The following is a 457,876-nucleotide window of genomic DNA, read 5'->3' as shown; positions in this document are numbered from 1 at the left end:
CAGCTGGGCGCTCGGTCCGGTTCGGCATCATTCCAGGCGTCGGCCGGGCACCACCGGCACCCCCGGGGCGGGGTGCGCCCGGACGAGGCGCGCCGGGACGGGCGCCGCCTGCACCGGCGGCGGGACGGGGACCGCCCGCACCGGCGGCGGGACGGGGACCACCCGCGCCTGCTGCAGGTCGGGGGCTGCGATCATCATCGCGGCGTCCACCCGGCCGGGGCATGCCCTGGGACGTTGCAAACGGGTTGTTGCCCGGACGCGGACCACCGGAACGGTCGCCGTCGCCTCGGCCGGACCGGGGCATCCCCTGGGATGTTGCGAAGGGGTTGTTGCCGGGACGGGGGCTGCCTGTACGGTCGCCGGGGCGAGCCGCTCCGGGACGCGCCGAGGTAGGCCGTGCGGCTGCCGGCTTCGGGCCTGGCTTGCGGTCAGTGCCGGAGTCGCTGCTGGGACCTGATTCGGGAGCGGCAGGTGCCTCTGTCTCGGCCTTGGGTGCTTCAGGCGCCTTGAAGGCAGGGGCTGCCGGTGCCTGCTCGCGGGGAGCTTCGGGGGCCGGTGCTGCCGGCTTTTCCGGAGTCGGCGCGGGTGCCGGCGACGGTGCTGCGGGCGCTGGACGCGGCGTTGCTGCCTTGGGCGCGGGCTGGGACCCACGCGCCGGCGCCGGTGCTGATGCCGGTGCCTTTGATGCCGCGGGGGCATCGGGGAAAGCACCGCGAAGTTTCTTCACGACGGGCGCTTCAATGGTCGAAGATGCCGACCGGACGAATTCGCCCAGTTCCTGCAGCTTTGCTACTGCATCCTTCGAGGTAATTCCGAGCTCTTTTGCGAGCTCGTGTACGCGGACCTTGGCCACATTTCTCCTGTCTCGGTCCGCACCGAGTCAGGAGCGAACCGTCTAATTCCTACTGCAGACCCCAGCTGACAAAGCAGCTGACGCGCCGATTGCAGAGCTCAACAGATTGTTCATCGTTGGGCACTCATCGCTGGGTACTCATCGGGTTTCCATCAGTTTTCTGACCCGCTTTCAGGGAGGACGGTGTACATGCAGGGAATCTCCATCAGGAGACACCCCCGAGTGTGCGTAGCCAGTCTTCAACGCTTCGCGTATCTACTACGCCCCGAAAGGCGCGGTTGAACGCTTTGCGTTTGAGCGCAAGCTCCACACAGGACGGCCGGGGGTGCAACCAGGCACCCCTGCCCTCCATCCGACGGCGGTGATCGACCTCAGCGACGTTGAAGCCGCCGCGGTTGACCGCTGACCATCGAACCAGATTGACTTGGTCTTCACGCTCTCGGCAACCGATGCAGGTTCGTACCGGTTGGTGGCGTAACGACATAAGCCCTATCCATTCTAGCGCCATGGGCGTCGATATGACGCATCGGCGGATTACTGAGGCAGAACCTCGTTACTTCAGGCGCCGGCGGCGTCGGAAGCGATATCGATCCGCCACCCGGTCAACTTCGCGGCGAGCCGCGCGTTCTGGCCTTCCTTGCCGATGGCGAGTGACAATTGGTAGTCCGGCACAACCACGCGGGCGCTGCGAGTTTTCTCGTCGGTGATGGTCACCGAGGACACCCGCGACGGCGAGAGCGAACTCGCGATGAATGTCGCTGGATCATCGCTGTAATCGACGATGTCGATCTTTTCGTCGTTAAGCTCGTTCATCACTGCGCGCACGCGCGAACCCATTTCGCCGATGCACGCTCCCTTTGCGTTCACTCCGGGCACATGCGCCTTTACCGCGATTTTGGTGCGATGGCCGGCTTCCCGGGCGAGGGCGACGATTTCCACGCTCTTGTCCGCAATTTCGGGGACTTCAAGCTCAAAGAGCTTGCGTACAAGACCGGGGTGCGACCGCGACACCGTGATCGACGGGCCCTTCATCCCGCGGTGCACGTCCACCACGAACGCCCTCAGGCGGGTTCCATGGAGGTACTTCTCACCGGGAACCTGCTCGGGAGGCGGAAGCAGTGCTTCGACTGAACCGAGGTTCACCTGGATCATGTGGGGGTTGTTGCCCTGCTGGATGAGGCCGGCTACCAGTTCGCCTTCCTTGCCGCGGAACTCTCCGAGAATGTTGTCGTCCTCGGCATCCCGCAGGCGCTGCAGGATAATCTGGCGTGCAGTACTCGCCGCGATCCTGCCGAACCCTGTCGGCGTGTCGTCGTACTCCCCTACCGCTACGCCGTCGTCGTCCACTTCGGTGGCCCAGATGGTGACGTGACCCGTCCGCCGGTCCAACTGTGCACGGGCTGTCTCCTGTGCACCTGCGGTCTTATGGTAGGCAACCAAAAGTGCCTGCTCGATCGTGGGGATCAGCAGGTCAAGGGGTATCTCCCGCTCCCGCTCCAGTAGCCGCAGAGCGCTCATATCTATATCCATTGGGGCCTCCTCAGCAGCCAGCGGTCGTGATCAGTCATTGTCGCCGCCGGGTTCCTCGGCATCAGCGTGGGAAAATTCAACCTGGACCGTACCCTTGCGAATCTTGCCGTAGGGGATTTCGCGGTCTTCCCCGAACTTCGGTTTGGTGCCCTTCTTGACCGCCATCATCGGCCTCAGGGTGATGGAGGATTCCTGGGCATCCGTCAACCTGCCCTCGAGGTCCTCGCCGTCGACCAGCTTCACGGCGACCAGCCTGCCGACATTCCTCCGCCAGTGGCGGGGCTGTGTCAGAGGCCGGGACACACCGGGCGAGGAAACCTCAAGGTTGTAGGGGCGGCCGTCGTCCCCCGGATCGTTGTCAAGGGCATTCGAGACGCTCTGGGATACCTCGGAAATGGTGTCAAGGCTCAAGCCCTCCGCGCCGTCGTCCGGCAGGTCGACAACCACGTGCAGCGTCCGGTGACTCCCGACGATGCGAACGTCCACGTCTTCGAGCAGGAGATTGTGCTGTTCCACGGTGGGACGCAGGAATTCCCGGAGCCTCTCGGCTTCCGCTGCTGCGTCGAGGTGCGCGGAAGCCGCATTCCGGTGGTGTGCCGGGGTGTTCTGCTTGCCGGACCGATCCGCCATTGCCGTCTCCGCTCGATGATGTTGTAGCTACTAGCGTAACGACTTTATGACAGCTCGGTGAATGGCGCACGAAACCTCGTCCACATGGCATGATGATCGGTTGTGACGCAATCGAAGGACCGTTCGGGCGCTGCCGACAGCGGCTTCGGTGGAGCAGTTTTGCGCATCCTCCGGAGGGGCGTGCTCCTGCTTGTCCTTTTGCTCGTGGCGTCCATTGGCCTCGTCATCGGCAAGGGCGCCTCAGAACCCGAACTCAGCGCTACTGAACTCGCCCTCAGCGACGGCTCCGCGGCAGCCCGGACTCTTGCAGTCACTGCGTCATCCCTCGAAAAGTCGGCATCTTCCGCGGATGCAGCAGGCTATGCGGCCCTTGGGGAAATGCTCCAACTCCATGCTTCGGCGTTGAGTCCTGCAGGGAGCGTCGCGTCATCACCTTCGCCCGTGCTGTCCCCCGCTGAAGGGCCGGCGGGACCTTCCCCTTCAACAGCGCCCGCAACACCGTCGCCAACGGTCTTCCTCGCTGATCTCACGGACTCCTACACGCAGGGATTCGTGGCGGCTGCGACCGTTGACGCTGGGCCGGCCCGCGTGCTTGCCTCGGCGGCCACGGCTCAGTGGCTGCAGAGCCGTGTGCTGGCCCAGCGCCTGAACGCCACTACGCCTGTGCTTCCTGTTCCGGAGGTCCGGAACGACGACCACGCCTCCGCCGAATGCCCGGCGGAAGCCACGCTGGAGGCAGAACCCGGACTAGACGGTGTGCGTACGGCCGTACTGGCAGAACAGCGCGCGTCCTACGCGTACCAGGTGGTTGCAGCGCGTGCCGCGGAGCCGGAACCGCTTCTGGTTTTAATGGCCCAGCACGATGCTGCAGCGGCCGTGGGGTCGTCGATCCTGAGGCAGCACTGTGTTGCCGAGCCGCTTCCGGCGCCGGCCTATGCGCTGGAGGACGCCTTTTTGTCGAACCCGGACACCGCCCTGCCGGAACTCGAGCACGAACTGGTGGGTACCTACACGGATCTCGTGGGCGTCAGCGCACCGGGACCGGTACGGGACTGGGCACTGCGGCAACTGGCCGAGACGGCAGAGCGCCTGACCGTGACCGGAAGCGCTACACCGCGTGATCTGGGGGCATTCCCCGGGATCGACCCGAGCGAATACCCGCCTTCACCGGAGCCGGGAAGTTAGTCTTAATCCGTGGATGCACGCAATATCGAGCTGCCTGGAACCCTGGTCCGCAGGGTGCTCAGCCTGCCACGGGGCCGGGCGTGGCTGGACAGCTGGGCCGACGTCACAAACCGTTACCTCGAGGAATGGGACCTGGTTCTCGAGCTTGAAGCGGGCGTTGAGCCTTGGAGCGGGCACTGCGCCGTCGTACTGCCCGTCGCCTGCGCCGACGGCCGCCCCGCCGCACTGAAGATCACCGCCCCGGATCCGGAGGCCGTCCCGGAGCCGGACGCGCTTGCCCTATGGGACGGAAACGGTGCCGTCGAACTCCTTGAAAGTGCAAAGGAGGACTTCGTCCTGCTGCTCGAACGGCTGGACGGCGATTCCTCGTTGGCGGAACTGCCGTTGCCGGAAACCACCGCGATCTGGGGATCGCTCCTGCGCCGATTGTCGATCGTGCCCAACGGCCCTGCCGGATCCGATCCGCGCTGGCTTTCCATTCCTTCGGTTGCCGACCAGGCCGAGCAGTGGACTGACACGCTGCCGCTTGAGTGGGAGACCCTCGGGCGCCCCTTCGACCGCTGGCTGCTTGAGTACGCGCTTGAGGTGTGCCAACTGCACGGCGCCGTGGGACGACGCCGTGACCACGATGTGCTGGTCCACTCCGACCTGCATTACCTGAACATTCTGCCGGTCCTTGAACACCCCCGGCAGTTCCTCGCTATCGATCCCAAACCCGTGCTTGGGGATGCGGAATTCGCCGTCGCTCCGATGCTCTGGAACCGGATCGCCGAGCTGTCGCCCGCAGATCCGGCCGCCCATCTGCGGGACCGCTGTACCGACCTTGCGCTGGCGGGAGGACTGGACCCGATGCTGGCCCGGGACTGGGCGGTGGTTCGCGAAGTGGACAACGCGCTGTGGTACCTGCAGGACGGCATAACCGACGACGCCGCGCGCTCGCTCTGGGTGGCGAGCAACCTGTTGCGCAAACCGCTTACGAACGCACCGTTGCCCGCCGAGCTCGCCGGCCTCTGACAACCGCCTGCGTCAGAGGATATTCTCCACCCATACGTCGTAGCCGAGCTTCAGGATGAGGGCAGCGACGACCACCAGGAATACCCAGCGAATGAACGTGCTGCCCTGGGTGATCGCCATCCGGGATCCGATGTAGCCGCCCACCATGTTGGCACCGCCGAGGAGGAGACCGAGACCCCAAAGCAGTGAGCCGTTGGGAAGGAAGAAGGTCAGGGCTCCGAAGTTGGTGGCTATGTTCACGATCTTCGCCTTGGCGCTGGCCCCAAGGAAGCTGTATCCGAGCATCGTAACCATCGCGATGATCAGGAACGAACCTGTCCCCGGGCCGATCAACCCGTCATAGAACCCGATGACCAGCCCGATTGCACCGGCTGTTCCATAGTGTCGGTGACCGGTGAACCGGAGCTTGGTGAGCGTACCGACGGTAGGCCGGAAGGCAGTGAAGACCGCGACGGCGACGAGAGCAGCAACGATGATCGGCTTGAAAACCGAAGCAGGCAGGGAGGCCGCGAGAACAGCGCCGCCGAAACTGCCTGCAAGCGCGATCAAAGCCATCGGCAATGCCGTTCGCAGATCCGGCCGTGCACGCCTGAAGTAGGTAATCGCGCTCGTTGTGGTGCCGAAGATGGAGCCCATTTTGTTGGTCGCCAGTGCCTGCACCGGCGTTATCCCCGGCACCATCAGCAGCGCGGGCAACTGGATAAGCCCTCCACCGCCGACCACGGCGTCAACCCAGCCGGCGGCGAATCCAGCCACCACGACGAGCACGATAGTAGAGAGCTGGATCTCCTCCAGCCCAGATACCATCCCCCGCGCCCTAGGCGCTGATAAGCGTATGCAGGCGCTCGACGACGTCGGCCACTGCCACGTTCTCGCTCGTTCCGGAGCGCCGGTCCTTGACCTCAACAAGGCCGTCCGCCAGCCCGCGCCCGACTACCACGATCGTTGGAATGCCGATCAGTTCGGCATCCCCGAATTTCACTCCCGGTGAGACCTTCTGCCGGTCGTCGTACATGACGCTCAGGCCCTTGCCCTCAAGCTCACCCGCGAGCTGTTCGGCTGCAGCAAAAATTTCGTCGCCCTTGCCGGTTGCAACCAGATGGATGTCAGCCGGAGCGACGTTACGCGGCCAGATGATGCCCCTGTCATCCCGGTTGGACTCCACCAGGGCAGCCACTGCCCGCGTGACCCCGATGCCGTAGGAGCCCATTGTGACGGTAGTCAGTTTGCCGTTCTGATCCAGGACCTTCAGGTGCAGTGACTCGGCGTACTTCCGCCCGAGCTGGAAGATGTGGCCCATCTCGATGCCGCGCTGGGTACGTAGCGTACCGGAGCCGTCCGGTGCTTCGTCGCCCTCGCGGACTTCCACAGATTCGATTACCCCGTCCCAGCTGAAGTCCCGGCCGGCAACGAGCCCGAAGACGTGCTGCCCGGTAACGTTCGCGCCGGTCACCCAGGGAGTGCCAGGGACAACGCGCGGATCTACGAGGAACGTCAGCCCGGTGGAGCTCTCGGAGCCAAGCACGGCCGCGTCGAGGCTGAGGCCCGGCCCGATGTAGCCCTTCACGAGCCCCGGATGCTTCTTCAGGTCATCGTCGGTGGCGGCCTCGACCGTCACCTCACCGCCGACTGACACGTGGACGCCGATGTTCGCTTCAATCCGCTTCAGGTCCACGTTCCGGTCGCCCGGCACACCGACCACCACGAGTTCGCGCTCACCTGAGGGCAAAACTGCGGCCAGCACCACGTTCTTGAGGGTGTCGGCAGCAGTCCATGGACGATCCTCACGCGGCACGGCAGCGTTCGCGTGGTCGACAAGCGTTTCGATAGTGGGGGTGTCCGGTGTGTCCCGTACCTCGGCGGCCGGGGCATCGCTGTAGTCCAGCTCAGGAGGCACCACAGTGGTGACGGCTTCAACGTTGGCCGCGTAACCGCCGTCGGACACGACGAAGGTGTCCTCGCCGATCCCGGAGGGGTGCAGAAACTCCTCGCTCCTGGAACCGCCCATGGCGCCTGCAGTAGCGGCAACCGGAACCACTTCGAGCCCGAGACGGTCGAAGATGCGCAGGTACGCTTCGCGGTGCAGTTCGTAACTGCGCTCAAGGCCTGCATCATCGACGTCGAAAGAGTAGGAGTCCTTCATGATGAACTCTCGGCCGCGCAGAAGACCGGCCCGGGGACGCGCTTCATCGCGGTACTTGGTCTGGATCTGGTAGAGGCTGAGTGGAAGGTCCTTGTAGGAGTTGTAGAGGTCCTTGACCAGCAGGGTGAACACTTCCTCGTGCGTCGGCGCCAGGAGGTAGTCCGCTTCCTTCCGGTCCTTCAGACGGAAGATGCCCTCGCCGTACTCGGTCCAGCGGTTGGTGGCCTCATACGGTTCCTTGGGCAGGAGTGCCGGGAAGTGGACCTCCTGCGCCCCGATGGCGTCCATTTCCTCGCGGATGATTGCCTCCACCCTGGCGAGGACTTTCAGGCCCAGCGGCAGCCAGCTGTAGATACCGGGAGCGGCACGGCGGATATACCCGGCACGCAGCAGCAGACGGTGGCTCGCCACCTCAGCTTCGGCAGGATCTTCGCGCAGCGTGCGCAGGAAAAGAGTGGAGAGTCGAAGGACCACGCTTGGAATCCGTTTCTTTGGCACTTTCTGCCGCGAATGAAGAAAACATGGCGGCAGCAAACAATACCTACCAATCTAACCGGTCCGGCGGGTAGTCAGTGACACGCGCGCTCAAAGCAGGCGAAGCTCCGCCACAACCAGATCCGTCAGCCGTTCGGCCCGGGCAATATCGGCTTCCGAATCGCTCGAACTCCCCACCAGCACGTCGATCACCGTGCTGTCCACCACGGACCTCACCGTCATGGACTGCTGGACGGTTCCGGGGACCTGGACGGTTGTGCGCAGGGCAAGATCCTCGTCCGCGGCGGTATCAACTTCCACCTCCACGACGGTGGTCATAATCTCCTGGTTCGAGATCTCCATGGTGAACTCGGAACACACGTTCAGCTGACTCCGGCTGGCCTGCATCTGGGCAATGGCCGCGTCCTCCGAGGGGAGGCTCGAGAGGCTGACGGTGTCCGGCTGAAGCGAGGACTCCCCCGCAAACGTCATGGCGGCGCGGCTGGCGTCAGCTGAAAGCGGTTCCGGGCTGGGTTCGGCGTAGACGTTGCATTCCTCGGGAGTCACAGCAATGTCCTCCGCCCGGCGGGCGCCCTCTTCTTCCTCCAGTGCGCGAAGTTCGTCGTCCGGGATGACCTGCGCGTTGAGCGGCTCGGCTTCGTCGACTGCAACGAGCACGGCCTCAAGCTGTCCGGCGCTGAGCTGGGAGCCGTCCCCCACCGGATGCGATTCCCCCGGGCCGGGCTCCACTGTGCTGGAGGGGCTCGCTTCCGCCGTTGTTGCCGGGGGCTGTCCCGGCAACTGTTCCTTCACTGATTCAGGGTTGCAACCGGCCAGCGCCATGACAACAGCGAATCCGCTGACGAGGCGGGGGACGCTCCTCATGGTGGGCCTTCCGGACGTAGGGACGATGCATGCGTTGGTCGGATCAGAAAAGCACAGTGGCGAACTCACCCGCCTGCCTGAACCCAACGGTTTTGTACAGGGCCAGGGCCCGTGTGTTAAACGAGTTCACGTAGAGACTTGCTGCCGGAGCGAGCTTGAGTGCTTCATCCACGACAGCTGACATGTAGGCCGCGCTAAGGCCCTGCCCGCGATAAGCGGGATTGACCCAGACACCCTGGATCTGCGCGGTGCTCGCCGAGACCGTCCCAAGTTCCGCCTTGAAGATCACCTGGCCGTCGTCGTCGAAATCCACGAGAGAGTGCCGCCGGCGAATCAGGCTGGCCACGCGCCGCCGGTAGTACTCCTCGCCGCCGACGTAGGGCGAGTAGCCAACTTCCTCCTCGAACATGGCCGCGCATGCGGGCAGAATCTTCTCCAGCTCATCTGATTCCGTGTGCCGCAGCGTTGCCGACGGAGGAACCGGGGACGGCTCCCGGATCTCGAGCAGGGGTTGTTGGGCACGAACGTCGAAGGGCTCGGGACTGTATGAGCTCAGGGTGGACCAAAGGCCCATCACACTCGCTGCGGGACCGAAGATAGAGGAGAAACGTCGCCCGCTCTCGCCGAGTAGGGTTCCCAATGCGGCGGCGTCTTCTCCGGCCATACCGACCGGCACCAGATTGACCCCGGTCCAACACGCCGAAACCATGCGTGAACCGTAGAATGCGCCGATCACCTCGCCCCCGGACGACGACGGCGCCGCCGTACCGGCTGCCTCCAGATGCGCGGCCATGAACACGTTGGCCGTGCTGTCCGAATTCACCAGTTCCCAGAGGTGCGAGGTGTCTTTCCCGGCAAGGGTCCGAAACGCAACTCCGTCTGGCGACTGTCTACCGGACGGTAACCACGGGGCCACCCGAGCCAGCAGTTTCGCCATCGGTCTCGCCCATCTCTTCTGCAATCCTCATTGCTTCCTCAATGAGTGTCTCAACAATCTGGTCCTCAGGAACAGTCTTGATGACCTCTCCCTTGACAAATATCTGGCCCTTCCCATTCCCGGAGGCCACGCCGAGGTCAGCTTCACGGGCCTCACCAGGGCCGTTCACTACGCAACCCATCACCGCGACCCGGAGAGGAATCTCCATGCCCTCAAGCCCTGCTGTCACCTGGTCCGCCAGGGTGTACACGTCCACCTGGGCACGGCCACAGGAGGGACAGGACACAATTTCCAGCTTGCGCGGACGCAGGTTCAGCGACTGCAGGATCTGATTTCCGACCTTGATCTCCTCGACGGGAGGCGCTGACAGCGAAACCCGGATGGTGTCTCCGATTCCCTTGGAGAGCAGTGCCCCGAAGGCGGTAGCGGATTTGATGGTGCCCTGGAAGGCGGGCCCCGCTTCCGTCACGCCGAGGTGCAGGGGCCAGTCACCGCGCTCGGCCAGCAGCTCGTACGCCCGCACCATGATCACGGGGTCATTGTGCTTGACCGAGATCTTGAAGTCGTGGAAATCGTGTTCCTCAAACAGGGACGCTTCCCAGACAGCCGATTCAACGAGCGCTTCGGGAGTTGCCTTGCCGTACTTCTCCATCAGGCGCGGGTCAAGGGACCCGGCGTTGACACCGATCCGGATCGATGTGCCGGCGGCCTTCGCCGCGGCGGCAATCTCCTTGACCTGGTCATCGAACTTCCGGATGTTGCCTGGATTCACCCGAACCGCTGCACATCCTGCGTCGATCGCTGCGAACACGTACTTCGGCTGGAAATGGATATCTGCGATTACCGGGATCTGCGACTTCCGGGCGATGATCGGCAAGGCCTCGGCGTCGTCCGCTGAGGGGCATGCGACGCGCACGATGTCACACCCGGAAGCGGTGAGTTCGGCGATCTGCTGAAGGGTGGCGTTGATGTCCGTGGTGGGAGTTGTGGTCATGGACTGCACGCTGATCGGCGAGTCTGAGCCGACGCCCACGGAACCCACCTTGATCTGGCGGGTCTTGCGCCGCGGTGCCAGTGTGGGTGGCGGAGCGGCGGGCATTCCGAGGTTGACCGAGGTCAAAGCATCCTCCAGGGATAGGTTCTTGGGCTAGGTGTCGAGGGACGGGTTGCTGATCACTGTGGACCGGCTAACGATTCGCGTGCTCGGCGAGAATCCCGACGACGGGATTCCACTGTGTTGTCTTGACTGCTGATATAACGCCTGCAGCGGCGAAAGGGTCCTGCTTCAGGAGGTCATTCAACTCAGCTTCGCTATCAGCAACAAAAAGCAGCAGCGCTCCCGCATTGTCCGCGAAGGGCCCCGACGCGAGCACGTTTCCCCTGCCGACCAGCTGGTTCAGCCATTCCCTGTGCGCCGGGCGGTGTTCATCCCGGCGGGCTTCGGACTCGGCCCCATACACGTACTCCACTGCGAAAACACTCATGCATCCACCCTACGTGATCAGAGCAGGTAGACAGCTGTGAGGCCCGCGACAGTGCAGGCCCAGAGGAGAGACGTCAGCGTTCCAATGATGAACCGCTCGGCGGCCGCGGGCGTTTCCTTGAGCTCCGCGTAACGTCCCAGACCTTTGATCGCCACGACATATGCAATGGCAACGGGCTCGTTCAGGAGAATGGCCAGCGCTACAGCAGTCCGCTCAAGGATGCCGATCACAAGTCCTCCGCGCAGAACGCCTGGTACGTCGGGAGCCGCCTCACTTAGCGCTGCCTCTGTTTCCGGTCCCTCCCCGTCAAGGCCGGTCGGAGCGGGGAGTTCCTTCTTCTCCTCCACTGCGCGTGCCAGGCGAAGGACGGCGAGCGTGAGGGGCCCACCAAGGATTCCTGCAACGAGCAGCGCTATGGAGCCCCACAAAAAGTCCATTATTCTCTTCCCCCATCTGCGGCCTGCTCAACATTTCCCTCCGCCAGCTGCAACAGTACTGCGGCTGCCGGACGCGCCGCCCACTCTTCGGTCCAGCCCGATCGGAATACCGCCTTGCTCACGGCCTGCGGACTGATGTCCAACGCCCGCGCGACCGCCGACTGACTCCCCCTTTGCTGCGGCTCGAGGAGATCCAGGATCCGCCAGTCCGCATCCGACCGATGCAGAACAAAGCGTCCGATCAGCGAAAGCACGCCTTCGGCCTCAGCAGCACCGTGCGGGCCCTCCACGGCGACAGGAGCGCGATCGCCGGTCTTCTTGGCGCGCTCGACGGCGGCCCTCGCCTCCACGAATGCGCTTCCCCTTCCCTCGCGGGGAGTCGCGGGGAGCGGAAGCTCTACAATTCCGACGCCTATTCCGACGTACCAGCCATCGTCACGCAGGCAACGCAGCGTGACTTCGATGACGTCTTCGGGTGAGGTCAGCACGCCCTGAATCTCATCGCCGACCGATCGCTCGAACGGGATCGCGGTGGGAACCCCATCCAGTTGGCGCAGCAGGTCAGGCACCCTGTCGGACTCATTGGTGCTGTTGCGCTGATCGATCGTCAGGACGTACATAGCTCAACCCTAAGCGGTTGATTTATCAAATTCAATCTATTTAGGGTGAAATGCGGTATTCAACCTCATCCGAAGAGATCAACCGGCTTCACGATGTCCGCGTAAATCAGGAGAGCACCCATGCCCATCAGCAGGATTGCGACTGCGTAGGTCACGGGAAGCAGTTTGGCCATATCGAACGGTCCTGGATCCGGCCGTTTGAAGAGCTTCGCCACGCCCCGACGCAGTCCCTCCCAGAGCGCACCGGCAACATGGCCGCCGTCGAGGGGCAGCAGCGGGATCAGGTTGAAGACGAACAGCGCGAGGTTGACTCCGCCGACAAGACCCACGAGGGTAGCCGCGCGCGCTTCCAGCGGAATCTCCTCCATCGCAGAGACTTCTCCGGCGATTCGGCCCACACCCACCACGCTGATGGGGCCCTCCGGATCGCGCGGCGCATCCGAGAACGCCGCTTCGGCAACCTGCGCCACCCGTTGCGGCAGATTGAGCACGACGCCGGTCACACGCACCAGGCTCTCACCCACGGCGGGCATGACCTCCGATGCCGGCTGCGGCACCAGTTCCTGCCGGGACCCTACCCCGATAAAACCGACGTCCTGCATCATGGGAGTGCCGTCAGCGTTCAGCTTGGCCCTGCCGTCGACGTCGGGCACCGGACGCTCTGTCAGCAACGGCTCGATCGTTGCATTGATCGTTTCACCATTCCGGACGTAGGTGATCGGCACTTCCTGCCCGGCCGCGTCACGAATCCAGGAGGATAGCTCGGTCCAACCGGTCACCTGACGTCCGTCGAAAGCCACAATCCGGTCCCCCGGCTGCAGGCCGGCCTCGAATGCGGGAGCGGCTGGGTCTGCCGGCCCGCAGGCAGTCTGCCCAGTCTCCTGCTGCTGGGCAGCAGGGACAACACACTTATACACCTCAGAGACGGTGGTGGTGGGCTGCGCAGATCCGAACCCCATGATGAGGATTGCGAACATGATTATGCCGATCAGCAGGTTCATCAGCGGCCCGCCGAGCATGATGACGATCCGCTTCCAGATGGGCAGCTTGTAGAAGACGCGGTTGTCGTCCCCGGGCTGAAGCTGTTCCGCGGCCACCTGGCGCGCATCTGCTGCCAGCTGCTGGAACATACCGGTGCTGGACTGGCGGACGGGAGCACCGCCGTCGGCCGCTTTTGCAGGCGGGAACATGCCGATCATGGAGACGTACCCGCCCAGCGGGAGCGCCTTCACGCCGTACTCGGTCTCTCCCCTGCGCCTGGAGAAGATGGTGGGGCCGAACCCGATCATGTACTTCGTCACCCGGACCCTGAAGAGCTTCGCGGGTACCAGGTGACCCACTTCGTGCAGCGCAATGGACGCCGCGATACCGACGGCTACAAAGAGCACCCCGGCTATGAACAGCAAAATCGACACTCGTCAGTTCCTTAGTGGTGGGTGAATCTCAGTCTGGAAGCCACAACGAATCCGCGCAGTGCCCCGTGCCCAGGCCTCGGCGTCGAGCACTGACTGAAGGGTAAGCACCGGCTCACTGGTGTGGCTCTCGACGACGGCGCGCACCGTGTCGACGATGTCGGTGAAGCCGATCCGCCCGGCATGAAACGCCGCCACGGCTTCTTCGTTGGCGGCGTTGTATACGGCCATGAACGTGCCGCCGCGGGCTGCCGCGTCCTTGGCGAGCGCGACAGCCGGGAACGCGTCCTGGTCCAGCGGTTCGAACGTCCAGGCGGTGGCCGTGGTCCAGTCGCATCCGGCGGCAGCGCCGCGTATCCGGTCAGGCCAGCCCATACCAAGGGCGATAGGCAGGCGCATATCGGGGGGTGAGGCCTGGGCGATGGTGGACCCGTCAATGAACTCCACCATTGAGTGCACCACCGACTGGGGGTGAACGACGACGTCGATCCGATCCAGGGGCACATCGAACAGCAGGTGCGCCTCGACAACCTCGAGGGCCTTGTTCACCATCGTTGCCGAGTTGGTGGTGACCATCAGACCCATGTCCCATGTGGGGTGCGCCAGCGCTTCAGCCGGGGTGACGGATACCATCTCGGCGCGCGTACGGCCTCGGAACGGTCCCCCTGAGGCAGTGAGCACCAAGCGACCGACTTCCTCGGGGGTCCCGGAACGGAGCGCCTGCGCGATGGCGGAGTGCTCTGAATCGACGGGCACAATCTGCCCGGGGCGTGCTGCGTCCCGGACAAGCTGACCGCCGGCTATGAGCGATTCCTTATTGGCGAGAGCCAACAGGTGGCCCTGCTTGAGTGCGGCGAGGGTCGGTGCCAGCCCGATCGAGCCGGTGATGGCATTGAGGACGACGTCGGCGTCCGGCCAGGAAGCGAGGCTTGCGGATGCGTCAGCACCGGTGAAGAGCTCGGGCCGGTACCCGGATTTGCCGGCCTCCCGGGCGGCCTCGGAGATGGCCGCTTCGAGTTCTTCCCGGGATCCGACAGCGGCAGCGACCGCCGGGGCACCTGATTCCACCGCCTGCGCCGCCAGCAGCGGCAGGTTGGAACCACCTGCGGACAGGCCCGCCACGGTGAACAGGTGTGGTGACTGCGCGATGACGTCGAGCGCCTGGGTGCCGATCGACCCGGTGGATCCGAGGATGACGACGCGGCGCGGCGCGGACTGCGCTGGAGGGAAATCCATGTCCTCAGTATCCCGCACCACGGGGCTCAGGTCAGGCGTCCCGCCCGTCGCAGGGTCTGCTCGGCATGCCGGAGGATCGGCTCATCGACCATCTTGCCGCGGAAGGTGAACACGCCGTCGTGGTGTTGCGCTTCGGCCAGCACCTCGCGTGCAAACTGCTCCTCGTCGGCCGAAGGCTTGTATGCCTCCCGAATGACCTGTACCTGGCTCGGGTGAATGCAGGCTTTCATACCGAATCCGGAGGCGACAGCGTCACGTGCTTCCTCGGTCAGACCCTCGATATCCGGGATATTGACGTAGACGGCGTCCACAGCCTGCTTGCCGGCGGCTGCGGCGGCCAGGAGCACCGTGGATCGGGCGTGCATCGCGATATGGCGGTAGCCGCCGTCGTCCTTGCGGCTGGCCGTCCCACCGAGCGAGGCGACCAGATCCTCTGCTCCCCACATGAGTGCGACGACGTTGGGCTCTTCAGCAAGCTCGCCCGCCTTCTGCACGCCCCGGGCCGTCTCGCAGAGGGCCACCACGTCGAAGCCGTTAAGCGCCCACAGATCCTCACATCCCTCTGTCTTGGCCAGCATGACGGTCCGGTATTTCGTTTCCCGGAGGGCCTGGAGGTCCCTCGCGAACTCATGACTCTGGGCAGGATTCACCCGCACGATAGTCTTCGCCGGGTCAAGCGGATGCGAGATCAGCGCTTCACGGGCGCCGGCCTTACGATCAGGGGCCACCGCATCCTCGAGGTCGAGGATCACGGCGTCGGCGCGCTCGGCAGCCTTGCCGAACCGCTCCGGTCGGTCAGCGGGGCAGAAGAGCAGGGCCGGGCCCATGGTGAAGTCAGTCATGAACGCCCTTTCCCTCTCCGTGCGCGGCCGAGGACCACATCAACACGGTGCGGGTAGCCAGCGCCACCACCTCGCCGTTCTGGTTCCGCCCAGTGTGTTTCATGGTCACCAGTCCCTGGCCCGGACGGGAGTTCGACAGCCGTTTCCCGGTGATCTCCGTCTCGGTATAGAGGGTGTCGCCATGGAAAAGGGGTTTCGGGAAGGAGACATCCGTCAGTCCAAGCTGGGCCACGATGGTTCCCTGCGTGAGCTGGGTGACTGACTGCCCGACGACGGTGGCAAGGGTGAGCATGGAGTTCACCAGCCGCTGCCCGAACGGCTGCCCCGCGCTCCAGGCGGCGTCCAAGTGCAGCCCCTGGGTGTTCATGGTCATGGTGGTGAAGAGGACGTTGTCCGTTTCGGTAACCGTCCGGCCCGGCCGGTGCGCATACACCACGCCCTCTTCGAGTTCCTCGAAGTACAGTCCGCGCTGTTCAATGACACGCTGTTCAGCCACGCCATGTTCAGTCACCTGCGCCTCCTCGGTGACGCGCTCGGGAGGGTTCGCCGTCATACGGTCAGTTCCTGGTCTTCCTCGAAAAGCTCGGCGCCGGTGGCTGCCGCCACATCGTCAATGGACACGTTGGGGGCCAGCTCGCGCAGCACCAGCCTGGACTGCCTGCCCGCGGCAACGACGTCAATCACGGCGAGGTCCGTGATGATCCGGTCCACGCAGCCCTTGCCCGTAAGCGGCAGCGTACATTGTTCCACGATCTTGGGCCTGCCGTTCCGGTCCACGTGCTCCATCATCACGATGACCTTTTTGGCTCCGAAGACCAGGTCCATCGCGCCGCCCATGCCCTTGACCATCTTGCCCGGGATCATCCAGTTGGCGAGGTCCCCGTTCGCGGCCACCTCCATGGCGCCCAGCACGGCCACGTCCACGTGCCCGCCCCGGATCATGCCGAAGGACAGGGCCGAGTCGAAAAACGCCGCACCCTTGTTGACGGTGACGGTTTCCTTGCCCGCGTTGATCAGGTCCGGGTCGATCTCGTCCTCGCCCGGGTAGGGTCCGACGCCGAGAATCCCGTTCTCGGAGTGGAGCACCACTTCTACGCCGGCGGGAATGTAGTTGGGGATCAGGGTGGGCATCCCAATACCGAGGTTGACGTACTGGCCGTTGCTGAGCTCCTGCGCCACGCGGGCGGCAAGTTCGTTCCGCGTCCAGCCCTTGCCCTCGGGATGCGACACTGCAGCGCGCCGATACTCGGGACGGATGCCTTCCGGGCGGGGAGCCTGCGGGCTGTTCGGATTCATGGCTATGCTCCTGCCTGGTCGGTGGTGCCGGCTGCCGACGGAGCGGACAGCGCCACCGTCCGCTTTTCAATACGCTTCTCGGTGTCCGGGACGTGAACAACCCGCTGCACGAAGATGCCGGGCGTATGTATGTGCTCCGGGTCCAGCTCACCCGGCTCCACCAGCTCCTCGACTTCCGCGATGGTGATCCGGCCGGCCTGGGCACACAGCGGATTGAAATTCATCGCCGTCGCGTGGAAGACCAGGTTGCCGTGACGGTCGCCTTTCCACGCGTGGACCAGTGCGAAGTCGGGGTTCACCGACTCCTCGAGCACGTAGTCCTGCCCGGCAAATTCCCGTACTTCCTTGGGTGCGGACGCAATGGCGATGTTGCCGGCGTCGTCGTACTTCTGCGGCAGGCCGCCCTCGCTCACCTGCGTGCCCACGCCCGCCGTCGTGTAGAACGCGGGAATGCCCGCGCCGCCGGCGCGCAGCTTCTCCGCCAGCGTCCCCTGGGGCGTCAGGACCACCTCGAGCTCGCCCGCCAGGTACTGCCGGGCGAACTCCTTGTTCTCCCCGACGTAGGAGCTGATCGTGCGGCGAATGCGGTGATCATCGAGCAGCCGTCCCAACCCCCAGCCGTCCACCCCGCAGTTATTGCTGATCGTTTCAAGCCCGGAGGTCCCCTGATCGTGCAGGGCGTCGATGAGCGCCACGGGGATTCCGCAGAGCCCGAATCCACCAACGGCCAGGGATGCCCCGTCCGGGATGTCCGCTACGGCCTCGGCTGCCGAGGCGACGACTTTGTCTATCACTGCTTCTCCCTTACTTGTTCTATCAGCGCGGTGGTCACCTTGATGATCTGAAACGGACGGTCAGAGTCCGAGTTCGCGGGCGATGAGCATCAGCTGTACCTCCGTGGTCCCTTCTCCGACCTCAAGGATCTTCGAGTCACGATAGTGGCGGGACACCGTGAACTCGTTGATGAACCCGTATCCGCCGAAGATCTGTGTGGCGTCACGGGCGTTGTCCATGGCTGCCTCGCCCGCGACCAGCTTAGCGATGGACGCCTGCGTCTTGAACGGCTTCCCCGCCAGCATCCGGGCGGCGGCGTCGTAGTAGGCCAGGCGTGCCGTGTGGGCGCGTGCCTGCATGCGGGCGATCTTGAACTGGATGGACTGGTAGGCGCCGATGTTGTTCCCGAAGGCTTGACGTTCCTTGGCGTAGCTGATCGACTGCTCCACACAGCCCTGTGCTGCCCCGGTTGCGAGAGCGGCAATGGCAATCCTGCCCTCGTCGAGGATCTGCAGGAAGTTCGCGTAACCACGTCCGCGGGTTCCGAGCAGGTTCGCCTCCGGAACCCGGACGTCCTTCAGGGTCAGCGGATGCGTGTCCGAGGCATTCCAGCCCACCTTGTTGTAAGGCTTCTCCGCAGTGAATCCGGGCGTGTCGGTGGGCACGAGAATCGTGGAAATTTCCTTCTTCACCGAGCCGTCTTCCCGCGTGGCGGTGTCGGTGACCGCAGTGACCGTCACGAGGCGGGTGATGTCGGTACCCGAGTTGGTGATGAACTCCTTCGTGCCGTTGATGACCCAATGGCCGTCAACGAGTCGGGCGTTCGTCTTGGTCCCCGATGCGTCCGAACCCGCCTCCGACTCGGTCAGCCCGAATCCGGCGAGCGCCTCACCGCTGGTCAGCATCGGCAGCCACTGCTGCTTCTGCTCCTCGGTGCCGAACCTGAACACAGGCATGGCGCCGAGGGACACGCCCGCCTCCAGGGTGATGGCAACAGACTGGTCGACGCGCGCCAGCTGCTCGAGGGCGAGGCACAGAGCGAAGTAGTCGCCATCCATCCCGCCGTACTGTTCAGGGAAGGGGAGCCCGAACAGACCCATCTCGCCCATCTGGGCGACCACGCCGTAGGGGAAACTGTGCTCTTCGTCGTGTTTGGCGGAGACCGGCGCTACAACCTGGTCTGCGAACTCCCGGACGGTATCGACAAGGTCCTGGTATTCCTCGCTCAGTTCGAAATTCATGACTCGGGGTCTTCCTGTTCACTAGGGGCGGCACCGGCTGCGGCAGGGTCTTCTGCTTCACCGGCGGATACGGGATGGATTCGTGCGACAACCTGGTTCGCGGAGACCAGGTCGCCGGGGCTGAGGGTGATGGCGACGGTGCCGGCAACGGCTGCGGTGAGCTGGTGTTCCATCTTCATGGCTTCGACGCTCACCAGGACATGCCCCTCCTCCACCAGATCGCCGTCGGCCACGTTCACGGTGATGACGGTGCCCGGCATCGGCGAGCGCACTTCCGGGTCAGCGTCCCCTTCGGTGCGGGCGATGGAGGCCAGCTGAGCCTGCAGGATTTCCTCGCGGGAGAGCATCCGGACGGGCTGGGACCAGCCGTCGTCCGTCAGCCAGAGAGTGGAACCGTGGGGAACGAGGCGCGTGTCGAGGGTGACGCCGTCGACGACGGCGCGGGGCGCCTCTGCGACCTTGCCTGCCTTCAGCCAGGAAACCCTGTGACGGTTTCCATCGACGTCCACGACGCTGTGCTCACCGCTGGTCGTGATGAGAACCGTCCGGGACGCGGTGTTCCCGACGGAAAGCCGCACGGGTACTGCCGCCGGTACCCCACCGATCCGCCAACCGTCCCTCGTGTGCCAGGGCGAGCCTGAGCCTTGTCCTGTGCTTCCAGCAGCGGAGACCGCCCCGGCGAGTACGACGGCGGCAGCAGCGATCTCGGCGTCAGTCGCCGTCCGGAAGGCCAGGCGGGGAAGCTTCCGCTCGATCATGGTGGTGTCGAGTTGACCTGCGCGGACGTCGTCGTCATTGATCAGCAGCCGCAGGTACTCCACGTTGGTGCGCAGCCCGGCGATTTTGGTCTGTGCGAGGGCGCGGTCCAGCCGGTCGAGAGCCTCGGCGCGGGAGTCGGCCCACGCGATGACCTTGGAGAGCATCGGATCGTAGGTCGGGGAGATTTCGAGTGCCGGAAGCAGCGCGCTGTCCACGCGAATGCCCTCGCCCTCCGGTTCGGCGAGGTCGACGACGGTGCCCGCCGAGGGCAGGAAGCCGGCTTCCGCATCCTCCGCGTACACGCGCGCTTCCACCGCGTGGCCGGTGAGTACGACGTCGTCCTGGGTAACCGTGAGCTTCTCGCCGGCCGCGATGCGCACCTGCCACTCGACGAGGTCGACGCCCGTGACCATTTCGGTGACCGGGTGTTCCACCTGCAGCCGGGTATTCATTTCCATGAAGAAGAACTCATCGGGCGCGTCATCCGAGACCAGAAATTCCACTGTGCCGGCGCCCACGTAGTCGACGCTGCGGGCCGCGTTGCAGGCCGCCTCGCCGATCCGGGCGCGGGTTGCTTCGTCGAGCAGCGCGGAAGGGGCCTCTTCGATTACTTTCTGGTGCCGGCGCTGCAGGGAGCATTCCCGCTCCCCCAGGTGGATGATGTTGCCGTAGGTGTCAGCGAGTACCTGCACCTCGATGTGCCGCGGGGTGCGGACGAGCCGCTCGAGGAACAGCGTGTCGTCGCCGAAGGCGGAGGCAGCGACACGGCGCGCGGTCCGCAGGCCGTCCGGAAGGTCCTCGGGGCGCTCCACGGCGTGCATGCCTTTGCCTCCGCCGCCCGCCGAGGGTTTGATCAGCAGCGGATACCCGACCTGGTCTGCAGCGTTGATGAGGTCCTCGTCGGTCAGGCCCGATTCGGCGATGCCCGGCACCACCGGTACGCCGAAGCCGCTGACGTGGTTTTTGGACCTGATCTTGTCGCCCATGACGTTCAGGGCGTGGACCCGGGGACCAATGAAGACGATGCCGGCCTGGTCAAGCGCACGGGCGAAGGCCTGGTTCTCGCTCAGGAACCCGTACCCGGGATGCACCGCCTGCGCGCCCGTCTCCTTGCAGGCTTCGACGATCGCCTCGATATTGAGGTAGCTCCGGGTGGGTGCGGCCGGGCCGATGCGTACGGCCTGGTCTGCCTCGCGGACGTGGCGTGCACCGGCGTCGGCGTCGCTGTAGATGGCGACCGATCGGATACCGAGTGCACGCAGCGTCCGGATGACGCGGCATGCGATTTCACCGCGGTTGGCAACGAGGACGGTGTCGAAGAGTGTTGGAGAGGTTGGCATTCTGCTCACATCCTGAAGAGGCCGAAGGAGGTTTCCGGCAGCGGCGCGTTAGAGCAGACGTCGAGCGCGAGGCCCAGGACACGGCGGGTATCCGCCGGGTCGATGATGCCGTCGTCCCAGAGCCGCGCGGTCGAGTAGTAGGGACTCCCCTGCGCCTCGTACTGCTCACGGATCGGGGCCTTGAACACTTCCTCGTCCTCGGTGCTCCATTCCTCACCCCGCGCCTCAAGCTGGTCGCGCTTCACCGTGCTCAGGACGGACGATGCCTGGTTGCCGCCCATGACGGAGATACGGCTGGCCGGCCACATCCAGAGGAACCGCGGCGAGTACGCGCGCCCGCACATCGAATAGTTGCCGGCGCCGAAGGAGCCGCCGACGACGACGGTCAGTTTGGGCACGCGGCAGGTCGCCACCGCGGTGACCATCTTGGCTCCGTGCTTGGCGATGCCGCCCGCTTCATAGTCACGGCCCACCATGAATCCCGACAGGTTCTGCAGGAAGATCAGCGGTATGCCGCGCTGGTCACACAATTCGATGAAGTGGGCGCCTTTCAGTGCGGACTCGCCGAAGAGGACACCGTTGTTTGCGACGATGCCGACCCGATGGCCATACAGCGTCGCGAAGCCCGTCACGAGGGTGGTGCCGTAGTCCTTCTTGAACTCATGGAAGCGGCTGCCGTCCACGATTCGCGCAATGATTTCGCGGGCATCATAGGGCGCATTGACGTCAACCGGCACGGCGCCGTAGAGACCCTCCATGTCCACGGCCGGCTCTTCGGGCACGTCAGGCGTCCAAGCCTTCTCCGGCTTGGGCAGCGTCGCGACGATATCCCGGATGATTTCCAGGGCGTGCTGGTCATTTTCGGCAAGGTGGTCGACGACGCCGGAGGTCTTAGCGTGTACGTCACCGCCGCCGAGTTCCTCCGCAGTGACGATCTCACCGATTGCCGCCTTCACGAGCGGTGGGCCGCCGAGGAAGATGGTGCCCTGGTTCCGGACGATCACTGTCTCGTCGCTCATGGCAGGCACGTAGGCGCCACCGGCGGTACAGGAGCCCATGACGGCGGCGATCTGGGGGACCTTGCGCGCGGACATGGTGGCCTGGTTGTAGAAGATCCGGCCAAAGTGCTCCCGGTCTGGGAATACCTCGTCCTGCTTCGGAAGGAATGCTCCCCCTGAGTCCACCAGGTACACGCAGGGCAGGTTGTTTTCCAGCGCAACTTCCTGCGCCCGGAGGTGCTTCTTGACCGTCATCGGGTAATACGTGCCGCCCTTGACCGTCGCATCGTTGGAGATCACGAGGACGTGCCGGCCATGAACGAGGCCGATCCCGGCGATGACCCCCGCGCCGGGACTCTCATCGTTGTACATACCGTTGGCGGCCAACGGCGCGATCTCAAGGAAGGGGCTCCCAGGATCAAGCAGGTGGTCGATGCGGTCCCTGGGCAGCAACTTTCCACGGCTGACGTGGCGTTCGCGGGAGCGTTCGGGACCGCCTAATGCCGTGCTGGCGAGACGGTCGCGAAGTTGTGTGGCGAGTGCCCGCTGACCGGCGTCGTTCTGCCGGAACGCTTCGGCGCTCGGGTCAAGTCGCGATGCCAGGGTCTCCATTGACGTCCTTCCGGTGCGCAGATCACTCAGGATTCGCGTGCGCAACCACTCAGTTAGCGGGGATTAACTCAAATTCAGGTTAGTAGCTATTAACCGAACTGTCCACCAGAATGGAGGCATTCCCCTCCCCCGGTTCGCTCCGACACGAAAGGCGGGCATGGACGCTCCAGCTCCTACCCGGATGACCGGCCGCAGCATGGCCAAGGCGTCCCGTCGCGCCGCACTGCTGGACGCCGCGGCGCAGCTCTTTGCCGAGCGCGGCTACAACGGGGTGTCGATCGAGGACCTGGGCGCAGCAGCCGGAGTGAGCGGGCCGGCTGTCTACCGGCATTTCAGCGGGAAGCCGGCGGTCCTCGCGGCGCTGCTGGCCGGCGTCAGCCAGGATCTGCTCGAGGGCGGACGGGCAGTTGTCGCTGGATCCCCGAGCCCGGAGCAGGCGTTACGCGGCCTGATCGAGTTTCAGGTGGACTTCGCCCTCCGCAACGCCAACGTCATCCGGGTGCAGGACCGCGACCTCAGTTCGCTGACCGACGAAGACCAGGAAACCGTGCGTTCGCTGCAGCGCAGCTACGTCGAGGTGTGGGTTGATGCCCTCGCCGAGCTGGCGACAGGACCGGACAGGACGCACCTGCGTCGCAAGGCCCACGCCGCGTTCGGACTCATCAATTCAACCCCGCACTCCACCCACCGTCGCCGCAGCAGCAAGGACACCGCTGAACTGCGCCAGCTGCTTGAGGAGATGGCCTGGGCGGCCCTCAGCGTTGCGGCGTAAGTACGCGAAGGACACCGACACGTCACGTCCTAGTACGCTGAAGGAGATGCACATCGAGTGCACAAGAACTTCGCTGAAATAAACCAGTTCCGCCTACCTGAAAGCTTCCAGTGATCACGCTACGCGCCGTTGAACCCTCCGACCTGGATGAGTTCTTCTCCCACCAGCTAGACCCCAGCGCCAACCACATGGCCGCCTTCAGTGCCAAGAACCCCTCGGACCGGGGTGTCTTCAACCACCACTGGCAAAACATCCTGAATGATCCCACCGTCACGGTCCGCACCATCGTCGCTGACGGCGACGTGGTGGGCAGCATCCTTGCCTACCGGGACGGCGACATCCCGGAAATCAGCTACTGGATTGACAAGGCCCGGTGGGGACAGGGAATTACGACGGCGGCAGTCGGCCAGTTCCTCGAGGAATTCACGGAGCGTCCGTTGCGGGCACGCGCTGTTGTCGACAACACCAACTCGATCCGCATCCTGGAGCGCTACGGTTTCACGCAGGTGGGCGAGACGCAGGGCTTTGCCAACGCGCGTGGCGCGGTGGTCAAGGAACTTCTCCTCGAGCTGCGCTAGCTGTAATTCCCACGGAGGATTTTGCGCAGCTCCGGCGGATTCGGACGGCGTCCGGTCCGCCGGAGCTGCGCAGCACTTCTCAGACCATCGTCAGGACCATGCCGGGATCGGACAGGATGGTGCCGATGTCCGCGAGGAAGCGAGATCCCTGTTCGCCGTCCACCAGCCGGTGATCGAAGGACAGGCTCAGGGTCATCACCTGCCGCAGCGCAATCTCGTCCTGATACTCCCATGGCACCTTCCGTACCGAGCCCATGGCGAGGATCGCGGCTTCTCCCGGATTGAGGATCGGCGTTCCCGCATCGATCCCGAAGACTCCGACGTTGGTGATCGAGATGGTCCCGCCGGAAAGGTCTGCGGGACTGGTTTTGCCGGCACGGGCGGTGTCCGTCAGGTCCTGCAAGGCAGTAGCCAGTTCACGCAGACCAAGCGCCTGTGCCTCCTTGATATTCGGCACCATCAACCCCCGCGGTGTCGCCGCCGCTATGCCGAGGTTCACGTAGTGATGCTGCACAATCTCCTGGGCGGCTTCGTCCCACCGCGAGTTCAGCGTGGGGTTCCGGTCCAGCGCAATACATAGGGCCTTGGCTACGAGCGCCAACGGGGTGATACGGACGTCTGCGAACGCCCTGCTCGACTTCAGCCGGGCGAGGAGGTCCATCGACGCCATGACGTCCACGGTCAGGAACTCAGTGACATGCGGCGCGGTGAAGGCGCTGGCCACCATCGCGGCGGCGGTGTGCTTGCGCACACCCTTGATCGGCGTACGTGTTTCCCGCTGGCCGGCAGCGCGCGGCGGCGGCGCGGCGGCTTCCTGCGTAGGCTGCGCCTCGCGGTGGCCTTCCTGCTGTGCCGCCAGGACATCTTCCCGGGTGATGAGCCCCTCCGGACCGGTGCCGTTCAACTGTGCGAGGTCGACGCCGAGATCGCGCGCGAGTTTGCGCACCGGCGGCGTTGACCGCGGACGCTCCCGCGGTGCCTCGTCAACGGCAGCTGCCGGAGCCGGTTCATCGGCCACGGCCGGACCCGGTTCCTCGGTCCCAGCGGGAGCTGGAGCCTGCTCGGTCTGGGCAGGAGCGGCGGCGTTCGCCGAGTCACCGCGCCGGGCCCGCCGGGCGGGCCGTCCCGTCTTTTCAACCGCTGCGCCGTAGCCCACGAGATTAGGCTCCCGTTTGGCCGGCTCGGGATCTTTCTCCACCGGTGCTTCCTCGCTGCCGGCCGCGGCACCGGACCCCGGTACGTCGAAGGAAACAATCGGTGAACCGACCTCCACCACGGTCCCCGGTTGCTCATGCAGCTTCGCGACTATCCCGGCGTAGGGAGAAGGCAACTCGACCACCGCTTTCGCGGTTTCGACGTCGGCGATGACCTGGTTGAGCTCCACCGTGTCGCCGACCGCGACATGCCAGGCGACAATCTCCGATTCAGTCAGGCCTTCGCCGAGGTCGGGCAGTCGGAATTCCTTGATCACCGGCGCCACTATCCTTCCAGTCCGCTCAGAGAGTTCGGCCGGCCGAGGGCGCGGTCAACTCCGTCCAGTATCCGGTCCAGGTCCGGCAGATGGTGGAACTCCAGCTTGGAGTAGGGGTACGGAATGTCGAATCCCGTGATGCGGACGGGGGCGTGCTCCAGATAGTAGAAGCAGCGCTCGGTGATGCTCGCCGCGATCTCCGCGCCAAGACCGCCGGATTGCGGGGCCTCATGGGTGATGACCAGACGCCCGGTCTTCCGGACGGACTTCTCCACCGTCGCGAAATCGATCGGCGCAAGGGAACGCAGGTCTATCACCTCAACCGAGACGCCGTCGTCGGAGGCTGCAATGGCAGCGTCGCGCGCCGTCGGTACCAGCGGTCCGTAGGTGACCAGCGTGACGTCGCTGCCCTCGGTGACCACGCGCGCGTCGTTCATGCTTGTAGCGGTGATGTCGACGCTCTCGTCCACCTCACCCTTCACGTGGTAGCGGCGCTTCGGTTCGAAGAACAGGACCGGGTCATTGCTGGCAATCGCCTGCTGGATCACCACGTAGGCGTCCTGTGGGTCGGACACACTGACCACCCTCAGCCCGGAGGTATGGGTGAAGTAGGCCTCGGGCGACTCCGAGTGGTGTTCAGGGGATCCGATACCCCCGCCGAACGGGACCCTGACGGTCAGCGGCATTTTCACGGCGCCCTGCGTGCGGTAGTGCAGCTTCGCTACCTGGCACACGATCTGGTCGAACGCCGGATAGATGAAACCATCGAACTGGATTTCGACGACGGGACGGTAGCCGCGGTAGGCCAGTCCGACTGCCGTCCCCATGATGCCGGATTCCGCGAGCGGCGTATCCAGGACACGGTGCGGCCCGAAGTCCTTCTGCAGACTGTCTGTGATGCGGAAGACACCACCGAGCTTCCCGATGTCCTCGCCCATGAGGACGACCTTCGGATCATCCTCCATGGCCCTGCGAAGACCTGCGTTGATGGCACGGCCGAATGTCATGGTGGACATCAGCGGCTCCCTTCCTCAGAGGCCTCGAATGAGGTCAGGTAGTGCTCGTACTGGTCCTGTTGGCGCTCGAGCCACGAGTTGGGCTCACTGTAGACGTGCTTGAAGACGTCGAGCGCTGCCGGTTCCGGCATGGAGATGCAGCCCTCCCGGAGGCGGGCCGCGACGTCGTCGGCCTTGGCCTTGACCGCATCGCTCACCTCAGCGGGCAGGAGACCCTGTGCATCCAGCAGCCCGGCCAGGCGCGCGATGGGGTCCTTGGCAGCCCAGTCCTCGAGTTCATTCGGGTCACGGTAGCGGGTTGGGTCATCGGCCGTCGTGTGCGGGCCCATCCGGTAGGTCACTGCCTCGATGAAAGTAGGGCCGCCGCCGGTGCGGGCGCGGTCGAGGGCCTCGCGGGTGACGGCAAGACAGGCGAGCACGTCGTTGCCGTCCACCCGAACGGACGGAATGCCGAAGCCGGGTGCACGGCGGGCAATGGGCACATGTGCCTGCAGCCGCACCGGCTCGGAAATGGCCCACTGATTGTTCTGGCAGAAGAAGATGACCGGGGCCTGGTAGCTGGCCGCGAACACCATGGCTTCGTTCACGTCGCCCTGGCTGGTGGCGCCGTCGCCGAAGTAGGTCACGGCTACGGAGTCCGCGCCGTCGTTCAGGATGCCCATGGCATATCCGGTGGCGTGCAGGGTCTGGGCTCCGATAATCACCTGCGGCGTGGCCATATTGATGGCATAGGGGTCCCAGCCGGACGAGGCGTTACCCCGCCAGACCCTCAGGATGTCGGTGAGGTCCACGCCGCGGCAGTACGCGACAGCGTTCTCGCGGTAGCTGGAGAAAACGAAGTCATCCTCGCGGAGCGCACGGCCTGAGCCGATCTGCGCCGCTTCCTGGCCCAGGAAGGGCGGCCAGAGTGCAAGTTCGCCCTGGCGCTGGAGTGCTGTCGCTTCGGCGTCTATCCTGCGGACAACCACCATGTCCTCGTACAGGGCCTGCAGAGCCGCGCCGTCGATGTCGGAGACCCAGCGGTCATACACGGCGTTGCTGCGTCGTTCACCCTGGGGCGAGATGAGCTGTACCGGCTCGTCCTGCGCGGCGTCCGCTTCATTGTTCAGAGGCACGTTCACTCATCCTTCTCGCTAGCAGCATCGGCGTTCCCACACACCCGCGAACCGCGTCCTCCGGCGCTGTGAAAGGGCCGAGGGGCATCATTGCCCGTGGTAATTGTGACGATACTCACGTGACCCACACAGCACAACCGATTCTGGTTTTAGTGAGCATTATGCTCTATTTCCTACCCCGTGCCCGTGCTACCGTTGCGCAGTATGCAGCTCCCTGACGGTACCGACACGCGGCTTCTGCTCGCCCTTGCACGTGACCCTCGGCGGACCGTCGTCGCCCTCGCCCAGACGCTGGGACTCTCCCGCAATACCGTGCAGGCACGCATGACCCGTCTCGAGAAGAATTCGACGTTCCTCTCCTTCGAACGCCGCATCAACCCGGCGGCACTGGGGTACCCCCTCACCGCGTTCATCCAGATCCATGTGGACCAGCGGAAGCTCGCGGCTATCACCGGCCATCTGGCCGATATCCCGGAGGTTCTGGAGGCTCACGGATTGACCGGGCAGGCGGACATCCTCGTGCGGGTGGTGTCGGTGGACGCCGAGGATCTCTTCCGGATCAACGGGAAGATCCTGGCGTGTGACGGTGTGGAACGCTGCGACACCTCCCTCGCGATGCACGAGCTGATCCCGTACCGCATGGAGCCCCTGCTGGAGCGCGGATCAGAGGAGTAACCGCGCGGATCTGCAGGCGGAACCATCCGGAACGCCTGTAGACGCGAATGGTGTGCAGAGCTCCATTCCGGAGCACACACCAAACGGAAAGGCATCACCATGAGCTCCTCCCCCAACCGTCTTCTCGCAACCGTCTTCGGCGTCGTCTACCTGCTTGTCGGAATCCTCGGATTTTTCGTGACCGCCGGCGTCGGTTTCTTCGCGACCGAGGGCAACACGCTGATCATCTTCGAGGTCAACCCCCTCCACAACATCATTCACCTGGCGATCGGCGCCGCCCTGCTGATGGCCGGCCTCAAGTCGGTGAACGCCGCCAAGGGCGTCAACACCACCGTCGGAGCCGTCTACCTGCTGGTCGGAATCCTCGGGCTCTTCCTTGTGGGCACCTCGCTGAACATCATCGCCCTCAACGGTGCGGACAACGTCCTGCACCTTGCGAGCGCCGTTCTCCTGCTGGGCGTAGGCCTGTCGCAGGACAAGAGCGTCCGCACCTCACGCGCCCACGCCCACACCGCGTAGTCCGGGCGACACGTCCATGAACAGTGCTGCGCTGGAAGGGCGGGTCCGTCCCGCTCTTCCTCGTCGTGCCGATGCCGATGCCGGGCAAGGGTCCGCTGATGAACTGCTCGGCCTGTTGTCCGGCTTCACGGCCCTCGGCTCCGGCCTGACCTTCTTCGCGCTCGCGGCTGATGCGCTCCTGGCTCCGGGAACTGTCATGAACCATGTCCTCGGAGGCGTCGTCGGCCTTTGGGCGGTGGTACTGACCGCCTGGGGAATTCTGGCCTTGCGCGGCCTGCCCGGCCGGAACCGTGCGAGCAGGCTGCTGGCGGTGTCCGTACCCGGGATTCTTCCTGTTGCCGGCGTCGTCGTACTGGGAGTCCTTGCCTGGAATACACTGCTGGCGCCGGTCGGCAACCGGGATTTTGATCTAACCCTGGCATCGGCTCTGGCGCTCGTTCTCCTGCAGCTCGGCTGCCACGGTGCCCTGCGCCGTCGCGCCGGACGGACGCTCCCCTCGACGCCGGTCTCACCCGGCAAGCTCCTCGGAGGGCTCTTCCTCTCAGCCGTGCTGGTAGCCGGTATTACGACGCCGGGACTCGCCGCCTCGACGGCCGGCAACCACGCTGTGCCTCACGGCCAGCATGGCTCGTTGCCCGAACCGGCAGATCACGCGGACCACTAGAACCGCTGGCCTGCCGGGCAGAGCTGCCGGAGGCGACAGAAGGGGCCGGAATCGAAACGATTCCGGCCCCTTCCGATATTTCCCCGATTAGTGGCTGGTGGCCTTTTCGGCACCTACGCCGGTCAGCGACCGGACCTCCATCTCAGCCTGCTTCTGCGCATCTTCCGTACGCTTGGCCAGCACAGTGCCGAGCCAGCCGAGGAAGAACGCCAGCGGAATCGAGACGATGCCCGGGTTGCTGAGCGGGAACCAGGAGAAGTCCGCCGTCTGGATCATTGACTTTTCCCCGCCGGAGACCACCGGCGAGAATGCGATCAGGATGATCGCAGTGAGCAGGCCGCCGTACATGCTCCACAGCGCGCCCTGGGTGTTGAACTTCTGCCAGAACAGCGAGTAGATGATTGTCGGCAGATTGGCGCTTGCCGCCACGGCGAAGGCCAGGGCAACGAGGAAGGCGACGTTCTGTCCCTGCGCACCGATTCCGCCCAGGATGGAAAGGACTCCGATGACGACGACGGTGCGCCGCGCCACTTTCACCTCGCCATCGGGATCAACCTGTCCCCGGCGTACAACGTTCGCGTAGATGTCATGGGCGAACGAAGCTGCGGCGGTGATGGTGAGGCCGGCGACCACGGCGAGGATCGTGGCGAAAGCGACTGCCGAAATAACTCCGAGCAGCAGCGGTCCGCCGAGTTCGAAGGCCAGCAACGGCGCGGCCGAGTTCACGCCGCCGGGAGCAGCGTTGATGCGGTCTGCGCCGATCAATGCTCCGGCACCATAGCCGAGTACCAGCGTGAACAGGTAGAACGCTCCGATGAGCCAGATGGCCCACACCACCGATCGGCGGGCTTCCTTGGCGGTAGGCACGGTGTAGAAGCGCATGAGAACGTGCGGCAGGGCGGCCGTTCCGAGGACAAGCGCGAGGGCCAGCGACACGAAGTCCAGGCGCGTTGTGCCGGTTGCCCCGTACTGCAGGCCGGGTCCGGTGATCGCGGGGTTGCCCGCGGTTTCGATTGCCGCGCCGAGCAGGGTTGACAGATTGAAGCCGTGAAGCGCCAGGACCCACACCGTCATCACGAAGGCACCGGCGATAAGCAGGCAGGCCTTGATGATCTGGACCCAGGTGGTGCCCTTCATGCCGCCGATCAGCACGTACAGGATCATGAGCGCGCCCACCACGGTGATCACCAGGGACTGGCCCAGGCGGTCGTCGATGCCCAGGAGCAGCGACACCAGGCCGCCTGCGCCTGCCATCTGCGCCAGAAGGTAGAAGAAGCACACGGCGAGGGTGGTGATGGCCGCGGCAATGCGGATCGGGCGCTGCTGCAACCGGAAGGACAGGACATCCGCCATGGTGAATTTGCCGGTGTTGCGCAGCAGCTCCGCTACGAGCAGGAGCGCCACCAGCCAGGCGACCAGGAACCCGATGGAGTACAGGAATCCGTCGTAGCCGTTGATGGCGATGGCACCGACGATGCCGAGGAAGGACGCAGCAGACAGGTAGTCCCCTGCGATCGCCGTCCCGTTCTGCGGCCCGGTGAAGGACCGGCCTGCCGCGTAGTAGTCGGCAGCGGTCTTATTGTTGCGGCTGGCGCGCAGCACGATCACCAACGTGATCGCAACGAAGAGTCCGAAGATGGTGATGTTGAGCCATGGCTCGCCGACCGTGGTCGTTTCTACGGTCTGCAACGGCAGGAACTGCCTCATTTGATGCCTCCCTCGTCCTGGAAGACCTCTGGAGCCTGGGCCTCGAGGTCATTTCGCAGTTCCTCCGCGATGGGGTCGAGCCGCTTGTTCGCGTAGCTGACGTACCACATGGTGATGGCAAAGGTGCTAACGAACTGAAGGAGACCGAGGAGCAGTCCGATGTTGACGTGTCCGAAGACGGGCGTGGACATGAATTCGTGCGCGTAGTCCGCAAGCAGGACGTACAGGAAGTACCACAGCAGGAACGCGGCGGCCATGGGAAAGACAAAACTGCGGTGCCGCCTTCTGAGTTCCTTGAACTGCGGCCTCTGCTGGACTTCCGTGAAGTCCACCGGGGCGGACGGCGGTGCGCCCGTGGATGGGTCAGGACCCATGGATACCTCCTCGTTAGGGGCTCCCACGCGGGCTCGGCACCGCGGAAGGCGGGACACGGCGCGGGAGTGTGACTCCCATCACTGTGGATTAATCCGCGGGCGGGTGCCAAGGCCTTGGGAGGGCACGTCGCTCAACGGGCATCGACGTGCGGTGAACGGTGCCCCGTTGCGACGAACGGTTGCATTTCGTCCCGGTGTTCGCGGTTAGTCTTGAGCCATGCTCAGCCCTGCCGTCGACGTCGCGCTTGTGGCCGCCGTCGTTACCATCACCCTTGCGGTAGTGGCGGTCCTGGGATTCAAGTTCTCGCGCTCCTACCGTGATCTCGGTTCCGACGCCGATCGCGCCACCTACGCCACACTGCATACGGCGGCCCTGGCATCGGAACACCTGCGAACGGGCCTGACGCCGAGCGGTGCTTCGAAAGCCGCGAGGCACCTGCGCGGCCTGCTGCGTTGCCAGGCGCTGCTGGTGACGGACGCCAACGGCGTCCTGGCGTGGGAGGGGACCGCGCCGGAGCCGCCGGAGGTAATGCTCGTTGCCCGGGAGGTACTGGCCAGCGGGCGCACACAGATCTTCAAGCAGTCAAAGCTGGCAAATGTGACAGGAGACAGGAACGGTCTGACCGAGGCTGTGGTTGCGCCGATCCGCGTGAACGGGCGGGTGGTCGGAACGGTCGGCGCGTTCGCGTCCTCGGTCAACGCAGGGCTCGTCCGGGCAACCAACGAGGTCGGCGCGTGGGTGGCCACCCAGGTGGAGCTGGCCGAACTGGACTCCTCCCGCACCCAGCTCATGGAAGCGGAGGTTCGGGCACTGCGCGCACAGATCAGCCCGCACTTCATCTACAACTCCCTGAACGCGATCGCTTCCTTCATCAACACCGATCCGGAGCGGGCGCGCGAACTCGTGGTGGAGTTCGCCGACTTCACCCGCTACTCCTTCCGCCGCCACGGTGACTTCACCACCGTGGCCGAGGAGCTCAGGTCCATCGACCGCTACCTGCTCCTCGAACGCGCGCGTTTCGGGGACCGGCTCAAGGTCAGCCTGCAGATCGGTCCGGAGGTACTCAGCACCGTCATCCCCTTCCTTAGCCTGCAGCCGCTGGTGGAGAACGCAGTGAGGCACGGCCTGGATTCTAAGGATGGAACCGGCAACATCACCATCACAGCACACGACGCCGGCGCGTACGCCGAAGTGACAGTTGAGGATGACGGCGTGGGCATGGACCCCGACCGCTTGCGCGCCGTGCTTGCCGGGCATGTGGACGGCGTCCATGTCGGATTGCGTAACGTCGATTCGAGGTTGCGGCAGGTTTACGGCGACGCCCACGGCCTCATCATCGACACGGCGCCCGGCGCCGGCACACTGATCACGCTGCGCATTCCCAAGTCACAGCCCGATCATCAGACCTGATCCGCACTGGACCCATACCCAACCACATGCACAGGAACGTGGCCGGCTGAACTTTCCGCGTAATCTGGGACCATGGTCAACGTGGTCATCGTCGACGATGAACTTCCGGCACTCGCAGAACTGGGCTTCCTGCTGTCCAAGGACGCCCGGGTCGACACCATCCACCAGGCATCGAGCGGCGCCGAGGCCCTGAGGATCCTGCAGAGCCACCCGATCGATGCGCTGTTCCTCGACATCCACATGCCGTCCCTGTCCGGCCTGGACATCGCAAGGGTCATCTCGCGCTTCAGCCGGCCTCCCGCCGTCGTCTTCGTCACCGCAGATGAAGACCGGGCGCTGGAGGCGTTCGAACTTCGCGCCGTCGACTATCTCCTGAAGCCGGTCCGCACCGAGAGGCTCACCGAGTCAGTGCGCCGCATCTGCGAACTGATGGAGGACGGCGCCACGACCCCGGAGGTCATCACTGTTGATCAGGGCGGCATCAGCAGGATGATCAGGCGCGACGAGGTCCGGTACGTCCAGGCCCAGGGCGACTACGCACGGCTCCACACCGCAGAGGCGAGTTACCTCATCCGGATTCCCCTGAATGACCTCGAACGGCAGTGGGCTGACGCCGGGTTCCTGCGTACTCACCGCTCCTACCTGGTGGCAATGGATCAGGTGACCCAGGTCAAGCTCGGAACGGGCAGGGCAAGCGTGCTGGTGGGTGACGCGGAACTGCCGGTGAGCCGGCGCCATCTGTCCGAGATCCGCGGCAAGCTTGAAGCCACGCGCCTGCGGCCCGGGCAGTAACACCATGTCAGAGCCTGAACCCGGCCCGGCACGGGTCCGTGTCACCGCACCCCAATCTGCAACGGGGCCGGCCGGAACCTATCCCGTCTCACGGGAAATGGCTGAGCAGTCCGACGTCGGGGAACTCTTCGTGCGCTCGCTCATCCGGTCCCAGCTGAGGCTGGCCGCGGTGGTGGCGTCCGGCTTCCTGGTGATTCTCGCCGGCATCCCTGTGCTGCTCAGTGTCTTCCCGGCGATCAACACGTGGACAATCGCAACTGTCCCCGTCCCCTGGCTCGTCCTCGGCCTGGGCATCTATCCGCTCGTGATCGGCTGCGCCGTTCTGTACGTGCGAAGCGCCGGACGCATCGAGCAGCGCTTCCGCGACCTGGTGGACGACCAGTGACGTTCCCCGAACTGAATCCGGTTGTCGGGTATGTGTCGCTGGTTCTCGTCGCGCTGTCCACCGTCCTGATCGGAATCTATGGGCTGCGGATCTCGCGCACCACCGGAGACTTCTATGTGGCCTCACGTACCGTGCGGCCCTGGTGGAACGCCTCTGCGATCGGCGGCGAATACCTCTCCGCCGCCAGCTTCCTCGGCGTGGCCGGGCTGATCCTGCTCTCGGGTGTGGACGCCCTCTGGTTCCCCATCGGCTACACCGCCGGATACCTCATGCTGCTCCTGTTCGTGGCCGCTCCCCTGCGGCGCTCCGGCGCGTACACCATCCCCGATTTCGCCGAGGCCCGCCTCGACTCGCGCAACGTCCGCCGGGTGACCAGCCTCCTCGTCATCGCGGTCGGCTGGCTCTACATCGTCCCGCAGCTTCACGGTGCAGCGCTGACGGTGCGCATCACCACCGGCCTGCCGTCCTGGGTGGGCTCGGTGGCCGTCGTCGTCGTTGTGTGTCTGAGCGTGATCACCGGCGGGATGCGCTCCATTACCTTCGTTCAGGCTTTCCAGTACTGGCTTAAGCTGACGGCACTTGCCGTTCCGGTGGTCTTCATCCTGATCCAACTGTCAGGCTCCGGAGAATCGCTGACGAACGACGGCGCCGTGTTCAGTTCCGGACTCGACGCCATGCCGGATGCCTCGCTGTACCAGAACTTCTCCCTGGTCATCGCGCTGCTCTTCGGTACCCTGGGCCTGCCGCACGTGCTCGTGCGCTTCTACACCAATCCCGACGGAGCATCGGCGCGCAGAACCACCCTCATTGTGCTGGGGCTGCTCTCCGTGTTTTACCTGTTTCCCACCCTCTACGGGGTGCTTGGCAGGATACACACGCCCGACCTGGCAGTGCAGGGAGCAGCCGATGCCACCGTACTGCTGCTGCCGAGCCGCATTTTCGACGGCCCTACCGGCGACGTGCTCTCGGCCTTCGTCACCGCCGGAGCGTTCGCTGCATTCCTTTCGACGTCCAGCGGCCTGATCGTCTCGCTCGCCGGCGTGGTGAGCCAGGACTTTTTCCGTGCGAGTGTGTCGGGGTTCCGCTGGGCGGCGGTTGTCTCGGCGCTCATTCCGCTGGGGTTTGCCCTGCTGACGGACACGCTCGCGCTGGCCGGCAGCGTGAGCATGGTGTTCGCGTTCACGGCGTCCACCATTTGCCCGCTGCTGGTGCTAGGCATCTGGTGGCGCGGGCTCACGGACGCCGGCGCAATGGCGGGCATGCTCTCCGGTGCAGTCCTGTGCGGCGGCTCAATCCTGCTGGCTGCCGTCCTGGGCGTCGATCAGGCGCCGCAGTGGCTTCGGCTGCCCGCCCTCTGGACGGTTCCGGCGGCATTCGCGATCACCATTGTGGTGTCACGCCTGACCGCCCGGCGCAGGCCGAAGAACACGTCGCGGGTGCTCGCGCGGCTGCATACGCCTGAGATTGCCTGAACGCCGGTACGCGAGACCTGATTAATCAATGGCTGCCATGAGCCCGACCACGCGGTCGAGGAAGGCATCCACCTGGGTTTCCTCGTAACCGTCCCGGCCGATGGCTTCCCGGAAAACCGCCCGGCGGACCACATCGACGCTGAGGGGCATGTCGTTCTCGAAATAGCCCAGCAGTTCGTTGCAGAGAGCATCCACATCTTCGATGTTGTAGCTGGTGGCATTCTTCCGCGACGGACGCCGGAAACGCTCACCCGGAGGTCGGTGCAGCCGGCCGCGAAGGACAGCCGAGATGCGTCCGATCTGCATGAGCCATGCCTGTTCGCCCTTCGCCTCGATGAGGGCGTTGCGCTCCCGCTGGGCGAAAACATCCTCCAGCCGGTCCAGCGCTGCGTCAACGGCCCGCGGTTCATACCCGCCACGGGCAGGATCGAAAGCCATGGTGCGGACGTCGGAGCTGGTGACCGGGTCGCCGTCAGCGCCGTCGGAGTTGTAGAAGGTACGGGCGCGGGTCAGGAACTTGTCGACCTGCCTGGCGTTGTAGCCATACTCGCGCCGGCCGACACGGGCAAACGGCGAGCTGCCGTTGCGTGCTCCATCCATGGTTGTGCGTTCTCTTTCCTAGTTCCGACGCGGTCAGACGCGGTCACGACGCACGGTCGTGCGGTTTTACAGTGCTCCGGGTAACAATGTAACGGACAGCAGGAAGGCAACCGGTGAGGCGAAAACGATCGAATCGAGGCGGTCCATCACACCCCCGTGCCCGGGCAGGAGACTGCTCATGTCCTTGACGCCGAGTTCACGCTTGATCATTGACTCGGCGAGGTCTCCGGCAGTGGCTGCGGCGACGACGGCAACCGCCAGGCAGATACCCACCCACCACGGCCGGTCCAGCAGGAACACCACCGCGAGGACGCCGACCACCATCGCTCCCCCGATCGACCCGCCGAAGCCCTCCCAGGACTTCTTCGGGCTGATGCGCGGCGCCATGGCGTGCTTACCGAAGAATGCGCCTATCAGGTAGCCGAAGGTGTCGTTCGATACCACGAGCAACAGCAGAGTGGCGACCTTTATCGCGCCCGAGGGCTCCTGAAGCAGCAGCATCGCAAAGCTGAGGAGGAACGGCACCCACAGGAGAACGAAGGTTCCCGCCATGATGCTTCGCGCGGCATCGGGCGCAGGGTCGAGGCTGCGCCACAATGCCAGTGCCGTTACGGATACCACCGTCGCGAAGGCCAGCGCCTCAGGGCCACCCAGGTAGGCGGCGAACGGAAGCGCGACGCCGGCTGCCACAGCGGGCACTGTGGGCACCTTGATCTGCCGGACCTCGAGCGCCCTGCCCACTTCCCAGACGCCGACGACGCCGATCATCGTGGTGAGCGCGACGAACGCGAGCGGCAGGAACAGCATCCCCACCAGCAGCGATACCAGCAACGCAACTCCGACGACGATGGCCGCGGGGAGATTCCGTCCCGCACGTGAGTTTTCTCCGGACTTGGCGCGCGCCGGACGGCGCTTGAACAGGCTGACTCCGCGGGTTTTCGCTGCCTCGCGCAGAGCACGCCTTTTAGGCAGGACGCCAGCGTCCGGTGAGCCGGCCGCCGCCTTGTGCGCAGCGTCAGCGGCAGGCGTGCGGCCAGCCTCGGTAGAAGGCTGGGGGTCGCTCATCAGACCTCGAGCAGCTCTGTTTCCTTGCGCTTGAGCATGTCGTCGATGGTGTCGGTGTGGGACTTCGTCCGTGCGTCCAGGTCCTTCTCGGCGCGGGCACCCTCGTCTTCGCCGGCGTCGCCGTCCTTGACCGCCTTGTCGATCCCGTCCTTCGCCTTGCGGCGGATGTTCCGGATCTGGATCTTGGCGTCCTCGGCCTTGCCGCGCACCAGCTTGACGTATTCCTTGCGCCGTTCCTCGGTCAGCTCGGGGAGGACCACGCGGATCACGTTTCCGTCATTGGACGGGTTCGCTCCAAGATCGGAGTCGCGCAGTGCCTTTTCGATGTCGCTGAGCGCGGACCGGTCAAACGGCGTGATGAGCAGCGTGCGGGCTTCCGGGTTCTGGAAGGAGGCCAGCTGCTGGAGAGGCGTGGGTGAACCGTAGTAGTTGACGACAACCTTCGAGAACAGGGACGGGTTGGCACGGCCGGTGCGGACGGTCGCGAAGTCTTCCTTCGCAGCCTCGACGGCCTTGTCCATTCGCTCGGTGGCCTCTGACATAGTCTCTTCGATCACGATTTCTCCTTTGGTTCGAAATCCGCTGCTTCTCCAGCGTCCGATTCAGTTGATAATCCTAGTTCACAGCCGGGGATACGCTGGGACCGTCCACGGGCGCGCGGCGGTCAGGCGGTGACGACCGTGCCGATCCGCTCGCCCATGATCGCGCTGGTGACGTTGCCCTCGCCCTCCATGCCAAAGACCACCATGGAGAGGTTGTTGTCCTTGCACATGGTCATCGCCGTCTGGTCCATTACCCGGATATCCTGCCTCAGCGCGTCGTCGTAGGACAGCGCGTCCAGCTTCTGGGCGCTGGGGTCCTTGCGCGGGTCGGCGGTGTAGACGCCGTCCACACCACTCTTGGCCATCAATACGACGTCGGCGCGGACTTCCAGAGCGCGTTGGGCGGCGACCGTGTCTGTGGAGAAGTACGGCAGGCCGGCGCCTGCACCGAAGATTACGACCCTGCCCTTCTCAAGGTGCCGGATCGCGCGCCGCGGGATATACGCTTCCGCTACCTGCCCCATGGTGATGGCGCTCTGCACGCGGGTCTCGACACCTGCCTGTTCGAGGAAATCCTGTAGCGCGAGGCAGTTCATCACGGTGCCGAGCATGCCCATGTAGTCCGCACGGGAACGGTCCATGCCGCTCTGGGAGAGTTCGGCGCCGCGGAAGAAGTTTCCGCCACCGACCACAATGGCAACTTCGACCTCACCGATGGTCGCGGCAATCTGTTTAGCGATCCCCCGCACCATCTCGGGGTCCACTCCAAGCTTTCCGCCGCCGAAGACTTCTCCGGAAAGCTTCAACAGCACGCGCCGTCTAGGGGATCCGCTCTGGTCAGCCTTATCGTATTTCTCCATGATGCCTCCAGGGGCTGTCGTGCGTGCGTTTGAATTGCTTGCTGCGCTGAATGCTCAATGCAGATCAGGTGGAACTCGCCTGCCTAAGCGTCTTCGCTTCGGCAGGCATATCTCGAATGAATGGATTGGGATCAGTCTTGCAGGTTCGGTGCAGGATGTGTCACCGGACATGACGGAGGGGCGGCCACCGTGGCGACCACCCCTCCATCATCTCAAAGAAACACGGACCCGCGAGGGCCCAACAACAACTGTTTAGGCACCCACCCGGAAGCGAGCGAACTCCTTAGGCTCCACTCCTGCTTCCTTCAGCACCTGCGCCACGGACTTCTTGGCGTCCTTGGCGAACGCCTGATCAACCAGTACGCCCTCCTTGAAGAAGCCGGTCAGGCGGCCCTCGACGATCTTGGACAGGGCGGCCTCGGGCTTGCCCTCTGCACGCGCTGTCTCGTCAGCGATGCGGCGCTCGGTCTCGACCAACTCTGCCGGAACGTCCTCACGGGTGAGGTAGGTCGGTGAGTAGGCCGCGATGTGAACGGCGACGTCGTGTGCAGCCTCAGCTGCCGCATCTCCGCTGCCTTCGACGGCGAAGAGCACGCCTACCTGTGCGGGGAGGTCCTTGGACGTCTTGTGCAGGTAGGCGTCAACGATTTCACCTTCGACACGTGCCACGCGGCGGATGTCCACCTTCTCGCCGAGCAGTGCACCGGCTTCGATGACGTGCTCCGAGACGGCCTTGCCGTCAACCGTGTGGGCAAGCAGCGACTCGACGTCGGACGCACCGGATTCGATGGCGGCAGCGAGCACCTTGTTGGCGAACTCGATGAACGGCCCGGCCTTGGCGACGAAGTCGGTTTCGCAGTTGACCTCGACCATGACGCCGACGTTGCCCTCGACCTTGGCGGCTACGAGGCCCTCGGCAGTCGAACGGCCTTCACGCTTGGTAGCACCCTTCAGGCCCTTGATGCGGATGAGCTCCATGGCCTTGTCGGCATCGCCGTTGGCCTCGTCGAGAGCCTTCTTCACGTCCATCATTCCGGCGCCGGTCCGTTCGCGGAGAGCCTTGATGTCAGCGGCAGTGTAGTTTGCCATTTGAACTCCTCAGATGTGGTTTCTCGTCAAAGATAATTTGCGTGAAAGTTCTCCGGATCCAGGCTCCGGCACAAGCGAAAGGGTGCGGGCTTTGACGTCCCGCACCCTTTCGTTGAAACTACTTGCTCTCGCCGGTTGCAGCTTCCTCGGCAGGAGCTTCAACAGCATCCGGGGCTTCGGCAGCGGGGGCTTCCTCGGCTGCAGGGGCTTCGGCAGCGGGGGCTTCCTCGGCTGCAGGAGCTTCGGCGGCCGGGGCTTCGGCAGCGGGAGCTTCCTCAGCGGGCGCGGCGCTACCCTCAAGCAGCTCACGCTCCCACTCAGCGAGCGGCTCTTCAGCTGCGGCGGCATCGTTACCGGAGGCGCGGTTGTTGCGGGCGATGAGGCCCTCGGCAACGGCGTCGGCAACAACGCGGGTCAGCAGGTTGACGGCGCGGATGGCGTCGTCGTTACCCGGGATCGGGAAGTCGACCTCATCGGGATCGCAGTTGGTGTCAAGGATAGCGACAACCGGGATGTTGAGCTTCTTGGCCTCGTCGATCGCGAGGTGCTCCTTCTTGGTGTCGACAACCCAGACGATGGACGGAGCCTTCGTGAGGTTGCGGATACCGCCCAGGTTGTTCTGCAGCTTGGTCAGCTCGCGCTGCAGCAGGAGGAGTTCCTTCTTGGTGTGGCCGGAACCGGCGACATCTTCGAAGTTGATTTCCTCAAGTTCCTTCATGCGCTGGATGCGCTTGGAAACGGTCTGGAAGTTGGTGAGCATGCCTCCCAGCCAGCGCTGGTTGACGTAGGGCTGTCCAACGCGGGTTGCCTGCTCGGCAATCGCTTCCTGGGCCTGCTTCTTGGTGCCGACAAACAGAACTGTTCCGCCGTGCGCGACCGTTGCCTTGATGAACTCGTAGGCGCGGTCGATGTAGGACAGCGACTGCTGCAGGTCAATGATGTAGATTCCGTTGCGCTCCGTGAAGATGAAGCGCTTCATCTTCGGGTTCCAGCGACGGGTCTGGTGGCCGAAGTGAACGCCGCTGTCGAGCAGCTGGCGCATGGTAACGACTGGCATGTCGTTCCTTTCGTAGGGCAGCACAGGCATTGCTGTGTTCTGCCGGTTTGACGGTTATTATCCCGCGGACGACGCGGGGTCCTGGCGTCCGTCAGCCGGGTGGCTCACTCCTCCATACCGGATTTCTCCGGACCGCTGGGGCAGTGTTCCCGGGACCTGCGCTCACTGCTGAAAGCTCAACGATGGGCTGCCCGCGAATCAGGACACGCGTAGTCAGTTCCCGACGCGCGGCACACCAATGAGAAACTTTATGGCACGACAGCATACGGAGAACTGCTTCACCAAGTGTACTACAGCCGGTAACCCTTCCTGACTGCCACTGGACGCCCCCATCCCCTGCTCCACATGCCACCGATATCGCTGATTGTGTCCACATGCGCGCACGACGACGGTCGCTCACCATCAACGCACAGCACAGTGAGGAGGTGACTGTTTTACACAACGCGCTCCAGCGACTGGCCATCGTGACCCTCCTGATTCCCCTGGGCCCGCCGGCGCCCGCCTCCTCAACGGCCGAGGGGCAGTGGGAGTGGCCCCTGCATGACACTCCGCCGGTGTTGAGGCATTTCGACCGGCCGCCGCAGCCGTGGATGGCCGGGCACCGCGGCGTTGATCTCGGCGCATCGGACGGCGTGATCCTCAGCCCCACCGATGGCAAAGTGGTGTTCGTCGGCACTGTGGTGGACCGGCCGGTGCTGACGATCGACCACGGCGACGGATTCCTGTCCAGCTTTGAACCGGTGACCGCTTCAGTTGCAGAACGAGAAATCGTGCAGGCCGGGCAGGAGGTCGGGCGCATCAGCACCGAACCTCACTGTCCCGGCCTGTGTGTGCACTGGGGCGTGCGGGACAACGGGGAGTACGTCAATCCGCTCCCCTTCGTCTCGGACCGGCGCCCGTCTGTCCTGCTTCCTCTAACGGAGCCGGGCGAACCGCAGACCTAGACGAAGGCGGCAATTCCCGTGATCGCGCGCCCCGTAACCAGCGAGTTGATTTCGTACGTTCCCTCGTAGGAATAGACGGCTTCGGCATCAGCGAAAATCTTGGCCATCTCATAATCGGTGACAATGCCGTTGCCGCCGAGGATGCTGCGCCCCAGTGCGACGGTTTCCCGCATGCGGGCGGTGGTAAATGCCTTGGCGAGGGCTGACTGCTCGTCGCGGGCACCGCCGTCGTCGGCCAACTGGGCAAGACGCACCATCATGCCGAGAGAGCTGACGGTGTTACCCAGCATCTCGACCAGTTGCTGCTGGATGAGCTGGAAGGACGCGAGTGGACGCCCGAACTGCTGGCGCTCCACTGCGTACCGGCGGGCGACATCAAACGCCGCCAACTGCTGCCCGACGGCCTGCCATGCAACTGAGAGACGGGTGATGCGCAGTACCTTGTTTGTATCCTTGAAGCTGTTGGCGCCGGTGAGCCGATAGTCGTCGCTGATCTGTAGGCCCTCCAGCAGAATGTCGGCGTTCTCAACCGTTCGCAGCGCCGTCTTGTTTTCGATCTTCGTAGCCTTGTAACCCGGAAGCGAGGTATCGACCATGAAACCTTTGACCTGGTTGTCGGCGACGTCACGGGCGTAGATGACTACCCAGTCAGAGAAGGTTGCGTTGCCGATCCAGCGCTTCGCGCCATTGAGGACCCAGCCGTCTCCGCTGCGCTCCGCCGTGGTCCGCGTACCGCCGGCAACATCCGAACCGCCCAGTGGTTCAGTGAGGCCGAAGGCGCCGATCTTCTTCATGGCGTAGATATCCGGGAGCCACTCCGCCTGCTGCTCGGGTGAGGCGAGCGTCTCGATGGAACCGGCAAACAGGCCGTCATGGACGCCCATGAACGTCGCGATGGAGGTATCCGCCCGGGTGAATTCGGCGTGGAGCAGGCCGGCGAAGAGATTCGAGTACCCGAGCCGCTTCACGGGAGAGACGATATCCAGCTCCGCGATCCGCGGGATCAGCTCTGTCGGGAATACTCCGGCGTTCCACCATCGTGATGCGTGCGGGCGCACCTCCTGGGCGAGCCATTCCCGGACCTCATGGAGCCGGTTGCGCTCCTCGGGGGCGAGCAACTGCTCGAAGAAGTAGAAGTCGCCGTCAGCGTACGGCAGAGTGTCAGCATCGAGAGCGGGTCCACCCATGAACGTTCCTCACCATCAGTCAGCCGACGCGCACCAGCGCCGGGACGGTCCGCGCCCTCGTGGCGCAACACACCTGACCGCTATGTTACCCGCCAGTAACTTCTAGTGCCAGCTGATTCGGTGACACAAAGAACCCCGGCCCTCCAGGACCGGGGTTCTTCGCTATCTGTAGGGCTGGTGGGGCTTGAACCCACGACAAACGGATTATGAGTCCGCTGCTCTAACCGGCTGAGCTACAGCCCCGCAGCACCGACAACTCATCGGCGCAACCTATTCTAGCCACGACTGCGGCAGTGAATTAGGCGGGCTAGACCGTTTCAGCCTCGTGGGACCGGCCGAGGTAAAGGTCCTCGAACGTCTTGAGGGTGGTTTCTATGCTGTGCTTCTCAACCATGGAGCGGCTCATCTTGCCCATCCGCTCTCGCTCGGACTCGGGCATGGAGGCGATCTCCGTGAGCCGTCGACCCAGTTCTGCGCTGTCGTGCGGCGTGAACAGATACCCGTTGGCGCCCTCTTCCACGAGGTGCGGCAGAGCCATTGCATTTGCGAGCAACACCGGCGTGGAAGCGGACATTGCCTCGAGGGTGACGAGCGATTGCAGTTCGGCGGTGCCGGGCTGGCAGAAGATGGTTGCCCGAAGGTACGTCTGACGAAGCTGCTCATCGTCAATGAGCCCGTGGAATTTCACGCGGTCTTGCAGCCCCAGCCGCTTTGCCTGGGCCTGCAGCGCGGGCTTCACCTCGCCGCCGCCCACGACCTCCAGATGCAGGTTCAGCTCCTTGGGCGTCTTCGCCACGGCGTCGATGAGCACGTCCACGTGCTTTTCTTCGGCGAGGCGCCCCACAAACAGGACGATCGGATAGTCGGGACGCTCAATCCGCTCCCCCGGCTTGGCCTCGTACGCCGCCGCATCGATGCCGTTCGACAGCGGCAGGACCTTGCGGAGGAAAGCGTGCTCGTGCATTGCCTTGGCGGCAAGCGGAGTGGGTGTGGTGACGACGTCGGCTTTTCCCATTACCCTGCCCATATCGCGCCACGAATTCTTCGCAACGATGTTTTTGAACCACTGGGGGAACGGCAGGAACGGGTTCAGGTTCTCCGGCATGAAGTGGTTGGTAGCGACCACACGGATGCCGCGCTTCACCGCCTCATAGAGCGCATACTCACCGACCATGTAGTGGCACTGGATATGCACGACGTCGGGCTGAACCCGGTCGAAGAGCATGCTGACATCGCGTTTGATCTCCCAGGGCAGGCAGATTCGCCAGTACTCGTGCGTGGGCACCGAGTGCGAGCGGAGACGGTGCACCGTCCACTCACCTCCCGGCTCGGTGAAGCTCTTCCCATTGTTGGGGTTCGCAGCCAGGACGTGGACGTTGTGACCGCGTGCGGTCATGCCCTTGGCCAGCCGGTATCCGAACTGGGCTGCCCCGTTCACGTGCGGCGGGTAAGTATCCGCGGCGATGAGGATGGTCAGCGGCGCATCTACTGCCGTATCAGTCACGAAGTAGTCCTCGGGTTGGCAACGGTGGGAGAAGTCACCGGCGTTACCGCCGTCGTGCTTCTTTCTGGCGCTTGACCACATCCGGATGGTGGCGCGACAGGGCTATTACTCCAACAATAGCAACGATGGCGGCCGCACCCATGGCAATTGCGATCACTGATTCAACGTGTGGCTGAAGTTCTCCCAGCACGACTATGCCGACGGCGATTCCCACGATCGGATCGATTACCGTCAGGCCTGCGATCACGAGGTCCGGCGGGCCTGTTGCGTAGGCGCTCTGCACGAACCAGGAGCCAAGTCCTGCTGCAGCGATGATCGCGATCACGCTGTAGAGGGGGACATTCAGGAAGAACCGGCCGTTCGGATCGAGCAGGTGCGTGGCGATGATCTTGATCAGCACGGCTACGAAACCGAAGAGCACTCCGGCACCGAGAATGTAGGCGAACGCACTGAGCCGCCGTTTGAAGAAGGCCGCGAGGGTGCCGAACAGTGCGACGGCGATGCTCAGCAGCAGGACCGCGGTGAGTTCCTGGTCGGGCAGGACGACGTGGTTCTTGCGCGTCACGTTGAGTGCCAGCAGCACGAACAATGCGCTGCCGGTGACGCACAGGGAAATCGCGACGACGGTGGCCCGGTTGATGCGGACGCCCTGGTCCCTGGAGTTCACGATTGTGGTGATGACCAGCGCGATAGCCCCGATAGGCTGCACGACGGTGAGGCTGGCCAGACTGAGCGCGATGACGTTGCAGACGATTCCGGCGCCGAGCAGGATCAGCCCGAGGATCCACCGCGGATTGCGCAGCAATCGCATGAACCCGGTGGAGTTCAGTGACAGGCCACCGGTGTTTGAGCGCACAGCGCTGCCTTGGCGCTGGGCGCCGTATGCGAGGAAGCATGCGCCGAGCAGCGCCAGGAGGACCGCTACCCAGGCCATGTGCCTGCTCTCATCATGGGGTGCGCTCCTGCCGGTACAAGCGGTGGGCCGCGATGAAGTACCCGAAGAACGCGATGAGGTGACCGATGCACCCAAGGATCAGCAGCGTGCTGGACGTGATCGCCAGCCACTGTTGGTCGAATCCCTCGACCCGTTGCAGGAGCAGAAGCGGCGCTCCGACGAGCAGCAGCGCGGTCCGGATCTTGCCGATGGTTGACACCGGCAGGGACAAACGTCCGCGGAAGAGGATCAGCGCATTGATGATGAGGATGACGTCGGGGATCACAATGGCCAACACCAGCCAGATGGGCGCAACCCCGTCCACTACGAAGGTCACGGCAACGACGATCAGTGCAGTCCGGTCCGCCAGCGGATCCAACCACTTGCCGATCGGGGAGACCTGGCCCAACCGGCGGGCCACGTAGCCGTCAATCCAATCCGTAGAGCCGAGCAGCACCAGGGTGATCACAGCGGCGGCATACTGGCTCTGCACGATGAACAGTACGAAGAGTGGGACTCCGAGGAACCGGACCACAGTGATGATGTTGGGCACGGTCCAGAAAGTGTTCAACTCGGCAGGAGTCCGCCCAGGCTTTCCCCCGGCGCCAATTAGTCTGATCACTGTCCCTCCGCTCCCATTATGCAGGCAGGGTTGCATTTACCCGGCAGCGGACGGCGCGCCCCAAACGGGGGTGCGACGCTTATTTTTCGACGAGCCGACGCACCATCACAGCGATTGCAGCGGCGGAAGCGGCGACGACGCTGAGCGGCTTCCACCGGTCGGCGAGGGTCTGATTGTATCGCGGGTTGTGGCGCACCGGAACGTGGGCAGCCCGCGGGGAGCTGCTCTGGATGCGCTTGGCATCGCGGGCGGACTTTACCTGTACCGCTGCGGTACGTGCCCGTGAGGTGGTGCGGGTGAACTGCGACTTGAAGTCCAGTTCGCGGCCGAGATGATCGCGCGTTTCGGCGATGTGGTCGCGGCGGCGTCCGGAGCGGCTGCGCAGCTCGGTGTACGACGGCGTTGGCGGCTTGGGCTCCCCGGTCTCCTTGTGCTTGGCCTTCTTTTCCTCTGCGGACTTCTTGACGTCGAGCGTTGCCGGGTTGAACCTGCGGCCTTCCTTGAGCACCCCGATGTCATACCTGACGCCGCGAATGGCGTCCTCGGGCAGGAGCGGCAGTGCCTTCTTGAACCTGGAGTAGCCCATCAGACCCGCGATCACCGCAATGATGAGGAACAGCGCAGCGAAACACAACGCGGCGAGCCAGGCGGGCATGATCGTTGCAAGGCCCATGATTGCCGCAACGATGAGGGCAACAGCCAGGAAAGCAAGAAAAACAAGCGCTACAGCGAAGAAAGCCGCTGCAACGCCTGCCGTGATGCCCTTTTGCTTGAGCTGCTCGCGGGCTAGTGAGACTTCATCGCCGAACTGACGCGGGGTCAGCCGCAACAGCAATCTGATGAGGCCGATTACCGACGGCGAACCGCTGGACCGATTTACCCGCGTGCTCGTCTTTACCCGCGTGCTCGTCGAGCTCTCCATATGCCCTGCTCCCATTCGTTCATCCTGCGCAACTGTCCCAAAATTACCACCGACGCATATTTCTCGCCTGCACGGGCGTCAAACGCCTCTTTCAGCGGGCACCAGTTCATCCCGGTCCTCCAGTTCACGGCCCGCGTATTCCTCGAGGTGCGTCTTGACGAACCAGAAGGAGACGACGGCGAAGACGGTGAAGACCGCATACATGATCCACACGCCAAGGTTCTCGCTGACCCACATGAATGCGAGCGTCACGATGAAGTTGAAGATCCAGTTCACCATGGTGGCCACGCCGAGGGCGATGGAACGCACCTTGTTCGGGAACATTTCTCCGAGCGTCACCCACATCACCGGCCCCCAGGTCGCCGCGAAGAAATGACGAAGACGTTGGCGCCGATCAGGGCTACGGGTCCCCAAAGCCCCGGCAGTACGACGTCTTCTCCGGTGGCCATCTGCTGCAGGGCTGCGACCACCATGCCCACCCAGAGTATGGGCTGCAGGCCGAGGACCGACCCCCGGAGATCCCGGAGGTTCGTCGTTTCCTCCATCCTGAGGGTCGAACGGATCTCCGCCAGCTTGGCTGAAGTGTCCCTGATACCGGTGACGCGCAACAGCACGTGGGCGGCTGCTGGATGGAGGCCAGGCCGCCGCGCCACTTCGCAGGGGCGATCTCGGCGATGTAGCCCGGTGCGATGACGGATGCGATACCGATCGCAACGCCACCGATGAGACGCCAGAGCATCAAGTCCCACTCGCTGACCGCGAAGCGTGAACCGAGCGAGTTGACCAGGAAGATGATTGCAGCGCCGAACATGACGCGCTTGCGGCCGAGACGGTCCGCGAGTCCTCCGGCGGACCAGGCGCCGGCTGCTCAGCCGAGCAGGGTGATTGCGACGGTGAATCCCAGGACCGCTTCGCCGAGGCCGAAGTTTTCCTGGACGGCGTCGACCGCGCCGTTGACAACAGCGGTATCAAAGCCGAACAGGAGTCCGCCCACGGCGGCAGCGACGCTGACGCCGATGACCTTCCCCATGTGCGGTTGTACCGTACCCGAAGGCTCGCTGTGCTTCCGGTCCTCGACTCTCACGTGGCTTTCTCCTGACCCTTCGACTACCCCGTTCGCCCTCCAAGGCGCATTTCACCCTACGGCGAACCCCGAGCCTGCTAAGCACGCCTGGAGCAGCCTACTGCTGTCACAAGGGCTTACGAACGTGTTGCGCGGGCTCTAAGATAGGATTGATTCGCCGTGGCAACCACCCTGCTGTGTTCGACGGCGCTCCAAATTTCCCGCCTGCAGCGTCGCAGTGTGTTTTCCCCGCATCCGCACACGCGCCAGTTAGGTATCTGTTGAGCATCATCACGCATCCCGGTGACGCCCTCACCCGGCGACAGAAGCTGATTTACGTTGTCATACTTGGCACCCTGACCGCCCTCGGCCCCTTCACTATCGACCTGTACCTGCCCGCGTTCCCTGCGCTGCAGGATGACCTCGGCGTCTCTGAAGCGGCTGTGCAGCTCACTCTGACCGGGACAATCGTGGGGTTCGCAGCGGGCCAGCTGCTCGTGGGGCCGTTGAGCGACAAGGTGGGCCGGCGGCTTCCGCTGATCATTGCTACCGCCCTGCACGTCGTTGCCTCCCTTGGTGCGGCACTGTCCACGGATATCGGCATGCTCATGATCTTCCGGGTGCTGCAGGGCGTCGGCGCCGCCGGTGGCGGCGTCGTGGCCATGGCAATGATCCGTGATCTCTTCAGCGGCTACCCGCTGGTCCGCATGCTCTCCTATATGGCGCTGGTGAACGGCATGGCGCCCATCTTTGCGCCGGTGATCGGATCCCAATTGCTGGTCGTCATGCCCTGGCCCGGGATCTTCTGGTTCCTCGCCGCGTACGGGTTCCTGGTGATCCTCGCCGTCACGCTGTTCATCATCGAGACGCTTCCTGCGGACCGGCGGAAGGCGTCGTCGTCCACGGCGCTTCAGCGGTACCGGGCGGTTCTGACCGACCGGATCTTCATCGGGATCCTGCTGGTCGGCGGCATGAACTTTGCGGGCCTGTTCTCCTACCTTTCAGCGTCCCCGTTCCTGTTCCAGGACGTGTACGGACTCGATCCGCAACAGTACGGACTGCTTTTCGCTGTGAACTCGCTGGGCATTGTCGCGGCCGTCCAGACCAGTGCACGCATTGTCCGAAGGGTGGGTCCACAGTGGATCATTGCCTGCTCCACAGTAGCGATGCTCGCGATGGCTATGCTGATGATCCTTTTCGACTACCTGGAGCTGGGTTTCTGGGGCACAGCTGTTCCGCTCTGGTTCTACATCGCGGCGGCGGGCTTCACCTTCCCGTGCGTGCAGGTGCTCGCACTCGCCAACCACGGCGCCCAGGCCGGCACCGCGGCGTCGCTCCTTGGAGCGACGACCTTCGGGCTCGCCGGTGTCATCTCACCCATTGTCGGTGTCCTCGGCATTGCTTCAGCGACACCCATGGCTGCGGTCATGGCGGCGTGCATCGCCCTTGGAATCGTGTTTCTCTGGACAATCGTCCGGCCACGCACCGTCCCCGCCCTGGGCTAGCTGGGGATCCCGGTGCAAGCTGCCCTGCGGCTGTCACCGCTCCTGGCTCGCGCGCTCTGCCGTTCGCGTGATGTTGCGGGCCATTGAAGCGAAGACCACGCCGTGGAACGGCAGCACACTGAGCCAGTAGAGCCTGCCGGCCAGGCCGCGGGGGAAGAAGACGGCGCGCTGGCGGTATTCGCTGGCGCCGCCGTCGGGCACTACCGACAGCTCAAGCCATGCCCGCCCGGGAAGCTTCATCTCAGCCCGCAGGCGCAGCTTTTCGCCGCGCACCAACTCCTCGACCCGCCAGAAGTCCAGGGCCTCTCCCGCCATTAAATCCGAGGAGTGCCTGCGTCCGCGGCGCAGACCGACCCCGCCCGCAACCTTGTCCAGCCAGCCGCGCGCGGCCCAGGCGACGGGCCAGGAGTACCACCCGTTTTCCCCGCCGATGCCCTCGATCACCTTCCAGACAGCTGGGGCAGGTGCGCTTGAGTGGAGCGTGCGCTCGTCCTTGAAGACGGTATGGCCGGCCCACTGCGGGTCCGAGGGGAGCGGGTCGGCAACCGCGTCGCGCAGTGAAGCACCCGCCCAGCTCGTCTCCACCTCCCCGGCACTCATCTTGTTGAGGGCAAGGTCGACGGCGCTGCTGTAGTCCGTGAGGCCGACTTCCGGTTGCGGCAGGTAGTCGTGAATGTCCGCTTCGGCGGTGATGGCGTCGTGCTGGAGGGATTCGATCAACGGCATCGCCATGGCCCGGGGAATAGGGGTAACGAGATTCACCCAGTGTCCGGCCAGGCGCGGGGTGAGGACGGGCAGTGCGAGGACGGTCCGCCGGGGCAAGCCCGCCGCTTCTGCGTAGCGCTTCATCATGTCCGCGTAGGTCAGCACGTCACCCGAGCCGATGTCGAAGGTGCGGTTAAGCCCTTCCGGAAGGTCCAGTGCGCCGAGCAGGTAGTGGATGACGTCGCGTACGGCGATGGGTTCGATGCGGTTCAGCACCCACTTCGGCGCCGGCATCACCGGGAGAACGTCGGCCAGATGCCGGATCATTTCGAACGACGCGGAGCCGGAGCCGATCACAACGCCGGCCTGGAAGGCAACCGTGGGGACTCCGGAGGCCAGCAGCGCGTCCCCGACCGCAACGCGGGAGCGCATGTGGGTCGAGAGCCTGACACCTTGCGGGTGCAGGCCGCCCAGGTAGACGATGCGGCGGACGGAAGCCTGCGCGGCAGCCCCGGCGACGGTCGCGACAATCTGCGACTCGCGCTCGTCAAACCCACGACCGGATCCCATGGAGTGAACGAGGTAGTACAGCGTGGAAACGCCCTCACAGGCGCGGTTCATGGTTTCAGCGTCCTGGAGGTCTCCTTCAATGACCTCGACCTGTGCGGCCCAGGGCACGTCCCTCAGCTTCTGCGGCGACCGCACCACAACGCGGACCCGTCGGCCTTCCTCCACCAACCGCGACACCAGGCGGCCTCCGATGTAACCGGTGGCGCCCGTAACAAGGACAAGTTCATCTGAACGCATGGGGCAAGAGTAGTGCTCTAGCCTGAACGACCAATGGGAGCTGCAGGAGCGACGTTCTCGGGTGCGCGGAAAGACGGGCAGTCTCCTCGAGCGTCAGCGGCTTCCGGCGTCTGCGAAAGATCGAGCTCCGGGTACCCGTGCGGCGCCCGGGAACTGGAACAGAACGCGTAATGGGGTCCGCATGAGGAAGTCATACGCGACGAGCGACCCGGCAGTAAGCATGACAGTGAGCGCGGGAACGGCAATGGCGTTCAGGACGGGAAGGGATTGGCTCAGGACCTCCTGACCGCCGCCTGTCCAAATGAATGCTCCTCCGATGAGACCTAGCAGGACGGGGTGGATCAGGTAAATGGGCAGCGTTCTCGCCGCGATATACCTTGCGGCAGTGCGGACTGCAGGATAGCGGGTTGCCCAAGTAGACAAAGTTATTGCGCAGATGAGTCCGGTGATCGTGATCGTGATACTCAACGGAAGTTCAGTGTCACGCACGTAGATGAGGTAGGCAAGCGCGGCATAGATAGCCGCCGCCCCCAGCATCAACCGAGAGGAGCCGGCATCGGCTATCCGTTTGATCGTCGTTCCCGCGAAGCATCCGAGGAAATACCACAGCGCAAAGTTGGCCAGACGCACAATATTCACCGCCAGCTCATCAGGCACGAAACCCGGAATATAATCACCGATCGCTGACTGCACACTGAGCAGGATCAGTGCGCCGAGGGTGGCAAGCGGGGCGACCGGGCGAAGCGCTTTGGCGAGCACGAAGAAAACTACCAGGACAGGCAGGAACCAGTACGCCGTACCTCCCTGCGGTATGGTCGCGAGGCTGTACTTGGTATACCCAAAGGGGTCGTCAGGCTGGTACCCGAACCCCACGACGCCGGCGAAGATGACACTCCATAGGAGGTAGGGCCAGAGAATGTCGGCGAAACGGGAACGCCAGGACGCCTTCCAGGACCGGAGAATTGCGCCGGAGGCCAGCATCCCCGCTACGAGGAAGAACAGGGGCATCCGGATGGGGAGCAGCATCTGGCAGGCCTCTCTCCAGGCGGCCAGTGCGAAGCTGTCCGTTCCGGGGAACAGGAAATTGACCCCGGTGATACTGACGTGATAGAGCACAACAAGCACAATCGCTACAGCTTTGGCGAAATCAACCCAGTGCACCCGCTCGCGCCCTGTAACGAGCGGCGCTGCCGGCCGGCTTGGGCGTTGCGTCACGTGAGATCCTCCCCCTAGGAACATGAGAAAGGCTCCTGACCTACGAAACCGCAGGTCAGGAGCCTATTTGCTCCCCCGACTGGACTTGAACCAGTAACCCTTCGATTAACAGTCGAATGCTCTGCCAATTGAGCTACGGGGGAAAGCAGCAGGAACAACTTTACATAGGAAAAGCGGGGAAGTGAAATTGAGCGGCCGCTAGTCGGAGCGCAGCGCGCGGCGTTCCATTTCAAGCTCCATCAGCTCCCGTTGCAGCTGCCGGTAGAGCTCGGGATCCGCCGCCGCGTCGACCCGCTGAAGCGCGCTCAGCTTCTCGGCCTTCAGACGGGTGATGCGAAGCTCGGACAGCCCGTTGAGGATGGCGCGGCAGTACATCGTCAGCCCGTCTCCGTCCGTGGCGGGCAGCGGAGTCACAGCGAGTTCGCTGACGAACCCCCGCAGCATCTCCGGGACCTCCTGACGCACGCGTTCCACCCAGTTCGACGCCGAGCCGGACCCATCCGTACCGCCCGTCCCGGCGGCCCGCACAGCGTCGTGGAGCGCCGCATAGGCCGGGACCGAGAACCGGGAGTCCGCGAACCGTTCCCACTGGCTCTCTTCCAGCAACTGCGGATACTGCAGGACCACCTCAAGAGCCTCGCGCTCCATGCGCGCTACCGGGTCGCGAGGGTCGGGACGGCGGAACTGCGGCACGTCCTCAGAGGGTTCCGGACCGCCGGCGTTATTGGGAAACCCGCCCGTACCGTCCTGCGGACCAGCCGGCTGCGCGTCCGAAGTTACTGCACGACGCCGGCCGTCGCCCTGGGAGCTCTGGCTCCCCCATGAGCCCTGGTTCCCCCGGTTCCCCTGGTTCCCCCGGGAACCCTGACTGCCGTGAGTGCCTTGCGAGTCCTGTGTCGGCTGCGCGTTCCGCTTCGCTGCGGAAGTCACCGCACGAGCTACCTGGTCCTCGCCGACGAACTGCATTCCGAGCCAGCGGGAAAGCTCGCGCGTGTAGACGGATCTCAGGGACACGTCGCGAATATTGGCCACAATCGGTGCGGCGTGCCGGAGGGCCTTCATCTGCCCCTCGCCGGTGGAGAGATCGAACTGGTCGAAGGATGCCTTGATTGCGAACTCGAACAGTGGGCGGCGCGTGCTGATGAGATCCTGTACCGCCTGATCTCCGGCGCTTTGCCGGAGCTCGCAGGGGTCAGCTCCGCCTGCCCCGACGGCGACGTAGGTCTGTGCGTTGAATCTCTGGTCTTCCTCGAAGGCCCGCAGGGCGGCCTTCTGCCCGGCTGCGTCACCATCGAAGGTGAAAATGACCTCTCCCCCAGTGCCGTCGTCGGACAGGAGCCGCCGCGCGATCTTGATGTGCTCGGCTCCGAAGGCCGTACCGCAGGTTGCCACGGCGGTGCCCACCCCGGCCAGGTGGCACGCCATGACGTCGGTGTAGCCCTCCACCACCACGAGCTGGCGGGATTTGGCGATCTCCCGCTTGGCGAGGTCAATCCCGTAGAGCACCTGGGACTTCTTGTACAGGGTGGTCTCCGGGGTATTCAGGTACTTCGGGCCGGGGTCATCCTCGTACAGCTTGCGCGCTCCGAACCCCACCGTGTCTCCGGTGATGTCCCGGATAGGCCACATCAGCCGTCCGCGGAAACGATCGTAGAGCCTGCCGGCATTGTTGGACGAGACGCTGAACATGCCGGTCAACTTCAGCTCATCCAGCGTGAATCCGCGGCCGGTCAGGTGATTGAGCAGCCCGTCCCACCCCTGGGGCGCGTAGCCGACGCCGAAATGCTCAGCGGCGGACCGGTCGAAGCCCCGCTCCTGAAGGAAGGCGCGTCCTGTTGCCGCCTCGGGAGTCAGGAGCTGGTCGCGGTAGAACTCCGCGGCGATCTTGTGGGCGTCAAGGAGACGCTGCCGCCTTCCCGCGTCCTCCCGGCGGGGCCCGGTGCCGCCGTCCTCATAACGGAGGTCGAAGCCGATGCGCGCGGCCAGTTTCTCGACCGTCTCAGCGAAGGACGTGTGGTCCATCTTCTGCACAAAGGAGATGACGTCGCCGCCCTCACCGCATCCGAAGCAGTGGTAGGAGCCCATGTGCGGGCGGACATGGAACGACGGCGACCGCTCGTCGTGGAACGGACAGAGCCCCTTCCAGGAACCCACGCCCGCGGACTTGAGGGTGACGTAACCGTCCACCACTTCCTTGATGTCGGTGCGCTGGCGAACCTCATCGATATCTTCGCGCTTGATGAGTCCGGCCATGCCATCCAGTCTAGGTGTAGGGTGCCTGCTCCCGCCGTCGGGGTTGCCTTGCCTGGGATCGTTACCAGAGGGCAGGGACGGGCCCGACGACTCTCTCGTGCAGGGCGAGCGCGGACGCGTCTGTGAGGGATGCAACCTGGTCGATCACCACGCGGAGCCGGGAGTCATCGTCCTCTGCCGTGCGCCAGTCGGCTGCGAACATTGGCTCCAGGTAGCGGTCGCCGGCCGCAGCCATCTGCTGCACGAGGGATGACAACACTTCGCGTTGGCGTTCGTAAATGGGCTGGCGGTGGACGCTCGTCATCACGTAGGTGGTGGCCAGGCCCTTCATGACCGCGATCTCGGTGACCGTATCCTCCGGGACCACCATCTCCGCGGCGTACCTGGTGAGAGGGTCGGTGCCGTAGATTCCCCGGGTGGTCTCCAGGGCGCTGAGGCAGAAGCGTCCGATGAGCTGGCTGGTCATGTTCTTCAGCGCGGCCATGGCCTTGCGGCTGCCGTCAGCCTCACGGACCCACACGTCCGTCGCCTCCAGGCGCGCCAGGGCGGCGTCGACGGCGGCCGGATCCGAGTGCGGCAGGTACCACTGCTGCGTGTACCCGACGACGCGCGCGCGGTGGTCCGGGCTGTCCATCCATTTGAGCTGGAAGTGTCCGGCGACGATTGCGTCCTCGACATCATGGACCGAGTAGGAGATGTCGTCGGCGAGGTCCATCACCTGCGCTTCGAGGCAGGACCGACCGGCCGGCGCTCCCTGCCGCAGCCAGGCGAAAACGGGCAAGTCATCTTCGTAAGCGCCGAATTTGGAGGTTCGGTGGCCGTGAATCACGGGGGCGTCCGTGGCCGTCCACGGGTATTTGCAGGCAGCGTCAAGGCTGGCACGGGTGAGGTTGAGCCCTGCGGGGGTGTCATCGGCCCGGATGACCTTCGGCTCCAGCCGGGTGAGCAGCCGGAGGGTCTGGGCATTGCCTTCGAACCCTCCGATGGAGTGCGCAAGATCGTTGAGGGTGGCCTCCCCGTTGTGCCCGAACGGCGGATGTCCGAGGTCGTGGGACAGGCAGGCAGCGTCCACGATGTCGGGGTCACAGCCGAGCGACCGTCCCAGTTCCCGCCCCACCTGGGCCACCTCGAGGCTGTGCGTCAGCCGGGTTCGAACGAAGTCGTCGGTATCGGGTGCAACGACCTGCGTCTTCGCGCCAAGCCGGCGTAACGCTGAGGAGTGCAGCACGCGGGCGCGGTCACGCTCGAAATGCGTACGGTGAAGGCTCTTGGGCGCCTCATCGACCCAGCGCTGCATGTCGGCGTCCGTGTAGCCGGGAGTAATCGGCGACTGACGGCCCAGGTACTCTTTGGGCTCACTGCGCTCATTGCGGCCACGGCGTTCATTGCTGGTGTTGCGCACGTACTCCCCTGCCCTATCCACCGGATACGTCGACTTCCGCGGCGGCGATATCCGCCTGCTGCGCGGGGTTCAGTTGCCGGGCTTCCAGCCACCGGTCCGGCAGGGAGGTGCGCTTGGGCGAGCCGGCCCGCCCGCGCGGGCCTTCGGCGTCGGCTCCGGGGTACGGCGAGGTGCGGTCCAACTGGTCAAGCAGACCCCGCAGGACCTCGAGCGTCGGAACCGTGGCGAGCGCGGCCCGCAGGTCGCCGCCCACCACGTAGCCCTTGAAGTACCAGGCCATGTGCTTGCGGATATCGCGCAACGCCATCATCTCGTTGCCGAATGTGTCGACCAGCAGTTCCGCGTGCCGGTATACGGTGTCGGCCACCTGGCCGAGGTCAGGACGGTGGCGTTCGTCTTTGCCCTCGAAAGCGTTCATAAGGTCACCGAACAGCCAGGGCCTGCCCTGGCACCCCCGACCGATGACGACGCCGTCGACGCCGGTCTGCTGCACCATGCTGATGGCGTCTTCGGCGCTCCAGATATCACCGTTGCCCAGCACAGGGATGTCCGGCAGCACCTCCCGCAGTTCCGCGATGGCGTTCCAGTCGGCCTTGCCGGAGTAGAACTGCGACGCCGTGCGCCCGTGGAGCGCGACGGCGGCCACACCCGCGTCGCGCGCGATCTTGCCCGCCTCGCGGAAGGTCAGATGATCCTCGTCGATGCCCTTGCGCATCTTGATGGTCAGTGGGATGTCCCCCCGTGAGGCTTCCCGTACCGCCGTCTGAACGATTCCTGTGAAGAGGTCGATCTTCCAGGGCAGCGCCGCTCCGCCGCCCTTCCGGGTGACCTTCGGGACGGGGCAGCCGAAGTTCAGGTCGATGTGGTCCGCACGGTCTTCTTCCACGAGGATGCGGACGGCGGCACCGACCGTCTTGGGATCCACACCGTACAGCTGGACGGACCGGACTTTCTCGTCGTCGTCGTGGGAGATGATGCGCAGGGATTCCGGGTTGCGTTCAACTAGCGCCCGTGACGTCACCATCTCCGAGACGTACAGGCCGCCGCCGTACTCGCGGCAAAGCCGTCGGAACGCTGTATTGGTGATGCCGGCCATGGGAGCAAGAACCACCGGGGTATTGACGGTTATCCCGCCCAGGCGCAGCGGCGGCAGGTCGAGCCGCGTGGCGGTAGTTGTTGGTGCAATGCTCACCCGTCCATTGTCGCAAGGCGGGGCAAATCGAGGGACGGGAGTTAGAGCTGCCGGTGTTCGCGCAGCTCACGGCGACTCGGCAGGGCACCGGCCGGAACGCTCCCGGCCTCGCCACTCCATGCCTCGCTGGAGTTCTCGGCAGCGAGCGTGGCGGGGGTGGGTTCGTCGTCGGGTCCAGTCACGGAAGTGCGCGTCGGGACATCGATGCCGACCGCTTTGACCACCAGAACGGCAATCAGCGTGGTGACCGGAATGGCCAGAACAAGCCCGATCGACCCCACCAGCGTGCGCACGACCTCCTCGACCAGCTCGCCGCTGGTCAGCGTGCCCACCAGCGAGCTGTCCTGCAGAGATACCAGGATCAGCAGGGGCAGGGCGGCACCCGCATAGGCAAACGCAATGGTGTAGACGGTCGAGGCAATGTGGTCCCGGCCAATCCGCATGGCTCCAGCGAACAGCCGGCGGGTGGAAGTCCCCGGCGCCAGCTCGTAGAGTTCCCAGACCGCGGAGGACTGCGTGATCGTCACGTCGTTGAGCACACCGAGCCCGGAGATGATCAGCCCGCAGAGGATGATCCCGGAGAGAGAGACCTGCGGCGCAGCGTTGATGAGGGCGCTGGAACTGTCGCTGCCGACGCCGGTGAGGTTCGCTGTGTCGGTTGCCCACGCAGCCAACAACGCGGTGATCGCCAGCCCGAAGATCGTCCCAAGCAACGCCGTCGAGGTACGCGCGGAAAACCCGTGCGCAAAGTAAAGGACACCGAACATGATCACCACGGAACCGACCAGCCCCAGCAGGAGCGGCGGCTTACCCTCGACAAGTCCCGGGAGCATAAACTGCGCCAGCACGATCAGCGCACCGACCAGCCCGATGATCGCGCGCAGCCCGCGCCACCGGGCAACAGAAACAACGACGACGGCGTAGAGCACCGCGAGCGCAGCGACAGGGAGGGTGCGAACGAAGTCCACAAAGATGTATGGGGCACCGGCGCCGCTGATGACCCCTTCAAGGTTGAGGTAGCGGATGGAATCACCCGCTTCGACCTGTCCGGACCGGGCTATTTCCGGGTTGAGTTCCACCGGTACGGCGGAACCGCCGGCGTTGGGCTGAGTGTAGGCAACCAGACACTGCTGTGCCTCTCCGCCTGCGTCAACGGTCGGCTGGGAGGAAGGGCAGTCCTCAAGAACCACGCGCTGCACGGTACCCACGTCCATCGACGTGCCCGGCGCCGTGGCGAGCGGGTTGGCGGCCGTGATGTCGGACCGGTCGGCGCCGGGCCACAGCATGACCATTCCGATGAGTGTGATGATGCCGAGTGGGACAAGAATTGCGGCGAGGAGAAAATTCGCCCGCCGGCGCGTTCCCATCAGGGCGGCGTTCTGCTCTGAACTGCGGGAGGAGACCGAGTCCGACGGATGGATATGGCTGTGGCCCACAACTCCCCTTGCTGTCGGTGTACTACTGGCAGGATGGAGACCGCCATCCTGCTGTTGCGTGATTCCCCCAGAGGATTCTACGCAGTCAGGTGGTGGTGGACCGAGATTTGCACAGTCGTTGGAGGGACGCGGTTGGAATTGACGCCGAAAGGGATCCAAGGAGGATTAATGGCGAAGGAGCGGTTCAGCGAGGCCGATGAGGATGCGGCCGGTGCGATCGCGCATGCGCCGGAGGTGATGGTCCGCACGGCCGCTGCTCCTGTCCGCGGAGTTGCACTGGTGCTGCACGGAGGCCGCGCCAACAGTTTCGAGCCGGTGCGGTCCCGGCATTTGAGCCCGGCGCGCATGGTTCCGTTAGGGCGCCTGCTGCACTCGTGGGGATCCGCTGCCGGCCTTGAGACCTGGAGCCTGCGTAACCGCGTGCGGGGGTGGAATGGCGAGCACATGTCCCCGCTGCACGATGCGAGGTGGGCACTGGAACAGATCCGCGAACGACGGGCCGGCCTGCCCGTGTACCTGCTGGGGCACTCAATGGGAGGGCTCACAGCACTGTGCGCGGCGGACGACCCGCAGGTGCGCACGGTGGTCGCCCTTGCTCCCTGGGTGGACAGCACAACACCCACCCGGCAGTTGGCCGGCCGCCGGGTCCTGATTGTCCACGGCGACACGGACCGCTGGACGTCGCCCCGGCAGTCCCTGCGCTACGCACAGCGGATCCAACACGTAGCCGACGACGTCCGGTACGTCACCCTCGCAGGGGCCGGCCACTTCATGCTCACGAAGGTTTCCGTGTGGCACGAACTCAGCGCGTCCTACGTTTTGGAGACCTTCTCGCGCGACACCGGCGCCACCGTGAACCCGAGGCACCTGCGCCGGGCAACCGATCTCCTCGCCCAGCGGTCCCCGCTCGGCGTGACCCTGTGACTTCCCCTAGTCGCTGACGACGCGGGTCTCGGCAACAACCTCAGCGGAACCGGTAGCCAGAAGCGGATCCAGTACCTCCACCAGTGCCGTCATCGAATCATCGACCTCCACCTGCACCGGGTACTGATACACCAGCATGGCCAGCAGGGACGCCACCGCGGCGCTCTGCTCGCTGGGCGGCAGGGTGGGATCGTATCCGATCAGTACATCGGCCGGGGCGTCCGTCCGGCTCTGCGTGTAGCTGAGTGCAAAGGCGGCGATGGTACCGCCCTGGTTCTTCGGCCGATCCCGAAGCACCACTGCCCCACCGGCACCAGCGGTGTCCGCAAGCAGGAACTGCTGCGCCTGCCCCAGGGTCATGTCGGCGGGATCCCAGGTATGCACCGCGTTGTACCACTCGGTTACGGCCTGGGTGAGTTCAACGGAACCGGTGGCGGCTTCCTCCAGTTGCGGGCCGTCGTCGTCGGTGAAGTCCGGAACGGCGAGCGCACCGGGAACAACCTCGACGACCCGGGATCGCTGAATCTCGCGGAGACCGGCCGCCTCGGCGAAGGCTGCGCCGTCTGACCCCGAAACCACTTTTGCCCGTAGCGTGGACACGCCCGACGGCGTCTGAGCGGCTTCATGGCGGAGCAACCCCAGGAGCGTGGCGCCAATTCCCGCACGTCGATGGTCCATGCCGACCTCGACGTAGGCCCAGAGCCGCTGATTGTGCAGCTTCGGCTCGAAGACATATCCAGCAGCGACCGGCACCGTGACCGGGCCGACTACGTCTTCGGCAACGATGCAGCGCAGCCAAGGGGAATCAGCCGAGGGCCTGAACACTGCCCGTGACTGCTCGGCCTGCGGGTTCTCCGGGCCGCCCCACACCTGAAGGAGTTCGAGGTCATCGCCGTCGCGCCAGGGGCGGTACTGGATGGCCACTTACGCGCCCACCAGCCGCTGGGCGAGGTAGCCCTCGACCTTGTCGAGGGAAACCCGCTCCTGCGTCATGGTGTCCCGTTCGCGAATGGTGACGGCCTGGTCCTCGAGGGTGTCGAAGTCAACGGTGATGCAGAACGGTGTGCCGATTTCGTCCTGGCGGCGATAGCGGCGGCCAATGGCGCCGGCGTCGTCGAAGTCGATGTTCCAGTTCTTCCGCAGCTGCGCTCCCAGATCTTTCGCCTTCGGCGAGAGGTCCTCGTTGCGGCTGAGGGGAAGCACGGCAGCCTTCACCGGGGCGAGCCGCGGATCAAGCTTGAGCACGGTGCGCTTGTCCACGCCGCCCTTTGCATTCGGAGCCTCGTCCTCAGCGTAGGAGTCCACAAGGAACGCCATGAAGGAACGGGTCAGACCGGCGGCGGGCTCGATGACGTACGGGGTGTACCGCTCGTTGGTTCCCTGGTTGAAGTAGCTCAGGTCGGTGCCCGAGTGCTTCGAGTGGGTGGTGAGGTCGAAGTCCGTGCGGTTGGCGATGCCCTCGAGCTCGCCCCATTCCGAGCCCTGGAATCCGAAGCGGTACTCGATGTCCGTGGTGCCCTTGGAATAGTGGCTCAGCTTCTCCTGCGGGTGGACGAAGAGCCGCAGGTTGTCCGGGTTGATGCCCAGACCCGTGTACCAGTCGAACCGTTCCTTGATCCAGTACTCGTGCCATTCGTCGTCCGTGCCGGGCTCTACGAAGAACTCCATCTCCATCTGCTCGAACTCACGGGTGCGGAAGATGAAGTTTCCGGGCGTGATTTCATTGCGGAAGCTCTTGCCGATCTGGCCGATGCCGAACGGGGGCTTCTTCCGGGAGGTGGTGAGCACGTTGTTGAAGTTCACGAAGATGCCCTGGGCGGTTTCGGGCCGCAGATAGTGCAGGCCTTCCTCGTTGGCGACGGGACCAAGGAAGGTCTTGAGCAGTCCGGAGAACTCCTGCGGCTCAGTCCACTGGCCCCGGGTGCCGCAGTTGGCGCAGGCGATGTCAGCAAGACCGTTCTCCGCGGGCCGGCCCTTCTTCTCCTCGTACTCTTCCTCGAGGTGGTCTGCACGGTAGCGCTTGTGGCAGGAGAGGCACTCCACCAACGGGTCGGAGAACACCTCGACGTGGCCGGATGCCTCCCATACCTGGCGGGGTAGGATGACCGAGGAATCCAGGCCGACGACGTCCTCACGACCGCGCACCATGGACTGCCACCACTGGCGCTTGATGTTTTCCTTCAGCTCGGCTCCGAGAGGGCCATAGTCCCACGCGGACCGGGAACCGCCGTAGATTTCACCGGCCTGGAAAACGAAGCCGCGCCGCTTGGCGAGGGAGATGATTGGGTCCAGGGCGGAAGCCTGCTTGGCCACGATGAATGCCATCCTCTACATGTTTGGACAGGCCGCTGGGTGCGGTCGTCGATGTGCCGCCGGGCAGTGCAGCAGGCGGGATCAAACGCGAACTGCCGCACGGAACCGGGAGGGCGAAGCTACCACCTTAGCCTACCGAAACCCCTCCGACGACGACCCCCTGTGAGCGGGACCCGACCCCGGGTAGGCAGGGACACCGGCCTCCGTAATAAATCCGAAGGAGGGTATCGCACTCATACTGATAGAGGTGTGACCTGTTGGGTCACACCTTCAAGCTGAGGTTCCGGCACCACGTTGGGTGTCGAGTATGGAGGAGGACGCACCATGGCAGGCATCGTAATTGTGGGAGTCGATGGAAGTGACACGGCGTACAGGGCCGCTTCCCGGGCCGCTGATCTGGCAGAGGCCCTTGGAGCCGAGCTCGTTGTGCTCAGCGCCCACGCCACTGACAACACCGAGGTTGTGAAGATTGGGAGCGACACCTACATACTCGATGACGCGGAACGTGCGCTGTCGATGGCCGGGAAGATTGCGGAGCGGCTGCGTGAAGACCACGCTGCCCTGGCGATCCGTCCCGCTGCCCGGCACGGTAAACCTCAGGACGCCCTGATAGAGGAAGCGCAGCGTTCCGGTGCCCAGCTGTTGGTAGTGGGCAATGTCGGGATGAAGGGGCTCGGCCGCGTCCTGGGCAGCGTAGCAAGCAGCGTTGTGCACAAGGCACCATGCGACGTACTGGTCGTGAGGACCGCTTCCTGACCCGACGCCGCCCAGGACTCCGGCGGTGGGCCGAAGAAAGTGCTGAGCCTACCGCCGGTTGAGGATGCCGCGGATCATTCCACCCACGCCTCCGGAACCGCCACGGTTGACGCCGCCCCTTCCGGTTCCCGTTCTGCCGGTCCCTGTGGATCGCCGGGTGGTTCCACCGGACCTGCCACCCAGGCGGCCAGCGGCGCTCTTGATCATGTTGCTCAGTCCCATGAGAGTCTCCTTTGCGTAGAACTATTCCCACGTTGGGACTTCTGACCTTACGCGCCTCCGCAACGGTTATCTACAGCCGATCTACCGGCCAGTAAGGCTCCCTTGACGCAGCAGGAGAAGTGTCCATAGATTGAGCGAACCCCCTGTGTCGTGATCCGCGTCACAGGGGGTTCGAGTGCCTGCGACCGCAGGCGCACCTTTGCGACAGAAGGAACAACGGTGATCCCAAACGCTCTACTCAAGCGCGCCCATTTTGGGCGAGCATCGCTGGCATTTCTCGGTGGACTTACTCTCGTTGTCACAGGCGGGCTGGCAGCAACGGCAGGACCTACCCACGACAACAGCAACAACAACACCTCCCAGAAACTACGCACCGCCGTCTCGGCGGACCGCGTGGTGGGCCACCTCGACGCACTGGACGCGATCGCCCTGTCCAATGGCGGAACCCGGGTGTCCGGAACCCAGGGCTACAACGACTCCGTGGACTACGTGGTCGCGACGTTGCAGGCAGCGGGGTACTCCCCCGTCGTGCAATCCTTCACCTTCCCCTATTTCCAGGAGCTGAGTCCTTCGGTTCTCGCGCAGACCAGCCCGGACTCCCAGGTGTACCCTGCTGATTCCTTCGCAACCATGACGTACTCGGGGGCAGGAAACGCGACCGGCGTGATCACCACGGTCGACACCACCGGCGCCGTCGGCGCCACCAACACCAGCGGTTGCGAAGCCTCCGACTTCGTCGGTTTCGCCGCAGGAACAATTGCACTGGTGCAGCGGGGCAGCTGCTCCTTCGCGCAGAAGGCCAGCAATGCTGAAGCAGCCGGGGCCACTGCCGTTGTCATTTTCAACACCGGGCTGCCGGGAAGCACCGGACCGATCGCCGGCACGCTCAGCGCCCCGGGAATCGGGATTCCCGTACTCGGTGCGAGCTACGCAGTGGGCTCCGGCCTGATGGGCGAGGAGGTCACGGGGCAGGTCATCACGGACACCATCTCCGAAAACCGCGAGACCTACAACGTGCTCGCCGAGACTGCAACCGGCAACGCCGACAATGTGGTGATGGTCGGCGCCCATCTGGACAGCGTTCTGGCCGGTCCCGGCATCAACGACAACGGCACGGGAAGTGCCGCTATCCTGGCGGTCGCAGAGTCAATGCGGAAGGTCGAGACCGCCAACAAGGTCCGCTTCGCCTGGTGGGGCGCGGAGGAGCACGGACTCCTCGGCGCACGCCACTATGTGAATGAGCTCGCGGCATCCGGCGAGCTGGCGAAGGTCGGCCTGTATCTGAACTTCGACATGATCGGCTCAGCGAACTTCGGCCGCTTCGTCTACGACGGCGACAACTCCGCGTTCCCGGTAGGGCCGAGCGCAGCTGCCGGACCAGCCGGATCCGGTCAGATCGAGCAGGACTTCCACGACTACTTCGCAGCGGAGGGCCTGCCCTCCGGTGAGACCGCGTTCAGCGGCAGGAGCGATTACGGACCCTTCATCGCGCAGGGCATCCCGGCCGGTGGACTCTTCACCGGCGCCGAAGGCATCAAGACCGAGGAACAGGCTCAACTCTTCGGGGGCGTTGCCGGACTTTCCTACGATTCCTGCTACCACGCTGCCTGCGATGACACAGGCAACGTCAGTATTGAATCGCTGGATCAGATGAGCGATGCCATTGCTCACCTGACACTGACCTACGCAATGAACACGACGGCGGTGAATGGAGTCGGAGACAGTGTGAAGGGCAACTTCAAGCAGAAGGCCGGTTTCGAGGGCAACCCGCTTGGCGGCGGCACCGAGAGCGGCGGTGGCCTGCATCCGGAGCATGACCACGACCACGAGTTGGCAGACCGGTAACAGGCGGAAAGAGTAATCGGCGGGGGCGGGCCACAGGCGTGATGTGGCCCGCCCCCGTTGCTTTGGCCTGGTCTACCTGCGTTCCAGTAATCTCCGGTTCCACGGCAGCGTGGTGAGGATGATGGCGCCCAGCGCCAGGACTGGGCCCGCCACTGTGGCGAAGACAACGACGGTGCCCGCCGTCGGAAAGACAAGGTCCAGTGCAAGCGAACCGAGCAGCTGGCCAGCGATCATTCCGAGCCCTGTCAGCAGCACGCCGAGGGACCTCACGAGGAGCGCCCCGACACCGATGAACAGGCATCCCATCGGCCCGCCCATGTAGTACCACCACTCCGCCGGCAGGGAATCGGGCGGCCCGGCTATCAGCAGCTTCACCAGCCAGGCGACCAGCAGGACGACCGCTCCCGCGATGAAGTTCATGAGTGTCGCCGTAATGGGCGTGCCGTAATGAACGGCAGCGGTTCCGTTCATAGCCTGCTGGAAACTGACCAGGATGCCGGCGGTGATTGGAAGCAGCAGCGGCAGGATGAGTGCCGCCGTCGTACCTGGTTCTCCGAGCCGGGGCGAAACAGCCCAGATGACCGCCGCGACCGTGAGCGTCACTCCGATCACGCGCATGGGAGTAATCAGACGCCGTCCTCCGGGTCCTATCCCGACTCTGTCCACGGCGAGCCCGCTCAGCGTTTGTCCCATCACAGCGGCGACCGTGAACAGTGCCACTCCTAAAATCGAGATGGTGAGGGCCTGGGAGAAGACGAACAGCGCGCCGATTGTTCCGGCCGCCAGGTAGATGCGGGGAAAGCGTCGCTCACGTACCGCCGGCACCAACTGCGCAAGCCCGGCCCGTCCATGCGGGAGCAGAAGCGAAATGAGGATCATCAGTGCGAGGCCGGTGCCGAAGCTGATGAGCGCGGCCGCGAGGCCGTCGTCAAGCGTTTGCCCGAGCGCGCCGTTGATCCTGCTTTGGAGCGGAATGGCTACCCCGGAGGCCACAGCCAACGGAAGCCCGACGGCGGCGGGCAGGTGGCGGGCGTAAGACACCCGTTAACCCTAGGGCAACGTTGTGTGCGGGCAGATCGCTCTCTGCGGGCATGATGTAACCATGAGCAATGACACTGAAGTGGCTATCCGCGACTCAATGATCCGGCTGGGTCAGCTGATCAAACTGGCCAACCTTGCCGAGGACGGTGTGGAGGCCAAGGAGCTGATCGAGAACGGCCTGGTGAAGGTCAATGGTGAGATCGAGGACCGCCGCGGACGACAGCTTCACCCGGGTGATTCGGTGACTGTGAACGGGGTTACCGTCACCATAGTGCAGGGATAGCTCCACAACGACCTGTCCTCAACAGATCGCTGGTGACGGCAGGGAGGTAAGAATTGGCACAACTGTTATTCCGCGCCTTCGGCCTCGCACACTGCAACGAGGAAATCCGACGACGGCGTCCAGACCCTCAGGTCCCAGGTAGCCAGGCGCAGCGGTACGGTGAGCCCGGCACCGGCCGCGTCAGCGCGGAAGGTGTCGACGGTGTAGCCGCGCCCTGCGCCGAACCCGACAATCAAGCGCCCGTCCTTTGCCAGATGGCGGTGCAAGCGGGTTAGAACCTCCCGCGACGTACCCGGGGCCAGAAAAGGTAGGACGTTCCCCGCGCAGACGATCACGTCGAAGGGTTCCGCGGTACCGCACGCAGGCAGGTCCAACTCAGCCAGATCCCCCAGCAGCCAGGCAGACTCCGGATGGGCCGCGCGGGCAGCTTCGACCAGTTCAGCGTCGGCATCAACCCCGACCACTGTATGGCCCCGCCGGGCAAGCTCACCGCCGACTCGGCCCTGCCCGCAGCCGGCGTCGAGGATGCGGGAATTTCGGGCAGCCAGCGCGTCAATGAAGCGTGCTTCCCCGTGCAGATCCGTGCCTTGCGCGTTCAGCTGCTCAAAACGCCGGATATAGGTCGCTGAGCGGTCGGGATCCTGGCGCTTTCCTGCCTCCCAGAGCGATTCTTTTCCCATATCCGGGAGTCTAGCCCGCTAGTACGCGGCCACATGGGGTTATCTGCGGACGACCCCGGGTACGACCATCTGCAGGAACTCCCGGACGTGCTTCAGTTCCTGGGCGTTGATGCTGTGATACATGCCCGCGTAGAGAACCTTGGTGAGCTTCACGTGGCGGTTGAGCCAGCCATGGGTGAACTCGATCCTGTCCGCCGGGATGACCGGGTCTTCCTGGTCGCGGCCCCAGAAGAACGGCACAGGATTGGCGGCCAACTCACTGTCGTGAAAGAACCCGCTGTCCTCCGCCGGAACCACGAAGCCGGAAAGCCCGACGACGGCAGCATAGTCGGTAGGGCGGGCACGCAACATGGAGCTGGCCACAGCCATGCCCATCGAGAAGCCGAGCAGGGTCACACTTGAGTGCGCCTCCTTGATGGAGTCCACCCAGTCGATGACATCCTGGACCGCTGAGGTGACCTTGTCGACGGAATAGGCGGCGTCCTGCATCAACGGGAACCAGGTGAAACCCGGCCCCTGGGCTACGGGTGCGCGGAGGGAAGCCACCGTGAATTCGTCCGGCAGGAACTCGAGGATGCCCATCAGGTCTTCCTCGTTGGCCATGTGACCGTGCAGCAGCACGAGCAGGGGCGTACCCTCGCGCTCATCCTCGGGTTTCGACCAGACAACCACTGGCGCGTTTCCTGGTGCATTTCCAGGTTCAGGGACAATTCCGGAAGCGGACACAGCGGAGCCGTCGGGCGAGAGAGAATTTGTCATTGCTCCATAGTGGCACGGGTCCACGCGGCGCTACTCCAGACAACGCAGGTTGTCCCGAGGCACGGCCAAATAGCGTCGGCTCTTGTGTTGCACCTGGACCCTTTTCTGCAACGCGCCGCCCACGAATCTCGCCAGAAGGGTGGTGGCGGTTCGGCCAGGGTGGTGTAGGTTTGCCGCCGAATGAAGTGATGCCCGGTGCGCCGGCGTCGTCGTGTCCGGCGGGCCAGACGCCTTCGGTTTTGAGCATGTAGCGGAGCTTGCACCTGGGTTGGAGATTGTGAAGGGCAGTTTTCCCGCCGTGCGCCCATGGAGTGACGTGGTCGATTTCGCAGGACATCGATGAGCGGTTGCAGCCGGGATGGACGCAGGTGGGGTTGGTGATTCGTACCCAGTCCTGCAGGTGTTTGGGTGGCCGGTACCTGTCCCTGCCGACGCTGAGCACGGCCCACGTTTCCGGGTGGACCAGGATCCTGGTGAAACCGGGTGCATGCGCGGCGAGGCGGCAATCGGAAGTCAGGACACCATTGACTCGGAACTCACGCGCCGTCGTCGTCGTGGTAGAACGCGGCCTCAAGCGCCGGTTCGAGCTGAGCTATCTCGGTGAGGAACGCATCATGTCCGATTGGTGAGGCGATGGTGTGCACGGCCACGTTGCCGGGCAGGGCGGATGCCAGCTCATGCGACTGGGAGGGCCAGTACAGCCGGTCGGAGGCAACCGCCGCGACGAAGAACTTCGCCGTGGCATCGGCCAGCGCGGTGGTCAGGCTGCCGCGGCCGCGTGCGACGTCGTGGCTCATCAGCGCCTCGGTGAGGATCAGGTAGCTGTTGGCATCGAACCGTCCAACCAGCTTGTCCGCCTGATGGTCCAGGTAGCTCTCCACCTGGTAGCGGCCGCGGCCATGCGGCAGAGGTGACCCGAAAGGTTCCTCAATGCCCTGGGCCGCGCGGCCGAACCGGTGGCCGAACTCGGCCTCCGAGCGGTACGTGATATGTGCGATCCGCCGTGCCAGACCCAATCCGTGCTCCGGACCGGCCGATCCGTAGTAGTCGCCGCCGGCGAACCGCGGATCGAGCCTGATTGCCTGTACCTGAGCCTGCGCGAAGGCGATCTGCTCAGCCGTGCTTGCCGCTCCGCAGGCGATGACGGCGCAGCGCTGAACGCGTTTCGGGTAGGTCACTGCCCACTCAAGCGCCCGCGCGCCTCCCATGGAGCCGCCGAGCACCGAGTGCCACGAGTCAATACCCAGAAGGTCCGCGAGCAGCGCCTCGGCGCGCACGGAATCGCGGATGGTGACGAAGGGAAACCTCGAGCCCCACGGCCTGCCCTCCGGATCGAGCGACGCGGGGCCCGTGGACCCGTAGCAGCCGCCCAGCATATTGATGGACACGACGAAGTACCTGTCGGTGTCGATGGTCCTGCCGGGACCAACCAGGCCGTCCCACCAGCCGTCTTCTGTTGAATCTCCCCTGGCGACGTGCGAACTGCCCGTGAGCGCGTGCTCAATGAGCACCGCATTGGAGGCGTCCGCGTTGAGGGTGCCCCACGTCTCGTAGGCCAGAACGACGTCGGGCAGGTGCCCCCCGGTTTCCAGCGTGAGGGGGCCGATGGAAAGCCGCGGCACGACGACGCCGTCAACGAACTCCGCCTCGTGGTGCGGTTCCGCTGTGGTGATCCCTGTCAAACCTGCCGCCTTTGTGAATCGTGCTTGCTCCTGCACACCTCGTGCAGGGCCTGGTCGTCACCCGGGGCACCCCACCGCGAGAGGAGGGTTGCCGGACAGTAAGCCGGGGCTGGTGGCGGGAAGGAACCCACCGCACTGTCACTCGTGACCTCGTACAAGAAAACCCGACCAGGATGGGAAAGGGCAAGTATTGTGACTCGCGGTGAAATGGTCCGGCGTTCACTGGGCCGGCGGGAACGCTTGAGTGGGGCCGCCTCCGTCTATGGGCAACGGGCCGCCCCACTCAAGGGGGACGCCCAGTGGGCGTCCCTGCAGGAAACTCCGGCGGTCTCGGAACCGGGCTCCCTGTCCGCTCCACTATCCGTGGCTGACCTTGGGGTTTGCTTGGGCACTTCACCCCGATAGCTATGACTTAGGTAACCCTAAGTCGAGGCGTGCATCACAAAGTGCCAAAATGGGGCCATGCGCCTGGATCATGTGTCTTATGCCTGCGAACCCGACGGCCTGACGGCCACTGCGGACCGGATTTCCGACGCCCTGGGCGTGGAATTCGTGAAGGGTGGAGTACACCCCCGGTTCGGCACCCGCAACATGATTTGCCCACTGGCCAACGGCCAGTACCTGGAGGTTGTCGAGGTACTCGACCATCCTGCGTCGGACAAGGCACCTTTCGGCCAGGCCGTGCGTGCCCGGTCCGAGGCCGGCGGCGGCTGGATGGGCTGGTGTGTGGCCGTTGACGATCTTGCACCTTTCGAAGAGCGACTGGGCCGCAGCGCCGTACCCGGTAACCGCAAGTTCCCTGATGGTCAGGAGCTGACCTGGCAGCAGATCGGCATCAAAGGCCTGATCGCTGACCCGCAGGTTCCCTACATGATCCGCTGGGATGACGGCACGGAGTCCCTCCACCCGTCCCAGGCGCGGCCCGCGTCGGTGCGCCTCAGGGCGCTGACCATCGCAGGGTCCGCCGAGCGTGTGACGGAATGGCTCGGCACCCCCGCCAACCACCCCCTGGACGACGTTGACGTGGAGTGGATCGCCCCCAACGGCACACCGGGCATCATGTCGGTCACGTTCGAGACCCCGAAGGGCTCCGTCAGGATCTAGTCAGGGCCCGCCTCGCGCCGAGCTAGTTCCCGATGCCGATGGCAGGGCCGAACAGAGCAAAGCCGACAAAGCCCGCAATGTCGAGGAACGCATGAGCGACCACCAGCGGCATGACCCGCCTGGTGCGCGTGTAGGCGTACCCGAAGATCAGGCCCATGATTACGTTGCCGATGAACGGCCCGATCCCTTGATACAGGTGGTAGCTCCCGCGCAGGAGCGCTGAGGTCACAATGATCGCCGGGACCGACCACCCCAGTTCCCTGAGCCGCTCGAAAAGATAGCCCACCACGATCACTTCTTCCAGCACGGCATGGCGGATCGCTGAAAGCACGAGCACCGGCAAGGTCCACCAGTAGGTGTCCAGCGCCGTCGGAATGATCGCTGTGGTGACACCGAGCGCCCGCCCTGCGGCGTAGACCCCGAGGGTTCCTACGCCGATCACCATTGCCAGCGCCACTCCCAGACCGAAGTCGACTTTCGGCTTGCTGAATGTGAAGCCGATCCGGCGGAACGCCGATTTCCCCGGCTCGGTGAGCAGGAAGAGCACCAGCACCACGGGTACCAGCGCGAAGAAGATCCCCAGTAGCTGATAGGTGAGGTCGAAGTACTGCCGGTCGTCGAGGGTGGGATTGAGCCTCGTCGTCTGCACAGACAGCGGTGCGCGGGTCAGCTTGTCAATCAGCTCAACCACGGCATAGACACCCGCCTGCCCGAGGGACAGGCCCAGGACAATCAGGATTTCGGCTTTGATCCTCTTCCGGCCGGCAGCCGGCAACAACGACGACGGCTGGCTGGTTTCGGCGGTTGGCATGCCTTCATGGTGCCGTACGGTCCCCCGCCAGCCAAAGCCCGCAGAAGACCCCCTCCCCGTGAAGTTTTTCAACGCAGGCGGTGTCCGCGGCGCCATACCGCGCGGGTCAACTGCATTCCGGGGCGGTACGCGAGGTGAGTTGCGGAGGGGGCATCCAATACCTGCAGGTCCGCCCGGTGGCCCACTGCAAGGGAACCCACGGCGAGCGAGCTCCCCGCGGCCGAGCCGCGGGCAAGGGAGCCGGCGTCGTGCGTGGTTTGGTCCCGGTGGAGGGCGAGGGCACCTCCGTAGGTGGCTGCGCGAACAGCCTCGTGGACGGTGAGGCCCATCTGCAGCACGGCCGTAGCCACGCAGAAGGCCATGGACGTGGTGTAGGACGTACCGGGGTTGCAGTTCGAAGCGAGCGCGATCGGCACGCCGGCGTCCAGTAGCCGGCGGGCGGGCGCGAGCGGTTGCCGCGTGGACAGGTCGCAGGCGGGCAGGCACGTGGCCACGGTGCCGCGGGCGCCGGCACCGCCGTCCCAATCCGCCCACGAAGCGGCGAGCGCGTCGATGTCCGACGACGTCAGGTAGTTCACGTGGTCGACGCTGGCCGCCTGCTCGTCCACCGCAAGCTGCACCCCCTCCCCCGGTCCCAGCTGGTTGCCGTGTACCCGCAGGCCCAGGCCGGCCTCCTTGCAGGCGCGGAGTACTTCCCTGCTCTGCTCGGGTGTGAAGGCGCCGGTTTCGCAGAAGACGTCGGCCCACTGCACGTACGGGCGGACGGCGCGCAGCATCGGTCCGGTGACCGTCCTCACGTAGTCATCCGCGGACCATCCCTGCGGGACGAGATGCGCTCCGAGGAAGGTCACCTCGTCGGCCGTTGCGGCGGCAATCCGCGCGCTGCGTGCCTCTTCCTCCACATCGAGCCCATAGCCGGTCTTGGTTTCCAGGTAGGTAGTGCCGGCGGACGCAGCCTCGTCAGCGCGCTGGGCTACCAGGACGCCCAGTTCCTCGTCCGATGCGCGGCGGGTAGCCTCCACCGTGACGGAGATGCCGCCGGCGGCGTACGACTTCCCGGCCATCCGTGCTTCGAATTCCGCGGTGCGGTCACCGGCGAACACCAGGTGGGTGTGGCTGTCCACCCAGCCTGGCAGGCAGGCGCGGCCGCCGGCGTCGTACTGTTCATCAGCTGCCGGTGCGTTCCGGGAGGGGCCGATCCAGGCGATGCGCTCGCCCTCCAGGACGACGGCGGCATCCGCCAGCACGCGGTGCTCGGCGTCCTGCGTCATGAGTTCGCCGATGTTGGTGATCAGCGTTGAGACCTCACCCGTAGTTCCCGTCATGCCTGTGCCTTCCCTGCCGTTGCTTCCTCATCGAGCCGGGCGACGGCGTCAGCCAGCAAGCGGGCCGGATTTCCCAGCCTCACGTGATGCCCGTTGCGGGCGAGCACTTTCCCACCGACGACGACGGCGGTGACATCCTGCGCAGTGGCCGTCAGTGGGAGCTGGTCCGGGTGGGAGCCGGCTGTGCGTGCTGTCGCGGGGTCAAGAGCCACCAGGTCGCAGACCTGCCCCGGTTCCAGCCCGGCCGCCGGGCGGCCCTGCGCTCTGGAGCCTCCCGCTGAGGCGGCTCGCACCAGGTCGGCGGGTGAGAATCGTCCGCGCTGTCCGCCGGCCAGCCGCTCGCCGTGTTCCAGCGCCCGCATTTCAAGCCAGGGGTCGACGACGGCGTGCTGGTCGGTGCCCAGCGCCACCACCGCGCCGGCGTCCTGCAGTGCCCGTGCCGGGCCGATGCCGTCAGCGAGGTCCGCTTCCGTGGTGGGACACATGGCCACGGTTACCCCTGCCTGCCCGAGGAGGCCGACGTCCTCCGCGGTCAGGTGCGTGGCGTGAACCGCCGTCAGCCGGTCCGAGAGCAGGTGGTGCCGGGCCAGCAGGCCGGTCGGGGTGGTTCCGCTGGCGGCGAGGCAGTCGCGGTTCTCGGCGGGCTGCTCGGAGAGGTGGATGTGCAGCGGCACGTCCGTCGGAAGGTTCTGTGCGATGTGCACGAGTGCACGTTCATGGACAGCTCGGACGGAGTGCAGGGCTGCGCCGACGCATACCTGGGAGGCATCGAAGCTCCCGCTGATCGCCTTGCGGAGGGAGTGCCATCGGGAGAGCCAGACCTCGGCACTGCCATCGGTGAACCGGGCCTGTTCCGGCAGGACCGGCGCGCCGAAGCCGGACGAGAGGTAGCAGGTGTCCAGCAGCGTCAGGCGGATGCCGGCGTTGACCGCGGCGCGGGCCAGTGCGAACTCCATGGCGTGCGAACCGTCGCCGTGCGCGTTTCGGCTGTCCGACAGAGAGTACGGCGTGCCGTCCGGGCGGTGGTGCAGGTAGTGAAACTCGGCGACGCTGGTCCAGCCGGCCGTCACCATCTCGGTGTAGACAGCGGTGGCCAGTTCCTCGTACAACTCCGGCGTAAGGACGCCTGCCGCCTGGTACATTGCTTCGCGCCAGGTCCAGAACGTGCCGGTACCGGAGTGGGTTCGGCCGCGGAGAACCCTGTGGAACGCATGGGAGTGGGCGTTGGCCGCTGCCGGGAAGACAACGCCGTCCAGCCGCAGGTCACCGGGTCCGCATTCACTTCCGCGAGTCACCCGGCGGACGATGCCGTCACCGTCGATCTCGGCGCGGACACCGGCGGCGATGTCTCCCGGCTCCAGCCAGGCCTGCTCACACCACACGGCTTTCAAAGCAGCCGCTCCAGTACGTCGGCGAGGGCAACTGCACCGGAGTCGGCGTCGTCGGATTCGACGTGTTCCTCGGGCGAATGGCTGATGCCGGTCGGGTTGCGCACGTACAGCATGGCCGAGGGCACGTGCGCGGCGAGGATGCCGGCGTCGTGCCCGGCGCCGGTAGGCAGGCCCGGAGCGCCGGGGTTGGCGAGTTGCAACTGCCGCTGGAGTTCACCGTCGAAGGTGACGGTTCCGCTCACCGACTCCCGGGTCAGTGCCGCCCTGCACCCCTCAAACGCCGCCGCTTTCTGGGCCTGGCCGTGAATCGTTTCCACGAGCGCGGCGGTGGTGGCGTCGTCCGGGTGCCGGACGTCTATCCAGAGGTCCACCCGGGAGGCGATCACGTTGGTGCCCCCTGGAATCGGCTGGATCCGGCCGACCGTGGCGCGTGCCTCGGGGGTAGCCGCGGCGGTCTTCCGGATTGCGAGGATGACCTGGGCCGCGGCCACCATGGGGTCGGCGCGGTCCTCCATGAGGGTGGTGCCGGCGTGGTTGCCCTGCCCCGTGATCGTCAGCTTCCACCGCCCGTGGCCGATGATCGAGGTGCCGACGGCTATGGGGAAATCGAGGTCGATCAGTCCCCGGCCCTGCTCGACGTGGAGTTCCACGAAGTCACCGATCCGGCGGAGCGCCTCGTCATCCTTGCCGAGACGGGCAGGATCCAGCCCGTTGGCGCGGGCGGCTTCTGCGAAGGTGACGCCGTCGGGATCCCTGAGGTTCCGTGCGGTGTCGGCGTCGATGCTTCCCGTCAGCAGCCGCGAGCCCAGGCAGGCCACGCCGAAGCGCGAGCCTTCCTCTTCAGGGAAGACTGCGACGGCGAGCGCCCGCTGAGGCTGGACACCGCGCTCTTTCAAAAGGTCGACGGCGGCGAGAGCGGAGGCGACACCGAGCGGCCCGTCGAAGGCGCCGCCGCCGGGGACGGAATCCAGGTGGCTGCCGGTGACGAGCGCGCCGTCGCGGGTGGAACTGTCTTCCGTACCGGGAATGTCCCACCACGCCCAGAGGACGCCATTGCGGTCGGTCTCGACGTCCAGGCCGCGGCGGGCCGCCTCCTGCTGGAACCAGGACCTCAGGTCGAGCTCCGCGGTGGAGAATACAGGGCGGGAATAGCCGCCGCGGACGGCGTCGCGTCCGACGTCCTCGATCGATCCCAGCAGGCTGCTTACGCTCTCCAAAAGGTTTTTTCCTTCCCGTATTCGGACGTTCTTCGCGGGGTCCCCTCTTACCCCTATCAAGATTGGGCGAGCAGGCCTAGACTCGCCAGCACACTGCTATCGACGATCAATGGAGGAGTTCATCGTGAGCGGACGTGTTGTACATTTTGAGATCCCTTTCGACGACGGCGACCGTGCCCGGAAGTTCTACAGCGAAACGTTCGGCTGGACCACGTCGCAGATGCCCGAGTTTGACTACACTGCCGCGGTCTCCGGACCGACCACCGAGCAGGGGATGCCCGAAGTGCCCGGCTTCATCAACGGCGGCATGTTCAGGCGCGACGGCGGTCCGTTGTCCGGCCCCATCATCACCATCGAGGTCGAGAGCATTGCGGACACCCTGAGGAAGATCGAGTCGCTCGGCGGCTCCGCTGTCGGAGAGAAACTGGCCGTGGGAGGTATGGGTTTTGCAGCGTACTTCCGCGATCCCGAAGGCAATGTGATGGGACTCTGGCAGAACGCCTAGCCCCTGGCCGGCGGGTCCGGCGTCAACTCTGCATGGGGATGCGGACTCCACGCTCACGGGCCACCTCCTGTGCGCGCTCGTAACCCGCGTCGACATGGCGGATGACACCGGTTCCCGGGTCATTGGTCAGGAGCCGCTCGAGCTTCTCTGCGGCGAGCGCCGTTCCGTCGGCGACTGACACCTGCCCGGCGTGGATGGAGCGGCCGATGCCGACACCGCCGCCATGGTGGATCGACACCCAGGTGGCGCCGGACGCGGTGTTGAGCAGTGCGTTCAGCAGCGGCCAGTCGGCGATGGCGTCTGAACCGTCGGCCATGGATTCGGTCTCACGGTACGGCGATGCAACGGAACCCGAGTCGAGGTGGTCCCGGCCGATCACGATCGGTGCGGATACCTTGCCCTCGGCGACGAGCCGGTTGAAGAGGAGGCCGGCCTTTGCGCGGTCGCCGTAACCGAGCCAGCAGATGCGTGCGGGAAGACCTTCGAACTCCACAAGCTCTCCGGCGGCATCGAGCCAGCGGTGCAGGTGTTCGTTCTCCGGGAACAGTTCCTTGAGTGCGGCGTCGGTCACGGCGATGTCCGCCGGATCACCCGACAGCGCTACCCAGCGGAAGGGGCCGAGGCCCTCGCAGAAGAGCGGCCGAACATAGGCGGGAACGAAGCCGGGGAATTCGAAGGCCCGCTCGTAGCCGCCCTTGCGCGCCTCGTCCCGGATGGAGTTGCCGTAGTCGAAAACCGTCGCTCCGGCGTCCTGGAACCCGACCATCGCCTCAACGTGCCTCGCCATGGACGTCTGGGCCTTCTTGGTGAAGCCGTCCGGGTCACTGGATGCTTCCCGCCCCCATTCGTCGACGCCGACACCTTCGGGGAGGTAGCTCAGCGGATCATGGGCGGAGGTCTGGTCCGTCACGATGTCGATGGTGAACTCGCCATTGCGCTGCCGCTCCAGCAGCGCAGGCAGTATCTCGGCGGCATTTCCGACGACGCCCACCGACAGCGCGCGCTTCTCGCGCTTCGCTTCCAGGACCTGCGCGAGGCCGTCCTCAAGGTCGGTGGCGACGACGTCGAGATAGCGTTTTGCGGCCCGCCTGCGCAGGCGGGTTTCGTCGACGTCGATGATCAGGACCGCGCCGCCGTTGACGGTGACCGCCAGCGGCTGGGCACCGCCCATGCCGCCGCACCCCGCAGTGAGGGTCAGGGTGCCTGCGAGCGTCCCGCCGAAACGGGCCCTCGCCACGGCGGCGAAGGTTTCATACGTCCCCTGCAGGATTCCCTGCGTGCCGATGTAGATCCAGGATCCGGCGGTCATTTGCCCGTACATCATGAGCCCCTCGGCCTCCAGCCGGCGGAACTCGGGCCAGGTGGCCCAGTCCCCCACGAGGTTGGAGTTGGCGAGGAGAACGCGCGGCGCCCACGGGTTGGTGCGGAAGACACCGACCGGTTTGCCCGACTGGACCAGGAGCGTTTCATCCTCCTCGAGATCCTTCAGTGTCGCGACGATTGCGTCATACGCCTCCCAGCTGCGCGCTGCCCGCCCGGTGCCGCCGTAGACCACAAGGTCTTCCGGCCGCTCGGCGACCTCGGGATCAAGGTTGTTCATCAGCATGCGCAGGGGCGCTTCGGTCTGCCAGCTTTTCGCGGACAGCTCGGTGCCGCGCGGTGCGCGCACGGTGCGCGAGGGATCGTGCTGGGTGAATCCGGTCATGACGGTGCTCCTGTTGTCGGGTGCTCGTTCGTAAGGGGTGCTTCAGTGCCCTGCGGGGCGGTGAGGATTCCGGCCGCTTCGGCGGCGACCTGGTGGCCGATCCGCCGCGCGCCCTCGTCGCTGATCCGGTAGCTCGGCACGACGACGCTGAGTGCTGCAACCACTTGGCCGCCCGAGACGACGGGGGCAGCGATCGCGGTCACGTCCGGCTCGATGCCGTTGCTGACCACCACAAAACCGTTCGCCGGCGTCTCTCCGCTGAGGACCGCCCCTGCGGCGGAGCCTTCCAGCGGGATGCTCCGTCCCACCCAGCTGGTGTGGCGGACGGAGTGGGTTCCCTCCCGGACGGAGAGGTAGATGCCGTGGCCGTCGTGGGAAGGGACGTTGAGGTAGGCCGACTCCCCTGTTGAACCGACCAGCCGTTGAAGTGCTCCCTCGGCCAGCGACACGAGCGATTCGTGCGAGAGCGCCTGTGCGCCGAGCTGAACCACGCGCATACCGGGCCGGTAGCCGTCGTCGTCGCGGCGGACAAAGCCGGTGCCCTCCAGCGTGCGCAACAGGCGCAGCGCGGTGGAGGCCGAGAGACCGGCGTCGCGCGCAGCGTCGGCGAGGGTCACCGACCCACGGTCGCACACCGTCCCGAGGAGCAACAGCGCCCGCTCGACGGTGCGGGTGGAGGTATCCGCCACAGTTCTTTCCTTGCGTTCGAAGCCAATTTGTATTTCACTTATTGAAACGCTCATTTCATTAGTTGGCAAGAGCGGGCGATCGCAGGATGGAAAGAGGACAGGGCATGCGAGACACGACCACGGTGACGATAGGCCTCGAGGCACTGGCCCCCGCGGACGTTGTGGCCGTAGCACGGCATGGTGCCCGGGTGGAGCTCAGCGAGGATTCGCTGGCCGCCATGGAAGCCAGCCGTTCTGTGATCGACTCCCTCATCGACGACCCCATCCCGCACTACGGCGTGTCCACCGGCTTCGGCGCCCTGGCCACGAAGCACATCCCCGTCCAGGAGCGCACACACCTCCAGCGCAGCCTCATCAGGAGCCACGCGGCGTCTTCGGGCGCGGAAGTCGACCGGGAGGTGGTGCGCGGGCTGATGCTGGGCAGGCTCTCAACCATGGCCACCGGGCGGACGGGCGTGCGGCCGGTGGTCGCACAGACCTACGCGGACATGCTGAACGCCGGGATCACGCCGGTGATCGGTGAGTACGGGTCGCTCGGCTGCTCCGGCGACCTCGCCCCGCTCTCACACGTTGCGCTGGCTCTCATGGGCGAAGGTGAGGCACGGAACGACGACGGCGTGCTGGTCCCTGCCGGCAAGGCCCTCGAGGCCGCCGGTATTGCCCCGGTGGAGTTGCGGGAGAAGGAGGGCCTCGCCCTCATTAACGGAACCGACGGTATGCTCGGCATGCTTGTTCTTGCCTCCGCCGATCTTCACCGGCTGCTGCGGACAGCGGACCTTGCCGCGGCCATGAGCGTGGAGGGGCTGCTGGGGACCGACAGCGTGTTCGCGGAGGACCTGCACCAGCTTCGCCCTCACCCGGGCCAGGTCACGTCCGCGGCGAACATCCGCCGGGTGCTCGCCGGGTCGCGGCTCATCGGCGAGCATGCCTCGGCCGAACGCAGCGCGCACCGGTTCACCCGGGTCCAGGACGCCTACTCGCTGCGCTGTGCGCCGCAGGTCCACGGCGCCGCGAGGGCAACGCTGGCCCACGTGGAGTCAGTTGCTGCGATTGAGCTGGGCTCCGCTATCGACAATCCGGTAGTCACCGTCGACGGGCGTGTCGAGTCGAACGGCAACTTCCATGGCGCGCCGATCGGCTACTCCCTCGACTTCCTCGCGATCGCCGTCGCGGACCTTGCCTCGATGAGCGAACGCCGCACGGACCGTTTCCTCGACAAGAGCCGCAATCACGGTCTCAACCCGTTCCTGGCACACGATCCGGGCGTGGATTCCGGCCACATGATCGCCCAGTACACGCAGGCTGGAATCGTGTCCGAGCTCAAGCGCCTGGCGGTCCCGGCCTCGGTTGACTCCATTCCCTCCTCGGCCATGCAGGAGGACCACGTGTCGATGGGCTGGGCTGCGGGCCTGAAGCTGCGGCGCGCGCTGGATGGGCTGACGCGGGTGGTGGCTATCGAGCTGCTGACCGCGGCGCGTGCCCTCGACGCGCGCGACGGCGGACTCAGCACCTCCTGCAGTTCGGCCCCCATCCACGCCGCTCGCGCTGCCATCCGCGAGGTGGTCGAGGGACCGGGAACGGACCGGTACCTCGCACCGGAGATCGAAGCCGTGCGGAAGCTGGTGGAGGCTGGTGTGGTGCTTGCCGCCGTCGACCGCGTTCTGGACGAACCGCTGGCGTAGCTGCTCCTGCCGCCCTTCAGGTGCCGTAACAATGGCGCTCCGAGGAACTCGGAGCGCCATTATGTGACGGCACCGCTGGAGGGGTGGGGGCGGTAGCCCCTACCAGCGGTGGGCCACGTCGATAACCAGCCTGGATGAGGTTCCCGGTCCGTCGAGGGTGAAGACCCGGAACGGGAGGCGGGCGCGGACGCCGAGACCGAACGTTGTACGGCCCTCGAAGCTGTCCACGTAAGCCACCTGACGGAAGGTCGAGAAGCCTGCAACGTTGACCGCTTCTGACCTGATGACTGGGCTATAAGTTGGGTTGTATCGCCAGTCGTGGGCCGGCGCGTTGACGGTCACCTGGATGTCAGCCCCACCCCGGAGCGGGGTAGGCAGACCGGAGGTCCCGACGACGGCCTTCACGTACCGGACGGTGTAGCCGGCGCCCTTGCCGCGCATATCGATCACGAGCCGATCGAAGCAGGCGTGGCGGCCGGCCCTCGCATTGACCACTGGCGCGCCCGTGTAGGCCGTGCTGGTCTTTGCGAGTGAGCCCCACGTGATTCCGCAGTAGGGAGCCGCGGAGGCGGGGCTTGGCGCTACCAGTCCGAATCCGACAATGAGGAGCAGACTCGCCAGCAGCGCACGGAGTGTGTGCATGATGCACCACCTTTCGAAGGGAATTGGTGGGATCATCGTAGGGCTGCACAAAAGAAGAAGATCCGGCCGGCAACCCATCGGCATTCAACCGTTACGGCTCGGGCAATAGCCCTTCGCTCACCCGCAGTTTCGACTACGAAATGCAATCATTCGGACACCGCAAAGTCACCCTCTGCGTTACGTGGCTGACGCGGTGCGGGTTCCTCTGCGCAGGAACAGGTTCATGGCGGGTTCGGCGAGCCGTGCCGCAATCGGCCCGCTGATCGCCATGAGCAGCACATAGGCTGTTGCAAGTGCGGCAAGCTCGTCGGTGACGGCTCCGGAGACAACCGCCAGGCCAGCGATCACGATGGAGAACTCACCTCGGGCAATCAGCGCGGCGCCGGCACGGGCACGGCCCAGCGGGCCGACTCCGCGGCGCTTCGCTGCCCACCAACCCGTAATCACCTTTGTCACGGCTGTGATTGCGGCCAGCAGCAACGCGTAGCCCAACACCGGCGGGATGGTCGAGGGATCAGTGTTCAGGCCGAAGACCACGAAGAAGATGGCCGCGAAGAGGTCACGCAGTGGCTCCAGGATGCGGGTGGCGTTGGTTGCAGTTGCACCGGAAATTGCGATGCCCAGCAGGAACGCTCCGACCGCAGCCGAGACCTGCATGGCCGAGGCAAACCCGGCAACGAGCAGCGCTCCACCGATCAGGGTCAGCAGAAAGACCTCGCGATCCTTCGAATCGACGATCGCGGACACGGTGTTGCCGAACCGAAGGGCGATCACCAGGACCACGGTGACCACCACAAGCGAGACGCCGACCGCCTGAAGTCCGCCGGCGAAGCTCACTCCGGCAAGGACGGTCGTCAGGATGGGGAGGTACACCGCCATGGCGAGGTCCTCGAAGACAAGCAGGGAGAGAACCACCGGTGTCTCCCTGTTTCCGAGCCGCCCGAGGTCCGTCAATACCTTGGCGATGATGCCGGAGGACGAAATGTACGTCACGCCACCGAGGACCAGCGCACCAACAGGGCCCCAGCCCAGTGCCAGCGCTACCAGCGCGCCGGGCACGAAGTTCAGCAGGATATCCACCACGCCGGCCATCCAGGACTGCTTGAGTCCCGTCACCAGTTCCCCCGCTGTGTACTCGAGACCCAGCAGCAGGAGCAGAAGGATGACGCCGATCTCACTGGCGATCTCGCTGAACTCCTCGAGCCCCTCAAGTTCGACGAGGCCGCCCTGGCCGAAGAACAAGCCTCCGATCAGGTAGAGCGGGATGGGTGAGAGTCCGATCCGGCCCGCGAGCCGGGCAAGAAGACCCAGCCCAAGGAAAATAGCACCCAACTCGATGAGGACCAGCGCACTATGATTCCCCACGGGCGGCTCAGCCGCCGCGCAGAATCTCGGCGGCGGCGTCGAGCCCTTCGGACGTACCCACTGCGACCAGCAGATCACCTGCCCCGATAAGGAAGTCAGGAGTGGGTGATGCCTGCACCTGCCCCCGACGGAGAATCGCGACGATCGAGACGCCCGACCGGGTTCTCATCTTGGTGTCTCCGAGCTTCCGCCCGTCATACGGCGAATCCACCTCGATCAGGAACTGCCGCGTGTTGACCCCCGGCAGGTCCCGGTGTTCCTCAGTCAATTGCGCCACGAGCTGGTGTGCTCCCAGCAGGTTACCGAGGGTTGCTGCTTCCTCCGCCGTCAAGGGAATCGACGCCAGGCACGCATCCGGGTCATCGGCGCGGGACACAATGAGCTCCGTCTCGCCGTCACGCTGTATGACCGTTCCGATTCGCCTGCCTGACGCGGTTACGATGTCCTTCCGCACGCCAATCCCGGGCAGCGGAGTCTCTTCAAACTTCATGCTTGTACTTTAGTCCCGCCGGCACTGCCGGGATGCGGTGCGCTGTCCACCGACGGCGAAACCGCGCTCTTCAGCGATGCAGAACCGGCTGAGCTAGCTCACCGGGCGGCAGCGAGAGCCGACGTGAGGTCCAAGTCCGTGCCCGAATCTGCGCCGGTCCCGGCGATCAACGCGGCTGCCAGCTCTGCGATAGCCGACGACGTCTGGAACCCGTAGCCGCCCTGGCCCGCCAGCCAGAAGAATCCCTCAGCCTCCGGATCGAATCCTGCGACGGGAAGACCGTCTGCCACCTGGGTGCGCAGCCCGGTCCACGCCCGCATCACCGGCCCGATACCCAATGAGGTGACGGCGTCCAGCCGGGTGATCAGGGCGTCAAGATCCTCCGGCCGGGGCTGCGCATCCTCCGGGGGGCTGGGAACCGTTTCGGCCGGCGAAATCAGCAGACCGTCGCCCTCCCGACGAAAGTAAAAGCTGTCATCCGCGGCCGCGACCATCGGTGAATCCGCAGCGGGAACGTTCCTCGCGGCGACAACCGCTGCCGTCCGCCGATACGGCCGCATTCCCTGCGTCGCCACCCCGGACAGGACGGCAAGTTCGTCAGCCCACGCGCCTGCCGCATTTACGACGACGCCGGCGTGCACCGCCTGCGAACCGGCACCGATTTCCCATGCCGTGCGCAACCGCTGGACCGAGTGGACGCGCGCACCGGTCAGGATCGTGGTGCCGCCTGCCTCGGCGCGGGCTCGGTGGTACTCCAGCAGCGAATCGGTGTTGCAGCCCACTGCGGTGGTGTCGAGCCCCGCGGCGTTGTAGCCCTGCTCCTCGGCGGCCGGTGCGATCTGCGGGAAGAGCCTGACCGCCTCGTCCCACAATATGCGTTCCATGGCGCCGCTCGCACGGGCGGCGACGTCTTGCTCGGAGCCGATCAGCATGAAACTGCGTGGCGACAGCACCGGCACGGGGAGGTCCTGTTCAAGTTCCCGGATGAGGCTGAGGGTCCGCTCGGTCAGTATTCGAATGACTTCGGGACCGTAACTGGGGATGAGCTGCCGGGCCGACCGGGAGGAGGTGTGGTAGGCAAGGGAATGCTCCGCCTCGACGAGGATGACCCTTGTCTCCGCGCGGTCATCCCCAGCCAGAGCAGACGCGAGCGAGAGTCCCGCGATACCGCCGCCCACGATCACAACGTCTGCTGTCTCAGTCATTGCGCTCCTGTTCCCTCTCCCTCAGCCAACGCGGCTATCCCTCCACCAGTGCGACGCACAGCACTGAGGCGTCGTCGGCAGCTTCACCGATCTCGTCCTGTGTGGTGCGCAGCATCAGCATAAGCTCCTGCGCCCCCATCCGTGTCTGTACCGCCTCGAGGAACTCCTCCGGTCCGCTCACGAGCCCGAGATCGACCGCCCGCCACGCGCCGTCGGACGCGAGCGCCACTGTGTGGGCCGGCTCCAGTGTTGCCAGCCGGGCGTGTTCGGCTGCGGCCGGTTCGCGGCGGGCCACCCACACGCCCTCCGGTGTGTTCCGGACCAACCGTGCCTGACGCAGCTGCTCGTGTGACCATGACGATCCTCCCAGCGCCTGTCCCACGTGCTTCACTTCCCCGTTGTTCAGGGCGGCGACTACATGGCAGTCGGCGAGGCTGAGGACGGAGAGGGCGCCGTCGTCGTCGGTTGTCACGAGCGAGACCGCGGCGCTCGGGAAGCGCTGGGACTCGGTGCCCACCAGCTGGTGGCCGATCTCATCGACCTTGGCCAGTGCCGCGGCCAGAACGGTGCGGGGATTGGCCGGCCCTGTGCTTTCCGCCAGCGCGAGCCCGAGTACCTGCGCGTACCAGGAAGGATTGGACGCGCCGGGGAGGTCGAGTTCGTCAAGCAGGGAGGTTGCGCCGTCAACCATCCAGGCGGTGTTGGCGCGGTAGCCGCAGGCATCTTCCATCACATGGTTGTCGCCTTCGGCCTGGACGCGGGAGACGTGGGTGAAGTTCATCGGGCGTGCCCTTCGTCGTTCATTACTTCATCCAGAATGCGGGTGCCCATGGTTTTGAACACCGGGGAGTCGTCAGATGTTGCCGCCATGGCCGAGGCCATGCACAGCGCCCAGCCGCGTGCCCGCTGCCAGGTTGCGTCGTCGGGACGGCGTTCGCTGTTGATGGTTTCGATGAAGGCGCGCCGGCCGGTCCGGTCGAAGACGAGCCAGGCCGCGGCGAGGTCGGTGGCGGGATCTCCCGAGGTCAGGTCGCCGAAGTCGAGGACACCGGCGAGCCTCCCCTGCGCGTCAAGAAGAAGGTTCGCGGCATGCAGGTCGCCGTGGAGCCAAAGCGGCGGCCCGGTCCACTCGGGCTGATTCCGCAGAACGCGCCAGAGATCGAGGACTTCGCGGGACAGTCCGGCTGCGGCGATCCGTTGCTCTACTGCCGCGTCCCGGGTGGACAGCGGTACTCCCCGGACGGGGTTGCGCGGGGCATCAGCGGGTGCCGGGCGGTGGAAATCGTTGACGAACCGCGCCAGATCGACGGCGGCGTGTGAGCGGCGGGCGGGTTCTGCGTGCGCTGCCAGCGCTCCCTCCACCCAGCGCGTGATGGTCCAGTACCAGGGAAAGTACGACGACGGAGCGCCCGTCCGCACGGGAACAGGGGTAACCGCCTCGAGCCCCCGGCTCAGTTCCGGGAGCCAGCGCTGCTCATTACGGATGAGCTGCGCCGCCGCCTGCCGACGTGGCAGGCGGACGGCGAGGTTGTCCCCGAGCCGGAAGATCGCGTTGTCCCAGCCGTTGGCAGCCAGGGTGAGCGGCAGTCCGGCCAGATCGGGGTGCTGCTCGGAGACCAGGCGCAGGACAAGCTCAGCGGGGATGTCCACCTCCGCTGCCGGCATGTTCGCCAACGCTGGTCCCCCCGCCCAGTGCGCCTTCGCTACCCTTCGACGCCGAGGCGTTCGAGAATCAGCTGGCGCACCCGGCCGGCGTCTGCCTGGCCGCGGGTCGCCTTCATGACGCCGCCGACGATGGCCCCGACAGCCTGCAGCTTTCCGCCGCGGATCTTGTCCGCGACATCGGGCTGCGCGGCGAGGGCGCCGTCGATTGCTTCCAGCAGTGCCCCGTCATCCGACACGACCTCGAGGCCGCGCTGGGCCACCACTTCGGTGGGAGTGCCTTCGCCGGCGAGAACGCCGTCCAGCACCTCGCGGGAGAGCTTGTCGTTGATCTTGCCGGCGTCGATCAGGCCCTGCAGCTCCACGATCAGCGCAGGCGTCACACCCAGCTCCGCCGGTTCGATGTCGGCGACCTTGGCCCGGCGGGAAATTTCACCCATCCACCACTTGCGCGCGGTCGCGGGCTTCACGCCTGCAGCAACGGTCTCCTCGATTGCGTCCATGACGCCGGCATTGACGACGTCGCGGAACTCTGCGTCCGAATAGCCCCAGTCGGCCTGCAGACGCTTGCGGCGGGCGGCAGGAGGTTCGGGGAGTTCGCTGCGGAGCTTCTCGATCCAGGCGTCGTCGGTAACCACGGGCACCAGGTCCGGCTCCGGGAAGTAACGGTAGTCATCGGCGTCGGACTTGGGGCGCCCCGCCGTCGTCGACCGGGTGTCTTCGTGCCAGTGGCGGGTTTCCTGCGTGATGGTGCCACCGCCGTCAAGCACAGCGGCGTGGCGCTGGATCTCGTAGCGGACCGCGTGTTCGACCGCACGGAGCGAGTTCACGTTCTTGGTCTCAGTGCGCGTACCGAACTTCTCCCGGCCCTTGGGCTTGAGGGAGACGTTCGCGTCGCAGCGGACGTTGCCTCGTTCCATGCGGGCATCGGATACGCCGAGGTTCTTCACGATCTCGCGGATGGCTGCGACGTAGGCCTTGGCCAGTTCCGGCGCGCGTTCGCCCGCGCCGACGATCGGCTTCGTGACGATCTCCACGAGGGGAACACCGGCACGGTTGTAGTCGACCAGCGAGAATTCGGCGCCCTGGATACGGCCGGTGGAGCCGCCCATGTGAGTGAGCTTGCCGGCGTCCTCCTCCATGTGTGCGCGTTCGATCTCGATGGTGAAGACGGTGCCGTCTGCGAGCTCGATGTCGATGGAACCGTCATAAGCGATCGGTTCGTCATACTGCGAGGTCTGGAAGTTCTTCGGCGTATCCGGGTAGAAGTAGTTCTTCCGGGCGAAGTGGCACTTCTCAGCGATCTTGCAGTTCAGCGCCAGGCCGATCTTGATCGAGGACTCGACGGCGACCCGGTTGATCACCGGGAGGACGCCGGGCAGGCCGAGGTCCACCGGCGTGACATTGGTGTTCGGCGTGTCTCCGAAGGCGTTCGGTGCCGAGGAAAACATTTTGGTCCGCGTATTCAGCTCAACGTGAACCTCGAACCCAAGCACCGGATCGAACTTCTCCATGGCCTCTTCGAAGGAGAGGATTTCGGCGGTTGCAGTACTCATTTACTTCACTCCAGCGATCTCGGGTGCCTGTGCCAGCAGGGGGCCGCCCCAGGTGTTTTCGAGCAGTGCTTCCAGTGCGGCGCCTGCCCGGTAGAGCCGTGCATCCTGGCGTGCGGGTGCCAGGAACTGGATGCCGACGGGAAGGCCGTCCGCGAGGCCGCCGGGCACGGAAATGCCCGGGATACCTGCCATGTTCGCGGGGATGGTCGCGACGTCGTTCAGGTACATGGCGAGCGGGTCGTCCAGCTTTTCCCCCAGCTTGAAGGCCGTGGTGGGCGAGGTGGGCGAGATCAGGACGTCGGCCTGACCGAAGGCGGCGTCGAAGTCCCGCTGGATCAGGGTGCGGACCTTCTGTGCGGAGCCGTAGTAGGCGTCGTAGTAGCCGGCGCTAAGCGCGTAGGTGCCGAGGATGATGCGGCGCTTCACCTCGTCGCCGAAGCCTGCCGCGCGGGTGGCACCCATGACGCGCTCGATCGTGGGAGCGCCGTCGGGCACAACACGCAGACCGAAGCGGACGCCGTCGTACTTGGCAAGGTTGCTCGATGCCTCCGAGGGCATGATCAGGTAGTAGGCGCCCAGCGCGTACTTGAAGTTCGGGCAGGAAACTTCGACGACGTCGGCACCCGCCTGCCGCAGCAGGTCCAGTGCTTCGGTGAAGCGCGCCTGGACGCCGTCCTGGTAGCCCTCGCCCTGCAGTTCCTTGATGACTCCGATGCGCAGGCCCTTGACGTCGGCGTTGCGGGCGGCCTCGACGAGGGCGCCCACCGGGTCGGTGAGCGAGGTGGAATCGTGCGGGTCGTGACCGCCGATGACCTCGTGGAGGAGTGCGGAGTCCAGAACGGTCCGCGATACGGGGCCGATCTGGTCCAGTGAGGAAGCCATGGCGATAGCGCCGTACCGGGAGACCCCGCCGTACGTCGGCTTGACGCCGACGGTGCCTGTGACGGCGCCGGGCTGGCGGATTGAGCCACCCGTATCGGTACCGAGAGCCAGCGGCGCTTCGAACGCAGCGACTGCCGCAGCCGATCCACCGCCGGAGCCGCCGGGGATCCGGTCAAGGTCCCAGGGGTTGCGGGTGGGACCATAAGCGGAATGCTCGGTGGAGGAACCCATGGCGAACTCGTCAAGGTTTGTCTTGCCGAGGATCGGCATCCTGGCATCTCGGAGCCGTCGGACGACGGTCGCGTCATAGGGGCTGTGCCATCCCTCGAGGATCTTTGACCCTGCCGTGGTGGGCTGGCCCTTGGTGACGATAAGGTCCTTGACGGCGATGGGGACGCCGGCGAGCGGGTGCATGGCGTCGCCGAGCGAGCGCTCCTTGTCCACCTCGGAAGCCACCCGAAGCGCCTCATCGGTGTTGACGTGGAGGAATGCGTTGATTGCAGGATCGACTTCGCCAATGCGGTCGAGGTGGGCCTGAACGGCTTCCACAGCCGAGACCTCGCGGGACGAAAGCTTCTCGGCCAGCTGGGCAGCGCTGAGCCTGGTGAGATCTGTCATGGTCTACTCCTCGTCCAGGATTGCGGGGACCTTGAAGCGGCCCGCTGCATTGTCGGGTGCGCCGCTGAGGGCTTCCTCGTTGGTGAGGGTCTCGCCGATGACGTCATCACGGTAGACGTTGCTGAGCTGGATGGGATGGCTGGTTGCCGGGACGTCGTCACCGGCCACTTCACTCACCGTCTTGATGGAGTCAACGATGACGGACAGCTCGCCGGTCATCCGCTCCAGTTCCTCGGCGCTCATGTCGATGTGGGCGAGCCGTGCCAGATGCGCGACGTCCTCACGGGTGATCTCGGGCATGTTTCTCCCCTTGCAATGTGAATGGGTTCTGCCCCTAGTCTATGCGCGACCAGGAACAGTACTGTGCGCCTGCAGCGGCAGCCTGAAGACCCAGAGCTGGATGTCCTCGTCGGGAACCCACCAGTCACGGCTCGGCACGCGCTCGAACCCCAGGGACTCATAGAGCCGGTGGGCACGCACCATGTCCGAACCGCTGGTCAGGCTGACTGCCTCAATTCCCTCCAGGCTGCGGGCGTAGTCGATGATCCACTCCACTATCCGCCGTCCGATGCCGCCCCGCTGCACGGTCGGGTCCACCGCGAGCATCCGGAACTCGAGTTCTCCGGCCAGCGCTATGTCGGTGTACCGCTGACCTTCGAAGGTGATGGCGAAGGAGCCGACGACGGCCCCGTCCTCCTCCGCAGCCCACACCTCGGCGTGTTCGGCCCGGTGCTCCACATCGGCAAGGACCTGAACGTAGGGGTGGTCAGGGTCATTGAAGTAGCCCGCGTTGATGTAGGCGTCCCTGGTGATCCGGCGGACGTCATCGTAATCGTCGTTCACCACGCGGCGGATAATGAAGGTCATTCCTTTCCTACAACTGAAGCTTGTAGACATGGAGCGCGAAGGTTTCCGACAGCAGGAAATCCCGTTCGGGAATGCGGACGAAGTTCATGTCCTCGTAGAGTTTCCGCTGCCGGTCCATGTTTGGTCCGATGGTCAGGACCACCCCCGACAGATCGGGGTCCGTGCGCGCACGGTCAATAGCTGCCTCGACCAGCGAATGACCGACTCCCCTGTGCTGTTTGTCAGGCTCCACGGCGAGCATCCGCAACTCAAGCTCACCATCGTGGGCGACGTCGCTGAAGTCACCGCCCGGCCTGGTGAGGAACACCGAGCCCACAATCCTTCCGTCGGACTCCGCCACCAGCAGCGACGCACCCGCATACCCTTCCTCGATCCCCGCGAGGATATCGTTGTAGGCGTACTCGTCGTCGATGTACCCGGCATCCGAGTAGGCCTCGACAGTAATCCGCCGGATATCCCCCAGCTCACTGGGCTCTGCCTGCCTGACGGTAATGTCCACGGATGCCTCCTCGAGCGTTGAAACAATGATCAGAGTGTGTCAGATCATTGCAACGATCAGATTAAGTTACCCCCGGTCACACCCGCGACTCCAGACGCTCGGCAAGATCCACAACCATCTGGGGACCCGCCACCGTGAAGGCCGAGAATCGCTCGTCTTCGTCGGGCCCTCCGTCCAGGACGGAGGACAGGGCGGGTCGACGCACAGCCACGCCCGCTTCCTCGGCGATCAATGCACCGGCCGCCCAGTCGTGCTCATTCAGCCCGCGCTCGACATAGGCATCGAGGGTGCCGTCGGCGACCATGCACAGGTCCAGGGCTGCGGACCCGAGACGTCTCATATCACCGTGCCCCGCGAGCAGTTCACCCAGCTCCCCCACCTGTTGGGAACGCCGTCCGGGGTTGTAGGTGAACCCGCTGCCCACAAGTGTGCCCGGCCGGCCGGGAACCGGACCGTGCAACTGCCGGACCGTTCCCGCCTCACGGACCCACGCTCCCTGTCCATGGGACGCCCAGTACACCCGGTTCAGTGCGGGCGCGTGCACTACGCCGGCCAGCCAGGTACCGTCCTCGGCCACCGCTGCCACGGACGTGCAGTAGTAGACGATGTTCCGGATGAAGTTGGTGGTGCCGTCAAGGGGATCGATGGACCAGCGGATACCCGAGGACGCCCCTTCGGGCACAGTGGTGCCGAACTCCTCGCCAGTTATTGCATCGTGTGGGCGGCAGCGCCAGATCACATCGCGGACGGCTCTTTCAGCGGCCGTGTCGAATGCCGTCACCCAGTCACTGTCCGAACTCTTGTTCTCCGCCTGCAGCTCCCCGTCGCTGCGTTTCTGCAACACCGCCGCCCCCGCATCGGCTGCCTGTAACGCGACGTGAAGCAGCTCGGCGGGACTGGCGCTGGTATTCATACGCTTCCTTCTTCGAGCAGTTTCCGGAAACCGTCCTCGTCAAGAACCTGCAGGCCCAGTTGCTCGGCTTTGTCGAGTTTGGTCCCCGCGTTTTCTCCTGCAACTACGTAGCTGGTGTTCTTCGACACCGATCCCGAAGCCTTCCCGCCACGCTGGATTATTGCTTCCTTCGCTTCGTCACGGCTGAAACCCTCCAGCGAACCGGTGACGACGACGGTGAGCCCCTCGAGCGTGCGCGGCATGGACTCGTCAACCTCGTCGGCCATCCGGACACCATCTTCTGCCCATCGGTCGACGATCTGGCAGTGCCAGTCCTCTTCGAACCACTCTTTCAGTGCTGCCGCGATGGTTGGGCCGACCCCGTCGACGTTGGCCAGTTCCTCCTCACTGGCACTGCGGATCCGTTCCATGGACCCGAATGCAGTGGCGAGGGCCCGTGAAGCCGTAGGCCCGACATGCCGGATGGACAGTGCGACCAGCACCCGCCAGAGCGGCTGTGATTTCGCTTTTTCCAGTTCGGCGAAGAGCTTGCGCGTGTTGGCAGTGGGCTCCGACGGCTTCTTGGCGGTGCCCCGCGAGTAGAAATACGGGACCAGTTCCTGGCCGCTGACCACACCCTTGACCTTTTTGTCGCGAAGGATCCGCACGTCGGCAAGCTTCTCCGGTGTCAATCTGAACAGATCCGCCTCCGTGGTCAACGGCGGGACTGCGGGCTCGGCCGGCTGTGTCAGGGCCATCGCCGCTTCCCAGCCCAGCGCCTCAATGTCGAAAGCGCCCCGCCCGGCCACATGGAAGACACGTTCGCGCAGCTGCGACGGACACGACTGTGCGTTGGGGCAGCGGATGTCGACGTCGCCCTCCTTTGCGGGCGCCAGCGGGGTCCCGCATGAGGGGCACTCGGCCGGCATGACGAACTCGTAGGGCGGCGGATCCTGACGCGAGCGCAATGCAATTACCGGACCGACGATCTCGGGAATCACGTCTCCGGCCTTGCGCAGCACCACGATGTCGCCGATCAGCACCCCCTTTGCCTTCACGACCTCCTGGTTGTGCAGGGTTGCCATCTCCACTGTGGAGCCGGCGACCTTCACAGGGACCATCATCCCGAACGGGGTCACGCGACCTGTGCGGCCCACATTGACGCGAATATCGAGGAGCTTGGTGTTCACTTCCTCCGGCGGGTACTTGTACGCAACAGCCCACCGCGGCACACGTGAGGTGTGTCCGAGTGCGCGCTGCAGGGCGAAGCTGTCCACCTTGACCACGATGCCGTCGATCTCATGCAGCAGGTCATGGCGGTGCTCACCGTAGTGCCGGATGAAGTCGAGGACCTCCTGGTAGGACCCAAGCACCTTGTAGTACGGCGAGACAGGCAGGCCCCACCGTTCAAGCAACCCGTAGGTCTCCGACTGGCTTTCGGCCTCGAGCCCCTCACGTGCACCGATGCCGTGCACGTACATGTCCAGCGGTCGCTGCGCGGTAAGCGCGGGGTCTTTCTGGCGGAGGGAGCCTGCCGCAGCGTTGCGGGGGTTGGCGAACGGCGCCTTGCCTGCTCCGACCATCGACTCGTTGAGCTGGGCGAATTCCTTCGAGGGGAAGAAGACCTCGCCGCGGATCTCCACCTCGGTGGGGTGGTTGGAACCCTTGAGCCTGCGCGGGATGGTCTCGATGGTCAGGACGTTGTGCGTGATGTCCTCACCCGTTGTTCCGTCACCGCGGGTGGCTGCCCGAATCAGCTCACCATTGCGGTACAGGAGGTTGACTGCGAGACCGTCGATTTTCAGCTCGGTCAACCAGGTGACTGTGCTTCCCGGGCGCTGGGACTCGGTATTCGCCTCGGCACGCCGGACCCATGCCTCCAGCTCGTCGGTGGAGAAGACGTCTTCCAGGCTGTACATGCGTTGCAGGTGCTTCACCGGAGCGAAGGCGGCCGACACATCGCCGCCGACCTCCTGTGTGGGCGAATCATTGGAAATCAGCTCGGGGTGTTCCGCCTCGATCTCCTCCAACCGGCGAAACAGGTCATCGAATTCCGCGTCCGAAATGACGGGCGCGTTCTCGCTGTAGTAGGCGAAGCGGTGCCGCCGCACCTCTTCCACGAGCCGGCCGTACTCCTCCTTCAGGGAGTCATTCGGCACCTCCCCGGCGGGCAGCTCAACCTCAGGACGTTCATCAGCTCGCATCGACGACCACCACTGTTACGTTGTCCCGGGCACCGCAGCGAAGGGTCTCCTGCACCAGCTCATCTGCTGCCTGCTGGGGGTCTGCCACTGAGGTGACGAGCTCGTAGATGCGCTCCTCCGGCACTTCTGTGGTCAGCCCGTCAGAGCAGATCAGAATGCGGTCACCCACCTCGACCGGCATGAGCCAGTAGTCCGCCTCAGCGTCATCTCCCGTACCCAGCGCCCGGGTGATCACATGGCGACGCGGATGACCGGCGGCCTGTTCCGGCGTGATGTGACCGCGGTCCACGAGTTCCTGGACTTCCGAGTGGTCAACGGTTATCTGCCCGAACTGCTCGCCATTAAGCTTGTAGGTCCTTGAATCTCCCACATTGAAGAAGAGCCAGTGCGGCATGCCCGATTCCTCGACGAACACCACACCGGAGACGGTGGTCCCGGCCCTGCCGTCGGTTTCAGCACGGATGTGTTCGTCGGCAGTACGGAGGAGTTCCTCGAGTTCCGCTACCGAAAACTGTGGTGCCTGTTTCCCGATGATGCTGCTCTCACGGAGCGTCCTTACGCAGATTCCTGAGGCGACCTCCCCCGCTTCATGGCCGCCCATGCCATCAGCGACCGCAAAAATCGGCTCGGCGGCAATCAGCGAATCTTCGTTCAGCTGACGCTTGAGGCCCCGGTCCGATGCGTATCCCACAGTGAGTCTGATGTTCCGCTCCTTCGCCTCGTACAAGCTTGCATGCTGGTTCGCCGGACCGCATCTCGGATTCTATGACGAAGGGCGCCCAGACGGCGACTTCACCGCGAAGCACGCGGGCGGACAGAGGGCGTCAGTCGAGAATCAGCCCGGTGCCCGTCCCACGTGCGAGTGTCACCGGGTGCACCTCACCAAAACCACGCACCGTGCGGGCCTTGTGGGGCATGAGGACGAAGCGGTCATTGTCGCGCAGGGTCGCGGCCGTGGACGCGTCGATCAGCACCGTTCCGGGTTCCGCCAGGGATGTCAGGCGCGATGCAAGGTTCACGGTGGGCCCGTAGATGTCGCCCAGCCGGGACAGGATTCTGCCCCAGACCATTGATACGCGGGCGGACGGCAGCAAATCGTCCTCGGTAAATGCCTTGGCGAGTGCGAGCGAAATTTCCGCGCCCGCCTCCGGCGTTTCGGCGATATAGAGCACTTCATCCCCGATGGTCTTGACGAGTCGTCCACCGCCGACCGAGATAATCTCCGCGCACTTGTTCTCGAACCGCTGCACCAACTGCGCAAGCGTGCGTTCATTCATCTGCCTGGACAGGCTTGTATAGGACACGAGATCCGCGAAACCGACGGCGCGGGCCAGGGGCAGCGGCGCGTCGTCCTCCGGCCCCTCGGGTCCTCGGAGGCTGGACGCGAGCCCGGATTCGGCACGGACAGCCAACCGCTGAACGGCCGCATTCATCTGGCGGCGCCATGCGTAGACCAGTGTTTCCTCCAGCGGTTCAATCAGCTGCGGCAACTCCGCGACGAGCGCGCGCCGGGCAGCGGCGTCGGAGATTCCACGCTGCACCACCATCTCCTCGACGAGCGCCTCGATCTGCCACACCACCATGCGATCGGTCATCTGCCCGATCGCGCGGGTAATGGAGATCGCCGCCGATTCGGTGAGCTGTTCCTTGCGCACCAGTTCGATGATCGTGGTCAGTGCCGCCATGTCCTTCTCAGTGAATGCGACATCGTCGTCACCGATATTGGGAAAGCCCATCGCCCGCCAGAGTTTCCGCGCCGACAGCAGTGACACGCCGGCGCCGGAGGCCACGTCGCGGCGGCGCAGCGTGCGCTCGGCTCCCAGGAGTTCGATCTCGAGCTCGCGGATGGCATCGCGGTCCAGCTTGTCCGGCGCGCGCGGCAGGTCTGCCTTGATCACCGGCATGGAAAGGGTCAGCGGGTTATCGGGGTCATCTGCGGAAGGGTAGACGGTGCTCGCTTCAGTTCCATCCGTGCCGCTGCTGGCGCTCATCACCACTCCTGTCCCATGCATCGTTTTCCGTCCCGTCCGCCGGCTCAACTTCCATGTCTACACCATCGAACATGGCGGTCAATGGGAGATCGCTGATCGCCTCCACCATGTATTGCTTGAAGGTGTACACCTGCGGAACCTCCGTGAAGGACAGGAACCGGTCCCGTCCAAGATCGATGATGAGGCCCCCTCCGCCGGTGAGCCGCTCGATGAGGGTCTGCTCGATGATGATCTGGAATATTCCCGTCAGCCGGACTTCCCGTTCGCTGCGCCGGGTGAAGCCGGTCCGCCGGATCAGCCTGCGGCTGGTGAGGATGTAGCGGGTACCGGTCCACTGCAGCAACGGCCGGATAAAGATCCGGAACAGGAGCAGCAGCACGATCACAAGGAAGCCGGTGACAACGGCCGGCCCCCATTGCTCCCAGCCGAGCGGCAACTGTGTGCGGCTGAACCAGCCCAGGCCGTAACCGCCGCCGGCGAGAATCACCAGTGCAATGCAGAAGGGAAGGATCAGCCGTCGCGGATGCGGCCGGGTGCGCACCACCACGCGCTCCCCCGGTTCCAGTCTTATCCGCATGTGGATCCGTCCGGCGCGCCGAGCATGGTTCGAATGCCCATTTACAGCGTCAGCGGCCGCAGGTGTACGACGTCGCCCGCCGAGACCGTGTGCCTCTCGCCGTCGTCGTCGCGCACCACCAGGGCGCCGTGGTTGTCGAGGTTCATTGCGCGGCCGGTGATCCCGGTGCCGTTCGGCAGGTCCGCCCGGACGTCCTGCCCGAGAGTCACCATGCGGTCACTGACCCGCGCGAGCAGCGAGGTGCCGTCCGTCCAGGGGCGCGTGGCGTCACCGTCGACGGCTGTGAATTCGCGGTAGTGCGCCGCAAGCCGGCGCAGGTAGGCCTTCAGCAGCACGTTGCGGTCGGTGGTGGCGGCGTACTCGAGGAGCAGGCTGGTGGCCGTGGGAACCGGTAGTTCCTGGTCGGTGAGACTCACGTTGACTCCGGTACCGACAACGACGGCGGGCGGTTCCGCGTTGGCGCCGGGCACCAGTTGGGCAAGGACACCGGCCAACTTGCGGCCGTCAACGTGGATATCGTTGGGCCACTTGAGCTGCGGGGCGATTTCGGTGCGTTCCTCGATGCTTTCCGAGAGCGCGAGCGCCGCCATCAGGGACATCCACGCGTAGCTCTGCGTGGGCAGCGGACGCCCCTCGGTGTTACGGGGCCGCAGAAGCACGCTGACGATCAGCGAGGATCGTTCCGGCGCCGTCCATGTGCGGTCCAGCCGCCCCCGCCCGGCGGTCTGCTCCTCTGCGGTGAGCACGCTGAGGTCGGGCCAATCCTGCGGTTCCTCGACGGCATGGCGGGCGAGGTCCGTGTTGGTTGAGCCCGTCGCCTCCACCAGCTCCAGCCGGGCGTAGGGTCCGCGTGGGCTGCACAGCGACTCACCCAGGCCGGCCTCGTCCAGGCCGGGACGCTCGAGGTTGGAGTAACGGGATGTCATCCTCCAAGCCTACTGGCCGGAGAGCGCGTGCCGGGCTTCCCCCACACGCTGTGATAGCGCTCCTGCCATCGGATAGCGGTCTACTGGTATCCGATGGCAAAAGCGCTATCAGGAGGCCAACGAGGTTGCCTGGGCTCCGCCTAGAGGAAGATGTCGGGCACCAGCCTGTCCTCGGGTGCGCCCAGGCTGTATGCGCCGAAGTCCGTGACGCCTTCCTGCCGCAGGACCTCCTCGTCCGTGAAGAAGTTCCCGGTGCACTCCGTGGCAGGACGGACCAGAACGGCGCGGGCCGCGTCCGCGACGATGTCGGGCGTGCGGGCAGCCTTGATCAGCTCGCTGCCGCCGGGCATGTTTCGGATTGCGGCGGTATCGATCAGGGTGCGCGGCCACAGGGAGTTGACGGCGATGCCGTCGGCGCGCAGTTCCTCGGCCAACCCGAGCGTTGTCAGGCTCATCCCGTATTTGGCCATGGTGTAGGCGAGGTGCCGGCCCGCCCATGCCGGGTCCAGATTGAGCGGCGGCGAGAGCGTCAGGATGTGGGGGTTGTTCCCCTTCCGGAGCGCCGGCAGTGCGAACTTGCTCAGCATGAATGTTCCGCGCACATTGATGTCGGCCATCAGGTCGTAGCGCTTCATGGACACGTCGGGGGTTTTCGAGAGGTCGATCGCCGACGCATTGTTGATGACGACGTCGATGCCGCCGAACTCGGCGACCGTCGCCTCAACGGCGCCCGCGACGTCGTCGTCGTTCCTTACATCCCCGACGACGGCGAGCGCGCCTCCCCCAGCTGCCCGGATCTCGTCCGCAGCGGTGTGGACGGTACCTTCGAGGCTGGGGTGGGGCTCACCGGTCTTGGCAAGGATAGCGACATTGGCGCCGTCGCGGGCTGCGCGGAGTGCTATTGCGAGGCCGATGCCCCTGCTGCCGCCGGACATGAGGATGGTGCGCCCGGAAAGGGTGCCGGAATTGGAAGCGCCGTTGCCTGTCATACCGGACACCATAATGCCGGGGGCGGGTGAGAAACCTAATTGTTACCGATGAGTAACTTCCGGGTCGGCGCTAAGTCTTTCAGGGAGTTGTTGTAGGTGTTCTACAGCTATCGGCGTCGTTTAGCTCACTAGACTGGGCGGGAAGCCCGGTTCTTTGGAGGAAACCTACTTAAGGCAACCTCAGGAGCCGGCTACCAGCCAGTCACCCAGGACATCAATCGGAAGAGACTCGATGCAACCCGAAACGCTTCCCCTCGAACAGGACGCCGGCCTCACGATCGACGGCGGCCCCGACCTTCACACCACCGCGGGTAAGCTCGCCGACTTCCGGCAGCGGCAGGAACGTTCACTGGCGCCGTCGGGCCCTGAGGCCGTCGAGAAGCAGCACGCACGGGGCAAGGGGACAGCGCGTGAGCGCATCGAGATGCTTGTGGACCCCGGATCCTTCGTCGAGTTCGACGCCCTCGCGGTCCACCGCTCCACGGCCTTCGGCATGGAGAAGAAGAAGCCCCTCGGCGACGGCGTGGTGTCCGGTTACGCCACCGTGGACGGCCGGCAGATCGCGATCTACAGCCAGGACTTCACCGTGTACGGCGGGTCGCTGAGCCAGGTAAACGGCGAGAAGATCGTCAAGGTGCAGGAGTTCGCGCTCCGTAACGGCTGCCCGCTGGTGGGAATCAACGACGGCGGCGGCGCACGTATCCAGGAGGGCGTCGCGTCACTGGCGATGTTCGCCGACATCTTCCGGAACAACGTCCATGCCTCCGGGGTGGTCCCGCAGATCTCGCTCATCATGGGTCCGTGTGCCGGCGGCGCCGCCTACTCCCCCGCACTGACCGACTACGTGGTCATGGTGGACAAGAGTTCACACATGTTCATCACCGGCCCGGATGTCATCAAGACCGTCACCGGCGAGGACGTGGACATGGAAACCCTCGGTGGAGCACGCCAGCACAACTCCACCACCGGGACCTCCGCGTATCTGGCCACCGATGAGCAGGACGCTATTGACTTCGTCCGAGAGCTGCTCGACTTCCTTCCCTCCAACAACCTCGCCGAAGCGCCGCTGACCGAGTTCACCGAAGACCTCGAGCTCAATGAGCTGGACGCGCAGCTGGACACGTTGATCCCTGACTCGGCGAACCAGCCCTACGACATGCACACCGTCATCTCCACGATCGTCGACGACGGACACTTCCTGGAGATGCAGTCGCTGTACGCGCCGAACGTCGTGATCGGCTACGCCCGCGTGGAAGGCCACACCGTCGGCATTGTGGCGAATCAGCCGATGCAGTTCGCAGGAACCCTGGACATCGCTGCCTCCGAAAAAGCCGCACGGTTTGTCCGCCACTGCGACGCGTTCAACATCCCCATCCTCACGCTCGTGGATGTCCCGGGCTTCCTGCCGGGCAAGGACCAGGAGTTCAACGGGATCATCCGCCGCGGCGCCAAACTGCTGTACGCCTACGCAGAAGCAACCGTGCCCAAACTGACCGTCATCACCCGCAAGGCCTACGGCGGCGCCTACATTGTCATGGGCTCGAAGAAGCTTGGCGCGGACATCAACCTCGCCTGGCCCACCGCCCAGATCGGTGTCATGGGTGCACAGGGCGCGGTGAACATCCTCTACCGCGGCCACCTGAAATCGGTTGCGGACGCCGGCGGCAACGTCGAAGCAGCCCGCACCGAGGTCATCAGCCAGTACGAAGAGGAACTCCTCAACCCGTACCAGGCAGCACAGCTGGGCTACGTCGACGCGGTGATCGCCCCGTCCGATACCCGCGTCCAGGTTGTCCGCGGCCTACGCGCCCTCCGAGACAAGCGCGCAGCATTGCCCGCCAAGAAACACGGAAACATTCCGCTATGACCATTGAAAGCATGGCGGCCGAGGACACTGCTCCCCTGTTTCAGGTGGTGGCCGGGAACCCGACGCCGGAGGAGCTGGCGGCGCTCGCCGTCGTCGTGCTTGGACTGCAGGCGAACGACGACGGCGCACCCATGCCGGCCGCGCACCGCACCTGGATCCGGCGGGACCAGCTGCGGTTGGGTCCGCGGCCCGGTCCGGGATCGTGGCGCCGCAGCGCCCAGCGGTAACTTCCCTGGGCACTTCGGCCCTCTGCTTCCTTTCCAGCGCGAACCACCCTAGGTTGGGGATACCAGACCGAGCACAATACTGCCCCGGCGGAAGGAACCCCATGGACCCCAGGGAAGACGACTATCGAGGACAACCCGGCACGCTTCATATGTCGGAGGAGCTGTCAGACATCAAGTGCTGGGCACTGCTGAGCACGCAACAGACGGGCCGGATCGCTTTGTGCGGGACGGCTCCGTGAATATCTATCCTGTGAACTACCTGGCGCAGGACGGCGCCATCTACTTCCGGACCCGTGATGACGGCGACATCGGCAGCCTGTTACCACTCAGGAACTGCGCCTTCCAGGTGGATCAGGTCCGGTCCGAAGCGATGGCCGGTTGGTCCGTCCTCGCCAACGGAACCGCCGAGGTTGTCCGCGATGAAGCGCTGCTGACTGAGCTGTGGGGACGTGCTGCCGAGGAGCCGTGGGCCGGGGGCTCGAGGACAACCTTCGTCGAAATACAGCCCTCAAAGGTCAGCGGCCGCAGCGTCCAAGCCGTCTGAGGCGGACGACCCCTGTTGTAGCTTTCACTGAACGCTTGGGTCCATCACCGTTCCGAGGAACAGCGGCATGCCGGTGTCCTCATGCAGGATCTGGTAGAGGAACGGCCTGTCGAAAACGAGCTCGACGTCAGGTTCGGCGAATCCTGATTCGTCCATGGCGATCTGCGTGATCGCTGCCGCAATTGTCCCTTTTTCCGCAACCGTGATGTTTGCTGATTGCGCGGCGCCGCTGACGAAAAGGCCTGCGCTGAGACCGCTGAAATCCGCCTCTTCGCTCATGGTCTCCTCGAGGCCCCTCTCGGTGAGCATCGCCTTCAGGTCCAGGTCGTAGGTGTGGTCCCAGGACGGAAGGGTCAGTCGCACCAGTGCAGCGTCCGACTCCTCCATCGCGGTGTTCACCTCGAGCAATTCGCTGTGCTCCAGCACCGGTGTGGCACCGCGCTCGGGCAGGATCAGCCGCATGACCAGGCCGTTGCGGTAGGGCAAATCGACTGCCTTCCACCCATCGCCTTCGGTATAGGCGAGAGACAATTGGTTGTGCATCAGGGGCGTCTGGACGTCTCCCTTGTCCGTCGTGAACGTGCCCGCATCCGTGTCTGATGGATCGAAGGGGTTCTGCCAGGCCGCCGCAAAATACACGGTGTTGATGATGTTCAGCCTTGTGTTCGAGGACGGCTCGATCGGCACTTCCTCGATACGCCCACCGGTGTGGTGCTTCGTCCACGCGTTCATGCTCTTCAACGCGTCATCACTCAGATAGTCCACCGGGTACACGCCCGCACCGTATTGTGCGGCTAAGGACTCCAGGAACGTGTCCTCAAGGATCAGGTCCTCCGCCGGGAAGAGCCCATTGGCCAGGTGCAGCAGCGGCTCCTCCGGTGGGTCGTCCTCGTCCACTGAGCCGGGATCGCCGTCGTGCACTGCCCACTCAGCGAGCAGCCCGTTCATCGCCTCGTCGCGGTGCTCCGCCGGGAGTCCGAGCACGCGGTCCATTTCTTCCGCCGTCGTCGTGCGTGCTCCGACGCGGAGCATGGCGAGCGCAACCAGAGCGCTGACCGGGCTGGTGACCTGATTGCTGTCCGGTTCGACCGAGAGCATCTGTGTGCCCAACCGGTAGGAGGAGTCGCGGAGGGCCTCAACGGCGTCGGGATGATCCACCAGCGACACGGACTGTCGCTCCACATCGGCCATGCGCTGTTCCGGGAGGTCGGCCGAACCGCAGCCGGTCAGGAGTACCGCGGCTGCAGTGATCACTGACGTCGCCAGCCTTCTCCGCGTGCTCACCCTTCTCCTCCGGCGCTTGGGTCCATCACCGTTCCGAGGAACAGCGGCATGCCGGTGTCCTCATGCAGGATCTGGTAGAGGAAGGGCCTGTCGAAAACGAGCTCGATGTCGGGCTCGGGCGGCGCGCTTCCGGCGAGCGCCAGTTGCGTCACTGCTGCCGCGATAGTGCCCTTCTCACCGACGGTGATGTTGGCCGATTGCGCTGCCCCTTCGATGAAGATACCCTCGCCGATCCCGCTGAAATCCGGTGACCCGCCCATGGTCTCCTTCAGTCCCATTGCGCCGAGTAGAGCCTTGAGGTCGAGATCGTAGGCGTGGTCCCAGGACGGAAGGGTCAGCGCCACCATCGCGGAGGGAGCGGCGTCCAGCAGGCCGTTGGCCTCGGCCAGTTCGCTGGCGTCGAGGACCGGATCAGTGCCCTCCTCGGGCAGAATCAGCCTCATCAGAAACCCGTTGTTGTAGGGCAGGTCAACGCCCTGCCAGCCGTCGCCTTCCGCGTAGGCGAGCGGGATCAGCGCATTCATCATGGGAGTCTCCACCTCCGCCCCGTTTGTGGTGAAGTTGCCCGGGCCGGTCGCCGCCGAGTCAAAGGGGTCGGCCCAGGCAGCAGCGAAGTAAACGGTGTTGATAATGTTCAGCACCGTGTCCGGCGAGGGTTTCAGCGGGGCCTCCTGGATTCGTCCGCCGGTGTTCCGGTCAACCCAGGCGTTCATGATGCCGCCGGCGCCGCCGGCGGAGTAGTCCACCAGATATACGCCGGCGCCGTAGTGCTGAGCCAGCGGCTCAAGGAAACCGGGCGGCGGCTCCAGTGCTTCATCGACGAAGAGCCCGTTTGCGACGTGCAACAGCGGATCCTCCGGCGGTTCTTCCTCGTTCACTGAACCGGGATCGCCGTCATGGGGCGCCCAGTCCGATAGCAGCGCATTCATCGCTTCGTCGCGGTGCTCCGCCGGAAGGCCCAGGACAGAGTCCATCTCAGCCGCCGTCGTCGTGCGTGCTCCGACGCGCAGCATGGCGAGCGCAACCAGAGCGCTGACCGGGCTGGTGACCTGGTTGCTGTCCGGTTTGACCGAGATCATTCGTACACCCAGCCGGTAGGAGGAGTCACGGAGGGCGGCAACGGCGTCCGGGTGATCCATCAGCGACACGGACTGGCGCTCCACATCGGCGATGCGCTGTTCAGGCGCCGCCGTTGAACCGCAGCCCGTCAGCACCAGCGCTTCAGCGGCAAGGACAGAGGTAAGAAGCCTTCTCGGGATGCTGCACATTGTTGTCCCCCATCGCTGGAACTGCCGGCATTCAAACGTAGGCGCAACGGAGGTTCATCCTCCAGCACGGCCGGAACACAATCCGGTCACGATACGACTGTAGGGTCGATAGCTCTGTGGTCGCGGGTAACAACGTGCCGTTAGGCTCTACGGGTGATCAACCAGACTTCCACACTGAACCTGACCGCTGAGGCGCCCACCCGTGCCCAAACGGCCATCGACGCCGTTGCCGAGGCCTACACGGAAACCCTGCTGCAACTCGACCCGGGATTCGCCACCCAGCTGGGGTTGCCGGGACACGAGACCGAATACCGCGACTACTCCCCCGCCGGGCTGGAGGAATTCGCCGAAGCCACCAGGGAAACCCTCGGCCGGCTCGACGACCTCGAACCCACCGACGACGTCGACGCCGTCACCCTGGACGCAATGCGCGAACGCCTTGGTCTTGACCTCGAGATCCACGAAACCGGCCTCAACCTCGCGAACCTTAACAACCTGGCCTGCCCGGCCCAGGAAATCCGCATGATTTTCGACCTCATGCCCACGGACACCGCTGAACAGTGGGGCCACATCGCCGGACGGCTCTGCAACATTCCGGACGCCATCGGCGGTTACATCACCTCGCTCCGCGAAGGGAAGAACCGGGGCATCCTGCCCGCAGCGCGCCAGGTGCGCATCGTTATCGAACAGACCGCAGCGTACGCGGCCGACGGCGGATACTTTGATGAGTTCGTGGGCGGTGCAAATACCAACGACGACGACGGCCTCCCGGACTCCGTACGCACCGAACTCGCTGCCGGAGCCGACGCAGCCCGCAACGCCTACCGTCACCTCGGCACATTCCTTGAGGAGGAACTGCTGCCGGAAGCTCCCGAAAAAGACGCTGTGGGCCGGGAGCACTATTCGCTGATGTCCCGTCAGTTCCTGGGCGCAGCGGTGGACCTCGAGGAAACCTACCAGTGGGGCGTGGAGGAACTCGACCGGCTCATCGCCGAGCAGGAAGCCGTCGCCAACGAAATCAAGGAAGGCGCATCCATCGAGGAAGCCATGCGCATCCTCGATGAGTCCCCCGAACGCCAACTGCACGGAACCGACGCACTGCAGGCCTGGATGCAGGGACTGTCAGACCGTGCCGTCGAGGACCTCGCCGGAGTGCACTTCGACATCCCGGACGTCATGCGCGAGATCGAATGCATGATCGCGCCCACCAAGGAAGGCGGCATCTACTACACCGGTCCCACTGAGGACTTCTCACGCCCGGGCCGCATGTGGTGGTCAGTACCGGAGGGCGAGGACACCTTCACCACGTGGAAGGAAACCACCACGGTGTACCACGAGGGTGTTCCCGGACACCACCTTCAGGTCGCCACGGCGACCTTCCAGCGCGGACTCCTCAACTCCTGGCGCCGCAATGCCGTCTGGGTCTCCGGACACGGTGAAGGCTGGGCACTGTACGCGGAGCGTCTCATGGAGGACCTCGGCTACCTGAGCGATCCCGGAGACCGGCTCGGCATGCTCGACGCCCAGCGGATGCGTGCCGCCCGCGTGGTGTTCGATATCGGCGTCCACCTCGAGCTCGAGGTTCCAGACCGTTGGGGCTCCGGCACCTGGACGCCGGACAAAGGCTATGAGTTCCTGAAGAAGAACATCGCCATCAGCGAAGGCCAGCTCAACTTTGAGTTCAACCGCTACCTCGGCTGGCCGGGACAGGCACCCGCCTATAAGATCGGCCAGCGCCTGTGGGAGCAGATCCGGAACGAGGTGAAGCACCGCGAGGGTGATTCCTTCAACCTGCGGGACTTCCACACCCGCGCACTCAACCTCGGTTCGGTTGGTCTGGATACCCTGCGCCGGGCGCTGCTGAGCTAGACCCGCACCACCTTGAGTTGGCAGGACACACCCCTAATAGGTACGCATTCGGGGTGTGTCCTGCCAACTCATGTGTCTGACGGGAGGACATAACACTAGGCTTGTCCGCATGAGCATCCGGCTGATCCTCGCTTCCGCATCCCCAGCGCGCACCAAGCTTCTCGCCGAGGCCGGTATAGCGCACACCGTCATGGTGTCGGACGTCGATGAGGACGCCGTGACCGCTGCGCGCGGCACTCCCAGTCCCTATGACACCGCCCAACTCCTGGCCCGCGCCAAGGCGGAGTCCGTCGCCGCGCTTCCGGAAGCCCTTGGAGCCCTGGTCATCGGCTGTGACTCGGTCTTCGAGTTCGAGGGCGAAGCACACGGCAAACCGTACGAGGCCGACGTCGCACGGGAACGTATCAAAAGGATGTCCGGCTCACAGGGCACCCTGCACACCGGACACTGGCTCGTGGACACGCGCAACGGCACCGGTCTCGGTTCAGCCTCCGGCGCAGTGGCCTCCGCCGAGGTCCACTTCATGGAGCTCGCCGACGGGGAGATCGATGCCTACATCGCAACCGGTGAGCCGCTTCACTGTGCCGGCTCCTTCACCATCGACGGGCGCGGCGGGGCCTTCATTCGCAAGGTCGACGGCGACCCGCACGCCGTCGTCGGGCTCAGCATTTCAACCCTTCGCCAGCTCCTCCTCGCTGCAGGAGTCAACATCACCGAATTCTGGCGTTAGCTTCGGGCTCTTTGTAGAATCCCTACAAATAATGCCTCTCCAACACGGGGAACCGGCATGGTTTATGGGCGGTAGCAACAAAATCGCGCTAGGCTCCCAACAGACCAAAAGGAGCCTTATAACCCATGAGCGAGTCGATGATGCGCGAGTCGGAGCCAGAATCCGCCGCACCCGTCACCAAAGTCCTGATCGCCAACCGCGGCGAGATCGCAGTTCGTGTGATCCGGGCAGCCCGTGATGAAGGCATCGCCTCGGTTGCCGTTTACGCTGAGCCGGACCGGGACGCTCTGCACGTGCGGCTGGCCGACGAGGCCTTCGCGCTCGAGGGCAGCACCGCGGCGGAGTCCTACCTGGTCATGGACAAGATCCTCGATGCAGCGGCGCGCAGTGGTGCGGACGCCATCCACCCCGGCTACGGTTTCCTCTCCGAGAACGCCCAGTTCGCGCAAAAAGTGCTCGACGCCGGACTCACCTGGATTGGCCCCTCCCCCTCCTCCATCGCGCAGCTCGGTGACAAGGTGCAGGCGCGCCACATCGCCGAGAAGGTCGGTGCTCCCCTGGTCCCCGGCACGAAGGACCCCGTCGGATCAGTACAGGAAGTCCTCGACTTCGCCGATGAGTACGGCCTCCCGCTTGCAATCAAGGCCGCGTACGGCGGCGGCGGACGCGGCATCAAGGTTGTCCGGGACCGCGAGGAGATCGCGGAGGCCTACGAGTCTGCGGTACGTGAGGCAACCGCTGCCTTCGGCCGCGGCGAATGCTTCGTTGAACGATTCCTGGACGCACCCCGCCACGTCGAAACGCAGTGCCTTGCCGACGGGCACGGCAACGTCGTCGTCATCTCCACGCGAGACTGTTCCCTCCAGCGCCGCAACCAGAAACTTGTAGAGGAAGCACCGGCGCCGTTCCTCTCCGAGGACCAGAACACCCGGCTGTATGAGGCATCGAAGGCGATCCTGAAGGAAGCCGGCTACCAGGGCGCCGGCACGTGCGAGTTCCTGGTGGGCCAGGACGGCACCATTTCGTTCCTCGAGGTGAACACGCGCCTGCAGGTTGAGCACCCGGTCTCAGAGGAAGTCACCGGCATCGACCTGGTGCGCGAACAGTTCCGCCTCGCCCGCGGTGAGGAACTCGGTTACACCGATCCCGAGGTCCGCGGCCACTCCTTCGAATTCCGCATCAACGGCGAGGACGCCGGCCGGAACTTCATGCCCGCTCCCGGTACCGTCCGGACCCTGAAGCTGCCCACAGGACCCGGCGTCCGGGTGGACTCCGGCGTTGAGGCCGGCGAGGTCATTGGCGGCAACTTCGATTCGATGCTGGCCAAGCTCATCGTCTCAGGCGCTACGCGCACGCAGGCGCTGGAACGCTCTCGCCGTGCGCTGGCGGAAATGCAGATCGACGGCATGCCGACCGTCCTGCCTTTCCATGCCGCCGTCGTCAGCGACCCGGCCTTCGCGCCCGCGTCGGGGTCTTTCTCGGTGCACACCCGCTGGATCGAAACCGAGTTCGTCAACACCATTGCCCCGTGGACTCCCGACGGCGATGCTGCATCCTCCGTTGAGGACGCCGAGAGCCGTCAGCGCGTGACCGTCGAAGTGGGCGGTAAACGGCTGGAGGTTGTGCTTCCGGCGTCACTTGGAGTCGCGAACGGCAAGTCGACGGGCAAGGGCGGCGGAAAGCCGAAGAAGGTTGCCCGTTCACGCGCCGGTGCGGGCTCTGCTGCCAGTGGTGATGACCTTACCTCGCCCATGCAGGGCACCATCGTTAAGGTCGCCGTCCAGGACGGTGACCAGGTGGCCGAGGGCGACCTCATTGTGGTGCTCGAAGCAATGAAGATGGAACAGCCGCTGACAGCGCACAAGTCGGGCATGCTGTCCGGACTGACCGCGGTGCCGGGCGACACGGTGTCCGCCGGTGCAGTCATCGCGGCGATCAGCTAGGGCCGCCGCTCAGCTCCCGCTGCCGCTTCCCCTTCCGCTTCCCCTCCCGCTGCCGCTGAGTCCCACCAGGTGAGCGCCCGCAAGCAGTGGAACGTCAACCAGGGTGAGGGCTCGCCTGCAGGTACGTCCACCTCGAACCAGACGCGCCCGGGATGCCGGCGCTCCTGGGTCCAGGTACCGTCCGCCTGGCGGGCGGTACGGATGACGTCGATAGCGTCGGCCAGGCGGGGATCCGGTGTGCCGCCGTCGTGCAGGGTGGCGGCCCGGAAATAGTCCACGGCGTTCAGCGCGCTGTAGATCCACCGGAACGGATACGCGAAACGGGTCACCCAGGGAGCTACCGGTTCGCCGGTGGAGAGCCGGTACAGCAGCCGGCGTTCCAGTAGGTACTCCTCTCCCTTGCGGCGGGCGGCACGCAAGGCATCGGAGCCGCCGGTCGTGATCTCGTAGTACAGCAGCCCCTTGAGGACGTTCAGCGTCGAATGGAACGAGGACCGCTTCGAGCCCTCCACCCACTCGCAATTCCAGCCGCCGTCGTCCTGCTGGTAATCAGGGAACCACTGGGCGAGCCTGGAGACATCGGCACCCAGCCAGCTTCCGTTGGCGAGGGTGAAGGCATTGATGCAGCAGTCCACCTCGCCGTCCCAGTAGGGCAGGTTGTCGTATTCCCAGCGGCTGTTCTCGGCCAGCAGTTCAGCTGTTCCGGAGAGCACCCGCGCGTCGACGCCCCACTCCCGGAGGGCGTTCAGCGACCAGGTTGTTGCCGTGTATGGCTGCCCGGTGTCCGGCGCCGCTTCGGGTCCCTCGAAGTCGAAGCCCGCGGGAAAGTACGCGCCGCCTGCCCACTGGCCGTCCGGGTCCTGGTGCGCGAGCAACCGCGATCCGAATCCCTCCGTTGCGACGCTGGAGCGGGTAGCCTCCCATTCCGCCTCCGATGCCCCGGCGAGGTCACGCTGAACCTGCCAGCGCAGCGCGGGGTCGGTGTCCTGCAGCCAGGTCAGCAGGGCCGGGTCTATCTGCATGCTCGACAGGTTACTGCGCTGCATCGACTTCCTCTGACGCATCGACAGGAACGGGCGGCGGGACGAGTTCGTATTCAAAGAGCTCGGGCAGCTCCACTGGGGCAGGAGCCGCGCCGGAACGTAGCAACCGTTCGATGAGCTGCTCCACCCGCTGCAGGATCATCACAGCCCGCTCCCCGGTGATCTGCCCCTCAGACTGTGCCTTCCGCACCCTCGCAGAGAGCGTGTGGGCAGCCGCAACAGCGTCTGCGGTGTCGCCACGGGCAGTCAGGACGGCGATCTCCCGAACCTCGCACTGCAGCTCCTGTGCCACATCGGCAGCAATCGGCGGGGCGGAACACCCGCTGAGCATCAGCACAGCAGTGACAACCAGAGCGCTGAGAGCGGCGCGCAGGCTCACGGCTGCACGCTCTCATACAGGCTGTCGAGCATGGCGCCGGTACTTCCCGGCACAAAGGGCAGAGGCACGGGACCTGGTCCGGTGTTGACGTCAAGGATTATGAGGCCCACGGCCAAAGTCAATCCCACCAGAACGACGACGGCGGCCAGAACACGCGCATGGAACCTCCCCTTTGCTTCGGTTCGATCCTGCGGAGCCGCGGTTCGATCCTGCGGAGCCGCGGTTCGATCCTGCCGAGCCTCGGGACGACGCGTTCCTCCCGCGTCGGGAACCTGGCTCGGTTCGGGCGCCGGCTGCCCGGAAGGCCGTGCCGAGGGAGCCAGTGGCACCCTGAGACGGGCAGCGGTGCGGATGGGCAAGGGAGGTGCCGGCGCCGTCGTTTCTTCGGTGCCGCGTGAGGCAACGGGCGCCAGGGCTGTTGGTCGCTCCAGGGCGTCGAGGCGGCGGACCACCTCCGCTGCGCTGGGGCGGTCGAACGGCTCATCCAGCGTCATGTCCGTGAGCAGTCGGTGCCACCCGGTACCGACCGACTCCGGGATGTGGGGCGGGCGGCTCAACCGCGCGAGCGCGCTCTCCAGGCCGGTACCCGGGAAGGCGGGCTCACCCGTCAGGCATTCGATCAGAACCAGGCCCAGCGCGTAGATATCCGTCGGTGCTCCCACCAGGTCTCCGCGCGCCTGTTCCGGGCTGAAGTACGTGGCCGTGCCGATCAGGCTTCCGGTCGCGGTTACCCTGTTGCTTCCGAAGAACCTGGCGATACCGAAGTCGGTGAGGAGGAAGTCGAAGAGGCCGTCCCCTGGCTCAGTGCAGCGGGTGAGCACATTCGAGGGCTTGATGTCCCGGTGAACAATCCCCCGGCCGTGGATGTACTCCAGCGTGCGGGCGATGTCCCGGCCGGCCGTCGTCGTTCTTTCGACTGAGAGCGGGCCGTCCCGGAGCACCGCTCCGAGGTCGGAGCCCTTGATGTACTCCATGACAAGGTAGGACGGCTCAAGCCTGGCGCATTCGGCGTCCATGTCGAGAACCCGGACCAGACCGGGGTGGTGAAGGGCGGCCAGCATCCTCGCCTCCCCAGAACCGCGCGCCACGCCTTCGGCAGAACCGCGGCGGAACATCTTCACCGCGACATCCCGGTGCAGGCGGGTGTCCCGTGCGCGGTAAACGTCGGCCATACCACCGACGCCGATCACGCGGTCGAGGACGTACCGCCCACTCGCGAGGGTCTCCTGATTCATGCCCATCCGCTCCCGCCAGAAAAGGTAAGCCCATCAGTGATTCTCGCGGACGGTGCCTGCGGAAAACTTGGAAATGCCACGCGGCCTCCGTGGACGCAAAAGGCCCCCGCCTACCCCAGGGGTGGACGGGAGCCTAGTGCTTGAGGGTGCCGGGTCAGGCGATGTTGTTCTCGTAGTCGTTGTCCCGGGTTTCCCGGGAGAGCCACAGCGCAATGAAGGTCAGCACCGCGGCAGCGCTCAGGTAGAGACCGACGAGGAAGGTGCTTCCGTCAGCGGCCTGCCACAGTGCGATCGCAACGAACGACGCCGGCGCCGCCCCGATCACGCTGGACAGGTTGTAGGCCACTGCGGACCCGGTGTAGCGGACGTTGGCGGGGAACAGTTCGGGCAGAATCGCCGCCATCGGCCCGAAGGTGAGGCCCATGAGAATGAAGCCGAGGATCAGCAGCGCCATGGCGCCGACCGTTCCGGCTCCGAAGAGCGGGACCCAGGTCAGGCCGAAGACTGCGATTCCCGCGGTGACCAGGAGCAGCATCTTGCGGCGGCCGAACTTCTCCGCCAGCGGACCGGAGACGATGGTGAAGATACCGAAGAAGACGACGCCGATGATCAGCATCCAGAGGAAGTCACCGCGGCTGATTCCAAGGCCGGGCACAAACGCCGCTGCAGCGTCGGCCGAGAATTCCCTGCCGGCCGCCTCAGCAGCGGTCCGGGCCTGGTCGACGGTGGCCGGAGCGGTGCCGAACGTCAGGGTGAACGAGGTCATCAGGTAGAACAGCACGTAGGTGGCGAACATGATGAACGTGCCGAGGAGCAGCGGGCGCCAGTGGCTGGTGAACACCGAGGCGAGGGGCAGTTTGACGACCTTGCCCTTGTTCAGCACCTGCTGGAAGGAGAAGCTCTCGATGAGCTTCAGGCGGACGTAGAGCCCGACGATCACGAGGATGGCGCTCGCGATGAACGGTACGCGCCAGCCCCAGGCGAGGAAGTCTTCCGCCGACAGCACGGCGTTCAGGAGAACGAACAGCAGGTTGGCGATGATGAAGCCGATCGGCGCGCCGAGCTGCGGGAAGGTTCCGTAGACGGCCCGCTTGCCCTTGGGCGCGTTCTCGGTGGCGAGGAGGGCAGCGCCGCTCCACTCCCCGCCGAGGGCGAGGCCCTGGAAGAAGCGCAGCAGCACCAGGATCGCAGGAGCCGCGAAGGCCCACCCGGGGACCTGTGCGGTGGGCAGCACGCCGATCAGGAAGGTGGCGATACCCATCGTCAGCAGCGAGGCCACCAGGGTGCCCTTGCGCCCGATCCGGTCGCCGAAGTGGCCGAAGACGATCGAGCCGAGTGGCCGGGCGACGAATGCAACGCCGAATACTGCGAAGGACTGCAGCAGCGCCGTGGCAGGGTCGGAGTTGGGGAAGAACAGGGCAGGGAACACCAGCACCGACGCTGTGGCGTAGATGTAGAAGTCGTAGAACTCGATGGTGGTGCCGATGAGGCTCGCGAAGATGACGCGACCCTTGGAGTTCAGCGGCTTTGTAGCCTCCGGCTCCACGGTCGATGATGACGATGACATGGAATTTTTGCTTTCTCGAGAACGGCCGCCGCGAAATCCCGAAAGCCGTGGTATTTAGTGCCTGTCAATATCATCACCGGAGCAGCTGCGTGGGATAACCCGTCCACATAGTGGACACTCTGCTCTGGACGCGTGGCGCCTAACTCGCTCAGGCTCCCGCGGATAGCCGAATGTCACACCGCGTTTACAAACCGGCACCGGAGCCGAAATGCGCCTTTCCTACTGTTGCGGTACTGCCTCTTGAACGAAAGGTTCGCCATGAGCGTTGACCGCGCAGTCTCATCGGAGAAGCCAGCAACACCAGTAGAAGCTACCGGCGCAGCCCTTGTGCACCGTCCGGGCCGCTGGATCGACAACTGGAACCCCGAGGACCATAACCAATGGGAGTCCGGTGGCCGGACCATTGCCCGCCGCAACCTCCAGTGGTCCATCGCGTGCGAGTTCCTCGGGTTCGTGGTGTGGCAGCTCTGGTCCATTGTGGTGGTGTACCTGCCCGCCGCCGGCTTCAACTTCTCCACTTCACAGATCTTCTGGCTCATCTCGATGCCGAGCCTCGTCGGCGCCACCATGCGAATTCCCTACACCTTCATGGTGCCGCGGTTCGGCGGCCGTAACTGGACCATCATCTCGGCGCTCCTGCTGCTGATCCCGTCCATCGGACTGGCACTGGCCGTGAGCAACCCGGAAACTTCGTTCGGTATGCTCCTGCTGATCGCCGCCCTTGCCGGCTTCGGCGGCGGCAACTTCGCCAGCTCGATGGCGAACATCACCTTCTTCTACCCGGTCCGCGAAAAAGGCTGGGCGCTGGGACTGAACGCTGCGGGCGGGAACCTGGGTGCCGCCGTCGCGCAGCTGGTTGTTCCGCTGGTCATTGCAGCGGGTGCAGCCGCCACGCTCAACCTGCCGCTGGCCGGCTGGATCTGGGTGCCGCTGATCCTCGTCGCCGCGTTCGGCGCCTGGAAGTACATGGACAACCTGTCCAGCGCGAAGTCCGACTTCGCCGGGTCCATCGCCGCCCTGCGCGAGCCGCACATGTGGGTCATGGCGTTCCTGTACATAGGAACATTCGGTTCGTTCATCGGTTTCTCCGGCGTCTTCCCGAAGCTGATTCTCGATTCCTTCCCCGAATTCTCCACGATTGCGCTCGGTCCCGCCGCGCTCTCGCTCGCGTTCCTCGGCCCCCTGGTCGGCTCACTCGCACGGCCGTACGGCGGCCGGCTTTCTGACCGGTGGGGCGGTGCACGCATTACGGTGAGCGCCTTTGCCGTCATGGGCCTGATCGCCCTCGCCGTCGTCTGGACACTCCCGCTGGGCAACTTCTGGCTGTTCCTCGGACTGTTCCTGGTGCTCTTCGCGGCAGCCGGTGCCGGCAACGGCTCCACCTACCGCATGATCCCGGTGATCTTCGCCCTCCGCGGCCGGTCCGACGGCGCCATGAGCACCGGTCGCAAGGCGGCGGCTGCACTGGGCTTGATCTCCGCGATCGGCGCCTATGGAGGCTTCGTCATTCCGCAGGTACTCAACGCGTCCAAGGGCGCCACCGGCTCCTATGACGCCGCCTTCTACGGCTTCGTCGCCGCCTACGCGCTGATGCTCGCGGTCACCTGGTTCTTCTACCTGCGACGCAGCACCTCGAGCGTGGGGCACGTCTGACATGTGCGGTTCTCCTTCACGCAGCTCCGCGGGCACCACTGCCACCCACTGCCCCTATTGCGCCCTGCAGTGCGCCATGACGCTCAGCACTTCGGTGCCCGGCGCAGCGTTCGACTCAGCAGCGTTCGACTCAGTGGAGGTGAGCGGCCGGGACTTCCCCACCAACAAGGGTGGCCTGTGCCGCAAGGGGTGGACGTCCGCGGAGCTGCTGAAGCACCCGGACCGGGTGCGTGAACCCCTTCTGAAGAACGACGACGGCGAGCACCGCCCTATCTCGTGGGACCACGCACTTGAGCTCATCCGGGATCGCGTCCTGTCGACGCAGGCGCAGTACGGCGCCGATTCTGTCGGTGTTTTCGGCGGCGGCGGACTCACCAATGAAAAGGCCTACCTGCTCGGCAAGTTCGCTCGCCTGGCCCTGCGAACCTCCCGGATCGACTACAACGGGCGGTTCTGCATGTCCTCGGCGGCTGCGGCGGGGAACAGGGCGTTCGGACTCGACCGGGGCCTGCCCTTCCCGTTGGCGGACCTCGGCTCAGCGCGCACCATCCTCATGCTCGGGTCCAACACCGCGGACACCATGCCGCCGTTCGTGCAGCACCTGCAGGGCGCGCGGGATGCCGGCGGCCTGATCGTCGTCGACCCGCGCCGGTCCGCCACGGCGGATCTCACTTCGGAGGGTCGGGGCAGGCACCTGCAGCCGGCACCGAAGACGGATCTGGCCCTGCTGCTCGGGATCACGCATGTGGTGATCATGGACGGACTCGTGGACTCCGCGTACGTGCGGAACAGGACCCGCGGTTACGACGCCGTCGCCCGCAGCGTGACCCCGTGGTGGCCCGAACGCGTCCAGGCGGTGACGGGCGTGCCGGCGCATCTAATCCGCGAAACGGCGCACCGGTTGGCTGAGCCCGGAGGCACCTACATCCTGACCGGACGCGGCGTCGAGCAGCACGCCAACGGCACCGATACCGCCACCGCCGCCATCAACCTCGCACTCCTCCTCGGCCTGCCCGGAACACCGGGAAGCGGGTACGGCACCCTGACGGGTCAGGGCAACGGGCAGGGCGGACGGGAACACGGGCAGAAAGCGGACCAGCTTCCCGGATACCGCAAAATCACCGATCCCGCGGCCCGCAAGCACGTCGCCGGAGTCTGGGGCGTACCGGAGGAAACCATCCCGGGACCGGGAGTTCCCGCCGTCGAACTTTTGGGCTCCCTCGGTCAGCCCGGAGGGGTGCGCTGCCTGTTTGTGCACGGGGCCAATGTGGTGGTGTCAGCTCCCAACGCGTCGACCGTCCTGACCGGGCTGCGCCACCTCGACTTCCTGGTGGTGTGCGATTTCTTCCTCTCCGAGACCGCCGCGGAGGCAGATCTGGTGCTGCCGGTGCTGCAGTGGGCCGAGGAGGAAGGCACCATGACCAACCTCGAGGGCCGCATCCTGCGACGCCGTGCCGCTGTGGCCCCTCCCCCGGGCGCGCGCAGCGAGCTCTGGATCATGGCTCGGCTTGCTGAGCTGCTGGACGCGCCGTCGTCGTTCCCCGAGGACCCGGAGACGGTCTTCACCGAACTCCGCGCGGCGAGCGCGGGCGGCCTCGCAGACTACTCCGGCGTGGACTACGCCATGCTCGACGACGGTGCCGCCGCCTACTGGCCGTACCCGACCGGCAGCGGGGGCACCCCCCGACTCTTCCTCAACAGCTTCGCCCACCCCGACGGGAAAGCGGTGCTGCACGCGGTGGCGCCGCCGTCGTCGGGTGGTCCTGCTGCTGTTCCCTCTTCCGATGGAATGCTCGCGCTGGCCACCGGGCGGTTGCTGGAGCACTACCAGTCCGGCTCACAGACCCGGCGCGTAGGCGACCTCGCGGCGGCCAGCAGCGACCAGGCACTGCAGATTCATCCCGTGACCGCTGCGGGCCTCGGCATCCTTGACGGCGCCGAGGTTGAGATCAGCAACGAGCGCGGAATCGTGGTGGCCCGGGCGGAGCTTTCAGGCGCCGTGCGGCCCGACACTGTCTTCCTCTCCTTCCACTTCCCTGGGGCAGGCAACGCGAATGTGCTGACCTCCTCGGAGACGGACCCCGTGTCCGGGATGCCCGAATTCAAGACCACGCGGGTGTCGGTGCGCGTGCACCGGCCCGCACAGATTGAGGCGGTGGCCGTATGACTTTTCCCGAGCGCATTGTGGTGGTGGGGTTCGGCCCCGTGGCCGCCCGGTTCATCGATGTCCTTGAGCCTTCCCTGGCATCGGGCGCGGTGAGCCTGACCGTCATCGGGTCCGAACCCGATGCCGCCTACAACCGCGTACTGGTTGCCGACGTGGGCGTCGGGCGGACCTCCCCTGACGCGATTGCGCTCAGCGATGCGCCCCGTCTCGCTTCGCTGGGAGCCGAGGTCCTGCTCGGAACCGGCGTGCGGCGGATTGACCGGGCACGCCAGCAGGTCCAGCTCGACGACGGTACCGTCCGCCCCTACGACCGGCTGGTCCTGGCGACCGGTGCCCGCCCTGTTATCCCCTACCTCGCGGGGTTGAACCCGGATCCGCTGCACCCCACCCTGCCCACCGGCGTCACGGTATTGCGCGACCTGGCCGACGCACGTGCGTTGCGCTCCGTCGTCGAACGCCGGGGTGACGTGGTGATTCTCGGTGGCGGGATCCTCGGCCTTGAAGCAGCGCTCGCCGCGGCGGAGGAGGGTGCGCGGGTCACGGTCGTCCATCACGGCGACTACCCGCTGGCCCGCAACATTGATGACGGCGGCGGCCGCGTGCTCGCTTCCGCGCTCCGTTCCCATGGGGTGCGGCTGGTGTCCGGGGCGAAGGCCGTGGGCCTTGAGCACGACGACGCCGGTACCTTCACCGCCCTGCGCCTCGACGATGGCCGGCTGGTGTCCGGGGACCTGCTGGTGCTCTCCTGCGGCGTCCGGCCGCGGATTGAGCTGGCCGACGGCGCCGGCCTCCCCGTGGACACCGGAATCCTCGTTGGCCATACCCTGCAGGTCCACCACGACGAGTACATTTACGCGATCGGCGACTGCGCCGAGATCCGCTGCACTTCTCCGGGGTGCGCCGACTGCCGGGAGAACACTGCGCCATCCGGCTTGATCGGTCCGGGGTGGAAGCAGGCCGAGTGGCTGGCCAATGCCTTCGCTGCGGACCTGGTGTCGCTTAGCGGCAGCCGGTACGTGGAGGCCGCACTCCCGCCGGTGCTCATGCTGAAGGCACGCGGGCTGGACGCGGTGGTGGCGGGCGATGTGTCCGCCGACCCGTGGGCCTTGCACGAGGACGGCACCGCCGTCGCGCTCTGGGCCGACCCGCAGCAGGGCAGTTACGCGAAGATGGTTACCCGGGACGGGGTCCTGCAGGGCCTGGTCTGTGTCGGGTTGCCGCGCGCCGGGGCGGAACTGGTGCTGCTGTTCGAGAGCGGCGCCGTGCTGCCCGCTGACCGGTCGAGCCTGTTGCGGCTGGACGGGGCGGAAGCGGAGGCGGCGCCGTCGTCGTTGGCTTCCGACCCTGCGGCGATCGTATGCCGGTGCGCCGGGGTGAGCCGGGGCAGCATCGAGCAGGCCGCCGTCGTCGGCTGTTCAAGTGTCCAGGAGGTGTCGGCGTCGACCCGTGCGGGGACCGGGTGCGGCGGCTGCCACTCGGACATCCGGACGATCATCGAGCAGCACTTCCAACAACCCGCGTCCGTCTAGTCCCACGTCCGTCTGGTGGCAGCACCTCCGGGCGGGCTGGTTTCCCCGGGTACTGTCGCCCAAACCGCGTGTCGCGGGCTGACACGCCGCCATACCACCGACGACGCCGGCAGGACTTGGGGAATCCGGCTCGCCTTTCATCGGATAACCCGCCCGGAGAACACCGCACGCACCTGGTCAAGAACCGCCCCGCTGCAAAACATGATGTCTTCGTAGCTGTAGCGCAGTACAAGGTATCCGCCGGCGATGGTTGTGTTGTTCCGCTGAAGATCGCGGCGCAGCGCCCTTCGATCGGAGTGGTACGCGGCCCCGTCGACCTCGACCACCAGGAAGCCCTCCAGCAGGAAGTCGACGCGCCCAACACCGTTGATGAACACCTGGGTCTCGACGTGGAAGCCGGCGCTTCGGAAAAGGATCCGTGCAACAACCTCGATCGCGGAGTCGGCGCAACCCGTCACGAGATTCAGGGCGGCTCTTGCCTTGCCGTTGCGGTCCCCCTGCAGTCGCTCGAGCAGGAAGGACCGCACCGTGTCGCCGCGCCGGAGGGAACACTCCACCATGACGGCCGCCTCCACCGGCGGGAGGCAGTGCAGTGCGTGAACCAGCACGTCAACGACCCCCAGCAGAGGCAGGTACTCGTGTGGTGATACGGAGCGTTCGCGGTGATTCGGGAAACCCCGTCCGTGGCCGTGAAGGCAACTGAGATGAGGGCGAGTTGGCGGATGAAGGGACCACAACCCGTAGTGCTTCGCCGCCGAAGCGCACGTCAGGAGCCCATTATTCATGAGGGCTACCCGGAAATCGTCGGGAGCATCCGGCAGAGCCAATAGCCCGGTTCGAAGACGCACAACTTTCCCGCCGGCCACCTGGTTGGCGATCTGCCTCTTACTGACACCGCGGTCCCGAAGCGTCTGCGTGCGAGCCACCGAGCCAACACTGCGCAGCACTTCGATTGCGTCCACCGTGCCAGTACAGCCGCTGTGTTCAGGCAGCCCTCGACGAGGAGCGGACTATGTGCACAACCCGCCCGCGTTTCGCGGCTTGTGGAGGGACGGCCCGACAGGGTCAGGCGGCGTCCGGCGGGCCGTTTTCCCCGTTTACTGGGCCCATCACCGCGTGTCACGCCCCGACACGCCGACACAACGACGACGACGGCGGCAGAACCTGGGGAATCCGGCCCGCCTGTGCTGGGGGCTGGGACTGTGCTGGGGGCGAGGCTGGGGCTGGGCGGGGGGAGGTTAGTGGACGTGCAGGCGCCGCGCGGCCTCCGAGATGGAGCCGGTCAGCGACGGGTACACCGTGAACGTGTTCGCCACGTCGTCCACGTGCAGCTTCTTGGTGACGGCGAGCGCCAGCGGGAAGATCAGCTCGGATGCACGCGGAGCAACCACGACGCCGCCGATCACCGTACCGGAGCCCTTCCGCGCGATGATCTTCACGAACCCGTCCTTGACGTTCATCATCTTGGCGCGCGCATTGGTGCTGAGCGAGAGCTTGAAAACGTCGCCCTGGTACTGGCCCGACTCGACGTCGGCCTCCGAAACCCCCACCGAGGCGATCTCGGGTGCGGTGAAAATGTTCGAGGCGACCGTCTTGAGCTTGAGCGGCGTGACGCTGTCGCCCATCAGGTGCGCCATAGCGATGCGGCCCTGCATGGCGGCCACGGAGGCAAGCGCCAGGACGCCGGTGCAGTCTCCGGACGCATACACGTTCGGCGCGGTGGTGCGGGAGACGCCGTCGACCTTGATGTGGCCCGTCTCGGTCAACGCGACGCCCGCCTCTTCCAGACCGATGCCCGAGGTGTTCGGAATGGCGCCGACGGCAACGAGGCAGTGGCTGCCGTTGACGGTGCGCCCGTCGGAGAGCGTGACCTGGACGCCGTCCTCGGTTCGCACCACACCGTCGGCGCGGGACTTGGACAGCACGTTCATCCCGCGCGATCGGAAGACGTTTTCGAGGACCTCTGCGGCGTCGGCGTCCTCGCCGGGCAGCACGCGGTCGCGGCTGGAAATCAGGGTGACCTGCGCACCGAGGCCGTGGTAGGCCGACGCGAACTCCGCACCCGTCACGCCGGAGCCGATGACGATCAGGTGTTCGGGAACCTCGGTGAGGTTGTAGACCTGCTTCCAGTTGAAGATCCGCTCACCGTCCGGGATGGCGGTGGGAAGCTCGCGCGGGTGTGCGCCGACTGCCAGGAGGATCGCGTCCGCCTCGATGGTGGTGGTTCCGGTATCCGTCTCGACCTCGAGCCGGTGGTTGTCCAGCAGCTTTCCGGCACCAATGATGATCTTCACGCCGGCGCGCTCGAGCGCCGCGGAGATGTCCCTCGACTGGTCCACCGCCAGGTCCAGCAACCGCTGGTTCACCTGCGTGAAGTCCGCGTAGGCCGCCGATTCATCGGCAAACTTCACGCCGAGATTGTGGGCGTTGGCTACGCGAGCCATGGTGTCAGCCGTGGCGATAAGCGTCTTGGAAGGAACGACGTCGGTGAGCACCGCTGAGCCACCGAGCCCGTTCTGCTCGACGATGGTGACCGACGCTCCCAGCGAGGCAGCGACCATGGCCGCCTCATAGCCGCCCGGACCTCCCCCGAGAATCGCGATACGGAGGGCGCTGAAATCCAGTTGACTCGTCACACCTGCCATTCTGTCCTATTGGGCACCAGCCCTCAAACGTCCCGACCGCGCCCCGCCGCGTGCCCGAGGGCGTGCTCAAGGGCGTAGTCAGCGCTTGGGTGGGTGGAACAACGCGCGCGCTGGCGGTAGGTTGGACCGGGTGATTGACGAATCCTCGATGGACCCGTTCTCCCTTGCCCGCGCTGCTGCCGACTACATCGCACACAAGACATCGGTGGAGTCCCATGACATTGCGCTGGTGCTGGGTTCCGGCTGGGGTGAAGCCGCCGAGCTGATCGGCGAAACCACGCACACGCTTCAGGCAACGGACATCCCGGGGTTCGCTGCCCCCGCAGTCGAAGGGCACGTCGGCACGGTGAGGTCCATCCTCACCCCGGCCGGGAAGCGTGCACTCGTACTCGGCGCACGCGCGCACTACTACGAGGGCCGCGGCGTCCGCGCAGTGGTGCACGGGGTGCGCGCCGCCGCCGCTGCAGGCGCGAAGGTAATGGTCCTCACCAACGGCTGCGGCGGGCTGCAGGAGCAGTGGGCGCCCGGCACACCGGTGCTCATCAGCGACCACATCAACCTCACGGCCACTTCCCCGCTGGAGGGTGCCACCTTCGTTGACCTCACCGACCTGTACTCCGGCCGCCTCCGCGAGCTCGCCCGGGAGGTTGATTCCACGCTCGACGAGGGTGTCTACGCACAGTTCACCGGGCCGCACTACGAAACCCCGGCGGAGGTCCAATACGCCAAGCGGATCGGCGCTGATCTGGTCGGCATGTCCACCGCCATGGAGGCCATCGCCGCCCGTCACGCCGGCATGGAGGTCTTTGGAATGTCCCTCGTCACCAATCTGGCCGCCGGCATCAGCCCGGTCCCACTCAGCCACGCAGAGGTCCTGGAAGCCGGCCAGGCCGCGGGGCCCCGAATATCCCGGCTCCTCGCAGACATCATCGGCAGGCTCTGACATGGACCTCTTCACCCAAGCCCGCGAATGGGCCGCACAGGACCCGGATCCCGAGACGCGCGCCGAGCTGGAAGACCTACTGGCCCGCGCCGCGAACGACGACGACGCCGGCCAGGGCGCTGCCCTGCAGCAGCTCGACGACGCCTTCCGTGGCCCGCTGGTCTTCGGAACGGCCGGCCTCCGTGCCCCACTGGGCCCCGGCCCCAACCGGATGAACCGGGTGGTCGTCCGAAGCGCGGCTGCGGGACTGGCAGCCCACGCGCTGAACCTCGCCGGGGGCGCCTACGCGCCACGCGCCGTCATCGGCTTCGATGCCCGCCGCAACTCGCGCGTCTTTGCCGAGGAAACGGCCGCCATCTTCACGGCAGCAGGCCTTGAGACCTTCCTCATGCCCAGCGAGCTCCCGACGCCGGTGCTCGCCTACTCGGTACGCGCTCTCGAGTGCGAGGTCGGCGTCATGGTGACGGCAAGCCATAACCCGCCCCAGGACAACGGCTACAAGGTCTACCTCGGTGGCCGTGCAGTGGAGGACACGGCCCGCGGCGTACAGATTGTCTACCCTCATGACGCGCAGATCGCCGCGCAGATCGCCGCGGTCAGCAGCGTCCGATTGGCGGAGAGCGGCTGGAACGTCCTGCCCCAGAGCATCGAGACCGACTACGTGGCCTCGGTCATCGGGCTCGTGGACGGCACCCCCTCTCCTAAACGCGACCTGTCGATCGTGCTCACGCCCATGCACGGAGTCGGAGGCCGCACGGCGCAACAGGTCCTCGCATCCGCCGGGTTCAGTACGGTGCACGTCGTCAAGGAACAGGCCGAGCCCGATCCCACCTTCCCCACGGTGGACTTCCCGAATCCGGAGGAGCCGGGCGCGCTGGACCTCGCCCTGGCAGCCGCGGCGCACCAAAACGCCGACCTTGTCCTGGCGAACGACCCCGACGCCGACCGCATGGCCGCCGCCGCCAAGGACCCGGCGACCGGTGAATGGCGGATACTGCGCGGTGACGAAACGGGTGCGCTCCTTGGCCTGCATATTGCAGCCCGGCTGCAAGCCAAGGGCCCGGGCGAGCAGGACCAACCGAACGCCGTGTTCGCCAACTCGGTGGTCTCCTCGCGGCTGCTCGGCAGGATCGCCGAAGCGTCCGGGATCAGCCACGCGCAGACCCTCACCGGGTTCAAGTGGATCTCCCGCGTTCCGAACCTCACCTACGGCTATGAGGAAGCACTCGGCTATTGCGTGGCCCCCGATCTGGTGCGAGACAAGGACGGTGTGTCCGCCGCCCTGCTGCTGGCAGAGCTCGCGGCCTTCTGCAAAGCCGAAGGCAAGACCCTCTTTGACATCCTCGACGAGCTCGCCCTCATCCACGGCCTGCACGCCAGCGACCAGCTGTCTGTGCGCGTCGGTAGTCTCGGGCTGCTGGGAGCGATGATGAACCGCCTGCGCGAGGCACCGCCGTCGTCGTTCGCGGGTTCCGACGTGGTGGTTACGGAGGATCTGGCCGAAGGCGCAACCCTGCCGCCCACCGACGGGTTGCTCTATCTCACCCGGGACGACACCCGGGTGATCATCCGGCCCAGCGGCACCGAGCCCAAGCTCAAGTGCTACCTGGAGGTTATCGAGCCGGTGGATTCCGCCGCCGAGCTCGGGAGCGTTAAAGCAACAGCGCGGACCAGGCTTGACGCCGTGATCCGCGATGTTGAGGAAGCGCTCGGGCTCTAGACGAGCACTTCCACAGTTCCGTCGATCACCCGTGTCGGGAAGCTCCGTAGAGCCGTCCCCACTCCCGATGCGGGTTCGCCGGAGTCCAGAAAGTAGATCTCCTTGTGCAGGGGCGAGGTGATGGTGAACCTCTGTCCCTTGGAGCCTACGATTCCACGCGCCATCACCTGGGAGCCGCTCACGGGGTCCCGGTGCGAGACGGCGAACACCGTCGCCGAGTCCACCCGGAACAGCGCCACCTGGCGACCGTGGATCAATGCGGCCTCGCCCCAGCACAACTCGAGGTCCTCAAGCCGGCAGATGGGGTACCAGTTGCCGTCGTAAGAGGTTTCGACATCGAGCGCGAGGCCGGGTGTGTGGTCGAGTTGCAGAGTCATGAGTCTCCCCGTTCGGTTTGCCTGTTCTGGTGACTGAAGGCCTGCACTCGACGCTACGAAGGCAGCGTTACGGCTTTCCGCCCGAAGTGTTGCGAACGCGTAAAACGCACCTCACTCTCACCCCTGAGGTCGGTGAGCGTGAAGTTAATCTTCGTTTACATAAGTGAAATCACGGGGCAACTGGGCGTCCGTACGCTCGATACCTAAGTGCGGAGACCTACTCCCAGCGCGAAAGGTACCCATCATGACTCCAGCGTCCCTGAACCAAATCCTCGTTGTCGGCGGCGGCCCGGCCGCCCACCGCTTCGTCGAAGCCATGTGGTCCCGCGGACTGGACGGCTTCCACGTCACCGTCCTCACCGAGGAGACCTGGCTGCCGTATGACAGGGTTGCCCTCAGCCAGGCACTGCTCGACGACGTCGACCTCACCCTGGGTGAGGCCGCCATGTGGGACCACCCCGCAATCACGCTCGCCGCCGGTTCCCGCGCCGTTGCACTGGACCGGGAGGCCCGCACCATCACCACGGAGGCCGGTGCTGTCTACCCCTATGACCAGCTTGTGCTCGCCACCGGCTCCAACGCAGCCCGCCTCCCCTTCTCGGGGATGGATGCTGCCCACGTCTACCGAACGGTCGACGACGTCCGTACCCTCCGCACGGAGGTCACGCGCCTGACCGCCGAGTACGGGCGAACCATCGATGCGGTGGTCATCGGTGGCGGTCTGCTGGGCCTCGAAGCGGCCGGCGGCATGCAGTCCCTCGGCGCCAAGTCCGCCGTCATCAACGGCGCGCCCTGGCTGATGAACACGCAGTTGGACCAGGGCGGCGGGCAGGCGCTCGACCGGCTCATCACCGCCAAGGGTCTCGAGGTGCATGGCGGTGTCTTCCCCACCGAGTTCGTGGTGGAGGACGGGCGGATGGTCGGCGTGGACATGGCCGACGGGCGCCGGATTCCCGCGGACCTGGTCGTGGTTGCCATCGGTGTCCGTCCCCGGGATGAACTCCCCCGCGACGCCGGGATGACCATGGGCCCGCGCGGCGGCGTGGTCATCGACGATGCCTGCGCCACCGAGGACCCGAGCATCTGGGCGATCGGTGAGGTCGCCTGCTTCGAGGACATGTGTCTCGGCCTCGTGGCCCCGGCCAACACCATGGCGGAGATCGTCGCAGACCGGCTGCACGGCGGTACCGCCACATTCCCCGGGTTCGACACCGCCACCAAGCTCAAGCTTTCCGGCGTCGAGGTTGCAGCGTTCGGTGACGCCTTCGCGAAGACCGAACACAGCCTCGAGATCGTGTACGCGGATCCCGCCCGCGGCCTCTACCAGAAGCTCGTGGTCACCGACGATGCCAAGACGCTCCTCGGCGGCATCTTCGTCGGCGACGCCTCCCCCTACACCGCGCTCCGTCCGCTGCTGGGACGCGAGCTCAGCGCCGAACCGGGCGCGTACCTCTCCGCTGCCGGTGCCGGTGAGGCTCCGGACACCGAGCTGCCCGATGACGCCATCCTCTGCTCCTGCAACAATGTCTCCGCGGGCTCGATCCGCGATGCCGTCAACGGGTGCGGCACCTGCGAGGGTTCCGAACCTGTCCGCGAGCTCGCCCCGCTGAAGGGCTGCACCAAGGCCGGAACCGGCTGCGGTTCCTGCGTGCCGATGCTCAAGAAGCTCCTCGAGGGTGAGCTGAAGAAGAGCGGCATCGAGGTTTCCAAGGCATTGTGTGAGCACTTCACGATGTCCCGCCCGGAACTCTTCGAGGCAGTCAGGGTCCTCGAGCTCGACAGTTTCGAAGGCATCATCGAACGCTTCGGCGTCCCTGAGGGCGGCGTCCTCGGCTGTGACATCTGCAAGCCCGTCGTCGCATCCATCCTCGCCTCGCAGCGCGCGGAGTACGTGCTCGACGGCGGCCGCGGCATCCTTCAGGACACCAACGACCGTGCGCTGGCCAACATGCAGAAAAACGGCACCTACTCGGTAGTGCCGCGCATCCCGGGCGGCGAGATCACCCCGGAGAAACTGGGCGTGATCGCCAAGGTGGCCCAGGACTTCAACCTGTATACAAAGATCACGGGCGGACAGCGCATCGACATGTTCGGTGCCCGGCTGGAGGAACTCCCGGAGATCTGGAAGATCCTCGTCGAGGCCGGCTTCGAATCCGGTCAGGCGTACGGCAAGAGCCTGCGGACCGTGAAATCCTGCGTCGGCTCGACCTGGTGCCGGTTCGGTGTCCAGGATTCAGTGGCCATGGCCATCCAGCTGGAGCTGCGCTACCGCGGTCTCCGCAGCCCCCACAAGCTGAAGTTCGGCGTCTCGGGCTGCGCCCGTGAATGTGCGGAGGCGCGCGGCAAGGACGTCGGTATCATCGCCACCTCGGACGGCTGGAACCTGTATGTCGGCGGCAACGGCGGCGCCACGCCCGCCCACGCGGAGCTGTTGGCGAAGGACCTCGACGATGACACCCTCATCCGCTACATCGACCGTTACCTCATGTATTACATCCGAACAGCGGACCGGCTGCAGCGCACAGCGGCCTGGCAGGCCGAGCTCGCCGGCGGCCTGAAGCACGTCGAGGATGTCATCATCAACGACTCACTCGGCATCGCCGAGGACCTTGAGTCAGCCATGGCACGGCACGTCGACAACTACGAGGATGAGTGGGCTGCCACCCTGAAGGACCCGGAGCGCCTGCGCCGGTTCCGCTCCTTCGTCAACGCCCCGCATGAGAAGGACGACTGGATCGCCAACGTCCCCGAGCGCGGCCAGATCCGGCCCGCCACCGAGGAGGAACGCGCAGCGGCGCAGGCCGGCTCCGGTCCGGTACTGCTGGGCAGCGGCATTCCGGTCCGTCAGGGTGCAGAAAAAGCAACAGAGGCGGCGAAATGAACTCCCCCCTGGGCACCGATCTCACCCTTGATTGCGCAGGACTGACCGTCCTGATCGCCGGCACGACGACGGCGGCCCGCCACACGGTGCGCCGCTACAGCGCCGGCGGTGCGACCGTCCGCCGCATTGCGACCTCCGCCCAGTTCCACCCGCGGCTGCTGGACGCAGTGAGCCTCGCGGTGGTCGTGGCGAACGGCGACGGTGACCTCCCTGATGGGGACGGTTGGGCGCCGCTGCGCGAGGCCTGCCGGGAGCGCAGGATCCTCACCTCATCCGAAGAGCCCGCCACGCCGGGCGGCAGGGTCACCCTGATCGGCGGAGGACCGGGGGCGGAGGACCTGCTCACGGGGCGCGCCAGGCAGGCACTGCGGGAGGCCGACGTCGTACTTTTTGACCGGCTGGGACCGTACCGCACGCTGCCGCAATTGGCGCCGGGCGCTGAGCTGATCGACGTCGGGAAGACGCCCGGGCACCACCCGGTGAGCCAGACGGACATTGAGAAGCTCATGGTCTCGAAGGCCCGCGAAGGCCGGCACGTGGTGCGGCTGAAGGGCGGGGATCCCTTTGTCTTCGGGCGGGGCGGCGAAGAGGTCAACACCTGCATGGCCGCGGGCATCCCCGTGACCACGGTGCCGGGAATCAGCAGCTCCATTGCCGTCCCGGCGGCCGCCGGGATTCCCGTCACCTACCGTCGAGTGGCGCACGCGTTCACGGTCGTTTCGGGTCACCAGCCGCTGACCGATCAGGAACTCGAGGCGCTGGCAAAGCTCGGCGGCACTATCGTGGTGTTGATGGGAATCGGCACACTACCGCAGCTGACGTCCGGCCTCCGCAGGGCCGGACTGGCCGCAAACGTGCCCGTGGCGATCGTAGAGAAGGGCTACAGCCCCGAACAGCGGACCACCGTCACCAACCTGGGCGAGGCCGTGACGGCTGCCGGCCTGGCGCGCTGCACGTCGCCCGCCGTCGTCGTGATCGGTGAGGTGGTCCGGCAGCGCCGGGATTTCTCTACCACCCTTGAGCAGGTCCTGACGCATCCGATGGTGGCGTCGTGACGGTGACTGCTCCGCTGGCGACAGAGGTACCGGCCGATGGATCGCTGGCCGGTTTCCGGATCGGCGTGACGTCGGACCGCCGATCGGGTGACCTCATTGATGCACTGGAGCGGCGCGGCGCCACGGTGCTGCACGCGCCGGCGCTCAAGATCGCACCCGTGGCCGCTGACCTGCCGCTGATCGAGGACACCCGAGCGATCATTGCCGCACGGCCCGACTACGCAGTGGTCACCACGGCGTACGGGTTGCGCCGATGGTCCGAGGCTGCCGATGCGGCGGGCGTCGGGGAAGCACTGCTGGCGGTGCTCGGCGAGTCGAAAATCTACGTCCGCGGGCCCAAAGCACGCGGTGCCGTACGCGCCGCCGGGCTGACAGACGTCGGCATCAGCCACGATGAGACCACGGCATCGCTCGTGAACATGATGCTCGGACTCGACCTGCGCGGAAAGACCGTGGCTGTTCAGCTCCACGGCTACACCGACTACCGGCAGCTCGACCGGCTGCGGCAGGCTGGCGCCCAGGTCCTCACCGCAACGCCATACCGCTGGGTCAAGCCCGCCGGGTCCGACCAGCTGCCACGGCTCATCGAGGCGGTCTGCAGCGGCGGACTCGACATCGTGACCTTCACCAGCGCTCCGGCCGTTGACGCCGTGCTGAGTACGGCAGCCGAAATGGGCTGCCGTGAAGCGTTCCTGCAGGCTCTGTCCGGGCCGGTGACGGCCGCCGTCGTCGGGCCCGTGACTGCACAGCCGCTGGTGGATGCGGGAGTGTCGCCGCTGATACCGGAGCGGTACCGCATGGGAGCGCTGATCCGGCTGGTGGGCGAGTACCTGGGCCAGCACCGCGTCCTGCGGTACCCGAGCCGGTATGGGCTGATCGAGCTGCGCGGAAAGAATCTGCGCATCGATGGGAACGCCGTCGAGCTTGCACCTGCGCCGATGAGCGTGTTCCGTGCCCTGGTCGAGGCCGATGGAACGGTGCTCTCGCGTGAACAGCTCGCGGGCGTGCTGCCGGGCGATGCCGGAGAACACGCGCTGGACATGACGATCAGCCGGCTGCGGAAGTCGCTGCCGGAGGGTCGTCTCGTGGCGACGGTGATCAAGCGCGGGTACCGGCTGCAGCTTTAGCTGCTACCCGCCCTCCGTCCCGTGTCCCGCGAGGGGGTTCAGCGCAGTTGTCGGCTCGCCCTGCGGATGGACTCGGAGATCCGGTTCAGCCGCTCCGAATTGAGCGTCCAGGTCTGCCAGTACAGGGGCACATCGGAGTACGCGTCCGTTTCCAGGAGCACCAGGGATCCGTCCGTCAGATCCGTTCCGAGCTGCAGCTCGGGGATCATTCCCCACCCCAGGCCCGCCTGAAGCGCGGCCAGGAACGCCTCGGAGGACGGAATGAGGTGTTTGGGCGGCGGCTGCTCGACGCCGTGGGCTTTCAGGAAGCGCTGCTGCAGATCGTCCTTCGCGTTGAACTGCAGCACGGGCATCCGCAAGAAGTCCGTGCCGCCGTCGTTCTGGAACCGCGAGTGCAGCTCGCGCGTCGCGACTGGGAGATACCGCATGTAGCCCAGCAATTCTGCCCGGCATCCGTTGGCGGGCGCGGGATCCGAGGTGATCGCACCGATCACGTCTCCCTGGCGGAGGAGCCTGCTGCTGTGGTCCTGGTCCTCCACGCGCAGATCAAGCGTGGTGTCGGCCCACCCGGCGGCCTCGCTCAGAACGGGGACAAACCAGGTGGCCAGCGAGTCAGCGTTCACGGCTACCGGGGTGACAGTCCGGGTCGCGACGCCGCTGCCCAATGCGTCCCGGGCCTCAGCTTCGATGATCTGCACCTGGCGGGCCATGCGCAACAGGACCGATCCCGCATCCGTCGGCGCACACGGCACGCCCCTGCGGACCACGATCTGACCGACCGACGCTTCCAACGCCTTGATTCGCTGACTGATTGCCGAGGGGGTGACCCGAAGGGCGTCGGCGGCGGCCTCGAAGGAGCCCTCATCGATGACCGCGGCCAGAGCACGCAACTGTTGGAACTGCATTAAGTAAATCTAATGCATCTGCAGAATCTATCGTTTGTCTACATCCGGCTTCGTGCCTACCGTTGAAGGCATGTTGAGTATCTGGGGTACCGGGCCGCTGACAGGGCTTGCCCTCATCATCGCCATCGGCGCCCAAAACGCGTTCGTGCTGCGCCAGGGAATCCGCCGGGAACACGTGGGAGTTGTGGTGGCGCTCTGCATTGTCAGCGACGCCCTCCTGATCCTCGGGGGCACCGCCGGGATCGGGGTGCTCGTGGCCCAGTTCCCAGCGGCCCTGGATGTTCTGCGGTGGGGCGGAGCCGCCTACCTGACCTGGTGGGCGATCCGCTCGTTCCTGTCTGCGCTGAGGCCGGCAACCCTGACCGCCGAAGCCCCGCGGAGCCGTGGGTCGGTGGTCGCCACCACCCTTGCGCTGACCTACCTCAACCCGCACGTATACCTGGACACCGTTGTACTCCTGGGCAGCCTCGCCAACCAGCAGCAGGACGGAACCCGGTGGATCTTCGCAGCCGGCGCCGTCGTCGGAAGCATCATCTGGTTCTGCGCGCTGGGCTACGGCGCCCGGGCACTGTCCGGGGTCCTGAAGAGCCCGCGCACCTGGCGGGTGGTGGACCTTCTGATCGGCGTTGTGATGCTGGCCCTCGCCATCAAGCTGATCGTGGGTTGACCTGCCCTGCGGATTCCGCGGCTGACGCTAGAGTTAAGGAAATACGCCACGCACATCCCGAGGAGACTCATGGCACACCCGGTCAACAAGACGCGCGAAACAAACGGATCACGGCCCGAACATTCCGGTGAAGGGAAACTGCCGGCAACCATCATCGCTTTCGTTCTGATGATCCTTTTGTTCGCCGGCTCGATCTACTCACTGACGTTCTTCGAGCGCACTAACGTCTGGCCGTTCGCGGTCTGCCTCACGCTCTTCTTCCTCGCGTTCTGGATTCCCCAGACGATCATGGGCCGCTCCGACACCGGATACCGCATGGCCAAAGGTGACCGCAAGGCTTAATGCCGCTTTTCTTGACAGGGGGTCCGCTGAGCGGGCCCCCTTTCGCGTCTGCGGGCGCCCCTTCCGCTGGCCCCGGCCGAAATGTTACGCAACGTTACGCCGGGGAATAAGCAAGCGCCGTCGACTGCTGGAATGGATAGCCCACACCCGGGCATCAACATTTCCAGCGTCAAAAGGATTCATCCATGATTTCTCGCCGTCTTCCGCTGCTCGGCGCCGCAACGGCCATCGTCTTTGCAATTGCCGGATGCGGTTCTTCTGCCTCCTCCGATACCGCGGAAACCGCTGCCGAGTCCACCGGCGGGACCACCCTCAGTGAGATCCAGGAGTCCGGAGTTCTGACGGTCGGCACCGAGGGCACCTACAAGCCCTTCACCTACCACGAGGGCGGCGCCGGCGATCTGACCGGGTACGACGTCGAGGTCATCACCGCCGTGGCGGAGAAGCTCGGCGTAGAGCCTGAGTTCGAAGAGACCCAGTGGGACGCCATCTTCGCCGGTCTTGAGGCCGGACGCTTCGACGTCATCGCCAACCAGGTATCCATCACCCCGGAGCGCGAGGAGACCTACTCCTTCTCGGAGCCGTACACCTACAGCAACGGTGTCATTGTGACTGCCGCTGACAACAGCGAAATCACCTCGTTCGAAGACCTTGAGGGCAAGACCACCGCGCAGTCGCTCACCAGCAACTGGTACGAGCTGGCTGAGGAAAGCGGCGCCAACATCGAGGCCGTCGAGGGCTGGGCACAGTCGGTGACCCTCCTCGAGCAGGGCCGGGTCGATGCCACCATCAACGACGAACTGACCTTCCTCGACTACCAGAAGTCCACTCCGAACGACGCCATCAAGATCGCCGCGGAGACCGAGGACCAGTCCCGCAGCGCGCTGGCTTTCCGCCAGGGCAGCGATGAGCTGGTCGAGGCCGTCAATGAGGCCCTCGAGGAGCTTCGCGCCGACGGAACGCTGGCCGAAATCTCTGAGAAGTACTTCGGCGAGGACGTCAGCGCAGAGTAACCATTACGACGACGGCGGGCACCGGCTGCGGGCATGCAGCCCCGGAAGGTGCTCGCCGTTTGTTGTGCGGAAATCACCTTCAGCCACCGGATAGCGTAGGAAATTATGGACATTGACTGGGACCTGGCCCTGACCTCGCTCTGGCCACTTATTCAGGGCGGCCTCACCGGCACCATCCCGCTGTCCCTGGCGTCCTTCGCCTTCGGTCTCATGTTGGCTCTGCTGGTGGCGCTCATGCGTCTCAGCGCGAACAGGCTGGTGTCCGGCATCGGGCGGGCGTACGTGTCGGTGATCCGCGGTACTCCCCTGCTGGTTCAGCTGTTCGTGATCTTTTACGGGCTGCCATCGATCGGGCTGACCATCGATCCCTGGCCAAGCGCGATTATCGCGTTCTCCCTCAACGTCGGCGGCTACGCTGCGGAGATCATCCGGGCGGCGATCCTCTCGGTTCCGCGCGGCCAGTGGGAAGCCGGCCACACCATCGGCATGTCCCGCACGCTGGCCCTGCGCCGTATCATCCTGCCGCAGGCCGCCCGGGTGTCAGTCCCGCCGTTGTCCAATACGTTCATTTCACTGGTGAAGGACAGCTCGCTTGCGTCACTGATTCTGGTGACCGAGCTGTTCCGCCAGGCCCAGGAAATCGCCGCGTTCAGCCAGCAGTTCATGCTGCTCTACATTGAGGCCGCAGCCGTGTACTGGGTTTTCTGTCTTGTCCTCTCGGCTGGACAGTCCCGGATTGAGAAGAGGCTGGACCGCTATGTCGCGCATTAATCACCCCGCTGATACATCGTCCGGCCCCGTGCTGACCGTCGAGGGGCTGCGGAAGTCCTTCGGCGACAACGAGGTACTGCGTTCTATCGACCTGTCCGTCGCGTCCGGCGGTGTGGTTGCGCTCGTTGGCCCCTCGGGGTCCGGCAAGACCACGGTTCTGCGCTCCCTGAATGGTCTGGAGATTCCCGACGCCGGCCGCATCACCTTCGCGGATGGGCCCGCCGTCGACTTCGGCGGCAACGTGCCGAAGCGCCAGCTCGCCGCGCTGCGTGACCGCAGCGCCATGGTGTTCCAGCACTACAACCTCTTCCCGCACAAGACGGTGCTCGAGAACGTGATCGAGGGGCCGGTGCAGGTCCAGCGCCGTCCGAAGGCCGAGGCCGTCCGCGATGCCGAGGAGCTTCTCGGGCGCGTGGGGCTCGCGGAGAAGAGGGACCAGTACCCGCACGAGCTTTCCGGCGGGCAGCAGCAGCGCGTGGGCATTGTGCGCGCGTTGGCGCTGCGGCCGACACTGCTGCTGTTTGACGAGCCCACTTCAGCACTGGACCCCGAGCTGGTGGGCGAGGTGCTTTCCGTCATCAAGGAGCTCGCCGACGAAGGCTGGACCATGGTGCTCGTCACGCATGAGCTCGCCTTCGCCCGCGAAGTAGCCACCGAGGTGGTGTTCATGGACGGCGGTGTCGTGGTTGAGCACGGCCCGCCCGAGACGGTGCTGCGCGACCCTGCCGAAGAGCGCACGCGACGGTTCGTGCACCGGTTGCTCCACCCGTTCTAGGTGCTCCGCGCGGTCCCGCTGGCGCGACTCCTGCATCCTGCATCCTGCATCCCGAGCCAGCCGCCGTCGTCGGGATATCCCACTGAACGAGACGTTTCAGTGGGATTGTCTAGACATTCCCACTGAACGCGTGGATTCCGTGGGACCGTGCGAGGCGGGCGAAGCCAAGTTTTTGCGAAGCTTTAGCCGTACTGACGGTCATGCGCCCGTTCTGGCGGATAGTGTCATCCTGGCTCGCTGAGGTGCGGCCCTGGAGTGGCAGAAAGATGCATCACTATGAGCGGTACAATCGCGGCCCGTTTTGCCGGCATTCTTGGTTTCCTGTTGGTGGCAGTGATGCTCCCATCACCCATGGCATTGGGAGCCACGCACGAGCCGGGTTCGCCCATCCTGACCAGCATCACACTGGAATCCGGGGCGACCGCCGGCCCCGGCGACACCATCGTCTACCGCTGGACAGCCCAGGACGAGACAGAGGTAAGCGGTCGGTTCGCCCTACGCTCGGAATACAGCGTTTCCTGGACAGAGATCATCTTCACTGAGGATTCCGTCCAGCTGTCCGACGGCTCGTGGACGGGGACGGTGAGCGTACCGGTACGAAGCGACAATCTGCCCTCCGGAAAGCTCACAGTGGCGAGTGCCGCGCTGACGGACGGACCCACTCGCAGCTCGTACAGCTTCCCGCAGGATATGCCTGCGCCCACCGTGGACGTGATCGGTACCGAGTTCCAGCTTGGTCCGCGGCTGCTGGACGTGGGTTTCACACAATCGACGGCAGAGCCCGGTGACACTCTGACCGTTCGGTTCCGTGCAGAAGACATGCAGGGGATCAAGACTTTCAGCGGTCAGATCAGGGGGCCGCACTTTACCCATCACATCGGCGTCCGGGACCCGCTGGCGCGCAGTCTCGGCAACAACGTGTGGGAGTGGGATTACACCTTCGAGACCGATTCGAGAACCCTGGAGCCCGGTAAGTACTGGATTTCCTCGGTGGATCTGGTGGATCTGGGGGCACCGGGCTACCTCGCCGCCAAGTCAAAATCCTACGACGAAAACACTGCGCCGAACGTTCTGCAGGTCTCCGATTCTCCTGATTACCCGACGGCGTCACCAACGATCACCGGACGGGCGCAGGTTCCGCATGTCCTCACCGCTCATCCCGGCGTGTGGGGACGCGGCCCGGTGAGTCTTTCCTACCAATGGATCTGGAATGTCACCCCGGGTTATCACAACTACTATGTTCGTCCAATAGTTGACGCCACCGATCCCGGCTATCAGCTCGGCTACCCCTTCTCCCATCGCGATCTCCTGCAGGTCGAAGTGACCGGCACATGGCCCGATGGCACACAGCGCACCCGGCGTTCGCAACCCATCACTCAGGTTCTGGCAGGCGACCACGACGACCCTGTGCCGCACACGCTCTCCCTCATTGGACCAGGTGAAGTCGATACCAGGATCACGGCCAAGATCGACGGTAACTGGCCCGCGGATACCTACTTCACCTACAGCATCTACGCCGACGGCGTGAAGATCTCGGGCTCGAACGGCGCGGACCTCAGCATGAGCCACTTCGGCAAGACCCTTGAGGCGCGCGTTCAGGTGTCGACCCTTGGCTACACCCCGAAAACGTATGTGTCGGAACCTCGTGTGGTGTTGCGGCCGAGACCCATGCAGAAAGATATGAATGCCGACTTCAATCCGGACGTCATAGCACGCGACAGCGCGGGCGCGCTGTGGTTCTATGCCGGAGCAGGCAACAACAGCTTCGCTTCGCGGGTGAAGATCGGCACCGGCTGGAACTCCATGAGTTCCATTCTCATGCCTGGGGATTTTAACGGTGACCGCAGTGCCGACCTGATGGCACGGGATGCTTCCGGTGCCCTCTGGCTGTACCCGGGAAACAGCTCGGGTCACCTCCAGAAACGGCGACAGATCGGTAGCGGTTGGCAGGGCATGACCGCCCTCGTGGCACCGGGTGACTTCAACGGTGACCTGAATCCTGACCTTCTGGCACGGGATTCCCTCGGCCGCCTCTTCCACTACCCGGGAAACGGAACCGGCGGATTCCTTAAGCGTGTGCAGGTGGGCAGCGGCTGGAACTCAATGACGAGGATTTTCGGCGCCGGCGACTTCAATGGCGATAAAGCATCAGACGTCTACGCCACTGACGCCTTGGGACAGCTCTGGCTCTACCCAGGGAACGGTAAGGGCGGGTTCCTCTCCCGCATCAGGGTTGGGACAGGATGGGCGGGGATGTCGATGTTGAGTGTGCCGGGATCCCTCGACGCGTATGACACTCCGGACCTCCTTGCCCGCGACAAAACGGGGCGGCTGTGGGTCTATTCGGTCGAGGCGGGCCGCCTGTGGCCCCCATACCCGGTCGGAAACGGCTGGCAGATCTACAACCTGTTGGTCCCTTAGGGTCCGCGGTGATCTACCCGCCGCCGCCGTCGGGGTTAGAGCAGGCCCTTTGTGTGCCAGACCGTCTTCGTCTCCGTGAAGAACGTGATGCGTTCCAGGGAGGGGGCACCGGCGTCGGGCCCTGATTCCGGCGGAAGCACACGCTTCAGGGTGTCGGCGGCAGCAATCTGCAGGTCAACCCAGTCCAGCTCACCGGCACCGAGCAGGTCCAGTGCGTTGACATCGGCGTGGGCGGCGAGCCACGGCGCGATCTCCGCGGGAGACCCGCTCAGAATGTTCACGACGCCGGCCGGCACGTCGCTGGTCGCGAAGACCTCACCGAGGCTCAGCGCGGCAAGCGGCGCCTTTTCATTCGGAATAACGACGACGGTGTTCCCGCTCACGAGGATCGGCGCTACCGCGCGCACAAAGCCCAGCAACGAAACCCCCGCCTGCGGCGCAATGACGGCCACAACGCCCGTGGGCTCCGGCACGGACAGGTTGAAGAACGGCCCCGAAACGGCATTACCGTTGCCTGCCACCTGCACGTACTTGTCCGCCCAGCCGGCGTACCAGACCCAAAGATCAATGGCTTCGTCCACCTGGGACGTCGCAGCGGAAACCGAGACGCCCTCAAACGCTGCAATCTCCTCGGCGAACTGGGCACGGCGTCCGTCCAGGATCTCCGCGATCCGGTACAGCACCTGCCCGCGGTTGTAGCCGGTAGTCCCCGACCAGCCGCTGACGGCGGAACGGGCGGCCACGACGGCGTCGCGGGCGTCCTTCCGGGAAGCCTTCGCGGCATTGACTGAATTCACCGAAAAGCTCCCCTTCGTGGATGCAACCTCGTACACGCGCCCGGATTCGCTCCGGATGAACTTCCCGCCGACGTAGAGCTTGTACGTCTTGGGAACAGCCAGGCGGCTCATCGGTTGACTCCCTTGAAAGAAGAGGACGGTGCCAGGTACGCCTGGAGGCCCTGCTTGCCGCCTTCGCGTCCATAACCGGATTCCTTGTACCCGCCGAACGGCGAGGCCGGGTCGAACTTGTTGAAGGTATTGGCCCAGACGACGCCGGCACGCAGCTTGTCGGCGACCGCCAGAATGCGGCTGCCCTTGTCGGTCCAGATACCCGCGGACAGGCCGTACGGCGTGTTGTTGGCCTTCGCGATCGCTTCAGCCGGAGTACGGAAGGTCAGCACGGACAGCACGGGGCCGAAGATCTCGTCGCGGGCGATCCGGTGGCTCGTGGACACGTTGGTGAAGATGGTCGGCGGGAACCAGAATCCTTCCGACGGCAGGTTGCAGGCAGGGCTCCAGCGCTCGGCGCCCTCCTCCTCACCGATGTCGGAGAGCTCGCGCATCCGGCCCAGCTGGGACGCGGAGTTGATGGCGCCGACGTCGGTGTTCTTGTCCAGCGGGTCACCCACGCGCAGGGTGGCGAGGCGCGCCTTCAGCCGGTCGACGACGTCGTCGTGGATGGACTCCTGCACCAGCAGGCGCGAGCCTGCGCAGCAGACCTGGCCCTGGTTGAAGAAGATGCCGTTGACGATGCCCTCGACGGCCTGGTCGATCGGGGCGTCGTCGAACACGATGTTCGCGCCCTTGCCGCCCAGCTCGAGGGTGAGTTTCTTGGACGTGCCCGCGGTTGAGCGGGCAATCTCCCGGCCCACCGCCGTCGAACCCGTGAACGCGACCTTGTTCACGTCCGGATGGTTCACCAGCGCGGAGCCGGTGGAGCCGGCCCCCGTGACGATGTTGACGACGCCGGCCGGCAGGTCCGCCTGCTGCAGGATCTCGGCGAAGAGCAGCGCGGTCAGCGGCGTGGTTTCGGCAGGCTTGAGCACCACGGTATTGCCGGCGGCGAGCGCGGGTGCAATTTTCCAGGCCAGCATCAGCAGCGGGAAGTTCCACGGGATCACCTGTGCGGCAACCCCGAGCGAGCGCGGGTTCGCGCCGAGCCCGGCGTACTCCAGCTTGTCGGCCCAGCCGGCGTAGTAGAAGAACCAGGCGGCGACCAGCGGGATGTCGACGTCGCGGCTTTCCTTGATGGGCTTGCCGTTGTCGAGGCTCTCCGCCACGGCCAATTCACGCGCGCGTTCCTGGACCAGCCGGGCGATGCGGAAGAGGTACTTGCCGCGGTCCGCACCGGACATACGCGACCACGTCTTCTCGTACGCACGGCGGGCGGCGACGACGGCGGCGTCAACGTCCTGCTCATTGGCGCAGGACACGGTGGCAATGTGCTTCTCGGTTGCCGGGGAAATGGTGGTGAAGGACTCTCCATTGCCGGGCACGAACTCGCCGTTGATGAAGAGACCGTAGTCGTCTTTGAGGTTAAGGATCGCTGCCGACTCGGGCGCGGGAGCGTAGTCGAGGAAAGTCATGGCAGGTCCTTTAGTCGATCGTGACGTAGGCCGGGCCGGAGTAGCGGCCGCTGGTGAGCTTCTGGCGCTGCAGGAGCACGTCGTTGAGGAGGCTTGAGGCGCCGAAGCGGAACAGGTCCGGCTGCAGCCACTCCTCCCCCACAGTTTCCGCGACGGTGACCAGGTATTTGATGGCGTCCTTCGAGGCGCGGATGCCACCGGCGGGCTTCACGCCGATTTTTTCGCCGGTGAGGCGGTGCCAGTCGCGGACGACCTCAAGCATGGACAGCGTGACCGGAAGCGTGGCGGCCGGTGTGACCTTGCCCGTTGAGGTCTTGATGAAGTCTCCGCCGGCGAGGATTCCCAGCCAGGAAGCCCGGCGCACGTTGTCGTAGGTGTTCAGCTCACCGGTTTCGAGGATGACCTTCAGGTGCGCATAGGTACCGTCCGGGCGCTTGCACGCTTCCTTGACGGCGACGATCTCGTCGAACACCTGGCCGTACCGGCCGGAGAGGAACGCGCCGCGGTCGATGACCATGTCGATCTCGTCTGCCCCGGCGGCCACGGCATCGGACGTGTCGGAGAGCTTCACGGACCGGGACGCGCGGCCGCTCGGGAAGGCGGTCGCCACGGCGGCGACGTTGATGCGGCCCGGAGCGCCGTCGTCGTGCGCGCTTCCCAGCGCTTCCACAGCGTGCGGCACCATGTCGCCGTAGACGCACACCGCAGCGACGCGGGGGGTGGACATGTCGTCAGGGTCCGGAACCAATGCCTTGGCCACCAGGGACTTGACCTTGCCCGGTGTGTCAGCGCCCTCGAGCGTGGTGAGATCGGTCAGCCGGATGATTGTGTCCAGCGCCCAGGCCTTGGAGGTGGTTTTGATCGAGCGGGTCCCGAGGGCTGCGGCGCGGGCTTCGAGGCCCACGGCGTCGACGCCCGGAATGCCTTCGAGGTAGCGGCGCAGGCTGCGTTCGGTGAGATCTCCACCGATCACGTCCAGGGCCCGCGCCGCCGGTGCAACGGTGGTTCCAGCGCGCGTGGTTTCCATGGTCACATGTTCTCCATACTTCTACTCGCTCCCATGCCGGAACGGTTCCCGCCGCACCCTTTTATCGGTAGTTGGCCGGGGGTATCGATAGCGCCGGGACAGGTGGTCGGACCGCATGGACGCTACGACTTTACCACCGGGTAACCGAGCACGCGCGGTTACTTTCCCGCCGCTGGCGCGGCCCGGATTCCCCATCTTCTGCTCCCAGAAGCCGACGACGACGGCGTGTCCTCGCCGACACGCCGAACACCCGCCTGGAACCCGGGGAAAGAGGACCACTGACCTGGGCCACCGAACTGAATCAGACGTCCTGACTCCTCGAAGACCGGCAGCAGCGAGGGAGCTCACCCTCGTCACATGGACAAACTGCTGCCGGCCCGCTCAGGAGCCCCGCTTCCACCGAAGGGCAAGGCTGCGAAGCGTGCTGAAAGGTTAAGACTAGGCAGCCCTTCTGCGCCGAGACACGAGTAGTTTCTACTCGTACTTCTAGGGACGCACGCGGTCCGGGCCCCATTACGGCGCGGTGATTGTGGTTGGCGTGAGGAAAAGCCAACATCCCTGCGGCGCCGGACCGCTTTGAATTATCCGCCCGACTGCAAGACACTCGTCTTCTGAAGCGAATTACGGTAATTCACCTGCAAACTACTCGGGTATCCCAAGGAATCGCGGACGTACATACTCCACTAATCAGTATGATCCGTAAAGTATTCAATTCCCGTCGCATCTAGTTCCGCAGGTGTTCCGGACCAAGGTCAGCCCGGCGCCTGACGCCGAGCTTGGTATAGATCCGGTACAGGTGTCCCTCCACGGTGCGTGGTGAAACTGTCAGGATCTCAGCGATCCGCCGGTTCGTGGCGCCGTTGAGGACCATCTGCACAATCTCTTTCTCGCGCCCGGTGAGGGACCCGGTGGAAACATCGCCCTGGTTCACGAAAAAGGTCCTCACCCCCGCCAGGCCGGCATTGTGAAGCCGAAGCTGTTGCAGGACGGATCGTTGACGCCCGGTTTTCCCCTGGTCCTCGTAGACCCGCGCGGCGCGCGCCAGACATTCGGCGCCGATCAGATGCTTGCCCAGCGCGTCGGCTTCAGTGCCGGCGTCCGCCATCCGCTGTGGGTCGCCGGAGAGCAGCGCGGCTGAGCAGACGTGCAGTGCTTCAGCCTCCGGACCGTCGAAATGCTCGGTGGCGTCCAGGAGCCGTTCCAGATGGGAAACGCCGCCCACCAGCGTAAGCAATTCGAGGATTTCCTTCTCGGCGGCGGTCATTCCGGCAATACGCGCTTCGGAGGCATGCTGGAGGAGTGCCGTGGCGTCGTCATGCGCTGCGTGCAAGCCCAATCGTGCCGCCATCACGTAGGCGTTGGCCACCAGGCGCTGCGGCCGGGATCTGTAGTAGGGCACGGCCGCAACCTCAGCGGCGAACTGCTTGGCCTGCTCCTGCTCACCGAGCAGCATCGCCGCCAAAGCCGCGTTGCCCAGGGCGTAGGGCAGCATCAGGTCGAGGTCGCGTTCACGCAGAGCCTCGATGCCGGCGGCAAGGTGGTCCAATCCCGTACGCACCTGTCCCTGTTTGATCTCCAGAATTGCCTGTAACGCCGGCGTGGCGTCACCGAAGTAGAGCAGGTTCTCCGGGGCATGGCGGGCATGCCGGGTGAGCTGCTTCGCGAATTCCTCAGCCCAGCCACCCTGCAGCAGAATGTTGAGGCGCCGGTAAACGGCCGCTGGGTAATACTCCAGCAGAGCCGGATCCGCCTCGATCATTTCGATGGCCCGCAGCGTCGCTTCCGCACCGGCCGAACCTTGCCCGGTTGCGCCGAGGGCCTCGCCCACGAGGATGTCGGCAAGGATACCCACCTGAGCGTTGGGGTGTTCTGCGGCGATGATCCTGTTGAGGCTGCGGAAGGACTCCGCGTATCTGCCTTCAAGATTGAGTGCGTAGCAATGCAGCAGCTCGCTGCCGGGATGCACGGGAAGAAAACCATCCCCCAGCATCGCGGCGGTGTTCTCGGTGAGGGTGCCGGCGGCATCGGACCAGCGGTCGGCAATGTCATGCACGTCATCCGCCGCGCCGCCGGCACGGAGGACGATTTGCACGGCAGCCATGGCTGCTGCGCTCAAGGTGGGATGATCTGTTGCGGCCTCCAGAGTGCCGTCAATTACGGCCGTGGCCTTGACGACGTCAGACTGGTGAAGGTGGGCGAGCGCCACTTGGACGCGGGCGGCGATGATGAGCGACGGCTCCGTGATCGTTGAGGCGAACCGCAAAGCCAACCGGGGGTCGAACGCTGCGTAGGCCCGCCGGGCGGCGTCCAGCAGCTCAGCGCCCGCGGGGGTCCCTCCCGTATCCATGGTCCAGGTGAGCCACCGGGTGTAACCGATGGCGTCCGGTAGGGCTTGCCCCATGGTGTCAAGAGCGTGCCTGCGAATTTCGGCGCTTCGTCCCACCGGGACCTCTCTACGGAGGAGTTCCGCGGCCAATCGGTGGTGGAATACCAGGCATTCGTTTCTCGCATCGGCGATGTCCAGGTTTCCGGCGCTGATCAGTTTCTCCAGGATTGCGGCGTCAACCAGCTGAAGTGCGAGGGACATCGGAACAGGCTCCACCAGTGAAATCACCTGCAGAACGCGCCGCTCCTCAGCTGTGCCGTATTCCAGGAGACTGTGTACGGCATCCAGGAGGGCCGGGTCTTCCAGTTCGTGCCCCTCGCGGGCAAGCCAGACACCGTTGCGCTGTACAAGCTGACCCGTGCGCAGTCCGCTGGAGAGCAGCGCCTCGAGCAGGAAGGGATTGCCCTGGGAGAAATTGGTCAGCATGGCGGCCGCGCCCGCTCCGACGCGTCCGCCAAGAAACCGCCGGCTGATCTCCGTGACCTGCACCTCGGTGAGCGGCACCAGGGTGAATTGCGCCAAAAGCCCGTCACGGCTGAGGGCCATGATCACCTCCGGCTGCCTCCGGTGGTTCCGCGTCGTGGCAAGAAGCTTGATTATGCCCGCCACCAACAGCTGTTCCAGGACGTGGCTGGTGTGTTCATCCAGTTCGTGCGCGTCATCCACCACCACCAGGGGCGGGAGGCGGCTCTCCGAGCGCGCCTGGGCGAAGAAATTTCGGAGCCAGCGCAGCACAACAATGGGTGATTTCAGGCTCTTGCCCTGAAGACCAACGAGGAAATCGGACAGCGCACCGTAGGGAACACCGGCGAGCGCCGCGCTGGCTCTCAAATGGAAAGGTTTCACCTCTCGGCTCAGACCGGCAACTATGCAGTCCACCACGGCGGACTTACCCATTCCGGCATCACCGTAGATCACTGCCCCCCGCAATTCCGGGTGCCGCACACTCGCTGTTGCCGCGACCGTTATCTGCTGTCGTCCCACCAGGTCCGAACAGTCCCCCTGCCCACTCACTGTGTTGTATGGAGTTCCGCGGTGAACATGCCTGCAAGTTCCCGCCTACTGTGAACGTGCAGTTTTGCGTACACCTGATAGAGATGGCCTTCAACCGTGCGGACCGACACATTAAGCTCCTGAGCTATCCGCCTGTTGTTCTTCCCGGCTACAACCCGCCGGGTCACCTCCTCCTCGCGAGCTGTCAAGCCCTCCAGTTGTGTCGGTGCGTATCGGCTCTCGGGGTCGGCCTCACCCGCCAGTGTGGCGGTGACTCGGCGCCGGACGTGACTGACGGGGCCCCGGCGCCCAGTAGCGCTGGCGAATGTGCGGGCGGCGGCCGCCGCGTCTTCGGCGAACAGTAGATTGCCCAGTTCGTGGGCCAGCTCCATGGTCTGAAGCATCATCTGCTCATCCGAATTGTCCAGCCCCTTGGCGTAGAGCTCGCAGAGGCGGGCGAAGACACCCTGGCAGGACGTGCTGACGGCCAGCACCTGGTCGGTCAGGCTCCTGTCGCCCAACCGCAGTGCACTGGAGAGACTCAACAGCTCCAGGGTGGCGTTGCCCATGGTTTTGGCTTCTTTGGACAGAGCCAGGAGTTCCTTGGCGGAGTCGTCGGCGGAACCGCTCAATGCGCAAGCCAACCCGAGGAAATATCTGGTGAGCCTGCTGGACAGCCAGGTGGAGTCTGCACTGTGCGCCCTGGCCAGAGAAGAGAAGTGCGCGGCGGTCGGGTCATTGGTCAAGGCAAGGCAGTAAGCGGTAGCAGCGGCGGCCAGTGATGCCATTCCGTCGGGGTCATCGACCTCCAGTTGGCGCAGGGCGGGCACCAGGAATTCCCGTGCCTCCCGAGCCCTTCCCCCGAATGCCAACTGCAAGCCGTCGGCCAGTTCCTCCATTGTGCCGCCGGCATTGCCAAGCCGTGTGCAGCCCTGCGGACTGCAGTCCGGAACGCCTGTCCATGCCCACATGGCCAGGTGGGCATGTGACAGGCATTGCGCGGCCGGGGTGGTCACCTCAGCTGCCGCATCGAGATGTAATCCCGCTGTACCGGCCAGTTCCAGCGCATCGTTTGGCCGTCCGGTCATTGCCAGCGCCTCGCAGAGCAGTGCCGTGGCCAGTGTGGCCGATTCGGGCGTCAGGTCGCCCAGGTGGAGATCCTTCAGATTTAGCAGTTTGGTCACTTCACCGTATCTTCCTTGCGAGGAAGCCAGCCGTGCCTGTGCGAGCCTTGGCTCGGCGTGCAGCCCGCGAACCTTCTCCTCAGCGATGGGGCGGACCCGCTGTTCCGTTGTGAGCCGCACCGACGGCGGAGCGGCCGGGGGCGCGGATTTTGAAATCCGGTCAAGGAGAATTGTCCGGCGACTTTCAGGCGTTCCGCCCCGGACGGCTTCGGCCAGCAAAGGGTTGGTGAGTGAAACGGTGAGCGGGTAGTCCGGCCCGAGGGAGAGGATCCCGCGTTCCTGCAGGTCATCCAGATCCGTTGCGTCAGCCAGCGGTCCGAGGTCCGCCCAGGGCACTGTCCCGGCTGCGGCCACCAGATCAACAATGTCACGCTGCGCTGTGTTCAGTACGGACAGCGGCTCGCAGATGACATCGCGCGTGTGCTGGCGCATCGTGACGGGCCGAGGGGTTACTACCCAGACGTCGTGCCGCAGTTCGAGTGCTCCGGACGCCGCGTAGTCCTGGCTGAGCAGACGCAGGCAGCGCGGGTTTCCCCCGCTGTGCCGGCAGAGCGCGCGGACGGCTTCACGTGAGAGTTGATGGCCCAGTTCGGCTGCCACCAGCAGTCCCGCGTCCTGCTGTGTCATGGGTGGAAGGTCAAAGCGGACCAGAGACTTCGCGCGGCATAGTGCGGCAACATAATCAGGGGCCGTGGAAAGGTCCCGACAGACGGCGAGGACCCGTACGGCGTGATGCACCATCAGCTGTCCGATGATCATCACTGAGGACGAGTCCAGGTAATTGGCGTTGTCCACCACCATGATGATTTCGCGGTCCCCGGCCTGCTCCCGCAGGACCCTCGTGATGCCGTGAAGCAGCTGAACGGGATGATTGAGCAGGTCCTCGTCAAGGTCGGCGAGAAGAATACTCAACGCACCATAGGGCACCGTGGACCCGAACTGTGAACCACGGAGGGGAACTACGTGCTCAGTGTCGGAGAGGTGACCGGCCACATGCTGGGCGAGGGCGGACTTTCCTATCCCCGGTTCCCCCAGGATGACGGCCCCTTCCGAATTACCCGACGTCAGTGCTGAGAAAATGCCGTTGCAAACCTCTGTCCGGCCCACAAACGGCGGAACTGGGTTGTGGCTTTCGTCCCCCAGTGTCGGTGCGGCGGAATACCCTACCTGCGTGCGCATTAAATAGTTCATTCGAACCACGTTCCTTCGTCCCAGCAGTGAAGTACTTCAGACTAGGGAGGGGAAAATGGGGGATCACGAGTGGTCAATACCTGTTTCCAGACACCGGGTACCACTCCCGACTACTTGCTTCGGGTACCCACTACGCACGTTGTCCGGGGAAACACCTCGAACTTCGCTGCGGCCGGCCCAATCAGGCTGCGAACACCGCGTCGATCACGTTCTGCGCCCACTCGAGAATTGCGGCGTCGGCGAGGTCCCGGCCGCCCACAGAAGACGTCTTCGGCTTCGGGATCAGCGCCGCGTTCATCGCGGGCTTCACGGAGGAACCGGGGTACATCCGCTTGAGGCGCATTTCCTTGGACTCGGGCAGGTTGGCCGGAGCGAACTTGATGAAGTTGCCCTGCAGCGCGACGTCGGTCAGACCGACGGAACGCGCCTGCACCCTGAACCGGGCCACGGCGACGAGATTGACAACCGGTGCGGGCAGGTCGCCGTAGCGGTCCTTGAGTTCCTCAACCACCTCGTCAATCGCAGCGTCAGTGACCGACGACGCGAGCTTCCGGTACGCCTCAAGCCGCAGCCGCTCCCCCGGTACATAGTCGTGCGGAAGGTGCGCGTTGACCGGCAGCTCGATCTTCATCTCGGCGGCCTTCTCCTCGGCTTCGCCGCGGTAGTTCGCCACGGCCTCGCCGACCAACCGGATATAGAGGTCGAATCCCACACCCGCGATGTGCCCGGACTGTTCCCCGCCCAGGAGGTTGCCCGCACCGCGGATTTCGAGGTCCTTCAGAGCCAGCTGCATGCCGGCGCCGAGCTCGTTGTGCGACGCTACGGCCTTCAACCGCTCCAGTGCCACCTCGCCCAGCGGTTTCTCTGACGGGTACAGGAAGTACGCGTACGCCCGTTCGCGTCCACGACCGACGCGTCCGCGCAGCTGGTGCAGCTGTGACAAACCATAGTTGTCCGCGCGGTCCACGATCAGCGTGTTCGCGTTCGAGATGTCCAGCCCGGTCTCGATGATGGTGGTGCAGACCAGAACGTCGAACTTCTTCTCCCAGAAGTCCACGATGATCTGCTCCAGGCGCGATTCGCTCATCTGCCCGTGCGCCACGGCGACGCGCGCCTCCGGGATCAGCTGCTGCAGGTGCGAGGCCGTCTGGTCGATCGAGGACACCCGGTTGTGCACGAAGAACACCTGCCCCTCGCGCATCAGCTCACGCCGGATCGCCGCGGACGTCTGCCTGTCCGTGTACGGGCCCACATAGGTCAGCACAGGGTGCCGCTCTTCCGGCGGCGTCGCGAGCGTCGACGTCTCCCGGATTCCGGTCAGTGACATCTCCAGGGTTCGCGGAATCGGTGTTGCACTCATGGCGAGCACGTCCACGTTGGTGCGCATCTTCTTCAGCGCTTCCTTGTGCTCGACGCCGAACCGCTGTTCCTCGTCCACAATCACCAGGCCGAGGTCCTTGAACTGCACCTCGGTGGAGAGAAGCCGGTGCGTGCCGATCACCACATCAACCGAACCGTTCTTGAGCCCCTCCACCGTTTCCTTGGATTCCTTGGTGGTCTGGAACCGGGACAGCGCACGGATGCGGATGGGGAATCCGGAGAACCGCTCGGAGAATGTTTCGAAGTGCTGCTGCACCAGGAGGGTGGTGGGCACGAGCACGGCCACCTGCTTCCCGTCCTGCACAGCCTTGAAAGCGGCCCGGACGGCGATTTCGGTCTTGCCGTAGCCAACGTCGCCGGAGACGAGGCGGTCCATGGGGATTTCCCGCTCCATGTCGGCCTTGACCTCGTTGATCGTGGTCAGCTGGTCCGGCGTCTCGATGTATGGGAAGGCCTCTTCAAGCTCGCGCTGCCACGGCGTGTCCGGGGCGAACGCGTGTCCGCGCGACGCCATGCGCGCCGAGTACAGGCGGATCAGCTCCCCTGCGATCTCCTTGACGGCCTTGCGCGCCTGGCTCTTGGTCTTCGCCCAGTCCGACCCGCCCATCTTCGAGAGCGCAGGGGTGTCGCCTCCGACGTAGCGGGTCACCTGGTCCAGCTGGTCCGTCGGCACAAACAACCGGTCCCCCGGCGAGCCGCGCTTCGACGGCGCGTACTCCAGCACCAGGTATTCGCGGATGGTCTTCGTCGGTCCCGCACCGGTGGACCGCTGGATCAGCTCGACGAACCGGGCCACACCGTGCTGCTCGTGCACCACGAAGTCGCCCTCGCGCAGCTGCAGAGGGTCGACGGCGTTGCGCCGCTTTGAGGGCATCTTCCGCATGTCGCGGGTGCCGGACGCGGTGGTCCGGCCCAGCAGGTCCGCTTCGGTGAGCAGCCCGAGCTTCAGCCCGTCGAGCACGAACCCACGGCCGGCGGACGCCGTCGTGATTTCGATGATCCCCGGCTGCGGCGGCCCGTCGAGGGATTCAACGCGCGACGCCGGGATGTCGGCATCGTGGAACAGTTCGGCCAGACGCTGGGCCGGCCCGGGGCCTTCGGTAGCGACGACCACGCGCCACTGGTCGCGCACCCGGCCGCCGATGAACTCCATCATCTCGGCGACGTCGCCCTGGTAGCCGCGCGGTTCGCGTGCCGCGACGGTGAAGCTGTCGACGTCGGTCAGCAGGTCGTCGGATCCGAAGGACGTGATTGACCACCACGCCACGCTGTTCACGATCGCCGAAGAGCGGGTGTCCACCAGTGACCGGAAGCTGGCCGCTTCCAGGTCGGCGCCCAGCTGGCCGCTCAGGTCGACGGGTGCAGCGCCGCCGTCGGACGCTGTTGCCCACGCTGCCTGGAGAAACTCCTCGTTGGTCGCTTCGAGGTCGTGGGCTCGCGCGCGCACCTTTTCGGGCTCGACGACGACGGCGATGGACCCGGCGGGCAGCTCGCCGACAAACGGCACCATGGCGTCAACCAGCACCGGCGCGAGCGATTCCATGCCCTCGACGGCGATGCCGCCGGCGATCTTCTCGAGCATCCCGGCCGCGGCGGGCAGCTGGTCCTTCAAATGTGCGGCGCGGGACATCACGGACGGTGTGATGAGCAGTTCCCGGCAAGGCGGCGCGTACAGCTCGGTGGGAGCGCCGCGGTTACCGTCGGTGGGCAGGGAGCGCTGGTCAGCGACAGCGAACCAGCGCATCTGGTCCACCTCGTCGCCAAAGAACTCCACGCGGAGGGGGTGGTCCTCGGTGGGTGGGAAGACGTCGATGATGCCGCCGCGCACCGCGAATTCACCACGATGCGTGACCATGTCCACCCGGGAGTAGGCCGCGTCGGCGAGCGCGCGGACCACGGCGTCGAACCCGCGCTCCTCCCCTACCTTCAGCGCGACCGGCTCCAGCTGGCCCAGCCCGGCGACGAGCGGCTGCACGACGGCGCGGATCGGCGCGGTGATGACGCGCACCGGGTCGGCGCCCGGGTGGGCAAGCCGCCGGAGGACGGACAGACGCCGACCGACCGTGTCCGAGCGGGGTGACAGCCGCTCATGCGGCAGCGTCTCCCAGCTCGGAAACTCCTCAATAGACGACGCCGGGAGGTAGCTTCGCAGGGCAGCGGCCAGATCCTCGGCCTCGCGGCCGGTGGCGGTGACCGCCACCACGACCGGCTGCGCGCCGCCGCCGCCGTCATCGTCGTTTCCTGCCTCGGTCAGGCCGTCCACCATCTCCGCGAGCAGCGCGGCGCGCAGGCCGGTGGGGGCACCGATCTCAAGATCGGTGCTGCGGTCCGCAACGGAGCGGGACGCGTTGGTCCGCACCCGGGCGAACGAGGCGTCCTCCTGCAGGGCAGCGCGAAGACCGTTGAGAGTAGGTCCGGTGGGGGCCATGGCGTTCCTTCAGAGGTACTGGGCAACACAAAGACAGCACGAAAACCCGGGAATTCGCAGAATCCCGGGAGTCGGCGTTAACACTACCGCGCAGAGCACGTCGACGCCCCAAACCAGAGGCCTGACGTGATCGACGACGGCCACAACTTCCTCCCCGGCGTGCCACAAGTCAACGCGCAGGCTGTTCTCCTCGGCATCCGGGAGTCGCCGGACGATGCGATCGCCGGGTACGCGCACCGTCATCGACAATCTGAACGCCGAGGACAGCGGCGGCGACGAGAAGACCGCCGGCGGGGACGAGCCGCTCGTCGAGGTGGAAGACCTCGGCGATGACCCGCGCCGGGGACGCGAACTAGAACTCTCCTTTCGCGAGGACATCGCCCACGAACATTCCCGCGCCGTGGACCGGCTCGCCAAGCAGCTCAAGAAGCAGGCCGGCATCACCGGCGTTCTCCGCGAAGACCGCGAAGTCCTCCTCGTCGCCACGCCCATCTGGACCACCGGGCAACTGGAAGAGTGGGCCACCGAATACCTCAACAAGAACCTCACATAGGATGTACGGGACTCAAAACTCTCAAACTCCGGAGGATTCGTGGCACTCAGCGCCTCAACCACCCTGCCCTACGACGTTGCAACGGTGACCAATGTCTTCACCGATGAAGCGTTTCTCAAGCACACGAGCGAGCGCGTCGGAGGGGAGCTCAAGTCCCTAACGGTCGACGGCGACACCGCCTCCGCCTTCACCCTCACCGCAGTGCGCGCGCTGCCCACAACCCGCCTGCCGGACTTCGCCCGGAAGTTCGTCGGCGACACACTGACCGTCACCCAGACCGAGCACTGGGCCGCACCGCAGCCCGATGGCTCCCGCGAGGCGAAGGTGTCAATCAGCGTCTCGGGGGCACCTGTCTCGGTCGACGCCGTCCAGCGGATGATCGCCGAGGGCACCTCCACCCGCGTGGACGTCGAGGGCAACGTCAACTCCTCCATTCCTTTCATGGGCGCCAAGATCGCTGCCGCAGCTGAGCCGTACATCGGCAAGGCCCTGAACATGCAGGCCGCCGAGGCCAAGAGCTGGCTGGAGAACCGCTGATGGAGCTGCCACTCGCTCTGTCCATTGTCCTGATCGTCGCAGGAGTCTGGACGCTTGTCGTCTGGCCTCCGTTCCTGCGCAGGGTGTTCATGGACCCCCGGGCCAGGGATGACCGTGGTGCTCCCACCCGGTTCCTGAAGGTCCATTTCATGCTGGTGACAACCTCGATGGTGCTGGGTGCCGCAACCCTGGTCATCGGTATCCGGACGCTTGCTGCCTAAGTAATAGTCGATGCCCTGGCGGGGCCTCCCCTGCTAGGGTTTCTGAGGAATTGGTGCGCCGGGACGACTGGTCGACAGTAATTCTTCCTGCCCTGAAGGAGCCGCTCATGTCAGACCTGAATCCCACCCCTCCGAAGCGGGTATTCAGCCGTTCCAGCTGGCTCGAGTACCAGCGGATCAGCGAAATCCTCCGCAAGGAAACCGTTGGTGGCATCCTCCTCATGATCGCCGCGGCGCTGGCTCTCATCTGGGCGAATTCGCCTTTTTCGGACAGCTACTTCGCGTTGCGGGATTTCGAGTTCGGGTATGAGCCCTGGCACCTCAAGCTCTCCGTGGGGCACTGGGCTGCCGACGGTCTGCTGGCGATCTTCTTCTTCCTCGTGGGCCTTGAACTCAAGCGCGAGTTCGTCGCCGGTGACCTGCGGAGCCCTGCCCGCGCCATCGTTCCGGTGGCAGCGGCGGCCGGCGGCGTGATTGTTCCTGCGCTCATCTATGTCCTCGTCAACCTCGGTTCTCCGGACACGCTGCGGGGCTGGGCTATCCCGACAGCAACGGACATCGCGTTCGCGGTGGCCGTCCTCGCCGTGATCAGTTCGCACCTCCCAAGTGCGCTCCGGATCTTCCTGCTCACCCTCGCCGTAGTCGATGACCTCATCGCCATCGCCATCATCGCGTTCTTCTATACAGCCGAGGTGGAGTTCACCTTCCTGCTGCTGACGCTGGTACCGCTGGCCCTCTTCGCTTTCCTTGCTCAGACCAACCCGAAGTTCTTCGGACGCAAGACGCCTGCGGCCTGGGTCATCCTCCTGCCGATCGGCATGGTCACCTGGGCTCTGATGCACGCGTCCGGCGTCCACGCCACGGTGGCCGGAGTTCTGCTCGGCTTCATGGTTCCGGTGCTCCGCAAGGGCCGGGGCGGCAAGACTGTACAGCCGACCGTGAACAAGCCGGGGCTCGCCGAAACCTTCGAGCACCGGTTCCGTCCGCTGTCGGCCGGGATCGCCGTTCCTGTTTTCGCCTTCTTCTCTGCCGGGGTGGCCATCGGCGGCGTCGAAGGGTTCATCTCCGCTTTCAGCGACCCGGTGACGGTAGGGATTGTGTTTGGACTGGTGCTGGGGAAGCCCATCGGCATCCTCCTGACCGCCTGGGCGGTCACCAAGACAACCCGGGCAACCATGGACCCCGACCTGCGATGGGTGGACCTGCTCGGCGTCGGACTTCTGGCCGGGGTGGGCTTCACAGTATCGCTGCTGGTCAATGACCTCAGCTTCCAGCAGGGAACCGATCACAATGACCACGCCAAGGTCGCCATCCTCGCCGCATCGCTCCTCGCCGCGCTGCTGGCCACCCTTATTCTGCGCTCACGCAACAAGCGCTACCGTCTGATCGAGGAATCCGAGAAGGTCGACGCCAACCTTGACGGCATCCCGGACGTCTTCGAGGACCGGCCCCCGCGCGCCTAGCGGTTCGCTGCGAGGACCGCTTCCTCCAGCGCAACCCAGGCCAGCATGGCGCACTTCACGCGTGCCGGGAACCGGGAGACGCCGGCGAACGCGGCAGCGTCACCCAGCACTTCCTCATCGGGCACCACGGTGCCGCGCGAGCGCATGAGCTCACGGAAGCGGTCGAGCTGCTCCATCATGTCGTCACGGGTGCGTCCACTGACCAGTTCGGTGAGAACGGACGCCGAAGCCATGGAGATAGCGCAGCCGGCGCCGCTCCACGCCACCCGCTCAATCCGCGAATCGGCTAACCACACCCGCACGGTCACCTCGTCGCCGCAGATGGGGTTGAGCTGGTGTGATGCGGCAGTTGCCAGTGCGGCATCAGCGTCCGACGCCGGATCAGTTGGCCCCTGCCCCACCCGCCTTTTCGCGTGGTCCAGGATGATCTGCTGGTACAGGCTCTCAAGCTCGCTGCTCATGAGGACGCCCCGAAGAATGAACGGACCTCGGCGACGGCGGTGAGGAACGCATCGACCTCGTCGGTGGTGTTGTACAGGTACGTGCTGGCCCGCGTGGACGCCGTCAGCCCAAGACGCCGGTGCAGCGGTTGGGCGCAGTGGTGCCCCACCCGGACGGCGATGCCGCGGGAGTCGAGGAACTGCCCGACGTCGTGGGCGTGCACGCCGTCAACGTCGAACGCGGCGAGCCCGATGCGGGGCTGTCCGGAGCGCGGACCGAGCACCCGGATTCCGTCAATGGCCTCCAGGCCAGCCACCAGGCGCTCCCCCAGCAGTTGTTCCCACTCCTCGATGCGGCCCATGCCGGTCTCGGCCAGATAGTTCACCGCCGAGCCCAGGGCAACGGCCTGCGAGATCCGCTGGGTACCTGCCTCGAACCGGGCCGGCGGCGGGAGGTACTCGGCGCGCTCGAGCGTGACGGTGGTAATCATGGAACCGCCTGTGAGGAACGGCGGCATGGCGTGCAGGTGCTTCGACCGGCCGTAGAGTGCGCCGATCCCCGTGGGGCCGAGCATCTTGTGGCCGGAGAACGCAACGAAGTCGACGTCGAGTTCGGCGACATCGATGGGCAGGTGCGGTACCGACTGGCACGCGTCCAGCACAGTGAGGGCGCCAACCTTCTGCGCCAGTCCCACCAGCTCGGCCACCGGATTGATGGTGCCGAGCACGTTGGACACATGCGTGAACGCAAGCAGCCTGGTGCTGCCGTCGATGACTGAGGCGGCCTCATGAAGGCGGAGGGCGCCGTCGTCGTCGACTGGGATGTACCGCAAGGAAGCGCCGGTGCGGGCGGCAAGCTCCTGCCACGGAATCAGGTTCGCGTGGTGCTCCATTTCGGTGACCACGATCGAGTCATCGGGTCCAAGGGCGTAGGGACGCGCAGCGTCCCCGCCCCGTCCCAGCGACGCGTTGGAGAGGCTGTAGGCCACGAGGTTGAGTGCCTCCGTGGCGTTGGAGGTGAAGACGATTTCCTCCGGCAGGGCACCGATGAAGGACGCCACGGAGGTCCGGGCAAGTTCGTAAGCATCGGTCGCTTCAACGGCGAGGGTGTGAGCGCCGCGGTGCACGGCGGCGTTGCGCTGCTCGTAGTACTCCTGCTCGGCTTCCATCACGCTCACCGGGTTCTGGGAGGTGGCTCCGGAATCGAGGTAGATCAGCGGCCGTCCGTTCAGCTCGTTGGAGAGCAGAGGGAAGTCGTTGCGGATGCGGCTCACTTCGTCGTTCGAGAGCGGGTGGGATGGTGCTGACAGGATGGGCATGAAACTCCCTCGACGGCTAATGTGCGCTATTCATTCTACTGCCAGCACATGCCGGTGGAGGGTGTCAGGATTGGCAGCAGGAGCAGTTGTCCCCGGAGGGTGCGCCCACGGAATCGGGCTCGGTGTGGCCGAGTGGGTTGGCGCAGCACGCGTCTCCCCGCCACGCTTCAAGCCCCTCCTTGACCGCCCAGCCGGCGATGACGAGTGCGGCGATCGGGTCCGCCCAGGTGAACCCGAACAGGCTGTTGAGCAGCAGTCCCGCAAGCAGTACGCCGGAGAGGTAGGAGCAGAGCAGCGTCTGCTTCGAGTCGGCCACCGCAGAACGCGACCCGAGCTCGCGGCCGGCGCGGCGCTGGAGGTAGGACAGCAGCGGCATCACGGCCAGGCTCACCGCAGCGAGAATGATGCCCACGGTCGAGTGCTCGGCCTCAGCACCGGAAACCAGCGCGCGGACCGCATCGAACCCGACGAACAGCGCGAGCCCGAAGAACGAAAAAGCGATGAACCGCAGGGCGGTCTTCTCGCGGCGCTCCGGGTCCGGAGCAGAGAACTGCCATGCGACCGCGGCGGCGGAAGTCACCTCGATCACCGAATCGAGGCCAAAAGCAATCAGAGCACTCGACGACGCCACAGTGCCCGCGCTGATCGCCACCACAGCTTCGATGATGTTGTAGGCGATCGTGGCGGCAACGAAGAACCGGATGCGGCGGGACAGCACCGCGCGACGGTCCGGAGACGGCAGGGTCTGAAGCGGGGTCCTCATCGGCTCACTCACTGTGGGAGTCGATATCGGAGAATGTCCGGCCATTGTCGTTCGATGCGAAGACACCCTCTTCGGTTGCCACCCAGATCCGCTGTGATGACTCGAGGGCCTGGGTTGCTATCGCCGCTGCCTGCCCGGGCACCGTTCCCTGTTCCTGCCAGGTCACTCCCCCGTTGCTGCTGGTGTAGACGAGTCCGTCCGGGGTGATACCTGCCGCCCTTTCTTCCGATAGCGCGGTGAGCATCAACAGGGGTGCGGCCGGAACAGCGGACCAGGTGACGCCGTGGTCACTGGACCGCCAGAGGCCTTCCTCCGTGGTGGCAAGCACAATGCTGCCCCTCGGTGTGCCCGCCAGGTTGTAGGGGGCGAAATCCTGGTCCGCTGCTTCCCAGGCCATGCCGTCTGTACTGGTGAGGAGTTCGCCGTCGTACCCGACGATGCCGGATCCGGTCGCCGCGAGGGCATGGAAGTCGGATTCCCCCTGCCGGGACAGGGGTTCCCAGCTCTGCCCCTGGTCGGTGGATTCGATCAGGCCGACCGGGTTGGGAAGGCCCGACCCGGGTCCAGGGTGGCCGGAAGCGTAGTAGGTGCCGTTGGCGGCGGTGGTGAATCCCATCAGGTCGATGTTTGGCCCGATTTTCAGTACGGGGGACGCAGAGACGTCGTACAGTCCGTCATGCGTTGCCAGAAGCACGCGGTTCGTCGCGGGATCCACACTCATGCCGTGGATATGCGCGGCGGGATAGTCGTGCCCGTGTGCTGATTGCTCAGTCGGGGCGGTCTGCGGCGCAACCGATGAGCACGCGGCAAGGAGCAGAGTGCCGGCGATGGCACCAACCGTTCGGGCTACCCGCTGTGTTCGGGAAGGTGAAGGGCTGAAATGTAGCAAGCGTGAGGTCCTTCGGGTCTGAAAGGTGCGAAAACGAGCAGGAGGCCGGGCCCTGCGCCCCAGCCTCCTGCCATTTTCTCATTCCTCAGATGCGTACCGATCCAGGCTGGACCCCTAGCCGAGAGAGGACAGCAGCTCCTCGCAAGCCTTCTCACAACGACGGCACGCTTCTGCGCAGATCCTGCAGTGATCGTGCATCTCTGCGTGCTGTTCGCATTCATCGGCGCAGGACTTGCAGACCGTGCGGCATGCTTCGAGGACGGCACGGGTCACATTCGCGTCGTACCCGGTATGGCGGGAAAGCACGTTACCTGTGGTGGCGCAGATGTCAGCGCAGTTCAGGTCGGTGCTGATGCACTTGGCCATGTCTTGAACCATGTCCTCGCTCAGGCAGGCATCAGCACAGGCGGTACATGTCTGGGCGCATTCGAAGCAGGCCTCGATGCACTCGGCAAGTTTGTCCTTGTCGACTCCTCCGAGGTCCTTCGGGTAGGTATCGAGCATTGACTTCACGTGGTGTGTCATTGATTTCTCCTCCTTCTGTTGGTGCTTTTGTAGGGCATTCCATGCCAGCTGATGACGCAGCGGGCGTCCAGGAGTGGATCATTTGAACCTACGAGGCGGTGAAGGTTGTGAACGCCGCACCCACCATCCACTGTAGGAAGAGACGAGCTCGATGTGAAGGAGCCGACGACGGCTGGGGACGAGCCTTAGTCTGGGGAAGGCTTCGACGTCGCCGGCTCCATACACAAGTCTAGGCAGCCAAGCCACCCCAGACACGAGTAATAGGTACCCGCTTTGCCACTCTTTTTAAGCCCGAAAATACTCAGCCGGTACTCGATGAATCGCCGCCCGGGAGCTCGTCACGACGTGTGATTCCGAGCTTCGCGAAGATGCGATAGAGATGGCCTTCCACCGTGCGGACGGATACGCCTTGAGCTTCGGCGATGTCCCGGTTGGAGTAGCCTTTTCCGGCGAGCCTCGCGATGTCGAGTTCGCGCTGGGTGAGCTTTGAGGTGGAACGTACCGCCTCGAACTGCGGGCTTTGGAGCCCCTCGAGCTGCCCGATGATCGTGTTGAGTCTCTGCTGCACAGCACGGGACTTCTGTTCATCCCCGCGCTGTGACAGGTACCTGACCGCCTTGCCGAGGCACTCCGCGGCGACCAACAGGTACCCGGAGGATTGGGCCAGCTCAGCCGCCTCGATAAGGGCGGCTGGGTCCTTCTGGACTGCGGCCCTGGCCATCGCTGTCAGGACGGTGCCTTCGGGCCCTTCGACGGTTTCAGCTATCCGCGCCAACGGCTCGAAGCAGCGTTCGTCTCCCAGCCGTGCGGCGAGTTCCAGCGCGCTGACGGCAAGTGCGGTCATGCCGTCCTTCTCCGCCTGCCCGGCAAGGATGTGCAGCTCGTCAATGCTCCGTGCTGCGCCCTGGAACAGCGCCCGGGCGGCGACTACATGGATTCTCCCGAGCAGTTGCGCCTGCTTGGTGCCGACGCTCAGGGAGGACTCGAACTCTTCGGTGTAGCTGCGCGCGCGGGCGGTGTCCCCCACCATGGTGCAGGCGAAGGCTGCCAGGCCCAGTGCCATCGGCATGAGCTGGTTCTCATCGGATTCACGGAGGCCCTCCACGCCGAGGATCAGCGCGGTACGGGCACTGCCCATGAGCCCTTTACGGAGTGCAATGAGTCCCTCGGACAACTCCGTGATGGCGGTGAAGGTGATGGGCCCGCTGCCGTTGCCGCGGATGACGGTGTCCAGCAGCTCCTCGATCTCATCCCAGAGTCCGGCATTGGCCATCGAGACGAAATGGCGTGTGATGACAAATTCGGAGTGGGCCAGAAATTGGTGTCCGTGCGTGGCGATAATCTGCAGCGCCTCCGCCGTGGCGCGTGCACCTTCCACTCCCCTGCCGGTGGAGCCAAGGGCTTCTCCGAGCAGGGCGAGGCCGGCCAGCCGAACTTCATCGGTGCAGTACCTGTCCGCAAGGACCTCCCGGAGAATGACTTCCGCCTCCCGGAATCTGCCTTCATAGTTCAGGGCGAGGCATTCCAGGATCCGGTAACCGTTGCGGGACACGGCCATACCGACCTGCACCTCCGGATCATCGGGAGACCCCATGGATGTGGAGACCCGGTCAGCGACCTGTTTCCAGCGTGCGATGTCGGAGCGGATCGCGTCCGGCGCGTTCGGTTCACGCAGGCGAAGTGCCGCGGACAGCAACGAGGCTTCCTTGGCGAGGATGAACGTAGTGCACTGATCGAGCACCTCGTCGACGATCTCCCGTGCATAGGCGGAGTTGCCCCGGGCGAGCTGCGCACGGGCGATCTCGACGAGGGAGTTGCCGCGAAGCTCCGGGGTATGCACCGCGCGCGCGGCGCGCAGCGCGAATTCGGCATCGTGCAGGCGGTTGGCCACCACGGCAGCGCGCAGCAGCGTTTTGTCATCCGGCGGCAGCCCGCAGTCCAGCCCCCACGCGACAAAGCGCAGGAATCCGTCAGCGGTGCTGGACTCCTTGTCCAGCACCGTCAGCACTTTCCGGCGGATCGCGAGGCTGCGTCCCGCGGGAACCTCCTGACGGATCACTTCCCCGTAGAGGGGGTGGCTGAGGCTGACCAGCCGGTCCCGGTCACCCGCGATGGCAATGAGCCCGTGCTCATGCAGCACCGCGACCGCCGACCTGTCGGTGCAGTGGTTGAGTGCTTCGAGCGGCATGGGTTCGGCGAGCGCCAGTGTTTCCAGCACGGACATCTCTTCCGGCGTCCTGCGGCGGAACCGGACCTTGATCAGGTCTACGAGACTGACGTCGAGCGGCGGCGCCGGACCAGCCAGACGCCACACTTTATTACGCACGCCCAGGTAGCCGGAGCGTTTCCCCTGGCGCAGGAGAGCCAGCAGGAACATCGGGTTCCCACCGGACATCTGCGTCAGGCTGGCGCTGACGCTTGCCAGCACATCACCGCCGAGTTCGCGCCGGCAGAGCTCGTGCACCTCCCCCTGATCGAGTGGCCTGACTTCGTACCGGCGCAGCAGCCCGTCCTGGTGCAGGGAGCCAAATTCCGACGTCGGACCGGGAGTATTGCGGGCCAGCGCCAGCAGGCGGGCACGCCTGCCCGTGACGAGTTGGGAGAGCAGCACGCTGGTGTTGTCGTCGAGTTCGTGGGAGTCATCGACCAGGAACAGCGGCATCTTCTTGCTGCCATCGAAGCTGGCCTCCAGGTGCGCCATGATGCTGCGGTACACGGCAACGGAGGAGCCGACGTCATTGATGGACAGTGAGTGCAGGTACGGTGAGAGCGCTCCGAAGGGGACCTTCCGCAGCGAGGGGCTGGCGGAGATGGGCAGCACCGCCACGTTGCCGTCCAACACTTTGGCGATGGCGTGGGCGAGCGCGGTTTTCCCGACGCCTGCCTCGCCCACGAGGATGGCACCAAGGTACTGGGAGCCCGTGAGCGCCCCTACCAGCTCTTCGACCAGGTCTTCCCGGCCAACCAGATCATGCCCGCCACCAGTCTGCTCCCCCATGATCCAGCTACTCTAGAAGCAGAGCGAGCTGGCTACGCGAGGACACCCCAAGTTTCGAATAGAGCCGGTATACATGGCCTTCTATGGTCCGCACCGAAACGCACATGACTTGAGCTATATCACGGTTGGTCCGCCCTTCGGCGACCAACACCGCAATGCTACGTTCCCGGTCCGTGAGTGATTCCAGTGCGCCGCGCCGACCGGCTACTCCGGGGGCGCCGACATCGCGCAGAACTTTCCCGGCCTCGGTGACCGTTACCTGGTCGCTGGCTTCCTGGGCCAGTTGCGCTGCCAACCGTGCCGCATCCGCAGCCAACCGGTGATTACCGAGTTCCGCCGCCTTCTGCGAGGCAAGCAGCAGCTGATTGGTGTCCCTGGACGCGATGCCCTTCCCGTACATGGCGCACACTTCGGCAAAGGGCCCCTGCGAGGCGAGGGCTGAGGAGACCAGCCGGTCAGCGGCTGATTCAAGCCCCAGCTGAACGCTCTGGCACAGGAACAGCAACTCGTGGCCATGGTTGCCCATGGCGCGGTCCTCATCGGCCAGCTCCAGCATCCGTTCGGCCACCTCAACGGGCGCCTTGGTGGCGACTTCGGCCAGGGCCGCAAAGTAGTCCGCGACGCGCGCGGTGTGCCAGGCCAACCGTTCCGGCCGGTGCCCCGCCCGTGCCAGGTGTTCCTTCGCTGCGCGGGCCTCGCCGGCGAGAGCATAGGCGTAGGCGGTGCTCGCTTCGGCGACCGGTACGAGTTGCTGCCGGTCGCGGACCCGCATCTGGCTCAGTGCCGGCAGCAGCTTGTCGAGTGCTTCCGTTCCGCGGCCCGCGTACGCCAGGAGGCACCCTTCGGCGAACTCCGATGCGGATCCGTCATAGGCGCTTTCCTTGCCGTGGTGCACCGGCGATGCCGCCATCTCGATGCATTCGTTCCACCGTCCGCACAGGACCAGCAGCTTGAAAAGCCGTGCCACCGCAGCTTCCTGCAGGAGAGTGTCGCTGCCGGCATCCATCAGCCGGGACACCAGCGAGGAAGCCAGCTTGACGGCGTCGTCCTGGCGGCCGGTCATAGCGAGAGCCTCTGCGAGCCAACCCATCAGTTCATGGTTCTGGTGCTCGGTTGAGTGATCGTTGAGGAGGATCCCGTACATCTCGATGAGCTCGGCGTACCGGCCGTTGTAGACAGCCAGTTCAGCCGTCAGCACGTCCACTGCGTCAACGAATTCGGCAAAGTCCTCAGCTGCGGTCTCCAAGGCAAGTCTGCGGCGGATTTCCGCCAGGATCGATTCCGCCTCCGCGTACCGTGCCGGGCTCCGCATGAGCAGCCGGCACTGGAGCAGCCCCACTTCCACCCAATCGCGGAGCTGCGGCTCTGCATGGGTCTTCAGGAAGTGGTCGAGGACGAGCAGGCCCCCGGAGGTGTCGCCGTCCACTCCCATGGCCTGGGCTTCTTCGATGACCGCCTGCGGGATGCCCGAGTAGTTGGGGATGGCGTGGATGAAGCGCAGTGCCGTTGCACCTTCGCGGTGCCGGTTGGCGAGCCGCGCTGCCTCGATGAGACTTTCGGTGTCGATGTCCGCACCGGAGTCGATACACCAGTTGGCGTACGTCATGCGTGCGATGGCCGGCATGTTGTAGCTCCGCGCTTCCGTTGCCAGGGCACGCATCAGTTCACGCCCGCGGCCCAGCGGCACTTGAGCGCGAACCACTTCGCTGACCAGTCCGTTGGCAATGCGCACCAGGGGAACGTCGCCCTGCTCCAGCTGGATGGCCTTCCTGCGCTGCAGTTCGTCCACGGTCGACGACGGCACGAACCGGAGCAGCAGGTCCAGCGGCGCAACGCCCACCACGGAGATCATCTCCAGTGCCTCGCGCTCGTCGGGGGGCAACCGGCGCAGGCGGACCATGATCCAGTCGGTCATGGAGCGCCGTGTCTTCGGTGCGGACAGGGGCTGGGCCACCCAGACGCCGTCGCGTTCGAGCATTTCGCCGGAGTCCACCTGCTCGCGGGTAAGTGCCTGGAGGAAGAGCGGGTTGCCGCCTGTGATGTGCCACATGCTGGCGGCGGCGGCGCGGGACACGGGTGCGTCGAGGGCGGCCGAGAGCAGTTCGGTGGTGGACGCGAGGCCCAGCGGCGCGATGTCAATCCGGCGCAGCATCCCGTCTTTCCAGAGGTCGCAGAATTCTTCGGGTGAGGCATCGATGGACTGGCAGATCGCGATGAGTTTCACTGCACCGACCCGCACCAAGTGGGCGAGCGCCATGGCGGAAGACGCGTCGAGTTCCTCGAGGTTGTCAGCGAGGATGAGGGTTTGCCGGCCGTCGTCGCGCCGGCCGTAGAGTTCCTGCAGTCCGCGGAGGAGCATCAGCGGGTTGTCCACGATCGCGTCGTCGAGATCGCTGAGGACAAAGCTGAGGGCGCCGTAGGGCATTTTAGATGCGAGCGCTGAGCCGCGGACGTAGACGAGTTCAAACGAGGCTTCGAGCTCGCGTGCCATGAGCTGGGCGAGCGCGGTCTTTCCCACTCCGGACTGGCCGGTGATGATGACACCCCGGCAACTGGTGTCCAGCAGTGCGTCGCTGACGTCCCCTAGCTCTGTGTCCCGGCCGACCAGCGGCCATTCACCGTGGACGTTCAGCATCGCTGCATCCCGGCTTTGCGAGACTGACGGCCTGGTGGCCGTACGCCATCACCCTGCGGTGCCGACAGATCTTTGTCCGCACCGGACTTTACGCATTTTCCCATTAGTCCGCCCCAACACGTCGTGCGCTAGGGCAATAGCCTACGCCCGACCGGGTGTTACTGCACCGTTTAGTTTAATCGTTCAAGCAAAAACGGATAACGGGCTTGCCTGCGCTCGAAGCCACACAACAGGGGCACAAAAAAGGGACCGACGTTGGGATGGGGGTGGCCCAGTCTCAGAGGCCGCCCAACGTCGGCCCCCGCTTTTGGGGCCAATTAGGCCGTGTAGTTCACTTGCGATTCACTTGTGAACCGCTTGACTAGTTTACCGCTATTTCCCTGCAGAGTGAAACTTTTGCTGGGTGGTAAGCAAACCGTCCAGGACAACGCTTTCGACGGCGTCCGCCGCCTCCTCGAGCAGAATTCCGAGGTCTTTCTTCTCGGCCGTGCTGAAGTCGCGGAGCACGTAATCGGCTGCTTCCTGCCGTCCTGGCGGGCGTCCGACACCCACGCGCACCCGCACATACTCCTTGGTGCCGAGCGCTTTGCTGATGTCACGGAGGCCGTTGTGGCCGCCTTCTCCCCCGCCGATCTTCAGCTTGATCGTGTTGAAGGGGATGTCGATCTCGTCATGCACGGCCAGCACGTGGTCCGGCTCGATCCCGTAGAACTTCGCCAACTGCGACACGGGCCCGCCGGTGAGGTTCATGTAGGTGAGCGGCTTGGCGAGGATCAGCCGCGGCCCGCCTATTCCAAGGCGGCCTTCGAGTACGACGGCGCGTGCCTTGGAGGTGCCGAACTTTCCACCCAGCCGCGCGCCGAGCACGTCGAGGACCATCTGGCCCACATTGTGCCGGTTACCGGAATAGCCGGGCCCGGGGTTTCCGAGCCCGGCTACCAGCCAGGTGTTGTCAGACACAGATCAGGTGCTTAGGACTCGTCAGCTTCGGGAACAACGTCGCCGGTGGCTTCCTCAGCGGTGGCGTCGCCGCCGTCAGAGTCAACTCCGGTCTCGGTTGCGGTCTCACCCAGGTCTTCGACAACCGGTGCGGAAACGTTGATGATCAGCGTTTCTGCTTCGGTGAGCAGGGTGACGCCCTTGGGGAGGCGGATGTCCGAGGCGTAGACATGGTCGCCAACGCCGTGGCCGTCGAGGTTGACGGTCAGCGACTCGGGCAGGTGGGTGGCTTCGGCTTCAACCGAAACGGTGGTCTGCTCGAGGTTGGAGACGACGCCCGGCTTGGGTTCGCCCTCAACGTGGATGTTGACCTCAACGGTGACCTTCTCGCCGCTGCGGACGGTCAGCAGGTCGATGTGCTCGACGATCTGCTTGAGCGGGTTGCGCTGTACGTCCTTGGCGAGGGCGAGGTGGGTTTCGCCGTCGACGTCAACGCTGAGGAGTGCGTTGGAGTGGCGGACTGCCAGGGTGGTTGCCTTGGCGGGCAGCAGCACGTGGATGGGGTCTGCGCCGTGGCCGTAGATGACGGCGGGGATCTTGTTGGCGCGGCGTGCCTGGCGGGCAGCGCCCTTACCGAAATCGGTGCGCAGTTCTGCGGCGAGCTTCTGCTCGGACATGATGTCTCCTGAGTATTCGAGGAACTAAGTGGTCTTCTGGGCGTACCGTGCGAATGTTGACGAAAGCCCAGGACCATCCCCGCGCAAACTTGTTGCGCGTAATCAGGAAAGCCGCTAGCCACCGTCGATAACGGAACATGCTCTGGAATCATCCAAAGCGTTCCCTCGCCTAGGCATCGAGAGTCAATGTTACAGCATGGCCTGCTTCCGCGCGGAATGCGGCGCTTGTAAGCTGTGGGACGGAGCGCCTGCCAATGAAGATCATTCTGCTGACCGCCGGGACGCGCGGCGACGTGGAACCGTTCACCGCCCTGGCGCGCGCCGCCGCTGCCAGGGGACACCACGTTCGCACGGCTATCCCGGACAACTCCGGTGCGGACGCCACGGGCCTGGATACTGTCAGTCTGCGCATGGACTTCGCCCAGCTCATCAGCGACCACGGCGTTTCACCGGGGTTCGCGGCCAAGGAATTCCGCGCCGTGGTCCGGCGGTCATTCGCCCGCCTCTTGTCGACTGCCGTGGAACACATCATTGCCTTCGCCCCGGACGTTGTGGTGTACCACCCGAAAGTCCTTAGTGCGCCCATCGCGGCGGAGAGGCTGGGAATTCCGTCGGCACTGGTGGAGACCATTCCGATGTTGACCCCCACGCGTGAGTTCCCGGCCCCTTTCATCCCCAAGACCAGTCTGGGTCCGCTGAACCGGGCCAGCTATGGTCTGGCGAACGTGGCAACGCTCATGTTCAAGCGCGAGCTTGCAGCGGCGGTGCAGGCACTTCCGCCCGCGCCACGGTCACGGGCGCTCCGGCAGGCAACGTTGATCCCGATCAGCCCGCTGCTGCTACACCGGCCTGCAGACTGGCCGGCCACCGTCCATCTCACCGGCCACTGGACGGGGCATCCCGCACCGGCGGCAGACGTGGATGAGGAACTGGCCGAGTTCGTCGAGGGTGGCGACTTTGTCTATGCGGGGTTCGGTTCGATGAAAGCCGGGGATCCTGAGGCGCGGGGCGAAGCCATTGTGGAGGCGGCCCGCCGGAATGGCCTCCGGGTACTGGTGGCCAGGGGCTGGGGCGGCATCGATATTCCCAATAGAGCCCAAGGCCCCGACCTGCTGGTGAGGGAGTCTGTGGACCATCATGCGGTCCTGCCGCGTGCAACTGCTGCGATCCATCATGGTGGCGCAGGCTCAGTACATGCTGCGGTGCGGGCGGGCATTCCGTCCGTGGTGGTGCCGTTCATCGCCGACCAGCCGTTTTGGGGACATCTCCTGCACCAGCGGGGCCTCGGTCCTGAACCGATCCCGTACCGAAAACTCACCGTCGACCGGCTCACGGATGCCCTGGTCCAGACAGGGAGGTATAGAGATCAGGCGACGCGCATCGGGAAGCGGATGCGGAAAGAGGACGGAACCGCCGTCGCGCTTGATGTCCTGGAAACCCTTGCAGCGTCGTAGGCGCCGCCGAGCCTCCGACGGCGGACGATTGATTACCGACGCTTCTCCGACATCCGCCCCGCAGTAGCCTGTCGATATGAACTTCCTCTGGATCCCCGCACTGTCGGGTGACCTCGCCACCCTCGAGCCCCTGGCCCTGGAGCACGCCGAGGATTTGGCGGAGGCTGTGGCCGAGAATGACCTCTACAAGGCCTGGTACACCCGCCTCCCCTCCCCCGACGGCATGGCTGAGGAAATTCAGAACCGCCTGAACCAGCACGACGCCGGCAACCTAGTCCCCTGGACCATCCGCCGGATGAGCGACGGCCGGGCAATTGGCATGACGACCTTCCTCAATATCCGGCCCGATCACCGGCGCCTTGAGATCGGTTCAACCTGGATCACCCCCAGCGCGCAGGGCACCGGGCTCAACACCGAGGTGAAGCTGCTGCAGCTCACACACGCGTTCGAGTCGTTGGACTGCATTGCGGTCGAGTTCCGCACCCACTGGCACAACCACCAATCCCGCCGTGCAATCGCCGCCCTCGGCGCCAAGCAGGACGGAGTGCTCCGCAACCACGACCTGTGGAAGGACGACACCGTGCGCGACGTTGTGGTGTTCTCGATCATCGACGGCGAGTGGCCCACGGTGAGGCTCTCGCTGAAGGAGAAGCTGCGAGGCCGTAACAGTCGTTTCAACCGGTACGCTTCGGAGTAAACCCGTCCTCGCCGCCGTCCGCGCGAAGTCTCCAGGAATAGAGGCCATGACCACCGATACGCCGTTCCGCATCCTTGCCGTGTGTACGGGCAACATCTGCCGCTCCCCCATGGTTGAGCGGCTGCTTCGGAGTTCCTTCGAGAAGCTGGCGCCAGGTGAGTTCGAGATCTCGAGTGCCGGCACCGGCGCCCTCGTGGGGCGCGAGATCGACCCGCAGGTGGCCGGCTTCGTCCGAGTCTTCAACGGAGACACCAACGGCTTCGCCGCCCGACAGGTCGAGGAGCGGATCCTGGAAGGCAAGGACCTGGTTCTCACCCTGACACGCGACCACCGCGGGAAGATCATCGAGATCATGCCGTCACTGCTCCGGAGGACCTTCACCCTGCGCGAGTTCGCTCGGCTCGTGACACCGCTCGAGGGCGATCCTTCCCTCACCGCCGCCATGCGCTGGCGTGCCATCCTTCCGAAGGTGGTGCGTGCCCGCACTGTCCACCCGTCAGACCCCGCGGGCGACGACGTCGTGGACCCCTTCCGACGCGAAGATGCGGTCTACCAGCAGATGGTCCGCGAGCTGGTGCCGGCAGTGGACGCGCTGGTGGACTGGGAACGAAAGCACCAGTGACCGTAGCCACCAGATTGACAGCACGACGACGGCGTCCCCTCGCCGCGCTGCTGGCCAGTTACCTGCTTACTCTGTCCCTGATAGCGTTCTGGCCGACGCCGGTCGATGAGGGCGCGTCTGGCTTTATCGATCGCGTGCTGCGCGTGCTGCACCGGCTCGGTGTGCCCGGGTGGTTCGATTACAGCGTGATCGAATCCGGAGCAAACGTCTTGCTCTTCATCCCGTTCGGCATCCTGGTTGCCGCATTCCTGCCGTTGCGGCGTGCTTGGTTGGCGCTGCCGACAGGCATTGTGGCAGCCACGTGTATCGAGTTAGGCCAGCAACTATTTCGCCCTGAGCGGGTTGCGACTCCGCTGGATGTGCTGGCGAACGCCCTAGGCGCCGCCATCGGGACGGCGATCGTTTACGGGAGGGCGCACCGCCACCTACCACTGGTAGCTTGGCGCCAGTTCCCACGCTGACAAAGAAATGCAATCCTGCGGAACCAAAACGCTTGCCCGCGCCACCGTGATCCCATCAGGACAACAAGACGTTATCGCCACTGTATTGGTTACATTCCATTACTGGTCGCAGCTATCTGAAGACCCCGTCTTCAGATAGGAATTGGCGCAAGTCCCCGTGGATGCATACACCCGCGCGCCAGACCTTGCTGCTAGCTCCGGCCGACTCAGGACACTCGACTCGATTCCCACCTTCGTCTGAGAAATCTTCGCGACAAGACTTGCAAATCATATCCAAGACGCTGGTGCGCGAGTCCTGGGCAGTGAATTCAATCCCGCAAACGCAAGGTAACGCCCGAACCGCGGTCATATGCTTAGGCGACCAATTGCAGGGTGACTTCTGGATCAGAGAGGTGCTGCCGGGTCCGACCAATCCGCAAACGAGGTCCAAAGGATGACCCGAAGGGTAGCCAACAAGCTGAGCAAGCCTTAGGTCCGGCTCTTCAATATCTCGTCAACAGCCTCTAAAGCGTCGGAAGCAGTCTCGACAAAAGTGATGCCATTCAGACGATGAAGGTAGTCGTTATAGATAGAGGAAAGCTTTTTATTTGCGTTGTCGTATGCGACTACGTGGATGCCCAAAAGGGCGGACATGACCATTGCATGTAAGCGGTCGGTCACCACCAAGCTCCCCTCTGACAAGATCCTTGCAGCAGAACGAACATTCGCTTCGGCCATCCTGGTGAATGAGCGGTCAATCGCAGGGTGTAGAACACGAGAAAGTACAGGAACTATGCGAACCAGATTTTCAGGAAGCCGGTAAAATTGCCATTTGAAGGCATTGAAGGCCCCCTTAATTCCCCAATCCGTCACTCTCCAACCGGGCATTAGCACGTCACTGCTGATCGTTCCACTGGACTCACTATCGTTTCTTCGCAGGAAGAGAACCTGCGTGCTCGGAGCAGATACTCGTTTGATTCTCCCATAACCGGCAGCTAGATCAGGACAGAATTTAACATCAGCGTTGGGAAAAGCTTCTCGAGCGACATTGACCCCCACTTCATCCCTGATCAAGATAGTCAGATCGGGGTGGCTTGCGAATATCGTCTGAGTCTGGATAAGCCTATCTGACGAGAACTCGATCGTTTGTGGAAGCTGAATGATTTTCCTATCAGGAAAGGTTCGGACAACATGCTCACGAAATTCTTGGTGTTCCAACCACCGATCCCCCAGGTTTCCGCCGCCAGTGATAAGGATAGGCCCGTCGGGAAGCCTTCGCCGGAGTTCCTTCGGGTCTAGGAAGTGCGCACTCGAGACATACTTGACCGTTACACCCAACTCACGCAGGTACTCCCGGGCACCTAGCCAAATCAACGAATCGCCAGCATTTTGATGCCTCGGGAAATCCAACAACGCGCACGAACGGTTCGATAGCAGCTCGCTCAATATTCTCAATGTCTCAGACTGAATTTCTTCCAGTGCGTCACTCATGTCCGAATTCTATCGGATGCCCCCATCCTGGCCCGCATCAGCACCTTCCCCTAAGAAGCCTGACTTGTAATAGAGGCACGTGAACTCCATTCAAGAACTTGTCGCAAGATCGCATCCCCTCAGTAGTCGCCGCGGTCACCGAGCAGATCACTGCGGTAGATCCATCCGGAAATGTTTGATCGGGTTTGCAAGATCTGCCCGCCGCGAAGGTAAACTGCGAGGGGTCCCATCAGACAGATCACGGTGAAGCAGGTCTCTAACGGCTCTCTGGTCCAAGTTTGCATTTCGGTTCAGGCACGCTCGATCCGCGGCCCGCAGCGCTCAACTGTCTTGCTTCTTTTGGTGAAGAGTTCTCTCTCTACGCCCGTTGAATAAACCCGCTCTGGCTCCTCGCCCATCCGATCAAGCACGACCTTCTGGCATAGACCGGAGCCTTCGGCCGATTGCGGTTACAAAGGATCGCCAGATACTGCAAGCAAGGAGAACCGTGAACTGGCAACGTATGAAACGTATTGCTCCCTTCATGAAGTCCTCATTGAAGCATCTCGGTACTCAGGGTACAGCCATGTGTCTTTCGTTTGTCTCCGGCATCCTGCTAGTACGCTCGCTCGAAAAACAGGAATATGCCTATTACGCGGTGGCTATATCTCTTAGCGCAGCGGTTGTTCTCGTTGCGGACGCTGGAGTGGCATCCTTCATGATGTCGAAGGGCGGTTCGGCACAGAAAGATAAGGAACGACTCGGTCAGATTCTGGCGACGGCTATGCGGTTTAGGTGGCACATAAGCCTCCCACTGATATTGGCCGGAACAGCCATCATCGTGTTGTTATTAATCCAGACTGGACAGCAAGTATTTCCTGCGTGTGTCACCGGATTGATAGTGTGCTGCACCCTCTACCTTATGAATAGGAGTGGATTCCTCCAAGCGATTCATCGGCTGAATTACAACTTCAAGCTTCTTAGGAACGTAACACTATTACAGTCACTATTACGTCTATTGCTAGTGGCCGCCGTGATCCTGCTCATTGGAATGAACATTTATGCCGCCCTAGTCATTGGGTTGATTGCAACTTTGGTGGCTAATCTCATCTTCTCTCGCTCGTTGGGGCTTACGGTAAGAGCGCCAGACCCGCGAGCGGACGACTGGACAGCATTGAGGAGAAGCGCCCATAGAACGTTACCCATGACGCTTCTGCTAGTTGCATCTGAGCAGTCGGTGATTCTGATTCTGTCGATCTGGGGCACACCTGAATCTATCGCTGAAGTCTCGGCGCTAGCTAGATTCGGTGTCGTCTTTACGGCACTCAATCTGTTGGTGAACGACATGGCAGCTCCCATCATCGCGCGCATGATTTCTAGTAGACGTAAGCTAACGAACAGTTTCATAGCCATACTGGGCACTTACGCCTTAGTCGCTGTCTTGATTGTAACGACTGCGCATATCGCTGCTCCGATATTGCTGTCTCTGCTAGGTGAGCAATACGCGTCACTAGAGCGCCCGATGACCATCATCATCGCGGGCCAGGCGATCCTCAACCTCGCGCATGCCTTCGGCTACTTGAATCAAGCGCGCGGGTGGCTGAGGCACTCCTGGATCTACATTCCATTCATAGGAATCTGGGCTACAGCCTGCGTGGCTCTGATTGACGTCACCGAGCCTGATGGGGCTGCCCTTCTGATGGCTTCACACTCATTGCCAACTCTGGCAGTCCAGGTAGTGCGTTTCTTTGGCGGAGTAACGAGCCACTCGAAGTGAAAGCTTCTGCTGTTCAGGTCTAGATATTAAGGGATACCTTTCTGGCGTTCGCCTCTAAATCTAAATTCACTCCCTTTCCCCGACTAGCGTCGATCCGCCATGCCACCATCGGCCTTCATCATGATGTCGGCTATCCACAAACAACGATCCCGCCGATCAGTACGGTTCCAATCGGTTCCCGGCGCCAAGCGTCAACCGCGTACCTCTGCATACGTCTGTTCAAGTTTTGCACCGACGGCACTCATGCTAAACATAGATGTGGCGGTTTCTCTCGCTTTCTGCCCCGTGCGGCCTAACTTATCCGCGTCCAGAATGTAACTTCGAGCGGCCTCTACAAGGGATTCCAAAGAAGAATCCACAACTGTTCCGGACTCGGTCGCCTCAATTGTGGGCGCCAGTCCACACGAGTCTGTGACTATGACAGGCTTACCAAGTGACATAGCTTCAAGGACGCTCATCGGATATGGCTCATTCACTGAGGGCAAAACAAGCACCGACGTTTGCGCAATTCGCTCCAGGGTGCGTTCGGGTGAAAGCCCGCCCTCCCAATTGATAGATCTGGATGTATCAGCACGAAGAACGGATGTCACGAGAGAGCCTTGGCCCTCGTCCGGTCCAACCAAACTGAAGCGCACATGCGGAAACTCATGCAATAGCCTTTTAGCCATTTCAACGAAGAGCATCGGACGCTTACGCTCCTGCAAACGCGCAAGAAACAGGAACTCGAAGGCAGCCTCCGCTGGAGGATCTGCAGGGAGCGGGGAGAGCGGCACGCCGTTTCCGAGTTGTTCGAGCCGCAGATCCCTCCCTCCAACATCATTCAAACCTTCTCTCTCTTCCGAAGTTAGATAGAAGATACGGGCAGCCCCGCTCAGATTCGGCTTTGTCATCATCATATCCGTCAGAGGCGCAAGCGGGTTTTGAGTTGGCCCGACCATGCCGTGCGTTTGCAATACGTAGGACACCCGCGATTTGCGGGCCATCCGCACCGCGGGCAAAGTTATCAAATCACGAGACATGTGGACGTGAACTAGGTCGAATTCGTGCAGCCTTCGCTTAAGCCATGCTCGCATGGTGGCTGAATTCACACTAGGAAATCCGATAGATGGCAGTGGAGGTGAGGCGCGAAAAAGAGTCAGCGGAACGCCCTCCTGGCTCTTAGGCAGGTGCGAGTCGAAACCGATAGAACCGGCTGCGAGGGTGACATCGTGACCGCGGCTCAGTAACTCTCTACTTTGATTGATTGCAACCCTTATCGGCCCACCGTAGGCACCATCCGGAGAGACGAGAGTTGCAATCTGAAGAATTTTCATTCGCGGATCCCTTTCATGTCACCAGTCGCGGCCAGTATCACAGTCTGAGAAGGAACATCCTTGTATGCCAGAGCCATCGCTCCCACTATTGCCCCTTCCCCTACTGTGACTCCTCGCAAGACACAGGCACGCGCGGCAACCCAAGCTTCGTCACGAATCACGATAGGGCCGTTGTCAAACTCAAATGTCGGAGACTTCGGGTCATGGCTTCCTGCGCAAAGCAGAACCTCCTGAGAGACGCAGACGTTCTTTCCTATCCGTATCGGCTCTAAATTCAATAGCCAAGCTCTAACACCAATCCAAGAATTATCGCCAATGGACAGCTTCCAAGGCCAATGGATATCAACGCCGTGTCGTATCAGAACGTTGGCGCCGATATTGGCGCCAAAAGCCTTGAGTATTATGACGCGCAATCTACTGGGACACCAAACACTTCTAAACAATGGACTCGCCAGGAAAACCCAGAGGAACTGGACAGGCTTGCCTCTCTCTTTGTCATACCCAACTCCTTTGAAGCTGGCCAAGTCTCTCCTCATTGATTGCAAGTTGCTAGGCCTCCGACCGAACGATATTGATATTCACTACAAACGCTCATCAATCATCTCGAGCAAGTCAGCACTCGCAGTGGAATGAACCTTTCGAATGAAGTACGCTCCTTGATCAATGGCGGCCGTTAAGTCTGTCCCTGATATCCATCCATTCATTCCAGCTCGCAGATAGTGGAAGTTTGGAATTTCTGAGACTTCCGAGATATAAATACGCTCAGGGCTACCGAGTTTGGTCGAACTGGCCCATTCGGAATTGTGAACGAAGGTTTGAATGGCCATCTCATCAGGAGCGAAGGAGTTCTTGAAGATCTTATAGCCGGGGGAGGAGAGTGCTTCGATGGCTGCACTCATGCACGCCGCCGTGAGTGCCATCCACTGCGATCCGGCCACGACGTCCAGGTCAGTTCTTCTCCGCGGACATTGGGTGAGCTTCTTGAGGAGGTTGCGACACACGCGTCGAGAAAGTTGCCCTCCAACCGGGAGGCGCAGATCGAACCAGTGGCGAGCTTCGATCCTATGAAGATGTTCCACCCCTTGTTTAGCTAGCCGATAAGCTCGACAGTGTTCCGTCCAACTGGCGGTCTCAAGATACTCGCTGAATTCATTCAGAGGTCGTACGGGGTAACAGTGACCTGAAAGGAAAACTATATGATCGCTGTCCGATGACTGCTCTAGGATCACCTTGGCGGCTGAGATCATGGCCTTCAGCACGGAGAATCCACCCCAGTTGACGTCATAACGCTCGTCGACGAACGTCATGTGTGCCAGTGTCCCCTCGTCAATGTTGCGGACATACGCATCAATATCGACAGCGCGATCGAGATGAACCACAAGTCGATGCGGAGCGAGCGTCTGAGCAAGCCTTTCCAACATTTTTGGGTCATCGTGAGCTAGTACAGCGAAAGAAATCATTTTGAAAGATCCTTACTCAGCAGGGCGACGGCACCCTGACAAGATCCAGAATAGGTCAACGGGTTCGAGGCAGCTTCACTTGGTGGATTTGCGTGGTGTGCCCCAGGAGTACTTCAAGCACGACACTTCCGCCACATCCTCATGTACGCGAACGCGGCATCAGGATCACCATGGAGGACCCGCCGGCGACTGCAACTCCGAATGTCCCGGTCGCCTATATAGTCGATCGTTAGACCGATGCGGAACTATGCTTCCGGCTTCCTGGCGGTACGAGGAGTCGCGCCACTGCCAGAACTAAGATAACAGGCAACAACGGAATCAGTAGTCTCTGCAGGTCGAAGGACAGACTTCCTCGCATAAGTGGGAAAATATAGGACGCAACCATTATCAGGACGAAAGTGCTGTAGACGTCAGCCCGATGTTCCGTCCAAGACGACAATCGAGACAACAAGTAGCCGAACACAAAGCCGACGAGGACAACTCCACCCACACCGAAATTCAAATAGGGTTCACTGTAGATGCCGAAGGAGAAGCCCGTACCTTGAGAATATGTTACGGGAAACAGTACTTCGTTCAGAATCTGATCGACCGACTCAGGCTTTTCGCTCCAAATAACTCGGGGCACGAAGCTCGAAACCAGCGTTAAGTACGTCTCACCCCAACGCAGCTGAAGAAGACCATCAGCCTGCGCCGCGATCTGTAATGTAAAAGCATCTATCATCGCGGTATCCAATCCCCCAAAAAAATCACCGAACAAAGCCTCGGAAGTAAGAGAGTCACTGAAAGATTGTTCGAGACTCCCCCCCGTTGACAGGTCGGTACGCCAGATTCTCGGTGCGATGAACAGTCCTACGTAAGCAAGTGGCAGCCACAATAAAACCCTGCTCGGCTTCAGCACGGAGGGCGAAACGATATAGGCAACATACAAGAGGCTAATGGCGATAGGAATAAATATCGATCGACTTCCAGAAGCAAGATTGGGCAGGATCGCGACCACCAAGAGCGTGAGACTAGCAATCCGTAGTAGGGGTCGGTGGGACAGGCTGGCTTGGAGATAGATCAGGATTAGTGCCCCGAAAGCGAACTGCAATCCGGAATAGAAATAGGCACTCGTGCCGTCAATCAACGAACGTGAAGCCTCGTTACGGCCGGCGCTTAGGCTTGAAACGAAGTTCGAGAAACCAATCTGCGCAACGTACACCGAATAGAGAAGAAAGCCTACTAATACTATGAGGAACACAGGCAGTCGGATCGACTTCCACTCCCTGCTGGAATATGGGTGAACTGTTCCTCCAACCAGAACCTTGTTGTCGGACTTTCCCGCACAAATCCACCCGACAGATATCGCTACAATGCCGACTCCAGCCATAATCTGCGCTGTGAGATACGACTCCCCTAATAGACCCCTGCCGAAGATGTTCGTTGAGTCTTGAAACGCTACAGAATATGCCGGACGAGCAACGAATAGCAGTATTTGACAGTATGCCACCAGCGCTATTAGGGACAGTGGATGTATAGGTCCGCTGTGGAAACGAACAAGGAATAATGCGAACGCGGTGCATACACACGCTATGGAGAGGCCGAGAACCGTTATTCCACCGTCGTCGGAATAACGAACGACGAATAAAACGGCGAGTATGGCTACCGCTACTCCACCCATCAAGGTTGCGGGATGGACGGTACCATCAACTTTCCCGTGTCGATCGAACGGTTCTGCTATCCGACGCAACGCGACCAGCCCCTGCCGTTTGAGACATACCTCTGTGACGATCCCTAACTCTGCCCCTCCAACTGCGATGAAGAAGTCTCGGCTGATTCTAGCGGACCTCCCACCAAACATGCTCTCAGGCACTCATCAATTTCGATATTTTGCGCCATGTATGCTCCAGGTCACTCAAGCAGTTCGTTTCCTGTGTGGTGGATCTCTCCACTTGGCGCGGCGGGTAGGATCGCCTAGAGCAAATTTGTTTGGATAGCATCACGCGAGCAAGGAGCGAGCGATTGAAAAGCGCGGTATATGCCACCAACGTATTTCACTACGACCATGTGCTATCAGCCATGCAGGACGTATTTAATCCTGTTACATTGATACGTCGCGCGGAGCCAACTCCGAGAACAATTGGTCGAATGCGCAAGATGCGATTCCCGGAACGGCTTGTGCACGTCCTTGAGCGGCGAGTACGCGAGAAGTCAGATTTGCCTGACAAGGTCAGGTCTATAGGCCCTGCTGGTTTTCTATCGCCTCTTTCAGTGCGTATCGGACGTCCAGTTTTACCCAATCAGACTAGAGTCGTCTCAGACTTGATTGCCGCACGGGTCGCTCGCTTCTCCGCCGACTCAGACGTACTGCATTTCACGGAAGGTTTAGGTCATCATGCGCTTTCGCGAAATTCACACGCGTTCACAATATGTGAAAGACGGGCCCATCACCATAACGTATATGAGCAAGAGATTGATGTCCTGCTAGATTTCCCAGGGAATGGTCGACCGGATCCACTAGGGGACATCCTCGAGTATGAGTATTCTCAATCCAGTCGCATATTAGTTTACTCCGAGGCATCCAAACGAAGTTTTATCGGCAGAGGTTATGCACCAGAGAAGATAATGGTGTCACCAATTGGAATCAACATAACACTGCCTCGGCTACAAATGGAACGAGATCCCTACCAGTTGGCCTTCGTCGGTCGCGGAGATGCGTTCAAGGGCCTTGATTTAGCAGTAGCGACGCGTCGCTCATTGGGCGGTCGCTTCCGTTTGAAGGTGGCTGGCGTCATGAGTGCAGAGGTCGTGTCCTGGCTGAAGAGGCAGCAAGGAGTCGACTATTTGGGAATACTCAACGCCGTAGAACTACGGGAGGTTTATTCGACCTCTAGCGCACTCCTGCTTCCTTCCCAGGAGTCCTTTGGACTCGCCGCTGCAGAAGCGGCTTACCACGGTCTGCCGATTATTTGCACGCCCGAAACCGGAATCGCCGAGTACCTACCTGATGCAATGTGCACCGTTATACTTGGGCGCGATCCATCTGTCTGGGCGGAAGCCGTCAACCGGAAATTATCTGAGGTGAAGGCTGCAGCATCGGATGACTCAACGTCTATCGACGATGCTTTCCTAGCCTTGTCTTGGTCCGCAGCCTCTTCAAAGTTGGAGGCCCACTACAGATCCCTGACTATGGTCGAATAGACCCACTCCCGGATTTCCAGTTGAAATGTAGAGAAGAATTGAAACCCCCACTTCGAGTAACGATAATTGGTCTCAACTACTGGCCAGAACCGACGGGTATTGCCCCGTACACCACCCGACTATCAGAGCGATTGGCCGCTGAGGGCCACGAAATTCGCGTGATCACCGGATACCCGCATTACCCGGAGTGGAAGCTTCGCGAGGGGTATAAAGGTTGGCAGAAGCAGGAAGTAATTAGAGACGTACCAGTGAAGCGGCTTCGCCACTTTATTCCTAAGCGTGTAAACGCGTTACACCGACTGCATCTTGAGTTTAGCTTCGGTGCGCGGCTATTGTTTGCCCGCTGGGACAAGCCAGATGTGGTCCTGGTTGTTACGCCGGCTCTATTTGCGAGCGCCTTCGTTTTGATGAGGGCCCGTTTAGGTCTTCGTCACCCTGCAACAGGCGTGTGGGTGCAAGACATTTACAGCCGTGGGTTGGCTGAGATGAATGAGGAGGGCTCTACCCTCGCGCGAATTATGCGGAATGTTGAAGGACTGATCTTGCGATCAGCCACAAAGGTGGCAGTTATCCATGATCGATTCAAGCGTTACCTCGTATCATCTTTAGGTGTGCGTGACAGCGATATCGTGGTTATCCGAAATTGGACACACCTGGGCAAGTCGAAGTCTGTGGATCGTGCAGCTGTGCGCGGTCGATGGGGTTGGAAGGATGATGATGTTGTCGTGCTCCACGCGGGAAATATCGGAGCCAAACAATCGCTTGAGAATGTCGTAGAGGCCGCCCGGTTAGCTGATGCTCGCGCATCGCGTGTCCGATTTGTTCTACTCGGGGACGGGAATCAGCGCAAGCGGATTCGAGAACTCGCAGAGGGAGTCGAACGGATACAGTTCATTGACCCACTACCTGATGCGGATTTCGAAGCTACTCTCGCGTCAGCAGACGTGCTGCTTGTAAACGAGATGGTCGGACTGAAAGAAATGGCGGTTCCCAGTAAACTGACCTCCTACTTCTCGACGGGCTTGCCCGTCATAGCCGCTACCGATCGTGACAGCACAACAGCGGCAGAGATCGCGTTCGCTCGCGGAGGAATGCGCGTGGAACCTGATGCTCCCGACGCCCTACTCGAAACGGCTGAGCGGCTGGGCGGGGACTCGGCCCTTTCTCAGACGCTTGGGAAAGCGGGTGTTCACTACGCTGAAAATACTCTGTCTCAGGAGGCGGCTATAATTCAGTACAGTGCTTGGCTGCGGGAACTTGCTGCGACAAGACGGAATGCTGGACGAAGTACCGGCAATCTCTTCATCAGGAAACAACGGAGCAGGGGGATCCGCGTTGACTAAGCGCGCTTTCATCACCGGAATCACGGGTCAAGACGGATCATATCTAGCAGAGTTGTTGCTGCGGAAGGGCTACGAGGTACACGGGCTCATACGACGCGCTTCCACATTCAACACCGCTCGGATTGACCATCTGTATGTTGATCCGCACGACCCGAAGGCAAATCTATTCCTGCACTACGGCGACCTGAGTGATGGAGCGCGTCTAGTCACTCTGCTCGCGGACATCAGACCCACCGAAGTGTACAATCTGGCTGCGCAGTCACACGTGCGCGTTTCGTTTGAAGAACCTGAGCACACCGGTGATACAACGGGCATGGGTTCCATCCGAATTCTTGAGGCAGTGCGCATGGCTGGCATCGACACTCGCTTCTATCAGGCATCCTCTTCGGAGATGTTCGGTGCCACGCCCCCACCCCAAGATGAAGATACTCCGTTCTACCCTCGCTCCCCCTACGGCGCAGCGAAGGTTTACAGCTACTGGGTTACCAAAAACTATCGCGAGGCCTACGGCATGTTCGCCGTGAACGGCATCCTGTTCAACCATGAATCACCGCGACGCGGTGAGACTTTCGTGACTCGTAAGATCACTCGTGCAGTCGCCGCTATCAAGGCCGGAAAGCAGGACGACCTCTACATGGGCAACCTCGATGCCGTACGTGACTGGGGTTACGCGGCGGAGTACGTCGAAGGGATGTGGCGCATGCTCCAGGTCGATGAACCTGATGATTTCGTGCTGGCCACCGGGGCGGGCTATTCCGTTCGCGATTTTCTGCAGGTGTCCTTCGAACACGCTGGATTGAACTGGGAAGACCACGTCAAGTTCGACGAGCGTTATCTTCGCCCCACGGAAGTGGACGCTCTGATCGGAGACGCCTCCAAGGCCCACGACAAGCTCGGTTGGAAGGCTACAGTCGAAACACCTGAACTTGCTCGGATCATGGTCGACGCCGACATCGAAGCTCTCAGGCACGCGGGTAATCACTGGATCGATGACGTCCAGCTGGGAACTTGGGAGAAATAAGTGTCCGTCAAAAACTTCAGCAGCACTAGCGCGGGAGATAATGTCGATTTCGTGTCGACCCCGCTCAATCGAAACTCCACCTTCTATGTGGCAGGGCATCGTGGTCTTGTTGGCTCAGCAATCTGGCGCCGGCTGGAGTCCGAGGGATTCACCGATCTTGTAGGACGCACTTCGTCGGAACTTGATCTAAAGGATCGCGACGCCGTTTTTGCTTTCTTCGCTGAAGTGAAACCGCGATATGTCGTTCTTGCGGCTGCCAAGGTGGGTGGCATTCTAGCCAACAACACTTATCCCGTCGACTTTCTGAGCGATAACCTCCAGATACAGCTGAACGTGCTGGATGCCGCGCGCATACAGGGAGTGGAACGTCTTCTTTTTCTGGGATCATCGTGCATCTATCCCAAGCTTGCTGCCCAACCGATCAAGGAACAATACCTCCTCACCGGCCATCTAGAGCCTACAAACGACTCCTATGCGATAGCGAAGATCGCTGGAATCATGCATATCCAGGCAATTCGTAGGCAATACGGGCTACCCTGGATTTCGGCCATGCCCACCAACCTCTATGGGCCCGGAGACAACTTCTCTCCAGAAGGCTCTCACGTGCTCCCAGCCTTAATTAGACGCTATGACGAAGCTGTTCGAAACGGCACTCGAACCGTCACAAACTGGGGAACGGGCACGCCAAGGCGGGAGTTTCTTCACGTTGATGACATGGCGGCAGCATGTTTGCATCTGCTAGAAAACTACGATGGTCCGGATCAGGTGAATGTCGGCACAGGTACCGACGTGACCATCAAAGAGCTAGCTGAAATGGTCGCAGAAGCGGTCGGTTACGATGGCGCGATGGAATGGGATACTTCCAAGCCGGACGGTTCACCCCAGAAGTTGCTTGATATATCCGAGTTGACCAAGGCCGGCTGGAAAGCCCAAATCGGACTCGACCAGGGTATCAAGCACACGGTCCAGTGGTTCCGTACCAATTCAGGGAAAATTCGAGGCTAGACCTTACGTCGGGATGACCTCCTCAGTCAGACGTCGTCCCGATCCCGAAAACGAAGTGCTGTAACAAGACAGCCACTTGTCTCTTTTAGGAAGGTCTCGACGTTGGAGCTGACAGATTACCTGAGAGTGCTCCGCCGCAATTGGATTCTGATTACGGCGTGCACTGTACTAGGGGTATTGGCCGCGGGGGTGTTCTCTATCAGCATCACCCCCACTTATACCGCGCAGACTAGGCTTTTCGCCGCTACCCAGAATTCGGGATCCGTTGCAGAGTTGCAGCAGGGAAACTCGTTCACACAAGCCCGAGTGCAGTCATACGCTGAAACAGCTGGGACTCCCCTTGTCCTTCAGCCGGTCGTTGACAGCTTAGGTCTAGAGATGACCCCAGCGGAGCTCGCGCAAGATATTAGCGCCAGCACGGACGTCAACACCGTACTCCTCACAATTACAGCCTCCGATCCATCTCCCGTTCAGGCGGCAGCGATAGCGCAAGCCGTAGCGGATAGCCTGGTAGAGACGATTGAGGATCTAGAAACCACCGCCGAGGACGGCGCGTCGCCCGTGAAGCTCTCTGTGGTAACCCCCGCAACCGCTCCTTCGGCGCCATCAGCGCCGAACACGCGATTGAACCTCGCGCTCGGACTGGTGTTAGGGCTCATGGTTGGCCTCGCCGCAGCATTGCTGCGAACGACGCTCGACACGCGGCTGAGAGGGGAGGCCGATCTCCGCAGGGTAACCGAAGCGCCGATCCTTGGGGGAATAGCCTTTGATAGTGACGCGACAAAGAAACCGTTACTGACACAGGCTCCAGCTCAAAGTCCTCGCGCCGAATCGTTCCGTCAGATCCGTACCAACCTCCAGTTCTCGCACGTGAGTCACGCTTCGAAAACTGTGCTAGTTACTTCCTCCCTCCCTGGCGAAGGAAAGAGCACGACAGCTGTTAATCTAGCCATCGCTATTGCTCAGTCAGGCCAGTCCGTTGTGTTGATTGATGCAGACCTTCGCCGACCGCGAGTGAATGAGTATCTTGGCTTGGAGCGTAATGCTGGCCTCACCACAGCTCTAATTGGCCGGGCAGACGTGAGAGATTTGCTACAACCCTGGGGCGAACATGAGTTGTACGTTCTCACCTCAGGACAGATTCCTCCAAACCCGAGCGAGCTTCTGGGGTCGAAGCCGATGAAGGAACTCATCGCCGGGTTGGAGGAAATGTTCGACTCGGTCATCATCGACGCACCTCCGCTCCTTCCGGTCACCGACGCAGCTGTGCTGGCCCAACAGGTCGGCGGGGTAGTTATGGTCATTGGATCCTCCAAAGTGAAGCTCCCCGATGTGCAAAAGTCCCTTGCATCGCTGGAAATGGTGGGCGCTGATGTCCTGGGCGTAGTTCTGAATCTCCTGCCGACGAAGGGCCCGGACGCATACGCTTACAGTTACTACTCATATGAGTCGTCTGGCGCAAAGAGCAGCAGTGAGTTCGACAACAGAACCGAGTTAAGCGGGCAGCACAGCAACCGAGCTGCAAACGACTTCGATGAGATAGTGCTGCGCGCACGTCCTAACCGATCGTGACTGACAGCGTTGGGGGACGACTTGCTGCAGGAAGATAGCTCAGGTCGGGTGCTGGATAGGGGCAGCAGAGGGAACTGGTCTCTTCGCTATGCAAGGATCCTGGCTGTCGTCGATGCTTGCGTGGTTTTGTGGGCGACAGTCGGCGCACTTATCGTCCGTTTCGGAGTGCCCCAGACAGAGAATCTCGACCCTTCCAGCCAACCATATGTACTGCTCTCACTTGCCCTTGCGGCAGCTTGGTGGTTCATGCTGTACCTACTGGGTACGAGAGAGCCCCAAGTACTTGGTTACGGAACCGAGGAATACAAACGTGTATTGGAGGCCTCTCTCTGGCTTTTTGGCCTAGTGGCTATAGTGTCCTATGCGCTACAGTTCGACACAGCCCGAGGTTACGTGGGGGTTGCCCTACCCTCCGGCCTCGTCTTCCTGCTGCTCTCGCGAGTAATACTTCGAAAATTCCTGCACTTGGAGCGGGAATTGGGCAGGAGCAGCCAAAGCGTTCTAATCATTGGCGGACCTAGCAGCGCCGAGCACCTTGCACGCTCGTTCCGGGGGCAACCCATGGCCGGATATAAACCGGTGGGGGTTTACCTTCCCGGGACGCAGGAGAGCACCTGTCTAGCGACCGATCTAGACCTGCCGACGGTTGGGCGCGCCACTGAAGCGCAGGCCATCATCGACACAATTAGGAACTTTGGTCCTGACGCTGTGGCGCTCTCCGGTGGTGTCCAGCTTCCTCCTAAGACGATACGTGCGCTCGGGTGGGCACTTGCAGACCTGAACATCCGGCTCATTATGGTTCCTGCGTTGACCGACATCGCGGGACCACGCATCCACACACAGCCGGTGGCCGGACTCCCCCTGATTCACGTGTCCACGCCCAATCTTGAAAAAAGTCAGCGCTTCATGAAGAGGTTATTTGACGTTGTGGGCGCAGGTTTCATCCTCCTACTACTTTCCCCCTTATTGATTGCTGTAGGTGTTGCGGTTCGTATCGACAGCAATGGTCCAATTCTGTTTAGACAGGACCGGGTGGGTGCGGAGGGCGTCCGTTTTCAAATGCTGAAGTTTCGCTCAATGGTGGTGGATGCTGAGCAACAGCTTGAGAGTCTCCGCGCGAGCAGCGAAGGGAACCAAGTTCTGTTCAAAATGAAGAACGACCCCCGAATCACTCGGGTTGGAGCGTTCATTCGTCGGTTCAGCCTCGATGAGTTACCGCAGCTGTTCAACGTCCTGAACGGTTCGATGAGTCTGGTGGGACCACGCCCCCCGCTGCCATCCGAGGTTGAGAAATACGATACGCACGCCCATCGACGTCTTTTGGTTCGTCCAGGGATGACGGGTTTATGGCAAGTGAGTGGACGATCGTTGCTCTCATGGGATGACACGGTCCGGTTGGATCTGTACTACGTGGAGAACTGGTCTTTCACGGGTGATGTCGCCATCCTCCTGCGCACTTTTCGCGCAGTCATCAGCCGCCACGGCGCATACTAGGGAGAACGCAGTTCATGACTGAAAGTGCCGCCTCGGGCCTCACACGTTCTCGACCGCTTGATGGTCATGCGCCAGAGCGAAGCCCGCGTAGGACCAACCGCCACAAGCATGCCGTGCATTTCGTGCTTGCGCTTTGTGCGGTCCTGTTGATTGCCGCGCTTACTACGGCGTGGATCACATTTCGTGCACAACAGATCCATAGCAATCTCGGCGCCACCATGAAGCTCCTGCCACAACTACAAAGCGAGTTAACCGCCGGTGACGGTGACGCCGCCCAACGCACGCTTACAAAGTTGCGAGACCACACAGCTGAAGCCAGAAGTGCGGGGACTGATCCGGTGTGGAAAGCGGCCGGACTGCTTCCGTTGGTCGGCGTGAACTTCTCAGCAGTTACTGAGGTGTCAGTATCAGCAGATGACGTGGTCAACCGCGCGGTGGCGCCTATGCTAAATCACTTCGATTCTCTCGACTGGACTTCGCTCACCCCCGTAGATGGCCGAATCAATGTGGCCCCACTGCAAGAAATCGCCCCTAGCATTTCGGCAGCTGCGACAACGATCCAGCTCTCATATGACCGTTTGGCTGGCATCGATTCCGCCCGTTTGGCGCCCCAAGTTGCCGATCCGCTCGCACAAGCGACTGACTCCTTGAATGAGGCGCGCCAGGCCCTCAACGCGGCGTCATCTGCGGTCGAGCTGCTCCCCCCGATGCTCGGAGCCGAAGGTTCACGTAGCTACCTAGTACTCATTCAGAACAATGCTGAAATCCGTGCAACCGGCGGCATTCCTGGCGCGCTCGCTGTCATCACTGCGAGTAATGGTGAGATCAAGCTAACTACACAGGAAAGCGGCGCGGGATTGGGTACTTTCAGACCGCCCCTCCCAGTAGATCCTGCTCAGGAAGAGATCTATTCCAAACGCCTCGGCACGTTTATGCAGAGTGCCAACCTCACACCGGACTTCCCTACTGCCGCGCAGACAGCAAAGGCGATGTGGGAGCAACGCAATCGTGGTTCCACTATCGATGGAGTTATTGCCCTCGATCCGATAGTCCTGGCTAATATCCTGAGAGCGACGGGACCTGTGCAACTGGGAAACTTTGAAGAGCCTGCCGTTGCGGAACAGCTGTCCCGGACAACTCTTCCAACAGCGCTCACAACAGAGAACGTAGTTTCAACGCTGTTATCCGACGTCTACGCGGAAATCGAAGAGCCCAGTGTCCAAGACGCGTACTTCGCCTCCGTCGCAGGGAAAGTCTTCCGAGCTCTTTCTGATGGTGCGGGCGAGAGCGACCAACTAATTCAGGCGCTGATGAAGAGCTCAAAAGAGGGCCGTGTGTATGTGTGGTCCAATATCTCAGAAGAGCAAAATATCATTAAGAAGACCTCTTCCGCCGGTGCGGTCACGGGGTCCACGGTGGGGGGAGCATCATTCGGAGCGTATTTCAATGACGGAACTGGCGCAAAGATGGATTACTACGTCCGCCGTACTGTGCAACTAGATCAAAGCTGCACCGCAGACGGCTACCTCCAGTACACGTTGGTAGCTACCCTCGCCAACACAGCACCGGCGGACGCCGCAGAGTCGCTTCCTGCTTACGTCACGGGTGGAGGAGCGTTCGGCGTAGCACCGGGCACAGTGCAAACGAACTTCGTGGGATATGGCCCGGACCAGTCACGGCTACAGACGGCCAGAATAGACGGGGAATCGGTCCCGCTCGGGTCCTACCGTCACGGCGAACGCCCGGTGGGTATTGTGACCACCAGTCTTGAACCGGGGCAGTCCGCAACCGTGGAACTCGACTTCACAAACGTTGTACAGACCTCAGAGCCGGTCCTAGACGTCACGCCAACGATTCAGCCGATGAGCGAGGTAGTTTTGCCGCTGCAACGGGGCACCGCATGTGACTAGTCAGCAACGAGGACGTTAAGTCCGAGTTACATGTCCTTCTTTGTCACAGAACTTTTATAAGTCGGCGGAGTAATGAGGTAACGTCAACTGCGGAAACCCTTAGAACAACCTGCGGGTTCGGTGTGCAGGACGAATGCCGAACCTTGATAGGTTCTTTATAGGGCAGTTGGGGCTAGGGGAAATACATCTTCAGGTCGGTCACCGCTACAAGTCTGTCGCAAACACCTTAATTGGGGAGTCTCTATGAAAAAAATTATCGCAGCCGTGGCAATCGCCGGCTCACTCACCTTCGTCGGAGTCGGCGCCGCTCAAGCCGAGCGCTACCCGTCACCGGCTGTGCCCGGCTTCGTCACTGACGGAACCATCGCACCGGGCCAGAGCGTCGTATTCAGTAGCAACCAGGGGTTGTTCCGCGCTGGAGAGGTCATTGACATCGTCGTGGACTTTGTTCCCCGCGGACCCGGCGGAGCCGGTGCACCCGGTGGAGCGGGACGCGCCGGCGCTGCTCTGGGCGGCCCAATCCTCCCAATGGCAGTCGTTCTCAACGACACTGTTACCGCAGACGCTGAAGGGAACTTCTCCTATTCGGTGACTCTCGAAGAAGAAGGCACGTACAACCTCACCGCAACGGGCCGCGAGTCCGGTGCCACCGTCACTGCCACCGTTGTAGTCGAAGCCCCAGCAGCAACTGTAGGCGGCGGTACCACCGGATCCACTAGTGGAACCAACAGCGGACTAGCCAACACCGGCGTCGACTCGGCAATGCTCCTCTGGGGTGCGGCTGGCATCGGTGCTCTCGGCCTCGGCGCAGGAAGCATCTTCGTTGCACGCCGTCGCGCGGGCGCCGAAGCGTAAATAACAAAGCAAAATCGAAAGAACCGGTCGGAGCATTGCTCCAACCGGTTCTTTCGATTTTGTGGGTTCTCATTTCTTATGCGGAGGATTGAAAAGGCCGACCAGTTCCACGACTAGCCGACTCTCCGCTATGGTCCTTGCCCCTGCTCAGGTATTGCCGTCGAACAGGCTCGTCACCGAACCGTCATCAAACACCTCGCGGATGGCGCGCGCGATCAGCGGGGCGATAGACAGGACGGTAAGCTGCGGGAAGCGCTTCTCCGGGCCGATTGGGAGCGTATTGGTTACAACTACCTCGCGAGCACCGGACTCAGCCAGACGTCGTGCTGCGGGGTCCGAGAAGACAGCGTGCGTCGCGGCGATAATGACGTCCTTGGCACCCGCGTTCTTCAGGACAGCGACTGCACCTGAGATGGTTCCACCGGTGTCGATCATGTCGTCAATAAGCACGCAGGTACGGCCTTCAACCTGACCAACGACAGTCTTAGACACCGCCTGGTTTGGGACGGTCAAATCCCTGCTCTTATGGACGAACGCGAGCGGCGCTCCGCCCAGTCGCTCTGCCCACTGCTCAGCTACGCGCACACGACCGGTATCCGGTGAAACGACAGTGACGTTATCTGCGTCAACGCGCGTGCGGATGTAATCGGCGAGCAGCGGGATAGCCATGAGGTGGTCCACCGGACCGTCGAAGAACCCCTGGATCTGAGCGGTATGGAGATCCACCGACATGAGCCGATTGGCGCCGGCAGTCCTATAGAGGTCAGCAACCAGGCGAGCAGAAATGGGTTCCCTCCCACGGCCCTTCTTGTCCTGGCGGGCGTAAGGGTAGAACGGCGACACCACTGTAATGCGCTTGGCCGAAGCGCGCTTCAGGGAGTCCACCATGATCAACTGCTCCATCAGCCAATTGTTCAGCGGTGCAGGGTGTGCCTGAATCACGAATACGTCGGTGCCACGGACGCTTTCGCCAGACCTCACGTAGATCTCACCATTAGCGAAGTCGTAGGCCGAGATGGGCAGAAGCTCTGTGTCCAGAACCTGCGCAATCTCTTCCGCGAGCTCCGGATGGGCCCTGCCCGACGCAAGGACAAGTTTCTTTTCCCCGCGTGCCGTAATCTCGCTCATGAAGGATCGCTTTCTACCGTAGATGCAATTGAAGAGGAAGCTTTCGCTGCTGTGGCTGCCGCTGCCGTCCCGACGCGGTTCGTCTCGACCCAGCCATCCAGGTTGCGTTGTGGCGCAGCCGCGATGGCCAGCGCACCGGCAGGAACGTCCTTGCGCACAACGGCGCCCGCGCCTGTGTAGGCGCCGTCACCGATTGACACTGGTGCAACGAACACGGTGTTAGAGCCGGTCCGGACCTCGCTGCCGATAACGGTACGGTGCTTATTCACGCCGTCATAGTTAGCTGTAATGTTTCCGCACCCAATGTTGGTGTTCGCGCCAATTTCCGCATCGCCGGCATAGCCGAGATGCGACAGCTTGGACCCGCGACCGATCGTGACATTCTTGGTTTCATAGAAGGCGCCGATCTTGCCGGACTCCCCCAGCACCGTACCGGGGCGTAAAAAGGTGAACGGACCCACCGAAGCTCCAGCGCCGATCCGAGCGCCGCTACCGTGGGTTCGGACCACCTTCGCGCCCTCCTCGATCACCACGTCGGTGAGAGTGCAGTCGGGGCCGACCACGGCATCGCGGGCAACCTGCGTTGCTCCGTGGAGCTGGGTCCCAGGGAGGATAGTGACGTCCTCGTCGAGCTGAACGTCGACGTCGATCCATGTGCTGTTCGAGTCCACGACGGTCACGCCGGCTCGCATCCAGCGCTCGAGGGTGCGTCGGTTGAGCTCCGCGCCCAAGGCTGCGAGCTGCACCCGATCATTCGCACCCTCAACCTGCCAGCGGTCGGCTGAGACGACTGCTGCTACACGCCCGCCAGCATTCCGAGCGATTGAAGGAACGTCTGTCAGGTACATCTCGCCCTGCGCATTGTTCGAGTCGACATTGATGAGGCTTTCCCGAAGCACGCCAGCGTCGAACGCGTAGATACCGGAGTTTATCTCCTTGATCGCACGCTGATCTTCGGTGGCGTCCTTGTGTTCCACTATGCCAGTTACGGTGCCGTCTTCGGCACGGACGACGCGCCCGTAGCCGGTAGCATCGTCGAGGACAGCGGTCAGGATGGTCACCGCGTTACCGTCCTGCTCGTGAGTACGCACGAGTTCCTGCAGCGTTGAAGTGTCAAGCAGTGGAACATCGCCATAGGTAACCACTACTGTCCCTGCGACAGCAGACTGAGCGTCCAGGGCTTCCAGTGCGACCTGCACAGCGCGGCCGGTGCCAGGAACATTATCCTGGTCGACAATAAGAGCCCCGGCATCCAGTTCGGCAATGTGGGCGGAAACGCGGTCCCGCTCGTGGCGGACGACCACGGCAAGCTCCCGGGGGGCAAGCCCACGCGCGGCGGCTAAGGCGTGGCCCACCATGGAGGTGCCGCCAATGCGGTGGAGGATTTTGGGGGTCCGGGACTTCATTCGGGTCCCGGCTCCGGCTGCCAGAACTATCACTGCTGCAGGCGATGATTCCGCCTGATTGGACTGGTTCTCGTGGCTCACGAAGGGGGCCGCTCCTTGCCTGTCTCTGACGCCTGCTGGCATGCCGTTCCGCCCATAGGATTCGAACCTATACTCCACAGCTCCAAAGGCTGGGGTGCTGCCGTTACACCAGGGCGGACCGCGCGCACCCCGTTATCCCCAACAGTGCACGCGACTATCTAGTTTGCCATGACAGGACAGCATCCTGCGACTTGGCGCGCGCGTTCCCCAAGCTCATCGGATTGACCAGCGTTGTTGTGGCTTCGATACTGCCGAAACATCGTGGGGACAACAGGAATTGGCATACTGGATTGATGAAACCTTTGTTAATTGTCTTGGCCGTTGTCGCTCTCGTTCTTCTGATTCTCGGAATTGCTGTGGAGACTTTGAAGTTTCTTCTCTACCTTGGGCTCGCCATCCTGGTGGCCTCGGTTGTCGTGCTTGCTCTCCAACGCGCCCGCTCAGGTGTCAACAAGCCCTAATCGGCCCCGGCCGAAGAAGGGCGAACCCGTAGATTCGCCCTTCTTCGGAATCTGGCCCTTCTTCGGAATCTGTCCGAGCGGCTGCTGAAGTGGCCCCTACTCCCCAAGCACCTCGGCCGCTTGGAGCCGCTACTCCTCGATGAACTCCTGCTCCGCCTGGAGCTCCCGAAGATTTGCGTCGAGGTCGGCCATCTTCTCGAAATCGACCGTCGCCTCCTTCAAGCTCGCACGTTCTGCAACCGATCGCCGTTCGCGCCAATAAGCGTTCTTGTCATCAGTTAACTTTGCAATACGAAGTCAACGAAAACGAGAGTACCCGCCGTAAGCACAAACATGGCAGCATACGCCAACCAATCACGCCACGTGACTTTGCGCATCTTGCGCTTGAAACGCCTTATTCTCCTACTCATGGCGAGTAAGTATACGCTTGAAGCTTCAAGTTTTACCGAACTTATGCTAAATATACGTGGAAGACTTCCGGCCATTCGTGCCTATCCCCGCGCGGGAAGCGCGATATGGGTTGCGTAGTTCGTTGTCGATGTAGACCGAGCCGTCAGACCCTTACTCCTCCAGCACCTCCGCCGCTTCGAGCCACTGCTCCTCAAGCGACTCCTACTCCGACTGGAGTTCCCGCAGCTTCGCGTCAAGGCCTGCCATCTACTACTCGAATCCACCGTCGCCTTGCTGCCTGTGCCGCTCATCTGCTGGTTGATCTTCTCGATCTGTGAACCCGTCTTGGTCATCTGCCGCTCAATGCGGGACAGGTCCTTCTTCGCCTGCCGGGCCTCCTCCGGTGGCGGACCAGCGGACCCGGCCGCCGCCGGTAATCCAAGCTAAACCCAACCCTCTCGATCAACACTGGGGAACATCAACCTGGTGACGCTCGACGAGGAGCTGGACATGGGACACCTGAAGGAACGCATCCACAACTTCGTGGAGAAGCACATCATCGCTGACGACCCTCGCCCGGAGTACTCGTGGCTCGACAAGCAAGAAGCTGATCTGAAACCTCCTGCAGAGGAACTTCCGGTAACCGTGTAAAAAGCTCCCGCTGCACGAGGGAGGCGACCGATTGGCCGGGCTTCTCGTTCGCTCGATTCCTACTCCCCCAGCACCTCGGCCGCTGCCAGCCACTGCTCCTCGAGGGACTCCTACTCCGACTGACGGTCTCGCAGCTTCGCGTCCAGGCTGGCCATCTACTGGTTGATCTTCTCGATCTGCGAACTCGCCTTGGTCATCCGCCGCTCAATGCGAGTGAGATCCTTCTTCGCCTGCCGGGCACTCCTCCGGTGACGGGCAAGCGGACCGGACCGCCGCCGTCGTACCGTTGCCGCCGTCCCCGGCCAGCGGCGTGGCGCCCATCCCGTCGCCGGACGCCGCTCCGCGGCGCAGCTGAAGGTACTGATCCACCCCGACCGGCGAGTCGCGGATCTTTCCCGTCGCCGAGCAGCCCCAGCTGGGTATCGATGACGCGTTCGAGCAGGTACCTGTCGTGCGAGACCACGATCAGCGTGCCCGGCAACCCGTTCAGCACGTCCTCGACGGCGGCGAGGGCCGTTAGCCGATCAGTTGAGCTGGCCCCTCCCGCGGAGGGCGGCCTGGCCGGGTGAGCTGGTTGCGCTTCTAGGTTCCGGCAGCGTCGAGGGCTTGGTGCAACCGGCCGGTGAGTGCGTCGGCCATCTCGTCGGTCAGGTGGTGATTATCGCGGTACACGAGCCGGTTCCAGGCAATGGGGGAACAGGCGTCCCGGCAGATCCAGTCGAGCGGTGACACATACCGGCCGCCCGCCGACTGACTTGCTTCCTGCTCGACCTGATGAACGCCTGCGTCGATCACCTGATCCCTGGGCGCTGAGCATGCGCTGACATCCTGCAGATGGTTGGACAGGCACACGCTCGGTGCCACTTCCCACGCCGGAGTGTCACCCAGAACCACGACGCGCGTGCTCGCCGGGAGAGCATCGATTGTCTTGAGCAAACCCTTCCGCCAGGCCTGTTCGAAATCACCTGTGGTCCGGCCCAGTTCCCGATAGACGCTTCCATAGTTCGAGATAACCACGAGCTCGGGCTCCAGAGCGGTGATGCGTTCGAGGCTGTCCTGCCTCCACTCATCACACTGCGGATAGGTCTCGGAAATGGTGCCCTCGACGGGTATGTCCACTGAAGGACAGGAAGACTTGGTCAGGCTGACGAGTTTCTTCCCCTCCGCTTTCGCGACCCCATCCATCGGCGTGAACCACTGGGCAGCATGAGAATCGCCGAACAGGACAATGCTCCCCGTACCGGCGTGGTCCCCGTACGTGCAGTCCTGCGACGCAGTGGCGTTGTAGTCGGCATGGCACCCGTCCGCGTATATCCGAGGGGTACTGCCGCCAGCATTTTCAAGGGCCGGTGTCAGGTTAGAAGGAACGAAATCCGAGGAGACCGGGGCGGACATCAATTCCAGGCCCTCCGGCGCTGCTACTGCCTTTCCGGAGTCCAGGTCGGGTAGCTTTGTGGCACTCCAGCTGACAGCGAGGGCAACGATCGTCAGGCCAGCACCGAATGCATACGATCGCACGCCCTTGGCCCTCAATACGCGGGCGTGTTGGAATCTCTGCTCAACGTGCCTGTAGGTGAAGTGGGCCAGCACCAACGACAACAGGACAAGACCCGACGCCACCCAGCCGTTGAAGTCCTCCCCAAGCCGGATCTTCGCCAGGATGAGCACGGGCCAGTGCCACAGGTACAGCGAGTAGGAGATGTTGCCCAGGTACTGAAGCAGTGGCGCGTGGAGAAACCGGAGATCCTGGACCTGCCCTCCACCGATCATCAGGGCAGCACCGAGAACGGGTGCAAGAGCGACCCATCCCGGGAATACGAGATCATGCGTGAAGAAGACGATTGACATCAGCAGGATGGCCAGCCCGAATAGTCCTACCGCACGAGCCGTCCTCGCGTTCATCCGCCCGAGGACAGGTGCGGCCAGTGCCACCAGCCCGCCGAGACCGAGCTCCCACGCACGGGTCGGAAGGGAGAAAAATGCCCAGGGCTGATTGATGCCGGTAAGGACTACGCCGCCAACCAAAGACAGCGCCGAGAGGGATCCGAGGACAATCGCCAGCCACATCCTCCGCCGGGACGCGGCGAAGACCGCAACCAGCACCATGACCAGCGGCCACACCAGATAGAACTGCTCCTCCAGTGCAAGCGACCAATAGTGCTGGAAGGGCGACGGCGAGGTACCTGCCAGGTAGTCCGTCCCGGTCTGGGCGAAGCGCATGTTGGCCAGGAACAGCGATGTGGCTACGGCGTCCTTCCCGATGTCGGGCAGCAGCAGCGGTGGGACCAGAAGCTTGGCGCCCACAACCGTAGCAACCAGAACCAGTGCCGAAGCAGGAAGGAGACGCCGGATCCGCCGCGCGTAGAAGTCACTGAACGAGATGCGGCCCGAACGCTCGATCTCCCGTAGCAGCAGCCCGGTGATGAGGAAGCCCGAGATGACGAAGAAGATGTCGACGCCGATATACCCGCCCGGAAGGAACGGGACTCCTGCGTGATAGAGGACGACGGCCAGAACCGCGATCGCGCGCATGCCCTGAATGTCTGGGCGGAAGTGCTTCTTCTCCGCTATCGGTTCTGACGGGCGCGGACGCGCGAGATCAACGGACAAGGCAAAGCCTCCCAGGGTTTGTGCAGCCGGAACATTCTATCGGAACGGGCATCGGGTCCCGTCCGTGCGTCCAGAAACATGGTCCACGGGTGAGCTGAAGCCCCTGCACCCCCAGCACCCCGGTCGCTTGGAACATCCCGTCGCCGATCAGCGTTCCCGGCCACGCGTCCAGGACGTCCTCAACGGCGGCTCACCCACATCTCATGGCGGCCCGAAGGCGCAGCTCAAGCTAAACCCAAGCCTCTCGATGAACACTGGGAAAATCAACCTGGTGACGCTCATCGAGGAGCTGGATATGGGACGTCTGGGGGTGCCGCTTTGGGCGGTCTGCAATCAATGGAAACCGTCCTGCGCTCGGTAACTCGACGTGCACGCAGGAATACCGGAAAGCCGGTGAAGAAAAGTGCCCGCTTAGATATCCAAGGATTGCGGGCTTTCGCTGTCATCGCAGTGATCCTCGATCATTTGATGGGCTGGCCGAGCGGCGGATTTGTTGGCGTCGATATCTTCTTCGTCATCTCGGGCTTCCTGATCACGGGCATCCTCCTACGAGAGCATGAGCGGACCGGGCGGATCTCGTTCACCAACTTCTACAAGCGCCGAGCAAAGAGAATCCTCCCCATATCTTTCATCGTCCTGGGAGCCACGGTCGCCGCGGCGTACTTCATATTCGGCCAGTCCCGGTTCCTCTCGACGTTCTTCGATGGAGTCTGGGCGCTGCTCTTTGCAGGTAACTGGAGATTCGCTGCCTCGGGAACAGACTATTTCCAGTCCGGTGGACCAACGTCTCCACTTCAGCACTACTGGTCGCTGGCCGTGGAGGAACAGTTCTACTTCGCGTGGCCGTGGTTAATGCTCCTGATCTTCGTGCTCTTCGCACGAAGAGGCGGGACAGTGAGTGCGGCGCGGTTCGCCGTCGGTGCGGCGATAGGGCTCCTCAGTGTGGTGTCATTCGCCTGGGCGTTGTGGGAGACGGTCCGCAACCCGGACCTTGCCTACTTCTCCACGTTCTCCCGGGCATGGGAGTTGGGAGTCGGAGCGCTGCTTGCGGTCATGGCCCCGCTGCTGGTTCGGATTCCGAGCGCTATCCGGCCTGTGTTGGCTTGGACTGGTATCGCCGGAATGGTGGTATCCGGGTTCGTGATCAAAGCGGGATCAGGCTTCCCCGCTCCAGCTGCGGCACTCCCCGTTCTGTCCACCGCTTTGGTGATCCTCGCAGGAACGGGCGTCCAGCAGCAGAGACACCTGTATCCCCTGACGAACCCCGTCAGCACGTACCTAGGAGACATCTCCTACTCGCTCTATTTGTGGCACTTCCCAATCATCATTCTGGGCGCACAGTTCGTGGACTTAGCCGAACCGGTGGTTCTGGCAGCATTCGCGGGATCGATGCTGATTCTGTCGGTGTTCTCGTACCATCTCGTGGAAGATCCCCTCAGGCACATCTCCTGGTCCCCCAAGAACCGACGCCCAGAAGTCACGGTATCCCGCGCCTATCGATACTTCGCGGTCGCTTTCTTGTGCGTCGTTGCCCTAGCGACTTCGGGGGCGGTGATGGCACGGCAGTCCTCATTGAGCAACGACACTCCGCTGGAGGCGGCCCCTTCAGTTCCAGCCGGTGAGGCACCTGCTGACCCTGAATTAAGACCGGGCGCCGCATTGCAGACTCAGATCGCCGCCGCGCTGGCGGTCACTGAGTGGCCGGAGCTGTCCCCAACGATGGACGAAGCAATCGTCAGCCCACAAGCCGCCGAGGATGTCATAGGATGCGGTCAGATAGAGCCAGTGAATGAAGATGACTGCACATGGGGGGACCCGAACGCGGACAAGACCGTCATGATGGTCGGTGACTCCATCTCCATGACCTATGTGGAAACGGTTCGCACGGCACTCGCATCAGAGCCCGGTTGGAACGTCATGAGCTACGGGACGTTTGGTTGTCCTTTCAGCGATGTCACCACCGAAAACTCCGAGGCTGACGTTGTCAATGCTTGCCCGATCCGGAAGGCGGCGGCGGTGGACGCCATCAACGTTATTCAGCCTGAGATCCTGATTGTCGCCAACGGTTACGAGCCACGCACGCCCGTGGGTGCACAGGAACCGATGACCCCAACCGAGTGGACTGACAGCAACGCCGCCATCCTTGAGCTTGTGACAGCTGCGGTGGGTGAAGTTGTCATTCTTTCCTCACCGCCCGACGAGGTGAACATAGCAGAGTGCTACTCGCGTGTGGCTGCTCCCAGCGACTGTGTCAGTACTGTGACCAGCCAGTGGTTGGATATTGCAGCTGCGGATGAGGAACTAGCAGAACGTGTGTCCGGCACGTTCATCGACTCACGGCAATGGTTCTGCGTCGACGGTAGGTGCCCCAGCTTCGTTGCCGAGACACCAGTGAAGCTCGACGCCGTGCACATGACTCAGGATTATGCGCGAAAGATTGCCCCTGCTTTCAGGGAGAAGCTCATAGAGCTGGGGCTGATCTAGCCCTCACTGTGAAGAACCCTAACGAGAGGCCTCGCGGCATACCGCGAGGCCTCTGCTATTCTCCAGCGGTAATAACCGGCTTAGTGCAACGGAGACCAATATTCGCGCCAGCACTCAAGGCCGGAGTCCCCGCTTATTGTGCGTCTTTACCGGACCCTTCAGCTTCCTGGCGTGACTTAGGTACTGGGCGTTCCGTCATCTCAGTGGGTTCCAAATGCATCGCTTCCTTATCCGGCCGATCCTGCTCCGGGGTGGTACTGATGCTTTGACCGTTCTCATCCAGCCGAGTCTCGTACTCCGCTTGCTCAATTTCCTGCCGGGAAATCTCCTCATCAGGCTCCCGGGTCCACGCCTTGATAGCTGCCCAGCTCACCGCGGCCAAAGGAACGGAGAGGATGGCACCGATAATCCCGGCAAGGATCGTTCCAGCGGTGAGCGCTACCAGAATCACCAAGGGATGCACGCTGAGAGTGCGACCCATGACGATCGGCTGCAGGAAATTGCCCTCAAGCTGATTAACCGCGACCACTACGACCACCACGATGAGGGCGGTCACCGGCCCGTCCGCCACCAGTGCCACCAAGGCAGCCAGTGCACCGGCCAGTGTTGCACCCACCAGCGGAATGAACGCGCCGATGAAAACAATCACAGCAAGCGGCAACGCCAAAGGCACACCCAGAATGACAAGAGCAAGCCCGATGAAGAACGAATCCACCAGCGCCACAATGGCCGTGCCCCGCACATATCCGCCAAGGACAGCCAGGCCATCGTGGCCGACGCGACGTGCCTTAACCAGTCGCTTCCCCTTGAATGCCCGGAGGACAAAGGCCCATATACGTTCTCCGTCCTTCAGGAGGAAGAACAGGATGACGATCATGAGCACCAGACCGGTAAGGAAGCTGCCCACGGCACTCAAACCCGAAATCGCTCCCGCCCCCACGGTGCTGCTGGTCACGAAATCGATAGCAGCGTCCCGTGCCTGCCGGATTTGCTGCTCGTCCACTGGTAGGGGGCCGTCCCGCACGAATTCATAGAGCTGGTCGAATCCCTCGGAGGCGCTGGTGACGAGCTCTCTGGCCTGACCCATGACCGCGTAAACAATACTTGTGACCAAGCCCCCGAGGATCAACAGGAGCATCAGGAAGGAAAAGCCTGTAGCGACACCGCTGGGCCAGCCTTTCCTGCGCAGCCAGTGAACAAACGGCGCGATAGCGGCGGCAAGGATCACCGCCAGCAGCACTGGAATGATCACCAACCGGATTTGGATCAGCCCGTAAATAAGTACCCAGGCCAAACCAAGCAACAGCAGAACCTGCGCCGCTCTGGTGCTCGCGCGCCCCCAGCCGTCGTGCCAGGGATTGCGCTGTTGAGGTCTAACGGTGGTTGCGGTCTCTGCTGTCATGCCCTCAACATACTGAAGTCATCGGAGAAATAGTTCGAAACAACCAGTGTGCCCTGTTCGAGTCGGCCGTCCGGGGCCGGATATTCAAGCACAAAAAACGGGGCGAACCCGTAGGTTCGCCCCGTTTCCAAACTCGTTACAGGAAGCGGATCACTTCTTGAAAGCGTCCTTGACCTTTTCGCCGGCCTGCTTCAGATCACCCTTGGCCTGATCACCTTTACCTTCGGCCTTCAGATCCTCATCGCCGGTGGCTTCACCGGTTGCTTCCTTGCCCTTGCCGCCAACCTTGTCAGCGGTGTTTCCGATTTTGTCATCCAAACCCATGATGTTCTCCCTACGGTCGACTTCATTGGTGGTGCTATCGGCGCTAGCCGACCAATCCAGCTAAACACAGGTGAAGACGGTGTGCAAAGGGCATCCGGGCTCCCCCGGCCCGTAGTTACTCTCCCATTACCTCGGCTGCTGCCAGCCACTGCTCCTCGAGCGATTCCTGCTCCGACTGGAGCTCCCGCAGCTTCACGTCCAGCTCGCTCATCTTCTCGAAATCGACCGTCGCCTTACTGCCGGCGTCGCTCATCTGCTGATTGATCTTCTCAATCTGCGAACTCGTCTTGGTCATCTGCCGCTCAATGCGGGTCAGATCCTTCTTCGCCTGGCGGGCCTCCTCCGGTGACGGGCCAGCGGAACCGGCCGCCGCCGTCGTACCGTTGCCGCTGTCCGCGGCCAGCGGCGTAGCGCCCATCCCGTCGCCGGACGCCGCACCGCGGCGCAGCTGCAGGTACTGATCCACCCCGCCGGGCAGGTCGCGGATCTTCCCGTCGCCCAGCAGCGCCAGCTGGGTATCGGTGACGCGTTCGAGCAGGTACCTGTCGTGCGACACCACAATCAGCGTTCCCGGCCATCCGTCCAGCACGTCCTCAACGGCGGCGAGGGTATCGGTGTCCAGGTCATTGGTGGGCTCATCGAGCATCAGCACGTTCGGCTCCCCCACCAGCAGACGCAACAGCTGCAGACGCCGCCGCTCCCCGCCCGAGAGGTCGCTGACCGGTGTCCACTGCCGCTCATTGGTGAACCCTAGCTGCTCCACCAGCTGGCTGGCCGACACTTCCTTACCTCCGACCGACACCACCCGCTTCTCCTGCTCAATCACCTCGGTGACCCGGAGGTGATTGACGTCGTCGAGCTCGCGCACGTCCTGCGACAGGATCGCCGTCTGCACCGTCTTACCGCGCTTGAGCCGGCCCGACGTCGGAGCCATCTCCCCGTTGAGCAGCCGCAGCAGCGTGGTCTTGCCGGCACCATTGACGCCGACAATCCCGAGCCGCTGCCCCGGCGCAAGCCGCAGTGTGATTCCCTTGAACAGGGCCTTCTCCCCCAGCTCGAGCGACACGTTCTCGAGGTCCAGGACATCCTTGCCCAACCGGGCGGTGGCGAGCTTGCTGAGCGCCAGCGAATCGCGCGGCTCCGGCACGTCGGCGATCAGGGCGTTCGCCGCCTCGATGCGGAACTTCGGCTTCGAGGTACGGGCGGGCGCACCGCGGCGCAGCCAGGCCAGCTCCTTCTTCACCAGCTGTTGGCGCTTGCCCTCGATAACGTTGGCCATCCGGTCACGCTCGGCGCGCGCCAGCACGTAGGCGGCGTATCCGCCGTCGAACTGGTCCACGATGCCATCGTGGACCTCCCACGTACGGGTCGAGATTTCATCGAGGAACCAGCGGTCGTGGGTGACGACCAGCAGCCCGCCCTCGGTGGGACGCCACCGCTGCTTGAGGTGCTCCGCGAGCCAGGCAACACCCTCCACGTCGAGGTGGTTGGTGGGCTCGTCGAGCATGATGACGTCGTCGTCCCCTATTAACAGCTTCGCCAGCGCAACCCGGCGCTTCTGCCCGCCGGAGAGGGAGGAGACACGGGCGTGCCAGTCCACCTCGGCCACCAGCCCGCCCATGACGTCGCGGATCTTCGGGTTGGACGCCCACTCGTGGTCCGCCTGGTCGCCGACAATCGCGGCGCCCACGTCGAGGTCGCCGTCGAGCACGTCATTCTGGTTCAGGTAACCCACGGTGACGTCGCGGCGTTTGGTGACGCGGCCGTCGTCGGGCGTGGTGCGCTGCGCGAGCAGGCGCATCAGGGTCGACTTGCCGTCACCGTTGCGGCCGACCATGCCGATCCGGTCGCCCTCCTCCAGTCCGAGGGTGACGCCGTCCAGGATAGTCCGGGTGGCAAAGGTGACGCTGATGTTCTCAGCACCGAGCAGGTGGGCCAACGTGAATACTGCTTTCGTTATTGGTGGATCTTCTTCAGTGGATTGCGGTGCGAGTTACGCGAGGTAGTCGCTGACAATCCTCGCACCGTGAGCGGGCCCGTGCACCAGTTCGGTGGAGAGCCCGGCGGCGGACAGGAGGCCGTCGACGGTTGCCGCGTGGTCCTCAGATTCTGCGAGGAAAGCGACCGTGGGACCCGACCCCGAGACAATGCCGGCCAGCGCACCCGCGTCCTTGCCGGCGTCGAGCACGTCCTTCAGCTCGGGAGCCAGTTCCAGGGCTGCAACCTGCAGGTCATTGTGGAGCAGCTCAGCTAGCGTGTGCGCGTCCCCGGAGCGCATGGCGCTGAGGATGTGCGGGTCAATCTCCGGGAGCTCCGGAGGTACCTCCCCACTGGCCAGGCGGAGGTCATCCAGCGTCCGGTACACCGCCGGCGTGGACAGCCCGAAGGCCGAGGGAACCAGGACCCAGTGCAGCGGCGTCTTGGAGATCGCGGGCGTAAGCTGCTCGCCCACCCCGACTCCGACGGCGGTGCCGCCGATGAGCGCGAACGGCACATCAGCGCCGAGATCGACGGCGATCTTCGCCAATTCGTCGCGGGAGAAGCCGCTGTTCCACAGCGCATCGCAGGCAAGGAGCGCTGCGGCGGCGTCGGCGGACCCGCCGCCCATGCCGCCGGCGATCGGAACGCGCTTGGTGATGTTCAGGTGAACGCCGGTCGACTTCTCGCTCAATTCAGCCAGCAGCGCGGCCGCACGGGCAGCAAGATTACTGGCGTCCAGCGGAATTTCCTCCATGGGGAGGTTGAGGCTGCCCTGGCCGTCCACCGTGACGGTGATGGCGCCGTCGTCCGTTGCTGTGGCGGTGACTTCCTCATACAGGGAGACCGCGAGGTAGACGCTCGCGACGCTGTGGTAGCCGTCCTCGCGCGGTGGTCCCACCTGGAACGAAACGTTGATTTTGCCCGGCGCCTTCACACGTACGGCGCGGGGGCCCGTTGCGCGCATCCCTGCCGTTCTCCCAGACACCATGGTGTCCAACTTAGATCACGTCACGGCTGAGGAGAAACTGTTCGACGAGGAGTTGTGTGCCCGGCGGCCCGAGAAACTCCGGTTTCTCAGGGCCGCCGGTTGTCCACTGTTACGTCAACGGGAAGGGGCTGCAGTCGCTGCGCGTTGGCCCGGCGATCGAGGACCACTTTGGCGGCCGCCGCAAGAAACAGAACGGGCAGAGTAAGAATGGCCATGCCAAGTAGAAGGTCGACGAGTTCCATACCGATTGCACCAAGCTTTCGTTAATAAGGACGCCTCATCCATCAACAACGTAATCGGAAAAGGGCCGGTTCCCAAAATCCGTGCCTGTGGCAGTATCCGCCGCTTCAGCTATGCATTAGACACAATGGTCACGGAAAGGTACCGCTTGCTGTCCTCGGCCGCCTGGCCTCCGCGTTCCGGCGCCCAGGTCAGGATGATGTATTCGCCGGGGGCCAGCTCGGACGCAACGGAAATATTGAATGTGAATGAGCCGTCCGGGCCCGCATACACGTAGGGCTGGTCAAGTAGCTGCTGATCTGTGTGCGGCCGTCCCAACGCAACGTGGATCTTCTCCCCCGGCGCATAACCCGACCCACCGATGGTGAACGTTCCGGGTGTGATCACGACTGATGGGCCAGGAAACCCGGGCTGAGGGTAGGCCACGCTAGCGCCCTGGCCATTCAGGCCCTGGTGCGGGTTCGGCTCACCGTGCGGCGGCGGAACAAACGGACCGGGATTAGGCTCACCGTGCGGCGGCGGAACAAACGGGTCACCCGGCTGGGTAGGCAGCGGCTCAGGCGCCGGAACCTCGGTCACCGGTGCTTCCGGAGTGGGCTCAGGGCTGGGCTCCACAGAGGGTTCCCGGCTCGGTTCGGCGGTCTCTTCCGGTTCTACGGTCTCTTCGGGCTCGGCGCTCTCGGACTCCTCCGGCGTCGGGCTAGCCGACGGTGTAGCGGACTCAGACGCCGTCGTCGCAGGGGCCGCGGGCGCACCGGCAGGTGTGCTTGAGCAGCCGACAAGAAGGAGGGAGGAGACCGCAGCAAAGGCGAGGACGGATGGCAGCTTTGACAAGGGCGTACTTTCGAGACGAAGGAAATGGAAGGTGGCGAGCAATCGCCCGGCAAAAGCCCTGCAGTGCTGCATCCCCGAACCTGAGGTTATACGGCGCAGAGCCCGGGCAACAGCACGGAACGGTGACGTGAGCAAACCGTTATGCAGGAGATTGTGGTGAGCTCGCGTCATCGAAGCCGGCGCTCACCGGTTGGAAGCCTTCAATTGCAATCTGACGAGACTCGCGGCACCCGGCTCCGGACTGTCAACGCGCAACCGGATCCGGTGACCCTCGAAGGTGGCGATGGCAGAGCACACGCTGCTCAGGCCGACCGCGGCGTCTGTTCTCTGGCAGGTGCCGTCGATCTCGAGCTCCCACCCGGACGCCTCCGACAACCGCAAAATGTCCTCGACGCCCAACTCCCGATCCGCCTGCAACGTGCGGCTGAGTGTGGGACACAGCTTGTCGTTGAAGCAGATGAACCGTTCCCGTTCGACCTGCTCGGACACGACAATCCAGGTTTCGGGGATCTGCAGTTGATCCGCGACGGATCCCATCTGTGCCCGGACGGAATCGTGGTGCGTCTTGATGAGGACGAAGGTGCCGGTCCACGCAATCACCATGCCAATGCAAAGCCAAGCCGCCAGTTTCCGCATGGATTCCCCCGAGAGACCTCAAAGTTTCCCCCAGCATATAGACGGGCCGGCTGAGCGGCAGCCGCTGTAACCAAACCGATAAGTTCGACGTTCCTCAAGAACCGGGGGCCGCCGTCGTCGTCCCTTGTGCTCGCCCATGGCCAGCGATAGGCTCGATGGGCATGGTAAGCATACTGATGAATTACCAGTTCATCGGACGTTCCTATCTGAAGGAGACGCTGTGAGCACGAGGATCGAGAAGCAGATCATGGTCAACGTTCCAGTGAGCGTGGCCTACAACCAATGGACACAGTTCGAGGAATTCCCCCACTTCATGGGCGGGGTCAAGAAGGTAGAGCAGCTCACTGATGAGCGCCTGCACTGGGTAGCCGAAATCGGCGGTGTCAAGCGCGAATGGGAAGCCCGGATCGTCGCTCAGGAGCCTGACCGTCGCGTCGCCTGGGCCGCCACTGAAGGCGCCACCAACGCCGGAGCTGTCACGTTTGAGGACGTCGGCGGCGGCCAGACCCAAATCCGCCTCGAGCTCGAATACGAGCCCGAAGGCATGGTCGAGAAGATCGGCGACAAGCTCAACGTCATCGAGAAGCAGGCCGAGGGTGACCTTCAGCGCTTCAAGGACTTCATCGAAGACGAGGGCTACGCAAGCGGCGCATGGCGCGGATCCGTTGCCGGCGGCACCGTCGGTTCCCCCACCGTTGACGACGCCGCAGCATCCCGCGGAGACAGCGGCAAGGCCGGCATCTCGGGCAAGGCAGCCGCTGCCGGCCTGGGCGTTGCCGCAGCCGCAGCAGCCGGTGTAGCCGCAGCGGCAGCCGGCAGCAAGAAGGACACCTCATCGCGTGACGCGACCACCACCGATGTTCCGGTCACACCGGCTGCCCCCGTCGAGGACACCACGCCACCGGACGTCACCCCCGTGGTCGGCACAGCCGGTGGCGTGTCATCGGACAAGGCGGACGAGCGACCCCTCGGTGAGCCCTTCGACCAGACCAACGGGCTGGCCGACGTCCAGGGCGAATCCGACGGTCTTGCAGGGAGTGAATCCCGCAGCGCTGCCGATCGCGGCGAGGACGACGAGGCCGACGGTTACATGCCTCCAGGCTCACGGCCCGGCGCACCGTAGACTCCAGCATCAAGCACGGCGGCTTCTTTCGGGAAGCCGCCGTGCTGTGTTTAACGGGTGCTGTGTTAAAGCGCGCTTCGCGTCACGCCAGGGGAAGCTGCTTGGACTCGGCGATGCGGGCGAAGGCGTGGATGTCGAGCACCTCGCCACGGGCTGTCGGGTCGACGCCGGCACGGGTCAACGCCTGCTCCGCCAGGACACCGCTGCCAGCCCATCCGGCGAGGGCCGCACGCAGGGTTTTGCGGCGCTGCGCGAAGGCGGCATCGATCACGGCGAACACCTCCTCACGGGAGGCAGTGGTTTCCGGCTGCTCATGCCGCTCGAAGGCGACAAGACCGGAGGCGATCTTCGGTGCTGGCCAGAAAACATTCATGCCGATGACGCCGGCCTTGCGCATCCGGCCATACCACTGGGCCTTCACCGACGGCACTCCGTAGACCTTCGATCCGGGCGGCGCCGCGAGGCGGTCTGCGACCTCATCCTGCACCATGACCAGCCCGTGCCGTAGTGACGGGAAATGCGCGAGCAGGTGCAGCACCACCGGCACGGCCACATTGTACGGCAGGTTGGCCACCAGCCCTGTAGGTTCGGCGGGCAGCTCGGTGATGCGCAGCGCATCGGCCTGCACCACATCGCAATTCGACGCACGCTCGGGACGCCACTGCGCGATGGTCTCCGGCAGGCGAGCGGCCAGCACCGGGTCGATCTCGACGGCCACAACGCGCTGGGCTGCATCCAGAAGGCCCAGGGTCAGGGAACCGAGCCCGGGCCCTACCTCCAGCACCGTTTCGGCAGGATCAATGGCGGCAGCAGCGACAATCCTGCGGATGGTGTTGCCGTCGATGACGAAGTTCTGGCCGAGGGTCTTGGTGGGACGTATCCCCAGTTCCTCAGCGAGCCGGCGGATCTCAGTCGCGCCGAGCAGGGCCGGTGCCGAGGATGGGCTTGCCTTGTCTTTCACCTAGCCATCGTAGCGGGGCGGGTGCTACCCACCTGGCTACCGGAGTCCCAGCTTCGACGAGCATGAGGGCCAGTGTCCCCAGCCGCCGTTCTGTTTGAGGACCTCGGCGGTTGCAATCTGCTCGGAGGCCGATGCCAGATGCGGCAGCGGCGCGTACTTCCCGCCGCCGGCACCGAGCCAGCTGGACTCGCTGAACTGCAGGCCGCCGTAGTAGCCGTTGCCGGTGTTGATGGACCAGTTGCCGCCGGACTCGCACTCGGCGAGGGCATACCAGGCGGCACCGCCGGAAGCCACGGCAGCCGGGGTGTGTTCAGGCGTTTCAATCTCCACTACCGGTGCCGCTGCGGCAGCTGCGGCCTTGGGCGCCTCTTTCTCTTCCGGTTCCGGCTCGGGCTCGGGCTCCGGCTCCGGCTCCGGCTCTTCCTCGCGGGTTCCGACGGCGACGATCTCCTCGACGGGTTCGCGGGTCACCTTGTCGCTGACCTTCTTCCGGCTGGTCTCCTTGCCGTCAATGACGGTCACAGTGAAGACGCGGGTCCGTTCGCCTGCGACGCCGGCCTGGACGACCCCCCGTTCACCGATGAGCAGCTCATCGGTTTCCTTCTCGGTGGAGGTGAAGGCGATTGTCTCTTTCTCGGTGACCTTCTTGCCGGTCTCGACGCGGGTGACCTTCAGGCCCATGCCCGTGATCAACGAACTGCGCACGGGAACAGAAACGCGGTCTTCGGCGCCGAGGGTCACCTTCGCTTCTTTGAGAAGGTCCGCAACGGTGTTCCCAGTGGTTTCGATGCGGTGGAGTTTGCCGTCAACGGCGAGGGTGACCGTCTTCGGCGTCGAAATACTGAGGGTGGAGCTGAGGGTGACGAGCCTGGTCTCGGATGGTGCGGAGATGTCCGAGTCTCTCTCCACACCGAGTTCATCCACGAGCTCGCCCACGGTTTCACCCGTGGTGTGCACAACGGTTTCGGCTCCGTTGAGCCGTACCTCGATGGCGGCGGCCTTGTTGACCTGGATGGCGGCGCCGTCGCCAATAGGACTTGCGAGGGCCGGGTACACGTCGTCGTTCTCTGTGACGGTGACGTTTGCCGTCTTCAGTACCTCCCCCACGGTGCCGGCAAATGTCTGGACGGTCTGTGCCTGCCCGTCGACAACCACTTCCACGCTCTTGCCGTTTCCAACGAAGGCCACGAGTCCAGCAACGAGACTCAGCATGACCATCCCCTGCCCGGTCAGTGCTGCCCAAGCCTTAGCATCCCTCTTTACCACAAGTTCCCCGTCCCGAATCGCATCCGGGCACGGGGACATGGCGCTCTGTAGGAGCCGGCCCGTCAATGGGCGCAGCGCTCAGTGCACAGGCAAATGAACGACGGCGGCGGGCGCTCCAAATAAACCGCTTGAGTTGAGCTGTACACGCCTGAGAAAGTGCCTCAATTCAGGCGCGGCTCAACACCAGCGGTCATGCAAAAAGAACCCCGTCCGCAGTGGACAGCATCAGTCCGAAAGCCTTCCCCGACCCCGGCTAATATCAGCTCACCGTAATCTAACCGTGATAATAGAGCAAGGCGTGTGATTTACGTCTCATTGTGACTTGAAGGTCGAAAGTACTTCGCTCGGACCTACAATTTCTGCACTATTCAGCATCGCCGCAGCAGGAGAACCGCCATGACCGTTCGTACCCGGAGCGCTGCCGCGCTGAGCATCATCAGCCTCTCATCTCTGTCCTTACTTCCCCTGGCTGCCCCGGCGCAGGCCGTCGCAGAGACTTCCCAACGACTGATCGTCACCTTTGACCCGGGCGTCGCCGTCAACAGCGCCGCCGTCGAAAGCGCAGGAGCAACACCGCTGAACCGGTTGGACCTCCTCAACGGGGTCGCGGTGAGCGCGCCCAGCCAGGCGGTCGCGGATCAACTCGCCCAGCTGAACGGCGTCGCGGAAGTCACGGTCGATGCCCGCGTGCGGGTGGCGACGCCGCAACGGTGCAGCCCGTGGCCCGCCTGCAAGGACGGAACCACTCAACCCGCGCAGAGCCTCCCCTGGGGTGTAGACCGGATCGACGCGGACAACGCGTGGTCCATCAGCCGCGGAACCGGCGTAAGGGTTGCCGTCATCGATACCGGTATCGAGAAAGCGCATCCGGATCTTGCCGGCAATGTCGTCGGCGGAGTGAACTTCGTGAAGGGTCCCGGCCCTGCCCGGAAAGCACCCGACTCGTCGGCCTGGAACGATGACAACGGGCACGGCACGCATGTCGCCGGAACAGTGGCTGCTCTGGACAACACCATTGGCGTTGTCGGCGTCGCTCCGGAGGCCGATCTGTTCGGCGTCAAGGTGCTCGACAGCAGCGGCAGCGGCTACGCGAGCGATGTGGTTCTCGGAATTGAATGGTCAATCGCCAACAACATGCAGGTGATCAACCTGAGCCTGGCCGAAGACACGCACGTGCAGTCGCTGAAGGACGCCGTTGACGCAGCGGCAGCCGCGGGAATCGTCGTCGTCACTTCTGCAGCGAATTCCGGAGATGGGGACCCAACCACCAACGATGTGCTCTGGCCGGGGAAGTACGAGAGCACGATCGCGGTCTCGGCAACCGACAGCAACGACGTCGTCGCTCACTTCAGCTCCGACGGCGCGGAAGTTGAGATCGCTGCCCCCGGCGTCGACGTGCTCTCGACCACCCGCGGCGGAGGGTACGGAACCATGAGCGGCACCTCGATGGCCACGCCGCATGTGGCGGGCGTGGTCGCGCAGATGCTGGCTGCCCCGGTCATGACCTCCGCGGACAGCGACGGGAACGGAGCCTGGAGCAGTGCCGAGGTTCGCACCTACCTCCAGACCACCGCTGATGATCTCGGCACCGCCGGTCGGGATGTCTTTTACGGCTTCGGGCTCGCGGACGCGATCGAAGCTGTCACCGGGACGTCATCGATTCCCTGACGGACTTCAGCTCGCCCTCGATTGCTTCCCCGGCGCGGTCACGCCGCTTCGATCAACTCCAATGAGAGATCCGGATAGGCGTCAGTGAAGTGACCCAACTTCCACCGGTCGCCGAAGACTGCGATGTATTCGCCGTCGGACCGGTGCAGTACCTCTCCGCCCCGGAAAGCGCCCGGCATCGGCTGGTCGGTATGCCCGATCCGGCGAGCCAGCGTGTAGGGCAGATGCTCCAGGGAGACCGGCGCATTGAACTCGGTACGCATGCGCTGTTCGGCCACCTCGAACTGGAGTGGTCCAACCGCGGCGAGCACGGGGGCCTGATCACCGCGCAACTCCGAACGGAGGACCTGGACAACACCCTCGTGGTCAAGCTGCTCAATGCCGCGACGGAACTGCTTGTACCGTCCCGGATCCTTGGCGCGGACGGTCACGAAGTGCTCCGGGGAGAAATGAGGGATACCGGGGAAGGACACCGGATCCTCCTGATACAGACTGTCACCGACGCGCAGGCTCGCTGCGTTCACCAACCCGACAACGTCTCCCGGCCAGGCAAGCTCCAACGCTTCCCTCTCACGCCCGAGGACGCGGTGCGCGTACTTGGTAGCAAACGGTCTGCGCGTGCGGGCGTTGGTAATCACCATTCCGCGTTCGAAGACACCGGAACACACCCGAAGGTAGGCGATGTGATCGCGGTGGGCGGTGTCCTGGCCGGCCTGAACCTTGAACACGAACCCGGAGAATCCCGCCTCCAGCGGCCGGTAGGACGAATCCGCGGTCAGTCGGGGTGAGGGCGCCGGCGCTGAGTCGACCAGCACGTCCAACAGCTGACTCACTCCGAAGTTCCGGGCCGCCGCAGCGAACAGGACGGGGGTCTGCTGAGCCGCCGCAAACGCTGCGGCATCAAATTCTCCGTTTGATGACACCACCAGACCAACCTCTTCGTTGGCAGCTTCCCAAGCCAACGCGGCGTGCGCATCGAGTTCGCCCTGGTCAATGTTCGTCTCGATGGCCGGCTGCGCGCCGCCGTCGACCGCTTGCAATGCCACGGAGTGTCCGGACCGCATATCGAGCAATCCCTCAAAGTGACCGGCGACGCCGACAGGCCAGGTCAGCGGCACCGGAACCATCTCCGTGCGCTCGCCGATCTCGTCGATGAGGCCGAGGGCATCGAGCCCGGGCCGGTCCCACTTGTTGATCACCGTCACAATGGGCAGGCCACGCTGCTTGCATACTTCCAGCAGTTTCACGGTCTGCGGCTCGAAACCCTTGGCTGCGTCAATCAGCATGACCGCGCAGTCCACTGCCGCAAGCACCCGATAGGTGTCCTCGGAGAAATCGGCGTGCCCCGGCGTGTCCACCAGATTCAGCACGGTGCCGCGATACTCGAGCTGAAGGGCGGCCGAACTGATGGAGATGCCACGCTCGCGTTCCATGCCCATCCAGTCCGACACTGTGCCGTGCCTGGTGGACTTACCGTGCGTCACTCCGGCGTCCTGAATTGCATTCGCGTACAGGGCGAGCGCTTCCGTGAGCGTGGATTTACCGGCATCGGGGTGGGAAATCACCGCAAACGCGCGACGCTTCAGCGCCTGCTCACTAATGGTGGAAGGGTGCACCGTACTGGTGCCGATTGCGCTGGTCATGCGGTGCCTCTTTTTCTGAGGACTTCAGCAGACCCCGAAATGATGTGAATTAGTACTTCTTCAGATTGGCGATGAACTCATCCGCGCGGCTGAGGTTCACGGCCATCTTCTCGCGCTGCGCAGCTGCCGCCTCCAGGTAGGCCGACAGCCGGCCGCGCAGCTCTTCCGCGCTGTCACCATCTGCGTCCGCCAACGCATCAACAATGGTAAGCAGGTCCTTCATTTCCTCGAGAGTGAACCCGAGCGGCTTCATTCGCCGGATCACCAGCAAACGTTCGACATCGGCCTCGGTGTAGACGCGAAACCCGCCCCCAGTCCGCGAGGTTGCGGGCAGCAGCCCCACCTCGTCGTAATGACGAATAGTGCGCAGGGACAGGCTGGTCCGTTCTGCCACCTCACCAATATGCATGGTTCTGGTGGCGGTACCGGAAGATTCACCCATTGTTTGACCCCGTGCGTCCCACGATAGCTAACCTCTCGTCACGTTAAGTTAGAGTTTAACGTCGGCACACCCGCCATAGCGCACCGCCGCCCCTTGTACATTGGCGTACAGCCTACCGCCCTTACCGGAAAACCCCGGAAATACGCGGACCGCCTCGTTCACTCCCGCCTTGAAGGAACACCCGTATGCCCAAGTCCAGCACGGCCCTCACACCGCTAGAGCGCCAGTCAGTTCTGAGGACACTCAAGGATCCCCGGCTGCTGAAGGTTGAGGTCCTCGCCGGGCTGGTCGTTGCCCTGGCCCTCATCCCCGAGGCCATTGCGTTCTCGATCATCGCGGGTGTGGACCCCCGGCTGGGTCTGTTCGCGTCCTTCACCATGGCCGTCTCCATCGCTTTCCTCGGCGGAAGGCCGGCGATGATCTCCGCGGCGACCGGCGCCGTCGCCCTGGTGATCGCACCGCTGGTGGCAAGCCACGGCGTCGACTACTTCATTGCAGCGGTCATCCTCGGCGGCATCTTCCAGGTGGTGCTGGGGCTGCTGGGCGTGGCCAGACTGATGCGCTTCATTCCGCGCTCCGTCATGGTGGGCTTCGTCAACGCGCTCGCGATCCTCATCTTCATGTCCCAGCTGCCGGAACTCATCGGAGTCCCGTTGCTCGTCTACCCCATGGTTGCGGTGGGCCTGCTCATTGTCTTCGGCCTCCCGCGGTTGACCAGGGCTGTTCCGGCACCGCTGGTAGCCATCGTGATCCTGACCATCTTCGCCGTAGTGGCCTCCGCCCAGGTTCCCGACGTCGGCGACAAAGGCGAACTCCCGGACAGCCTCCCCAGCCTGTTCTTCCCGAACGTTCCGCTGAACCTCGAAACCTTCCAAATCATCGCGCCGTTCGCGCTGGGGCTCGCCGTTGTAGGCCTCCTCGAATCGCTGATGACGGCCAAGCTCGTAGACGACATCACCGACACCCGTTCACAGAAGACCCGGGAAAGCTGGGGCCAGGGCGTCGCCAACATCATCACCGGGTTCTTCGGCGGTATGGGCGGATGCGCCATGATCGGGCAGACCATGATCAACGTGAAGGCTTCCGGAGCCCGCACCCGCATTTCCACGTTCCTTGCCGGTATCTTCCTGCTGATCCTCGTGGTCTCCCTCGGCGACATCGTCGCGATCATCCCGATGGCCGCGCTCGTGGCCGTCATGATCTTCGTCTCGATAGCTACGTTCGACTGGCACAGCATCCAGCCCTCCACGCTCAAGCGGATGCCCAAGAGCGAAACCGCGGTCATGCTGAGCACCGTCGTCGTGGTGGTCTGGACGCACAACCTCGCAATCGGCGTGGGCGTCGGTGTCCTGGTGGCCATGGTCGCGTTTGCCCGCCGGGTGGCGCACTTTGTCACCGTCGAGCGCACCGTGACGGAACTGAACGGCGAAGAGGTGGCAAGGTACGTGGTCGACGGTGAGCTCTTCTTCGCATCATCAAACGATCTCTACACCCAGTTCGAGTACGCCACGGACCCGGATACGGTGATCATCGACATGCACGCCTCCCACCTCTGGGATGCCTCAACCATCGCGGCGCTGGACGCGATCACCGAGAAGTACCACCATCATGGCAAGGCCGTGGAAGTCATTGGACTCAATGACGCTTCCGTCCTCATGCGCGAACGGCTCGCCGGGAAGCTCGGCGCGGGCCACTAGCGCCGGCGCTGTCCCTGCTCAGTCCCATTCGCCGTACGCGCGGCGGGTGTTCGCGTTGATGGCCCGGCAGAGTTCCTCCAGGTCGGAGCCCAGATGTTCGGCCATGAAACGCACCGTGTACGGGACGGTGTAGCTTGCGTTCGGCTGGCCCCGGTAAGGGTGTGGCGTGAGGAACGGCGCATCGGTCTCGGTGAGCACCAGTGCCGGATCGGCGATTTCCAGGGCTTCGCGCAGGAACGCCGCGTTCTTGAACGTGACGGTGCCGGAGAAGGACATGAACCAGCCGTTGTCATTGCAGATCCGCGCGAGCTCGGCATCCCCGGAGAAGCAGTGGAAGACCACCCGCGCGGGAGGTTCCTCCGAGCGCAGGACCTTCACGACGTCGTCGTGCGCGTCCCGGTCATGGATCTGCAGGGCGAGATCCAGCCGCCGGGCAATGTCCAGGTGCCGGCGGAACGAGTACTCCTGCCGCTCCCGCCCATCCTCGCCGGTGCGGAAGTAGTCCAGTCCCGTCTCGCCGATCGCGCGGATACGGGGATGCTGCGCGAGGTGTTCGATCTCGGCGAGCGCGTCATCGAGGGTGCCTGCTGCGGCGAGCACGGGTGCTTCATTCGGGTGGATGGCCACGGCGCCGAGCAGACGGCGGTCACTGTCCACGGCGTCGACAGTGAAGCGGGAGGACTCCAGGTCCGTGCCGACCTGCACCGCGAAACCGACGCCGACAGCTTCCGCTGCGTCCATCGCGTCGGCGGCGCTGACGGCCACCTGCCCGTCGCGGAAATCCAGGTGGGTGTGGTTGTCCATCACCGGGTAGGGAAGCGGCTCCGGCGCGGGTGGGTAGTCAAGCTTCCGGCTGCGCCCGCCCGCCTCGGGAGCGCGCGATCGCCCGCCGGATGAGTCTTCCGCCGTCGTCTCTTCCGGGCGGTACTGAACAGGGATCGAACTGGTGCACATAGTCCAACCCTAGACTTTCCTTATGAAAAGCTGACGTCCGCCCTGTCCACAGCCCAGACAGCGGAACTTTCCGACACGAAGCTCAGTTGTCCTAGTACTCTTGAGGTTGTTAGCAACCGTTGCCCAGCACGTGTTCCACTGACGTATTCCACACTGAAGTGGTACGGCGTTCCCGAAGCAACGTTCTCGGAAGGTATCCATGGACGCCCACAACCAGTACGCCACACCCAACGGCAGCACGGCGTCCAGCGCGGAGACGGTTCGTCCGCCGATGACCGGCGAGACCTTCCACGAAACCAGCGCGCGGATCCTGAAATCCATCAACACCGTGATTGACGGCAAGCCCGACGCCGCCCGGTTGGCGCTGACGGTTCTGCTGGCCGAGGGGCACCTGCTGCTGGAAGACGTGCCGGGCGTGGGCAAGACAATGCTGGCCAAGACGCTGGCGCGGACCATCGACTGCACCGTCAACCGGATCCAGTTCACGCCTGACCTGCTGCCCTCGGATGTGACCGGCGTATCCATCTACAACCAGGACTCCCACCGGTTCGAGTTCCGGCGCGGCCCGGTGTTCGCGAACATCGTCATCGGTGACGAGATCAACCGCGCCTCCGCCAAGACCCAGTCCGCCCTCCTCGAGTGCATGGAGGAACACCAGGTCACGGTGGACGGCCTGTCCTACCGGCTCTCCGAACCGTTCATGGTCATCGCCACCCAGAACCCGATCGAGATGGAAGGCACCTACCCGCTGCCCGAAGCCCAGCGCGACCGCTTCATGGCCCGCATCTCCATGGGATACCCGGACATGAACTCGGAGATCGAGATGCTGGAGACCCACCAGTCGGTCTCGCCGTTGCGCTCGATCCAGCCCGTCGCCGGCGTCGAGGACGTTGCGGCGATGATCCGGCAGGTCCGGCAGGTGTACGTCTCCCCCGCGGTCAAGGAATACACCGTCGGCATCGGGCATGCCACCCGCCAGCATCCGCAGCTCCGGCTCGGCGCCAGCCCGCGCGGCCTGCTGCAGCTGCTGCGCGCGGCGAAGGCCGGCGCAGCGCTCGAAAGCCGTGACTTTGTCCTGCCCGACGACGTCAGCTCAGTCGCCGAAGCCGTATTGGCCCACCGGCTCATCCTGGACCGGAAGGCACTCAGCTCCGGCGAGACGCCGTCGTCGATCATTGCCGGCATCCTCGCCCGCGTGCCGGTTGCACGCGACGCCGCGAGCGCCTCCTCCCGAAACGGCTGACACCATGGCACTGGTCGAGCGGCTTCCGCGGGTGCTGACCGCCAGAGGGTGGGGGCTGGCCGCCGCCGGTGTCCTCGCGCTGCTCCTCGCCCAGTTCCTCGGGCGGCGGGACCTCCTGTACCTGGGGGTCCTGCTGGTCCTCCTGCCCCTGGTCTCCGTGCTGGTTCTCCGGCTGGTCAAGCCTCGCTTCACCGTGCACCGGACCTTCGCGCCGCAGAGCATGGAAACCGGCTTCACCACCACGGTGACGCTCTCAATTGCCTCGGATGGCCCTGTGGCCGGCTCCGTGGTGATGCGCGAACAGTTGCCGCACCGCTTCGGCGATGCTCCCGAATTCCACTTTCCCGCCCGCCACCCCACCCTCAGCGGTGTGAGCCTGTATGAGTACCGGCTGCGGTCGGCTGCGCGGGGAGTGTACGACGTCGGCCCCGTCACCGCCGGCTTCACCGACCCCTTCGGCCTGGGCATCTCCCAACACACGCTCGGCGGGACCGACCGGCTGGTGGTCACGCCCAGCCCGCTCGATCTCCCGTACTCCCCTTTGACGGGCGTCCGCGGCACGGACGGCCACGCCGTCACCCGGCGCAACGCCAACCCCAGCGACGACGACGTCATGACCCGCGAGTACCGCCACGGCGACCCCATGCGCCGGGTCCACTGGGCGGCGACCGCCCGGCACAACGAACTCATGGTCCGCCAGGAAGAATCCGTCACCACCCCCGAGGCCACCCTGATCCTCGATCAGCGGCAAGCCAGTTACGGGTCCGGCTTCCTGTCCGCGTTCGGAGGCGACCCCGACTCCGACGGGGGCATGCTCTCCTCCCCGACGTTCGAGTGGGCTGTGGTCGCTGCCGTATCGATCGCCGCGCACCTGCTGGAACGCAGCTACTCCCTCCGTTTCCTGGATGAAACCGGGGCTCCGGCACTGCGGCGTTCGGTCTCCGCACCCTGGCCCGAAGACGAGGAGTTCACCGGGCAGACAGGGCTCCACGGGATCGCGCAGGGGCTGGCGGCGCTGGAGCTGCTGCCGGAGCCCACCAAGCGTGCGGCGGGTTCCCAGAAGCGGGGGTCGGTTCCCGCGGGATCCGGATCACACGCCGTGCGACGGTCCGGCAACGGGGGCTCCTCCCCTCACCGGGTGCCCTTCGGCGACCCGATGCTGGACAAGCTGGCCGGCCTGAAGAACCGCGGACCGCTGATCGCCCTGCTCGGTGCCATCACCGAAGCCGAGGCACGCGACCTCGGGCCCGCGGCGGAGTACGGTTCGCAGTCCTTCGCCATCCTGGTCAGTGAGCGTCCGCGGGACCTGCACGGTGTCATGGACATCCTCCGGGGTTCCGGCTGGCACGTTGTCGCGGTAACCCCCAACGCGTCAGTGTCCGCAGCCTGGGCGCACTTCGACGCCCCGCCCGCCACGGTGACCTCATCCACGGCGAAAACCACGCTGAGATCCGGCACAGGAGCACAGGCATGACCGCCACCCTCTCCCGCCCCGCCCCCACCGGGCGGGCCCAACGCCTCCTACCCAACCGGCCCGAGACTGCGCCCGGGAACCACTGGCACCTGCTCGTGAGCGCCGCCTCCTTCGTGGCCGTCATGCTGACCTCGCTGAGCCTCTCCGGAGTGATCTTCGGCTGGACCTGGTTCACACCCGTCCTGGTCACCGTGGGAACGGTGCTCTTCTTCATGGCGCTAACGCGGTCTTCACGGCTTCCCGTCTACTTTCCACCCCTTGTGGGCGTCCTGGCACTGGCGGGTTCGCTGATCTGGCAGTTCTTCCCAACGCAGAGCACGCTCGGTGTTCTCCCCGGCGACGGCTTTACCGGCCGGCTGACCATCCTGCTGGGACACGCGCAGAACACCGTGGTGTCGCAGGTGGCACCGGTGCTGCCGACGGCCGGACTCTTCCTGGTGGTCTGCGCCGGAGTGGGGCTCATCGCCATCCTCGTCGATACGCTCGCCAACACGCTGCGGATGCCGGCCACCAGCGGACTGGCGCTGCTGGCAATCCTGGTGGTTCCCGCCGTCGTACGCATCAACAGCGTGGGCGTGCCGGCTTTCATTGCCGCGGTAGCAGGCTTCCTCCTGCTGCTGGGCTGTGCGCACTGGCGGGAGGAGCGGCGGGAATCCGCGTCCACCAGCGAACTGTCCGGTGCCCACGTGTCCCGCGGCCTGACGATAGGCGCGCTGGCACTGGGCATCGCCGTCGTACTTCCGCTGGCCATTCCGGGCTTCAACTCGGGTGCTTTCCCGCAGGGAGCACGGATGAACCTGTGGGGAACGGCAACCGGCCTGAACCCGATCGTCACGCTGGGCAATGACCTGCGGAACCCGAACGGATTCGGGCGGATCGATTACGCAACCACGGCCAATGAACCGTTGTACCTGCGGTCGGTCACGCTGGAGGACTTCAGCGGGCAGCGCTGGGAGCCTGACCAGCGGCTCGGGCAGCGCGTGGCCGGCGTGGAAGACATGGCCTCCGAAGGGCAGCCCCTCGGAGAATCGACACTCACACGAATCAGCACGGACAGCTTCACCAGCCCATGGCTCCTCGCACCCTACGCTCCGGTCAGAATCAGCGGGCTGAATGGGCAGTGGGCCTATGACCCGGGGAACCTCAGCATCCTCGCGATCGACGGCGGATCCACCGCGCAGCAGGAATACCTGGTGGAGAGCACCGAACCGGTCCTGACCAAGGAACGGCTGCAGCGCATTCCACCGGCCAACCCGGAATCGGTGCCCGAGCAGTACCTCGCCCTTCCCGACTCGCTGCCGAACATCATCCGCAACACCACGGCTTCGGTTATCGATGGAATCTCCAACCCGTACAGCCAGGCGATCGCCATCCAGAGCTTCCTGCGCGGACCGTCCTTCGTGTACTCGGTGGACGCGCCCGTGGACGGCGGGTATGACGGCAACAGCCTCGACGTGATGGCCAGGTTCCTCGAGTCCAAGTCCGGGTACTGCGTCCACTACGCAGGGACCATGGCGGTGATGGCCCGGCTGGCCGGAATCCCCAGCCGGGTAGCCGTGGGCTACTCCCCCGGGACGCCCACCGGCGAGGAGGTCATTGGGCAGGGCGGCACGGAATTCACCGAGTACACCATCAATTCCAAGGACGCACACGCCTGGCCCGAACTGTATTTCGAGGGCGTCGGCTGGGTTCAGTTCGAGCCGACGCCGTCACGGGGTGTGGTTCCCGATTATGCGCTCACCACCCTCAACCCGGTGGGCCCGTCAGTCAATTCGGACAACCTGAACCCGGGCGTCGAAACAGGCAACCCATCCATCGCAACACCGTTCCCCGACTCTGAAGAGGAAGAGACAGCCAAGGCCGGACGTGAGAGCGCCGAGCGAAGCTCCACCCTCGGCGTAATCCTCGCTGTGCTGCTCGGAGTGCTCGTGCTGCTGCCGATGGCGCTGCGGATGCTGCGTACCGACCGCCGTTGTCGTTCAATCACCGCCAACACCGAAGGAGTGGGGGCCGCGACGGTGGCGTGGGCGGAAACTGTCGAGCTTGCCTCGGACTACGGCATCCCTCCCCTGCCGACCGACACTCCCCGGAGCTTCGAGCAGCGGCTGCGGCAGCTCGGCCAGTTCGACGACGGCGCCGCGGCCGCGCTCGAGCGGCTACGGCGTTCCTACGAGGAAGAGGAATATGCGGAGTTCGCCGGTGCGGAGACCCGGACGACGAACAGCTGGGCCGACGTGCGGACGGTTACTGACGCGCTCCACCAGTCCGCCGACGTCTCCGCACGGCTCCGTGCCAGGTTCTGGCCCCGCTCGCTGTGGCAGCCCTTCGGAGCGCAGCGCAGCGAAGAGGCTGTCGCAGCCTCCTCCACCGCACGTTGATTTGGCAGGACACGCCCCTTATGTCCAATCGAAAGGGGCGGGTCCTGCCCATTCACGGCAGGGTTAGCTGGCGGTCGGGTCCGCGATGCCCACGTACTGCGTGTAGAGGTACTCCTCGATACCCTCGTACCCGCCCTCGCGTCCCAGGCCCGACTGCTTCACGCCGCCGAACGGTGCCGCCGCGTTGGAGATGACGCCGGCGTTGAGGCCGAGCATGCCGGTGTCCAGCCGCTCGCCCATCCGCAGCCCGCGGTTGAGGTCACGGGTGAAGACGTACGCCACGAGTCCGTACTCGGTGTTGTTGGCCAGCCGGACGGCGTCGTCCTCGTTCGAGAAGGTGATGATCGGCGCTACCGGGCCGAAGATCTCCTCCTGCAGGATGCGGGACTTCTGCGGAACATCCGTGAGCACCGTCGCCGGGTAGAAGTAGCCGGGGCCGTCCAGCGGGGATCCGCCGGCAAGGACCTGCGCGCCGTCGTTGACCGCGTCCTGCACCAGCGAGTGCACGTTGTCGCGGCTCTTGCCGTCGATCAGCGGGCCCAGCTTCGAGGTGTCCTCGGTGCCGCGGCCCGGAGTGACGTCCTTCATGCGGGCGGCGAGCTTGTCGGCGAACTCCGCGGCGACGGACTCGTGCACAATGAACCGGTTGGCGGCGGTGCAAGCCTCGCCCATGTTGCGGAGCTTCGCGGCCATGGCGCCTGCGACAGCCGCGTCAAGGTCGGCGTCCTCGAATACCACGAACGGTGCGTTCCCGCCGAGCTCCATGGAGGTGCGCAGGACGTTCTCGGAGGCGTCAGCCAGTAGGCGGCGGCCAACCGGCGTCGAGCCCGTGAAGGAGAGCTTGCGGAGGCGGCTGTCCTTGATGAGGGGTCCGGTGACGCCACCGGCGTCGGTGGTGGAGACGATGTTTAGCACGCCTGCCGGAAGGCCGGCCTCTTCGAGGACCTTGGCGAACAGTAGGGATGTCAACGGGGTCAGGTTCGCGGGCTTGAGCACCATGGTGCAGCCTGCGGCGACCGCGGGGGCGATCTTGCGCGTAGCCATTGCCAGCGGGAAGTTCCACGGGGTGATGAGCAGGCAGGGGCCGACGGGCTTTTTGTTGACGAGGATGCGCGACTTGCCGTCCGGGGCTGTGGAGTAGCGGCCGGAGGTCCGCACGGCTTCCTCGGAGAACCAGCGGAGGAACTCGGCACCGTAGGTCACCTCACCACGGGCTTCGGCTAGGGGCTTGCCCATTTCCATGGTCATGAGGAGCGCGAAGTCGTCGGCGCGTTCGGTGACGAGCTCAAAGGCGCGGCGGAGGATTTCGCCGCGCTCCCGGGGTGCGGTGAGTGCCCACTCGTCCTGTGCGGCAGCGGCGGCGTCGAGTGCGGCCTTGCCGTCTTCGGGGCTGGCGTCGGCGATGCTCAGCAGCGTCTTGCCGGTTGCGGGGTCCTCGACGTCGAAGGTTTTGCCGTTCGAAGCGTCTCGCCATTCGCCGCCGATCAGCAGGCCGGTGGGGACCGAGGACAGAAGTTCTTGTTCACGCTGTGCGGTAATAGTCATCCGGGAGCCTTTACGATCATCGAGGTGGAGGCCTGAGTCGGTACTGTGTCAGAGCTCTCACGCTAGCCCTGCGTTTCAAGCCCTGTCCATACAAATCTGCACCACGTAGAGCGCCAAGCACTGTCGGAGTGCACAGTCGGCGCTCAATTATGCCTGGGTAACGTTTTTGCTCGCATCGAGGTCTAGATGGTCGGCCGAGCCCTTGGCTGGGGCCTGAGTCTGTGGGTAGCGTTGCAGGATGCAGGCCGGGCGCGGATCGAAGGGTGCACACGGTGTTTGTCCCGGTAAGGGTGGGAGGGGGTGATTGCTGATGACGGAACCGGCGCCTGAGGAAATCTACAACCGCGCGAAGAGTGAGGGTGAGCGCCGGTTGGCCATGCCGCCGCTCGAACAGGTGTCGACCGGTTTCATTGCAGGTGTGACCATCGTGTTCGGGATCATCGCTCTTGCTATGGCAGAACACCTCGTTGAACCGGCGGCGGGAGCAGGGCCAGCCAAGCTCGCGGGGGCGCTGGCCTTCGGGATGGGGCTGGTATTCCTCGTCATCGGCCGGTCAGAGTTGTTCTCCGAGAACTTTTTCGACCCGGTCGCGGTGGCGATAGACCGGCGCCAGAGATCGACCTGGTTCCGGCTTGTCCGACTGTGGGCGATCATCCTGGTTCTCAACCTCCTCGGTGGGGCGGTTATGGCTGGTGTCTTCATTGTGGAAGGTGCTCTACCTGCGGGCGCCCACGAAGTACTGATCAAGGTAGCCGAAGAAATCACGGCGAAGAGCGGACTAGCCACCTTCATGCGTGCCATCGCCGCGGGGACCCTCCTGACGTTGCTCTCGTATCTGCTTCACGCTGTCGGTTCCGCCGGCAGCCGTATGGTCCTGGCTTACCTTGTCGGGGTATTCCTGGCACTGGGACCCTTCGACCATGTCGTCGTCTCCGCACTCCATCTGCTTGCCGGCCTATGGCTCGGCGGCGACATCACCTACGCAGAGGTGGGGATGAACGTTCTCCTCGCGACGTCCGGGAACCTCGTGGGTGGGCTCTTACTGATGACCCTCACCCATACCGCCCAAGCCAAGGAAGCCAACTAGCCAGCCGGGACCGGCTGGGAACTCCCGGGTCGCGTGTTTGTCCTCTTACCTGGTCGGTGAGGTCTCTGCGGTGAGTTCGAAGAATGCCAGTTGTGGCGGGGCACTGATCCGTACAGGAATGTCACTGAAGCCGATACCGCAGTTTACGTATAGTTGATTTCCGGAAGCGCCGAAATCAGTCGGGGCAAACCCATCAGCGACAACAGGCTGCTCTGATGTGAGGGCCAGCCACGACCATTCCGGCGTTCCAGGAACGGCTATCTGCCCGCAGTGCGTGTGCCCGGCCACGGCCAGAGGCGCACTGCCGGCAGGCATGGCCCTGAAGGTATCCGGGTTATGCATGAGTACCAGTCGCGCCTCGTCCGGGTCCAGCCCGTCCAATGCTTTTTCAGTGTCTGCCAGGTTCTCGTAGGCGGGACCGAGCCCGACAATATGCAGGGGTGCTCCTGCCGTTGATGGGATCTCGGCGGTTTCGTTGAGCAGCACCGTTACCCCGATGGATTCCAGGGCGGCGGTTAGTTCTTCTTCTGCTCCGACGATGTAGTCGTGATTTCCCAGTACTGCGAAGACCGGGATTCCCGCTTCGGTGAGCGGCGAAATCAGGGTGACAACGGTGTCTATCTTCTTCTGGTTGCCGGGGTCGTGGCTGTAGACGAAATCGCCGCCGATCAGAACCGCGGCGGGATCCGCCTCCACCGTCCGTTCCACGATCCGCTCGATCATGCCGGTGTTCGCGAACCACATACCCACTTGCATATCGGAGAATACGGCTACCTCGGCCTCATCCCACTCCGGGTCGAGATTCGGGATCGCGATCTCGTAGCGACGCTCGTCGAGGATCAATCGCGGCTCGATCAGCACCCCGTAAACCAGCAGTGCGCCTACCAGTACACCGAAGACTGCCCCGACGATCTTGAACACACGTTTCATCTGCTTGAACTCTCTCTCGGCTGCTAGTCCCCTGGCCTGCCGACAGTAACAGGCCCGCGTGCCCCACGAAACGTGCCATGCACATTGCTAGGCTGGCCGGATGGAATTGGCATTCGAGCTGACACCCGACCTGGCCATCGCGTTCGTGACACTGTTCATCCTGGAAATAGTCCTTGGTGTGGACAACGTCATTTTCATCTCCATCCTGGCGAGCAAGCTCCCGGTGGAGCAACAGGCGAAAGCCCGAAACCTCGGACTGACGCTCGGAATGCTGATGCGCATCGTGTTGCTGTTCGCGGCTTCCTGGATTATTTCCCTCACCGAGGATCTCTTCGAGCTTTTCGGCATGGGATTCTCCGGCAGGGATTTGATCCTGCTCTTCGGCGGCTTGTTCCTCGTCTACAAGGCGGTTCGCGAGATCCACGAGAAGCTTGAAGGCACGGAGTCCCATGGTGTCGGTGGCGTGAAGGCTGCCACGTTTGGTGCCGTGCTGGGGCAGATCATCATCCTGGATATGGTCTTCTCGTTCGACTCGGTGATCACCGCCGTCGGAATGGTCGACAACCTTCTGGTCATCATCGTCGCCGTCCTGTCCTCATTCACGATCATGCTCTTCTCAGCGAAGTACATCTTCGCCTTCGTCAACAGGCATCCCACCGTCAAGATGCTGGCGCTGGCGTTCCTGGTGCTCATCGGTGTGTTCCTGATCGCCGACGGCTTCGGGGTCAAGATCGACAAGGCCCTCATCTACGGGCCGATGGCCTTCGCGATCGCTGTCGAAGCCCTGAACCTCGCGGCCAAGAGGCGGCAGGAAAAGCGCCAGGGTGCCCCCATTGAGCCGGTGCACCTGCGCCACGCCTACACCAAAGCCGATGACCACGACGCCGTAGCCGCAGCGACTGCCAGCGGCCCGGAATCCGGTGACGTTCACCTCTCGCGGAAGCCGGTCAGCGGGCGAATCACCGACGACGACGGCCACCAGGAACCCGCCGGGCTGGGCTAAGCGGTCGGGTCGTAGGGAAAAGAGCACATCCCACATGTAGTGCGACGCCCGGTACTGTTCGCAAAATGGCTCGGTCATCAGGGCACGAACCAGACGTTGAGTAACAGCCCGATAACGCCTGCCGGGAGAGGGTAACGCCCGGGTTACTGCCTTTGAACCTTTTTCCTGAGCGTGCTTACGGTGTCCTCCAGGCGCTGATAACTCCCGACCACTACCGGGGGGCACGGATTGTGCCGTCCGGCCCTCAACCTGAAGCAGGAGCGATGGGCACTAAGAACAAGCACACCTGGACGAAGAAGAAGAAGATGGCCGCGCTCTCGGCGCCCGTCACCACCGCGCCGGGTGCAGCCGGTTCTGGCAAGAAGACGACCGCAACAGCCACAGCTTCGTCGGTCAACTGAGTCTTGGACTTCCTCTCATGGTGGGGTTCACCCGCAGGCCGAACACTCACGTGGCTTGTCGTCGTCGATTTCCTGATTCGGATCACGGCCTTGGGTATCGTTCCTCGCAACCGACGTCCCTCTGCTGCCCTGGCTTGGCTCGTTCTCATATTTTTCCTGCCGATTATCGGGGTGATAGTCTTCCTGCTTTTCGGCAAATCCAGCCTCCGGGGCCACCGCGCCGGCTTGGAGCAAAGCCTGATCACCCAGCTTCAGCGCCAGATGCAGCCCAACCCAGGCGATGGAACTGAGCATTCACTTCCATCCCCCATTCCACCGTCGATACAAGCGGCTGTCACCCTCAATCAGCGCAACGGAGCGACTCCGTTGTTGGCCGGGAACGACTTGACGCTTCACCCGGACTACGGTGAAAGTATCGAGGCGATGACGCATGCGGTAGAGCACGCCTCCGCCTTTGTTCACGCACAGTTCTACATTCTCGCTGCCGATCCGTCGACGGACAGCTTCTTCGATGCCCTGGAGAAGGCGCATGCTCGCGGCGTGCGGGTGCGCGTGCTGGTTGACCATGTAGGCAGTGTCGGGTTTCCCGGGTATGAGGCAGCTATCTCGCGATTGGATGCTGCCGGCATCAGTTGGCGAAGAATGCTCCCGGCCGCTCCGCCTCGTTTCCACTATCAACGACCGGATCTGCGCAATCACCGGAAAATCCTCGTCGTGGACAACCGGATGGGCTTCACCGGATCGCAAAACATGATCGACGCCAGCTACAACAAGAAACGGAACCAGAAGAAGGGGTTCACCTGGATCGATCTGATGGTCCAGGTGGAAGGCCCACTGGTCGGGAGCCTCAATACGGTGTTCCTCGCCGACTGGTCCGCCGAAACCGATCCGTCCGCATCACTGCCGCCTGAAGCGATCCCTGCAGCGGGAATGGACAGCCGAGCAACAGCCCCGGCGAACAGTAGTTACTGCCAACTGGTGCCCAGTGGACCGGGGCTGGGGAACGCGAACAACCTTCGCCTCTTCAACCAACTCATCTACGGGGCCCAGGAGCGGGTTCTGATGTGCAGTCCCTACCTGGTTCCCGATGAGTCGCTACTCATCGCCCTCACGTCGGCTGCCCAGCGCGGGGTCAGAATCGATCTCTGCGTCGGCGCGACCTCGGACCATCTGTTGACGCATCACGCGCAGCGCTCCTACTACGAAGAGATCCTCCGCGCCGGTATTGTCATCCACCTCTACCGGGAGCCATACGTCCTTCACTCCAAATATGTACTCGTTGATGAGGAGACCGCAGTCATCGCTTCCTCGAACATGGACATACGGTCCTTCGAGCTGAACCAGGAAATCAACCTTCTGGTTCACGACCGGCGAATAGTCCAGGACCTCGACGGGATCGCGGCACAATACCGTGCCGAAAGCCACCAACTGGATCTTCGCTCCTGGCAGGAACGGCCAGCACCTCAGAAGTTTCTGGACAACGCATGCCGCCTAACCGCGAACCTGCAGTAAAGATAGGCAGGGCGAAGAACCACAAGAGAGGAGCCCATGATGGCAAATGAACTGGCGGAGGGGATGAACCGATTCGTCCTGCGGTGTGCCGGGATCCTTCTCGCGCTGACTGCTCTGGGCCTGGTGTTCGAAAAGGTGGCGCTGCTGCCCAGTACTGCCAGTTCCTCAGTGGGCGGGTTCATTGACGTGCTGGGCGGCGCCGCGAACTTCGTTGCGGAGATCGCAGCGCAAGCCGGATGGCTAATCCTGCCCGTGGCGGCAGTGTGGCTGCTGATACGCGCTCATCACGCGCTGGCGGTGTACGTGGCCGCTGCTGCCGTGGGGATGGCCGTTCTCGCCGGCGGCGGGATGCTCCTGATGACACTCGACCCCCTCACGAGCGGTGCGAGCTCGGGAGGCGAAAGCGTGTTTTCCGGCGGGTCGATACAGCTCACTGTTACGTGCGGAGTCCTGCTGCTGGTCTTCCTACCCGTCGTCCCGGTGAAGGGACGGACCTGGGCAGTGATCAGCCCGGCGGTCGCTGTAGTTGGTTTCGACGTCGTTCGGGTCCTTGCAGGGGCTGTCCCATTGGGACCGGCGCTCGGTGGCTGGCTGCTAGGGCTAGCCTGGTTGGGAGCGACCGTATGGGCCTTCCGGAAGTGGCAACAGCCTCCTGGCCTGCGCACGCGCTGGTGGTTCGGGCTGCGGGCACAGGACCGGGCCGCGCTTGCCCTGGCACCAGCAGGTGACCGGCTACTACCCGGCGGGCGGAGCAGCGCAGGGAAACTCGCCGGTATCTGGGTGCTCATTGCCGCCGGTGTGACCGGTGTGGGATTCCTCATCACCGGGGTACTTACCTCTATCGAGCGTATGGACGAGGCAGTGGTGCAATGGTTCGCTGAGCACCGCACGGACACGTTGAACGCCCTGGCAATGGTCGCCGGGTCCTTCGGGACCACCACCGGAATCATTGGAGTTCTGCTGGTCACCGCGGCACTCTCCCTGGCCATTACGAGGCGTACCGCTCCTGCGGTGTTTCTGCTCGTGATTGTGGCCGGCGAGACCGCGTTGTATCTGATCACTGGAATGATCGTCGGCCGGCCCCGGCCGGACGTCGATCACCTGTCCGAAGGGCTTCCGCCGACCTCATCGTTTCCTTCCGGACATGTGGCGGCCGCTGTCGTCCTGTACAGCGGGCTCGCTCTCCTGATCGGAGCATGGTCGCAGTCCCGGCTGCGCTACCTCGGCTTCATCCTCGCCCCACTCATCGTGCTGGGCGTGGGCATTTCCCGAGTGTACTGGGGCGTTCATTATCCGACCGACACAGTGATCAGCGTGATCTTCGCCGCCGGGTGGGTTTCTGTCTGCTGGCATTACTTCAAACCAGCGCGCGGATCCTCAAAACCTAACGCCGCAGAAACGTCCAGGCCCGTCTCTGAACCCACGCCGCTGGAAAGCCGGAAGGTAACCGCCGATGACTGATCCCATGAGAAACGACCGACAAAATCCGACCGCGGCCACCGGCGAATATAGGGCAGGGCGTATGAGGCTGTTGGTGGCCGGCGTCGTGCTCGCTGCGTCTAGCGTGGCCGCCCGTCTCACCTACGCGCGGCGCACATCCCAACAAGTCAGTTCACGGGCTGAATCCACGATCACCACCGACGATGGGGTGCAGCTGCACGTGGAGACCGATGGACAGGTCGAGGGCCCGCTCACGGTTGTCTTTGTTCACGGATTCGGTTCCCGTTTACAGGAATTCCAGGCCCAACGAGCTGCCCTACGTGATCGGGGACGTTTGGTGCTCTTCGATCAGCGGGGCCATGGTTCCAGCGGTTGGGGCCGCTTCCGGAAAGCGACAATCAACCAGCTCGCACGCGACCTGGCCCGCGTCATCGAGGACCAATCCCCCGGTCGGATAGTTCTTGTCGCCCACTCGATGGGAGGAATGGCCGCGCTGACCCTTGCCAGAGAGCGTCCGGAGCTTTTCGGAGAACGAATCGTGGCGGTCACCCTGCTTTCGACCGCCGCGGGACACCTCCCCGCCATGACGATGCCCCACGCAGCCGCGCGGCTAGCGGTGCGACTACGTTTGACAACGGCGGCCTCATGGCTTCTATGGCTGATCTCCCCGATCATCGACCACATCGCGCCGTTCCGCAGACCAAAGGGACGACGATGGCTGATCCACAGACTCTTCAGCCGCAATGATCCGCCGAAGGAAGCCGCGCAGATCATGCAGGACTCCTGGATTCGCACGCCGCTGGCGATAGCGACCGCGTTCTACCCAGCCTTGGTGAGCTATAACGTTCCCGCTGCATTGAACGTGCTTCAGAGCATCCCCGTCCTCATCGTGAGCGGAACCCAAGACAGGGCTATCCCCTCCGAACGAAGCGAGCACCTTGCCCACGAAATCGGCTCCTCGGCCCGCCTGATCATGGTGAAAGGTGCCGGTCACATGGTGAACCTCACCCACCCCGATGAAGTCAACACTGCACTGGCCGACCTCATCGACAACCTCGACCCGGCGACTCCGACAGCCCACGTCACTAACGGCCGCCGATGATGGAGATGGCTAAAAATTCCGCTGCATATCGCTGGCAAGAGGAGGGCCTCCCGTTGTCAGAATGAGGTGATAACTCACATTCTGACACCAGGAGGCCCTCACCTTTCACATCAAGCCCGCGCTGTCTACGACGTCCGAGGGACTGATCCTAGGGCAGCTCCTCCACATCATCGGCCATGACAACCAATTCCTGTTCGTATTCCACGACGTACGCCGCTTCATCGTCATTGAAATCGAAGCCCTCTGCCTCAATGTCGGTGAGAATGAAGTTCCGCACCGTGCCTGTCACCTGCACGTTGTCGCCCTCTTCGAGTACGTCGCCCATCCCGGCGGCAGCGAGGATGAGGGTGTCATCGTCTCCCACCGTGAAAACATTCGGGCCCACGATTTCCTGCACTTCCGTTTGCAGTGTCACGGTTTCGCCAAGGATGGCCGCTTCAGCAACCGGACCTTCCTCTTCGGCTTCCTCAACGACGGTCTCTCCTCCGCAGGCTACAAGGCCTACAGCGGTGAATGGGACGATCGCCGCGAAAGCCATCTTCCGCGTCCATGGGTATTTCTGCTGGATAGTCATAATTCCTCCTTCAGGCGGGGGCGGTGACGCATCCGCCCTATCGCATGTACTTGGATTTGCTATCTACGTCCCTTCGACCGTAAGCAAGCGTCCGATCAGGCTTCAACCGCCTTTACAAGACCGTGACCGCGCTAAAAGCCCAGCGTGTGTATTCGTTACCTCGCAGCGATTGAGAGCTGTGCACAGTTTCCAGCTGTCAGTGTTTCAACAGGCAGTTCTCCTTGACCGGCAGGGACCGACGAAGACAAGGTGGATGGACACCTTCAAGCAGCAGGAGACCGCGGCTTCCGTGAAATACGGCGGCAACGGCCCCTCACGAACAGGAGTAACCATGAACGTTGAGAAGGAGTCGTTGATACGTACAGTTGCTGCGTTAGCAATTCTGCCTGCCGCGCTAATCGGTGTGAGCGGGTGCACCAGTTCTGAAGAAGATGACCTCCCAGGCCTCGTTGAAGAGTCAGCCGAGGCGGGCGCTGAGGCGCTGGAGGAAGATTCGGGAGCCGTTGATTCCTACGAGGACTACACCGGGGTTTACGACCACGAGTTCTTCGACGATGTGGAATTCTACGTTGGTGAGGAAGTCACGTTGGCGGCCATCGTGGGCGAAGTCATCTCGCCGAATGTGTTCACCATCGTAAGCTCCACGAACGCCACGAACCGGCCCGAGCAGGACGTGGTCGATGTCGACGAGGTCATCATCGAACCGCTGCTGATAGTCCATAAAACGGAACTCCCCGGACTCACTCCCGGAATGCCCGTGGGAGTGACAGGTGTAGTCCACGAAGAGTTTTATCCAGCCACAGTGGAACAGGAACTGGATCTAGCTTTGGACGCCGCCGTGTTCGGAGAATGGGAAGAACAGGCGTACGTCGAAGCCATCAACGCTGCCTCCCTAACCACCGACTAGAACGGTCACGCCCGGAGGCACGAGAACGGATATAACGGGGGAGTAACGATCGGCATCTCGTTTCCGTGATGGGTCGCCGTCATTCCATCAACTGTCCCTACTGAATCCCTGCGGTAATAGGCCGTACGAGCATGGTTGCCAGCTGTGGAAAGTTCCCGACCCGCGTGTAACAAGAGAATTACTCTCGTTGGATGCAGGAATCGCGCGTGCTTACCGTGAATGAGCGCGCCCCGGAGGTGGGTCACCTGACAAATATCCACGGAGGACGAACCATGAGAGCACCAACGAGGCTGGCATCCCTGAAAAAGGCCACCGCACTGTCAGTCATAGCTTCAGCCAGTTTCGGACTGGCCGGTTGTGCCGAGGCTGAGACTGAGCCATACGACCCGAATATCTACGACGAGATCGAAACCTATGTCGGTCAGGAAGTCAGCCTCTCCGCGGAGGTCCACGACGTACTCTCCCCCACCTCATTCACCATCATCAACGAGGACGACCCCACCGTCGATCCCCTGCTCGTGCTCAACGGGAACGACACCGACAATGTCCTACCCGGCATGCCGATCCAGCTTACCGGGGTTGTGATGGAATCCTTCGACCCCGAGACCGCCGAGGAAGAAACGGGAATAGACCTCGACGACGCGCTCCACGAGGACTGGATCGGAGAGCACTACCTCGAAGTCACCGCCATCGACGCACCCGAAGCATCGGGCACCTGAGGCACAACCCGAACGAAGACGACCGACAAACCTGGACGCCAACAGGCACCGGTTCCGCGGATGGAGGAAAAGATGGAAGCAAGAACACCGACCACCTGGATGAAGGCCGCCACGATCGCGGTGCTACCAATTGCCGTGCTGGGCGTGACCAGCTGCGGAGAGGAGAACGTAGACCCCGGTCTCGAGCTGGAGAATATCGATGAGGAAGAAGCCGACGACACGCTCGAATCCGGGCCTTACGACGAAGTGTACGACCAGAGTTTCTGGGACGAGCTGACAATATACTTCGGCGAGGAAGTAACCCTGTCCGCCCAGGTCCGAGAGCCACTCGACGCACAGGGGTTCACCCTCGCGGGGATGGACGAGACCACCGTCGACCCGCTGCTAGTGCTCCATGAAGGGGAAGCGCAGCAGTTAGAACCAGGACAGGCCGTGTTCGTCAACGGCACAGTCTACGAGTACCTGGACATCGCAGAAGTCGAAAACGAACTAGGAGTGGACCTCGATGACGCTCTATACGAGCAGTGGGAAAACGACCCCTATCTGCTCGCCACGTCAGTGAACACTGACGCACCACCAGCCCCCTGAAACAGCACTAATCTCTCAGTGATCGCCAGACCCAGCAGTGAACCGCGATAAGCGGCAGTCTCGCTGCTGCCGCCTAGGCATCCGCTGCAATGCTATGCATCTTAGCGTCGTCGGGGTTTGGGTGACCCAGGGCGGAGATGCCCTGGGTCACCCCTTTCACAGCTGCCGGTGGGGTGCTAATTGGACTTGGCTGCGGTGGACGTCGTCTTCTCGTCGACCTCGGACTCCTCGACCCCGTCCTCTGGGTCGGCAGTGAGCACCGGTTCGCCGTGGACCAGCCCGCGGTCGTCCTTGCTCTCGTCGCGGCGGGTCTTGAGCAGACTCGCCACCGTCGCGACGACGATTGTGGCTGCGATGAAGAGCAGCGAGAACCAGATGGGGATCTCGGGCACCCAGAGCATCGGTTCCCCGCCGTTGATGAAGGAGAGCTCGTTGACGTGCAGGGCGTGGAAGACCAGCTTCACGCCGATGAAGCCGAGGATGACGGCCAGTCCCTGGGCGAGGTAGACCAGACGCTCGAGCAGCCCTCCGATGAGGAAGAACAACTGACGCAGACCCATCAGCGCGAACGCGTTTGCGGTGAAGACAATATAGGCCTCGTTGGTTAGGCCGTAGATCGCCGGGATCGAATCGACGGCGAAGATAAGGTCCACGAAGCCGATCGCGATGATTGTGAGCAGCATCGGCGTGACGAAGCGCTTCCCGCCCTGCATCACGGTGAGCTTGTCCTGGTGATACTCGTCAGTGACGGGCAGGACCCGGCGCACGAGTGTCATGAACTTACCGTCAGCGGGATTGGACTCGTGGCTGCTGAATGCCTGCCGGTAGGCCAACACGAGCAGCAGGGCACCGAAGAGGTAGAACACCCAGGAGAAGTTCTCGATCAGGGCCGCTCCGATGGCGATGAACCCGCCGCGCAGGATCAGGGCGATGATGATTCCGATCATCAGCACCTTCTGCTGGTACTTCTTCGGCACCGCAAATCCGGCCATGACAATGAGGAAGACGAACAGATTATCGATCGACAGTGCCTTCTCGGTGAGGTAGCCGGCGAAGTACTCGCCGCCGAACGTCCATCCCGAAACCGTGCCGATTCCCACACCGAACAGCAATGCCAATCCGATGTAGAAAGCGGACCAGCGCGCCGATTCCCCGATGGACGGCTCGTGGGGTTTACGCACGTGGGCGAAGAACTCGTAGACGAAGAACAGGATCGTCACAGCGATCGTGATGAGCCAGATCAAAGGTGTGACCTGCATAGGGGTGCTCCCAAGGGGTAGGCGTTGACAGATACGCCAAGGTCTCCTCCGCCCGGACGACACCGGAACCGACGACCCGAGATGCTTCAGTGCATCCGTAATGACGGGCCGATCACAGACGGGAGTACTCCCCTTGATAGAAAGATCCTAACCCATCCCAGAGCCCTCCTTCTACCTGACCTTGGAACTACACCCGGTTTTCGGTAGAGCCAAACCCAGCTCCTCACCGCCCATCCTTGTTCACGGTTTCGAACCTCGCCGCACATACCCTGTGATACATCAGACCCCGATGCGAGGTAGGACGTTACGCAGGGCATCGTTGAGCGTGACAATACCGAGGAGCCGGTGACCATCCATCACTACCGCGAGTTGTTCCCGAGCCCGTCGCATGCGTGCCAGGGCTTCGTGCACCGGCACCTCGGGTGCGAGAACGTACGCCGGGCGCGCGAACTCGCGCGCGGGCCGGTCAGCCGGTTCAAGAAGCGTGTCACGCACATGGACGACGCCGGGTATTCCTTCACTGGTATCCGGCTGGACGAGAATCCGCATGTGACCGGAACGTGCAGCTGCCTCCCGTACATCCGACGCGGTCGCGTCCGGCTGCACCGCCGTGGGCGCCGTTCCCTCGGCGATGAGTGTCTCAACCCGGAGCTCCTCCAGGTCCAGTGCGCCTGAGATTGGGGTGCGGATCGATGCATCAAGCGCTCCGACATTCGCGGAGTGTTCAACCAGGTGGCGGATGGTATCGACGTCTTGCCCTCCCACTGCGGCCCGGTCGGAAGGTTCCACTCCGGACGCTTTGACGAGACGATTCGCCACCTCGTTGATCCAGCGCAGTAGCGGCCGGAAAATCCAGACGAAGGCCCGTGCCGGCAGACCCACCAGGATCGCGGAGGTCTCCGGATGAGCGATCGCCCAGGATTTTGGTGCCATTTCACCGACCACAAGGTGCAGGAAGGTCACAATGAAGAGTGACAACACGAACGACGTCGTATCAGCCACCCAGAACGGGAGGCCCCATCCGGCGAAAATTGGTGTGAACCAGGCATCCACGGCCGGTTTGGTCACAGCTCCCAGGGCGAACGTGCAGGCGGTGATGCCCAGTTGCGCGCCTGCGAGCATGACCGTGAGCTCGTTCACGGACTTCAACGCCGCACGGGCTCCCCTGCTGGTGGCAGCGGCCTCCTCGAGGCGGTGGCGGCGTGCTCCGAGTAGAGCGAATTCAATGACGACGAAGAAGGCGCTCAACCCGATAAGACCGACGGTCGCGATCAACACAATCCAGGGGTTGCTCATCGCTTCTCCTCCTCCGGCACGGACTCCAGATCACGATCGTCCCTGCTGTCGGACTCGTGGAGCGTTACGCGAATTGTCTTCGGTACCCGCCGGTCCAGTTCAAGCACTTCCGCATCCAATCGGCGGTACACGGGATCGTCCTTGACCAGTTCTGCCGGGTCATCAGGAAGTGCAACGTGGACGGTTTCGCCGACGGCGGGCAGCGCACTGTGGTGGGCGATGAGCAGACCGGCCATCGTTTCATACTTGCCGCGCGGAAGTCCGTGGCCGATGGAGCGTTCAGCTTCGTCGATGTGGACATCTCCGGCGATGCGCCACCTGCCGGCGTCGTCTGTTTCCACTGATTCCGGGAAGCCGGTGTCATGTTCGTCAGCGATTTCCCCTGCAATCTCCTCCGCGAGGTCCTCCAGCGTGATGATTCCCGCGAAGCCGCCGTACTCGTCGATGACGCAGGCCAGTTCGTTGCGCTCCTGGGTCATGTGCTCCAAAGCGTGAGGCAGGGACATCAGCGTCGGCAGTACCGTGGGCGTGCGCATGATGGTTGCAACGGTGTCGTCGTCAGTTGTTGTGCCAAGCACGTCGACAAGGTGAACCACGCCGACGGGCTCGTCCTGGTCATCAACGACCGGGTAGCGAGTGTGCTCCTGTGCCATCCGAAAGCGTACCTCCCCGATCGTCGTAGTCGGCTTCACCGAGTCCACCCGCAGCCGGGGAATCATCGCATGCTCCACCTCCCGCTGCGGGAAGTCGAGAATGCGGTCGAGCATGACCGACAACTCTTCGGGCAGATCGCCGCTTTCACGCGACTCGGCAACAATGCGCTCAAGATCCCGGGCGGTCGCGCTGCTGTCGAGGTCATGCACAGGCTCGATGCGCAGCATCCGCAGGAGCGCGTTCGCGGCATGGTCGAACACCGTGATCAACCAGCCAAACAGGACCAGATAGATCTTTGTTGAGCGCGCAAGGGCCCGCGCGAGCGGTTCAGGGTTGGCGATAGCGAGATTCTTCGGATAAAGCTCGCCGAAGACCATCTGCACAACAGTGGAAACAGCCAGGGCCGCCACGGTTCCCACCGTGACACTCACCGCAGTTGGAACGCCCACCCCTCCGAGAAGGACGCCCAGACTCTCGCCCACAAGCGGTTCAGCAACAAAGCCGACAAGCAACCCCGTCACAGTGATACCCAGCTGCGCCCCTGACAGCATGAACGAGGTACGTTCGGTTACCGCCAGGGCGCGCTTGGCCGACTCATCGCCCTGGTTTGCCTGTGCCCGCAGGCGGGACCGGTCCACCGACATATAGGCAAATTCCTGAGCGACGAAGTAGCCGTTCGCAGCGATGATCGCGAGGATGACGATGATGCCCATGAGAAGGCTCAAGGTAGCGGTCAACATTTCGGGTCACCCACCGCTGCGCGGCGGATACTCCGCCGATAGGCAGGATCTTCAGACTGGGCGGAACGGCCAGCTCTACTCACGAGTGTCTCAACACCTCCGGGGTCGGTCTCCGCATTCTATGCGGAGGGTGTGTTGAGACGCGCAGGACAACCGGAACGGCCGGGGAACGTACCGCTTCTGGAGGATGGCATCACTCGGAGGCGTATCGATCCAGGATGGATTGCATCTGGGCGATTTCTTCCCGCTGAGTTTCCACAATCTCCGTACACAACTGCTCGATTTCCGGATCGGTGATGTTTGATTCCTGGCATACCAGGATCGCGCGTGAGTGATGCGGGATCATCGACTTCAGGAACTGCTCGTTGCCGACGAAAGTTTCCGTCCGCCCGAGCGCGAACACCCCGACGAAGAGCACCGCGAATCCGACGAGCATTGCGATGTTTGCTTTGGTGTTCTTGAACATCGACCACATGCCGACGACCATGACGATCGCCATGGCCCCGACCATGAGCAGCGCCATCCAGAAGTTGCTCAGGTTGTAATAGAAGTGATCGATCGATCGGACCATTGACATCGACAACGTCCACATCAGCACCAGGCTGATCAGCAGGATGACTCCGAACTTCAGATACATCTTGCCTGAGCCGCCATGATTGGAGTGGTCCTTCCCGCCACTGGCATTCTCGCCCTTCCCGGAAGCTCCTGCACGGTGGCTACCGGACGTATTGTCTGCTGGATTCACGATGTGCTCCTTGGATCGCGGTGGAATTACGGGGCAGTCGTTCCACGTCGTCGGTCAGGACGATTAGTTCTCACTCGGACTCGGCGATATATGCCGCCTTGAATTGCTGCACGCCCTTTCGACCGTAGGCAGACCCGCGGTTGAGATTCAACCGCAGTTATGTAACCGCAACCGCTTCTCCAAGGAGTTGAGTTGGTCAGGTCCTCGCGGCCACCACTGCGGCATACAGTTCCCGCTTGCTGATCCTTGTGTCTTCCGCGACGGCGGCCACGGCTTCCTTGAGCCTCAGTCCCTGACTCATGAGCTCATTGACGGCACCGACGTGGTCTTCGGGGGCGGACGGCTGGTCAGCCGGTGCACCGCCGACGACGACGGCGATCTCACCGCGCACGACGTCGCTTTCCACCCACTCAAGCAGGTGCTGCAGCGGCCCGCGGATGACTTCCTCGTACCGTTTGGTAAGTTCACGGGTGACGCAGGCGGGCCTCTCCGGCCCGAACTCCTGATGCAGTGCGCGGATCATGGCCTGCAGCCGGTGGGGCGCCTCGAAGAAGACCATGGTGCGGCGTTCGGTGCGAAGTTCCGCCAGGCGTGCGGCGCGCTCGCCCGTCTTGCGTGGCAGGAACCCCTCGAAGCAGAAGCGGTCCGTAGGCAGGCCGGAAAGGGCGAGTGCGGTGAGCACGGCGGACGGTCCGGGGGCAACGGTGACCGCGATACCCCGTTCGGCTGCAGCTTCGACGAGGCGGAAGCCCGGGTCGGAGACGGATGGCATGCCGGCGTCGGTCACGAGCAGCAGGGTAGCGCCCGCAGCGACCAGGTCGAGCAGTTCCGGAGTACGGGAGGCCTCGTTGTGCTCGTGATAGCTGAGGGTCCTGCCGCGTGGTGTCACGTCGAGAGAGCCGATGAGCCGCTGCAGGCGCCGGGTGTCTTCGGCGGCGATGACGTCAGCGGTTTCGAGGAGCGAAACGAGCCGGAACGTCGCGTCCCCCATGTTCCCGATCGGGGTCGCAGCGAGCACAATGCTGCCGTGCCCCGGGGTGAGTGGCTCCGGCAGGAGCGGGGCGCCGTCGTCGCTGGTTTCATCCGTCACTGCTTCAGCCTAGTTGGTGGGGATGAGGTTGGCTGCCCGCTCACCAAAACTGTCAGGGCCGATCGGTACGATGAACCGGTGAGCCAAACCACCACAGCCGCCGTCCTCCGCAAGGGGCCCGGGCGGCAGTGGGTTCTTTCGCCGCGCACGGCTTTCTCTGAGCGGGCTATGCGCCGGCGGCTGCTGGGCGAGTGGCTTAGCTTCGGGGTGTGGGGATGGCTGTTGCCCGTCATGGTTGCGCTGATCGGCGGTGTGCTGCGCTTCGTCCGGTTGGGCGAGCCGGACTCGCTGGTGTTCGACGAAACGTACTACGTCAAGGAGGCCTACTCCTTCCTGCAGTCCGGGTATGAGCGTGAATGGCCCGAGAATGCGGATGAGTCCTTCAACGACGGCAATCCCGGCATCATCCTGGATACCGCGGATTACGTGGTGCACCCGCCGGTCGGGAAGTGGATGATCGCCTTCGGGATGCTGCTGTTCGGGCCGTCGAGTCCATTCGGTTGGAGGTTCACGGCAGCGGTGGTGGGCACCCTGTCCATCCTCATCCTTGCTCTGGTTGCCCAGCGGCTCTTCGGCTCGCCGGTGCTTGGTGCTGTTGCCGGGCTGCTGATGGCGGTGGACGGGCACCACCTCGTGCATTCCAGAACCTCGCTGCTGGACGTGTTCCTCTCGTTCTGGGTGCTCCTCGCCTTTGCCTTGCTGATACTGGACAGGCACCAGGCACGACGCCGGCTGGCGGCGCTGATGGCGGGTTCCGCCCGCGAGCATGGCCAGCCGACGCGCGAACAACTGCTGTACGGGCCGTGGCTGGGGCTTCGGCCCTGGCGGATCGCAGCGGGCATAGCACTCGGGCTGGCTCTTGGCACCAAGTGGTCCGCGCTCCCCTACATTGCGGTGTTCGGACTGATGACCGTGCTGTGGGACATGTCTGCCCGGCGTACGGTGGGCATCCGGCACTGGGTGGGTGGCGCCGTCGTGCGTGACGGACTGCAGGCATTCGTGTCGATCGTTCCCCTCGCGCTGCTCACCTACCTGGCATCATGGACGGGCTGGTTCCTCTCAAAGGACGCGTACAACCGTCAGTGGGCAGCCGGGAACCCGGACCCGCTGTGGGACTGGGTTCCCGCTCCCCTGCGCTCGCTGGCCGAGTACCACCGCAGCGCGTACACCTTTCATGGCGGCCTCAGCTCCGAGCACCCGTATGAGGCCACTGCGTGGTCCTGGCTGGTGATGGGCCGGCCGACGTCGTTCCACTATGAATCGGACGGCCTGACCTGCGGCGCCTCCGACTGCTCCCAGGCTGTCAGCGTGGTGGGCAACCCGCTGATCTGGTGGGCCGCTGCGCTGTCATTGCTGGTGGTGCTGCTGTTCTGGATCGGCAGGCGCGACTGGCGTGCGGGCGCCATCCTCGCCGGGGTGGCGGCCGGGTATCTGCCCTGGTTCCTGTTCCCCGACCGCACCATGTTTTTCTTCTACGCGGTCGTGTTCCAGCCGTTCCTCATCCTGGCGCTGGTCTACGTACTTGGGTTGATCCTGGGCAGGCCCCGGGACAACGTGTGGCGGCGTCAGAGCGGCATTGTGATTGTGGGTGCGTTTGTTGTGTTGGCGGTGTTGGTTTCGGCGTTCTTCCTGCCCATCTGGACAGCCGAAACCATCCCCTACAACCAGTGGCGCCTGCGCATGTGGATGCCGAGCTGGATCTGACCTTACGGCTGCCCGCCCGGCTGATCGTCAGGAGCCCTCGTGCTTCAGACTCCGCTGTTGGCGCGGCGCCGGGTGTAGGCGTCGAATGACTTCTCGCGTCGGGCCCTGGTTGGCCAGGTCAACACGAGGGTCAGCACCGCGCCGATCAGGACGAGTGCGCCGACCGTGGCTGCCGCGTCGATCCAGAATTGGGCCGGGAAGAGTCGGATGAGGGTGTCGTCGACCCGGAAGGTCCAGGTGCCGTCGGCGAAGAAGAGCGCGTGGACCTGGGTGAAGAAGGTTTCCCAGGCGAGGATGCCGGCCACCGCGAGCGCTATCGCCAGGACCAGCGTTGCAACTGCCCCGGAGAACAGTGCCCTCCGGATGCCACCAGGGTAGCGGCGTGCCAGGTAAATGCAGGCGGCGATCGCCAGGAGCGCGAGGACCGTTGCAACGACGAATCCCGTTGACAGCACTGCTTTCACATCAGCCATGTGGCCGACTTCGCTGTCGAGGAACAGCTGGTCGCCGTCCGCGTTGACGAGCTCCCCGAGATAGCGGGCAGGCGCCCAGTTGAGGATGTAGTCCATTGCGTACGAGCCGTACGTCATCCGGTCCTCGGTGCTGAAACCGTAGCTGTCGGCCGGGAAGCCCGGACGGTGGTACTCGACCCACAGGAACAGCGGGGTTGTCACGGCTCGAACTGCCGCCGCGAGGAGGATCACCGGGAAAAACGCGGCGACGGCTACCTGCAGCAGGCGTGGAAGCACGGGCTTGGCGGCGACGGCCTCATCGCGCTGGCTCGCCCGCCGCGCCACCTCATCTTCTGGAGGGCGAATGGTCAGGGAGGAGGTGTCGGGGGCGGCGTCGTCGTCGATCTTCGCGCGGTTTGAGCGTGGGTCGGTTCCGCCGACCCGTGTTGAGCCGGATGGTGTCGGAACGGAAGTAGTTGAGTCTGCGTCGGCAGGCAACGGCGCGTTCGAAGGCGCGGCGGTTCCGCCCCCGACGGCAGTCACGGCGATCTGTTGGGTGGCCGGCGAGGCCGGGTCAACCGTGGCCTGGCCAACCGCAATATGGGTTTCCTGGGACACATGGGACTCAGCCGGAGTTACCTCGTCAGGCACATTTGCCTCCGACGTCACGGGAAGGCTGACCGTCTCGACCGGCGCAGGAGCGGCAGAAGGATCATCTTCCCCCGGGGTGCTGTAGGCCGACACATCCGGGAGCGTGCTCGCCTTCCGCATGGGGAACCCGCTCTCGCGAACGCGGGTGGAACCAACGCCGGCCTCGTCTGAGCGCATCGATTCGCGACGCTCTCCGCCTGCGGATGCGCCCTGATTTTCGTTCTCAGCTTTGTCAGCCACGACTGTCTCCTTGCATGGAATACCTACTTAAGACAGTACCCGGGTGGACTGACACGACCGCTGTCGACCACGCCGTGGCAAGCCGCCCCTGCGATCCCCTGATCAGGCCGTCGCTATTGAAGCCCCCTGGTCCTCATCAGCGAGGTCACCGGTATAGCCCGCCTGGAAGGCACGCCGCCCAAGAACCAGCGTGTACACCCAGTACAGGGCGAAGACCAAAAAGCCGATTCCGATCCGCAGCCATACAGGAAGCGGACTCGGCGTCACAAAGCCCTCGACCAGCCCGGAAACGAACAGCACCAACACCAATCCCAGCGCAACGGTGATCAGCGACCGGCCCTCCTCAGCCATGGCCTGCGACCGGGTCCTGGGCCCGGGCGAAACCCACGCCCAGAAGATCCGCAGCCCCGCCGCCGTCGCAATGAAGACGGCCGTCAACTCCATAAAGCCGTGCGGAAGGATGTAGGTGAAGAAGACGTCGAGCTTGTCATAGGACGCCATCATTCCCCCGGCCATCCCCACCGCCTGGGCATTCTGGTACAGAATGAACGGACCCCAAATGCCGGTGATGCCGAAGGCGACCGCCTGGACCGCAATCCAGGCATTGTTGGTCCACACGAGCCCGGCGAAGGACGCGGCCGGGTTCTCCGAGTAGTAGTTGACAAAGTCCTGGTCGACGTACCGCCGAATCTCCTCGTCGCTGCCCAGGGCAGCAATCACACCGGGGGTGTTCACAACCCAGGTCCCATACAGCCAGCCAACACCCAGGAACACCACACCAACGATGACGGTCAGCCACCGGATCCGGTAGAAAGCAGCAGGCAGCGAGATCACAAAGAACCGCGCTACGTCCTCAAGCACGTTCGAACGCGCACCGGTGAATCGAGTCCGCGCCCGCGACAACCGCATCGACAGCTCGTTGGAAAGCGCGCTCTCCGGCGCGATGGACCGGATCATCGACAGGTGCGTCGACGTGCGCTGGTACAGATCGAGCAGCTCGTCCGCCTCCTGACCACGCAGCCGCCGCTGTCGGGTCAGAGAATTCAGCCGGTCCCAGTCCTGGCGGTTGACTTGCTCGAATGCGTCCAGATCCACCCGATCAGCTTAACCCCGGGAACCTCGCACGGGCGGCGGCTAAGCTGATTCCATCCAAGGGGAGGACATCCATGAGCTCGGTCGTCACCGGTGAAGCAGTCGTTCTCGAACTGCGTCCCGCATCATTCGGCGCACGCGCCGTGAGTCTGATGATTGACATGCTCGCACAGATTCTGGTGATCGCCGGCGTCATGTTCGCCGTCGGCCAGACCCTCGGCGGATCATTCGATCCGGCGCTCACCCAGGCACTTGTTCTGGTGCTGGTGGTGCTCGTGCTGGTGGTCCTTCCGGTGACGGTGGAGACGGTCACCAGGGGCAAGTCCCTTGGACGTTGGGTCATGGGGCTGCGGATAGTGCGCGACGACGGCGGCTCCATCCGATTCCGTCACGCCTTCATCCGCGGAATGCTCGCCGTCCTGGAGATCTACCTGCTGGTCGGCTCGCTCGCCTTCCTGGTGGCAGTGTTCAACGAGCGGTCCAAACGGCTCGGCGACCTGCTGGCCGGCACCTACTCCATGCATGAGCGCGTTGTCGTCAAGACGCGGACGCGGGCCGTGTTGCCGCCGTCGTTACGGGACTGGATCGCCACAGCCGACGTTGCACAGTTGCCGGACGCGCTCTCTCGCCGGATCTCGCAGTTCATCGGGCAGGCAAGCCGCCTCACGCCTTCCGCCCGAGCAGCCCTCGCCGTCGAACTGGCCACCGAAGCGTCGGCATTCGTCTTCCCTGCCCCGCCGGCCGGAACGCTGCCGGAGGACTTCTTGAACGCCGTCGTCTCAGAGCGACGCGACCGCGACTACGCCCGGCTCATGAAACAGCGTGAACGCACATCCCGGACCGCCGAGCGGCTCCACAAGTTGCCGTTCAGTTCCTGACAGAGGCTAGGCCTGCTGGGAGGTCCATTCCTTCCAGGACAGGTTCCAGTCGCCGAAGCCGTCCCAGACCTGCACCGGACCAGTGTCGGTGTTGCGGATCTCCAGCATGTCGCCCGGACCGAACGTGTCGTAGAAGTACTTGGCGCCCTCGGGGCTCATACCCACACACCCGTGCGACACGTTCTCCAGACCCAGCACAGGCTGCGCCGCGGGAAGCGCCTCATGAACAAAGGCGCCACCGTTGGAGATCCGGCTCGCCCAGTTCACGTCGGTTGCCTCGTAGTACGCAGGATCGCCCGGCTCCAGGCCAATGGACTCCGCCGAGAACCTGGTGCGTTCATACTGCTCCATCACCGTGTATAGGCCGTAGAAGGACGGCCATTCCTCGGTACCGAGGGTCACCGGGAAGGTCCGCGCCAGTTTGCCGTCGATGAAGACCTGCATCTCCTTGGTGGTGTTGTCCACCAGGGCGAGGCGGTTGTTGTGCGTCTTGAAGGAGTAGGTGTCGTTGAAGTTGCCGATCATGCCGTTGCCGAAGTCCACGCCAAACAATTTCATGTCAACGGTGATGGTGCTGTGCGGTTTCCAGTACTCCTGGGGCCGGTAGCGCACCTCCGTGTCGTTCAGCCAGTAGAACGCACCCTGCTGGCCGGAGGTGCTGGTGATCGTGATGGCCTTCTCGACTGCATCCTTGTTGACCACCGGCTCGCTGAACGTGATTTCGATGGTCTGCCCGGTGCCCACGGTGGAGCCAGGCTCGGGATACATGAACGCGTCGGCTTCGTTCTCGGGCTGCACCGTGGTGAAGGCCTGCTTCTGCTGGTGCTCGCCGCCCGCAGCATCGACGAGTACAAACTCGAACGAGTACTCCGTGGCGAAGGCAAGCGGTCCATCGGCCTTCCAGGAGGATCCGTCCTTCGAAACCGTTCCCGGCACCGGTTCCCCGCCGCCCACCGGCGCCAACACCACGTCCTTGACGGTTGCCTTCTCCGCGCGAATTTCCGGCGGGGTTCCGGGATTCACACTGAGTGCGCCGTCGGTGGGAGTGACCCCGAAGGTGAATTCTTCCGCCTCAGGCTTCTCGGCCGCCGGCTCCTCGGAAGGAGAAGCGGACGACGACGGCGCTGCCGCGGGCTCATTGGCGAAATCGGCCCAGCCCGGCGCGGTAACCGCACCAACGGCACCGCCGCCGATAACCAGCAAGCCAACGACAATGAGCGCGCCGATCTTCCAACCCCGTCGCCGCGGCTGATCCTCTCGGGAGAAGTTCGACATGCTCTATACCCTGCCTGCTAAGTTTCTGTCCAGTTGAAATTTTACGCCCGCGCGCGGAGCAGCCGTCCGTGGACACACGCAGGTCCGGTGACGATTCTTGACCACAATCCGTGGCCATAGGTAAGGGTTGGGACCCCGAAAGGATCCCAACCCCGCATCGGCCGGCCAACAGCCGGACGGTGGTGCCTAGTAGCGGTAGTGGTCCGGCTTGTACGGCCCGGCCACATCAATATCGAGGTACTCGGCCTGGCTCTTCGAGAGTTCGGTGAGTTCGACTCCCAACGCGCCGAGGTGCAGCCGTGCAACCTTCTCATCGAGGATCTTGGGCAGCACGTACACCTGCTTGTCGTACTCCGGCGAACCGTCCTCGCGCGTCTGTCCGTGCTTGGTGAACAGCTCGATCTGGGCGATGGTCTGGTTCGCGAAGGAGTTGCTCATGACAAACGAGGGGTGCCCGGTAGCGTTGCCGAGGTTCAGCAGGCGGCCCTCCGAGAGCATGATGATGCTGCGCTGCTTGTCGGTGCCCTCATCGAAGACCCACTCGTGAACCTGCGGCTTGATCTCGACCTTCTTGACGCCCGGGACGCGGGCCAGCCCTAAGATGTCGATTTCGTTGTCGAAGTGACCGATGTTCCCAACGATCGCCTGGTGCTTCATGCCCTGCATGTGGTGGGCCATGATGACGTCCTTGTTGCCCGTGGTGGTGATGAAGATGTCACCCTGGGCGAGCACCGACTCGAGCTTCGCCACCTGGTAGCCGTCCATGACGGCCTGCAGCGCACAGATCGGGTCGATCTCGGTCACAATCACTCGTGCGCCCTGGCCGCGAAGCGCCTCAGCAGCGCCCTTGCCGACGTCGCCATAGCCACAGACGACGGCTACCTTCCCACCGATGAGGACATCGGTTGCGCGGTTCAGGCCGTCCGGCAGGGAGTGGCGGATTCCGTACTTGTTGTCGAACTTGGACTTGGTCACCGAGTCGTTGACGTTGATGGCCGGGAACAGGAGCTTGCCCTGCTCGGCCAGTTGGTACAGACGGTGGACGCCCGTGGTGGTCTCTTCGGTGACGCCCTGTATGGCCGCAGCAATGCGGGTCCAGCGCTGGGGGTCCTCGGCGAGCGAAGCACGCAGCACATCAAGGATGACGGTGTATTCGTGCGAGTAGTCGACATCGTCTTCCGCCGGCGCCGCGGGCACTGCTCCCGCGGCTTCGAACTCCGCGCCCTTGTGCACCAGCAGCGTGGCGTCGCCGCCGTCGTCGAGAATCATGTTGGGCTCACCGTCCGGCCACTGCAGGATCTGCGTGGTTGCCCACCAGTACTCCTCCAGGGACTCGTTCTTCCAGGCGAAGACCGGAACCCCGGCAGGTTCTTCAACCGTTCCGCTCCCGACGACGATGGCCGCCGCTGCCTCATCCTGCGTTGAGAAGATGTTGCAGGACGCCCAACGCACCTCGGCGCCAAGAGCCGTCAGCGTTTCGATCAGGACTGCCGTCTGGACGGTCATGTGCAGGGACCCGGCAACACGGGCACCCTTGAGCGGCTGGCTTTCACCGAACTCACGGCGCAGGGACATGAGTCCGGGCATCTCGTGCTCGGCAAGCCTGATCTGGTGGCGACCTGCTTCGGCCAGGGAGAGGTCGGCTACCTTGAAGTCGAAAGTCATGATGAAGGGGATTCCTCTGCGGTGGAAGCGGGCGTCGGAGTAGCAGCGGGAGTATTCTCCGCTGCCCTGAGTTCGGGACGGAGCAGCACGGGGATTGACTCGTCGATCGGGTACTCAACGAAGTTGCCCGTGGAGTCCGGAGCGGATGAGCGAAGGACCTCGCCCTCCTGCACCAGTGTGGATCCCGTTACAGGGCATCGAAGGAGGGCCAATAGATCAGGAGCGATATTGGGCAACAGGATGCAGCCTTTCGAGGATTCCGGATGCAGCGTGCGTGCCCGCTCGAACAGCTGGGACGCGCGGTGCGGTAACACTAGGGTATCGCGCACCGCATCCGCTCCGGGAATCGATGTTGATAAGGCGGTAACAGCGGCGGAGAGCTTATCGGTCCCGAAGCGCCCGCAGATGGCCGCGGCGTGCACCGGATTCACCGGGCGGCGGCGTCAGCGGGGTCTTCGACCCGTGCGGAGTCGGTGGCTCCGGAGCACTGCGGTCAACTGCTGCTTCCCTGACCGCGTTGGCCAGAGCCAGCAGGTCATCGGGGTTAGGTTCCGGCGGGCGTGTCGGGAGCGCCAGGCGTACCACTTCCCAGCCTCGAGGGACCGTGAGCTTCTCGGCGTGCGGCGCACACAGATCATAGGAGTGCGGCTCCGCGTAGGTGGCCAGCGGGCCGAGCACCGCGGTGGAATCGGAATACACGTAAGTCAGCGTTGCCACAGCAGCACGCTGGCACGCTGAACGCGAACATTGCCGGATCGATCCCACGACTGATGAGCCTACCGTGTGAACCCACCGACGCGTGGACGACGCCCCGGCCGGCTCCACATTGCTGGTTCGGAAAATCTGGGGAAGGCGCCACACCGTAAGCGAAGCGCAACCCGATGGTGATGCAGCGGGAACGTGTTCGGACTAGAGTTTCCCCATGCGGGATAGCTCTTTCTCCATTCGCCTGGCTGTACCGGACGGGCCAGTCGGCCAGCAGTCCCGATATGCCGGTCGGCGGCGTGACCGCCACGGCAGGGGGCTGCGCGGTGAGCTCATTCCGTCGCATCTGCCCGGCGCCCGCACCCGGTCCGAACGGTTCGAGGACTGGGTCATGGAATCCGCCCAGCGCCTCGAAAGGCTGTGGGGCGACAAGATCCAGGACGTCCAGATCATCGTCCAGGAGATCCCTGACGGACTGGAGCAGATGGCGCCCGAAGCTGTGCGCGGGCTGCTCGGTTCATCCACCCCCGCGGCTGAGAAGCGTCCGGCAACCATCACCGTGTACCGCCACCCCATCGAGATGACCGCGAAGGGCTACGTTCCCACCAACGAACTGGTCCATGACGTGGTGGTCGAGCAGATGGCGGAGCTCCTAGGCATGGCGCCCGAAGCCGTGGACCCCGCCTACGGCCGCTCACGGGCCTGAGGCCACCGGCTAGAAACCGATATTCACCTGGACACTCTGCTGACCCGCGCTGCCCTCCGGGATCGGAGCTACGGAGATTCCGGGAGTATCGCCGTCGAGCGTTGCCACCTGTGCACCATATGCCGGATCGCCCGAGACGCCGATCAGGGCCGCTACCGTCCCTTTGCCGAGGTCTGCAGCAGGCACCGTGACCGTGGTGGCGCCTCCGACGTCGAACACCCGATCTTCGCCCAGCGCTCCGTCGGCTGCGACGGGCGTGAGACGGACCTCCGCCCGGCCCTCGGGTGCGCTGAAGACGAAGGCCGCAGCTGCTCTTGTCGGCAGGACCGAAACGTGCTGGCTGCCCAGACGCGCAGCTGATGGCACGTGGGCAAGATCGAGCGGCTTCTTGGGCGCCGTACCGCTGGAAACCCGAGCCGACGCGGAAATCAGGACGTCTGAACTGATGACCGCCGAGTAGTTTCCCTCAGGCAGCGACTCCAGCGGAATTGCGGTCACAGAACCGGCGGTGGCGGTGACGACTCCCCCACCGGGCAGCTCCACCTCACCGTTCTGCCCGAACACGCGAACGTCCAGGACCGCGTCAGTGCCGCCCGGAACCGCAACGTGCAGCGACGGCACGGCACCGGCATAGCCTTTCTGCGCCACGATAGCGTCCGCAACGTCCGGCGCCTGGATTCGGATGCCCGGGATCACCTGCGTCGAAGCGCTCGGAGCTGAGGCCTGAATGAGATCTACTCCGCCCGGAGTCAGCCCGCGCAATACGCTCTGCTGGATGAATCCGCTGATCCTCCCGCCGTTGCTGCGCACCCGGACGGCAACGTTCTCCTCGTTCGCTGCGAGCCCCGCGAGCACAATGGACTCTGTCTCCCCCGGAGCGATAAGAATCCCCCGGCCGCCCGGTGCGTCGATCACGCCCTTCGACCCGTGGAGATCCAGGTCGACGGAGGCCGGCGACTCCGCCGGGTTATGCAGGTTCAGCACCGCGGTTGCACCGACAGTGGTGACCGCACCGACCAACCAGAAGTCATTCGACGGAACCTGGCAGTGCGCTACCGCCAGGCCCGCGAGGTCACCGTCCGTCGCGGTGTACGTGAAGCCGGCGCCGGCAGTTGCCCTCTGCTCGGCGAGGGCCTGCGCACGCAGAACGGACGCGCCCTCAACCGTCTGCCCGGACACAACGCCGGTGAGGCGGTTGGTGAGCCCATCCTCATTGCTGACCTGCCGGTCCTCCTGCTCGGATACCGGCACCTCATCGGCGATGACCGCAAGCGGATCGCCGCCCGCGAGCGGTGTGACTGCGGAACCTGGAACGGTACCGCTCAAGTCGCTGAGCGTCATGGCGCTGACCCGCGTCCGGGCCGTTGCGGACAGCGGACTGAACTCCGGGTCCCCACCCTCCACGGTGCCCTCCAGCAGGCGCAGCGGCGCCGGGCACACCGCCGCGTATTCCCCTGCCGGCACCGCCGCGGAGGGCACCGGGAAAGCCTCGGCAGCGCCGTCGAACTTCTGCACGATGCTCGCCCCTGCCAGGGCACCCGTTGCTGACACCAGTACGACGCCGGCCGCGATGCCCGCAGCGCCGCGCACCCATGCGCCCTTCCGCCTCGCGGGCACGACTGTTTCCTTCTTTGTTGCACTCACCCTCAGGTACCGGCCTTTCCGCTGCTCAGCACCGGTTCATCTGCCGGGTCTTTCCGATCATGGGACTCCGCACCGGCGCCGGCCGGCACGGCAGGCGCCAAGGGTACGGGAGCCTCAACGGCGGTGCGGCGGCCGGTCGACACAGACCCAGCGGCGGTTCGGCTTCGCCCCTGCGGGACATGCACAAAGCGCGGCCGCGCCGGAATGGGGACGGCCAGCAGGAGCGTCAGGCCGAACACAATGGCCTGGGCAATCCCGGCCCATGGTTCCCAAACCGTCACGTAGCGGACCTCCAGAGCGCCTCCGGCGGACGGAAGCGCGTAGGCCTGGTTCCAGCCCGTGAACGCGGGTTCGAGCCGCTCGCCGTTGAGCGTCGCTTCCCAACCGGGGGCGGAGCGCTCAGCCAGTACCAGGGTCCTGCCCTCGGGACCGGCGGGGATGCGCGTCGAAGCCGTTGTTGCGTCCGAGTCGAGCACACTCAGGGTCGCACCGGACTCATCGACAATGCGGAGGCGGCCCACCTGGGCTTCCCCTGCGGACTCGCCCGATGCCGACATCTCAACCCGCCACAGCCAACCGGCTTCCGTGTTACCCACGGACACGAGGCCGGGCACGGAATCGATTTGGCTGGCGAGCACCTCGGCCGCCGAATCGGACTGCTGCAGCACCACAAAGCCGACACCCAGCCGCTCCAGTTCCTCGCGCGGATCCACACTGGTCCCCGCCACCAGGGTGGCGACCGTCCGGCGGACGTCGGCCATGGCGTCGTCGTCCTCCCGCAGTTGGGCAGCCAGCAGGGAGCCGTGGAGCTGACGGGCAGCGTGGATCTGCGACAGCGAGTCGAGGGTGGTGCCGCTCCCGCGCATGACGGAAGCGCTGACGTTACTGTCGCCGTCGATGTTCATGACCAGGGTGGTGCTGCGCCGGCCGTCAGTACCGCGGTCAGCGGCTGTCGCCGGAAGGGTGCGGGCGGTGCTCGGCGCTACTGCCGATTCGGTACCGAAACTCGTTGCCTCAATCGCCGCATCCGGTGTGCGCAGTTGCGGAACCAACCAGAGGGTGAGGCTTGTTGCCGGTCCCAGGGCGAGCACCAGTGCCGCAGCCGTCAGCCAGGCCCCGGCACCGCGGACCGACCCGGCCGTGCCGCGCAACCGACCGGCACGAAGCCACTGCAACAGCCACTCACCGCCGAGCAGTGCTGCCGCCAGAAGGGCCAGCGTGAGAACGGAGACCCAGGGACCGGTGAACGGCGTGATGAGCGTCGACGAGCCGACCGCCGTCACCACCAACGAGCTGCCGAGGCTGCCGAGAAGCGCCAGCAGCGCCAGCACCCACAGCACGCGCGCAGCTGCCCGGCTCTTGCCGGGCAGGAACAGCGCCGTCGCGGCAAGCAGGAGCACCGGCAGCCCGACAAGCAGCGCAACAACAACCGGCCAGGGCCCGTCAGACAGTTGAGGGAACGCGGCGAGCCGTCCGAAGGACGGGAAAGAGACCGGGTAACCCAGCAATTGCTGCCACAGCGGCGCGGCGTCGAAAGGCAGCGGAAGGCCCGGATCCCCGAAGACTCCGTGCGGGCGCTCAACGGTGGACGCCGCGAACGGTATGAACAGCGCCAGCGGAGGGAGCAACGACCACCAGACGGTCTTGGCGCGGCGTCGGGCCACGAGGGTGATGATTACTACCGCGAGCACGAAAAACAGCAGCAGTGACGGTGCTGAAGCAACGACGACGGCGAGCAGCAGTCCTGCGGCGGCCGCCGCGGTCCAGCTCGGAACACCGTTGATGCCCGGCTTCAACATCAGCTGAAGCGAACGCTGGCGCGTGGAGGAGTCCACGGGATCGTTGCTCTGCGCGCCCGGGCGACCGGGGGCCTGGCCGACAGCACGAATGAGGGCCAGCGCCACGAACGGCAGGAGGATGTGCACCAGCAGAGCACCGAGCCTGCCGCTGCCTATAGCGACCTGCAGAACGGGCAGGGATCCCCAGAGGAACGCGGCCCACAGCCGGAGGGACCGGCTGCGTATAAACGCGCCGGATCCGAACCACGCACTGAGCCCCGCGAGCGGGGCAGCACACAGCATCAGTATGACGACGGCCGCGTTGCCGTTTCCGAAGCCCAGTACTGACAGAAGCCACAGCACATAACTGAAGGGATCCCCGTGGCCGGCGAAACCGGCGCCGAGGTCGATCCACCAGCGTGAGGCGTTGGACCAGATCTCCGCCAGGTCGGTTGACAGGGGCAGAAGGGATCCGCCGGCGAGCGCCGAGGCACCGACGAACCGGTGCAGCGCGACCAGCGAGACGCCGAGCAGGACAAGGGCCGCCCCTATGGCGCCCCAACCCAGCCAGATCCTCGACGGCCCGTCGAGCGCAGCGAAGTCATCGTTGGCATCCCCGGAGGGAACGTCGGCAGCAGTGCTCTGCGCATAGGACTCGTCCTCGAGCCCGCGCGCCGAGAACGCCTCCACGACTGATTTGCGGTGTGACCAGACCTCGCGGCGCTCGGTACGCAGGGCGTTCACCACCGAGCGCGGCAGGCGCCGGGTCTGCGCTGCGGAACGCCGCGACCGGTACAGGTCGAAAGGCTTCAGCACCGCAGCGACACTGGCGGTCAGCTGCGCGACACCGTACCCCGGGTCCTTGGCGAGCAGGCCGAGGACAAACCGGGCGAGACCACCAAGAACGGCCCCTGCCGCGAGGAACGGTACCATCCAGAGCGGTGAGTGCTTCAGGCGCAGATACACTTCAGCGCGCCGGGCAGCACCCAGGGTGGCAGCGTGATTGTCGCGTGAGCCTGCGTGCCGCATGACCGCGCGGGGTACCACTACCACGCGGTGGCCGGCGAGGCGGTTGCGCCAGCAGAAGTCGACGTCGTCGCCGGTTCCGGGCAGTGCCGGATCGAAACCGCCCAGCTTGTCCCAGATATCGCGGCGGATCAGGATGCCGGCCGAGTTGACTGCGAACATGTCGCTTCGGACGTCGTACTGGCCCTGATCCAGTTCATCCACGTCGATCAGCGTGAGCCGCTCCGCCCAGCGGCTGATGGACAGCCCCACGTCAACCAGTTTCCGACGGTGCTCCCACTCCACCTGCTTGGCGCCGGCCACGGTCACCGACGGGGCGAGCTCAACCGCGTGCAGGAGCTCCTGGAGGGCGGTGGGCTCCGGGGCGGAATCGTCATGCAGGAGCCAGATCCAGTCGTGGACACCGCTGTCAGGGTCTGCCCGGCGGCTGGCCGGAATCTCCGCGAGACCGGTTCGGACGGCGGCACCGAATCCGCCGCGGCCGGCTGCGCCCACTACGGGCGAACCCACCGGAAGCTGCAGTTGCAGCAGTGACGCCGATTCATCAGTTGAACCGGCGTCGACTCCTACATGGAAATCCGGGGGTCGGGTCTGCTGACCGAGTGCCTCGAGGGTGTCACGAAGATACTCGGCGCCGTTGTGGGCTACTACAACAGCTGTGACCCGTTGTTGGTGGTGAATCAGACCGCTCGCTTTCGCAGGCGGCGACGCTCACGCTCGGAGAGACCGCCCCAGATACCGAAGCGCTCATCATTTTCCAGTGCGTACTCAAGGCACTGCGCCTTGACGTTGCAGGCGCCGCAGACCTTCTTCGCGTCCCGCGTGGAACCGCCCTTCTCAGGGAAGAACGCCTCAGGGTCAGTCTGTGCGCAGAGTGCGTCCGCCTGCCAGCCCAGCTCGCCTTCGTCGTCGAAGTCGGAGCCGATGCCCGGAAGACCGATCCATACTGCCTGCTCAACGCGCTCCGGAGCAGCCTGTCGGCGGGGAGCCGACTTGGGGTCAGCGTCAAGGAAATTCTCGACGCCGGCACCCTCGCTCAGTGCCTCATGCGCTGCAAGGAAGGCTGTTGCCTCATCTTCCAGCGGCTGTGTCTGCTGCCTGTACCTTTCGGCAGCGTCCGGGTCTGCCGGATCTACGAACCAGTCCTGCGGAACGCCGCGCGATCCGTAGCGCGCAGACGCCTGGGCCGCGATGGACCTGCGGTCCTGAATGTGCTCTGCTTGCCCCATACCAGCCTCCCGGTGTTGCAGCTTCGGCCAGAAACTAGTGTGGGAGATGCGCTCCCAGCAAGTCGCTGAGAACCCCGAAATCCCGTCCGCCGAAGCAAATCCGATGACCTAATTACACGTGTGTAAGTCGCATCCAGTCAAGCGGCGAACGGAATCTTATAGAGTGAGTTTCTCGGATTGCGGCACGCCACGCGCAGCGCGCCTCACAATTGTGCAACTGAATCCGCAGGTCAGCGCGATTACCACCCGAAAGGCAGGCACCCGGTGGCCGTATCCACATCCATTGCAGGATTGCTCGACTCATTCCGGTCAGCCACCGGCGCCCCCCGCCTCATTTGGTACGGGCCCGGCCATGAACGCGTGGAACTCTCCGGCCGGGTGCTCGAAAACTGGGTCGCCAAGACGTCGAACATGCTCGTGGAGGAGCTCGACGCTGCGGCCGGCACCGCCGTCGCGGTCGATATGCCGCCGCACTGGAAGACGCTCGTCTGGGCGCTGGCGTGCTGGCAGGTCGGCGCAGTGACCCTGCTCGACGGCGACGCCCCCGCCGATGTGAGGCTCTCCCTGGAAGCGCCCGACGACGTCACCGAACGGGACGCTGAGGTGCTGGTCCTGGTAGCTCCCGGCGCGCTTGACATGCGCTGGTCCGGCACCCTGCCCGGCGAAGCCGTCGACTATGCGGCGACGGTTCGCTCGTTCGGTGACGTCTACCTGGACGAACCCGCGGCTGGAGGAGCCGAGCTCCTTCGGGCAGACGGCGCGAGCCACACCTTCACGAGCCTGATGGGTGAAGAGGGCGAACACGCGCCCGGCATCTGGCTGGTCCCGGCGTCGCTGCCGCTCCTGACCGTGCTGACGGCTTCCGTCCGCATCTGGGCCAACGGCGGAACCGTGGTTCTCGTCCACCCCAGCGTTGAAGTGACCGACCGGTTGCTGGAGGGCGAGCGCGTTACTGGTCGGTTGGCTGCTTAGCTGACGGAGCCCCGTCAGCTAAGCAGCCAAGCGGACCGGGCACGGCCGGCTTGGATGAATCAGCGCCTGCGGAGGTTCGTGCGTGCGGGTGGATAAGTTCATGGTCGTGAGCGAACGCGGGCTCTGCGTCGAGTTCCTCGTTGAAGACCCAGAACCGGTAGGCGACAAACCGCACAGCCGTTGCCAGCACCGTCCCCATGACCCCGGCGACGAACAACCCCGTACGGTCTGAAATGTCGAGCGGATACTTGGCCAGCCACACAAAGCCGGCTGCGATGCCGAGACCGATCGCGTTGATCAGCAGGAACATCACAAGTTCGCGGAGGACATTGGCCTGGCGACGGTGACGGAACGTCCAGTAACGGTTGGCAATCCAGGAAAAGACCGTGGCTATGGCAGCCGATACCACCTGGGCCTTGACCTCGCTGTTCGCCATTGTTCCGTGGATAAGCAACCAGAACAGGCCCTTGTCGATGACAAACGCCACACCGCCCACGGCACCGAACTTCGCCAGCTCCCTCCAGAAGAGAGATGCGAGAGCCCGCGACCGGTCGACAAGCGTGGTGATCATGACCCTCCGGTCTCTAGGACGATTCGCCGTAGCAGGACATCGCCGGAGCGAAGCTGATCAGCAGGTACTGCGGTTGCAGAACCCCACCGGCCAGCATAAAGACATTCCGAAGAACACTACGCCTGCAGGGCAGGCATTTTGAAACATCAGCACCTCAATTTCAGCACGACAGCCAAGGGTCCATTTTATCGAGCGACACTGGTTCTTTCCTAGGAAGCCGCAGTTGCGAACGGGTCACGTCCAAGGGACCCCATCGGCAATAGGTACCCTGAAGGGGTGACTTTTCCCGTAATCGGTGTTGTGGGCGGTGGCCAGCTGGCCCGCATGATGGCACCCCCCGCTGTCGAACTTGGCCTTGAACTGCGTGTACTGGCGGAGGGTCCCGATGTCTCGGCAGTGGCCGCCGTCGCGACTTCCACGGTGGGTGACTACACCAGCCTTGAGGATCTGACCGCCTTCGCGAAGGGTGTGGATGTTCTCACTTTCGATCACGAGCACGTTCCCGAACAGCACCTCCGCACTCTTGTGGATGCCGGAGTGAACGTTCAGCCCCACCCGGACGCGCTGCGCCACGCACAGGACAAGCTGGTGATGCGGGCGGCCGTGGACCGGCTCGGGCTCCCGAATCCCCGCTGGAGCGCAGTCTCGTCCGTGCAGGACCTGCGGACCTTCGGCGAACAAATCGGCTGGCCAGTAGTCCTGAAAACTCCACGCGGAGGCTACGACGGCAAGGGCGTGCGGATCATCGATTCACCCGACGACGCCGCGGCGGCCGCAGACTGGTTCACAGGCTCCGCGCTGCTCGCCGAAGAGAAGGTGCCATTCACGCGCGAGCTGTCGGCACTCGTTGCCCGCTCCCCCAATGGCGAAGCACGGGCCTGGCCTGTGGTCCATTCGATCCAGGTCAACAGTGTCTGCGACGAAGTGATCGCACCGGCGCAGGACCTGCCTGCCGGCCTGGCCCGGGCCGCAGCCGAAGCCGCCCTGCGTATCGCCGAGGAGCTCGGGGTCACCGGTGTCATGGCGGTGGAGATGTTCGAAGTCCCGGACAGCGATGCCGGATTCCTCATCAACGAACTGGCAATGAGGCCGCACAACTCCGGCCACTGGACCATGGACGGTGCCGTGACAGGCCAGTTCGAGCAGCATCTGCGCGCGGTTCTGGGCCTTCCCCTGGGAGACACGTCCCTCACCTCAGGGGTGGTGGTCATGAAGAACATCCTCGGTGGAGAGAACGCAGAGCTGTATAGTGCCTATCCGACGGCGTTGGCGGCAGAGCCCGCCGCGAAGATCCACACCTACGGCAAGAGCGTGCGGCCGGGTCGGAAGATCGGCCATGTCAACGCCATCGCCCTACCAGGTGACACGACGGCACAGGTCAGGGAGCGCGCCGAGCGCGCTGCGGCAATCCTGCGGGACGGTCGCGATCCCCGGAAGGAAACATTGTGAATAACTCACCCACCGGTGCCCTCGTCGGCCTGGTCATGGGCTCCGACTCCGACTGGCCGGTCATGGAAGCTGCCGCTCTCGCCCTTGAAGAGTTCGGCATTCCCTACGAGGCCGACGTCGTCTCCGCACACCGCATGCCCGAGGACATGGTGGCGTACGGACGCGAGGCCGCGAGGCGCGGCCTGAGGGTGATCATCGCCGGCGCAGGCGGTGCCGCCCACCTGCCAGGCATGCTGGCATCGCTCACATCGCTGCCCGTCATCGGCGTTCCGGTGCCGCTCAAGCACCTCGACGGCATGGATTCCCTGCTCTCCATCGTCCAGATGCCCGCAGGCATTCCCGTAGCCACCGTCTCGGTCGGCGGTGCACGCAACGCAGGACTCCTGGCCGTCCGCATCCTCGCCTCCGGTGAAGGGCAGCACGCTCAGCAGCTCTCCGACAAGCTCTACGAATTCGCACAGGGCCTGCGGCAGACAGCGCTCGACAAGGGCGCCAAGCTGCGGGCGCGGGCCGGGACCCGCGATTCCCTCCGTGAAGGCGGCGCATGAGCCGGGCAATCCACCCCGGCAGGCCCTCCCAACGGACCATGCTCACCGATCCGGTGCGATACCCGGAGTCGGCGCCTTCCGACGTGCGTACCAAGCGTGCCTTCCTGCTCCTCCTGCTGACCCTGCTGATCCCCGGAGCCGCACAGGTTGTCGCCGGGGACCGCAAGCTCGGCCGCCGCGCGCTTCGCGTCACGTTCACCGTCTGGCTCCTGGTGATTGCCGCCGTCGTCATTGCACTAGTGAACCGGCAACTGCTGGTGAACCTGCTTGCCAACGAGCTGTTCTCCCTCCTGCTGATCGTGGTGCTCGTGGCACTTGCAATCGGCTGGGCGCTGCTCTTCCTCAACACCCTCCGGGTCATCCGCCCGCCGTTGCTGGACCGCGGAATGCGTCCCGTTGTCGCCGCGTCCCTGGCAGTGCTGATGCTCCTGACCAGCGGCAGCCTGGGCTATGCCGCCTACCTGCTCAACGTCGGCCGCAGCACGTTCGGCAACATCTTCCAGACCGGCCCCGCTTTCGATCCGGTTGACGGGCGCTACAACTTCCTTCTCATGGGCGGCGACGCCGGCGAGGACAGGACCGGCCGCCGTCCCGACAGCATCTCCGTTATCAGTGTGGACGCCGACAGCGGCGCCACCGTTACCTTCAGCATCCCGCGGGACTTCCAGAACGCACCGTTCTCCGAGGACTCGCCGCTCTGGCAGGTCTGGCCCGACGGCTACAACTGTGGCGACGCCTGCATCATCAACAGCCTCTACACCGAAGTCACCGAGTCCCATGCCGACCTGTATCCGGAGTCCCAGGACCCGGGAGCCGAGGCCATGATGGACGCCGCCAGCGGCATCCTCGGCATTGAGGTACAGGCCTACGTCCTGGTGGACATGCAAGGCTTCGAGCAGCTGATCGATGCCATGGGAGGCATAACGATCAACGCCGGCGGGTGGGTTCCGATTACCTCCACCGAAATTCCCGGCACGAGTCCGAAGCGGTTCTACCCGCCGTCGGAATGGATTGCCCCCGGCGTCCAGAAGCTCGACGGGTATCACGCGCTCTGGTACGCCCGTTCGCGCGAGTACGCCACCGACTACGCGCGCATCCAGCGCCAGCAGTGCGTGCAGGCGGCGATGATCGCCCAGCTCGACCCCGCAACCGTTCTGACCCGTTTCCAGGAGATAGCCGCTGCAGGGACGGAGATAGTCAAGACCGACCTCCCCCGGGACCAGCTCGGCAGCTTCGTGGACCTTGCCATGAAGGCGAAAGAGCACGACGTCGCGCGCCTCACCATTGGAGCGCCTGACTTCGGCGAGCCCGGCGACCTGTTCTCGACATTCCCCGACATCCAGCTGATTCACCAGCGGGTTCAGGAGACGCTTGCCGCCGCCTCCGGTGATGCCGAGGCCGCGCCCGCCGGCGTACTGAACCTGGACCATGCCGGGCTGATCGAGGCTCTACCCGCGCAGACCGTTCCGGGCGAGATCACCGAAGAGTACCTTCACCAGCTCGCGGTGAACCAGGACTGGACCACGCTCGAAGCACTCTTGGCCGACAACGGGGAATGCACCCCCGCCTAACGAACGGACACCTCCCGATGTACCAGCTGGACAACCCGTTGCGCCCCTACGAGTGGGGATCCACCACGGCCATCGCGGAGCTGCTGGGCCGCACTCCGTCCGGCGGTCCGGAGGCTGAACTGTGGATCGGCGCACACCCCGACTCCCCGTCGACGGTGCTGGGCCACGGGGAATCGGGTACTCCGCTGGACGTCCTGATCGACTCGGATCCTGACCGCGCGCTCGGCGTTCTCACCCGCGAGGCGTTCGGCGACCGCCTGCCGTTTCTCATGAAGGTCCTCGCAGCCGCGGCGCCGCTCTCCCTGCAGGTTCACCCCAGCCCGGAGCAGGCGCGCGCAGGGTTCGACCGTGAGAATGCCGCCGAGGTCCCCCAGGACGCTCCGAACCGGAACTACCGCGACGCGTTCTCCAAGCCCGAACTGATCTTCGCCCTCACCGACTTCGACGCTTTGTGCGGCTTCCGTGCGCCGGGTGAAGCCGCACAGGTCTTCACCGCACTCGCCGGACTGGTCGAGAAGCAGAAGGGGTGGGCACCGGCCATCCTGCAGTCCGTCATCGCCGACCTCGGCATCCCCGACGAGACAGCAGCGCTGCGCGAGGCTTTCACCCGGCTCCTGACCGGCGGAGCTGAGACACGGGCGGCCGTCGAGACCGTAGTCGAGGTTCTCGAGGGCGATAGCTCGACAGTCTCAGAGGACAACCTGCTCAGCGCAGCGGCCGCAACGGTCCTGCAGCTCAACGGACACCACGAGGGCGATCCCGGCGTATTGGTTGCGCTCCTTCTCAACCGGGTGACCCTGCAGCCGGGCCAGGCGCTGTACCTGCCGGCAGGCAACGTTCACGCCTACCTGGAGGGTCTCGGCATCGAGGTCATGGCGTCCTCGGACAACGTGCTGCGCGGCGGGCTGACCACGAAACACGTAGACACCGGCGAGCTCCTGAAAACAGTCGAGTTCGCGCCCCTCGCCCTCCCGCTGCTCGACCCGGAGTCGACGCCGCTGGGCCAGGAGCTGTACTGCCCGCCGTTCGACGAGTTCCAGTTGCAACGGCTGGAACTTCCCGTCTCCTTCGGTGACGACGCCGCCTCAGCAGACATTCCGCTCGCGCAGAACGGACCGACGGTGATCCTGGTGGTGTCAGGAACCGTGGTGCTGGACTCCCCCAAGGGCGACCTGATCCTCCACCGCGGCCAGAGCGCCTTCATCCCGGCGAACGAATCCCCCGTGATGGCGCGGCTCGCGTCGGACACCACGGACACCTCAGACGACGACGGCGGCACCGCCGTCGCCTTCGCGGTGACCGTAGGTGCCGCCGGAGACGCTAATCCTGACGGGTTAGGGCCTGTGCGCGGCCGGCACGAAGAGACGCAGCCTTAGCACGGAGGGCCGGCACCACCTTGGTTCGGACGGCGTCCACGGCGACGCGCGCCCCGGACACTCCGCGGCGGGCCAGCGGCATCGCCGTGGCGTAGGCGGGGTAAAGCGGCGAGAGTGGCTTGTCCCAGGTGCCCAACAGCTGGTTCTCGTGCTTCGCCCAGCCCATCTTGAACTTCGAGACGCCGTCGTTCAGGAGCCCGTTGAAGTCATACCGCTGGACTCCGCGTTCCTTCATCGAGCGGATCGCGAGCCACTTCAGCGCGTAGTTGGCGCGTAGCCTCTCGCCCTCCTCAGTCATTCCGCCGTAGAGCTCAAACGCGGTGGAGTCGCTGGCCGACAGCCAGAGGAACGCCACCACCGATTCGCCTTGGAAGGCCGCGTAGACGGGTGAGGCAGCCTCGAGGTTGTTGTAGATGTCGAGGTAGTACCGGTCCTCATGGATTCCGAACCCTGCACGCTGGGCGGTTTCCCTGTAAACCGAGAGGCAGTCCGCCAGTTCGTCCCTGGTCACCTCGCGGAAGTCGAGCTCTTCCCGTCCGGACTTGCGGATGTACTGGCGGTGCTTCTTTGACATGTCCGCTAGCAGCTCATGCTCGGTGCGCGTCAGGTCGAGGATGAGGGTGCGCGGAATCAGGATGGTGTTCCGGGTGGGGCGGAACCCTGCTTCACGGACGGCGCCGGCGAAGTCGGACTCTGCGTCCCAGTCAGGCTCGATGCTGAGCACGGTTCCTGCGTAGGCGTCGCGGGCGTACCGACCGAGTTCCTCGAGGACCTCCCGGGCATCCTCGGAACGGCACACCGGTCCGCGCGGAACGTAGACCAGGGCACGGAATGGCACCGGCAGCCGGCGGATCAGGATCTGTGCACAGGCTATGGTCTCGCCGTCCCGGTTCAGGAGAAGCCGTTCGGTCCGCCAGCCGTGGTCGCCCTTCGTCTGTCCCCAACCCCAGAGCTGCTGCGGGTGGCCGTTCAGGCGGTTGACTACGGAGTCCCATTCGGGCGCGTTCCAACACGGAGCAATGACGAGGTTCATGGTGACAAGCCTACTGGCCGAGGGACCCGCGCCGAGCGATAGCGAGGGGTGGGAGGCCAGGAGGCGCTATCGGCCGGGAGCGGCGTTGCGTTCTGCGGCACCCCCGCGCCCACCGCCCACTGGGCAAGCCTGCGTGGACATTCCTCATCGAGGGGACGGTCCTCTGCGCTCAGGGATTGCTGGGATGCCGTGTGCGTCCTCACCGGATAGCAGTTCGGCCAGGCGATAGGGGTTAACCGCTATCGCCTGGCCGAAGTGCTATCCGGGCGCAACGAACCTAGCTGAGGCGGGCGTAGCTCTCCCACTTGTGGGCCTGGTGTTCGCCGTCGACCACGCGGATGGTGCCCGACTTCGAGCGCATCACGATCGACTGGGTGAGCACCTTGCCGCCGTGGTAGCGGACGCCGCGCAGCAGGTCGCCATCGGTGATGCCGGTGGCGGCGAAGTAGCAGTTGTCGCTGGTCACGAGGTCGTTGGTGGACAGCACGCGCTCAAGATCGTGGCCGGCGTCGAGAGCTTTCTGCTTCTCGTCGTCGCTGGTGGGCCACAGCCGGCCCTGGATCACGCCGCCGAGCGACTTGATGGCACACGCGGCAACGATGCCCTCCGGAGTGCCGCCGATACCCATGAGGGCGTCAATGTCGGTGCCCTCGCGGGCGGCCGCGATGGCGCCGGCGACGTCGCCGTCCATGAGGAACCGGGTGCGGGCGCCGGCGTCGCGGATCTCCTGGACCAGCGGGCGGTGCCTGTCGCGGTCGAGGATCATGACGTTGATCTGGTTGACCTTTTTGCCCTTGGCCTTGGCGATCAGGTGCAGGTTCTGCTTCACGGGAAGGCGGAGGTCAACCATGTCCGCGGCTTCCGGACCGGTGACCAGCTTCTCCATGTAGAAGACAGCCGATGGGTCAAACATGGTGCCGCGCTCGGCCACAGCCAGGACCGCAAGCGCGTTGTTGATGCCGAGCGCGGTCAGGCGGGTGCCGTCGATGGGGTCAACCGCGACGTCGCACTCGGCGCCGCTGCCGTCGCCCACATGCTCACCGTTGTAGAGCATGGGTGCTTCGTCCTTCTCGCCCTCACCAATGACCACGACGCCGTTGAAGTGGACGGTGGAGAGGAGGGAGCGCATGGCGTCGACGGCGGCGCCGTCGGCCTTGTTCTTGTCGCCGAAGCCGACCCAGTGGCCGCCAGCGATGGCTGCGGCTTCGGTGACGCGCACCAACTCCAGCGCTAGGTTACGGTCCGGTTCGTCGTCTCCCACGGCGAGTGCGGGTGAAAGGGTGGAGTACTGCGCATTTTTAGCGTTGTTGGACACGTTTACCTCATCGTTGAATTAGCGGTTCCTTCTACGGGCAATCATAGTGCGGGGCGGCTGTCCGGCCATTTCCGTGACGCGACCGGCGTGAGGGACAATGGAGGGGTGAGCAGCACCCAGGAGAACCAGCAGGACGCACCGTCAACCCCGGTGCTCACCGCCAAGCAGGCAAAGCGAGCCAACGCCTCGTCGATCGGCATGTTCATTGCCACCGCCGTCACTCTGGGACTGGTTCTCTTTGTGGTACTGCTGAATCCGACCCACACCGCTGAGACCTACACCCGGGACATCGACGTCTCCACCGTCGCCTCGCAGGCCGAAGACGCCGCCGGATACTTGCCCGTCGCGGCTGACCTGCCGGACGGCTGGACGTCCAACTACGCCCGCTGGAACGGCTCCGCTTCCGACGGCGTGGCCTTCTGGGAAGTGGGCTATCTCACGCCTGAGCGCGAATTTATCCAGGTGACACAAACCAATAATTCGAACCCCACCTGGATCTCGCAGCGCCTCGACGGCGCAGAACCGTCCGGACAGCGAGTGATCGACGGCGTCACCTGGGAACTGCTCGACAGCACTTCCGGCGATGCTTTCCTCACCACCGAGCAGGGTGGCTTCACGCTCATCCTCAACGGCACGGCCGACCTCGCTCAGTTCGATGTTCTCGGCAGCGCCGTACTCGGGGAACTGAAGTAGCACTCCTCAACGTAGAGTCACCAAGCCGGCCGACTGGCCCGGGGCGCAGTACAGTGACACACGTGACAAAGCAACTGACTCCCGCTGAAGCATGGCAGAAACTGTGTGATGGAAATGCGAGGTTCATTTCCTCCACATCGTCGCACCCGAACCAGGACGCCTCCCGGCGCGCATCGCTGGTAAACACGCAGGATCCGTTCGCCGTTATCTTCGGCTGCTCGGACTCCCGCCTCGCTGCCGAGATTATTTTCGACGTCGGTCTGGGCGACATCTTTGTGGTGCGTACGGCCGGCCAGGTGATCGACGACGCCGTACTCGGCTCGCTCGAATACAGCGTGGGCGTCCTCAATGTGCCGTTGATCGTGGTCCTCGGACATGACTCCTGCGGTGCTGTCACCGCAACCGCCAATGCCATTGACTCCGGCACCATGCCGGCGGGCTTCATCCGCGACCTCGTCGAACGCATCACCTCGTCAGTGCTCACCTCGCGCCGCAACGGCTCCACCGACATCAACGATGCCGTCGAGGAACACATCCGGCAGACCACACAGCGGCTGGTCGATTCGTCCCGCGTCATCTCGAGCGCCGTCGAGAACGGATCCACCGCCGTCGTCGGCGTGACCTACCGGCTGGATGAAGGCAAGGCGGACCTCGTTTCGGAACTCGGCAGTCTCTGATTTGTGGCGCCTAGCGCCAGAGGTGAGAATTGGCGCATGACAATTGATTCCCAGGAGAACGTCGACTACCGCATAGAACACGACACCATGGGCGAGGTTCGGGTTCCCGCGAACGCCCTCTACCGCGCACAGACGCAGCGCGCCGTGGAGAACTTCCCGATCTCCGGCAAAACGCTGGAGCGGACGCACATCGAAGCCCTGGCACGGATCAAGAAGGCGGCCGCCACGGCCAACGCTGAACTGGGTGTGCTCGACGAAGAGCTCGCACGCGCCATCGAGTCCGCTGCGGATGAGGTTGCCACCGGGAAGTACGACGGCGACTTCCCCATCGATGTGTTCCAGACCGGATCCGGAACGTCCTCCAACATGAACACCAACGAGGTACTCGCCGAACTCGCCACCCGTGCGCTGAAGGACGCCGGCAGCGACAAGGTGGTCCACCCCAACGACCACGTCAACGCCTCGCAGTCCTCGAACGACGTCTTCCCGACGTCGGTCCACGTCGCCGCGACGTCCGCGCTGATCAACGACCTGATTCCCGCGCTGGAGTACCTGGCGGAGTCACTGGAGCGCAAGGCCGAGGAATTCAAGGGCGTGGTGAAGTCCGGCCGCACGCACCTCATGGACGCCACCCCCGTCACCCTCGGACAGGAGTTCGGCGGTTATGCGGCTCAGGTGCGCTACGGCGTCGAGCGCATCAATGCCTCGCTCCCCCGCGTGGCCGAGGTTCCCCTGGGCGGCACCGCCGTCGGGACCGGCATCAACACTCCGGCCGGCTTCTCGGCGCGGGTCATCGAGCTGCTCGCCGAAGATACCGGCCTGCCGCTCACCGAGGCGCGCAACCACTTCGAGGCGCAGGCCAACCGGGACGGGCTCATCGAGGCATCCGGGCAGCTGCGCAACATCGCGTACTCGTTCATGAAGATCAACAACGACCTGCGCTGGATGGGCTCAGGCCCCAACACCGGCCTCGGCGAGATCGCCATCCCCGATCTGCAGCCGGGATCCTCGATCATGCCGGGCAAGGTCAACCCCGTGATCTGCGAGGCCGCGATCATGGTTGCCGCCCAGGTCATCGGCAATGACACGACGATCGCGCTGTCCTCGACGAACGGCGCGTTCGAGCTCAACGTCGGCATCCCGGTCATGGCTGCCAACCTGCTCGAGTCCATCCGCCTCCTCTCCAACACCAGCCGGGTCATGGCGGACAAGATGATCGACGGTCTCACCGCCAACGAAGAGCGTGCCCGCTTCCTGGCCGAGGCATCGCCGTCGATCGTGACGCCGCTGAACAAGTACATCGGGTACGAGAACGCGGCGAAGATCGCCAAGAAGGCTGTGGCCGAGGGGCTCACCGTCCGGGAGGCCGTCGTCGCGCTCGGGTACGTGGAGCGCGGCGAGCTGACGGAAGCGCAGCTGGACGAGGCACTCGACGTGCTCTCCATGACGCGCCCGCCGCAGTAAGCGCGCAGCCTTCCAGAAAGAGCGAGGGCCCGGACGGTACACAACCGTCCGGGCCCTCGCTCGTTCTGGAAAGTCATCCTCCGTGAGTTGACAGGACACGCCCCTTATGACGGAGCATTCGGAGCGTGTCCTGCCAACTCAACGGGGGTTAGCGGCCCGGTCCCACCACCTTCAGGCGGTCCCAGCCCAGCAGCTCCTCACCGGCGGTGTGGATCACCAGACGGTTGTCTCCCGGCCGGGTGTCTTCCGGCGTCGTGACGGTGACAGCGCCGTCGTCATTAACCAGGTGCCAGCCGAGCGCTGCTTCGCCGAGGTAGACGTGCACCCACTCACCTGCGGGCAGGTTCGAGAGGACAACCTCTGAAGCTCCACGGGGGAACTTCTGCTTCCCCAGGCCGAGATCGAGCTGGTTCTCGTCCGTCAGGTCATCCTTCACCGGTGCCTCCGGAGTGACCGACGGCTTGACGAGCTCACCCGGTGCCGGTTCCTCACCGGTGTAGGCGATGCTCGGCGCCTTCGGCTGCTCCATGCCTTCCCCGAGGAAGTACGAGGTGTGCGGAGGCTGGTTGTAGGAGGTGTTCTGCCAGGCAACGCCCAGGCGGTAGACCGGGTCCGACTGCAGCGTACGCAGCCGATGGTCCGTGACGTTCACCGTGGTGGCGATGCGCAGGGCGGTCGAATCATCGGTGCGGGTAACGATCTCCTCGCGCCAGTCTCCGAACAGGTCCGCCTGCAGTGCCGGCGTGCCCTTGGTGTCGTTGTTCGTCAGCGTCCCGTCGGCCCGGTATATCTCCTCCTCGGTACTGGTTTCGTAGTTCCACTTCGAGATCGTCGGTACGCCGGTCCGTGTTTCTTCGGTCCAGTCGTGGTCCGTGATCTCACGCAGCAGGTCCCCGTCCCACCAGGTCAGGAAGTTCGCCGCCGGGATCTGCTCGGCGATCAGCTCGCCGTTGCTCGCCCGCAGCTGACCCACCGGCGAGTTCCACGCAGCGTCGCCGCCGACGGCCCAGCCCTCAGCGCCGGAATGCCGTGGGTCGATATCGCCCATGGCAGCTCGGCCGGTGTCCCGGGTTGCCGGGATGGACCAGATCAGTTCGCCGGTAGCAGCGTCGCGGAAGGTGGCACCGGTGTTACCCGACGCACCCATGTCCTCATGCGCTGCGAACACCTCGAGGCCCTCGCGTGCCGGATCAAAGTCCGATACGTGCAGGGAGTCACCGTGGCCGAGGCCGGTGTTGTAAAGCGCTGTGCCGTCGTCGTCGATAGTCAATGACCCGAAGATGATCTCGTCCTTCTGGTCATTGTCGACGTCGGCAACCGAGAACTGGTGGTTGCCCTGTCCGCGGTACTCGTCCCCTGCCTCGTTCGAGTCGAAGGTCCACCGTGGAGTCAGCGTGGAGCCGTCGAAGTCATACGCGGCGATCACGGCCCGCGTGTAGTAGCCACGGCTGAAGATAACGCTCGGCTTCTCGCCGTCGAGGTACGCCACACCGGCCAGGAACCGGTCAACCCGGTTTCCGTAGGTGTCGCCCCACGAACCGACGTCACCACGCGCCGGGATGTAGTCGGTCGTGTCGACCGCCGCACCCGTGGCACCGTTGAACACCGTGACGAACTCCGGACCGGTCAGGACGTACCCGCCGGAGTTCCGGTAGTCAGCGCGGGCGTCGCCGATGACAGCGCCCGTTCCATCCACGGTCCCGTCGGCGGTCTTCATGGTGACTTCGGCTGTGCCGTTGCCGTCCAGATCGAAAACCTGGAACTGCGTGTAGTGCGCGCCGGCCCGGATGTTCTTGCCCAGGTCGATCCGCCACAGGCGTGTGCCGTCCAGCTTGTAGGCGTCAACGTAGACGTTCCCGGTGTAACCGGCACGCGAGTTGTCCTTCGAGTTGGTCGGATCCCACTTGAGCACGATCTCGTACTGCCCGTCGCCGTCGAGGTCGCCAATGGAGGCGTCATTTGCCTGGTAGCTGTAAGGCTGACCGTCCTTGGTGACACCATCGGCGGGCTTGTCCAGCGGAACGTCCAGGGTCTGTGAATCCCAGACAGTGAACTCTTCCGTGGCCCAGCGTTCCGTTCCATTCACCACGGTGCTGATGCGGTACGTGGAATCAGCGGCGCCGTCGGCGTCAAGCAGGTTGGTGCTCGAGGTAACCGGCTCAGTGGTGATGCGCTCGCCGTTGCGGTAGACGTGGAACCCGATCTCTTCCGGATCAAGGCCAAGCATGCGCCAGCCAAGGTACACACCGCCGTCGGACACGACGGCCACCGGTGAACGGTCGAGGCGCTCGGCCTGCCGCACCAGCGTCGTGACGGCCGGCGAGGTAACGGTCTCCGACTTCGCCGAGACACCGCCCGCGTTGACGGCAGCCACCGCGTACACATACTCGACAGTGGTGAGCACGTCGGTATCGGTGAAGGTTGGTTCCTCAGCCCGTCCCACCAGCTGCAGCTCGCCAACCGAACCGTCCGCCAGCGGATCGGCACGGAAGACATGGTAGAAGAGCGCGCCCTCCGAGGGCTCCCAGCTGATCGTGACGTCGTTCTTGTTCACTGCGCCCAGCGTCAGGCCGGTCGGGACCGGTGCCTTCTCGACGTCGGGATCCACCGTGGTCAGTTCGACGGCGTTGGAGGGCACGGACTCCGCCCCTGCCGCATCGAGCGCGACGACGGTGTAGGTGTACTCGAGCCCGATATCGGCCGTCGTATCCACGAAGGAGGTGCCATCGACGTCGCCAAGAGCCTCAGCTTTAGTGGCACCGGCGGACTGCCGGAAGACACGGTAGCCAACGGCGTCGTCATTGCCGGTCCAGCTCAGTGATACGGCCACGTCGCTGCCCTCGATTGTGACGTCGTCAGCGGCAAGCGCGGTGGGCGCAAGCAGCAGCGGGGTGATCTCGATGCCGTTGAGGCGCGACGAGCTGCCCGTCATCACGAGGTTGATCTGTCCGTCCGTCACCTGAACGGGCTGGCTGATCTTCTCGGATACCGAACCGCGTCCGGCGTTCGAGGAACCGAAGTCCTTGCCCTCGATCTGCACGTTCGAGCGGCTGGTTCCGATCCAGTCACCGTTGTACGTCTTGACGGCGTAGGTGCCGTTTGCGACGTCGACCGCGAACACGTGGTCAGGAGTCGGTAGAAGGAAGTCCCGCTCCAGGTCGTTCGGCGCAGGGTCGAAGTTGATACCGCGGTCACGGCCGGCCATGCCATCGGAGGCGAGCCAGCCCCAGCCGATCTCCGGAGTGTAGACCGAGCCCACGCTCACCTCGGTGTAGCCCGGCATGAGCGGATTTCCCGCCAGCTGCACGTCGAACTTGAACAGCGGCGCTTTGGTGGTGATCCGGACAGCGTCCGACGGCGCGGAGTCACCTCGCCCGTTCACAGCCACCACGCGCAGGTCGTATGACTTGCCCTCTTCGAGGCCGCCGACCGAAGCCAGCGGCAGCGTGGAAGTGGTGATGAGCGCGTAGGCGTCCTCACCAGCCTCTGCATCCTTGCCGAACACCTTGTAGATGTCAGCGCCTTCGACTGCGTTCCAGGTCAGCTGCGCTCCAGCGTTGGACACACTGCCGGCCACGACGCCGGTCGGTGCGGCCGGTACCTCGGCCGGCGGTTCGACGGACTGAACTTCCGAGGCAAGGGGGATGTCCAGCTTTGCGACATCGGTTGCCACGAGCCGCGCCATCTGGATGGCTCCGTACTCCTGGAAGTGGGTGTCGTCCACGGTGCCGTTCGGCCGGTTCGGGTAGACACCGGCCGGTACGTGCAGGAAGACGGACTTTGCTGCTTCCGGCCCAATCTCCGTGAGGTAGGCGCGGCTGGAAGCGGAAAGGTCAACGAGCGGGGTTCCGGTGTCGGCAGCGAGCTTCGATGCTGCTTCCACGTAGGCCGGGAAGGAAACGTTCGCCTCGCCCGTCTGTTCGTTGTAGGACCGGCGCGACACCGGCGTCACAATGACGGGCGTGGCACCGCGCTGGGTTGCGCCGTCGACGAAGGTGCGCAGGTACTCGTAGTAGTCACCCGGTGCTGCCCAGCGGTCGTCGACCCCGTAGCTGTTGTCGTTGTGGCCGAATTGAACAAAGAGGTAGTCCCCGGGCTTGATGTTGAGCAGTACCTCGTCCAGCCGTCCTTGGCTGATGAAGTTTTTGGAACTGCGTCCGCCGATGGCCTTGTTCTCGACGGTCACATCATCCGAAAGGAAGCGCTCGATCATCTGCCCCCAGCCGGCCTGTGGCACGTAGTCGGCGGTGTAGGTCTGGACGGTCGAGTCACCGGTGATCCACGCCGTCGGCTCGGTGCCTGCCTGGTTGGGCGTCTTCTGGGTGATGACGAGCGAGTTCAGGTTCGCCGCGGCGCCTGCGAACTCGAGGTTCAGCTGACCGTCCACAATGGCAATGTTGAAGGCCATCTCCAGGTATTCGCCGGCAACCTTCTCGGTGCGCTGCACCTTTGTCATCTGTTCTGCGGTGACCGCTATGTCGGTGCCGCCCTCGGCGTCACCGGCAATGAGGTCGACCGTGTAGTTGCCGTTCGGCAGGTCGACTACGAGTTCGGTGTCCCCGACAGTGACGAAGTCCGCCTTCGCGGCGTTCTCGCCGCCCCGATCGGTGGCGGTGACCTGTGCAACGTCGACAAAGCCCACGCGGTTCCCGGTGGTGTATGTCGTCGTCTCGTCAATGCGCACTGCACCGGCGGCGGTCTGTCCGTTTCCGAGATCGAGCGAAAGCACGCCATTGTCGGGCAGTGCCGGCGCTTCGGTGCTCAGGCTTGAGACCGCAGCCGCCGACGGCGCTGAGAGGCCGTCCGCCCCGCGTGCCCGCACCTTGTAGTAGTGAGCTTTGGTGGTGTCCACGGGATCGGTGACGTGCACAACCCGTTCCGCTGTTTCGGCGACCTTCGTGTAGGTACCGTCGACGGTGTCGGACCGGCTTACAACGTAGCCCGTTGCTCCGCTGACTTCATTCCAGCGCAGCGTTACCGCTTCCGAAGTCACATGCGCCATACGCACGGACTGGGGGGCGGCGAGCGTGGAGACCGGCTCCTCCGGTTCAGGCTGTGGCTCCGGTTCAGCCCGTGGTTCAGTTTCCGTGATGACGATGCCGTTCACATAGGCGCCGGCTCCTTCTCCGGTGAGGTCTACGGTCAACTGGCCGTCCTCGACGGTTGTCTGCCAGGTCTGCTCCGATACAGCCTGGCGGGACTGGATGGTTCCCGCAGGAACTCCTTCGAGGCTCACGCTGGTTTTGGTGGTGCTGGTTCCGGTGAGTTCGTCACCCGACAGCACGCGCACGCTGTAGCTTCCGTTGGGAACGTCGGCAACAAATCCCCACGCCGTGCCGAGGACGAAGTCGTTGGCTACGGGGTCAGCTGCAGCGGATGTCCGATGGCGGGATATGGGGGCTACTCCTTCGACCGGCACAATGCCGTATCCCGCCTCAGCGGAGTAGTTGGTGGTTTCAGAAACTCCGGTCCAGCCGTCCGCAACAGGACTGCTGGAGGTACCGAAGTCGAAGGATCGGGAGAGCGGCTCCTCAGCCGCTATAGCCGGCGTCGTCGCCGAGCAGAGACCGACAATAGCGGTTCCTGCGATGAGAGCGCGCACCGGATGCGGGCGCAAATTTCCGAGGGTCATGGCATCACACCTTGTAGTTTCGACAGTGAAATTCGGGGTGGTTCATGGGCCGACCGAGAGATAACAAGCTCAAGGACACATGGGTAATCCAAACGAGACAATGAAACGATTCACGGAGACCAACGAAGTCAGCCTAATGGTGAGAACGGTCACATTCAAGAGGTTTGGACATATTTCGGAAAGCGTTTCCCCATTGTGACTTCGCATTCGGCGGTTCTTCCCCCGGAAGGAGAAGACCGTACCGGGGTTTTTACCGCACGAAGTCCGGCACACCCGTCGAGTAGCGGGCGTTCTCAGCATGGCGGCGGTGCAGCGGATTCAGCTCCGGCAGATCCTCGGGACTGAACCACCGCACATCCATGGACTCGTCGTCATTCACGCGGGCCTCACCCGAGACGTAACGGCACCGGAACACCAGACTCAGGAAACTGCACACGTCCCGGTTCGGGAAGGTCATGGGCCCCACGACGTCGACACTCACAAGGTGCTCAACCTCGACCGACACTCCGGTCTCCTCCTGCACCTCGCGCACAATCGCCTGGGCGGGGTGTTCGCCGGGATCGATTATCCCGGTGATGAGCGTCCATCGGCCGTTGTCGGCGCGGCGTCCGAGCAGGACGCGGCCGTCGTCGTCGTACACCACAGCCGCCGCTCCGGGGAGCCAGAGCGGATCGTGGCCGATCCTGGAACGGAGGGACTGGACGAAGTCGGGAGTGGGCATGATTCTCAGCCTAACGCGAGGACCAGGCCCGCCCCGATGATCATGAACGGCCCGAACGGGATGGCGGATTTGGCGGTGGCCCGGCGGCTGACGATGAGGATGACTCCCCACAACCCGCCGAGGAGGAAGGCGGCGAAGGTGCCCCACAGCAGGAATGACCATCCCACGAAGCCGAGGTACAGGCCGAGCACACCGGCCAGTTTCACGTCCCCGAAGCCCATGCCCGCGGGGTAGATCAGCCGAAGGATGAAGTAGAAGACCCACAGCGCCGCCGCTCCCCCGGCAAGCGACACCAGCCGGCCCCAGTCCCCGGCGGCCAGCGCCGCAGCGATCAGGAGCACGCCTGCCGCCGGGTAGGACGGAAAGATGATGCGGTTGGGCAGGCGATGGGTCAGGATATCGATCACGCTGAGCCAGATCCCGACGACCCCGAGCAGCGTCAGCGCAACCGCGCAGAGCCAGAATGCGACGGGCGCGGTGTCCCAGTACTCCCCCATCAGCGCCAGCATGTGCCTACCGTAGCCAAATCCCCGGCTGGGAACTCACATGCCGGGCTTACACTGTGGATATGTCCGCTTCCAGCGGTTCTAATCCCGCGAGCCTCTTTCGATCCCTGTGCCGTTCCTCGCCGTGGCGTTGGGAAACGGTCCGGTTCTCCGTGTTTTGGATCAGCACTGATGGAGAGTCTGATCCCCTGCGTGCCTGGGTGCGCCGCCCGGCAGCGCTCAGGGTGGAAACGATCGACGGTGCCCTCCTCCACAGCAGCACCGGTAACGAGCACTCCCGTGACTCCTTCTACGTCAGCGCGAGCAAGAACTCGTGGCTCGTGGCACCGAGCCTGGTCACCCCCGTCTACAACGAAGTGGGCTACGTCCATCGCCGCCCGAAGGCGGCCTATGGTGAACCGGCCTTCGGCGATCCGCGATGGGCAGCGATGCTCGACCCCGTGGAACTCGCCGGCGATGCACCGGTCCCGTACGAAACACCTTTCGCGAACCGCGTCGAACTCGAGGACATCGCAGAGGAGGTCCATGAGGGCCGCCGGGTACTTGCCGCCACCGCCACCCCGAACGTTTCCTATCAGCCGTTCACGCCCGGGCGCCCCCTCATCGGATCAGGGCGCACGCGGGTGATGGTCGATGTCGCCACCGCCATTTGCGTTGCGACGACGGCGCTGGACGGTGAGCTTGAAGGGTGCGGTCACCGGCTGGCCATCAGCGGCGTGGACGAGTACATGGTCGATGATCTGTTCACCGATGCCCCGCCCACGCTCACTGATGTGCGTGACCATATCCCGTGGCAGGTCGGGTGACCCGCTAGATTTCAGCGCCCTCCAGCAGTTCAGTGACGAGTGCCGCGATCGGCGAGCGCTCGGAGCGCGTCAGCGTGATGTGCCCGAACAGCGGATGTCCCTTAAGCGTCTCGACGACTGCGGCAATGCCGTCGTGACGGCCGACCCTCAGGTTGTCCCGCTGTGCCACGTCGTGGGTGAGGACAATCTTGGAGTTCTGGCCGATCCGGCTCATGACGGTGAGGAGCACATTCTTCTCGAGCGACTGCGCCTCATCAACGATCACAAAGGAGTCGTGCAGTGACCGTCCGCGTATGTGGGTGAGCGGGAGCACCTCCAGCATGCCGCGGTCCATGACTTCCTCCACAACCTCCTGCGAGACCAGCGCGCCGAGCGTATCGAAGACGGCCTGCGCCCAGGGGTTCATTTTCTCGCTCTCGCTACCCGGGAGGTAGCCGAGTTCCTGCCCACCCACCGCGTACAGCGGCCGGAACACCACAACCTTGCGGTGCTCGCGCCGCTCGAGGACCGCCTCGAGGCCCGCACACAGCGCCAGCGCCGACTTGCCCGTGCCGGCACGGCCACCGAGTGACACGATCCCCACCTCGGCGTCCAGCAGCAGGTCGATCGCAAGCCGCTGTTCTGCCGATCGCCCGTGCAGACCGAAGACGTCGCGGTCTCCACGTACCAGCCGCACCTGCTTGTCTGCTCCCACGCGGCCGAGCGCCGAGCCCTTCCCGGAGTGGAGGATGACGCCGGTGTTGGCGGGCAGTTCCGCGGCCGCGGGCATGAAGACCGGTTCATGCGCGTAGAGGGTGTCGACGTCGTCGTCCAGGGTGTCCAGCTCAGCAACGCCCGTCCAGCCGGAATCCTTCACGAGCTCGTTGCGGTATTCATCGGCCTGCAGCCCCATGGCGGAGGCCTTCACGCGCATCGGCAGGTCCTTGGACACCACGGTGACGTTGCGGCCCTCGTCGGCGAGGTTCTTCGCGACCGCGAGAATCCGGGAGTCATTGTCCCCGCTGCGGAAACCAACGGGCAGCACCTCGGTGGAGACGTGATTGAGCTCAACGCGCAGCGTGCCGCCCTCGGGACCCAGCGGAACGGCCTGGTTCAGCCCGTTGTGTTTCACCCTCAGGTCATCGAGGAGTCGCAGGGCCTTGCGGGCAAAGTAGCCCAGCTCGGGATCGTGGCGCTTGCCTTCGAGCTCGGTGATGACCACGATCGGCAGGATCACCTCGTGTTCGGCGAAGCGGGTGATGGCCCGCGGGTCCGACAACAGCACCGAGGTGTCCAGAACATAGCTTCGGCTGCCGAGGCTTTCGACAACAGAAAGGCCCGCCGCTGCGAGAACTTGTTCGTCCTGCGCTGCCGGGCGGGCCTTGTTGGTGTCGGTTGCGGGTCGCTGGGTTGGGCGAGATGTGGCCACTTCAACTCCACTTCCCCGGGCGACGCGCGCCCGAGAATCATCTAGGGCTTGGATGAGGCGGGCCGGCCAGAAGGCCGCGCACGGCCTCCCCTGTTCAGTGCATGTGCTGCTGGGCACGTTGCCTGCATAGGTGGCCTCCCCGATCAGCCGGCGGGTGCCAACTGATGCAACAGACATTACGCCCGGACGACGACGGCGGCACCTTGGGTGGGTGCGTGTCGCGTGAACTTCCGGTGACGGGAAGGAGGCCAGGCTCTAGCAGCCGAAGCGCCGCTGCCTGCGTCCGTAATCGCGAAGGGCGCGCAGAAAATCGACCCGCCGGAAATCGGGCCAGAGCGCCTCGCAGAAATAGAACTCGCTGTACGCGCTTTGCCACATCAGGAAACCGGAGAGCCGCAGTTCCCCGGAAGTACGGATCACGAGGTCCGGGTCGGGTTGACCGCGCGTGTACAGATACTCGGAGATCTGCCCCACCGAGAGGTTCTCGGCGACATCCGGGAGCGAGGATCCTTCAGAGTCCGCATGCAGCAGCAGTTCCTTGACGGCGTCGACAATCTCTCGGCGCCCGCCATAGCCCACGGCGACATTGACGTGGAGCCCTTCGATGCTCGCTGTGCGCTCGGCAAGCTCGGTGACCTTGGACGCCAGGTGCTCGGGAAGGAGGTCAAGTGCGCCGACCGGCTGCACCCGTACCTTGCGCGTTTCACCGAGGCGGTCAAGCGTGTTCCCGATGATGTCCAGAAGCTGCTCGATCTCCTCCGCCGAGCGGTTCATGTTGTCGGTGGAGAGCATGTAGAGCGTGACCATTTCGACGCCGAGCTCGCGGCACCAGCCAAGAAACTCGAGGATCTTGTCCGCACCGGCCTGGTGTCCGTGCTGCGTCGGGGCGCCGGCGAGTTTGGCCCAGCGCCGGTTGCCGTCCACCATGACCCCGATGTGATGGGGAATCCGGTCAGCAGCCAGTGACCGCTGGAGTTTGCGTTCGTAGAAGTTGTAGGCAAACCACGGAAACTTCACGGCAGCGCCCACCTGTCCTTCCAATCAGTAGCAGGGATTCATGTCCTACCGTACCGGCACCCATCCCGGGATAAAGCGTAAGCCTTTGTTACCCATTAGTAACTTATACGCGCGTCCATTAGAATTCCGGTCATGAGCCGAAGCGTTTCCCCACCGCCCGGTGCGCCCAATTCCCCGCGAAATCCGGACGAATCGGCTCGTATTGACGGCCCGCTGGAATCCGCCGTCGAACGCGCCGCGGATGCACTGAACATCAAGCCCAAGTGGCGCGGATGGATCCATCTCGGAGCCACGCCGCTGGCCATCATCGCCGGAATCCTGTTGATTGTCCTCGCACCAACCGCCGCGGGAAAGATCACCTCGGCCATCTACGCGTTCACCGGTACCCTGCTCTTCGGCGTCAGCGCCGTCTATCACCGCGGGAACTGGCAGCCGCGCACCAAGGTGGTTCTCAAACGGCTGGACCATACCAACATCATGCTGGTCATCGCCGGCAGCTACACGCCGCTCTCCTGGGCGCTGCTCCCCCAGGACAAGGCCGTCTTCCTGCTCTGGCTGATCTGGTGCGGCGCCATCGCCGGAGTCCTCTTCCGGGTGCTGTGGGTCAATGCGCCGAGATGGCTCTACGTTCCCATCTACATAGCACTCGGTCTCGCCGCGCTGCTTTTCCTGCCCGATTTCCTTGCCGCCAGTGTTCCGGCCACCGTACTGATCTGCGTCGGCGGAGTGTTCTACATTGCCGGCGCAGTGATCTACGGGCTCAAGCGGCCGAACCCCAGTCCCCAGTGGTTCGGCTTCCACGAACTGTTCCACGCGTTCACCGTCGCCGCGTTCGCCTCCCACTTCGCGGCGATCGTGATCGCGGTCCTGAACCCGGTCCGCTGACCGCCCGCTGTCACCCGCGCAGCAGCGCGGTCAGCTCTTCGACGTCCGCGACCGGCCGCCGGCATACCATCGCCTCGCACACATAGGCCAGCGGGGCGCCGTCGTTCCCTGCCCTCCGGTCGGCCAGCAGCGGCACGACGACGTCGCCTGCCTCCCCGGCATCCGCCACCGTCACCGCCAGCACAACCCCGGCCTTCGCCTCACGCCGCACGGTCGCGACGAGCGCGGCCCGTTCAGGCCCCCGGCGCCCGACGACTGCAACCTCCTGCGGACCGTTGACCACGGCCTGCATGACGGCGAGCGCCCAACCCGCCACCTGCGGGACCCGGGGTGCCAGCAGCGCGACGTGCGCGAGAAGGGCTTTGGCGCGGGCACGCCGCTCAGCCGACCCGGTGTAGGCGGCGGAAGTCACCAGCGCTCCGGCCAGCAGCGCCACGCCGGAGGGCGACGCGTTGTCGAACGGGTCTGCGGCGCTCTGATCGGCCTGCGCCAGACGCAGCGGCGCGTCCAGGTCCGCAGCGTCAACCACAGTGCCGTCCGCCCGGACGAACTTTTCGAGCGTAACCACCAGGATCTCCTCGGCCGCCTGGAACCAGTCCGCGTCTCCGGTCGCCGCGTAGAGCGCCTGCAGTCCGTCGACGACGCCGGCGTAGTCCTCCAGCAAGCCGTCCAGCTTGGTGGTACGTCCGTCGTGGGAAACCCGGCGCAGCACGGCGCCGTCCCAGTGGACCTGCAGCAGGTAGTGTGCGGCGCTTTCAGCCATCGCCAGCATTCCGGCGTCATCAAGAAGCGCACCGGCTTCCGCGAGCCCGCCGATGGCGAGGCCGTTCCAGCAGGCCACCACCTTGTCATCGCGGGCCGGCTGCGGCCGCTCCCGGCGCGAGGCCAGTAACGACGGCGCCGTCTCCTCCCAGAGAGCCTGTTCCGGAGCTGTCCACGGGCGGCCGGCATGCAGCGTGAAAGCACCGTCCTCCACGTGGCCCGTCTGCGGATTGAAGAGCTCCACTACAGCCTCGGTGCGGTCGCCCAGCACAGCCCGCAACTCCTCGACGGTCCAGGTGTAGGTTCCGCCCTCGACCCGCCTGCCGTCCATCACAGTGTCCGCGTCAAGCGAGGAGGCGAACGCGCCGCCCGGCACCGTGAGTTCCGCTCTGAGCCACTCCGCAATGCCGCGCGTGGCCCGCTCTGCCAGTATCCGATCACCGGGCTCCTCAGCCTGGACCGCCCAGTGCGCGTAGACGCGGATCAATTGGGCGTTGTCGTAAAGCATCTTCTCGAAGTGCGGCACTGCCCAGGCCGCGTCGACGGCATAGCGGGCGAATCCCCCGCCCAGGACGTCCCGCATTCCCGAGACCGCCATCGATTCCAGGGTGCGGGCAGCCAACCCGGCGGAGGCGCCGCCGTCGTCGGTTGAGCGCGCTCTGGCAAGCAGGAAGGAGAGAACCGACGACGGCGGGAACTTGGGTGCACCGCTGAACCCACCGTAGGTGGGGTCCTCCTGCGATTCGAGCGCGGCTACCGCGGTGGCGAGAGTTTCCTCAAACGCGGGGCCGCCGTCGTCGATTTTGACAAGCAGCAATTGTGCGCTGCGGTGTTTGGCATCGCCCAGACTCTGGGCGATGTGTGCAGCGCTGCGTTCAACTTCCGCACGGTGTTCCGTCCAGGCTGTGGTGATCGCTTCAAGGAGCTGGACGAAGGATGGGCTGCCCCGGATCGGGATCGGCGGATAGTAGGTTCCCGCGAAGAAGGCACGCCCGTCGGGGAGCGTAAAGGTGCTCATCGGCCACCCGCCCTGTCCGGTCATTGCCTGCGTGGCGGCCATGTAGACGGCGTCGACGTCGGGGCGTTCCTCGCGGTCCACCTTGACGGAGACAAAGTGACGGTTCAGGTATTCGGCGGTAGCGGCGTCCTCGAATGACTCGTGCGCCATGACGTGGCACCAGTGGCATGCGGCGTAACCCACCGAGATGAACACCGGGACGTCCCGCCGGGCGGCCTCCGTAAAGGCCTCCTCGGTGAACGGCCACCAGTCGACCGGATTGTCGGCATGCTGACGCAAATAGGCAGAGGCCTCGGTGCGCAGCCGCTCAGCCATGGCCTATGGCGCGTCCGGGCCGTACTTGCCGCCAGGGGTCCGGCGCTGCGCCGGGTCTCCGTCTCCGGGCGGTGTTTCCGCCGTGTCGTTGCGAGCGGCACCCCGGTCCGCTGTTTCTTCACCGGCTGCCGCCTGCTCAGCCTCAAGGTTCGCCATCTCGCGGTAGCGCACCCGACGGATCCGGCGGGTCATGTCGCGAATCAGGAAGATCACGGCAATCACGAGGAACAGGGTTGCGAGGAATCCGAGGAGTCCGGGAGTAACCTGCGTGGGGTCCAGCCCGGGGCGCAGTGAGGCGTCATCACCCGGCGTGGGCGTCACGTTCGCGGCCAGGTTCAGCAGGGAGAACACTCCAGTGCACCACTTTCAGGATGATCTTCACGCGGATATTCACGAGGATTTATGGCGCAAATTCGCCATGGATCTATTCTATGCCCGCGAAGAAGTCCGTTTCAGGCAATTGCTGCGGCACTCGGGACTGGATCAGGGAGTAGTCCTCCCACGGCCACACCTTGCGCTGCAGGTCTGAGGAGACAGCGAAGAAGAAACCGCCAGGCTCAACCTGCGTGCGGTGGGCCAGCAGCGCGCGTTCCCGGACTTCAAAGAAGTCGCCGCAGTCGATCTGCGTCGTCGTGGCATGGGTTGGCCGCGCAGGCTGGTGACCTTCGGCGTCGACTTCCAGCCAGGCGGCGATCCGCTCAGCGTAAGGCGACTGCAGGCCCGCTTCCTCCAGCGCAAAGTGCAGGGCGCGGAACCGTTCCGGATTGAACGCTCGGTCATAGTAGAGCTTCGATGGACTCCACGGCTCGCCGAGGCCAACGTAACGGTCGGGGTCACCGGCGGCCTCGTAGGCTTCCACCGCTACCCGGTGCGCCATGATGTGGTCGGGGTGCGGGTAACCGCCGTTCTCGTCATAGCTGAGGATTACGTGCGGCCGGTATTCGCGGACCAGCCGCACCAGCGGCGCGGCGGCACGCTCAAGCGGCTGCAACGCGAAGCATCCCGGCGGCAGCGGCGGCAGCGGATCCCCCTCGGGAAGGCCCGAATCGGCGAAACCGAGCCAGCGGTGTTCAATGCCGAGCGCAGCGGCCGCCTCGGCCATCTCCAGCCGGCGCAGCCCGGGGAGGTCGCGGCGGGCGTGCGGGACTCCGGCCATCTGCGCGTTCAGGATGTCGCCGCGTTCGCCGCCGGTGCAGGTTGCCACCATGACGGACACTCCTGCCGCAACGTAGCGGGCCATCGTCGCCGCACCCTTGCTCGACTCGTCATCCGGGTGTGCATGCACTGCGAGGAGGCGGTAGCCGCCACCGTCCGCTGCGCGTGCTGAAGGAGTGTCGGGAATGTTCTCCGGGCTGGGCACTGAATGCTCCTGAATCTTTCCTGGTCTGACGAGACCCACGGTCCCGGCGGGGACACTGGCCATTGACTAAAGTACCGGTTGGTAAACTGGAACCGATGAGCACCGACCGCGCGCCAGTACCAAGAGTAGCCAATCGCTACGGTGCCCCCAAGCCGAAGCAGTCCGCCCCAGGGGGTCGCCGCTGGCTGATCTGGGCGGTGCTTACGGTCGCCGTCGTCGCCACCGGTATCTTCAGCCTCTTCGCCGGGACCCCGGAGGTTTCGTCCAAGGACGTCGGCTTCAGCATCGAAGGTCCCGCCGTGGCCCGGGTGGACTATGAAGTCACCAAGGATCCGGCCGCAACAGCGCAGTGCGCCGTGCAGGTCCTGAGCGAGTCCTACGCCGTCGTCGGCTGGAAGGTCGTGACTATTCCCCCTGCCGGTGCAGGAGCGGACGGAGACGGCCGCACCACCTCCCACAGCACCACGGTCCGCACTGAATCCCAGGGCGTGAGCGGCGGGATCAACGCCTGCTGGATCGAAGGGGAATCCTGACCGTCCCCTGCCCCTGACCCGCGCCGTTATTGGGTTATTGAGGCATGCTGACTATAATGGACTGATACGTTCCGCCCCGCCCCGCCATTGGTTCTTTCTGGAACACTCCAGAACTGAGGCCATCACGCAGGCGGGGTCTTTGCTTGTTGATGCGTACATCACGGGCGAAGACCGCAGCCGAATCCCGCACAGGGCTTCGACGTCCCTAAGGAGATACCGTGTCCACGAACAGCGCATCAGTCGCCTGGCTCACCAAGGAGTCCTACGACCGCCTCAAGGCTGAGCTGGACCACTTGTCCGGCCCGGGCCGCACCGAAATCATTGCCCGTATTGAGCAGGCACGCTCGGAGGGCGATCTCAAGGAGAACGGCGGCTATCACGCAGCCAAGGAAGAGCAGGGCAAGGCCGAGGCCCGCATCCGGCAGCTCACCGAGCTGCTGAACAACGCACACGTCGGCGAGTCACCCGCGGACGATGGCATTGTTGAGCCCGGCATGCTGGTCGAGGCGAATATCGCCGGAGACAAGGAGACTTTCCTTCTCGGCAGCCGGGAGGTTGCGGGCGACACAGACATGGACGTCTACAGCGAGAAGTCCCCCCTTGGTGCAGCGATCCAGGGCCACAAGGCCGGAGACACCGTGAAGTACACCGCACCCAACGGCAAGGAAATCACCGTCGAAGTCCTGTCGGCCAAGCCGTACGCGGGCTGACGCGTATAGAGTCCCTAACGCTGATGCGGTAGACGGCGGTCGGTCCCGGCAGGGCCCGGCCGCCGTCTCAGTATCAGGGCCGCGAGCACTCCCCCGAGTGCGCCGAAAAGGTGGGCCTGCCAGGAGATGTTCGTTCCGAACTGGGGCAGCACACCCCAGAGCAGCGAGCCGTACATCAGGAACAGCAGAACGGCGAGCAGGATCTGCTTCCAGTCCCGGTTGTAGAAGCCGCGGACCAGGAGATAAGCAAACAGTCCGAAGACCACGCCGGACGCTCCGATGGTCACCCCGCCGCCGAAGATCCACACGCCGAGACCCGAGGCCAGCCAGCTCATGCCCACGGCGATGGCGAAACGCTTTGCGCCCTCGAGGAACGCCAGGAATCCCAGCACCAGCAGCGGCAGCGTATTGCTGAAGAGGTGGCCCGCATCCGCATGCAGCAGCGGCGCGAAGATCACGCCGTCGAGCCCTTCAACCTCCCGCGGCACAATGCCCAGCAACCGGATCAGGAAGAAACCGCTGAGCACGTTGACCAGGTGCACGGCCCAGAGCACAGCAGTGAAGACGACGACCGTCGTCAGCGCACTCTTTGCCCTCTTCGCCAGCATGTCAGCCCTGGATGACGACCGGCTGGAAACCCTCCGCGCGCAGGTTGTTGAGTACCTGCTCGCAGTGCTCCTCGCCCTTGGTCTCCATGTTGATCGTGATCGCCACGTCTCCCATGCTGATGGATCCACCCACCCGGGTATGGTCAACGCCGGTCACGTTGGCGTCGGACTCCGCGATGATGCGTGAAATCGTGGCCAGTGAACCCGGGCGGTCATCGAGCAGCATGCGCACAACGAGGTACCTGCCTGCCGCTGCGAGACCTCGCTGGATCACCTTCAGCATCAGCATCGGGTCGATGTTGCCGCCCGAAAGCACGACGGCGGTGTTCCCCGGGTTGGCACCGTTCTCGGTGAGCTTGCCGTCCAGCAGCGCCGCAACGCCCACCGCGCCAGCGGGCTCCACCACCATCTTGGACCGCTCCAGGAGGAAGATCAGGGCGCGTGCCAGCGAGTCCTCGCTGACGGTGACGACGTCGTCAACCAGTTCACGGATGATCGAGAACGGAAGCTGCCCGGGCCGGCCCACCGCAATGCCGTCGGCGATCGTGGAGACCTTCTTCAGTGGAACCAGGGCATCGGCGGCAAGCGACGGCGGGTAGGCGGCCGCATTCTCGGCCTGCACGCCGATGACCCGGATTTCCCGGCCGAGTTCACGCGCACGCGCCTTCACCGCCACGGCGACGCCGGCCAGCAGCCCACCGCCGCCCACCCCCATGAGGATGGTGTCGACGTCGGGAACCTGCTCGAGGATTTCCAGGCCGATGGTCCCCTGCCCTGCCACGACATCCACGTTGTCGAACGGGTGCACAAATACTGCACCGTGCTCATCCGCGTACCGCTTGGCCTCGGTCAGTGCTTCATCAACGTTGTGGCCGTGGAGCACCACCTCAGCGCCGTGCCCGCGGGTTGCCGCAAGCTTCGGCAGCGCCACACCGAGAGGCATGTAAATGCGCGCCTTGATCCCGAGCCTGCTGGCCGCCACGGCGACACCCTGTGCGTGGTTACCGGCCGAGGCGGCCACAACGCCGCGGGCGCGCTCCTCCGCGGAGAGCCGGGCCATCCGCACGTACGCGCCGCGGACCTTGAAGGATCCGGCGCGCTGCAGGTTTTCGCATTTGAGCGAGACTTTGGCGCCCGTCAGCCGGCTGAGGGCGCGGGAATCCTCGATCGGCGTGTACGCAATGACGCCGTCGAGCATTTTCTGTGCTTCGAGGACGTCCTCGAGGGTCACTGCCAGCTGGGCGAGATTGGTGGTCACGTTGAGGCTTCTTTCATGGAGGGTACCGGTTCGGTTGGTTCACCGGCCGGTGGAGGGTTGGAGGAGGCGGTGGTGCCGGACTCGGGTTGTCGGTCAGGCGCGCCGAGGGCGGGATCGGTTTCCCACCCCCGGGCCGCGATATAGCGCACCACGGTGTTGAGGATCGCCAGCACCGGCACGGAGAACAGCGCACCGGCGACACCGGCCACCAGTGAGCCGCAGGCAACCGCCAGCACCACGGCGAGCGGGTGCAGCGACACCGCCCTGCCCATGATGAATGGTTGCAGGATGTGCCCTTCCACCTGCTGTACAAACAGCACGATGGCGAGCATCACCAGGGCATTGACCCACCCGTTGGCTACCAGCGCCAGCAGGACGGCGACCAATCCGGTGAACAGCGCGCCGAGGATCGGAATGAAGGAGCCGAGGAACACCAGGACCGTCAGTGGAAGAACCAGCGGGACGCCGATGATAGCGGCTCCAAGGCCGATGCCCACTGCGTCGATGAAGGCTACGAGAATCTGCACGCGGACGTAGTTCGCCATGGAGGTCCAGCCCTGCTGGCCGGCGCCCATCACGGCCGCACGTGCACGCCGCGGCGCCAGGCCGGCGACGAATCGCCAGATCCTCTCGCCGTCGTGCAGGAAAAAAACCAGCGCGAACACCGTCAGCAGGAGTCCGGCCAGGAAATAGCCGGCGCTGCTGCCGAAGGAGATGGCTCCGCTGACAATCATGCCGCTGTTGTTCTCCACGGCAATGACGACCTCGTCAACGAAGGTGTCAATCTGCGACGCCGTGAGATCCAGCGGGCCCTGGGAAAGCCAATCCTCCGCCGCGTCGAGCTCCGCGCGCGCCTGGTCCCAGAGGGACGCGAAGCCGGCGGCGAGCTGTTGCCCGACGAGTGAAAGGGTAGCTGCGACGGCGAGCAGGAACCCGAGGACGACCATGGCCACCGCCAATCCGCTGGGAACCTTCAAGCGGCACAGGAACGTCACTGCCGGTGTGAGGAGACTGGAGAATAGACCGGCGATCATCAGGGAAATGACGAGCAGCGAGATGGGGCTCAACATCCACACCAGCGCGACCGACACCACAAGCACGAGTCCCACCCGCCATGCCCAGGCTGCAGTGATGCGCAGCGCGTAGGGGACATCCTCGCTCATGGAGCGCCGCGTGGGCGCAACAAAATCACGCTGCAAGGCCTGGTGCGTTTCCCGCCGCGAGGGTGGCGTCATGAACCAATCTTTTCACAAGACGCTGGGAGTCCGACCTACGGCTCCTGTTTGAATATGTTCGAAAGCGTTGTATTTTGTTAAGCGTCAGTTGCCGCGCCTTCCAGACCGGAGTCCACCATGCTCGCCGCCGACCGGCATGCCGCGATCCTCGCCAAGCTCGGCGTTCAGCGCACCGTGCGTGTCAGTGAGCTGGCCGAGAGCCTCGGCGTCTCGGAAATGACGATCAGGCGCGACATCGACGGACTCGGCGCGGCGGGCGCGCTCACCAAGGTTCACGGCGGCGCGGCGTCCCGAACGGCCCTCAGCGCACTCGAGCCCGGATTCGGCGCCAACGCGGACCAGCGCACCGATGCGAAAGAGTCCATAGCGGCGATAGCTGCAGCACTCATAGAACCGGGGATGACACTGGCACTTACCGGGGGCACCACCACCTACCGCCTTGTCGACCATCTGAGCGGACCACTGACGGTGCTGACCAACTCCCTGCCCGCGGCGGAAAAGCTGCACCGCACCTCCCGGCCCGGCGTGACGGTCCTGCTGACCGGAGGCGAGCGTTCCCCCTCCGAGGCGCTGGTGGGGCCCATCGCCACATCAACCGTCCGGTCCTTCAACGTGGACCTGTGCTTCATGGGTGCCCACGGTGTCGATGCCGACGCCGGAATCACCACGCCCAACCTTGCCGAGGCCGATACCAACCGGGCATTCGCCGAGCAGTGCGGCCGACTGGTCGTCCTCGCGGACTCCACCAAGTTCGGCACCGTAAGCCTCGCCCGGATCGCCGGGCTCGACCAGGTTCACTGCATAGTTACCGACTCCCGGCCCGCTGACCAGCGCTACCCCCGCACCACCGGCATTCTCACTCCCACCGCCACCCACCTCCAGGACAGCCCATGACCCAGGTAACCCCGACCCGCCTCTCAGACGGGCGTGAACTGATCTACTTCGACGCCACCGCGGAAGCGGCTGCACTGCACCGCGACGCGGCCGCCGTCGTCGACCACCGCGGCCTGCCGCCGCGCGGCGGCACCGGCGACGTACGCTACGACCCGCTGACCGGTGAATGGACTGCCGTTGCCGCCCACCGGCAGACACGCACCCACCTCCCGCCGGCCAACCAGTGCCCGCTATGCCCTTCCACCCCGGACAACATGTCCGAAATACCCGCCTCCGACTATGAGGTGGTGGTATTCGAGAACCGCTTCTCCTCCTTCGGGCCGGACCTCGGCGGACTGCCCCGCCTCCAGCCCGCGAGCACCGGCTGGGGTACGACGACGTCGGCCTTCGGGCGGTGCGAAGTGGTCGCCTTTGACTCCTCCCACGAAGGCTCCTTCGGATCCCTGCCGCCGGAACGTGCGCGCACAGTCATCGACGCCTGGGCGCAGCGGACCGAAGCGCTCTCGGCGATGGAGGGAATTCGTCAGGTCTTCCCCTTCGAGAACCGAGGCGAGGACATCGGCGTGACGCTCCTTCACCCGCACGGGCAGATCTACGCCTATCCCTTCGTCACGCCGCGAGCGGCGGTGATGGGCCAGGCGGCCCGCCGGTACTTCGACGCCGTGGACGGGCGGGAAACGCTCATGGGATCCGTGCTGAAGTCGGAGCGGGATGCCGGCGAACGCATGGTGCTCGAGGGCGAACACTTCAGCGCGTATGTGCCGTTCGCTGCGCGCTGGCCGCTCGAGGTGCATCTGGTGCCGCACCGCCATGTACCCGACATCGCCGCACTCACCGGTGAGGAAAAGGACGAGCTGACCATGCTCTACCTCGACCTGCTGGCCCGCGTTGACGGCATCTACAGCACGCCCACCCCGTACATCGCCGCCTGGCACCAGGCGCCCCTGGTCCCCGAACTGCGTGAGGCCGGCTACCTCCACTTGCAGCTGACTTCACCTCGCCGGGCCGAAGATAAGCTCAAGTTCCTTGCCGGTTCGGAAGCAGCGATGGGCGCCTTCATCAACGACACCACTCCGGAGCAGGTCGCCGCTACCCTGCGCGCCGTGACACCCGCAGGGAAGGAAACACAGCATGACTCTCGCACAGCAGTTTGAGGATCGCTTCGGGCACGCACCCGTCGGCATCTGGGCAGCACCCGGCCGTGTGAACGTGATCGGCGAACATACCGACTACAACGACGGGTTTGTCCTGCCCTTCGCGATCGACAGGGCCACCGTCGTGGCGGCGTCAGTGCGGGCGGATTCCACCGTCCGGGTCGGCTCGACCTTCTCAGACTCAGGCGAAATTGTTGTGAGCGACCTGGACGAACTGGCTGCCGGCGACGTGGACGGCTGGGCTGCCTATCCCGTGGGAGTGCTCTGGGCCCTTCGGCAGGCCGGCCACTCGATCCACGGCATGGACCTTCTGATCGATTCGCAGGTACCGGTGGGAGCAGGACTCTCGTCCTCCGCGGCCATCGAGTGTGCGGTGGCTGTCGCAGCCAATGACCTGTTCGAGCTAGGCCTGACCGGCTCCGAGCTTGCGCTCATTGGCCAGCGGGCCGAGAACGAGATGGTCGGTGCACCCACCGGCCTGATGGACCAGTCGGCGTCGCTCCTCGGCAAACACGGCCACGCTGTCTTCCTCGACTGCCGTAGCCAGCACGCCGAGCTAGTTCCCCTGCCGCTGGAGGAGAATGGCCTTGCCCTCCTGGTCATCGATACCCGGGTCAGCCATTCACACGCTACCGGCGGCTATGCTTCGCGTCGGCGTGCATGTGAGGTCGGAGCAGATGTGATGGGCGTTTCGGCGCTCCGGGACCTGACCGAGAATGATCTTGAAGAGGCTTCGGGACTGCTGGATGACGAGACTTTCCGCCGTGTCCGGCATGTGGTCACAGAGAACGCCCGGGTGCAGGCCGCCGTCCAACTTCTCCGCACTGAAGGCCCGCAGGCCATTGCACTGCTGCTGGACGCCAGCCACGTGTCCATGCGGGACGATTTCGAAATCTCGTGTCCCGAGCTCGACCTCGCCGTCGAGTCCTCCCGCGAGGCCGGTGCGCTGGGGGCGCGCATGACAGGCGGCGGCTTTGGGGGCTCGGCCATAGCCCTGGTGGAAGTCGAGGACCTTGACCGCGTGGCCTCAGCGGTGACAGCGGCGTTCGCCGAAGCAGGATTTACGGAGCCCGCCGTCTTCGCGGTGTCGCCGGCTGACGGGGCTGCCAAAGTTTCCTGAGGAACATCCTCTGAGAAGAACGGACTTAACCCAGCAAAACGATGAAGGCCCCCGGCAATCGCCGAGGGCCTTCATCATGCATACGTTCGAGCGACGGTTACTCGCTGCCGCGCAGGATGGCGATGAGACGGAGGAACTCGATGTACAGCCAGATCAGGGTGACAGTGAGCCCGAACGCCGCAGTCCAGGAGTACTTGCGTGCAGCGCCGTTGCGGACGCCCTCGCTGATCATCGTGAAGTCGATGACCAGGGAGAAAGCGGCGAGGCCGATGGCGAAGATACCGATCACCACGCCCCACGGGATTGAGGTGCCCGGAATCATCTCACTGCGGACACCAAACATGCTGTCCGTTACGCCGAAAAGCATCAGGCCCAGGTTCACGAGACTGAAGAGCGCGTAGCCGATGATCGCAATCATGAAGATCTTCATTGCCTTGGGCGTGGCGCGAACTTTGCCGCTCTTGAACAGCAGCAGGGTCACAGCGAACACCGACAGGGTGCCCAGGAGCGCCTGCATGGCAATGTTCGGGTACAGCGCCTCAAGGAACATCGTAATGCCGCCGAGGAACAGGCCCTGAAGGAAGCCGTAGGCGAGGATCAGCGCCGGAACGGGTTCACGCTTGAAGGCGTTCACCAGACCCAGCACAAAGCCGCCGATCAGGCCGACGATCATCAGGAGCGGCGCCAGCCCCGGGAACAGGAACACCGGAACCGCTGCGCCGATCAGCACCATGCCGATAGTGGCGATGGTCTTGACGATCACGTCGTCAAAGGTCATGCGCCCCGTCTCTGCGGGACCTGCCGAAGGCTGGTTGTAGAGGTGCTCCAGCTGCTGCTGGTTCATGACCGTCTGACCGGCCAATGCTGTTGAACCGTACGCTGCCGGATTGTTGCCGCGGGCAGCGGTACGGAAGTTTTTACCGTTGAAAACCGGGTTACCGCCGATTGCCATGTGTTGTAGTCCTCCATCTGGGGGCTGAGATGTTTCAACCCTACCAATATCAACGCATTTGGAGCTGTTTTGTTCCTGCTGCGTTGACACCGGTACCACCGGAAACGGCGCGTGCCGACGGTAGACTGTCCGGGTGCCGAAATCACCAGCCACCCTGCCCGACGCGCTGCCACTGAAGATGCTTCATGACCGCCTCCTGGTGATCCTGGACAAGGACAGCAGCGAGCGGCGGTCGTCGTCGGGCATTGTCATTCCCGCCACCGCGGTGATGGGCAAGCGACTGGCGTGGGCCGACGTCGCCGCTGCCGGTCCCAGCGTCCGTCAGGTTTCGCGCGGTGACCGGGTGCTCTTCGACCCGGAAGACAAGTCCGAGGTCGACGTCGGCGGCACGGACTACATCCTCCTCCGCGAGCGGGATATCCATGCCGTGGCGCAGCCGGAGACCGACGACGCCGGCACCGGACTTTACCTGTAGTGGCATCCTGCGAGGCGATTTTCATGAGCCGTCGGGCCTGCACTACCCGCCAGTAACCCAACCTGACCAGATGTTATGCAATCGCTATCTTCACGCTTCCATATGGCGAAAAGTGGTAACACGGCGCAGGTAACATGATCTCCACACTGCGTGACTTCGATCACAGGCTATAGGGCCGTCGTAACCTCGACGGACAAGCCACCATCGTGGAGGTTCATAACTTGATAACCAAGCCGACGCTGGCATGGCACAGGAGGCTACTCCTCCTGACCGCCGGCCTCATGGCCGCACTGTTCATAGGCGCACCCGCAGCAGGAGCCTCAATACATGCTGTAGGAACCGTCGTGAACATGCAGGCCCCCGCCTCCGTCCAGGCCGGGGAATTCGAGAACCGGATCAGCGGCGTACTCAGGGGCGCCGACGGTCCACTGGAAGATGTCCGAATCACCGTCACGGGTGAAGGATTCGAAGGCGAAACCACCTCGAACGAGAACGGCTCCTGGACCATCGGGGTGCCGGAGCAGGGTACCTACGAGGTAGAACTCGACGAGTCCACGCTTCCCGAAGGCGTTGAACTGGCTGAAGGCCAACAGAATCCCCGCGATGTCACGTTCGCCGGAACAACCAATATCACCACGCTCTTCCTGTTCGGCGAGGGAATCGTCACAGGGACCAGCAACTTCGTCGACGTCCTGGTCGACCGGGCCGTCGCAGGCCTGAGCTTCGGACTGCTCCTGGCGCTCAGCGCTGTGGGCCTGTCCCTGATCTTCGGCACAACCGGCCTGACCAACTTCGCCCACGGCGAGATGGTCACCGCAGGCGCGGTCTTCGCATTCGGGTTCGCCGCTCTGGGGCTGCCCGCAATCGCTGCCATCATCCTCGCCGTCCTGGGCGGAGCTGCACTGGGCTTCGTCCAGGACGCCGGTCTCTGGAAACCCCTGCGCAAGCGCGGCACCGGCCTCATCCCGATGATGATCGTCAGCATCGGCCTCGCCCTTGCCCTGCGCTACATCATCCAGTTCAACTTCGGCGGCGCAACCCAGCAGTTGCCCGGAGCTCAGGGCCAGATGCTGAACTTCGGACTCGTGTCCATTACCCGGAACAACCTGACGTCGCTGGTCACAAGCCTCATTGTGATTCTGCTGATCGCGTTCCTTCTCCTGCGGACGCGTATCGGAAAGGCGACCCGCGCGGTCGCTGACAACCCGGCCCTTGCAGCGGCGTCAGGTATCGACGTTGACCGCGTCATCCGGCTGGTCTGGGTGATCGGCGGCGCACTGGCAGCCCTCGGCGGCATCCTGTGGGCGTACTACCGCCCGGGTGTTTCCTTCAACATGGGCCAGCAGATCCTGCTCCTGATCTTCGCCAGCGTTGTGCTCGGTGGACTGGGCACCGTCTTCGGCGCTTTGCTCGGCGCCATCATCGTGGGACTGTTCGTCGAGGTCTCCACTATCTGGCTGCAGGCGGACCTCAAGTACGTCGGCGCGCTGCTCATCATGATTCTTGTACTGCTTTTCCGGCCACAGGGCATCCTGGGCCGCCGAGAGCGCGTAGGTTAGGGGCCAACTGATATGGACTTCGGAAACATTCTTTCCCTCGCTTTCGGCGAGATGATCAGCCCGACGACGGCGGCCTACGCACTCGCCGCGCTCGGTCTGGCCGTGCACTTCGGCTACACCGGCCTCCTCAACTTCGGTCAGGCCGGATTCATGGCGATGGGTGCCTACGGTTACGCCATCTCGACCCTGACCTTCGGTGTCCCGGTTCCGGTGGCCATCCTGGTGGCGCTGACCGCCTCGGTGATTTTCGCCGTGATACTGGGTATTCCCACCCTCCGGCTGCGAGCCGACTATCTGGCGATCGTGACTATCGCGGCTGCAGAAATCATCCGCTACATCGTCACAACCAACGGTCTCACCGAGGTCACGGGATCAGCCAACGGCCTTGCCGGCGGCTTCGAGCGCGGCTTCTTCGCGCTGAACTTCGTCCCCGAGGGGACGTACAACATCGGCCCGGTCAGCATGAACCAGAACGGGCTCTACATCCGCATTGTGGCGTGGACCGTCGTCGCACTCGCCTGCCTGACCGTGTGGCTGCTCATGCGCAGTCCGTGGGGGCGCGTACTCAAGGGCATCCGCGAAGACGAGAACGCAGTCCGGGCACTCGGCAAGAACGTGTACGCCTACAAGATGCAGGCACTCATCATCGGTGGTCTCATGGGCTCCATGGCCGGGATGATCTTCACGATCCCGCGAGGCGCTGTCCAGCCGGCCAACTACGCTACTGAACTCACGTTCTTCCTTTACACGGTCCTGCTGCTCGGCGGTATGGCCACGGTACTGGGCCCGGTCATCGGGGCGATGATCTTCTGGGTTGTCCTCTCGCTGACCCAGAGCCTGCTGTTCGGCGCCATCGAGACCGGCGCCATCACATTCCTCACCAACGTCCAGGCCGGTCAGCTCCGGTACATCCTGGTGGGTGTTGCGCTCATGCTGCTCATGATCTTCAGGCCGCAGGGCGTTCTCGGTAACAAGAAGGAGTTGGCGTTCGCATGAGTGACCCTACTGCGGAACCTGCAGCACAATCCCAGGAAAAGCCAGCCGGACGGCGTGCAGCTCACGCTGTTTCCCATTCAACGGAACCGGCCGCCGGCCGGACGGCTGACAGCATCGACTACATGACCGATTCACGGCCCATCACCGAGGACACCCCCGGACCGGGCTGCCGCAAGCGCGATCCCATTGTCACGGTCAAGAAAGTCACACGGAGCTTCGGCGGCGTCAACGCCGTCGATGTCGACTACCTCGAAATTCCCCGGAACAAGATCACCGCGCTCATCGGTCCCAACGGAGCGGGAAAGACCACCCTGTTCAATCTGCTCACCGGATTCGATACGCCCCAGAGCGGCGAGTGGGACTTCGATGGCAAGTCCCTGACCGGCGTCGCGCCCTACAAGGTTGCACGCCTCGGCATGGTTCGCACGTTCCAGCTGACCAAGGTCATGGGCAAACTCACGGTCATGGAGAACATGCGCCTGGGCGCTACCGACCAGCCCGGCGAAAGCCTGGCACGCGCCCTGTTCAAAGGTCTGTGGGGACGCCGCGAGAAGGAAATCACCGAACAGGCAGAGGTCCTGCTCAGGAAGTTCAAACTCGACACAAAGACCGATGACTACGCAGCCTCGCTCTCCGGTGGACAGCGCAAGCTCCTGGAGATGGCGCGGGCGCTGATGGTCAAACCACGCCTGGTGATGCTCGACGAACCGATGGCCGGCGTCAACCCGGCGCTGACGCAGTCCCTGCTCGACCACATCAAGAACCTCAAGTCGGAGGGCATGACCGTCCTCTTCGTCGAACACGACATGCACATGGTCCGGCATGTTGCCGACTGGGTGGTGGTCATGGCGGAAGGCCGCGTGGTGGCGGAGGGAACTCCCGACGTCGTCATGAAGGACAAGGCGGTGATCGACGCCTACCTCGGGGCGCACCACGACGTGGACCTCGGCGACTCGCACGGCTACGAGGACCTAGAAGCCGAACTCTCCCACGACAAGCAATCTGCCGGGGGAACCAGGGACACGGGTCTCCCGGACCATGCCAGGATCACCGAACTTGAGGGCACCCAGCCGGACAGAGGAACAGAGGAGAAGCGGCCATGAGCGAAGCATCGGGAACCGCAGGATCACACCGCGCCACCGGGGCCGGTGTCACGGGCTCGCCTGCGGCGCCGGGAAAGTCCGTCGTGAAGGTCACCGACCTGGTGGCCGGTTACCTTCCCGGGGTGAACATCCTGAACGGCTGCTCGATTGAAGCGCGGTCGGGTGAACTGATCGGAATTATCGGCCCCAACGGTGCCGGCAAATCGACCCTGCTCAAGGCGATGTTCGGACTGGTGAAAGTACACTCCGGCACCGTGGTGGTGCGGGACCAGGACATCACCGGCCTCAAAGCGAACAAGCTGGTCAGCAGGGGCGTGGGCTTCGTCCCGCAGAACAACAACGTCTTCGCTACCCTGACCATCGAAGAGAACCTCCAGATGGGCATGTACCAGCGCCCGAAGGACTTCAAGGAACGCTTCGACTTTGTCACGAGCCTCTTCCCTGAACTCGCCAAGCGGCGTGCCCAGCGCGCCGGATCCCTCTCGGGCGGCGAGCGCCAGATGGTCGCGATGGGCAGGGCGCTGATGATGGAACCGGCGGTGCTGCTCCTTGACGAGCCGTCCGCGGGCCTCTCCCCCGTCAAGCAGGACGAGACGTTCCTGCGGGTGCACGAGATCAACCGGGCAGGAGTCTCGGTCATCATGGTGGAGCAGAACGCGCGCCGCTGCCTGCAGATCTGCGACCGTGCCTATGTCCTGGACCAGGGCAAGGACGCCTACACCGGGACCGGACGCGAGCTCATGAAGGACCCGAAGGTCATTCAGCTCTACCTGGGGACCCTCGCCGACACGGCGTAGGTGTAGACGCAGCAGAAACACCGTAGAGGCCCTCTCCGCTCAGGAGAGGGCCTCTACCGTGTCCAGGGCCCTGCACAACGACGACGACGTTCCCCGGACAGAGGAGCCCCTCCCGGCTGGGAGGGGCTCCTCTGGCTGTGCGGGTGACTCAGATGGTGCTGAAGTTCCTAGAGCTGTCCTGACTCGGAGCGGTAAGGCTGCGGGACATTGTTCTCGTCGAACTCGTAGATGCCGATGAAGGCCTCGGTCGGGTCACCGTTCTCATCGAAGGTGATCGGGCCGGAAATGCCCTGGTAATCGATATCTTCACCGTTGCGCTGCAGGGTGACACAGCCCGCGTAGTCGAAGCACTCTGTGCCTTCCTTGGAAACTGCCTCGAGTTCCTCAGCGATTGCGGGTCCCTCAACACTGCCGGCTTTGTCTGCAGCCAGGGCGATGAGGTTGACGGCGTCGTAGCTTTCACCCGCGTAGTTCCAGACGTTCAGGCTGTCGTCGATCTCGGCGAGGTCTTCCTTGAACTGATCGCCGGCGAAGGAACCGGGCTGAGTGCCCTGCGCGCCTTCAAGGGTGCCTGGATCCAGGTCCGCGCTGTAGTCGGCGGTGTTGCCGTCAACGAAGAACATGGCGGACGGGTCAACGCCCTGACCGGTCATCAGCGGGATGATGCTGTTGGCCTGGTCGAAACTGATGACCACGTAGGCATCAGGGTCTGCTGCGACGAGCGCGTCCACCTGGCTGCTGAACTGCGAGTCGCCCTCGTTGAAGAGCTCCTCGGCCACAACCTGGCCGCCAGCGCCCTCGACGGCTTCCTTGATGCTGGACTGGAGCCCGGTACCGTACGCGTCGTTAAGCACGATCATGCCCACGGTCTGTGCGCCACAAGCCATGATGTAGTTGCCGAGCACTCGACCCTGCAGTACATCGGAGGGCGCGGTACGCCAGTACAGACCGTCGTCGTCCCAGTCGGTGAAGTCCGGTGACGTGTTGGCCGGCGACATCTGGATAACGGCTGCACCGGTGATCTGGTTAATCACGGTCTGCGATACGCCCGACGACGCCGCACCAATAATCGCGCTCACGTCCTGGGACAGGAGGTCGGTGACGGACTGGGTAGCGATGTCAGTGGTTGTGTCGCCCGAGTCGCGGTGGATGATTTCAACGTCCTGGCCCAGCACGCCGCCGGCCTCGTTGATTTCCTGGACTGCCAGGTTGACGCCCGCGATTTCAGGGGGACCGAGGAACGCCAGAGCGCCCGTGGTGGGCAGGAGGGATCCGATTACAAGCGGTTCTTCGGATGTGGTTTCCGCCTCGGGTACTGCGCTCGGGTCGCCCTTCTCACCGGGCTCGGGGGCTTCGCCACCCTGACTCTCCGGACAGGTCAGTCCCGACGCTGCCGCTGCCGAAGTTGTTTCGCCGCCTTCTCCTTCGGGTGTGGGATTGCCACCGCAGGCAGATGCGAAGAGTGCGACACCCAGGCTGAGGGCGGCAATCTTCGCTGCGCGCGGAGCATTCTCCCCGATGCTGAGCCGCGCGGAGGTACGTGTTGCTGTCATGAAATTTATCTCCTCGATCGAAAGGCTCGGTCAGCCTTTGATGCGATCACCAGGTGTTCCTGATATACGAAAAAGCTAGTGCAAAAACGTGTCTAAGATAAGCAAATCTGGTTACATCCTTGTAACGCTGATCACACGGTTATCTCCGGGCCTGGCCCAGATCGGTTCGGCGTGCGTGGGGTTCGCGTATTCTTGATGGGACGCTCAGGCGGAGCACCCGCCCGTCGGCCGCGTCAGAAGTTACGCCCCAGTAGCCCAATGGCAGAGGCAGGAGACTTAAAATCTTCACAGTGTGGGTTCGAGTCCCACCTGGGGCACCGCTGCAGAAGGGATTCAGTTCGTCCCGAAGTACAGGTGCTTATGGAGCCGGCAGCCCGGGTTGAAGGGCGCCCCGCACGAGGAGCAGCAGTCGGCGTCAAGGTAGTTCAGGATCGTCATGGTTCCACCGCAGACGCCGCAGAGAATCGCATGCGTACCCTGCTCCCCCAGTGGCCACACGGACGCCTCATGGTCGGCCGCTTCCTCATGACAGAGGTGGCACGGGTAGAACTCGCCGCAGCACTTGAACCGGATGGCGACGACGTCGAGCTCGGTTTGGTAGTGCACACAACGAGTCTGGTCGTCGACTGTCTTGCCGAGGACGTTGATCACGATCCAGAACTATAGCCGCTTAAACCAGCGACGGCGGCACCCTTCGGGGTGCCGCCGTAGCTGTTCGAGGGCCTGGGCAGATGCTAGGCCTTTGCGTTGATCTTCTCGGTGTCCTCGGAACGATCCGCGTCGAGGGACGGGGCTACCTGCTTCTTCGGTGGAGGGGTAGCAGCCTCACGGAACTGGCGACGCGGGGTCTGCAGGTCCATCAGCTGCGTGGTGTCACGTCCGAAGACGAAGCTGATGAGCCAGTTGCCCACGACGCGCGCCTTGCGCTCGAACATAGGCATTGCCATGCCGTGGTAGCCGCGGTGTGCGAGCCACGCGGGCAGGCCGCGCATACCGAAGCCCATGATGTTCGCGACGCCCTTGTACTGGCCGAACCCGGCAACCGCACCCAGGTTCTTGTGCTTGTACTCGCGGACGCGGCCCACACCGTACCGTTCGGCGTAAATGTTATCGGCGAGAAGCTTGGCCTGGCGTACTGCGTGCTGTGCGTTCGGGACGCAGAAGCCCCCCACACCGCCACCGGAGAGGTCAGGCACGGCAGAGACGTCGCCGGCGGTCCAGGCGCCGTCCAGCGGGCCGTCGTCGCCGGTGATACGCAGTTCAGCGCTGGCGCGGACACGGCCGCGCTCGTCGATCGGGAAGTCGGTGTTGCGGACCACGGGGTTGGCCTGCACGCCGGCGGTCCATACGAGGGTGTCGGTCTCGAACTCATCGGCCGCGGACTTGTCCGGCATGTTGATGAGCTTGAGCTTGCCGTCCTTGGCGCTGGCGAGCGAGGTGTTCAGCATGACCTGCACGCCGCGTGCACGCAGGTGCTCCACAACCCACACTGCCTGCTCTTCAGTGACCTCGGGCATGATACGGCCCATGGCCTCCACGAGTACGAAGCGGATGTCGGAACGCTTGAGGCGGGGGTTCTTCTTGACGGCAGCACGTGCCAAGTCTTCCATCTCGGCGAGCGCCTCGATACCGGCGAAACCGCCGCCGACGACGACGAAGGTGAGTGCGCGGTCGCGCTCGGGGCCAGGCTCCATCAGCGAACCGGTTTCGATGCGCTCCAGCAACTGGTTGCGCAGTGCGACGGCTTCCTCAATGGTCTTGAGGCCGATACCCTCCTCCGCGAGTCCCTCGATGGGGAACGTGCGGGTGATAGCGCCGGCCGCGATGACGATGTCGCGGTAGGTGAGCTCGAACGGCGCGCTGCCGTCGGAAGGTTCAACGGTTGCCGTGCGAGAGGAATGGTTCACGCCGGTCACCTTGCCCGTGATGAGCTCGGTGTCCGTCAGGTGCATGCGATGGGAGACGACAGCGTGACGCGCCTCGATGTTTCCACCGGCCACCTCGGGGAGGAAGGGCTGGTAGGTCATGTAAGGCAAAGGATCCACGAGCGTGACGATGCCGCCATGATCCTTCACCTTCTTCTGCAGCTTGTGGGCTACGTAGAGACCAACGTAGCCGCCGCCGACAACAAGGATCCGGGGACGATCAGAAAACTTGGAGGTTAGAGCCATAAGGCCAGCGTACCGGACTTTGTGAAAATCTTCACTAGCGCGGGTCGGAGGTTGCCGATCCAGTACTGTGCGAGTCTGGCGAGGCAGGATCCGCACCTGTGGAGCCGTCCCTTCCCGTCCCGTCCGACGGGTGAGGGCCGTGACCGTTTGCCGCACGGCCGTCCCGGTAAACGCGGATCACCTGATACGTCCCGCCAAGCAGGATGAAGAGGATCAGCACCCCGAATCCGACCACGATGACGGCAGGCAGCGAACTGGCGGTCGCGGCCCGCTCCTGCGCTGCCGGCACGGTGGGCTCGGGGATATCGGGTAGCGGCTCCTCGGCGGGGGCAGGTTCCGGCGGCGGAGGCGGAGGCACCTCACCACGTCGGTACGTCTCGATGTACTGCGCCATGCTCACCACCCCCCCGGCGCCCAGGAGACGCTCCTCCGGTACGGCCAGTTCCGCGTTGACCGCGGCATCGGCGTCGAGTATTCCGTGGCCGTAGATGGTGTCCTTGCCCGGTATCCCGGCGTCGTGCGCCGTCATGATGATCCGGTTGATCACCTGTGCGGCCGTCAGCTCCGGGTACTTGGCGCGGATGAGCGCTGCGACCCCGGAGACCAGTGGCGCAGCGCCCGAGGTTCCTGACCACTTGCTTGCGTAGAGTCCGCCCGGCAGATCGCCGACGAGGTTCTCGGCCGGTGCCGCAATGCCGATGCTGATGCCCTCGGAGGAGGACTCGCGGCTCGCCACTCCCGTGGTGTCGAGGCCGCCCACCGCGAGAACACCGGGCATGGTGGCCGGCGCGCCGACCTGCACTGATCCTCCGGCGCGGTTGCCGGCAGCGGCGACGATAACGACGTCGTGCTGTTCCGCATAGAGGAACGCCTCGTCCCAGCTTTCCGGCCAGGTGGGCGACGTGCTGCCCAGCGACATGTTGATCACTGAGGCACCGTTGTCCACGGCCCAGCGAACCGCGTTGGGGATTTGCTCGTCGATGCTCACTCCGGCCGGGTTGGGGCCGCTGGACTCGCCGCCGATCCAGAGCGAGACCGCGAGCAGCTCAGCTTCAGGGGCAACGCCGACGACGCCGTCCGGTCCGCGTCCCGCGGCCTGAACAGCGGCCTCCGCTGCTTCTTCCGCTTCCCTGGAAGCCTCAACCATGGACTTCTCCGGCGAGGCGGACTTGGTCGGCGAGGCTGCAGCGGAGGGAGAAGCGGACGGGCTCTCAACCGGTTCCTCTGCTTCATGTCCGCGGCCGGCAAGCAGGCTGGCCACGAGCGTGCCGTGTTCGGGCACCTCACCGATCCCACGCTGCCCGTTGGGCGCACCGGCACCGGAGACATCCGTGCCACCCGTAACCACTCCTCCCAGGTCGGGGTGGCTTCCGTCGACGCCGCTGTCGATCACCGCGACCGTCACACCTGCACCTTTGGTGTCTTTCCACGCTTCGGTGACGCCGAATTCCTCAAGCCAGTATTGACTGTCCCGGATCTCCGCGCCGTGCGCGCCGGCACTGTCAGCCGGACCGACGACGGCGGTTGCAAGCCCCAGCGACACCGCTACGAGGGCGGCGACGGACCTGGGGACGAGAGCGCGGTGATGCACGGAGGAAACTGTCATTGCGTCACTTCCGGGAGGCGGCGCTGAGGGCAATGCCGTCGAGAATGTCGTGTTCGCTTGCGACCGCACTGCTCACGCGTCCTTCAGTGGCCTCCGCGACCCGCCGGACGATAGTGCGCCAGATCAGGGCGCCCGCGCCGATGACATCCACGCGTCCGGGGTGCATGTAGGGCAGGGCCTTGCGTTCGGAACGCGGCAGGTGCAGCAGCGAGGTGGCGGCGCCGTCGATCTCTTCAACACTGAGCTCAGAGCCGTGGATACGCTCGGACTGGTACTCGGGAAGCTTCAGCGCGTGTGCCGTAACGGTGGTGATGCTGCCCGCCACACCGATGATGCCGTGCACAGAGGCAAGGTTCACCTCGGCGTCCGCCTTCTCAATCATCCTGCCGATCTCTTCCTCGGCAGCGGCGACTTCCTCCTCCGTTGGCGGGTCAGAGAGAAGGAACCGCTCGGTGAAACGCACACACCCCATGTCCAGGCTCCGCCCAGCGATGACCTGGTTGCCGGTACCCACGACGAACTCCGTGCTTCCGCCTCCAAGATCCACCACGAGCACGGGAGCGTCGCTTTCCCCGGCCAGGACGCTGACGGCTCCCGAGAACGACAGTTCCGCTTCCTCGCTGCCGCTGACGACCTCCGGTTCAATCCCCAGACGATCCCGCACGCCGGAGACAAAGACTTCACGGTTGCTCGCGTCCCGTGTGGCCGAGGTCGCCACGAAGCGGATGCGCTCGGCGCTGTGCTCCCTGATCAGCGCCGCGTATTCATCCACGGCCCCGAACGTCCGCTCGAGCGCCGCGTCGGAGAGCCTGCCGGTCGCGTCCACGCCTTCGCCGAGGCGCACCACGCGCATCAGGCGGACGACGTCGGTGAGACCGGCCCCGTCCTCGACATCCGCGATCAGCAGACGGATGGAGTTCGTTCCGCAATCGATGGCTGCAGTACGCATGTCAGGCCTTCCCTTCGCCCGTTCGGCGTTCGGCACGTTTTTTGTCCAGTTCTTCGGAGCTGAGTCCCTGGGTCTTCACATGGCGGCTGAGGTCGCGGTTCGGCGCGTTCCCGCTGACGTCCCACGCGCCTTCGCAGCGGCACTCGTCTGCCGTCCACCACTCCGAGATGTCCGACAGCGCCTCATCGCCCAGCGGGTTCACTCCGGGACCCGCTGCGAGGGAATGGCCCACCAGAACATGGAGGCATTTCACCCGGGTAGGCATCCCGCCTGCGGACACGCCGTCGATCTCCGGCACCGGACCGATGCCGCTGCGTTCCCCGATCTCCAAGCGCACACGCAGATACGCCTCGTGCGCCCGGCGATAGCGGGCGGCAAGATCGGCGTCGCGCTCAAGCCGCTCCGTCATGTCAGTCATGGTCCCGCCGGCTTCGAGGCGGGAAACCGCAGCGGTGATGACCGGGTGCGTCAGGTAGTAGGTAGTGGGAAAGGGGATGCCGTTGCTGAGCCGCGGGGCTGTGGTTGCCACCAGCGGATTGCCGCAGACACACCGGGCGCCGATTTCGACGACGTCGCGAACCGGGCGCCCCAACTGCCGGCTGAGCGTCTCCAGATCAGCTGGTGTGGGTGCAAGCGGATTGCCTTCCGTCACTGTGGTCCTTCCTTTTCGAGTTTTTGTCGCCTATCTGTTGTCAAAACCGGGCTATAGCAGCAGATAGGCGGCGAAAACTTCCCGGGAACCAAGGTTAGTCGGTGGCAGCGCGCTCCACTGATTCCCAGAGCGCATCTGCCCACGGCAGGTCCTCCGGAGAAGCGGCTGACTGCTGGTCTTCGGAGGTCTCGACGGCTGTTCCACCCTTGACCAGGTACCGGGTTTCGCCGGGCATCACCAGAAAGAGCCGGTCCCGCGCCTGCTGCTTGATGTAGGCGGGATCTTCCCACCGGGCGATCTGCGTTTCCAGGGCGTCCTGCTCCTGCTGCAGTGCGATTATGCGGTCCTGCAGGGCAGCGGTCTCCGCCTGCTGCTGCAGGTAAGTGCGGATGGACGGCGCCAGCAGCACCGTGATGGTGACGAGCACGACGGCAAGTGCCAGCAACCGCCCGGAGAAGGCCTTGGCGGGGATCGGCTCTGCGTCTTCCGCCGGAACGATGAAGCGCTCCGATGACCGACGGAACGGAGAGCTCGCGGTTCGGATGGCTCCGGCCAACTGGGAGCGTTCCGCTGCCCGGGCCTCGGACGGGGACGTTTTCTTCCGTGGCGGAGTTGCCGCGGAGGACTGCGTCCGGGGAGCGTCCTGCTTTTCCGTCTTGTGGCTTGCGCTGGAGGGCGTCGGACGCGCTGAAGCACCCTGGGTACCAGGGCGCTTCAGCGGCGGTGTCGGCTGCCTCTGCCCGTCCGTACGCGCTCGTGTTGTGCGCGGAACGCTAGGGCGTCGGGTGGACATCGGACTCCTCGCTCAAGCTTCGTTAGGCCGCCGGTCCGGGCGAAAGCCCACGGCCGGCGGTTACCTGCTTAACGAGGGTAACGCCCTAGCCCGGCGATCAGGCAGTGAAACGCGGGAAGGCGGAACGACCGGCGTAACGTGCGGCGTCGTCCAGTTCCTCCTCGATGCGCAGCAGCTGGTTGTACTTGGCAACACGCTCGGAACGCGCGGGTGCACCCGTCTTGATCTGGCCGGCGTTCGTTGCCACGCAGATGTCCGCGATTGTGGTGTCTTCCGTCTCACCGGAGCGGTGAGAGGTGATCGTGGTGTAGCCGGAGCGCTGGGCCAGCGAGATGGCGTCGAGCGTTTCCGTGAGCGTACCGATCTGGTTCACCTTCACGAGGAGCGAGTTGGCCGTGTCCGCCTTGATGCCGCGCTCGAGACGGACCGGGTTGGTGACGAAGAGGTCATCGCCGACGAGCTGGACCTTGTCACCGAGGGAGTCGGTGAGTGCCTTCCAGCCGTCCCAGTCTTCCTCGTCCAGCGGATCCTCGATGGAGACCAGCGGGTAGTCGCGTACGAGCTCTTCGTAGTAGGCACGCATGGCCGCGGAATCGAGTGCCTTGCCCTCGAAGTGGTAGGCGCCGTCCTTGTAGAACTCGGAGGCGGCAACGTCGAGCGCGAACGCGATGTCGGTGCCGGGGGTGTAACCGGCGCGCTCGATGGCGGTAGTGATGAGGTCGAGTGCATCCCGGTTGGAGGGCAGGTTGGGGGCGAAGCCGCCCTCATCGCCGAGGCCCGTTGCGAGGCCCTTTTCGTTCAGGACCTTCTTGAGCTCGTGGTAGACCTCAACGCCCCAGCGCAGGCCCTCGGAGTAGGACTCCGCGCCCAGGGGAACGATCATGAATTCCTGGATGTCGACGTCGGAATCGGCGTGCGATCCGCCGTTCAGGATGTTCATCAGCGGAACGGGCAGAACGTGCGCGTTGGGTCCACCCAGGTAACGGTAGAGCGGCAGCGCGGAAGACTCGGCCGCTGCGCGGGCGATCGCCAGGGAAACGCCGAGCATGGCGTTCGCCCCCAGGTTGGACTTGTTCTCGGTACCGTCCAGGTCGATCATGGCCTGGTCAATGGCGCGCTGGTCGCCGGCATCGAAGCCGAGCAGTCCGGGCTGGATCTGCTCGATAACGGCTTCAACAGCCTGGAGGACGCCTTTGCCGAGGTAACGGTCCTTGTCGCCGTCGCGGCGTTCGTTCGCTTCGAAGGCGCCGGTGGACGCACCGGAGGGGACGGCGGCGCGGCCGAAGGTGTCGTCGTCGAGCAGTACCTCGACCTCAACCGTGGGGTTGCCGCGGGAGTCAAGGATTTCACGTGCGTGGATGGCATCAATAATTGCCATGGAATGCTCCTGTTCATCAAGGGTGTATGCAGGTTCTGCATACGGACAGCGGAAAACGTGCTCAGCCCGGACGGGCTGATGCGTCTACGCGGGGATTCATACTCAGCCTAATTCAAAGCGGCGCTCAATGACCGTCCGTGACGGCACTCTTTCCTTCCGGAATGCCGTGAGGAGCGTCGACCGTCGTCTCGGCGGGGACGCCCCCACCGGGGTGCGCCAGATGTGCATCCTGGTACTTGCGCACTGCAACGCGGAGCGCCCGCTCCGGATCCAGTCCGGCGTCGACAGCCTGTCCGACGACGGCGAGCAGCACCTCACCGAGCTCTTCCTCCGATGCCGGGCGCGCCTCACCGGTACGTACGACGCCGGCAGCCTCCCGTCGGACTGCTCCGTCGCGTTTTGCCCGCTTGAGCGTTTTCGCGGCCTGAGCGAGCGCCGGAAGACCCTGCGGGATGCTGGCGAACGGCGTCGAATCCGACGGCTGTTCCCGCCGCTTGACGCTGTGCCATGCCGCCTCAATCTCCTCGACGGACGCCGGAAACACCTCCCGCAGTCCGCCGTCGGCAGTGAAGACGTGGGCATTGCGCCGGATCATCTTGTCGGTGAGACCGTCAACGACCTCGGCCATCCCAAAGAAACCGTGTTCCTCCTGCAGGCGTGCGTGAAGCACCACCTGCAGGAGTACGTCGCCCAGTTCGGAGCGCAGTTCGTCGGCCCCTGCCGGCTCCTCCAAAGCATCGAGGAGTTCGTAGCACTCTTCGACGAGGTACTCGGCGAGCGACTCATGCGTCAGCGCGCCCATCCAGGGGCAATGCTCACGCAACTGGCGGATCACCTCAAGCAGCCGCTCGAGAGAAGCTCCTGCGTGCTGCGCTCTTCCGGTCATGCTCCGCCGGTGCCGTCGTACCCCTGCGCAATGAGCTCGGCGAGCGCGGTGCGGCTGTCGAGGGGCAGGAACGCAGCCTCCACGGCGTTGAGGGTGAGCTCAAGGAGATCATCGAGATCGTAGTCGAAAGTCTCAACGAGAAGCTCGAATTCGTCGGTGAGCGTTACGCCGCTCATCAGCCGGTTGTCCGTGTTGACTGTGACGTTGAAGCCGAGCTGGTAGAGCAGGTCGATCGGGTGGCTGGCGATGTCCTTACCGAACGCCTCGATCGCTCCGGTCTGCAGGTTCGACGACGGGCAGACCTCCAGAGGAATCCCGCGGTCACGGACCCAGGCGGCCACCTGGCCGAGGCTGGCCATTCCGACCGGGGAGTCGGAGCCGCCGTCGTCATCGAACTCCACGGTGATGTCCTCGGCGATGCGCACGCCGTGGCCCAGCCGCTGTGCCCGCCCATTCACGAGGGCGTCCACGATGCTCTCGACGCCGGCAGCCTCGCCCGCGTGGACGGTCGCCGGGAACTGGTGCTGGGCGAGGTAGGTGAATGCGTCGGCGAACCGGGCGGGCGGGAAGCCGTCCTCGGCGCCTGCGATGTCGAAACCGACTGCGCCGCGGTCGCGGTGGCGGACAGCCAGTTCGGCGATTTCCTGGCCGCGGTCAGCGTGCCTCATGGCCGTGATGAGCTGACCCACCTGGATGGTGCCTCCGCGTACTGCGACGGCCTCTACGCCCGCGTCGAGACCATCCTGGACTGCCTCGACCGCCTCGTCGAGGGACAATCCCCTGGTCAGGTGTTGCTCAGGTGCCCAGCGCACCTCGCCGTAGACCACGCCGTCGTCGGCAAGATCCTCCACGAACTCCTGCGCAACGCGGGAAAGCCCTTCTCGGGTCTGCATGACCGCAATGGTGTGGTCGAACGTTTCCAGGTAGCGCACCAGGGAACCGGAATCGGCCGAGTCGCGGAACCACTGACCGAGCGCAACCGGGTCCGTCGAGGGAAGCTGGTGGCCAACCGCTTCGGCGAGCTCAATGATCGTCGCGGGCCGCAGGCCACCGTCGAGGTGATCGTGCAGCGACACTTTCGGCAGGGCGCGAATGTCGAAGGAGATATCGGTGGCAAGGGAAGTCATTGGTTCAGTCACAGGCCAAGACTACGCGAGGCCAGAGGCTCCCCTGCAGGTTCCACAACGCTGTCCAGTTTCACGACCTGTGGTTGCAGCGGCTCCGGCCGCGGCCGCGTTGGGGTCGATCCCCGGACGGCGCTGATGACGCGGTCCACGATGAACCCGAGGATCACGGCCACTGTGATCGCGACGGTGACACCGAGCAGGTGATTGTCCGCGAACCAGGCTCCGGCAAGGGCACCGATGCCCACGGAGTAGCTGCCCCAGGCTATTGCCGAGATGCAGGTCAGCGCGAGGAACCGCCGTTGTGAATATCCGGTTGCGCCGGCGGTGAGGTTGACTGCAACCCGCCCGAACGGGACAAAACGCGCAACCAGGATCAGGGACGCCGCCCGTTTCTCCAGCTCGTACCCGGCCCACTCGAAAGCCTTCTGCGAGCGCGGGCGGCGCATCCACCGGAATCGCTGGGTGCCCACACCGCGGCCCATCGCGTAGGCCACGTTGTCGCCGATGAAGGCTCCGAGGGCAGAGACGAGCATCAGCAGCCAAACGTTGGGCACTCCCTGGGTGATCACCAGCGAGGCGAGACCCACCACCACTGACTCGCTCGGGAAGGGCGGAAAGAATCCGTCTACGGTGCAGCAGATGAACACCAGCAGGTAGACCCACGGCTGTTCGGCGGTACTGAGGATGAACTCACTCAGTCCATTCGTGACAGCATTGATGGCGTCCACTACCTGCGCTCCTTGGATTGTACGGATCGGCTCCCGAATGCCGCCGTCTCAGGTGGGTCAGTGACCACTTCAACCATGCCAGCAGCGAATCAAAGGGGTCCATGGGGTATACCCCTGTTGCTCCCCTGATCCAAGCTTTTTACAAGGTTAGGGTGCGGCGGGTCCCGAACGCGTCGCCCGAAGGGCTGATCTTCCCCCGGGGCCTCTCCGCCCCGGGTACTAGGGGATGCCCCTCCGTTGGTAGGGGATGCCCCCTACGGGTCAGGCGATGCGGTCGATAATGAGCTGCTGCGCCGGGCGTGAACCTTCCGGGGCAATGACGACGGCGGTTTCCAGTGCCTCGCGCGCGCGATCGAACTTCTCGGGGGTGTCGGTGAGCAGGGTCATCAGCGGTTCACCGGCACGCACCACCGCTCCGGGCTTGGCGTGTAGCCGGACACCGGCCCCGGCCTGGACCGCGTCCTCCTTGCGGGCCCGTCCGGCTCCGAGGCGCCAGGCGGCTACCCCAACGGCGAGGGCGTCAAGCTCAACCAGGACGCCGTCGGCCGGCGCGTAGACGGTCTCCGATTCCCTGGCCACGGGAAGCGCTGCGCGCGGATCCCCGCCCTGCGCCTCGATCATGCGGTTCCAGACATCCATGGCCCGACCGTCCTTGAGTGCCTGCGCGGGGTCCGCATCGTTGACCCCGGCGGCGCCCAGCATCTCTTCCGCGAGCCTGACGGTCAGTTCAACCACATCCTGCGGGCCTCCGCCGGCGAGTACCTCCACGGATTCCTCCACCTCGATGGCGTTGCCGGCGGTCAACCCGAGCGGCGTGGACATGTTCGTCAGCAGCGCTACCGTGTTCACTCCGGCGTCCGTTCCGAGTGCCACCATGGTCTCTGCAAGTTCACGGGCCTGCGCTTCGTCCTTCATGAACGCGCCGCTGCCGACCTTCACGTCGAGGACGAGCGCGCCCGTGCCTTCCGCGATCTTCTTGCTCATGATCGACGAGGCGATCAGCGGAATTGCCTCCACCGTTCCGGTGACGTCACGCAGCGCGTAGAGCTTCTTGTCCGCGGGAGCCAGCCCGGCACCGGCTGCGCAGATGACCGCGCCGACGTCGGCCAGCTGCGCCATCATTTCGTCATTCGAGAGCTGCGCCCGCCAGCCCGGGATCGATTCGAGCTTGTCCAGGGTTCCCCCGGTGTGGCCGAGGCCGCGTCCGGAGAGCTGCGGCACGGCGACGCCGAAGACGGCGACAAGCGGCGCGAGCGGGAGGGTGATCTTGTCGCCCACTCCCCCGGTGGAATGCTTGTCACTGGTCGGCTTCCCCAGGGACGAAAAGTCCATCCGCTCGCCGCTGGCGATCATGGCCGCCGTCCACCTCGAGATTTCCTCACGGTCCATGCCGTTGAGGAGGATCGCCATGTTGAGGGCGGCCATCTGCTCGTCGGCGATCGCGCCGCGGGTATACGCGTCGATGGTCCAGTCGATCTGCTCCGGGCCCAGCGTGCCTCTGTCCCGCTTGGTGCGGATGATGTCAACGGCGTCGAACTGCTCGCTCATGTGGTTAGTCCCGTCCGGGCACTGCCCGTCTCTGCGAGATCCTGCGGACCGAACGCGTCCGGCAGCACCTCGTCCATGGTTTTGATCCCGCTCACCGTCATCAGCAGCATCCCCGGAGCGCGGAATTCGTAGAGCAGCTGCCTGCACCGGCCGCACGGCATCAGCGCGTCACCGTTCCCGTCCACGCAACTGAATGCAACCAGCCGGCCGCCACCGGTCATCTGGAGCTGGCTCACCAGCGAGCATTCGGCACAGAGAGTGAGCCCGTAGGACGCGTTCTCCACGTTGCAGCCGGATACTATCCGTCCATCCTCCGTCATTGCCGCAGCCCCTACGGGGAAATTGGAGTACGGCACGTACGCCTTCCGCATGGCTTCGATAGCGGCTTCCGCGAGGCCCGCCCACGGGATCTCCCCGGCCTTGCCTGCGGTGGCGGCCGTCGTCGTCGTCGTGGGAGTTGTTGTTTTTGATTCATCCGATGCGCCCATGGTGCTACTCCTTGACGTACGGGATGCCGCCGGCGGCCGGCGGACGGGACCGCCCCACCAGGCCTGCGACAGCCAGGATCGTCACGATGTACGGCAGCATGGCCAGGAACTGGCTCGGGACATCCGTACCGATGATGGAAAGGACAAAACGCAGGTTTGTAGCGAAGCCGAACAGCAATGCGGCGAAGAACGCCCCGATCGGGTTCCAGCGTCCGAAGATGAGCGCAGCAAGGGCAATGTAGCCCTGGCCCGCCGTCATATCGCGGGTGAACGTGCTCACCGAGACGAGTGTGAAGAACGCACCGCCGAATCCGGCGACAGCGCCGCCCAGGAGGACGTTCCAGAACCGGGTGGCGTTGACCTTGATGCCCATCGTGTCAGCAGCCTGCGGGTGCTCACCGACGGCCCGCACCCGCAGCCCCCACTTGGTGCGGAAGAGCCCAAGCCAGATCACGATCACGGCGATGTACATGAAGTACCCGACGATGGTCTGTTGGAACAGGATCGGCCCGATCACGGGGATATCCGCCAGGAGCGGGATGCGGATGTCCGGCAGCCGCGGTGGAGAGTTGAACGTTGCCGAGTCACGGCTGAGCAGCGTGGACGCAAGAAACCCGGTAAGCCCGGAAACCAGCACGTTCAGAACCACGCCGACAATAATCTGGTTCACGAGATACTTGATGCTGAAGATCGCAAGGATGAGCGAGACCAGCATGCCCGCAAACGCAGCCGCGAACAGTCCGACGTAGACGTTGCCCGAAACCGATGCGGCGACGGCGGCTGCGAACGCGCCGGAGAGGAGCTGGCCCTCGATAGCGATATTCACGACGCCGACCCGCTCACACAGCACACCCGAGAGTGATCCGAAGATCAGCGGGATGGCCAGCGTGACCGAGCCTGCCACGAGGCCTGCCAGGGAGATGGACGGCCGATCGGCGATCCCTACCACCCAGGTCAGGAACCCTGCAACGAAGAGCACCGCATAGGCGATGCCGGCCCAACGGTTGATTTTCTCACCGCGACGAACCTGTAGAAACGCGTAGACCGTGATTGCAATCAATGCGAGGGCTACGGCCCAGCCCACCACGTTTGCCGGCAGCTCGATGTCCGCGAGCCGGAAGCGGTCGGAATCGTCCGAGACCCGGAAAATAGCGGTGGTTGCCGGGCCCCCGAGTGCGAATACAAGCAGCGCAACGAGTGCGCCGAAACCGAAGCCGATCGGTGCCTTCCAGTTCCGCCCGGAGGGTGCTGTTTCCCGTGTATCGGTCACGGTTGTCGCGATGCTCATGCTGCACCTCCCGATGCGGTGACCTTCCGGTCTTTGGCCGTCCTGCGCTCTTTGCGGGGCGTTTTCTTCCGGTCAATCCGGAAGATTGCCTTCACCAGCGGCGGCGCCGCGATGAAGAGGACGATGAGGGACTGGACCACAAGGACGATGTCAATCGGGGTACCGGTCAGGGTCTGCATCTGCACGCCTCCGGCACGGAACGCACCGAACAGGACCCCGGCGAAGAACACGCCCCACGGATGGGAACGGCCCAACAGCGCAACGGTGATCGCATCGAACCCGAAGCTCGCGGCGATGCCGCTGGTGAGTACGCGTTCCGTTCCTGCCACCTGCGCAACACCGGCCAGTCCGGCGAGGCCGCCTGCAAGCATCATGACGATGACGTAACCCTTGGTGACACTGATACCCGCGGTGCGTGCCGCGAACGGGTTCGCCCCCACTGCGCGCAGCTCGAAACCGATCGTGGAGCGGTTGAGCAGCCACCACACCCCGTAGGTCGCAGCGATCGCCACAAGGAAGCCGAGGTGCAGCCGGAACTGCGGACCGAGGATCTGCGGGAATACCGCCGTTTCGTACAGGCGGGGACTGATGGGGTTCGATGACCCGGGGTTCTGGAACGTGGGGGTGGTGAGGAGGTAACCGACCAGGTAAATGGCGATGTAGTTGAGCATGATGGTCACAATGACCTCATGCGCGCCGGTGCGTGCCTTCAGGATGCCGGGGATGAAACCCCACAGTGCTCCGCCCACGAACCCGGCGATGACCACGAACAGCAGGTGCAGGCCGAACGGCAGCTGCCAGGAGAAGCCGATCCACCCCGCGAACATGGCGCCTAGGATGATCTGCCCCTGGGCGCCGATGTTGAACAGTCCCGCGCGGAAAGCCACCGCCACGCCCAGACCGGCGAGGATCAGCGGCGTGGCCACGGTGAGCGTTTCAGTCAGCGGCCGGAACATCAGTGCGAGGGAGTCGGCGCGCGGGTTGAACACTGCCCCCTGGAACAGGGCCACGTAGGCCCCGCTTGCCGCTTCCCATGCCGCTGCGAGTGTGTCCCCCGGTCTGCTGAAGAAGTACGACGACGCTGCAGCCACATCCTCGTCAGTCAGGGCAATCAGGATGCCGCCGAGAATTATTGAAAGCACGATGGCGAGGACCGCCACGAGCGATGATCCGGTGGCAATGCTCTTCAGGATGCCGCGGCCACGGTCCTCATGGTCTTCGGGCGCCGGCGTTGTGTCGCCCGTGCCCGGGCTGGGCGGCGGGGCTGCTGACTCAGCTTCCGGCCTGTCGACGGCGCTCATCGGCTTTCCTCCCCGGCAACCCGGTCCTTGTGGGTGGCCCGTCCGCGTTCACCCTGGACGGCTGTGTTCTGCCCCGGGCCTTGCCGCAACGCTTCCTCAGCGGTCGTGCCTGCCATCATGAGACCGAGCACGTCGCGGGACGTGTCTCCGGGGACCACACCCATGAGCTCTCCTCCGTGCAGGACCGCAATGCGGTCCGCGAGTTCACTGATTTCATCGAGTTCTGTGGACACAATCATGACCGGTGTGCCGCCGTCGCGCTCGGTGACGATGCGCTTGTGCAGGAATTCGATCGATCCCACGTCCACACCACGGGTGGGCTGCGAGGCAATGAAGAGGTTCAGCGGCCGTGAGAGTTCGCGGGCGAGGACCACCTTCTGCTGGTTGCCGCCGGAGAGCGTGCTGACAGGCGCTTCCGCGCTCTGCGTTCGAACATCGAACTCCGCGACCTTTGCACGCGCATTCTTGAGAACCACCGACGGTTTCATGGCGAGTCCCTTGGCGTAGGGAGGCTCGTTGTACCAGTTGAGGATCATGTTCTCGGCGATCGAGAAGCTGCCGACCAGTCCGTCCACTTTGCGGTCTTCGGGCACGAATCCCACGCCTTCGCGGATGATGTCCTTGACCTTCATCCCGAGGAGTTCCTTACCGTTCAGCTGAATCGATCCGGATGCGTGCGGGTGCAGTCCGAGGATGGCCTCGGTGAGCTCGGTCTGGCCGTTGCCCTGCACTCCGGCAACTGCGAGAATCTCCCCTTTGGATATCTCGAAGCTGACGTTGTCCACAAGGTTCTGGCCGCTGGGTCCGGGCACCGTCAGGTTTCGGACCTTGAAGGTCGTTTCACCGGGGGTGGCCGGCGCCTTATTGAGGTTGAGGCTCACCTGCCGGCCGACCATCATGGAGGCCAGATCACCTGTGCTGGCTGTGGGATCAACGGTTCCGACGACGGCGCCCCGGCGGATCACCGTGATGACATCGGACACTGCCTTCACTTCGCGCAGTTTGTGGGAAATGAAGACGATTGCGGTGCCGCCGGTCTTCAGTTCTTCGATGATCTGGATCAGCTCGTCGGTTTCCTGCGGGGTGAGCACGGCGGTGGGCTCATCCAGGATCAGCACTTCGGCCTTTCGGACCAGCGCCTTGATGATCTCCACACGCTGTTGCACGCCGACGGGAAGATTCTCCACGAGAGCATCGGGGTCGACGTCGAACCCGTAGCGGTCGGAGATCTCGCGGATACGTGCGCGGGTCTTGTCGAGGTCCAGGATTCCGCCCGCTTTGGTGTGCTCATCACCGAGCGCGACGTTCTCAGCGACGGTGAAGACCGGGATAAGCATGAAGTGCTGGTGCACCATGCCGATTCCCGCAGCCATCGCATCACCGGGCCCGCGAAAGGTAACGGGCTTTCCGTCAACGAGGATGCGCCCGTCGGTCGGTTCATAGAGTCCGTAGAGGACGTTCATGAGTGTCGACTTGCCGGCACCGTTCTCGCCGAGGAGGCAGTGCACCTCACCTGGATTCACAACCAGATCAATATTGTCATTGGCAACAAGAGAGCCAAATCTCTTGGTGATTCCCTGCAGTTCGAGCTTCACAACCCCAACCAACCTGTCCTTTGTGGGAGCCGGGAGTCCAGGATCCAGGCAGTTTCACCTGCCGGTTCGCGGACCGCCCGCGGATACAGATTTCTTCAACCGTAACGCGAACACGCCGCCCGCTCCGTAGGACGGTGGAACCATCCTGGGAGCGGGCGGCGCGTTACGCCGGGCTATTGCTGGGGACTGGCCTCAGACTCGACTGTGATATCGCCGGAAATGATGCCTGCCTTGATTTCCTCAAGTTCGGCCGCCATCTCGTCCGAGACGGCTTCTTCCTGATCGTGGAACGGCGCAAGCGCAACACCGCCGTTCTCCAAGGTGCCGACGTACGGCTCGTTGCTGAAGTTGCCTTCAACGTCTTCGGTGATGACCTGCTCCACTGCCTCGCCCATGAGTTTCATGACGGAGGTGAGGATGTACTCGGTTCCGCTTTCGACTGTCTCGAAGCCGTCGGAGTCAACCCAGATCACCTTGTTGCTGCCACCATCTGCGTTGGCTTCCGCAACGGCCTCGATGGTGCCGAGCCCAACGGGACCGGCAACCGGCATGATGATGTCGGCGCCTTCATTGATGAAGTTCTGGGTGTTGGTTTTGCCCGCAGCCTGGTTCGAGAAGTCACCGACGAAGGTGCCCGTCTGTGCTTCCTTGTCCCAGCCGAGCAACTGGACGTCAGCGTCCTTCTGCTCGTTGTAGTAGGCGACGCCGTCCGCAAAACCATCCATGAAGATGGTCACGGTGGGAATCTGGATACCGCCGTAGGTAGCAACCCTGCCGGTTTCCGAGGTGCCGGCGGCCAGGTAGCCGGCCATGAAAGCAGCCTGGGCCGTGTCGTAGATGATCGGCTTCACGTTGGGAAGATCAATCTGGTTATCATCGACGATCGCGAAGTTGGTGTCCGGATTGGCTTCCGCAGCTTCGGCCGTGGTGGCTGACAGCAGGAACCCGACGGTGACAATCAGGTCGCAGCCGGCAGAGACCATGGAATTGACGTTCGGTGTGAAGTCGGTCTCGGCCTGGGACTCGGCCTGCTTGACTTCAATCCCGAGGGACTCCTCCGCAGCCTGGATTCCCTCATAGCTGGACTGATTGAATGACTGATCGTCGAACCCGCCCTCGTCGGAAACAATGCAGCCGGTGTAGTCGGTCCCTTCGGCAGCGGGATCGGATGCGCCACCGTCCGTCTCGGCCGGCGGCGCCCCGCAGCCGGCGAGGATAAGGGCTGCTGCTCCCAGTGCTGCAACGGACATGCCGGTGCGGCGCCCTATCAAGCTCCGTGAATTCTTCAATGTTCCTCCGATAAGAAGTAAGCCCACGATCAAGAGATCAATGAGTGTCCGTTTGCGATCCCTTACCCGGAATACAAGCTCTGTTTTCATTGATGTTCGTGGCGCCGGTCCCGCCTCAATTCGGGACTCGATGACGATGCTTACTCTAGCGCCGGAGTGACCGGGCACACTACCAAAGCGCCGACCAGTTTCCACATTGTTCAGGTTTTGTTACCAACGGGTAGGTTGACCTACCGGACGGCGGAGGCGTCAGGCGTCGAAGCTTCCTGCGACGGCCCCCAGGCGCCCGCGAGGTGAGCCAGCGAATCAATCCGGGAGCCGACGTCGTACGTGGTTCCTGTGACCATAAGTTCCTGCACCCCGGTGAGTTCCACCAGCTCCTCCAGGCGTGCGGTCACCTGGTCCGGCGTCCCGACGGCCTTGATCGCCGGCAGGTGCTCAAGCATCAACTGCTCCTGCTCCGTGAACAAACGCCCCGCAGCCTCCTCGGGTGACACGATCGGCGCGAGTCGGCCGGACCGCAGCGACAGGGCCATCACCTTTGCGGGGCCGGCGAGGTACTCGGCTTCCTCCGCCGTGTCTGCCGTGAGGGCGGAGGTGGCCAGCATGGCATAGGGCTCGGCGAGCGCAGGCGAGGCCTGGAAGTTGGAGCGGTAGAGGCGCATGACGGCCGCCGGGTCCTCGTTCCCGAAGTGGTGTGCGTAGCTGTACCGCAGGCCGAGCATCCCGGCCAGCTGAGCCGAGTAGCTGCTTGAGCCCAGCAGCCACACATCAGGGAACGACGACGGCGACGGCGTCGCCGCCAGCCGCACCGTACGGTCGGGTGTCCGGTTGTCGCCGAGGAGCGCGAGCACTTCGAGGACGTGCTGCGGGAACTCTTCCACGCCGAGCCCGTCGACCTGTCGGCGCAGGGCCATGGCGGTCATCTGGTCGGTTCCCGGCGCGCGGCCGATGCCGAGGTCAATCCTGCCCGGATGCAGGGCCTCGAGCAGAGCGAACTGCTCAGCGACCACGAAGGGCGCGTGGTTCGGGAGCATCACGCCGCCCGAGCCAAGGCGGATCTGTGCGGTGTGGGCGGCCAGATGTGCGATCAGCACGGCAGGACTGGTCGATGCGACGGCGGGCATGTTGTGGTGCTCGGCAACCCAGAAACGGGCCAGTCCCAGCCGGTCGGCGGCCTGCGCGAGCCTGGCGCTGTCGGCGAGCGCATCCGAACTGGTGCGGCCGGACCCAACAGTGGCGAGATCGAGGACGGACAGGGGTACGCGGGGGTTATTGGAGCTGCTCACGGAGATTTGCAACTGCCGCGGCCGCGCCTGCATTCCCTGCTGCTCGCGGGCCGGCCGCTAGTGGGCCGGTTCTGACCGTGAAACTTCGGCCCTGGCCACTCCCAGTTAGTGTCTCAGGCCGAGAACGGCGCGCATCGCGGCAGCGGCCATCACGCGCACGCCGCATCCGATTGCCTGCTCATCGGGGCGGTAGTCGCCACGGTGGAGGTCATAGGTTTCCCCGCCAGGGGTGCGCGTGCCGAGCCGCATCATCGCCCCGGACACCTTCTGCGTCATCCAGGCGAAGTCTTCACCGCCCATGGACTGGGGAGTGAGGACTACGGCGTCCGGTCCGAGTTCGGCCCGGGCTGCGGCCTCGATCAGTCCGGTCTCCGCTTCGGTGTTCACCACGGGCGGCACTCCCCTGGTGTGCTCGAGCTTGACGTCGACACCGAACGGCGCGGCGAGCTGACGCACGGTCTCATCCATCAGGTCACCAGCGGCTTCCCACGCCTCACCGTCGAGGCAGCGCATGGTGCCGGACATGAAGCCGTGGGCCGGGATGGCGTTCGGAGCCGACCCCGCGTGCATCTGTCCCCAGACCACGGAGACGGCGCTGCGCACGTCGATGCGGCGGGACAGGACTGCCGGGACGTTGGCCGCAATATGGGCCAGCGCGAACACCAGGTCTTCGGTCAGGTGCGGACGGGACGTGTGCCCGCCGCGCCCGCTCAGCTCCACACGCACGGTATCGGAGGCGGAGGTGATGGCGCCGATGCGGGTTCCCACGAGGCCGACGTCGATGCGCGGATCACAGTGGAGGGCGAGGATGCGCGGAACCTCATCGAGTACGCCCTGGGCGATCACGTCCAGCGCCCCGCCCGGCATGGTTTCCTCAGCGGGCTGGAAAATGATCCGCACCCGCCCGTGAAGGGGAGATTCGGCGTCGATATTGGAGAGCACGAGGGCAACGCCGAGCATCACAGTGGTGTGGATGTCATGACCGCATGAATGCGCTATGCCCGTGGAGGTTGAGGCATAGGGCAGCCCGGTCTCCTCGAGAACGGGGAGCGCGTCTATGTCCGCCCGGAGGGCGATCCTGATGTCGCCGTCTCCAACGTCCACGTACAGACCCGTGTTCTGGAGACGCTTGGGCTTCAGCCCTGCCGCTTCCAGCTGCTCCACAAGCCGGTCGGTGGTGCGGTATTCCTTGTGCGACAGTTCCGGATGTGCATGAATATCGCGCCGAAATCTCGTCAGCTCATCCAGCAGCGGAGCGACCCACACACCGATATGTGGGACGACCGGAGCTTCGGTGGTAGTTTTCTGCACGGCACAAGCCTAACGAACCTGTCCGCGGCCGCTCTAACCGGACGTCATTGAGCGACTCGCGGGCCCGCGGGCGCGCTCCTAGAGGACGTCGACGTCACCGCTTGCCCGCAGCGATTCAACGGCCTTTTTCACTTCCTGGGCATGTTCCTTGGTGGTGACCAGAAGCGCGTCGGGAGTATCCACAATTACGACGTCGTCAATCCCGATCAGCGCGATTACCCGCTTGGTATCGGACACCACAATGCCCGAGGCATTCTCCGAGAAGACACGCGCACCCTCCCCCATCACCGTGAGTTCAGAGTTTTCCATGGCTGGGTTCAGCCGGCCGATCGCAGCGAAGTCCCCGACGTCGTCCCAGCTGAAGTTTCCGGGAATCATGGCGACATCACCGGCTGCGGCCGCCGGTTCGGCGACTGCATAGTCGATCGCAATCTTCGGCAGGGTGGGCCACACCCGACGGGCCACCTCATTGCGGGAGCGGGTGTTCCAGGCGGCAGCGATCTCCATGAGTCCCGCGTAGAGGACGGGCTCGTTGGCTTCGAGGTGCTTGAGCATGAGTGCCACCGGGGCCACGAACATGCCGGCATTCCAGCTGTACTTCCCACTGTCGATGTATTCGCGGGCGACCGCTACCGACGGCTTCTCCACGAACTCGATGACCGAGTTCGCGCTGGGAGCCCCTGCGATATCCAGCGGCTCGCCGGCGCGGATATAGCCGAAGCCGGTGGACGGGTGGGTGGGCAGGATACCGATGGTCACGATGTAGCCTTCGGCCGCCGTATGGACTGCCTCGCGCACCGCTGCCTGGAAGTCCTCCACCGGTGCAATCACCTGATCCGCGGCGAAGGACCCCATGATGATGTCCGGATCGCGGTGGTAAAGGATTGCCGCGGCGAGGCCGATCGCCGCACCCGAGTCCTTAGGTTCGCTCTCCAGGACGAGGTCGGAATCCTTCAGCTCCGGAAGCTGCGCCAGCACAGCCCGGCGGTGCGCCTTGCCGGTGACCACCATGATCCGCTTGCCGCTCAGCGGATGGAGCCGCTCGTATGTTGCACGGATCAAGGTGCTGCCGGAGCCGGTCAAATCATGCAGGAACTTCGGGGCTGCTGCACGGGACAGCGGCCATAGTCGGGTGCCTGTTCCACCGGCCGGGATCACGCCGTGAAAGCGGTCCAGGGGGCTTTGCTCTTGAGTACTCATCGCTCCCACATTAACAGCAGAGATTAATGCGGCGGTGTTACGTGGCCTGCCAAAGCCACAGGTTTCGGACAGAGGGGTTCGGAAACCGGGCCATCCGGACTAACATGAGGCCATCCGGATGGCCTCATGTTAACAAGGTCACAGTGAAGGGCGCCCTAAATTGAACCCCCCAACAGCCGCACCTAGATTAGGCTTGTTGAAAGAGTGCTCTCGCGGGGCGACATTCCAGCGTTGAAGACGCGCTAACGCCTCCGCGACACAGGGAGGTTTTTCAGTGTCGAAGACACCAGCAGGCACCCTCTACCGTGGCCGTGAAGGCCAGTGGTCCTGGGTAGCGCATCGTATTACCGGCGTCGTGATCTTCTTTTTCCTACTGGTGCATGTACTCGACACCTCGCTGGTTCGGGTATCCCCGGAGGCGTACAACATCGTCATCGAGTCCTACAAGAATCCCATCATGGGTCTCGGAGAGCTGGGACTGGTAGCCGCAATCGTCTTCCATGCCTTCAACGGCCTCCGCGTTGTCCTCGTTGACTTCTGGAAGAAGGGTCCCAAGTACCAGCGGCAGATGCTGTGGGCCGTCATTGGACTCTGGGCAGTCACCATGATCGCTTTCTCCATCCGCCATCTCTCTGTTGTTTTCGGAGGTCACTAAGCCATGGCTACTCCCACTGTTGAATCTCCCCGCTCCGGCCGCATCTCACCGCAGTACCTGCGCAGCGGCGGCTCCAAGGGCAACTTCGAGATGTTCGCGTGGCTGTTCATGCGGCTCTCCGGCGTGGTCCTGGTTGTACTGATCTTCGTGCATCTCTGGACCAGCATGATCGCCGGTGAAGGCATTGAAGGAGTTGACTTCGGCTTCGTCGCCGGCAAATGGGCGAGCCCGCTGTGGCAGGCATGGGACCTCGTGATGCTCTGGCTGGCCATGCTGCACGGGACCAACGGCGTCCGCGTGATCATCAATGACTACGCCGAGAAGGACTTCACCCGGTTCTGGCTCAAGAACATCCTCTACCTTGCGGCGACCGTCATCATTGTGCTCGGCACGCTGGTGATCTTCACCTTCGATCCCTGCCCCGTAATCGACGGCGTTCCGCACGTCGCGGACTACTGCCCCGCACCCTAGGTCTCAAGGCGGCTAGTCGCGCGAGCAACAGATTCGGCTAGGTACATCTTTAGATTCAACAGAAAGAGCACAGTATGCAGGTCCATAAGTACGACGTCGTTATTGTGGGCGCAGGTGGCGCCGGCATGCGCGCCGCGATTGAATCCGGCCAGCGCGCGAGGACGGCTGTACTGACCAAGCTCTACCCAACCCGCTCGCACACGGGTGCGGCGCAGGGCGGCATGTGTGCTGCCCTCGCCAACGTCGAGGAAGACAACTGGGAATGGCACACCTTCGACACCGTGAAGGGCGGCGACTACCTGGTTGACCAGGACGCCGCCGAGGTCATGGCGAAAGAAGCGATCGACGCTGTGCTGGACCTCGAAAAGATGGGTCTGCCGTTCAACCGCACGCCCGAGGGCCGCATCGACCAGCGCCGGTTCGGCGGTCACACCCGCGACCACGGCAAGGCCCCCGTCCGCCGGGCCTGCTACGCCGCTGACCGCACCGGGCACATGATCCTCCAGACCCTGTACCAAAACTGCGTGAAGCACAACGTCGAGTTCTTCAACGAGTACTACGTGCTCGACATGATGTCGTTCGACGAAGAAGTGACCGTCGACGGCGTCACCCGCATCCAGAAGCGGGTTGCGGGCGTCGTCGCCTACGACCTCGCCTCCGGGGAACTGCACGTCTTCCAGGCCAAGTCGGTTGTGTTCGCATCCGGCGGCGTCGGCAAGGTGTACAAGACAACCTCCAACGCGCACACACTGACCGGCGACGGCATGGGCATTGCCTTCCGTCGCGGTATCCCCCTCGAGGACATGGAATTCTTCCAGTTCCACCCGACCGGCCTCGCCGGCCTGGGTATCCTGCTCTCCGAGGCCGCCCGCGGTGAGGGCGCGATCCTGCGTAACTCCGAGGGTGAGCGTTTCATGGAGCGGTACGCCCCCACCATCAAAGACCTCGCCCCGCGTGACATCGTTGCGCGCTCGATGGCCAACGAAGTACGTGAGGGACGCGGCGCCGGGCCCAACAAGGACTACGTCCTTCTGGACCTGACCCACCTGGAGCCGGCGCACATCGACGCGAAGCTGCCGGACATCACCGAATTCGCCCGCACTTACCTCGGTGTGGAGCCCTATACCGAGCCGGTGCCCGTTTTCCCGACGGCGCACTACGCGATGGGCGGCATCCCCACCAACATCAAGGCTGAGGTGCTGCAGGACAATGACACCGTTGTCCCGGGCCTCTACGCCGCAGGTGAAGTTGCCTGTGTCTCCGTCCACGGCTCCAACCGCCTCGGCACCAACTCGCTGCTGGACATCAACGTTTTCGGCAAGCGCGCCGGCATCGCAGCAGCCGAGTACGCCGTCACGGCGGATTTTGTCGAGATTCCGGAAAACCCGCTTGTGGAGACGCAGCGTCTTCTGGACACGATGCGCAGCTCCGAAGGCGGCGAGCGTGTGTCCCAGATCCGCCAGGAGCTGCAGGACGTCATGGACGCCAACGTCCAGGTGTTCCGCACTGAGCAGACCCTGAAGGAAGCCCTCGAAGTCATTGACAAGCTCGAGGAGCGCTACACCCGCGTTACCGTCCAGGACAAGGGCAAGCGTTTCAACCTTGACCTGCTTGAAGCCGTTGAGCTCGGCTTCCTGCTGGACATGGCCAAGGTCATGACGGCAGCTGCCCTGCACCGCAAGGAATCCCGCGGTGGCCACTTCCGCGAGGACTACCCCGAGCGTGACGACAAGAATTTCATGACCCATTCCATGGCCTACAAGGATCCCTCCGCTACTGAAACCAGCGGCGTGCGCCTTGAGACCAAACCGGTAGTCTTCACCCGTTACCAGCCCATGGAGCGTAAGTACTGATGAGCACCCCAACTGTCGAAAAAGAACCGGCCTCCAAGATCGACCTCGCGCCCGGCGTAGGCGGCGGTGGTGAGATTCCCACCTTCGACATCACCCTGAAGGTACGACGCTACAACCCTGAGGTCTCTGACGAGGCTCACTGGGATGAGTGGAAACTCACCATGTACGGCACGGACCGCGTGCTCGATGCCCTGCACAAAGTGAAATGGGAGCATGACGGCACCGTGTCATTCCGCCGCTCGTGCGCTCACGGTGTGTGCGGCTCCGACGCGATGCGCATCAATGGCCGCAACCGCCTGGCCTGCAAGACCCTCCTGAAGGATCTTGACACGTCCAAGCCCATCCTGGTGGAACCCATCAAGGGCCTGCCGGTGGAGAAGGACCTCATCGTCGACATGGAGCCGTTCTTCCAGTCGTACCGGGAGATCATGCCGTTCCTCGTCAACCGCGGCCACGAGCCCACCCGGGAGCGGGTGCAATCAGCCGAGGAGCGCGAGCGTTTCGACGACACCACCAAGTGCATCCTGTGCGCGGCATGTACCTCGTCCTGCCCGGTCTTCTGGACCGACGGACAGTACTTTGGCCCGGCCGCGATCGTCAACGCGCACCGTTTCATCTTCGACTCACGTGACGACGCCGGTGACATGCGCCTCGAGATCCTCAACGACAAGGAAGGCGTATGGCGCTGCCGTACCACTTTCAACTGCTCGGAAGCCTGCCCCCGTGGCATCCAGGTCACCCAGGCAATCGCCGAGGTCAAGCAGGCCATCCTGTCGCGCAAGCTCTAATATCCTGAGTTTCAGCACTACCGCACGAAAAACGGCGCGCGGCTACCGGAAGGTGGCCGCGCGCCGTCGTCGTTCTCCCCTCCCCCTTCGCAGGAAGGTCAAGGGGAGTTACTGGGCTGCCCTGCTGCGCTGGCGCAGCGACCGTGCACGGCCTCCACGCGCTTTGGAACGGGCGGTTTCGGCGTCGGCTGCGCCGATCGCGCCCCACGCCGTCGCCAGCAGGTAGATCTGGCTCAGCAGAAAGAACCAGACGAACAAACCGAGGATAACGGCGAAGGGCGCGAGCAGCGGGTTGCGGTCCACGCCCCCCAGCAGGACGGTGCTGAAGGTGCGAAGGACCGTGCTGCCCACTCCTGCGATCAGTGCAGATTGCACCAGAACCATCCGCGGCATCTGCACTGCAGACGCCGCCCGGAACAGGATCACCGCCACAAGCGTGTCAAGGAGGAGGGTTACCACGCTGCCGGCGATCTGCGTCAGCGGTCTGGCGGCGCTATCCAGGCCCAGCCACGGGAGAACCAGGTCAAGGATCGTGTTGGCCACGACCCCCACCACGGTGGTCACGATGAGAGTCACAGCGAGAACCAGCAGTATCACCAGGTCCTTGAGCTTCATCAGGATCGGATTCGTCTCGACGGGTGCCACGTTGAAAATACCGCGCATCCCTTCACGCACCCCGCCGATCCATCGCAATGAAGTGAACAGCATGATCGCCGTGGAAATGAGCAGCGTGACACTGAGGCTGGCTTCCAGATCGAACAATTCCTCTGGTGTGACTAAACCGTTTCCACCGCTTTCCCCATCTGTGTCGATGAGACCGGGGGTGGTTGAGTCCACCGAACGGACAATCATCTGCTGCAGATCCGTGTTCCCGGCGATGATCAGCCCGACGATCGAGAACCCGACGACCAGCAACGCAGCAACGGCGAAGAACATGTAGTACGCGATGCCGGCGGCCATCAGCGGCCCGTGGCGCCTCGTGTAGAGCTGGATCGCCCGCACGGGACGGAAGGCGTTCAGCTTGGCGATCAGGTACTGGACAGTAGCCAGGAGAACGGGAACTCCCCCGCCCTTTTCGCGCCTGGTGCGGCCAAGATTGCGGCGGGCCCGCAGCACCTGCAGTTTGAGCTTTACCCGTTCCGTGGGAAACGGTGTATCAGGCCCCTGCGTCTTCGCCGGCGGCAGCGTTCTGGCCAAATGTGAGCTCTTCCCGTAGTTTCCACACGCCGGTGACGTCGTGCTCGTACAGTCCCATGGTACGTACGGAGAAGGTGGCCTCGAAGTCATCGAGTTGCTGCTCGGCCGAATCCATGTTGGCTTCGCTGACGTCGTGGGCAACGGTGACGTGCGGATGGAAAGGGAACTCGAGTTCACGGGCGAGTGGTCCTGCCTGCAACCGGCGGTGCAGGTCCACGCAGGAATCAAACCCTTCGGTGACGTTCACGAAGACCACCGGAGTGAGCGGCCGGAACGTGCCCGTGCTTTTCAGGGTCACCGTGAACGGGCACTGGGCAGAGGCAACCTCGCGTACATGGCGAATAGTGGACTGCCAGTCGGTTGAAGGGGTAGTGGTGATCAGCGTGATGTGGGGCGGAACGAGGGCAGCCATCGGATCTCCGAAGGAGGCACGCCAGCTCTCGAGTTCTCCGGCGATAGGCTCCGGGATTGCGATGACCACTCCCACGAGCTTGCCCTCGACAGCACGCCGACCCACTACGTAGGTCGGTTGACGCTGCTCGGTGTCGCTGATGGGCCGGCTCATGATTCTAGAGGGCACCCGCCGGTCCGCGGCCCCGCGCCGGGAGAAACCCTACTTTTGAAAACACATCAGCCAGCGTAACCGACGCGATCTCCTGCGCCTTGTCGGCGCCGACGGCGAGCAAGCGGTCGAGCTCCGCAGGGTCATCGAGCAGCTCCAGTGTCCGTGCCCGAACCGGCTCCAAACGGTCAACCACGATTTCCGCCAGCTCAACCTTGAGATGCCCGTACATGCGGCCCTCAAAGTGCCCGACGACGTCAGCCATGTCCTTGCCCGTCATGAGCGAATAGATGGAGAGGAGGTTGGATACGCCAGGCTTCTCCTCGCGATCGAAGCGGATCTCGGTGCCGTCATCCGTCACAGCGGACTTGATGCGCTTGGCGGTGACCTTCGGTGCATCCATGATGTTGATCAGGCCGGCGGCAGAACTCGCAGACTTGGACATTTTGGCGGTGGGGTTCTGCAGATCATAGATCTTCGCCGATTCCTTCTGGATGAAGGGCTTGGGCACAACGAACGTCTCGCCGAAACGGGTGTTGAACCGCTGTGCGAGATCCCGGCTCAGCTCGATGTGCTGGCGCTGGTCCTCCCCGACGGGAACGCCTTCCGGCTGGTACAGCAGGATGTCCGCAGCCTGCAGGATCGGATAGGTGTATAGCCCGACGGAAGTGGAATCGGCGCCCTGCTTGAGCGACTTGTCCTTGAACTGGGTCATGCGGGAAGCCTCACCGAAACCGGTGATGCAGTTCAGGACCCAGGCCAGCTGGGCATGTTCGGGAACGTGGGACTGCACGAAGAGAGCGCACTTATCCACGTCCACGCCGCCCGCAATGTATTGGGCGGCAGTGAGCCGCGTACGCTCCGCGAGTTCCGCTGGATTCTGCGGAACCGTGATGGCGTGCAGGTCCGGAATGAAGTAGATCGCGTCATAGGTGTCCTGCATCTTCACCCACTGCACAAGGGCGCCCAGATAGTTCCCCAGATGAAGGGAACTGCCCGAGGGTTGCATACCGGACAGGACTCGCTGGCGAATTGTGGTGGAGGTGGTCATATCAATCCTGGGGTTGGAAGAGCTTGTAGTCGACGACGAGCGGTGCGTGATCAGAGAAACGCGCTTCCCATGAATGCGCGCGGTCGACGACGGCGGAGGTGGCGGCTGCTGCCAGTTCCGGGGTGGCAAGGTGGTAGTCGATGCGCCAGCCGGCGTCATTGTCGAATGCCTTGCCTCGCCAGGACCACCAGGTATACGGGCCATCGACTTCTCCGGCGAGATCGCGGTGCACGTCAACCCACCCCACGGCGTCGCTGAAGAAGTGGTCGAAGTAGGCCCGTTCCTCGGGCAGGAAACCGGCCTTCTTGAGGTTGCCCTTCCAGTTCCGGATGTCCAGGGTGGTGTGGCCGACATTCAGGTCCCCGACCACCAGTGCATGGTCCCGGGTGCTGCGAAGTTCGGTGAGGCGTGCCGTCATCAGTTCAAGGAACCGGTACTTGTCATCCTGCTGCGGCGAGCCGGCCTCGCCCGAGTGCACGTACGCGCTGACGACGCTCAGCGTGGTCCCGTTGAGATCGAAATCGGCTTCCACCCAGCGTCCTGATGACGCGAAGTACTCGTCTCCGATGTGCTCACGGGTTTCGGTGGGCGCTATGCGGGAGGCGACGGCGACGCCGGCACGACCCTTCGCCGACGCCTCAGCGTGCAGGATGTGCCATGAATCACCGAGGAGGTCGCGTACCACCTCGTCCGGCGCACGCACCTCCTGCAGGCACAGGATGTCGACGTCCCTGCCCACCAGCCACTCCTGCATACCGCGCCGGTAAGCGGCGCGGATACCGTTGACGTTCACGGTGGCGATGCGGAGTGCTTCGGGGTGCTTGCTGCTTATCAGGGTTGGTGCCGAACTCACCCGATCAACCTTACCGGAGCCCTAATCGACGACCGTGCCTTCGACCGGGCCGTCGTCATTGTTTTTCATCATGCTTCTGGCGTTGTGGGAGGTGATTTCGATGGTTTCCAGTGCACGGTCCACCATGTCCTGGTCCTTGCCGAGGTGATCGCGGATGACACGCGCCTGCACCTGGACGATCTTGAAGCTGTGGTCGAGCTTCTCATCCCGCATGGCGGAACTGGTACCGGCCGGCCCCCGGCCGGCCATGCCGCCCCCCGCGGACCGGTTGAACTCCTCGATCCGGGCGCTGGCCTTCCGTGCCGCAGAGCGCACCGTGAAGACCACGAAGCTGAAAACCAGCAGCCAGCCAAGGGAGATAATCACTACGAGCCAGCCGACGACGTCGTTCTCATTGGCCGCGAACACCACGGCTACAAGGAATACGACCAGCATGATGGCCATCCCGACGCCGCCCATCCGCAGGCTCAGGCCCTTGCCCGCGGTTTTTCCAGAAGTTCCCAGTGGTTGCATTCCTCTATTGTCGCAAACCGCCAGAGCCGGCCGGACTGCTTCCACCACCGGCGAAAAGCTGAATGGGACACCAATCGAAGCCCGGAAAAAAATAAATCAATCTCACACCCATCCGTGACGTACCCCACGGCGAACTAGGGTTATGCGTGCCTCTCCGGCCCGCGTCCCATTCGCTCCATGGAGGAATCATGAACAAGAAAGCTCTTTTCGCAGTCCCCACTCTCGCTATGGGTTTGCTCGCAATGGGCGGCGCTCCCGCCATGGCTGATGGTGCCGACGGCACCTACTCGACCAACCTCGGCCAGATCAACGGCAGCTCCGGCGCCGGGTCGGTCTCGGTCACCCTTGAGGGCAACCAGGCGACAGTCGACCTGCAGGTTTCCGGCCTGGCCGAGACCTTCATGGACGCTCCGTACCCGCACGTCCAGCACATCCATGGTGGCGCTGAGGGTGTTTGCCCGACGCCTGCCGCTGATGCTGACGGCGACGGCGTCATCAGCACCACCGAGGGTGCTCCCGCCTACGGTGGCATCCTCACCACGCTGACGACCAGCGGTGGAACCAGCCCGGAGGAAGGCCTGAATGTTGAGCTGGGCGGCCAGGGTGGCAGCTACACCATCCAGCGCAGCTTCGACATCAGCCAGGAGACCCAGGATGCTCTCAAGGCCGGTACCGCGGTTGTCGTAGTTCACGGTCTGGACCCCGCGACCCTCTCCCCCGAAGCTCAGGAGAAGAACAGCGACCTGACCGACACCCTTCCGTTGGCAGCAACCTCACCCGCTCTCTGTGGCACCCTTGTCGCACAGCAGATGGGTGACATGCCTCAGGGTGGCGCTGACACCGGTGTCGAGCAGCAGACCGGCTCCAACCTGGGCATGATTGCCCTCGGTGGCGGCCTGGTTCTGGTAGCAGCAGCAGGCGGCACCTACGCCGTCCGTCGCTCAACCACCAAGTAGGGACTGACCTGATCTCATGATCAGCTCCAACTCCGGCCGCCGCAGAAACTTCGCAGTTTCTGCGGCGGCCGCCCTTCTGATCCTGACCGGTTGCGGCACTGGAACCGGCAGCGAGGGCGCTCAGACCCCCACTACGACGACGGCGCCCTCAACTACCGCGCCGGCCTCACCAACTGCTTCCCCAAGCCCAAGTGTTTCGGCGTCCGCGACGGCTGAACCCGCGCCCAAACCGTCGCTCCCGCCAGTTCTTGAAGCCTCTGCACCGGTTTCATTTACGATCCCGGCCATCGGTGCGGGATCCGAGTTACTCTCGCTCGGCCTTCGGGAAAACGGCAGCCTGGAAGTACCACCCGATGGTCCAGGTGCTCCAGCCAGCTGGTACAACCAGTCCCCCACTCCCGGCGAGCGCGGACCGTCAGTCCTGCTGGGTCACGTCAACGCCACCGGCGGCGGACCTGGCGTCTTCGCTGATCTGCGGAGCCTCAAGCCCGGTGATCGTATCGAGGTCATGCGCGCAGACGGGTCGTCTGCCACATTCGCGGTGACTGTCGGCGAACAGTATCCGAAGGACGAATTCCCGACCCAGAAGGTATACGGCAACACCGACGGCGCGGAGATCCGCCTCATCACCTGCGACGGCTACGACCCGGCAACCGGAGAGTTCGACGACAACTACGTGATCTTCGCGCAGCTCGTTCTCTAAGCGTTCGTCCCGCGATCGGGGTGCTAGACCTCACCTGTCGTGGTGAGAATCTGTGGCCCGTACTCTGTAATGGCTATGGTGTGCTCTGAGTGTGCTGTGCGTCCGCCGTTCGCGCTACGCAGCGTCCAGCCATCTGCGTCCATCCTGAGGTTCTTGGTGCCCGCCATCACCCACGGCTCAATTGCCAGGAGCATGCCCGGCCTCAGCGTGAATCCCCTGCCCGGGCGCCCGATGTTCGAGATGTGCGGGTCCTGGTGCATGGTGCTACCCACACCGTGCCCGCCGAACTCGGTGTTGACCTCGTAGCCGGCGTCGGTCAGGACGGTTCCGATCGCGTAGGAGATGTCACCGATCTTGTTGCCCGGCTGCGCTGCTGCGATTCCGGCGGATAGCGCCGCCGTCGTTGTGTCAATCAGGTGCTGGTCCTGCTCGTTGACCGGCCGCCCCACAATAAAGCTGACAGCCGCATCGGCTACCCAGCCGCCCAACTCCACAGCGAAGTCGAGGGTGAGGAGGTCGCCCTGCCGGAGCGCATAGTCGTGCGGCAGGCCGTGCAGCACCGCGTCGTTCACCGAGGTGCAGACGACCTTGCCGAAGGGGCCGCGTCCGAAGGAGGGCGCGTAGTCGACGTAGCAGGAACGTGCGTGTGCCTCGTCAATCATTGCCCGCGCCCACGAATCGAGCTCCAACAGGTTGGTACCCGGCTGAGTGCGTCGCTCGAGCTCCTGTAGGGCCAGCGCCACCAGTTGTCCCGCGGGACGGGCTGCCTCGAGCTCGCGCGGGGTGAGTATTTCGATCACCACGACACGAGACAAAACGGATGCCCTGCGGGGTCGAGGTAGACCCTGAAGCTCCCGGTTCCCGAATCCATGCTGGTGGCCCCGAGCGCAAGCACCTTCTGTTCGGCCACGTCCAGGTCGTCCACCCGAATATCGAGGTGCATCTGCTGGGGGATGTCCTGCCCCGGCCATTTGGGCGGCGTGTACCCGTCGACCTTCTGGAAGGCAAGCGCCGGACGGTCCGGGGCATCACCAATGGTGATCCACCCATTGTCCTCCTGCTGGACACGGATCATGCCCAACAGGTCCTCGTAGAAGGACGCCAGCTGGTCTGGATTTGAACAGTCGAACACGGTCGCATGCCATTTACCGATCATGGTTCCAGTATCTTCCCGGAAGTGCAGCGCAGGAAAGGAGACCAGGTCAACGGCTGTCCTACTTCAGGAACAGTTTCCGCAGACGCGTAGTGGTCAGGACCATCCCCACGAGGATCATCACGAGGTAATAGGCGACGTGAATCATCGTCGCCGGGGTGAAGATTCCGACGCTGAGCTGTCGGAGCAATTCGACTCCGTGCCAGAGCGGAAGCGCCTGGATGAACCACTGGATGGCCTGCGGGTACACGCTGAGCGGGTAGAAAGTCGCCGAAAACAAGAACATGGGCAGCATGACGAAATTGATCCAGTCCATCTGCTGGAAGGTCTTCATATAGCTGGTGATACCCATGCCGAACGAGGCAAACCCAAACGCGATCAACACCGACGCGGGCACCATCAGCAGCGCCCACGGCGTAGTGATCAGACCCATCAGTCCCATCACGGCCGTGAAGCCGGTGGCATAGAGCGCTCCGCGAAGCAGCGCAAGGAAAATCTCCCCGATTGCGACATCCAACGGCCCAAGCGAGGTGTAGAGCATGCCCTGGTACAGCTTCGCGAAGTTCATCTTGAAGAAAACGTTCCAGGTGGAGTCGTAGACCGCGCCATTCATGGCGGAGACCGCGAGGAGAGCCGGCGCAATGTAGGCGGCGTAACTGATTTCCTGCCCGCCGGGCCCGACGACGGTTCCCACCAGGGCGCCAAGTCCCACTCCCATTGAGATGAGGTACAGCACCGGCTCGAAGAATCCGGACACCATGACCAGCCAGTTGCTGCTCTTGGTCGCCCGGAGGCCACGGGCGATCACGGCCCTGGCGTTGCGGGCGTACAGCGCACTGAACGGGCGGTCTTTGACCTGCACCCGGTAGTCCTGGTCGGTCAGCACGTTGTTGCTCACTGACCCAGCCTCCGTTCATACACGCGGCGGGCCAGAATCCAGCCGAGAAGCGCGAGCCCTACGAGGTACAGCACGTGAACCGCCGAGAGCCAGAAGGGCTCGGCGTAGCCGTAGGTTAGCACCCGCCCGAGCTCCGTGCCGTGCCACAACGGGGAGATCCAGCCGATCCAGCGCAACCCCATCGGGAGAGTTTCCAGCGGGAAGAAAGTACCGGAGAACAGAAACAGCGGTGTCACGATGAAGCGCATGACCATCGCGAACTGGCCCTTGTCCTCGGTGATGCTCGCCGAGTAGGCCATAAGCGGAAGGCCGAAGGACAGTCCGCAGACCACGGCGACGACGATTGCCACCGAGCCCCATGCCGACGGGGACGCGCCAAAGGCTGCAACGATCGCGAAGTAGATCGCCGACATCAGGAAGAGCCGCAGGGAGATGGCGATGATGTATCCGTTGACGATCTGGTGCACGCCCAGCGGTGAGGCGTGCGGACCGTAGTACACGCGCCGCCACTTGAACCCGTCCATCACCGGGTACGTGAACTCGGTTGCCGCCGCCATGATCGTCGCAGAAGACAGGAGCGCCGGAGCGATGAAGACGAGGTAGCTGACACCGCCGAACGCACTCTCAGCGCTGTTCCTGTCCACGAGCGTGGCCAGGCCGACTCCCATCGCAAAGAGGTACATGACCGGGTTTCCCACGCTGTAGGCGAGGAGCGTCCACCGGTAGCCGTTCATCACCCTCAGAGCGTGCTCGGCGTAATACCAGGAGCCATACTTCCGGGCCCGCTGCGCCGAGACCAACGGTGAGTGGGCGGCAAGGGTGCCCGACGTCGTCCGTTGCGTTGTCTTGTGGCCGGTCGCCGGTTGGCCCGGCGTGCCGGTGTGCTGGCTAGTCAACGAGGCTCCTGCCGGTCAGGCGCAGGAAAACGTCCTCGAGCGAGGACCGGCGCACCAGGGATGTGATGGGATGCAGCCCGCGGGCAGTGACCTGCTCGAGGGCAGACTCGCCGTCGTGGGTGTAGATCAGGACACGGTCTGGCAGGGGCTCAAGACGTTCACCGATACCGGCGAGGTCTGCTGCCACGGTTGTGTTGCGCTCGGACCCGAAGCGCAACTCAAGCACCTCGCGGGTTGAGTGCTCGCGGATGAGCTTGGCGGGAGAACCCTCAGCCATGATCTGTCCCTTGTCAACGACGACGAGGCGGTCGCAGAGCTGTTCGGCCTCATCCATGTAGTGGGTCGTGAGGATCAGGGTAACCCCGGACTCCTTCAGGCGGAACAGACGGTCCCAGAGAATGTGCCGTGCCTGTGGATCGAGACCGGTGGTGGGCTCGTCCAGGAGGAGGATCTTCGGTTCGTTGATGAGCGACCGGGCGATCGTAAGGCGCCTCTTCATGCCGCCGGACAGCGAGTCCACCTTCGCCTTTGCCTTATCCGTGAGCTGTGCGAATTCAAGCAACTCGTCCGCTTTGGGCTTGAGGTAGCTCATCGGCAGCCCGAAGTAGCGGCCGTATACCAGGAGGTTGTCCCGGACCCGGAGTTCCTCGTCCAGATTGTCCTGCTGGGGCACGACGCCCAGGTGCGCCCGCACCTCAGGGCCGTGCTGTTCCGGGTCCAGCCCCATGATTGTCAGCTTTCCGGAGGTGCGCTGGGAGACGCCGCCGATCATCTTCATGGTTGTTGACTTGCCGGCTCCGTTAGGGCCGAGCAGGCCGAAGGATTCACCCGCGGGTACGTCGAAGGAGATGCCGTCTACGGCGGCGAAATCACCGTAGTGCTTGGTCAGCCGGTCGGCAGAAATAACGTAGCTCGGATTAGTTTGGTTGGGCACCAGATTAGCCTAGAGGATTTCTCCAATTGGCAAAAGCCAATCACTGTAATGTGTGGACAGCAGATGTCCGCGTCCATCCCCGTACCCATAATGCAGCCGACCGCCACCCTGATGGGCAGCGGCCGACAGACAAGCCGCCGCAAGGACTAGGAGCCGGCGATGCCCGCCTGCCGCTCTGCCGCCTCAACCACGTTGGCCAGCAGCATGGCGCGCGTCATGGGTCCCACTCCCCCCGGATTGGGCGAAAGCCAACCCGCGACATCGGACGCGCCCTTCGCCACATCACCGCGCAAAGTGGCCTTGCCCGTATCGGGGTCGACCACCCGGGTCACACCGACATCGAGGACGATGGCACCCGGCTTGAGATCTTCAGCCGTAATCATGCCCGGCATGCCGGCAGCTGCGACGACGACGTCCGCCTCGCTGAGATGCCTCGGCAGGTCCACCGTGCCGGTGTGCGCGAGCGTGACCGTTGCGTTGATTGAGCGCCGGGTGAGCAGGAGTCCGAGCGGCCGGCCCACGGTCACGCCACGGCCGACGACGAGGACGTTCTTGCCTTTGAGCTGAATGTCGTGACGCAGCAGCAGTTCAACGATGCCGTGCGGGGTGCAGGGCAGCGGCGAATCCATCGTGGCGTTGACGTTCAGGACGAGCTTGCCGAGGTTGGTCGGGTGCAGCCCGTCGGCGTCCTTTTCCGGCGCCATCCTTTCGAGGATGGCGTTCGCGTCAAGATGCGCCGGGAGCGGCAGCTGGACGATGTAGCCGGTGGTGGCGGCGTCGTCGTTCAGCTCGTCAATGACCTTCTCAAGATCCTCCTGGGTAATGTCGCCCGGGAGGTCGTGGCGGATTGAGTTGATACCGACCTGCTGGCAGTCGCGGTGCTTTCCGCCTACGTAGGAATGACTCCCCGGGTCGTCGCCGACCAGCACCGTACCCAGCCCGGGCGTGACCCCCCGGGCCTTCAACGCGCTCACGCGCTCTGTCAGTTCGTTGCGGATTGCGGCCGCTGTTGCCTTGCCGTCAAGAATCTGTGCGCTCATCTACGCGGCTCCTTTGTCGAGCTGTCCTGCATCCAGCTGTTCTGCGTCCAGCTTTTCCAGCAAATACGCCTTCCCGCGTTCACAGCACCCTGTGAAGCAGCATTCGTCCGTGGGTATCTCATATTCATCGGAGCGGGCTGCTTCCGATTCCAACGCTCCCGGCGGGAGGTCTTCTACCATTCCTCATGTCCGGGGTAGAGAGGGAAGTCGGCGGCGAGGCGGGATACGCGCGCACGCAGCGCTTCGATGTCGGATCCGGGCTTCAGCACCGCTGCGATGATCTCGGCGACCTCGGTGAACTCGGTGGCTCCGAATCCGCGGGTAGCCAGCGCAGGCGTACCGATGCGGAGGCCGGAGGTGACCATCGGCGGGCGCGGGTCGTTCGGAACAGCGTTGCGGTTGACCGTGATGCCGACCGAATGCAGGAGGTCTTCCGCCTGCTGGCCGTCCAGCTCAGAGTTGCGGAGGTCGACAAGCACCAGGTGTACGTCGGTGCCTCCGGTCAGAACCGATACGCCGTGTTCGGTGACGTCGTTGCCCATGAGACGCTCCGCGATGATGCGTGCACCTTCGAGGACGCGCTCCTGGCGCTCCTTGAACTCTTCCGTTCCGGCGATCTTGAATGCCGTTGCCTTCGCCGCGATGACATGCATCAGCGGTCCGCCCTGCTGACCTGGGAAGACGTTCGAGTTCAGCTTCTTGGCCCACTCCTCCTTCGCGAGGATCACACCCGACCGCGGCCCGGAGAGGGTCTTGTGCACGGTGGAGGTGACAACGTCGGAGTGAGGAACCGGGCTTGGGTGCAGGCCGGCTGCAACGAGGCCCGCGAAGTGCGCCATGTCGGTCCAGAGCAGCGCGCCGACCTCGTCGGCGACTGCGCGGAACGCCGCGAAGTCAAGGTGGCGCGGGTAGGCGGACCAACCGGCGATGATGACCTGGGGCTTTTCAGCAAGAGCCTGCTCGCGGACGCGGTCCATGTCGAGGCGGTGGGTATCGCTCTCCACGCCGTAGGCGGCGACCTCGTACAGCTTGCCGGAGAAGTTCAGTTTCATGCCGTGCGTAAGGTGACCGCCGTGGGCCAGCGAAAGGCCCATGATCTTCTCGCCGGGCTTGATCATCGCAGCGAGGGCGGCGGCATTTGCCTGGGCACCCGAGTGAGGCTGCACGTTGGCGTATTCCGCGCCGAAGAGGGCCTTGACCCGCTCGATGGCAAGGCTTTCCGCAACATCAACGTGCTCGCAGCCGCCATAGTAGCGGCGGCCGGGGTAGCCTTCCGCATACTTGTTGGTCAGGACCGAGCCCTGCGCCTCGAGGACTGAGCGCGGCGCGAAGTTCTCCGACGCGATCATCTCGAGGGTGTCGCGCTGCCGGGCCAGCTCATTGTCGAGGACCGCAGCGATTTCCGGGTCCACCTCGGACAGCGGTGCGTTGGTGACGGACTGGGTCACAGAGGGAGAGGATGAAGTCACGGGAGGCTCCTGGTGATGAGAGAGGGCGTTCTACAGGTCAGGCTACCTGTTGACCCGGGCGCACCCGAAGTTCCGGGTACGGGCAACAGAGAGGGGACATGACCCACGGCCCAGGCGTGCGATCCGTGGTCGGCGCTGCGCGCCGTCGTCGTACTTCCTTCTTTCAGTGAAGCCGCCCGACAGCGCATGCCGCTTCCTGGTGGTTGCCCACCTAACGCCAGTCGCGACTCAAGCCATTCTAGACGGTGACCGGCCGGTGCTTTCGACTGTGTCGGAGGGTGACGGCCACGCGGGCTTTCGCCGCCTGCAAGCCCGGTAACCTTGGAGCGTGATTGAAGCTGTACAGGCCGGTGTTCCCGGCAACGAGCCGTCGTCGTTCATTCTGACCCTTTCGTGTGATGACCAGCCCGGCATTGTCCACGCCGTATCGGGCGCACTGGTGGCGGCTGACTGCAACATCACCGAATCTCAGCAGTACGGCAGCCCCGATTCCGGGACGTTCTTCATGCGCGTGGCCACCACTACCCGGTCCGATCGGAGCGCAGTTGAGGCACACCTTGCGCCGGTTGCCGAAGCGTTCGGGATGACCTGGGGACTGCACATCGAAGGGACTCCCGCGCGCACGCTGATCATGGCGTCCAAGTCCGCCCACTGCCTCAACGACCTGTTGTTCCAACAACGGGCGGGGATGCTGCCGATCGAAGTTCCCGTCATTGTCTCGAACCACACCGATCTGGCTGACCTGGCTGAGTTCTACGGCATTCCCTTCCACCACGTTCCGGTGACGGGTGATGGAAAAGCCGCTGCAGAAGAACGCCTCCTTGAGCTGGTTGACGAGCACCAGATTGAGCTCGTGGTTTTGGCCCGCTACATGCAGGTGCTCAGTGACCGCCTCTGCTCGCAACTCATGGGACGTGCGATCAACATCCACCACTCGTTCCTGCCGTCATTCAAAGGTGCACGTCCTTACCACCAGGCGCATACCCGTGGCGTGAAGCTGATCGGCGCGACCGCCCACTATGTGACGCCCGCGCTGGATGAGGGCCCGATCATCGAGCAGGAAGTCATCCGGGTGGATCATGCCCGGACCGCCCCTCAGCTGGTTGCGATGGGCGCCGACGTCGAGAGCCGCACGCTGGCGCAAGCCGTGAAGTGGCACGCTGAACACCGCGTCCTGCTCGACGGAACGCGGACAGTCGTCTTCAACTGACATTGTCCATTTACAGGAGAGACCCATGAGTGATGAAGCACCCCTGCGCTACCGCGTACTGACCGGCCCCGACGACCGCGCCTTCTGCGCCCGGGTCAGCGAGGCGCTGGAGAGCGGATACAAGCTCCACGGCTCCCCTACCGTGACGTACAACGGCGAACGGGTGATCGTGGCGCAGGCGGTAGTGCTGGAGGACTGACCGGTCCCCCCTATACGCCGCGGAAGATTGAGCAATCCGAACCGTAAAGCGCGACTTCGCGCCACTCCGCCCGGTGAGCATTCGGTACCTGCCCTGGTCCGTCAACGCGTGCCAGGCTCCTGCGTTGACGTAGCAGCCCTGACGGGTACGTACTAGCGCGCCAGTACGTGCGGCGCGAAATTCGCTCTCGGTGGGCAAGATTGAGCAATTCTCGGGGACTAGGCTGGACAGATGGGACACATTATCGAGTTCGGCGGCCATATCCCCTCGATCCCGGAGTCGGTGTTCGTCGCGCCAACGGCGTCCGTCATCGGCCACGCAACGTTCGGGGAGAACTCAAGCGCCTTCTACGGCGTGAGCGTGCGCGCCGATACCGAGGCTATCTCCGTCGGCGAGGGGACGAACCTGCAGGACAACGTCGTCGTGCATGCCGATCCCGGCTACCCCGCCACGGTAGGAAACCGCGTCAGTGTCGGGCACAGCGCCGTCGTTCACGGATGCACGATCGAGGACGACTGCCTTGTCGGCATGAGCGCCACCATCATGAATGGGGCAACCATCGGGTCGGGTTCGCTCGTGGCGGCCGGCGCCGTCGTGCTCGAAGGAACGCAGGTGCCGCCGAATTCACTGGTGGCCGGCGTGCCCGCGAAGGTGCGCCGCGAGCTGAGCGAGGACGAACTGCAGGGCGTCCGGGATAACGCTTCGCGCTATCAGGAATTGGCCGCACATCACCGCACTGCGTTTACTTCTTGACTACAACTGCCTTCATGTAGGAATCTGTAGGCATGCCCGTTGACTCTGCCGCTCCGTCGCGGCCCGCCCCGACCCGGGGCTCCCCCAAACCGGGCTCGCAGTCCGCGCTTCGGAAGCTGAATGAACAGCGCCTTGTTCAGGCTCTGGCCACCGGCGGCCCGCAGACCCAGGCCGAACTGGCCCGCCAGACCGGGCTTTCGACGGCGACCGTGTCCAACATCGTCCGCGGAATGGCCGATTCGGGCGTCGTGACCACCAGTCCCACCACCAGCTCGGGCCGAAGGGCCCTCTCCGTTGCGCTCAACGACAACGGCTCGGTTGCGGTGGGCATCGACATCGGCCGAAGGCACCTGAGGGTTGTCCTGACCGGGCCTGACTACCGCGTTCTGCGTGAGGAAGCCATCCCCCTTACACCGGGGCACACCGCCAAAGAAGGACTCGACGCCGCTGCGAATCTCCTCGATCAGCTCCTCATCGATTCCGGTACTTCACGAAGTGCGGTCCTAGGTGCGGGCATCGGCATTCCCGGACCGATCGACCGCCGGACCGGCACGGTCGTACAGGGAGCCATCCTCCCCGAATGGGTAGGGATCAACATCCTCGAGACCTTCGGCGAGCGGCTGGGAATCCCCGTATTTATTGACAACGACGCCAATCTCGGGGCTCTGGCGCAGGTCACCTGGGGTCCGCACAGTTCGGTCGACAACCTGATCTTCCTCAAAGTCGGATCGGGCATCGGTGCCGGGCTGATCCTCAACGGCGCCCTGTTCTACGGCAACGTCGGAATCACCGGAGAACTGGGACACACCACCATTGACGAGCACGGTCTTATCTGCCGGTGCGGCAACCGCGGCTGCCTTGAAACCGTCGCCTCGGCATCGACCATGATAAGTCTGCTGGAACGCACCAGCGACCGTCCGCTCACCGCGCCGGACATTGTGCGGTTGGCCCTGCGCGGCGACACAGCCACGCTTCGCGTAGTTGACGACGCCGGCCTGGCCATCGGACGGGCCGTCGCCCATGTCGCGAACCTGATCAACCCGGAACTGATCGTCATCGGCGGCTCCCTCACCGGGCTCGGGGACATTCTCCTCGACCCGATCCGCCGCGGGCTGCTGCGGCACGCAGTCCCCGTGGTCGGAGAGTCAACCACCGTCTGTATGGGATCCCTCGGGGACCGTGCGGAAGCACTCGGAGGCGCCGCCGTCGTCCTTTCCCAACCTAACCTGATCTCAAGATAGCTTCTAATTTCTCGGTTAATTTGCGTCAAATTTGCGTTCAAGACTTGACTGCAACACACTGCAGAGAGTTAACTTTTTCTCCGGGGCCACTAATGGCCTGCAGACAGCGCAGTCAGTTGCGGGAAGGCCTCCATGGATAACCACATCATCCTCGAGATGCAGTCGATCACTAAGGAATTCCCCGGCGTGAAAGCGTTGGACAACGTCTCCCTCTCCGTTATGGCGGGCGAGATCCATGCGATTTGCGGCGAGAACGGCGCGGGCAAGTCCACCCTCATGAAGGTCCTGTCCGGCGTGTACCCTCACGGAACCTACGAGGGCCGGATCGTTTTCCAGGGCAAGGAAGTTCAGTTCAAGGACATCCGCTCCAGCGAAGCTGCGGGGATCGTTATCATCCATCAGGAACTCGCTCTCGTTCCCGAACTGTCCATCGCCGAGAACATCTTTCTTGGCAACGAGCCGACACGCTTCGGAGTCATCAACTGGGACAAGGTCAACCGAGACACCCTTGAGCTAATGGCGCGCGTGGGTCTGCGCGAGGAACCGACCACCAAGATCAAGGACATCGGCGTCGGCAAGCAGCAGCTGGTCGAGATCGCCAAGGCGCTGAGCAAGTCAGTTAAGATGCTCATCCTCGACGAGCCCACGGCGGCGCTCAATGAATCCGACTCCCAGCATCTCCTGGATTTGATGGCAGGGCTCCGCTCCAAGGGGATCTCGTGCATCATGATTTCCCACAAGCTCAACGAGATCGAGCAGATCGCCGACTCCATCACCATCATCCGCGACGGCAGATCCATCGAAACCCTCCATGTGAAGAACGACGGCGTGGACGAGGACCGCATCATCCGCGGCATGGTTGGGCGTTCGCTGGAGTCACGATTCCCCGAGCACACGCCGAAGATCGGCGAGGTCTTCTTCGAGGTCCGTAACTGGACCGTCGGCCATCCCGCCGTCGCGGATCGTCTGGTCTGCAAGAACTCGAATTTCACGGTCCGCCGCGGGGAAATCGTGGGAATAGCCGGCCTCATGGGCGCCGGACGCACGGAGCTCGCCCGATCGGTGTTCGGGCGGTCCTACGGGAACTTCAAGTCGGGACAGATCTTCAAGGACGGCAAGGAGATCCAGCTCCGCAACGTCGCGAAGGCCATCGACCACGGCCTGGCGTACGTCACGGAGGACCGGAAGTCGCTTGGACTGAACCTGCTCGATGACATCAAAGCCACTACCGTGGCCGCCAACCTGCAGAAAATCACCAAAGGTCTTGTCGTCGACCGGGACCAGGAATTCGCTGTTGCCGAGGAATACCGGAAGTCGCTCCGGACCAAAACTCCGAGCGTGAACGAGGGCGTCGCCAAACTGTCCGGTGGCAACCAGCAAAAAGTGGTTCTCGCCAAGTGGATGTTCACAGATCCAGACTTGCTGATTCTGGACGAGCCGACCCGCGGCATTGACGTGGGCGCCAAGTACGAGATTTACGGCATTATCCAGAAGCTCGCGGAACAGGGTAAGGGCGTGATTGTCATCTCCTCCGAACTTCCCGAGCTGCTGGGCCTCTCGGACCGCATCTACACCATCTTCGAAGGCTCCATCACCGGTGAGCTGACCCGCGAGGAAGCCAACCAGGAATCCCTGATGAAACTCATGACCGCCAGCAGAAAATCTGCCTGACCGAATCCCCTAGGACGCACCATGAATTCTCTCAAGCGAATGTTCGGCGGTAACACCCGGCAGTTCGGTATGATTTTCGCCCTGATCGCCCTGATTCTCTTCTTCCAGTGGCAGACCGGTGGCAACACCCTCACGCCGACCAACGTCATCAACCTGTTCAACGGCAACGCGTACATCCTGATCCTTGCAATCGGCATGGTGCTCGTCATCATCGCCGGCCATATCGACCTCTCGGTGGGCTCCGTGGCAGCCTTCGCCGGCGTCGCCGTCGCCATCGTCATCCGCGACTGGGGTATTCCCTGGTACCTCGGAATCGTGATCGGGCTTCTCCTCGGCGCACTGATCGGGGCATGGCAAGGCTTCTGGGTCGCCTACGTGGGTATACCCGCATTCATTGTGACCCTCGCGGGCATGCTCCTGTTCCGCGGGGCAAACCAGTATGTGGGCGAATCGAACACCATCCCCGTGCCTGAAGCCTTCCAGTTCATCGGTGCTGGTTACCTCCCCGAGGTGGGACCCGTCACTGGTTACAACAACCTCACGGTGCTCCTCGGGCTACTCGCCGTAGCATTCTTCGTGTACCAGGAGTTCAGCAACCGGCGGCGCGCCGCGCAGATCGGCTCCGAGGTGCCGCCGCTGTGGACGTCCGTAATCAAGCTCGTCATTCTTGCCGCCGCCATCCTGTACGTCACGTCCCTGTTCGCCACCGGCCGCCCGGGAACCTCCTTCCCCATCCCCGGACTCATCCTCGCCGTGCTGGTAATCATCTTCGCCTTCATCTCCAACAAGACCGTCGTCGGTCGCCACGTGTATGCGGTCGGCGGCAATCGCCACGCGGCGGAACTCTCGGGGGTGCAGAGCAAACGCGTGAACTTCCTGGTAATGATGAACATGTCCATCCTGGCCGCACTCGCCGGAATGATCTTCGTCGGCAGGTCCACCGCCTCGGGCCCCTTCGACGGCGTCGGCTGGGAGCTCGATGCCATTGCGGCAGTGTTCATCGGCGGTGCAGCAGTGACCGGTGGCGTGGGAACGGTAATCGGCTCCGTGATCGGCGGGCTCGTCATGGCTGTTCTCAACAACGGCCTGCAGCTGATGGGCATCGGCGCCGACATGACACAGATCATCAAGGGCCTCGTGCTGCTGATCGCAGTCGCGTTTGATGTGTACAACAAGAGCCAGGGCAAGCCCTCCATCACCGGTCTGCTCACCCGCAACTTCGGCGGCGGCCGGAACAAACCCGACGCGCCTGCCGCCGCGCCGGAGGAAAACCCCGCTGCCCGGGAGACAGTCGGCACCAAGCAGGTCCTCTAAACAGACGCCGCTGGTTCTGATCAAAGCTTTCACTGACCAACAAAGCAAGATGCTAAAGAAAGAGAAATCGAATGCGCAACTTCGGAAAATCCCTTGCAGCACTCACTGCAATTTCAGCATTGGCGCTGACCTCTTGTGGCCGTGAGGATCCCGGCACGGCAACCGGGACCGGCGGCGGCACCGAGAGCACCTGCGAAGGCTTCGAGGAAGGTGCGGCCATCGGCGTAGCGCTCCCCCAGAAAACCTCGGAAAACTGGGTCCTGGCCGAGCAGCTGTTCAACGACGGGCTCAAGGAGTCCGGCTACGCGCCGTCCGTCCAGTTCGCCAACGGGGGCGTGTCGGAGCAGCAGGCCCAGATCAGCTCGATGATCACCAACGGCGTGGAGGTCCTCGTGGTCGGAGCGATCGACGGCGCTCAGCTGGGCAACCAGCTGCAGCAGGCCAAGGACGCCGGCATCACGGTCCTCGCCTATGATCGCCTGCTCACCAACACCGAGAACGTGGACTACTACGTGGCCTATGACAACTTCGAGGTGGGTGAGCTGCAGGGCCAGGCCCTGCTCGACGGGTTGGCGGAGCGCAAGGGTGAGGCTCCATACAACATCGAGCTGTTCGCCGGCTCCCCCGATGACGCGAACGCCCAGGTCTTCTTCGACGGCGCAATGAGCGTCCTCCAGCCCAAGATCGACGACGGCACGCTCAATGTCGTCTCAGGTCAGACCTCCTTCGATCAGGCGGTGACCCAGGGCTGGAAGGCCGAGAACGCTCAGCGCCGCATGGATACGCTCCTCAGCGGTAACTACGCCTCCGAGGAACTGCACGGTGTGCTGTCACCGAATGACACCCTGGCCCGTGCCATCCTCACGTCGGTCTCAGCTGCCGGCAAGGAAACCCCGGTCGTCACCGGCCAGGACTCCGAGGTGGAGTCGGTCAAGTCGATCATGGCCGGTGAGCAGTACTCGACCATCAACAAGGACACCAGCAACCTGGTGGAACAGACAATCACGATGGTCGAAGCCATGGGCGCCTGTGAAGAGGTCGAGGTCAACGACACCGAGTCCTACGACAACGGCGTGAAGGTTGTTCCGGCGTACCTGCTGGAACCGCAGATCGTCACCGAGGCGAACGCAGCTGAGGCCTACGCCGACGATCCGACCCTGTCTGAGATCGTCAAGTAACCAGCTCGATAAAGGATCCCCGGCCGCAATACTGCGGCCGGGGATTCTCTTTTGGTGCACAGCTCCCGCCGTAACGGGTGGACTGGCCCTTCCTCATTGGGAAGTATGAGAGAATGACAACAAACCACCGATTCCCTGTGCCCCCCTGCGTCGCGCCGGACGCACCTTCACCATTCACCGCCACCGGTGCCCCCCTTCGCTGGGGCGTGGTCGCCACCGGCAGGATCGCCCAGAAGGTGACCGAGGACATCGCACGGCTGGAGGATGCCGTCCTGCAGGCGGTGAGTTCGCGGCTGGAGGAGCGTGCACGCGCGTTCGCCGACATGTACGGCTTCGCCACCACTCATTACGACGACGGCGGCGCCCGCGGGTTCGAGCTGCTGGCCCAGGACCCCGATGTTGACGTCGTCTACATCGCGACACCGCACGGTCAGCACTACGAGGTGTGCAAGGAAATGCTTTCGGCCGGGAAGCACGTCCTGTGTGAGAAGGCGTTCACCGTCAACGCGCGTGAAGCGGAAGACCTTATCAAGCTGGCGCGGGAAAAGGGTGTCTTCCTCATGGAAGCCGTATGGACCCGCTTCCTGCCGAGCGTGAACCGGGCCTGGGACATCATCCATTCGGGCGAACTCGGCGAAATCCGCTGGGTACAGGCGGACCTCGGATTTCCTGCCGTCTACAGTCGGGAAGCCCGCCTCTGGGACCCGCTCGCAGGCGGCGGTGCACTTCTGGATCTCACCGTCTACCCGTCCACGTGGGCGCTGGGCGCCCTCGGTTTCCCCACCTCTGTCGTCGCTGAAGGCACGTTGAACGGTGACGGCGTCGACGCCCAGAACGCGCTGACCCTCACCTACGCAAGCGGCGCTCACGCCCAGCTGTCGTCGTCGTTATTGGCATCCGGACCGAGCCACGCTACTGTCGCCGGGACGAAGGGCTGGCTGCGCACCTCCGCTCCGCTGCACAATCCGCGGGAACTGTACGTGCATCCTCATGGCGGCGAAGCGCGCGTTGAGGAGTTCGACCAGGCTGGCAACGGGTACTCCTACGAGCTGCGCGAAACGACCCGCTGCATCCAGGAAGGCCTGACGGAGAGTCCGACCATGCCGCTGCAGCACACGCTCGACACCATGAGGATGTTCGACGGCGTCCGGGCGCAGCTTGGCGTGCGGTACGCCAACGACGACCGGTAAGCGGACGCCCTGAGGGCGGCCGCCTGGCGGCCGGGCTAGCTGGCGACGTTCGCTTCCGGTGCCGACTGCACTTCATCGGCCAGGCCGCGGCGTCGCCAGTAGGCTGCCAGGAGCGCACCGGAGACGTTGTGCCAGACCGAGAAGATGGCCGCGGGAAGAGCTGATTCGGGCGTCATGTGCGTCCGTGCCAGACCGGCGGCGAGGCCGGAGTTCTGCATTCCGACCTCTACTGAAGTGGTACGACGGGAACGAATCGGGAGCTTGAAGAGCCGGGCTGCTGTGTACCCGAGGGCGAAACCGAGGCCATTGTGAAGGACCACTGCCAGCAGCACGAGCAAGCCGGCCGAGAAGATGGCCTCAGCGCTCAGGCCTACTACAGCCATGACTACGAGCGTAATCGCAGCGACCGATACCCAGGGCAGAACGGGCAGCGCAGCCGCCATCAGGCGAGGAAGGAACAGTCTGGCGGCCAGTCCGAGCGCCACCGGAATCAAAACGATCTGGACAATGGAGAATGCCATCGAGCCGGCGTCGACCGGGAGGTACTGGCCGGCAAGCCACAGGGCCAGCAGCGGCGTCAGCACCGGAGCAAGCAGCGTCGACACAGTGGTCATCGCGACAGACAGCGCTACGTCCCCCTTCGCAAGATAGGACACCACGTTCGACGCGGTACCGCCGGGGCAGCAGCCGACCAGAATGACGCCGGCTGCAAGAGCTGCCGGAAGTCCGAGGATGGAAGCGATGAGCAGTCCCAGCAGCGGCATCACCAGGTACTGCGCAACAACTCCGATCACCACGGGGACCGGTCTCTTCGCAATCACCGCGAAGTCCGGCGGGGTCAGTGTGAGACCCATCCCGAACATAATCACTCCCAGAAGGGGGTTGATCGCTGGAGCCAATCCCGTAAAGGCTGTCGGCATCAACAGTGCTATGGCGCCACCGCCCAGAATAAGCAGCGGAAATATCGTGACTGCGATGCGGGCGTTACGTTCCTCGGAGGATGCAGCGGGGTGTTGCGATTTCATGCCTCCAGGAGTAGCACGAGCGCTTCTTCCCCGCTGCATCCAGCCCGGAACTGTTACGAAAGGTACCTATTCGGTGCCCTCATGGGCGACCCATAAACACCTCATTGGCGAATCAGCGATGCGTTTCACCGACAAAAAGGCCCCGGACCCGCGCCGTGCGGGCGGGTTCGGGGCCTCTCAGCAGGAGACGCTTAGCCCAGAGTCGACAGAACCTCGGTGAACTTCTTCGACGGGCGCATCACGGCGACGACCTTCTCGATGTCAGGGTGGTAGTAGCCGCCGATGTCCACAGGAGATCCCTGGACTGCGAGCAGCTCCGACACGATGGTGTCTTCGTTGGAGGTCAGCTGTTCCGCAATATCGGAGAATGCGGACGCCAGTTCAGCGTCCCCGCTCTGCTCGGCAAGCTCCTTCGCCCAGAACTGCGCAAGGTAGAAGTGGCTTCCGCGGTTGTCGATCTCGCCGACCTTCCGGCTCGGCGACTTGTTCTCCAAAAGGAAGGTTGCCGTGGCGCGGTCCAGGGTGTCCGCGAGGATCTGCGCGCGAGCGTTTCCTGCGGTGGTGGCCAGGTGCTCGAAGCTGACGGCGAGTGCAAGGAATTCACCCAGGCTGTCCCAGCGCAGGTGGTTCTCGCGGACAAGCTGCTGCACGTGCTTGGGAGCGGAACCGCCCGCGCCGGTCTCGAAGAGCCCGCCGCCGTTGATCAACGGAACGATCGAGAGCATCTTGGCACTGGTCCCGAGCTCGAGGATCGGGAAAAGGTCGGTGAGGTAGTCGCGCAGAACGTTGCCGGTGACGGAGATGGTGTCCTCGCCCCGACGGATTCGCTCCAGGGTGAACGCCGTTGCCTTCACCGGAGAGAGGATCTCGAGCTGGAGGCCATCGGTGTCATGCTCCTTGAGGTACTCCTGCACCTTGGCGATGAGATTGGCGTCATGCGAACGCTCCTCATCCAGCCAGAACACGGCCGGCGTTGCGGATGCCCGCGCGCGGGTCACCGCAAGCTTGACCCAGTCGCGGATAGCGATGTCCTTGGTCTGGCATGCGCGCCAGATATCTCCCGGCTCTACGTCGTGCTCGATCAGAACGTTTCCGGAGCCGTCGACAACCTGGACTGTGCCCGGCGCGTCGATTTCGAAGGTCTTGTTGTGGCTGCCGTACTCCTCTGCCGCCTGGGCCATCAGGCCGACGTTGGGCACGGTTCCCATGGTGGTGGGATCCAATGCACCGTTTGCACGGCAGTCATCAATCACTACCTGGTAGATGCCTGCGTAGGAGCTGTCCGGCAGTACCGCAAGGGTATCCGCCTCTTCTCCGTCCGGGCCCCACATGTGGCCGGAGGTGCGGATCATCGCGGGCATGGAGGCGTCCACGATGACGTCGCTGGGCACGTGCAGGTTGGTGATTCCCTTGTCGGAATCAACCATGGCCAGCTTCGGGCCGTCCTCGATGCCCTTGCGGATGGCCGCTTCGACCTCTTCACGGGTGCCGGACGGCAGCTTTTCGAGGCCGCTCAGGATGGAGGCAAGACCGTTATTCGGGCTGAGGCCCGCGGCCTGCAACTGCTCACCGTAGGCCGAGAAGACCTCGGGGAGGAACGCGCGAACGATGTGGCCGAAGATAATGGGGTCAGAGACCTTCATCATGGTGGCCTTCAGGTGTGCGGAGAACAGGACGTCCTCGTTCCTTGCCCGCTCAACCTGCGCCGAGAGGAATTCATCCAGCGCCTCCGCCCGCATGACTGTTCCGTCGATGACCTCACCGGCCAGAACGGGGAAAGCCTTCTTCAGCACGTTCGCGGTGCCGTCCTGGCCCACATGCTGGATGGTCAGCGACTCATCCGAGTCCATGACGACCGACAACTCGTTAGACCGGAAGTCGCCGTCGCTCATGGTCGCGACGTTGGTCTGCGAATCCGGTGACCAGGCGCCCATGGAGTGCGGGTTCTTGCGGGCGTAGTTTTTCACCGACTGGGGCGCACGACGGTCGGAGTTGCCTTCGCGAAGCACCGGGTTGACCGCTGAGCCCTTGATCTTGTCATACCGCGCACGGACGTCGGCTTCCTCGTCGCTTGAGGGGTTGTCCGGGTAATCGGGAAGGGCGTAGCCCTGCTCCTGAAGCTCCGCCACAGCCGCCTTCAGCTGCGGAACGGAGGCGCTGATGTTGGGGAGCTTGATGATGTTGGCTTCGGGCTTGGTGGCCAACTCCCCCAGCTCGGCCAGCGCGTCACCGATGCGCTGCTCCTCGGTCAGATAATCGCTGAACGTCGCGATGATGCGTCCGGCCAGCGAAATGTCGCGGGTTTCCACCTCCACACCCGCCGTCGATGCGAAAGCCTCGATGATCGGCAGGAACGAATACGTGGCCAGCATTGGCGCTTCGTCGGTGTGGGTATAGATGATTTTAGCCATTGTTAGGCGTCTCCCTGGGGCTCTTCTTGTGCTGAATCTGTTGGTGCTTCAACGTCTCTAACGTACCGGTTTAGTGGAAGAAGTGGCGCGCACCGGTGAAGTACATGGTGACACCCGCGGCATTCGCGGCGTCGATTACTTCCTGGTCGCGTACGGACCCTCCCGGCTGGACAACCGCACGTACACCGGCGTCGATCAGGATCTGCACGCCGTCAGCGAACGGGAAGAACGCGTCCGACGCCGCCACGGAACCGCGGGCGCGCTCGTCACCCTCACCCGCGAGCGTGTTGGCCCGCTCCACCGCGAGCTTGCAGGAATCCAGGCGGTTCACCTGTCCCATTCCGACGCCGACGGCGGCACCATCGCGGGCGAGCAGGATCGCGTTGGACTTCGCAGCCCGGCACGCGGTCCAGGCGAAGGCCAGATCCGCCAGCGTTTCAGGATCCGCTGCCTCCCCTGCGGCGAGCGTCCAGTTCTCCGGATGGTCGCCGTCGGCGTTCACGGTGTCGGTGACCTGGATAAGGACACCGCCGGAGACCTGGCGGATCTCGGTCGGGTAGCGGTCATAGCCCTCGGGAAGGGCCAGCAGGCGGATGTTCTTCTTCTGGGAGAGGATCTCCACGGCTTCGGGCTCGAATCCGGGAGCGATGACAACCTCGGTGAAGATGTCCTTCACCGTCTGCGCCATCCCTGCCGTCACGGTGCGGTTGGCTGCGATGACCCCGCCGAACGCGGATACCGGATCGCACGCGTGCGCTTTGGCGTGGGCATCAGCGATGGGGTCAGCCGCGGCCGATGAACCGATAGCCACACCGCACGGGTTGGCATGCTTGATGATGGCGACGGCCGGCTCACTGAAATCGAACGCGGCACGCAGGGCGGCATCGGCGTCGACGAAGTTGTTGTAACTCATTGCCTTGCCGTGCAACTGGTCAGCCTGCGCGATTCCAACGGGTGCGGCCTGGTCAACGTACAGCGCTGCCTGCTGGTGCGGGTTCTCGCCGTAGCGCAAAACCTCGGAGCGCTCCAGCGCCAGGCCGGCGTAGGCAGGCCAGTCGATGATGCCGTCGTCGTCCTCGTCCTGGAACTGGGTTGCCGTCCAGGTGGCCACCGCGTTGTCATAGGCAGCGGTGTGCGCGAAGGCGCGGGCAGCCAGCCGCTGGCGGGTCTTCAGATCGAAGCCCCCCTCCCCGGCGGCGCGGACAACGTTTTCGTAGAACGACGGATCCACCACGATGCTTACCGCGGCGTGGTTCTTCGCGGCCGAGCGAACCATGGCCGGACCGCCGATATCAATCTGTTCGACGACGTCGTCCGCTGAGGCACCGGACCGCACCGTCTCCACGAACGGGTAGAGATTCACCACGACCAGGTCGAAGGCTTCGATATCCATCTCGGTCAGCGTGTCCATATGGGCGGCGACGCGGCGGTCAGCGAGGATTCCTCCGTGCACCCGCGGGTGCAGGGTCTTGACCCTGCCGTCGAGCATTTCGGGAGAACCGGTGACTTCCTCGACCTGCTGCACGGGTATGCCTGCTGCAGCGATGGTCTTTGCTGTGGACCCGGTGGATACAATTCGCACGCCGGCGCCATGCAGCCCCTGAGCGAGTTCCTCCAACCCGGTCTTGTCATAGACGGAGATCAGCGCGCGGCGGATCGGAACACGGTCAAGGTTGGTCAGTGTCACGCAGGTCTCCAGGGGAATAAGTGCTGTGGGATCGTCCCCAGTCTAAAACACCGCGGCCTTGAGACCTCCGGACGCACAGCTCGGTTACGGTCCGTTCTGCATCGGGACCGGCCGGACATGGCGGCGGCGGTAAGGTGTTCGAGTTATTCGCAACGGGCGAGCTCGCGCCAGGCGGCGCTGTCAGGACGGAATTGTGAGCACTTCTACCGATCTTCCCACCGGCGACCAGGTGGTTCAGGACCTGCCGTGGCGGTGGCGTGTGCAGGGCAAGATCTTCCTGATCGGCGGTCTCGGGTTCATGTTCGACGCCTGGGACGTCACGCTGAACGGCTACCTCATCCCGCTGTTGTCCGAGGAGTGGGGACTGACGCGGGGCCAGGCTGCGTGGGTCGGCACCTCCAACCTGATCGGCATGGCCGTGGGTGCTTTCGCGTGGGGCTCGATTGCAGACATCATCGGCCGGAAGAAAGCCTTCACGGCAACGCTCCTGATCTTCTCCATCTTCACCGTGCTCGGCGCTCTGTCCGGGGACCTCGTGTGGTTCTGCATCTTCCGTTTCATCGCGGGCTTCGGCCTGGGCGGGTGCATCCCGGTGGACTACGCCCTGGTGGGCGAGTTCGCGCCGCGGAAGCACCGCGGTCGTGTGCTTACCGCCATGGACGGATGGTGGCCCATCGGAGCAGGACTGTGCGGTGTGGTCTCAGCGCTCCTGATCGGGGCGTTCGGTGACTGGCGCTACCTGATGCTGGTCATGGTGCTGCCCGCCCTGCTCGTATTCTGGGTGCGCCGTTCGGTTCCTGAGTCGCCGCTCTACCTCGTGCAGCGGGGACGCACCAAAGAGGCGAAGCTGGTGATTGACCGGCTGGTTGAGAGCACCGGCGCAACCGTACGCGAGTGGCGGCTGCCTGCCGCCGCTGATGATCCGCAGCTAACGCTCGGTGGACTGACAGGCCAGTTCACGGCACTCTGGCGCTTCAACTGGCGCATTACCCTCGCCGCCTGGGGCCTGTTCCTGTCAATCCTCCTCGTCTACTACGGCGCCCTGACGTGGATGCCGCAGATCCTCATCGCCTCGGGCTACCGTCAGTCCGTGGCCTTCCTGACAACGGCAGGCATGACCGGGATCGGGTTCCTCGGGGTCGTTGCTGCCGCGCTGCTCGTTGAACGGGTGGGACGGAAGTGGATCCTCGCGGTATCGGGCCCGCTGTCCGCCGTCGTGCTGGTGATCTTCGCCCTGACCGTCGATCTTCCTGCCGTAGCGACCGCGTGGCTGCTGGCATTCGGCTTCACCATCCAGGTGGCGATTCCGGTGCTCTACACGTATGTATCCGAGCTGTATCCCACGGAGCTGCGGGGCTCGGGGTTCGGCTGGGCATCGACAGTGTCGAGGGTGGGTGCAGGGCTGGTGCCGCTGATCTTCGGTTCCCTGCTGTGGCCCTATCTCGGACTGCCGCTGACCTTCGCGGTGACCGGTTTGCTGGTGCTTGTCGCCGTGCTGTGGATGGCCTTCAATGCACCCGAGACCCGCGGCGCCCAGATTTGATTTGAACCCTAATGTGGTCTGTGCCCAGTCATTTCCGCCGGCTCGACGGCGTTAAGGCGAGGTCGCGGAGAGTCTCGATGAGCAGGGCCCGCTCCTGGACCTTTATGCGTTCGTGGAGGGTGTCCTCGGTATCGTCATCGAGAACCGGCACCGCCACCTGCGCGAGGATGGGACCCGTGTCCACGCCGGCGTCGGCGATCATCACGGTGCAACCGGTCACCTTCACACCGTAAGCGAGCGCGTCGCGTACCCCGTGGGCGCCGGGAAAGCTGGGAAGCAGCGCGGGGTGCGTATTGAGGTACCGGTTGGGGAAACGGTCGAGGAAGCTCTGATCCACGATGCGCATGAACCCCGAGGATATGACGTAATCGGGTTCGAAGGCCGCCGTGCACTCGGTAAGTTCCGCGTTCCACTCCTCGCGGCTGCCGTACTGCTTGAAATCCACGACGAAGGTGGGGATGCCGGCGGCGGCAGCCCGTTCCACCCCGTAGGTATCAGGCCGGTCTGCGCCGACGGCAGCAATCTCCACCGGCAGATCCCCGGCCTTTACGGCGTCGATCACCGCCTGCAAATTGGAGCCTGTACCGGAAACGAGGACAACGATGCGCATGCATCCAAGCCTACTGGCCGAGGGGCCGGCACCGAGCGCAACGAGGTGTGGGAGGCCGGCAGCCGCTACCGGGCGGTGTGGACGCGGTGGCACTGCCACTGTTCTAGGGTTGAAGCATGAAGAAACGCCCGTCCTCCGATCCTGCGGCAAGGCCTGCAAAGCCGTCGCAGCAGTCTCCACCGCCGTCGGAGAAGGAGATTGCATCCACCCGCACCCAGTTGCGTGCCTTCATGCTTCTGCTGCTTGGCGCCCTCCTCGGCGCCAACTTTCCCCTGCCGTGGAAGGTGCTCGGGCTCGTCTTTGCGCTGGCTGCCCTGACTGTCGGCATCATCGCGATGGTGGGAGTAGTCCGGCAGAAGGCCCCGGCCCTGGTTCGGATGTCGACGACGGTAGGCCTGATTGCCTCGCTCATGCTCACCATCGGAACCGGTGCCGCCATTGCGCTCTGGCCCCTCACGGAGCGCTACGAGGAATGCATGGCAACAGCGCTGACGTCCAAGGCGCAGCAGCAGTGCGAAGACGACCTGCGTAACCTCAGCGGTCTGCTGGAGCCGCGCTCCAGCCAGCAAAGCTAAGAGCCGACGTCGTAGCTTCCCATCAGCGCCAGCCGTCGCCGTCCGAACCGGTGGGCGGCTACCGCCGCTCCCGCTCGAGCAGCGGACCTGCTGCGTAACCGATGACGACGCCGGCCCCCACTTCCGCAGCGATCCACAGTCCCACCCACAGCGGGTCGGGACCGATATCGACGAAGCGGCCGACGCCCACCGAGGCGCGGGAAAGGAGTGCGAGCACGGCGGTGCCTGCTCCGGCCAGCACTCCCACGAACAACCCGAGTGCCAGGGTTGAAGCCGCCGCCGTGAACCAGCGCGTATCAACCTTCAGTTGCAGCCACTCATCGAAATGGTTCTCACCCTCACGGAAGAACCACCAGCCGGCCAGTATGCCCGCCACGACCGGCAGGGCGAGCGCGGCCATCCCGTAGTCGAGCGCTCCGGAAGGAACGGCTCCGAGGATGGGCAGCGCCGGCAGCGGTCCCGCCGTGGTTGCAAGCGGGCTGATGGAACTTCCGGTTCCCAGGGCGAACCCCGCGCCGGAAGACCACGCAAGCGTCCAGACCGCGAGGTTGGGAATGAACCCCAGTTGACCGATGGTGACGACGGCGCCGCCCACTATGCCCGCATCCAGTCTTTGGTAGATGGTGGCGATGGCGGCCCAGTGAATCGCCAGCGTTACCGCGAGCAGGAGCGCCGACAGGCCCAGCGCGGAAATTACGGCAAGGCACGCCGCACGCACCGCGGACCACACATAGGATCCCGCCCACCGGGAGTGCTGGCTTGTGGTGGCGATCCACTCTGCCAGATCCACGCCGATCAGGCGTCCCCAGGATCCCGCCTCGCGGTACGCGCCGATGATCAGGCCCGTCCCGGCCGCGATGAGCGGCACACAGGCGCCGGCCACGAGCGGTGCCGAGGTGGCGCCGTCGTCCGCCAGGTAGGCGGCGCCGAGGCCGACGAGGGCATACACCGCGAGGGCGCCGAGGAGTGCCTGCCACAGCTGGTCCGTGTAGGAAGCGCGTGCCAGCCGCCGGCCCGCGCGCCAGGCAAGGAGGAACGGAATGAGCGTCAGTCCGAGGGGAACCGCCCACAGAAGGCCGGTACCGCCGTCGGGAAGTGCGAGCTGAAGCGGCGCACCGTGCAGAACCAGCCACGCCTGGGCAGCGAGCTGCAGTGTTCCCAGCGCGTCACGTCCGGCGAACCCGCCCGTCAGCCACACTGCGCCGAGGGGGACCAGGACAATCAGCGCGGAAATCGCCGCTGCCTGTCCCAGTTCGAAGGCGCCCTGCAGCCACAGGGGCATAGGCAGCGCTCGGAGCTTTGTGGGGAGTTTCATCCCCTCCATGGTGCCATCGGCGGCGGCATCAGCCTCTGAACGACTCGGCGAGGTAGCTCACGCTCGCACCCGGCGGCTCCGTGAGGCTCAGGCGAGCAGCTCAGTGAGGCCCTTGATCAGTGCCGTCGCCGCACCGAGAAAGGCAATGACGATGACGGCGAAGCGGGCGTGTCGATCATGGATGTACCGGGCGAGCCGCTCCGCCGTGAAGATTCCGATGACGATCGACACCGGGATGAGAAGCCACATCCAGGTCTCCAGCGGGGGCACCTGGCCGGGGTCAATGAGCAGCTTCACGAGCACCGTGACGGAATTGACCACGGCGAAGAACGGCTGCAGCGTGGCGGCGAACGAGCGCTGCGGCCACCGGGACATCAACGCATACGCGCTGATGGCCGGCCCGCCGACGCCGGCCATGGAGTTGGTCAGGCCCGCTGTTAGCCCAGCGATGACTTTGGAGCGGTTCCCGGTGGCCACCACCGAGGAGCGCTGGAGCAGGAGCGAGGCAGTGAGTCCGGTGAGCACGACGGCGCCGACCGTCGCCGCGAGCGGTGCGCTCGGCAGCCCGGCGGCTGCGAATGAGCCGCCCACTGATCCGAACACTGCTGAAGCGGCGAGCCAGCGGAACATCGCCCAGTCAATGTCCTTCCACACGCGGGGCATGATGAGGGTGGCGGACACCACACTGCAGATGTTGACCAGGAGGACGCCTTCATGCGGGCCGAGGATCAACACCAGAAACGGCGAAACCAGCAGCGCAAATCCCAGCCCGGCGATGCGCTGGGCGACGGCACCCACCACAATGAGGCCGAGCACCAGGATGAACAGCGCGATTGTCACCCTAGATACAGTACGTCGGGCAACAGTTACGCTGGTGTCCATGTCGCATGCAGCAACGGCCCTGGACACCGCTGACTGGCGCCGGCAGGTGTTCACGCTTTACCAGGAAGTCCGCGATGCGGCGGCCGCTGGTTCTCCCGCGCTGGCCCACGCCCACTGGCGAACCGGCCGCGACAGGCTCTTTGCCGGCCACCCGGCGTCACCCCTTTCTCCCTCGGTGCAGCAAAACTTCGCCGGCCTGAACGTCGCCCCTTACAACTCGGACTTCCGCTTCGAGGCTGAGATTGACGATGACGGCGCCGGCCAGCTTATGGAGGTGACCTCCGGTACCGACGGAGTGGTGCCGTTCGAGCGGCTCGGCACTGTGTCGCTCGACGGCGTCGGCCGCCTCGCGCTGTGGCGGCTGAAGTCCTACGGCGGCGGGCTGTTCCTCCCCCTCCGTGATGGTTCGTCCGGTGCAGAGGGTGGAAGCTACGGCGGCGGCCGGTACGTGCTCGACACGATCAAGGGTGCGCATCTCGGCGAGCGCGGCGGACGTCTGATCGTGGACCTGAACTTCGCCTACAACCCGTCGTGCGCCTATGACGAGGCGTGGGCGTGCCCGCTCCCCGGCACTGACAACCGGCTCGAGGTTTCCCTGCCGGTCGGCGAGCTGTACACCGCCTACTGAACCAGAGTTCACTCAGGCGCAACCTGCCGCTCGCCGGGTGCACAGACCGCGGTGCCAGTATCGGTGTTGTGAGAGTTGCTGTGGTTGCCGAATCGTTCCTTCCGCACATGAACGGGGTGACCCACTCCCTGTTGAAGGTGCTGGCCCACCTCCGAAGCCGCGGTGATGACGTGCTGGTGATTGCGCCGTCGTCGTCGTGGCTGGACAAACCCGGCTCCTCGGCACATGAGGCACCTGCCTCCGTGGAGGGCTTCCCCGTCGTCACTCTGCCGTCGGTTCCGCTGACCGGTTACGCGAATGTTCGGCTCGCGGCCGGGACTGTGGCCAGGGTGCGGCGGATCCTCGCCGACTTCTCGCCCGACATCGTCCACGTGGCTTCCCCGTTCGTGCTCGGTTGGCGTGCGGTGCAGGCGGCTGCGCAGCTCGGCTTGCCAACCGTATCCGTGTACCAGACTGAGATTCCTGCCTACGCCGCCCGGTACGGTGTGCCGTGGCTGGAGAACATGCTGTGGCAGCGCGTCGAGAACATCCATCAGGCATCGACGCTGACGCTAGCGCCGTCGTCGTTCGCGTTGAATCAGCTCGACTCCCGGGGTATCCCCCGGCTGCGGCTCTGGCGCCGCGGTGTTGACACCGCCCGGTTCACCCCCGCCAAGCGCGACGGCGACTGGCGCCGCAGCGTCCTTGCGGGACGGCCGCCCCGCTCGAAGATCGTCGGGTACGTCGGCCGTCTTGCAGCCGAGAAACAGGTCGAGGACCTCGCCGGCCTCGACGCCATCCCGGGCACGAAGCTGGTGATCGTCGGCTCGGGGCCGGCGAAGGAGTCGCTGCAGCAGAAGCTTCCCGGCGCGCACTTCGCAGGGTTCCAATCCGGGGAGGCGTTGGCGCGGATGATGGCGTCCTTCGATATCTTCGTCCACCCGGGCGAATCGGAGACGTTCTGCCAGACCATCCAGGAGTCGATGGCCTCGGGAGTTCCGGTTGTCGCCGTGGGGCGCGGCGGTCCACTGGACCTGGTGGATTCGTCCAGAACCGGCTGGCTGTACCCGCCGGGTGAATTGGACCAGCTTCACGCCGGGGTGATGGACCTGCTCGGTGATGACACGAAGCGCCGTGCGTTCGGGCGCGCGGCGTCCTCCGCGGTCCAGGGGCGCACCTGGCCGGTACTGTGCGAGCAACTCATGTCCTATTACACGGAGGCAATCGAGGTGCACCGCCGGACGCCGGTGAGCCGGCGGGGCACGTACGCCGTCCATTAACCGAACCGGCACCCGGACCGGCGGAGCAGGCAACTGAGGCCTCGCGAGCCGGGGAGCAGGCTCGGCGGATGTGGCACACTGGCCGCATGCAGACCTTCCTGCCCTATCCCGACTTCGCAGCCAGCGCCGCCGTCCTCGATCAGGCCAGGCTCGGCAAGCAGCGGGTTGAGACACTGCAGATCCTGCGTGCGCTGGTTCTGCCCGATTACGGCTGGCGCAGCCATCCGGTTACCCGGATGTGGATGGGATACGTACCCGCGCTCACCGTCTATGGGCTGGCGATGGTCCGGGAGTGGGTCTCGCGCGGGCACGCGGACAGCACGGCGGCGCTGATCAGCGAGTTCGCGCCCGATTCCGCTGCCGCGTTCGAGGCGGGCGCCGGACCCGAACCTGCCCTCCCGCCGTGGACCGGAAACCCGGAGGTCCATCTCAGCCACCAGTCGAACCTGATTCAGAAGGCACCCGAGTTCTACCGGGAACGCTTCCCGGGCGTCCCGGAGGACCTGCCCTACTCCTGGCCTGAGCCGGAGCTTGAACTCATTCCGGTCGAGCCGATCGGTGAACGGCTCTGGATCTGGCACGGTCCCCTGGACACTTCCGACGGCGATGCGCTGCTGCTTCCCGGACACCCGCCGGCCGGCCGCGCCGTGCCGAAATGGTCCCGCCAGTACGCCGCGTTCACTGAACTTGCCCGCGAAGGTGATGCAGCCGCCGTCGTGGTGGAGGGCGGTGCCCGCCTGCAGCGGGGCACGCTCGGTCCGCTGGCCATCGAGAACGCCGCGGACGACGACGACGTTCCCGGCACGGCGCGTCGCCCCATCTCCCTCTCGGGCTGGCTGCGGCGCAGCGACTTCGAGTATCCGGCCCTGCTGCAGGATCCCCGGCGGTTTTATGCGGTCGAAGCGCTGGCAACAAGGGGTTAGCTGTACTACAGCCCGTAGAGCTCGAATCCGACCGCGGGGCCCCCTTTGCCTCCGGAGTTCCGGCTGGTGGCGGAGCGGACCTGTTCGGTGGCCTGTTCCTCCACGGGCCGGCTGTCCAGTGCTTGCAGGTACTTCGAATGCGCGGCAAGGGACAGGATCGCTTTCTCAACGCTATCCTCGCTGACCGGCATGGCGTGCGTGGGGTTCATGCTGAGAATGGCCGTCCATTTCACCTGGTGCCGCGGGCCCTCAAGGTCCGGGAAGATCCATTCATTGGCTGCGTCGGAGACGGCGTTCAGGACCGACCGGCCCAGTGCCCGGTGATCCTCGGAGTTCCACATTCCCGGCCCCCACGTGTCGCCATGGTTCAGCGTCACGATGCCGTCGGGCTGGTGCCGGCGAATGGCCCGCGCCAGGTCGCGGCGAAGATCGAGGGACTCCGTCAGGCGTCCGTCCGGGTAGTCAAGGAATTCCAGAACGTCGACGCCCACGCGGTCACACGCCGTGCGCTGCTCGCCCTCACGCAACGGCCCGCTCTCCTGCGGCGGGAGCCCCGCGATCCCGGCCTCACCGCGTGTTGCCAGCACGTAGCGGACCTCCTTGCCCTGCGAGATCCATTCGGCCACCGCGGCGGAGGTGCCGTACTCAGGGTCGTCCGGGTGTGCCATGAGCACCAGCGCACGCTGCCAGTCCGTGGGGAACGGTTTCAGAGTCACAGGGCGCCTCCGGCCGTGGGCGGCATGTTCGGGTCCTTGCCGGCGTCGCCAACGGTTTCGCGGGCAAGGAAGTTCTCGACGTCGAACAGGTTGTCCGCCCGCTCAACGATAGCCAGGAGGGTGGACATGGAGGCGACCTCCTCCACCTGTTCCTTCAGGAACCAGAGCATGAACTGTTCCCCGAGCGCGTCGGTCTGCGCCCGGGCCTGGGCGAACATCGCCTCGATGTCGGCGGTGACCTGCTTCTCCTGGGACAGCGCTAGCGCGATCGGTTCGACGACGGACGTGAAGTCATTCTTCACCGGTTCCACGCCGGGGATCTGCACATCCTGACCCCGGTCAAGCATGTACTGAACCATCATCAGAGCGTGATTCCGCTCTTCCAGTGACTGCCGGTAGAAGTGCGTGGCGAGACGCGGCAGGTCCTGGCCGTCGAACCACACGGCGATCGCCAGGTACTGTTGCGAGGCCGCAAACTCGTTTCCAATCTGCCGCCTCAACAGTGCAGTGAAACTCACGTCTGCCATGGTGTCCTCCGTTGCAAGGCACCCGCATGGGGTACGTCGGGATGGGTCGGGGTCCTTCTAGGCAGGCTTATCATTGGAGCAGCAGCCGTGCAAGCAATCTGCGAGTGCACCGGCACCACCGCCTTTGGAACAACCGTTGGAGGATCCCATTACAGATACTGCCGCCCAGCATGATGTGTATTTCGGCGCCCCGGAGGTCGAGAACGACACCGAGCTGCTTGAGTCCGCCTCCAGCGCTGCCGTTGCCAGACTGAGCGACCGCGATGACATCACCACGGTCAAGCGTAGGTTCGCCCTCATCAACATGCATACAACGCCGCACCAGGCAATGGTGGAGGACCTGTTGTTTGTCCGGGAGGCGCTTGAGCGTGCCGGTATCGAGTACCTGCTGGTCCGCGGCAATGATGAACGCCCCGTCGTCGCGGTTGACCTGAAGCACCGTGAACGGCTCCGGGAGGCGCTGGTGGAGGCGTGCCGCAACGAGCCGTTCTACTCGCGGACCGTGGACACGAAGCGGCGGACAACGCTGCTTGTGGCCGACGGCGCCCTTTCCCCGAGCGAGAAGGCCCGGATCTTCCGGTTGTTCCGTCCCCGCATCGAACCGATCGGCGGACTGACCTTCGGTCCTTCTGCCGGTGTGCAGATCGAGCTCTGGTCCCTCGACGGTGACCGCATCGAGCTCCCCATGGAGAACTCCCTCACGCGGCGCACCCTGCCCTCGAACGAAGTGGTGCGCGGCTCCGTGACCCGCCATGGTCTGGTCTGGCCGACGATCGACAACATGTTCGCGGACCATGCGACGGATATCGATTTCGAGATCGACCTGGTGTTCACGTGGGTTGACGGAAGTTCACCGGAATATCTGGCAGCACGCGCTGCCCGAATGGAGAACGCCGTCGTGGGCGAGGGGGATGATCACGAGGCGCGGTACCGCCAGATCAACGAGCTCAAGTACGCGCTGCGCTCCGTTTACATGTTTGCGCCGTGGATCCGCCGCATCTTCATCGCCACGGACTCGGAGCGTCCGGAATGGCTGGCTGATCACCCATCCGTGACACTGGTTCGTTCCGAGGAGCATTTCAAGGACCCCTCCGTACTGCCGACCTACAACTCACAGGCGGTCGAGTGCCAGCTGCACCATATCCCGGACCTGTCCGAGCACTTCCTCTACTCCAATGACGATATGTTCTTCGGCCGCCCGGTGGGACCGGACATGTTCTTCTCCCCCGGCGGCATCACGAAGTTCATCCAGGCGGACACCCGCATTGGGCTCGGCGAGAACGACGCCGAACGTAGCGGATTCGAGAACGCTGCACGTGTGAACCGTCGGCTCCTCCACAAGCGCTTCGGCCGGATCACCACACGCCATCTCGAGCACACGGCCGCTCCGCTGCGCAAGAGTGTCATGATCGAGATGGAGAACGAGTTTGAAGCGGAGTTCGCTGCGACGGCCGCGTCCAAGTTCCGTGCCAAGGACAACATCTCCGTCACCAATTCGCTGTACCACTACTACGCCCTGTTGACCGGCCGCGCCGTGACACAGGAATCGGCGAGGGTGAAGTACATCGATACCACCATGCGCTCCGGACTGCGCAAGCTTCACAAGCTGCTGGACAAGCGCAACATGGACCTTTTCTGCCTCAATGACGGCAGCTTCCCGGAGATTCCGGCCGAGGAGCGCGCCCGTGCTGTCACCGACTTCCTGGAGAAGTACTTCCCGGTGAAGGCTCCCTGGGAAAAATAGCCGAAGCAGCCGGTCAGACGCTCGTGAAGGCTCTCGCCGGCGATGCCTCCGCGATCTGCACACCGGCCGCTGCGAGGCGGCGGCGGGTTTCCTCGCGGGGGACGGTCTCGCCCACGGCGGTGTGCGTCCCGACGGGGACCACCGAGTGCACCACGGTGTCCTCGTACACGTGGACCAGGTTGTAGGCCTGGGCGCCGTCTCGACCGCGTGTGCCGCCGTCGTCGTACGTGAGGTCCTGCGTGTAGCAGGTGGCGGACGCCACCGACACCGGGATGCCCGCGAAGAGCGCGCTGGTTGAGTAGTGCAGATGCCCGGCGAGGATCGCACGGACATCGGTGCCGCGGATGACGCCGGCAAGCCGGTTCTGATCACGCAGTTCCACCAGGACCGCCAGGTCCTGGACACATGGGACCGGCGGATGGTGCAGAGCGAGGATTGTTCCGTATGGCGCCGGGGTGAGGAGTTCATCGGCGAGCCAGACGAGCTGCTCATGGCTGATCTCGCCGTGGTGGTGGCCCGGCACCGTTGAGTCGAGCGTGATGATCCGCAAGCCGTTGATCTCGTAGCTGCGGTCAAGTGGAGCGGTGTCCGCGGGCTCGTTGAGCAGTTCCGTTCGGAGAGTGGCGCGGTCGTCATGGTTGCCCATGGCCCAGATGACCTCGGCGCCGAGTTTGTGAGCTGCGGGGTCAACGATGTCCCGGAGCTTTGCGTACGCTTCAGCTTCGCCTTTGTCCGCGAGGTCGCCGGTGAAGACGATTGCGTCAGGTCGCGACCCGGACGCCTCCAGATCGGAGAAAATCTGCTGGAGCCGAGCCTCGCTGTCCACTGCCCCATACAGGGGTTCCGGACCGCCCACCAGGTGGGTGTCGCTCATGTGCAGGATGAAATGTTGCGGCCGTGGATGCTCGGCCGTCCGGAAGTTCATGATCGCCTTTGTCGATAGCTCGAATAGCTTTCACTTCATTTAACCCTCATCAAAGCAGAGGCATTCCTACCTTGAGATGAACGTCACACGGCGAGTCTGTTAAAACTTCCTCGTCCGTGACGGGACTCGATGAAGGGGATTCGTTGCCGCCTCAGGCGAGGATGGCCCTGTAGCATCCCAAGGTGGAATTAGTAGCGCAGTGGTGGGACCGGATCGTGGCCGGCTTCAGCAGGAGTCAGCCGCCGGAGCTGACGTTGACCGAGGTCGTGATCATCCTGCTGGCGGCCGCCGCCCTGTCCGTACCCAACGCAACCTGGCGCTACTTCGGACTCTTCAGCACGATCGTCCACGAGCTCGGCCACGCCTTCGCCGCGCTCGTCACCGGGAACCGGCTAGCCGGCATCCGGCTCAACTTCGACCATTCCGGCCTCACGACGTCGTTCGGTCGCCCCGGCTGGAGAACGGCGTGGACAACGTTCTGGGGGTACCCGGTTCCGGCCGTCGTCGGGTCCGTTCTGGTCTGGGCCGGTTTCGCGGGCTGGGCACAAGCAGCTCTCTCCGTCGGTGCGCTTGTGCTGCTGCTCTCCCTGCTGTTCATCCGCAATCCCGGCGGTGTGCTCATCCTGCTGGGCACGGTGGCGGTCTCCACCGTCCTGGTGGTCGCCGTTCCTGCCGAGTTCGCCGGGCACACGGTGGTTGCCCTCGGGATTGCACTGCTGGTGGGGTCCATCCGCGACCTCGGCAAAGTGGCCGCAGTCCACCTCCGACGACGGCGGAACCGCGGCCAGTCCGATGCCTATCTCCTGTATCGCTCCACCGGAATCCCGGCGGTAGTCTGGCTGACCCTGTTCACTGCGGTGATCGTGGGTTCGTTCGCCTGGGCGTGGACGGTCGTCAGTGCAGGGCTGGGACTGCCCTCCGCTGCCTAATTGCTTAGTCCGTGGCAGCGGACAATTGCGGCGGACAGTTGTGGCGGCGGACACGGGAATGGACGTAGGCTCGAAGCGGTCCATCCACTGTTCTCAAAGGAGCTCCGATGAAACTCAGCCACATTCCCCTCCGTCTCAGCACCGGCGCATTCATCCTCAATTCCGGCCTGAACAAGCAGGAGATCGACAGGGATACGGCTGCCTACCTGCAGGGAATGGCGGCCAACGCATTTCCGCAGGTCAAGGAGCTGGATCCCAAGAAGTTCGGCAAGGTGCTCTCCGCCGTCGAGATCGGGCTTGGCGCCGCGCTGCTGCTGCCCTTCATCCCGAGCCGCCTCGCCGGTCTGGCCCTCGCAGGGTTCTCCGGGGGACTGCTGGCCATGTACGTCCGCACACCCGGGATGACCAAGGAGGACGACATGGACATCCGCCCCACCCAGGAGGGCACTCCCGTTGCCAAGGATGTGTGGATGCTCGGAATCGCGCTCTCGCTCATCATGGACAGCCGTCGGAAGCGCTGAACCGAACGAATTGAGCACCGCTCACAACTCGCCATAGTCTTGCTCCTATGGAATCTCCAATTGAAGGCTATCTTTCGCGGATTCATCGGGAGATTTCGGAGCTGAAGGACGGAAAGCCGTACAGCACTATTCCGGCCATGGCCAACGTCAATCCGGACAATTTCGGGATCTGTCTCACAACTGTGGACGGGTACATCTACGAGGTTGGGGATACTCGGGAAGAATTCAGCATCCAGTCCATCTCGAAGCCCTTCACCTACGGCCTGGCACTTGCGGACCTCGGCCTGGACAAGGTGGATGAGAAGGTCGACGTCGAGCCTTCGGGGGATTCCTTCAACGAGATTTCCCTCGCCCAAGGAACAGGACGGCCGGCGAACGCAATGATCAACGCGGGCGCCCTCACGGCGACCTCCCTGATCAAGGCATCGGGCGGCAACACCCGCATCAAGCGCATCGTCAATACGTACTCCGCCTTCGCGGGCAGGCAACTGTCCATCGACGAGGAGATCTTCTCCTCCGAGCTGGAGCATGGTCACCGGAACCGCGCCCTGGCGTACCTGCTGCGGTCCTTCGACATCATCGAGCATGATCCGGTGCCGGTCATCGAAGACTATTTCCGCCAGTGTTCCGTCCTGGTGAATTGTCTGGACCTCTCCCTCATGGCGGCAACCCTTGCCAACAGCGGCCGGAACCCCATGACAGGGAAGCAGGTTATGGAGATCGTGCCCGTGGAGCGGGTCCTCTCGGTCATGACCACCTGCGGAATGTATGACGACGCCGGATCCTGGATCAGTACCGTCGGGATGCCCGCGAAGAGTGGAGTAGGGGGCGGGACCATTTCCGTGCTCCCCGGACAGGTTGGCCTGGCCGTCTACTCCCCGCCGCTAGACGAGCACGGCAGCAGCGTGCGAGGCATGGCCACCAGCCAGCGGCTCTCGCAGGATATGGAGCTTCACTTTGTCCGCGCGGCCCGTGTCGGCAAGTCCGCGATTCGCTCGACCTACGACATCTCGGCGGCTCCCTCGGGTATCCGCCGTGGCGACGAGGCTATGGACCTCCTCCGCGACCATGGGCACCGCGCCCGCGTGGTTGAGCTGAACGGTGACCTCCTTTTTGCGGGCACGGAGTCGATGGTCCGGGAACTGAGCTCTCTTACCGATGAGGTGGAGCTCATCATCCTCGACCTGCGTCGTGTGGATGAGGTTGCGGACGTATCGATGCGCCTCCTCGCCGAGGTTCGCCAGAACCTGGTCGATGATGGCCGGGAGCTGGTGCTGATAGATGCGGAAGGCACGCTCGCCGATACTTTCCGCGACGTCGACCGTGAGGTCCCCACTTTTGATACCCGGACGGCGGCTGTCGAATGGTGTGAGAACCGACTGATCGAGACCTACGGCAGCGAGCTGGATCTGCCGAGCCGCGTCGACATCTCGCAGTGCCCTGCCCTGAGTCCGCTCAGCAATGAGGACATCCAAAAACTCGCAGAGCGGATGGAAGACCGAACCTACAACGACGGCGACGTCATCCGCCGCATCGGTCAATCCTTCGGCGGAGTGTTCTTCATCCTGTCCGGCGGCGTCACCACGTCGGTGGTCGGTCCCGCCGGGCACCGGGTGAAACTGACCACGCTGAGTGCGGGGATGACCTTCGGGGAACTCGCGCTGGGCAGCGATGATCGTCAGGAAACCACTGTGAAGGCCACAGGGAAGGTCACCATCAAGCTCCTCACTGCCGACGCGATAGCGCGGTTGGAGTCGGAGGACGAGCGGCTTGCGCTTGAACTATGGAAAGCCCTGACCCGTGACGCCTACACCCGGGTGGATCTCTATCTCAGGGAAACGGCGGTGCGAGTCCGGGACTGATTCCCGCGGCTATTGACGCCGATCCGAGGGGAGCATTCCCATCACTATGGCGTCAATCCACTCACCGTCCCAGTGCAGGGCGTCCCGCAGCCGTCCTTCAACCTGGAATCCGCACTTCTCGTAGACCCGTTGCGCGCGCTGATTGAATGCGTACACCTCAAGGCTGATGCGGTGCACCCCGATCACATCGAAAGCATAATCGACGACGGCGCGGGTCGCCTCGGTCCCATAGCCCCGCCCGAATCTTGAATCCGCGTTCAGACCAATCCGAAAGCCGATGGAGCTGTTGTCTGCGTCGTAGTCGTTGAGCACCACTTCGCCGATGTGGATCCCGCCGGAGTCCAGGATGATCGCCCAGTCGGCCCGCCCGTCCGCGGTCGCCAAGCCCGCAAGCCAGGCCTCGATCTGCGGTCGGGTGAACTGGGCGTGGGTCCCGGTCAGGCGCATTGACTCGGGATTCTGCAGCGCCGACCAGGTTCCCTCGAGGTGTTCCGGACCCAACGGTTCGAGCCGCAGGCTCGGTGTGGTCAGGACCTGCGGGGGCGTGAAGATCGACACTGGGCGGCCCTAGTGTGCCAAGGGAGCGGCAGCTACGTCGTCGCCGTCCTGCTGCGACGGTGACTTCGATGACGGTGATGATGAGGACACCGGCTCGGCGGGTGCCGGCTTGCGGATGAAGAGCGCCGCGACGACGGCGAACAGGAAGATTACTGCCCCACACATGAACGCCATGCGGATGCCGCCTGCCAGCGCAGGAACTTCTGCAGCACCGGCGGCCATGAGCGCGCCGGTTTGCAGCGTCATAACGGACACGAAGAGAGCAATGCCCGCAGCTCCTGCCAGTTGCTGCATGGTCCCGACCACCGCACTCGCGTGGGAGTACAGGTGCGGGCGGACAGAGCCGAGCGCGGAGGTGAAGAGCGGAGTGAACATTCCGGCCAGTCCAATGCTCAGCACCACGTGGCTGGCAAGCACCAGCGGAACCGGAGTGGCCGCGTCGACGAGCGTGAGCGCCCAGAACGCGGAGGCAACCAGTATGGATCCCGGAACTACGAGGATGCGGGGGCCGTGCCGATCGAAGATCCGGCCCACCACCGGTCCAAGGAGTCCCATTGCCAGTCCCCCGGGCAGCAGCATCAGTCCGGCGGCCGCAGGTTCGAGACCGAGCACGTTCTGCAGGTAGATGGGGAGCAGAATAATTGTTCCGAACAGCGCCATCATGCTGATGGCCAGCACGAGGATTGACACGGTGAAGGTGCGGGATTGGAAGGTCCGCAGGTCAAGCAGCGCCCGGTCACGGCGCTGCAGCGCGATCTGCCGTGCAATGAAACACGCCAATCCTGCAAGTCCGACGGCAAGCGGAAGCCATCCTGGAATGCCTGAACCGCTTGCGGCAGCCTCACCAAACTGGCTCAGGCCGTAGACAATCCCGCCGAACGCAAACGCGGAGAGGATGACGGAGAGTACGTCGATCGGTGTGCGGCGGGGCGTTGTCACGTTCTGGATCCGGATGCCGCCGAGCACCAGCGAACCGACCGCGATGGGAAGCACCAGCCAGAACATCCACCGCCAGTCCAGCACGCTGAGGATGACGCCTGAGATCGTGGGACCGATTGCGGGCGCCACTGAGATGACAATCGAGATGTTACCCATCGTCTTGCCACGGGACGACGGCGGCACAAGGGTCATGACGGTGGTCATCAACAGCGGCATCATGATTGCAGTTCCGCCGGCCTGGATCACGCGGCCGACGAGGAGCATGCCGAACCCGGGCGCCATCGCGGAGACAAGGGTGCCGATGCTGAAGAGTGTCATCGCGGCGAGGAAGACCGGCCGCGTGTTGAAACGCTGAATGAGGAAGCCGGTGATGGGGATGACAACCGCCATCGTGAGCATGAACGCGGTCGTCAGCCACTGGCCGGCGGAGGCAGTGATCTGCAGGTCATCCATGAGGCGGGGCAGCGCCACGCCCATGATGGTTTCGTTGAGGATGACAACGAAGGCCGAGACCAGAAGCAGGGAAATGACCAGCCTGTCCCGGGGTGAGATGTAACCGGGATCGTTCGGAACGGTGCCGTCGTCTGCCTGTGTGCTTTTGTCCGTCTTGTGCGGCACGAAAATCCCCCTGAAGGTACTGAAGGGCGCGCAGAAACGTGCGCAGCCAGAAGTAAAAGCACCCGGCGCCGCTGCTTATTCCCGACCCGCCTTCTCGGGCGTACTGTTGCTCATGAGCCCCACTGATGGAGAGGAAGCTGGAATGTCTATCCCGCCGCCCCATGAACCGCATCCCGATCCTTCTCAGCCACGGCCCCCGGGTGAACCTGCACCGGAACCGCAGCCCTCGCCGTCCCCGTACCCTATCCCCGACCCGGGACCCGACACTCCGAACATTCCGCCGGAACCCGGCCCCGGGCCCTCCCCCGACCGGCCCATCCCGGAACCGGGGCCGACCATTCCGCCCCTGCCCTGATCCTTGCGTGCGTCGGCGGTACTGTTGCTCCTGAGCGCCCAGTGAACGCCGGTCGCGCGGCGTGCAGGTCCGCGTCGGCTGACTGGACATCGTAGCCCGCCGACCAAATGGAGCCTGTTTCCCAGTGTCCGACCTCGCCGATATCGCGTCCGAGCTCTACTCGCGGCCCCTGGACGAATTCACTGCAGCCCGGAATGACCGCGCGAAGAGCCTCGACGACAAGGCGCTGGCCAAGGAAGTCCGTGCTCTACGCAAACCGTCGGCTTCAGCGTGGCTGCTCAATATGATGACCGCCCACCGCGGCTCGGAGCTGCGGAAAGCGCTGGAGCTCGGGGCAGCGATGCGCGAGGCGCAGGAACAGCTCGATCGGAGCGAGCTGAAGAAGCTCGGAACACAGCGCCAGCAGCTTATTTCGGCGCTGGTCAAGGACGGCGTCGCTCTCTCCGAGGAACTCGGACATCCGGCAAGCACGGCGGCGGCCCTGGAGGTGGAACAGACCCTGCGGGCGGCGATGGCCGACGCCGGTGCCGCCGCTGCCGTCTCTACCGGCCGCCTCATTCGGCCACTGGAAGCCACCGGCTGGGAAGCCGTGGACCTCACGGGCGCTGTGGGCGGCCCCTTCGAGGCCGGCATTGACGGGGCGGGGTCCGATGCGCACGAAGGCGGGCACACTAAACCTGAGCCGGACCCGGCTGCCGAAGCGCGTGCCGAGTTGGAGGATGCCGAGGACAGGTCCGAGGAAGCTGAATCGGCCCTCAAGCGTGCCCGTGCCCGGGTGGACCAACTTGAGCGCGACCGCGAAGCACTCGTCTCCCAGGTGAGGGAACTGCGGAAGCGGATCCGCGCGCTGGAACAGGACATTGACGTCATCGATGACGACGCCGATGACGCTGTTCGCGAGCGCACGGAAACCGAGCGCACGGCGAGGGGGGCCACCCGCGAAGTTGAGCGGGCCCGGAAGGCGGTCGAGAAGCTCCGCCGGTAACGCCGCGATAACGATCGGTACGGCCCAAAAAGGAATGACGCTCAGGAAGTGTTCCGTCGCCGTGAGGGATTCTGGCCCGGCAAGCGATTTCCTCGGGGGCTCCCCCAGAACACCTGCCGGTTCCTTTACCGACCGTTAGATCACGGAGGCATTACGGAACGTTGCGGGTTACGCGGGCCCGGTTTAGCGTCGAAGTTGGCGCTGGCGGTTACGGCCGCCGGCGGCCGCCACTCATACTGTCAAAACAATTGAGCCTGAACATTTGGGAGCGGGAAAAATGGCTAAGGTTCGAGCAGACAAGCGCAGGCACGCCGCAGCAAGCGGTCAGGACGACAGCAAGTCGCGCCGCCGTAATACCTGGCTGATCGTCGTGGCAGCCGTCGTGTCCGTGTTGTCACTCGCGCTCGGTTGGCTGCAGTTGCAGTCAGTGCAGCGTGCCATCGGCATGCCGGTCCCAGACCTGATGGTCGGAGGGTACGACGCCGCGTACCTCGAGTCAGTCCGTGCGGTCATGGACGAGCCGGTGATCGAGCGTTACCAGGCCGCGCACTACCTGTGGGACCTAATTTTTCCCGTGGCGTTCGCCGCTTTTATCATCCTCCTGGTCCACCGATTCGGCCGGCGCTCACCTCTCCGCTGGCTGTTCTACGCCGTCGCCGTTCTGTACGCTGTGGTGGACATCGCGGAGAATTTCGTGATCGAAGCCGCCTTTGCCTCCGCACAGCTCACGGCCTCCCTAGTGATGTTCGCCAGTTTCCTGACGACGGCGAAGTTCGTGCTCTTCGCCGCTGCCATCCTGGCCTTTGTGCTGTCCTTCCTGTTGATCCCTACCTCAAGCCGGCAACGCACCGACCACTGACGGTCAGCCGGCCTGCGCGGGCCGCTCGGCGAGGGTGATTTCCACTTCCGCTATCGTGCTGTGACTTTGTGGAGGCACACGCCCGTGAGGGCGCCGTCGTCGGCTTGAGCGGTGAGGAACGTACACGCGGGTTGCCTGCGGCGGTCCGTCGGCGAGCCGGGATTCACCAGCCGCATTCCCTTGGGTGTGGTGGTGTCCCAGGGAATGTGGGAGTGCCCGAACACCAGCACATCCACCTCGTCGAACGCGGCATCCATGCGCTTTTCCCGGCCGGGGGCTGCACCGGTTTCGTGGATCACGGCGAAGCGCACACCCTCCAAGGTCACCCGGGCGATTTCCGGCAGACGCTCCCGCAGGTCCGCGCCGTCGTTGTTCCCAAAGACGCCGATCACCCGCTGCGCGCGGCGCTCAAGCTCGTCGAGCAGCTCAACGCTCACCCAGTCGCCCGCGTGAACGACGACGTCGGCGGCCTCCGCCGCGTCCCAAACCTCCGGCGGGAGGCGCCGCGCACGCTTCGGCAGGTGTGTGTCGGCGATGATCAGTAACCGGGTGGCCATGGCCCCAAGTCTGGCACGACCCTTCGGTCAGGTCCCGTGTGGGAAGCTCGGAGGATGACTGTATTGATTGCGGGATGCGGGGACCTCGGCACGCAGGCGGGACTCTATTTTGCGGACGCCGGGCAGCGGGTTGTGGGGTGGCGGCGGTCCGCTGAGAAGCTGCCGCCGCAGATCGAGGGCGAATCCGTCGACCTCAAGGGCGAACTCCCGTCCCTTCCCGAAGACACCGACGTCGTCGTCATTGCGTTGACGGCTGATGGGCGAAGTGAGGCCGCCTACCGGGCCACCTACTACGACGGCACAGCGAACCTGCTCGACGCCCTTGCCCGGGACGGGGTGACGCCGCGGAGGATCGTCTTTGTCTCCTCGACGGCTGTGTACGGCAACGACGACGGCGGCTGGATTGACGAAGGCACCCCGCCCTCACCCTCGACCGCCACCGGCGCGGTACTGCGGGAAACGGAGAAACTGCTGAGCAACCGCGCGCCCCAGGCGGTTCTGCTGAGGCTCTCCGGTATCTATGGACCCGGTCGCACACGGCTGATCGACCAGGTGCTGAACGGGATGGTACGAGCAGACAGTGCACCGCACTGGACCAACCGGATACACCGGGATGATGCGGCGGCGGCCATCGTACACATCGCAGGGCTCGAAGCCCCCGCCGAGGCTTATGTCGGCACAGACCGTGAGCCGGCAATGCTTTCCCATGTGCAGGAATTCCTTGCGACGGAACTCGGCGTACCTGTTCCTCCTCCGAGTGCCGCTGACGATGCGCAGGCCACGGGAAAGCGCTGCAGCAACGCGCGGCTGACCGCGAGCGGATTCGAATTCACGTTCCCGACCTACCGGGAAGGGTACCGGGCAGTTCTGCAGGGAAACGGCGTCCGGCACCCCTGACTACCTCCGGATCGGTTCGACCAGGCTCCGAAAAAGAAATACTAAGCCTCCTTTCTATTTTCTCGATGTGTGCTTACTGTTGGAAGCGTGCAACCCGGCGGACAGCCGTCCCGCCGCCCTGACAGCTTCGTGAAGCCATATTGATGGAGGTTCCATGGAAGAAACACTGAGAAGCGGTCTCGCCTCGGTCATTGAGTTCCTACCAAAACTGTTGCTGTTCCTCGTCATCCTGGTGGTCGGGCTACTCATAGCGAAAGCGATCTCCAAGGCGCTGGACAAACTGCTCGAACGCCTGGGCTTCGACCGGGTCGTAGAACGCGGCGGCGTCAAGAAAGCACTCGCCAAATCGTCGCTGGATGCCAGTGACATCATCGCGAAGATTGTCTACTACACGCTGGTGCTGTTCGTGCTCCAGTTCGCATTCGGAGTCTTCGGGCCTAATCCGGTCAGCGACCTGCTCGAAGGAATCATCGCCTTCCTGCCGAAGATTATCGTCGCAATCATCATCGTCATCATTGCCGCTGCCATCGCAGCAGCGGTCAAGAGCCTGATCCAGAACACCCTTGGCGGACTTTCCTACGGGAACATCCTCGCGAATATTGCAAGCATCTTCATTCTCGGCATCGGCATCATTGCGGCCCTCAACCAGGTGGAGATTGCAACCACCGTAACTACGCCGATCCTCATCGCCGTACTGGCCGCGGTTGTCGGCGTCATTGTGGTGGGCGTCGGTGGCGGGCTCATCAAGCCCATGTCCCAGCGCTGGGAGCACTACCTCAACAGGGCAGAAGAAGAAGCGCCGCGCATCAAAGCTGAGGCCCAGTCCTCGCCGTCGGCCTCGGAACAGCTCAAGGGCGCAGCTCAGGGAGCCAAGGCGCGCACCCAGACCACGGAGACCGCCGGCAGCACTCAGGTGAACCGTGCAGACGATCCCGCCGCGCCGCGGTTCCGCTAGTCCATCCCCTCGTAACGAAGTCACCAATAGATAAGGAACACCTCATGAACATCGACAAGCAGCAGATCATCGACCTCCTGAAGAACCAGGGCGACCACGACAAGGCACAGCAGGCTGAGCAGGAACTGCCGAACCAGGTGGACACCGAGCGCGACTCCGGCCTGCTGGAAAAGCTCGGCATCAACCCGGCGGACCTCCTCGGAAAGCTCGGCGGCGGCGGCGGTCTGGGCGGCCTGCTCGGCTGATTCCCTGGACCGTCATGGAGGGTGCGCGTCGCGCACCCTCCATTTTTTGAGAGTTCGCACGCCGTCCTCTGGAGGTGGGAGTGTCATCAAAACCTGACGACCTACCTTGAGCCGGCGCTTTCATGAAGAGGACAGTGCACTTTCATGAATGGACGGCGACAACGGAGAATGAGGAGGTGCCTGACATGCAGCTACCCCCTCCGCCCGACAGAATGCCCACCCCAGCCGCCGGACCGAAACCTGGCTGGCAGGTCGCAGATGCCGCCGGCGAAGTACTCGACGGACGATACCTGGTTGGGGACCTGCTCGGCAGCGGTGGCATGGCGGAGGTCCGCAGAGGTCACGACCAGCTGCTCGACAGGGACGTTGCGATCAAGCTCTTCCGCGGTCAACCCGGGGCCCGACTCACAGAACGGGAGCGCGTCGAAGCGCAGCTGTTGGCCAGCCTGGATCATCCGGGCCTGGTCAAGGTGCACGACGTCGGCAACTCCGCCACCGCCGGCTGGGTGGTTATGGACCTGGTCGATGGGCCCGATCTTCACCGGTTGCTGCGCAACGGGCCGCTGGAGGCCGAGCAGATCTGGGCCATCGGACACGACGTCGCCCGGACCCTCGCCTACGTCCATGCGAAGGGAATCACTCACCGCGACGTCAAACCGTCCAACATCCTGACCCGCGATGCCGAGCCTTCGTCGGGCCGCTTCGGGTACGTCCTGACGGATTTCGGCATCGCCCGGCGCGCGGACGGCGACCGGCTCACCGCAACGGGCGAAACGATCGGCACCGCCGCATACTTCAGCCCCGAACAGGCACGGGGCGAAGCGGTCGGGGCAGCGACTGACATCTACGCCCTCGGCCTGGTACTGCTGGAGTGCCTGACGGGTGAGCCCGCCTTCGAGGGCCGCGGAATAGAGACCGCGCTTGCACGCCTGCACCGGGGCCCCGCAATTCCCGCCTCCGTCAATCCGGCGTGGCGCGACCTTATCGCTGACATGACCGCGGGCACGGCCAACGCCCGCCCCACCGCGGCGGAAGTCGCGGGGCTGCTGGCCTCCGGACGGAATGCTTTTCTAGCTGACCACCACCCGGCCGAGGACACGGGTCCCGAGACCACTGTGCTGCCGGGTGCTGCCTATACTTCCCACTCCACCCGCCGCGCTTTCGTTCTCGGACTCAACGACGACGACGACGGCAGCAGCGGTGCAGCGGGAAGAGGCGGCGACCGCCGGACGTCCGTGGTCGGCTCCGGCTCAACCTCCGAGCGGGAACCGACGAAACGGTCTGCGCAGCCGCACGGTCCTGCCACGTCCGTGACCAGGGAGCCTTCACAGCGCAGGCGGCTCTGGTGGGTGGCGGCCGCCGTCGTCGTGGTGCTGGCACTGGTGTTGCTGGGTGTGATCCTGTCGGGCATCCTTACGCCGGCGCCCACTCCGGAACCGCTGCCGTCCGTGCCCGGGGTACCCGGGGAAAGACTGTCCGAACTTTACGAAAGTGTGCAGCCATGAGTTCGAAGCGATGGATTCTTGTACTGGCGCTCGCTGTTCCGGGCCTGGCAGCATGCGGCGGGCCCGAAGCCATTGAGCCGGGCACCGCCAAAGCACTTCAGCAACAGGTGAGGGACCTTGCCGCGGTGACGCAGGAGGGGAACTTTGAGCTCGCGCTTGAACGGGCCGAGGCACTGAAGGCCAACGTGCAGCAGGCTCAGGACGCCGGCACTGTGACACCCGGGCGGGCAGACCAAATCCAGGGCAACATCACCGCCTTCATCGAGTCCATCCAGCCGGAGGAGGCACCCGTGCCGGAGGAAACGCCTGCGTCAGTCACACCCTCGACCGAGCCCGCACCCGCTCCCCCTGCAGCCACGGTGCCGGGCGTAACGGAAGACAGTGCGGACCCGGAGAACACCCAGACGGACGTTGAGAGAGAAGCCGCGGAGGATGCGGCCAAGGAAGCACAGAAGCAGGCCGAAAAGGAAGCTGAGGAAGCCCAAAAACAGGCGGAGGAGGAAGCCGAGGAACAGCAGAAGCAGGAAGAGGAGAACCGCGAGCGCGAGGAGGACTAGCCTCAGCGCGATCGGTTGGGTCTGCCCTGGGCACAACCCGACGACCCGGGTTGCGGGCCTCTCCTGAAACACTTGCCATAAATCTGTCCGCCCAGGCGGCTGTGGGACTACGCTCATCTCACACCGAAACATGGAGCCGGTTGGACCGGCCAGGGCCAGAAGGGTGACGCTCATGTCAGAGCAGCAGATTTCCAGGGGCGCAGAGGACACGTCACTCCTGAAGGTCCTGGGAAACTGGGACGCCCTGGCGCTGGGGTTCGGGGCAATGATCGGTTTTGGCTGGGTGGTGCTGACCGGCGGCTGGATCGGTTCTGCCGGAACCATGGGTGCGGCGTTGGCCATGGTAACCGGCGGCATCATCATGGGAGTGGTCGGCCTGACGTATGCGGAGTTGACAGCCTCGATGCCCAAGGCGGGCGGTGAACACAACTTCCTCCTCCGCGGAATGGGGCCTCGCTGGTCCTTCGTCGGTTCATGGGCGATCACCGGCGGGTACGTCACGATCGTTGCGTTCGAGGCTGTGGCCCTGCCCAGAACTGCGCTGTACCTGTTCCCGGGTCTGAACCAGATACCGCTGTGGGAAGTGGCCGGAAGCCAGGTGTACCTCACCTGGGCCCTTGTCGGTGCGATCGCCGCCGTCGTAGTTACCGCGATCAATATCCTCGGCGTGAAACTCGCCGGCGTCGCGCAAACCTTTGTGGTGCTGTTCCTCCTGCTCATCGGCCTCATCCTTATCTTCGGGTCCTTCACCGGTGGTTCCACAACCAACATGGAGCCGTTCTTTGCGGGCGGACTCGGTGGGTTCTTCGCCGTGCTCGTTGTGGTGCCGTTCCTTTTCGTCGGTTTCGACGTGATCCCCCAGTCGGCGGAAGAGGTGAACATCCCCGCCCGCCAGATCGGCAAGCTGGTTGTAGTCGCTGTACTGCTCGCAACTATCTGGTACGTCATGACTATCCTGACCACGTCCTCGGCCATGCCCGCGGACGATATTGCCCAGGCAGACATCGCCACCGCGGATGCGATGGGAGCCCTCTTCGGAAGCGACCTGATGGCCAAGGTACTGATTGCCGGCGGCATCGCCGGGATCCTCACCTCCTGGAACTCGCTGCTGCTGGGCGCCTCACGGCTCATGTATTCCATGGCCCGCTCCGGTATGCTTCCCTCCTGGTTCGGCAAGTTGCATCCGAAGTACCGCACGCCCGCCAATGCTCTGATGTTCATCGGCGCGTTGTCCTTCCTGGCACCATTTTTCGGCGTATCGATGCTCGTCTGGCTGGTTGACTCCGGCGCACCCAGCATTGTGATTGCGTACATTCTGGTGGCAGTGGTTTTCGTGATCCTGCGTCGGCGGGAACCTTCCATGGAACGGCCGCTTCGCGTCGGCGGACCGGGCAACGGCGGCCTGGTCATCGGGGTCGCCGCTGTAGTTCTCTGTCTTGCCCTCCTGAGCCTGTACCTGCCCGGAATGCCGGCGGCGCTCACTCCTCCGCCGTGGATCCTGTTCGGCCTTTGGTGGCTGCTCGGAATGTTCTTCCTGTTCCGGATCCCGCGCGGAATCGAACCGGGTGAGGACGCCGAGCACCGGCTCCTGGCGGCGCTGAACAAGCGTTAGGGGCGCAGCAGCCGGCGCCGGCGCCCTCCGGCGCCGGGTTCAGGTTCCGTCGCCTACTAGGCTTACCTGCATGCGCACTCTCCGCCGCCTTCAATTGCTCGACCTGACTCGTTCGCTGCTCTCCCGGGCGGCCATGGCGTTCGCAGCCGTGCAGGCGATGGTGATTGCCGTCATCGTTCTTGTTGATGCAGTGCAGAAGAAACGGCGCAGCAAACGTCCAGGGTTCCCCCACCCGGGCATCTTCGAATCCGAAGTGGCTGGGTCTGCGACCACGGTCTTCACCTATGGGCACGACCTCTACGAAGACATGCTCGCCTCGATCCGGAACGCCCGGCACACAATCATGCTGGAGACTTTCATCTGGAAGGGCGACGCCCTTGGACGCCAGTTCAAGGAAGCGCTCAACGAGGCCGCCGACCGGGGCGTGAACGTGTACGTGATCTATGACGGCTTTGCGAACCTCGTTGTACCGCCCACCTTCTACCGTTTCCACCCCAACGTGGCGGTGTTCCGGTTCCCGGTGGTGCGCCCCTCCATCGTGTTCACCAATATCCGGGGCACCGGGTTCGACCACCGGAAGATCCTGGTCGTTGACGATTCCGTTGGATACGTCGGCGGTTACAACATCGGCTCCGTTTACGCGTCCAAGTGGCGGGACACGCACCTGAAGCTTGAGGGAAGGTCGGTCTGGGAACTCCGCCAGGCATTCGTGTCGTTCTGGAACGCCGCACCCAACAAGCGCCACCGCCCGCTTGAGGAAAAGAGCGCAGAGTTCTGGGAACCGCGGTTGCGGGCCGTCAACAACGTCCCTGCGAACCTTGTCTTTCCGATTCGCGGCGTTTATCTGGATGCCATCAACCGCGCGCACAGCCACATCTACATCACCACGGCCTATTTCATCCCCGACCAGCAGATCCTGGACGCGCTCCTGCGGGCCAGCAAACGCGGTGTTGATGTGCGGGTTATCCTGCCCGAGGACTCAAACCACGTGGTCTCTGACTGGCTGTCACGTGGTTTCTACTCGTCGCTACTGCGCGAGGGCGTCAATATCCTCCTCTACCAAAACGCCATGATTCATGCCAAGACCGCCACAGTCGACGGCAAGTGGTCCACCGTGGGAACGGCGAACATCGACCGCCTTAGCCTGACCGGGAATTACGAGATCAACATTGAATTGTTCGATGAGGATCTTGCCGCCATCATGGAGCGCATCTACGAGATCGACAGCAGCAACTGCCGGGAACTCTCCCTCAGGGAATGGGAGAGCCGCCATATTGTGGCGCGGGTCAGCGAAGCGATCCTCGCACCGCTGCGTCCGTTCCTCTAACCTCGCGCAACGTCTTGCTCAGCGACGCCTTACTCAGCGGCCGGCTGCGTAACCCTGCGCTCCGCGCGGGTTAGCGGCGGCCATCAGGACGCCGGTCGAGGGGTCGCGAACAACCGAGGACAGGCGGCCAAGTGCCCAGTCCCCCGCCCGAGTGATGATGTGTCCGCGCTTTTCGAGATCCGCGATCACGTCCTCCCCGAGCCGATCCTCCACGACGGCGCCGCCCGGTTCCCAGATGCGCGGGAAAAACGAGCCCGGGATCGACGTCGTATGCAGGGACGGAGCGTCAATGGCCTGCTGCGGCGAATACCCGCCGACGATCGTGCGGAGTATGTAGAGCAGCTGCCACTGATCCTGCTGATCGCCGCCGGGTGAACCGAGGGCGACAACCGGCTTGCCGTCCTTGAGGATCAGGGTCGGCGTGAGTGTGGTGCGGGGCCGCTTCCCGGGCTGCAATGACGACGGCGCACCCTCTTCAAGCCAGGTCATCTGCAGCCGGGAGCCCAGGCAGAATCCCAGTTCAGGGATGGTCGGGGACGACTGGAGCCAGCCACCCGAGGGCGTCGCGGAGACCATGTTGCCCCACTGGTCGACGACGTCGATGTGGCAGGTGTCGCCGCGTGTCTCACCGCTGCGGGAGACGGTCGGCTCCCCTACGCCGGCGAAGCCGTCCTTGCCTGCCAGCGCGGGCGGCGTGTATTCGGTGCGCAGCGGCGGCGTGAACGGCGTGTGTCCGGGAACCGTGCCCGGGCGGAAATCGGTGGACGCCTGGTCTGTGATGAGCGCCCGGCGCTCCGCAGCGTACTCAGCGGACAGCAGGTAATCCATGGGAACCGAAGCATCACCGTAGTAAGCCTCGCGGTCGGCGATGGCCAGTTTCTGGGCTTCCAGGATGGTGTGCGCTCCGAGAGCAGTGGACGGGTCCAGGCGGTCGTCGTCGAACCCGTCCAGGATGGCAAGAGTCTGCAGCAGGGCGGGGCCCTGGCCCCAGGGGCCGGTTTTGGCGATGGTGTATCCGCGGAATGTGAGAGTGGTCGCTTCCTCGTAGCCCGCCTGGAAGTTCGCGAAGTCCTCCAGGCTCATAACCCCCACGTGGTCCTGTCCTGAGGAGTGTCGGTGGGGGGCCTTGATAAATTCGACAGCGGCCTGCGCAACGAAGCCCGCGCGCCATTCGCGCCGCGCAGCGTCAATGCGCTGTTCGCGTCTGGATAAGGCACCATCAGCACTTCCGGCGTCAATGAGCCGGTCGAGGACAGAGGCATACGCCTCGTTTCGAACGATGTCACCGTTCTCGGGGATCTTGCCGTCCGGCATCCAGAGCGCCGCGGAGGTGGGCCAGTGGTCAGTGAACAGATCCTTCACTGCCTTGATGGTCGCTCCAACGCGGCCGACGATGGGGTGCCCGTTACGGGCGTAACCGACGGCGAAGGCCAGCACATCATTCAGTTCCCATGTGCCGTGGTCGCGCAGCAGCAGAAGCCAGGCGTCGACGGCGGCCGGGACGGCTGCAGCCAGCGCACCGGCGCCGGGGACCAGTTCAAGACCCTCGGCGAGGTAGTGCTCCCGGGTCGCAGCCGCGGGTGCGGGGCCCTGGCCCATCAGGATCACGGGCTCGGAAGGGTTCTCAGCGGTCGCGAAGACACCGGTCATGTCACCGCCGGGTCCGTTGAGATGCGGTTCAACCACGTGCAGAACAAACGCACCCGCGACTGCGGCGTCAAACGCGTTGCCGCCGCGTTCCAGGACAGCCTGTGCTGACGCCGTTGCGAGCCAGTGGGTTGAGGCCGTCATGCCGAAGGTGCCCTGAAGGGTGGGGCGCGTGGTGAACGAATCCGGTGTAACGAAAGCAGTCATCGAGGTCCGTTCATGGTGGCGTTGAGTGTGGTCCCGTTCTAGGCGTCGAAGTGCGTTGTCGGGGTCGTCTGATTGACCGATTCGACGACGGCAGCCGCGACGGCGTGGAGCTTGACGTTTCGTGCGCTGGAAGCTGCCTTGAGAATGTTCACGGCTTCTTCCTGCGTGCAGCGGTTCTGACCCATGACAATTCCGACTGCGAGATCGATTGTGGTGCGGGTTTCCATCGCGGCGGTGAGATCGGCCCGGTGGTCCATCAGACCGGCGATCCGGACAGCGAGCCGAAGCGCGTTGGACGCATTGGCCGCAAATCCTTCGGCAGCCGCGATCACCTCGGGAGTGAAGACCATCGGCTTCTCGCAGTACAGGTTGAGTCCGGCGTCCGCATTGTCCTGAAGCAGTATGGGGACGCCGAGCGTCGAACGGATGCCGTGCTGTTCGATGGCCTTGCGGTAGTCACCGAACCGGCCCTCTTTTTCGTAGTCCTGGATCACTACCGTGTAATGCTCACGGGCGGCACGCAGGCAGGGGCCGTCGTCGAACGCGTACTGCACCTCGTCCATGTTTTTGGCTTGTTCGCTGCTGCTGGCGACGGTCGCTGCGCGTTTTGGACGCAGGAGTGTCACCGCGGAATAGACGGTGCTTCCGGTGGCTTGAGTGAGTTCGCGCGACGCGATTTCCACCATGCCGTTGAGGAAGACGTCGATCTCTTCACCGTTGAGGATCAAGTCCTGCAATTCGCTGCGGACTGAATCCTCACCGATATCACTACTCACGCCCGCACCCGTCTCTAAACTCGTGATGTCTCTGCACATTAGCAGAGCAGAAATCGCGCACAATCCTTCTGGCAGGATGAGTCGCTTGTGGCCCCGAGTCCAGCCCCGTAGCCTGAGGTGATAAACAGTCTACTTACTGTTGGAGGCCGATCTTGAATATCAGCGACGTCAAGTGGAACGAGCAGGCCCGCGAGAAGATCCTTTCGGACGCGGACAAGGCGCTGCAGGAAGCAGTGAAAGAAGCTGCGGCAACGCAGTCCGGTGCAGACCGGGACAAGGTTTATAAGTTCCTGTATGAAAAGCTTCAGCCCCAGTTCGTCGACTTCGAGCCCGGCCCCGACCTCAGCAAGTATGCGGATGCAATAGCCGACGGCGAATTTTCCGCGGAGTAGCAGCCAGGAGGCTAACGACGGCGCCACCACGGTGAGCGCCTGGCCTCCTCCTGCGGGGTGGCTTCCTCCTCAGCCCGGGCGGTTCGTGCCGCCCGGCGTTTGCGCCAGCGTTCGAGTTCCTTCTCCACGTCCCGGGTCTTCGTCACGACGGGCGGTCCGCCAAGAAGCTGCCTGCGGGCGTCGATGACCTGCCGGTTGAAGTCCTCGAGTATCTCCCGCGCCCTGCTTTCCATGTACTGCTGGTCGAGCTTGTCGTCGAGTTCGGCGTCTTCCTCGCGGAGGCGGAAGGGCGCCGGTGCGATGCCGGAGAGCTGCTCGCGTTCGATCAGTCCTTTGACCCACCAGTCAGGGTCAAGCGTTGCGCCAAGGCCGGGGATCGGTTTGCCCGCATACTTCAGGTTGTCGAAGTCACCTCGGGCGGTGGCCTGCCGGATCTCGAAATCGGCCTTGGCAGCGAAATCGGTGATCAGCGGCTGTTCTTCTTCATCATCCTCGACCTGCTCGATGGCCTCCGAAGCGCTGCTTCCGGACCGGCGGGCGGCACGGTACTCAGAGACCCGCTGCATTCGTCGGCCGCGCTCGCTTCTGTCGTTCATCGGTACCCCGCTCTCCCTGGCCCTGCCTTCCAGTATTCCGACGTTCCGGAAGGCAGGGCAAGCGGCTTCCTTGCCGTTGAGGGGCGGTTGAGAGCTAGTCGCGCAGCCTCCGCAGGCGATACGTCAGCTTTGCGCGCCTGTTGCGGTCGTGGCCCAGTGGCTGGGTTTTGTCGATGTGCTCCTGGCCGTAGCGGACAAGCAGCAGATCGTCCGCGGCTCGGACGTGGCCGGGCGCAAACTTGTACTGGACCTTGCGCGCAATGTCATCCCAGTCGGCAGAAGCGATCAGCTCTGACGCCTGGACAACCGTTGTGATGCCATGTGTCTCCAGCACTCCGCGCAACCATGCATACTGTTCGACGCGACTGCGCGGGTTGTTGGGGAGGGCCTGCTCGAGGATGCGTTCAAGCGCCTCGCTCGTGAGGTTCACCGGCAGAAGGTTGGCTGATTCCTCGGGGTTGGCTTTCTCCATCGCGACAACGCTGCTGATGGTGCTGAACTGGTTGTCGGCCAATTCGATCAGCCCGGAGGCCAGCGTGAATGCGCGATTCACTTCGGGTGGCACGGGGCCGGCGCTCTTGTAGCGGATGTCATGCTCGAACTCCGCCCAGGCATGCTGCAGGATGGTCCGGAACTGCACTTCGAATCGTTCGCCAACGTGGTTACGGCACCCGTTCGGGGCAGCATCCTCGCTGATTTTCAGGATCAGGTGCTGACCGGAGTAGCCGAACTCGCCCTTCTCACGCTGCTCAGCGGTCTTGTCCACGTGGGTGATGACCTCGAAGGAGTTGCGTAGCGCCGTGATTGCCCGTTCAACATCCAGCTGAAGGTAGGTGATGACCCGGACACCGATGACGTCGTCGATGTCGTTCAGTCCCTCCGCATACTTCAGGGTTCCATCAGGATTGCAACGCCGGAGCTTCTGTTCGAGCGACTGGTGGTCTTTCACCCGGTACTCGATGGCATGGTAGTTGAGGCCGTCGTCGTCGAGGCGTGCGGCGATGGAGTCCTGTATTGCATTGGCGGCTGCCCGCTTCTGGTGCTGGGACGCGGCGTACTCCTCAAGCCATCGGTTGATGAGCCGGTCGTGAGTGGGGTCCGGGTCCATACGCCTCCTGCCTCCCCGCGGGTCGGTGAGTGCTTCCAATGTAGTGCTGACGGCCGGTCAGCGGGCGGGTGAACTGACGCTACTCGCAGCCGACGCCGTCGCCGTCCCTGTCCAGATGAGTTCCGTAGCCGGGCTGCCCGACATGGACCGGTGTTGCACCGGCCGCGCGGGCGGCTGAACAGTTCTGGTAATAGACCGCCGCCGGAGCGGGAGCGGGTGCGGGTGCGGGAGCGGGGGCCGGGGCTGGTGCTGGGGCTGGTGCTGGGGCAGGAGCAGGTGCCTGTGCCGGCTCGGGTTCCGGAGCTGGGGTGGGCGAAGGCTGACTGGTCGGCGCGAGCGTATCCGCGCAGTTGGACAGGACCTTGGCCATGGCGTCGTGCTCCGCCTGGGTGACCCAAAGGCTGTAGGTCGCCTTCACCGAGATTTGCCGGGCAACGTATTCGCAGCGGAAGGAGCGGTTCGGCGGGAGCCAGGTTGCGGCGTCGCCCGCGCCTTTTTGAGCGTTTGTCGGTCCGTCCGTCGACTGAAGGTTTAGCGGGTCGTTGGCGAAGGCGACTCGCTGATCGTACGTGAGCTGCTGGGCGCCCTTTTGCCATGCGTCCGCGAGCGCAACCATATGGTCGATCTGCACATCGCTACTGGTGTCCTGGCCTCGGAGGAAGGGAATCGTGCTGCCAGTGTACGGATCGTCGAGCGTGCCGGACCGAACTTTGCACGGTACGGAGTTGGTGTGGACTATGTCGCGAAGGTCCCGGTTGAGCATGTCATTTCGGGTGTCGCAGCCGTTGCGGTCGACGTCGAGCCATGCCTGGCCGAACTGGTCGCGGTCGTAGCCAGTCTTTGGGGCGCGGCCCTTGATAGGCAGCGTCTCCAGCAGCGCAAGTGCCCTGATGCCGTATTCCGGTTGCTCCCGGGGCGCGTCCGGCTCGCCTTCTGCTGGTGCAACGGTTTCGCTGTCGACGGGGGCGACGTCGGGACTTGCTGACGGTTTGGGCGTAGCGGAGGGTGAAGGCTTGGGCGTTACTGACTCAGTGGGCTGCGCAGACGGCGCCGCGGTAGCGTCTTCCGTTTGTTCAGCGGTCGCTGTCGGGACAACGTCTCCTGTGGGAGGCAGAAGAGCGCCACCCACGATCACGGCGACAATGCCGGCGGCCGTGACGATGGATCCGGCCTTGCGGCCGGCAAGTCGAGCCCAGGACGGGCGACCCGTCACAACCGTGTAGATCCCGGTAGATAGCGCGAGGAAAGCGGCCATAACGAGCGCGACGCCCACACCTCCCGAAATCAGGCCGACGGCGAGGAGAAACAGACCGAACCCGCCCATGATCAACGTTGATTTGTTGGCCTTGCCATGCTTCTGACCCGATACAGGATTTTGGGCAGGCGTTAGCGGCGGCTGATTCAAGAGAGTCCCCAGAGAAGTGCGAGTAATGGTCGTTACATCGTATCGGGGGCAAATAGCACACTGCGCAGGGTTTGTGCAGTCCTCGGATAAAGATGTGGATATCCTTGACGGCTTCTCAGTCAACTGCCTAGTCTCGTGTGACCCGCGTCTCATCACTCGCGGTATCTACATGAGGGGAAACCATGAAGAAGACAACAGCAGGACTAGCAGTAGCAGCAGCGGCTGGTTTCGTCGCACTGTCAGCAACACCGGCGGCGGCGGGACATTTTCCGTTCCCGAACTGCGGCGCGGCCGCAGCACTCGGCGTCTACAACATCCCGGTGGGTAGCCCGGGGTACGCGCCGCATCTGGACTCGGATAGTGACGAAATCGGTTGCGAAAGTGACACCGTCGCCTACAACCCAGCGTTGGTGGTGGACCACGCAGTTCCTGCGCCCACCACTCCGCCTCAGGTACCCACGGTGCCGGTCGGCGGCGCCGAGACCGGCGTCGAGGTAACTGCCGCCGACAACACTGCTGCCCTCGCATTGGGCGGAGGACTGGTGTTGGCACTCGCTGCCGGCGGAACGTACGTCGTCCGTCGTCGTGCGGCGTAGCAAGGCAGGTTATCGAAAGTGTCGAGTGATCGGATACTTTCCTACACATGACTAGCCTTGTCCGGGACCGTTGCGGGAGCTTGCTGGCTGCTGCAACGGTCCCACTGCTGCTCCTCACCGGCTGTGCCGCACCGAGTCCTTCTGACGCCGCGGGAGCCCAACCCACTTTCACTGTCGCCGCGCCGTCTGCCGCCCCGGAGGACGAGCCGACGACGGCGCCCGCCCAATCCACCGCGCCCGCTGAGCCTGCACCGACGGAGGCGCCCCAGCAGGAACCCGCTACTCCGGAAGCGTCATCCGCTGAACCCGCACCTCCCCCCGAGGCAAAGCCGCAGGTGTTCGAGCGTTCTTTGCCTGTCACGCTCTCAATCCCGACCCACGGGGTCCAGTCCGGGCTGTTGTATCTCGGGCTCCAACCGAACGGGTCGCTCGAAGTGCCGCCCGGACATCCCGGTGCGCCAGCAGCCTGGTACCGGAACTCCCCCACCCCCGGTGAACCCGGGCCTTCTGTCTTCCTCGGGCACGTCAACGCCAGCGACGGCGGCCCCGGTGTCTTCGCCTGGATCAAGCAGCTCAATCCGGGCGACACCGTTGAACTGACCCGTGAGGACGGCACTGTGGCGGTGTTCGCCGTCGAACGGGGTGAACAGTATTCGAAGCACGCCTTCCCAACCCAAGCCGTCTATGGCAATACCGAAGGTCCCGAGCTACGCCTCATCACGTGTGACGGCTATGATCCGGCGACCGGCACCTTCAACGACAACTACGTGGTCTACGCCAAGCTCGTCGTGTAACGGAGATTCAGGAATATCCGACCCGCAGATCGGTTGTAATCGCCATGGAAACCAGTGCAGACTCAGGCGTTCAAACCATCGGCTTCATCGGCAGCGGGAATATCGGCTCACAGCTCGCACGGCTCGCGATCCAGAACGGGTACGACGTCGTTCTGAGCAACTCCCGAGGTCCGGAAACGCTCATTGGCCTCATCGACGAACTGGGCGATTGCGCGCGGGCGGCAACGCCGGACGAGGCAGCGGAAGCCGGTGACGTCGTCGTCGTAAGCGTTCCGCTGAAGGCGATCGATGCGGTGCCGGCCGCCCCGCTCAAGGGCAAGACCGTGATTGACACCAACAACTACTACCCGGAACGGGACGGGCAATTCCCCGAGCTCGACGACGAATCGACCACCACCAGCGAACTGCTCCAGCAACGGCTTCCCGGCACTCATGTGGTCAAGGCATTCAACAACATCTATGCAGCCCACCTCACCAGCAAGGGAACGCCGTCCGACACACCGGGGCGCCGCGCGCTTCCCATCGCAGGAGACGACGACGGCGCGAAGCGGAGTGTTGCGTCGCTGATCGACCAGTTCGGGTTCGATACGGTCGACGCCGGCCCACTCGCCGAAGGATGGCGGTTTCAGCGAGATACGCCTGTCTATGGACCGGAGTACCACGCTGATCAGGTACGCGAGGGTCTCGCTCAGGCGAAGCGCTACGCCGACATGGCTTAGCCCGTCAGCGTTGGCTGAACGGGTCAGAGGTCATCACGGAAATCCCGCAGGTAAGTGTTGATGCGGCGTGCTCTCTGCACCTCCGCCGCGTCGACCTGAGCGAACAACATCGATTCCTGGCGGTCAGCCTCCGCCAGGACATTCCCGTGCGGACCTGCAATACAGCTGAGTCCGGTGAAGTCCGGGCCCGCATGATTCGCATACGCGATGAACACCCCGTTCTCCATGGCTCTGCACGGGACCATGAGCGTCGAGATTCGGTCGGCGTTGTATGTCCGGTTTGTTGGCAGCCCGTCGACGTCTCCTGTTGTCGGCACCGCCGTGGGGATCAGCAGTGCCTCGGCCCCGCTGCGCGCTGCACCTCTCACGAACTCAGGGAACTCGACGTCGTAACAGATGCCGAGCGCTACACGCAGGCCGGCATAGTTGAGGACCTCGGGCGCTGAGGAACCGGGCTGGAAAACCGACCGCTCCTCCTCTCCGAACAGGTAGGACTTCCGATACCGCGTTCTTTCGGTGCCTTCCGCATCGAAGAAGGACGCGCTGATGAACCGCTGGTCTCCGTCACGATCGACGGTGGATGCAACCAGAGCCAGTCCGGATGTGCGTGCGATGTCCGCTAGTTGACCCCGGATGGACTGACCGTCCGAATCGAACACCTTCGCCGGAGCATAACCGGTCGAAAACAGCTCAGGCGTGACCAGAATGTCGACTCCTTCGTCGCTCGATCTGGACGCCGCTGCTGCCAAGCGTTGCAGGTTTGTCTGCAGGTCGCCCACCACTCCAGTGGCTTGCCACGCTGCGATACGCACCACTCTTGCCTCCTTTGACGGCAGTTCTCCTGCTCGCCGGGTCTGTTGACAGAGCACCATCCTAGGCAGAAAATCATTGCGGAAACCGAAAGGTATTCGGTTATATGGCGAGGAGGCCGTGATGAATCGTGACGCCGATTTGGTGCAGCAAGAACTGCGCCGACGGATCGGGATAATCAGGACGGAAGAAGCGGGGGACCCGGGACGCCGGGCACTATCGAACCGGGAGCTGCTGGTTTACGTCGGCACAACCTTGCTCATGTGCCTACTCGGGGTATTGGTGATGGCCCTGTGAGCGCCTCAAAGAGCACTGCGGTAGAGGAAGTTGAGCACGCGAATACCTTCGGATCGCTGCCGCTGCTGAGGTCAGAGCGAGTCTGGAACGCGGTGGACTTCAGTTGGGTGAACGTTGCCCTCGCGATCGCCACCTGGGCCTTCCTCGTTGGTGGTGCGACGGCGTCGTTCGTTGGCTTCCAGCAGGGCGTTGCGGCGATGATCATCGGAAACGCGATTGGCCTGTGTTTCATGGTGCTGGCAAGCACGGTTGCCAGCCAGCGGTATGGGGTTGAGCAGTACACCATCCTGCGACCGGTTTTCGGTGTCGTCGGCGTTGGGGTCCTCGTGTTCAGCGTAGTCCTGATCACCGAGATGGGCTGGTCCTCCCTCCTCGGGATCATGGTTGGCCGCGCAACCACTCAGGTGGCGAACGTTGCGACCGGCGCTGATTTCGGTGAGTACGGCGTGATGGTCATCATTGGTGCCCTCGTCGCCATCGCAGTGGCCTGGTTCATTCTGTCCCGTGGCCCGGTGACTATTGGCCGGCTCAACAAGTTCATCGGACCCGGGCTGCTGGCCATTACCGCGTTGCTCATGATCTTCCTCGTGATCAACACATCATGGGCAACATTGCTCGACTCCGCCCCTCTCGCTCCCTTTGACGATCCTCAGCTGAACTTCGCCATCGCGGTCGAATTCAACGTAGGTGTGGGCGTTTCCTGGTATCCCGTGATGGGGTCCCTTGCACGCATGACCAACTCCCCCCGAGCAGCCATCTGGCCTGCCTATGGCGGACTGCTCATCGCCACGCTGCTGGCGCAGGTAGTCGGCATGGGTGCTGCGCTGACGCTGGGCGACTCAGACCCGACAGTCTGGATGATCCCCTTCGGAGGCCCCTTGCTCGGCGCTTTCATCCTGCTGTTCATCTGCTTCGCCAACATCACCAGCATGTCCTCAATCGTCTATTCCACCGTTCTCGCCCTGCGTCAATCGAGCGGAAATTTGTTGCGGGGGCTGCACTGGAAGTGGCTCTGCGCGGCGTTCTTCGTCCTGCCGGCGGCGCTGGCGTTCTTTCCCCAGTTCATGTACGAGCGCTTTGTCCTCTTCGTAACGCTGAGCGGTGCCTTCCTGGCAGCGATGTGCGGTGCGATCATCGCCGATTACTTCATCCTGCGTAGGCAGCGAATCGATCTGGCGGAGTTGTATGCCCCTGGATCGAGCAGCGCGTACCATCTGTCCGGTGGCGTCAATTGGGCAGGTATGGCAGCCGTCGTCGTCGGCGCAGCCTTCTACCTCTGGCTGTACAACCCGGTCACGCTTGAAACGCAGCCCGCATTCAACGTGATCACGGCATCGCTACCGGCGGCCATCGTTGGCGGGCTCGTCCATTGGGTCCTCGCAACAGTCCTGTACAAGAGGCGTGGTTTGGGTGCATTCGATGCCGGCGAGCCGATCACTGCGAAAGGAACCGGCAAGTGAGCCTAGTGTCCCGCGCCGCTATACACCGGAGTGGCTCCCAGCTGGAGATCAACGAGGTAGAAGTCGCCGAACCCGGCCCGGGAACCGTTCTGGTGCGTCTGGGTGCCTCAGGTGTCTGCGGTTCCGATCGCCACGTGCTTGACGGCGAGTGGGAATTGCCGTCTCCGACTGTCATGGGCCATGAAGGCGCCGGAGTCGTCGAGGCAATCGGCGATGGTGTGCGGGATGTACGGATCGGGGACCACGTGGTGCTCAGCTGGTTCTACCCTTGCCGACGCTGCACCGCGTGCCTCTCGGGCCGGGCATTTGTCTGCACCGGCAGCCGCTCGGAAGAATGCCTGTTGCCGGACGGCACCACACCGCTCTCCCTCAACGGTGCCCGGGTTTATCCGTATCTCGCTGTGGGCTCCATGAGCGAGTATGCGGTCGTTCCGGAATCGGCAGCGGTGAAGATTCCCTCGGAGGTTCCGTTCGACGTCGCCTCGCTCCTCGGCTGCTCTGTTGCTACCGGTGTGGGCGCGGTCGTCAATGATGCAGCAGTCTCGCCAGGCAGTTCCGCCGTCGTGGTGGGCGCCGGAGGTGTGGGGTTGTCAATCATCATGGGCCTCAACCTCGCCGGTGCTTACCCGATCATCGCCGTGGACCTCAGCAAGGAGAAACTGGAACTGGCCGCAAGGCTGGGCGCCACCCACACGGTGGTAGCGGACGCCAACACACGGCAGGAAATCCTGGGGATCACTGACGGCGGGGCAGACTTCGCTTTCGAAGCGATCGGTAGGAAGCAGACGATCGAATCGCTTCCGGGTCTGCTGGTGCGCGGTGGCACAGCCGTTCTCGTAGGACTCCCACCAGCTGATCAGTTGATCAGCTTCGACGGGCTTGCGTTGGCCGAAGGAGGCATTCGGATCATCGGTTCGAACTATGGATCCACAGTTCCGGGGAGAGATTTTCCACGCTTGGCTGCGCTTTATCTGGCAGGGAAACTGCCGGTGGATGAGCTGATCTCTGATCGCATCAGCCTTGACGACGTCAATGAAGCATTCGATGCCATGCGTCGTGGCGAGCGCGCCCGTAGTGTGGTTGTCTTCTAGCTTCCACCCAGACGAGGGAATCCGATGGTCCGGCCAACCAGTCCACTTCTGACGTCACAGAAGATCCACCGGGCTGCACTCGACCTGTTCGACGAGCAGCGCGGGTTCTCGATTCCCCGGCTGGCCAAAAAACTGGGGGTGAGTCCGTCCTCCCTTTATCACCATGTGAAGGGAGGACGGACCGAGATCATTCAGGGGATTCGGTCGCTGATCAGTCAGGATGCCAATAGCCGCGGAGATTTTCCTCCAGGTGAAGGCACCTGGCAGGAACAGGTCCGTCGTTGGGCCGTCAACTACCGTGATGCGATGCAGCGGCACCCCGAGGCTATTCCCGCGTTGGTCGGAGAACCGGTCGACGACGACGCAACACTGAATATTTACGAGAGCCTCGCACAGGTCCTCGCGTCAGCCGGATTCAAGGGACCTGCTCTCCTCGGCGGCCTTGCGATGGTGGACGTTCTGGTCCTGGGGTCGGCCATCGACGCCGCATCGCCTGAGCCGCTCTGGTCCGCATCAGAATCGCACCATCCGGCGCTTTCCGCAGCACTCGCTGCCCAGCCCACCGGGCGGCGTCAGGACCTCGCTTTCGAGCTGGGCCTCGACGCCGTGATCGCAAAACTGGAAGCGATGCTCACCTCTACAACCGGACCTGTTCGCGGTGTTTCCCGCGCACAATCACCCACGACCTGAGGGGATCCCTCAGATGCGGTGTAGTTCGTTGCCTCTCATGTGGAAGCACCCGCGGCTCGCGTGCCGTTCATGCAGCGAGCCCTGGCCGAGGTTCGTCAGGAGGACAGCGTCTGAGACCACCTCGGCCAGGCTCCCGGTCCGCGCGTAGACGGCGCGCTGGCGGTTGCACCCCGTTCCGCGGATGAGGGTTTGGCGGAGGAGGGACTCGACGGTGAGCTCCTCCCCCTGCTCTTCCAGGACTGGACGGACGTACTCGAACAGGCTGCGCGCAACCTGTCGAGCGTCGCGGAGGACGTTGAGTTGCGGATCGGGCAGTTGGCCGTCCAGCCCGAAGCGACTTGCACGCCACGCGGCGAGCCGCAGCTGTGCTGCGGGCATGGGAATGGGCGGAACGCCGTCGGCCCACTCCCTCGCTGCGGTCTCAACGAGCGCTCTCGTGAGCGCAGCCTGCAGGAGAGCATCATCGGCCTGTAGGCAGACGTCTGCAACACGGACTTCAACGGTGGGATGGTGGCGGCTCAAACGGGCGTCAAAGTAGATCTGCCCCTCGTCGATCGGAACCTCGGTGGCGAGCAGGGTCTCGACGAGGTCGCGGTAGGCCGCAGCCGAGCCGAAAATCTCGTAGACACCCGCGGTCGGCCAGCGGCTCCAAGCCTGGCTTCGGTAGCTCGCGTAGCCGGAATCCTCACTATTCCAGAACGGCGAATTCACGCTCAGGGCTGCCAGCACGTGAAGCCAAACCCGGATGCGGTCGAGGATGCCCACGCCTTCTTCGTCGGACTCCACTCCGACGTGGACGTGACAGCCGCACGTCAACTGGTCCCGAAGGGTCGAGCCGAACTGATCCTGCATCTCCAGGTAGCGCGGCTCGGGAGTAACTGCAGTGTTGGTCACCATCGGCGAGGTTGCGAGAGCTGCTATTCGGACGCCCGCGCGGGAGGCTGCATCATCGGCAATTGAGCGTTGTCGGAGGATATCCGCGCTCATATCCTCCAGAGTTGTTTGTGGCTCAGTGCCTGTCTCAATCTGTTCCTGCTTGCACTCCCGGGTCAGCGCGCCACCGCGCGCGGCTAGGAAGACGGCTTCGGCTGCTGCCTCAGGGCACAGCGACCAGGGATTGATCAGGAGGAATTCCTCCTCCACACCAAAAGTCCGCATGCAACCACCCGTCCATGAAGTCGCCCCAGAAGAGATACATGGCTCGCTGCTGAACTACTGTCAGGATAAGCAATGGACAGTTTGCTTATCAATAGGCGGCGGTGCCGCTCCTCACTCCTGCCTAAGCGGAGAGAGGGCGTGCGGTGCGCATCGTCGTCGCACCCGCAACAATGAGCAGCACCAACAGACCTGCTGCCCAGGCAAGTCCGGCGTAGCCCACCATTGCCAGGACAAGGCCCGCCGCTCCTCCGCCTAATGCGCCGGCAAGGTTCATGGTCAGGTCAGTGCAACCCTGGATGCGTGCGCGGGCACTACCGGTCGCGAGGTCTGTCACCAGAGCGGACCCTGAAACGGTGGACGCGCTCCAGCCGAGTCCGAGGAAGATCAGGCCGATTGTCACCATGACGGGGCTGGCTTCACCGAACGCCACGAATGCCAGCGCGACGGCGAACAGCGCCTGCCCGATGAGGATGGTTCCCACCCGGCCCACCCGGTCGCTCAACCAGCCGAACACCGGTGACAGGGCATACATGCCGGCGATGTGCAGGCTGATGGTGAGCCCTACGATGGTGAGCGTCACGCCGTGGTTCACCAGGTGCACCGGCGTCATGGACATCACCGACACCATCACCGCGTGGCTGAGAGCCACCGCCCCGATGGCGAAGATGAGCGCTCCCCTGCCACGCACTGATCCCGGGACGTCATCCCTGGGGTCCGGCGGCGTCGCCTTGCTCACGAGATACGGGTCCGGCCGCAGCGCAACCAGGTACACAGCCGCCGCCGCGATCTGTGCACCAACGGCGATGAGGAACGGGCCGGTCAATTCCGGCATGCCGAGCGTATCGGCCACTACTTCACCCGGGCCGATCAGGTTGGGCCCAAGCACTGCTCCGACGGTGGTGAACCAGACAACCAGTGACAGATCGCGACCCCTCCGCTCGGGGGTCGCGATATCAGTGGCAGCGAAGCGGGACTGGAGATTGACCGCTGTGCCTACACCGATCAGAGCGAACGCGAGGAGCAGGAGGGGGAAGGAACCGAGCGCAGCCGCGCCGATCACGGTGAGCGATCCCGAAGCTGCAATGAACGCTCCGGTAGACAGGGCGGCCCTGCGCCCCAGTCGCTGGGCGAGGCGCGCCAACGGAATGGCGCTCGCCGCGGCGCCGAGAGTACTCAAAGTGGCGGCAGTGCCGGACAGCGCCTCCGAGCCCGAAATTTCCGCGGCCATGACGGCACCGATGGAAAGCACCGATCCCATACCGATTCCGCCGAGGATCTGGGCCACGATGAGGACCCGGACGGTGTGGCGTTGGATGGCCGGGAGGTCCGGGGCCGTCGTCGTGCTGTTGGCGGCCGGAGACCTGCTGGAAGTGGGCATGAATTCAGGGTATTCCGGCGTCCCTCATCGGTATAGGGCCACGCGGAAGATCTGCCCATGAGAAGCTCCTGCTGTATATGGTAAGCAGTATGACTATCTCAGGATCGGACGGGCCGGACAGCAACCACCAGAGGCCTGAATCGGCTTCGGACAAGACAGTAGAGGCGCTCGGGAAGTTCTCCGAGGCGCTCGAAGTAGTGGAGCATGCCCGCGGACTCCTGTACGGGTTCCACCGGTTGACGGGGACGGCAGACCTGGCCCTGGGCGAAGCTGTCGGCCTGTTGCGGGAGGCGGGGCATGACTCACTCGCGGATGAGGTGGACCGCGACGTTCTGGGCCGGAACGTCATCGAGGGGAGGTGGACCTTCCAGATCGTCGAGGACTATGACGACCACTACTACGCGCAATTCAAGAAGCTCGAGAAGCGCGCCCGTGACGAACTGGTGGAGGGCAAGCGCCATCTGTTCGAGGCGGAGATGAAGGAAGACCGTCGGACGCACGGCCGCCCCCACCACGAAGCACTGCCCCCGGAAGCAAGCCAGTAGTTCCCCGAACGAAGGAGCACGTTATGTCTGATGAAACTTTGGGAAGCCCGACGCCGGAGCCGCAGGGCGGTTTTGCACGTGACCCTGAGGACTGGGTCACCGGGGATGAACCCATGACCGATGCCCAGCGCAGCTACCTCGACACTCTTGCGCGGGAGGCCGGGGAGGAAATCCCAGCCGACATCACCAAGGCACAGGCCTCGGAGCACATCGACCGTCTGCAGAAGTCGAGCGGCCGGGTGTCCGGTGGAAGCGACGAAGCACAGACCGGCGGGTAGCCGCTGCGTCAGGATGGGAGGAGGGCCAGCCGGGTTGGCTGGCCCTCCTTCTGTCATCTAATCCTCGGGCGTTTGATCGCCCGGCGGGATTCGCCGGTCCCGGATTAGCTGCGAATACCAGCGCGAGCTGTCCTTTGGTGTGCGCTCCAGGGTGTCGTAGTCGACGTGCACGATGCCGAAGCGCTTGGAGTATCCGTAGCCCCACTCGAAGTTGTCCATGAGTGACCACACCTGGTAGCCGCGAAGATCAACGCCACGGTCCATCGCCCGGTGGGCAGCGGTGAAGTGGCGGCGCAGGTAGTCGATACGGCTGGGGTCGTGAACCCGCCGGGTTCCATCGGCACCGATCTCGACGGCGTCGGGGAAGGCCGCGCCGTTCTCCGTGATCATCAGCGGCAGCTCAGGCCAGCTTTCATGCAGCGAGACTAGCAGGTCCTCGAGCCCGGACGGCTCGATGTTCCACCCCATCTCGGTGTAGGGGCCGGGCTGCTGGAGGAACTCGACCATGTCTGCGCCCGGCCAGGCCGTGCCGGCGGCATCCCCGTGCCCGTCAGCGTTCTCCTTTTGACCTTCGCCGTCCCACATGCGTACGCGGTTTGTGGAGTAGTAGTTCACACCGAGGACGTCCAGGGGCTGATGGATGACTTCAAGGTCGCCATCCTGCACAAAGGGCCAGTCCGTAAGACTCGCGGTGTCTTCCAGTACGTCCTCCGGGTAGACGCCCTTCAGCAGTGGGTCCAGGAACAGCCGGTTGGCAAGGCCGTCCACCCGCCGCACGGCTTCGGGGCCGGTCTCCCCCTCCGGTCGGAAGACGTGCAGGTTGAGGGTGATCGCGAAGTCCGGATTGTTCGTCACTACGTCCCGGAGCGCCAGGACGGCCAGGCCGTGGGCGAGATTGAGGTGGTGTACGGCGGCGAGCGCGGATGCCGGTTCTGTCCGCCCGGGTGCGTGCGCGCCGGAGCCGTATCCGAGGTAGGCGCTGCACCACGGCTCGTTGAGGGTGGTCCATAGTGCGACCCTGTCGCCGAGACGTTCACCGACGATGCGAGCGTAGTCCCCGAAGGCGAACGCTGTTTCGCGGTTGGTCCAGCCGCCGTCGTCCTCGAGTGCCTGCGGCAGATCCCAGTGGTAGAGGGTGACGATCGGCTTGATGTCCCGGGCGAGCAGTCCGTCGACCAGCCGGTCGTAGAAGGCGAGCCCGGCCTCGTTGGCGGGGCCGCGACCGGTGGGCTGGATGCGCGGCCACGCGATCGAGAATCGGTAGGACTCCAGCCCCAGGTCTTTCATCAGGTCCAGGTCGGAGTCGAGTCGGTTGTAGTGGTCACAGGCGACGTCGCCGGTGTCGCCGTTCCACACTTTGCCCTCGGTGTGGCTGAAGGTATCCCAGATGGAGGGGCCGCGACCGTCGGCGTCGTGGGCGCCTTCGATCTGGTAGGACGCGGTAGCGGATCCGAAGACGAAGCCGGGCGGGAACTCGAGGCCGACGTCTCGGTAATCGGGGCTGCCCGTCACTCGGGTGGCTGTCTCTTCACTGTGTTGGGTCATGGCGTAAACACTGCCTTTCCGTTCGCGGTAATGCTAGTCATGGTCTGTTGTTGAGAGGTCGATGGCGCCGGTTGTGGAGTTCCGGCGGAGCGTGGTTCTTTGCCCGAATCTGAGCGTCACAGGTTCCACAGTGCCGTTGACGGAGATGAGCCGCTCCCCCGCTGCCTCGGCATGCTGCGGAGTCAGCACGGCTTTGCTAAGCAGGCCATCCTTCCAGGTCACGTCGACGGTAATGCCGGGCCTGGCGATGAGGCCACGAACGCTGCCGCTCCGCAACTCCGCGGGCACTGCAGGGAGCAGGCGGATTACCCAGGAATGGCTCTGCACCAGGATTTCGGCCAGTGCGCCTACATAGCCAAAGTTCCCGTCGATCTGGAACGGCGGATGAGCGGCGAAGAAATTGTTGTAGAGTCCGCCGGCGTGTGGGCCGTTGGTTTCGTCCGCCGGCCGGAACATCAGCTGGAGCAGGTCCGCGACCTTTCCGGTCTGCTCCAGCCTTGCGCGCAGGCAGACCTTCCAGATCAGCGACCAGCCGGTGGAATCGTCGCCGCGATGGTCGAGGGAGAGGCGAACGGCGTCGGCGAGCTCCGGCGTCGGGCCGTTACCGGGGTAGGCGAAAAGCAGGTGCGAGAGGTGCCGGTGCTCAGGTTCCGCCTCTTCCGCCTGGTGCCCCCACTCGAGGATCCTGCCGTCGGTGCCGACCTGTGGCGGCGCGATTCGAGGGAGGGCCCTGCGTACCTCATCCAGGATGGGGTGGGCGGTTTGCCCAACAAGCGGGGCCAGCGCGAGTACCGTCTCGAACAGTTCGGAGATAAGGGTGCGGTCCATGGCAGTCGACGTAGCGACGGCGGCCCGTCCCTGACTGCTCAGATAGCAGTTCTCCGGTGAGGTGGACGGTCGCGTTTCCAGGTGCGCACCGCCTTCGTCGATCAGCCAGTCGCAGAGGAATTGCGCGGCGCCGACTGCCAGGTTCCACAGTCGCTCGATCTGGTCAGGGCTGGCCGACCCGAAGCGCCGCTTCTCGTCGAGCTGCCGGACCAGCCATGGTCCGGCCATCGGCCATTGGGACCAGCTGGCGTGACCGGCGGTCGGCGAGCTGAATGCCCACGCATCGGAGTTGTGATGCGCCACCCAGCCGCGTGCGCCATACAGAGTGGCGGCGGTACGCCGGCCTCGATCGGCGAGTGCTTCCGCAAGGTCAAAGAGCGACTCGTGACACTCAGCCAGAGCGGCCGCTTCTGCACCCCAGTAGTTCATTTGAGCGTTGATGTTCAGCGTGTAGTTCGAGGACCAGGGAGGGCGCAGATCGTCATTCCAGATGCCTTGGAGCGTGGCCGGAAGAGTGCCGGGGCCCGATGAAGCGAGCAGCAGGTACCGCCCGTAGTCGAACAGCAGGGCAACCAGCGCCGGATCAGCGACGAGGACGCCGGCGGGATGCGCATTCGCCTCCCGCAGCCGCACGTCTGCCGGTACGTTGTCGCGGTCCGGCAACGCATCCGGACCCGGCTTCAGGATGACCGTGACGCGGTCGAACAGCTCGCGGTGAGCCTCGGTGTGCCTGGCGTGCAGGGCGTCCCAGCCCCTGTCGAGTCCCGCATGGGCACGACGGCGCGCGGCCTCCGCGCAGTTCCCGGAGGAACCTTCCGGTGCACGGCCGATGCCGGTGAACGTGGTCTCGGTCGCGACCGCCATCACGAGCTCGCTAACGCCGGTGAGTACGGTGTCTCCTCCATCGTTCCGAGTAGCGATACCGTCATGTTTCATGGCGAGACACAACGCGCCTTCAAGCGGCTCAATGCCGTCGAGTTCCTCCTGGAGCGCCGGCTCGTCCGGTTCGTGCCCCGGCGCCACGTCAGCGGGCAGCCGCAGTTCCAGTACGACGTCGCTGGGCCTGGTGGTGCGCCCGGTTTCCCTCAGCGGCGTGGAGACGGCGAGGGCGACGTCAAGCGGCGCGGTGGACTGAAGCCGGTGGACGAGCACCCCCTCCACCGCACTGATGAACGTCTCCTGCGTGATGCTGCCGCCGTCGATCTGCCCGGTGGTGCGGTGAGTGGCGTCGGAGAGAGACAGCCTGCGCTCCTGCAGCTGAGTGCGTTGGTCCACCGAGATGACGACGTCGGCGAAGGGCAGATACGACTGTGAGTAGGTGGATTGCAGCCCTTCCAGGCTTCTTTCCGCGTCAACCGGCCTCCCCTCGGCGATAGCAGTCCTTGCCTCAGCGAGCACGCGCGAGGCCGTCTCCGCTGAGACGCCGCCCCACCGTTGCTCGCTGGCGGGGCTCCCCGACCAGGCTGTGCTGTCGTTCACCTGCAGCCGCAGCGTCGGACCGTCTGCCAGGACCATGGCGCCGATCCGGCCGTTACCCAGGGGCAAGCCGTCCAGCCAGGTATTTGCCGGGCTGGCGTAGAAGAGGGCGCTCACTGGTTTGAGTGCTCGCGCACAATCACCGCGGTGCCGGGAGCCAGGGTGGTGGCGCCCCGGACCGTTGTGTCGGTCAGGAGATCGTGACCGTGGACATCGACGTCGACCGCTTCGTCCGAGTGGTTGAGGAGGAACAGGTAGCTGGAATCGCCGGCATGGCGGCGGACTGCTTCGACACCGAACCCGGCTGCCGGGTGGTCCGGGTGGACGCCGGCGTCGTCGAGAATGCGACGGAGGTGTTCGCGCAGGGCATCCTCGGCCAGTCTGGTGGCGAAATAGTGGGCCGTGCCGGAACCGTATTGGTGAGTGGTGACGGCAGGATGCCCCGAGAGAGGGTGCTCGGTGAAGTCGGCAACGCTTGTCGCGCCGGCGAGGTCGACACTTTCTGCCCAGCAATCAGCGGTTGAACCGTCGCTGAGTTTCAGGGCTGTCTCCGCGAGCTGGGGAAAGTGCTCCTCGACCCGGATGCCGAGAAGTTCAGCGAATGCTCCGGTGAAGCCACCGAGGCGCACGTTGAGGTTTTCATCGGTGCTGCCCGAGAAGTACCAGATAGCGGTATGTCCACCGGCTGCCACGAAGCCCTGGAGCGCTTCAGCCTCCGCATCCGAGGCAGCCAGTTTGCTGGGAACCAGGATGAGGTCGTAACCGGTGAGGTCCTGGTCGAGCCGGACAAAGTCGGTATTGATACCAAGCCACCACAGCGCGCGGTGGACCCATTTCACGGCGGGCAGGAATGCGACGTCGGTGGACGGCAATGCGGGCGTGTCCACCGACCACCAGGCATCGGAATCCCAGACGATCGCCACCCGGTTCTGGTTCACGCGACGCCCTGCCGCGGGCGCCTGTGCGAGTTCGCACAGCCCCGAAAGACTGGTCCCGAGCTCTACGATCTCGCGGAACGTCCGGGAGTTCTCGCCAACGTGAGGAACCATCGGCGAGTGGAAGAACTCGGCGCCGGCGCGCGGCGACCGCCATTGGAAGAACAGGGACCCCGTGGAGCCGCGGGCAAGGTACTGGAGTGTATTGAACAGGAGCCTGCCCGGATCGCGGGCGAGGATCCGTCCCTGCGCATAGTTGTAGACCATGGTGGTGGCCTGTTCCATGAGCACCCAGGGGCGTCCGCCGTTGAAGGAGCGTGCGAGGTCGCTTCCAAAGGCAACCTGAACATCACCTTCGATGCCTGGCGTGTCCGGGTAATGGTCGACGGAGACGTCGTCGATCTCAGCGGCCAGGTCCCACTGGTCGTAGTGGTTCCAGCTGGGAAGCATGAAGTTGGTGGTGACGGGTACCTCGGGTCGGATGCTGCGGACGATCTCGACCTGCTCCCGAAGACAGTCGCGCAGCAGGTCCGCCGAGAAACGCCTGAAGTCGAGAACCTGGGAAGGGTTCGGCAGGTACTGGGTGGCCTGTGGAGCGAAAATCTCCTCCCAGTCGCCGTAACCCTGGGACCAGAACGCCGTGTTCCAGGTGGCGTTCAACTGCTGGAGGGTCCCGTACTTGGTTCGGAGCCACTCGCGGAAGGCTGCATCGGCCTGCGGTCCGTAGGAGACCGTCCCGTACTCGTTGTGGAGGTGCCACATTGTGAGGGCGGGATGGGATGAGTAGCGCTCCGCCAGTGCTGCGGTCACGCGCTTCGCGGCGGATCGGTATGCGGGGGCTGCTGGGTTGTAGGTGTCCCGGCTGCCGTGAATGAGCCTTACCCCGTCCGCGGTCACTGGGAGTGCTTCCGGGTATGCCAACGAGAACCAGGGCGGTGGCGAAGCGGTGGGCGTGGCAAGGACAACGCCGATGCCGTTCTCGGCCATCAGGTCCATGACCCGGTCCAGCCACCCGAACTCGTATTCACCTTCCCGCGGTTCGATCGAGGACCAGGAGAAGACGCCGATGGTCACCCGATTCACACGGGCTTGGCGCATAAGGCGCACATCTTCGTGCAACACGGACTCAGGCCATTGTTCGGGGTTGTAGTCACCTCCGAACACGAGTTCATCGGGAGACCGCAACGTCTCGTCAGTATGCATGGAGCGAGCCCCCTTAGAGCTGGCCTGGTAGTTATCGAAGCGCTTCGATAACCTTATGGTCCTATGAGGTGACGCGCAACACTCTTCCTTCGGAGGCTTTGCTCTCAACCCCGCCGCTTCGTGCGTACCTCGTCGTGCCGACTGAACGCGGGCTGACCGGTGTCCTTCTGCGTGCACCGGACGGAGGCGCGAAAAAGAACCGATCGGTGCTCTGCGAGATGTGCCGGGATGTCTTCTCGAAGGAGGACGTGCTGCTCTGGGTGGCTAAGCGAGCGGGACAGGCCGGACGCAACGGGAACACGGTCGGGACGCTGATCTGTGCCGACTTCATTTGCTCTGGCAACGTCCGTAAGGCTCCTCCAGCCAACGAAATCAATCCGGATCCCGCCGTCGTCGTGCGTCGCCAGATCGAGGAGTTGCGCGTCCGGATTGGGAAGTTCCGGAACCGGGTGGCCGAATAGCGGCGCGTGAAGGCACCCGGCTCTAGCCCGCCTGCTGCAGCACCTTCGCCAGGAGGGCCGGATCCACTGAACCACCGGAGACGACGGCGGCCACTGTGCCGCCGTCGTTCTGGCTGGGAACCACGTCGTGCATCCACGCAGCGGTGGCAACCGCGCCGGACGGTTCGACCACGAGCCTGCCGGCAAGTGTGAGGTGGCGCATGGCGGCCAGGATCTGCTCTTCGGTGACGGTAACGACGTCGTCGACGTAGCGCTTCACGTGCTCCCACGGGTGCACGCCGAGGGCGGGCGTCCGGAGCCCGTCGGCGATCGTGCGGTAGGTCTGTTGTTGCTCCCAGGTGACGCGGCGGCCTTCGCGAAAGCTCTGGGCGGCGTCGGCGGCGAGCTCCGGTTCGACGCCGATCACGCGCGTTTCCGGGTTCAGGGCTTTGACCGCCGTCGCGATGCCGGAGATGAGGCCACCGCCGGAAATGGGGACGAGGACGGTGTCGACGTCGGGCAGTTGCTGCATGATCTCCAGGCCGACGGTCCCCTGACCGGCGATGATGCGCGGGTCATCGTAGGGCGGGATGTGGATGTACCCGTGTTTGGCGACAAGTTCGTGGGCGCGGACGTCGCGCAGCGCGGACGGCACCACCTGGACTTCGGCGCCGAGCGCTCGGACGGCGTCAATCTTGGTGCGCGGGGCCGCCTCCGGCATGACGATGACCGCCCGCAGGTTGAGGCGATTTGCAACCCAGGCAACGGCTCGGGCGTGATTGCCTGAGGATTGCGCGACGATTCCGTGTTCGTGCGCCTGGTCCAGTACCTGCGCGATGGTGTTGTAGGCGCCGCGCAGCTTGAAGGCGCTGGTGGGCTGGAGTGATTCGGCTTTGCAGTGGAGGATCTCCTCCGGGCGCTGCGGGTGCGGGAGCTGGATGAGCGGTGTTCGCAGGACCAGGTCGTTGATGCGTTCGGCGGCGGCTTCAATGTCGCTGAGGGTGACCAGTGTGGTCTCTGCGGCAGACTCGCGGGTTTCCATGGCTCGATCCTAGCGATCTACATCAGCACCGTCAGCGCAATGAGGATCCACGATGGCAGAACCACGCCCGAGATGACAGTTTGGGCTGCGGTGATCTGTGCCATGAGGGAGGCGTCGCCGCCCAACCGTCGGGCGAAGACGTAGGAGCTAGTCGCAGTGGGTAGCGCCTGGAACACCACGCAGACCACGGCGGCCGGTCCGCTGAATCCGAGCAGGATACACAGTCCCAGCGTCGCTGCCGGCACCGGAACGAACCGCAGCAACAGTGCCGCCATCACGGGGCGCAGGGACTCGCGCGGGAAGAACCGTCCGCGCAGCCCGGCGCCTACGCAGAAGAGCCCGATCGGCAGTGCCGCTCCACCGAGCAGTCCCAGGACCGCAGCCATGAGCTGTACGACGGCGGCTGGTACCGGAGCGTCGAGCACGCCGTCCGCTCCCGGTGCGGAACCGATCAGATTTGCGGCAAGTCCGATTGCGCACGCGAGGATCAGCGGGTTTCCGAACACGGCGAAGACCAATGCGGAGCCGCGGAGTTTGTGGTGTCCGTAGTGGGCCAGCGCTATTGTCGACGCGAGATTGCCGAACGGCACAAGGACGGCGTTGGCGAGTGCTGCGATGGCGATGCCGTCGGCTCCGAAGAGTGCGGCCGCCGTCGTCACTCCGATGTAGGTGTTGAAGCGGACAGTGCCCTGGAAGACGGATGTGAAGGCAGGGCCATCACGGCCGGCTGCCGGGCGGCGGGCAGCGTAGGCGAGCAGGGTCGCGAAGGTGGCCGAGGCTGCCAGCACCAGGACCATCGGTCCGGGCTCGATCGATGCGAAGTCGGCTCCGGCGAGGCCGATTACGAGCAGGGACGGAAGGAGCACAAAGTAGGTCAGCTTTTCGAGCCCGGACCAGAACTCGGCACTCGGGATGAACTTATGCCGGAAAATCGAACCCAGACCGATCAAAACGACGGCGCCGACAAGGGCAATGACAACGTCTAGGTCGATGACGTCACGCCCGATCGTGGTGTGTTGCGAATGCCGTTAGTGGCGTTGATGCTCACGTGAGGAGCGTAGCAATCGCAGGTCGCGCCATGCGCCTGTAGACCACAGTGCCCAGAGCACCAGGAGCGGCTGGAAGAACAGTCGGATGAGTCGGGCGCGGTCGGTATTCAGACCAAATGCGTCCGTGCCTTCTACGTACTGGGCGATGTTGCCGGGGAAGATGAGGACGAAGAAGGCGGCGACAATCCAGCCCACCAAGACTCTCTGCCGCTGAAGGACAATCAGTGCCGCTCCAAGACCCAGTTCGACGACGCCGGACGCCACCACGACGACGTCCGTATCCAGTGGGGACCAGGACGGCACCTGTGCGGCGAACTCGGAACGGGCGACTGTCAGGTGGGCGGTGCCGGCGGCGAGCAACAATAACCCGAGAAGTATGCGCGCTGCTGTTCGAGCGGGAGATTTACGGGGTGGTTCTGCGGTGGCCGCCATTCGGCCCAGCCTAATGGGCAGGGTCGCGCTTTTCCTCTATTAGGATGATCGCAGCGCATTTCGCGCGGCTGGTGCGGGGTTGGGGATCCTTCATCATCCCCTGCACCCATGAAGGCGCGACGTTGCTGCACTTTCCTTCCACCAATTCGGCGGCGCACACTCCTGCACAGAAGGATGTGTCCCGGCTGGCGTCCCTGCTCAATGACGACGTCTGGGCCTTCACGAATTGTCGGGTAGATGCACCGGGGCTTCCCGTCGCCGAGGTCGACTGGTTCTTCTATAACACCCGGACTGGTTGCCTCATGGTCAGCGAGTGGAAGAGGTTTCCGTCCCCCGTCTCGTTTGCAGCAGACACGGGCAAGCCTTGGTTGCTCGCCGACGGAACCGGAGTGAGCAACCCCATCGAGCAGGTCACAAAGCAACACGAGGTCGTACGGTTGGCCATCCGCAGGTCGAGCATTTTGGCTGTGCATTTTCCCGGCCTCGACGACCAGCAGTTGAAGCTTGCACAGTGCGTCTATTCCCCGCAGGTTGATACGGCGACTGTCGTGGAGCGCATCCGGTTCGGGAAGGTCTATGGAACGCTGGAGGAACTGGCATCCGTTGTGCAGACCCTTCCCAGCCCTGTGCCTCTTCACTTGCCCGACGACGACGGCGGCCGCCTTCCGCTCGCAAAAGCCCTGTGTGGCCTCTTCCGCTGCAGCATGTCGGCCGGAGTGGAAGCCAGGCTGCGCCCGACCGCCACGAAGGCTCCCCCGACTCGTGCCGTCGTCGTACAGCGAATCGGTGAGATCCACCGGGAGATTGCGAAGCTTCACCTTGAACTCGCGGAACTGACTCTCGCTGCGGAGGAACCGGCAAGGCCGGCCTCAACGAAAGCGGTCTCAGCAAAACCGATAGCGCTTCAAGCAGTGCAGCCTGCCGCTCAGAAGCCGTCAGCTCAGTTGACCGAACATGCACGTATGGCAGCTCACCTCTCACGTGCTTTCAATAACGTCAATGGCAGTGCTGAGGCGGCGAGGAACGCTTTGAGCAGGGCCTGGATTGCAGTCCTTCGGGATCCTGCTCTGCACAGAAAAAACGGCGTCAGCCTCGCGGTTTTCGGCTCGGCAGCGACGCCCATGGTGAAAACGAAGCACGAGTCCCTACAAAAGCTCGTCGGTATGCAACTGGCCAAGTGGTGCCTTCTCCAGGCGGAACAGTCCGGTCTGAAAGCGATGGCTGTTCCCGGGAGCCCCTCGAACATTCGGCTTCGGTGACTCAGAAGCGAGCCGCTCCCCGGGACATCTCCCGGGGAGCGGTTCGATTCGAAGCGTCGGCGTACCTTCTAGACCTCAGCCCAGGATCGCGTTTGCGATGAAGAGGAGCGGAATCGAGCCGGCCCAAACCGCCGTCGTAATGCCGGACCAGCCCTTCAGCGCTGCCGTCCCGTCGAGTCCGGCGAAGCGTGTGACCACCCAGAAGTAGGAGTCGTTGAAGTAGCTGAAGACCATCGAACCGGCGGTGCAGGCCAGTGCGGCAACGACCGGGTCGATGCCGAGCGAGGTCACCAGTGGTGCTGTTACCGAAGCCGCAGTGATCATGGCAACCGTGCCTGAGCCCTGGGCAATGCGGACGAAGGTGGCGATGAGGAAGGGAACCAGGAACGCCGGCAACGGCGTTGCGGCGATAGCCTCCGCGAGGGCATCACCCACTCCGGAGCTGCGAAGAACCTGGCCGAGTGCGCCGCCTGCGCCGGTGATAAGCAGGATGAGCCCGGCGGAAGCAGCAGCTTCACCGAACCAACCCTGTACTTTCGAGCGCGGCGTCCAACGCGGCAGCAGCATGTACACGGCGAGGATGACGCCGATGACAAGCGCGACTACGGGGTTACCGATGAAGGCGAACGGCACGGCCCACGCTGAGGGCTCGTACTCTCCAGTTCCGACCACGCCCTGGTTGTTCTGGTCGATCGCGCCGGTGACGGTGTTCAAGATGATGAGCAGCAGCGGAACGAGCAGCGGCAGGGAAGCGACGAACGCACCGACCTTATGCGGCTTGGCTCCTGCCGGCGGAGTGCCGAGATCAGCGTTGTCGACCTCGACGGATGATCCCTGGTGGACGTTTGCGGCGTCGGCGTCGCCCAGCGCGCCGTGGTGGTCGTCGTCGTCGCGGCTCGAACCGCCGTCGTGGTCAGCAAGCGCAGTACTCGTCCTACCGGCCGTCTGCACGACGGCCGATCCGTAGACCATTTCACGAACGGTCTCATTCATACCCGGCTCGATCTTGGGGCCGATCCACCGAGCGTAGATGACCACGATCGGCAACAGGATGACGGTGAAGACGAGGCCGGCGAGAATGAGAGCGCCCAGGTCCGCCTCGAGTATGCCCGCCACTGCTAGCGGTCCCGGGGTCGGTGGGACGAGGTGGTGGGTGAGAGTCATACCGCAGCCCAGAGCGAGCGCCAGAGTGATGTAGCCTGCCCGTTTCACCCTGGCAATGGAACGAGCCAGCGGGTTCATGATGACGTAACCGGAATCGCAGAAGACCGGAATCGACACCAGCGCGCCCACGCTTCCAAGCGCCCAGGGCTCGCGTCCCTTCCCAAAGAGTTTCAGGAACGCCAGGGCCAGAGAATTGGCGGCGCCGGAGACCTCGAGGATCTTGCCGATTCCAACGCCCAGGCCAATGACGATGCCAATGGACGCCAGTGTGTTGCCGAATCCGGTTGTGATGGCAGAAACGATGTCCAACGGAGCCTGCCCCGCCACAATGCCCGTAACCAGGGCGGCAATGAGCAGGGCGACGAACGCATCAAGTCGCGTTCTCAGCACAAGAATGATGATGGTGGCGATGCCAAGAACAAGCGCCAGAAGTAGTTGTAGATCCACGTAGTGCTCCTCGTCAGCTAAGCAAGCCTCGTTGCTCTCTTAGATCTGCACTTGCCCGCAAATTGCGTTGACGAGCAGTGTGCTGGATGTCACACTAGCACCGGACATATGACATCTGACAAGCTTTCAGCGAAGGAAGTTCGAATCGAGGATGGTGGTAGCAGCGTGCTTACTGCCGAAGACGGGAGGTGCTCGCAGTGCCACGCACTTCGCTGTCCGAGTCAGTATTTGAGGACATCCTTGAGCGCATTATCAGCGGAGTCTACGCACCCGGTCAGTCGCTTCCGGCGGAAGGTGAACTGGCTGCTGCGTCAGATGTGAGTCGGCTGACGGTGCGGGAGGCCCTGAAGAAACTCCAGGCGCAGAACATTGTGCAGGTCAGGCGTGGTCTCGGAACCTATGTGAATCCCAGTGCGCAGTGGAGCGATCTTCAGGCCATTCTGAGATCTGCGTCCGCGGCCTCCTCCTCCCCCGACGTCTCACTTCGGCTTCTTGAAATCCGTCGCATGGTCGAGATCGGCGCCGCTGAGCTGGCGGCAGTGCATGCTACGGAGGAGGACTTCACCCGTATGGAGTCCGCCAATGTGGCGTTGAGTCGGGCGCACCAGGCGGGCGACCTCGACGCCGTTACCGCCGCCGATTTGGCCTTCCACGACGCAGTCTTCCGCGCGTCCGCCAACCCCTTCATTCCCGTGATTCTCGGCCCACTCAGCAAGCTGCTTTACACGATGCGGCGGGAGACGTCGTCGTTCCTGGAAGTGCAGCGGCACGCCATGACGCACCATGCGCTGGTGCTTGATGCCCTCCGTACCCGCGATCCGGAGGTGGCCGGCAAGGCCATGCAAGCGCATATCAACCAGACCTACGACGACTATGAACACTTCATCCATCACAACGATCAGCACCAGGAGCAAATGTGACTGAACCAGCAGAATTTCCCTCTGAACGCACGGCCGTACTTACCGGCGCAGCTTCCGCCCGCGGCATCGGTCGGGCCACCGCGGATCGTTTGGCCGGCGAGGGGTGGCACATTGCGATCCTCGATATTGATGGCAGCGCTGCTGAGGAAGCAGCGGCGGATATCGCACAGCGCCACGGCGTGAAGGCCATCGGTGTCGCGACCGATGTCTCTGGCGAAGCATCCGTCGACGCAGCGATCAGCCGCGTTGAAGCCGAACTGCCGCCCATCGTCGCGTTGGCCAATCTGGCGGGAATCAGTTCGCCGACTGAATTTATGAAGGAGACGAAGGAGGCCTGGGAACGCGTATTCGCAGTCAACATGACAGGCACTTTCTTCGTCACGCAGCGTGTTCTGCGCGGAATGATCGATCGGAAGCTGGGTCGGGTAGTGAGCATTTCTTCCATCTCGGCGCAGCGCGGCGGCGGCACGTACTCCAAGGTTGCCTACAGCGCATCGAAGGCCGGGATCATCGGATTTACCCGCGCCTTGGCCCGGGAAATGGGGGAACACGGCATCACCGTCAACTGCATTGCGCCGGGCCCTGTCGACACCGACATCATGGGCGGCACCCTCACCGAGGAGCGGAAGCGCGAGATGTCGAAGGACATCCTGGTTGGACGCGTGGGAACGGTGGACGAGATGGCCGCCCTCATCGCCTTCCTCGTCGGTCCCGACGCCGGTTTCATCACCGCGGCCACGTACGACATCAACGGCGGCCTGCAGGTTTCCTGAGACCAGCGTCAGAACGGTGGCGGCACCTGGTCATGGGTGTGCGCGCGGGCATAAAACGGTTCGGGCACCGTGGTGTACGTTTTTCCCGCGAAGGATGTCGACTGCATGGTTCCCTCGACCGGTTGTCTGTGTTTCCAGAATCCGAGCGTCTTGAACATGTGGTGCGTCTTGCAGAAGGCCGCGAGGTTTCCCGCGCGCGTTTCTCCACCCTGGGACCAGGGTGTCGTGTGGTCGATCTCGCAACCCGCAGCCACTCGGTTGCAGCCGGGATGACGACAGGTCTTGTCACGGACCCGAACCCAGTCCTGCAGGTCTTTAGGCGGCTTGTACCTTGTCCTGCCGACCGACAGGACTGCTCCGGTTTCCGGGTGGGTCAGCAACCGCGTGAACGACGGCGCGTGACCGGCCAGCCTCCTGGCTGTTTCCGCGTCTATTGGTCCGTAGCCGTCCAGCTCCGCAGGTTCCTCACCGCCGAGCAGGGTTATAACCGGCACGGTCACGAACACGCGCGCGGCAACGCCCCGATAGCCGTCAGAGGCGGACCCACCGCCGGCGATACTCGTCGTCGGGTCGATGCCGCAGGTATGCGTAAGCAGGTCGGAGAAAACATCTGCGCGCAGTTGGCTGAGTGTTCGCTGCTCGTCTGGGCATTGCAGAGCCCTGGCAGTCACGTCGATACGGTGCGCGATCCCATACGCCTCTTCAGCGGGCAGGTAGGCGCTCAACCAGGCCATGCCGTCACGGTCGGGCTCCACGGTGACCGTACGCTCACGGACTTTCTTTTCCCGGCGCACGGCAAGCGACTGCGGGTGCAGACGCTCACGCAGCCGCCGGGCCCGGTTACTCAACTTCGCAACCGTTGTTCCCTGTGCGATATCGAGCAGCTGCATTTCGAAGTCCGGGATCTCCGACTCGGGGACACCGCAGCACTCCTGGGACACAGCCACCGCGTGCCGACGCGAGATCCTCCCTAGCTGAAGCGCTTCCACGGTGGAGGGGAAGAAGTTCACCAACAACTTCGACTGCTCAATCAGCTGCCCTGCCGAGCGGTCCGGAATCTTCAGCATTGCGCCAATCTCAGCTGATGCGAGGCTCTCTCCATACTCCTCGGCGACGAGACCGCCATAGCCCTGCTCGGCGATGGCCCCTACAGAGAGTTCCGAAAGGCGGGCCACCAGCTTGGCCTCCTGAGCATCCAGCCAAGCCCGCAAAGAAGCAAGCTCGCCCAGACACTCCAGCGACGCCTCCAGATCCCGATTGATGACCGGGTGATGCGACAGCTGACCAGCCAACGGGCCCATGACGGAATCCGACGCCCACAGCGCCGTCTCCTCAGAAACCCAGGTTGAATGCTTCCCCGTCATGAATACATTCGATCATCCGGGTCTGACATTTCCGCAGGCTCACGATTGAGACGGCGGGCACGGGCGTCGAGAGACGAAGCGAAGAATCGAGACAGGAAGCGAGTCGCCGCCACCGCCACCGCCACCGCCGACACAAACTAACCGGCCGAAGCGAACATCCGCCCCTCGGGATCAAGCGTCTTGAGCAGCTGAGCTGCTATGGCGGACAGCTGGGACACCTGCGGCGGCGTGAGCTGATCAAACACCAGACTTCGTACATTCTCGACGTGACCGGGGGCAGACTTCACCACTTTGTCCCAGCCTGTGCTGGTGAGCGTGACGTTCTTCGCCCGGCGGTCTTCGTTGCACTCGCTACGCTCCACGAGCGACTTCTTCTCCAGGCCCGTCAGTACACGGGATATGCGCGGCAGCGTTGCATTGGTCATCGACGCCAGAGTTGTGATGCGCAGGGCGCGCCCGGGAGCTTCCGACAGCGACGCCAGCACAAAGTATTCAAAGTGCGTCAGGTCCTCATCCCGCACCAGCTGACCGTCCAGCGCGGCAGGTAGCAGCTCGAGCACGGCCGCCGTACGTATCCATGCTGTCTGTTCTTCTTCACTGAGCCATCGAGTCATACCTTCATTCTACGCAATAGTTGCAGCTACAACTAAACGGTGCTAGCTTGATCGTTGTACCTACAACAAATACCACCAAAGGAGTTCCACATGACTTCGTTCATCATTTTCGGCAAGGGCAACATGGGCAGCGCCATTGCAGACGTTGTTGCAGCCGGAGGCGCGTCAGTCCAGCACATCGACTCCTCCAGCACCGGGGCCACCATCAACGGCGACGTCGTCGTCCTCGCTGTCCCCTACCCCGCGCTCAAAGACATCGTCGCGCAGTACGGTGACCAGTTGGCCGGAAAAATCGTTGTCGACATCACCAACCCGCTGAACTTCGAAACCTTCGATTCGCTCGTGGTTGCCTCAGACAGCTCCGCCGCTGCCGAACTGGCGTCCACCCTGCCGTCGTCCAAGGTCCTCAAAGCTTTCAATACCAACTTCGCCGCAACACTCGGCTCGAAGAGCGTCGGCCAGAACCAGACCACCGTGCTGATCGCCGGTGACGACACCGACGCCAAGAGCACCCTCGCCGAGGCCGTCAAGGCTGGCGGAGTGGACGCCGTCGACGCGGGCTCACTGGCCCGCGCACGTGAGCTTGAAGCCATCGGCTTCCAGCAACTGACCCTCGCCGCCAGCGAGAAGATCCTGTGGACCAGCGGATTCGCTCTCGTCCGCTAAAACCCCATTACGACGGCGGTGCCCGCCTTGACGGACACTGCACCACCCGGACCCGAACGGAAAAACTATGAACACCACCACCCTGACCACCATTGCCCGCACAATTCTTCGCGTCGTCGTCGGCTTCATCTTCGCCGCACACGGCTGGCAGAAGTACAACGAGTGGACCATCGCCGGAACGCAGGCCGCCTTCGGTGACATGGGCATTCCGATGGCCGAGATCGCCGCTCCCGCGGTCGCCACGCTTGAGCTCGTAGGCGGGATCGCGCTAATCCTCGGTCTTCTCACCCGTCCCGTCGCCGCATTGCTGACCCTCGACATGCTGGGCGCCCTGGTTCTGGTGCACCTTCCCGCCGGCATCTTCGTCGCCAACGGCGGCTACGAGCTGGTACTCCTGCTCGGCGCTGTATCACTGGCCCTCGCACTGGTCGGCCCGGGCCGCGCTTCGGCCGACTACATGCTGTTCGGCCGCCGGAACTCCAAGGTGAGCGTACTCGCGTAAGCGTCACAAGACCTGAACGAGGGAGGGAATCCGGGAGGGGTCCCTCCCTCGACGATTCTCAACACCGCGCCTAGCATGAGTCATGGCCGACGTAGCCAATGCCCCTTACCAAATCGAAGGCGTTGAACATCAATTTGTGCAGCTGCCCGGCTTGCGCATGCATGTGGCCGAAGCAGGACAGGGAGATTCCGTCCTTTTGCTGCATGGTTTCCCTCAGCACTGGTGGGAGTGGCGCGCAGTAATTCCTGAACTGTCAGCGCATTACCGTTTGATCTGTCCGGACCTTCGCGGCGCGGGATGGACCGACGCTCCTCCCGACGGCTACACACGCGCTCAACTTCTTGCCGACGTCGTCAATCTGCTCGACACTCTCGAACTGGACCGTGTGCACTTGATCGGCCACGACTGGGGTGCCCTTCTCGGCTTTCAACTCTGCCTGCGGCATCCGGAGCGCGTGCGGAGCTTCCTCTCCCTCGCAGTCCCCCACCCCTACATGCGGTTCAATGCCCGCATGATTCCCTCGATGCGCCACGCCTGGTACCAACTGCCGATCGTGACGCCGGGGATCAACAGGCGCGTGCTGAGTGATGGCAAGCAACCACTGCCGCGACTTCTGTTCCGCGCCTACGCCTCCAACCCCGCACCGTGGAACGACGCCGACATCGAGTTCTTCCTCGCACCTCTCCGCAACCGGGACCAGGCCCTTGCGGCAGCGAAACTGTACCGGCACTTCATTCAGGCGGAAGCCCAGGCCATCATGACCGGCGCCTACCGGAATCAACGGTTGACCACGCCCACACATCTACTGGTAGGTGCGGACGACCCGGTGGTGAAGGCCGAGTTCCTCGGCGGCTGGGAAGAGTTCGCCGATGACATGGTCATAGAAGCGGTCGACGGCGCGGCCCACTGGATCGCTGATGAGCGTCCGGACGTCGTGGTGCAGCGGGCGCGGGAACTCTTTGCCAGATACTGACCAACGCACCACCAGGTATGACTCCAGGCCATATTGTTGAACAATCCTTGAATCTCGTGCATGCTGAAGGGACCATATAAACGAGACGAGGATCACCATGGCTTTCATCGACCTCAACAGCGACGTCGGCGAGTCCTTCGGTAACTGGACCATGGGCGACGACGCCGCCATCTTCCGCTCGGTTTCCAGCGCCAACGTGGCGTGCGGCTTCCACGCCGGTGATCCGTCCACCATCGCCCAGACCTGCCGCGATGCCGTTGCCGCCGGCGTCACCATCGGCGCCCACGTGGGTTACCGTGACCTCGCCGGCTTCGGACGCCGCTTCATGGACTGCTCCCCCACAGAACTGGCCGACGACGTCCTCTACCAAATCGGCGCCCTCGACGCGATCACCCGCGCAGCCGGCGGCACCATCCGCTACGTCAAGCCCCACGGCGCCCTCTACAACACGATCGTCGCCCACGAGGTCCAGGCGAAGGCAGTGGTCGACGCCGTCAAGGCCTTCGGCGGCGACCTCCCCATGTTGCTCCTGCCCGGCTCAGTCGCGCTCAAGAAAGCCGGAGCCGCCGGACTCCGCGGAGTGTCGGAAGCCTTCGCCGACCGCGCCTACAACCCGGACGGAACGCTGGTCTCCCGCCGCGAACCCGACGCCGTCCTCCACGACGAGGACACCGTCACCGCCAACATGGTCCGCCTTGCCACCGAAGGCACGATCGTCGCCCGCGACGGGTCCACCATCAAGACGAACGCCGAAAGCATCTGCCTCCACGGCGACACCGACGGCGCAGTTGCGATGGCCGCCGCCGTCCGCCGAGAACTGGAAGCGGCCGGCGTCGGTATCCGGAGCTTCGTGTGAGCCCTGGCATCCCCCAAAAGGACATCAGATGGGCCGGGCCACGCGCCCTGCTGATTGAGCTTGCGTCGCTCGAATCCGTCCTCGCTATGCACGCGCAACTGGTGGAGCACCCGCTCGCCGGACAGGTGGACGTGCTGGCTGCAGCCCGGACGGTCCTGGCCGTCTTCGACTCTCGCTCCCACGCCCAAGCTGCCCGAACCACCGTCGCCGCTCTCGACACGACCCCGGCCAGGGACGGGCTTGCGTCCGGTGACCCGGTGCGGATCGAGGTGGTGTACGACGGCGATGACCTCACCGAAGTCGGCCGCCTCACCGGCCTCGGCCCCGACGGCGTCATCAAAACACACACCGACCAGCTGTGGACGGCAGCGTTCGGCGGTTTCGCCCCCGGGTTCGCCTACCTGGTCGGCGAGAACGAGTCGCTCAGCGTGCCCCGCCGCGATACACCGCGCACAGCCGTGCCCGCCGGCTCAGTGGCGCTGGCGGGCAACTTCTCCGCCGTCTACCCGCGACGTTCCCCCGGCGGCTGGCAGCTGATCGGCCGCACCGCCGCCCGGATGTGGGACCTGGGCCGCGAACAGCCCGCCCTCCTGCGTCCCGGCACCACGGTTCAGTATGCGGCGGTCCGCGAACTGATCGAACTTAGCGTCGAGAAGCACGACGACGGCATTCCCCATCCTGCGGTTGGGTCGCCGTTCCTTGAGGTCCTCACGCCGGGACCGCAGTCCACTATTCAGGACCTCGGCCGGCCCGGGCTCGGTGACCTCGGCGTCTCTGCCTCCGGCGCCGCCGATACCGCGAGCGCCCGCCAGGCCAACCGACTGGTCGGCAACGAGCCGGGCGACGCCGTCGTCGAGAGCGTCCTCGGCGGACTCGCCGTCCGGGCTCATGGAGAGCTGACGGCCGCACTCACCGGCGCCCCGGCACCAGCCGAGATCCGCAGCGAAGCCGGCACCCGGTCCGCCCCGATGAACGCACCCTTTCCCCTGCACGACGGCGAAAGTCTCCATCTCAATGTGCCCGACGCCGGACTGCGCACCTACCTGGCGGTCCGCGGGGGAATCGACGTTCCCGCTGTGCTCGACAGCCGTGCGACGGACCTGATGTCCGGCATCGGCCCTGGCGTCCTTGAGCAGGGCACGGTGTTACCGGTCGGCGAGGTGGAGCGCGGCCACATTGTCGGCACGCCCGAACCCTCGACGCTGCCGCAGACACTGCTGAAGCCGGGCAACGAGCCGGTGCAGCTTCGGATCACCGCCGGCCCACGCGAGGACTGGTTCACGCCTGATTCCCAAAAGGCACTCACCACGCAGGCCTGGACGGTCACGGCCGAGTCCAACCGCATCGGCGTCCGCCTCGGAGTCCAAAAAGGCCGGCCCCTCGAACGCTCAGTCACCGAGGAACTGCCCAGCGAAGGTGTGATGGCGGGATCACTGCAGGTGCCGCCGTCGGGCCTTCCCCTACTATTCCTGGCCGACCATCCGGTGACCGGCGGATATCCGGTGATCGGCGTCGTCGTGCCGGAGGATCTCCCCATTGCCGCCCAGCTGCCGCCCGGCACCACCGTGAGTTTCATCGAAATGGAGCCCTAGCCATGAAGAAGGTCCTGATCGCCAACCGCGGTGAAATCGCTGTCCGGATAGCGCGCGCGTGCGCCGATGCTGAGCTGGCTTCCGTTGCGGTGTACTCCGATCCCGACGCAGATGCCCTGCACGTCCGCCTCAGCGACGAGGCCTACGCGCTCGACGGCTCCACAAGCGCGGACACGTACCTCAATATCCCGAAGCTGCTCGACGTCGCCGCTCGTGCCGGCGCGGACGCAGTGCATCCCGGCTACGGTTTCCTCTCGGAGAACGCCGACTTTGCGCAGGCAGTGCTCGACGCCGGGCTCACCTGGATCGGCCCGTCACCGGACGCGATCCGCAGCCTGGGCAACAAGGTGACCGCCCGGGAGATCGCGGTACGCGCTGGTGCTCCGCTGGTCCCCGGATCCGACGGGCCGGTTGCGGATGCCGAGGTGGTCCGCACGTTCGCGGAACAGCACGGCGTTCCGGTGGCTATCAAGGCCGCGTTCGGCGGGGGCGGTCGCGGGCTCAAGATCGCGCACCGTCTCGAGGACATTGACGACGCCTTCGCGTCTGCGGTACGCGAGGCGACCATGGCGTTCGGTCGCGGCGAGTGCTTCGTCGAGCGTTTCCTCGACAAGCCGCGGCACGTCGAGGCGCAGGTACTGGCGGACACGCACGGGAACGTCGTGGTGGTCGGGACCCGGGACTGTTCGCTCCAGCGGCGGAACCAGAAGCTCGTCGAAGAGGCACCCGCACCGTTCCTGACCGATGAGCAGCGCACCCGCATCCACGAGTCCGCGCGCGCGATCTGCCGCGAGGCCGGGTACACCGGCGCGGGGACGGTCGAGTATCTCGTGGCACCCGACGGCGTGATCTCCTTCCTCGAGGTCAACACGCGCCTGCAGGTCGAGCACCCGGTGACCGAGGAAACCTCCGGCGTCGACCTGGTCCGCGAGCAGTTCCTTATTGCCGCCGGGCTGCCGGTGTCCATCACCGAGGACCCCGCGCCGCACGGTCACGCCATCGAGTTCCGGCTCAACGCCGAAGACGCCGGCCGTGGCTTCCTGCCCTCCCCCGGGCCGGTCGACGTGTTCGAAGCACCCACCGGGGCCGGGATCCGCGTCGACACGGGCGTCCGTTCAGGGTCGAGTGTGCCCGCCGAGTACGACTCCCTGATGGCCAAGCTGATCGTCTACGGCGAGGACCGTGCACAGGCACTTCGCCGCGCCCGCACCGCCCTCGACGAGCTGCGGATCGACGGCGTTCCCACCGTTGTCCCGTTCCACCGGGCAGTGGTGCGGGATCCGGACTTCACGCGGACCGACCGGCTCGGCGTCTACACCACGTGGATCGAGTCCGAGTTCTCCGAGCGCCTCGCTGCGTCCTTCAAGAGCGGACTCGCCGGTCCCGTCGCGCGGCGGGAAACACTCACGGTGGAGATCGACGGCAAGGCCGTCCAGCTCGGCCTGCCGGGCCAGGTGTTTGCTGCGTTGATGAGCGGCGGCGGTGCCGCCGTCGTGCCGTCTTCCGTCACGGAAACACACAATAACGACGGCGCCGTCACCGCCCCGATGGGCGGCAACCTCGTGAAGTGGCTGGCCGACGACGGCGTACAGGTGGCAGCCGACCAGCCCGTCGCCGTGCTGGAGGCGATGAAGATGGAGACCGTGGTGTCCGCCTCGTCCGCCGGCACGTTCCGGCGCGGCGGGCAGGAGGCCGGTGCCGCCGTCGTGCGCGGTGAAGTGCTGGGCGAGGTCGTCCCTAAATAGAACTAGCATCGAAGGCGATGACTACGGTGAGCAACGAGGCGGGCGCGGCTGAGCACGCGCATACGACGGCGTGGATCGCGTCGGTGCTGCGGGCACGGATTGCGGCGGGCCAGCTGACGCCGGGGTCGAAGCTTTCTGAGCAGGCACTCGCGGAGTCACTGGGGGTTTCGCGGAACACGCTGCGCCAGGCGTTCACCACGCTGGCGGGCGAATCGATCGTGACGCGGATTCCGAACCGGGGCGTCTTCGTGGCGTCCCCCGGTGTGGAGGAAGTACGGGAGATTTACCGGGTCCGGCGGACTATCGAGCCTGCGGCAGTGCTGTGGTCTGAGCCGTCAGCGCAGGAACTCGATGCAATGGAATCGATCATCCGGCGGGCGAAGGCCGCGCGAGACGCCGGATCGGTGCCTGACATGGCCAACGCGAACCAGGCGTTCCACGAAGCGGTGGTGGGGCTGACCAGGAGCGAATTGCTGCAGGAACTCATGGGCCGGGTGCTCGCGGAGATGCGGCTCGTTTTCCACGCCATGGCCTCCGCGCCGGACTTCCATACCCATTACGTAGACCGCAACGCGCAGCTCGTGAAGCGGCTTCGCGCGGGCGAAAACGAGAAGGCCGCTGCCGAGCTGCGCGCCTACCTCGAGGCGGCAGAAGCTGAGCTACTGGGGCACCTCGAAGAATAACCCCGGAACTTTTGTGCACTTCCGGCGACTTCACGACGCCGGAAGTCACCCGAAAGTGCGCAGAAGTTCCGGGTGCAGCTCAGGGCACAAGGTAGTCGCTGTCCCGAGCATCGGTGATGAGCATGTGTCCGGGCGCGTGACCTATGGCCAGCGGCGGCCGTGACCGCATGACCGCTGCCTGGGTCCGCTGGTGAGTCCCTCACTCTAACCGATGGGCTGAACCTCGACACCGTCGGCTGTCGCGGTGAGCACCGAGTTATCGGGAACGCTGTGCCAGCCCGGACTATCGTCGGACGGCTCACTGGCCACGACAAACCCCTCCGGCCCGGAGCGCCAGTACAAAGTGTCCCCCACAGCTGTAGCCGTGATTGTTTTGCCGTCCGTCAGCAGCAGGTTCAGGCGCGCCTCGGCGTGCTCCAACACTGTTCGGGCGCTACCGGCGAGCGCCTGATCGGGCCCCTGTCCGGCCGCCAGGAACTCGAGCACCAGCGCCCAGACCAAGGCCGAATCGACATGTGCCTCCATGGTCAGCAGACGGGACGCAGGGATCGCGTCAACGATCCCCTCCACGGATCCGGGCCAACCGTTGATCCGCCCGTTGTGGCTGAAGAGCCAGGTGCCGTCCGTGTAGGGAGCTGAGGCCGATTCGTCCTGGGTGGTGCCCACGGTGGCGGACCGCACCGCGGCGAGCGCCGCCGTCGTCGTTGTGACCCGGGCGACGTCCGCGAAGGAAGGATCGGCCCACATCGGTACTGCGCGGCGGTAGCGCGCGGGTTTGGGGTCGCCGTCCGCGTACCAGCCGACGCCGAACCCGTCAGCGTTCACGGTGCCGAATTGCTGGAAGCGCGGCGCCCAGGATTGCTTCAGCAGGCCGTGCTCGGGGGCGAGCAAAAGCGTGGCGAGGGGGGTGGGCGACCCCAGAAAGGCCAGGTGCCGGCACATGCTAGGCGGTCTCCGCTGGGCGGGCGTCGCGTGCGGTCCGGAAGCCTGAGAAGATCTGCCGGCGGATGGGATAGTCCCAGTTTCGGAAGGTCGCGCGGGCAGCGGCGGGGTCGGTGGCCCAGGAACCGCCGCGGAGGACCTTGTAGTCGCTTCCGAAGAACACCTGGCTGTACTCCTCGTAAGGGAAGACGGTGAAGCCGGGGTAGGGCTGGAAGTCACTCGAAACCCACTCCCACACGTCCCCGATGAGCTGCCGGACACCCAGCGGTGACGCACCCTCCGGGTAGGAGCCGGCCGGTGCTGCGCGCAGGGCCGTTCCGGCGAGGTTGGCATGCTCGGCAGCGGGCTCCTCATCTCCCCACGGGAATCGGCGGGACCGGCCGCTGGCAGGGTCAAAGCGGGCGGCTTTCTCCCACTCGGCCTCGGTCGGCAGCCGCCGTCCGGCCCACCGAGCGTAGGCATCGGCTTCATACCAGCAGACATGCTGCACCGGTTCGTCCGCGGGGACGGGCTCGACGGCGCCGAACCGCTTGCGCATCCACTGCCCGTCGGCGCGGTGCCAGTATTTCGGCGCCTTCAGGCCTACCTCGTTCCGGTGCCGCCAGCCGTCCGGGTGCCACCAGGAGGATTCGTCATAGCCGCCGGCAGAGATGAACTGCTCATACATGCCGTTGGTCACCGGTGTTGTGTCGATCCAGTAGGCAGTCAGGTCCACCGAGTGCGCGGGCCTCTCGTTGTCCAGCGCCCATGGTTCGACCGACGTGCCCATGGTGAACGGACCGGACGGGATCAGCACTTCGGCGGGTAGCGGCAGCTTCGCACGGGTATCAGGCAGCGGTGTCTCCGGCAGGATCCGTTCACCGTCGCGGATCTGGTGGGTTGCGAGCATGGTTTCGGCGTGCTGCTGCTCGTGCTGGACGATCATGCCGAACGCGAACCCGTTCTCCAGCAGCGGCTTGCCCTCCAGTTGGGTGCGATCCAGGATGTCCAGCGCCTTGTCGCGTACCTCCGCAAGGTAGCGCCGGGATTCGGCGGGCGAGAGCAGCGGAAGCGTGGGACGTGTGCTCCGGGGATGCTGGAAAGCGTCGTACATCTCGTCAAGATCGCAGCGCAGGGGCGGGCGTCCCCCAACGTCGCGCACCAGCCACAATTCCTCCTGGCTGCCCACGTGCGCGAGGTCCCATACCAGGGGCGACATAAGGGGCGAGTGCTGCTTGACCAGTTCGCCGTCGTCGTAATCTGTCAGCGCCAGCGTCCGGTTCCGTGCACGCTCAAGCCGCCGGGCCAATTCCAGCCGGAGCTGTTCGGTGTCCGTCGGTTCAACTGCTGCTGTTTCAGCGATGCTCATGGAGTCGCTCCTCAGGGTGATCGGCTGGGTTCTCAAGGGTGAAGGCCGGAATGCGTCCCGTGCGCTGCCATTCGGCGAGTGAGACGTCTGCCGGGGTGAGTCCCCGGGCGGTATATCTCTCGATGAAGGCGGCGACCCGGGCCCGCGTTTCGGAATCCGCACCCAGCCGCGGCAGGGCATCGTAAGAGGCCTCGGCGCAAGTCAGCGCAGCCTCGGCGAGCTCCGGGCGGGACAACCCCTCACGGGCGGCGGCCAGCGGCGATCCGGCGTCAGCGGGAAGAGCGCGGCAGGCCTCGCCCGCCAGTGCAGCAGCCTGGGGGTCTTCAATCAGGGCCGCGACGACGGCGGTTGGCACCTCCCAGTCCCCGCCTGCCTGCGCGTCAATCACCCGCAGTTCAAGGAAGCCGCGGGGCCGGACCGGTGGAAACAACGTGGTCAGGTGGTAGTCGAGATCCTGCAGTGTCACCGTCCGGGGGCCGGCTCCGCGAAGCCAGTTCCGGAAGGTCAATGCCCGGGGAACGTGCCAGTTGCCGTCGCTGTTGTCGGGTCTGATGCACAGGACGTTAGCGTCGAGCGCGTAGCGTGCCCAGTCGTGTCTGGGATCATCCGCGAGCGGCGCCGGCGCTGCGGTGCGGGTCGGGTCGATAGCGAGCCAGGCGGCCTGGCGGGTGCTGCGCCACCCGCTCGGTTTGCCTCCGACAAACGGCGAGTTCGCGAACATGGCCGTCAACAGCGGCGCAAGGAGATGCAGGTGGCGCCAGCGTTGGAGTGCGCTGCCGGGACCTGCGCCGTCGGTGCCCGCATCGAGCGAGATCTGAAGGGAAGCGGTGGAGCACATCATGGTCCGGCCGGCTGGACCGGTGCGATCGAATTGCTGCTCCATCGCTGCGTAGCGGGGTTGTTCCAACGTGCGCCGCGGCGGCCGGAACGGGTCGAGGGCCAGGTCGCCGAGGAGAAGTCCTGCTTCCGCCAGCAGTGTGGCGACCCGGCTGAGATCCTTGCGCGTGGACGAGATCACTTCGGGAAGGCTCGGTGCGCAGGCGGAACTGATTTCCAGCTGGCCGCCCGGTTCGAGGGTGATGAGCCCTCCGCCGGGAAGCGGTTCCGATACGCTGCCGACAGCATCACGGACCTCTGGTACCGGAACCGGAACGGCGCCGTCGTCGATGCGGTGGACCGTGCGCTCAACTTCGATGCCGATCTTTCCGGGCGGTCCCGTCTTGAAGCAGACTGAAGCAACGTAGATCTCCGCCTCTTCCTCCGACAACGGCTTCACCGTCTGCGCAGACCGCATCTGCCTACACCGCCTTCGCCACCGTGACCGCATAGCGGTCCTGGGAGTCGCTCCATTGGCCCGCGATGTGGAAACCGGCAGCCTCGAGTTCAACTGCGATAGCGTTCCGGCTGAATTTCGTGGAGATCTCGGTTCTCAGTTCCTCGCCGGCCTCAAAGTGGACCTGAAGATCCACGCCGGGCAACGTCACAAGCATGGGTCTCCGTGCGCGCAGGCGCATCTCAATCCAGCTCTTGTCCGGGACCCACTCCGCGACATGGTCGAATTCATCGACGTCGAAGTCCGCACCCAATTCACGGTTCAGCACCCGTAGGACGTTCTTGTTGAAGTCCGCCGTCACACCCTGGGAATCGTCGTAGGCCGGCACCAGTATCTCTGCCGGCTTCACCAGATCCGTTCCGACCAGCAGGGACCCGCCCCCGGGTCCCAGCAGTGCGTGGATATTTTCCAGGAACCGTGTGCGCTGTTCCGGCTCGAGGTTGCCGATGGTGCCTCCCAGAAAGGCAACCATGCGGTGGCCTTCCCGCGGCAGGACATGGAGTTGGTGCTCAAAGTCGGCAGCGACCGGGCTAAGTTCCAGTTCCGGGAATGTCTCGGAGAGGTGGTCCCCCGCACCCAGCAGTGCGCCGTCGCTTACGTCGACGGCGACGTACCGCTGCAGATGGCCCTCCTCCTGCAGGGCCGACAACAGGAGGGGCGTCTTGCTGGAGGAGCCTGAACCGAGCTCGATCAGCGTTTCCGCGGGAGCTGCCGCGGCCATATCCGGTCCATACCGCTCAAGGATCTCGCGTTCGGCACGCGTCGGGTAGTACTCCGGCAGTTCCGTGATCTGCTCGAACAGGTGGCTGCCGCGATCGTCGTAGAACCACTTGGGTGGAAGCCACTTTGGCGTCGCGGTCAGGCCGGTGAGCACATCCTCGCGCAGCGCGGATTCCAGATAGTGCGGGGGCAGGTAATGAGCGATCTCCGCGGGACCGTGCACCGCGTCTTCAGCGCCTGTCAACAATTGATCACCTTCCAGCCGCACCAGTGGGGTTGAAACTACCGTAAAGCATTTCCACCCCCGCCTGACCGGCACGTCGCCTCGTTTCCCGTTTGGAATGCATTCGTAGCTGCGGCTGCTGTGGTTGTCTGTGGTTGTCTATGCGCCCTGTCCGGCCTGCGCGTCCTCGGCCTGCGTGATCGCCCAGGCCGCGTTGATCAGCCCGATGTGTGAGAGGCCCTGCGGGAAGTTCCCGATCAGGTTGCCGTCCCGAATGTCGATTTCTTCCGAAAGGAGTCCCAGATCATTGGCGTATCCGGTGACTGCATCGAAGATCTTCCGGGCCCGCTCCGGCTGGCCTGCCATGGCGCGGGCAGCGGCCAGCCAGTAGGAGCAAATGATGAAGGCGCCTTCGTCTCCCGAACCCGTCCACCGCTGGACCAGGTTGCCGGTGGTGAGTTCCCGTTCCACCGCGTCCAGCGTGGCCAGCATGCGGTCGTCACCAGCCGGCAGGAATCCCATGATCGGCATTAGAAGCACACCTGCGTCGAGATGGTCGGAACCGAAGGCTCCGGTGAAGGCCTGGGCGCTGCTGTCCCAGCCCTTTTCGAGGATTGCACCGCGAATCCTCTCCCGTTCGCGTTCCCAGGCCGGTATCTTACGCGCGGCGCCGAGGCGGTCGGCGAGATTGACCGCCCGGTCCAGAGCCACCCAGCACATCAACTTGGACGTCAGGTAATCCCGTGTTCCTTCCCGCCCTTCCCAGATACCGGAGTCATTCTCCTGCCACGTCTCCGCAGCCCGATCGGCAACAGCAACCAGGAAGTTCCGGGTCTCGGCGGGAAGTTCACCGAGTTGTTCGCGCAGCACCCACGCGCATTCGAAGACTTCGCCGAGGACGTCAAGCTGCTTCTGGTCCCAGGCGTCATTGCCCACGCGGACCGGCCGCGATCCCGCGTAACCCTCCAAATGGTCCAGCTCGTGTTCAGTGAGATCGTGCTCCCCGCCGACGCCGAACATGATCTGCAGGTGTCCGTCACCGAGTGCTCCGGCAGACGTGGTGATCCAGTCGAAGAACTGCTGCGCCTCATCGGGACAGGCCGCTACCCAGAGCGCCTTGAGGGTAAGGCTGCCATCACGAAGCCAGCCGTACCGGTAGTCCCAGTTGGCGCTGCCCCCAGGCTCCTCCGGCAACGACGTGGTCGGGGCCGCAGCGACCGCTCCGGTAGGACCGTAGGTGAGTGTCTGGAGTACCAGGGCGCTGTGGTGCACCTGTTCCCGGTACGCACCCCGGTAGCCCTGGTGCATCTCGCTCCAGGACCGCCACCCGGCAATGGTGTTCTCGAGTTCACCGGCGCCGTCGTCGGCCACGGGTGGGGAACCGACGGCGCCCCGGTGGCGGAGTGCGAAAACTGCAGCCTCCCCTGCCTCGAGCATGAAGGTTCCGCCGATGGACCCTTCCCCGGCGGTGAGGCTGAGTCCGGCGGTCAACGTCAGGCGGTCAGCACCGCCGCTGATCTCCCACCCGGTGGTGGTCTGCGTGAAGTGCGGCGTGATCAGGCCGTATTCCGGTCTTGGCACAAGCTCGACCGTCACCTCAACAGATCCACGGGTGACCTCGACCCGGCGAAGCAGCATATGAGGGGAACCATGTCCCACCTCATGCCCTCGTTCCCCTGGACCAAGCGCCAGGACATCGGTCACCCGGGCCTCCCCGCCGTCGCACTCAAACGTCGTTTCGAGCACCATGGTGCCCGGGAGATAGCGACGGGTGGTCGTGTATTCGCTGGTCGGGCGGATTGTCCAGTGGCCGGCGTCCGAGTCCAGCAGGCGGCCGAAGACGCTGGGGGCATCAAACCGCGGCGGGCACCACCAGTCGATGGATCCGTCTCGCGAAGCAAGGGCGGACCCCTGGCAGTCTCCAAGCAACCCATAGTCCGCGATCGCGGCCGCTTTGCCATCCGGTGTCTGCACAGTGCAACTTCCTTGTCGGTTCTCAAGCTAAACCCTCCCCAGAGGTCAGGGTCAAGGGTTCCGGTGCCCGTGCGACGTGACGGCAATGAACATAGCCAGTTGAAGCGGAGGTGGCGGCCGTCGTCGGCTTCTAGACTGAATCAATGACTGCAACACTCGTGGCCAAGGCGCTCTCCGGTGGCCACGCCCACCGCACCCTCTTCTCAAACCTGGATCTGACCGTCACGCAGGGTGACGTCGTAGGAGTGGTGGGAGCGAACGGTGCCGGCAAATCCACCCTGCTTCGGCTTCTGGCAGGGGTCGATGAGCCGCTCGCCGGCACGGTGATGTGCTCGCCGAAGGACGCCTTCGTGGGCTGGCTCCCCCAGGAGCACGAGCGCACCCCGGGCGAGACCGTGGAAACCTACATCGCACGCCGGACCGGCGCCACCGCCGCAACAGAGGCCATGGAAAAGGCGGCGGAAGAGCTTGGCACAGAAATCAAGGGAACCGACGACCGCTACGCCTCAGCGCTGGAGCACTGGCTCGCGTCGGGCGCAGCGGACCTGGAGGACCGGCTCCCGGCGGTGCTGGCCGACGTCGCGCCCGGCGTAGCACCGGAGGCACCCGTCACCGGTCTCTCCGGCGGCCAGCTGGCCCGGGTTGCCCTAGCCACGCTGTTACTGAGCCGGTTCGACGTCGTCCTCCTTGATGAACCGACCAATGACCTGGACCTCGACGGGCTCGCCCGGCTGGAAGCCTTCATGCGCAACCTGCGCGGCGGGGCGGTGCTCGTCTCCCACGACCGCGAGTTCCTGGCGCGCTGCGTCACCACAGTGGTGGAGCTTGACCTGGCCCAGAACCAGGTCGCCGTGTACGACGGCGGCTACGACGCCTACCTCGAAGAACGCGCCGTCGCGAAGCGGCACGCCCGCGAAGCGTACGAGGAGTACGCCGAGAAGAAGCAGGACCTCGTGTCACGGGCCCGGACGCAGCGCGAATGGAGCTCCCAGGGTGTCCGGAACGCCATGAAAAAGAACCCGGACAATGACAAGATCCGCCGTCGCGCCAGCATGGAATCATCGGAGAAGCAGGGGCAGAAGGTCCGGCAGATGGAGTCGCGGATTGCCCGGCTTGAGGAGGTCGAGGAGCCGCGCAAGGAGTGGCAGCTGCAGTTCAGTATCGGGTCGGCGCCGCGCTCAAGCTCGGTGGTCGCCACGCTGAACGGTGCCGTGGCGAGGCAGGGCGACTTCACGCTGGGACCTGTCTCTGTGCAGATCAACGCCGGTGACCGCATCGGCATCACCGGCCCCAACGGCGCCGGAAAGTCCACGCTGCTACGCCTGCTGCTGGGACATCAACAGCCCGACGACGGCGCCGCCTCCCTCGGTGCCAACGTCGCCGTCGGAGAAATCGACCAGGCACGCGGCCAGCTCGCCGAGGACGAGACTCTGGCCGCATCGTTCGAGGCGGCGGTGCCGGAGCTTGCCCAGGCAGAGATCCGCACCCTGCTGGCCAAGTTCGGGCTCAAGGCGGAGCAAACCTCCGCACGCGTCGGCATGCTCTCCCCCGGCGAGCGCACGCGGGCGGGGCTTGCGCTGCTGCAGGCCCGCGGGGTGAACCTGCTGGTGCTGGACGAGCCCACCAACCACCTTGACCTTCCCGCCATCGAGCAGCTCGAAGAGGCGCTCGAGGACTACACGGGGGCGCTCCTGCTGGTCACCCATGACCGCAGGATGCTCGCCAACGTCCGCCTTGACGCGCGGTGGGACGTCGACGGCGGTCAGGTGCGGGTGCAGTAGGGAACTCCCTGCTGCGTCGTGGATCCGCTGAGCCCAAGCCGAACGTGACCTGTATCACATTCGTGATTTCTTCTTTATCCTTTCTGTACATAGATCGACGCCCGACACCAACCGAAGGACTGCCCCAGCCGCACTAGATCGATAAGGACAGACGCATGAGCCAGGATTCCGAGGGCGTCGTCGCCCAGCAAGGCCAGACGGGAGAACGACCAGAGGAAAGGTTGGGACCGCAGCGATCGGCCGGCCGGACATGGCTCTACCGAGGACTCGGATTGCTGCTGGCCGCCGTCGTCTGGCTCCTCCTTGGCAATACCAACGTCTCAGCGGATGCCCGGGTGGTCGGTGCGGTCGCCACCCTCATGGCCGTCTGGTGGATGACCGAAGCCATGCCCCTGTCGGTCACATCACTGCTCCCGATTGTCCTGTTCCCGGTGCTGACCGCGCTTGAGGTGTCCGAGGTTACGGCCCCCTACGCCAACCCGATCGTGTTCCTCTTCCTGGGCGGTTTCCTCATCGCAATCGCCATGCAGAAGTGGAACCTGCACCGCCGCATTGCCCTGCTGACCCTCCGTCGGGTCGGCACCCACCCGCGGCAGATCATCCTCGGAATGATGATCGCCACCGCATTCCTGTCGATGTGGGTGTCGAACACTGCGACGACGCTGATGATGCTGCCCATCGGACTCAGTGTGCTGACGCTTGTGGTGGAGAATAGCCGGCACGCCGGAGCCACAGCCGGAGCCACGGCCACAGCCGGAGCCGGAGCCGGGGCCGGGGCGGGATCCGGATCCACAGCCGTAACTGCAGCCGAGGACATGACGGAGCAGATCCGGTCGGGCAAGGCCATTAGCGACGTGATCGACGACCGCGATGTTCGCCTGTTCGGCGTAGCCCTCGTTCTCTCGATCGCCTGGGCCGCCACCATCGGCGGCCTCGGCACCCTGCTGGGTAGCCCGCCGAACGCCATCGTGGCCGGTTACATCAGTGAGGAACTGGGCCGCACGGTTGGCTTCGCCCAGTGGATGATGCTCGGCGTCCCGATCGTGATCGTCTTCATCGGGCTCGCGTGGCTGATCCTCACCCGGCTCATGTTCCGCTTCCATCTCGACGAGGTGCCCGGTGGCAAGGAGCTGATCAACAACGAGATCGCCGCACTGGGTCCCATGAGTCAGGGCGAGAAGATCGTCCTGGGCGTCTTCGCTGCCGCAGCGTTCTGCTGGATTGTCCCCGGTCTGCTCTCAGGCGTAGGCGACCTCGGCACGCAACTGCCCTGGCTCGACCTCTTCGACGACACCGTGGTCGCCATCGGAGCCGGTGTGGTGCTCTTCCTGCTGCCCGGGGACAAGCATGGAAATATGACCCTGGTGTGGAAGGACGCCGAGAGGGGCCTCCCGTGGGGCGTCCTTCTGCTCTTCGGCGGTGGCCTGTCGCTCGCCGCCGCCGTCGCCGGCACCGGCCTTGACGCCTGGTTCGGCGAGCAGGTGACCGGGCTCGGAGCACTGCCCATCATCCTGCTCCTCGCCGCCGTGGTCACGATCGTCCTGCTCCTGACCGAGATCACCAGCAACACGGCCACGGCTGCAACCTTCATCCCGATCCTCGGTGGCGTCGCCGTAGGAATCGGCGTCGATCCCATGACGCTGCTCATTCCCGCGGCACTGGCTGCCACCTGCGCGTTCATGCTGCCCGTCGGTACACCGCCCAACGCAATCGTCTTCGCCACCGGTCAGGTCAAGATCACCGAGATGGTCCGCGGTGGCGCGGTACTCAACGTCGTGGGAGTCATCCTGATCACCCTCTTCACCGTCCTTATTGGCCCCTTTGCCCTGGGCCTGATCATCTAGCTGACCGCTGCAGGTGGGCGGCGAGACATCGGTTACCTCTGGTTCCAGCGAACAGATCGGAGTAGACAAGGATCCATGGCGAAGAAAAAGGGAGTGGCGCCGCGATTGGCCGAAGCCCTGGGGATCATCCTCGGCACCGAAGAAATCCCCCTGCGGCTTCAGGCATGGGATGGGTCCGAGGCTGGACCCGTCAACGCCCCGGTAATTGAGTTCCGTTCCCGTCGCGGACTGCGGCGAATGCTGTGGTCGCCGAATCAGCTCGGGCTGAGCCGTGCGTACGTGGCCGGAGATATTGACGGTCCCGGTGACCTCTTCGAAAGCTTCTCCGTGCTCAGTTCCGTCGGCAAGTTCGCCGAGCTGAAGGCCTTCCGCCCTCCCACCCTCGGCGAGCGCTGGAAGCTCCTCCGGACCGCCTTCCAGGTCGGTGCTATCGGACTCCCGCCCGCACCACCGCCGGAGGAAATGGACGTCACCCGAAAGGGGCGCCTCCATTCCAAGAAGCGCGACGCCGCCGCAATCTCACACCATTACGACGTCGGCAACGACTTTTATGCGCTCGTCCTCGGACCGTCGATGGTGTACTCGTGCGCGGTCTGGGAGGACGAGAGTACCGGCCTGGACGCGGCACAGGAAGCGAAGCTCGATCTGGTCTGCCGGAAGCTCGGTTTGCGGCCGGGCATGAGAGTGCTGGACGTGGGTTGCGGCTGGGGCAGCTTTGCACTGCATGCGGCGCAGAACTACGGAGCCGACGTCGTGGGCGTCACGCTCTCGAAAGAGCAGGCGACTCTCGCACGGAAGCGGGCGGCCGACGTCGGGCTTTCCGACCGGATCGAGATCCGGGTCCAGGACTACCGCGATGTCGATGACGGTCCGTACGATGCGATCAGCTCGATCGGCATGGCAGAGCACGTTGGCGGGGAGCAGATCGGACGATACGCGTCCCATCTGAGGGGCCTGCTGCGTCCGGGTGGCAGGCTGCTCAACCACGCGATCTCGTGGAACGCCGGTGAGATGCCGCCGGATCCGGACTCGTTCATCCCCCGCTACGTTTTTCCCGACGGCGAGATGCTCAGCCTCACGGTGATGGTCGGGGCCCTCGAATCGGCCGGGCTGGAAGTGCTCGACGTCGAAGCGTTGCGCCGACACTACGGCCTGACATTGCGCGCCTGGGTGCACAATCTCGAGGAGAACTGGGACGAGGCGGTCCGGCTCACGAGCGAAGGACGGGCGCGGGTGTGGCGGTTGTATATGGCGTCGAGCGCGCTTGGCTTTGAGCGGGGGCTGAACGGCGTGAACCAGGTGCTGGTTCAGCGTCCGGGCGGTGAGCACCCGCCGCTGCGGCGCCGCGAGTGGATGTGACTACCCGCTACGCGAGTCCCCCGCCGGCCCACTCTCTTAGGGCCACAGTTTCGTCGGGATCGAGCTGCATGCCCGCGATGCGGCACATCGTCTCAACGTTGCGCACCCAGGCTGCGGCAAGCTCGGCCGCACTCGCGCCACCCGCGAGCGGAGCCTTCGCGTACAGTCCCTGAATCACGAAATTGATCGCAGACCGGGACACCGGTGTACCGGCCTCCACGCACTCGTCCCTGACCCGCTTTGCCAGTTCATCACGGTTAGTGGATTCCGTGGCCAGCGCCTCCATCGATACGAATATCTGCCGGTACTGCGCCGTCGACAGTTCGGGGGCGTCCGTAACACGACACACCTGCTGGCCGATCCGGGGCGCGGGCGATTCCGCGATGCGCGGCAGGTCGGTATGTGAGAACCGGCGGGAGTCCCAGACCCAACCGGGTGCCGGCGTCGGAGAGTATTCGATGCCGCCACCGAGGTGCGAGACCCAGACACCGAACTTCCCGTGGCCGTCCCAGTCATTGGCCAGTAGCGGCTCGACCGCGGTCGCCCGGTGGGCGACAATCGCGCCGGTCACGGGCCCGGGAGCCTGCTTGACGAAACTTCGAACTGCGTCTGCCGCTGACTTGTGCGAAGTCTTCATGGTGACACGGGGAGCAGTCGGTGCCGCCTGACTCTCCTGGGTGGCTTCCACATCTGTCGACGCGTCGAGCATGGATACGAATTCGTAGGACTGAATGACTGCGTCCGCCATCTCACGGTACGCAGCTGCCACAGCGCCTGCGACGATGACGGTGGTCCGCCGGTCTGCCGCCCGGAAACGCTGCACCAGTGATGTGAAATCCGCATCGGCGGAGGCTATGAAGAACTCGTCAATGTGGGAAGCACTAGCCAGAACGTCCACCGCGTCGAGCACCAGGTTGATGTCTGTGCTGCTTTTTCCCTGCTGGGTCAGTGACGGACAGTCAATGACGCGGAAACCGGCGCGCGTCCAGAAAGAGCGGTATTTCGAGTAGATAGCCGGGTTCAGATAGCAATTGCGGATGAGGAAACGCATGCTGGCCCGGCCCTCGATGCCGTCTGCCGCCTCCGCGATCGCTGTGATCCAGTGGCCCGGGTCTGTGGCGAATCGTTCGGCCGCTGCAGGCTCGAGCATTTTCAGCCCCGTGTACACGTTGTCGAAATCCACGAAGATTGCGGCGCGCGACGGTGCGGGGCGGTTGAGCTGGGCAGTATCCGGCATGGCGTAAGTGTCCCAGCGGACTGGGGAGGTGACAATAGTGCCCGTCCGACGGCGGGAACAGAGGCTTCTAGAAGGGAACCAACGTCGCCATCAGCCCTTCCCCCGGCGCCCGTCGGGACAGGATTCGGCAGAACTCGACCGCATCGAGTTCGATCTCTTCCCCGCCGTCGCCCTCGCTCCACGTTCCGCCGGCCGGGCCGGTGAGCCGTAGCCGGTAGTGCTGGCCGTGCCGCGCCGCCCAGTCGCGGACGACGTCGTCGATCAGGACACCGTCGTGATCCTCCGTGAGAACCATCTCCTTGCCGGTGGCGTGGCTGAGGTCGACTCGGTGCATCCAGGGGTCACGCGTGAGGATGATGTCCGTCAGGTAGCCGATGGTCCACCATTCCGACATGCCCTCGGCGGACTGTTCCTCGGGCAGCCGGCGGTTGCGGATGAGGGATGGCGTCCGGCGCCGGCCGCGGGCGGCCTTCGGTCCGATCTTGTGCAGCTCGGCGGTGAGCTGCTCCGGCGTCTTATCCGCCCGCTCGGAGACCTGCAGACCGGTGAGCGCATCGATCGGTTCGACGCCGCTGCGCGCGACTTCCTTCTGCGCGGCCTTCATCTGGCGGTTTGTTTCCCAGGGAGTTGCTGCCATCGCGGCCATGCCGCAGATGTGGGCGACCATGGCGCGGACGTCCCACTCGGTGCAGTCGGTGGGCAGCGTCCACTGCTCGGGCGAGAGTCCGTCGACGACGTCGGCTCCGCGCTGGTATTCGGTGCGGGCCAGCCGCATGGCTGTTTTGTGGTCCAGGCCGGGGCGGCGAGGGTGTTCCCGGGTGCCGGTAGCAGCGGTTTGAGTGCTCATGACAATCAGTCCTTGCGTTTCAGGAAGGAGGTGAGGGTGCGGGCTCGAGCGCGTCGACGTACATGTCGACGGCCCGATCCAGCAGTTTCTCCCAGCGGTTGCCGCCGGGGTCGTTGGCCAGTTGGGCGTCGATGAGCCCGCCCAGCATCGCGGTATAGAGGTCGATGTCCTCGCGGCGGGTAACACCGTACGGTGCCAGTTCCTCGCGGAAGCGTTCCCAGGACGCAACGGAGGGTGCATAGGATTCCGGCGTCGGCTCGAAGCCCGGGATGGTGCGCTGGTTCATCAGCTGGGCGCGAGGTGGATCGCTCACACAGAACTCGAAGAAGGTGCGCGAGTTCCACTTCAGGAATTCACGCAGGGAGTCTCGGGGCGCTGTGCGGAGCGCTTTTTCCATTTGGTCGTTGCAGTCGCGCCAGGCCTGCGCGAACATCGCGTCGAAGATCGCGTTCCGGGATTCGAAGTGGGTATACAGCGACGGCGCCCGCATACCCACGCGCGCCGCGACCTCCCGCAGGGTCACGGCGGCCAGTCCGTCCTCGCGCGCCACTGACCAGGCGGCGTTGACGATCTCCCGGCGGGAAGCCTCACGCCGTTCGGATAACCTATTGCGAGTAGGATTTCCTAACACAGTTAGGATTCTCCTCCTGTGCGGGCGCTTGCGTCAATGGATTTTCTCGGCGCCTTATGGGCTGGGTCTTTTCCGACGGACCGCGGAGTGCTTCACTGGAACGCACGACGGCGGCCACGCCGCCTCTCGCCGCTGGAGGTAGCCGAATGCGCAAGATCATCCTGATGATGTCCGTGTCCTTGGACGGATTCTTCGAGGGGCCCGACCGCGACATCAGCTGGCATCGCGTGGACGAGGAACTGCACCGCTACTTCAACGAGAAGTGCCGGGAGATGGGGGCGTTCATGGACGGTCGCGTCACCCACGAGCTCATGGCAGAGTTCTGGCCCACCGCCGACCAGGATCCGGACAGTTCCCCGGTCGAGGTCGAGTTCGCCGGAATCTGGCGCGAGAAGCCCAAGTTCGTATTCTCACGGACCCTCACGGAGGCCGACTGGAACACTACGGTGGTTCCCGACGTCGTGCCTGAACGGATCGCGGAGCTCAAGGCTCAGGCTGGAGGCGACATCGCGCTGAGTGGAGCCAACCTGGCCTCCACCTTCATGCAGCTCGGCCTCATCGACGAATTCCACATCTGCGTCCACCCCGTGGTGCTGGGCAAGGGCCGCCCGCTGTTCGAGTCTCCGGACATCATGCTTGACCTCAAGCTCGATGGGGCCCGCACGTTCGGCAATGGCGTGGTTCTGCTCCAATACTCACGCGACGGCGCTTAGCCCTGCCGTTTAGGACAGGCGGGATAGCACCTCGGAGGCGAACTTCGCCGTGGTTGCGGTGCCCTTCAGATCCGGAGTGGCAGTGCCGTCCGCGAGGGTGCCTTCGAAGGCCGAGGTTAGGGAGCGGGCGGCGTCGGCCTCGCCGAGGTGGTCGAGCATCATCGCCGCGGCCCACAGAGCGCCGACGGGGTTGGCGATCCCCTTGCCCGCGATGTCCGGAGCGGAACCGTGCACGGGCTCGAACATGGAGGGGTGCCGCCGCTCAGGGTTCAGGTTGGCGCTCGGCGCAATGCCGATGGACCCGGCAACGCCCGCCACAAGGTCGGACAGAATGTCCCCGAACAGGTTCGACGCGACGATGGTCCGGATGCTCGTTGGCTTCATGACCACCCGGGCCGCCAGGGCGTCGATGAGTACCTTTTCGACGACGACGCCGGGGAACTCCTTGACCGTCTCGGCCACCACTTCGTCCCAGAACGGCATGGTGTGGATGATGCCGTTGGACTTCGTCGCGGAGACAAGGCGTCCGCCGCGTTCGGTGGCAGCGTTCGCGGCATAGCGTGCGGCCCGGGCGATACCGCGCCTGGTGAAGACGCTCTCCTGGACCGCGAACTCGCCGTCGGTCCCGGTGCCGAAACGCCCGCCGATCTGGGAGTACTCGCCTTCGACGTTTTCGCGCACCACCACGATGTCCAGATCCTCGATGCCGGGCATGGCACCGGTGACGCCGGGCAGCAGCCGCATAGGGCGGAGGTTGATGTACTGGTCAAACTCGCGGCGGATGGGGATGAGCAGTCCCCAGAGGGTGACGTCGTCGGGCACGTCCGGGGTGCCTACCGCGCCGAGGTAGATGCCGTTACCGTCGCTGAGCTGCTCGATGCCGTCGACCGGCATCATGCGCCCCGTTGTGCGGTAGAGGTCGCTGTTCCAGTCGCGGACCCGCCACTGGACATCGAAGCCGTAGAGCCCTGCGACCGCGTCGACGCACTGCATCGCGACGTCAGTGACATCGACGCCAATGCCGTCGCCGGGAATCGAATCGATGACGTAACTGCGGCTCATGTGCATCCAATCCGTTCGAACGTATTGGAAGAGCATATGCCGATCAGACCGGCAGGTTCAGGCGGGCCGCCTCAACGAAAGAAGCGGCCCGGTTCAGACTCAGGCGTCGACGATGATGACCGTGACCACGGGCTTCCGGCGCAGCGAGCGATCGGACCAGCGGACCAGACCGTCAGCAATGGCACGCTCCGCATCCGGGCCCGTCTTTTCGCCCTTGATCCCGGCGAGAGTCTTCTCGACAATGTCGGTCGCCTTGCCCAGCTCGCCGTCCTTCGGGGCCCAGCCCACGGGGAAGAACTCGGGGTCCTCCTCCAGGCGTCCGGTGTCCGGGTTGACGATGGCCAGCACGGTGAGCGCGCCGTCCTCGGCGAGGCGGATGCGGTCCTGGAGGGACTCCTCGGTCGCGGCGCCGGCCACCATGTTCTCGACGTAGACGTAATCGGCGGTGACCTTGCCGGAGACGCGCGCAACGCCGTCCTTGAGGTCGATCGTGGTGCCGTCCTCGACAACGAGGGTGTTCTTCGGCTCCACACCGGTCTTGATGGCCAGCTCGGCGTTCGCCTTCAGGTGGCGGTGCTCACCGTGTACCGGCATGACGTTGCGCGGCCGTACGAGGTTGTAGCAGTAGACGAGCTCACCGGCGCTGGCGTGACCGGACACGTGGACCTTCGCGTTGCCCTTGTGCACCACGTTGGCGCCGAGCTTGGTCAGGTCGTTGATAAGCCGGTAGATGGAGGTCTCATTGCCCGGGATCAGTGAGCTGGCCAGCAGCACGGTATCGCCCTGGGTCAGGTCGATCATGTGGTCCTGGCTCGCCATGCGTGCCAGGGCAGCCATCGGCTCGCCTTGTGACCCGGTGCAGATGATGACGGCCTTCTTCGGATCCATCTTGTCGAGTTCCTTGAAGTCCACCAGCAGGCCGCGGGGCACCGTCAGGTAGCCGAGCTCGCGTGCGGTCTTCATGTTCCGGACCATGGAGCGGCCCACGAAGGCCACCTTCCGCCCGTACAGGTGCGCGGCGTCGATGACCTGCTGGATGCGGTGGATGTGGCTGGCGAAGCTGGAGACGATGACCCTGCGAGGGGCAGTGCGGAGCACCTCGTCGATGGCCGGCGCGAGGTCCTGCTCGGAGATCTGGAAGCCGGGGACGTCGGCGTTGGTGGAGTCGGGCAGGAAGAGGTCCACGCCTTCCTCGCCAAGGCGGGCGAAGCCGGCAAGGTCGGTGATCCGGCCGTCCAGCGGAAACTGGTCCATCTTGAAGTCGCCTGTGGCCAGAACGAGCCCGGCAGGGGTACGGATGGCCATCGCGAGACCGTCCGGGATGGAGTGGTTCACCGCAAGGAATTCCAGGTCGAAGGGCCCGAACTTCTTCCGGTCGCCCTCCTTCACCTGCACGGTCTTCGCGGTGATGCGGTGTTCCTGCAGTTTGGTCTTGATGAAGGCCAGCGTCAGGCGCGCGGAGATGATGGGGATGTCGGCCCGCTCGCGGAGCAGGTACGGAACAGCGCCGATGTGATCCTCGTGCCCGTGGGTCAGCACCAGGCCGACGATGTCGTCGAGGCGGTCCCGCAGGTAGGAGAAGTCCGGAAGGATCAGGTCCACTCCCGGGTGGTGTTCCTCCGGGAAGAGCACGCCGCAATCCATGATGAGCAGCTTGCCGCCGTATTCGAACACGGTCATGTTGCGGCCGATCTCCTCGAGGCCACCAAGCGCAACGATGCGCATGGCACCCCTGTCCAGCTTGGGAGGTGTCTGGCCCGCTCGTCCTGAGGAGTGGCGTGAAGTCCTGGTCATGGGATCCGATCTCTATGTCGGGCGAACAAGCCCGGAGCTCAAATACCGGCGGTAAGGTGCTTCGGGGCGGACGCCCTGCTGGGGGCCGATAGCCCGCGCTGGATCAGCGCCGGCGGGACGGCATTACTTTGTACCGACTTTATCAGTACGCGATCAGAAGCCGACGACGGCGGAGGTTGGTTCCAGTCATCCTCCTGAAAGACACTCCGGCATTTCGTAAGGTAGCCTAGTAATCAGCAGGCTTGCTATCTCACGAAGGAGACCATCATGATTTCCCAGGACAACATTTCCCAAATCCTCGAATCCGGCGGCAAAGTCATCGACAACGACGGCAGCAGCGTCGGCTCCGTCGGCCAGATCTACGTCGACGATCACACCGGCAACCCCACCTGGGCCACCGTCAACACCGGCTTCTTCGGCACGAACGAGTCCTTCGCACCGCTTGAAGGCGCCACACTTGAGGGCAACGACGTCCGCGTCGGATACTCCAAGGCCAAGATCAAGGACGCACCCAACGTTGCTCCTGACGGTCACTTGAGCGAACAGGAAGAGGCCGAACTCTACCGCTACTACGGCCTCTCGACCGGCAACTATGACACCGCCGATTACGGCACCGGAACCACCGGCGGTTACGAGTCTGACCGCGACACCGTCGGCCATGACACCTCCGGCCCGACCACGGACGACGCAATGACCCGCTCGGAAGAGCAGCTCCGCGTGGGCACCGAACGCCGTGAAGCCGGCCGTGCCCGGCTGCGCAAGTTCATCGTCACGGAGAATGTCACCAAGACGATCCCGGTCCAGCGCGAAGAGGTCCGCATCGAGCGTGAACCGATCACCGACGCCAACCGGGATGAAGCCCTCGCCGGCCCCGCTATCAGCGAGGAAGAGCACGAGGTCGTCCTCCACGAGGAGCGCCCCGTAATTCAGAAGGAAACCGTACCGGTCGAGCGGGTCCGCCTGGACAAGGAAACCGTCACCGAGCAGCAGACCGTCACCGAGGAAGTCCGCAAGGAGCAGATCGACACTGACGACGTCGAAGTCCGCAAGGGACGCTAACAATCGCTCCCCATCCCTCGCACGAAGACAGATTTTAGGAGAGACCATGAGCACCAGCGCAGGATCCGCCCATAGCGGATCAAACGGTATCGACGGGGACCACACCCGGCGCAATGACATCGACCGGGACCAGCGGGACCACCTGCTGGAACGGGAGAAAGAAGAATTCGGCGGCGTTAAGATCGGTTCGGCCTTTTTCGGTTGGCTCACCGCCACCGGAACCGGCGTGCTGTTGACCGCCCTGGCCGCCGCGCTCGGCGCAGTTATCGGTAATGCAACGAACACGAACGTGGCGAGCCAAGCCACGCAGGACCCGCAGACCGCCGGAATTATCGGGGCGATCATCCTGGCCGTGATCCTGTTCCTCGCCTACTTCTGCGGCGGTTACGTCGCGGGCCGAATGGCGCGGTTCAACGGTATGAAGCAGGGCATCGCCGTGTGGGTGTGGGCGATCGTTATTGCGATTATCGTCGGCATCCTCGGTGCGATCGCCGGCGACCAGTTCAACATCCTCGCCCAGCTCAACACGTTCCCGCAGATCCCCACCGCGGAGAACCTGACCACAGCAGGCATCATCTCGGCAATCGTTGCCGCGGTCGTAGCCCTCGTCGGTGCGATCCTCGGCGGCCTGGCCGGCATGCGCTTCCACCGCAAGGTCGACAAAGCCAACCTCGTCGACAACCGGTAACCCTCAAGCTCCAGCTTGCCTTTCGGCCCACCTCCTACCCAGGAGGTGGGCCGATTGCGTGTGTGAGAAATTGCCAAATGGACTAACCCTGATGCTTTGTGAGAACCTTCACAGGTTTTGGTGTGGTGCCCGCCACGACGTCCACCGACGACGGCGGCACCCACCGCATCATTCGCGCTCTTTCCTGGAGGGATCCCACACTTATGAGCGATGTCCTATCGGCTATCAACGGCGTAATCTGGAGTGACTGGCTCGTCTATCTCTGCCTCGCGACCGGCGTCTACTTCTCCGTCCGTTCGCGCTTCCTGCAGGTGCGGCATGTCAAGGGAATGATCCAGCAGCTGGTACGGGGTGAGCAGTCCCCCTCGGGCGTCTCCTCGTTCCAGGCCCTGGCGATGTCCCTGTCCGGCCGCGTCGGCACCGGCAACATCGCCGGCGTCGCCACCGCGATTGCCTTCGGCGGACCCGGTGCCCTGTTCTGGATGTGGGTGGTCGCCTTCCTGGGCGCGTCGACGTCATTCATCGAGTCGACCCTTGGCCAGATCTATAAGACCCGCGACCCGCTGACCGGCGAGTACCGCGGCGGCCCGGCCTACTACTTCTCCCGCGCGTTCGCCCACACCAAGGGTGCCGGTTTCTTCAAGGTCTACGGGTACGTCTTCGCCGCCGTGACCGTTTTGGCTGCCGGCGTACTGATGCCCGGTGTCCAGGCCAACTCGATGGCCACCGCGATCGGCGGCGCATGGACCATCCCGCCGTTGGTCGTTGCCGTCGGCTCCGTCATCGCTCTGGCGTTTGTCATCATCGGCGGCGTGAAGCGTATCGCCAGCGTCGCGGCGTTCGTCGTGCCGTTCATGGCCGTCGGCTACATCGTCCTTGCGTTGATCGTCGTCTTCATCAATGCCGCTCAGCTGCCGGAGATCATCTCCCTGGTGTTCCGCAGCGCCATCGGAATGGATTCGGCACTCGGTGCCGTCATCGGGCTGGCCGTGATGTGGGGCGTGAAGCGCGGCGTCTACTCGAACGAGGCCGGCCAGGGAACGGGTCCGCACGCCGCGGCCGCCGCCGAGGTGTCGCACCCGGCGAAGCAGGGGCTGGTGCAGGCCTTCGCGGTCTACATCGACACGCTGTTCGTGTGCTCGGCCACCGGCTTCCTGATTCTCTCGACCGGCGCCTACCGCGTCTTCTCCGGAGGCACCGAAGACGGTGAGGTTCTCGTCGAGGGCGGCCTGCTGTCGGCCACGGCCACCGTCGGACCGCAGTTCGTGCAGACCGGATTCGACTCCGTCTTCCCCGGTTTCGGCGCCGCGTTCATCGCGATCACGCTGATCTTCTTCTGCCTGACCACGGTCATCGCCTACTACTACATGGCGGAGACCAACCTGCGCTTCCTCGTAGGCAACTCATCGCACACCATGATTCCCGGTCTCCGGGCGAGCGTCGGCCGGGTGACCACCATGGCCCTGCAGGTGGCGATCCTCATCGCCGTCGCCTACGGCTGCGTGAACACCGCCGCCGACGCGTGGGCGATGGGCGACATCGGGGTTGGCCTCATGGCCTGGCTGAACATCATCGGCATCCTGATCCTGCAGAAGCCTGCGTTCCAGGCGCTCAAGGACTTCGAGCGCCAGCAGAAGCTCGGCCTCGATCCGGTCTTCGACCCGCGGCCCCTCGGCATCACCGGGGCCACGTTCTGGGAGTCCTACAAGCCGGCAGGCCCGGAAAAGGACGACCGCGAGAAGGAATCCGCGCGGCTTTAGCTGGTAGTGCATCGTGCGCCGCTTTTTTCGCGGCGCACGATGTCCTCAACTCACAACGCCCACTCTGTGGCACGTCCCCACGCCACGAACACCGCCAGCAGCAAAGCCGCGATGTTTATGGCGAACCCTTTCTCCCCTCGCGAGATGTGAAACGCGATCGACAGGGCCATGATCAGCGCCAAACCAATGGCTGCTGCCGGGATCAGGAATGTGGCTATCCGGAAGATACCGGGAAGGACCAGCCCCAGGGCACCGAGGATCTCAAACACTCCAGCGGTGCGCGCATAACCGGGCTTGTCCCTCGCCCAGGTGAGTCCCTGTGCCTCCAATTTCTCAATCGGCAGGAAAGTCTTCGATATTCCGGCGGCGAGAAAGAAAGCCGCTAGAGCGATGGCTATTATCCACAGCGCAATATTCATCTCTTCACTCCTGTACCCCCGACAAGGCAAGCATGCGCCCATTCGGATGCTTTTGCTATGAATTTCCGGCACCCCTCAGCAGGTCACCTCAGCCAGGGGTAGGGTCCTTGATCCTCCGCACAAACGGCAGAAGCAATGGTCCGGGGCCTCTTCACGACGGCGATACTCCCCTGGCGTCGCGAGCCGTCGGCGTTGCAGACCTGTGGAGTAATTCTCCAATCGATTACTCTTCGAGGAGGAAATCGACATTTGGGGGAACAATGTCCGAAGCACAGCCACTATCTGCCCGGCCGCAACCGTCACAGACTGAAACTCTGACCACCCGAATTCCCGGGCACTCGGTCATCGAAGAGCTCATCGAGGCTCACCGACAGGATCCGCCACGTTCTGCCATCGGTCGGCTCTTTGGCGCTCGCCCCTTGGGCGCGGAGAGCGCGCCCTGGTATTGGGGTGCCCTCGGTGAACGGGAGGTTGGAGGCCTATTGACCCAGCTTGGTCCCGAGTGGACGGTGCTGCATGCCGTTCCAGTTGGCCGGGGTTCGTCGGACATTGATCATGTGCTTATTGGGCCCTGTGGCGTTTTCACCGTGAACACCAAGCGCCATGCTGGGCAGGCGGTATGGACTGCGAAGAACACGCTCATGGTGGCAGGGCAGCGTCAACGCCACATCCCAAATGCCGTGTATGAAGCGAAACGCGCCTCCAAGCTCTTGTCGGCTGCAGTTAGCCACCCTGTCAATGTGAGTGGTGTAGTCGTTATCGTCGGGGCCAAGACCCTCACGGTGCGCGAGAAGCACCCAGATATTGCAGTCCTTACGCCTCGTCAGCTACTGCGCTTCCTCAACCATCGGCGACCGATTCTAACTGCCGAGCAAATCTCGATGGTGAGCGTCGCCGCAGCGCGACCGCAAACCTGGCACAAGAATCCGCAGCCTCAGACGCAGCCAAGCGCACTGGAGGCGGCTTTTCAGGAACTACGCCTCACGGTCGACCAAGCACGACGACGGCGCGTCGGTTGGGCACTTGCATCGTTTGGAACGGTCCTGGCGATGTTCTCAGGAGTGCTTCCATCCCTGTTGTCCGCGCTTGTAGGGTGATGCCCCTTCCTCAGAGTCGCACGAACGAATCGGGTGGTGGACCGAAGACCCGGCTCGTCGATTTCACCACCGCTTGCCCTATGGCATAGTTCATTCCGCCGCCGATGGCCGCTCCCAGTCCGAATGGGATTGTTCGACCCAATACAAGTACACCCTGGCGCGTACCGTATTTCGTGACGAAATTGTGGCCCAGCACACGGTTGACTCGTCGGATGCTCTCCATCGGGATCGCCCCAATCGCAGCCTTGGCCCAGTGCTTTCCCGTTCTGCCCGCTACATCGTGAACAACGCGGTCGGCGCTGTTCCCGAGCAGGATAGCGAAAAGGAGGGTGCGTCTCCGTTCGATCTCTTGGATGCGCACGTCGTGGACTGCCGCTACAGCGAACACGTAGAAGACGGTCGCTTCCAGCGAAACCACCGATTCACCTGCGGAGAGCGCCAGACTCACTCCTGTGCCAACTCCGGGTGCCGCGGCTGCGGCACCGACGGAAGCCCCGCTTGCGGACGTCGCCGCCAAGAACCGTCGGTTTAGCTTCTTCAGAAGATCCTTTGGCGAGGCTTGAGGGTCCTTCGCCCGAAGTCTGTCGACGTAGGCGATGGCGGCGGGCACCTGCAGGTTAAGCGCTGTATCAACCAGTCGTAGGATCTTGCCCTGGCGATTCGGTTCCGAGGAGTCCTCCGGGCCGGAACTGTCGGTCGTTGAACCTGTTTCTGTCATTTGCTACACCTCGATGTTCATGGTTTCAGCGCGCCAACCGCACCTCAGACGTGTTTTCCTCCCGGAGCGGCAGCAATCGCCCTTCGCTCCGATTTCACCGGCGGTTGCTTCCCACCCATTTCAGGATGCCCATCAAAACCGTCCCGAGTTTGCCTGCCGTCTCCTCAAGAGCCCCGCTCCGCTGAGCAGAGAAGGTTGGTTCGGACAGTGGTGATGAAACACCCACGAGTTCCTGCTTTGATGCGGGAGCGTGCAACAACCAGCCCAACAGCTCCTTCTCGCTCACAGGGCGGATATTCTGACCAGCCTCGATGTACTGCAACGCCTTCCGCTCCTTCCCGGTGCGGTGGGAGAGGGTGACGGATTCGGCGGTCACATCCTGCTGGCCGATGACGAGCATGGTCGTCTTCTTGGTGATGTTGTTGCCGTTCAGACCGCCGAAATCGGCCACCAACTGCATGGCCTCAGAGCGTTCGAGGGTGGCTAGGTCACCAGTGAATACAACGACCTGCCCATAAAGCGGATGAGCTGGATCCGCAGCAGGGTTCGGCTGCGGAAGCTCGGCCAGTGCAGGCGACCGCTGGTACCGGGACGAGCCTGGGGAAGCGGTTCGGCGCACTGCCGGCCATAACTCGTCGATCGTGTGCAAACCTCGCGTTCGAGCAATAGCAACCACAGCCCGCGCGCAGACAGCAGCGTCAGCCCCAGCATGATGGTGATCGAATGGGTCCAAACCGAGAGCCTTTGCGACCAGGGGCAACTTGTTGCTTCCCAGATCGAGGACGCGCTTGGCGAGGTCCACTGAACAGTGGAATGTGAGCTCTGGTGGTTCAAAGCCTGACTCGGTACACGCATTCCGCAGCACGGATCGGTCGAAGGAAGCGTTGTGTGCAACCAGTACGTCGGACCCAACGAAGGTCAGGATACGGCGAAGGCTCGCTTCCCACTTGACTGCTCCAACAACATCCCTGGCTCGAATGCCGTGGACTGAGATATTCCGTGGGTCGAAATGCCCCATTGAAGCAGGTGGTTCAATCAACCACGACGCCGAATCGACGATCGTTCCGCCCTGCACTTTAGTCAGTCCGACCGCGCATACGGACCCGCGATTACTATTCGCAGTTTCGAAATCGATAGCGGTGAAGTTGAGTCCCTGCACTATTCCCCCTGAAGTGAGCGACATCGCTCCCGTAACAATCAAGGAAGCATATCCGGCGTTGCAGGTATCGACGCCCTTTCATGACGGCATGGCCCCGTGTCGGACTTGCACCACTTCATCGCTGAACTTCCTCCTCTACGAGGTCCACCAATGCATCCACCCCTCGTGACGCCTTGATGGCCTTCCCAATCTGTCCCGCTGCCTCGCGGTAGGAAGGATCGGCGAGGATCTTCCGCACCGCCTTGGCGACGTCGTCGGGCTTGGCACGGTTGATGCGTAGATTGATACCGGCGCCTGACCACGCGACGCGGGCACACACCTCCGTCTTCTCCTCGCTCTGGCCGGCGACCACCTGCGGCACACCGTGCCGCAGAGCGAACTGCACTCCCCCGTAGCCGCCGTTGGTCACAAGGACGCTTGTCTTCGGGAGGAGCTCGTCGTACGGGAGGTAGGAGGAGACGCGGACGTTGTCGGGCAGCGGTCCGGTGAGCGTGTCTTCGGGGCGGCCACCGGTGCTGACGACCACGAGAACGTCGTCGTTCGCGAGGCCGTCGATGGTGGGGCGGATGAGGTAGTTGTAGTCGCGGTTGGCGACTGTCCCCTGGGTGACGTGGATGACGGGACGGCCCGCGTCGAGGTCGTCCCACCACTCGGGCAAAGCGAGGTCCGTGGTGTCCTTTCCGCCGCCCTGCGAAACGGGGCCGACAAAGTGAACATTGTCCGGTAGGTCTGAGCGTGGGTACTCGAACTCGGGGACCGTGAACTGGGCGAGTATGTCGGCCCGGCGGGGCCAGTCCATGAAGAAACCGGGGAAGCCCTTGCGCGTCACGCTGCGCGCCACTTCGTTGGCATACTTTTGCACCGGCCCGAAGATCACCTTTTCGGTCACCCCCTTCATCGCGCGGTTGCGGACGCGGCCGATGGGACCGGGCATGGGTCGGATACCGAGGCCGAAGGGGGCGGTGTCGCGGCTGGCGAGGCTGAGGGGCGTGATCCCGCAGCTCACGATAGCCGGGCGATTGGCTCGCGGCGTGTTGAGCATCAGGGCAGCACCCATGAAAAGCGGGTCCGAAAGCACAGCGTCGGTGGGCGTGGCGCCGAGGGCCGACTGGACGGCGTCGTACTGGGCTTTGCCCGGGCGCATGAAGATGTTGGTGAGGTCGTATCGCATGCCCTTCGGGCCTTTGAGGCCAACCCGGCCGGGGAATTCCTCGTCCGGTTTGGTGTCGTCGAAGTCTGCTTCGGCCGGCAGCGGGAGAAACGTGGCTCCAGTGGCGGCGACGCGTGAGGCATAGCGTTGACCGGTGAGGAAACGGACGCTGTGGCCGCGGTTCACCAGCCCGGTGGCGACCGCGAGCATCGGGACGACGTGCCCGGTGACGGGGCAGGAACAGACGAGTGCCGATGCCATGATGGGCTCCTGATGAAGTGGGTGCGTTGCCTACCAGTAATCACCCGGCCCCTTGGGAATTTCTGGTTATACGGCTCCTCCGAAGTACACCTCGACTTCGTGTACCAGTCCGTCCTGCACTCGGCTGGCCTCGACGTTACGGTAGGTGCGTCCGGCGACGTTGTACTCGTACCGGTGAAGCACGACACCGCCAACCTCGACGATCTGCAGGGTTGTAGGCGGTGAATCGAAGTGGTCAGCCGTTGGGAAGCACCGCTCCAGCCAGGTGTCTCGATCGAGGTGGTCATCCTGCAGGCTGGTGAAGGTGAACTCATCCGACATCAGAGACAGCGCGAGGCCGGCGTCCTGCTCGCGGAAAGCACGAATAAATTCGAGGACCGTTTCCGGCTGTGAAAGAGCCATACTCCGATCTTGTTCCCGGCATCCCCGCCTGTCCAGACCAACCGACGCCAAGCTCTGATCAATAAGGTTCGAGGGGCACAACCGACCGGGACCTCGCAGTGGTCGTGGTGCCGGGAGCATACTGGTGGCATGAGCGACCGTGCCGATTTCCTGAACTGGGTGAAAACCGAGCTGCACGATGCCGAACTCGCTATGCACAACGGTGATGCCGCCCCACGCAGGGCGCTCTGGTCGCGCAACGAACCCGTGAGTGTTCTGGGCGCGTGGCGAAATGCCTTCGGACAGCAGGAACTAACCGAATTGTTCACCGGCCTTGCCGAGCAGTTCTCTGACTGCACCTCGTACAGATTCGAGTTGCTCGCCTACGACGTCGTGGGTGACATGGCATATACAGCGGGATTGGAACATACTTCAGCCTCAGTCGACGGCGAACCCCGCAGCTATGTGCTCCGGGTAACGCAAACTTATCGACGCGAGGACGGTGCCTGGAAGGTCGCCCACCGGCACGGCGACACGGTAACCGGCTGATGGCGGCAAACAGTCGCGGGCTTCAGCCGGTAACAACATAAGGGCAGCAGCAGAACCGCAAGTCCTGCCGGGGCGCTGATGCTTCTCACGCCGGCGGTTGGGCGAATGAGCAGGTCCCTTCCATTTCCAATGTACCTCTGGCGAGGGGGCTTGCCGCAAGACCCGGGTCATGCCTCACACTGGCTCGGATGCACCGGAAGCGGTGCCTCTGAACGGCTGAAGAGGCGGGGTTGGAATGGTTGACGTAATCATTGCCGGAAGCGGTCCGACAGGGATGATGCTGGCCGGTGAGCTTGCCCTGGCGGGCGTAGATGCAGCGATCGTGGAGCGCCGCCCGACACCGGAATTGGTGGGTTCGCGTGCGGGCGGCTTCCACTCGCGCACGATCGAGATCCTCGACCAGCGCGGGATCGCTGACCGCTTCCTCGCCGAGGGCCAGCCCGTCCAGGCGGCGTTCTTCGGGACCACGATGCTGGACATGAGCGACTTCCCAACCCGACACCCGTACACGCTCGGCCTCTGGCAGAACCGTATTGAGCGGATCCTGGCCGGCTGGATTGAGGAGCTGGGCGTGCCTGTCCATCGCGGGCTGGAGGTGGTCGGTTTCGCTCAGGACAGCAGCGGCGTTGAGGTGCGCCTCTCAAACGGCGAGCCGATGCGCGCGCTGTATCTGGTGGGCGCGGACGGCGGACGGAGTGCTGTCCGCAAAGCGGCAGGCATCGACTTCCCCGGCTGGAATGCCACGAGGAGCAGCCTGATCGCCGAAGTGGAGGTGACCGAGGAGACGCCGACGGGAATGCGCATCGACGAGGTGGGGGTCCACGGTCTCCACCTGATGGAGGACGGGCGAACCACGCGGGTGGTTGTCACGGAGAAGCACCTTGGACCGGTGACCGAGCCACTTCTCGCCGACCTCGCCAAAGCGCTGACCGACATCTATGACACCGACTTCGGAGTCCACTCTCCGGCCTGGATCTCGCGGTTCACCGACGCCACACGGCAGGCCGCGGCCTACCGCAGCGGCCGCGTGCTGCTGGCCGGGGACGCGGCGCACATCCACTCTCCGTCCGGTGGTCAGGGAATCGGGCTCGGAATCCAGGACGCCGTGAATCTGGGCTGGAAGCTCGCCCAGGTGGTCAAGGGTGTCGCGCCGGACAGCCTGCTGGACACCTACCACGCCGAGCGGCACCCCGCCGGTGCCCGCGCACTGAAGCACACGATGGCGCAGGCTCTCATGCAACGGGCCGACCCGCGCGTCGGTGCGTTGGCCGATACCGCAGCCGATCTGCTGACGATCGACGAGGCACGAAAACGACTGGCCGGGCTCATTTCCGGGCTTGACGTCCGCTACGACCTGGGTGAGGGGCACCCGCTGCTCGGTCGCCGCATGCCCGACCTCGACATCGTCACCGCCAAAGGCCCGCAGCGCGTGTTCACCCTCCTGCACAAAGCCGGGGCAGTGCTCCTGAACCTCGGAGCACCAGGCAGCATCGACCTGGAACCGTGGGCTGGCCGGGTGCAGTTGGTGGACGCAACGTACGACGGCGAATGGAACCTTCCGGTGATCGGTCCGGTCAGCGCTCCTACCGCCGTGCTGATCCGACCCGACGGACATGTGGCATGGACGGGGGACGGAACTCAGGCGGGGCTGAAGGAAGCACTGTCCCAATGGTTCGGAGCTGCACTGCGCTAGCGAACCGCTGGCTCGAGCGCGGACGGAAGGTGGCCTGCTCACGGCGACGTGGAAGGCATGGCCGGGAACTACGCCCGGTCCGCGGCCCGCGCCAGCGTATCTCCGGCCGACACCACACCGGTCTCATAGCCGAGCACCACCGCGTGCACCCGGTCGCGGAGGTTCAGTTTCATCAGGATGTGCCCCACGTGTGTCTTCACGGTGGACTCGGACAGGAAGAATGCGCGGGATATCTCGGCGTTGTTCAGGCCCCTGCCCATGGCTGCGAAGATCTCCAGCTCCCGTTCGGTGAGCACAGAGAGCCGTGCATCCCTTCGCGGCGCGGCCTCGGGAACACCATCCGGCAGCCGGTTCCCGAAGAGTTCCAGCATGCGTCGGGTGATCCGCGGAGCCACGACCGCGTCTCCCGCCGCCACTGTACGAATCGCCTGGGTCAGCTCCGCGGGGCGGGCGTTCTTGAGGAGGAATCCGCTGGCTCCCGCCCGCAGACCGGCGAAGGCGTATTCGTCCAGATCGAAGGTGGTCAGGATGATCACCCGCGTGGCGGTGCACTTCCGCACAATCAGCGAGGTCGCTTCGATCCCGTCCATCCCCGGCATACGGACGTCCATGATGACGACGTCGGGCTGCAGCTCTACCGCGAGCGCGGCTCCCGCTGCGCCGTCGTCGGCCTCGCCCACCACGGTGATTCCTGGCTCACTGTCCAGAACCATGCGGAAGCCCATGCGGATGAGCGGCTGGTCATCGATCAGCAGTACGCGGATGTCGGCGTCGGTGTTCATGACTCTCCCGTCAGGACTGGCAGTACCGCATGAACCCGCCAGCCGCCGTCGGGAAGCGGCCCGGCCGAGACATGACCGCCATGCAAAGCGGCCCGCTCCCCCATCCCAATAATTCCCCGCCCGGTTCCCACGGAGGGGGCGGGCGATGTGCGGTGGCGGCCGTCATCGTGCACTGTGACAGTCGTTTCCGTGGCCAGATAGGCGATCGAGACGGAGACGGTCTTCGGCTCGTTCGAGTAGCGCAGCACGTTGGTCAGGGCTTCCTGGACTATCCGGTAGATGGTCAACTCACGTGCGGGGTCGGAGGGAGCGACGCCGGTCACCGAGTAGCGGATGGGCAGGCCGGCGGCGCGGAACCGCTCGATGAGCAAGGAAAGCTCGCGGGTTCCGGGGGCGGGTTCCAGTTGGCCGATTGCCTCCTGTGACTCGCCGAGGACGGACAGCAGACGCCGCATATCGCCAATTGCCGACCGGCCGATTTCACCCAATTGCTCGAGGGCTGCCTTGGTACGCGCGGGGTCCCGTTCGGCGGTGGCCGAGGCGCCGTCCGCCAGCGCGACCATGACGGAGAGGCTGTGCGCAACGATGTCGTGCATTTCCCGGGCGATGCGGGAACGTTCGGCAAGCGTGGCAAGCTGCGCCTGGCTGTCCCGCTCGCGTGCGAGCTGCTCGGCGCGCTCCACAAGAGCTCGAACACGCTCTGCGCGGGCATAGGAGTATGAACCGAACATCACCGCGGCGGCCATGCACAGCGCGAAGATCAGTAGCAGATTCCACTCGTCGTAGTTCTCGCCGACCTGGGCTACCACTGCGTGCAGCTCTGGAATCCACAGCTGCAAGCCCGCGAATCCGACGGCGAACGCTGCCGCCGTAGCGAGCCACGCCTGCCGGGGTGAACGGTAGACGGCCACCGCGTACAGCGCGATCGGCACGGCGAGGATGTCCACACCAGCATCGAGAGACCAGGTCAGCACGGTGGTCAAAACGACGACGACGGCAAGCACCGTCAGCGGATAATGTCGCCTGAACAGCAGCGCGCCTCCGGTCAACAGAGCGACGAAGATGTGCCAGGCGCTGATGCCCGGCACACCGGTAGCCAGCCCTATGGCTCGGCTGAGTACCAGCGGCACCGTGTAGGCCAGGGCGACAATACTGTCCAGCAGCCAGGGTTTGGATTCGAGCAGGCGGCGTGCCCGGGGTACTGCCCCGGAGTGCAGGGTTTCCCCGGCCGGCAAGGGTTGGGCCCTGCCGACCGGGGAAACACCCGCCTGTGTCATGTGACGTCTCTTCTTTTGAACAGCACTCCGGCGACGACGGCCGAGATGACTGCCCAGCCCAACAGGATGAGCAGACCGATGAGGACAGTGGGCCAGCCGATGCTATCGACAGGCTGGTACACCATCTTACCGGCGGCGGAGGGCAAAATCTGGGCGATAAACCCTCCAATTCCGGGGATCAGGGACACCAGTCCGGGCGCGAAGAGGAGAAGCCCCAGCATTACGCCGCCACCGGAGGCGGTGCTCTTGAACAGCGATCCGAGTGCAGTGGACAGCACCGCGATCAGCCCCAGGTACACGGAGCCGCCGAGGATCACCTGGATGGTCTGGACGTCCAGGATGTCGGCGCCAAGACCAAACCGGGCCAGGAACGGTTGCACACTGAAGAACGAGATTAGCGACGAAACCAGACCCAGGCCAAAGCCGGCAACGGCACTGACCAGCAGCTTCGCGGCATACACCGGGGTACGTTCCGGTACCGCGGCCAGCGTCATGTTGAGCAGGCCCGGTCCGCGCTCGGCGCTGATGACCAGCACCCCGAGCACGGCCACCACGTACTGGGCGAACGCGTAGCCGAACGCGAGGGACGTAAGGCTGGGGTTCTCGCCCGCCTGGTCGAGGATCACGCCGCGGGGATCCGGGTTCACCTCCGCGGGAACCACGGCGAGCGCCAGGATGAGTCCGGAGGAGAGCAGGAAGATCGATAGCACCGTCAGTCCTGCCGCCCAATAGGTGGAGCGCAACGAGCGGAGCTTGATCCACTCCGAGCGCAGGAGGTGCCCCAGGGTCGGGCTCCGCCGGAGTGGAGTGATTGTGGTTGTCATGGTGTGCTGCTCTCCTTGCTGTCCAGCGGGGTCTGGTACTCGACGGCGCTGCGGGTCAGGGACATGTAGGCCTCTTCGAGTGAGGCTGTGTGGGTGGTGAGTTCGTGCAGCAGGATGCCCTGAGCCGCAGCGACGCCGGAGACGGCGACCGCCTCGAGCCCGGTGACTTCCAGGCCGCCGGCGTCGGTGCGGGTGACGGTCACGCCCGGCGCAGCCAGTGCCTCGGCCAACCGACCGGGGTCGGTGGCCCTGACCAGCACCCGGCTCTGATCGGTGCCCGCATCGAGGACCTCCGCCATGGAGGAATCCCGAATGATCCGGCCGCGGCCGATCACAATCAGGTGGTCCGCGGTCTGTGCCATTTCGCTCATTAGGTGTGATGACAGGAAGACCGTCCGGCCCTCGTCAGCGAGCCTGCGCAGCAGCAGCCGCACCCACACCACGCCATCCGGATCGAGCCCGTTGATGGGTTCGTCCAGGATGAACGACGCCGGGTCCCCCAGCAATGCTGCGGCGATCCCCAATCGCTGCCGCATGCCGAGGGAGAAGGTGCCCGCCCTGCGGCCGGCGACGTCAGCCAGTCCCGTGGCATCGAGGACTTCAAGCACTCGCGTGCGGCCGATGCCGTGGGTGGCCGCAAGCGCCTCCAGATGCGCCTGGGCTGTCCGCCCCGGGTGGATGTTGTTCGCGTCGAGCAGCACTCCGAGCTCATGCATGGGCGATGCGTGCTGGTTCATCCGGTTGCCGTTGACGGCGGTGGTTCCCGCGGTTGGCAGGTCGAGTCCTGCGATGGCGCGCATCGTCGTCGTTTTTCCTGCTCCGTTGGGACCGAGGAAGCCGGTGACCTTGCCGGGCTGCACAGTGAATGAAATGTCATCAACGGCGGTGTTGGTGCCGAACCGTTTGGTGAGGTTGGTGACCTCGATCATTGGATCGTCTTTCTCTTTGGTGATTCGTTACTGTGCGCTTGATTGCGCCTTGCGGGTACCCGCCGAACCGGTTTGCGGGCGCGTGGCCCCGTAGGCAATCCAGGCACCTGCGGTCGCTATCACCAGTGCACCGAGGACCTGGGTGGAGAGGCTGGCTCCGGTGATCACCATGCCCACGGCTCCGAGGACGTAGAAGGTGACTGTGCCGACTATCCAGAGCCCGCCGGCCCAGGCGGGAAGCGTGTCTGATTTCCACACGGCCACTCCCAGCAGCACACTGCCTACGAAGGCGAGTAGAAGTCCGAGCAGATACGTGAACATCATGGCGTCGGGAAACTGCAAATCCATGACACCTGGCACTCCGTCCAGGTACGCGCGCCCAACAGCAGGCGTTGTAAACGTCGAGAGACTCGCAGGCACCATCAGCAGTGCATGACCCAAAACCGTGATAACCATTGCGGGCAGCGCCAGTCCGCCAGCCTTCCCGGAGGCAAGGTAGGCACCCAGCGCGAAGACGCCGAAGATCGCCAGGATGGTTCCGCCGGTGCTGCCCAACACATGGCTGACCAGGTAGGACGGCTCGCTGACGAATTGGGCCCACGCTTCGGGATCGGTTTCCTGGTCCGGTTGGGGCTTCAGCGAGGACCAGGCGGTGAGGAGTCCGTAGACGGGCAGGGCGAACAAACCTGCGCGGATCCAGTGGGTGGTGCTCATCAGATTTTCCTTTCAGGGAGTGGAACTCCTTGATGAAGTTCCTCTTCGAGATTAGGAATTCCGTGTGCGGGGATCGTCGGACGCAAGTGCCGTTGTTTTCGGGCGAACGGTACCTGGGTACTAGGCCCTGCTTGCTTTTGAGCCGGCTGGGGCTATTGACAGCTACGCCCCATAGGGGAGCATCGGAGTACGACCGATACGGAGGACACCATGGCAGCGAACGACGGCGACGCGAACGTACCGATCCAGGTCGAGTTGGTGCCTGACCCCTCTACGGATCCCGCTGCCTCACGGATCCCCCGCGCGGTTGCGGCGGCGGCGATCGCACCCGGTGCGGTGGCCGCCTTCTTTTCAGCGGACGACGGCGAGAGGGCACTCTACAACGACCCGGCGGCTTTGCTCGCCGGTGGCTCAGGTGATACCTGCATGGGGGCTGCGACTCCCTGCCTTGAGGCGGACTTTCCCGCGTCCTTCGACGCCGGCGGTGGGGATGCCGGCGGCGAGTAGGCCAGTCGGGTGAGCACCTCAGACGTGAATTCTGCGGTAGTGGCCCTTCAGATCCGGAGTGGCGATGCCGTCCGCGCCTACCGACGACGCCAGGCTCTGATCAACAAGGTTCGAGGGGTACAACCAGGACGTCAATTGGACTGCCCCGAGGGCAGGTGACCGGCCGACGGATAACCATTACAAGTTTGGCTAGCACCAGCAGAAACTGATGGCCAGACCGAATACGCTCAATGCAGTGGACGACTTCTTCGAGCCAGCGGTTCCAGTACGAGGCGCGCCAGATCGAAACTGCCCCGCCAAAGCCCTAAGCTGGCTTGACCTTGCGCAAAGCTATGCAACGGCCAGTTGTGCGCGAGTCACGTCATCCCCAACCCAGATTTGCACTCCTCGTGCGGTGAGTCCTGGGTAAAATCTCTCAACCATCACATCAGCTGCTGCGGCGGCCTCTTCCTGAGTTGTGAAGGTGAGACCCTTCCAGTGTTGCTCCGCCTGATCATTCGACTTTTGGTTGATACGGAGGTATGGCACCATCAAACCTTCATCATTTCGCGTTCCCCACGCCACGAGGTCTCCGCAACGTTCGTCAACGTATGTCGCCACTGCATCTGGTCCGACATAGAGCTCAAAGGGATGAGATGTGCCTAGAAATTCCGTGATTCGCTCGATGGTGCTCTGGCTGTAGTCAACGATGGTCACAGGGATATCGGCTGGCAACGCGTTTGCAACGAAATGCCGTGCTCCTAGGTCGCTGGGTGGGAATGAATACCCTATGATGGTTAGCTCTACGGCAGACTTCAGGAGATTGAAAGCGTCCCTCCACTGCGCCTGAAGCGCGCGATTTGAATAGAAGGTCCCTTTAGTGCCCGTAGGCGGGATGATCAGTGGTTGAAGGTCAGCATGACGTGCCGCGTCCTCGCCTCGCCTTGGGCGGTCGCGATGTCCTTCCCGCCGCCATCCACCATAAGTCTTGACGATATTTACAGGGTCGGTTGGAGGAGAGTCCAAACCGGAGAATGCCCAGTTGGTCGACCCATGCAACTTGAAGAGATCCGGAGCCGTTTCTGAGTACCGACCTGACCCGGAGACTAGGCCGTGATTAATCGTCGGTCGTCTATTTAGGGGTATCCGATAGATATCCCCCCAGTCCGACAATCTCCTTTGCTGTGTAGCCGCGCGTTCGACCAACGTGTCGTAGTTGAAGGTGACTAGCGTGGCCTCAGAATCGAACCATGTGCCGATAAGACGCTCGAGCCACAGCGGCAGAGGATCCTGCAACGCGCTGTCTTCGGCCGCAGTGATGCAGTCAGTGACGGCGTGGCTGGCATCGCTAAACAAGGCACGATTCCTGAGGTTCTCTGCATAGGAAAGCCAAGGCTGATCCACGGAAAGGAACGACATCCATTGCTCGAGGTCGTTTCCAAAGGGCAGCAATACGCTTTCTTCAATGTTAAGTTGCCGCAGGACATGCTCTCGAAGATTCGTGAGAGTGGGCATCGCATCGCTAATTGCGCGCGAGAATCCCGCTCCTAGCAAAAAGCAACTTTCGCCGTTCATCGAAGTTGAACCCGGGCTTGTGCCACCTCTTCGAATCGGTGTTGTTGAGCTTTTCGCCTAGTGGCCGCTGCACCGTTTTTGAGTCCGGGTTTCTTCAACTCGTCGCGTGTCCAACCGTCTTTGGTGGCGCGTATATAAGCTCGCTTGTCTTCGCGTTCTGTTTCGGCAAGTTGCTCTTTGAGGTCGGTTACACGCTGCCGAGCTTTAACCAAGGCCGTGACGGACTCGATGCGTGAGTCGAGCGGTGCGCGTGCTTGTTGTTGTGTTTGTTCGATGCTGCTGTTTCCCATGGTTCAACCATTCTCCATGACGTCTCTAGACATTTGTTATGCCGGGCACAGGTGTGTTCGTTCGTACACAGGGAATTGTGAAGGTGCGTATGGTTCAGATTGGTGAACCATACGCCCACGTCGTCGGTTCCGTAGCGGATGACGCGTACGGCGATTTGGTAGTGCTGCGCCCGATGCCTGCCCGCCGTCACAGGGCTAGTTCTCCGGTAGTGATGCCGTATTCCTGTTCGACCTTCCGGGAAAGATCAGCCCCGGCACACCGAGGGTGTCGAACGTTCCGGCAATGCCCTTTTAAGACCGACAAGCGATTTTGGGTCTTAAACCAGCAGGGAGCCCCCTACTCGGGGGCTCCCATGAAGCCAACAGGCAGCTTCAGAATGCAGACGGTGCAGTCAGTGCGTTAGGACACCGGCTTGGACCGGTGTTTGGTTAGAGAACAGAGCACTCGTTGATTTCGACGCCCAGGTCGCCACCGTCACTGAATGTGCCCCGCATCGTCACAACTGCTCCAGCCGGAACGGCCGCTGCGTCTGCCGCCGCAAGGCCGTAGCAGTTAACTGTCAGGAAACTGAACTCGCTACCGTCACTCATCCGCACGACGTACGTATCATCACTGAACATCTCGGTGTCGACCTCATCGACGAGACCGGTGACCTCTAGGATCTTCCCGCTGTATTTTGCGTCAGCCGCGGCTTCGTTGCCGTCGAAGTCGGCGAGAAGCTGTGCGGCCTGAACCTGCACTACCTCAAGTGCAGCAGCTTTCGCTGCGGCCTCTTCCGCCGCCTTTTTAGCCTCAGCTTCTTCTGCGGCTTTGGCCTCTTCCGCAGCCTTTGCCTCTTCCGCCGCCTTTGCAGCCGCCGCCTCTTCCGCCGCCTTAGCCTCTGCGGACGCTTCCGCAGCCGCAGCCTCTTCCTCCGCCTTAGCCTCTGCAGACGCTTCCGCAGCCGCTGCTTCTTCCTCAGCCTTGGCCGAAGCTTCCGCAGCCGCCGTGTCGTCTGCTGACGCAGTCTCTTCCACGGCCGACGTATCCGATGCGGCTGTGGTGGAGGCTTCGTTGTCGCCTCCTAGTTGTCCGATCATGAAGAAGAACACGATGGCACCGACGAGCCACCAACGCTTCTTCTTGAACCACGGACGCGATGCTTTGGGATTCTTTGCTTCCCCAGGCTGGGCCTGAGGTGGGGGTGCCATGCTGGACATGGTCTTCTCCTTTGGGAATGTCAGTTCTAGCAGCGGTGTGCGGAGGTGCCAGGAACAATCCCATTAGTGTTGCGCCGTCGCGTGTGCCCCCCCAGTGCCGCATGAAGCGACCACCCATTGTGATCGCTCCAGCAGCGGGATCGTCATCCCGCTAGGAGAAGTATGTCCATCAAACGTACATACGGCAACTTGATTCTTCAACGTTTCTCTCAACCTACGGAGCGTAAGCGCGCTGGTCGTACGAAGCGCGGAATTCGTATAGCCCCTAAATGCTGTTCGGGAACCCGCCGGGTGCACTACCTTCCTTGCTGGCACGGCGTTCGACTTGGAGGAGCCGGCCCTTGATTATCGTCCCGGCGAACCAGATGCTCCTGAATGTCGATGACGTCCTGTTCAACGCGGCCACCACACCTTGGCTGGAGTGTCCATGGTAGTGAGCCGACCGGCAGCCTACAGGCCACCTGGCAGGTCGAGGAACAACTACCACGCGGGTGAACATACACCCCCTCGAAGGCGCCGGTCGGCGTGAAGGCGGCCTTGCAGAACTCGGGGCATGCACTGCGAATACCGATGGCGAAAGAGCTCTACCGCACGGTCCACCGCTCGTGATCCGAGAACGACGACTTCACCGTTCTGATGGAGCCGCGGCGAAGGGAGAAACAAACAACACTGGGATGAAGTACCTCATGCGGGCCTTATTTCTGGGCTATCGAAGCCCAGGCGGTTGACTACTCGGGTCGCAGCAGAGGAGAAGCACGCTCGGGGTCTGAGAGCGCATCCTGAGTGATCGCCACCTCATCCAGATTCAACTGACCCCACGATCGGTCTCCTGCATACGGGCGCTACTGAAGTCTGTTGCACCCACTTTCCGGTGGGTATTGTCGCCATGTGGGACAGGAACATGGTGACGAACGTCTTCAAGTGCAGCTTCGAATTCGGACTGCCACGTTGCCGTTTCCGAGGCAATAATTTGCCCGACTTCATTCGATGCGGTGATCAGCAATCTCCACATGCTGTCACCATCGGCAGATTGCGCCTTCAATCTCGAGTATTCAAGCGCGAGTTTCGCTCCGCACGCTTCCAAAGCAGGCCGACGGAGAACATTCCGTACATGGCTCCGATGGTAACTAGCGAAGTGTCAGCGGTCAGCGTGGAGAGCCACCATTGGCCACCGGCGACCAGCAGCGCACCGGGGATCACCAATGGGCGGGGGCCAACGGCGTTCTACATGCGGCCCACCAACGGCGAGGCGACGCCTTGGAGCAGGCCGCCCGGCAGGAGCAGCAGGCCGGTGGTCAGGACGCTCGCGCCGAGGTCGTTCTGCAGGTAGATGGGGAGGACGGTGACGGTGACCGATCCATGGTCGCGAAGGCGATCATCAGCAGGGCAACGGAGACCCGGAAGTTGTACACGGCGAACGGGCGGAAGCCCAGCAGGGCGGAGTCGGAAGCGCGCTGCAGGCGTAACTGACGGCGCACGAACACGGCGAGAACCAGGACGCCGAGCGGACGCGCCGATCACTTGAGATCAACGCCTTCTGGTGAGACTGCAAGTACAGCTACGCGTGCACAGGCAGCTCTTCGCGGACAAGAAAGCACTGAAATATAGCGAATGGGCCGAGGATTTCGTAGGAAAATTTGAAGAAAGGTACTCCCGCACTGCTTTCCTCTCACGCCTAATGCCTTCATGTCTCTAGCCCCGGCGATGGACATGATTGAAGTAAGCCTTGGAAACTAGTACTCGTCAACTATCCGAGTAACGGCTTTGCCGGTAACCGTCTCAATAGCGAGTATGACGTCTTCAAGTCTCCGCGCAATGAAGTCTAAATACTCGTCACGCCGTATAGGGTCATCTTCATCGTTGGCATCTATAAGGTGAGATCGCATAATTTCGACCAGTTCCTTTTCGCCCTGAGTTTCGCGTAAGGTCTTGAAGTACACACTTGGCGCCTTCGCGCCTATCGCCCGGTTTGTAACCGGATCAATCAATGCTCGGTTGAGCACAAGCTCAGAGTTCAACGGGAGCCCCTCTTTATCGCTCCTGCCATTGAGGAACGCTTTGGGGAAGACGTGATGAGAATCGATTTTCTCTGCTTTGACCTTCTCCGCCGTTAACTTGAGTCCCGTGTGGAAGTCTCGCGCGCCGGCCGTGACCGTCAGGGCAAGAACACCGGCGTTGAGCGCCTTCCGCCTCGTCGTCGCGCTACGCAAGGTCGACTCGGCAAGAGCAAAATTGGAGACCGCCTCAGGGGCATCCTTTGAGGGATCGAACAGCCAGTATTTGAGTTTGGCGTAATCCGCGCCGGCTTGGCTGTTTGCACCTTGGTCATAGTTCGTCGAAAAGACAGTGCACCAAAAGAATTGCTTGAGACGATTGATCACATTCGCCTGCTCGGGTCCCTTAGTGTTTGCAATGCCTTCCCACACTGCCGCCATGGGAACGAGGATCATTGAATAGGGCAACAACTTAGGTACTACCACTCCACATTCAGCTTGTAGCAACTCGAGTGCCCGCGCAAACCCCCGTGAGACGCCTTCCCAGTGTGTCTGGACGTCCGCGGCGGTGAGTTTCCGCAAGACGTCACTCCGCTGCGCTGAATTACGAGCCCTCAGAGTCACTGCCTGGAGCACACTGTACGCGTCGACGGAAAAATCGTCGAGTATTTCATGGTCCGTGATCGCTTGGTCCCAGAGGTCGCGCAAATACACATCGTCTGGGTAAAACCTAGCCGTAAGCAACTCGAAGGGCCCGAGCGGCTTCCCAGTGCTGTTCAAGGTTTCGAAGACTGTCGCCACCGCCTCAATTCTTGTATCACTGGGCAACGTGACGACCGGGAAACCATAAGAGCGAAATGGCGCCAAATAACGCTCGCGGAACTGACGCATGAGTCTCTTGGTTGCCTTCTCGTCCATGACTGTAGCGTGATAAGCGGCGTATTCGTCCAACCATTCATCGAAGTTTCGGTGCTCGTCTACCGCAAAGATGTGCTGTTCAATGCGCGATTCAAGCGATGTCAACGCCTTAGCTTCCTTCGACTCGACTGGATGCCAAATCAGGGCGTCTTCAAATTCGATGTCTTGTGAATCCAAAAGCCGACCATTCACATTGGAGTCCGAAGGCAGTTCAACAAAGCTTCGGACAGACAGAAAGAAGCGCTCCTCTCCCACACCGTTAAGGGCGCGGTACAGGGAAGTCAGCCTCTGCTGGCCGTCAAGGATAAGTTCTTTCGGCTTCGTCGTGCGCGACGGTGCGCCCTCAACAGCGCGCCAGCCGAACTTCTCATTTTCCAGCCCCACAGCCCAGAACAAAAACGTACCGGCCGGGAACCGCGACATCATCGACCTCAGCAAGGTTGCAGTTCGCTTCGGCTCCCAAGTGAAGTCCCGTTGAAAGTCCGGGATGGTAAGAGCTCCATTGTAAATCTTTTGCAATAAGTAGTCTAAGTGCTCAGGGTTCGCGTGGAATACCGGATCTGCATCGTATGCGCCCACCATTCTGATCAAACCCCATATCCGTCAATCGTACTTCTCAACTTAGATATGTAGCCTAGTCGTGAAACCTTCCATGGTTTGGTATTAGGGCAGGAGTTCACCCCTGCGTGTCTGCCCCGAGGCTCCGCCGGGTTGACCGTGCAAGGCGGCTTATTAGGCATTGTTCGCGTTGTCCTCCGGCGTCACCCACGAGCGCCTTCGACGCTGGCGAGGCTTCCAATCTGTGGGAACCGCTCACCTCTCACGCGGTCATCGCATACGTCCGACCCTTCATCCACTCCAACGTCCGCGTCCGCCTCGATCAGATGTCAGAGTTTCCGGGCGTACCCGCCGAATTGCGGCAACCCACGAGATGATCCGGAACTACCGAAACACCACCATCGCGCACTCCCAATCCGATTTGGTCATGCCCCTACCTGTCGCCCTCTCAAACGAGGCCGGCGAAGTGCTGCGAGTTCTAGGCATGTCTGTCATTCATCCAATGCCTAGAGTGATAGCCGAACGCTTCGACCAGCTCCTCACGACAATGGAAGCCATCGTTGACGACGCCACGCGTCCCGTGCTCGAGCGTCTTCGCACCTGGGCTCAGCCCAATCACCAGAAGCGAGCCGACGTTGGCAAGAACCCGAAATTACCCACTCCTATGACCACGACTTCACTGCCACTCGAAGAAGGAAGCAAAACCCCGGATTCACCTACTACTGGCACTTATAGCAAGATTGACGGCGCTTCCCGCTGCATCCGCTGCGAAATGTCTGGAGCCACGCACACGTCTGTCGCGGAAGCCGGAATGCGACCCTGACGCAACGCTGAACGGACTGACTTCACCAGGTTGCGCATGGGTGCACTCCAACGCAACACCTGTTCGGAGGGAGATGGGTTGCATTAGGCGAAAGGCACCAGCTATGACTACCATCCCATGGCAAGAACGCACTGGTCATCATGCCCTCAGTCATGGCGGCCACGACCGGCGCTACCCATAACTAAGCGTGAGGCACCGCAACAGTAAGGTGCAGCCTATTGTTCCGGATTCACCTGCTATTCCGGTACGAGATCGGGTTCGGGGTTTAGACCGGGGCCTGCACTGATCCCTCACCTCCGCGGGATCAGTGCAGGCATGCGGGGCGGTGGCTCCCTGCCAAAATCAGACTGAAACACTGATGGGTACGGCTTGCGTGACGAGTTCCTGGAGCTCCCCCTCAGCAAGCACGCTGAGGTCTCTGTATCCATACACCAGCCTTGCCTCCATCATGATTGCCCCAAGGTACTTGTCCTTGCTGTAAGCGTCTCCCTGCGCCGCATGCTCGAGTACTGCCCGAACCAGACCTGGGATCGTTCCAGCTTCCCTGTCGAACAGGGCATTCAGGCGATCCTCGTTGCGGAATACCTCTTTCGTATAGGCGTAACGGTCGCCCGATGTCTTCGAGAGGCTGAATTCGCACTGAGGATCGTAGGTCAGTGAACTTACCCACCACAGTCGGGCTATCCCGTGACGGATGAGTGTCCCTCGGCTGACATTGAGTAGCAGCCAGCGGTCCCGAACTCGTCCTTTCCAGTTTTTGGCCTCTGCAAGCGGCCACCTCTTTTCCATGTAGTCCCGGTAGGTCACGAAGGCAAGATAGGTCCACAGCCTGCGGTCAGATGCGTTGGATCGGTCAAGCGCACCCAAGAACTCGTACACCAGCGGCGCATTGCCACTGTCGCGGCTCATCTGACGCTTGGCGCCGGGGGCGAGCGCCTCGGGTTCGCCTGTTTCGAAAGGCAGAGGCAAGATGTTTTCAGTCCGCCCGGTGATGTTGTCCGCTGCGGCTAGGAAATCCGCCGGGGAGTCTGCAGCTTCAAGGGCACGTGTGAGTGATACCAGCGCTTCAAATGTCAGTGCATTCGCCGTTTTACTGGGCATCGAAGTCCTCCGCTTCTGTTTCGGTCAGGTTGGTCGTGAGCGCCAGATCCAGTGGCTGACCAAGGATTTTCTGCGCTGATTCAAAGGCAGACGCGTCAAACGACGACGTTTCCTCCACGAGTCGGGTAATTGCGTCGTACCACTGCTTGCCGGACAACTCTTCGTTCTGCCCTGTCGGGTCAGCTTCCCGATTCCTCTTGATGAAGCTGATGGTCTCCATCAGAGCGGGCAGGACCACCAATCCGATCTGCAGTTCGGGGCGTTCCTTCAGCAAACCGAATGCTGCAAGCACACGATCAGGAAAGATCACGAGGACCTGGTCGTCATAGTCGAATCGAAGTTGCAGGCCCTTCTTCATCGTGTTGTCTGAGATGAATCTGAAGCAGGATCCGACAGGAGGTCGAAGGGGGTCGTAAAGCTTGCCGGGCTCAATCTCGAAGTCGCCTCCGTCGGCGAGAAGATCCCCGGGAAGGAGGTTGAAACTGGCACCACCGTAATCCGGATGTTGCCGCTCCAGACGGTAACCATCAATGGCTCGGGCGGCGACAATCTTCACCTCAATCCTCACCTTGTTGCGTATATCAAGTTGGTCTATCCACCCGACGTACCCGGTGCTGTCGGCGTAGATCCCTGCAACTTGTGGGTTGAGATCTCCACTTGCGATGGTGGCACTGCAGCTCCATTTGACGCTGTATCGGGCGCTGCCTTCCTCCAGCAGTTGCAGTATCTGGGGATCGGTCATCCGGACCTGAAATTGGATCTCAACGTCATCCACGGTGGAACTGTAGGTTGGATGCAAGATTTCGATCGTCGATGCCACATCGTCCGATGAATCCAGAACGGGATGGGGGTAGGAACCCCGGATAGTTGCCTTGCTCATTTGATCCCCAGTCGGTAGCGGTGGCCTGATGTGAGAGTGATCCGCACCTGTGATGTCACATGTGCGGTGAGATTGAGACCGGAAAGAACGTTCCCTTCATGAGTAAGGGGCGTTGTCTTTCCGTTCGTGGTGATCGCGCTTTCTGCGATAGGCAATTTGTAGTCGTCCTCGGCCCGGCCGCCGGCACCGAGAGCAACTAGTTCAAGATCACCTGCGATGTCTTCGGACGGGGTTAGCGCGAGGTAGAGATCCCCCGCGGAGGCATCTGACCAGCTACGGAAGCGGACATCTCCTGAACTGATACGGCTGGTTCCTTCACCTGGCTGACCTTCTCCGGGGATGTTTCCGCCCTTGCCCTTCCTCTTTCCCGATCCGCCGCTGTCCTTGCCCTTGCCTGTTGGCTGTTCCCCGGTGTTCGTTGCGGGCGTCCTTACGGATACCCGCACGGTCTTTCGGGTAGCAGGAGGTGCTGGCACTGGTGCTTCTTCAGCGCCCTGGACTGTGGAGGCTTCTGTTGATGTTCCTGGTCCTGCAAATGGCTTCCCTGCGCCTGTCTGGCCAGCCGGACTGTCTGGTAGTTCAACAGGAAGGTACTTCGCCAGGCCCTTGATCTCGACCTGATCACCGATCTGTTGCTTGACGCGGCTCTTGAGTCCTTCCAGAACAAATCTCTTCAGTTCAGTCACGACGGCCCTGCCGTTATCCGCCCTCGCGGGATCCCAGGTGTTGTGCTGCGGCGGTTCGAGCGCACGCAGCACATGATTGCCCTTTTCGTCGGAACACTTGAGCACAGCCGCGTACTTCATCGGAATGGATGTATGCCGGAAGGTGTCGATCTTCATCAAGGGGGCGCGCATTGTGATCGTATGAAGCGTCTTCTGAAGACTGTCATCGACGTCGATGTAGAGGCTGAGCTTCCCGAGTCTCGCGCTGGTCTTGGTGATGGGATTCGGGTCATTGATCGCCCGGTAGAACGCTGTGGCTTCGGCGTCTTCCTTCACATGGTCGGCGAGAGTTGTCGAGTCCAGCCGCCACGAACTGCTATTCGTGACGCCTTCGACGACGAGAGTGCCGCGGTGAATTGCGAGCAGGAAGTTTCTGAGGAAGGCAGTTTTGATGTGCCCCAGACTGGGGTCCAACGCCGCCTTCCTGTAACCGAGGATGTAGGTGTCGGTACCGGGTTCAGTGCGCTGGGCGAAGGGACCGAGAGGTGCGGGGTCACGGGGATAACGGAAGTCATCTGTGAGGTCAAGGTCCGTAAGGAACCCATCACCGACCCGCCAGGTGCCACTGGAGTCGCGATGTGTGGCGAGCGAGCTATACCCAGCAAGGACAACCTCTGGGCGGGCCAAGGGCATTGAGGTGTAGAGCACCGTACTCATGTCCGAGGCCATAGGACCTACTGCTGATCCGATACCGAAAGAACCGCCACGAGTTCCATCGTCGGCAGAGATACCGGCCCCTCGGGTCAACGCGCTGAGGGGTGAGTTCAGCTCGTTCCTCGATTCAGAGCCCGTCAACCCTTTGGTGCCATAGTCGCTGATGCGCAGTACGGGAATCGAGTCCATGCCAGCTGTGGCGTGTGCCTTCGACATTGCTGCGTGGCCCTGTGATCCCTCTGTCTGAAGCTCGACCTGTGCAATGTGGGCGCGGAGGCCCGCGATGCCTGGTACATCAGCTGTGGCCATCTCGGCCAGTTCGAAAACCATAGTCACTGGTGCTTCACCGGCGCGCGCATCAATCGAATTTTGCGCTGTTTCTCGTACCAGAGAGACCTCGGCAAGGGAACCCTCAAAGAATTGCTCCGCTGGTGATATGGCGCCTTGAGCGGCACCAAGACCAGCGCTTTCAAAGTAGAACCCGAAGTTCGATGTCGTCATTCGAATGTCACCTTTCGTGTGGAGGGGGCTGCGGGATCGAAAAGTGCGCGCACTTCCCTCAGCTCTGCCTCGATCGGCCGAAAAAGCGCATCCACTTCCTCGGGTGTGTAGTCGTAATTTTTTCGGTTGGCCAGATTCCCGAGAAGGCTTATCTCGCGAATCAGACGCCCACCCCGCGTTTCCGCGAGACGGCGAAACCGCTCATTTCTGGATTCATTGGGCATCATATACTCGCTTTATGCCGGACATATAACGACTATATATTTGAAATGTAGTCTGGTCAAGCGACATGCCCACTCCGCAATCTGCTAGACCCGCATCGTCAGCGCAGCGAGAGTGCTCCGGGGCTGTTAGGCAACAAACGCTCCGGCACCGCGCGAGAGCGGGTCACCGTAGCTGAGAGATCAAATCACAGTGCATGACGAAAGATTCCAAAAGGGCACGTCGAGAGAACCGGAGAGAGAAATAGCGGTATGAGTCCGGGCTGCATTCCGGTTGAAGGTTTAATGAGCAGATGGGGAATCTGTGGCATGACCGCGTGACGTGGGACAATCTTGAGCAGCGATTCCGGAATCAAGGAGTCAGCCAGGTCCAGGTGAAATTTCTGACCCGAAATCACAACAGCAAGAACCAGATTGCGGGCCTGGGAAGCGACATGACCGCGCTGAGTCATCTTTTCCCGGGCCCGGTCTCGAGCCATAAGCCGTCTTCCGGGAAGCCGAAGGCGGGAGCACCTATCTATCGGTCCTCGCTGCCTTGGGTCTGGCTCACGGAAGATGGTCTGTCTCCGGCGCCCGAAACGAAGCTGATCTACTATCCGCAGTACCCCGAGATCCGGCTGTCGGGGTTTCTTGACAGCTCCCCCGGCGGTCCATCCGAGTTACTGGCTTACAGTGAGACACCAGAGTCGAGGGGGCAGGAAGAAGGACGCTGCCTGATCTTTGGACCGGGGCGGGACCGGAGAGTTCTGGCGGCGGTGGTATCCCAGCATTCTCCAGCCGCTTCGTATCTCCAGCAGTTCAATCAACGTCGAGGGAAACTGGCGGAGATCAGTCTGCGTGCTGATGATGCAAACTCGCGGGACGTTCTCTTTGATCAGCTGCGGCTGATTCATGCCAAGAACCGGATCGAGTCGTACAGGCTCAGACCAGATGGGTCCCGTGATGTGTGCAGGGGTCCCAACTGTCATGGTGTCACCCTCGAAAGCGAACTGGGTATCACCGCCAATGGCCGCGCAGCTCCTGACTATCTCGATTGGGAGGTCAAAGCGCATCGGGTGAAGCATCTGGATGCGCATCTGAGCTCCCGGATCACTCTCCTGACACCGAATCCTGATAGTGGCGAGGCCAAGACCGCCGGTACTACCTGGCTCACCCAGACATATGGGAATCTCAGTTCCTCTGGGGACCGTTATGACCTCTCAGGCATTCATAAGGCGGGGGTTCTTCACGAAAGGACCGGCCTGGAGTTCGGACTGTTCGGTTTTGATCCAGTGCAGGAAAAGATTGTTGATGACGGGTACCTGTACCTCCGTGACCCGCGGAAAGAAGAGGATCTGGGGCGCTGGTCGTTTGCCAAGCTGTTGACTCACTGGCAGACCAAACACGCGAAGGCGGTGTTCGTTCCCTGCATAGCTTCCGGGTCGGATCCGAACCAGTACTCATTTGGAACTCGGGTACATGTGGGTGAGGGAACTTCGTTCCTGCGTTTCCTGGCGGCTGTTTCCAGCGGTGCGGTTGTGCTGGACCCTGGTTTGAACACCCAGCTGGAGAACAGCGTCTGGAAGCCGCATACGCGGTATCAGTTCCGATCGTCGCTGACCAACGCTTCGAGTCTGTACCGGTCCTTCCAGAAGATCGTTCTGTAGGTCCTACACCCACGCGGGTTCAGTTGCGCCATTCCCTTCGGGCATCACTGCTCCTGATCCATTGCGCCAGGTCATCAGCCAAAGCAGGAATGTCAGCGTTTTTGGATTTCAGGCTGCATTCCCAGACGATTCCTACACGCCAGCCTTGATCCGTGAGCTGCTCGTGCACGAGCTGGTCCCGTTCCCGGTTCTTCCGGAGTTTGTCCCGCCAGAACTCTTCCCGTGTTTTTGGCCATCGAAACAGCGGGCAGTCGTGCTGATGCCAGAAACACCCGTTGAAGAACACCACCGCGCGGTGGCGCGCCAGCACAATATCCGGAGTTCCGGGGAGGCTCTTCAGGTTCAGTCGATACCGCAGGCCGCGGTGATGCAGCGCCCGGCGGATCACTATTTCCCCTTTAGTGTTCTTTCCCCGGATCCCCGCCATCATCCGGCTGCGGGTTGCCGGATCAACTGTGTCAGCCATGTCAGGCAGTCAGGGCACCCACAAGGCTGCGATCGAATTCAGGTACATCCACGTCTGCCGGACCGGCCTCGTTCAGCTCGGTGTACTGCGAGGCCTCAAGGGTTTGTTTGGCTTTGATTCCCGCCAGGTGGGGAACGACAATCCGGGCGACTTCCTGCATGACCGGCGCCACCACGCTGTTGCCGAACTGGCGATAGGCCTGTGTATCGCTTACCGGGATCCTGAAGCTGTCATCGAATCCCATCAGGCGCGCACATTCACGCGGGGTCAGACGGCGGGGGCGGCCGGCACCCTGTGCAACAAGGATCTCTGAACCATCCTTGTAATACCGGGCCGACAGCGTCCGCGAGGTTCCGCTGGGATGAACCAGACCAAACCCGAACCCGTTGCCTGCAGCCTTGTGCTTGGCCGCGTATGCCTGCAGATACGCCCACAGCTTGGGGGTCAGCGTGAACTTCGACTGCACATCATTGTTCTCGTGATCAAAGTAGCGGTCCCCGTCCCACTCAAGCACGGGCTCGGTTCCGTCAGTCCGATGAAGAATAGATTCAAGCTTCGGCCGCACCGGGGGAAGCTCCAGATCATCCCAGGTGAAGTCGGTGGGTTCCCGGAAGCCGACGATGATGATCCGTTCGCGGTGCTGAGGGGTGAAGCTGATTCCGTCGATGACCTTTGTATGCACTTCATAGCCGAGCTCGTCCCTCAACGTCTCCATGATGACGGCGAAGGTGCGTCCCTTGTCATGAGACCGAAGATTCTTGACGTTCTCCAGCATGAACGCAGCCGGGCGCTTCTCGTCGATGATCCTCGCGACATCGAAAAAGAGAGTCCCCTGTGTGGCGTCCTCGAAACCGTGAGCGCGCCCCAACGCATTCTTTTTGCTGACCCCCGCAATAGAGAACGGCTGGCACGGGAACCCACCCAGCAGAACATCATGATCGGGAACAAGCGACGCTTCGTACTGCTGGATATCACCGATGAACGTGTGCCCCTCGTCCAGCTCATCCGGGAAGTTTGTGAGATAGGTTTTCTCGGCGTACTTGTTCCACTCGCTTGTAAAAACGCAACGGCCGCCGTGCGCCGCGTAACCCATCCGGATCCCACCGATACCGGCGAACAGGTCAATGAACGTGAACTCTTCGTTCTGGACCTCTGTCTTGAGGCCAAGCAGCTCCCGCAGAGCCGGCGCGAGCATGGTCGGCAAGGCGGTTTCCTTGCGCTCCCAACGTGCCACGGTGCGGGCAGATACGGTCAGCAACTCGCCTAATTGCCGCTGGGTATAACGGGCGCGGGCTTGGGCGAGGAGGTCGTATGCGTTGTTCATTTCATCCTTCGTCTGGGTCATCTCTAGGACATCATGTCTTACTTCTGACCCAGAGAGCGCTCCCGACGCGCTGAGAGGAACGACATTCCTTCTCGATGCCTTAGAACGAGTGTTCTAAACCTATCTGCACCATAAGCAACGAAGAAATTACCCCTAAGCGAATGGCGGGTCCGTCGCTTGCACGCGCACTGGAACGCCGATAACGACCCCTTACTTCAGGCCAAGGAACAGGAGCGCCGGGTCGACAGCGCACCTCATGCAGTTGTTCCAGAGCAGAGCAAGAACGAGCTGCGTCAGTCGGCGTCTCTGCCCATCGGTACCGTTCGGCGTTTGTTCGAGAGAACAGCGCGTACTCGCCCTGTACGATCTCTTCAACATTGATTAGTCGTATCGTTGGGGGCGTGTTTTGACCTCGTATGGGTTCAAACTTCTGAAAATTGAGTTATATCGAGGGCAAGGGCAGTCGGCCTTTGAGTTCGGCAAGGTGAACTACCTCAAAAAGGTACATCGAGATGTTCAGGATGCTATCGAGCGACGACGGGTAGCTCTTGAGCGGGACGGAGCCGCTGCCGTCAGCGGGTCAGCGGGATCAGACGTCACCGTCGATGAAGCAACTGGCATGGCAGTAATCGTCAGTTCCGACGACGTGGTTGACGAGGAGGGCCCGGCAACGCTGGATAAGAGTAGGAAGCGCCAGTCGGTCGTCCGTTTCGAGGCAGTCCAGAAACTAAAGTCAGCTCTACTGCTCGAAATCCAGTACGGGATAGTGGGAGACCACGACAAAGCCGTTGATCCAGAAGATAAGGAGCCTGACGCAGATTTGAAGCGGCTGGCAACCACGCGGCCCTACAGGGCCGTCATTCTCGCTCCTGCCGAGGGCCACACTGGATTTCTTGCTGTAGAGGTGGTCAGCCGTTCCCATGCCGGCCGAGAGCTGCCGCGCCGTCTTCACCAGGCGGCGAATGGCCACGAGTACAAAATCCGAGCGAAGGGACCGGTCGCCGACGAACCTGCCGTGCAAGAACTGCTAGATCACGGGACGGTCGAAGAGGTCGAGCTGACAAAGACCTTCATCCCGTCAGACGCTTCCACCCCTAGGACCGCAGATGGTGTCGTGATGACGTTCCAGATCGGCCACAAAACGTCAGACGAACGTACTATCTTCAGTCGCGTGAAGCAATGGAACTTCTTCAGGGGAAAAGGCGCACCAGAAGGATCAACTTCGGTTGCAGTCGAGGGAGATTTTGAAACTCATCGAGAAGACAGCGAGACGGCCGAATCCTTGGACCCTGCTGCAGAAGCGACTGCACTGGCCGCGATCCTTTGGGAGGATCTGGCCGATGTTGACTTCGACGATGCAAAAGTTAAGGTGCGGTCGCCCAAGCAACGAAAGACCCTTCAACCCCTTGATCACCGCGAAGGGTTCATCTACGACCTTGGTGATCGGAAGCTCTCTAACGACGAGTTCTTAGAGCGAGTTGACGACGCAGCGCGACTGCTCTTCAGCAACTACAGCATGGACATGGAAGCGGACTGGTATCTACCCATATCGGACGATGAAGCGTAGGTTGAAGCATGGCGCTTGCTCGAATTAACGTTGGTTCCCTCTTGGCTGACCAATTCCGGTTTCTCCGCCATGCGGGGACTGGCAAGCCTGCCATTCTGACGCGCGCGCTGGTCATTCTTACAGCCCCGGTTGCTTTTGGCATATCGGTGCTCGCCGGCTGGGAAATGCAAAGTGTGAGCGAACTGAGCGGTGCACTCGGGCTACTCGCTGGCGTATTCCTTTCCGCGTTTTCGATCGTTTTCTCGCTTCGAGTCACCATCGCTTCCAGGCCATCCAGCAACATGAAACAACTCGCGTCGCGACTGATGGATGAAGGAGCCCTGACACTCCTTTCTGCGGGTCTCCTCGCAGGAATTGACGCGATATGGCTTTCAATAATCGCTGCAAGCACCGGCGCAGATCAAGCAGTGGGCATATGGCGAACGGCAATCACAGTCGGCCTGAGCTCATTAGTCGTTCTCTACTTCTTGTTGTCCGTTCGCAGGTTACATGTGCTGTATACCGACACCTTTCCTCCCTACTGGCGAGCCAAGAACGTGGTTGAAGGTTCTCCAAGGGCGCGAAGTCGCAGTTGAACTTTGCTCTACGCATTAGAGTTTCGTGCAACTGGTCGGCACATCGGGACTGGAGAGTCATACGGTCAGTGCAACGCCTCAGTGAAAGTGGTGTTGTTGTGAAGAAGACGTGGTTCCTGCCGGAGCGGTGGGATGAGTTCTACGCGGTGTTGTGCTCTGGGGTCTCGTTCAGTGAGGCTGCCCGGGTGGCGGGTGTGTCCCGCAATGGGGCTGCATATCAGTGGCGTAAAACTGGCGGCATGACATTGATGTTGGGTATTCCGGGCGGGCTGACTGATCCGCCGGCATCGGTTGGAACGTCAGGGAGCGGACGGCTATCGCTGGTCGAGCGGGCCACGATCATGGTCCGGTTACGGGACGGGAAAAGCCACGCCGAGATCGGCCGTGAGCTGGGCCGGGACCGCACGGTGATCTGGCGAGAGGTTAAACGCAATACGAATCCGGACGGCTCGTATCAGGCTGATCTGGCTCACGTACGGGCCCATCAGCGGGCGCACCGTCCCAAGCCGTTCAAACTCACCGCGCTGAATCACGAACTGCTGCGCTTCATCGAGGACGCGTTGGAGGATGGGTGGAGCCCGAAGCTGATCTCCCTCGTGCTGGCTAAGGATTACGCCGATGATAAGAGCATGCAGATCAGCCACGAGACGATCTACCAGTGCCTGTATGTTCAGTCCCGCGGTGAGCTGCGCAAGGACCTCTACCGGTACTTGAGCCTCTCCCGGGCTAAACGGGTGTCCCGGGAGAGCCAGCATGCCGGCGGGCGGGCTAAACCGTTCCAGGACGCGTTGAAGATCGCGTCGCGGCCCGCTGAAGCCGAAGACCGGGCCGTGCCCGGGCACTGGGAAGGAGACCTGATCATCGGTGCCGGCGGTAAGTCAGCGATCGGGACCCTGGTCGAACGGTCCACCCGCTTCACGATCCTGCTGCACCTGCCCGAACGCCATACCGCCGAAGCCGTCGCTGAAGCGATGATCACCGCGATGGGCGAGCTTCCCGCCCACCTGCGCCGCTCGGTGACCTGGGACCGGGGAACCGAGATGGCCGGCTACGACCGGATCCAGCTCGAGCTGCAGGCACCGGTGTATTTCTGCGACCCGCACTCGCCCTGGCAGCGTGGCACGAACGAGAACACTAACCGGCTCCTGCGGCACTGGTTCGCCAAATCCACCGATCTCTCCGGCTACACCGCGGAGGACCTCAAAACCATCCAGGACAAACTCAACCGCCGGCCCCGTCCAACCCTGGACCTTCAAACCCCGGCCCAACGACTCAACCAGATGCTGCAACAGGCAGCCTAACCCCCAACGTTGCACCGACCACTTGACTCTGCCGACAGGCACCAAGGTGCTCAGGTGCGAAACCCCCGGCGCGGGGCTTTCAGCGGTGAGAGCTGGCTGCTCCTTGGCCTGACCGCCTGCACACACCCACCACGTCACCAACATTGGGAGTCTCACCTCGAGCTAGCGGTGGCCGTGCACAGCCTAGTTCCAGCGCAATAACGGGTCGACGGAGAGCGTGCCGCTCAAACCCGGATCACCGGCGGCGCTGGCGTTGGCCCGGGCGGTGCCGAAGCTCCCTGCACCCGAAGCCCTGCCGGGCGGGTGCGCGTATGAGCCGAAAGAGGGACGGCTACCTTCACTGCACTTAGTGCGGGGCCGAGGGCTACGGGAATGCCGATAACGGCCCAATACGTCAACCCGTGCTGCAGTCGTAAAACGGGGGTGCTGAGACCGAGCAAACGGGCACGAAAACCGAAACAGCAATCGCCGGCGTGTCCGAGCAGGGTTCACCCTGTCTCGCGAACCATCGTTTCCGGTCAGTCACAACCGTGGCGCAATACCATTGACCAATGGCGATCAACTTTGACGTGCGTCGAGCTGAACCCGGAGACGCGCCGGGCATGGCGAGAGTTCACGTGGACGTCTGGCGTGAGACCTACCGAGGATTGATGACGGATTCTGTGCTGGACGATCCCGCCCTACTGAGTTGGCGCGAAAGATTCTGGGCCGCCGCGCTGACCGATCCAAAATACAGCCAGAACACTGCTGCCGTGGCCTCCCATGAAGGCTCATTGATAGGCATTGCAATGTCGGGTCCCTCTCTAGACGGCGCCTACGAGCCGCGGCAACTGTACCTCCTCTACGCATACGCGGCATTCCATGGTTCAGGGGTAGGTGCAGCACTCCTGAATGCAGTCATCAACGGCACCGCACCCGCTGCGCTCTGGGTCGTAGACCCTAACCCACGCGCACAAGCCTTTTACCGAAAGCATGGGTTTGTCACCGACGGTACAACGAGAATCGAAGACGACGTGAGGTCAGTACGAATGGTCCGAACGATCTAGCGGCAACGTACCGCTAAGGATCGTTTTAGGTCATCAGAACGGCCGTCCGCAACTAACTTCGCTGAGCCGGGTTAAGCGAGGGTCTTGTTGATGGCCTTGAAGAGGTTCTCGAAGCGATCTAAGGTGACGGCACTTAGTTTCGGTAGCTGGACCTGCCTATGTCGCAACAGGTAATCGGCTGGCGCGCCGTGATCCGCAAAAGGCGAGCCAACAGCGCGAGTGATGCGGGCGATGATTCTATCCTTGCCAGGCACCGACGTTTTAGTGAGCTTCGTACCGAAAGCCAAGTTGTAGAGATGGAAGTAGTCCTTCGGATCGAATAGGTCCTCGATGTCGGATGGTGAGATGCCGTCGGTGAACTGATCCGTGACGAAGATTCGCTTTCGATTTAGGAGACCTCGATCCGCCAGATTGTGTAGCTTCGTCTGCGCTGACGGGCCCCCATCGATCAATGTAGTGACGTCGAGCCCTTGTCCCATGAGCGCTACAAACGAAGGTATGTTGGCTGCTCCTCCCGCTGGTAGAACGCGCCAGGCTTCATTCAGGCCCTCCCGACTCAAAGCGGTCAGCCGCTCGCTTAGGAGCCAGAGGTAGGTGTAGTCGGATGTGCCCTCTACGACGAGGTTGTTTGGGCCTATGAAGAGACTTTGAGCGATGTCATAACCGAGCGCAGCTTGGAGAGGGAAGAGGGAGTCAGCCCCAACTGCCATGGCTTCCTGAGTGGCCACAGATCCGAGCTTGGCGCCCCTATCCTCAATTATTCTGACCCTGTCGAGCTTGGTTGGATTGACCATGAAGGGAGAATGGGTCGTGAAGATGACCTGAGTTGAAGCTGCAAGACGTTCATCAATGTAATTGAGGAAGTCGGCTTGCGCACGACCATGAAGGGTGAGGGCAGGTTCGTCTAGGAGCACGACGACGCCGTGTTCGTAATCCCTGAACTCGCTAAACTGTCGGTGACGGTCGAAAAGTGAGCCATTGTGACGGTTGAAAACTGAGCCACCTGTTCCAAACGATTGGGTGGGTGATCACAGTGGAGGATTGGGCGCTTATTCGGCGGTTGCATCTTGCCGAGGGTGAATCGATGAGGTCGATAGCGGCGAGGCTGGGTATCTCCCGTAACACCGTTGCGAAGGCGGTGAGCGCCGATGGTCCACCGACCTATGTTCGTGCACCGCAGGCCTCCGGGATCAAGGCGGTAGAGCCGGCCGTTCGGGCTCTGCTGAAGGAAAACCCGCGGATGCCAGCGACGGTGCTGGCGGAGCGTGTGGGCTGGTCCGGGTCCCCGGCATGGTTCCGTGAGAACGTGGCCAGGATCCGCCCGGAGTACGCCCCGGCGGATCCCGCCGACCGGATCAGCTATGAACCGGGCGATCAGGCGCAATGCGATCTGTGGTTCCCGGAAGTGCGGATCCCGGTCGGTGACGG

Annotated in this window: 416 protein-coding genes, 4 tRNA genes, 4 pseudogenes and 1 riboswitch (1 of these 425 cut by a window edge); of the genes and pseudogenes, 172 read left to right on the top strand and 252 right to left on the bottom strand. The window is 63.9% G+C overall.

Translation table 11 applies throughout. The features are described from left to right. The 4 genes from infB to rimP all read right to left on the bottom strand — a co-directional run. Positions 1–853, bottom strand: the beginning of a protein-coding gene (gene infB, locus AC4D2M_RS06820) for a translation initiation factor IF-2 (RefSeq protein WP_490890849.1). 2,063 nt of this gene lie to the left of the window's left edge; the window shows 853 of its 2,916 coding nt (coding positions 1–853); it begins with the start codon at positions 851–853; the stop codon falls past the left edge of the window. 205 nt (positions 854–1,058) lie between these two features. Then, positions 1,059–1,337: a YlxR family protein gene (locus AC4D2M_RS06815; protein ID WP_490890848.1), complete on the bottom strand. Its 279-nt coding sequence runs from the start codon at positions 1,335–1,337 to the stop codon at positions 1,059–1,061. 74 nt (positions 1,338–1,411) lie between these two features. Then, entirely contained in the window at positions 1,412–2,383 is a 972-nt protein-coding gene (gene nusA / locus AC4D2M_RS06810) for a transcription termination factor NusA (RefSeq protein WP_490890847.1), read from the bottom strand. A gap of 30 nt (positions 2,384–2,413) precedes the next feature. Beyond that, complete coding sequence (gene rimP / locus AC4D2M_RS06805; protein ID WP_490890846.1) at positions 2,414–3,013, bottom strand: ribosome maturation factor RimP; 600 nt, start codon at positions 3,011–3,013, stop codon at positions 2,414–2,416. 102 nt (positions 3,014–3,115) lie between these two features. Here rimP and AC4D2M_RS06800 point away from each other — a divergent pair, with 102 nt between their 5' ends. Next, entirely contained in the window at positions 3,116–4,198 is a 1,083-nt protein-coding gene (locus tag AC4D2M_RS06800; protein WP_490890845.1) for a DUF4439 domain-containing protein, read from the top strand. A gap of 9 nt (positions 4,199–4,207) precedes the next feature. After that, positions 4,208–5,212: an aminoglycoside phosphotransferase family protein gene (locus tag AC4D2M_RS06795; protein WP_490890844.1), complete on the top strand. Its 1,005-nt coding sequence runs from the start codon at positions 4,208–4,210 to the stop codon at positions 5,210–5,212. Between the two features lie 12 nt (positions 5,213–5,224). Here AC4D2M_RS06795 and AC4D2M_RS06790 read toward each other — a convergent pair whose 3' ends face one another. The 17 genes from AC4D2M_RS06790 to AC4D2M_RS06710 all read right to left on the bottom strand — a co-directional run bounded on the left by AC4D2M_RS06790 (position 5,225) and on the right by AC4D2M_RS06710 (position 22,702). Next, positions 5,225–6,019, bottom strand: a complete 795-nt coding sequence (locus tag AC4D2M_RS06790) for a sulfite exporter TauE/SafE family protein (protein ID WP_490890843.1) — start codon at positions 6,017–6,019, stop codon at positions 5,225–5,227. Positions 6,020–6,029: 10 nt separating this feature from the next. Then, complete coding sequence (locus AC4D2M_RS06785; RefSeq protein WP_490890842.1) at positions 6,030–7,829, bottom strand: proline--tRNA ligase; 1,800 nt, start codon at positions 7,827–7,829, stop codon at positions 6,030–6,032. Positions 7,830–7,940: 111 nt separating this feature from the next. Beyond that, positions 7,941–8,714, bottom strand: a complete 774-nt coding sequence (locus AC4D2M_RS06780; RefSeq protein ID WP_490890841.1) for a hypothetical protein — start codon at positions 8,712–8,714, stop codon at positions 7,941–7,943. A gap of 43 nt (positions 8,715–8,757) precedes the next feature. After that, the gene (locus AC4D2M_RS06775) at positions 8,758–9,537 is read right to left on the bottom strand and encodes a GNAT family N-acetyltransferase (RefSeq protein WP_490890840.1); all 780 of its coding nucleotides are present in this window, start codon (positions 9,535–9,537) and stop codon (positions 8,758–8,760) included. A gap of 67 nt (positions 9,538–9,604) precedes the next feature. After that, a complete protein-coding gene (ispG, locus tag AC4D2M_RS06770) occupies positions 9,605–10,771 on the bottom strand; it encodes a flavodoxin-dependent (E)-4-hydroxy-3-methylbut-2-enyl-diphosphate synthase (RefSeq protein ID WP_490890839.1) in 1,167 nt (388 codons plus the stop codon). A 67-nt stretch (positions 10,772–10,838) separates the two neighbouring features. Continuing rightward, a complete protein-coding gene (locus tag AC4D2M_RS06765; protein ID WP_490890838.1) occupies positions 10,839–11,135 on the bottom strand; it encodes a YciI family protein in 297 nt (98 codons plus the stop codon). A 17-nt stretch (positions 11,136–11,152) separates the two neighbouring features. Beyond that, positions 11,153–11,572, bottom strand: a complete 420-nt coding sequence (locus AC4D2M_RS06760; protein ID WP_490890837.1) for a hypothetical protein — start codon at positions 11,570–11,572, stop codon at positions 11,153–11,155. Continuing rightward, the gene (locus AC4D2M_RS06755; protein WP_490890836.1) at positions 11,572–12,192 is read right to left on the bottom strand and encodes a MarR family transcriptional regulator; all 621 of its coding nucleotides are present in this window, start codon (positions 12,190–12,192) and stop codon (positions 11,572–11,574) included. The genes AC4D2M_RS06760 and AC4D2M_RS06755 overlap by 1 nt, the downstream gene beginning before the upstream one ends. A 65-nt stretch (positions 12,193–12,257) precedes the next feature. Beyond that, a complete protein-coding gene (locus AC4D2M_RS06750) occupies positions 12,258–13,607 on the bottom strand; it encodes a M50 family metallopeptidase (RefSeq protein ID WP_490890835.1) in 1,350 nt (449 codons plus the stop codon). A 3-nt stretch (positions 13,608–13,610) separates the two neighbouring features. Then, a complete protein-coding gene (gene dxr / locus AC4D2M_RS06745; protein ID WP_490890834.1) occupies positions 13,611–14,840 on the bottom strand; it encodes a 1-deoxy-D-xylulose-5-phosphate reductoisomerase in 1,230 nt (409 codons plus the stop codon). A 26-nt stretch (positions 14,841–14,866) separates the two neighbouring features. Then, entirely contained in the window at positions 14,867–15,682 is an 816-nt protein-coding gene (locus AC4D2M_RS06740) for an HpcH/HpaI aldolase/citrate lyase family protein (protein WP_490890833.1), read from the bottom strand. Continuing rightward, a complete protein-coding gene (locus AC4D2M_RS06735) occupies positions 15,675–16,235 on the bottom strand; it encodes a MaoC family dehydratase (protein ID WP_490890832.1) in 561 nt (186 codons plus the stop codon). Before AC4D2M_RS06735 ends, AC4D2M_RS06740 begins: the two co-directional genes overlap by 8 nt. Beyond that, complete coding sequence (locus tag AC4D2M_RS06730; protein WP_490890831.1) at positions 16,232–16,978, bottom strand: CoA transferase subunit B; 747 nt, start codon at positions 16,976–16,978, stop codon at positions 16,232–16,234. The genes AC4D2M_RS06735 and AC4D2M_RS06730 overlap by 4 nt, the downstream gene beginning before the upstream one ends. 2 nt (positions 16,979–16,980) lie before the next feature. Then, a complete protein-coding gene (locus tag AC4D2M_RS06725) occupies positions 16,981–17,772 on the bottom strand; it encodes a CoA transferase subunit A (protein ID WP_490890830.1) in 792 nt (263 codons plus the stop codon). 60 nt (positions 17,773–17,832) lie between these two features. Beyond that, complete coding sequence (locus AC4D2M_RS06720) at positions 17,833–18,993, bottom strand: acyl-CoA dehydrogenase family protein (RefSeq protein WP_490890829.1); 1,161 nt, start codon at positions 18,991–18,993, stop codon at positions 17,833–17,835. Continuing rightward, positions 18,990–21,092, bottom strand: coding sequence for an acetyl/propionyl/methylcrotonyl-CoA carboxylase subunit alpha (locus AC4D2M_RS06715; protein WP_490890828.1), 2,103 nt, complete (start codon positions 21,090–21,092; stop codon positions 18,990–18,992). Before AC4D2M_RS06715 ends, AC4D2M_RS06720 begins: the two co-directional genes overlap by 4 nt. Before the next feature lie 5 nt (positions 21,093–21,097). Further along, positions 21,098–22,702 carry a carboxyl transferase domain-containing protein gene (locus AC4D2M_RS06710; RefSeq protein ID WP_490890827.1) on the bottom strand — a complete coding sequence of 535 codons (1,605 nt, stop codon included), beginning with the start codon at positions 22,700–22,702 and terminating at the stop codon, positions 21,098–21,100. Between the two features lie 157 nt (positions 22,703–22,859). On the opposite strand from AC4D2M_RS06710, the gene AC4D2M_RS06705 reads away from it, so the two are divergent. Both AC4D2M_RS06705 and AC4D2M_RS06700 read left to right on the top strand, forming a co-directional pair. Beyond that, a complete protein-coding gene (locus tag AC4D2M_RS06705) occupies positions 22,860–23,474 on the top strand; it encodes an SACE_7040 family transcriptional regulator (RefSeq protein ID WP_490890826.1) in 615 nt (204 codons plus the stop codon). A 110-nt stretch (positions 23,475–23,584) separates the two neighbouring features. Next, the gene (locus AC4D2M_RS06700; RefSeq protein WP_490890825.1) at positions 23,585–24,052 is read left to right on the top strand and encodes a GNAT family N-acetyltransferase; all 468 of its coding nucleotides are present in this window, start codon (positions 23,585–23,587) and stop codon (positions 24,050–24,052) included. A 79-nt stretch (positions 24,053–24,131) separates the two neighbouring features. Here AC4D2M_RS06700 and AC4D2M_RS06695 read toward each other — a convergent pair whose 3' ends face one another. Genes AC4D2M_RS06695 through pdhA form a run of 3 tightly spaced genes read right to left on the bottom strand, consistent with a single transcriptional unit; the run spans position 24,132 to position 27,654 of the window. Then, complete coding sequence (locus AC4D2M_RS06695; RefSeq protein ID WP_490890824.1) at positions 24,132–25,523, bottom strand: dihydrolipoamide acetyltransferase family protein; 1,392 nt, start codon at positions 25,521–25,523, stop codon at positions 24,132–24,134. Positions 25,524–25,531: 8 nt separating this feature from the next. Further along, entirely contained in the window at positions 25,532–26,539 is a 1,008-nt protein-coding gene (locus tag AC4D2M_RS06690; RefSeq protein WP_490890823.1) for an alpha-ketoacid dehydrogenase subunit beta, read from the bottom strand. Beyond that, a complete protein-coding gene (pdhA, locus tag AC4D2M_RS06685; protein ID WP_490890822.1) occupies positions 26,539–27,654 on the bottom strand; it encodes a pyruvate dehydrogenase (acetyl-transferring) E1 component subunit alpha in 1,116 nt (371 codons plus the stop codon). The genes AC4D2M_RS06690 and pdhA overlap by 1 nt, the downstream gene beginning before the upstream one ends. Before the next feature lie 204 nt (positions 27,655–27,858). Between pdhA and AC4D2M_RS06680 the strand changes: the two genes are divergently transcribed. The 3 genes from AC4D2M_RS06680 (at position 27,859) to AC4D2M_RS06670 (ending at position 29,512) form a co-directional block, all read left to right on the top strand. Next, positions 27,859–28,329 carry an Lrp/AsnC family transcriptional regulator gene (locus AC4D2M_RS06680; RefSeq protein WP_490890821.1) on the top strand — a complete coding sequence of 157 codons (471 nt, stop codon included), beginning with the start codon at positions 27,859–27,861 and terminating at the stop codon, positions 28,327–28,329. 99 nt (positions 28,330–28,428) lie between these two features. Further along, on the top strand, positions 28,429–28,848 hold the full coding sequence (locus AC4D2M_RS06675) for a DUF4383 domain-containing protein (protein WP_490890820.1): 420 nt from the start codon (positions 28,429–28,431) through the stop codon (positions 28,846–28,848). A 16-nt stretch (positions 28,849–28,864) separates the two neighbouring features. Beyond that, positions 28,865–29,512, top strand: a complete 648-nt coding sequence (locus AC4D2M_RS06670) for a hypothetical protein (RefSeq protein ID WP_490890819.1) — start codon at positions 28,865–28,867, stop codon at positions 29,510–29,512. An 87-nt stretch (positions 29,513–29,599) separates the two neighbouring features. Here the strand turns inward: AC4D2M_RS06670 and AC4D2M_RS06665 are convergent, their stop codons facing one another. Then, positions 29,600–31,219, bottom strand: a complete 1,620-nt coding sequence (locus AC4D2M_RS06665; protein ID WP_490890818.1) for a solute symporter family protein — start codon at positions 31,217–31,219, stop codon at positions 29,600–29,602. Continuing rightward, positions 31,216–31,593: a DUF485 domain-containing protein gene (locus AC4D2M_RS06660; protein ID WP_490890817.1), complete on the bottom strand. Its 378-nt coding sequence runs from the start codon at positions 31,591–31,593 to the stop codon at positions 31,216–31,218. Before AC4D2M_RS06660 ends, AC4D2M_RS06665 begins: the two co-directional genes overlap by 4 nt. Before the next feature lie 217 nt (positions 31,594–31,810). Here AC4D2M_RS06660 and AC4D2M_RS06655 point away from each other — a divergent pair, with 217 nt between their 5' ends. The 4 genes from AC4D2M_RS06655 (at position 31,811) to AC4D2M_RS06640 (ending at position 35,653) form a co-directional block, all read left to right on the top strand. Then, a complete protein-coding gene (locus AC4D2M_RS06655) occupies positions 31,811–33,004 on the top strand; it encodes a sensor histidine kinase (RefSeq protein ID WP_490890816.1) in 1,194 nt (397 codons plus the stop codon). 72 nt (positions 33,005–33,076) lie between these two features. Beyond that, the gene (locus AC4D2M_RS06650) at positions 33,077–33,796 is read left to right on the top strand and encodes a LytR/AlgR family response regulator transcription factor (RefSeq protein WP_490890815.1); all 720 of its coding nucleotides are present in this window, start codon (positions 33,077–33,079) and stop codon (positions 33,794–33,796) included. Between the two features lie 4 nt (positions 33,797–33,800). Continuing rightward, positions 33,801–34,181: a DUF485 domain-containing protein gene (locus AC4D2M_RS06645; protein WP_490890814.1), complete on the top strand. Its 381-nt coding sequence runs from the start codon at positions 33,801–33,803 to the stop codon at positions 34,179–34,181. 11 nt (positions 34,182–34,192) lie between these two features. Then, positions 34,193–35,653, top strand: a complete 1,461-nt coding sequence (locus AC4D2M_RS06640; RefSeq protein ID WP_490890947.1) for a sodium/solute symporter — start codon at positions 34,193–34,195, stop codon at positions 35,651–35,653. 21 nt (positions 35,654–35,674) lie between these two features. Here the strand turns inward: AC4D2M_RS06640 and AC4D2M_RS06635 are convergent, their stop codons facing one another. From AC4D2M_RS06635 to rpsB, 6 genes are all read right to left on the bottom strand, one after another. Beyond that, the gene (locus tag AC4D2M_RS06635) at positions 35,675–36,253 is read right to left on the bottom strand and encodes a DivIVA domain-containing protein (RefSeq protein WP_490890813.1); all 579 of its coding nucleotides are present in this window, start codon (positions 36,251–36,253) and stop codon (positions 35,675–35,677) included. A gap of 66 nt (positions 36,254–36,319) precedes the next feature. Further along, entirely contained in the window at positions 36,320–37,318 is a 999-nt protein-coding gene (locus AC4D2M_RS06630; protein ID WP_490890812.1) for a phosphatidate cytidylyltransferase, read from the bottom strand. Then, a complete protein-coding gene (gene frr, locus AC4D2M_RS06625) occupies positions 37,318–37,875 on the bottom strand; it encodes a ribosome recycling factor (protein ID WP_490890811.1) in 558 nt (185 codons plus the stop codon). The genes AC4D2M_RS06630 and frr overlap by 1 nt, the downstream gene beginning before the upstream one ends. A gap of 107 nt (positions 37,876–37,982) precedes the next feature. Continuing rightward, positions 37,983–38,720 carry a UMP kinase gene (gene pyrH / locus AC4D2M_RS06620; protein WP_490890810.1) on the bottom strand — a complete coding sequence of 246 codons (738 nt, stop codon included), beginning with the start codon at positions 38,718–38,720 and terminating at the stop codon, positions 37,983–37,985. A gap of 252 nt (positions 38,721–38,972) precedes the next feature. Next, complete coding sequence (tsf, locus tag AC4D2M_RS06615) at positions 38,973–39,809, bottom strand: translation elongation factor Ts (RefSeq protein WP_490890809.1); 837 nt, start codon at positions 39,807–39,809, stop codon at positions 38,973–38,975. Between the two features lie 118 nt (positions 39,810–39,927). Beyond that, complete coding sequence (gene rpsB / locus AC4D2M_RS06610) at positions 39,928–40,866, bottom strand: 30S ribosomal protein S2 (RefSeq protein WP_490890808.1); 939 nt, start codon at positions 40,864–40,866, stop codon at positions 39,928–39,930. 374 nt (positions 40,867–41,240) lie between these two features. On the opposite strand from rpsB, the gene AC4D2M_RS06605 reads away from it, so the two are divergent. Further along, positions 41,241–41,810, top strand: coding sequence for a M23 family metallopeptidase (locus tag AC4D2M_RS06605; RefSeq protein ID WP_490890807.1), 570 nt, complete (start codon positions 41,241–41,243; stop codon positions 41,808–41,810). Here AC4D2M_RS06605 and AC4D2M_RS06600 read toward each other — a convergent pair. The 10 genes and pseudogenes from AC4D2M_RS06600 to AC4D2M_RS06555 all read right to left on the bottom strand — a co-directional run bounded on the left by AC4D2M_RS06600 (position 41,807) and on the right by AC4D2M_RS06555 (position 48,063). Continuing rightward, a complete protein-coding gene (locus tag AC4D2M_RS06600) occupies positions 41,807–42,997 on the bottom strand; it encodes an acyl-CoA dehydrogenase family protein (protein WP_490890806.1) in 1,191 nt (396 codons plus the stop codon). The two genes, AC4D2M_RS06605 and AC4D2M_RS06600, sit on opposite strands and share 4 nt — an antisense overlap. Before the next feature lie 169 nt (positions 42,998–43,166). After that, positions 43,167–43,240: transfer RNA gene (locus AC4D2M_RS06595), tRNA-Ile, on the bottom strand. A 64-nt stretch (positions 43,241–43,304) separates the two neighbouring features. Then, entirely contained in the window at positions 43,305–44,501 is a 1,197-nt protein-coding gene (locus AC4D2M_RS06590; RefSeq protein ID WP_490890805.1) for a glycosyltransferase, read from the bottom strand. A gap of 43 nt (positions 44,502–44,544) precedes the next feature. Next, positions 44,545–45,435: a DMT family transporter gene (locus AC4D2M_RS06585; RefSeq protein WP_490890804.1), complete on the bottom strand. Its 891-nt coding sequence runs from the start codon at positions 45,433–45,435 to the stop codon at positions 44,545–44,547. A 13-nt stretch (positions 45,436–45,448) separates the two neighbouring features. After that, positions 45,449–45,988: a CDP-alcohol phosphatidyltransferase family protein gene (locus AC4D2M_RS06580; protein WP_490890803.1), complete on the bottom strand. Its 540-nt coding sequence runs from the start codon at positions 45,986–45,988 to the stop codon at positions 45,449–45,451. A gap of 148 nt (positions 45,989–46,136) precedes the next feature. After that, positions 46,137–46,994: a phage holin family protein gene (locus AC4D2M_RS06575; protein WP_490890802.1), complete on the bottom strand. Its 858-nt coding sequence runs from the start codon at positions 46,992–46,994 to the stop codon at positions 46,137–46,139. Positions 46,995–47,057: 63 nt separating this feature from the next. Next, complete coding sequence (locus AC4D2M_RS06570; protein WP_490890801.1) at positions 47,058–47,303, bottom strand: MFS transporter; 246 nt, start codon at positions 47,301–47,303, stop codon at positions 47,058–47,060. A gap of 20 nt (positions 47,304–47,323) precedes the next feature. After that, the gene (locus AC4D2M_RS06565) at positions 47,324–47,632 is read right to left on the bottom strand and encodes a hypothetical protein (RefSeq protein ID WP_490890954.1); all 309 of its coding nucleotides are present in this window, start codon (positions 47,630–47,632) and stop codon (positions 47,324–47,326) included. Between the two features lie 29 nt (positions 47,633–47,661). Next, a pseudogene (locus AC4D2M_RS06560) lies at positions 47,662–47,790 on the bottom strand (hypothetical protein); the annotation flags it as partial. Positions 47,791–47,847: 57 nt separating this feature from the next. Then, the gene (locus AC4D2M_RS06555) at positions 47,848–48,063 is read right to left on the bottom strand and encodes a hypothetical protein (RefSeq protein ID WP_490890800.1); all 216 of its coding nucleotides are present in this window, start codon (positions 48,061–48,063) and stop codon (positions 47,848–47,850) included. Positions 48,064–48,323: 260 nt separating this feature from the next. On the opposite strand from AC4D2M_RS06555, the gene AC4D2M_RS06550 reads away from it, so the two are divergent. After that, a complete protein-coding gene (locus AC4D2M_RS06550; RefSeq protein ID WP_490890799.1) occupies positions 48,324–49,547 on the top strand; it encodes a multidrug effflux MFS transporter in 1,224 nt (407 codons plus the stop codon). Positions 49,548–49,580: 33 nt separating this feature from the next. Here the strand turns inward: AC4D2M_RS06550 and AC4D2M_RS06545 are convergent, their stop codons facing one another. The 7 genes from AC4D2M_RS06545 to AC4D2M_RS06515 form a co-directional block, all read right to left on the bottom strand. Continuing rightward, on the bottom strand, positions 49,581–51,059 hold the full coding sequence (locus AC4D2M_RS06545; RefSeq protein WP_490890798.1) for an SDR family oxidoreductase: 1,479 nt from the start codon (positions 51,057–51,059) through the stop codon (positions 49,581–49,583). A 93-nt stretch (positions 51,060–51,152) separates the two neighbouring features. Continuing rightward, positions 51,153–52,274: an acyltransferase family protein gene (locus AC4D2M_RS06540; RefSeq protein WP_490890797.1), complete on the bottom strand. Its 1,122-nt coding sequence runs from the start codon at positions 52,272–52,274 to the stop codon at positions 51,153–51,155. A gap of 70 nt (positions 52,275–52,344) precedes the next feature. After that, positions 52,345–52,417, bottom strand: a tRNA-Asn gene (locus tag AC4D2M_RS06535). Positions 52,418–52,472: 55 nt separating this feature from the next. Continuing rightward, on the bottom strand, positions 52,473–54,527 hold the full coding sequence (gene dnaG / locus AC4D2M_RS06530) for a DNA primase (protein WP_490890796.1): 2,055 nt from the start codon (positions 54,525–54,527) through the stop codon (positions 52,473–52,475). Between the two features lie 61 nt (positions 54,528–54,588). Continuing rightward, positions 54,589–55,869 carry a deoxyguanosinetriphosphate triphosphohydrolase gene (locus tag AC4D2M_RS06525; RefSeq protein WP_490890946.1) on the bottom strand — a complete coding sequence of 427 codons (1,281 nt, stop codon included), beginning with the start codon at positions 55,867–55,869 and terminating at the stop codon, positions 54,589–54,591. A gap of 73 nt (positions 55,870–55,942) precedes the next feature. Then, positions 55,943–57,121 carry a tRNA dihydrouridine synthase DusB gene (dusB, locus tag AC4D2M_RS06520; RefSeq protein WP_490890795.1) on the bottom strand — a complete coding sequence of 393 codons (1,179 nt, stop codon included), beginning with the start codon at positions 57,119–57,121 and terminating at the stop codon, positions 55,943–55,945. A gap of 41 nt (positions 57,122–57,162) precedes the next feature. After that, positions 57,163–58,557: a YibE/F family protein gene (locus tag AC4D2M_RS06515; RefSeq protein WP_490890794.1), complete on the bottom strand. Its 1,395-nt coding sequence runs from the start codon at positions 58,555–58,557 to the stop codon at positions 57,163–57,165. Positions 58,558–58,725: 168 nt separating this feature from the next. Here AC4D2M_RS06515 and AC4D2M_RS06510 point away from each other — a divergent pair, with 168 nt between their 5' ends. Further along, positions 58,726–59,481, top strand: a complete 756-nt coding sequence (locus AC4D2M_RS06510) for an alpha/beta hydrolase (RefSeq protein ID WP_490890793.1) — start codon at positions 58,726–58,728, stop codon at positions 59,479–59,481. A 6-nt stretch (positions 59,482–59,487) separates the two neighbouring features. Here AC4D2M_RS06510 and AC4D2M_RS06505 read toward each other — a convergent pair whose 3' ends face one another. Further along, the gene (locus tag AC4D2M_RS06505) at positions 59,488–60,405 is read right to left on the bottom strand and encodes a GNAT family N-acetyltransferase (protein ID WP_490890792.1); all 918 of its coding nucleotides are present in this window, start codon (positions 60,403–60,405) and stop codon (positions 59,488–59,490) included. Beyond that, on the bottom strand, positions 60,406–61,806 hold the full coding sequence (locus AC4D2M_RS06500) for a glycine--tRNA ligase (RefSeq protein ID WP_490890791.1): 1,401 nt from the start codon (positions 61,804–61,806) through the stop codon (positions 60,406–60,408). A gap of 312 nt (positions 61,807–62,118) precedes the next feature. On the opposite strand from AC4D2M_RS06500, the gene AC4D2M_RS06495 reads away from it, so the two are divergent. After that, positions 62,119–62,550, top strand: coding sequence for a universal stress protein (locus AC4D2M_RS06495; RefSeq protein WP_490890790.1), 432 nt, complete (start codon positions 62,119–62,121; stop codon positions 62,548–62,550). 48 nt (positions 62,551–62,598) lie between these two features. On the opposite strand, the gene AC4D2M_RS06490 is transcribed toward AC4D2M_RS06495, so the two are convergent. After that, entirely contained in the window at positions 62,599–62,772 is a 174-nt protein-coding gene (locus AC4D2M_RS06490) for a hypothetical protein (RefSeq protein WP_490890789.1), read from the bottom strand. 219 nt (positions 62,773–62,991) lie between these two features. On the opposite strand from AC4D2M_RS06490, the gene AC4D2M_RS06485 reads away from it, so the two are divergent. After that, positions 62,992–64,617 (top strand): M28 family peptidase, encoded by a 1,626-nt coding sequence (locus tag AC4D2M_RS06485; RefSeq protein WP_490890788.1) that lies wholly within the window; start codon positions 62,992–62,994, stop codon positions 64,615–64,617. A 72-nt stretch (positions 64,618–64,689) separates the two neighbouring features. Here the strand turns inward: AC4D2M_RS06485 and AC4D2M_RS06480 are convergent, their stop codons facing one another. Beyond that, the gene (locus AC4D2M_RS06480; RefSeq protein ID WP_490890787.1) at positions 64,690–65,658 is read right to left on the bottom strand and encodes a DMT family transporter; all 969 of its coding nucleotides are present in this window, start codon (positions 65,656–65,658) and stop codon (positions 64,690–64,692) included. 61 nt (positions 65,659–65,719) lie between these two features. Here AC4D2M_RS06480 and AC4D2M_RS06475 point away from each other — a divergent pair, with 61 nt between their 5' ends. Then, complete coding sequence (locus AC4D2M_RS06475; RefSeq protein WP_490890786.1) at positions 65,720–65,941, top strand: RNA-binding S4 domain-containing protein; 222 nt, start codon at positions 65,720–65,722, stop codon at positions 65,939–65,941. A 65-nt stretch (positions 65,942–66,006) separates the two neighbouring features. Here AC4D2M_RS06475 and AC4D2M_RS06470 read toward each other — a convergent pair whose 3' ends face one another. From AC4D2M_RS06470 to metX, 4 genes are all read right to left on the bottom strand, one after another. Further along, on the bottom strand, positions 66,007–66,621 hold the full coding sequence (locus AC4D2M_RS06470) for a class I SAM-dependent methyltransferase (RefSeq protein WP_490890785.1): 615 nt from the start codon (positions 66,619–66,621) through the stop codon (positions 66,007–66,009). A 39-nt stretch (positions 66,622–66,660) separates the two neighbouring features. Beyond that, entirely contained in the window at positions 66,661–67,380 is a 720-nt protein-coding gene (locus AC4D2M_RS06465; protein WP_490890784.1) for an alpha/beta hydrolase, read from the bottom strand. After that, the gene (locus AC4D2M_RS06460; RefSeq protein WP_490890783.1) at positions 67,322–67,822 is read right to left on the bottom strand and encodes an HNH endonuclease signature motif containing protein; all 501 of its coding nucleotides are present in this window, start codon (positions 67,820–67,822) and stop codon (positions 67,322–67,324) included. Before AC4D2M_RS06460 ends, AC4D2M_RS06465 begins: the two co-directional genes overlap by 59 nt. A gap of 94 nt (positions 67,823–67,916) precedes the next feature. Continuing rightward, the gene (gene metX / locus AC4D2M_RS06455) at positions 67,917–69,062 is read right to left on the bottom strand and encodes a homoserine O-acetyltransferase MetX (protein WP_490890782.1); all 1,146 of its coding nucleotides are present in this window, start codon (positions 69,060–69,062) and stop codon (positions 67,917–67,919) included. Between the two features lie 15 nt (positions 69,063–69,077). Then, positions 69,078–69,212, bottom strand: a riboswitch (SAM riboswitch). A gap of 312 nt (positions 69,213–69,524) precedes the next feature. On the opposite strand from metX, the gene AC4D2M_RS06450 reads away from it, so the two are divergent. Then, entirely contained in the window at positions 69,525–70,166 is a 642-nt protein-coding gene (locus tag AC4D2M_RS06450) for a VOC family protein (protein ID WP_490890781.1), read from the top strand. A 22-nt stretch (positions 70,167–70,188) separates the two neighbouring features. Here the strand turns inward: AC4D2M_RS06450 and AC4D2M_RS06445 are convergent, their stop codons facing one another. From AC4D2M_RS06445 to AC4D2M_RS06430, 4 genes are all read right to left on the bottom strand, one after another. Next, complete coding sequence (locus AC4D2M_RS06445; RefSeq protein ID WP_490890780.1) at positions 70,189–70,977, bottom strand: CPBP family intramembrane glutamic endopeptidase; 789 nt, start codon at positions 70,975–70,977, stop codon at positions 70,189–70,191. Between the two features lie 68 nt (positions 70,978–71,045). Beyond that, positions 71,046–72,302, bottom strand: coding sequence for an imidazolonepropionase (gene hutI / locus AC4D2M_RS06440; RefSeq protein ID WP_490890779.1), 1,257 nt, complete (start codon positions 72,300–72,302; stop codon positions 71,046–71,048). Next, positions 72,299–73,693: a formimidoylglutamate deiminase gene (locus tag AC4D2M_RS06435; RefSeq protein ID WP_490890778.1), complete on the bottom strand. Its 1,395-nt coding sequence runs from the start codon at positions 73,691–73,693 to the stop codon at positions 72,299–72,301. The genes hutI and AC4D2M_RS06435 overlap by 4 nt, the downstream gene beginning before the upstream one ends. Continuing rightward, positions 73,690–74,910: an allantoate amidohydrolase gene (locus AC4D2M_RS06430; protein WP_490890777.1), complete on the bottom strand. Its 1,221-nt coding sequence runs from the start codon at positions 74,908–74,910 to the stop codon at positions 73,690–73,692. Before AC4D2M_RS06430 ends, AC4D2M_RS06435 begins: the two co-directional genes overlap by 4 nt. A gap of 124 nt (positions 74,911–75,034) precedes the next feature. Here AC4D2M_RS06430 and AC4D2M_RS06425 point away from each other — a divergent pair, with 124 nt between their 5' ends. Continuing rightward, entirely contained in the window at positions 75,035–75,415 is a 381-nt protein-coding gene (locus AC4D2M_RS06425; RefSeq protein ID WP_490890776.1) for a VOC family protein, read from the top strand. Positions 75,416–75,437: 22 nt separating this feature from the next. On the opposite strand, the gene hutU is transcribed toward AC4D2M_RS06425, so the two are convergent. Both hutU and AC4D2M_RS06415 read right to left on the bottom strand, forming a co-directional pair. After that, the gene (hutU, locus tag AC4D2M_RS06420) at positions 75,438–77,120 is read right to left on the bottom strand and encodes a urocanate hydratase (RefSeq protein ID WP_490890775.1); all 1,683 of its coding nucleotides are present in this window, start codon (positions 77,118–77,120) and stop codon (positions 75,438–75,440) included. Further along, a complete protein-coding gene (locus AC4D2M_RS06415) occupies positions 77,117–77,809 on the bottom strand; it encodes an IclR family transcriptional regulator (RefSeq protein ID WP_490890774.1) in 693 nt (230 codons plus the stop codon). The genes hutU and AC4D2M_RS06415 overlap by 4 nt, the downstream gene beginning before the upstream one ends. Positions 77,810–77,913: 104 nt before the next feature. On the opposite strand from AC4D2M_RS06415, the gene hutH reads away from it, so the two are divergent. Beyond that, on the top strand, positions 77,914–79,491 hold the full coding sequence (gene hutH / locus AC4D2M_RS06410; RefSeq protein WP_490890773.1) for a histidine ammonia-lyase: 1,578 nt from the start codon (positions 77,914–77,916) through the stop codon (positions 79,489–79,491). Between the two features lie 99 nt (positions 79,492–79,590). On the opposite strand, the gene AC4D2M_RS06405 is transcribed toward hutH, so the two are convergent. From AC4D2M_RS06405 to AC4D2M_RS06320, 18 genes are all read right to left on the bottom strand, one after another. Then, positions 79,591–80,133, bottom strand: coding sequence for an AMIN-like domain-containing (lipo)protein (locus AC4D2M_RS06405; RefSeq protein ID WP_490890772.1), 543 nt, complete (start codon positions 80,131–80,133; stop codon positions 79,591–79,593). A 177-nt stretch (positions 80,134–80,310) separates the two neighbouring features. Beyond that, on the bottom strand, positions 80,311–81,498 hold the full coding sequence (locus AC4D2M_RS06400) for a cation:proton antiporter (protein WP_490890771.1): 1,188 nt from the start codon (positions 81,496–81,498) through the stop codon (positions 80,311–80,313). A 7-nt stretch (positions 81,499–81,505) separates the two neighbouring features. Further along, positions 81,506–81,988: a cation:proton antiporter regulatory subunit gene (locus AC4D2M_RS06395; RefSeq protein ID WP_490890770.1), complete on the bottom strand. Its 483-nt coding sequence runs from the start codon at positions 81,986–81,988 to the stop codon at positions 81,506–81,508. Positions 81,989–82,086: 98 nt separating this feature from the next. Next, the gene (locus AC4D2M_RS06390; RefSeq protein WP_490890769.1) at positions 82,087–83,193 is read right to left on the bottom strand and encodes an NAD(P)/FAD-dependent oxidoreductase; all 1,107 of its coding nucleotides are present in this window, start codon (positions 83,191–83,193) and stop codon (positions 82,087–82,089) included. Positions 83,194–83,227: 34 nt separating this feature from the next. Continuing rightward, on the bottom strand, positions 83,228–83,974 hold the full coding sequence (locus AC4D2M_RS06385) for a hypothetical protein (protein WP_490890768.1): 747 nt from the start codon (positions 83,972–83,974) through the stop codon (positions 83,228–83,230). After that, positions 83,971–84,858 carry an aminoglycoside phosphotransferase family protein gene (locus AC4D2M_RS06380; protein WP_490890767.1) on the bottom strand — a complete coding sequence of 296 codons (888 nt, stop codon included), beginning with the start codon at positions 84,856–84,858 and terminating at the stop codon, positions 83,971–83,973. Before AC4D2M_RS06380 ends, AC4D2M_RS06385 begins: the two co-directional genes overlap by 4 nt. A gap of 38 nt (positions 84,859–84,896) precedes the next feature. Further along, positions 84,897–86,411 (bottom strand): Asp-tRNA(Asn)/Glu-tRNA(Gln) amidotransferase subunit GatB, encoded by a 1,515-nt coding sequence (gene gatB, locus AC4D2M_RS06375; RefSeq protein ID WP_490890766.1) that lies wholly within the window; start codon positions 86,409–86,411, stop codon positions 84,897–84,899. Next, a complete protein-coding gene (gene gatA, locus AC4D2M_RS06370; protein WP_490890765.1) occupies positions 86,412–87,911 on the bottom strand; it encodes an Asp-tRNA(Asn)/Glu-tRNA(Gln) amidotransferase subunit GatA in 1,500 nt (499 codons plus the stop codon). A 3-nt stretch (positions 87,912–87,914) separates the two neighbouring features. Beyond that, positions 87,915–88,211: an Asp-tRNA(Asn)/Glu-tRNA(Gln) amidotransferase subunit GatC gene (gatC, locus tag AC4D2M_RS06365; RefSeq protein ID WP_490890764.1), complete on the bottom strand. Its 297-nt coding sequence runs from the start codon at positions 88,209–88,211 to the stop codon at positions 87,915–87,917. 39 nt (positions 88,212–88,250) lie between these two features. Then, entirely contained in the window at positions 88,251–88,778 is a 528-nt protein-coding gene (locus AC4D2M_RS06360; RefSeq protein WP_490890763.1) for a GNAT family N-acetyltransferase, read from the bottom strand. Positions 88,779–88,785: 7 nt separating this feature from the next. Then, positions 88,786–89,277 carry a GNAT family N-acetyltransferase gene (locus AC4D2M_RS06355; protein WP_490890762.1) on the bottom strand — a complete coding sequence of 164 codons (492 nt, stop codon included), beginning with the start codon at positions 89,275–89,277 and terminating at the stop codon, positions 88,786–88,788. A 76-nt stretch (positions 89,278–89,353) separates the two neighbouring features. Continuing rightward, positions 89,354–90,190 carry an inositol monophosphatase family protein gene (locus tag AC4D2M_RS06350; RefSeq protein ID WP_490890761.1) on the bottom strand — a complete coding sequence of 279 codons (837 nt, stop codon included), beginning with the start codon at positions 90,188–90,190 and terminating at the stop codon, positions 89,354–89,356. Continuing rightward, entirely contained in the window at positions 90,187–92,373 is a 2,187-nt protein-coding gene (ligA, locus tag AC4D2M_RS06345; protein WP_490890760.1) for an NAD-dependent DNA ligase LigA, read from the bottom strand. Before ligA ends, AC4D2M_RS06350 begins: the two co-directional genes overlap by 4 nt. Then, positions 92,363–93,100, bottom strand: coding sequence for a PP2C family protein-serine/threonine phosphatase (locus tag AC4D2M_RS06340; RefSeq protein WP_490890759.1), 738 nt, complete (start codon positions 93,098–93,100; stop codon positions 92,363–92,365). The genes ligA and AC4D2M_RS06340 overlap by 11 nt, the downstream gene beginning before the upstream one ends. Before the next feature lie 97 nt (positions 93,101–93,197). Continuing rightward, positions 93,198–94,277, bottom strand: a complete 1,080-nt coding sequence (locus AC4D2M_RS06335; RefSeq protein WP_490890945.1) for an adenylate/guanylate cyclase domain-containing protein — start codon at positions 94,275–94,277, stop codon at positions 93,198–93,200. 55 nt (positions 94,278–94,332) lie between these two features. Continuing rightward, the gene (locus AC4D2M_RS06330; RefSeq protein ID WP_490890758.1) at positions 94,333–94,941 is read right to left on the bottom strand and encodes a PH domain-containing protein; all 609 of its coding nucleotides are present in this window, start codon (positions 94,939–94,941) and stop codon (positions 94,333–94,335) included. Positions 94,942–94,982: 41 nt separating this feature from the next. Then, positions 94,983–95,867 carry a biotin--[acetyl-CoA-carboxylase] ligase gene (locus AC4D2M_RS06325; protein ID WP_490890757.1) on the bottom strand — a complete coding sequence of 295 codons (885 nt, stop codon included), beginning with the start codon at positions 95,865–95,867 and terminating at the stop codon, positions 94,983–94,985. 140 nt (positions 95,868–96,007) lie between these two features. Beyond that, positions 96,008–96,856: an SDR family oxidoreductase gene (locus AC4D2M_RS06320; RefSeq protein ID WP_490890756.1), complete on the bottom strand. Its 849-nt coding sequence runs from the start codon at positions 96,854–96,856 to the stop codon at positions 96,008–96,010. A gap of 232 nt (positions 96,857–97,088) precedes the next feature. Between AC4D2M_RS06320 and AC4D2M_RS06315 the strand changes: the two genes are divergently transcribed. The 3 genes from AC4D2M_RS06315 (at position 97,089) to AC4D2M_RS06305 (ending at position 99,494) form a co-directional block, all read left to right on the top strand. Continuing rightward, complete coding sequence (locus AC4D2M_RS06315) at positions 97,089–98,723, top strand: acyl-CoA carboxylase subunit beta (RefSeq protein WP_490890755.1); 1,635 nt, start codon at positions 97,089–97,091, stop codon at positions 98,721–98,723. Beyond that, complete coding sequence (locus tag AC4D2M_RS06310) at positions 98,720–98,950, top strand: acyl-CoA carboxylase subunit epsilon (RefSeq protein WP_490890754.1); 231 nt, start codon at positions 98,720–98,722, stop codon at positions 98,948–98,950. Before AC4D2M_RS06315 ends, AC4D2M_RS06310 begins: the two co-directional genes overlap by 4 nt. Positions 98,951–99,185: 235 nt before the next feature. Then, positions 99,186–99,494 (top strand): pyridoxamine 5'-phosphate oxidase family protein, encoded by a 309-nt coding sequence (locus tag AC4D2M_RS06305; RefSeq protein WP_490890753.1) that lies wholly within the window; start codon positions 99,186–99,188, stop codon positions 99,492–99,494. Between the two features lie 24 nt (positions 99,495–99,518). Here the strand turns inward: AC4D2M_RS06305 and AC4D2M_RS06300 are convergent, their stop codons facing one another. Continuing rightward, positions 99,519–100,778 (bottom strand): serpin family protein, encoded by a 1,260-nt coding sequence (locus tag AC4D2M_RS06300; protein WP_490890752.1) that lies wholly within the window; start codon positions 100,776–100,778, stop codon positions 99,519–99,521. Then, complete coding sequence (locus AC4D2M_RS06295; protein WP_490890751.1) at positions 100,775–102,046, bottom strand: serpin family protein; 1,272 nt, start codon at positions 102,044–102,046, stop codon at positions 100,775–100,777. Before AC4D2M_RS06295 ends, AC4D2M_RS06300 begins: the two co-directional genes overlap by 4 nt. Positions 102,047–102,199: 153 nt before the next feature. On the opposite strand from AC4D2M_RS06295, the gene AC4D2M_RS06290 reads away from it, so the two are divergent. The 3 genes from AC4D2M_RS06290 (at position 102,200) to AC4D2M_RS06280 (ending at position 106,588) form a co-directional block, all read left to right on the top strand. Next, the gene (locus AC4D2M_RS06290) at positions 102,200–103,915 is read left to right on the top strand and encodes a DUF885 domain-containing protein (RefSeq protein WP_490890750.1); all 1,716 of its coding nucleotides are present in this window, start codon (positions 102,200–102,202) and stop codon (positions 103,913–103,915) included. A 109-nt stretch (positions 103,916–104,024) separates the two neighbouring features. Continuing rightward, on the top strand, positions 104,025–104,645 hold the full coding sequence (locus AC4D2M_RS06285) for a Maf family protein (protein WP_490890749.1): 621 nt from the start codon (positions 104,025–104,027) through the stop codon (positions 104,643–104,645). Positions 104,646–104,770: 125 nt separating this feature from the next. Further along, positions 104,771–106,588, top strand: coding sequence for an acetyl/propionyl/methylcrotonyl-CoA carboxylase subunit alpha (locus tag AC4D2M_RS06280; RefSeq protein ID WP_490890748.1), 1,818 nt, complete (start codon positions 104,771–104,773; stop codon positions 106,586–106,588). Here AC4D2M_RS06280 and AC4D2M_RS06275 read toward each other — a convergent pair. The 4 genes from AC4D2M_RS06275 to AC4D2M_RS06260 all read right to left on the bottom strand — a co-directional run bounded on the left by AC4D2M_RS06275 (position 106,585) and on the right by AC4D2M_RS06260 (position 110,812). Then, positions 106,585–107,610, bottom strand: coding sequence for a prenyltransferase/squalene oxidase repeat-containing protein (locus AC4D2M_RS06275; protein WP_490890747.1), 1,026 nt, complete (start codon positions 107,608–107,610; stop codon positions 106,585–106,587). The two genes, AC4D2M_RS06280 and AC4D2M_RS06275, sit on opposite strands and share 4 nt — an antisense overlap. A 10-nt stretch (positions 107,611–107,620) precedes the next feature. Further along, positions 107,621–108,010: a hypothetical protein gene (locus tag AC4D2M_RS06270; RefSeq protein WP_490890746.1), complete on the bottom strand. Its 390-nt coding sequence runs from the start codon at positions 108,008–108,010 to the stop codon at positions 107,621–107,623. Beyond that, positions 108,007–109,245, bottom strand: a complete 1,239-nt coding sequence (locus AC4D2M_RS06265) for a serine/threonine-protein kinase (RefSeq protein WP_490890745.1) — start codon at positions 109,243–109,245, stop codon at positions 108,007–108,009. The genes AC4D2M_RS06270 and AC4D2M_RS06265 overlap by 4 nt, the downstream gene beginning before the upstream one ends. 154 nt (positions 109,246–109,399) lie before the next feature. Continuing rightward, entirely contained in the window at positions 109,400–110,812 is a 1,413-nt protein-coding gene (locus AC4D2M_RS06260) for an MFS transporter (protein ID WP_490890744.1), read from the bottom strand. Positions 110,813–111,070: 258 nt separating this feature from the next. On the opposite strand from AC4D2M_RS06260, the gene AC4D2M_RS06255 reads away from it, so the two are divergent. The 3 genes from AC4D2M_RS06255 to AC4D2M_RS06245 all read left to right on the top strand — a co-directional run bounded on the left by AC4D2M_RS06255 (position 111,071) and on the right by AC4D2M_RS06245 (position 116,161). After that, the gene (locus tag AC4D2M_RS06255; RefSeq protein ID WP_490890743.1) at positions 111,071–112,465 is read left to right on the top strand and encodes an MFS transporter; all 1,395 of its coding nucleotides are present in this window, start codon (positions 111,071–111,073) and stop codon (positions 112,463–112,465) included. 76 nt (positions 112,466–112,541) lie between these two features. Then, positions 112,542–114,632: a molybdopterin oxidoreductase family protein gene (locus AC4D2M_RS06250; protein ID WP_490890742.1), complete on the top strand. Its 2,091-nt coding sequence runs from the start codon at positions 112,542–112,544 to the stop codon at positions 114,630–114,632. Beyond that, positions 114,629–116,161: an FAD-dependent oxidoreductase gene (locus AC4D2M_RS06245; RefSeq protein ID WP_490890741.1), complete on the top strand. Its 1,533-nt coding sequence runs from the start codon at positions 114,629–114,631 to the stop codon at positions 116,159–116,161. Before AC4D2M_RS06250 ends, AC4D2M_RS06245 begins: the two co-directional genes overlap by 4 nt. A 137-nt stretch (positions 116,162–116,298) precedes the next feature. On the opposite strand, the gene AC4D2M_RS06240 is transcribed toward AC4D2M_RS06245, so the two are convergent. Together AC4D2M_RS06240 and AC4D2M_RS06235 are read right to left on the bottom strand one after the other, a co-directional pair. Continuing rightward, the gene (locus tag AC4D2M_RS06240) at positions 116,299–117,123 is read right to left on the bottom strand and encodes an endonuclease domain-containing protein (RefSeq protein WP_490890740.1); all 825 of its coding nucleotides are present in this window, start codon (positions 117,121–117,123) and stop codon (positions 116,299–116,301) included. Between the two features lie 276 nt (positions 117,124–117,399). After that, entirely contained in the window at positions 117,400–118,797 is a 1,398-nt protein-coding gene (locus AC4D2M_RS06235) for an NAD(P)H-quinone dehydrogenase (protein ID WP_490890739.1), read from the bottom strand. 157 nt (positions 118,798–118,954) lie between these two features. On the opposite strand from AC4D2M_RS06235, the gene AC4D2M_RS06230 reads away from it, so the two are divergent. Both AC4D2M_RS06230 and AC4D2M_RS06225 read left to right on the top strand, forming a co-directional pair. After that, the gene (locus tag AC4D2M_RS06230) at positions 118,955–119,749 is read left to right on the top strand and encodes a purine-nucleoside phosphorylase (protein ID WP_490890944.1); all 795 of its coding nucleotides are present in this window, start codon (positions 118,955–118,957) and stop codon (positions 119,747–119,749) included. 1 nt (position 119,750) lies between these two features. Continuing rightward, positions 119,751–121,469, top strand: coding sequence for a phospho-sugar mutase (locus AC4D2M_RS06225; protein ID WP_490890738.1), 1,719 nt, complete (start codon positions 119,751–119,753; stop codon positions 121,467–121,469). Here the strand turns inward: AC4D2M_RS06225 and nirD are convergent. Beyond that, positions 121,466–121,846: a nitrite reductase small subunit NirD gene (nirD, locus tag AC4D2M_RS06220; protein WP_490890737.1), complete on the bottom strand. Its 381-nt coding sequence runs from the start codon at positions 121,844–121,846 to the stop codon at positions 121,466–121,468. The genes AC4D2M_RS06225 and nirD overlap by 4 nt on opposite strands. Before the next feature lie 244 nt (positions 121,847–122,090). On the opposite strand from nirD, the gene nirB reads away from it, so the two are divergent. From nirB to AC4D2M_RS06205, 3 genes are read left to right on the top strand one after another with little or no spacing between them, the layout of a single operon-like run. Further along, entirely contained in the window at positions 122,091–124,727 is a 2,637-nt protein-coding gene (gene nirB, locus AC4D2M_RS06215; RefSeq protein ID WP_490890736.1) for a nitrite reductase large subunit NirB, read from the top strand. After that, entirely contained in the window at positions 124,724–125,782 is a 1,059-nt protein-coding gene (gene cobA, locus AC4D2M_RS06210; protein ID WP_490890735.1) for a uroporphyrinogen-III C-methyltransferase, read from the top strand. The genes nirB and cobA overlap by 4 nt, the downstream gene beginning before the upstream one ends. Further along, positions 125,779–126,909 carry a uroporphyrinogen-III synthase gene (locus AC4D2M_RS06205; RefSeq protein WP_490890734.1) on the top strand — a complete coding sequence of 377 codons (1,131 nt, stop codon included), beginning with the start codon at positions 125,779–125,781 and terminating at the stop codon, positions 126,907–126,909. The genes cobA and AC4D2M_RS06205 overlap by 4 nt, the downstream gene beginning before the upstream one ends. Before the next feature lie 38 nt (positions 126,910–126,947). On the opposite strand, the gene AC4D2M_RS06200 is transcribed toward AC4D2M_RS06205, so the two are convergent. Beyond that, positions 126,948–127,814, bottom strand: a complete 867-nt coding sequence (locus tag AC4D2M_RS06200) for a LysR family transcriptional regulator ArgP (protein ID WP_490890733.1) — start codon at positions 127,812–127,814, stop codon at positions 126,948–126,950. A 70-nt stretch (positions 127,815–127,884) separates the two neighbouring features. Here AC4D2M_RS06200 and AC4D2M_RS06195 point away from each other — a divergent pair, with 70 nt between their 5' ends. The 6 genes from AC4D2M_RS06195 (at position 127,885) to AC4D2M_RS06170 (ending at position 133,803) form a co-directional block, all read left to right on the top strand. Beyond that, complete coding sequence (locus tag AC4D2M_RS06195; RefSeq protein ID WP_490890732.1) at positions 127,885–128,481, top strand: LysE/ArgO family amino acid transporter; 597 nt, start codon at positions 127,885–127,887, stop codon at positions 128,479–128,481. A gap of 69 nt (positions 128,482–128,550) precedes the next feature. Further along, positions 128,551–128,823: a hypothetical protein gene (locus AC4D2M_RS06190; RefSeq protein WP_490890731.1), complete on the top strand. Its 273-nt coding sequence runs from the start codon at positions 128,551–128,553 to the stop codon at positions 128,821–128,823. A 185-nt stretch (positions 128,824–129,008) separates the two neighbouring features. Next, positions 129,009–129,836, top strand: coding sequence for an amino acid ABC transporter substrate-binding protein (locus AC4D2M_RS06185; RefSeq protein ID WP_490890730.1), 828 nt, complete (start codon positions 129,009–129,011; stop codon positions 129,834–129,836). 105 nt (positions 129,837–129,941) lie between these two features. Next, positions 129,942–130,607, top strand: coding sequence for an amino acid ABC transporter permease (locus AC4D2M_RS06180; RefSeq protein ID WP_490890729.1), 666 nt, complete (start codon positions 129,942–129,944; stop codon positions 130,605–130,607). Continuing rightward, positions 130,594–131,382: an amino acid ABC transporter ATP-binding protein gene (locus tag AC4D2M_RS06175; protein WP_490890728.1), complete on the top strand. Its 789-nt coding sequence runs from the start codon at positions 130,594–130,596 to the stop codon at positions 131,380–131,382. The genes AC4D2M_RS06180 and AC4D2M_RS06175 overlap by 14 nt, the downstream gene beginning before the upstream one ends. Positions 131,383–131,658: 276 nt before the next feature. Next, on the top strand, positions 131,659–133,803 hold the full coding sequence (locus AC4D2M_RS06170; RefSeq protein ID WP_490890727.1) for an FG-GAP repeat domain-containing protein: 2,145 nt from the start codon (positions 131,659–131,661) through the stop codon (positions 133,801–133,803). A 35-nt stretch (positions 133,804–133,838) separates the two neighbouring features. Here AC4D2M_RS06170 and AC4D2M_RS06165 read toward each other — a convergent pair whose 3' ends face one another. The 6 genes from AC4D2M_RS06165 to mfd all read right to left on the bottom strand — a co-directional run bounded on the left by AC4D2M_RS06165 (position 133,839) and on the right by mfd (position 146,757). Next, positions 133,839–134,711, bottom strand: a complete 873-nt coding sequence (locus AC4D2M_RS06165) for an aldehyde dehydrogenase family protein (RefSeq protein ID WP_490890726.1) — start codon at positions 134,709–134,711, stop codon at positions 133,839–133,841. Then, entirely contained in the window at positions 134,708–136,168 is a 1,461-nt protein-coding gene (locus AC4D2M_RS06160) for an aldehyde dehydrogenase family protein (RefSeq protein WP_490890725.1), read from the bottom strand. Before AC4D2M_RS06160 ends, AC4D2M_RS06165 begins: the two co-directional genes overlap by 4 nt. 10 nt (positions 136,169–136,178) lie before the next feature. After that, the gene (gene deoC / locus AC4D2M_RS06155; protein ID WP_490890724.1) at positions 136,179–137,195 is read right to left on the bottom strand and encodes a deoxyribose-phosphate aldolase; all 1,017 of its coding nucleotides are present in this window, start codon (positions 137,193–137,195) and stop codon (positions 136,179–136,181) included. Between the two features lie 724 nt (positions 137,196–137,919). Beyond that, positions 137,920–140,412 carry a helix-turn-helix transcriptional regulator gene (locus tag AC4D2M_RS06150; protein WP_490890723.1) on the bottom strand — a complete coding sequence of 831 codons (2,493 nt, stop codon included), beginning with the start codon at positions 140,410–140,412 and terminating at the stop codon, positions 137,920–137,922. A gap of 179 nt (positions 140,413–140,591) precedes the next feature. Beyond that, entirely contained in the window at positions 140,592–142,949 is a 2,358-nt protein-coding gene (locus AC4D2M_RS06145; RefSeq protein ID WP_490890722.1) for a helix-turn-helix transcriptional regulator, read from the bottom strand. A 181-nt stretch (positions 142,950–143,130) separates the two neighbouring features. Beyond that, complete coding sequence (mfd, locus tag AC4D2M_RS06140) at positions 143,131–146,757, bottom strand: transcription-repair coupling factor (RefSeq protein ID WP_490890721.1); 3,627 nt, start codon at positions 146,755–146,757, stop codon at positions 143,131–143,133. 214 nt (positions 146,758–146,971) lie between these two features. Here mfd and AC4D2M_RS06135 point away from each other — a divergent pair, with 214 nt between their 5' ends. The 4 genes from AC4D2M_RS06135 (at position 146,972) to nhaA (ending at position 149,531) form a co-directional block, all read left to right on the top strand. Further along, positions 146,972–147,310: a hypothetical protein gene (locus AC4D2M_RS06135; RefSeq protein ID WP_490890720.1), complete on the top strand. Its 339-nt coding sequence runs from the start codon at positions 146,972–146,974 to the stop codon at positions 147,308–147,310. Positions 147,311–147,349: 39 nt separating this feature from the next. After that, positions 147,350–147,847, top strand: coding sequence for a DUF2505 domain-containing protein (locus AC4D2M_RS06130; protein WP_490890719.1), 498 nt, complete (start codon positions 147,350–147,352; stop codon positions 147,845–147,847). Beyond that, positions 147,847–148,068, top strand: a complete 222-nt coding sequence (locus AC4D2M_RS06125) for an SCO4848 family membrane protein (RefSeq protein WP_490890718.1) — start codon at positions 147,847–147,849, stop codon at positions 148,066–148,068. The genes AC4D2M_RS06130 and AC4D2M_RS06125 overlap by 1 nt, the downstream gene beginning before the upstream one ends. Before the next feature lie 107 nt (positions 148,069–148,175). Next, entirely contained in the window at positions 148,176–149,531 is a 1,356-nt protein-coding gene (gene nhaA, locus AC4D2M_RS06120; protein WP_490890717.1) for a Na+/H+ antiporter NhaA, read from the top strand. Here the strand turns inward: nhaA and sufU are convergent. The 9 genes from sufU to AC4D2M_RS06075 all read right to left on the bottom strand — a co-directional run bounded on the left by sufU (position 149,528) and on the right by AC4D2M_RS06075 (position 160,716). Continuing rightward, complete coding sequence (gene sufU, locus AC4D2M_RS06115) at positions 149,528–149,992, bottom strand: Fe-S cluster assembly sulfur transfer protein SufU (protein ID WP_490890716.1); 465 nt, start codon at positions 149,990–149,992, stop codon at positions 149,528–149,530. The two genes, nhaA and sufU, sit on opposite strands and share 4 nt — an antisense overlap. Further along, the gene (locus AC4D2M_RS06110; protein ID WP_490890715.1) at positions 149,989–151,290 is read right to left on the bottom strand and encodes an aminotransferase class V-fold PLP-dependent enzyme; all 1,302 of its coding nucleotides are present in this window, start codon (positions 151,288–151,290) and stop codon (positions 149,989–149,991) included. The genes sufU and AC4D2M_RS06110 overlap by 4 nt, the downstream gene beginning before the upstream one ends. A 64-nt stretch (positions 151,291–151,354) precedes the next feature. Further along, entirely contained in the window at positions 151,355–152,053 is a 699-nt protein-coding gene (locus AC4D2M_RS06105) for a cation diffusion facilitator family transporter (protein WP_490890943.1), read from the bottom strand. 4 nt (positions 152,054–152,057) lie between these two features. Then, positions 152,058–152,942 (bottom strand): F510_1955 family glycosylhydrolase, encoded by an 885-nt coding sequence (locus tag AC4D2M_RS06100; protein WP_490890714.1) that lies wholly within the window; start codon positions 152,940–152,942, stop codon positions 152,058–152,060. A gap of 114 nt (positions 152,943–153,056) precedes the next feature. Further along, complete coding sequence (locus tag AC4D2M_RS06095; RefSeq protein WP_490890713.1) at positions 153,057–153,467, bottom strand: four-helix bundle copper-binding protein; 411 nt, start codon at positions 153,465–153,467, stop codon at positions 153,057–153,059. Positions 153,468–153,768: 301 nt separating this feature from the next. Further along, a complete protein-coding gene (locus AC4D2M_RS06090; protein ID WP_490890712.1) occupies positions 153,769–156,465 on the bottom strand; it encodes a LuxR C-terminal-related transcriptional regulator in 2,697 nt (898 codons plus the stop codon). A gap of 7 nt (positions 156,466–156,472) precedes the next feature. Further along, positions 156,473–159,100, bottom strand: coding sequence for a helix-turn-helix transcriptional regulator (locus tag AC4D2M_RS06085; RefSeq protein WP_490890711.1), 2,628 nt, complete (start codon positions 159,098–159,100; stop codon positions 156,473–156,475). Between the two features lie 372 nt (positions 159,101–159,472). Continuing rightward, positions 159,473–160,060, bottom strand: a complete 588-nt coding sequence (gene pth, locus AC4D2M_RS06080; RefSeq protein WP_490890710.1) for an aminoacyl-tRNA hydrolase — start codon at positions 160,058–160,060, stop codon at positions 159,473–159,475. An 11-nt stretch (positions 160,061–160,071) separates the two neighbouring features. Next, on the bottom strand, positions 160,072–160,716 hold the full coding sequence (locus tag AC4D2M_RS06075; RefSeq protein WP_490890709.1) for a 50S ribosomal protein L25/general stress protein Ctc: 645 nt from the start codon (positions 160,714–160,716) through the stop codon (positions 160,072–160,074). Between the two features lie 254 nt (positions 160,717–160,970). Here AC4D2M_RS06075 and AC4D2M_RS06070 point away from each other — a divergent pair, with 254 nt between their 5' ends. The 4 genes from AC4D2M_RS06070 (at position 160,971) to AC4D2M_RS06055 (ending at position 163,950) form a co-directional block, all read left to right on the top strand. Continuing rightward, positions 160,971–162,170, top strand: coding sequence for a glycosyltransferase (locus tag AC4D2M_RS06070; RefSeq protein WP_490890708.1), 1,200 nt, complete (start codon positions 160,971–160,973; stop codon positions 162,168–162,170). A 76-nt stretch (positions 162,171–162,246) separates the two neighbouring features. Beyond that, positions 162,247–162,867: a GNAT family N-acetyltransferase gene (locus AC4D2M_RS06065; protein ID WP_490890707.1), complete on the top strand. Its 621-nt coding sequence runs from the start codon at positions 162,247–162,249 to the stop codon at positions 162,865–162,867. Positions 162,868–162,913: 46 nt separating this feature from the next. Continuing rightward, positions 162,914–163,489 (top strand): arsenate reductase/protein-tyrosine-phosphatase family protein, encoded by a 576-nt coding sequence (locus AC4D2M_RS06060; protein ID WP_490890706.1) that lies wholly within the window; start codon positions 162,914–162,916, stop codon positions 163,487–163,489. Further along, the gene (locus AC4D2M_RS06055) at positions 163,486–163,950 is read left to right on the top strand and encodes a VanZ family protein (RefSeq protein ID WP_490890705.1); all 465 of its coding nucleotides are present in this window, start codon (positions 163,486–163,488) and stop codon (positions 163,948–163,950) included. Before AC4D2M_RS06060 ends, AC4D2M_RS06055 begins: the two co-directional genes overlap by 4 nt. Positions 163,951–164,418: 468 nt before the next feature. On the opposite strand, the gene AC4D2M_RS06050 is transcribed toward AC4D2M_RS06055, so the two are convergent. Next, complete coding sequence (locus AC4D2M_RS06050; protein ID WP_490890704.1) at positions 164,419–165,420, bottom strand: polysaccharide pyruvyl transferase family protein; 1,002 nt, start codon at positions 165,418–165,420, stop codon at positions 164,419–164,421. Positions 165,421–165,907: 487 nt separating this feature from the next. On the opposite strand from AC4D2M_RS06050, the gene AC4D2M_RS06045 reads away from it, so the two are divergent. Next, complete coding sequence (locus tag AC4D2M_RS06045) at positions 165,908–167,176, top strand: lipopolysaccharide biosynthesis protein (protein WP_490890703.1); 1,269 nt, start codon at positions 165,908–165,910, stop codon at positions 167,174–167,176. A 191-nt stretch (positions 167,177–167,367) separates the two neighbouring features. Here the strand turns inward: AC4D2M_RS06045 and AC4D2M_RS06040 are convergent, their stop codons facing one another. Both AC4D2M_RS06040 and AC4D2M_RS06035 read right to left on the bottom strand, forming a co-directional pair. Then, the gene (locus tag AC4D2M_RS06040) at positions 167,368–168,489 is read right to left on the bottom strand and encodes a glycosyltransferase (protein WP_490890702.1); all 1,122 of its coding nucleotides are present in this window, start codon (positions 168,487–168,489) and stop codon (positions 167,368–167,370) included. After that, positions 168,486–168,902, bottom strand: coding sequence for a DapH/DapD/GlmU-related protein (locus tag AC4D2M_RS06035; RefSeq protein ID WP_490890942.1), 417 nt, complete (start codon positions 168,900–168,902; stop codon positions 168,486–168,488). The genes AC4D2M_RS06040 and AC4D2M_RS06035 overlap by 4 nt, the downstream gene beginning before the upstream one ends. Between AC4D2M_RS06035 and AC4D2M_RS06030 the strand changes: the two genes are divergently transcribed. Continuing rightward, on the top strand, positions 168,825–169,028 hold the full coding sequence (locus AC4D2M_RS06030) for a hypothetical protein (protein ID WP_490890953.1): 204 nt from the start codon (positions 168,825–168,827) through the stop codon (positions 169,026–169,028). The genes AC4D2M_RS06035 and AC4D2M_RS06030 overlap by 78 nt on opposite strands. 42 nt (positions 169,029–169,070) lie before the next feature. Here the strand turns inward: AC4D2M_RS06030 and AC4D2M_RS06025 are convergent, their stop codons facing one another. Together AC4D2M_RS06025 and wzy are read right to left on the bottom strand one after the other, a co-directional pair. Beyond that, positions 169,071–169,949 carry a beta-1,6-N-acetylglucosaminyltransferase gene (locus AC4D2M_RS06025; RefSeq protein ID WP_490890701.1) on the bottom strand — a complete coding sequence of 293 codons (879 nt, stop codon included), beginning with the start codon at positions 169,947–169,949 and terminating at the stop codon, positions 169,071–169,073. 229 nt (positions 169,950–170,178) lie between these two features. Beyond that, positions 170,179–171,609, bottom strand: coding sequence for an O-antigen polysaccharide polymerase Wzy (gene wzy / locus AC4D2M_RS06020; RefSeq protein ID WP_490890941.1), 1,431 nt, complete (start codon positions 171,607–171,609; stop codon positions 170,179–170,181). Between the two features lie 398 nt (positions 171,610–172,007). On the opposite strand from wzy, the gene AC4D2M_RS06015 reads away from it, so the two are divergent. The 8 genes from AC4D2M_RS06015 to AC4D2M_RS05980 all read left to right on the top strand — a co-directional run bounded on the left by AC4D2M_RS06015 (position 172,008) and on the right by AC4D2M_RS05980 (position 182,329). Then, the gene (locus tag AC4D2M_RS06015) at positions 172,008–173,129 is read left to right on the top strand and encodes a glycosyltransferase (RefSeq protein ID WP_490890940.1); all 1,122 of its coding nucleotides are present in this window, start codon (positions 172,008–172,010) and stop codon (positions 173,127–173,129) included. Positions 173,130–173,149: 20 nt separating this feature from the next. After that, the gene (locus AC4D2M_RS06010; RefSeq protein ID WP_490890939.1) at positions 173,150–174,472 is read left to right on the top strand and encodes a glycosyltransferase; all 1,323 of its coding nucleotides are present in this window, start codon (positions 173,150–173,152) and stop codon (positions 174,470–174,472) included. Next, positions 174,465–175,493, top strand: a complete 1,029-nt coding sequence (gmd, locus tag AC4D2M_RS06005) for a GDP-mannose 4,6-dehydratase (RefSeq protein ID WP_490890700.1) — start codon at positions 174,465–174,467, stop codon at positions 175,491–175,493. The genes AC4D2M_RS06010 and gmd overlap by 8 nt, the downstream gene beginning before the upstream one ends. Beyond that, on the top strand, positions 175,494–176,498 hold the full coding sequence (locus AC4D2M_RS06000; RefSeq protein ID WP_490890699.1) for a GDP-L-fucose synthase family protein: 1,005 nt from the start codon (positions 175,494–175,496) through the stop codon (positions 176,496–176,498). It begins immediately after the preceding gene. A gap of 102 nt (positions 176,499–176,600) precedes the next feature. Continuing rightward, positions 176,601–178,070, top strand: a complete 1,470-nt coding sequence (locus AC4D2M_RS05995) for a tyrosine-protein kinase domain-containing protein (protein WP_490890698.1) — start codon at positions 176,601–176,603, stop codon at positions 178,068–178,070. A gap of 48 nt (positions 178,071–178,118) precedes the next feature. Continuing rightward, complete coding sequence (locus AC4D2M_RS05990; RefSeq protein WP_490890938.1) at positions 178,119–179,564, top strand: sugar transferase; 1,446 nt, start codon at positions 178,119–178,121, stop codon at positions 179,562–179,564. Between the two features lie 113 nt (positions 179,565–179,677). Further along, positions 179,678–181,474 (top strand): DUF4012 domain-containing protein, encoded by a 1,797-nt coding sequence (locus AC4D2M_RS05985; RefSeq protein WP_490890697.1) that lies wholly within the window; start codon positions 179,678–179,680, stop codon positions 181,472–181,474. A 243-nt stretch (positions 181,475–181,717) separates the two neighbouring features. Next, positions 181,718–182,329: an LPXTG cell wall anchor domain-containing protein gene (locus AC4D2M_RS05980; RefSeq protein WP_490890696.1), complete on the top strand. Its 612-nt coding sequence runs from the start codon at positions 181,718–181,720 to the stop codon at positions 182,327–182,329. Between the two features lie 147 nt (positions 182,330–182,476). Here AC4D2M_RS05980 and AC4D2M_RS05975 read toward each other — a convergent pair whose 3' ends face one another. From AC4D2M_RS05975 to AC4D2M_RS05965, 3 genes are all read right to left on the bottom strand, one after another. Next, positions 182,477–183,457 carry a ribose-phosphate diphosphokinase gene (locus AC4D2M_RS05975; protein ID WP_490890695.1) on the bottom strand — a complete coding sequence of 327 codons (981 nt, stop codon included), beginning with the start codon at positions 183,455–183,457 and terminating at the stop codon, positions 182,477–182,479. Continuing rightward, positions 183,454–184,986, bottom strand: a complete 1,533-nt coding sequence (gene glmU, locus AC4D2M_RS05970; RefSeq protein ID WP_490890694.1) for a bifunctional UDP-N-acetylglucosamine diphosphorylase/glucosamine-1-phosphate N-acetyltransferase GlmU — start codon at positions 184,984–184,986, stop codon at positions 183,454–183,456. The genes AC4D2M_RS05975 and glmU overlap by 4 nt, the downstream gene beginning before the upstream one ends. Before the next feature lie 4 nt (positions 184,987–184,990). Next, positions 184,991–185,062: transfer RNA gene (locus AC4D2M_RS05965), tRNA-Gln, on the bottom strand. Positions 185,063–185,237: 175 nt separating this feature from the next. Between AC4D2M_RS05965 and AC4D2M_RS05960 the strand changes: the two genes are divergently transcribed. Continuing rightward, complete coding sequence (locus AC4D2M_RS05960) at positions 185,238–185,405, top strand: hypothetical protein (protein WP_490890693.1); 168 nt, start codon at positions 185,238–185,240, stop codon at positions 185,403–185,405. Positions 185,406–186,281: 876 nt separating this feature from the next. Next, the gene (locus tag AC4D2M_RS05955) at positions 186,282–186,446 is read left to right on the top strand and encodes a hypothetical protein (RefSeq protein ID WP_490890692.1); all 165 of its coding nucleotides are present in this window, start codon (positions 186,282–186,284) and stop codon (positions 186,444–186,446) included. A 110-nt stretch (positions 186,447–186,556) separates the two neighbouring features. Here AC4D2M_RS05955 and AC4D2M_RS05950 read toward each other — a convergent pair. Together AC4D2M_RS05950 and AC4D2M_RS05945 are read right to left on the bottom strand one after the other, a co-directional pair. After that, positions 186,557–186,957: pseudogene (locus AC4D2M_RS05950) on the bottom strand (ABC transporter ATP-binding protein); the annotation flags it as partial. 71 nt (positions 186,958–187,028) lie between these two features. Next, positions 187,029–188,978: an acyltransferase family protein gene (locus AC4D2M_RS05945; RefSeq protein WP_490890691.1), complete on the bottom strand. Its 1,950-nt coding sequence runs from the start codon at positions 188,976–188,978 to the stop codon at positions 187,029–187,031. 142 nt (positions 188,979–189,120) lie between these two features. Here AC4D2M_RS05945 and AC4D2M_RS05940 point away from each other — a divergent pair, with 142 nt between their 5' ends. Then, the gene (locus AC4D2M_RS05940) at positions 189,121–189,417 is read left to right on the top strand and encodes a hypothetical protein (RefSeq protein ID WP_490890690.1); all 297 of its coding nucleotides are present in this window, start codon (positions 189,121–189,123) and stop codon (positions 189,415–189,417) included. A gap of 65 nt (positions 189,418–189,482) precedes the next feature. Then, positions 189,483–191,540 carry an acyltransferase family protein gene (locus tag AC4D2M_RS05935; RefSeq protein ID WP_490890689.1) on the top strand — a complete coding sequence of 686 codons (2,058 nt, stop codon included), beginning with the start codon at positions 189,483–189,485 and terminating at the stop codon, positions 191,538–191,540. Between the two features lie 133 nt (positions 191,541–191,673). Here AC4D2M_RS05935 and AC4D2M_RS05930 read toward each other — a convergent pair whose 3' ends face one another. The 7 genes from AC4D2M_RS05930 to AC4D2M_RS05900 form a co-directional block, all read right to left on the bottom strand. Beyond that, positions 191,674–192,942, bottom strand: coding sequence for an AI-2E family transporter (locus AC4D2M_RS05930; protein ID WP_490890688.1), 1,269 nt, complete (start codon positions 192,940–192,942; stop codon positions 191,674–191,676). A gap of 150 nt (positions 192,943–193,092) precedes the next feature. Further along, positions 193,093–193,266: a CsbD family protein gene (locus tag AC4D2M_RS05925; RefSeq protein WP_490890687.1), complete on the bottom strand. Its 174-nt coding sequence runs from the start codon at positions 193,264–193,266 to the stop codon at positions 193,093–193,095. A 115-nt stretch (positions 193,267–193,381) separates the two neighbouring features. After that, positions 193,382–195,205, bottom strand: coding sequence for an ABC-F family ATP-binding cassette domain-containing protein (locus tag AC4D2M_RS05920; protein WP_490890686.1), 1,824 nt, complete (start codon positions 195,203–195,205; stop codon positions 193,382–193,384). Between the two features lie 54 nt (positions 195,206–195,259). Continuing rightward, positions 195,260–196,210 (bottom strand): 4-(cytidine 5'-diphospho)-2-C-methyl-D-erythritol kinase, encoded by a 951-nt coding sequence (locus tag AC4D2M_RS05915; protein ID WP_490890685.1) that lies wholly within the window; start codon positions 196,208–196,210, stop codon positions 195,260–195,262. 110 nt (positions 196,211–196,320) lie between these two features. Beyond that, positions 196,321–196,449, bottom strand: coding sequence for a hypothetical protein (locus tag AC4D2M_RS05910; protein WP_490890684.1), 129 nt, complete (start codon positions 196,447–196,449; stop codon positions 196,321–196,323). A 136-nt stretch (positions 196,450–196,585) separates the two neighbouring features. Then, positions 196,586–197,308, bottom strand: coding sequence for a hypothetical protein (locus AC4D2M_RS05905; protein WP_490890683.1), 723 nt, complete (start codon positions 197,306–197,308; stop codon positions 196,586–196,588). Between the two features lie 183 nt (positions 197,309–197,491). Continuing rightward, a complete protein-coding gene (locus AC4D2M_RS05900) occupies positions 197,492–197,911 on the bottom strand; it encodes a hypothetical protein (protein ID WP_490890682.1) in 420 nt (139 codons plus the stop codon). A gap of 253 nt (positions 197,912–198,164) precedes the next feature. Here AC4D2M_RS05900 and AC4D2M_RS05895 point away from each other — a divergent pair, with 253 nt between their 5' ends. Then, on the top strand, positions 198,165–199,067 hold the full coding sequence (locus tag AC4D2M_RS05895; RefSeq protein ID WP_490890681.1) for an SRPBCC family protein: 903 nt from the start codon (positions 198,165–198,167) through the stop codon (positions 199,065–199,067). An 82-nt stretch (positions 199,068–199,149) separates the two neighbouring features. Here AC4D2M_RS05895 and rsmA read toward each other — a convergent pair whose 3' ends face one another. Next, positions 199,150–200,028, bottom strand: a complete 879-nt coding sequence (rsmA, locus tag AC4D2M_RS05890; RefSeq protein ID WP_490890680.1) for a 16S rRNA (adenine(1518)-N(6)/adenine(1519)-N(6))-dimethyltransferase RsmA — start codon at positions 200,026–200,028, stop codon at positions 199,150–199,152. A 36-nt stretch (positions 200,029–200,064) separates the two neighbouring features. Then, on the bottom strand, positions 200,065–201,240 hold the full coding sequence (locus tag AC4D2M_RS05885; protein ID WP_490890679.1) for a resuscitation-promoting factor: 1,176 nt from the start codon (positions 201,238–201,240) through the stop codon (positions 200,065–200,067). A gap of 450 nt (positions 201,241–201,690) precedes the next feature. Here AC4D2M_RS05885 and AC4D2M_RS05880 point away from each other — a divergent pair, with 450 nt between their 5' ends. Further along, positions 201,691–202,962 carry a S8 family peptidase gene (locus tag AC4D2M_RS05880; RefSeq protein ID WP_490890678.1) on the top strand — a complete coding sequence of 424 codons (1,272 nt, stop codon included), beginning with the start codon at positions 201,691–201,693 and terminating at the stop codon, positions 202,960–202,962. A gap of 38 nt (positions 202,963–203,000) precedes the next feature. On the opposite strand, the gene AC4D2M_RS05875 is transcribed toward AC4D2M_RS05880, so the two are convergent. Then, complete coding sequence (locus AC4D2M_RS05875; protein ID WP_490890677.1) at positions 203,001–204,605, bottom strand: peptide chain release factor 3; 1,605 nt, start codon at positions 204,603–204,605, stop codon at positions 203,001–203,003. A 49-nt stretch (positions 204,606–204,654) separates the two neighbouring features. Next, positions 204,655–205,047, bottom strand: coding sequence for a MerR family transcriptional regulator (locus AC4D2M_RS05870; RefSeq protein WP_490890676.1), 393 nt, complete (start codon positions 205,045–205,047; stop codon positions 204,655–204,657). 185 nt (positions 205,048–205,232) lie between these two features. On the opposite strand from AC4D2M_RS05870, the gene AC4D2M_RS05865 reads away from it, so the two are divergent. Next, positions 205,233–206,744, top strand: a complete 1,512-nt coding sequence (locus AC4D2M_RS05865) for a SulP family inorganic anion transporter (RefSeq protein WP_490890675.1) — start codon at positions 205,233–205,235, stop codon at positions 206,742–206,744. Positions 206,745–206,762: 18 nt separating this feature from the next. Here AC4D2M_RS05865 and AC4D2M_RS05860 read toward each other — a convergent pair whose 3' ends face one another. After that, the gene (locus tag AC4D2M_RS05860) at positions 206,763–207,698 is read right to left on the bottom strand and encodes a TatD family hydrolase (protein WP_490890674.1); all 936 of its coding nucleotides are present in this window, start codon (positions 207,696–207,698) and stop codon (positions 206,763–206,765) included. A 199-nt stretch (positions 207,699–207,897) separates the two neighbouring features. Between AC4D2M_RS05860 and AC4D2M_RS05855 the strand changes: the two genes are divergently transcribed. Genes AC4D2M_RS05855 through AC4D2M_RS05845 form a run of 3 tightly spaced genes read left to right on the top strand, consistent with a single transcriptional unit; the run spans position 207,898 to position 212,793 of the window. Beyond that, positions 207,898–208,941 carry an AAA family ATPase gene (locus AC4D2M_RS05855; RefSeq protein WP_490890673.1) on the top strand — a complete coding sequence of 348 codons (1,044 nt, stop codon included), beginning with the start codon at positions 207,898–207,900 and terminating at the stop codon, positions 208,939–208,941. A gap of 4 nt (positions 208,942–208,945) precedes the next feature. Further along, positions 208,946–210,415 (top strand): DUF58 domain-containing protein, encoded by a 1,470-nt coding sequence (locus AC4D2M_RS05850; RefSeq protein ID WP_490890672.1) that lies wholly within the window; start codon positions 208,946–208,948, stop codon positions 210,413–210,415. Then, the gene (locus AC4D2M_RS05845) at positions 210,412–212,793 is read left to right on the top strand and encodes a transglutaminase TgpA family protein (RefSeq protein ID WP_490890671.1); all 2,382 of its coding nucleotides are present in this window, start codon (positions 210,412–210,414) and stop codon (positions 212,791–212,793) included. The genes AC4D2M_RS05850 and AC4D2M_RS05845 overlap by 4 nt, the downstream gene beginning before the upstream one ends. Before the next feature lie 63 nt (positions 212,794–212,856). On the opposite strand, the gene AC4D2M_RS05840 is transcribed toward AC4D2M_RS05845, so the two are convergent. After that, on the bottom strand, positions 212,857–214,338 hold the full coding sequence (locus AC4D2M_RS05840; RefSeq protein WP_490890670.1) for an NAD-dependent succinate-semialdehyde dehydrogenase: 1,482 nt from the start codon (positions 214,336–214,338) through the stop codon (positions 212,857–212,859). A 310-nt stretch (positions 214,339–214,648) separates the two neighbouring features. Here AC4D2M_RS05840 and AC4D2M_RS05835 point away from each other — a divergent pair, with 310 nt between their 5' ends. Further along, a complete protein-coding gene (locus AC4D2M_RS05835) occupies positions 214,649–215,425 on the top strand; it encodes a formate/nitrite transporter family protein (RefSeq protein WP_490890669.1) in 777 nt (258 codons plus the stop codon). A gap of 45 nt (positions 215,426–215,470) precedes the next feature. On the opposite strand, the gene AC4D2M_RS05830 is transcribed toward AC4D2M_RS05835, so the two are convergent. Further along, entirely contained in the window at positions 215,471–216,355 is an 885-nt protein-coding gene (locus tag AC4D2M_RS05830) for a metallophosphoesterase (protein ID WP_490890668.1), read from the bottom strand. A gap of 100 nt (positions 216,356–216,455) precedes the next feature. On the opposite strand from AC4D2M_RS05830, the gene AC4D2M_RS05825 reads away from it, so the two are divergent. The 5 genes from AC4D2M_RS05825 (at position 216,456) to AC4D2M_RS05805 (ending at position 221,813) form a co-directional block, all read left to right on the top strand. Beyond that, positions 216,456–217,358, top strand: coding sequence for a TerC family protein (locus tag AC4D2M_RS05825; RefSeq protein WP_490890667.1), 903 nt, complete (start codon positions 216,456–216,458; stop codon positions 217,356–217,358). Positions 217,359–217,621: 263 nt separating this feature from the next. Next, positions 217,622–217,759, top strand: coding sequence for a hypothetical protein (locus AC4D2M_RS05820; protein ID WP_490890666.1), 138 nt, complete (start codon positions 217,622–217,624; stop codon positions 217,757–217,759). Between the two features lie 3 nt (positions 217,760–217,762). Further along, a complete protein-coding gene (gene cls, locus AC4D2M_RS05815; RefSeq protein WP_490890665.1) occupies positions 217,763–219,271 on the top strand; it encodes a cardiolipin synthase in 1,509 nt (502 codons plus the stop codon). Between the two features lie 36 nt (positions 219,272–219,307). Continuing rightward, complete coding sequence (locus tag AC4D2M_RS05810; protein ID WP_490890664.1) at positions 219,308–220,732, top strand: phosphatase PAP2 family protein; 1,425 nt, start codon at positions 219,308–219,310, stop codon at positions 220,730–220,732. A 4-nt stretch (positions 220,733–220,736) separates the two neighbouring features. Then, entirely contained in the window at positions 220,737–221,813 is a 1,077-nt protein-coding gene (locus AC4D2M_RS05805) for an alpha/beta fold hydrolase (RefSeq protein WP_490890663.1), read from the top strand. Positions 221,814–221,961: 148 nt separating this feature from the next. On the opposite strand, the gene AC4D2M_RS05800 is transcribed toward AC4D2M_RS05805, so the two are convergent. After that, positions 221,962–222,387, bottom strand: coding sequence for a hypothetical protein (locus tag AC4D2M_RS05800; RefSeq protein ID WP_490890662.1), 426 nt, complete (start codon positions 222,385–222,387; stop codon positions 221,962–221,964). A 253-nt stretch (positions 222,388–222,640) separates the two neighbouring features. Between AC4D2M_RS05800 and AC4D2M_RS05795 the strand changes: the two genes are divergently transcribed. The 3 genes from AC4D2M_RS05795 to AC4D2M_RS05785 all read left to right on the top strand — a co-directional run bounded on the left by AC4D2M_RS05795 (position 222,641) and on the right by AC4D2M_RS05785 (position 224,601). Next, positions 222,641–223,294 carry a hypothetical protein gene (locus tag AC4D2M_RS05795; protein ID WP_490890661.1) on the top strand — a complete coding sequence of 218 codons (654 nt, stop codon included), beginning with the start codon at positions 222,641–222,643 and terminating at the stop codon, positions 223,292–223,294. 272 nt (positions 223,295–223,566) lie between these two features. Beyond that, positions 223,567–224,013 (top strand): hypothetical protein, encoded by a 447-nt coding sequence (locus AC4D2M_RS05790; protein ID WP_490890660.1) that lies wholly within the window; start codon positions 223,567–223,569, stop codon positions 224,011–224,013. 72 nt (positions 224,014–224,085) lie between these two features. After that, a complete protein-coding gene (locus AC4D2M_RS05785; protein WP_490890659.1) occupies positions 224,086–224,601 on the top strand; it encodes a hypothetical protein in 516 nt (171 codons plus the stop codon). 176 nt (positions 224,602–224,777) lie between these two features. On the opposite strand, the gene AC4D2M_RS05780 is transcribed toward AC4D2M_RS05785, so the two are convergent. The 5 genes from AC4D2M_RS05780 to rsmI form a co-directional block, all read right to left on the bottom strand. Further along, positions 224,778–225,860, bottom strand: a complete 1,083-nt coding sequence (locus AC4D2M_RS05780; protein ID WP_490890658.1) for a TerC family protein — start codon at positions 225,858–225,860, stop codon at positions 224,778–224,780. A gap of 279 nt (positions 225,861–226,139) precedes the next feature. Then, positions 226,140–227,156, bottom strand: a complete 1,017-nt coding sequence (locus tag AC4D2M_RS05775; protein ID WP_490890657.1) for a hemolysin family protein — start codon at positions 227,154–227,156, stop codon at positions 226,140–226,142. After that, the gene (locus AC4D2M_RS05770) at positions 227,153–228,550 is read right to left on the bottom strand and encodes a hemolysin family protein (RefSeq protein ID WP_490890656.1); all 1,398 of its coding nucleotides are present in this window, start codon (positions 228,548–228,550) and stop codon (positions 227,153–227,155) included. Before AC4D2M_RS05770 ends, AC4D2M_RS05775 begins: the two co-directional genes overlap by 4 nt. 193 nt (positions 228,551–228,743) lie before the next feature. Then, entirely contained in the window at positions 228,744–229,295 is a 552-nt protein-coding gene (locus AC4D2M_RS05765) for a DUF305 domain-containing protein (RefSeq protein ID WP_490890655.1), read from the bottom strand. A 196-nt stretch (positions 229,296–229,491) separates the two neighbouring features. Beyond that, positions 229,492–230,385, bottom strand: a complete 894-nt coding sequence (gene rsmI, locus AC4D2M_RS05760; protein ID WP_490890654.1) for a 16S rRNA (cytidine(1402)-2'-O)-methyltransferase — start codon at positions 230,383–230,385, stop codon at positions 229,492–229,494. Positions 230,386–230,553: 168 nt separating this feature from the next. On the opposite strand from rsmI, the gene AC4D2M_RS05755 reads away from it, so the two are divergent. Beyond that, on the top strand, positions 230,554–232,089 hold the full coding sequence (locus tag AC4D2M_RS05755; protein ID WP_490890937.1) for a dolichyl-phosphate-mannose--protein mannosyltransferase: 1,536 nt from the start codon (positions 230,554–230,556) through the stop codon (positions 232,087–232,089). A gap of 44 nt (positions 232,090–232,133) precedes the next feature. Here the strand turns inward: AC4D2M_RS05755 and AC4D2M_RS05750 are convergent, their stop codons facing one another. Next, positions 232,134–233,432: a DUF1461 domain-containing protein gene (locus tag AC4D2M_RS05750; RefSeq protein WP_490890653.1), complete on the bottom strand. Its 1,299-nt coding sequence runs from the start codon at positions 233,430–233,432 to the stop codon at positions 232,134–232,136. Between the two features lie 102 nt (positions 233,433–233,534). Beyond that, positions 233,535–234,527 carry a stage II sporulation protein M gene (locus AC4D2M_RS05745; RefSeq protein WP_490890652.1) on the bottom strand — a complete coding sequence of 331 codons (993 nt, stop codon included), beginning with the start codon at positions 234,525–234,527 and terminating at the stop codon, positions 233,535–233,537. 71 nt (positions 234,528–234,598) lie between these two features. Between AC4D2M_RS05745 and AC4D2M_RS05740 the strand changes: the two genes are divergently transcribed. Next, complete coding sequence (locus AC4D2M_RS05740) at positions 234,599–235,402, top strand: RDD family protein (RefSeq protein WP_490890651.1); 804 nt, start codon at positions 234,599–234,601, stop codon at positions 235,400–235,402. A 6-nt stretch (positions 235,403–235,408) separates the two neighbouring features. Here AC4D2M_RS05740 and AC4D2M_RS05735 read toward each other — a convergent pair whose 3' ends face one another. From AC4D2M_RS05735 to AC4D2M_RS05720, 4 genes are all read right to left on the bottom strand, one after another. Then, entirely contained in the window at positions 235,409–236,677 is a 1,269-nt protein-coding gene (locus AC4D2M_RS05735; RefSeq protein WP_490890650.1) for a L,D-transpeptidase, read from the bottom strand. 186 nt (positions 236,678–236,863) lie between these two features. After that, positions 236,864–238,342: an adenosylhomocysteinase gene (gene ahcY / locus AC4D2M_RS05730; protein ID WP_490890649.1), complete on the bottom strand. Its 1,479-nt coding sequence runs from the start codon at positions 238,340–238,342 to the stop codon at positions 236,864–236,866. Next, the gene (locus tag AC4D2M_RS05725) at positions 238,339–238,671 is read right to left on the bottom strand and encodes a Trm112 family protein (RefSeq protein ID WP_490890648.1); all 333 of its coding nucleotides are present in this window, start codon (positions 238,669–238,671) and stop codon (positions 238,339–238,341) included. Before AC4D2M_RS05725 ends, ahcY begins: the two co-directional genes overlap by 4 nt. Before the next feature lie 52 nt (positions 238,672–238,723). Next, positions 238,724–239,107 carry a DUF3499 domain-containing protein gene (locus tag AC4D2M_RS05720; protein ID WP_490890647.1) on the bottom strand — a complete coding sequence of 128 codons (384 nt, stop codon included), beginning with the start codon at positions 239,105–239,107 and terminating at the stop codon, positions 238,724–238,726. Between the two features lie 157 nt (positions 239,108–239,264). Here AC4D2M_RS05720 and AC4D2M_RS05715 point away from each other — a divergent pair, with 157 nt between their 5' ends. Beyond that, positions 239,265–239,753: a metallopeptidase family protein gene (locus AC4D2M_RS05715; protein WP_490890646.1), complete on the top strand. Its 489-nt coding sequence runs from the start codon at positions 239,265–239,267 to the stop codon at positions 239,751–239,753. Positions 239,754–239,762: 9 nt separating this feature from the next. Here AC4D2M_RS05715 and AC4D2M_RS05710 read toward each other — a convergent pair whose 3' ends face one another. From AC4D2M_RS05710 to AC4D2M_RS05700, 3 genes are read right to left on the bottom strand one after another with little or no spacing between them, the layout of a single operon-like run. Further along, the gene (locus tag AC4D2M_RS05710; protein WP_490890645.1) at positions 239,763–241,370 is read right to left on the bottom strand and encodes a DUF5719 family protein; all 1,608 of its coding nucleotides are present in this window, start codon (positions 241,368–241,370) and stop codon (positions 239,763–239,765) included. Positions 241,371–241,399: 29 nt separating this feature from the next. Next, positions 241,400–244,882, bottom strand: coding sequence for a glycosyltransferase family 2 protein (locus tag AC4D2M_RS05705; RefSeq protein WP_490890936.1), 3,483 nt, complete (start codon positions 244,880–244,882; stop codon positions 241,400–241,402). Continuing rightward, entirely contained in the window at positions 244,882–245,430 is a 549-nt protein-coding gene (locus AC4D2M_RS05700; RefSeq protein ID WP_490890644.1) for a WhiB family transcriptional regulator, read from the bottom strand. Before AC4D2M_RS05700 ends, AC4D2M_RS05705 begins: the two co-directional genes overlap by 1 nt. A 264-nt stretch (positions 245,431–245,694) precedes the next feature. Between AC4D2M_RS05700 and AC4D2M_RS05695 the strand changes: the two genes are divergently transcribed. After that, positions 245,695–246,402 carry a TIGR03089 family protein gene (locus AC4D2M_RS05695; protein ID WP_490890643.1) on the top strand — a complete coding sequence of 236 codons (708 nt, stop codon included), beginning with the start codon at positions 245,695–245,697 and terminating at the stop codon, positions 246,400–246,402. On the opposite strand, the gene AC4D2M_RS05690 is transcribed toward AC4D2M_RS05695, so the two are convergent. Beyond that, complete coding sequence (locus tag AC4D2M_RS05690; protein ID WP_490890642.1) at positions 246,380–246,973, bottom strand: GtrA family protein; 594 nt, start codon at positions 246,971–246,973, stop codon at positions 246,380–246,382. The genes AC4D2M_RS05695 and AC4D2M_RS05690 overlap by 23 nt on opposite strands. A 276-nt stretch (positions 246,974–247,249) precedes the next feature. On the opposite strand from AC4D2M_RS05690, the gene AC4D2M_RS05685 reads away from it, so the two are divergent. The 4 genes from AC4D2M_RS05685 to manA are packed head-to-tail and all read left to right on the top strand — an operon-like array spanning position 247,250 to position 251,917. Continuing rightward, complete coding sequence (locus AC4D2M_RS05685) at positions 247,250–248,422, top strand: 5-(carboxyamino)imidazole ribonucleotide synthase (protein ID WP_490890641.1); 1,173 nt, start codon at positions 247,250–247,252, stop codon at positions 248,420–248,422. Between the two features lie 35 nt (positions 248,423–248,457). Further along, positions 248,458–248,970, top strand: coding sequence for a 5-(carboxyamino)imidazole ribonucleotide mutase (purE, locus tag AC4D2M_RS05680; protein WP_490890935.1), 513 nt, complete (start codon positions 248,458–248,460; stop codon positions 248,968–248,970). Then, the gene (locus tag AC4D2M_RS05675) at positions 248,967–250,541 is read left to right on the top strand and encodes an LCP family protein (protein ID WP_490890640.1); all 1,575 of its coding nucleotides are present in this window, start codon (positions 248,967–248,969) and stop codon (positions 250,539–250,541) included. Before purE ends, AC4D2M_RS05675 begins: the two co-directional genes overlap by 4 nt. Before the next feature lie 17 nt (positions 250,542–250,558). Then, a complete protein-coding gene (manA, locus tag AC4D2M_RS05670) occupies positions 250,559–251,917 on the top strand; it encodes a mannose-6-phosphate isomerase, class I (RefSeq protein WP_490890639.1) in 1,359 nt (452 codons plus the stop codon). Here the strand turns inward: manA and AC4D2M_RS05665 are convergent. Together AC4D2M_RS05665 and glpX are read right to left on the bottom strand one after the other, a co-directional pair. Beyond that, positions 251,862–252,950, bottom strand: a complete 1,089-nt coding sequence (locus AC4D2M_RS05665) for a lipid II:glycine glycyltransferase FemX (protein ID WP_490890638.1) — start codon at positions 252,948–252,950, stop codon at positions 251,862–251,864. The genes manA and AC4D2M_RS05665 overlap by 56 nt on opposite strands. Before the next feature lie 277 nt (positions 252,951–253,227). After that, on the bottom strand, positions 253,228–254,265 hold the full coding sequence (glpX, locus tag AC4D2M_RS05660; RefSeq protein WP_490890637.1) for a class II fructose-bisphosphatase: 1,038 nt from the start codon (positions 254,263–254,265) through the stop codon (positions 253,228–253,230). Between the two features lie 105 nt (positions 254,266–254,370). On the opposite strand from glpX, the gene AC4D2M_RS05655 reads away from it, so the two are divergent. The 3 genes from AC4D2M_RS05655 (at position 254,371) to AC4D2M_RS05645 (ending at position 257,099) form a co-directional block, all read left to right on the top strand. Further along, entirely contained in the window at positions 254,371–254,958 is a 588-nt protein-coding gene (locus tag AC4D2M_RS05655; protein WP_490890636.1) for a DUF4245 domain-containing protein, read from the top strand. Between the two features lie 62 nt (positions 254,959–255,020). Then, positions 255,021–255,635 carry a carbonic anhydrase gene (locus tag AC4D2M_RS05650; RefSeq protein ID WP_490890635.1) on the top strand — a complete coding sequence of 205 codons (615 nt, stop codon included), beginning with the start codon at positions 255,021–255,023 and terminating at the stop codon, positions 255,633–255,635. Between the two features lie 36 nt (positions 255,636–255,671). Then, positions 255,672–257,099, top strand: coding sequence for a class II fumarate hydratase (locus tag AC4D2M_RS05645; protein ID WP_490890634.1), 1,428 nt, complete (start codon positions 255,672–255,674; stop codon positions 257,097–257,099). Between the two features lie 148 nt (positions 257,100–257,247). Here AC4D2M_RS05645 and AC4D2M_RS05640 read toward each other — a convergent pair whose 3' ends face one another. From AC4D2M_RS05640 to AC4D2M_RS05630, 3 genes are all read right to left on the bottom strand, one after another. Continuing rightward, the gene (locus AC4D2M_RS05640; protein WP_490890633.1) at positions 257,248–262,731 is read right to left on the bottom strand and encodes a rhamnogalacturonan lyase family protein; all 5,484 of its coding nucleotides are present in this window, start codon (positions 262,729–262,731) and stop codon (positions 257,248–257,250) included. A gap of 250 nt (positions 262,732–262,981) precedes the next feature. Then, the gene (locus AC4D2M_RS05635) at positions 262,982–263,452 is read right to left on the bottom strand and encodes an NUDIX hydrolase (RefSeq protein WP_490890632.1); all 471 of its coding nucleotides are present in this window, start codon (positions 263,450–263,452) and stop codon (positions 262,982–262,984) included. Between the two features lie 5 nt (positions 263,453–263,457). Further along, the gene (locus AC4D2M_RS05630) at positions 263,458–263,961 is read right to left on the bottom strand and encodes a prepilin peptidase (protein ID WP_490890631.1); all 504 of its coding nucleotides are present in this window, start codon (positions 263,959–263,961) and stop codon (positions 263,458–263,460) included. Positions 263,962–264,020: 59 nt separating this feature from the next. On the opposite strand from AC4D2M_RS05630, the gene AC4D2M_RS05625 reads away from it, so the two are divergent. Then, positions 264,021–264,764, top strand: a complete 744-nt coding sequence (locus AC4D2M_RS05625; RefSeq protein ID WP_490890630.1) for a hypothetical protein — start codon at positions 264,021–264,023, stop codon at positions 264,762–264,764. Positions 264,765–264,768: 4 nt separating this feature from the next. Here the strand turns inward: AC4D2M_RS05625 and phoH2 are convergent, their stop codons facing one another. Further along, positions 264,769–266,172, bottom strand: a complete 1,404-nt coding sequence (gene phoH2, locus AC4D2M_RS05620) for an RNA 5'-3' helicase PhoH2 (protein ID WP_490890629.1) — start codon at positions 266,170–266,172, stop codon at positions 264,769–264,771. 255 nt (positions 266,173–266,427) lie between these two features. Then, positions 266,428–267,189, bottom strand: coding sequence for an isoprenyl transferase (locus tag AC4D2M_RS05615; protein ID WP_490890628.1), 762 nt, complete (start codon positions 267,187–267,189; stop codon positions 266,428–266,430). A 132-nt stretch (positions 267,190–267,321) separates the two neighbouring features. On the opposite strand from AC4D2M_RS05615, the gene trhA reads away from it, so the two are divergent. Next, positions 267,322–268,074 (top strand): PAQR family membrane homeostasis protein TrhA, encoded by a 753-nt coding sequence (trhA, locus tag AC4D2M_RS05610; RefSeq protein ID WP_490890627.1) that lies wholly within the window; start codon positions 267,322–267,324, stop codon positions 268,072–268,074. A gap of 10 nt (positions 268,075–268,084) precedes the next feature. On the opposite strand, the gene AC4D2M_RS05605 is transcribed toward trhA, so the two are convergent. The 3 genes from AC4D2M_RS05605 to mca all read right to left on the bottom strand — a co-directional run bounded on the left by AC4D2M_RS05605 (position 268,085) and on the right by mca (position 271,511). Beyond that, entirely contained in the window at positions 268,085–270,169 is a 2,085-nt protein-coding gene (locus AC4D2M_RS05605; RefSeq protein WP_490890626.1) for a thioredoxin domain-containing protein, read from the bottom strand. Between the two features lie 3 nt (positions 270,170–270,172). Next, positions 270,173–270,520, bottom strand: a complete 348-nt coding sequence (locus tag AC4D2M_RS05600) for a hypothetical protein (protein ID WP_490890625.1) — start codon at positions 270,518–270,520, stop codon at positions 270,173–270,175. A gap of 73 nt (positions 270,521–270,593) precedes the next feature. Further along, on the bottom strand, positions 270,594–271,511 hold the full coding sequence (gene mca, locus AC4D2M_RS05595) for a mycothiol conjugate amidase Mca (RefSeq protein WP_490890934.1): 918 nt from the start codon (positions 271,509–271,511) through the stop codon (positions 270,594–270,596). Between the two features lie 113 nt (positions 271,512–271,624). On the opposite strand from mca, the gene AC4D2M_RS05590 reads away from it, so the two are divergent. Both AC4D2M_RS05590 and greA read left to right on the top strand, forming a co-directional pair. Then, on the top strand, positions 271,625–272,062 hold the full coding sequence (locus tag AC4D2M_RS05590) for a DUF4307 domain-containing protein (protein ID WP_490890624.1): 438 nt from the start codon (positions 271,625–271,627) through the stop codon (positions 272,060–272,062). 218 nt (positions 272,063–272,280) lie between these two features. Next, complete coding sequence (gene greA / locus AC4D2M_RS05585; protein ID WP_490890623.1) at positions 272,281–272,772, top strand: transcription elongation factor GreA; 492 nt, start codon at positions 272,281–272,283, stop codon at positions 272,770–272,772. 14 nt (positions 272,773–272,786) lie between these two features. Here greA and AC4D2M_RS05580 read toward each other — a convergent pair whose 3' ends face one another. From AC4D2M_RS05580 to AC4D2M_RS05570, 3 genes are read right to left on the bottom strand one after another with little or no spacing between them, the layout of a single operon-like run. Then, positions 272,787–273,380, bottom strand: coding sequence for a rhomboid family intramembrane serine protease (locus tag AC4D2M_RS05580; RefSeq protein WP_490890622.1), 594 nt, complete (start codon positions 273,378–273,380; stop codon positions 272,787–272,789). A 1-nt stretch (position 273,381) separates the two neighbouring features. Then, positions 273,382–274,578 (bottom strand): threonine ammonia-lyase, encoded by a 1,197-nt coding sequence (gene ilvA / locus AC4D2M_RS05575; RefSeq protein WP_490890933.1) that lies wholly within the window; start codon positions 274,576–274,578, stop codon positions 273,382–273,384. Between the two features lie 56 nt (positions 274,579–274,634). Next, on the bottom strand, positions 274,635–275,873 hold the full coding sequence (locus AC4D2M_RS05570) for an AI-2E family transporter (RefSeq protein ID WP_490890621.1): 1,239 nt from the start codon (positions 275,871–275,873) through the stop codon (positions 274,635–274,637). Between the two features lie 117 nt (positions 275,874–275,990). Between AC4D2M_RS05570 and AC4D2M_RS05565 the strand changes: the two genes are divergently transcribed. The 3 genes from AC4D2M_RS05565 to galK are packed head-to-tail and all read left to right on the top strand — an operon-like array spanning position 275,991 to position 279,041. After that, positions 275,991–276,767, top strand: coding sequence for a DeoR/GlpR family DNA-binding transcription regulator (locus AC4D2M_RS05565; RefSeq protein ID WP_490890620.1), 777 nt, complete (start codon positions 275,991–275,993; stop codon positions 276,765–276,767). Next, entirely contained in the window at positions 276,764–277,921 is a 1,158-nt protein-coding gene (gene galT / locus AC4D2M_RS05560) for a galactose-1-phosphate uridylyltransferase (RefSeq protein ID WP_490890619.1), read from the top strand. Before AC4D2M_RS05565 ends, galT begins: the two co-directional genes overlap by 4 nt. Then, positions 277,899–279,041: a galactokinase gene (gene galK / locus AC4D2M_RS05555; protein ID WP_490890618.1), complete on the top strand. Its 1,143-nt coding sequence runs from the start codon at positions 277,899–277,901 to the stop codon at positions 279,039–279,041. The genes galT and galK overlap by 23 nt, the downstream gene beginning before the upstream one ends. 97 nt (positions 279,042–279,138) lie before the next feature. Here the strand turns inward: galK and AC4D2M_RS05550 are convergent, their stop codons facing one another. Beyond that, positions 279,139–279,993 carry a Bax inhibitor-1/YccA family protein gene (locus tag AC4D2M_RS05550; RefSeq protein ID WP_490890617.1) on the bottom strand — a complete coding sequence of 285 codons (855 nt, stop codon included), beginning with the start codon at positions 279,991–279,993 and terminating at the stop codon, positions 279,139–279,141. Between the two features lie 178 nt (positions 279,994–280,171). On the opposite strand from AC4D2M_RS05550, the gene AC4D2M_RS05545 reads away from it, so the two are divergent. The 5 genes from AC4D2M_RS05545 (at position 280,172) to AC4D2M_RS05525 (ending at position 284,923) form a co-directional block, all read left to right on the top strand. Further along, entirely contained in the window at positions 280,172–280,468 is a 297-nt protein-coding gene (locus tag AC4D2M_RS05545) for a GroES family chaperonin (RefSeq protein WP_490890932.1), read from the top strand. 221 nt (positions 280,469–280,689) lie between these two features. After that, positions 280,690–282,027 carry a branched-chain amino acid ABC transporter permease gene (locus AC4D2M_RS05540; protein ID WP_490890616.1) on the top strand — a complete coding sequence of 446 codons (1,338 nt, stop codon included), beginning with the start codon at positions 280,690–280,692 and terminating at the stop codon, positions 282,025–282,027. A 12-nt stretch (positions 282,028–282,039) separates the two neighbouring features. After that, a complete protein-coding gene (locus AC4D2M_RS05535; protein ID WP_490890615.1) occupies positions 282,040–283,023 on the top strand; it encodes a branched-chain amino acid ABC transporter permease in 984 nt (327 codons plus the stop codon). A gap of 122 nt (positions 283,024–283,145) precedes the next feature. Continuing rightward, complete coding sequence (locus AC4D2M_RS05530; protein WP_490890930.1) at positions 283,146–284,126, top strand: ABC transporter ATP-binding protein; 981 nt, start codon at positions 283,146–283,148, stop codon at positions 284,124–284,126. Next, positions 284,123–284,923 carry an ABC transporter ATP-binding protein gene (locus AC4D2M_RS05525; protein ID WP_490890614.1) on the top strand — a complete coding sequence of 267 codons (801 nt, stop codon included), beginning with the start codon at positions 284,123–284,125 and terminating at the stop codon, positions 284,921–284,923. The genes AC4D2M_RS05530 and AC4D2M_RS05525 overlap by 4 nt, the downstream gene beginning before the upstream one ends. 167 nt (positions 284,924–285,090) lie before the next feature. Here the strand turns inward: AC4D2M_RS05525 and AC4D2M_RS05520 are convergent, their stop codons facing one another. Further along, positions 285,091–286,476 (bottom strand): ABC transporter substrate-binding protein, encoded by a 1,386-nt coding sequence (locus AC4D2M_RS05520; protein ID WP_490890613.1) that lies wholly within the window; start codon positions 286,474–286,476, stop codon positions 285,091–285,093. 244 nt (positions 286,477–286,720) lie between these two features. On the opposite strand from AC4D2M_RS05520, the gene AC4D2M_RS05515 reads away from it, so the two are divergent. Next, positions 286,721–286,793: transfer RNA gene (locus AC4D2M_RS05515), tRNA-Leu, on the top strand. Positions 286,794–286,809: 16 nt separating this feature from the next. Here the strand turns inward: AC4D2M_RS05515 and AC4D2M_RS05510 are convergent. The 19 genes from AC4D2M_RS05510 to AC4D2M_RS05420 form a co-directional block, all read right to left on the bottom strand. Beyond that, on the bottom strand, positions 286,810–287,127 hold the full coding sequence (locus AC4D2M_RS05510) for a CHY zinc finger protein (RefSeq protein WP_490890612.1): 318 nt from the start codon (positions 287,125–287,127) through the stop codon (positions 286,810–286,812). 83 nt (positions 287,128–287,210) lie between these two features. Further along, the gene (locus AC4D2M_RS05505) at positions 287,211–288,647 is read right to left on the bottom strand and encodes an NAD(P)/FAD-dependent oxidoreductase (RefSeq protein WP_490890611.1); all 1,437 of its coding nucleotides are present in this window, start codon (positions 288,645–288,647) and stop codon (positions 287,211–287,213) included. Positions 288,648–288,681: 34 nt separating this feature from the next. Beyond that, a complete protein-coding gene (locus AC4D2M_RS05500) occupies positions 288,682–290,253 on the bottom strand; it encodes a S8 family serine peptidase (RefSeq protein WP_490890610.1) in 1,572 nt (523 codons plus the stop codon). 4 nt (positions 290,254–290,257) lie between these two features. Continuing rightward, a complete protein-coding gene (locus AC4D2M_RS05495; RefSeq protein WP_490890609.1) occupies positions 290,258–291,202 on the bottom strand; it encodes a Ppx/GppA phosphatase family protein in 945 nt (314 codons plus the stop codon). A gap of 1 nt (position 291,203) precedes the next feature. Next, positions 291,204–291,854, bottom strand: coding sequence for a DUF501 domain-containing protein (locus AC4D2M_RS05490; protein WP_490890608.1), 651 nt, complete (start codon positions 291,852–291,854; stop codon positions 291,204–291,206). Between the two features lie 94 nt (positions 291,855–291,948). Next, positions 291,949–292,647: an FtsB family cell division protein gene (locus AC4D2M_RS05485; RefSeq protein WP_490890607.1), complete on the bottom strand. Its 699-nt coding sequence runs from the start codon at positions 292,645–292,647 to the stop codon at positions 291,949–291,951. 97 nt (positions 292,648–292,744) lie between these two features. Then, on the bottom strand, positions 292,745–294,025 hold the full coding sequence (eno, locus tag AC4D2M_RS05480; RefSeq protein ID WP_490890606.1) for a phosphopyruvate hydratase: 1,281 nt from the start codon (positions 294,023–294,025) through the stop codon (positions 292,745–292,747). Between the two features lie 124 nt (positions 294,026–294,149). Beyond that, on the bottom strand, positions 294,150–294,911 hold the full coding sequence (locus tag AC4D2M_RS05475) for a MazG nucleotide pyrophosphohydrolase domain-containing protein (protein ID WP_490890605.1): 762 nt from the start codon (positions 294,909–294,911) through the stop codon (positions 294,150–294,152). After that, the gene (locus AC4D2M_RS05470; RefSeq protein WP_490890604.1) at positions 294,908–296,050 is read right to left on the bottom strand and encodes an adenosine deaminase; all 1,143 of its coding nucleotides are present in this window, start codon (positions 296,048–296,050) and stop codon (positions 294,908–294,910) included. The genes AC4D2M_RS05475 and AC4D2M_RS05470 overlap by 4 nt, the downstream gene beginning before the upstream one ends. After that, complete coding sequence (locus tag AC4D2M_RS05465; RefSeq protein WP_490890603.1) at positions 296,047–296,766, bottom strand: DedA family protein; 720 nt, start codon at positions 296,764–296,766, stop codon at positions 296,047–296,049. The genes AC4D2M_RS05470 and AC4D2M_RS05465 overlap by 4 nt, the downstream gene beginning before the upstream one ends. Before the next feature lie 261 nt (positions 296,767–297,027). Then, positions 297,028–298,314, bottom strand: coding sequence for a thymidine phosphorylase (locus AC4D2M_RS05460; protein WP_490890602.1), 1,287 nt, complete (start codon positions 298,312–298,314; stop codon positions 297,028–297,030). Next, entirely contained in the window at positions 298,311–298,802 is a 492-nt protein-coding gene (locus AC4D2M_RS05455; protein WP_490890601.1) for a cytidine deaminase, read from the bottom strand. Before AC4D2M_RS05455 ends, AC4D2M_RS05460 begins: the two co-directional genes overlap by 4 nt. 4 nt (positions 298,803–298,806) lie before the next feature. Beyond that, positions 298,807–300,090, bottom strand: a complete 1,284-nt coding sequence (locus AC4D2M_RS05450) for an ABC transporter permease (protein WP_490890600.1) — start codon at positions 300,088–300,090, stop codon at positions 298,807–298,809. Next, positions 300,087–301,391 (bottom strand): ABC transporter permease, encoded by a 1,305-nt coding sequence (locus AC4D2M_RS05445; protein WP_490890599.1) that lies wholly within the window; start codon positions 301,389–301,391, stop codon positions 300,087–300,089. The genes AC4D2M_RS05450 and AC4D2M_RS05445 overlap by 4 nt, the downstream gene beginning before the upstream one ends. Beyond that, positions 301,388–302,986: an ABC transporter ATP-binding protein gene (locus tag AC4D2M_RS05440; RefSeq protein WP_490890598.1), complete on the bottom strand. Its 1,599-nt coding sequence runs from the start codon at positions 302,984–302,986 to the stop codon at positions 301,388–301,390. Before AC4D2M_RS05440 ends, AC4D2M_RS05445 begins: the two co-directional genes overlap by 4 nt. A gap of 173 nt (positions 302,987–303,159) precedes the next feature. Continuing rightward, complete coding sequence (locus AC4D2M_RS05435) at positions 303,160–304,236, bottom strand: BMP family lipoprotein (protein ID WP_490890597.1); 1,077 nt, start codon at positions 304,234–304,236, stop codon at positions 303,160–303,162. Positions 304,237–304,505: 269 nt separating this feature from the next. Then, positions 304,506–305,564 carry an LLM class flavin-dependent oxidoreductase gene (locus AC4D2M_RS05430; RefSeq protein ID WP_490890596.1) on the bottom strand — a complete coding sequence of 353 codons (1,059 nt, stop codon included), beginning with the start codon at positions 305,562–305,564 and terminating at the stop codon, positions 304,506–304,508. 105 nt (positions 305,565–305,669) lie between these two features. Next, positions 305,670–306,875 carry an amidohydrolase gene (locus AC4D2M_RS05425; RefSeq protein ID WP_490890595.1) on the bottom strand — a complete coding sequence of 402 codons (1,206 nt, stop codon included), beginning with the start codon at positions 306,873–306,875 and terminating at the stop codon, positions 305,670–305,672. 78 nt (positions 306,876–306,953) lie between these two features. Then, complete coding sequence (locus AC4D2M_RS05420) at positions 306,954–308,075, bottom strand: mannose-1-phosphate guanylyltransferase (RefSeq protein WP_490890594.1); 1,122 nt, start codon at positions 308,073–308,075, stop codon at positions 306,954–306,956. Between the two features lie 274 nt (positions 308,076–308,349). Between AC4D2M_RS05420 and sdhC the strand changes: the two genes are divergently transcribed. The 4 genes from sdhC (at position 308,350) to AC4D2M_RS05400 (ending at position 311,842) form a co-directional block, all read left to right on the top strand. After that, complete coding sequence (gene sdhC, locus AC4D2M_RS05415) at positions 308,350–308,730, top strand: succinate dehydrogenase, cytochrome b556 subunit (RefSeq protein ID WP_490890593.1); 381 nt, start codon at positions 308,350–308,352, stop codon at positions 308,728–308,730. A 3-nt stretch (positions 308,731–308,733) separates the two neighbouring features. Continuing rightward, positions 308,734–309,201: a succinate dehydrogenase hydrophobic membrane anchor subunit gene (locus AC4D2M_RS05410; protein WP_490890592.1), complete on the top strand. Its 468-nt coding sequence runs from the start codon at positions 308,734–308,736 to the stop codon at positions 309,199–309,201. Between the two features lie 74 nt (positions 309,202–309,275). Then, positions 309,276–311,054: a succinate dehydrogenase flavoprotein subunit gene (gene sdhA / locus AC4D2M_RS05405; RefSeq protein ID WP_490890591.1), complete on the top strand. Its 1,779-nt coding sequence runs from the start codon at positions 309,276–309,278 to the stop codon at positions 311,052–311,054. Then, positions 311,054–311,842, top strand: coding sequence for a succinate dehydrogenase iron-sulfur subunit (locus AC4D2M_RS05400; protein ID WP_490890590.1), 789 nt, complete (start codon positions 311,054–311,056; stop codon positions 311,840–311,842). Before sdhA ends, AC4D2M_RS05400 begins: the two co-directional genes overlap by 1 nt. A gap of 108 nt (positions 311,843–311,950) precedes the next feature. Here AC4D2M_RS05400 and AC4D2M_RS05395 read toward each other — a convergent pair whose 3' ends face one another. Genes AC4D2M_RS05395 through AC4D2M_RS05375 form a run of 5 tightly spaced genes read right to left on the bottom strand, consistent with a single transcriptional unit; the run spans position 311,951 to position 316,018 of the window. Further along, the gene (locus tag AC4D2M_RS05395) at positions 311,951–313,039 is read right to left on the bottom strand and encodes a YihY/virulence factor BrkB family protein (RefSeq protein WP_490890589.1); all 1,089 of its coding nucleotides are present in this window, start codon (positions 313,037–313,039) and stop codon (positions 311,951–311,953) included. Beyond that, the gene (locus AC4D2M_RS05390) at positions 312,999–313,604 is read right to left on the bottom strand and encodes a 2'-5' RNA ligase family protein (protein WP_490890588.1); all 606 of its coding nucleotides are present in this window, start codon (positions 313,602–313,604) and stop codon (positions 312,999–313,001) included. Before AC4D2M_RS05390 ends, AC4D2M_RS05395 begins: the two co-directional genes overlap by 41 nt. Positions 313,605–313,608: 4 nt before the next feature. Continuing rightward, complete coding sequence (gene trpS / locus AC4D2M_RS05385) at positions 313,609–314,652, bottom strand: tryptophan--tRNA ligase (protein ID WP_490890587.1); 1,044 nt, start codon at positions 314,650–314,652, stop codon at positions 313,609–313,611. Position 314,653: 1 nt separating this feature from the next. After that, the gene (locus AC4D2M_RS05380) at positions 314,654–315,505 is read right to left on the bottom strand and encodes an exodeoxyribonuclease III (protein WP_490890586.1); all 852 of its coding nucleotides are present in this window, start codon (positions 315,503–315,505) and stop codon (positions 314,654–314,656) included. Between the two features lie 21 nt (positions 315,506–315,526). After that, positions 315,527–316,018: a hypothetical protein gene (locus tag AC4D2M_RS05375; RefSeq protein ID WP_490890585.1), complete on the bottom strand. Its 492-nt coding sequence runs from the start codon at positions 316,016–316,018 to the stop codon at positions 315,527–315,529. Between the two features lie 188 nt (positions 316,019–316,206). Here AC4D2M_RS05375 and AC4D2M_RS05370 point away from each other — a divergent pair, with 188 nt between their 5' ends. Next, positions 316,207–316,974, top strand: a complete 768-nt coding sequence (locus tag AC4D2M_RS05370; protein WP_490890584.1) for a hypothetical protein — start codon at positions 316,207–316,209, stop codon at positions 316,972–316,974. Positions 316,975–316,990: 16 nt separating this feature from the next. After that, entirely contained in the window at positions 316,991–317,677 is a 687-nt protein-coding gene (locus AC4D2M_RS05365) for a class F sortase (protein WP_490890583.1), read from the top strand. A 23-nt stretch (positions 317,678–317,700) separates the two neighbouring features. Here the strand turns inward: AC4D2M_RS05365 and map are convergent, their stop codons facing one another. The 7 genes from map to glyA all read right to left on the bottom strand — a co-directional run bounded on the left by map (position 317,701) and on the right by glyA (position 324,067). Then, positions 317,701–318,477 carry a type I methionyl aminopeptidase gene (map, locus tag AC4D2M_RS05360; protein ID WP_490890929.1) on the bottom strand — a complete coding sequence of 259 codons (777 nt, stop codon included), beginning with the start codon at positions 318,475–318,477 and terminating at the stop codon, positions 317,701–317,703. Continuing rightward, entirely contained in the window at positions 318,474–318,833 is a 360-nt protein-coding gene (locus tag AC4D2M_RS05355) for a VOC family protein (protein WP_490890582.1), read from the bottom strand. The genes map and AC4D2M_RS05355 overlap by 4 nt, the downstream gene beginning before the upstream one ends. A gap of 58 nt (positions 318,834–318,891) precedes the next feature. Further along, positions 318,892–319,728, bottom strand: a complete 837-nt coding sequence (locus tag AC4D2M_RS05350) for an ABC transporter permease (protein ID WP_490890581.1) — start codon at positions 319,726–319,728, stop codon at positions 318,892–318,894. Beyond that, positions 319,725–320,528 (bottom strand): ABC transporter permease, encoded by an 804-nt coding sequence (locus AC4D2M_RS05345; RefSeq protein WP_490890928.1) that lies wholly within the window; start codon positions 320,526–320,528, stop codon positions 319,725–319,727. Before AC4D2M_RS05345 ends, AC4D2M_RS05350 begins: the two co-directional genes overlap by 4 nt. Positions 320,529–320,616: 88 nt before the next feature. Further along, positions 320,617–321,558: an ABC transporter ATP-binding protein gene (locus AC4D2M_RS05340; protein WP_490890580.1), complete on the bottom strand. Its 942-nt coding sequence runs from the start codon at positions 321,556–321,558 to the stop codon at positions 320,617–320,619. A gap of 146 nt (positions 321,559–321,704) precedes the next feature. Beyond that, a complete protein-coding gene (locus tag AC4D2M_RS05335) occupies positions 321,705–322,598 on the bottom strand; it encodes a bifunctional methylenetetrahydrofolate dehydrogenase/methenyltetrahydrofolate cyclohydrolase (RefSeq protein ID WP_490890579.1) in 894 nt (297 codons plus the stop codon). A gap of 173 nt (positions 322,599–322,771) precedes the next feature. Next, the gene (glyA, locus tag AC4D2M_RS05330; RefSeq protein WP_490890578.1) at positions 322,772–324,067 is read right to left on the bottom strand and encodes a serine hydroxymethyltransferase; all 1,296 of its coding nucleotides are present in this window, start codon (positions 324,065–324,067) and stop codon (positions 322,772–322,774) included. A 328-nt stretch (positions 324,068–324,395) separates the two neighbouring features. Between glyA and purU the strand changes: the two genes are divergently transcribed. The 8 genes from purU (at position 324,396) to AC4D2M_RS05290 (ending at position 332,823) form a co-directional block, all read left to right on the top strand. Beyond that, positions 324,396–325,277 (top strand): formyltetrahydrofolate deformylase, encoded by an 882-nt coding sequence (gene purU, locus AC4D2M_RS05325; RefSeq protein ID WP_490890577.1) that lies wholly within the window; start codon positions 324,396–324,398, stop codon positions 325,275–325,277. 25 nt (positions 325,278–325,302) lie between these two features. Continuing rightward, positions 325,303–325,476: a DUF1737 domain-containing protein gene (locus AC4D2M_RS05320; RefSeq protein WP_490890576.1), complete on the top strand. Its 174-nt coding sequence runs from the start codon at positions 325,303–325,305 to the stop codon at positions 325,474–325,476. A gap of 231 nt (positions 325,477–325,707) precedes the next feature. Beyond that, complete coding sequence (locus tag AC4D2M_RS05315) at positions 325,708–326,229, top strand: gamma carbonic anhydrase family protein (protein WP_490890575.1); 522 nt, start codon at positions 325,708–325,710, stop codon at positions 326,227–326,229. 32 nt (positions 326,230–326,261) lie between these two features. After that, positions 326,262–327,470 (top strand): ROK family transcriptional regulator, encoded by a 1,209-nt coding sequence (locus AC4D2M_RS05310; protein WP_490890574.1) that lies wholly within the window; start codon positions 326,262–326,264, stop codon positions 327,468–327,470. 132 nt (positions 327,471–327,602) lie between these two features. Further along, positions 327,603–329,141 (top strand): multiple monosaccharide ABC transporter ATP-binding protein, encoded by a 1,539-nt coding sequence (gene mmsA, locus AC4D2M_RS05305; RefSeq protein ID WP_490890573.1) that lies wholly within the window; start codon positions 327,603–327,605, stop codon positions 329,139–329,141. Between the two features lie 21 nt (positions 329,142–329,162). Next, entirely contained in the window at positions 329,163–330,455 is a 1,293-nt protein-coding gene (gene mmsB / locus AC4D2M_RS05300) for a multiple monosaccharide ABC transporter permease (RefSeq protein WP_490890572.1), read from the top strand. 71 nt (positions 330,456–330,526) lie between these two features. Then, positions 330,527–331,633, top strand: coding sequence for a substrate-binding domain-containing protein (locus AC4D2M_RS05295; protein ID WP_490890571.1), 1,107 nt, complete (start codon positions 330,527–330,529; stop codon positions 331,631–331,633). A gap of 113 nt (positions 331,634–331,746) precedes the next feature. Beyond that, positions 331,747–332,823, top strand: coding sequence for a Gfo/Idh/MocA family protein (locus tag AC4D2M_RS05290; RefSeq protein ID WP_490890570.1), 1,077 nt, complete (start codon positions 331,747–331,749; stop codon positions 332,821–332,823). A 35-nt stretch (positions 332,824–332,858) separates the two neighbouring features. Here the strand turns inward: AC4D2M_RS05290 and AC4D2M_RS05285 are convergent, their stop codons facing one another. The 3 genes from AC4D2M_RS05285 to purH all read right to left on the bottom strand — a co-directional run bounded on the left by AC4D2M_RS05285 (position 332,859) and on the right by purH (position 337,946). Beyond that, positions 332,859–333,848 (bottom strand): bile acid:sodium symporter family protein, encoded by a 990-nt coding sequence (locus AC4D2M_RS05285; RefSeq protein WP_490890569.1) that lies wholly within the window; start codon positions 333,846–333,848, stop codon positions 332,859–332,861. A 191-nt stretch (positions 333,849–334,039) separates the two neighbouring features. Further along, positions 334,040–336,259 (bottom strand): NADP-dependent isocitrate dehydrogenase, encoded by a 2,220-nt coding sequence (locus tag AC4D2M_RS05280; RefSeq protein WP_490890568.1) that lies wholly within the window; start codon positions 336,257–336,259, stop codon positions 334,040–334,042. A gap of 70 nt (positions 336,260–336,329) precedes the next feature. Beyond that, positions 336,330–337,946 carry a bifunctional phosphoribosylaminoimidazolecarboxamide formyltransferase/IMP cyclohydrolase gene (gene purH / locus AC4D2M_RS05275; RefSeq protein WP_490890567.1) on the bottom strand — a complete coding sequence of 539 codons (1,617 nt, stop codon included), beginning with the start codon at positions 337,944–337,946 and terminating at the stop codon, positions 336,330–336,332. A 193-nt stretch (positions 337,947–338,139) separates the two neighbouring features. Between purH and AC4D2M_RS05270 the strand changes: the two genes are divergently transcribed. Further along, a complete protein-coding gene (locus AC4D2M_RS05270) occupies positions 338,140–339,489 on the top strand; it encodes an MFS transporter (protein ID WP_490890566.1) in 1,350 nt (449 codons plus the stop codon). A gap of 28 nt (positions 339,490–339,517) precedes the next feature. On the opposite strand, the gene purN is transcribed toward AC4D2M_RS05270, so the two are convergent. Next, the gene (gene purN / locus AC4D2M_RS05265; RefSeq protein WP_490890565.1) at positions 339,518–340,099 is read right to left on the bottom strand and encodes a phosphoribosylglycinamide formyltransferase; all 582 of its coding nucleotides are present in this window, start codon (positions 340,097–340,099) and stop codon (positions 339,518–339,520) included. 116 nt (positions 340,100–340,215) lie between these two features. On the opposite strand from purN, the gene AC4D2M_RS05260 reads away from it, so the two are divergent. Next, positions 340,216–340,674: a hypothetical protein gene (locus tag AC4D2M_RS05260; RefSeq protein ID WP_490890564.1), complete on the top strand. Its 459-nt coding sequence runs from the start codon at positions 340,216–340,218 to the stop codon at positions 340,672–340,674. Between the two features lie 58 nt (positions 340,675–340,732). On the opposite strand, the gene AC4D2M_RS05255 is transcribed toward AC4D2M_RS05260, so the two are convergent. Beyond that, the gene (locus AC4D2M_RS05255) at positions 340,733–341,989 is read right to left on the bottom strand and encodes a cell division protein PerM (RefSeq protein ID WP_490890563.1); all 1,257 of its coding nucleotides are present in this window, start codon (positions 341,987–341,989) and stop codon (positions 340,733–340,735) included. An 87-nt stretch (positions 341,990–342,076) separates the two neighbouring features. Further along, complete coding sequence (locus AC4D2M_RS05250) at positions 342,077–342,829, bottom strand: TSUP family transporter (protein WP_490890562.1); 753 nt, start codon at positions 342,827–342,829, stop codon at positions 342,077–342,079. Positions 342,830–342,869: 40 nt separating this feature from the next. Here AC4D2M_RS05250 and AC4D2M_RS05245 point away from each other — a divergent pair, with 40 nt between their 5' ends. The 3 genes from AC4D2M_RS05245 (at position 342,870) to AC4D2M_RS05235 (ending at position 345,681) form a co-directional block, all read left to right on the top strand. Next, positions 342,870–343,499 (top strand): DUF1684 domain-containing protein, encoded by a 630-nt coding sequence (locus AC4D2M_RS05245; RefSeq protein ID WP_490890561.1) that lies wholly within the window; start codon positions 342,870–342,872, stop codon positions 343,497–343,499. A gap of 68 nt (positions 343,500–343,567) precedes the next feature. Further along, entirely contained in the window at positions 343,568–344,758 is a 1,191-nt protein-coding gene (locus AC4D2M_RS05240) for a glycosyltransferase family 4 protein (protein ID WP_490890560.1), read from the top strand. An 86-nt stretch (positions 344,759–344,844) separates the two neighbouring features. Next, positions 344,845–345,681 carry an MSMEG_6728 family protein gene (locus AC4D2M_RS05235; RefSeq protein WP_490890559.1) on the top strand — a complete coding sequence of 279 codons (837 nt, stop codon included), beginning with the start codon at positions 344,845–344,847 and terminating at the stop codon, positions 345,679–345,681. A gap of 5 nt (positions 345,682–345,686) precedes the next feature. Here the strand turns inward: AC4D2M_RS05235 and AC4D2M_RS05230 are convergent, their stop codons facing one another. Together AC4D2M_RS05230 and AC4D2M_RS05225 are read right to left on the bottom strand one after the other, a co-directional pair. Then, complete coding sequence (locus AC4D2M_RS05230; RefSeq protein ID WP_490890558.1) at positions 345,687–346,397, bottom strand: PIG-L deacetylase family protein; 711 nt, start codon at positions 346,395–346,397, stop codon at positions 345,687–345,689. After that, the gene (locus AC4D2M_RS05225) at positions 346,394–346,924 is read right to left on the bottom strand and encodes a ferritin (protein ID WP_490890557.1); all 531 of its coding nucleotides are present in this window, start codon (positions 346,922–346,924) and stop codon (positions 346,394–346,396) included. Before AC4D2M_RS05225 ends, AC4D2M_RS05230 begins: the two co-directional genes overlap by 4 nt. A gap of 304 nt (positions 346,925–347,228) precedes the next feature. Between AC4D2M_RS05225 and AC4D2M_RS05220 the strand changes: the two genes are divergently transcribed. After that, the gene (locus tag AC4D2M_RS05220; protein ID WP_490890927.1) at positions 347,229–348,668 is read left to right on the top strand and encodes a stealth family protein; all 1,440 of its coding nucleotides are present in this window, start codon (positions 347,229–347,231) and stop codon (positions 348,666–348,668) included. 13 nt (positions 348,669–348,681) lie between these two features. Here AC4D2M_RS05220 and AC4D2M_RS05215 read toward each other — a convergent pair whose 3' ends face one another. Beyond that, positions 348,682–349,593, bottom strand: a complete 912-nt coding sequence (locus tag AC4D2M_RS05215; RefSeq protein WP_490890556.1) for a phosphodiesterase — start codon at positions 349,591–349,593, stop codon at positions 348,682–348,684. A 182-nt stretch (positions 349,594–349,775) separates the two neighbouring features. Here AC4D2M_RS05215 and AC4D2M_RS05210 point away from each other — a divergent pair, with 182 nt between their 5' ends. The 3 genes from AC4D2M_RS05210 to glsA all read left to right on the top strand — a co-directional run bounded on the left by AC4D2M_RS05210 (position 349,776) and on the right by glsA (position 352,905). Next, positions 349,776–350,522 carry a M50 family metallopeptidase gene (locus AC4D2M_RS05210; RefSeq protein WP_490890555.1) on the top strand — a complete coding sequence of 249 codons (747 nt, stop codon included), beginning with the start codon at positions 349,776–349,778 and terminating at the stop codon, positions 350,520–350,522. A 107-nt stretch (positions 350,523–350,629) separates the two neighbouring features. After that, positions 350,630–351,043, top strand: a complete 414-nt coding sequence (locus tag AC4D2M_RS05205; RefSeq protein WP_490890554.1) for a hypothetical protein — start codon at positions 350,630–350,632, stop codon at positions 351,041–351,043. A 47-nt stretch (positions 351,044–351,090) separates the two neighbouring features. Then, the gene (gene glsA / locus AC4D2M_RS05200) at positions 351,091–352,905 is read left to right on the top strand and encodes a glutaminase A (protein ID WP_490890553.1); all 1,815 of its coding nucleotides are present in this window, start codon (positions 351,091–351,093) and stop codon (positions 352,903–352,905) included. A gap of 9 nt (positions 352,906–352,914) precedes the next feature. On the opposite strand, the gene AC4D2M_RS05195 is transcribed toward glsA, so the two are convergent. Further along, positions 352,915–353,463, bottom strand: coding sequence for a GNAT family N-acetyltransferase (locus AC4D2M_RS05195; RefSeq protein ID WP_490890552.1), 549 nt, complete (start codon positions 353,461–353,463; stop codon positions 352,915–352,917). Positions 353,464–353,472: 9 nt separating this feature from the next. After that, a complete protein-coding gene (locus tag AC4D2M_RS05190) occupies positions 353,473–355,020 on the bottom strand; it encodes an MDR family MFS transporter (RefSeq protein ID WP_490890551.1) in 1,548 nt (515 codons plus the stop codon). A 479-nt stretch (positions 355,021–355,499) separates the two neighbouring features. On the opposite strand from AC4D2M_RS05190, the gene AC4D2M_RS05185 reads away from it, so the two are divergent. Together AC4D2M_RS05185 and AC4D2M_RS05180 are read left to right on the top strand one after the other, a co-directional pair. After that, positions 355,500–356,360: a transposase gene (locus tag AC4D2M_RS05185; protein ID WP_490890550.1), complete on the top strand. Its 861-nt coding sequence runs from the start codon at positions 355,500–355,502 to the stop codon at positions 356,358–356,360. 277 nt (positions 356,361–356,637) lie between these two features. Continuing rightward, a complete protein-coding gene (locus tag AC4D2M_RS05180) occupies positions 356,638–357,219 on the top strand; it encodes a hypothetical protein (protein WP_490890549.1) in 582 nt (193 codons plus the stop codon). 50 nt (positions 357,220–357,269) lie between these two features. Here AC4D2M_RS05180 and AC4D2M_RS05175 read toward each other — a convergent pair whose 3' ends face one another. Next, positions 357,270–357,776 (bottom strand): metallophosphoesterase family protein, encoded by a 507-nt coding sequence (locus AC4D2M_RS05175; protein WP_490890548.1) that lies wholly within the window; start codon positions 357,774–357,776, stop codon positions 357,270–357,272. A 54-nt stretch (positions 357,777–357,830) separates the two neighbouring features. Between AC4D2M_RS05175 and AC4D2M_RS05170 the strand changes: the two genes are divergently transcribed. From AC4D2M_RS05170 to AC4D2M_RS05140, 7 genes are all read left to right on the top strand, one after another. After that, positions 357,831–358,673, top strand: a complete 843-nt coding sequence (locus AC4D2M_RS05170) for an SDR family oxidoreductase (protein ID WP_490890547.1) — start codon at positions 357,831–357,833, stop codon at positions 358,671–358,673. A 154-nt stretch (positions 358,674–358,827) separates the two neighbouring features. Beyond that, positions 358,828–359,628, top strand: coding sequence for a mechanosensitive ion channel family protein (locus AC4D2M_RS05165; RefSeq protein ID WP_490890546.1), 801 nt, complete (start codon positions 358,828–358,830; stop codon positions 359,626–359,628). A 44-nt stretch (positions 359,629–359,672) separates the two neighbouring features. Then, entirely contained in the window at positions 359,673–359,873 is a 201-nt protein-coding gene (locus AC4D2M_RS05160) for a hypothetical protein (protein ID WP_490890545.1), read from the top strand. A 185-nt stretch (positions 359,874–360,058) separates the two neighbouring features. Beyond that, positions 360,059–361,378, top strand: a complete 1,320-nt coding sequence (locus AC4D2M_RS05155) for a serine/threonine-protein kinase (RefSeq protein WP_490890544.1) — start codon at positions 360,059–360,061, stop codon at positions 361,376–361,378. Further along, entirely contained in the window at positions 361,375–361,935 is a 561-nt protein-coding gene (locus tag AC4D2M_RS05150; protein WP_490890543.1) for a hypothetical protein, read from the top strand. The genes AC4D2M_RS05155 and AC4D2M_RS05150 overlap by 4 nt, the downstream gene beginning before the upstream one ends. A gap of 172 nt (positions 361,936–362,107) precedes the next feature. Then, a complete protein-coding gene (locus AC4D2M_RS05145) occupies positions 362,108–363,547 on the top strand; it encodes an APC family permease (RefSeq protein WP_490890542.1) in 1,440 nt (479 codons plus the stop codon). Positions 363,548–363,617: 70 nt separating this feature from the next. Continuing rightward, entirely contained in the window at positions 363,618–364,874 is a 1,257-nt protein-coding gene (locus tag AC4D2M_RS05140; protein ID WP_490890541.1) for a phospholipase D-like domain-containing protein, read from the top strand. 33 nt (positions 364,875–364,907) lie between these two features. Here AC4D2M_RS05140 and AC4D2M_RS05135 read toward each other — a convergent pair whose 3' ends face one another. Further along, complete coding sequence (locus AC4D2M_RS05135; RefSeq protein WP_490890540.1) at positions 364,908–366,728, bottom strand: gamma-glutamyltransferase family protein; 1,821 nt, start codon at positions 366,726–366,728, stop codon at positions 364,908–364,910. A 38-nt stretch (positions 366,729–366,766) separates the two neighbouring features. Beyond that, entirely contained in the window at positions 366,767–367,504 is a 738-nt protein-coding gene (locus AC4D2M_RS05130; RefSeq protein ID WP_490890539.1) for a GAF and ANTAR domain-containing protein, read from the bottom strand. 152 nt (positions 367,505–367,656) lie between these two features. On the opposite strand from AC4D2M_RS05130, the gene AC4D2M_RS05125 reads away from it, so the two are divergent. Continuing rightward, a complete protein-coding gene (locus AC4D2M_RS05125; protein WP_490890538.1) occupies positions 367,657–367,896 on the top strand; it encodes a hypothetical protein in 240 nt (79 codons plus the stop codon). Positions 367,897–367,907: 11 nt separating this feature from the next. On the opposite strand, the gene AC4D2M_RS05120 is transcribed toward AC4D2M_RS05125, so the two are convergent. From AC4D2M_RS05120 to AC4D2M_RS05110, 3 genes are all read right to left on the bottom strand, one after another. Then, positions 367,908–368,492 carry a DnaJ family domain-containing protein gene (locus AC4D2M_RS05120; RefSeq protein ID WP_490890537.1) on the bottom strand — a complete coding sequence of 195 codons (585 nt, stop codon included), beginning with the start codon at positions 368,490–368,492 and terminating at the stop codon, positions 367,908–367,910. A 94-nt stretch (positions 368,493–368,586) separates the two neighbouring features. Further along, on the bottom strand, positions 368,587–369,600 hold the full coding sequence (locus AC4D2M_RS05115; RefSeq protein WP_490890536.1) for a GTP pyrophosphokinase: 1,014 nt from the start codon (positions 369,598–369,600) through the stop codon (positions 368,587–368,589). A 79-nt stretch (positions 369,601–369,679) separates the two neighbouring features. After that, entirely contained in the window at positions 369,680–370,924 is a 1,245-nt protein-coding gene (locus AC4D2M_RS05110; RefSeq protein ID WP_490890535.1) for a GmrSD restriction endonuclease domain-containing protein, read from the bottom strand. 263 nt (positions 370,925–371,187) lie between these two features. On the opposite strand from AC4D2M_RS05110, the gene AC4D2M_RS05105 reads away from it, so the two are divergent. The 3 genes from AC4D2M_RS05105 to AC4D2M_RS05095 are packed head-to-tail and all read left to right on the top strand — an operon-like array spanning position 371,188 to position 373,114. Further along, complete coding sequence (locus tag AC4D2M_RS05105) at positions 371,188–371,601, top strand: excalibur calcium-binding domain-containing protein (protein ID WP_490890534.1); 414 nt, start codon at positions 371,188–371,190, stop codon at positions 371,599–371,601. A gap of 47 nt (positions 371,602–371,648) precedes the next feature. Beyond that, a complete protein-coding gene (locus tag AC4D2M_RS05100; protein WP_490890533.1) occupies positions 371,649–372,395 on the top strand; it encodes a class F sortase in 747 nt (248 codons plus the stop codon). Positions 372,396–372,439: 44 nt separating this feature from the next. Further along, positions 372,440–373,114, top strand: coding sequence for an NADPH-dependent F420 reductase (locus tag AC4D2M_RS05095; RefSeq protein WP_490890532.1), 675 nt, complete (start codon positions 372,440–372,442; stop codon positions 373,112–373,114). A gap of 23 nt (positions 373,115–373,137) precedes the next feature. Here AC4D2M_RS05095 and AC4D2M_RS05090 read toward each other — a convergent pair whose 3' ends face one another. After that, positions 373,138–373,929, bottom strand: a complete 792-nt coding sequence (locus AC4D2M_RS05090; RefSeq protein ID WP_490890531.1) for a nitrilase-related carbon-nitrogen hydrolase — start codon at positions 373,927–373,929, stop codon at positions 373,138–373,140. A 118-nt stretch (positions 373,930–374,047) separates the two neighbouring features. On the opposite strand from AC4D2M_RS05090, the gene AC4D2M_RS05085 reads away from it, so the two are divergent. From AC4D2M_RS05085 to AC4D2M_RS05070, 4 genes are read left to right on the top strand one after another with little or no spacing between them, the layout of a single operon-like run. Next, positions 374,048–374,221: a hypothetical protein gene (locus tag AC4D2M_RS05085; RefSeq protein ID WP_490890530.1), complete on the top strand. Its 174-nt coding sequence runs from the start codon at positions 374,048–374,050 to the stop codon at positions 374,219–374,221. Further along, a complete protein-coding gene (locus tag AC4D2M_RS05080; protein ID WP_490890529.1) occupies positions 374,218–375,681 on the top strand; it encodes a purine-cytosine permease family protein in 1,464 nt (487 codons plus the stop codon). The genes AC4D2M_RS05085 and AC4D2M_RS05080 overlap by 4 nt, the downstream gene beginning before the upstream one ends. Next, positions 375,678–376,772 (top strand): alcohol dehydrogenase catalytic domain-containing protein, encoded by a 1,095-nt coding sequence (locus AC4D2M_RS05075; RefSeq protein WP_490890528.1) that lies wholly within the window; start codon positions 375,678–375,680, stop codon positions 376,770–376,772. Before AC4D2M_RS05080 ends, AC4D2M_RS05075 begins: the two co-directional genes overlap by 4 nt. Before the next feature lie 24 nt (positions 376,773–376,796). Beyond that, positions 376,797–377,462 carry a TetR/AcrR family transcriptional regulator gene (locus AC4D2M_RS05070; RefSeq protein ID WP_490890527.1) on the top strand — a complete coding sequence of 222 codons (666 nt, stop codon included), beginning with the start codon at positions 376,797–376,799 and terminating at the stop codon, positions 377,460–377,462. 9 nt (positions 377,463–377,471) lie between these two features. On the opposite strand, the gene AC4D2M_RS05065 is transcribed toward AC4D2M_RS05070, so the two are convergent. Continuing rightward, positions 377,472–378,620, bottom strand: a complete 1,149-nt coding sequence (locus AC4D2M_RS05065; RefSeq protein WP_490890526.1) for a glutamate--cysteine ligase — start codon at positions 378,618–378,620, stop codon at positions 377,472–377,474. Between the two features lie 121 nt (positions 378,621–378,741). After that, entirely contained in the window at positions 378,742–379,998 is a 1,257-nt protein-coding gene (locus tag AC4D2M_RS05060; RefSeq protein WP_490890525.1) for an MFS transporter, read from the bottom strand. Between the two features lie 89 nt (positions 379,999–380,087). On the opposite strand from AC4D2M_RS05060, the gene AC4D2M_RS05055 reads away from it, so the two are divergent. Further along, positions 380,088–380,543 carry a hypothetical protein gene (locus AC4D2M_RS05055; RefSeq protein ID WP_490890524.1) on the top strand — a complete coding sequence of 152 codons (456 nt, stop codon included), beginning with the start codon at positions 380,088–380,090 and terminating at the stop codon, positions 380,541–380,543. A gap of 23 nt (positions 380,544–380,566) precedes the next feature. Next, positions 380,567–380,821, top strand: a complete 255-nt coding sequence (locus AC4D2M_RS05050) for a DUF3072 domain-containing protein (protein WP_309071134.1) — start codon at positions 380,567–380,569, stop codon at positions 380,819–380,821. A gap of 57 nt (positions 380,822–380,878) precedes the next feature. Here AC4D2M_RS05050 and AC4D2M_RS05045 read toward each other — a convergent pair whose 3' ends face one another. From AC4D2M_RS05045 to AC4D2M_RS05035, 3 genes are read right to left on the bottom strand one after another with little or no spacing between them, the layout of a single operon-like run. Then, positions 380,879–382,366: a GH1 family beta-glucosidase gene (locus tag AC4D2M_RS05045; RefSeq protein ID WP_490890523.1), complete on the bottom strand. Its 1,488-nt coding sequence runs from the start codon at positions 382,364–382,366 to the stop codon at positions 380,879–380,881. 33 nt (positions 382,367–382,399) lie between these two features. Further along, a complete protein-coding gene (locus AC4D2M_RS05040; protein ID WP_490890522.1) occupies positions 382,400–384,787 on the bottom strand; it encodes a glycosyl hydrolase family 95 catalytic domain-containing protein in 2,388 nt (795 codons plus the stop codon). After that, positions 384,784–386,808 (bottom strand): beta-galactosidase, encoded by a 2,025-nt coding sequence (locus tag AC4D2M_RS05035; RefSeq protein WP_490890521.1) that lies wholly within the window; start codon positions 386,806–386,808, stop codon positions 384,784–384,786. The genes AC4D2M_RS05040 and AC4D2M_RS05035 overlap by 4 nt, the downstream gene beginning before the upstream one ends. Positions 386,809–386,876: 68 nt before the next feature. Here AC4D2M_RS05035 and AC4D2M_RS05030 point away from each other — a divergent pair, with 68 nt between their 5' ends. Then, entirely contained in the window at positions 386,877–387,269 is a 393-nt protein-coding gene (locus tag AC4D2M_RS05030) for an FBP domain-containing protein (RefSeq protein ID WP_490890520.1), read from the top strand. Between the two features lie 22 nt (positions 387,270–387,291). Here AC4D2M_RS05030 and AC4D2M_RS05025 read toward each other — a convergent pair whose 3' ends face one another. The 3 genes from AC4D2M_RS05025 to AC4D2M_RS05015 all read right to left on the bottom strand — a co-directional run bounded on the left by AC4D2M_RS05025 (position 387,292) and on the right by AC4D2M_RS05015 (position 389,771). Further along, positions 387,292–388,290, bottom strand: coding sequence for a threonine ammonia-lyase (locus AC4D2M_RS05025; protein WP_490890519.1), 999 nt, complete (start codon positions 388,288–388,290; stop codon positions 387,292–387,294). Positions 388,291–388,307: 17 nt separating this feature from the next. Next, positions 388,308–389,240: an AEC family transporter gene (locus AC4D2M_RS05020; protein WP_490890518.1), complete on the bottom strand. Its 933-nt coding sequence runs from the start codon at positions 389,238–389,240 to the stop codon at positions 388,308–388,310. A gap of 78 nt (positions 389,241–389,318) precedes the next feature. After that, positions 389,319–389,771: a DoxX family protein gene (locus tag AC4D2M_RS05015; RefSeq protein WP_490890517.1), complete on the bottom strand. Its 453-nt coding sequence runs from the start codon at positions 389,769–389,771 to the stop codon at positions 389,319–389,321. Between the two features lie 44 nt (positions 389,772–389,815). Between AC4D2M_RS05015 and AC4D2M_RS05010 the strand changes: the two genes are divergently transcribed. Then, positions 389,816–391,030, top strand: coding sequence for a hypothetical protein (locus tag AC4D2M_RS05010; protein ID WP_490890516.1), 1,215 nt, complete (start codon positions 389,816–389,818; stop codon positions 391,028–391,030). A 75-nt stretch (positions 391,031–391,105) separates the two neighbouring features. On the opposite strand, the gene AC4D2M_RS05005 is transcribed toward AC4D2M_RS05010, so the two are convergent. Continuing rightward, entirely contained in the window at positions 391,106–392,641 is a 1,536-nt protein-coding gene (locus tag AC4D2M_RS05005; RefSeq protein WP_490890515.1) for a GntP family permease, read from the bottom strand. A 197-nt stretch (positions 392,642–392,838) separates the two neighbouring features. Here AC4D2M_RS05005 and AC4D2M_RS05000 point away from each other — a divergent pair, with 197 nt between their 5' ends. Both AC4D2M_RS05000 and AC4D2M_RS04995 read left to right on the top strand, forming a co-directional pair. Then, positions 392,839–393,561, top strand: a complete 723-nt coding sequence (locus AC4D2M_RS05000; protein ID WP_490890514.1) for a FadR/GntR family transcriptional regulator — start codon at positions 392,839–392,841, stop codon at positions 393,559–393,561. Then, positions 393,558–394,334, top strand: a complete 777-nt coding sequence (locus tag AC4D2M_RS04995) for an SDR family NAD(P)-dependent oxidoreductase (RefSeq protein ID WP_490890513.1) — start codon at positions 393,558–393,560, stop codon at positions 394,332–394,334. The genes AC4D2M_RS05000 and AC4D2M_RS04995 overlap by 4 nt, the downstream gene beginning before the upstream one ends. A gap of 8 nt (positions 394,335–394,342) precedes the next feature. Here AC4D2M_RS04995 and AC4D2M_RS04990 read toward each other — a convergent pair whose 3' ends face one another. Together AC4D2M_RS04990 and AC4D2M_RS04985 are read right to left on the bottom strand one after the other, a co-directional pair. Beyond that, entirely contained in the window at positions 394,343–395,698 is a 1,356-nt protein-coding gene (locus tag AC4D2M_RS04990; protein ID WP_490890512.1) for an HNH endonuclease signature motif containing protein, read from the bottom strand. Between the two features lie 137 nt (positions 395,699–395,835). After that, positions 395,836–396,312: a MarR family winged helix-turn-helix transcriptional regulator gene (locus AC4D2M_RS04985; protein ID WP_490890511.1), complete on the bottom strand. Its 477-nt coding sequence runs from the start codon at positions 396,310–396,312 to the stop codon at positions 395,836–395,838. 90 nt (positions 396,313–396,402) lie between these two features. Here AC4D2M_RS04985 and AC4D2M_RS04980 point away from each other — a divergent pair, with 90 nt between their 5' ends. The 7 genes from AC4D2M_RS04980 to AC4D2M_RS04950 all read left to right on the top strand — a co-directional run bounded on the left by AC4D2M_RS04980 (position 396,403) and on the right by AC4D2M_RS04950 (position 403,329). Continuing rightward, positions 396,403–396,978: an NADPH-dependent F420 reductase gene (locus tag AC4D2M_RS04980; protein WP_490890510.1), complete on the top strand. Its 576-nt coding sequence runs from the start codon at positions 396,403–396,405 to the stop codon at positions 396,976–396,978. 67 nt (positions 396,979–397,045) lie between these two features. Further along, positions 397,046–397,480 (top strand): DoxX family protein, encoded by a 435-nt coding sequence (locus AC4D2M_RS04975; protein WP_490890509.1) that lies wholly within the window; start codon positions 397,046–397,048, stop codon positions 397,478–397,480. Positions 397,481–397,562: 82 nt separating this feature from the next. Further along, complete coding sequence (locus AC4D2M_RS04970; protein ID WP_490890508.1) at positions 397,563–398,453, top strand: alpha/beta fold hydrolase; 891 nt, start codon at positions 397,563–397,565, stop codon at positions 398,451–398,453. 97 nt (positions 398,454–398,550) lie between these two features. Continuing rightward, a complete protein-coding gene (locus AC4D2M_RS04965; RefSeq protein WP_490890507.1) occupies positions 398,551–399,309 on the top strand; it encodes a LamB/YcsF family protein in 759 nt (252 codons plus the stop codon). Further along, complete coding sequence (locus AC4D2M_RS04960) at positions 399,306–400,901, top strand: 5-oxoprolinase subunit B/C family protein (protein WP_490890506.1); 1,596 nt, start codon at positions 399,306–399,308, stop codon at positions 400,899–400,901. The genes AC4D2M_RS04965 and AC4D2M_RS04960 overlap by 4 nt, the downstream gene beginning before the upstream one ends. 2 nt (positions 400,902–400,903) lie before the next feature. Further along, positions 400,904–402,646, top strand: a complete 1,743-nt coding sequence (locus AC4D2M_RS04955; protein ID WP_490890505.1) for an acetyl/propionyl/methylcrotonyl-CoA carboxylase subunit alpha — start codon at positions 400,904–400,906, stop codon at positions 402,644–402,646. 17 nt (positions 402,647–402,663) lie between these two features. Continuing rightward, the gene (locus tag AC4D2M_RS04950; RefSeq protein WP_490890504.1) at positions 402,664–403,329 is read left to right on the top strand and encodes a GntR family transcriptional regulator; all 666 of its coding nucleotides are present in this window, start codon (positions 402,664–402,666) and stop codon (positions 403,327–403,329) included. A gap of 79 nt (positions 403,330–403,408) precedes the next feature. Here AC4D2M_RS04950 and AC4D2M_RS04945 read toward each other — a convergent pair. From AC4D2M_RS04945 to AC4D2M_RS04920, 6 genes and pseudogenes are all read right to left on the bottom strand, one after another. After that, positions 403,409–403,510 (bottom strand): annotated as a pseudogene (locus AC4D2M_RS04945) (DUF1445 domain-containing protein); the annotation flags it as partial. A gap of 23 nt (positions 403,511–403,533) precedes the next feature. Beyond that, positions 403,534–404,271: an ergothioneine biosynthesis protein EgtC gene (gene egtC / locus AC4D2M_RS04940; RefSeq protein ID WP_490890503.1), complete on the bottom strand. Its 738-nt coding sequence runs from the start codon at positions 404,269–404,271 to the stop codon at positions 403,534–403,536. 1 nt (position 404,272) lies between these two features. Further along, positions 404,273–405,619, bottom strand: a complete 1,347-nt coding sequence (gene egtB, locus AC4D2M_RS04935) for an ergothioneine biosynthesis protein EgtB (protein ID WP_490890502.1) — start codon at positions 405,617–405,619, stop codon at positions 404,273–404,275. Continuing rightward, the gene (gene egtA, locus AC4D2M_RS04930; protein ID WP_490890501.1) at positions 405,606–406,913 is read right to left on the bottom strand and encodes an ergothioneine biosynthesis glutamate--cysteine ligase EgtA; all 1,308 of its coding nucleotides are present in this window, start codon (positions 406,911–406,913) and stop codon (positions 405,606–405,608) included. The genes egtB and egtA overlap by 14 nt, the downstream gene beginning before the upstream one ends. A gap of 4 nt (positions 406,914–406,917) precedes the next feature. Continuing rightward, positions 406,918–407,916 carry an L-histidine N(alpha)-methyltransferase gene (gene egtD / locus AC4D2M_RS04925; RefSeq protein WP_490890500.1) on the bottom strand — a complete coding sequence of 333 codons (999 nt, stop codon included), beginning with the start codon at positions 407,914–407,916 and terminating at the stop codon, positions 406,918–406,920. 138 nt (positions 407,917–408,054) lie between these two features. Further along, a complete protein-coding gene (locus tag AC4D2M_RS04920) occupies positions 408,055–409,869 on the bottom strand; it encodes a glycoside hydrolase family 15 protein (protein WP_490890499.1) in 1,815 nt (604 codons plus the stop codon). A 143-nt stretch (positions 409,870–410,012) separates the two neighbouring features. On the opposite strand from AC4D2M_RS04920, the gene AC4D2M_RS04915 reads away from it, so the two are divergent. The 3 genes from AC4D2M_RS04915 to AC4D2M_RS04905 all read left to right on the top strand — a co-directional run bounded on the left by AC4D2M_RS04915 (position 410,013) and on the right by AC4D2M_RS04905 (position 414,853). Next, a complete protein-coding gene (locus tag AC4D2M_RS04915) occupies positions 410,013–411,650 on the top strand; it encodes an ABC-F family ATP-binding cassette domain-containing protein (RefSeq protein WP_490890498.1) in 1,638 nt (545 codons plus the stop codon). Between the two features lie 155 nt (positions 411,651–411,805). Then, positions 411,806–413,494 carry an SLC13 family permease gene (locus AC4D2M_RS04910; RefSeq protein ID WP_490890497.1) on the top strand — a complete coding sequence of 563 codons (1,689 nt, stop codon included), beginning with the start codon at positions 411,806–411,808 and terminating at the stop codon, positions 413,492–413,494. A 75-nt stretch (positions 413,495–413,569) separates the two neighbouring features. Then, on the top strand, positions 413,570–414,853 hold the full coding sequence (locus AC4D2M_RS04905; RefSeq protein WP_490890496.1) for a class I SAM-dependent methyltransferase: 1,284 nt from the start codon (positions 413,570–413,572) through the stop codon (positions 414,851–414,853). A 7-nt stretch (positions 414,854–414,860) separates the two neighbouring features. Here the strand turns inward: AC4D2M_RS04905 and AC4D2M_RS04900 are convergent, their stop codons facing one another. From AC4D2M_RS04900 to AC4D2M_RS04890, 3 genes are all read right to left on the bottom strand, one after another. Continuing rightward, positions 414,861–416,090, bottom strand: a complete 1,230-nt coding sequence (locus AC4D2M_RS04900) for an NYN domain-containing protein (RefSeq protein WP_490890495.1) — start codon at positions 416,088–416,090, stop codon at positions 414,861–414,863. A 67-nt stretch (positions 416,091–416,157) separates the two neighbouring features. After that, on the bottom strand, positions 416,158–416,937 hold the full coding sequence (locus AC4D2M_RS04895) for a maleylpyruvate isomerase family mycothiol-dependent enzyme (RefSeq protein WP_490890494.1): 780 nt from the start codon (positions 416,935–416,937) through the stop codon (positions 416,158–416,160). 19 nt (positions 416,938–416,956) lie between these two features. Then, on the bottom strand, positions 416,957–417,568 hold the full coding sequence (locus AC4D2M_RS04890) for a TetR/AcrR family transcriptional regulator (RefSeq protein ID WP_490890493.1): 612 nt from the start codon (positions 417,566–417,568) through the stop codon (positions 416,957–416,959). 146 nt (positions 417,569–417,714) lie between these two features. Here AC4D2M_RS04890 and AC4D2M_RS04885 point away from each other — a divergent pair, with 146 nt between their 5' ends. Further along, on the top strand, positions 417,715–418,281 hold the full coding sequence (locus tag AC4D2M_RS04885) for a dihydrofolate reductase family protein (protein ID WP_490890492.1): 567 nt from the start codon (positions 417,715–417,717) through the stop codon (positions 418,279–418,281). Between the two features lie 9 nt (positions 418,282–418,290). Here the strand turns inward: AC4D2M_RS04885 and AC4D2M_RS04880 are convergent, their stop codons facing one another. Both AC4D2M_RS04880 and AC4D2M_RS04875 read right to left on the bottom strand, forming a co-directional pair. Continuing rightward, a complete protein-coding gene (locus AC4D2M_RS04880; protein WP_490890491.1) occupies positions 418,291–419,343 on the bottom strand; it encodes a tartrate dehydrogenase in 1,053 nt (350 codons plus the stop codon). Between the two features lie 99 nt (positions 419,344–419,442). Then, positions 419,443–421,137 (bottom strand): ribonuclease J, encoded by a 1,695-nt coding sequence (locus AC4D2M_RS04875; RefSeq protein WP_490890490.1) that lies wholly within the window; start codon positions 421,135–421,137, stop codon positions 419,443–419,445. A 267-nt stretch (positions 421,138–421,404) separates the two neighbouring features. On the opposite strand from AC4D2M_RS04875, the gene AC4D2M_RS04870 reads away from it, so the two are divergent. From AC4D2M_RS04870 to AC4D2M_RS04860, 3 genes are all read left to right on the top strand, one after another. Then, on the top strand, positions 421,405–422,196 hold the full coding sequence (locus AC4D2M_RS04870; protein WP_490890489.1) for a YsnF/AvaK domain-containing protein: 792 nt from the start codon (positions 421,405–421,407) through the stop codon (positions 422,194–422,196). Positions 422,197–422,242: 46 nt separating this feature from the next. Next, positions 422,243–422,884, top strand: a complete 642-nt coding sequence (locus tag AC4D2M_RS04865; protein WP_490890488.1) for a hypothetical protein — start codon at positions 422,243–422,245, stop codon at positions 422,882–422,884. Positions 422,885–423,087: 203 nt separating this feature from the next. Next, positions 423,088–424,644, top strand: coding sequence for an alanine/glycine:cation symporter family protein (locus AC4D2M_RS04860; protein WP_490890926.1), 1,557 nt, complete (start codon positions 423,088–423,090; stop codon positions 424,642–424,644). A 50-nt stretch (positions 424,645–424,694) separates the two neighbouring features. Here AC4D2M_RS04860 and AC4D2M_RS04855 read toward each other — a convergent pair whose 3' ends face one another. Further along, on the bottom strand, positions 424,695–425,063 hold the full coding sequence (locus AC4D2M_RS04855) for a DoxX family protein (protein WP_490890487.1): 369 nt from the start codon (positions 425,061–425,063) through the stop codon (positions 424,695–424,697). 32 nt (positions 425,064–425,095) lie between these two features. Here AC4D2M_RS04855 and AC4D2M_RS04850 point away from each other — a divergent pair, with 32 nt between their 5' ends. Next, complete coding sequence (locus tag AC4D2M_RS04850) at positions 425,096–426,160, top strand: nuclease-related domain-containing protein (protein WP_490890486.1); 1,065 nt, start codon at positions 425,096–425,098, stop codon at positions 426,158–426,160. 10 nt (positions 426,161–426,170) lie between these two features. Here AC4D2M_RS04850 and AC4D2M_RS04845 read toward each other — a convergent pair whose 3' ends face one another. The 4 genes from AC4D2M_RS04845 to AC4D2M_RS04830 form a co-directional block, all read right to left on the bottom strand. Further along, positions 426,171–426,878, bottom strand: a complete 708-nt coding sequence (locus tag AC4D2M_RS04845; protein ID WP_490890485.1) for a hypothetical protein — start codon at positions 426,876–426,878, stop codon at positions 426,171–426,173. Positions 426,879–426,972: 94 nt separating this feature from the next. After that, a complete protein-coding gene (locus AC4D2M_RS04840; protein ID WP_490890484.1) occupies positions 426,973–428,061 on the bottom strand; it encodes a 3'-5' exonuclease in 1,089 nt (362 codons plus the stop codon). Between the two features lie 91 nt (positions 428,062–428,152). After that, complete coding sequence (locus AC4D2M_RS04835) at positions 428,153–429,448, bottom strand: glycosyltransferase (protein ID WP_490890483.1); 1,296 nt, start codon at positions 429,446–429,448, stop codon at positions 428,153–428,155. Between the two features lie 66 nt (positions 429,449–429,514). Beyond that, positions 429,515–429,850, bottom strand: a complete 336-nt coding sequence (locus tag AC4D2M_RS04830) for a DUF4440 domain-containing protein (protein ID WP_490890482.1) — start codon at positions 429,848–429,850, stop codon at positions 429,515–429,517. Positions 429,851–429,979: 129 nt separating this feature from the next. On the opposite strand from AC4D2M_RS04830, the gene AC4D2M_RS04825 reads away from it, so the two are divergent. Together AC4D2M_RS04825 and AC4D2M_RS04820 are read left to right on the top strand one after the other, a co-directional pair. Beyond that, positions 429,980–430,378 carry a nuclear transport factor 2 family protein gene (locus AC4D2M_RS04825; RefSeq protein ID WP_490890481.1) on the top strand — a complete coding sequence of 133 codons (399 nt, stop codon included), beginning with the start codon at positions 429,980–429,982 and terminating at the stop codon, positions 430,376–430,378. 235 nt (positions 430,379–430,613) lie between these two features. Then, positions 430,614–432,071, top strand: coding sequence for an FAD-dependent monooxygenase (locus tag AC4D2M_RS04820; protein WP_490890480.1), 1,458 nt, complete (start codon positions 430,614–430,616; stop codon positions 432,069–432,071). Positions 432,072–432,139: 68 nt separating this feature from the next. Here AC4D2M_RS04820 and AC4D2M_RS04815 read toward each other — a convergent pair whose 3' ends face one another. From AC4D2M_RS04815 to AC4D2M_RS04795, 5 genes are read right to left on the bottom strand one after another with little or no spacing between them, the layout of a single operon-like run. Continuing rightward, the gene (locus AC4D2M_RS04815) at positions 432,140–432,853 is read right to left on the bottom strand and encodes a response regulator (RefSeq protein ID WP_490890479.1); all 714 of its coding nucleotides are present in this window, start codon (positions 432,851–432,853) and stop codon (positions 432,140–432,142) included. Further along, the gene (locus AC4D2M_RS04810) at positions 432,850–434,130 is read right to left on the bottom strand and encodes a sensor histidine kinase (RefSeq protein WP_490890478.1); all 1,281 of its coding nucleotides are present in this window, start codon (positions 434,128–434,130) and stop codon (positions 432,850–432,852) included. The genes AC4D2M_RS04815 and AC4D2M_RS04810 overlap by 4 nt, the downstream gene beginning before the upstream one ends. After that, entirely contained in the window at positions 434,127–434,954 is an 828-nt protein-coding gene (locus tag AC4D2M_RS04805; RefSeq protein WP_490890477.1) for a hypothetical protein, read from the bottom strand. The genes AC4D2M_RS04810 and AC4D2M_RS04805 overlap by 4 nt, the downstream gene beginning before the upstream one ends. Beyond that, positions 434,951–435,883, bottom strand: a complete 933-nt coding sequence (locus AC4D2M_RS04800) for an ABC transporter ATP-binding protein (protein ID WP_490890476.1) — start codon at positions 435,881–435,883, stop codon at positions 434,951–434,953. The genes AC4D2M_RS04805 and AC4D2M_RS04800 overlap by 4 nt, the downstream gene beginning before the upstream one ends. Before the next feature lie 27 nt (positions 435,884–435,910). Further along, on the bottom strand, positions 435,911–436,597 hold the full coding sequence (locus AC4D2M_RS04795; RefSeq protein ID WP_490890475.1) for a hypothetical protein: 687 nt from the start codon (positions 436,595–436,597) through the stop codon (positions 435,911–435,913). Between the two features lie 210 nt (positions 436,598–436,807). Between AC4D2M_RS04795 and AC4D2M_RS04790 the strand changes: the two genes are divergently transcribed. Next, complete coding sequence (locus tag AC4D2M_RS04790; RefSeq protein ID WP_490890474.1) at positions 436,808–437,104, top strand: hypothetical protein; 297 nt, start codon at positions 436,808–436,810, stop codon at positions 437,102–437,104. A 330-nt stretch (positions 437,105–437,434) separates the two neighbouring features. Here the strand turns inward: AC4D2M_RS04790 and AC4D2M_RS04785 are convergent, their stop codons facing one another. The 3 genes from AC4D2M_RS04785 to AC4D2M_RS04775 all read right to left on the bottom strand — a co-directional run bounded on the left by AC4D2M_RS04785 (position 437,435) and on the right by AC4D2M_RS04775 (position 440,139). Next, the gene (locus AC4D2M_RS04785) at positions 437,435–438,598 is read right to left on the bottom strand and encodes a hypothetical protein (protein ID WP_490890473.1); all 1,164 of its coding nucleotides are present in this window, start codon (positions 438,596–438,598) and stop codon (positions 437,435–437,437) included. Between the two features lie 56 nt (positions 438,599–438,654). After that, positions 438,655–438,948 carry a hypothetical protein gene (locus AC4D2M_RS04780; RefSeq protein WP_490890472.1) on the bottom strand — a complete coding sequence of 98 codons (294 nt, stop codon included), beginning with the start codon at positions 438,946–438,948 and terminating at the stop codon, positions 438,655–438,657. Positions 438,949–439,377: 429 nt separating this feature from the next. Next, positions 439,378–440,139, bottom strand: a complete 762-nt coding sequence (locus AC4D2M_RS04775; RefSeq protein ID WP_490890471.1) for an OB-fold protein — start codon at positions 440,137–440,139, stop codon at positions 439,378–439,380. A 1,173-nt stretch (positions 440,140–441,312) separates the two neighbouring features. On the opposite strand from AC4D2M_RS04775, the gene AC4D2M_RS04770 reads away from it, so the two are divergent. Continuing rightward, positions 441,313–441,618 (top strand): hypothetical protein, encoded by a 306-nt coding sequence (locus AC4D2M_RS04770; RefSeq protein WP_490890470.1) that lies wholly within the window; start codon positions 441,313–441,315, stop codon positions 441,616–441,618. 263 nt (positions 441,619–441,881) lie between these two features. Here AC4D2M_RS04770 and AC4D2M_RS04765 read toward each other — a convergent pair whose 3' ends face one another. The 4 genes from AC4D2M_RS04765 to AC4D2M_RS04750 form a co-directional block, all read right to left on the bottom strand. Next, positions 441,882–443,642, bottom strand: a complete 1,761-nt coding sequence (locus tag AC4D2M_RS04765) for a GmrSD restriction endonuclease domain-containing protein (protein WP_490890469.1) — start codon at positions 443,640–443,642, stop codon at positions 441,882–441,884. 1,141 nt (positions 443,643–444,783) lie between these two features. Next, the gene (locus AC4D2M_RS04760) at positions 444,784–445,542 is read right to left on the bottom strand and encodes a DUF6339 family protein (protein WP_490890468.1); all 759 of its coding nucleotides are present in this window, start codon (positions 445,540–445,542) and stop codon (positions 444,784–444,786) included. Then, positions 445,532–446,422, bottom strand: coding sequence for a hypothetical protein (locus tag AC4D2M_RS04755; RefSeq protein ID WP_490890467.1), 891 nt, complete (start codon positions 446,420–446,422; stop codon positions 445,532–445,534). Before AC4D2M_RS04755 ends, AC4D2M_RS04760 begins: the two co-directional genes overlap by 11 nt. Then, positions 446,419–448,302 (bottom strand): hypothetical protein, encoded by a 1,884-nt coding sequence (locus AC4D2M_RS04750; RefSeq protein WP_490890466.1) that lies wholly within the window; start codon positions 448,300–448,302, stop codon positions 446,419–446,421. Before AC4D2M_RS04750 ends, AC4D2M_RS04755 begins: the two co-directional genes overlap by 4 nt. Before the next feature lie 595 nt (positions 448,303–448,897). On the opposite strand from AC4D2M_RS04750, the gene AC4D2M_RS04745 reads away from it, so the two are divergent. Then, positions 448,898–450,169, top strand: coding sequence for an MvaI/BcnI family restriction endonuclease (locus tag AC4D2M_RS04745; RefSeq protein WP_490890465.1), 1,272 nt, complete (start codon positions 448,898–448,900; stop codon positions 450,167–450,169). 19 nt (positions 450,170–450,188) lie between these two features. On the opposite strand, the gene AC4D2M_RS04740 is transcribed toward AC4D2M_RS04745, so the two are convergent. Both AC4D2M_RS04740 and dcm read right to left on the bottom strand, forming a co-directional pair. After that, a complete protein-coding gene (locus AC4D2M_RS04740; RefSeq protein WP_490890463.1) occupies positions 450,189–450,635 on the bottom strand; it encodes a very short patch repair endonuclease in 447 nt (148 codons plus the stop codon). Position 450,636: 1 nt separating this feature from the next. After that, entirely contained in the window at positions 450,637–451,959 is a 1,323-nt protein-coding gene (gene dcm, locus AC4D2M_RS04735; RefSeq protein WP_490890461.1) for a DNA (cytosine-5-)-methyltransferase, read from the bottom strand. A 484-nt stretch (positions 451,960–452,443) separates the two neighbouring features. On the opposite strand from dcm, the gene AC4D2M_RS04730 reads away from it, so the two are divergent. From AC4D2M_RS04730 to AC4D2M_RS04715, 4 genes are all read left to right on the top strand, one after another. After that, the gene (locus AC4D2M_RS04730; protein ID WP_490890458.1) at positions 452,444–453,526 is read left to right on the top strand and encodes a hypothetical protein; all 1,083 of its coding nucleotides are present in this window, start codon (positions 452,444–452,446) and stop codon (positions 453,524–453,526) included. A gap of 8 nt (positions 453,527–453,534) precedes the next feature. Further along, positions 453,535–454,101 (top strand): hypothetical protein, encoded by a 567-nt coding sequence (locus AC4D2M_RS04725; protein WP_490890455.1) that lies wholly within the window; start codon positions 453,535–453,537, stop codon positions 454,099–454,101. A gap of 98 nt (positions 454,102–454,199) precedes the next feature. Continuing rightward, complete coding sequence (locus AC4D2M_RS04720) at positions 454,200–455,402, top strand: IS30 family transposase (protein ID WP_490890452.1); 1,203 nt, start codon at positions 454,200–454,202, stop codon at positions 455,400–455,402. 551 nt (positions 455,403–455,953) lie between these two features. Continuing rightward, positions 455,954–456,448, top strand: coding sequence for a GNAT family N-acetyltransferase (locus tag AC4D2M_RS04715; RefSeq protein ID WP_490890450.1), 495 nt, complete (start codon positions 455,954–455,956; stop codon positions 456,446–456,448). Between the two features lie 71 nt (positions 456,449–456,519). On the opposite strand, the gene AC4D2M_RS04710 is transcribed toward AC4D2M_RS04715, so the two are convergent. Next, positions 456,520–457,362 carry an ATP-dependent nuclease gene (locus AC4D2M_RS04710; RefSeq protein WP_490890446.1) on the bottom strand — a complete coding sequence of 281 codons (843 nt, stop codon included), beginning with the start codon at positions 457,360–457,362 and terminating at the stop codon, positions 456,520–456,522. Positions 457,363–457,481: 119 nt separating this feature from the next. Here AC4D2M_RS04710 and AC4D2M_RS04705 point away from each other — a divergent pair. Further along, positions 457,482–457,876: pseudogene (locus tag AC4D2M_RS04705) on the top strand (IS21-like element ISMyma9 family transposase); the annotation flags it as partial.

This window comes from Arthrobacter sp. TJ-270 (assembly GCF_058269075.1).
Note: the sequence above shows the minus strand (reverse complement) of the source record. Positions and strands in the feature narration are given on the sequence as shown.

What these genes read in the sequence shown, in the direction of transcription:
- AC4D2M_RS05445 (WP_490890599.1), bottom strand. Translation starts at nt 301,391, where the DNA reads ATGAGCGCCGTCGACAGGCCGGAAGCTGAGTCAGCAGCCCCGCCGCCC.
- AC4D2M_RS05335 (WP_490890579.1), bottom strand. Translation starts at nt 322,598, where the DNA reads ATGAGCGCACAGATTCTTGACGGCAAGGCAACAGCGGCCGCAATCCGC.
- AC4D2M_RS05855 (WP_490890673.1), top strand. Translation starts at nt 207,898, where the DNA reads ATGGACGCCCACAACCAGTACGCCACACCCAACGGCAGCACGGCGTCC.
- AC4D2M_RS06570 (WP_490890801.1), bottom strand. Translation starts at nt 47,303, where the DNA reads ATGTTCCCGAACAAGGTGCGTTCCATCGCCCTCGGCGTGGCCACCATG.
- egtC (WP_490890503.1), bottom strand. Translation starts at nt 404,271, where the DNA reads ATGTGCCGGCACCTGGCCTTTCTGGGGTCGCCCACCCCCCTCGCCACG.
- AC4D2M_RS05315 (WP_490890575.1), top strand. Translation starts at nt 325,708, where the DNA reads ATGGGACACATTATCGAGTTCGGCGGCCATATCCCCTCGATCCCGGAG.
- AC4D2M_RS06645 (WP_490890814.1), top strand. Translation starts at nt 33,801, where the DNA reads ATGTCAGAGCCTGAACCCGGCCCGGCACGGGTCCGTGTCACCGCACCC.
- AC4D2M_RS04760 (WP_490890468.1), bottom strand. Translation starts at nt 445,542, where the DNA reads ATGCCCAGTAAAACGGCGAATGCACTGACATTTGAAGCGCTGGTATCA.
- AC4D2M_RS04740 (WP_490890463.1), bottom strand. Translation starts at nt 450,635, where the DNA reads ATGGCTGACACAGTTGATCCGGCAACCCGCAGCCGGATGATGGCGGGG.
- AC4D2M_RS04750 (WP_490890466.1), bottom strand. Translation starts at nt 448,302, where the DNA reads ATGACGACATCGAACTTCGGGTTCTACTTTGAAAGCGCTGGTCTTGGT.
- AC4D2M_RS06230 (WP_490890944.1), top strand. Translation starts at nt 118,955, where the DNA reads ATGGACCCGTTCTCCCTTGCCCGCGCTGCTGCCGACTACATCGCACAC.
- AC4D2M_RS04970 (WP_490890508.1), top strand. Translation starts at nt 397,563, where the DNA reads ATGGCCGACGTAGCCAATGCCCCTTACCAAATCGAAGGCGTTGAACAT.
- AC4D2M_RS06185 (WP_490890730.1), top strand. Translation starts at nt 129,009, where the DNA reads ATGATTTCTCGCCGTCTTCCGCTGCTCGGCGCCGCAACGGCCATCGTC.
- AC4D2M_RS06040 (WP_490890702.1), bottom strand. Translation starts at nt 168,489, where the DNA reads ATGAAAATTCTTCAGATTGCAACTCTCGTCTCTCCGGATGGTGCCTAC.
- AC4D2M_RS04910 (WP_490890497.1), top strand. Translation starts at nt 411,806, where the DNA reads ATGAGCCAGGATTCCGAGGGCGTCGTCGCCCAGCAAGGCCAGACGGGA.
- AC4D2M_RS06105 (WP_490890943.1), bottom strand. Translation starts at nt 152,053, where the DNA reads ATGAGGACCCCGCTTCAGACCCTGCCGTCTCCGGACCGTCGCGCGGTG.
- AC4D2M_RS05880 (WP_490890678.1), top strand. Translation starts at nt 201,691, where the DNA reads ATGACCGTTCGTACCCGGAGCGCTGCCGCGCTGAGCATCATCAGCCTC.
- AC4D2M_RS06330 (WP_490890758.1), bottom strand. Translation starts at nt 94,941, where the DNA reads ATGCGGATAAGACTGGAACCGGGGGAGCGCGTGGTGGTGCGCACCCGG.
- AC4D2M_RS05150 (WP_490890543.1), top strand. Translation starts at nt 361,375, where the DNA reads ATGAGTTCGAAGCGATGGATTCTTGTACTGGCGCTCGCTGTTCCGGGC.
- AC4D2M_RS04815 (WP_490890479.1), bottom strand. Translation starts at nt 432,853, where the DNA reads ATGAACACCGACGCCGACATCCGCGTACTGCTGATCGATGACCAGCCG.
- AC4D2M_RS06470 (WP_490890785.1), bottom strand. Translation starts at nt 66,621, where the DNA reads ATGGGAAAAGAATCGCTCTGGGAGGCAGGAAAGCGCCAGGATCCCGAC.
- AC4D2M_RS06275 (WP_490890747.1), bottom strand. Translation starts at nt 107,610, where the DNA reads ATGCAGATAGACCCGGCCCTGCTGACCTGGCTGCAGGACACCGACCCC.
- AC4D2M_RS04795 (WP_490890475.1), bottom strand. Translation starts at nt 436,597, where the DNA reads ATGAGCACCACCCACTGGATCCGCGCAGGTTTGTTCGCCCTGCCCGTC.
- AC4D2M_RS06310 (WP_490890754.1), top strand. Translation starts at nt 98,720, where the DNA reads ATGACCATTGAAAGCATGGCGGCCGAGGACACTGCTCCCCTGTTTCAG.
- AC4D2M_RS06200 (WP_490890733.1), bottom strand. Translation starts at nt 127,814, where the DNA reads ATGCAGTTCCAACAGTTGCGTGCTCTGGCCGCGGTCATCGATGAGGGC.
- AC4D2M_RS05205 (WP_490890554.1), top strand. Translation starts at nt 350,630, where the DNA reads ATGAAACTCAGCCACATTCCCCTCCGTCTCAGCACCGGCGCATTCATC.
- AC4D2M_RS05365 (WP_490890583.1), top strand. Translation starts at nt 316,991, where the DNA reads ATGATCAGCTCCAACTCCGGCCGCCGCAGAAACTTCGCAGTTTCTGCG.
- AC4D2M_RS05550 (WP_490890617.1), bottom strand. Translation starts at nt 279,993, where the DNA reads ATGGCAATCGGCGGTAACCCGGTTTTCAACGGTAAAAACTTCCGTACC.
- AC4D2M_RS05675 (WP_490890640.1), top strand. Translation starts at nt 248,967, where the DNA reads ATGAGCCGGGCAATCCACCCCGGCAGGCCCTCCCAACGGACCATGCTC.
- AC4D2M_RS06380 (WP_490890767.1), bottom strand. Translation starts at nt 84,858, where the DNA reads ATGCCGGCAGCGGAGGTGGACATCCCCGCTGAGCTTGTCCTGCGCCTG.
- AC4D2M_RS05165 (WP_490890546.1), top strand. Translation starts at nt 358,828, where the DNA reads ATGGAAGAAACACTGAGAAGCGGTCTCGCCTCGGTCATTGAGTTCCTA.
- AC4D2M_RS06815 (WP_490890848.1), bottom strand. Translation starts at nt 1,337, where the DNA reads ATGTCGTTACGCCACCAACCGGTACGAACCTGCATCGGTTGCCGAGAG.
- AC4D2M_RS04955 (WP_490890505.1), top strand. Translation starts at nt 400,904, where the DNA reads ATGAAGAAGGTCCTGATCGCCAACCGCGGTGAAATCGCTGTCCGGATA.
- AC4D2M_RS05525 (WP_490890614.1), top strand. Translation starts at nt 284,123, where the DNA reads ATGAGCGAAGCATCGGGAACCGCAGGATCACACCGCGCCACCGGGGCC.
- AC4D2M_RS05420 (WP_490890594.1), bottom strand. Translation starts at nt 308,075, where the DNA reads ATGAGTACTCAAGAGCAAAGCCCCCTGGACCGCTTTCACGGCGTGATC.
- AC4D2M_RS04725 (WP_490890455.1), top strand. Translation starts at nt 453,535, where the DNA reads ATGGCGCTTGCTCGAATTAACGTTGGTTCCCTCTTGGCTGACCAATTC.
- AC4D2M_RS04990 (WP_490890512.1), bottom strand. Translation starts at nt 395,698, where the DNA reads ATGACGGGGAAGCATTCAACCTGGGTTTCTGAGGAGACGGCGCTGTGG.
- AC4D2M_RS06445 (WP_490890780.1), bottom strand. Translation starts at nt 70,977, where the DNA reads ATGCCAACCGCCGAAACCAGCCAGCCGTCGTCGTTGTTGCCGGCTGCC.
- AC4D2M_RS06510 (WP_490890793.1), top strand. Translation starts at nt 58,726, where the DNA reads ATGGCGAAGGAGCGGTTCAGCGAGGCCGATGAGGATGCGGCCGGTGCG.
- AC4D2M_RS06710 (WP_490890827.1), bottom strand. Translation starts at nt 22,702, where the DNA reads ATGGAGACCCTGGCATCGCGACTTGACCCGAGCGCCGAAGCGTTCCGG.
- AC4D2M_RS05110 (WP_490890535.1), bottom strand. Translation starts at nt 370,924, where the DNA reads ATGGGCGGGTTCGGTCTGTTTCTCCTCGCCGTCGGCCTGATTTCGGGA.
- AC4D2M_RS05180 (WP_490890549.1), top strand. Translation starts at nt 356,638, where the DNA reads ATGGCTAAGGTTCGAGCAGACAAGCGCAGGCACGCCGCAGCAAGCGGT.
- AC4D2M_RS05640 (WP_490890633.1), bottom strand. Translation starts at nt 262,731, where the DNA reads ATGACCCTCGGAAATTTGCGCCCGCATCCGGTGCGCGCTCTCATCGCA.
- AC4D2M_RS06390 (WP_490890769.1), bottom strand. Translation starts at nt 83,193, where the DNA reads ATGACTGAGACAGCAGACGTTGTGATCGTGGGCGGCGGTATCGCGGGA.
- AC4D2M_RS05245 (WP_490890561.1), top strand. Translation starts at nt 342,870, where the DNA reads ATGTCGCATGCAGCAACGGCCCTGGACACCGCTGACTGGCGCCGGCAG.
- AC4D2M_RS05755 (WP_490890937.1), top strand. Translation starts at nt 230,554, where the DNA reads ATGCGCCGGCGGCTGCTGGGCGAGTGGCTTAGCTTCGGGGTGTGGGGA.
- AC4D2M_RS05830 (WP_490890668.1), bottom strand. Translation starts at nt 216,355, where the DNA reads ATGAAACGTGTGTTCAAGATCGTCGGGGCAGTCTTCGGTGTACTGGTA.
- AC4D2M_RS05255 (WP_490890563.1), bottom strand. Translation starts at nt 341,989, where the DNA reads ATGAAACTCCCCACAAAGCTCCGAGCGCTGCCTATGCCCCTGTGGCTG.
- trhA (WP_490890627.1), top strand. Translation starts at nt 267,322, where the DNA reads ATGAGCCGAAGCGTTTCCCCACCGCCCGGTGCGCCCAATTCCCCGCGA.
- AC4D2M_RS05875 (WP_490890677.1), bottom strand. Translation starts at nt 204,605, where the DNA reads ATGACCAGCGCAATCGGCACCAGTACGGTGCACCCTTCCACCATTAGT.
- AC4D2M_RS05370 (WP_490890584.1), top strand. Translation starts at nt 316,207, where the DNA reads ATGAACAAGAAAGCTCTTTTCGCAGTCCCCACTCTCGCTATGGGTTTG.
- AC4D2M_RS05105 (WP_490890534.1), top strand. Translation starts at nt 371,188, where the DNA reads ATGAAGAAGACAACAGCAGGACTAGCAGTAGCAGCAGCGGCTGGTTTC.
- gatC (WP_490890764.1), bottom strand. Translation starts at nt 88,211, where the DNA reads ATGCCCGAGATCACCCGTGAGGACGTCGCGCATCTGGCACGGCTCGCC.
- ahcY (WP_490890649.1), bottom strand. Translation starts at nt 238,342, where the DNA reads ATGACTTTCGACTTCAAGGTAGCCGACCTCTCCCTGGCCGAAGCAGGT.
- AC4D2M_RS05980 (WP_490890696.1), top strand. Translation starts at nt 181,718, where the DNA reads ATGAAAAAAATTATCGCAGCCGTGGCAATCGCCGGCTCACTCACCTTC.
- AC4D2M_RS05885 (WP_490890679.1), bottom strand. Translation starts at nt 201,240, where the DNA reads ATGCTGAGTCTCGTTGCTGGACTCGTGGCCTTCGTTGGAAACGGCAAG.
- AC4D2M_RS05450 (WP_490890600.1), bottom strand. Translation starts at nt 300,090, where the DNA reads ATGAGCATCGCGACAACCGTGACCGATACACGGGAAACAGCACCCTCC.
- AC4D2M_RS06225 (WP_490890738.1), top strand. Translation starts at nt 119,751, where the DNA reads ATGGACCTCTTCACCCAAGCCCGCGAATGGGCCGCACAGGACCCGGAT.
- AC4D2M_RS06465 (WP_490890784.1), bottom strand. Translation starts at nt 67,380, where the DNA reads ATGACAAATTCTCTCTCGCCCGACGGCTCCGCTGTGTCCGCTTCCGGA.
- AC4D2M_RS04875 (WP_490890490.1), bottom strand. Translation starts at nt 421,137, where the DNA reads ATGACCAGGACTTCACGCCACTCCTCAGGACGAGCGGGCCAGACACCT.
- AC4D2M_RS05155 (WP_490890544.1), top strand. Translation starts at nt 360,059, where the DNA reads ATGCAGCTACCCCCTCCGCCCGACAGAATGCCCACCCCAGCCGCCGGA.
- AC4D2M_RS05260 (WP_490890564.1), top strand. Translation starts at nt 340,216, where the DNA reads ATGAAGAAACGCCCGTCCTCCGATCCTGCGGCAAGGCCTGCAAAGCCG.
- eno (WP_490890606.1), bottom strand. Translation starts at nt 294,025, where the DNA reads ATGGCAATTATTGATGCCATCCACGCACGTGAAATCCTTGACTCCCGC.
- rimP (WP_490890846.1), bottom strand. Translation starts at nt 3,013, where the DNA reads ATGGCGGATCGGTCCGGCAAGCAGAACACCCCGGCACACCACCGGAAT.
- sdhA (WP_490890591.1), top strand. Translation starts at nt 309,276, where the DNA reads ATGCAGGTCCATAAGTACGACGTCGTTATTGTGGGCGCAGGTGGCGCC.
- AC4D2M_RS06335 (WP_490890945.1), bottom strand. Translation starts at nt 94,277, where the DNA reads ATGCCGGTGATCAAGGCAGACCTGCCGCGCGCGCCGGACAAGCTGGAC.
- purE (WP_490890935.1), top strand. Translation starts at nt 248,458, where the DNA reads ATGGGCTCCGACTCCGACTGGCCGGTCATGGAAGCTGCCGCTCTCGCC.
- AC4D2M_RS05960 (WP_490890693.1), top strand. Translation starts at nt 185,238, where the DNA reads ATGAAACCTTTGTTAATTGTCTTGGCCGTTGTCGCTCTCGTTCTTCTG.
- AC4D2M_RS05590 (WP_490890624.1), top strand. Translation starts at nt 271,625, where the DNA reads ATGAGCACCGACCGCGCGCCAGTACCAAGAGTAGCCAATCGCTACGGT.
- wzy (WP_490890941.1), bottom strand. Translation starts at nt 171,609, where the DNA reads ATGGGTGGAGTAGCGGTAGCCATACTCGCCGTTTTATTCGTCGTTCGT.
- AC4D2M_RS05835 (WP_490890669.1), top strand. Translation starts at nt 214,649, where the DNA reads ATGACGGAACCGGCGCCTGAGGAAATCTACAACCGCGCGAAGAGTGAG.
- AC4D2M_RS06195 (WP_490890732.1), top strand. Translation starts at nt 127,885, where the DNA reads ATGTTGAGTATCTGGGGTACCGGGCCGCTGACAGGGCTTGCCCTCATC.
- AC4D2M_RS05870 (WP_490890676.1), bottom strand. Translation starts at nt 205,047, where the DNA reads ATGGGTGAATCTTCCGGTACCGCCACCAGAACCATGCATATTGGTGAG.
- gatA (WP_490890765.1), bottom strand. Translation starts at nt 87,911, where the DNA reads ATGACAGATCTCACCAGGCTCAGCGCTGCCCAGCTGGCCGAGAAGCTT.
- AC4D2M_RS05630 (WP_490890631.1), bottom strand. Translation starts at nt 263,961, where the DNA reads ATGCTGGCGCTGATGGGGGAGTACTGGGACACCGCGCCCGTCGCATTC.
- AC4D2M_RS05290 (WP_490890570.1), top strand. Translation starts at nt 331,747, where the DNA reads ATGACAACAAACCACCGATTCCCTGTGCCCCCCTGCGTCGCGCCGGAC.
- glmU (WP_490890694.1), bottom strand. Translation starts at nt 184,986, where the DNA reads ATGCCAGCAGGCGTCAGAGACAGGCAAGGAGCGGCCCCCTTCGTGAGC.
- AC4D2M_RS05535 (WP_490890615.1), top strand. Translation starts at nt 282,040, where the DNA reads ATGGACTTCGGAAACATTCTTTCCCTCGCTTTCGGCGAGATGATCAGC.
- AC4D2M_RS05810 (WP_490890664.1), top strand. Translation starts at nt 219,308, where the DNA reads ATGATGGCAAATGAACTGGCGGAGGGGATGAACCGATTCGTCCTGCGG.
- AC4D2M_RS04810 (WP_490890478.1), bottom strand. Translation starts at nt 434,130, where the DNA reads ATGACACAGGCGGGTGTTTCCCCGGTCGGCAGGGCCCAACCCTTGCCG.
- AC4D2M_RS06085 (WP_490890711.1), bottom strand. Translation starts at nt 159,100, where the DNA reads ATGCTGAACGTCCACGGTGAATGGCCGCTGGTCGGCCGGGACACAGAG.
- AC4D2M_RS04880 (WP_490890491.1), bottom strand. Translation starts at nt 419,343, where the DNA reads ATGAGCCGCAGTTACGTCATCGATTCGATTCCCGGCGACGGCATTGGC.
- AC4D2M_RS06170 (WP_490890727.1), top strand. Translation starts at nt 131,659, where the DNA reads ATGAGCGGTACAATCGCGGCCCGTTTTGCCGGCATTCTTGGTTTCCTG.
- AC4D2M_RS05140 (WP_490890541.1), top strand. Translation starts at nt 363,618, where the DNA reads ATGCGCACTCTCCGCCGCCTTCAATTGCTCGACCTGACTCGTTCGCTG.
- AC4D2M_RS06765 (WP_490890838.1), bottom strand. Translation starts at nt 11,135, where the DNA reads ATGAGTGTTTTCGCAGTGGAGTACGTGTATGGGGCCGAGTCCGAAGCC.
- AC4D2M_RS05175 (WP_490890548.1), bottom strand. Translation starts at nt 357,776, where the DNA reads ATGGCCACCCGGTTACTGATCATCGCCGACACACACCTGCCGAAGCGT.
- hutI (WP_490890779.1), bottom strand. Translation starts at nt 72,302, where the DNA reads ATGACGGGAACTACGGGTGAGGTCTCAACGCTGATCACCAACATCGGC.
- cobA (WP_490890735.1), top strand. Translation starts at nt 124,724, where the DNA reads ATGAACTCCCCCCTGGGCACCGATCTCACCCTTGATTGCGCAGGACTG.
- AC4D2M_RS06635 (WP_490890813.1), bottom strand. Translation starts at nt 36,253, where the DNA reads ATGGATGGAGCACGCAACGGCAGCTCGCCGTTTGCCCGTGTCGGCCGG.
- AC4D2M_RS05170 (WP_490890547.1), top strand. Translation starts at nt 357,831, where the DNA reads ATGACTGTATTGATTGCGGGATGCGGGGACCTCGGCACGCAGGCGGGA.
- AC4D2M_RS05665 (WP_490890638.1), bottom strand. Translation starts at nt 252,950, where the DNA reads ATGAACCTCGTCATTGCTCCGTGTTGGAACGCGCCCGAATGGGACTCC.
- AC4D2M_RS05865 (WP_490890675.1), top strand. Translation starts at nt 205,233, where the DNA reads ATGCCCAAGTCCAGCACGGCCCTCACACCGCTAGAGCGCCAGTCAGTT.
- AC4D2M_RS05035 (WP_490890521.1), bottom strand. Translation starts at nt 386,808, where the DNA reads ATGCATACTGACGAGACGTTGCGGTCTCCCGATGAACTCGTGTTCGGA.
- mmsB (WP_490890572.1), top strand. Translation starts at nt 329,163, where the DNA reads ATGAATTCTCTCAAGCGAATGTTCGGCGGTAACACCCGGCAGTTCGGT.
- AC4D2M_RS05715 (WP_490890646.1), top strand. Translation starts at nt 239,265, where the DNA reads ATGCGGGATAGCTCTTTCTCCATTCGCCTGGCTGTACCGGACGGGCCA.
- AC4D2M_RS06315 (WP_490890755.1), top strand. Translation starts at nt 97,089, where the DNA reads ATGCAACCCGAAACGCTTCCCCTCGAACAGGACGCCGGCCTCACGATC.
- gatB (WP_490890766.1), bottom strand. Translation starts at nt 86,411, where the DNA reads ATGAGTACTGCAACCGCCGAAATCCTCTCCTTCGAAGAGGCCATGGAG.
- AC4D2M_RS06350 (WP_490890761.1), bottom strand. Translation starts at nt 90,190, where the DNA reads ATGAATACCAGCGCCAGTCCCGCCGAGCTGCTTCACGTCGCGTTACAG.
- AC4D2M_RS05310 (WP_490890574.1), top strand. Translation starts at nt 326,262, where the DNA reads ATGCCCGTTGACTCTGCCGCTCCGTCGCGGCCCGCCCCGACCCGGGGC.
- AC4D2M_RS05825 (WP_490890667.1), top strand. Translation starts at nt 216,456, where the DNA reads ATGGAATTGGCATTCGAGCTGACACCCGACCTGGCCATCGCGTTCGTG.
- AC4D2M_RS05055 (WP_490890524.1), top strand. Translation starts at nt 380,088, where the DNA reads ATGACTATCTCAGGATCGGACGGGCCGGACAGCAACCACCAGAGGCCT.
- AC4D2M_RS05390 (WP_490890588.1), bottom strand. Translation starts at nt 313,604, where the DNA reads ATGAGCCGGCCCATCAGCGACACCGAGCAGCGTCAACCGACCTACGTA.
- dcm (WP_490890461.1), bottom strand. Translation starts at nt 451,959, where the DNA reads ATGAACAACGCATACGACCTCCTCGCCCAAGCCCGCGCCCGTTATACC.
- nirD (WP_490890737.1), bottom strand. Translation starts at nt 121,846, where the DNA reads ATGACTCTGCAACTCGACCACACACCCGGCCTCGCGCTCGATGTCGAA.
- AC4D2M_RS06475 (WP_490890786.1), top strand. Translation starts at nt 65,720, where the DNA reads ATGAGCAATGACACTGAAGTGGCTATCCGCGACTCAATGATCCGGCTG.
- AC4D2M_RS05900 (WP_490890682.1), bottom strand. Translation starts at nt 197,911, where the DNA reads ATGGTGATTGCGTGGACCGGCACCTTCGTCCTCATCAAGACGCACCAC.
- AC4D2M_RS04905 (WP_490890496.1), top strand. Translation starts at nt 413,570, where the DNA reads ATGGCGAAGAAAAAGGGAGTGGCGCCGCGATTGGCCGAAGCCCTGGGG.
- AC4D2M_RS06395 (WP_490890770.1), bottom strand. Translation starts at nt 81,988, where the DNA reads ATGAAGTTTGAAGAGACTCCGCTGCCCGGGATTGGCGTGCGGAAGGAC.
- AC4D2M_RS05115 (WP_490890536.1), bottom strand. Translation starts at nt 369,600, where the DNA reads ATGGACCCGGACCCCACTCACGACCGGCTCATCAACCGATGGCTTGAG.
- AC4D2M_RS06720 (WP_490890829.1), bottom strand. Translation starts at nt 18,993, where the DNA reads ATGAATTTCGAACTGAGCGAGGAATACCAGGACCTTGTCGATACCGTC.
- AC4D2M_RS04775 (WP_490890471.1), bottom strand. Translation starts at nt 440,139, where the DNA reads ATGGCACCCCCACCTCAGGCCCAGCCTGGGGAAGCAAAGAATCCCAAA.
- AC4D2M_RS06655 (WP_490890816.1), top strand. Translation starts at nt 31,811, where the DNA reads ATGCTCAGCCCTGCCGTCGACGTCGCGCTTGTGGCCGCCGTCGTTACC.
- AC4D2M_RS05635 (WP_490890632.1), bottom strand. Translation starts at nt 263,452, where the DNA reads ATGCCCACTCCCGACTTCGTCCAGTCCCTCCGTTCCAGGATCGGCCAC.
- AC4D2M_RS04790 (WP_490890474.1), top strand. Translation starts at nt 436,808, where the DNA reads ATGGCAGCGAACGACGGCGACGCGAACGTACCGATCCAGGTCGAGTTG.
- AC4D2M_RS06015 (WP_490890940.1), top strand. Translation starts at nt 172,008, where the DNA reads ATGCAGGACGTATTTAATCCTGTTACATTGATACGTCGCGCGGAGCCA.
- glsA (WP_490890553.1), top strand. Translation starts at nt 351,091, where the DNA reads ATGGAATCTCCAATTGAAGGCTATCTTTCGCGGATTCATCGGGAGATT.
- AC4D2M_RS05850 (WP_490890672.1), top strand. Translation starts at nt 208,946, where the DNA reads ATGGCACTGGTCGAGCGGCTTCCGCGGGTGCTGACCGCCAGAGGGTGG.
- AC4D2M_RS06735 (WP_490890832.1), bottom strand. Translation starts at nt 16,235, where the DNA reads ATGACGGCGAACCCTCCCGAGCGCGTCACCGAGGAGGCGCAGGTGACT.
- AC4D2M_RS04965 (WP_490890507.1), top strand. Translation starts at nt 398,551, where the DNA reads ATGGCTTTCATCGACCTCAACAGCGACGTCGGCGAGTCCTTCGGTAAC.
- AC4D2M_RS05530 (WP_490890930.1), top strand. Translation starts at nt 283,146, where the DNA reads ATGACCGATTCACGGCCCATCACCGAGGACACCCCCGGACCGGGCTGC.
- AC4D2M_RS06245 (WP_490890741.1), top strand. Translation starts at nt 114,629, where the DNA reads ATGACTTTTCCCGAGCGCATTGTGGTGGTGGGGTTCGGCCCCGTGGCC.
- AC4D2M_RS05285 (WP_490890569.1), bottom strand. Translation starts at nt 333,848, where the DNA reads ATGAAATCGCAACACCCCGCTGCATCCTCCGAGGAACGTAACGCCCGC.
- AC4D2M_RS06490 (WP_490890789.1), bottom strand. Translation starts at nt 62,772, where the DNA reads ATGGGACTGAGCAACATGATCAAGAGCGCCGCTGGCCGCCTGGGTGGC.
- AC4D2M_RS04835 (WP_490890483.1), bottom strand. Translation starts at nt 429,448, where the DNA reads ATGGCATCGGCACTCGTCTGTTCCTGCCCCGTCACCGGGCACGTCGTC.
- AC4D2M_RS04765 (WP_490890469.1), bottom strand. Translation starts at nt 443,642, where the DNA reads ATGGTGGGCGCATACGATGCAGATCCGGTATTCCACGCGAACCCTGAG.
- AC4D2M_RS06280 (WP_490890748.1), top strand. Translation starts at nt 104,771, where the DNA reads ATGAGCGAGTCGATGATGCGCGAGTCGGAGCCAGAATCCGCCGCACCC.
- AC4D2M_RS06755 (WP_490890836.1), bottom strand. Translation starts at nt 12,192, where the DNA reads ATGTACGTCCTGACGATCGATCAGCGCAACAGCACCAATGAGTCCGAC.
- AC4D2M_RS06030 (WP_490890953.1), top strand. Translation starts at nt 168,825, where the DNA reads ATGGATATCAACGCCGTGTCGTATCAGAACGTTGGCGCCGATATTGGC.
- rpsB (WP_490890808.1), bottom strand. Translation starts at nt 40,866, where the DNA reads ATGCCAGTCGTTACCATGCGCCAGCTGCTCGACAGCGGCGTTCACTTC.
- AC4D2M_RS06500 (WP_490890791.1), bottom strand. Translation starts at nt 61,806, where the DNA reads ATGGCATTCATCGTGGCCAAGCAGGCTTCCGCCCTGGACCCAATCATC.
- AC4D2M_RS06760 (WP_490890837.1), bottom strand. Translation starts at nt 11,572, where the DNA reads ATGGACTTTTTGTGGGGCTCCATAGCGCTGCTCGTTGCAGGAATCCTT.
- AC4D2M_RS06050 (WP_490890704.1), bottom strand. Translation starts at nt 165,420, where the DNA reads ATGAGTGACGCACTGGAAGAAATTCAGTCTGAGACATTGAGAATATTG.
- AC4D2M_RS05925 (WP_490890687.1), bottom strand. Translation starts at nt 193,266, where the DNA reads ATGGGTTTGGATGACAAAATCGGAAACACCGCTGACAAGGTTGGCGGC.
- AC4D2M_RS06110 (WP_490890715.1), bottom strand. Translation starts at nt 151,290, where the DNA reads ATGCCCATCCTGTCAGCACCATCCCACCCGCTCTCGAACGACGAAGTG.
- AC4D2M_RS05485 (WP_490890607.1), bottom strand. Translation starts at nt 292,647, where the DNA reads ATGTCCACCCGACGCCCTAGCGTTCCGCGCACAACACGAGCGCGTACG.
- AC4D2M_RS05050 (WP_309071134.1), top strand. Translation starts at nt 380,567, where the DNA reads ATGTCTGATGAAACTTTGGGAAGCCCGACGCCGGAGCCGCAGGGCGGT.
- ilvA (WP_490890933.1), bottom strand. Translation starts at nt 274,578, where the DNA reads ATGCTCGACGGCGTCATTGCGTACACGCCGATCGAGGATTCCCGCGCC.
- AC4D2M_RS05500 (WP_490890610.1), bottom strand. Translation starts at nt 290,253, where the DNA reads ATGACAGTTTCCTCCGTGCATCACCGCGCTCTCGTCCCCAGGTCCGTC.
- AC4D2M_RS06190 (WP_490890731.1), top strand. Translation starts at nt 128,551, where the DNA reads ATGGCACACCCGGTCAACAAGACGCGCGAAACAAACGGATCACGGCCC.
- AC4D2M_RS05805 (WP_490890663.1), top strand. Translation starts at nt 220,737, where the DNA reads ATGAGAAACGACCGACAAAATCCGACCGCGGCCACCGGCGAATATAGG.
- AC4D2M_RS06690 (WP_490890823.1), bottom strand. Translation starts at nt 26,539, where the DNA reads ATGTCCACCATGACATTCGGCCGTGCCATCAACGCAGGTCTTCGCAGG.
- AC4D2M_RS05045 (WP_490890523.1), bottom strand. Translation starts at nt 382,366, where the DNA reads ATGACCCAACACAGTGAAGAGACAGCCACCCGAGTGACGGGCAGCCCC.
- nirB (WP_490890736.1), top strand. Translation starts at nt 122,091, where the DNA reads ATGACTCCAGCGTCCCTGAACCAAATCCTCGTTGTCGGCGGCGGCCCG.
- AC4D2M_RS06780 (WP_490890841.1), bottom strand. Translation starts at nt 8,714, where the DNA reads ATGAGGAGCGTCCCCCGCCTCGTCAGCGGATTCGCTGTTGTCATGGCG.
- AC4D2M_RS04855 (WP_490890487.1), bottom strand. Translation starts at nt 425,063, where the DNA reads ATGAATATTGCGCTGTGGATAATAGCCATCGCTCTAGCGGCTTTCTTT.
- AC4D2M_RS05580 (WP_490890622.1), bottom strand. Translation starts at nt 273,380, where the DNA reads ATGCTGGCGAAGAGGGCAAAGAGTGCGCTGACGACGGTCGTCGTCTTC.
- AC4D2M_RS05495 (WP_490890609.1), bottom strand. Translation starts at nt 291,202, where the DNA reads ATGCGTACTGCAGCCATCGATTGCGGAACGAACTCCATCCGTCTGCTG.
- AC4D2M_RS05860 (WP_490890674.1), bottom strand. Translation starts at nt 207,698, where the DNA reads ATGTGCACCAGTTCGATCCCTGTTCAGTACCGCCCGGAAGAGACGACG.
- AC4D2M_RS05475 (WP_490890605.1), bottom strand. Translation starts at nt 294,911, where the DNA reads ATGACCGGAAGAGCGCAGCACGCAGGAGCTTCTCTCGAGCGGCTGCTT.
- AC4D2M_RS06575 (WP_490890802.1), bottom strand. Translation starts at nt 46,994, where the DNA reads ATGGGAGCAGGGCATATGGAGAGCTCGACGAGCACGCGGGTAAAGACG.
- AC4D2M_RS04780 (WP_490890472.1), bottom strand. Translation starts at nt 438,948, where the DNA reads ATGGGAAACAGCAGCATCGAACAAACACAACAACAAGCACGCGCACCG.
- hutU (WP_490890775.1), bottom strand. Translation starts at nt 77,120, where the DNA reads ATGACCGGATTCACCCAGCACGATCCCTCGCGCACCGTGCGCGCACCG.
- AC4D2M_RS04820 (WP_490890480.1), top strand. Translation starts at nt 430,614, where the DNA reads ATGGTTGACGTAATCATTGCCGGAAGCGGTCCGACAGGGATGATGCTG.
- AC4D2M_RS06585 (WP_490890804.1), bottom strand. Translation starts at nt 45,435, where the DNA reads ATGGCCTGGGTAGCGGTCCTCCTGGCGCTGCTCGGCGCATGCTTCCTC.
- AC4D2M_RS05100 (WP_490890533.1), top strand. Translation starts at nt 371,649, where the DNA reads ATGACTAGCCTTGTCCGGGACCGTTGCGGGAGCTTGCTGGCTGCTGCA.
- AC4D2M_RS05280 (WP_490890568.1), bottom strand. Translation starts at nt 336,259, where the DNA reads ATGGCTAAAATCATCTATACCCACACCGACGAAGCGCCAATGCTGGCC.
- AC4D2M_RS05025 (WP_490890519.1), bottom strand. Translation starts at nt 388,290, where the DNA reads ATGGAAACCCGCGAGTCTGCCGCAGAGACCACACTGGTCACCCTCAGC.
- AC4D2M_RS05565 (WP_490890620.1), top strand. Translation starts at nt 275,991, where the DNA reads ATGCTCGCCGCCGACCGGCATGCCGCGATCCTCGCCAAGCTCGGCGTT.
- AC4D2M_RS05800 (WP_490890662.1), bottom strand. Translation starts at nt 222,387, where the DNA reads ATGACTATCCAGCAGAAATACCCATGGACGCGGAAGATGGCTTTCGCG.
- egtB (WP_490890502.1), bottom strand. Translation starts at nt 405,619, where the DNA reads ATGAGCATCGCTGAAACAGCAGCAGTTGAACCGACGGACACCGAACAG.
- AC4D2M_RS05910 (WP_490890684.1), bottom strand. Translation starts at nt 196,449, where the DNA reads ATGGCCATTCTTACTCTGCCCGTTCTGTTTCTTGCGGCGGCCGCCAAA.
- AC4D2M_RS04830 (WP_490890482.1), bottom strand. Translation starts at nt 429,850, where the DNA reads ATGGCTCTTTCACAGCCGGAAACGGTCCTCGAATTTATTCGTGCTTTC.
- AC4D2M_RS06630 (WP_490890812.1), bottom strand. Translation starts at nt 37,318, where the DNA reads ATGAGCGACCCCCAGCCTTCTACCGAGGCTGGCCGCACGCCTGCCGCT.
- AC4D2M_RS05700 (WP_490890644.1), bottom strand. Translation starts at nt 245,430, where the DNA reads ATGGGGCAAGCAGAGCACATTCAGGACCGCAGGTCCATCGCGGCCCAG.
- AC4D2M_RS06095 (WP_490890713.1), bottom strand. Translation starts at nt 153,467, where the DNA reads ATGACACACCACGTGAAGTCAATGCTCGATACCTACCCGAAGGACCTC.
- deoC (WP_490890724.1), bottom strand. Translation starts at nt 137,195, where the DNA reads ATGGAAACCACGCGCGCTGGAACCACCGTTGCACCGGCGGCGCGGGCC.
- mfd (WP_490890721.1), bottom strand. Translation starts at nt 146,757, where the DNA reads ATGGCCCCCACCGGACCTACTCTCAACGGTCTTCGCGCTGCCCTGCAG.
- AC4D2M_RS06180 (WP_490890729.1), top strand. Translation starts at nt 129,942, where the DNA reads ATGGACATTGACTGGGACCTGGCCCTGACCTCGCTCTGGCCACTTATT.
- AC4D2M_RS04755 (WP_490890467.1), bottom strand. Translation starts at nt 446,422, where the DNA reads ATGAGCAAGGCAACTATCCGGGGTTCCTACCCCCATCCCGTTCTGGAT.
- AC4D2M_RS05320 (WP_490890576.1), top strand. Translation starts at nt 325,303, where the DNA reads ATGAGTGATGAAGCACCCCTGCGCTACCGCGTACTGACCGGCCCCGAC.
- AC4D2M_RS06165 (WP_490890726.1), bottom strand. Translation starts at nt 134,711, where the DNA reads ATGAGCCGCCTGGCTGTTCCCAAGACGTACAAGCTCTACGTCGGCGGG.
- AC4D2M_RS05355 (WP_490890582.1), bottom strand. Translation starts at nt 318,833, where the DNA reads ATGATCGGTAAATGGCATGCGACCGTGTTCGACTGTTCAAATCCAGAC.
- AC4D2M_RS05545 (WP_490890932.1), top strand. Translation starts at nt 280,172, where the DNA reads ATGCTTCATGACCGCCTCCTGGTGATCCTGGACAAGGACAGCAGCGAG.
- AC4D2M_RS06730 (WP_490890831.1), bottom strand. Translation starts at nt 16,978, where the DNA reads ATGAATCCGAACAGCCCGCAGGCTCCCCGCCCGGAAGGCATCCGTCCC.
- AC4D2M_RS06295 (WP_490890751.1), bottom strand. Translation starts at nt 102,046, where the DNA reads ATGTGCAGCATCCCGAGAAGGCTTCTTACCTCTGTCCTTGCCGCTGAA.
- mmsA (WP_490890573.1), top strand. Translation starts at nt 327,603, where the DNA reads ATGGATAACCACATCATCCTCGAGATGCAGTCGATCACTAAGGAATTC.
- AC4D2M_RS05375 (WP_490890585.1), bottom strand. Translation starts at nt 316,018, where the DNA reads ATGCAACCACTGGGAACTTCTGGAAAAACCGCGGGCAAGGGCCTGAGC.
- AC4D2M_RS04885 (WP_490890492.1), top strand. Translation starts at nt 417,715, where the DNA reads ATGCGCAAGATCATCCTGATGATGTCCGTGTCCTTGGACGGATTCTTC.
- AC4D2M_RS05095 (WP_490890532.1), top strand. Translation starts at nt 372,440, where the DNA reads ATGGAAACCAGTGCAGACTCAGGCGTTCAAACCATCGGCTTCATCGGC.
- AC4D2M_RS06665 (WP_490890818.1), bottom strand. Translation starts at nt 31,219, where the DNA reads ATGAGGCAGTTCCTGCCGTTGCAGACCGTAGAAACGACCACGGTCGGC.
- AC4D2M_RS04845 (WP_490890485.1), bottom strand. Translation starts at nt 426,878, where the DNA reads ATGACAGAAACAGGTTCAACGACCGACAGTTCCGGCCCGGAGGACTCC.
- AC4D2M_RS05840 (WP_490890670.1), bottom strand. Translation starts at nt 214,338, where the DNA reads ATGACTATTACCGCACAGCGTGAACAAGAACTTCTGTCCTCGGTCCCC.
- AC4D2M_RS04980 (WP_490890510.1), top strand. Translation starts at nt 396,403, where the DNA reads ATGACTTCGTTCATCATTTTCGGCAAGGGCAACATGGGCAGCGCCATT.
- AC4D2M_RS06740 (WP_490890833.1), bottom strand. Translation starts at nt 15,682, where the DNA reads ATGACTGACTTCACCATGGGCCCGGCCCTGCTCTTCTGCCCCGCTGAC.
- AC4D2M_RS05435 (WP_490890597.1), bottom strand. Translation starts at nt 304,236, where the DNA reads ATGTCCGTTGCAGCACTGGGAGCAGCAGCCCTTATCCTCGCCGGCTGC.
- AC4D2M_RS05015 (WP_490890517.1), bottom strand. Translation starts at nt 389,771, where the DNA reads ATGGCGGCCACCGCAGAACCACCCCGTAAATCTCCCGCTCGAACAGCA.
- galK (WP_490890618.1), top strand. Translation starts at nt 277,899, where the DNA reads ATGACTCTCGCACAGCAGTTTGAGGATCGCTTCGGGCACGCACCCGTC.
- AC4D2M_RS05740 (WP_490890651.1), top strand. Translation starts at nt 234,599, where the DNA reads ATGAGCTCGGTCGTCACCGGTGAAGCAGTCGTTCTCGAACTGCGTCCC.
- AC4D2M_RS06250 (WP_490890742.1), top strand. Translation starts at nt 112,542, where the DNA reads ATGACGCTCAGCACTTCGGTGCCCGGCGCAGCGTTCGACTCAGCAGCG.
- AC4D2M_RS05460 (WP_490890602.1), bottom strand. Translation starts at nt 298,314, where the DNA reads ATGAGCGAGCAGTTCGACGCCGTTGACATCATCCGCACCAAGCGGGAC.
- AC4D2M_RS06660 (WP_490890817.1), bottom strand. Translation starts at nt 31,593, where the DNA reads ATGGGTCCTGACCCATCCACGGGCGCACCGCCGTCCGCCCCGGTGGAC.
- sufU (WP_490890716.1), bottom strand. Translation starts at nt 149,992, where the DNA reads ATGAGCAGCGAGCTTGAGAGCCTGTACCAGCAGATCATCCTGGACCAC.
- AC4D2M_RS05930 (WP_490890688.1), bottom strand. Translation starts at nt 192,942, where the DNA reads ATGACAGCAGAGACCGCAACCACCGTTAGACCTCAACAGCGCAATCCC.
- dxr (WP_490890834.1), bottom strand. Translation starts at nt 14,840, where the DNA reads ATGGATTTCCCTCCAGCGCAGTCCGCGCCGCGCCGCGTCGTCATCCTC.
- AC4D2M_RS06360 (WP_490890763.1), bottom strand. Translation starts at nt 88,778, where the DNA reads ATGACCTTCATTATCCGCCGCGTGGTGAACGACGATTACGATGACGTC.
- tsf (WP_490890809.1), bottom strand. Translation starts at nt 39,809, where the DNA reads ATGGCAAACTACACTGCCGCTGACATCAAGGCTCTCCGCGAACGGACC.
- AC4D2M_RS06060 (WP_490890706.1), top strand. Translation starts at nt 162,914, where the DNA reads ATGACCACCGATACGCCGTTCCGCATCCTTGCCGTGTGTACGGGCAAC.
- AC4D2M_RS05160 (WP_490890545.1), top strand. Translation starts at nt 359,673, where the DNA reads ATGAACATCGACAAGCAGCAGATCATCGACCTCCTGAAGAACCAGGGC.
- AC4D2M_RS05785 (WP_490890659.1), top strand. Translation starts at nt 224,086, where the DNA reads ATGGAAGCAAGAACACCGACCACCTGGATGAAGGCCGCCACGATCGCG.
- AC4D2M_RS04785 (WP_490890473.1), bottom strand. Translation starts at nt 438,598, where the DNA reads ATGCCCACTCTCACGAATCTTCGAGAGCATGTCCTGCGGCAACTTAAC.
- AC4D2M_RS04975 (WP_490890509.1), top strand. Translation starts at nt 397,046, where the DNA reads ATGAACACCACCACCCTGACCACCATTGCCCGCACAATTCTTCGCGTC.
- AC4D2M_RS06675 (WP_490890820.1), top strand. Translation starts at nt 28,429, where the DNA reads ATGAGCTCCTCCCCCAACCGTCTTCTCGCAACCGTCTTCGGCGTCGTC.
- AC4D2M_RS05605 (WP_490890626.1), bottom strand. Translation starts at nt 270,169, where the DNA reads ATGGCTGAGCGGCTGCGCACCGAGGCCTCTGCCTATTTGCGTCAGCAT.
- nhaA (WP_490890717.1), top strand. Translation starts at nt 148,176, where the DNA reads ATGTCAGACCTGAATCCCACCCCTCCGAAGCGGGTATTCAGCCGTTCC.
- AC4D2M_RS06070 (WP_490890708.1), top strand. Translation starts at nt 160,971, where the DNA reads ATGAAGATCATTCTGCTGACCGCCGGGACGCGCGGCGACGTGGAACCG.
- trpS (WP_490890587.1), bottom strand. Translation starts at nt 314,652, where the DNA reads ATGACCACCTCCACCACAATTCGCCAGCGAGTCCTGTCCGGTATGCAA.
- AC4D2M_RS05770 (WP_490890656.1), bottom strand. Translation starts at nt 228,550, where the DNA reads ATGTTGACCGCTACCTTGAGCCTTCTCATGGGCATCATCGTCATCCTC.
- AC4D2M_RS04870 (WP_490890489.1), top strand. Translation starts at nt 421,405, where the DNA reads ATGATTTCCCAGGACAACATTTCCCAAATCCTCGAATCCGGCGGCAAA.
- hutH (WP_490890773.1), top strand. Translation starts at nt 77,914, where the DNA reads ATGCGAGACACGACCACGGTGACGATAGGCCTCGAGGCACTGGCCCCC.
- AC4D2M_RS04860 (WP_490890926.1), top strand. Translation starts at nt 423,088, where the DNA reads ATGAGCGATGTCCTATCGGCTATCAACGGCGTAATCTGGAGTGACTGG.
- AC4D2M_RS06680 (WP_490890821.1), top strand. Translation starts at nt 27,859, where the DNA reads ATGCAGCTCCCTGACGGTACCGACACGCGGCTTCTGCTCGCCCTTGCA.
- pyrH (WP_490890810.1), bottom strand. Translation starts at nt 38,720, where the DNA reads ATGGAGAAATACGATAAGGCTGACCAGAGCGGATCCCCTAGACGGCGC.
- AC4D2M_RS05845 (WP_490890671.1), top strand. Translation starts at nt 210,412, where the DNA reads ATGACCGCCACCCTCTCCCGCCCCGCCCCCACCGGGCGGGCCCAACGC.
- AC4D2M_RS05410 (WP_490890592.1), top strand. Translation starts at nt 308,734, where the DNA reads ATGGCTACTCCCACTGTTGAATCTCCCCGCTCCGGCCGCATCTCACCG.
- AC4D2M_RS06255 (WP_490890743.1), top strand. Translation starts at nt 111,071, where the DNA reads ATGAGCGTTGACCGCGCAGTCTCATCGGAGAAGCCAGCAACACCAGTA.
- AC4D2M_RS05570 (WP_490890621.1), bottom strand. Translation starts at nt 275,873, where the DNA reads ATGACGCCACCCTCGCGGCGGGAAACGCACCAGGCCTTGCAGCGTGAT.
- AC4D2M_RS06495 (WP_490890790.1), top strand. Translation starts at nt 62,119, where the DNA reads ATGGCAGGCATCGTAATTGTGGGAGTCGATGGAAGTGACACGGCGTAC.
- dnaG (WP_490890796.1), bottom strand. Translation starts at nt 54,527, where the DNA reads ATGGCCGGACTCATCAAGCGCGAAGATATCGATGAGGTTCGCCAGCGC.
- AC4D2M_RS06715 (WP_490890828.1), bottom strand. Translation starts at nt 21,092, where the DNA reads ATGCCAACCTCTCCAACACTCTTCGACACCGTCCTCGTTGCCAACCGC.
- AC4D2M_RS05145 (WP_490890542.1), top strand. Translation starts at nt 362,108, where the DNA reads ATGTCAGAGCAGCAGATTTCCAGGGGCGCAGAGGACACGTCACTCCTG.
- AC4D2M_RS06145 (WP_490890722.1), bottom strand. Translation starts at nt 142,949, where the DNA reads ATGAACTATTTAATGCGCACGCAGGTAGGGTATTCCGCCGCACCGACA.
- AC4D2M_RS06175 (WP_490890728.1), top strand. Translation starts at nt 130,594, where the DNA reads ATGTCGCGCATTAATCACCCCGCTGATACATCGTCCGGCCCCGTGCTG.
- AC4D2M_RS04865 (WP_490890488.1), top strand. Translation starts at nt 422,243, where the DNA reads ATGAGCACCAGCGCAGGATCCGCCCATAGCGGATCAAACGGTATCGAC.
- AC4D2M_RS05135 (WP_490890540.1), bottom strand. Translation starts at nt 366,728, where the DNA reads ATGACTGCTTTCGTTACACCGGATTCGTTCACCACGCGCCCCACCCTT.
- AC4D2M_RS04840 (WP_490890484.1), bottom strand. Translation starts at nt 428,061, where the DNA reads ATGTCGCTCACTTCAGGGGGAATAGTGCAGGGACTCAACTTCACCGCT.
- AC4D2M_RS06320 (WP_490890756.1), bottom strand. Translation starts at nt 96,856, where the DNA reads ATGACAGGCAACGGCGCTTCCAATTCCGGCACCCTTTCCGGGCGCACC.
- AC4D2M_RS05295 (WP_490890571.1), top strand. Translation starts at nt 330,527, where the DNA reads ATGCGCAACTTCGGAAAATCCCTTGCAGCACTCACTGCAATTTCAGCA.
- AC4D2M_RS05775 (WP_490890657.1), bottom strand. Translation starts at nt 227,156, where the DNA reads ATGAGCAACCCCTGGATTGTGTTGATCGCGACCGTCGGTCTTATCGGG.
- AC4D2M_RS05215 (WP_490890556.1), bottom strand. Translation starts at nt 349,593, where the DNA reads ATGAACTTCCGGACGGCCGAGCATCCACGGCCGCAACATTTCATCCTG.
- AC4D2M_RS05225 (WP_490890557.1), bottom strand. Translation starts at nt 346,924, where the DNA reads ATGGCAGACGTGAGTTTCACTGCACTGTTGAGGCGGCAGATTGGAAAC.
- AC4D2M_RS06670 (WP_490890819.1), top strand. Translation starts at nt 28,865, where the DNA reads ATGAACAGTGCTGCGCTGGAAGGGCGGGTCCGTCCCGCTCTTCCTCGT.
- AC4D2M_RS06125 (WP_490890718.1), top strand. Translation starts at nt 147,847, where the DNA reads ATGGAGCTGCCACTCGCTCTGTCCATTGTCCTGATCGTCGCAGGAGTC.
- AC4D2M_RS06600 (WP_490890806.1), bottom strand. Translation starts at nt 42,997, where the DNA reads ATGGGTGGACCCGCTCTCGATGCTGACACTCTGCCGTACGCTGACGGC.
- AC4D2M_RS06605 (WP_490890807.1), top strand. Translation starts at nt 41,241, where the DNA reads ATGCGCGCACGACGACGGTCGCTCACCATCAACGCACAGCACAGTGAG.
- AC4D2M_RS06705 (WP_490890826.1), top strand. Translation starts at nt 22,860, where the DNA reads ATGGACGCTCCAGCTCCTACCCGGATGACCGGCCGCAGCATGGCCAAG.
- AC4D2M_RS04805 (WP_490890477.1), bottom strand. Translation starts at nt 434,954, where the DNA reads ATGACAACCACAATCACTCCACTCCGGCGGAGCCCGACCCTGGGGCAC.
- AC4D2M_RS06385 (WP_490890768.1), bottom strand. Translation starts at nt 83,974, where the DNA reads ATGAACTTCACCCACGTCTCCCGCGTCCAGGCCGAAGGCGACAACCAT.
- AC4D2M_RS05235 (WP_490890559.1), top strand. Translation starts at nt 344,845, where the DNA reads ATGCAGACCTTCCTGCCCTATCCCGACTTCGCAGCCAGCGCCGCCGTC.
- AC4D2M_RS05060 (WP_490890525.1), bottom strand. Translation starts at nt 379,998, where the DNA reads ATGCCCACTTCCAGCAGGTCTCCGGCCGCCAACAGCACGACGACGGCC.
- AC4D2M_RS04895 (WP_490890494.1), bottom strand. Translation starts at nt 416,937, where the DNA reads ATGAGCACTCAAACCGCTGCTACCGGCACCCGGGAACACCCTCGCCGC.
- AC4D2M_RS05010 (WP_490890516.1), top strand. Translation starts at nt 389,816, where the DNA reads ATGATCGCAGCGCATTTCGCGCGGCTGGTGCGGGGTTGGGGATCCTTC.
- AC4D2M_RS05975 (WP_490890695.1), bottom strand. Translation starts at nt 183,457, where the DNA reads ATGAGCGAGATTACGGCACGCGGGGAAAAGAAACTTGTCCTTGCGTCG.
- AC4D2M_RS05915 (WP_490890685.1), bottom strand. Translation starts at nt 196,210, where the DNA reads ATGCGCGCAACGGGCCCCCGCGCCGTACGTGTGAAGGCGCCGGGCAAA.
- AC4D2M_RS06265 (WP_490890745.1), bottom strand. Translation starts at nt 109,245, where the DNA reads ATGAATCAGGAGACCCTCGCGAGTGGGCGGTACGTCCTCGACCGCGTG.
- egtA (WP_490890501.1), bottom strand. Translation starts at nt 406,913, where the DNA reads ATGCGGTCTGCGCAGACGGTGAAGCCGTTGTCGGAGGAAGAGGCGGAG.
- AC4D2M_RS05085 (WP_490890530.1), top strand. Translation starts at nt 374,048, where the DNA reads ATGAATCGTGACGCCGATTTGGTGCAGCAAGAACTGCGCCGACGGATC.
- AC4D2M_RS04985 (WP_490890511.1), bottom strand. Translation starts at nt 396,312, where the DNA reads ATGACTCGATGGCTCAGTGAAGAAGAACAGACAGCATGGATACGTACG.
- AC4D2M_RS05120 (WP_490890537.1), bottom strand. Translation starts at nt 368,492, where the DNA reads ATGAACGACAGAAGCGAGCGCGGCCGACGAATGCAGCGGGTCTCTGAG.
- AC4D2M_RS06325 (WP_490890757.1), bottom strand. Translation starts at nt 95,867, where the DNA reads ATGACATCCCGTTACTCCAACCTCGAGCGTCCCGGCCTGGACGAGGCC.
- purN (WP_490890565.1), bottom strand. Translation starts at nt 340,099, where the DNA reads ATGCGCATCGTTGTCCTCGTTTCCGGTACAGGCTCCAATTTGCAGGCG.
- AC4D2M_RS06650 (WP_490890815.1), top strand. Translation starts at nt 33,077, where the DNA reads ATGGTCAACGTGGTCATCGTCGACGATGAACTTCCGGCACTCGCAGAA.
- AC4D2M_RS06075 (WP_490890709.1), bottom strand. Translation starts at nt 160,716, where the DNA reads ATGTCCGAGCAGAAGCTCGCCGCAGAACTGCGCACCGATTTCGGTAAG.
- AC4D2M_RS05790 (WP_490890660.1), top strand. Translation starts at nt 223,567, where the DNA reads ATGAGAGCACCAACGAGGCTGGCATCCCTGAAAAAGGCCACCGCACTG.
- AC4D2M_RS06025 (WP_490890701.1), bottom strand. Translation starts at nt 169,949, where the DNA reads ATGATTTCTTTCGCTGTACTAGCTCACGATGACCCAAAAATGTTGGAA.
- AC4D2M_RS05795 (WP_490890661.1), top strand. Translation starts at nt 222,641, where the DNA reads ATGGACACCTTCAAGCAGCAGGAGACCGCGGCTTCCGTGAAATACGGC.
- AC4D2M_RS06090 (WP_490890712.1), bottom strand. Translation starts at nt 156,465, where the DNA reads ATGGGGGAGCAGACTGGTGGCGGGCATGATCTGGTTGGCCGGGAAGAC.
- nusA (WP_490890847.1), bottom strand. Translation starts at nt 2,383, where the DNA reads ATGGATATAGATATGAGCGCTCTGCGGCTACTGGAGCGGGAGCGGGAG.
- AC4D2M_RS04915 (WP_490890498.1), top strand. Translation starts at nt 410,013, where the DNA reads ATGACTGCAACACTCGTGGCCAAGGCGCTCTCCGGTGGCCACGCCCAC.
- AC4D2M_RS04900 (WP_490890495.1), bottom strand. Translation starts at nt 416,090, where the DNA reads ATGCCGGATACTGCCCAGCTCAACCGCCCCGCACCGTCGCGCGCCGCA.
- AC4D2M_RS04825 (WP_490890481.1), top strand. Translation starts at nt 429,980, where the DNA reads ATGAGCGACCGTGCCGATTTCCTGAACTGGGTGAAAACCGAGCTGCAC.
- AC4D2M_RS06450 (WP_490890781.1), top strand. Translation starts at nt 69,525, where the DNA reads ATGCGCCTGGATCATGTGTCTTATGCCTGCGAACCCGACGGCCTGACG.
- AC4D2M_RS05400 (WP_490890590.1), top strand. Translation starts at nt 311,054, where the DNA reads ATGAGCACCCCAACTGTCGAAAAAGAACCGGCCTCCAAGATCGACCTC.
- AC4D2M_RS05520 (WP_490890613.1), bottom strand. Translation starts at nt 286,476, where the DNA reads ATGACAGCAACACGTACCTCCGCGCGGCTCAGCATCGGGGAGAATGCT.
- AC4D2M_RS04950 (WP_490890504.1), top strand. Translation starts at nt 402,664, where the DNA reads ATGACTACGGTGAGCAACGAGGCGGGCGCGGCTGAGCACGCGCATACG.
- manA (WP_490890639.1), top strand. Translation starts at nt 250,559, where the DNA reads ATGTACCAGCTGGACAACCCGTTGCGCCCCTACGAGTGGGGATCCACC.
- AC4D2M_RS06135 (WP_490890720.1), top strand. Translation starts at nt 146,972, where the DNA reads ATGCGATCGCCGGGTACGCGCACCGTCATCGACAATCTGAACGCCGAG.
- AC4D2M_RS06065 (WP_490890707.1), top strand. Translation starts at nt 162,247, where the DNA reads ATGAACTTCCTCTGGATCCCCGCACTGTCGGGTGACCTCGCCACCCTC.
- AC4D2M_RS05735 (WP_490890650.1), bottom strand. Translation starts at nt 236,677, where the DNA reads ATGTCGAACTTCTCCCGAGAGGATCAGCCGCGGCGACGGGGTTGGAAG.
- AC4D2M_RS05455 (WP_490890601.1), bottom strand. Translation starts at nt 298,802, where the DNA reads ATGGGCGCATCGGATGAATCAAAAACAACAACTCCCACGACGACGACG.
- AC4D2M_RS05505 (WP_490890611.1), bottom strand. Translation starts at nt 288,647, where the DNA reads ATGGCTCTAACCTCCAAGTTTTCTGATCGTCCCCGGATCCTTGTTGTC.
- AC4D2M_RS05220 (WP_490890927.1), top strand. Translation starts at nt 347,229, where the DNA reads ATGCATACAACGCCGCACCAGGCAATGGTGGAGGACCTGTTGTTTGTC.
- AC4D2M_RS06160 (WP_490890725.1), bottom strand. Translation starts at nt 136,168, where the DNA reads ATGACTTTCCTCGACTACGCTCCCGCGCCCGAGTCGGCAGCGATCCTT.
- AC4D2M_RS05625 (WP_490890630.1), top strand. Translation starts at nt 264,021, where the DNA reads ATGTCCGCTTCCAGCGGTTCTAATCCCGCGAGCCTCTTTCGATCCCTG.
- AC4D2M_RS05070 (WP_490890527.1), top strand. Translation starts at nt 376,797, where the DNA reads ATGGTCCGGCCAACCAGTCCACTTCTGACGTCACAGAAGATCCACCGG.
- AC4D2M_RS05945 (WP_490890691.1), bottom strand. Translation starts at nt 188,978, where the DNA reads ATGCGCGCGATCGCGGTTCTGGCCGTCGTCCTCTATCACGCAGGAGTC.
- AC4D2M_RS05065 (WP_490890526.1), bottom strand. Translation starts at nt 378,620, where the DNA reads ATGCGGACTTTTGGTGTGGAGGAGGAATTCCTCCTGATCAATCCCTGG.
- galT (WP_490890619.1), top strand. Translation starts at nt 276,764, where the DNA reads ATGACCCAGGTAACCCCGACCCGCCTCTCAGACGGGCGTGAACTGATC.
- AC4D2M_RS06260 (WP_490890744.1), bottom strand. Translation starts at nt 110,812, where the DNA reads ATGTCATCGTCATCATCGACCGTGGAGCCGGAGGCTACAAAGCCGCTG.
- ligA (WP_490890760.1), bottom strand. Translation starts at nt 92,373, where the DNA reads ATGCGAGCTGATGAACGTCCTGAGGTTGAGCTGCCCGCCGGGGAGGTG.
- AC4D2M_RS05645 (WP_490890634.1), top strand. Translation starts at nt 255,672, where the DNA reads ATGACAATTGATTCCCAGGAGAACGTCGACTACCGCATAGAACACGAC.
- AC4D2M_RS04715 (WP_490890450.1), top strand. Translation starts at nt 455,954, where the DNA reads ATGGCGATCAACTTTGACGTGCGTCGAGCTGAACCCGGAGACGCGCCG.
- AC4D2M_RS06790 (WP_490890843.1), bottom strand. Translation starts at nt 6,019, where the DNA reads ATGGTATCTGGGCTGGAGGAGATCCAGCTCTCTACTATCGTGCTCGTC.
- AC4D2M_RS05820 (WP_490890666.1), top strand. Translation starts at nt 217,622, where the DNA reads ATGGGCACTAAGAACAAGCACACCTGGACGAAGAAGAAGAAGATGGCC.
- AC4D2M_RS06545 (WP_490890798.1), bottom strand. Translation starts at nt 51,059, where the DNA reads ATGCGTTCAGATGAACTTGTCCTTGTTACGGGCGCCACCGGTTACATC.
- AC4D2M_RS06405 (WP_490890772.1), bottom strand. Translation starts at nt 80,133, where the DNA reads ATGCACACACTCCGTGCGCTGCTGGCGAGTCTGCTCCTCATTGTCGGA.
- AC4D2M_RS05690 (WP_490890642.1), bottom strand. Translation starts at nt 246,973, where the DNA reads ATGATCACCACGCTTGTCGACCGGTCGCGGGCTCTCGCATCTCTCTTC.
- AC4D2M_RS06285 (WP_490890749.1), top strand. Translation starts at nt 104,025, where the DNA reads ATGAGCATCCGGCTGATCCTCGCTTCCGCATCCCCAGCGCGCACCAAG.
- AC4D2M_RS04800 (WP_490890476.1), bottom strand. Translation starts at nt 435,883, where the DNA reads ATGATCGAGGTCACCAACCTCACCAAACGGTTCGGCACCAACACCGCC.
- AC4D2M_RS04850 (WP_490890486.1), top strand. Translation starts at nt 425,096, where the DNA reads ATGCGCCCATTCGGATGCTTTTGCTATGAATTTCCGGCACCCCTCAGC.
- AC4D2M_RS05780 (WP_490890658.1), bottom strand. Translation starts at nt 225,860, where the DNA reads ATGCAGGTCACACCTTTGATCTGGCTCATCACGATCGCTGTGACGATC.